Genomic DNA, 461,373 nt, shown 5'->3' with positions numbered 1-461,373 from the left:
GAGCGGACGTTCGCAGTCATTGGTAGTAAACACCACCTTTTAAGGTGCTTTATTAAAATTAACACAATTACCCAAGTGAATGGTGAATAATATGGAGAATGTTGAAGCCCGCGAACTGCAGATGCTGGAACAGTATCTTGAACAGTTCACACAGCAGGTTGAAGCATACTCCCGGCAGCTTGAAATGCTGGAGAACCGACGGATGGAGACTGCTACTGCAGTTGAAACCCTCAAATCTCTGGTTGATCAGGAAGGACCGACAGTACTTCTCCAGATAGGTGGCGGCGCAAGCCTGAGAGTACATGTGCCCGATACTGATACTGTGCTCTTAAACATCGGTTCTGATGTGGTTGTTGAACGGACAAACGCTGAAGCGGTGGATTATCTCAACGAGCGCGTGACAGAAATGGAAGCGCTCGCAAGAAAAATCGCAGAGTCCATCGAGCAGGTCCAGAAGCAGGCACACGATGTTGCCAAAAGAATGGAAACAGCATATTCACAGACCCAGACCCGGATGAATCCGGGGATTCAGGGCTGATATGGCATGTTTGATTCTCTGAAATCAAAACTGAGAGGGGTACGCGGGAGATTTTCCCGTGAAATTGAAGACTCATTTATTGAAGAGGTTGCAGGGGACAAAGAGAACATATCTCAGACCCCTGAAATAACCTCCAAAGCAATTTTCGAAACACCCTCTGAGGAGATATCAGCTAAAATACAACCTTCAGGTACTACTGAGTCTCCTGATAAAAAAGGACCAGAAGAACCTTCAGAACCAAAGAAGGGAAAAGTAGCCTTTTCTGCAAAAATTCGCTCCCTTGTTAAAGATCATGAAGTCCATATTTCTGAAAAAAAGATTGAAGGGCCGCTTCAGGACCTTGAAATCGTTCTCTTGGAAAATGATGTTGCACTTCAGACAGTTGATGCAATATCAGGACGGATGCGCAACGATCTAACAGGAAGCACCAAGAAAATTGGAACATCTATTGACACCATGGTAATGGATGCCCTCAGAGATGCCCTCCTTGATGTCCTTGGTGAAGGGTTCTCACTCATCACATACATTGACAGCCACGACCACCCGGTAAAAATTCTGTTTACCGGAGTCAACGGAGCAGGGAAAACTACAACCATTGCAAAGGTGGCAGCCTACCTGAAACAGGAAGGGTATTCAGTCGTAATTGGTTCCGGCGATACATTCAGAGCCGGAGCAAACCAACAGATGCAGACCCATGCAGACCGTGTCGGAGTTAAAGTAATCCGCCACCAGGAAGGCGCAGATCCGTCTGCAGTCCTCTATGACGCTGTTGAATATGCAAAAGCCCATGATATTGATGTAGTGCTTGCAGATACTGCGGGAAGATTCCATAACCGGGCAAACCTGATGAACCAGCTGGCTAAGATCAGGCGGGTCTTTAATCCGGACATTGTTGCATATGTGGACGAGGCCGTTGCCGGAAATGACGCTGTCATTCGGGCAGAAGAATTTAACAATGCAGTAGGGACAGATGTTGTTGTACTGACAAAAGCTGATATGGATACGAGGGGTGGTGCAGCTATCTCAATTGCGCACACAATCGGCCGTCCCATAATGTTCCTTGGAACAGGACAGGGATATACCGACATCGTTCCATTCGAACCTAAAGCCGTGGTCAGCGACCTTCTCGGAGATGAATAACAATGCTGGACAGATTTGGTACCGGTCTAAAGGATGCGGTGAAAAAACTTGCAGGGAAATCTGTCATCGACAAAGCAGCAGTCGATGAACTGGTTCGTGATCTACAACGGGTGCTCATCCAGTCTGACGTAAATGTGAAGCTCGTAATGGAGCTCACAACGACCATCAAAAAACGTTCCCTTGAAGAAGAACCACCAAAGGGAATGGGTGCACGGGAACATGTACTGAGAATTGTATATGAAGAGCTTGTCCACCTGATGGGAGATGAGGTCGAGGTCAAACTCGAATCTCAGATAATTCTGATGGCGGGTCTCCAGGGGAGTGGAAAAACAACAACAACCGGCAAACTTGCACGCTTTTTTCAGAGAAAGGGTCTCCGTGTCGGTGTCATCTGTGCAGATGTATTTCGGCCCGGTGCACTTGATCAGCTCAGCACACTCTGCCAGAAGGTCAATGTGCCCTGCTATGGAGAACATGGGGAGACAGATGCCATTGGTATTGTCACCCGTGGAATGAAAGAACTGGCCGGCACGGAAGTCCTTATAATCGATACTCAGGGCAGACATGCACTTGAGGATGAGCTCATTGAAGAAATCATTGCACTGAATGAGCTTTCCCACGCCACACACCGCTGGCTTGTTATCGATGCTGCACTCGGTCAGCAGGCACGGGAACAGGCGCGCAGATTCCATGAAGCAATAGATATTGACGGCGTTATCATCACCAAAATGGATGGTACCGCAAAGGGAGGTGGCGCCCTTTCTGCTGTGGCAGAGACCGAATCAGGCATTGTGTTTGTCGGAAGCGGTGAAACAATAAATGATCTCGAGCGCTTTGACCCCGATGGATTCATATCCCGCCTGCTTGGAATGGGTGATCTCAGAGCACTTATCGAGCGTGCTGAAGAGGCAATCTCTCCTGAAGATGTGGATGTCAATGCAATGCTCAAAGGGAAATTTACCCTTCGTGACATGTACAAACAACTGGAAGCCCTGAAAAAGATGGGCCCCTTAAAGCAGGTCATGAATATGCTCCCTCTGGGAAATGTTGACCTTCCGCAGGATGCCTTTGATGTAACATCGGTGAAGATGGACCGCTTTAAATATATCATGGACTCGATGACCAATGGGGAACTTGACAATCCGGGTATCATCAGCGGTTCACGAATTCAGCGGATATCAACCGGGTCGGGCACTTCCCCTGAGGAAGTGCGCGAGCTAATCAAATATTACAAAACAATGCAGCGTACCCTGAAAACGATGCGCGGCGGACAGGGTAAGTTCAACATGCAGCGCATGATGAAGAAATTCGGTGGGATGTAACTGTTATGAAACAGTTTATTGTCATCGGGCACCTTGCCCGGACAGACGGAGACTTTTCTCTCAATGATATGCCAGGTGGGGCAGGGAGAATGGATGTCCTGTGCAGGTGTATTAATTCATCATTTTTCCTTTCACATGACCTCAGGCGTGATGCTGAATGTTATCTGGTGTTGTTGGGTGAACCGGATCCCAAAAAGACCATTCTGTTCAGGGGAGATTCTCTCAGATATCTCAGCCCGGACGAACGGAGTGCAGGATCACTCATCAAAAAGGCTCTTGCATTACCATGTGACGAAGAGTTCCGTGAATCAACACCCGGAGTGTTTGTCCGCAGGGGAGGTCTCGAAGAACTCCTCACAGAATGCACCCCGGTTCTTCTTGATGAAGGGGGCACAGACATCCGGGATATGGAGGAGCTTCCGTCAGCATACCTCCTCTCAGACCACCATAATTTTTCTGAGAGTGAGACTGCAATCACAAACCATCTGCCACGTGTATCGGTCGGCCCAACAGTTCTTCACGCCGACCATACCATCACCGTGGTTCTCAATGAAATGGACAGGAGGGAGAAATCATCGGAGTAATCGAAGAAGCACGCGAAATACTCGCATACGGTATCATATGCAATCACTGCCTTGGAAGATTCGTTGGTAAACGTTCATTCGGACTTGCCAATGAAGAACGGGGCCGGGCATTACGTACGGCACTTGCACTTGAAGATAATTATCCGTACACAGAAGAGACAAAACCCTGCTGGATCTGCGGAAACATGTTTGATGAAACAGATGCATGGGCAGAAAGGATCGAAGAGAGTGTACAGGGCATTGAATTTTCAACGCTGTTAGTCGGCTGCCGGGTTCCACCCATTATGGCAGAGAGCGAAGAGATGGTCTGGAGTGACCTTGGCCTTACATCTCCGGAAACACTGAAAGCACAGTTTAACCGTGAAGTAGGTAAAGCATTCTCTGCCAGAAGCGGGTCAGAAGTTGACTTCAAACGGCCGGATCTGGTCGCAGTCTGCAACCCTGCCGACAACACGGTAGACCTCGAGATCAACCCAATCTATATCTATGGAAGATACCGGAAATACGAACGGGGTATTCCACAGACCAGATGGCACTGCCGCGAATGCCATGGAGAGGGATGTGAACGGTGCAACTTTACCGGAAAAATGTATGCTGATTCTGTTGAAGAACTCATTGGACGGCCTGTCATAAAATGCTGCGATGCTGAAGACCTGATTCTTCATGGTGCCGGCAGAGAGGATATCGACGCCCGTATGATCGGTACCGGAAGGCCGTTTATTATGGAAATTGTTCATCCGAATATACGCAGCATTCCTCTTTCAGTACTCGAAGAAACAATTAATTCCACCGCAGAAGGCCGGGTGAGTGTGACACTGGATCATATCAGTGACCGACGCGAGGTGGAAACAATTAAATCGGGAAAAGCGCATAAGAGATACAGCATTCTGGTAGAAGTAGACGGCGATTTCTCTGAGGATGACGTCAGGATATCCCTGTCTGCCCTTAAAGGGGCGTCAATAACGCAGCGCACCCCTCATAGGGTAGCTCACCGAAGGGCTGACAAGGAGAGAAAGCGCGACGTCATTGATATCAACCTGAGAGGCATAGAGGACGGCCAATACAGAATTGAAGTCCTCGGTGACGCGGGCCTTTATATTAAAGAGCTCATCTCAGGCGATGAAGGGAGAACAAATCCGAACCTCACTGAATGCATTGGGGCACCCGCAAAGGTAACAGCCCTCGACGTTATTATGGTCGAAGGTGTTGTTCCTGAAAAGGTAAACAAATTCCAGGAGGATTAATAAATGGCACATCACAACGGTCCACGTAAAAAAACTCGCGGTAAATTCAAAAAAGCACTGAGACGCCGCGGTATGGCACCAGTTACTACCGTAATTCAGTCATTTGATGAAGGTACAAAAGTTCATATCGTAATTGATTCCAGTATTCAGAAAGGTATGCCCCACAGGCGTTTCCATGGAAAAACAGGAACGGTTATCGGTAAGCGTGGACGTGCATGGATTCTTGAGATCAAAGACGGAAACAAAACAAAAACCGTCATCTCAAAACCACAACATCTAAAACCACAAAAACAATAATTTTCACGAGGACAGGATTGGCATGAATGTAAAAGGAATTGTCGATGAAGAGAGAATTACATTATCAGAAGTAAGGGAATCACTTCTCGCAGTAGAAGCATCCAGACTTGAATCCGGCAGAGAACTTCCGTACGAACTCCGCAGGAGTATCGAGCATGCCAACCAGTTATCAAAAACAAGTACAGAGAACGCACGTTCACTTGTCGAAAAACTGCTGACACTCGAAAAGATTAAGCCAGACATTGCATACCGCATTGCAAATCTCATGCCACGAACCAGAGATGAACTCAGGGCTATCTATGCAAAAGAACGGTTTACTCTTTCCGGTGAAGAACTTGATGAAATAATTGAGCTGGTTATTACCCATTATTGAGGAAAAATCCCATGCGATCTGACAAAAAAGAAATCAATGCAGTTGTTATTGAGTGTCTTCTCCGTGGCAGAGGAGATTCAGGCGGGAGGCAACAATATAAGCATGAACCAATTGTTCAGGCTGTTGGGAAAGACCAGTTCAAGCTTCTTGAACTTGTTCCAAAAGTAGATAACATTTCAATTAATGACGAAGTCTACATTGGCGATAAGGTACGCGACAAAATTGAACGGGTGAAGCGTCGGATCGGATATTCTGATCTTACAAAGACGGCAAAAGTAGAACTGCCGTTTGCAATCGCGGGCATAATCAAAGATGATGAGAAACGGTATGTTGCATTTTACAATGATGCAGTACCCATCTCAATCAAACTCCACATGCTCCATCTCCTGCCTGGCATTGGAAAAAAGCTGATGCAGGAAATTCTTGCAGAACGGCAAAAACGTCCGTTTACAAGTTTTGCTGACATCAGTGAACGCATCAAGGCTATCCCCCACCCCGAGCAGATGATCGTAAAGAGAGTGTTAGAAGAGATCGAAGATCCGGATATTAAATACCGCATCTTTACATCACGATGAAAGCACCTCGCGATCAACATTTTTTAACGGACAAAAAGGCAATTGAGCGGATTGCCTCTGCAGCCGATGTTTCAGGGAAACGTGTACTGGAAATTGGACCGGGAGAAGGACCACTTACCCGTGCACTTCTGGATCATGGTGCCATAGTTACTGCAATTGAACTTGATTCAGGGTTAATTGAATACCTGAACAACCGTTTTCACCGTGAAATACGGGCAGGTACCCTTACACTGATTCATGGAAATGCGGTAAAATGTGAGTATCCACCGTTTGACATCTCCGTTTCAAATCTTCCGTATTCTGCATCTTCAAAGATTACATTCAGACTTCTTGATGCAGGATTTGAAGAAGCCATACTGATGTATCAGAAAGAATTCGGACAGCGGATGATTGCACCACCAGGGACGCCAGGGGTTGGCAGGTTATCTATCATGGTGCAGACCTATGCAAAGGCAAAACCGATAATGCAGCTTTCAGCAAAGTCATTTTCTCCTCCGCCTGCTGTGCAGTCCTGGGTAATGCGCATCATCCCGAGGGAACCGCCACATCCCATTGATGACCATCAGTTTTACGCTCTTGTCGTACGCGAACTCTTTTCATACCGCAGAAAGACCATCCGCCGAGCTCTGCACATTTCATCAGGTGTTATTGGAAAAGAACGGGTGGCAGCAATTGAAGAAATAATTCCGGAAGAAATTCTCAAAAAAAGACCGGAAGAAATCCAGTTGGCTGACTTTGCAAAAATTGCAAATGCAGGATTTCAGAAAAAAGACTAATTATCACTTTTCAGTGTGCTATGAGCACCTTTTTTCCGAAAAATCCATCGATAAAGATGGTTTTCTCTCCTGTTGCTGATGCAACCTTCACTTCATACACCGGACAGGAAAAGAGCTGGCATGCAATAATTTCAGCGGTCGGCTGGGTTACTTTCAGGATGGTTCGGATGTCCTGTTCATGTACAATTCGTTCAAGAACGGTACCTCCATCCAGTAATTCAAGCGCCGCAGGAATCTTGACCATACCTGTACCCAGGCGTGGCATCCCATGACGGACAAGTGGCACCCATACTTCCCGATTCCCCACCATCTGACTATCTGTAATGCGTTTGCTTCTGCAAAGCTCTGAGATGGCATCTTCAATCACGTCAGGGGTAAGACGTGTCTGCGCCTCAATTTCTGCCGTTGTCTCGCCTGAAATTGAAAATGCATCAAGTACACGTATCGCATCTTCAGAAAGGCCGATATAGTCACTAAAACAGGCACGGAACCTCAGACCATCAGATATATCCGCACATCTCCCATGGGTTGCATCAACAAGAAACGATGTTTCCTGTGTCGTCTTCCTGAATTTCCCACTGATATAACGCACCTGAAACAGACAGAGTGGCCAGTAAATCAGTTCAGCTGAGACAAGACGCTCACTTGTTCCAAAGAGAAGGCCTTTCCTCTTCATCCCCCCTACCACACTATTAAGTGCCACATCCCTTTCAATTCTGACTGGAAGTGCACGCTCTTCAAGGAAAGAAGGTGTTTTCTTCCTGCGGACACAGGGGCGCGGTTTCGATTTTGGTTTGGTCTCTTTGGGTGTTGATGATTTATTGGGGGCGCGCTGTTCCGATTCGTTACAGGGAACCACAACCTCATTTTTTGGTGCAATCGGTGTTTTCGGGACAACAGGATCATTCGGTGCATCGGGGGCATTTTCGTCAGGGAATTCATCCGGATTGTTCTGCACGGGATCAGGAGTTCGGGGTGCAAGAACAGGGGTGAGCCCACGGTGTTTTGTCTCCCGCTTCCCAAATCTCATCCGTGTCTTCTCCCGGGTAAGCCCACCCATGACATAGAAATCACCGGGATTCAGAGATGATAACTCCTCAACCTCACGTTTGGATCCAAAGAAAAGGTCCACTGCCTTCAGGTCATTTTCAATAGAGAGTTTACCTATTATCTGGTTATTACACTGGGAGAGCACATTTTTTGTGACAATGGCGGGCCGCTGGGTTGCCACCATAAGACCGAGTCCACGTTTTCGTCCTCTGCGTGAGATTTCCTCTATTTTTTTTATGGAGTCACGGCTCTGAGGAATGAACTTATCCGCTTCCTCAACGATCAGAAGATATGGTTTGCGTTCTTCGGTTGCAAGGTCATAAAGAATTTCAGCCAGGCGGGAGACTTTCTCTGTCATCTCCACCTCTGACACATCATAAATCACCGGAATTCCTGAATGAATGGAATCACGAAGAATATCCTTGAGATTTTCAATGCGTTCAATATCATAATCACATTCATCATCTGCCCCTATCCATGTCAGATCAAACCGATCTTTCAGGGAAAAATATTCTCCTTCGGTATCGATGATACAGAATCCAATATGATAGCGACATAGCTGTTCACAAAGAACTGCAATTGTCCAGCTTTTCCCCGCTCCTGACTGTGCTATAATGCAGGTTCTTCCAGTGACCAGTTCCTGACCACTAATACCAAAATCCCGCCCATTTGCCTTCCCAACGATGATCTCCATACAGTAATGTAATGTAGCATCTCCTCGGGTTTAACTGTCATGGAATCTATTCAGGGAAAGAACCCTTATCAGGTAAGCTACAATGTAGATGGAGAGAGACAGCAAGAATGAACCAAAAGGCACCTGAATATCACGAACAGGTATATCAGCCGGAGGCTGACACCTATCTGCTTCTTTCATCGGTCAAAAACGAGATCAGGAACGGTGACATGGTCCTGGAAGTCGGGACAGGAAGCGGCATCATCGCACAGGCATGCAGTGAGCGTGCCCGGTGTGTTGCAACCGATGTAAACCCCCACGCATGCAGGATGGCCCATGGGATGGGTGTTGAAGTCGTACGTACTGACCTTTACGCCGGACTGAAAGGACCCTTTGACCTGATAATATTCAACCCGCCCTATCTTCCAACAGCAGAGAACGAACGGATAGACGACTGGCTGGAGTATGCACTTGACGGAGGGATGGATGGCAGGGCAGTCATACACCAGTTTGCATCCGGACTGCACCGGATACTTCACCCGTATGGACGCGTGCTTCTGTTGGTTTCATCCCTGACAGGCATTCAGGAGACACGTGAACTCTTTGCAGAAGAGGGATTTCTCTCATTTATTGTTAGTGAAAAGACAACAGAAGGTGAACGTCTGGTTGTCTTCCGTATAACCCATGACCTCTGCAGTCTCAGAGGTTAAAACAATAAAACGGAGAGAGAGAGAGAGAAAAAATAAATTATCTAAAGGGAGAAGGGTGGCCCCTTGGTCAGGTACGGTGAAACATGCGGTCGAGTTCCTTGTGCGAGTAGGAGAGAATGACCGGACGTCCATGTGGACAGGTGTATGGTTCACTGGTGTGGGATAACTGAAGAACCAGACGTTCCATCTGTTCCTGTGTCAGGGGGGAGCCTGCCTTAATTGCTCCTCTGCATGCAATAGTTGCTGTGATGCGCTCTGATTTTTCATCAGCGGTTTTTCGGCTTTCTACAATCAAATCAGAAAAAATATCATGGATCATTTCCGTTCCCAGCCGTTTGCCAAGAACCATGGGGACAGCCCTCACGGCAAACGCATCAGGCCCGAATTCATCAACAATAAAACCCAGTTCCAGCAGAATATCGATGTTTGCTGAAAGGGCAAGTTTTTCTGCCGCATTCAGTTCGACAACAAGGGGCACCAATAGTTCCTGTCTCTGGATACCGACATCCCTTCGCCTGCATAACTGGTCATAGAGTATACGCTCGTGGGCAGCATGCTGGTCGATGATTAAAAGTTCATCATTGTCACGCGATGCAGCCAGAATGTAGCCATCTGCAACCTGTCCAATTATCCGCATCGATGGTAGTAGATTAACGCCGGTATCCCCATCCATATTACTCGTGAGACGAAGCTGTTTGTCTGTGGTTGCATACCTGATATGGAGCATCTCCGGCTTATTGTCCCCAGATGATTTCGCGGTAATATCAGAAATCACCTCAGGAATAGTCTCAGAAACCCCCTGATTGTATTTTGGGGGATGATGATATGCAGGTGCCCGGCTGCCTGTTGAGGCTGCAGACCTATCACCATGAGCCAGGTCAGTTGTCTGAAGCGAATCTCTGATATCGTCGGATATATCACTGATGATATCTGTTTTCCTGCTCAGTTGGATTTCCCGGCTGTCTGTTGAGGCTACAGTCCTGTCACCGCGAGTCAGGTCAGTTGCCTTGTGTGTTTCTCTGATATCGCCGGATATATCGCTGATGATATCTTTTTTCCAGCTCAATTGAATTTCCCGATTGTCTGTTGAGGCAGTGGGTGTATTACCATGAATCAGATCAGTTGTCTGAAGTGTATCCCTGATGGCGTCAGATATACCACGGAATATTTCTTTCTCCCGGCTCAGACGAATTTCCCTTTTTGCAGGATGAACATTTACATCAACAAGCGATGTGTCTATTTTGATACTCAGATACGCCACAGGGAACCTGCCCTTTGGAATGAGTGTGCCATATCCTGCACGAATGGCTCTCACAATCTGTGGTGATGTTACAGGACGTCCATTCACACAGAGATGTATTTCCCCGGCATTCGGACGACATGCCTCCGGGAGTACAATAGCACCATCCACTCTCATCACCGGCGTTCCTGCACTGAGAGGAATAATATTCTGGGACATCTCAGTTCCAAAAACCTGCCCGATTGTCTGTGCAATCGTCGTCGTACGCTGGGTCCTGAGTTTTTCTTTCCCGTTTACCTTCAGACGGAATGCAGACTCCGGGTGTGCAAAAGCCTCTGCTTCAACCGCACGGTAAATATGGAGGAGTTCTGTCTGTCGCGACTTCATAAATTTCCGGCGGGCAGGAGTATTAAAGAAAATATTGTCCACCCGCACTGTTGTGCCCTGCGGTGCTGAAACATCTGAGACAGAGATTATCTCTCCTCCTTCAATGACAATTTCTGTCCCCGCATCATCGTCATCTGCCCGTGTTGTCAGGGTTACCCGCGATATTGCAGCAATACTTGCAAGTGCCTCACCTCTGAAACCCATGGTGTGAATTCGTGCCAGATCATCCGGGCCGCGAATCTTACTGGTTGCATGACGGATAAAGGACATCTTTGCATCAGATATATGCATACCACACCCGGTATCAGACACCTGAACCGAGCTGATATGCTGCAAGCCAACAGTAATGTCAACTTTTATCGTATCCGCACCAGCATCCACCGCATTTTCCACCAGTTCTTTCACCACAGATGCGGGCCGTTCAATCACTTCACCGGCAGCGATAGTGTTGACCGTCTCATCATCTAACAGGCGGATTACTCCCGTTTCTTTCTTATCAGACATCAGCACAAATCCTGTTACACCTTCTTTTTGAGTTCATAGAGCTTTACCAGTGCCTCACGGGGTGTCAATGAATCCGGATCCAGGTTCTTTAGTTCAATGAGAGCCGGGCTTTCGGTGGCATAACCACCACCGGGGCCATCCATAATTAACATCTGGGTATACCGTGGGGCACGTTTCCCTTCCGGTACCGGTGCACGGCACCGTTCTGTTTCAAGCACTTCCCCTGCCCTCTGTATCACCTTTCCGGGAATGCCCGCAAGGCGCGCCACATGAATACCATAACTTCTGTCTGTTGCGCCCGGTATCAGTTTCCTCAGAAATACCACATCACTCCCGGTCTCTTTCACAGCAAAATGGCAATTTTTCACTCGTTTGAGGTCTGCTTCGACCTCCACAATTTCATGAAAATGGGTTGCAAACAGAGTCCGTGGCCCCCGTTTTCCCGTCCCGTGCAGGAATTCAAGGACAGCACGTGCGATCGAGTACCCGTCAAGGGTTGACGTACCCCTGCCGATTTCGTCAAGAATAACAAGGCTTCGTTCTGTCACATTATTGAGAATATTTGCCAGTTCCACCATCTCAACCATGAATGTCGACTGACCGCTTGCAAGATCATCAAATGCACCGACACGCGTAAAGACACGGTCAATGATACCAACAACCGCACGGTCAGCAGGCACAAAACTCCCCATCTGTGCCATAATACTGATCAGTGCAACTTCCCGCATATAGGTCGATTTTCCGGCCATATTCGCACCCGTGATAATGACGATCTGATCACTCTCCGTATCAAGTTCAGCATCATTCGGAACAAATCCAACGGATGAAAGGGTTTCTTCCACAACGGGATGACGGCCGTTTGTTATCTGAAGGCGTCCGGAATCCTCAATAACAGGACGTGTGTATGTGTTTTCAGCAGCAGCATCCGCAAGGGAAGAAAATAGATCAAGGCGTGCAATTGCCTGTGCAGTTGCCTGTATGGAAGAAACAGCCTCTTTCAGACGGATGACAACACCTGCATAGAGTTCTTCTTCAAGAGCACTCTGACGCTCTTGTGCATGCGCAATCTTCTGCTCCATCTCCTGCAGTTCAGGGAGAGTGAACCGTTCGCCGTTCGTAAGAGTCTGTTTTCTGAGATACTCCGGTGGCACAAGCGAACTATTCGCTTTTGTCACTTCAATATAATATCCAAATACTTTGTTATACCCAATCTTCAGTGATTTTATACCTGTACGGTCCCGTTCCTGCTGTTGGAATGAGGCAATCCAGTTTTTACCGGTACGCCTTATATCCTGGATTTCGTCCAGTTCACTACTGAACCCTTCCCGTATTACCCCACCTGTCCGTGCCAGCACAGGCGGGTCATCAACAATTGCAGCAGAAATCAGGGAAACCTGATCGGTGTGATCCCTGATATCAGTCCGTATTTCAGAGAGAAGGGAAGGAATAATGCTGTCATCCAAAGACAAAACATCACGGATTCCCGGTAACCGTTCCAGTGAATCACAAAGGGTGAGAAGGTCACGGGGACCCACATTTCCATATGCAATTCTTCCGGCAATGCGTTCTATATCAGCAAACCGATGAAGACTGCCCCTGATTATTTCACGTTGGAGTGGTTCATTCAGACAGTATTCAACAGCATCCAGACGTTCCTTAATTTCTTCAATATCAGTAAGAGGACTGGTGATGAACGTGCGGAGAAGACGACCGCCCATTGCCGTCTTCGTCCGGTCAAGGACAGAAAGAAGAGTATGTTCCTTCCCACCATCACGAATGTTTTTGGTCAGTTCAAGATTACGCATCGTGATTGCGTCAAGTACCATTCCATGCTCAGGCAGTCGTGTATACAGTGTACTGATGTGCCCCAGATCACATTTCTGCGTCTCTGTTGCATACCGCAGACAGGCACCGGCAGCTGACACAGCTTCATCCATATCATTGCACCCAAATCCTTCCAGGGTTGATACACCAAACTGCCGGGCTAACCGGGAACATGCCTCATTATGATCAAAATATTCTGCCTCGCGGGGTGTGAGAGAGATACCCCGGCCTTCAAGAAGAGGTTGCACCTGGGGAGACAACGATTGTGGGAGGATGCACTCCCGCGGGCTGGTTCGGTCCACCGCAGAAAGAAGACCATTCCCTCCGTCATCTGCCGTGCATGTGGTAACAAAAAACTCACCGGTGGTGATGTCCAGAAACGCAAGGCCAAATATGCTGTATTTTGCATCGGGAACGACTGCCATAAGATATGCCTGCCCTTCAGAAGGAACCATGGAAGAATCAATAACCGTTCCCGGGGTGATGACCCGGACGACATCGCGCTTCACAACACCCTTTGCTTTTTTTGGGTCTTCGACCTGATCACAGACAGCCACACGATATCCCTTCTTCACCATGCGGGCAATATATGCCTCACCTGCATGAATTGGAACGCCGGCAAGAGGCATACGCTCTCCATTCTTGTCCTTCCCGCGCGATGTCAGGGTAATATCAAGTTCCCGTGAGATAAGTTCGGCATCCTCACCAAACGTCTCGTAGAAGTCCCCCATCTGAAAGAAGAGAACACATCCGGGATACCGGGATTTCATCTCGTAAAACTGCTCCATTGCAGGTGTAGGTCCTTTACTCATCTCGACTCATTATAGGAGTCTACCTCTGGTGATATGAGTCTTATTACGTGAACATGTAACGAGAAAAAAAAGGATTAGGTTATGGATATCGTGTGACTGATCCTTGGAATCTCAATATTGTCATTGAAATTTTCAACATACCCGTCAGGGAACGTTATTGTCGTCACTGCAGGAGACAAATCCACAGAGAGGAGAGGGGCAAACCAGTAGCCGGAAAGAATTTTTTCAGCATTGGCAAATGATAGCATTGGAGTTGTGTATGTCACACCATTTTCTCCGCTATCCATGTGTGCATAATCTGCTACGAGGAATGATGCAGAATTCGATGTCACTTCCTGTACAGTAACCTCTTTGCCAAAATTACTCTCCAGAGCATTCTTTAATTCTTTCGCAGGATCTGCAATATTCAAAAATACACCCATCTTTTCCAGCCAGCCAAGATGGTAGGAAAATGCGACTGTCGCATCTCCATTCTCCAGCACATCAACAGAAAGGGATTCAGCAGTGAAAGCCGATGCCGGAACTGCCACAAGACAAATGAGACAGAATACCGCAAGAATTCTCATTTTAAATTCCATATAATCACCTAATTTCCATATATGCATGCGGAGTATATATCGCTTTGTTGCACCCTGCCGATCTTAGTCGATATTCTTATCACCCACGGGATAAGAATTATATTAAATGGTTGTCACAACACGGGCGTATTCTCTTCTGGCCATCTTCCTCTGGATGCTTATCATCCTTGGATTTATGGCACTCGCCCAAGTGGTAAACCTTGAAATATTCTTTGTACTGTGGTTAATAGGTGTGCTCGTGATTATTGAACTGACCGACCCACCTTTTATTGAACCCAGAATGATCAGACATTCAAAATATCTTGCAGCAGGAGGCGTAATCCTCTTTGGCATTATTGTTCTCCAGAAAATAATGGAGATAATTAGTTCATGAAAAAATATACTGGTCCAATAATCTTCATCGCACTTTCAATCATCTTTGTAGTCCTCCTGATGCCATTCACAGCAGAACCTGAAATCTATTCGATAGAAGATGTCGAAGGCGCAGGTCAGTTTAAAAATCCAATCGCCCTGAAACAGATTTCCCAGGAGAAAACCGCTGACCTTATGCCTCTCATGCAGGAGTTCATAGGATCTTCCGGGTCCATTGTTCTGAATGTGCGGTTAAACAATGTTGAAGATGTAGAGGAAAATCTGGCCGAATACCGCAGGGCATCAAAACAATTTGACAATCTCGTCATCAACCTTGACATGAGTGAATCTGAAATTGATGAATTCAGGAAAAACAACGCAGAAAACCTCAGAAATCTTGAAGAACTGGTCAATGATTCAGCCGCATTTGAAGAATTAAACCACCTTGAAATCCAGTATCAGGATGAAAATAATCCTGAAAAAATGTACTCTATTGCATATGAAGGCGAAGCACTTCGCCAAAAATTAGAACAGGAATTTGCAGATTACCAGAATACTTCTGTTGCATTGGCAAAGTCTGGTGAGGCAGTTAATATATACTCTGAACAGTCCGATTTTTCGGTTGAAGAATTTGCTGAGTATATGGATGAAGTTGATCAGATTCAGGAAAAACGGCTTCTCAGCATATCAGATATAAACATAGAATTACAGGAAGAACTGACCCTTGAAATTGACCCACCTGGTGGAATATATGGCGATACAATAAACGCAACAGGTCTTTATTCACAGACAGGAAACATTCCTACGGGAGAGCCTGTCACCCTCTATATCGACAGCATAAAATACGCCGTTTCATCCTGCAATGTTACAGGAGAATATTCCATACCTATTTCCATCACAAAAATGTATGCAGGCACACATCTTGCCTATACACGGATAGAAGATGTTTTTTCTCCGGTTATTCCAGTCTCAGTCACGGGGACGGATGGCATACTGACACTCAATTATTCGGTGTCCGGCACCACAATATCATCTTCCGGAAGGCTGACAACTGAAGGCAGGTGTGTCTCAGGTGCACCAGTAACTCTCTATATCAAAGGCCCGGATACGGAAGACAATGCAACTGTATATACCGACAATTTTGGTGAATATTTGTATGAAACCGAAGTAGAACCAGGAGAATATACGATACAATCTGTATTCTCTGATCCTGTGTTCCCGGTGAGTGAGTGCAGGAGCAATAAATTAGTGGTTCCGATTACCAAGAGCAACCTGTATCTCTATATCATACTGTTCGTGGTTACGGCAGCAGGTGCAGGATACCTGATCCTTCGCCGCCGGAATAAATCAGAAAAACCAAAAAACACAGTAATATCTCCCAAGGAAACAAGCATATTTGACAAAACAGAAGAGTTCCTCCCATCAGAACCTCTGCCCGAGATATCAGAAACAAAAAATGAAATCACACCGGCAGAAGTCGTTGCAATTCGGGAATACCGCAGCAGGTATATATCACAGAGAGCAGTTCTTTCATCTGCAGAGGCGGCACATATACTGGGAGAAGGATTTACCGCAGCCATTCAAAAATATTCCGGACAAGAATGCAGTCCATCTGAAACGATGCGTGAGTATACTGCAAAGCTGGATGATATGTGCAGGAAAAAGGCAGTTGTATTTGTAACCCTGTATGAAGCAATAGTGTACGGTACAGACCAACAGGATGGAGATGAACTTCTTTCAGCGTGGGATGAGGTTATCACATGCATAGGTGGTGAATGAGACAGACCACAGGAAACATACTGGTAGTCGCAGCTCTGGTGCTTGCAGGCATTGTGATACTCAGTTATCTCTCCTCAACAGATGCTGAACTCTCCCGTTATAATAATGGATGGAACGGGACCACATCGTTCTATGATCAACTTGAAAGGTCCGGCAGTACAGCCATAACCTCCTATCCAGATCTCCGTAGGGCACCTCCTGATACGCTCATCCTGGTTGAACCACACGATTTGCATAGTGATGAGGACAAAGACAGTATCCGGCAATTTGTTAGAAACGGCGGAACGCTCATTGTAATTGCTAAAAATGAATTAGCCAATTCCATTCTGGAGACAGCGGGAAGTACTATCAGAATTCAGGATTCTGCCCTTTCAAGCATGGATATGGAATATGATGACCCCGGCATGGTAATCGCCTACAAGGCACAAGAGCACAATCTGCTTGAAGATGTTGAGAGCATTGCCCTCAATCAGCCATCAACCCTGACCGGCGGAGAAGCACTTCTTGAAACCTCATCCATCTCTTGGATTGACATCAATAACAACGGGATAGCAGATGGTGCTGAAAAATTAGGAAAAGAAACGGTAATGGCGCATGAGATTATTGATAAGGGTGAAATCATTGTTCTTGCAGACAGTGGGATACTGATCAACAGTATGGATTTCACGGTCTCAGAACGGGATAATACACAATTAAGGACAAATATTGTCACCTCTTCAACACCATCCTATGACACAGTGACGTCACAGCCATTCATGGCAGAAGGTATTCTTCAGGCAGTTACCGGAGCAAAAAGCACAACAGTTATTAAAATATTAGCCATACTGCTAATCACAGGCATAATCTGCGCCGCATATGCACGGAAAATACTCTAAAAAAATAGTATAACAGGGTGACGAATGACAGAATTCAAAAATACTCAGTCAATTACACAAATTTCAGAGAACTATTCCCGGATGCAGAAAGAAATTAAACGGATGGTTGTCGGGAATGATGAGCTCATGGAAATGATAATCATTGCTATTCTCTCAGAAGGTCATATCCTGATAGAAGGCGTGCCGGGCACGGCCAAGACAACACTTGCAAAGGCCTGCTCAATTCTTTCCGGGTGTGAATTTAACCGGTTCCAGTGCTCTGTTGACAGTCAGCCCGCTGATGTTATCGGTATCCAGTTCTGGAACGCTGAGGAAAAAAAATTTGAACTGAAAAAAGGCCCGGTTTTCACAAATATCTTTTTAATCGATGAAATAAACCGTATGTCTCCGAAAACGCAGAGTGCGTTCATCGAGGCACTCTCTGAAAAACAGGCAACAATCGATGGAATCGAATATGGACTCCCCAGTCCGTTTTGTGCCATTGCAACACAAAACCCCATGGAATTTGAAGGAACATTTCCTCTTATAGAAGCACAGAAAGACCGGTTTATGTTCTCAGTCAATGCAACACACCTCTCCGGGGAGGAAGAACTTGAGATTGTCCGGCGTGAACAGGATGGTGCACTCAACTGGAAAAAGTTTGCAGCAACTCTGTTACCTCTTTTTTCCCCGGAAGGCATACTGAATGATATTCAATATGTAAAAAATATCCATGTCGGAGAGGATATTCTGTCTTATATTCGTGATATTATCATGGCAACACGTGAACATGGTGATATTGCACTGGGTTCAAGCACCCGTGGAACAATTGCTCTTCTCCGGGGAAGCCGTGCAAAGGCAGTACTGGAGAGTCGAAATTATGTGATTCCTGATGATGTGAAGATGATAGCCATGAAAGCGCTCCAACACAGGATCATTCTCAAACGCGAGGCAGAGATCAGCGGAACAAACAGCAATGCTGTTATCCGGCAAATTCTTGATTCTGTCGAGGTGCCCTGAGACGTGCAGCCAACCCGTCTCTGCAGGGCAACAGTGCTCCTTGGTGGAGCATGCATTATATCTGCATGGATCTTCGATGACCCGTCATTTTTCTTTGCAGGAGGTGCCCTATGGCTTTTTCTCCTTCTTTCTCTGCATACCAGCATTTCTGCTGCCCGAAAGGCTGCACTCAGCCTGACTGGAGAGAGGCATACAAAAGAACGGTTTTCACGCTCCGGTACGCGTATCCATATGACAAACACTCTCACCAGCCAGGTTCAACCCGGTTATGTACTGGAAGTAGAGGATATTCTCCCGGATTCCGCAACAGACATCACCGGGAAAACAACAGATCTCATTTCAGACGCTAATGGGACATGCACCCTGCGATACTCCTTCCGGCTTCTCGCTCATGGCACAATCCATCCCGGCGGTATCACACTCCGCTGTTCAGACGCTTTATTTTCAATTACCATACCCGTCCGGATATCTTCCCTACAGAATCCTGCTCTCTTTGTATTTCCGGAAAAAGGACAGCCATATGAATGTTCAGGAGGATACGGCGACCGGGAGACAATGCGCAGGACACCCATAAAAAGCACTGGCATACGCTCATTTCGCGAATACCAGGATGGGGACAATATGAAAACCATTGACTGGAAAATGACAGCCAGATACGGCAAAACATATGTGCGGGAGTACACCGGAAGTGAGGGAGGAACAGCAACACTCATTGTTGATCTCCCTATTGATACAGATGCCGTTACAGAAGATATGTTTTCCAGCGTACGAAAAGCGATCATCCAAAGAGTAGCAGATATTTTGGACCGTCGGGATTCATCTCTGATGATTGTATTGTCAGGATCTGAAATTGTGGCAGTCATGGATATTGTTCCGGGTGCAGACATACTCAATCAACTGTCTGACATACTGAATCCAAAAAGACGTCTGATTCCACTTTATCGGGCATATTCTCCAATAATGCTTGCAGCAGGGATACGGAATGCAGGAGAGAATATGCCACTTTCACCCATAGCACAGAGGGCCACCGGGACATTTGCAACGTCAGCATACCATATCATATTCGAGGAAACAATGTATCGGATACTTTCAACATCCCAGGACACAGAAATCCATTGTTATACAACTGGAAAAGGCGATCTGAGCCAGATATGGTCTATGGCAACATCTGCGTACGCACTGCACCGCCCTGTAATACTATTTCTTCCCGAAGAATCATTCAGAGAAGAGATCAGAAAAGAAGCAGAATTCTTTAACGTACGTTCATTTGAGGTGATACAATGATATCCAGTCGATGGAGAACAGGGTGTATCTGTGTTGCAATCATTATTGCCATTGGTTCTCTTGCATTGGGAGGCTTATGGGAGGTTATCACCCCCGGCAGTGCGGTGTTGGCTTCAATAATGATTTGGTGGAAAAACAGGGATATTGACCTGTATATTCTTGCCGTAGGCCAGTTGTTGGTTTATGGAGCTTCCTATGGGTCATATTTCGCAGCTGTCATATGTGAGGTCAGTCTCTTTGCAGCAATTGTAGGGAGAACACACACAAAATTGCTCATTGTAGCATTCATTACTCTCACCATCCTTGGTATTGTTACTCAGTTTGTATATCATACCGGATGGTGGATTGCAGGGCTGGTAATTCTCTGCACCATACTTATTGTTTCAGGATATACCAGGAAAGAAGCACTATCACGGTCTATGAGGGATAATTCAGATGAATAACATTATTTCCAAAGAATATCAGGCACCAATACTCCTGATTGTAATTGCAGTATTTCTTATTGTTCCGGTATATATCACCGGAAGGACAGATCTGCCGGCAGCAACCCTTGTTGTTGCATCATGTGCCTGTTTTTTTGGTGCAGTATTTCTGATGGTAACCCGCCCCGAGGAAGGCATTCCTGCAGATGTGGCTTCATTCTTTTCAATAGGTCTTATGGAGAGCTACGCACGGGTTGCAGCAGAACTGGGAGCTTCAGGGCCCGCACATTTCATTCCGGATGGAAACAAGGTACGGCAGTTCAATCCTGCGCGAAATTTTCGGAGAATACCAAAACCCAATCTTACAGCAATAGTGCCGGAACCGGAAAGCGGAGGTATTTTTTCCGTACCTTCCGGGATGCCGGTAATGGCACATCTCCAACGTTCCGGAAAACTCAGGATACCTCATGATATGCCGGATATTTACACTGCCATTTCAGAAGCAGAACGTGATTTGATACATGTTGCAGACGAGGTAGAGGTGACAGAAGAAGGAGAGAGTGTTGTCGTCAGATTCAGAGAATTCAGGTTTATGCCTGCATGCGAAGAAATACGGTCTGAATCCATGAAAATTTGTCAAATTGCTCCATGCCCTCCCTGCAGTCTTGCCGGGTGCATTCTTGCTGCGGGAACAGGAGCTGTGTGGAACATTGAGGGAATCGCTCCCTCACCGGAAAAAAATGAGATGTTAATTACCTTTACCCGTATGAAGGACGAACATCCACCCAGAGATGAAGGTCCCGATACGAGGCATTGATCCGTTCCGTCCCTGAGACTGAATCATCAGGCACCGTATCCGTGAAGAGAAGGAACTGAATTCTATTTGTTCCACCATCGGTTACGGTAAAGCTGTAGGGAATCTCAGTTGTCTCATTGTGAGGCACCGAGACCGGAATCCGGTCTAAAAGTCCCATAGAATATATTTCAGAACGGTTTTCTTCGGCAATCCATTCCTGATTCATTTCCCAGACCTCAATGGTATAATCTACTGGTCTGAATTCATGATTCCCAACACCAATGATCACCGGTTGTGGAGTCCCCACGGTTAACCGGTCAGGATAATCCGCTGCCATCCCTCCTTCTCCGAGAATATAAAATTCGGTGAAATGTTCACCCTCCTTGGGCACAACAATTACGTATATGGTAGTGACAACTGCCGCCACAATTGCAATAATGAGGATGTAGGAAAGGGCACGGTCAAGGGTACTCTGGTCTTCGGAGAAGAGTTCTGTCTTTGCTTCCGTACACCAGGACTGTACAGGCATGGCAAACCGTTCTTCCGGTGCCAGCAGTGCACGCCGGCAGTGGGCCGCGAGCACCATAAGGACGGTGAAGATAACCAGTGAAATGACGATCGGGTCCAGCCGTATTCCCCAGGGAGTATAATTCAGTGCAAGCCCAATCAGCGGCACCACCGCTATTGATAATCCAAATGAGAGTGCAATTCGTTCAAGAGTATCAATTTCTTCATTTCCGGGAAACAGTGCCGCAATGAGCGCATATCCCGGAATAAAGAGCACAACCGGAAGTGCAAACACAATTCTTAGCGGACTTTCATTCAGATAGGGTACATATATTGTCAGAACAGCGATGCCTAACCAGACCAGTATTCCCACGAGATCGCGAAACCAGATTCCTGTTCCAAATGCTGTGTAGAGATCTTCTGTTGTTGGAGATTTTGTCATAAATACCTGGGGGGGAAAATATTCAGATGGACAGCATACATGCTGCTGTTATTTCTCTACCTGCCAATAGACACACAAAGGGAGCAGCAGAGTCTGTTTATACAGGTTTGAAAAGATTCGGTATGGCCATTCAACACGGGATTCTGTGATAAAGACATAAGCATGCCAGTAATCACTTCAGCCGGAGAAATTGTTCACATCTTTATTGATATAAGATATTACATACTTAACGGATATCTCTGTCTTTAGTGGCATTCGTGCGATATCATTGACGGAATATCATTATTTACATATGATCTAACATTTTTTAGAACTATTAAGACATCTGTTCATAAAAATATAAAAATATATAGTTTACATTTTCAAAACTGATTGAAATATTTCGTTAAGATGAAAGGCTCAGGACCATTTTCAGAACTCTGATTTTTCCGATTGTTATCGTATTAAACACAAGAGAGACAGAAACAGAACATATGTTTCCCCACCCCTCCTGCAATCTATCACAGATAATGGAGTAGGTTCAGGGAAAGAAGAAATTGTCATTCCCCCTCATCCTTTAGTAATAATCTCTGACGCTGTAACTGAATCAGGAGAAATATCACTATTTCTCATTCTAAAATTAGAACACAAATTCAGACGTGAATCTGTCCTAATACTATTTTCCTACTGTATTGATGAATCCATCACATACCGGATTTATCTGATCCGGTAAAAAATTCACAATATTTTCAAAATGTCGATAACTTGTCCGTCTGGTCGTCATAGATGGTCATACCGGTAAAAGAGGTGAAACAATCTGAACTTTTTTTTGCACGATATCAAGAAAAGAAAGAGAGAAATGAATTGTGATTTTTATTATCTATTTTTTCTGTGAACGAAGACATTGTCCGTGCTGGACCATTCCCACGATATAATATGAAAATTGAACGGAAAAAAAGAGAAATTTAAATTTATTATTTCTTCTGCTGCTGCATGTAGTAATATCCAGCGCCAATTATGGCAACCATCACAATTACTACAACAAACCATACCCATGGGAATCCGCCGGTTTGAGCACCATTACCAGTTTCGGTAGGCACCGGGGTTTCTGTTGGAGCTTGTGTTGCAACACTAGTTGGCATTTCTCCAATTTCTTTGAAGACAGCAAATGTACTGAAGTGGGTAATCACACCGACAACCGTATGGTTGATAGGATCAACGGTGGTTGGAATAGCTTCCCATTCACCTGTTCCTTCATTGAACCACTTAATTGCGAATGTTTCTCCTGCTCCAAGATTATTCCACTCTTCTTCTGTAAACTGGAATGTTAACTCAATCCCCGGACTAAAGGTTGCCCCTGATGGTCCTAATTCCACTGCGTGACCAGCAAATGAAAATGAACCTGTTGATGGAACATCGTCAGTTCCCTGAATAATCACACTATCCAGAGGCTGTCCGTCGGCATCAAGTGCCTTCACACCAGCTCCGATATAGATTGATGAGAGGCCATCAGCTGCAGAGACCAATACGGGGTTCTGGACTATACCATTCGAATCTGTCTGTAGATATCCGAGTGTGGTAAATTTCACAGATGGCGTTGTAACTTCCACTGGACTTGTGTAGCTACCGCCGCCGCCGCCACCGCCGCTACTGCCGGAGGACTTGGTTATGAAGGAAGAATCACTGGAAATAACTTTGTTTCCGGATGGGTCAACCGAGATTATACGATAATGATAGACCGTGTTGGACGTAAGACCGTTGATACCCAAGGTGTGTCTAGTGACAAACTGAGCATCAGATACAGAATATCCATATGCACTGGTTAGGCCGTATTCAACAGTACTGTTTGCTGCATTGTTGGTCGTCCAGGTGACTGATGCACCAGTTGTACCCGTCTGGGCGATGATATTACTGATATTCAGACTGGAACCGATCGCAATGTCGTGAACACCGAATGCCTGTGCTGTGCCACTGTTACTGAGACCAGCAAGAACCGCCTTGTAATTGCCTGCTTCAAGACCGCTAGCATCGAATGTCAGCGAATTGTCAGCATTAACATATGCATATTTTCCTGCACCAGGGGTGATATAAATGTTATGCCAGAGTTTCTCTGTGGCCGCCCCACCTGCTGAGAGGTCTAAGGTAACCATGTCATAATTAAGATTCGCGAAATCAATAGTTGCTGTTGCATCATACACTGTGTCACGGTAAAGAGCGACACCGAAATACTTACAGTCGGAACTGAAACTTGCATCAAAGGTTCCGTCTAAAGGTATGCTGGTAGCGGAGAGCACACCTTCTTCTGCTGACTCAAGGACAACTACCGGCATTACTGCAATGCCACCGATACGGTCGCCATCAAAGGCAATTGCTGCAATTGCATAGTCACCGATATCAGGAGTGGTTGTTGCATCAAATGGAACACAATCTTCACTCATGCGGAATCCGGAGGAAAGATCCACCTGATTTTCAGCGAGCTTCAACGTTGTTGTAATGTCACCGGATACTGTCAGCGCTTCACCATATGCCTGTTCCTGAATAAATGAACCATCTTTCTCAACAGAAATCTGTGTCCATCCCCCATCAATGAAGATGTAGGATGCTTGCTTAATCAGTTGTTCATAGTCGATGTTGCTTGTTGATTTACTGTCAATGAGTTCATTGAGGTATGATTCGTTTGCCTCAAACATCATAACACTTGCATGTGTGATTGCAGGAGCAGTTATCTCGAAATCAATGACGTCTGTAGGGTCATACACCCAGAGTTCCTGGTATGTGTCTGTGCCTGCATATGTTGCATCAGCACGGTTGTCAACGGTGACATAGGTGTCACTTGTTACCTGACCTACCTCTTTGACCTGCCGTGTGACAGTTCCAATGTCGGGTGCAAAAACACTGCGACCGTTGTATAGTTCTACCATACTGGTTGCTGTCAGGTCAAGGTCAACTGCTGCGGTAAACTCTGTATCAAGTCCACCAATTGTGCCAACCTTTGTTGAGTCTACCCATACAACATAGTTGTTATACAGATGGAAATCGTATTTTGCATAATTTCCTGCATTGTCATATGCACGGAATGAGAGGTCACGGTTTCCAACGGGTATAGTTAGTGTAGCGCTGCTATCCGCATTGCCGTTTGACAACAGAACACTGCCTGTGGATGGCTCAACAACTGAGACATTCTTAAATCCACTGAGACCTGGAGAACTTACTGTCCAGTCAAAGTTCAGGACTTCATTTGCTTCAATAAATCCGTCACCATCAGAATCAGTGATTGCCACGTCAAGTGTTGGAGCAGATGTGTCAACGGTATACGTCCAGTTGAGGAAGCGCTCTTCTGCTGCAACTGTGTCAGTACCGGTTACATTCACCCAGAATAGACCATCACCATGGAGACCAATGTCACCAATTGCGTATCCGGAGACAAATGAAACATCATCAATAACCATCGGGCCAACGGCACCGCCCAAAGTCATAACCACGGTAGTCGTGTCAATCTGTGACATGAATACCTTAACTGGTGAGGGTTCAGTATTGATGTAACTTCCATCTGCAGGTGAAGGGTCGGAGAAACCAATGTTTTTAACATTAATTGTTTTCGTAGCCAGAGGTTCTGCAACATTTCCTGCTGCATCCACTGCATTGACAGTCAGCGTAATACCATCCTCAAATTCAGGCCATGATACATCAGCGGTGTACAAGTATTCACCGTTGGCCGAATTAGTGAGAGCGAGCGGGTAGTTCGTTCCGTCAAGGATTGCACTTGCTGAACCCATACCACCAACATCGGTAATAGTACCTGTTATCTTGAAGTCTTTACCGACATTGGTTGGAGTTGTAATGGTCCCGACCGGAGCCACTTCATCCTTTGTGGTGAAGGTGCCGTTTACAATGGTAATATCACCCAGATAATCCGTCATACCGGTTGTATCATAGGCTTCACTTGCTACGATGCCAACATCCATACGGCTTCCATCATTTTTGGGTGAGGTGAAAGAAACAGTAAAAAGGTCTGCATCGTTGTTGTCAACACCAGCAGTAGTAGACAGAGTAAATGTCATCCCACTATTCAGTGTTCCCGGCGCAACACCTCCATTAACAATAGTTTCTGTACTAGCCGCCGTAGCGATTGTCTCATCATAATACACTCTGTACGTCAACGTACCTACTTTGGGGTCAAAGTCATTTGTTAACGTAAACGTCACTACGCCACTCTCACCCAATGCCACGTCGGCGACATCAGATGCGGATAGCGTACCTTCTCCAGCTGCAGTTGCTCCCGTTACGCATAATAACAGGACAATTAGAACAGCCAGAATCCTTTTGGTTTGATTCGTCATCTCTCATACCTTCTTTGTCAAGCCAATTCTACCAGAATTATCTAACATGAATCATTTTTCGTTTTTTAATATAAATACGCTTCCAATTGCAATTAGTACAATAACGATATTAAACGGTGACTGTGTTGGCGGAACTGTCTTCTCATTTGTATCCGGAACTACCGGAATATCATTATCTTCAGATGATACCTGTGTCGCAGATGCCGGAGTCTGAACAATAGTATCAACAGGAATTTCGGTTTCACTCACGGTCGCTTCCGGCGTTGTTGCTGTTGTTGTAACCTGTTGTTCTAAAGGATTTTCTTCGGAATCTGAAACATAAATGTCAGGAATAGCATCTTCATCACCGGCTGCCGGAGTAGGCACAACACCAATAAATTCTTCATTTGTGAAAGAAATCGGGTCTCCTTTCACATTTACGAGTTCCCTTACTGATACTTCAATAACTCCTGAACCTGTTGTGCTTACGGAGGCAACCGGAATATCACCAGTCAGACCCTCGCCGGATATCCCAGCAATAAAAGTCTCATATTTAGTATTTTGGATATTTGATGCAACCATAAACCCTGATTCACCCTCCACAGACTGTACGCTTAGATTCCCACTATAGGTCAGGACCACACTAAAAGCCCCAAGACCGATGCTGTCATCGACTCCTTTTACCAGCAGTGTATTGTTTTCAAGTGCTACGTCTGCAGCACCCACATTAGAGACTAAACAAAAAAAGGTGAAAATTAATAAAAGGGTTATAAATTTTTTATTCCACATTATTAGCTCCATTGATAATATTCATCGACATTACCCACAACTCTGTTCAGTATCAGAAGTGAATCACGTGATGTAATTGAATGAGCATCCCTGTCGACAACATCAGGGTAATCAAAGGTATCAAATCCACCAATATTGCCAACAACAAAGTTCAGGATAAATAATGAATCTCGACTCGTTACTAGTCCTTCACCCGTAGCATCACCAAGAACGTCGCCATCAAACTCCATACCAATATAATTGGTGCCTGAAGGTGTGTTATAGACAACAAGCGTTGCATTGGTAGTCGTGTATGCTCCGGCATCTCCGTATACAAACGTTCCCGGAGTTAATTCATAATCATCCTCACCAAGCACAACACCGTTCAGTGTTACAACCGGACTGTTGACAAGATACCGCTGTGGGAACTGAAGTGCAACACCAAGTTCACCGCCATCTCCCATCACGGAGATGTTGTAGATAGCATTCTCGCTATTCAAAGCATTCAGTTGTTCTGCCGGGATCTGCGCCACACCTGCAATGCTGCCGGAACCACCCTCTGAAAGAATCAGAACAGGTTCGGTCATTGTCGTGGGAAGGGTTACATTGTAGACAGCATTCTCACCATAATTGATCTCGACGGTACCACTTACATCCGGATATCCGGACTTGGTGACACTGAACTGATAGGTATCCTCGAAAAGGTCACTAAATTCATTGGTCGATTGATCGGTGACAGTGACACCGTCAACAGTAATACTGTCTGCAACAACCGGAGCATAATTCTCATCCTGAACATGGATGGTAACATTGCCCGTTCCCGTCACATCGAAGTCATGACTGGTGTATGCAACATTGCTGTCATCATACAACGGAATAATCCGCAATGACATATTGAGTGTTCCATAGTTTTCCGGAACAATTTCAAATGTATATGAGTATGCAGTGCCCTGCACCCAGCTTTCCGGCTCAATGAAGATTGAATCCTGGTTCTCATTTGCAGTACTGTTAAGGACTTCATAGGCTACCGAAGCTCCTTTGCTATCGGTGATATCAGATGTGTTGACAAAGGAGAAGTCTGCAATAGGAACTTCAATCATCGGTGAGAACAGGTCTGCATCCGAGATCACGCCTATACTAACATCCGTTGCTTCATCTACCACCATTGGGGAAGGAACTGAGTCCAGCGTAAGAGAAAATCCTCCGACATCTAATTCAACTTCCGAAAGGATGTCAATATTTGTGTTAATCTGAGGAATTTCGAAACTCTCATCGACACCCTCCATCTGGATTAGACGCGAGTTTCTGATTGTACTGTCAATTTCATTGAGTGGTGCCCACTGGCTGTTCTCAACAGAGAGAACAACAGGACCGTCTCCTGCGGTGAGTTCTGCGGTCACTTCGTGTGATCTCACCGTGCTGAAGCCATCACCGAAGATATCTCTTTCTTCAGTGCCATCTGCCATCATCGCTGTCATCTGGGCAGAGGTGAGTGTGTACTCTTCACGTGGATTGGTTGCATCCATGGTGAACGTGTTCACCAGGTCTCCGTCAACATATACACCAACGGTTCCGGTAGAGATCTCACTTCCCTGGCATACAATTAGTGCATCAATTGCTGCCTGACTTGCCCAGGTATATCCCCAGCTTCCACTGCTCTCATAGGTATCAACAAGCCAGCCAACACCCTTACTGATAGTTTCATTATCATTTGCAACTCCTGTTGCATTCAGGGCAAGAAGTGCATAAGCTGTGCTCTCGGTAACACGGCCTTTGGAATTCCATCCATAGTTAGAAGCTGCCGACCATGAACCATCTACTTCCTGACTTCCAACAAGATAAGCCGCAGCATTCTCTTTTGCATCAGTAATACCTGCTTCGGTTACTGTGCTGGATGGCAGACCAAAGGATTCCAGACCCCACAGACCAAGTGCAGTTGCCATATTCTTGTCACTGCCAGAGGAGAATGAACCTTCATCAGGTCCACTATTAACCTGGTTACCAATGACATACTTCGTCGCATTCTGCATGTTCTCTTCCATGTAGCCACGATACAGCTGCTGGACATCCCCTGACTGGTTGATCATGTCGTGGATGACCATGACAAACGCCGTGTTGGATTCCTTTGTCCATGAATGGCAGACAGGAGCACTCCAGGACCATGTACCTTCAGCAGTATCAGGATTCTCGTGGAACCACTCGATAAGTTTCTCAAAGTTCACAGTTCCCGTAGTAACCGTATCACCATTAGAGATCTTGTCTTCAAGCAGGCGGTTTAAGTCTTCATCTGTTTGGTTTATCTTTGCAAGAGTGTAGCTTGCATACGAACTGGACGATGATTCTGAAAGGCCATAGCCCCAGAGACTCCATCCGCCATCATCATGCTGACCGCGAAGTCCACCATTTACCAGTACATCGATTCCGGCACTGACAGACTCATTTGCCTGTTCACGGATTGTATCAAAGTCACTTGGCCGATCTCCACGCCCGAGATAGTAATCCTTCACATTCATCGATGCAAGCATCTTGCATGTGGTCTGCTCGACACAGCCATACGGATACCCAACAAGATATCCAAGCCCGGAAAGGGTTCGTCCCTGTGCACCTGACTGTGCCACAATCGTTGTGACATTACGGATGGTGTTGTTTGTATGGAGGGTGTTAAAATTGATAGTATCCGACGTGCCCAGGTCAGATACTCGAGCTGAACTGACTGATGTTACCTCGATTGAAGGAACGTAAACTGTTAGATCATTACCATTAACAGAAGCGCTTTTTCCATTTGCTGATAGATTGTAGGAAAAGTCAGCTCCACTGAAACTGCCTGGTTCATTTGATTTCATCCAGACATAGAGATAATTCCACTGGCTGTTATAGAGATATGTAGTCCGTTCTTTCCCTCCAGAGATTTCAAAGGAATCCGGTGCATCAATGGTTAAATTTACCGGACCTGCCTTATTCGCACTAACCCGGACATAATTGTAGAACCAGTTGTCAGTCTGCGCACGATCCGTACCATATACCTGTCCATCAGGGAAGCTTATTTGGTAGTCAATCGACGAAACTATTTTTTCATCAGTTGGGCTGCCCCTGAGAGCATCATCTGAGGTTACGGCGATACTAACCAGATATGTTCCCCCTGCTGTTGGTGTCCATGCAATTTCTTCGGAATAAGTATCTCCTGCGGAAATGGTAACATCAGGATAGGTCTCACTCTGGACAACAGCACCATCTTTTGCAATGGTTACATTGACATTCAGAGCAGAGGTATCATAACTGCGTTGGTTTGCAACACTGGCGCGGAAGAGAGTCTCTTGATTTACCGGAACCTGTCTGTTGGAAATACCGATACGTGCATCAACGACACTTGAAACTGTCGTGGTGATACTGCCGTTTGTTATATCCGTTACTTCAATGTCTTCACCGGACGTTGAATTTAAAAAACCATAATCATTCACCGATATCGAAACAGATGTCGTTTCACCACTGTCACTTAAACCGGTGAACGACAGATAGCATAAATCAGCGCTGTCGGATATTCCCTCAAGAGTTGAATTCAGGCCTGCAACACGTACACGGCCACTCTGAACATTCATCTCTAACGAGTCAATCGACGGCCCTGCTGTTACATCCGAATCTGATAAAGATACCAGAGAAGGGTTCCAGGTGACATCAATATCAAAACTTCCAAGTTGCTCAACATCATCTACCCGCAGCGTAAGTTCTGCAGACTCTCCTTTATTGATTATTGATTCAGAAGGATCAATAGAGAGAGTTGCCGCTGAAACAGCACTACATAATACTGCAAAGCAGAGGAGGGCAATAATACATAATTTCATATTTTTCATCTAAACCACTCCATAAAATTAGAGGATATTGAAGTATTCATCCCTCAATTCCACATTATACTGGGCGATAAACATTGCATCACCCACGTCCACATGGCTGTTCTTTGTGACATCTGTCTGTAAGAGACGTGTACCGATTGTTGGTTTATCTGTGTCAAGACCAACAACCCATTTAAGCACTTTCAGGGTATCTGCCTGACTTACAACGCCGTCATCATTCGCATCTCCATAGAGAAGGAGTGTTGCACTGCCGTCAGTGACAGTGACAGGCACAGCGAAACCATTTATGTCCCATAATTCTGCTGCATTCGAAATCGTAAGAAGCGTCTCATCATCGGTGCTTCCGATAACATCTATTACAAGGGTGGCAATGGTCACACTGCCGCTTACACCGCTCGTCTGGGCACCATTAAAGATCACATACCCATCCTGCAGATTTACCCCGGTCAGATCAACATCTCCTGAAACAACATTTGAAACGTCGATTACGGAAGCATTGTAGCTGAAGGTCATCTGATAGGCTGCAAGGTCTGCACCATCCTCCACAACAATGGGTATTTCCAGGCTTGTACCCGGAACAAACACACTATTCTGGGGCAGCACAATTGATGCCGGTGCTTCAGCATAGGAAATGAGATTTCGTGTATCCTCATTGTTTGTGTATGACGTCTCATAATCGGTCACATGACCAGGGTTGACCGCGGCAGAAATCTCATATGTACCTGTTGAAAGGGTGCCATTCCTCCAGATAGTGGTGGATTCACCGGCTTCAAGAGCAGCGATTGCAATTGGGGGTTCATCCGGAGTGCCGGTGATATAATAACTCAGGGTTGTTGCCACACTTGCGACATCCCCTGCGTTTGTAACCTTCACACCGATTGGTGTTACAACAAACTGAGTCGTTGCTGCAGGTGTGATTACCTCTGTTACCAAATCAGGGGCTGTGATCCTCAGATTGTGGTTATAGACATTGTTGTCATAGCGGAGTTCTTCTACTGCCCGAGGTTCAGGATTTACAGTTACTTTCACCGTTTTATCCTGTGGAAAACTGGTTGTTTCAGGATCAATTCCATACGTCTCAGCATCTTCATCCACGTTGAGGTAGAGCACTTCTGCAGTTTCCCCTATCAGAACGCTGTGACTGAACGATGTTTCTTTTTTATAACTGGCAACTTCCGCTACCACCTGAACATTTATGCCGCTATCAATATAATCAGCAGTCCCTACATTTTTCACAAGAAGACCAAGGTTATCCACACGGATACTGTCATCACGGTTAATCTTGACTACATCTGGTGCATCCACACTTGGCACGAAATCAGGCAATTCTCCTGCAACCGGCATGAAATACCCATATCCTGAGGAAATAAGCATATCATCATAGATGCAGACAACCTGATAATCCACTGAACTGGAACTGCCGAGTTCTTCCCGGTATGCCTGCTCTGCAGATGTCGGTGCAACAAACGTCAGAATCAACTGACCATTGGTGTCTGTGGACCCGGTATACACCTGACTGTATGGATCCGGATATTCTCCCAGATAAGTCCAGATATTTTCTTCTCTTGGATCTCCATATACCCCATATGAATACAAATCATATCCTGCTCCGGCACCCAGTTTAAAGAGTACCTTTGCACCCTGGACAGGATTTCCATTATGATCCATGAGCGTGAAGGTTACCGGAACAGATTGGCCCAGGAGCAGATCATCCATGATTGGATATGTCAGGGTATATGATGTGTCTGTGAATGTTGTGCCTGAATACTGTAGATTTCCCTCAACCGGGTTCAGCAGATTAAATTCAGCCGTGTAATATCCCTTTTCGGGCACTTCCACAGATTTACTGTATGTTCCATCAAACGCCACTGTTGAAGCATCGAATGTGCCGGAAGAGGAGAAATATGCTCCCAGCTTATCAAAGGTAAATATCCCTTTTTCCTGGATGGATTCATCATCAGGACCATTGCTGGCAATGGTTATCGTGCGTGTATCATTGTCTGCCACAACCGAGATAGTACGGCTTACCGTATCCGCGTATAGGTAGGAATGATACGACGGAACCACTGGTTCAAAGGCAATCAGATCTGCTAATATTCTTGAACCCGATTCAGGATATAACGGAGATGCCCTATCATATATATTACCATAAATATCCACACCGCCGGTCACTGCAAGGTATTCATAGCCCGCATCATCCGTCTCACCTGGAGTGAGGGTAAAGATGCACGTACCATCCGTTCCGGTGGTGGCGCTTAATGCACCATCTCTGGTGTAGAGATAGACAGTTCGGTCTGAAGCAGGTTCTCCGACATAAGAATTCGTAGCCTCATCAAGGGCATAGGTATACACAGTGAAGCCAAGTGATGCCTCATCTGCAGGAACAACTTCATATTCTTCCTGATCCCATGTTGCAGACCATTCTGATGAAGTTCTACTGAGGTAGGTCAATTCACTGTACGGAATCTCAAAATAACTCTCAGTGGTGCTGTGCTGTATCCACGGTGTTAGTTCACCATATACCAGAGCCGCACTCTCATAAGAATACGGTGTAAGCGGTGTTGTAACATACACCAATGCAAGATATGCATCCTCCGGCATGGTAAGATGATAGACACCAATACCACTGTTCATCGCGAAATTTTCAGAATATTCATTTTCATCCATACCCTGAATTTCAGCTTCCAATTCTGCAAGAGATGTGATTTCTTCTCCTAGGAGCAGATTGCGTTCTTCTGTCGTGAGGGAATTTACCAGAGTCTCAGTGAATGTCACCACCGTGGCAGTAGCTGTAGTACTGGCAGAGTTCCCGTAATGACCGGATGTAATGACTGCACTGATGTCAATTGAAGAACCCGGACTGCAAATTGATTTTTCCGGAGAAATCATTAATTCATAATAGTCATAGTCCTCGGAATTGACGTTTAACGAACCGACATTCACATCATCCAGATAAATGGAATTGTATCCATACTCATCTGCAGCACCAGGAATTGCGCTGAGATTCAGTTCTGTCGCCACTACTCCGGCAACCGGGGAAATCGTCTCGGTATACACATCTGACCCAGAGTTGTTAAGTGTCAATACCACGGCATCTGTGTATGGTGTCCCAATGGGATTGAGTAACGGATACTTAATGAGCACGGTGTCATTCGGTGCTGCCCTGTACCACCCATTACGATAGACAAAGTCACCGACTGAATGTTCCGAAGGAACTGTCTTGAAATGATACTCATTAATTACATGATCATTCCAGGCAATACGTAACATCAGGGACGTCTCATCCTCATACCCTGAAAGATCCATTGTTGTCAGGGCATTTCCTGATGAATCTGTATCTACCGTCTTGTTCACATAGTCATAGGGAAGACCATACGAGTTTCTCCGGACAGAAAATTCGATTTCTTCACCTGCCATCGGTACGCCACCGGTGACATTCCATGCGACTGCGGTAACAGGCAGCACATCACCATAGACATCATAACCTTCTGATACTGCACCGCCAAAGAGTTCATAAACAACACCATCACCAATCGGGGTGTTCCCAAGACCACCTGTTACATTGACAGCTTCATAGGCGCTCACTCGTCCGGCACCATACGCATTGTTCATCACCATTGTGTCATGAACAGCACCATTCTCATCGATGTGAACTGCAGAAGACATCAGGGCGTCTTTAATTTCATCAGGAGACAGACTGCTGTTTCCTGCAAGCATCAGGGCTGCTGCTCCTGCCACCGCAGGTGTCGACATCGATGTTCCGTCAAGGATTGCATATCCTCCATCCATATATGAAGAGATGATGCCTACGCCCGGAGCAACAACATCAGGTTTGACATAGGGATCATCTGAGTCCACCGGGCCCATACTGCTGAATGTCGCCAGATAGTCCATCATGTACTCGGTGGCACCAACGGTGATGACATCCTCTGCGGTACCCGGGGTTCCGATTGTACCGAGGCCATATTCACCATCGTTTCCGGCGGAGACAACAACAGTTATACCCTGCTCCACGAGGTTGTTCAGCGCTAATGAAAAGGCGTCTTGCCCATTAGACTGATAACATACTGCAATGCGGATTTTTTCAATATCAACGCTCTCATTGACATTGTTTGTCAGTGTCGCTTTCCAGTCGCCCCTCCATGCACCTGCATTGTCTGCATACGGTGCTTTGAAGTAGTAGATATTCGAAGGGGTGTCAAATCCAAGCCAGTCGATTGCACTGCCTGTGGCAGTGTCGCCGTTTGCGTCAGTTACTGCAAAGGTCAGATTACCACCACTGATAATCTCATCGATAGCCGAACTGTCAGCATACACAGCACCAACAATAAACTGTGGTTCCCAGGATACATTATATGATGAAGCTGTTTCGATGACTACATCTACAGACGAATTCCCACCAAGAGTCCCAACAATTTCTTCATCAGAAAAGTCATCTTCCCACGGCCCCACAAAACTTCCAAGACTCATGGAGATGATGTCTGCCCCATTGTCAACCGACCACTCTACACCTTTCAGAATATCTGAATTATATCCGCTGCCTGCTGAGTTGAGAACCTTCGCACCCATCAGGTTTGCACCGGGTGCAACTCCCAGCGTCACATCAATCAGATCTCCATTATAATAGGTAGTTTCCACCGCACCTCCGGCAGATATGCCAGCACAGTGGGAGCCATGACCATTGTCATCATATGGTGTTTCATTGTTACCATTGACAAAATCAGCCCAGGCAACAATCCGGTCGCCAAAGGCAGGATGGTCGCCGTCAATACCAGTGTCAACAATAGAGATACTGACTCCGGCACCAAGATTTCCGGTATCCCAAACAGATGGTGCATTAATATAATCTGCACTCCAGACCACACCAGTCTCTTCTGTTGAATCCTCAATGTAATCAGGAGAGACCTCATTCATCGTCTCAACTACCGGGTCAGTCACTGTCACGATGAAATCACGTTCGATATGATCTACGCCGGGCAGCGAGGCAAGCCTGTCCAGATCTGACGGATATGCCTCCACACGAATGGCATTTACAATCCAGAATGACTGTGCAGTCTCTGCAGCATAGGAATCAATTCCGGCAAGCGAATTCATTGCCATTTCCTGCTGTGACACAGCAGTAGTTTTCATCGTCTGTACAGACATAGTCCCGGTTGGCTGGTCACTCATGACCAGAAATACCGGGATACGTTCCCCACCACCCTCCTCGGGGGGGTCTACAATCACATATTCGCCAGTTCCATCACCGTCAAATTGCGCTGCTGACGCGGACGCAATAAGAACGAGTAATGCAAAAGACACAAAAATGCATTTTTTCACAAATGAATCCATAAATCTACCTCTCAGTAAATACTAATGAAAACGTTAGGTAAATATAATAAATTTGCCATCCCAAGCATATTTTTTTTGATTTGCATACCAGTAATGTTCACACATCTAATTGGAGTTTAAAACAATTCATTTCATTCATTTAACATTATTTTCGCCACTAAAATGGATTTTTTGATTGATTTAGCCCGATTTTTTAGAGAAAACTATACTATATATAGTTTTGTAATTCGGCAGATTACGTACTGAATTAGTCAGTGACGGAAAATCCGCACATATATCCTGTAAATTTCAATCAGACAATTTCACGATGAATAAAAATGACACCAAAATGTGTGGATCTAATTCCTGCATTGCAGTAGTGCATACATAATTCAACCCGACATAAGAAAATCCCAAACATACCATTTTAGGATAAATCAGTAGAAATACATCCATTTTAACACAATATATCAACAAATTGTGGAAAAATATGGGCGATAAAATCGTGTCGGTATCCAGGAAATCAGAGATTAAAGAAACGCACGACAGCAGTTACATATCATATTACTGAAAATATTTACCCGGTAATCGCATGACGCAAAAAATTTACAGAACATTTCTGTGTATTCTGGCTCTTGCATTTATTGCGGGTGGAGTACAGGCACTTTCAATAACCGCAGGACCAGACCAGATACAGGAAGGGGGACAAATAACCGTAACGATTCAGGGACTTGAAGACAGCAGCTCTTATTCCATGCATATTGGTGCGGAAATTGCCCCAGATGAGAATCTGGAATTTGCATTCTCATCCAATAATCTGAATATGCCCTTTGCTCTCTCTGACACAACAGTCACACTTCAGGCAGAATCAGTAGTATGGGCGAAATTCAGATACCAGCAGGACCCTGAAAACCCAATCAAAAGTCTCCAGTTCTGGAGTGATGAACACCCGGCACCCGGTGGGATAATTAGCGATCAGGAAAGTTTGGGACAGATCAACGAGGGATCTGAGATATCCATGCTTGAGATATCAGGAAAAGCCATTGAGGATACAAACCAGGTTTCCGTTTCATTTGAACTGGATGGAATAAAATCAGGAGATGACGACTCAACAATCTCGTACACTATTAACGATATGGAACAGGGAACAGTCAGCATTATTGTATCAGTTGACGGAACTGAAGCATTAAATCAAAAAATACAGGTCGGGGATGTAATCCCAACAACTGTTCCTACACAGTCACCATCAGGAAGCAGCGATGACAGTGACGATTATTCACCAAACCCCACAGCAACCCCGGACACCGACCTCTCTATATCTTCAAGTGATGGATATGCAACGCTCAATGCACTGAGAGAAACTGTTTCCGGTGCAGAGATTGAAGATGCCCTTATTATGAAAAACTCCCATCCTAAGGACATACCGGATGAATGGGAACTGGTTTACGGCGCATATATCATATCACCTGAATCACTCAGATTCAGTGAACCTGCTGAATTTGCAATTACCGGTGATGACAGCATGAAGACAAATGCACGGTTTATTGCTGAGTACAAAGACGAAACATGGACCATGCTCCCCACAGAACTGAGAGGGGATGCACTTGTTGCAGAAATATCAGAATCCGGCTCCTATGCACTTATGACCTTTGGGAATACGGAATCCGTTCCGGAAGCAACTGTTTCTCAACAAACACCGAGTTCTACTGATGCACCTGCAGCAACACCTGCATCTCCGGAACCTTCGTCACCAACACCCACAACATCAGGGCTTCCCATGTGTGTAGGAATATTCACAGCACTTGGAGCACTGTTCGTTGTACAGAGGCTGAATAAATAAATTTCACTCAACTCCATTTTTTAAAACGATGGTTTCCACTATCTGTACATGACTACAGCAGCGGGCATAATTTGTACATACCAAAATCAACTGAATTCAAACCGTTGCATTATTCTCTTTTATCAGGGTATTATTTTTCATTCCTGGTTAATTTGTTTCCATTCATTAAGGCACCTAAATACTGCATATTTAAAGTAAAATCTGATTCCATACACACATATCAGGCATAATTATGAGTTTTCAAAACAAAAACACATTTTCCTGGAGAAACATCTCCATTTCACACCATCAATAACCTTTAAGTATCAGATTATCTCATTTGCGTTGGGGCTAAGATGCAAAATTCCGTTAAAACCACTGAAGAAGATAGTCTTTCTAAAGAAGATTATGAAAAAAACAGAAGAAAAAATATTCAAAAACTCATCGAATTCCTCACAAGCGATAGTTTAACATACAGATGGAAAGCGGCTGAGATATTGGGAAATCTGCACGCCAGTGAAGCCTTTGAACCCCTCATCGAAGCCCTTTCGGACGAATATGTTGACGTAAGCTGGATCGCTGCCAAATCACTGGGAAAAATTGGTGACAAACGGGCAATCCCCCCATTAATACACTGTCTTGACAGTGAGGAACAATGGCTGAGAAAAGGGGCAGCAACAGGACTTGGTATGCTTAAGGATAAACGGGCAGTTGTTCCTCTCATCAGACTATTGGAAGATAAAAAACCAAAAGTCAGAATTGCGGCCATAGAAGCACTGGTGCTAATTGGCGACGAACGTGCAGCAGTGCCCCTTTCCCGATGCCTGAAGGATATAGATAAAAAAGTGAAAACAAAAGCCGTGGATGCACTTGTGACTTTTGGAGGAGAAGAAACCCTTAAAGCACTCAAAGAGTCTCGTGGCGACCCAGATATCAGGGAAAAAGTTGATATGGCAATGAAACGAATCGAGAGCAAAGATTAAATTAGGACCTTGGATAAATCCTCTGATAAAAATAGAGACAAGTCTCGTGTACCTTTACGTTCCTCCTAAAACAGTTCCATTACTATTTAGAACAGACATTTCAAAATTACGAAAATATCTTTCATAACAGAGATCCTGTAGCTCATCAGGATTCAATTTCCGGCATGTAGCTTATTGGTTGTCTCCATCCTCCATATCTCAACCATGGAATCCATGTTCTTCTTCTGGATGACGGGCACCAGATGTGCTGTTATATTCCTCCTATAGCTACGAATCGATCATTTTTCGTCATTTTGAGCGAAGCTCTGGAATCTGAAGTCAAATATCATTTAAATAGCACATCCTGCGGCCCTGCGCCCCGGAAAAATGCACCCACACAGAAGCCCGGAGTGGGCAGTTCTCAGTTGAGACAACCAATACGTCCTCCCAAAATTTCTGTTAATATTGACCCCTCGGTAGCTCGTAATTAATCGTCATTTAACGAAATAACCTGCAAAATTGCCGTATTTTTCCGGCAATAAATGTGAACGAAAAATACGCCCATTTCACAGCCCAATTCCCCAACACAGGGATTTAAAAAGGAGAGATTAGGGGATTTCTCAGCTGGATGCTCATTGAGGAGAGGATCTTCATAAAGCAGGTCCCACAATTTATTGCCTTTCCCGTCAGGTATGAATTGTGACATCTGGTTCCTTCGGGAATAGGTCGATGGGAACTACAAAGTCATTATAGCTTCGCGATAGTTCACTTTACAATCAAAACCGGACATTTTGCATGATACGTTACTTTCTGGCTAACGCTTCCCATAAATACCCCTTTAAGAGTACCAAGGCCACGACTGCCGATAACAATCAAATCGGCTGTTTCCTTTTCAGCAATTTCAATTATTTCAGCTGCAGGATCACCTATTGCAACCTTTAGTGTATATGCCAGACCGTCCTTTTCAAAAATATCTATAGTATGCTTTATTTCGGATTTTGCGTCCTCTTCAAGAAGGGAATGTACATCAAAATTTGCCTTCACCATTCTTGATTGTGACGGAGGATTATGTATGATATATACCAGAATCACATGGGATGATAATTCTCTGGCAAGACCTGCCGCCTCATTGGCCGCACGTCGTGCATTTTCAGAGCCGTCAGTTGCAAGTAGTATTTTTGTATACATGATATTTTTGCTCCGGTTAATTCCCTTCTAGGAATTCTGTAGGCAATATCCGGCACACTGTGCTTTATTGATATACCCGATATCCAGTCGAAGAGAGGATCATTTTGACATGTCTAAACCACAAAATGTCCAGGTTCATGCCACTCCACGAATTCGCGATAGAATATCATTTACCTCACATAAAGAAATAACGATCCACCGCATTCACTACGGAAATTAATACATTATTAGTTATCAAAACGTGCAGGACTGAGGCCTCACCAACGTTTATTATAAAGCATTTCAGTAGATCTGCATTATTTCCAGCACGATTCGATATTCAGAATCATCCCGGATTAATTATGAAATATGTGCCAGGTATTTGGGCATTATGATTTTTTTGGCTTCGAAATATTCTTTTTCCCCCTCGAAATTATTAACTATTTAGATGGCGATTATTATTGACATACGAGAAAAAACAGATCAGGGGATATTTTTAAAAATCCTTATGCCTGTTGTTAAAATTAAAACATGTTTTAAGAAAAATAGATTTTAAATTTAAATTTAAATGTCCCGCAAAATCCGATAAAATAGGCAAATATCCAATATTCAAATGAAACGGAGAAATAATTCTTGAACGCGCAAACAATAAAAGAAGAATGGCTTTCAAATATCAAGGGCGATGTCCTTGCCGGAATGACGGTAGCACTTGCGCTGATTCCTGAAGCAATTGCCTTTTCAATCATTGCCGGCGTTGACCCAATGGTCGGCCTGTATGCCTCATTCTGTATTGCAGTGGTAATATCGATTGCAGGTGGAAGACCAGGCATGATTTCGGCTGCGACAGGTTCGATGGCACTTGTCATGGTAGTTCTGGTGCGGGATTTCGGGCTTGAATATCTTCTTGCAGCAACCATTCTGACAGGAATAATACAATTTGCCCTTGGTCTTTTAAAAGTGGGACGATTTATTTCATTTATTCCATATTCAGTAGTGCTTGGCTTTGTAAATTCCCTTGCAATTCTGATATTCCTCGCCCAGATTCCATTTATTTTTGGCGCTTCACTCCCTGTTTATCTAATGACCGCAGCAACAATCGGAATTATCTGGTTTTTGCCCCGGTTTACAAGAGCAGTGCCAGCACCCCTTATTGCCATTATTGTTATGACGGCAATTGCCATTGGGACAGGGTTGACTGTCCTGACAGTAGGGGATTTAGGCACAATCACAAAAGCACTCCCCCTGTTTCATCTTCCAATGGTGCCGTTAAGCATTGAAACACTGCTCATTATCCTTCCATATTCTGCAACACTTGTTATCGTAGGCCTTCTTGAATCACTTCTTACCGCATCAATTATTGATGAAATGACGGGCACGAAAAGTAATAAAAACCGGGAAGTGAAAGGGCAGGGTATTGCAAATTTCATCACCGGCTTTTTCGGAGGAATGGCCGGATGTGCAATGATTGGTCAGTCTGTCATTAATGTGACATCCGGAGGCAGAGGAAGGCTCTCTTCCATGACAGCAGGACTTTTCCTGATATTTCTGATAATTGTTCTTGGCGATCTTGTGGCACAGATTCCCATGGCAGCACTTGTCGGGGTTATGGTAATGGTTGCAATCGGGACATTTGAATGGCAGTCAGTAAAAGATATTGCCAAAATACCAAAGAGCGATGCATTTGTTATGCTCACGACAATTGCCATTGTTGTTTACACCAATGACCTTGCAAAGGGTGTTTTAGCCGGTGTTGTCCTTGCTGCCCTTGCAATGGCGTGGAAAATGTCAGTCATTTCCGTTTCAGGCAAGGAAAAGGAAGACGGAGTTAAAATTTATACGGTAAAAGGACAGTTGTTCTTCGGAACAATGGCAGCATTCATTGACCTTTTTGATTATACCAATGATCCCGATAAAATTGAGATAGACTTTCAAAATTCCCATATCTGGGATCAGTCTGCCGTTGAGGCAATCGCGAGAGTAATCGACAAATATCAGCAGGAAAAAAAGTCGGTTTATGTCACCGGCCTTGATGTTGAAAGCCAGAATACACTCGACAAGGGATTCTCCTAAAAAAAGGATCAGGACAGAACATCTCCTTTATTCTCCGCCCCCATCCAAATTTATTTCAATCATATGCTATTTTGATTGTTCGCACAAATAAGTGAAAAATGAGTGCAAAGGGTTATTCACCCAGTGCAGCAGCAATACACTCTTCGGTGGAACCAAGAACTGCTTCTGCACCACACATATTCGGCACATATGCAAATGCCTTCCCGGAATTGACCATAATTGAACCAAAATGATCCATTCCGGGCGAGACAACGATACAGGTGTCCTCCCATACCTTTGCACCCGACATCTCAATTGTTCCCACAAGATTGGGATGAGCCTGTGCCACACCTCTTGCAGCAAAAATGTAGAGCGGTTTTGTCACCGTTTTTCCTTTCAGAAGTCCTGCAATCTCCTCCAGTTCCTCCTCTGAACAGTGTGGACATCCGATTGCCACGGCATCAACAGTCCGTTCCTCAAATATTGCCTCAATCTCATCCCCGGTGATGGTAATAGTTTCAAGGGCGGAGATATCTATCCCACGTTCCTGCAACACACGGGAATCGGGCGTGATATCTTCAACATGATAGAGTGCCACCGCACCACTGGCAGCCATTGCAGCCCCAAGTGCCTTCAGCTGGTCTCGGTTCGGCCGTAATCCATAAAAAAACGGCACACGATTTCCCGCCTCCTTTCCGGCAAGATACCCAATAGCCCCATAATGACTGGCATGAAGAGTCTCATCCGCTTCAACCCGGAATGCCACCTGCGGCATCCTGTTCTCCCAGAGATGCAGGCCATAATAGGGGGTTTTCCCAATAATTGCAGCAGCAAGGGCAGACGGGCCTCCTTCACGATTTGTCCGTGCACCAATGACAGAATTCGCATAACAGACGGCAGACGACTCTGACCATGCAATATGATCTCCATAAGAAGTCCGGTTGATGTAATACGGTGTGCAGGTACACTCCAGTTTTACCCCAAGCCGGCGGTACGCATCCAGAACAGCGTGCTGTTTTTCCGCAAAATCAGATGGAATACCCATCTCCTGCCAGCGTTCCCGCGGCATCCCGATTGGGTTTAATACGGAAGGCACAGCTACCCGTGCATCAAGACTTCGCAGCCATTCAAGCCCCCATTTTCCTATTGTCTTATATGATGCACCAGCCACCTGTGCACTGGTGATTGGCACAAACTTCTCTGCCCCAAATACCTTACCCAGAGCAACGAGAATCTCCATCATCTTCCTGCGGGTTTCGCCATATTCACCCGCAAGAACCTTTTCATCATCTGAATCAAGGTACATTATATATTAGTCCCATTCAGCTCTGATAAACTTCTCTTCTTCGCCCATGACCATTGTTGCGTCAATTCCCATCTTCACATTGGTCCCGTCACCAATACGGCAGGGGTCAAGAGAGGAACCACGGACTCCTTCTATAATCATCACATCGCGATCCGCACGCACGCGGGTTGCAATGGCATACTCCACATCTTCCATGCAGAACGGATTGATGTCCTCGTCAACCACGACAACATGTTTCAGGGATGTATGAGCAGCAAAAGCCGCCATGATTGCATTTTTGGCATCACCCTGCGTGCTCTTTTTAATCTGGACAATACCGTGCAGATACCCACATCCACCGGTTGTGAGAACCACATTTCTCACCCGGGTCACTCCGGCAACCGCCTGGAAAATTTTTGGTTCATAGGGCATACCCATCAGGATTTTGTGCTCATTCCCTGCAGGAAGAATCCCATGATAGATGGCATCATACTTCATATGCATCCCAGTCAGTTCAATGACCGGGCCCTGCCTGACAGGATCATAGGTGCCAGTGATATCCACAAAAGGACCTTCTTCGGTGGTTTCACTGCCAATATACCCTTCCAGAACAATCTCAGCATCCGGGACACGCACACCATGTGAACAGGTATTCAGTTCAATTTCGCCTCCCAGGAGTTCTGCAGCATATTGCATCTCCTTTCCCTGTGGCACTCTGGTGCATGATGCAAAGGTCACCGCCGGATGCGTACCGATGGTTATTGCAACCGGCAGGCGTTCACCATCTGCAAGCGCATCCTGAAGAAGAGAGTGCGTATGCCTCCCTTCCACCAACCGGGCCGCAAGCCGATTATTATCTACGACCTGCATGCGGTGAATAGATGCATTCTCCACACCACCATATTGCGAAAAAACAACCGCTGACGTCAGGTATCTCCCTGCGTCAAGGGGAAAATGTTTCATCACCGGAAGGACACTCAAATCAGGTGTGCCCATCTTCAGGCGGGATCCTTCCGTAACCTCTCCATTCTGTCCGGTTGCTGCCAGGTGTGGAACTATATCAGGTTCAGGAATTCCCAGTGCACAGGATAATGACGCACGTGATGCAGTCACATTCATCACACCCTTTTTGTCGCCGTCCAGTTTATGGAAGAAGAGCAGATCATCAGTCTCACAGGCCCGTTTAGGGGCTTCAAATACTGTTGAACAGGGATCTTCAATATCAATGACCCGGCCTTCTTCCCGCATTTTTTCAATAAAATTTCGCATTAGTATTCACCACTCCATCGTTTGCTTAGTGTATGGTCAATATTCAGATGATCAAGAACGCGGGCCACCACCATATCTATAAGATCCTCAATAGACTGCGGCCGTGTGTAAAATGCCGGGCTGATGACCATGATGGTTGCCCCTGCCTCATCAAGGGTGAGCATATTCTTCAGGTGAATCCGGGAGAGAGGCATCTCACGCGGCATCAGAATACATTTTCTCCCCTCTTTCAGGCAGACATCCGCGGTTCGGGTAATCAGATTATCCGAAAATCCGGATGCAATGGCAGCAAGTGTCTTCATGCTGCATGGGATGATTACCATCCCGTCATACCGGAAAGACCCACTTGCAAGATCGGCGAACATATTGTCATTGTCCGCATAGACAACATCAAACCCGGAAAAATCCACTCCTTCAAACTCTGCAATTTTGTGTGCAATATCCGAGATAATAAGATGCACTTCCGCTTTATCCTGGAGAACGTCCAGAAGGCGTCGTGCATACACCATCCCGCTTGCACCGGTAACTGCCACAACAAATTTTTTATTCATCTTTCAACGGCCTGCCTATAGTATTAGTCTGTCCTGCTTAGTTGGCTTTTTGATCGACAATATCCTGCCTGCTGCATCCGCAACAGCATTTTGCTGCCCGGGCAGGGTATAGATTCCCAGACGCCACTGCCCTCTCCGGGCTTTATTCAAAGCCGTCAGCAGGGGAGAGATTTCTTCAAGGGATTTTAGATCATAATGGTCCTCAACCCTGACACCCATCCGCATCTCGGATGGAAAGGCCGGAATGTCCACAAGAACAGTGGTCACATCAACCCCTGCCTCTGCAGCGATCTCTCCTGCAATTTCACGTGACCGAACAACTGAGATCCCCTGACGGTATCCCTCTGCATTGACCTGGTCCTGACCCACATAGATTGCACGTTTGTAGAGATGGCGGTCAAGAATTCGTTGTGTCAGGGTAACAGCTTCATCTGAAGGTGAGGAAAGAAGCGCAGCAATAAAGGAAAAATCATTCATCCGCACCATTTCATGGTATGCCCCCTCTCCCACTGCAGTGGCATGCTCCAGACCTGCTAACAGAATCATTGACTCTGCAATCCGTGACACATGATGATAATACACAGAGGGACGCATGAGTGTCCGTGCAAGAAGCAGAGACTCTGCGGAATGGATCCCGCTTTCCCGGAGATACAAGCCATATTCATCATTTATTGCAATACTGTGAATCAACCGATCAGGATCTACCGTCCCGTATGGCACGCCGGTGTAATGTGCATCGCGCATCAGGTAATCCATCCGGTCAACATCGAGATCTCCATGTATGATTCCCGCATATCGGTGGGTGCCGTTCACCATCGCCGCAATCTCATTCGGATCTAATCCTGCTCCGGAAAGTATGGGGGCCAGATCCTCAATCAGCAGGGGTGCTATGTCATCATGCCCTCTCCCACAGAATTCAGTAAGCAACGGTTCTGTTGCATGTGAAAATGGTCCATGCCCAATATCATGAAGAAGCGCAGCCGCTTCTGTGAGAAGACAGTCATCAGCATCTAAACCAAGTTCGCGGGCCATGCTGCCTGCCAGATACATCGTCCCGACAGAATGTTCAAACCGTGAATGATTTGCACCAGGATATACCAGATGGGAAAACCCAAGCTGCCGTACATACCGCAGGCGTTGAACATGGGGAGCATCCAGAAGGGGGAGGAGGTCATCAGATACACGGACATGACCGTGTACAGGGTCTTTTATTGTCTTCATCTCTGCTTCCGGTTAAGAATCAACATATATTTAGTGATAAAACTATTGTGTCATACATGATAACGTTCCTTTCCGGCGGAACCGGTACCCCGAAACTTATGCAGGGTTTCCGGACACTCATAGGAGACCATGATATGACAGTCGTTGTAAACACAGCAGAGGACATGTGGTTCTCCGGCAGTCACCTCTCACCAGACCTTGATACCGTAATGTATCTCTTTGCAAACCTCCTTGACACCAATCGGTGGTGGGGTATTGAAGATGATACCACAGTCACCAGTGATTTCCTGGAGAAGATAGGGTATCCTGAACCGGTTACCCTTGGGGATAAGGACCGCGCAGTCAACATTGCACGTGCAGAGATGCTCCGCGCGGGAATATCCCTCACAGAAGCAACCCGCCATCTATCTTCCCATCTTCAGTGTGATGCAACAATTCTCCCCATGTGTGACACTGAAGTGACAACGTGTATCCAGAGCGATGGCACGGAGATGCACTTCCAGGAATACTGGGTTGGCCAAAAGGGAGGTATCCCTGTTGACGCCGTTATCCGGAGATGCAGCGAAATACCCAAAGCAACAGAACAGGTATTAAAGGCAATCCGTGATGCTGATGCAGTTATCATCGGACCATCAAATCCTGTGACCAGTATCTCACCAATTCTTGAATGTGACGGAGTAAAAGACGCGCTCAAAGAACAGTTTGTAATAGTGATAAGCCCGTTTATTGGTGATGCGCCAGTGAGCGGGCCTGCTGCAGAACTGATGATGGCCTGGGGCATGGCACCTAACGGGCAGGCAACCTTTGATCTCTACCGGGAATTCACAAATATATTTGTTCAGGACATCCGTGACCCTGTCGCAATAGAAGGGGCTGTCCGTCTCGACACCCTCATGACAGACAAAGAAGTTACCCTGGCACTTGCAGAAAGCATTCAGCAAATCATTGACACGGAAAGATAGACTACAGGAATTCATGACACAGGAACACTTCGCATTTCGTGAGATTGATCGAGCTGTTGCCATGACAAAATCCATTCTCATTCCGTTTGACTTTGGAATCTGGCTTCGTCTGGCACTCATTGCCCTCTTTGTAGGAGGTGCAGCAGGTGGCGCACAGTTTTCATCAGGCACTCTTTCACCGGAAAATAGTGGAGACGGTCAATATCTCAGTTCTTTTATCCCACAGAACAATGATGCCCTTCTCTCATCCCTGCTTTTAATTGCAGGCATTCTTCTCTGCATTGGCCTCGTTTATCTCCTTTTGAACGGGATATTCCAGTTTATATTTGTTAAAGCACTGGGTGCAGGGAATATTCGGATACGAACATACTTCCGTGAAAGTACCGGGCCCGGCATCCAGTATTTTGCATTTCTTTTTTTTCTCTCAGCGCTCTTCTTTGGCATATGTCTGATACTTGCGTATCTCCTGTTTGCTCCCCTTCTGGGCACCATAAATTCGGATCCCGCACTGGCAGGAACAATTCTGATATTTGCCATACTGATGTTCATCCTCCTCGTTCCCTATCTCATCATCCTGATGCTGACAACGGATTTTGTTGTACCCATCATGAACATCGACCGGTGTGGTGTTATTGCAGGATGGCAACAGTGCCTGCATCTTTTTAGCACGGAAAAAACGGAGGCAGCAATCTATATTATTATGAAACTCATCCTCGCCATCTGCGTCAGTATCATCCTCTCCCTTGTGATGGTAGTCGTGGGGATTGGAGCAGGCATTCCCCTGATGGGAATCCTTATCGCCGCAGGCGGGCCACAAAACATATCTCTGGCTGCAATGGGACTTCTGTTCGCAGTATATCTTGCACTCGTTACCTTCTGCGGACTGATGGCAAGTGTCCCGTTTGTGACGTTTTTGCGCACCTATTCACTCTATGTCATCGGGGATTTCGATGAAAGATACACTCTTTTGCCGGATCTCCCCTCGCCTGACATGGAAAATATATCCGGAGTAGCATGATCACCTTCATATCAGCCGGGAGAAAATCTGCCCGCCTCATTGAAGGATTCCGTTCATTCATGGATGATTCAGCAATTTCTGTCATCACAACTGCTGCAGATGCAGAAGAATCACCATGCGGCTGTTTTGCCCGCGATCTTGACACGCTGACATTTCTCTTTGCAGGCATCCTCAACACCAAAACATGGCATGGCATCCAGGGAGATACCTGTACAACACATCGTGCCCTCATACGCCTCGGAACAGAAGAGCCACAACCAGTGGGAGACCAGGAACGTGCCCTGCACATCTCCCGGGCAGAGAGACTCAAAAAAGAATGCCTTACTGATGTGACCATTGCCATCAACCAGACATATGGAATTATGGCACACATTCTCCCGGCCTCCGAGACTATCGGCGGATGGTCCGTTACCACCCCGTCCGGACGAATGCCCCTCACCCGATACAGGACCACATATAGTGATGACACTCATGCATGTGCAATTCATGCCCCGCCAGACAGTATCCCTCATGCAAGCACAGAATCGATTGAAACAATCCGTAACAGTGATGTTGTGATCATCGGACCCGGCAGGCCGGTCACTGGCATCATGCCTGCATTAATGTGCAGAGGAATCGTGGAAGCCCTCAAAGAGGTCCCCGTCATTTCATTTGTCCCATTTACCGGAGAACGGAGCACGACACCTGAAATGAGAGCATATACCCCGGACGCCGTAGCCGAATGTCCTGCCTATGACCAGTTCACCGACCTTTATCTCATGGATGCCCGTGACCCTCTCGCCTTTGATGGTGCCCTCCATGTTGACACAAGGATGGGTTCACGCACCCGGCGAGAGTCAGTCGCATGGGACATAATGGCACTTGCAGAAGGTCTGAAAAAAGAGTGAAATAATTCGGTTCCTATTTTTTTTGTGCCATTAATTCCCAATTCCGGAGAATGCTTCAGATACATTCTGGATTATATCAGCAAAACTCCAGAATCCGTCAATAATGACCTGGAAAAATGTAATGGTTCCTCCGACATCAATCCCGCCAAAGCCATCTTCCCCCCCGGAATCCATGAAATCCGGCAGCGATAATGTCTGAGTGGCAGGAACTGAAGTTACATCCAAAGAAGAACGGGAGCTGGTTACACCAGGTGTGTAGCCCCTCAGTGTCAGTCCTGCCTCCGTATACATATCCGCAAGATATACCATTGCCTCATCGGCTTTTTTATAGGCATCTTCTGCATACTGCTGTGCACCGGCATCATCCCCGGAGGTCTTTTTCTCTTCTGCCAGGACAAGAAGCATCTCAGCGTTATCACGGTATGAGAGAACAATGAGAATTCCCTGTTCATCAACCCCGCCGGCATTTTCGTACTCTGCTATCGCAGGTTCAATCGCTGCTATCATCTCACGGGCATCCAGGAAATAGTCCTGTGTTACAGAGTCGGTAAGTGTTGTCCATTCAGCAGTGAGGAGAATCTGTGCTTTTGAAAGAGCAGTATAAGCACTCTGTATATCCATCTCACGGGAGGCTTCAATAAGATCACGGACATCAGCTGCTACCTCTTCTGCTGCCGATGTGTCAGTTCCTGCACGATATGCAGCATTGATCTCTTCTTCAAAACGGAAGAGATCATTCTCTGTTTCTGTCCGCATTGCATCCACTTCCGCCAGATCAATGATGGTAATATTTTTAGAGACAGAATCAAGAATGGTTGAACCATCCCCGGCAATGTGTCCAAGAGAGAGAACTTCTGCCACACCGGAACCAGCCAGGTAATCGGGCACAACCCCTTCAAGGTGAACCTGCAGTTTCGTTACTGACGAACCCGGATTATACAACTCAAAACCGGTTACCGTCAGATACCGACCACTCCGGGAACCAAGAGGCATCTCACGGCCATCTTCAATGATAACCGCATCCCACGATGCAGACCCAAGATCAGTATACGCTGTAATATACTCACTCATCGAAGAAACGTCATAGATAATTTCTATATCCGCAGAAACCGTGTCCCCCAGTACTGCCTGTTCATCCGGCTCAAGGGAAGGACCGGCAGTAACGGTAAAAGCGGCTCCGGGAAGTATACAAAACCAGCACACAATCAAAAGCAGACCTGCATACACAGATCCGGAACGTAATTTTTGTATGCATCTTTTTTTTGACCCCAAATTATTGTCCTCCTTCAATTTTCCGGATGATTTTCAGGAGACGACGTTTCCCTACACCATCCTTTGATGCAGCAAATTCACGAATGAAAGGCACTACATCCACATCCATCTCCAAAAGCGATTCTGCTGCTGCATCAGAGATTGCACCGGAATCACCAGACACAATCTGAGCCAGACCGATAACACCATCCTTCCCACGGATACCGGAGAGTACATCAACAATGGTATTCTGCACAGAAGGAGGCATCGTCTGCACCATTCCTGAAAGAATTTGGGCGGTACTGTCACCACCCTTTTTCAGTTCAGCAATATTACCGGTAGCAAGCAAAAAGAGTGTCTCTTCCCCACTACCATCAGGTGACCAGCCAATCTTTGAGAGAAGGGTCGCAGCATGCATCGCAAACTCCCGGTCACTTCCCTTCATTGCAGAGATAAGATCCGTTTTCAGACTGCTCTTATCGTCATACAGATCAACCAGAAGAGCAGAGGAGAGAGACTCTTCCCCTTCCTCAATACGAAGCACCAGTTCCTCACAGGTGCGGGAATCCAGATGTACATTCTGTGAGTCAAACGTACCTCCGGATATTTCATCATATCCCGGTGCATCGGATGCAGGCCCTGCATCTGCCGTTTTCACTTCTCCTTTGCCAGAGACACCCTTTTTCTTTCCAGAAAGGAATGAACGGACAGAAGAAACAGGGGTCGTACCACTACTATCAGTAACTGCTAACGCTTCTTCAAAAATCTGACTGCCTACACCTTTCTCTCCTGCAAGATCCGGATTAATCTCATATAGGGCCAGAAGAGCAGCATTCTTTGCATCACCATCAGCTTCCTCAATAAACTCCTGCAGTGGCTCTATGGCCCGATAATCATGCTGCACAATCGCTGCCCGTATTACATCCCTCACCCTTTGATCAGGTTCACCCAGGTGAGGCAAAAGAAATGGCAGTGAACGAATATCGCATATCTCGCCCAGAGCCGCTGCCGCAGCAATACGGATTTCGGAGTCCTCCACCTGAAGTGACCTGAGAAGAACAGGAAGACCAAACCGCCCATATGTTGCCGCTGCATGTGCTGCAGCATCACGGACCATTGCATCCTCATCGGAGAAGAGATTTACAATGTACGGGAACGCACGCTCGTTATTCATCATCTGAAGGGCCCTGACTGTGGCAAGACGCACATCAACGACAAGATCCTTCGAAAGAAGGGAGAGCACCTTCATCATTGATGCCTGTGCAGTGAATCCAATTGAATCTGCAACTGCGCTCCGTACAATCGAACTTGCGTCATAGGCAGCCTTCATGATATACGGATTGGCGCGTTCTCCTTTCATTGAAAGGACATCTATTGCTGCAGCGCGGATGGCTTCGTCCTTCGATGACAGGGCCGCAACCGCCATTTCAAAAGATATATTATGGACTTCCACGCCCTCACTGATTATCGCATATATCTGTTCGGTGGCGACTTTTTGCAGTCTCAGCCACTTAAATCCTTCCATAACCCGTTTCTGAGCATCCCATATCTCTTTATCTGAGGGGCCCTTGGATTCTTTCTCTTTTAATTTCTTATTTCTCTCATCTTCCTGCTTCTGCAACTCTAATTTTTGCTCTTTTTGAAGATTTTCACGTTTTATTCGGTTTTTTTCTACAACTGTCCTAAAGACACTGACAATCTCCTGCTGCTGCGAATCCGGAAGTGACGGCAGAATAATCTGCAGTTCCTGTGCCGCATCAGGACCCAGTCCTGCAAGGGCATATACTGCACCCATCCATTCATTATCACCAGAACGCACAATCCGTATGAGATCCGGAATAAGCCGATCTCCAAGCCTGATAACTGCATCCCAGTTCCCACAGGCAATTGTATACCGGATCTGTTCACCTTCTGTCCGGGGACTCCAGCCTTTTCGTTTCAGTGCATGTGCCGCATCAATACGAATCTGTGAATCAGTATGGTTCAGGGCACCCACAAGGCACCGTTCTATCTCAGGAGTATCATACCGGACGAGTGCAGTGACGGCTGCAATACGGACTTCCGGGTCACAGTCATCCACATAAGGCATAATGACAGATACAACCCGACCGTCGCCAATTTTCCCCATCGCCCGTATAGCATTCCTTCTGAGAGTTGGATCATCCTTCTTTACCAGAGAAAACAAAAGGGGGAGTGCCCGTTCTTTTAGCCGAACAAGCTCCTCCCAGTCGTCACACAAAAAGAAAAACATCGGTTTTTCCTCAGGTTTTTCCGGTGTCCATTCAAGACGCTGAAGGCACCTGGCTGCTGTGCGCTGATCTTCTCCATCTGCACGATATAAAATCCCTTTTAAAACCGGGATACCGGTTTTTCCAATAAACCCAAGCAGACAGATAGCCCCCAGTCGTGCATTCTGATCTTCACCACCAGTGTGGGCCACCAGAACATCAAAGGCATCTTCACCACAGCGCATGACAGCACGACCAAGTGAGCGTCCAAATCCATTACCAGCAGATCTGGCAAGCGCAAGAACAGCCGGATGACATGGTCCCCCGGACTGCACAATAGCCCGCGCCACATCCATCATATCACGTTCATTCAGACTATCAAATACATCAGCAAGAGACTGAGTTTCACTCGTACCAAAAAATAAAAGAGCATTTACCGCTGCGGCGCTATCACCCGTCCCTTTCAGGGAAATTTGAACAATACACTGGTATTCATGCTTCTCTATGCATTGTTCAAGTGATTGTCCGGACCGCCTGAAGAAACCCATCTCAGTTATTCCTTCTCTTCAACACGGATAACCATAGTATTTACCCGGGCATGTGTCACAACCGAGGAACTTACGCTGCCCAGCAAAAGCTCTTCAATACCTGTCTTCCCGGTTGATCCCACAAAAATGCAGTCTGCACCTATTTCTTCTGCACAGCGGAGAATCTCTTCTCTCGGATCTCCCCACACCGGGTGTGGTGTTACAGACAGACCAAGACTCTCTGCCTCTTTTTCTGCTTCTTCAAGTGCTTTCTTTGCCTCTTCAGCAAGAAATTCGGTTACCAGTTCATAATTCACATTTATAGCATCTGTCTGTGGACTCACGAACATGGATTGCACCGCACCCGGATTTGTAACACATATCGTATGCAGACTCGCATTATGTCGCAATGCTTCCTCTGCCGCAGCGCGTACGGCACCCATAGATTCAGAAGAGCCATCTGTTGCAACAAGAATTATAGAAAACATCTCTTTAATCAATGATTTTCTATCATAGAGGGCTGATTAACCTTTGTATTGTTGAAAGCCCTCAATTCACACCGGGAGAAAAATACCTTACTCTTTAACGACAGATAGTATACCAGATTTGACTATGAGAATACCAATAAAGGACGTAACACCAGAAACTGAACGAGCAGTTGTTATCGGATGGATCAATGAAGTCCGTGATCTCGGAGGCCTTGCATTTTACATTCTTCGTGACAGAACAGGATTTCTTCAGGTCACAATCGTAAAAAAGAAGGCACCAGAAGCCGTGGTTGCTGCTGCAAAAGAGGCATCACGTGAATCAGTTGTCCGCGTAACCGGCACCATAAAGGCAACAGAAAAAGCCCCAGGCGGTCGTGAACTGATACCAGATACCTTTGAAATAATTTCACGCGCGGAGAGTCCGCTGCCACTGGATGTCTCCGAAAAAGTCCCGGCAGAAATTGACACACGCCTTGATAACCGCTATCTTGATGCACGGCGTCCCCGTGTTGCTGCAATATTTCAGATCAGAAGCGCCGTCACCCATGCAATAAATAATCTCCTCTTTGAAGAAGGGTTCACAAACATTACCACATCAAAGATCGTTGCAGCGGCAACAGAAGGAGGGACAGAACTCTTCCCGCTTGCATACTTTGAAAAAGAGGCATTTTTAAACCAGAGTCCTCAGCTCTACAAACAGATGATGATGGCAGCAGGGTTTGAAAAAGTATTTGAAATCGCCCCGATATTCCGGGCCGAGGAGCACAACACAACCCGGCATCTTAACGAGGCTACATCCATTGATGTGGAAATCTCATTTGCAGACCACCACGATGTGATGGACCTTCTGGAACGGGTAATTGTCCGGGCATATACCGCAGTCACAGAAACATGTGGACCGGCATTAGAGGCTCTCGAAATTGAATTAGCTATCCCGGAAACTCCCTTCCCCCGCATAACCTATGCTGAGGCCATTGACATCGCAGCACTCTCCATTGATGAAGACATAAGCTACGGAGATGATCTCTCAACCGCTGCCGAACGGGCAATCGGAGAAGAGATGGGAGTACACTACTTCATCACCGACTGGCCCACAGAAATCAAACCATATTATGCTATGCCCTATGAGGATAATCCCACAGTCTGCAAGGCATTTGACCTGATGCACCCGAGAATGGAACTTTCCAGCGGAGCACAGAGAATACATGAACATGACCTCCTGCTCACCCAGATTGCAGCAAAAGGTCTATCACCTGAAGGTTTTTCATTCTATCTCCAGCCATTCAGGTATGGAATGCCTCCACATGCAGGCTGGGGTCTTGGTATGGACCGGCTCATCATGACAATGTTGGGTCTGCAAAACATCAGGGAAGCAGTTCTCTTCCCACGTGACCGTCACCGCGTAACTCCATGATGCCAGAACAAATACTCCCGACAACTGTTGTCGGGAGTTATCCTGCAGTCGGGTCAGGCGGCCTCCGGGCCCTGTTTGACCCACTCAAACCTGCCCGTGACACTGCAGTATCCGACCAGATATCTGCAGGGATTGATATCATATCAGACGGTCAGGTCGGCAGGGATATGATTGCCCTCGTTGCTGACTTTCTGCCGGGCGTGAAGGGACAGAATGTCACCGGACAGATTCATCCGGCAGGAAAACCGATTACCCTCCCCGGAGTGAAATATGCCTTATCACGGCATCCGGCAGTAAAAGGTATCCTCACCGGACCAACAACCCTTGCCCATGGTCTTGCACTGAAGACACCGGTATACCGGGACAGAAATGAACTGATCCCTGACTTGGCGCATGCACTGGCACAGGAAGCACGGTATCTTTCAGATGCGGGGGTCACCATCCTCCAGCTGGATGAACCCATTCTTTCCACCGGGACTGCAGATTTGACTGTTGCACGCGAAGCAGTGAGTGTCATCACCAAAAATCTGACCGTTCCATCCTGCATGCATGTCTGTGGAAATATCAGAGGATGTATCGATGACATTCTTCGGTTTCCGGTTGACATCCTTGACTTTGAATTTGCAAACAACCCGGATAACGTAGATGTCCTCTCCCGCTCAGACCTGAAAGGAAAGAAGATCGGATTTGGATGTGTGGACTCAGCAGATCAGGAAGTCGAGAGTACTGCAGTAATTGTGGATCGCATCACAAAAGGAATTGACATCTTCGGTCCGGAAATTATGCTTCTGGATCCTGACTGCGGTCTGCGGATGCATTCCCGCGAAGGTGCATATAAAAAACTGGAACATCTGGTTCTTGCCGCACACCAGTGCAGGGAAGAACTCTGAGATATTTTTCATTCAGACAACGCGTGCCGTTGTTGAAAGATCAATTCCTTCTTCTGTGATATTATACGGGAAAAGGCGGCTTGGCACATTCGCATTTTTAATTTTTCCAATCTCCATTTTTCGTTCAATCTCATTTCCGTGACGCTCGTCAATGAGATGAATATATACATCCGCATACCGGATAACCGCAATCTCATCTTCTGGTCGATGAACACCATCATATAGCAAAAACAGGATAGCCCCTCCGTCCTGTGTGATCATCCCCCCACTATTTATAATAAGCGAAATTGCGGCATCAACACCCTCCTTACGTATAACACTGGAGAGTGAATCAACCACATACCGTTTCCCGGGCATCTCTGAGAGAGCATCACCCATCTCCCCCGTGTCCACCGGCGTCATACCGACAGACGGACTGCTGTCTGAAATAAGATACCAGCTGTCATCGCCACCGGTCGTCTCAACATCTGCTTTCCAGAACTGTTCAGCAATCTTTTCAATTCCCGAAACAGCGGATCCCTGAATGATTATAATGGAACCTTCAGGAAATCCACCCCCCAATTGATAATCCAGACCAATGATACCTGTTGATATCTTTTTATGACCAATGATTTCAATCTCTTCAATATCCACAGGCATTTACAAAAAATAAGAGATTCAAAATTATTTAAGCTATGCTATAAGTCAACCCGGACTTTTTCATTTCATTCCGGAACGGTGAATTTCATCCGGGCCCATATATCTCACGAAGTTCCCGCCTCAGCAATTTCCATCCTCCAACCCGGGGAAGCTCATTAACAATAACCATCTCCCGTGGCACTTTATACCCTGCCAGGCGTTCACGGGCATATTCCTGCAGGCCTGACAGGGAGAGAGATGCACCGGGGAGAAGTAAAACTGCTGCATAAGGGATTTCACCCCGATGAATGTCCGGCACCCCAAAGACTGCCACATCATCGACCGACGGATGTTCAATCAGCACCTTCTCCACCTCAGTTGGATATATTTTCCAGCCTGACATTACAATCATATCTTTTTTCCGGTCTGTTATTGCAAGCATCCCGTCTTCTGAGATATACCCTATGTCTCCTGTTAAAAACCACCCATCAGGGAGGAACACTGCCCGGGTCTCTTCTTCCATCCCCCAGTATCCGGACGCAACCGCAGGACCTCTCAGTGCAATTTCACCAATCACACCTGTTTCACACTCAGCAGACGCATCTTCAGTGTTTACAATCTTCACTTCAGTAAACCCAATCGGCATACCAACACTTCTGAACTCATCTGCAGACGCATAGTCCTCAGGGCGGATGGCAGTACCTGTGCCCACAACAATTGTCTCTGAAAGACCGTATGCATTGACTATTGGTATTGCAAACCGTGAAAAAAATTCCTTCCAGATACTGGGATGAAGGGGCCCGCCACCGCTTATCATCTCCCGTGCTGACTGCATCCTCTCCTCTGTTCCCGGGGGGGTACGCAGAAGAGAGTGAATGACGGGTGGCATGCCTGCGATAACAGTGGCCTGATATGTCTCTGTGAGGCGGATATACTCATCAAGGGAGAAACGATCCATAATGACCCAGGTAGCACCGGCACGCAGTGCTGAAATACCCCAGGAAACACCGACATGGGCCATCGGATATATACCCAGATACACATCATCTTCACGATACCCAAGCACTTCGCGTTCATTGTCCATCGCTGCCATCCAGTTTCCATGGGTGAGCATCGCCCCCTTCTGCTTTCCTGTTGTGCCGGATGTATACTGGAGCTGACAGAGATCATCCGGTCTGCAATTATGGGCACGGGAAATAAGCGGAACAGAGTTACATTCCTCCTCGAATGAGGGAATGCCAATTGTTACCACATCAGCCGTGATTCTCCCCAAACGAACAACAGGTTCAATCTCTGCATTTCCGGACACATCGGTAATAATGCAGACAGCACCGGAATCTTCCATCAAATAAGCGACTTCCTCTGCCCGGAGCACATTATTGAGTGGGACTGCTACACCACCCATCCGCCATATTGCAAAGTACCAGAAGAGATATTCAGGGGAAGGGGGCAGGTAAATTCCCACACGGTCACCAGCAACAATTCCCCGGGCAATTAAGCACGATGATAATCTGCATACCCGTTTCAGGAGTTCACAAAAGCTATATTCAGTCCCTGATGACGGATGAATCAGGGCAGGTTTGTCTCCCAAACGGACATTAACGTCAAGAAATGTGGTACAGTTAGGCATTCACGAAACCTCAGATGATCTACAGTGTATTATTGTATACATCAAAGGATAACCATACTGGTTTGAAAAAGTGGAGTGAAACATATGTTTCAGACGCTGTTCTATGAAAAAGAACAACCATTTCTGAGACATATATTTCCGGGATATATATTTCCGAGATACATTATTGGTATTCAGGTAGATGGACCTGCATCTGCTGGGGAAGGCCACCCTTGAAATACTGCTGAATACGGTCATACTGTTCGCGCACACGCTCATTCATCATCGGGCGGACTTTCATAAGTGCCTTCTCAAAGTGCTGCATCCCCACTGCTCCGGCACCATCCCGCATCGCAAACATAGCAGCCTCACGGCAGAGCAGGTTCAGATCAGAACCCACATAATTTTCTGCTTTTCCGGCAATTTCCCGGAGAAGTGCATCCCGTTCCGGATCTTCCAGTTTTATTTTGTGCTCTTCTATCAGACGGGCCACTGCACGCCGCCTTCTTCCGAGTGAAAGGATGTCGTCACTGACATTGATATCCGATATTTCAGTTGCCAGTATTTCATCTGCAGTCACCTGCACCAGATCAAATCCCTCTTTTCGGTGTGCTTCGACAGCTGTCCCAAAGAGTGCCTCAATACCACCCTCATCATAGGATGCGGTTCCGTTCACCAAAATCTCCACTGCTGAATTTTCAATCGGGATACCCCGGGAGTGAATGGAAAGGATCTGAAAACGCCCTTTTGTATCCGGCTCATGCACTGCAACAAGACGGTCAAATCTTCCGGCACGCATCAGAGCCGGATCGATAATATCCGGCCGGTTGGTTGCCCCCATCACCACAACCCCTGTCATATCCTCCAGACCGTCAAATTCGGTCAGAATCTGATTAACAACACTTTCGATCACATGATTGTCCTGACCAGAACGTGCAGGTGCAATGGCATCCAGTTCATCAAAAAATATGATGGACGGGGCAACCTGGCGCGCCCTCCGGAAAACTTCGCGTACTGCACGTTCACTCTCGCCGACCCACTTTGACAGCAGTTGTGGCCCACGAACCGGAATGAAATTCGCTCCGCTTTCCGTTGCCACTGCCTTTGCAATCAGGGTCTTTCCTGTGCCAGGCGGACCATACAGAAGCACACCATTCGGAGGATCAATGCCCAGATTCAGGAACTGTTCAGGTTTTGTCAGTGGATACTCAACTGCTTCACGTACCTCCTCGATCTCACGTTCTGCACCCCCAATGTCGTCCCAGGCCACATGCGGCATCTCAATAAGCACCTCACGCATAGCACTGGGATTAACTTCCCGGAGTGCATCGGCAAAGTCACGTGACGTCACCTCCATCTTCTTCAGAAGTTCGGGAGAGATTTCATCCTTTTCCAGGTCAATTTCAGGTAGATACCTCCGGAGCGCACGCATTGCTGCCTCTCTTGCGAGCGACTGCAGATCAGCACCGACAAACCCGTTGGTGCGGGAAGAAAGATCCACCAGGAGGCGTGCCCGTTGACTTTCAATCTCTTCAACCGCAAATTCATACCGCTTATCTGCATCTTCACGTAATTCTTCTGGAATATCACCCAGGGCTTCTTCCATATAGATCCTGTGCACCTCTCCTTCAAGCGGCATACCGTGTGTATGGATTTTCAGGATCTCAAGACGTCCCGTTTCATCAGGAACGCCAATCTCAATCTCCCGGTCAAACCTCCCGGGTCTCCGGAGTGCAGGGTCGATGGCCTCCAGACGGTTCGTTGCTCCAATCACAAGCACCTGTCCCCGCTCCTCCAGACCATCCATCATGGTGAGGAGCTGAGCAACCATCCGGCGTTCAACTTCACCAGTCACATCCTCACGGCGCGGAGCAATCGAATCCAGTTCATCGATGAAGATAACGGATGGTGCATTGGACTCTGCCTCTTCAAAAATCTCACGAAGACGCTGTTCTGTTTCACCATAATATTTTGAAAGAACTTCAGGACCCGCAATTGAGATGAAATGTGCCCCGCTTTCATTCGCAACAGCCTTTGCAATCAGGGTTTTTCCAGTACCGGGAGGACCATACAGGAGTACACCTTTCGGCGGTTCGATGCCAAGTTTCCGAAACAGTTCCGGATGTCGCATGGGAAGTTCAATGGTCTCCCGAACATTTTTCAGCTCATTTTTCAGACCGCCGACATCCTCATAACTGATTTCACTGAATCCATCAAATCCTGACGCAGGTTTCTCTGAAAACTCAATGATGGTATCCTTTGTGATTATTACAGCATCTTCCGGTTCAACTGTCACAAGACGGAATGGGATGAGTTGCTGCTGCATAAACGGAAGACCGGCCAGTACTGGCACTGTATCTCCTTTTGCCACAGGATAGCCAAGCAGGCGCAGCATTGCCTGATTAAAATTAATGGGAGGCTGATTTGAGAGGTCTTCCGGTGGCGCAAGAATGACACGGGATGCATCAGTCTCAGTCTCCACTTTCGCCACCTCAATTTTGTCTCCACTGCTTACACCGGCATTTGAACGGGTGAAATTATCTATCTTTACTTTTCCCTGATCCCAGTCATCGGCAAGCATCCGCCAGACTTTTGCAACCGTCATGCGTGACCCGGTAAGCCACACAAGATCTCCCGGGACAAGTCTCAGGACGTTCATCGTCGCAGGATCCAGTCTGCATCTCCCAAGACCCCGATCCTCAGGATATGCACTCTCAACATTCAGTAACATGGCCAATGGTCACCTACCTTCATATACCCTCTTGGGGTATAAGTACTGTATCTATGAGAGTGCTCTGTTTTGACCCTTTTTCCGGCGCAGCCGGTGATATGGTGACAGGTGCGCTGCTTGAATGCGGCGCCGACAGGGATGCAGTTACCCATGCTATGGCATCGGTTGTCGCCTCCCCTTCATTTACATCAGTTGAAAGATGCAGTATCCGTGCACTCCGAATTGAAACACATGCGGGTCCCACATCGCGCACTTTTCACGAAGTTTGTGACATTGTTACCGGTGCTGATGCTCCTCATGAAGTAAAAGAGATGGCCGTGAGGGTATTTACCCGCATCAGAGATGCTGAAGAAGAGATACACGGTGCCCACACTCATTTCCACGAAGTGGGAGCTGACGATGCCATCGCAGATGTCATCGGTGCGTGCACAGCATTCCTCTCTCTTTCACCCGACGCAGTCAGGACTTCAGCAGTTGCTCTTGGAACAGGAACGATAAAAAGTGCCCATGGCATCTACCCGCTCCCAGCTCCGGCAACCCTTGCAATCCTCAGAAAAGGGCACCTCCCCATTCGCTATACGAATGAAGAACGTGAACTTTGCACCCCAACCGGGGCAGCCCTCCTTGCCGAATTCATGGCAACAGAGACAGATGAAATAAATACCGACACCGGGCATGTCACCGCTGTTGGGTATGGTGCCGGCACACGCAATCCATCACATATGCCAAATGTATTACGGGTATCAGTCTGCGAATCAGGGACAGAGAAAGAAGCAGATACCATCGACATCCTCGAAACAAACGTGGATGATACGACAGCAGAGGTCATCGCTTACACTATCGAACGCCTGATGGATGCCGGTGCCCGGGACGCATCTGCAATACCTTTGATTATGAAGAAAGGGCGTCCCGGCACTCTGATCCGGGTCATCTGCTCCCATGCAATGGCAGGAGATTTAACCCGCATTATGACAGAAGAAATGGGTACACTCGGCGTCCGGTGTATTCCTTCTGTTCACCGGAGTTTCATTACTCGGACTGTGGAACCGGTTGAAATCACTCTCGGATCCGGAACTGTTTCCATACCCGTTAAAACCGGCTGGATTGGAACTGAACCGGTTTCATGCAAGGCTGAGTATGAAGTGGCACGGCAGGCAGCAAAAGCCGCACAGGTGCCGTTGCGTGACGTTACACGCCGTGCCGAAGAAAAACGCTGGAGAGAACTCCGGGGTGAAGAAAGATAATGGTAACACTGAAACAGAAGAGCACAGGCATCCCCTGCCTGGACAGTCTGATAGGCGGCGGGCTTGAGACTCGCATTATCATCCAGTTTTATGGAGAACCTGCTTCAGGAAAGAGCACGGCTGCAATGGCAGCGTCAATTGCTACTCTGCGCAATGGAGAAGATGTCATCTACATTGATACCGAAGGGTTCTCCATTGACCGGTTCTGCCAGCTTGCAGGAGTTGATGAGGCTGAGTCACTTGCAGAGCGCCTCATGCTGTATGAACCCGCAGACTTCACCGGGCAGGATCATGCAATTGCAGAATGTGCCCGCCTCTTAGCAGACAGAAATAACATTGGCCTGATTGTCCTGGATTCTGCAACCGCACTGTACAGGACCGAAAACGGCCCATCCGGAGAACCACAGAAACGCCTGGCACGTGAACTCATTATGCTCCTGGGGTATGCACGTCGGTATGATATCCCGGTGATTATTACCAATCAGGTATTTACCGACATCCGAACTGACAATCTTCGTGGTCTTGGCGGTACCAGCATGCACCATATGTCAAAGATAATTGTACGGTTTGAAAGAAATGATTCAAAAAGGCGTGCAATTCTCGAAAAACACCGATCTCGCCCCGAAGGAGCCGAAATAACATTTACTATTGAAGAAAAAGGGTTCAGAGAGGAATAAATCCCCCAAATACAGTAACTGCCGGACCTTCCATCGTCACCGTTTTGTTCATTTTTATTGTCAACGGTCCACCCTGCGTCTGCACGTGGACTGTAGAAGGCATCTTTCCAAGATGATGCGCCACAGCTGCCGATGCTGTTGAACCGGTGCCGCACGAATAGGTTTCATCCTCCACACCGCGCTCAAATGTTCGTATGGTGATACTGTCTGTACCGTCACACTGGACGAAATTTACATTGGCACCTTCCGGAAATACCGGGTGTGAACGGATACCGGGTGCCACTTCAGTGATATTTACTGCTGCAACATCATCGACAAAGACAACCGCATGTGGAACACCCGTGTTTGCCGCATAAACAGTGAGTCCGTTATATTCCATACTGAAGTCACCCTCTCCTTTGGCGGGGATTTCAGATGAAGAAAATTTTGCAGGACCCATGTCAATTGTTGCCGTAAATCCACCCTCAGCATTGTAAGACATGGTAACTGCCATTACCCCTGCCTGTGTCTCAACAGTGCATTCTTCACCGGTAATATCTGAATCATAAACATATTTGGCAAGGCAGCGGATGCCATTACCGCACATCGCAGCCTCGCTCTCATCCGGCTGGAAGAGACGCATCCGTACATCACAGGAATCAGAGGGAGACAAAAAAAGAACACCATCCGCACCAACACCAAAGCGTCTGTCACAGTAAAATCGGGAAAATTCGCCCTTCATTTCATCAGGGATGACCAATCCTCCCATTTCATCGACAAGCACAAAATCGTTACCATTACCCTGTAATTTGACAAATGGAATTTCCATAACAACTCTCCTGATATTCCCATCCTCATCACAGTGCTGCAAAACCCACTATCGGGAGAGGGGGCAGAAACAGCACGGACAATAGAGAGAATTACCTATCTCCTTGTATGTCATCGGGGGATAAAATTCCCATCGATCAGGAACTCCAAAAAAAAGGATTAAGATGTGCCCCAGAGATCCAGGGCATGTTTAAGTTCGACATGATCTTTTGCATATTCCGAGGCTGAAACTCCTTCAAGGAAGGCGTCCACTGCCTGACACATTGCACGGGCGCCGGCGGCAGTACCATCAGGATGACCATGAATGCCACCGCCTGCCTGCAACACAATTTCCGTCCCAAGTGTTTCCAGTTCGGCATGGATTTTTCCGGGGTGCAGACCGCCGCTTGCCACCGGAAAAACCGGCTTGAATCCATACCAGGGATCAGTAAGTGCACGGTTATCCAGAATAAGCTCTTCAGCGTTACCCCCCATCTTTCCACTCACCGTTCCGGTGTGTAGTTGATCTCCTCCCATCATCCGTACGAGACGGGCAATCGGGCGCATCGCAATCCCATGTTCTGGATTTCGTGTCATCGCTGCGTGCATGGTTCTGTGCACATGAATGGGAACAGAGATTCCCGGCTCTTCTGCAAGGGCCTGGAGTGCCGAATACCCACAGGTTATAACATCAACCATGAGAGTGTTTGCCCCCAATTCGATTGCCTCCTCTGCCCGTTCGACGATTTTGTCTGCACGGTCAGATATATTGACTGCATAGAGTACCTGCCGCCCGGTCTCATCCTTTGCCTCATCAAGGCGTGCCATAACTGCCTCCACACGGTCTGCCATTGGACAGAATGCCTGGTTGGTCAGTGTTTCATCGTCCTTGATAAAATCAACACCCCCGGATGCTGCCTCATACGCAACAAGGGCAGTATCAGTGGGAGTAAGGCCCACCTTAGGCTTAATGATGGTCCCGACATGTGGCCGGTTTCGGGTTCCAAGTAGCCTTCTGACACCTTCTATTCCAAAATTTGGACCATTAAAACAGGCGAGTGATTCTGGAAAATCAACATCAGTCAGACGCACCGCCTCAAGCCTTCCAAGCCCGAAAAGATTTCCTGCCACAACAGAGAGATACTGGGCGACATTGCCGGGCTCAAATATCTCGTAAGGATATCGTATAGCAGTGAGATACCCCCGGCCGGATTCTTCCACACTCTCCACCGTGCCGTCAAGCCCCCTTACGTAATCCTGCCTGGTTGTAAGGGCAGTCCAGGTGCCGGTGGTCTCTTCCTCCGCAATTGCCTGTGCGGCCTCCTGCGGAGTCGTCCTTCCGTCAGGACGGAAATAATAATGCGCAATGACGTCTTCCATCTGTCTCATTCTCCATAATGGTGAGTAAATGCATAGTCCTTTTGGAATTCACTTGTGTCCCACCCAAGATGGTCACGGATGACAAACGGTGCATAGGATGGGGCAAATGCACCTATCTCTGTTACAATGAGATCCACATAGGCAGGAGGAGTTACATCAAATGCAGGGTTTTTGACAACGACACCAGCAGGGAGTTGCCTCTCACTTCCTATCACCTCTTCTATGGGACGGTATTCAATGGGTATACGTTCACCAAGAATTGTGCGGGGTGCAAATTTGTAGGTTTCAGCAGCAACGATAAACGGTTTTCGGGCTTCATGTGCACAGAGTGCAATCTGTGACGTCCCTATTTTATTTACGACAGCCCCGTTTGCGGTGACTGCATCGGTTCCTGTTATAACCAGATCAACCTTTGGCATAAACATCCGCGCGGCAGAATCAACAATAAAGTTCACCGGAATTCCCGCATCAGAAAGCATTTGAATAGTAATATAACCCTGATTACGTGGCCGCACCTCTGTTGCGTACACTTCACGCACTTTGCCCAGTTCATGTGCACGTATGATACAGGCAATGGCCGCTTCAGAATTACAGTGTGTCATAATGACTGCATCATCCGGAATCTGCCGCGCCGCGATTTCAGCAATTTTCCCCACCGCAGCCAAAGAATCGCGGATGAATTCTACAGCACGTTTATTTAATGCGCCCTGTGCCTCTTCAAGTGTGGTTGAGCCCTGTACACCCTGCATAACAAACCGGACAGCATTCGGAAGAGAAACAGCAGTCGGACGTGTACCACAGAGAATATCTGCTGCATTTTCCATTTCACGGACAAATGCCGCAAGCGTGTCACAGTCAAGGGATGTTCCATACTCCTGAAGGGCGCCGGCAGCCGTGCGGGCAATGCGCCCAGCTCCCCGTATCCGCATAGAGGAGATATCATCTGCAGTCTTTGTGAGAACCATCGTATTCATTTACTTCAATTACACCAATCAGTATTAATGCGACTGTTTGCGGGTGAACACAGATGACAACTGCAGTTGTCTTTGACAGTGCAGGAACGCTTCTGCGCACCTATCGTGTACTAAAAGATGTCAGGAATAACACTGTCCAGAAAAACGTGGAGACCATCACGCTTACTGCCTCCTGTAAAGAACGTGCACTCATTTTGCTCTATCTCCATTCCCGTGAAATTATCGACGAAGACCCCACACGCCTTCTCTCTGGTTACCTGAGTGAAAATAACATTGAATTTGGCATATCATGTACCTGCAAGGCAGTCACTGCCGATTATATCCGTAATCTCCTCTATAACGACTCCCATGCAACAATTGGTGACCTGCAGGGATGTATCAGAACTGTCTGGGGAGCATGCAAAAAAGAGTCCATTGTAGCACTGAACTCAGGCGTGATGCTCAATGGGAATCTGGGGGGTATTGAATTTGTTATAACAGCAGGAGGTCGCCCCTTTTCACGTGCGCGCGAGACTATTCAGGACCTGCAGGCGATGGGCATAAGTACATACATTGCTTCCGGCGATCGGACAAATAAACTGATGCGCATGGCAGACTATCTCGGCATACCACAGGACAATACACATGGTGTTGCCACCCCTGCGATAAAAGAACAGGTAGTTGAGGACTTGAAACGCCAGTATGACACCGTTATAATGGTAGGTGATGGCATTAATGATTTAAGGGCTATGAAAAAGGCTGATTTCGCCATCCTTTCTCTCCAGCAGAACAGAAAAAAGCCGGATCCTCTAATGAAAGCTGCGGATTATATCATTGATTCAGTGCATGAAGTTGTGGATATTGTTGACAGTCTCCACCATTAATTACACCTATGCGCAATATTATGATAGAATAATAACTTTTAAACCACCAAAAAATGATACTGTGAACGGGAATTATGGTGCCTCTACTAACAGTTGAAGATCTTTCCATGGAATTCGATGGAAATGTTGTCCTCAATAATATCAATTTTCAATTAGCAGAGGGTGAGATCCTCGGCATCATTGGACGAAGTGGTGCAGGGAAGACGGTGCTGATGCATCTCATCCGTGGTGTGGATACCCCGCCGACAAAGGGCAAAATTATCTACCATATCTCTACCTGCGATAAATGCGGATATGTTGATCTCAGAAGCAAAGAGGGAAGCAAATGCGCAAAGTGTGGCGGAGAGATGGTTGCCAATGATGTCGATTTATGGGCGGATGGAAATGAGCATAAGAAACGCGGCGTTATGGTTCGGACTGCGATTATGTTCCAGCGCACGTTTGCCCTGTATGGTGATGACCGCGTTATCGAAAATGTTCTTCACGCACTTTCTGATATTGGATATCCCGGCGAAAAGGCAGTCAACCGTGCTGCCGACCTTCTGGATGAGGTGCGCCTGTCTCACCGGATGATGCACATTGCACGTGATCTATCCGGCGGAGAAAAGCAGCGTGTTGTACTTGCCCGCCAGCTTGCCAAGGATCCATTTCTCCTCTGTGCTGATGAACCGACAGGAACACTCGACCCCCGTATTGCATCCATTGTCCATGACATGCTGCACAATTCTGCAGTAAATAACAATATGGCAATGATTGTTTCATCTCACTTCCCTGATGTTATTGTAGATACCTGCAACCGTGCACTGCTTCTGGAAGACGGTGGGATAAAGGCTATTGGCGAACCTGCCCACGTCATTGATACGTTCATGGAAAATGCCCCCGAGGACAGCGGATACAAATCAGCAGAACTTGGAGAGCAGGTTCTCCGGGCACGGGATGTATCCAAACGATATCTTTCTCTCGACAGAGGTATGATCAAGGCTGTTGACGGTGTTTCGTTTTCTGTCTCAGAACGGGAAATCTTTGGCATTATCGGAACATCCGGTGCAGGTAAGACAACCCTTTCAAAGATGATTGCGGGCATAATCGAACCAACAGCAGGTGAGATGAACATTCGTATTGGTGATGAATGCATTGACATGACAAAGCCCGGCATTGAACAGCGTGGCCGGGCCAAAAAATACATTGGCCTTCTCCATCAGGAGTACGATCTGTATCCCCACCGGAATATTCTTGACAATCTGACTGACTCCATTGGTCTTGAATTCCCAAAGGAACTTGCAATGCGCAAAGCAGTCATCACTCTCAAGATGGCCGGTTTTACAGAACAAAAGGCAAAGGAAATTCTCAACAGGCGCCCGGATCAACTTTCTGAAGGAGAAAAACACCGGGTTGCCCTTGCTCAGGTTCTCATTAAAGAACCGAGAATCGTTATCCTTGACGAACCAACCGGAACGATGGATCCTATCACCAAGATCGATGTGAAACATTCAATCGTGACGGCCCGTGAAGAAATAGATGAAACATTTATTGTAGTCTCCCACGACATGGATTTTGTACGCGATATCTGTGACCGGTGTATTCTCATGAGAGGCGGAAAGATCGTAAAGATTGGACCAACCGCAGAGGTACTCCAGGAACTCTCAGATAAAGAGCGGCAAATTATGACAACCGTCTAAGTGGAGATATATATAATGACAGAGATCCGCCTCAACGGCGAGAGGCTGGAAGTACCTGAAGGAGCTCAACTCGGGGATATCATTCCCGGGCACCCTCCCGAATGCAGTGTTGCAGTGATCCGCCCGGCGGACAAAATATCTGCAGTCACACGCAATATTCGTGTTGCGACAACCGCAGGAGAGATAATCATCGAACTTACCGGTGATATTCCATCTTTTTTACAGGACAAAATATCTGCGGGCGCCCCTGATAACGGTACACATCCAGAGTTGCTTATACTAAAATGGGCTGACCGACAGGCAGCATCATTTGGCCCGTTTCCAACCAATATCGTACCGGAACGATCCCCTCATCGATATGCCAGGGGCGATGTGATTCTTGGCTGTGGTGGATATGACAGGGAAAAATCATTTCTGCTCTTTTCAATAACGACCCATATCGCTGACCACGGGGCAGCAAAAGGAGGAGGTATTGTCGGGAGGGTTGTATCGGGAATGTCCGTTCCTGAGGAATGGAAACCAAAAGATGCAATTACTGCCATGGAACGAATCATCCAGAGTGCAGACGCATCAAATGCCTTTGCTACCACGAAACAGGATGTGTTACTTGAAGATGGCATGAGTATCATCACCCACGTCCAGGCACGTGCTACAGGGTATCGGGATGAAACGATTGACATCACACGCGCACAGAGTGTCGAACACCTCCTCCTTACCAACAGAACCGGAAGATACCATGTTTCACTGGACGCAAGTACTCACATCCGTGATGATCATATGCGTGAGAGTGAGGTGTTTTATGAAGGCGAACCACACTCCAGATTTGATGGTACAGTAACCGTCCGTGTCAGCGGGAAAAACAGGGGTTCAGCATATATTTATACAGATGATATTGCCGGAAGCCCGAACCATACCGTTGTTGCCAGTGTGGAGCATGGCATTGAACTTGCTCATATCGCAAACGCCGGCGATACATTTCTGTTTAACGTAGAACCGGCACAGTTTGATGTCCGTGGCATGGCACTCTCTGATGCGAAAATGTCTGCAGAAAACCGGGGTATCACTCTTGTTTCAGACGATGAAATCGGAGACAGGGTAATAATTTCACAAACACCGGAAACCACGCTGGAAGTCTTAGCAGAAAAGAAGGTCTCGGTCACAACCATTCCAATTTCTCATGTTATCTCTGTTGAACTCTTTGATTCCGATGCACCACTGAGCTGTTACACATTCCGTTCAATAACCGGCCTTAGGTGGCATGATATTGGTGAAATGCCTCTTCTCATCCATTTTGATGATGTTTCATTATTCCAGCCGCAAATAAAAAAAGGTACAAATATCAATATAGAAAATACCCCGAAAGGAAGTGTACCTGCAAATATGCTCGCAATCACCAATGACTCACGGAAGAGTGCTGGTCTCATCGGATGCAGAACCACAGAAAACGATGAATATGGTCCCACATCCGAACCTTTTGAAGGGACGAATATCATCGGGCGTGTCTGTGAACCTGAAAAACTTTCAGCCCTGAAAGAAGGCAGTATTGTCTACATACGAGAGGTGAAAAATTGAGCAGAACTGAGTATATACCTACATACGTAGGCACAGTAACCAAGTATGTATTCATTGATTCTCCTGACTTCACACCACAGACACTAGTTATACGTGCGTATGAAATTTCAGAAGGATTGCTTATAAAAGAGACGTGTTTCGGACTTCAGGTAACGGGTGAACCGGAAAAGGTAAAGAACCTCATCAAAGAGTTGCGCACGGTTGACCCGACCCATATTTTTGTCAAAGACCGGGGCTTCCCTCCCGGAGACACACGGAGGTGCCGGGCAAATCTTGGTGGCGCACGACCGGGCTACTATGGCCATGAATTCGAGAGTGGCCTGTTCCGGTATATCTCACACGGCCTGAAAGAACTGGAAAAGAACACAGCACCGACAGTCACACGGTTGGGGAAGAAGAAACTGGACGAAGGAAAGTTACCCCTGAACAAATTAGTTGAGATCATCAATAACGAGGAGGCATAACAGAATGGCAAAAGTGTTTATTTTCCCTGCAACAAGTCTCATTCTCTCAGATATGGTTGAGAGATGGGGCCACGAGGCACTCGGGGCAGCGACCGGAATCCGGGAACGAATCCAGACCCCAAGTCTTGACTCACCACCTCTCCAGATGACACCGGAGGATCCAAAGAAGGGCCTGAAATATGCTGCTGTTGAAGTACCGTGCGGAGTCAGGGGACGGATGGCTATATATGGGCCGTTGATTGAAGAAGCGGATGCCGCAATTATCATCAATGATGCAGATCTCTCCTTCGGATGTATGGGATGCGCCCGCACAAATGAACTGGTGATGTTCATGGTGCGCCAGCAGAAAGGGCTGCCTTTACTCGACATAAAATACCCGGAAACGGAAGATGAAGGTGTGGCATTTGTAACCCAGATAAAAGAGTTTCTTGCAGGGCTCGAAGGTGAAATAAATGAATGAACATCCTGTTCGTATTGCACAAATCTCCTGCGGCCCCGAGCACAGTGGTGTTCAAAAAGAAATTTATGATGCAGCTGAAGCAGTTAATGCCGAAATGTTCTTCCCGGATGTAACACTCACCGACATCCGCCGGTCGTATGATGCATTTGGTCTTGAAGCACGCTCAGGGGATCTGAAACTTGCCATCGCCCGTGCGATGGCACTTGTTGAACAAAAAGTAGAGGCTGATGCAGTCTTTATTGCCACCTGTTTCCGGTGTGCTGAAGCGGCAACAGTCCGGAATGAACTGCGTCGGTATATCCATGAACATTCTGACCTTCCGGTTGTGAGTTATTCATTTACCGAACGCACCACCTCAGGGACACTCCTCACCCGGATGGAGGCGCTCACCACCATCGCACGGAGAAGAGCACTTCTTGCACGGGAAAAACAGAACGGAACCACAATGGGTATAGATTCCGGGTCTGCAACAACAAAAGCCGTCGTCATGCAGGACAATGAGATCATCGGCACAGGCTGGTTGCCCAGCACTGAAGTTATGAACAGTGCCAATGGTGTCATTGAAGCCGCTCTGAAGGAGGCAGGCCTTGAAATGACTGATATTGAGGCAATCGGCACCACCGGATATGGCAGATACCTGGTAGGAGAAAAACTGGGGGTAGATCTCATTCAGGAAGAGCTGACCGTAAATTCCAAAGGTGCGGTATATCTGGCTGACCGACAGCACGGTGAAGCAACAGTTATTGATATTGGTGGAATGGACAATAAGGCAATTTCAGTCCAGGACGGCATCCCCGGCGTGTTCACTATGGGAGGTATCTGTGCCGGTGCGTCAGGACGGTTCCTTGAGCTGACTGCCCAAAGAATCGGCGTAGATATCACAGAACTTGGCCCGATTGCGATGAAAGGGAACTCAAATGTCGTCCCCATGAACAGCTACTGTATTGTCTTTGGTACCCAGAGCCTTGTCAATGCACTGGCAAAAGGGAGCTCAAAAGAAGACGTTGCAGCAGCAGCGTGCAGGAGTGTGGCAGAACAGGTCTTCGAACAGCAGCTCCAGGAGGTCGACATAAAAGAACCGGTGATCATGGTCGGAGGAACCTCACTCATTGAGGGACTGGTCCATGAAATGGGAGAACTGCTTCAGACAAAAATTCTTGTACCTCACCATTCACAGTATATTGGTTCTGTAGGGTCAGCCCTCCTTGCATCCGGATTTATTGAGGAGAAGTGACTGCTATGAAAGGGCTCGAATACTTTGAGGTAGAATGTATCGAACCGGTGGGTGCAGAAATATACAAAAAAATTGCGGATGACATTCTCCTGGATCTTAACCTGAGCCAATCCATCGGAAGGCTGCATATCTACATTGATCCGGAAACCCCCCTCTTTCTTGCAGTCGGTGTCATTAAGCAGATGCCCGGACTGGTGCATATCCGTGATTTTGCAAGTGCCCTTGGAACAGGTGAAGGAGTGGTGCTGGATATTGGAACCGAAACCTATCTTTCACCAATGCTTTCTATTCTCTGGGATACCTATGGCCGGGATCTCATCACCCAACCTGATCGGTTTACCGTAAAAATTATGGTACCTGGTCTAAACCCACGGGAAGTTGAGGAGATGGTTGTAGTCGACCCAAGTGAAGGAATGTTTCATGATATCATCTATGCAATGCAGTGGATTGCCCCCGAAGGGTTCAAAGTCAGGCGTGAAATAATAGGGAAAGGACACTTCAGCTATGTGGCAAGTGAGAACACCCTCGATGAAGAAGATATCGACAAACTTCTCAAAGAAAAATTAGCCTGTGTGGGAGTGAGTGTATGACCGTTTTTGTCCCCATTACCTATAAGGGAGGAGTATACCGCCACGATATCATCATTGACCTCATAGACGATCTTGGGGGATATATTGTTCAAAAACATATGATTGCTCAGGAAGTTGTCCTTCAGTCCCTGGTACCAAAGGATGATATTGAACTGATTCGAAAAATCAGTCGTCCCCTGGCAGGTGTGGTAATTGAGGCACCTCTTGTGGGAACAGAGATTGCTGTTGTGAGCCCCAGTCTTGAAATCCACCACCTGCCTCACACGTCTTGTGATGTGGCAGAGTATCTCAGAAGCGCCGGTGCAAAGACCAATATGATAGGCCTTGCACGCGGATTCGGCAAGCGCATTGCGAACCTCAGTATTGAAGAACGCGATATAATAAATGAACACGACTGTGCTGTGTTTATGCTTGGCAACTTTGAAACCTGCATTGAGTATAAAATGCCCGCTCTGCGCAGAGGAATTAATGTCCCGATTATTCTCACCGGACGACCTTCCACAGAAGCCCTTCAGCGAATTATTGACCCACCTGTTGATGGATATGTCGGGGGAATCGGAAGAATCGCCCACCGGATGAGACAACAGGAAGGCGAGATTGACCATCTTGACACACTGGTTGAGGAAGTTTCTGCGGTCCTTTCCCGGAAACGTGAAGAAGTGGCAAAAGATCCTCTTTCCATAAACCCTGCTCGTTTGATGGCAGTCCTTGATGATGCAATGGATATAACCAAACGTTCAACCCATCCAACACCGGTCGTCGTTCAGATACGAGCACTTCGTGTCAAATTGCCATATGATACGTATGCCGATCCAATTGCAGCAATTGAAATAGAAAACGGGGTTAAAATTGGCGACATTACACAAATACTCCCTTCCCGCATGCGGGATTATATCCTGATTCGCATCAGACCATTTTCAGAAACGAAAATAATGGTCTAAATACAAAATTATATCCCTTTTTTCTGACAACATTTTGGTGATACATTAATGGCGCATACCGTGGATTTTGAGGACACACTTCAGGAAATTTTGAAGCGTGGAACAGAAACAGCAGCAAAAGACTGGCTGGAAGGTATTCAGGAAGAATATGACAGTGTCCCCCTGATTTACCAGAAAATGTCCAAAAAACCCGAGGTACTTCTCTCGCACCTGATGTTTAAGGATGCAATTACTGAGACATCATCCATCGATCCAAAGATGATTGAACTTATAAGTATTGCTGTAGGTGCAGCACTGAACTGCAACCATTGTGTTGAATATCATATGAGTGCGGCCCTCAAAAAAGGTGCAACAAAGGATGAAATCCTGGAAGTTGTTCTCATTGCAGGATCACTTGCACAGGCAGCGGTTCTCGCAGATGCATACCGCATCATTGATACAGGGACAACGAATGGATGCGGCGCTTCCTGTGAAGTCAATGGCGTAAAGCTGAAAAAGAACGGGGAATAAACGGGACTGAATTATCATCTCTTTTCATCCCGGCATACACAAATCAGGAAGACTATAGCAATACCTGCAGCACAAAAACAGGAATATGAGAGAGACCCTGCGGTTGTGGGTGCAGGCATGGTATCCTCAGAGACAGTGGATGATTTATTGGTTTCGTCACTGGCATTGTTCAACGATTCCGCATCTCCAGCAGAGAATTCATTGGGATCCGGATTTGTTTCTTCGGATCTCTCTGTCGCAGTCTCTTCAGCCATTTTTTCTGTGCCACTAATACCGGCATTTCCAGTAGTTCCGGATATTTCTGCGGTCATTGCTGCATTTTTCAGGATTATATTTATTGTTGCATATGATGTTTTACCAAGATCATACCGTCCCAGGGGTTGGGGTACAGCCCATACCAGATAGGTGCCGGGATCCAGTGTCCCTCCTGTCCTGCCGGTGTTCCAGTCATATTCCCACACACCACTCCTGACGGGCACATGGATGAAAGAAGCATCATCGCCGGACACAACATGAGTTGTGATGCTATCAGGCCTGACACCACCGGGTGCAAGATTGGGACCGGTTAAAAAAAGATACATATCATCGTATCCGCCCCCATTTCCGGAGAGATGTACCGTCTCTCCTATCACTGCAGATGAGACAGCTGATACCGGGATCACAGACCAACTAAGAAGACAGATGCAGAGGAGAGCTAATACAGAGATACAGCCATTTTTTGTCAGTGAAGTTCCTCTCATTTTGATACTCCTTTCAGTCGTTTTCATTTAAGAGAATTTCTATAATCCTCATTTTTACCGGAAGTACTAATAGCTGAATGATTTCTCTGAGTAGAATGAAAATATCCACATATATATTATTAATAACAATTTTCCATCGTGAAATACGACTGGCCAATCCTCCTATACCCTGCTGAATGGTGCGTCCGCTTCTTCATCGTATCAGCAATTATCTTATTTTTCACGAGACTATCCACAACGTTTGCCTATATCTCATACTATGTAATGGTGGCTGCAGCCTTCGTTGCGTTCCTCTTCCAGGTAAGGATTATGTTCATGTTTGCAACTGGCAGGATATCGGAACGTGAATGAAAATAGCTGTCTGATTGGAAGATGATCGTGATTTTAAATAGGGGTGAGAATACCTCATCCCTGAATCAGCTATAGGACATTTCACACCTAAAACGCTTTGAATGTATCAATAAGCTGATTAAATTCCTTTTCACTCATTCCAGAATACATTTCCTTAATGCAATATTTTTCAAATCTAAGTAATTTGTTGTATGATAGCCCACACGCGAATAGAACATATTTTTTGTGGTTTAGGGCATTATTTTTCTTAATTTGGCCTTTAATTTTCATTTGTGAAAATATTTTGTCATATTTTCCATATATTGCAAATAGATATACAAAAGGTATATACAAAATCGATAATGCAATGGGTATTAAAAATCCAATCAATATTTCTAAACCATCTAACGATGAATAAATCTCAATAGCATTTATTGTTACCATTACAGAAAATATAAGGATTGTAATAATTAAATTTCGGGAAGCCTTTTTTTTATTTTTACTATATTTTTCGCTAGATTCTGAAAACGTATTAGATAAAACAACACCTGCAAATGCTGGTACCATTATAAATTCAGTTAAGAGACTGAATGTAAAAAGTCCGGTAATATATCCAACAAAAACTGTATACTTAAATCCGTCTATAAATATCCTTTTAATGTAATCTGTTTCAAGAGTACTCATGGCTGCTTTGAAACACATAGGTATGCCAATAAATAATGTCCATATGAGAATTATTTTTACATATACAATTTGCCAGAGTGGTGTGTTTAAAAATAATGCAATCAAAAATGCGCTGTATATTATGAGGATGAAAATTGGAATTAGTATCTCTTTTGAACATGCTATTTTAATTATCTGAAAAAAGGAATTCCTTGTGTTTTTTAATAATATGAAGTAAACAAAAAATAATATGATCCATATTCCACTTGCAATTTCGCGTGTTGTGAATATGTCAAATATTATGTCTAACACCTAATCTTGCTCTGTAAAAACCTCTATTTGTGCATTGTTCTTTTTTCCGATCAGCAATAACAATACCAATATTCTCCATAGTAGCATACTGGACAATGTTTGCTGCAGCTGCAGGAGCGTTCATACTCCAGGTAAGGATCCTGTTCATGGTTGCGACTGGTAGGATATCAGAAAGTGAATTTTAAAATGCTCATTTGAGTGAATAATACTCAATTAGAGTTCTTCACAATGGATGGTGATTTGCTGGAAAAAGAAATTATTTTCCCTTGAGGTAGTGCAAAAAGTCAAGAATTAGAAATGCTCTGATTGTGTGAGTTTTACGTCCATAATTGACATATTCACCATGAAGTATTCCATGTCGGAGAAATGTTGTAGGAATTGATATTTTTTTATTTTCCTGAAATAAAACATCAAGTAACAAGTAATCTCCTGCAGATGAATACTTATTAAGTGATTTGATCAATCTTCGTTTGGCATCGAGCATATTTTTAGATTCATTTCCAAAATCATCGAAAAAAATCAGGTCATGTTTGGGACCTTTTTTTTTGATGCTATGTTTCGCATATATTTCTTTTTGTATACCGTCAATTTGAGCAATTAAAACTGGTATTACTACATTTGATGGATTATCTCTTGTTTTTGCTCTTTTTATTGTCTGTACACAACTCCTGAAAATTTTCATTCTTGGTTGAAATATTGGGTTATTATTCCACGATTCAACCAATACGGTTAATTCTTCATAATTTTCATCTGAGAAGTAGTCTAAATATAGCTTATTGATTCTCGCCAACTTATTGTTCCCAGAGTTTTCAATTTCAAGAACATCAAAATAAAATGATATTGGAAGACTGAAAGATAAAAACCACTTATATTTTTTTAGAATTTCGTCCGCAGATTCATAATCAATATCAATGGTTCTTAACGATTTGGAAAATTCTTCGATTTGCTTTGATAAATTATCGAAATACGTGCCATTCAATTGAATCGATAATTGAAGTGCTTCAATTTGAGGAATATGCATTTGAGGAAATTTTATTTGCGGTAATATACTTTGATTAAATAAATTTTGTAAACCTGAAACCCCTGGGCCAATATCTTCTATGCCAAGGTTAAATGGAGTAATTAGCCCCTCAAGATTTATTGACATTTTTTTGATGATTTCATCACGATATCTTTGAATTCCATCTTTGAATTCAATAAAAAAATGTTCGTCTGTTGAAACACCAAAAATATTGTTTAATTCTTTATTATTTTCGCAAAATCTGCGAACAATGGATTTTAATTCTGAATCAGGAATCTTCTGAAAAACATCAAAAGAAAATTTTGGCTCTTCAATAAGGCCAAAGATCAATTTTATCGTAAATTCTCTCTCATTAAGGTGTTCTTCTAATAATTGTTCCGCTTTTATGAATTTATTTACTGTAAACGGTCGGACTTCTAGCTCTCCAAGTGATTTTGATGTAAATTTAAAATTGCATCGTTTCCTTATAGGCTTGACAGATGTTTGAATTTCTTTATCTATTTCGATTTCTTGCATATTTGTCACCAAATTAAAGGATTAAAAATATCCGAAGATTGGTATTTCTTTCTGTAGGTGCATCTTCTTGGTCTTGATCCTGATCCATAAATTTATGATGGTGAGATTATAGTTATAATTGTTTTGAAATTATATGGGCTCATTTTATTCAGTTTTCATAACAGGTCAGATCCCCTACAAATAATCTTTTAACTTTGACCATATTCTTGAACTCTGTTTTTAGGAAATAATCTCAGAATACCAATTGATCCAACTATTATCAGAGATATGAAGAAATGAGGTTAGTACATTATGGAATATGATGAGGTTTGTAACCGTCTTGAAAACGATCCTGAATTACTTACTTTCGTAAACCATTCCTTAACAGAAAATTATGAACTCAAAACGTATTGTGCCTCACCTGAGGCACGTATTGCTGAACCTGAACGTCACTGCAATCAAACTAATATGGTGGCTCTTTTTTTCTCCTCATAGTTATGTGTCACCGGGAATGTAGTGTAGATGTGTGGAAAAGATCACGAATTAGAGATCATTATTACATCGAATAAATAAAAATAGATCTGGGCGGTAGTGGTTGGGCGATCCTCAATACACCATATCTTTTTTTTCCATCACCACATCACAAAATCGCACATATTTAATAGAGTTACATTTATCGATTAGATTTCCAAAGGACACATAATGAAAAAAATTGAGCTTTTTATGGGAGTGTTGCTTCTCCTTATTATTGCAGTCGGAATTACCGGGTGTGTTACCCAAGAGAAGACAACAGTTGCACCTGTAACAGCAACAGAACAAACGCCATCACCAACCGCTATGGCAGGAACACCCCAGCCAGAAACGATTAAAGAGACAACCATCGATACCGGGGTGACAAAGACGATCTTTAGGAAAGGGGAAGATGGTTCGACATCTATGATAACTCTTAACAGGGTTACAAAGACCGCAACGGTCGAAATAAATCCATTTTATATAGAAAAGCCAAGTGAGGGACTTACAGATGAGAGTGTAGATGAATTTATGATTCCTATCGCAGTTGGAATGATGCGGCTTGCATTTTTTGATCCAGAAGGATTTGAAGAATGGCAAAAAGAAGGAACAGAGAGTGGCTTCCTCCTTGAAGACGGTACAGAAGTGGAGGAAGAAAACCCTCTGGATGGTTACACGGTTACAAAACTTACCCTAAAATTCGTTGAAGAAGGCACCAATACACCAATTTCTGACTATATTGTCACAGGGCTAACTGAGAATGACATGGTGGTTACAAAACACAGATGAAAGTATACCCTGAGCCATGAAGGCGGTAGCAGGGAACATCAACCATTCCATTCTCTTTTTTTAGAAAAAGATCTATACAGAAGCGCGTGAGAGCATTTTTAAGAGCTTGCCGAAGTTTTATTTTTTGAAATTTTTCAACAGAAGCTTGATATTAAATATTTTAGAGGGTTTGAGCTTATTCTACCATATAAATAGTGAGATTATACAAATAAATTACCTGATTAATCAAAAAAAGAAAAACAAGGATTAATCATAATAGATTGATTGACTCCATTTATCTTCCGGACCTTTGAGATCCATATGACCAAGAACATATGGGAAATCCTCTTCAGTGTTCTCTTTACTCCATAAATCCCATTCATCAGTACTTGTTAATCCCCATACGCCATCACGGATTTCTACTTTGAAACCATAGTATAGATCTTCATCAGACTCATATCTGCTAATTACCCATCCACATGAAATATACTCCGCAGACTCATATCCAGAAATTACATCTCCTGGTTGATAATTGATAGCTGGCTGTGTTTCACTCTTAGATGTTTCACCACTAGATGTACATCCTGATGCACATATGGCCAATATTAAAAGGCCAAATATAAAATAACTCCAGTAACTCCTACTGAAGTTTATGGGTCCACCTGACCTGTTACATATTATTTTACAATAAAAAATAGAGTGGAGCTGTAATTGATTTTTATGAATAATTATGAGAAAATAAGACCAAACTATTTTTGCAGTAATAATATCCGATACATATATCTCCAATAATTGCTAAATTGACCCATTGTATCTAAGTTAAAGAGAGTTCCTCACACACGTGGGGATGAACCGGGAGTAGATTTTATTCCTCTCTTCTTACTGTTGAGTTCCCCACACACGTGGGGATGAACCTAGTTTTAACCGATTCAAGGGCGTCATAGAATGGAGTTCCCCACAGGCGTGGGGATGAACCGGTTCCCATTACGATCGGTCCTTTCATGTTTTTACGTTCCCCACACATGTGGGGATGAACCTTGTTATGAGAAGAGCATGTGCTATCCTATGCGGAATAAGGAGAGAAAAAACAGAAAATTTTACCCCACATTTACAATCAGGAAAATTCGATTATTTTGTCTGTTATTTTGTCTGTTATTTTGTCTGTTATTTTGTCTGTTATTTTGTCTGTTATTTTACCGCTTATTTTCAAAATGAACAATCCCTGGGGGTAGAAAAAAGATAAACCATCCCTTAACCGCGCATTCCATATATCTCCCTTCTACAATGGTATTTTTTAATAGTGCTCATTTCAAGGATAAATACCCGATTTTCTGCTGTTCATACACTGTTTTAGAATGATCAATTTCACAATATCTGCCCGATACAAACATTATTCCCTGTTTCCCTTTCACGACGCAGTGTTTTTCTTTATGGCATTTGACGTCCCCTCTTTCATTGTGCATAACAGAAATCGTGCACAGGAAAGAATCCCCATGAACAGAATAAAAGAAATAAAAGAAATCAAAAAAATCGAAGAAACACAAAAAGGCACAAACACAGCAACCAAACCAGGCACAAAACCAGACACAAAAACAGTCCTGAAACCAACCCTGAAAAACACCCCCGGCCAGCCGCAGGCACGTGTCGAAACCAGCAGTATCACAGAAGAAATAAACGGGAATAAAACACGGCAGATCATGCCAGACGAGGAGATGGGAACATGCAACCCACAGACACAAAACAGGTAAAACCGATAAAACAGGTAAACGGCAGCCCCATAAAAAAACTATGTACCACCATTGTTCTGTCAGGAACCGCCGATGATCAATCAACTTCCAACATAATAAAATCCATGGTGACTGAAAAAACAGCCATCCCCACAGGCCCCGTCCCGCTCTTCCTCGTCCCAAAGAGAATTTCCGCAGAGTTTCAGACACACGGTGGATATATCTCTGATATCGCAATCCACCGGACCGGCAATCACATCTATTGCATTACCCTTACCAAAACGCCAAAACAGGAATGCAATCAGGGACAGGGACAGGGACAGGAACTGAACAAAAATCAGGGTGGTACAGATGCAGGCATGTCTATCTCCACAGGCCCTGTCCCGCTCTCCCTCGTCGCAAAGAGAATTTTCGCAGAGATTCAGGCACACGGTGGATACATCTCTGATATCGCAATCCACCGGACCGCCTATCACACATATTGCATTACCCTTACCAAAACGCCAAAACCGGGATGCGATCGGAGACAGGGACAGGAACTGAACAAAAATCAGGGTGGTGCAGATGCAGACTGAACCCGGCACTCTTGCACTGGGAAGAAGGGGCATTCTCTCCCTTTCCATCGTGGAGGAGACCTACTACCTCACACGGGATGACATCCATACACTTCTCTTCTACGGGCAGAGCGTCCCTCTCATCCGGACAGAAGAGACAGTCCACCCTGATGGGGCAATCCTCGTTACATCGGTCATCGATGGTCACATCGCGGTCAATGTCTCCGGTCGGGCCGTCCTTGTAGCAACGCGGGCGGGCCATTTTAGTATCCCGTTTGTGAGTTTCCAGCAGGTTGCCCGCGGTGAGGCGGTTTCCGCTCCCATCTTCCCGGCAATGCCTGACGTCACGGGAGGATTTGTATGAAAGCAGATACAAATGCAGATGCAGATGAGATCCGGAAGACTCTCTCCCTCCTTTTTTCAGAAGGTACTGTTGTCGAGTTACGGGCCCTGGGAAATGGTGGGGTACACAGTGGGTACTTCACCGACCATGATGCCCTCGCCACCCGTGCGGCAGCAATGGACACCAACACGTCAATACATGGCATCTATGTCACCCTGAACGAGGTGAACCCGGCACTGCTGTCTCGTCGGGCGAACCGAGTCAAACAACACCTCTCCCGGAATGATTCCACCACCGCTGACGCAGATATCATCCGCCGCCGGTGGCTCCCGATTGACTTTGATCCGGTTCGGCCAAGTGGTGTTTCTACGACGGATGAAGAACATGATGCTGCCCTCAGACGGGCAGAAGACGTTGCAGACTGGCTCTCAGAGAAGGGATTCCCGGCACCTGTTCTTTCAGACTCAGGCAACGGTGCCCATCTTTTATATCGCATCGATCTTCCGAACGATGGGGTATCCACCCGGCTTGTGAAAGAGTGTCTCACGGTCCTCGATGCGTTCTTTTCAGACGATACCGTACTCTGTGACACGGCAAACTTCAATGCAGGCCGCATATGGAAGCTCTACGGAACAACGGCCCGAAAAGGGGACAATACCGGGGTACGTCCGCACCGGAAGGCACGGATTGTCTCTGCCCCGGATGAACCGCAGGTCGTGACGACTGACCTGCTCCGGACCCTTGTCGGATGTATTCCCCGGTCCGCCCCCGCGGCAGAGCAGGGCAGACGGCGGGGATCATTTGACCTCCGCTACTGGCTCGAAACAAACAAAATCGCCGTCAAAAACGAACGACTCTGGCAGGGTGGCACGCTTTTCTCACTTGCCGAGTGTCCCTTCTCTTCTGCCCACACTGACGGGGCATTCGCCATCCAGTTTTCAAACGGGGCCATCTTTGCCGGATGTCATCACAATTCCTGTGGCGGCGGGACGCAGCGGTGGAAGGAGTTTCGGGGGATGTATGAACCGGAACGGGCTGTCGGGAATAAAAAGGGCAGGACAAAATCACCCAAAAAGGAGACACCAAACCGTTCAGAAGAACCATCGGATGATTCATTTTCCACTCCTTCACTGACAGACACCTCTGCAGAACAGCAGGAGTACCGGAAACGTGCCCTGGATATTCTCACCACCGGCGATCCGCTCGCCTTCCTCCTTGACGTCTTCCACCGCGACCATGTCGGCGACCAGACTGTTGCCGAGTGTCTCGCGATGTCGGTTGCCTCCCAGTCGGTGGAGAATACCTCCGGGCTGCATGTCGCCATATCAGGGAACTCAGGGAAGGGAAAGTCCCATGCATGCAACACAATGATACAGCTTCTGCCTGAGGAGTACCGGCTGACAGGTACCGTTTCTGACAAGGCCCTCTTCTACCATGATTCACTCCAGGCAGGAACCGTTCTCCTCTTCGATGATGTCAGTCTCTCGGATGATATGCAGGAGGTACTGAAGTCCGCTACTTCAAATTTCAGGGAATCCATCCAGCACAGGACACTCACCACCGACAGGCAGCTAAAACTATGCACCATCCCGGAACGATGTGTCTGGTGGCTTGCCAAGGTGGAGAGCATCGGAGATGATCAGGTGATGAACCGTATGCTGACGGTCTGGATTGACGACTCAAAGGATCAGGACAGGGCGGTGCTTGAACACATGAAACAACAAGAGGCACAGTGTCGGGAGGATGAACAGGCAGATACCGACATTTATGTGTGCCACGAGATGTGGAATCTGATAAAACAGAAGATACACCATGTGCGCACTCCCTTCTCACCGCAAATATGTTTTCGTACAGCCAATAATCGCCGCAACCCGGCGATGCTCTTTGACCTTATCAAATGTCACGCCCTGATCCATTTCTGCCAGCGGGATTATGATGAGAAAGGCAGTCTCATTGCAAATCGTGATGACTTTGCCTATGCCCGCCGCCTCTTCATTTCAATTTGCAATGATGCCGGTGGGCAGGAGACGAAGCAGACCCGTAACGAAGCAGCAGCACTTGAGACAATTATGAAGATGGGTCTTGATATATTCACTGTCAGGCAGTTGCAAAACGCACTTGGCCTCTCGTATCAGCAGACATACCGATTACTCCATGGCTATACCAACAACAGATCGACATACACCGGAATTCTGGACAAGTGCCCGGCAGTGAGTCTCATTGATGCAATAGTGGCAGAGGATGTATGTGGTATTTCGATGAAGAGACGGGAGCATCATTTCTCTTTCGATCATGAAATGTACCGGGAATGGGTGGATAAGGCAGATGTCTGGATCGATGATTCCGATGAGGGAGAGGGGGACAATTCCGATCCTGATGATCCTGATGATCCTGATGCCGATACTTTCACTCTTTCACCATCTTTTCACCAGCAAAGTGAAAACATAGAGGCTCAAAACAAATCCCATATTGATGTTTATTCTTCTAAAGAACTAAAGTATATAGAGAAATGTACAGATAGTAAGGGAAGTTTTCATGACTCAGCGGGAACACACAGCATACCCGATAATTGCAGTGGTACGGGTCTGTGTCTCTGTGAATCCGGGACTGGTGAAAATGAAATAGTGAGTCGTACATCCATGCCGCAATTGCCGAATAAAGGCAATTTTGTGCATAAATCCCAAATTCAACACGCAAGAAAAGTAAATAAAACAGGTGAAAGAGTGAAAACAAACCGTCGAAAGGATGAAGTGTTTCCCCTGCCTGGTATCCTGGATCACACATCCTTTTGCCGGTCGTCGGTGTCGCTCGGACACTGTTCAATCTGTGGTAACGGGGTGGCGGTGTATCACTCCAAAGAGCAGCGGGCGAGTATCTGCGAAAAATGTTATGCCAGGCTGGTCCGGGAGTGGAATAAGAGTGAGGGGGTGAGGTGAAAGTCCATTTAGGCGTTACTTAACCAGATGTTGGAATTCTCCCTAAGATCGAAAGTATTGCAATCCGCAGCTGAAGGAGGAAGCAAAAAGCACATCCGGCGGTCATCAGGTAGAAGAGAAGCACAAATTCCATTGTTGCAAAGTGAGAGACGAGAGCAACCAACATGGAGGCAATGAAGAAACGGAATCCCCATTCTGCAGGGTAGAGGAGTTCACGCCAATCATATGTCATATTCTTCTCTTTTATGAGAGAGATGGTAAAGGTTGGGGATGAAAGTATAGGAGGTATCCCCGATTTGATTCCTTCCTTTTTCATGGAAACGGCCGCTCACCCTTCGGGGCAACCTTATATGTTCTTAGTTTTGTTTGTATTTTGAACGATTCAAACATCACTAAGAACACTTTTATTTCTTCTTAACTGGCAAAGTCAGGCTATAACATAAAAGTCATTTTTGCTTCCCTTCCCGTCAAAAAGCAAAGAGACATAGTCCAAAGCACCGATTTTACAGTATAGGTAATCAGAGAGACGTCACCCATGAATAAACAGCAACTTGCCAATAAAATCTGGGAATCAGCAAATAAAATGCGTTCCAATATTGAAGCTAACGAGTATAAGGACTATATTCTTGGCTTCATATTCTATAAGTTCCTCTCAGATAAGGAAGTACAGTTTCTGAAAGAGAATAATGCAACTGACGAGTATATTGCGCAGATTTCTGAGACTGATCCGGAAACGGTTGCGTTTATTCAGGAGAAACTTGGATACTTCATTTCTTATGATAATCTGTTTTCTACCTGGCTTTCGCTGGGGAATGATTTTGATGTGTCTAATGTCCGTGATGCATTGTCGGCATTTAATCGGAAGATCAGTGACAAACACAAAAAGATATTCGAGGGTATTTTTACAACTCTGGAAACCGGTTTGAGTAAGCTTGGTAATAGTCCTGGGTCTCAAACGAAGGCGGTCAATGCGCTTATTCATCTGATTAAGGATATTCCGATGGATAACCGGCAGGACTATGATGTTCTTGGGTTTATTTACGAGTATCTTATCAGCATGTTTGCTGCGAATGCGGGGAAGAAGGCTGGCGAGTTCTATACTCCGCATGAGGTTTCCCTTTTAATGTCCGAAATTGTGGCAGAACATCTGAAAGGAAAGAAGACCATCGACATTTACGACCCAACAAGCGGTTCCGGTTCACTTTTGATAACGATTGGCCGCTCGGCTGCAAAGCATATCGAGGGTGAAAATAAGGTTCGATATTATGCGCAGGAACTGAAAAAGAATACCTACAATCTTACCCGTATGAATCTGGTTATGCGGGGAATTCTTCCTGATAATATTGTTACGCGGTGCGGGGATACTCTGGATAAGAAAGATTGGCCGTATTTTGAGGATAATGATCCGGTTGGAACGTATTCCCCGTTGTACGTGGATGCGGTTGTGTCTAATCCTCCGTATTCCCAGCACTGGGAAACGAAGGATATGGAGAATGATGTTCGGTATAAGCGGTTTGGGGTTGCTCCGAAGACGAAGGCGGATTATGCGTTTCTCTTACATGATTTGTATCACTTAAAACCGGAAGGAATTATGACGATCGTTCTTCCGCACGGTGTGTTGTTCCGCGGGGGAGAGGAAGGGAATATCCGCCGTAATCTGGTCGAGTTTAATCATATTGATGCGATTATCAGTCTTCCTTCGAATATTTTCTTTGGAACAGGTATTGCGACGATTGTTATGGTTCTGAAGCAGAAACGGGCAAATGATGATGTTTTGATTATTGATGCTTCGAAAGGGTTTGTAAAGGAGGGGAAGAACAATAAGCTTCGTGCATCGGATATTAAGCGGATTGTTGATACATATGTGAGCCGGGCGACGGTCCCGAAGTTTTCACGTGCGGTGAGCCGTGAGGAGATTCGGGAGAATGCGTATAATCTGAATATTCCGCGGTATGTTGATTCGTCCAATGAGGCTGAGCATTGGGATCTGTATGCGCTGATGTATGGGGGTATTCCGGCGTCAGAGGTTGCGGGTTTGTCTACGTTCTGGGATGCGTTTCCTTCGCTTCGCAGTGATTTGTTTTCCGCGGGGTCGAACGGGTATTTGTCGCTTGCAACGGATGATGTCAGAGGTCTGATTTCAAGTCATGCGGATGTTTGCCGGTTTACGGATGGTTTCACGGCGGCATTTTCTGACTTTGGCACGTGTTTGCGTGCTGAGTTGGTGGATGCCTGGGCGTCGGTGAATACGGCAAATGTAGAGGCGGTTTTGAGTGGGGATATTTTCTCGCGGCTTTCTTGTGTTCCGCTGATTGATACGTATGCGGCGTATCAGATTCTTGATGATTGCTGGCAGAGGGTTGCGGTTGATTTGGGGATTCTGCAAAGCGAAGGGTTTGCGGCGGCGAGGAAGGTTGTGCCGAATATGGTTTTGAAGAAGAAGGAAGGGAAGGATGTTGAGGTCCAGGACGGCTGGCTTGGGTATGTTCTTCCGTTTGAGCTGGTTCAGGAGACACTGCTCAAAGAGGATATGGCTTTACTTTCCCGGAAGGAAGAGCGGCTTTCTGTGATTTCATCGGAGGTTGCGGATGTTCTTTCTTCGCTGTCTGAGGAGGAACTGGAATCCGAGGCGGTGAATAAGGCGAAGGATGCGTTTGCTGCGGCGGCTGCGGCGAAAGAGGCGAAGCAGATCCGTGCGGAGATGAAACGCGGAGCGGTGTTTGATGCGGATTCGTTAGAGCAGAAGCTTTTGACAGTGAACGCTTTGCTTGATGAGGAGAAGGGGCTGAAGAAGCAGGTGAAGGCGGATGCCGCCCATCTACATGAGCTTACCATACAGACGATCGAACAACTTTCGGATGCTGAAGTTCTTGATTTGCTTGAACGGAAGTGGATTCTTCCGCTGACCTCCGCACTTTCGAAGATGCCTGAGGATGTTGTTTCAGATTTGACGAGCGGGGTGAAGTATTTGTCTGAAAAGTATGCGGTGACGTTTTCAGAAACGGAGGAGAGTATCCACGAGGCGGAGTGTTCTCTTTCAGTGCTGATTGGTGAGCTGGAAGGCGCTGAGTCTGATATGGCAGGACTTATGAAGCTGAAGTCTCTGCTTGCAGGTGAGTGATGATGGGGGAGAAGAAGCCTGCACTCCGGTTCAAGGGCTTTGAGGGGGGGTGGGATAAGTTTAGACTGGGAGATAATTCTGATATTATTACTGGTGGTACACCAAATACGAAAGTGTTTGAATATTGGCATCCAAAGGAAATACCATGGTTGTCTTCTGGTGAGGTTAATAAAAAGAGGATTAATTTCACAGAGAATATGATTTCCCAGTCTGGTTTATCTAATTCAAGTGCTAATTGGGTGAAAAAGAATTCGGTGATTATTGCATTGGCAGGTCAAGGTAAAACCCGAGGCACAGTAGCAATAACAAATATTCCACTAACAACAAATCAGTCTGTTGCCGCGGTTATGCCTAATGACGTTTTAAATCCTGAATTTATATTTCAAAATTTAGAGTCACGTTACGATGAATTAAGAATAAGTTCTTCGGGAGATCGAACTCGTGGTGGTTTGAATAAGCGTATAATCTTTGAGACATCTATCTCTGCTCCAAAAATAGAAGAGCAAACAAAAATTGGAGATTATTTCAAACATCTCGACACCCTTATCGCCCAACAACAGCGTAAATACGACACGCTTCTAAACGTCAAAAAATCCATACTGGAAAAGATATTTCCCAAAAATAATCGTAATATTTCAAAAATTAAATTTAAAGGATTTACTGATGATTGGGAACAACGAAAGTTTACTGATATTACTTTTCTTGCAGGAGAAAAGAATAAGGAAAATCTTCCATTAGAAAGTTACTCTATATCAAATGAAAGAGGATTTTTCCCTCAAAATGAACTGTTTGAAAATGGCGGGACAATGCGAGATGCTGATAAAAGTATGTATTATATTGTATCTCAAAATTCGTTTGCATATAATCCTGCAAGAATCAATGTTGGCTCAATTGGATACTATAATTTGCCTGAAAATGTAATCGTTAGTTCGCTTTACGAAGTTTTTAAGACAACAGAAGATGTTGATGATAGATTTTTGTGGCATTGGTTTAAGTCAGAAACTTTTCAAAGAATGGTAGAACAATATCAAGAGGGCGGAGTAAGATTATATTTTTATTATGATAAGTTGTGTATGTGCTCGATTGCACTTCCGAGTGTCAAAGAACAGAATCTGATTGGTGTTACTTTGGATAAATTGGACACCCTCATCACCCTTCATCACCAAAACCTCACCAACCTCAAACACATCAAAACCGCACTCCTCGAAAAAATGTTTGTCACGGAGGCAGCATGACACTCCAAACCGAAGCCGAATTTGAAGAAGCCTTAATCTCAGCCCTCAAACGGAAAGGCTGGGGAGAACTTTCGGTCCTCAAATACTCCACTGAAAAAGACCTCATCGAAAACTGGAAAAAGATCCTCTTCCAGAACAACAACGGAATAGACCGCTTAAACGGATATCCCTTAACCGACGGGGAAATGCAGCAGATTCTTGAACAGATCATTCTTCTTCGAACCCCCGTCAACCTCAATGGATTTATAAACGGAAAAACCATTTCCGTCAAACGCGACAACCCTGACGACGTAGCCCACCTCGGAAAAGAGATCAGCCTTAAAATCTACGACCGCCAGGAAATTGCTGCCGGACAAAGCACCTACCAGATAGCTCAGCAGCCAAAGTTCACAACCCCGTCCCCTATCCTTAATAACCGCCGCGGCGACCTCCTGCTCTTAATCAACGGCATGCCCGTCATCCACCTCGAACTCAAACGAAGCGGCATCCATGTAAGCCAGGCCTACACCCAGATAGAAAAATACTCTCACGAACATATCTTCACCCACCTCTTCTCCCTCATTCAGGTCTTCGTTGCCATGACGCCAGAAGAAACCGTTTATTTTGCCAACCCCGGAACTAATGGCATATTTAACAAAGACTTCTACTTCCACTGGGCAGACTTCAACAACGAACCAATCAACGACTGGAAAGAAATCGCCGACTCCCTGCTCTCCATTCCTATGGCTCACCAGCTCATTGGATTCTACACCGTCGCCGACGAATCAGACGGCACCCTCAAAGTCCTCAGAAGCTATCAGTACTACGCCGCAAACGCCATATCCGACCGGGTCGCACAACACCACTGGGAAGAAACAAACCCCCTCGGCGGCTACATCGGACACACTACCGGAAGCGGCAAAACCCTCACCAGTTTCAAATCCGCTCAGCTCATCGCAAACTCAAAAGACGCCGACAAAGTCATATTCCTCGTTGACAGAATCGAACTCGGCACCCAATCCCTCAGAGAATACAAAAAATTTGCCAGTGAAAATCAATCCGTACAGGGAACAGAAGACACCCAGGTCCTCATCGCAAAACTCAAAAGCAGCAACCCGGCAGACACCCTCATCGTAACCTCCATTCAGAAAATGAGCAACATCTCCGAAGAAGAAGGTGTCAGCAAATCTCTTCTCGATCAACTCAATACAAAACGCATTGTCATCATCGTTGACGAAGCCCACCGCTCAACATTCGGCGAGATGCACAGAAAAATCCGTGAAGCCTTCCCCGCCGCCCTCTTCTTCGGATTCACCGGCACCCCTATCTACGAAGAAAACCAGAAAAAACTCAACACCACAGCTACCCTCTTTGGCAACGAACTTCACCGCTATAGCATTGCAGATGGTATCCGTGATAAAAACGTCCTTGGATTCGACCTCTACAAAGTTTCAACCCACAAAGACAAAGACGTCAGATCCGCCGTCGCTCTTTACAAAGCAAAAGCACAAACCGTCGAAGAAGCCTTAAGTGACCCGGTAAAAAGCCAACAATACTACTACTACATGGGCGCCTCCAACGTCCAAATGGCAGGCTTTGAAGGGAGCGACGGAAGATACGTCAAAGGCATCGAAGACTACCTCCCAAAAACCCAGTACACAAGACCCGAACACCGGCAGAAAGTCGTTGAAGACATCATCGATAACTGGACCCGGCTAAGCCGCGGCGGAAAATTTCATGCCATCTTTGCAACAAGCAGCATCAACGATGCAATCGACTATTACCGTCTCATCAAACAGACAAAACCCGATCTCAAAATAACCGCATTATTTGATCCAAACATCGACAACACCGAGGGATTTGAAATCAAAGAAGACGGACTGGTCGAAATCCTAGAAGACTACAACGAACGTTACCAAACAAAATTCACTCTCGCAACCCATCACCTCTTCAAAAAAGACATCTCCGCAAGATTAGCTCACAAAGAACCCTACACAAGAATTCAAAACGACCCGGATGAACAGATCCACCTCTTAATCGTCGTTGACCAGATGCTCACCGGATTTGACTCCAAATGGATAAACACCATCTATCTGGACAAAATGCTGAAGTATGAAGAAATCATCCAGGCATTCTCCCGCACAAACCGCCTTTTTGGTCCCGAAAAACCCTTCGGCATCATCAGATACTACCGTAAACCCCACACCATGGAGAGAAACATCAAAAAGGCTGTCAAACTCTACTCAGGAGAGAACGTGTTTGGATTCTTCGTAGATAAACTCGAAGAAAACATAACCGAACTCAACAATCTCCACACCGACATAGAAACCCTCTTTAAAAATGCCGGAATTTCCAACTTCATCACAATTCCCGACGACATCCCATCCCGCAGGAGATTTGCTAAATTCTTCAAAGACCTCAACCTTCGCCTTGAAGCCGCAAAACTGCAGGGTTTCACCTGGAAGCAGCTTACCTATGAATTTGGACATGGAAGCGGCATACCAAAAACAACCGTAAAACTGCAGTTCGGTGAAACCATCTATCTCATCCTGGCACTCCGTTACAAAGAACTCTTCGCAGATACTGAAGGCGGCGGAGAACCGGCTGACATTCCCTTTGAAATTGAAGGATACCTCACCGAAATCGACACCGGCGTCATCGATTTGGACTACATGAACGCTAACTTTGAGAAGTACTGCAAATCCTTAGAGCAGACGAATCTCAACGAAGAAGAGCGGCAGGCTATCTTAGACGAACTGCACAAATCATTTGCAACCCTCACTCAGGAAGAACAGAAACATGCAAAACACATCCTCCATGATGTGGAGAGAGGTGACTTGAAGCTGGAAAGCGGCAAGACATTCAGGGAATACATTTCCCTGTATCAGGCATCTGAGAAAAATGACCAGATATCTCATATATCCTCAATATTCGGATTAGATAAATCTCTCCTCCTAGAGATAATGGAAATAAAGGTAAATAAAGAAAATATCGATGAATATGGACGCTTTACCGAATTAGAACGCTCTGTTGATAAAGAGAAAGCACGGAACTATTTCAGATCGCTGGAAGGCAAGAGCGTTCCTGATTTCAAAATCAACGTAAAAATACACAATCTCCTTCAGGATTTTCTTCTGCATGGCGGTTGTGATATCGAGATTCCAGAGAATCTGCAACTGTATTAGAGTTATCTCACTAAGGAATTGCAAAAACTCACATATTTTTAGTTGAATTGAAAAGAGGGCTGATATATGCATTTTCTACCTTAATAAATTTTAATTCATATATTTTTTCAATATTTTTAATTCACCCCACTTCTCCCATTCTCCTCCCTCACAATTCTCCCATAACACCTCTCACAGATACTTAACCTCAGCCCTGCAGATCTAAACAAAGCCTTCCCCTCATCACAAAGACCGCACCGGCCGAGATCAACCGACACCCTCTCAAAATCCACTGCACACATAACGCCTGGCAGCGGTGTGCTAAGAATTGATTGAAAATCGGCTACAAATACTTTTTTTTAGTTTATCAAAACTTAAGAAGTTCTACCCTGTGGATCTTATAAGGAAAGCGGTTGATCATCTTAATAATCCTCGCGATACTCAGCACACATTTCGGCATGAAAGTCATCCATCAATTGTTTGTTTGCATAAATTCCGGAACATAAACGATCAAGAGCCTGCGGTAGCCAATTTGTCACAATAACCAGATTTTCAATATTCAATACATCGATAGAATCTTTCATTAAAGGTTTCCCATCCCTGTCCACAGGATAACGAAATGTCTGTGCTTTTTTGTCCTGACAAAGTTCTTTGACAAAATGATCTATTGTAAGAAAAATCTCTCTTCCTTCTTTGTCAAGGTCAGAGTATTTTTTCCATTTATAGACTTCTTTTAATATTTTTTTGCACTCACCCCATAGCTGAACCAGATCATGGCCTTTTGAAAAACCTATATCTTCTCCTATCAATGGCCTACCGATTTGCATAATCTCCTTGAACCTAAGTTCAAGATAATGTGAAAAAAGGTAGAATATTGGATAACCAAAAGTGTCGCGGGTAAGTCTTCCTTCCAGTACAGATTTTATAAGTTCATCAACTGCATTGAGGTAACCCCTTGCATATGTGCCCCATATCTCGTCAGGATTCCCCATCCCTGCACGATATACATATCCAGCATTACAATAATTTTCAGCAGGTTCAAATAATGATAATTTTTTGTCAGGTATAGGAAAAAGAAAGTCCATTGATTTACTTTTCTAAACTGTGATTATTTAATTCCACTCCTCCCATTATCCTCCCTCACAAGTCTCCCGTAACACCTCTCACAGATACTAAGCCTCAAATCCCCAGATCTAAACAAAGCCTTCCCCTCATCGCACAAACCACACCGGCCAAGATCAACACTCACCCTCTCAAAATCCGCTGCACACATAACACCCGGCAGCGGCAGAGTGAAGCCGTCCACGTTTACACTGACTTGCACTGGAGAAGTGCAAACCAAAGGTGGGTTATCCATGGCCCCGACAGGATTTCCTGAAACCTCCGGCGTCAGCAAAATGGTTTGCTACATTCTGACCTGCATTTGTACAGGTTTCCTTTGCTTTGGTGATGACCGTTTACAACCTTCTTCTTTTGTAAAATTCAGAATAATGTATTGAATTCGAAAAAGGAATTTGAATCAGATATTTTTGAGAAATTCAGGATCAAACAAAAGTTCAATTTCATGTGCATTCCCTTTCCCTGCCCATCGGTGCAGATTGATGAGACGGAGATCAGAGAGTCTCAGAAGATAGTTGTAAAAGGACGCATGGGATATATCACCGGTCTTTTTGAATGACGTATAGAGGGCACTGGATGTGAGAGATGACATTTCATCCCCCTGTTTCATCTGAACGATACGGGAGAGCAGCCGTTTCTGAATTGGTTTTAGTCCTTCTATGAGGAGGGACAGATGGGTGCCTGTTACGATCTTAAACGCGGTGTTGACATTCTCTTCCACGACTACAGCCCGGCCATCCTGTTCTGCATTGATAACGGAATATTTCAGGAGGTCGATGCCGACCCGAATGTCACCCCCCTCCATCGTGAGGGCGACGATATGGTCGAGGCAGGTGTGATTACTCCCGGATAGTTCTCGTACATCCGGGTGAGGGAACGGACGATACTGTCGAACTGGCCGTTACGGGCGAATTAGTGGTGTGAAAAAAAGGGAATGGTATGTTTCAAAAGGAGAGAATCTCCCCTCCTATCTCCGTTCTGCACATCTCCATAATCTCCGCCGGGTCACACCGGAGCACTACCTCCCGTGTGTTTCCTTTCGTATTCCGTTGGGTAAGGTCGATGAGACGGAAGCTTGCGAGTTTGTTCAGGTGGTTATAGAAGGCCGTGTAGCAAATGGTCGTGTTCTTTTTATATGAATCATAGAGATTTCCTGAGATGATTGGCCCGGTCGCGTCTTCCTGACTCATCTTCGCAATATACGAGAGCAGCCGCCGGTTGTCTGTTGTCAGGCTATCGACAAGATGGGAGACATGTGCTTCCTGTGTGCTCCGGAATGCGTGTCGGACATCTTCCTCTTGTACTTTTGTTTGTCCAATCCGTTCTGCATGGATAACCGACCGTTTCAGGAGGTTGATGCCGATACGGAGATCCCCTGATTCCATGGTGAGAGTGGTGATGAGGTTTAGAATATCGGGGGTGACTACTCCCTTACAGAGGCCCGCCGTGATGCGGCCATGCAGGATCCTCTGGATCTCTTCCTCCACGTAGGGAGGGAAAATGATCTCTTCGGGTTGATAGATAGATTCCACCGCGGGGTCGAGGATCGCGGGCCGGTGAAAATCCAGCGTGCTGATGGTGGTGATGACACCAATACGTACTCCCGGATTAGATTCATGCATCCGGAGCAGGGGTCGAAGCACCTTATCGAGCTGATGGTTGTGGCCCAGGTAGTTGGCATCGTCCAGGCAGACGATGAGGACTGCTTTTCGTCTGATGAGTTCTTTTGCGATGGGGTCGGTGAGCCGCTGAATGGGGATGCCGGAGAACGGCGGCTGTTGCCTGAATAATTCCTCGAATATTTTGGCGAAGATACGGAACTCGGTCTGGACGTTCTGGCAGTTGATGAGGACGGTTACGACTTTCCGGGTGGTCTCCTCAATCTCGGTGAATATCCGCAGGACGCTTGTCGTTTTCCCGGCTCCCGGTGGCCCCCGGAGGATGGTGTTGATGGGACAGACTCCCCGTAGGGCGGGCAGGATTGTCCCGGCGAGCTGCCGGAGCTGCATGTCACGGTAATTGATGGTGTTGGGTATGTAGTCGGATTCAAAGATCTCAGGATCTTTGAAGAGTGTCTGGCTAGCCAAGAGTAATTTTTGTGGCATGAAAAAAAGAGGATGTGAATGGTATTATCGGTTCATTGCGTGATGTGAAAGTGAATTGTGAGTTTTTGGTGGACGTGGGGGGGTTGAAATAGATCAGGATGTCGTGAGGTAGGTGTGCCTGGTTAATTCCTGGCGGATGAATCAATGGAGAAGAACACCAATTTGTGTTTCACCTGTTTATGATCCCTTTTAATAGGGAACTTATCACCCCATCCCCAGCCACTGCACCACCAACGCTGCCAAGGCCCCCACAACCCCACTCAGACCCGCAACAATACCACCGGTCCGCTTATCTACCCCGGCCTTTTCAGCCTGCCACCCTTCCAGTTTCCGGATGCGGTCTTCGAAGTCAACATCTGTCTCTTTCATCTCTCCCAGTGTCCGGCAGATCCACTTAATATCGCGGTGCATCTCGATGATTTTCGCGTCCAGGTCATTCATCATTTCTTCTTCCCTTCTCTGAATTTTTTACCTTGTATATACTCTACCAGCAATGAAGATAAATATTACCTTTGGTAATTATTTTGGCGAGAGAGGATTCTTCCAGTCAGGGAAGAAATGAGACAACCATTTGCACTACCATCAGTTCATTTCAGGTATGATTCATGAATGTGTCACTGAACGAACGTTCTCATCAAATAAATGACAATTCCTTATTGCGGCACCTAATATCAAATATCCAACAAAATGAATTTATAGGTGCGCCTCAGGTATTTTCCTCATCAATTCATCCATATTTTCCGGCGAAAGCGCGGAATATTTTCATCACGAAGTCAAATGTAAGGACAGGCATATATTACCCAAAGTAATATGTTTATATGTCAGTCGAACCCCGGGAACCGGCTGGCAGGAAGTGCCAAAAATGGCTGACTTTATCCAGACAACCAACACCAAGAGTGCGGTGCGGGACCTTCTCGTCCCCATCGCAAATATCACCATCTTCGATGCCCTCGTGCAGGACATCATCGACACCAACCCCTTCGGCTGTACCTCGTACGTCGAGAGTGGGGTGACCATTGACCCGGTCGTACGTTCCAAAGAAGCGTATGATGCAAAGGTCATATACGAAAATCTCGAAGCCGACACCATAGGCGATGTCTCCATCCAGGTCGCAACGGTCACAGCATTCGGGACCGCTGCCACCCATGTGATGAACGACGACGAACTCGCCACCGCTATTGGCGGAACCCAGTCCCGTGACAACGAAAAGGACACCTTCTCCTGCAAACTGAAGTGCCACGACGCGAATGGCGAGACGTACTATGTGACGATCTCCCGCACCAAAGTCCGGATCTCCTCATATGCGGACGATGCTATCCGGGAAGCGGTTGAGCTATGGGCTGACGGGAAGCCGGAACTCGGCTGAACCTCGGGATGAACCTGGCCGAACTGAACTCAGCTGAGTTCTCCCAAAATTTTTTGATTTTCATTCCATTCATGGAACCTCCGGACATCTCCTGAGACACTAGGGCAAATACCAGAAACAGGGGTATTGCCTCCCCCCTGTTTGTGTATATAACCTCTTGTCCACCCCGTAACGATCCTTTAACCAACCCATAATCACCCTTTGATCCTGTTTTTCGGCCCCCTTACTCTTCCTTGTTTTGGGAAATCGGGGACAAAATGGACGTTTTTTTGTGCGCGATTTTGTTGCCGGAAAATACGGCTGTTTTGGCGGTATTTGAGTACAAATATAACATGATACATAAGAAGAAATGTACCCTGATTGCGATGTTTGTAGACTCCATTAGCACAAAGCATATGGGTAGTAAATCCAGAGTTAAATGTGTATGTTGAGAGCCTACAAATACCGAATGTACCCTAACAAAGAACAGGAGAAAATGTTCTTTCAACATTTCGGTGCATGTAGGTTCATCTACAACTGGGGTTTAGAAAATAAGCTCCGAACCTATGAATCTGATGGTAAATCAATATCGAGATTTACATTAAACAAAATGTTGCCTGATTTAAAATCAGAACATATTTGGTTAAAGGACATCAATTCGCAGTCTTTACAAGGTGCAACATTAAATCTTGATAATGCATTCACTCGTTTTTTCCGAGAAAAGAAAGGATTTCCTAAATTTAAATCCCGGAAAAATCCCATTCAGTCATTCTCTGTTCCGCAGGGATACAATGTGAATTTTGATACTCATAAAATCAGATTACCTAAAATCGGATGGGTTAAAACAAAATTACACCGAAGATATGAAGGGATTGAAAAAACCGCGACAGTATCTGTCACATCAACGGGAAAATTTTTCATCAGTATTTTGATAGACGATGAACAGGAACAACCTGCAACGCAACATTTTGATAAAGATACGACCATAGGTGTTGATGTCGGTATCAAAGATTTTGCAATACTATCCAACGGAGAAAAGATCGATAATCCAAGAAATTTGAAAAAATCTATTCTCCGCATGAAAGTGTTACAAAGACGGTTAAGCAGAAAACAAAAAGGTTCAAACAATAGAAACAAAGCCAAAAAGACAATGGCAAAACTCCATGAAAAAATCCACAATCAACGCAATGATTTCCAGCACAAACTCTCTTTTAGATTAGTATGCGAGAACCAAGCAATTGCACTGGAAACATTGAATGTTGAAGGGATGTTAAAAAATCATAAATTAGCACAGCATATCGCTGATGCGTCATGGAGTTCCTTTGTCACCCAATTAGAGTATAAAGCACAGCAGTATGGTAAAACTATCCTGCGTATCGGTCAGTTTGAACCATCTACAAAAATATGCAGTACGTGTGGTTACTATAATCGGGATTTAACACTGGCTGACAGAGATTGGATATGCCCAGATTGTGGCACACACCAGGACCGGGATGTTAATGCCGCGATAAATATCAAGAAATTCGCACTTGATAAACAAAATCTAATTGGAATTTAATAATAATATACACCTTCGGTACGAGGGGAAGGGCCTGTGGACTCATGGACATAAGTTCGGGGAATGAAGCAGGAAGCCTCTGGGTCTTTAGCCCAGAGGTAGTTCACCAATAATAATTAATGCACAAAAATCCATACATTGAAGAATATGACAGGGCCACGCGTACTCATTGCATATGCCACAAAATATGGAACAACAAAGGAAATAGCAGAAGAAATTCAGGACGTTCTGGCAGAAAACGGCATTGAAAGTGATCTTACCAATGTGATGGAGACAGGAATTATTGATTCCTACGATGCAGTGATTCTCGGAAGCCCGGTATACATGGGAAAAATGCTTGTTGAAGCACGGGAATTCTGTCAGCATTACCGTCCATATCTAAAAAATATATGGCTTGCCATATTTGTTGACGGCATTTCATGCTGCAATCCGGGAGAAACGAATACATCACCACTGATTGCTGCAATCAGGGATATGCATGAGTATGTAAGGCCGGTAATGGAAATGGGATTTTCCGGTGCATTCAGCCCCGTTAACCTCTCAGAGGCAGATGCACAGATTGCTGACATGGTGCACCCTCCTGTCGGAGATTTCAGAGATCATGAAGCCATCCGCATCTGGGCACGGGAAATTGTATCAGCAATTTCCAAACACAGGGAGATATACTAAATAAGAGGTTTCTTAAAGAGAAACGATATACAATTCATATCTTCAAACTTCTTTCAGTTAACCCACAAAAGAACAATTAACAGCCATCGGAAGAGAGAATACCATGAATAATCGGATACTTGTCATATACGCCACCAAATATGGTGCAACAGAAGGAATTGCCACAGCAATCGCCGAAGGTCTTCAAAAGCATGATCGTGATGTCGATGTACGAAATGTAAAGGAAATATTCGATATTTCCGGTTACAGTGCAGTGATCATCGGAAGCCCCATTTATTATGGCAAAGTGCTTCCGGAACTGGTAACATTTGCCAGCCTTCATAAGAATATGTTGCATGAAATACCCGTGATAGGCTTTCTTTCAGGATACTCACTCCTAGATATTTCACCAGACAAAAAGCAGGCTGCATCTGCTGCCTTTGACCCGGTAAGAGAGCATATTGAACTCAGGGATATTGGATATTTTGCAGGTAAAATAGCAGAAGAACAGCTTTCATTCAAAGACAAAACGGTAATGAAGATCACAGGTGTAAAGCCAGGTGATTACCGAAACATGGAAGCTGTCTACATCTGGGCACAGGGACTTATTGATCTCTGTCTGCTGCAGTTATAATCCCGTTTTTCTGGCAAAACAGGCACAAAACATCCGGCCCTCTTAATCAATATATAGTGTATTGAGCCAGGCATATGCACAATCCTCAATAATTATATGCTTTCTCCGGGATTGTAATGTATAACAGGAGGTGAAAACCGAATTAAAACAGAGAGAGCAGGCACAAAAACAAGCCTTACGTTCATGCCGGATTACCTTCAATGCAACGAGTCATGCACACCGCTACTGCCATAAACATACGGTACCTCGAACCAGCATCCGCCATGCCAATGGACACTACCTGACTTGTTGAACAGGTACTTCCTAAAATATACACAACAAAATATTTATTCAATTTTTCCAATACAACTCTCATATTATTTGCGGATTCTCAAATAACCAATTTTGATATGTATTCATACAAAAATGATATTCCTTCAAAGAAAACATTTCAACATACAGCACATCCTCACAGGTGCCATGGGGACGCCTTTGAATATAAAAGAGCAATACCATTTTGTATAGCGCCGGGGGGCGGTGACGATGAAATAATCCATATGAACCATCACATGATTATCAGGTATTTTGTAGGAAATGAAACCTTTTCACTCATTTGTGCGGGAATACATACAAATTATTTACATACCACTTCGTCTCCATTCGTTAACCGTTACGTCCATACTCTTTCTCCTGGGAAAGGGGCCGGACAAACACATACAAAAAAAATTACAAAAATAAAACAGGAAAGATGCCCCTTCATCCCCGGCATATACTGTCAACACATATGGGGATAATTTCAGTGATAGGTAAAAATCATACAATTTATCAGAGAAAATTCATAATCTGGATTTTCCAGGACACTGCCTTACAAAAAATCCAGCACCTGTTTTACATACCACCCTAAAACAACGATGGAACGAAAGAAAATGGTACAGGAAATATATCCCACAACCTCCATGCCTCTCGACCTGATGGAGATCCCACGGGATATTCCCGGCAAGGATCAGATGGGATCGGGCCCGGACAACTGATACGTACACGAGAATCGTGGATTCAGAAGAAGTCCGAAAGCGTCGTGTGTGACGGATCCATCTCCTGCCAGGACCAGCCCACTGCCTCAATGATACGTGATATCGGTTGTTCAACCGACCGGTTCAGCATCTTTTCAATATCTACTACAAATTCTGGCGGGATCTGATCCGCGTATTCAAAGCATACAACGTCGGTCTTCGGGTATTTTCCCGTTACCTTTCGGATATACACACGTTTGGGTTTACTCCCGGAGACAAAACCTGTCCCCAGGTATTTGTTGGAATATTCTGCCCCCCTGACATGTGCATCCTTGTTCTTGTAACTGTCCAGTGCTTTGTTTATGCCACCGGGAGTACCTATTTCATCAAGAGAATAGTTCCCTTTTCGGTATTTTTTGATCACATCACCAAGATATGATTTAACCGCAGCCTTGCCTGCACCCCGGAGAATGAGTTCCATGACATGCTGCTGGACCTCTTTTGTCACCTGAGACGAGTCAGAACGTTTTATTTCAAAGCCGACGATATCAATTTTATCGACCTCTTTCCCCTCTTTCCAGACAAGTTGTCCCGCATACCGCTTTTTCTTCCCTGCCTGGAAGAAACGCCGGTATATCTTCTCAAATTTAATGGAAAAATAATGTGTTTCGGCGCCAAGCTCGTTGCGTGCAAAGTCACCGTAACTCTCATTGAGGCGCGACTCAATCGCCCGTGCCATCGCTATTGTCTTCTCTGTATCTGCGACAGGGAGTTCAATCATACAGGAATCCGTGTCTCCATAAATAACGCAGTATCCCATCCCGGTGATCACGTCACGGGTATGAGCAATTATCGCCCGTCCCACTGAGGTGACTGCCGATCCGATGTCCCGGTCATACAGACGGAACCGGGCATACCCTGAGACACCATAGTAGGTGTTCATAATCACCTTGAGGACATTCTGCTGGATATCATACAACAGGTAATCGGGTGAGCCATATTCAAAGGTATTTCTTAGTGCTTTCTTCTCATCGCGCTCATTAAGAAGGTCTGCGATGATACTCCGCGTCAGCCCGTCCGGAGATTTTCTGAACCTGATACCATTGGGTGCATGGAGTTCCCCTTCCGGATCTTTTGTTTCCATTGATGCATTGATGGTCATCATGCACATTGGATACAGGGACTTTAAGTCAAGCACAACAACATTCTCCTTCACTCCCCGTGAAGGATCAAAGACCGTTGCACCCTCAAATTCATCACCTGCTGCAAACCCCTTTGAAGGGAGTACATATTTGCCAAATGCCTTCCGGAGGACAAAGATGTCGATTACATTCGATGAGTTGAGCGTCCGGTCCAGTGGACAGCCCACATACCGGGCAATTTCCCGGTAGAACCCAATGATTGTACTCTTCGCATCAATGCCCACGCAGAGTTCAACATCACGAAGATTGTATGCCACCAGATCCTGAGGATTATCCCGCCAGAGTGCACACAGGGTGCCCGTGTATCGGATTTTGCCTTCCCCCAGTTCTTCTTCTCCGATGGCATCCAGGCGGTATGACTCCTTTCGTGAACTCTGCATCTTCCGGTATCCCATCAGAAGGTCAAAGAGTGCCCTTCCACGAAGGGGATTTCTGGCACCGGCACCAGGAATCCGGGATAATGAATCAGGTTCAAGCCCAATCGCCTCCATGCGTTTTGTGATATAACTGATATCAAAATCAACAAAGTTCCAGCCGGAGAGGATATCAGGATCTTTTTCACTGATATATGCGGCAAGACCCCTCAGGAGTTCACGTTCTGAAGGATAGATGATTATCTGATGATTCTCACGGACAGGGACAGGCACAACACAACCCTCATGTCCCGGTGGGTGGCGGTAGAGTGTCACATAGGCGTCATCAAATGAATCGTGGCAGGTGATGCAGACGATGGCATCACGGGCTGGCTCCGGGAACCCACGTTCATCCTCACACTCTATATCCATCATACAGACGCGGGCAGGTGCATCTACTTCTGCAGGTATGATGTCACGGTAATCTGCAGGTGTGCCGGGGACGATGGCCCCACCAGTCAGACCTCTGTCTATCAGGTAGCGGGTGGCAAAAGGAATGTCTGCTTCATAATGCGGTTCATAATAATCGCGCACATCACGGACATCGCCAGGTGACCGGGTATAAATTCTCCGGAGTGTTTCTCCACGGATGGAGGTATAGACTGCCGTAGTGTCAACCTCTGTCTTCGGATGAGGCGGGAGGGAATCGGCCTTCCCCTGGGGCCCATAGAAATATGGCTGAAAACCGGTCACATCTATCTGATGGGCCGTTCCTGAGGGATCACGGCCAAAGATATAGACCACTGGTCCGTCGGGGGTGTTTGCATACTCAACCTGGTTTATCGCAAGGCTGAGCCCGTCATTTTTACTCATCTGCTCTCCTGCAGAGCGCACAGGATGCCGCCGCCGCCTCCATGAACCGGGCCTTTTCCCAGGCGTCAAGGTCCCATTCAATAATCTCTTCAATCCCGCTCTGCCCTATCCGTGCGGGAACACCAAGAGAACAACCGGAAACACCATACTCACCATCAAGGACACAGGACACCGGCAGTACGGCGTGGGTATTGTCAGCCACATTACGTATAAGGCTCGCGATATGCCAGGCCGGCCCAAATACTGTCCCGCCCTTGCCCCGGATAACTTCCATACTTGACCGGCGCATCTTTCCCAGGATTTCATTGCGTATATCTTCCGGGACATCCCCCGGCAGGGTTGAGAAGAGAGGCACCTGGTGTTCACCATGCTCACCCAGCACCCATGCATCACCCGGAATACCATACTCTCCCAGATATCCACTAAAACGGGCCGCATCAAGCTGACCTCCAAATCCGATACACCGTTCACGGGGAATGCTGCAGCGGCGATGCAGATAATAATTATTTGCATCCATTGGATTGGTTATCGTAATGAGAACACCTGAATACCCTTCCAGAAATGCAGCGCAGTCATCGGCTGCAGGAAGGTTTACCGAGAGGAGGTCTGCACGGGTTTTGATATCAGGCGTCCGTGCTATACCTGCAGAAAATACTGCAATATCAGCCCCGCTGATATCGTCAGGGTCTGTTGAGACGGAGAGATCGATACCCGTATGGAGAATATCAAGCGCCTGTGCATGGGCAAGAGCAGCATTGCTGTCATAAAGACAGATTTCATCTGCAATTCCCAGCACTGACGCAAGGTACGCTACCTCACCACCGATCTTTCCGACACCCATCACCGAGAGGCTGGTCATGGATCAGTTATGGGTATGCTAATAATAAATAACTACAATTTTTAACCAGATGGTTACGTTAATTCCGGGAGAGATAACAGTGGGCGGCGTCAGGCTGCATAATCACTGTATGCTTGCAGCAGGAGTGCTGGGGACAACCGGTGCATCTCTTGCACGGATGCTCAGAGCAGGAGCAGGAGGCGTTGTGACAAAGTCAATCGGGCCGGAACCAAAAGAAGGCCATAAAGGCCCCTGCGTAGCGGTCTATGACGGTGCAATGATGAACGCAATGGGTCTTCCAAACCCTTCCCATGATTTTATCGGGGAACTCGACGGACTCACAGAGTCGCCAGTCATCGCGTCCATCTTCGGCGGCACACCCGAAGAATTCGGGGAGGTGGCAGACTGGTTTGCAGGCAGAGTACAGGCGCTTGAACTCAATCTCTCCTGCCCGCATGCTGAGGGATATGGCGCGGCAGTGGGGGCGGACCCGGATATGGTTGAACAATGCACACGGGCGGCCAAACATTCCGGGCTTCCGGTTTGGGTAAAACTCACCCCGAATGTTACCGACATTACAGAAATAGGTCTTGCTGCAGAACGCGGCGGGGCTGACGCCATTGTGGCAGTGAATACCGTGAAAGCCATGCGAATATCAACGAATTTCAGGCGCCCGGTGCTGGGAAACGGCATGGGCGGACTCTCCGGTCCCGCCATCTTCCCGGTGGCCGTCCGGTGTGTATGGGAACTGTATGAAGCATGTGAAATACCCATCATCGGGTGTGGTGGCGTTTCAAGTGCGGACAATGTTGTGGAGATGATGATGGCCGGCGCATCCGCGGTTGAAATCGGCAGTGCAGTCATTGAAGATACAGAAATTTTCCGGCAGATAACAGAAAGCCTGTATCGCCGTGACGGTGGGGAATGCCCGGAAGATATTGTGGGGTGCGCCCATGCGTGAGATACCCTCTGTTCCGGTTGTAATCACCGAGATCATTGAAGAGTCACCGTCCATCAGAACATTTGTATTCTCCCGCCGGTTTCCGGCAGAGCCGGGCCATTTCTGCATGGTCTGGGTACCCGGTACAGATGAAATACCCATGGCATTTTCCGCACAGAATGCCATCACCGTGCAGAAGGTGGGAGAGGCTACTGAAGCACTCTTTGCTCTCAGCAGGGGAGACGAGATTGGAATAAAAGGGCCGCTTGGAAACGGATTTACCCCCTCCGGCAGAACGCTCGCCGTTGCAGGTGGTGTTGGGGCAGCACCACTGCGCCTCCTTGCCACATCCGGCGTTGCAGATGACTTCATTCTGGGTGCACGGACGGCAGATGAACTGCTGTTCCCGGAAGAACTTGCCAAATGCACCAACCTTCAGTGCGCTACCGATGACGGCACATACGGGCACCACGGGTTTGTGACAGACCTTTTGCGTGCTGCAGACCCGACATCCTATGACACCATCTGTGTATGTGGCCCTGAAGTGATGATGAAGGCGGTCCTCGCTATTCTTATTGAGGCAGGATGTCCGGAAAACGGACAGTTCAGCCTTCACCGCTACATGAAATGTGGTGTCGGAATCTGTGGGTCGTGCTGCATTGATCCAACCGGACTCAGGGTTTGCCGTGATGGGCCGGTATTTACCGGAGATATAATTGTTGAGAGTGAATTCGGGTCATACGCACGGGATGCGTCAGGACGCAGAAAATCCTTCTGACCCTTCTTTTGTGAACCCGTGAAGCAGACCCCAAAACATTTTTGCCCTCCGCCCGCTATTCTGGACAGCATGGAAGATGAAGCTTATCGCAGGGCACAGGCGCACGTACAGGAAATCAAAGGATTTTACACCCACTTTGCAATGTATATCTTCATCAATCTCCTTCTCTTCACGGTCAATGCAGTCACCTCATGGGGGAACTGGTGGTTTTACTGGGTAACATTCTTCTGGGGAATCGCTGTTGTGATGCATGCGGCATCAGTCTGGGGCGGCAAAAAATTCCTTGGAAAAGACTGGGAAGAACAGAAGATACAGAAAATTCTGGAGAAAGAGAATAAATAACCATTTTATCTTTTTTACCGGTGATACTGCCGGCCGGCATTGATCATCGCAGCACGATAAATCTGTTCTGCAAGAATCAACCGCGCCATCTGGTGCGGAAATGTCATGAATCCAAACGAGAGCAGCAAGTCTGCCCGCGAACGTACCTCAGGGGCAATCCCAAGACTTCCACCAATGACAACAGTGATTCTGCTGTTTCCTTCCAATATTGCACCTTTCAGATACTGGGCAAATGCTTCTGATGTCATCAGTTTTCCTCCGACATCAAGAACAATGCACAGGTCCTGTGGACGGACATGGGAAAGAACGCGGCTCCCTTCTTTTGAAAGAATGCGTGCCCGGTCAGCTGCACCGGCATTGTCAGGAAGGCGTTCGTCTGCCACTTCAGTTACGATAAACTCCGCCATCCCGGTAAGTCGCCGAGTATACTCCGCAACTCCGTTCCGGTAGAATGGTTCCTTCACTTTTCCCACTGCGATGACATGAAATCTGACCACCAAAATCATTCCTCCGGAAAAACCGCACGAAGACGGGCGAGATCCTCTGCATGATTGATATTCGTAAAGGTCATGAGATCAGAATCATACCGGCGAAGAAGATTGCAGTCCACATAGTTTACTGAGAGACCGGCCACGAGATCACGCATCGAATGCGCCTCAGCACCCATAAAGCGCTCAACCAGTGCCTGCCTCTGGTATACCGCATGGAGAGGTTCTGTCATCCCGTTCTCCCAGCGCGGGATGGCAGCACCAAACCCTTCTGCGACATGGAAGAGATACTCAACCACCGCACCACTGACACAGGGCATATCACAGGCAACGGCAAAAACGAGGTCTCCTTCTGCCTCACAGACACCAGCATGAATGCCGCCTACAGGACCACGACCCGGATACAGGTCGGGAACTACCCTGACACCGGCAATACTGGAAAACCGCCCACACTGTTCACTGTCACGGGCAACAATGATGACTTCGTCAACGACTTCATTCAGGGTGGAGACCAGACGCGAGATGAAGGTCTCACCACAGTGACTGAAGAAATATTTTTCCCGGCCTCCCGCCCGGCGGGCTTCTCCGCCGGCAAGAATTATACCTGAACGCATGAATTAATCACGAATCTCCCAGTGATTCCCGGAACCGAATGAGACGGGTGATAAAAATATTTGCCGGGGTGGGAATTCCGTGTACCTCTCCCTTTGTAACCAGTGCCCCGTTCATAAAGGCAATTTCCGTGCGTTTCCCGGCTGAAAGTGCCTGATACATGGATGAGTGGTGACTGAATGTTGCAGGGATCTGCACATCGTGCAGGTAGTCCAAATAACTATCTGCGGTAGAATGCTCCAGCGTGATTCCTTCTGCATCGGCTACAGCATAGGCCTCCTGTACAATGTCTGTTATCACTTCCCAGGCATACGGATTCAGAAGGGCACCATACGGCACTCCCATCACTGCACCAAGCGGATTTAATGCCGCATTATAGATGGTCTTCCCCCAGATAGCAGAACGTATTGAATCTGTTGCGGTAGCGACAATTCCTGCCTCTTCAAAAAGACTGACAAGGGATGTTACGCGTTCATCGCATCCATCCGGGAACAGGCCAAACTGTGCATCTCCTCCAATAACAGATATATAAATATCAGCATCACCCCGCCATTCAAACCCGGTGATGATCATAGCACCAATCACATTGTCGGTATATTCACTGATTATCTCCTCATTCCCAATCCCATTCTGAATTGAGACAACAGCAGCGTTCCCAAACCGGTTCCCAAACTCCTCACAAATTTCCCGTGTCTGTGTCGCCTTGGACGTGATAAAGACATAATCATATTCATCGTCCGGAAGGTCTGTCGTGCACGGAATAAAACAGGTTGCGTCGCCCCAGAGGCCCGTGAGCCTCAGCCCAAGGCGTGTGACAGCATCTGCATGTCGTGCTCGTGATACTGCATGAACCTCTGCCAGTGATGAGAGACGGGCTGCAATGGAAAGCCCGACTGCACCTGCCCCAAGTACTGCTATCTTCATAGTATTCCAGTAGATGATAGATATGCCCTCAGTACATTTAAATGGTCATTATTTCAGTTCAGGAGGAAGCCTGTTCCATACAGATGGCCAGAGTGTTTCATCTTCCGGGTCCCAAAGTCATAGATATTCCAACATTTATCGCCGATTTGCAGGAAAAAACCTAAAAAACGAGTAATATCACCAATAAATTGATGATTCCAGGCATATCCGGAGAGGACAAAATATTCAGAAGGGACAAACAAAGGAACAAAAGACAATCTACAGTTCCCAATGGATGAATACCCACGGCAAAAAATACAATTCACACAGCTATTCTTTCTGTTCCATTGCAAGAAGAGCACTTTTTATTGAGATGTCAGGAGTGAAACCACCAAGCCCGCCCTTTGCCACAACACGATGGCACGGGATGACAAGCGGGGTTGGATTCCGTCGCATTGCTATTCCCACCACCCGGGGCGATGTATCACACTCCTGTGCAATTTCTCCGTATGTGGCAGTCTTTCCATATGGAATCCTGCAGACCGCACGATACACTGCAGCATAAGGCGCATTTTCTTCCGTTGCAACAGATTTGAGGGGAGGAGTTGCACGAATGCTGCCAGTGCAGTATGCCCGAATGGCAGGCGGCACTGGCCCCTCTTCACCAGTCTTTGCAAAAGACACGCGATGGATACATTCTTCAGACCAGTCCACATGAACCCACCAGAGGTTAAAACGGCAGGCACCGGATTTCAGCGCCACCCTTTTGCCTCATCAGCAAATGAGGAGATCGTACATGGTATCATCTCTTCCTGCATCCAGGGAGGGAGACCACCATGGACTTCAGACTCAAAAAACCGACTCTCCCCAATCAAAAGAACACCCCGGTCTTCCGGTGTGCGCAGCACACGTCCCAATGCCTGCAGGACGCGATTAATAGCAGGCATAGTGTATGAGATGAATTCACCCTCCCGCCCAAACTTGTTTTTGAAATACTGGTTCGTCATCCGCCGTACTTCGGAGAACGGCGCAAGCGGCAAGCCAAATACCAGTGCACCCGAGAGAAGTTCCCCCCGATAATCCAGCCCTTCACTCCATTTACCACCACAGACACCAAAGAGAATGCCATATTCTCCCCGTGACGGGAGGGACATAAACTCCCGAAGGTCATTTGCCGCATCTGAGGACGAAGAAGATTCAATATAGACCTTCTTGTGATACAGACGTGACGGAAGCCCTGCCGTGAACCTATCCAATAACTCATATGATGGAAAGTAGACGGCCAGACTTCCGTGGAGGGCTGCAAAACTGCGGATATACTCTTCAATTCGCCCGGTGTTTCCGGCATCCCGCCGCATCCGATAGGTGGATGTGACATCCTGTGCACAAAAAAGCGCACGGTTCTCCTCCGGAAATGCATTCGGAAGAGTGAGTGTCTTTACCGGCAGGTCTTCAAAATAGAGGCGCCGGTATTGTTCCACGGGAGAGAGTGTACCGCTGATAAAGATGGCACAGGCATGATAGGAAGCGATGTCCTTCATGGTAGATGACGGGTCGATATTTCGTACCTGAAGAGAGATTTCGTCTCCTTTTTTCCGGTAGAGTGTGAGAAATGCGGGGTCATCAAGCGCCCGCATGATCCGGTAGAAAAAGGCAGTAAGTCGTTCTACAGCACTTTCTTTAAAGTCCCCTGCCTGTTTTTGTGCTTCATGATAGGTCTCTTCTGCCCGGAGAAGGTCGTCAACGATATCATCGATACGCTGATACAGACTACCGGTCAGAACAAAACGGACAAAATTGGAAGGGTCAAACCAGTCCTCTTCCTTGAATGAACGCTGCAGGGAGTCCATAAACTGCCCGACACGGGGCAGCATATTCAGGAGAGCATCGGCTCCTGCAACACGCCCACGCATTCTCCCCAGTTCAGTCATACCCAAATCCAGAGAGCCCCGAATAAGGGTAACTGACTGTATACTCTCAACAGTATCTCCACAATTGTGTGCCTCATCAACGAGCAAAAGTGCATTTTCCGCTTCAATTCCCAGTGACAGATAGAGTTGGTCACGGATCTCTGTGTTAAAGAGGTGATGGAAATTGAGGAGAATCACATCAGCATCCCGTGCCGCCTGCAGCATCACCTCATACGGACAGAGACCTTTACTAAATTCATGAAGACGGTCAGGATTTACCTTTGTTCGTGCCACCTGATCTCCACGCGTCTTAAGAGTGGCCGAGGGCACCATTCGCAGGCCGTCTGCCCCCTCTACAAATACCCGGCTCCGGATGAAATAGGGACACAGAAGGGGATGTTCCATGTCCTGGAGTCGAATCTGTTCACTAATTATTTTATCATTGGCAGGCACATGCGCACCTTTCCGCGCACGTTCCCGCATCAGTGAAGAGGAGAATGCCTTCAGACCCTCACATATACGATATGTATCCCCTTCACCCCCCATCGGACACATCTGCCGTTTTCCCACGAGATAGGCATAGCGCAGCTTCGGTTGTTTTTTCCGAACGAGTTCGAGTTCACGCATAAACGTATTGAGCTGGCTGACCGTCCGTACAGCAACAATGACCTTTCTGCCATTTGCCTCTTCAAGGAGGGCTGAAACTACACTTGATTTCCCGCTCCCTGTCGGGGCATCAATCATCCCGATGCCACCTTCCCGTGCACAGTCAGCTGCCATATCCAGCATATCTTCCTGGTGGGGACGGTATGATCCGTACGGAAAATAGTCTCCTCTGACGACGCCCATTATCTTCCATGTTTGTCTGTGGTGCATCATCTACCCTTGGGTATGGACTGGCGAAATTCATCTGAATACCATAAAAGGCACAAAGAAATTTTATCCGGAAGGCAACAGATACATACAGTATGCAATCATCACGCCATTTCGGCCGGTCTGCTGACAACCGAATGCTGGGAGGTGTCTGCGCAGGCATTGGCGGCTACCTGCACGTCAGTCCCACACTGATCAGGATTGTCTGGGTGGTGCTCACGATATTCACGTATTTTGTGCCCTTTATACTGCTCTACATCATCCTCTGGGCCCTGCTTCCGGAAGAGAGTGACCCGATGGTAATTGACGCAGATTACCACATCAGAGAATAACCACTGCTCTTTTTTACCCATTTTCTGCAAACCATTTTTGCGCATCCGACCGCATGTAATGAGTACTATGGCAATCCACCCCATCGACTTCCGATACGGCACTCCGGAGATGCGAGCTGTCTGGGACGAAGATAATCGATTTCGCTGTGTAGTTTCAGCTGAAGTCGGCCTTGCTGTCGCAGAGGCAAAGGCAGGAGTTATCCCCCAGGCTGCTGCGGATGAAATCGAGGCACACGCACCAGATGCATCCCTTGCACGCGCAAAGGAAATTGAAGAAGAAATTAACCACGACATGATGGCCATCGTAAAGGCCCTTTCAGAAGTCTGCGGCGGGTCTGCACGGTGGGTCCACTATGGGGCTACATCAAATGATATTCTCGACACGGCAACCGGCCTGCAGGTGAGAGATAGTCTTGGCATCATTGAGCAAAAACTCAGAACACTTCTGGGCGTGCTCTTAAAACGCAGTCTCGAGACAAAAAACCTGGTCTGCGCCGGGCGTACCCACGGACAAATTGGTGTACCCACCACCTACGGTCTGCGGTTTGCCATCTGGGCATCTGAAGTATCACGCCACATTGAGCGGCTGGAACAACTCCGCCCACGGGCAGCTGTCGGACAGATGACGGGCGCTGTCGGGACACAGGCATCACTAGGGAGTGCCGGTACTGCGGTCATGGCCAATATGATGGAATATCTTGGCCTGACCCCGGTGGACGTCTCCAGCCAGGTCATCCAGCGTGACCGGTTTGCAGAGTATATCATGTTCCTTGCAAATGTGGCCACCACTCTTGACAAAATTGCTCTTGAAATACGGATGATGCAGCGCTCTGAAATAGGTGAGCTGGAAGAGGCCTTTGGTAAAAATCAGGTAGGTTCTTCCACAATGCCGCACAAGCGCAACCCGATTAAGTCAGAACAGGTTTCAGGCCTGTCACGTATCGTCCGGGCCATGATCGAGCCGGCCCTTGCTAACAACGTCCTCTGGGATGAGCGGGATCTCACCAACTCTTCCTGCGAACGAATTACCTTCCCTGAGACGAGCATTCTCTGTGACCACATCCTCACCGTCATGACAAAGGTGCTCACCGGCCTGCGCATCCGTGAAGATAATATCCGGAAAAATCTGGACCTCCTCCATGGCGTTAACATGGCAGAATCCGTGATGATTCAACTGACGAAGCGCGGAATGGACCGGCAGGATGCCCATGAACGGGTGCGTGTCGCATGCATGATTGCACTTGAAGAGAAACGTCCGGTTGCGACAGTATTTTCAGAAGACAAAGATGTTGCTGCTCTTATCACCTATGATGAAATTGTAGAGCTTTTGAATCCGGACAACTACATCGGAACCGCTGTAGCCCAGGTTGAAGCCCTCGCTGAAAAACTGGGACCACTCACCATTTAACCGGGAAACTTTTCCCGGACAATCCATTTTTGATGAAATGATATCTCAGATGTGTATCAATTTATTCTACCCCGTATGGCCACGATACGACCGCTACCACCAGGGAGAGTAATAATATGACATTTCCTGTTGTCTGGATATACTGGGCGATAAGTCTCACCATCGTTACGTATGCGGCTGCATGGATGCTGAACAACAGACGGGAATACGGTTATGCTGCGCTTGTGGCTATATATGCGGTTTATCTCGCAGCTTCCCAGATTCTCGCCGCACGAGTGGTGGAATTTGATATCGGCATCTATGTCTTCATCGCACCGGCGGCAGTATTCATCTACCCGTTCATCTCTCAGGCAATTGATATGATCAATGAAGTATATGGAATGAAACGGGCCCAGATTGCCATTTTCATTGCATTCATAACTCAGGTGCTTCTGGTTATCTTCTTTGTCATGACAAATTCCCTCACACCAGCCCCTTTCTTTGCCTACGAAGAGGCATGGCAGGAGATCTTCACCTTCGGCATCCGCCTCACCGTTGCGTCATGGATATCATTTCTCATTACCCAGACCATTGACACACGCATTTTTGCCGGCCTGAAAAAGCGCTATGAAAAGAGAATCATCCTGCGATCTGTGTCCAGCGACGCCGTTGGCCTGACCCTTGATTCCATCATCTTTGTCACCATCGCCTTTGCAGGTGTGGCTCCTCTTCTGCCACTCATTATCGGCCAGATTGTTGCCAAAAATATCATTGGGTTCCTCGACACCCCATGGTTTGTCTGGTACAAGAAGATGCTTGAAGATAAACCGGCCCCTCCAAAAGACCAGACCCAGTAATAAAATCCAGATCTTTTTTTAGAGAGACCAACTTGTTTTACGAAATGATCAAGCGTGAATCAATTTTGTGTGAATTATGAGGGACAGATCCTGCACCAATACCCTTACCGGCCAAATTCACATTCTTTTTCTAGTCAGTGAAGATAGTGTACCTGAATAACCGGACATATCAGGATCGAAGCATACATGGCAGTAGAGATTAGCCTGAAAGGCTGGATAGAAACAGATGGCACCCTTCTTACCACAGAAGAGATTGGCGGCCGCCTCTCCGGAGGGACAGAATGGCTCACTTCATGTGGAGGAGAATTTTTTCTTACCTGGGAAGACGGTTGTGCACGCGATCATATGGGGATTGTCCCCGGCAGATGCGATGCAGGAGTGGTGATGGAAAAGGGAGCGGTTACCGGCCATGTGAGACCGGAACCTCCCCTGTTACCCCTTGCAGATGCCATTGAAACCGCCGTATTACTCAGAAATACTGAAGGAATTGTCGCATTCTCAGGCGGCGTTGACTCCGCTCTTATTGCAGCAATTGCAAAACTTCCCTGCGTGACCGTAGGGATTTCCGGCTCACATGACATCTCCCATGCAACAGAGGTGGCGAATGAAATCGGTCTGGATCATATCTGTGTCACCGTCACTCCTGATGAGGTTGAAGATGCCCTGAAGGCAGTGATGAAGGTAATTCCCCGTGTCACCCCGGTTGATGCATCAATTGCAGCAACACTGTATTTTGTCGCACGGTGGGCAGGTGAAAACGGGTATTCCCGTATTCTTGCAGGCCAGGGGGCAGATGAACTATTTGGGGGATATTCACGATATCTTGAAGCAGAGGATCTGGAGCGTCTCTTCCGGGATGACTTTGCCGGCCTTGCAGTGCAAAGTGCACGCGACCAGGCAGTGGCAGGTCTTTTTGGCTGCTTTATTTCCTGCCCGTTTCTGGATACACGTGTTGTGCGCGCTGCAGAAGCGATTCCTGCAGATAAAAAGGTATTCGGGGGAGTACGAAAACGTCCCCTCAGAAAGGTCGCATGCAGCTATATGCCACAGGAAACAGCCTGTTATGAGAAGAAGGCAATGCAGTATGGAAGCGGTATCTGGAAGGTCATCCAGCGGGCCGCACGCAAAAACGGTTATAAAAACTCAGTACAAGGGTACATGAATCAACTCTGAAGGGCGCGAGACAGATGGTTTTGGAAAACGATGTTGAAGGAATTGCAAAACTTGCAGATATCCATATAAAAAAAGAAGAACTGGGGGAATTTACCTCTCAGTTCAATCATATACTTGAATATTTTGATATCCTGGATACTGTCAGTGATGGGGAAGAAGGCAAAGCTGACTTGGTAAATGTCCTGCGTGAAGATGAGGTTACCCCTTCACTGACGCAGGAAGCAGCATGTGCCAACGCCCATGAGACAGAAGACGGGCATATCAGGGCACCACGGGTGATGTGAGAATGGTAAAAGAGTACTTCTTTGAAAAAACAGACCGGACGAATGCATTTATCACCCGTCTGGATCTGGCCATGTACGAAGAGACTGGTGGCCCGCTTGAAGGAAAAGGAATTGCTGTTAAAGATAATATATCGACAGCAGGTATCCCTACCACCTGTGGATCCCGTATTCTTGCAGGATACGTCCCACCCTTTGATGCACATGTAGTAACATGCCTCAGGGAAGCAGGCGCTGCTATCGTGGGCAAGACAAATATGGACGAATTCGGGATGGGAACCACCACTGAAAACAGTGCATACGGGCCCACCACAAACCCGCACGACACATCACGGGTTCCCGGAGGGTCATCCGGCGGAAGTGCTGCAGCAGTCGGTGACGGCATGGTTGACATGGCACTGGGGAGTGACACAGGCGGGTCAATCCGCTGCCCGGCAGCATTCTGTGGTATTGTTGGTCTCAAACCAACCTTTGGCCGTGTTTCACGCTACGGGCTCATTGCATACTCCAACTCTTTGGAACAGATCGGTCCTCTGGGACAGACAGTAACAGATGTCAATACGCTGATGTCTGCCATTGCAGGCCCGGACTCCCGTGACTCAACAGCCTATGACCGTCCCTATACCCACACACCATCCAGTGAAATTGCAGGCATGAAGATCGCAGTTCCTGAGGAATTCTTCGGGGAAGGTGTGGACCCCACCGTTGCAGAGAGTGTGCGCAATGCTATCGGGAAACTGGAAGATGCCGGTGCTGAGACGATGGCCTGTTCCATCCCCTCCATGGCATACGCCCTTGCCGCATACTACGTGACATGCACAAGTGAGGCATCATCAAACCTCTCCCGCTTTGACGGTGTACGCTTTGGCCCCTCCGTTGAGACAAAACGCTCATGGCATGATGAATACCGTGACCACAGGGGCACATTCTTTGGAAAAGAGGTGCAGCGCCGTATCCTCTTAGGGACATTCGCCCTTTCTGCCGGATACTATGGGAAATACTACGCAAAGGCACAGGTGGCACGGGAGAATGTGCGCAAAGACTTCCTCAGAATATTCAAAGACGCAGATATCATCGCAGGCCCTACCATGCCACAGATTGCATTTAAACTCGGCGAGAAGAGTGATCCCCTCTCAATGTATCTTGCAGATATCCTGACTGTCCCCGCAAACCTCGCAGGAGTACCTGCCATATCGGTCCCCTGTGGAACGGTTGATAAGATGCCTGTCGGCCTGCAGTTAATCGGCCGCCACTTCGAGGATGAACGGGTTGTGGATGCTGCGTTTGCATACGAGACGGAGGTGATCTGAAATGACAGACAAAACAGTCATCATCGGTCTTGAAATTCACTGCCAGCTCAATACAAAGACAAAGCTCTTCTGTGGCTGTTCCACTGATTTTCAGGGAGATGAACCAAACACTCACGTATGCCCAATCTGTCTGGGACTCCCCGGTGCGATGCCACGCCTGAACAAACAGGCAGTGCTCTATGCACTGAAAGTGGCAAAGGCCCTGAAACTGACCGTACCGGAAGTCTCTGAATTTTCCCGTAAGAATTACTTCTACCCTGATCTCCCAAAGGGCTACCAGATATCCCAGTATGACAAGCCAATCGCAGAGAAGGGCATCATGGAAGTTGATGACGACGAGGGGCACCCAAAAAATATCCGCATCACCCGGATTCATCTTGAAGAAGATCCCGGAAGGCTTATTCACAAGACCTCACGGGATCGTGCAGGCTACTCCCTTGTTGACTATAACCGGAGCTCCATACCCCTGATTGAGATTGTTACCGAACCTGATCTCCGGTCCCCGAAGGAGGCACGCCGCTTCCTGAACAAACTCCGCTCAACACTGGAATACCTGGAAGTTTTCGACGGTGAGCGTGAAGGATCCATCCGTGTGGACGCGAATATCTCCATAAAGGGCCATAACCGGGTGGAATGCAAAAATATCTCTTCATATAAGGGAGTGGAAAAGGCACTCAACTTTGAGATCACCCGCCAGCGCAACCTCATCCGGAAGGGACAGAGAATTGAACAGGAGACACGCCATTTCCTGGAAGGACGGGGCATCACCACCTCCTCACGCAGTAAAGAGAACGAAAACGACTACCGGTATTTCCCGGAACCCGATCTCCGCCCCCTGAGAGTCTCAGGGTGGATTGATGACATTGTCCTCCCCGAACTTCCGGATGCACGCCGGGAACGGTTTATAGCACAGTATGGCATCTCGGAGAATCATGCCCGCACCCTCACCGGTGACCTGAAGGTCGCTAATTTCTATGAATCGGTTGCAGATGCGGACCCGGCCATTGCAGCCATATGGGTGGCAGACATTCTCCTTGGGGAAATAAACTACCGCTCAATGCGCATTGATGACGTGCCCACGATGAACATAGGAGACCTCATTGCCCTCATCCGTGATGGCACCATCACCGACAAATCCGGTGTTGAAGTACTCAGAGTTATGCTTGACCATTGCATAGGAGAGGATGTGGAAACCTGTGAAATGCCGGCTGACATCGTAACCCGCCTGGGCCTTACCAAGGCTGCGGGAGATGATTTCACTGCGGAAATAGGTAAAGTCATTGCCGCGAACCCGAATGCCGTTGCAGACTACCATGCCGGGAAGAAAGGAGCGGTAAACTTCCTCGTGGGTCAGGTCATGAAAGCAACACGTGGACGGGCTGACCCCAAAGAACTCAATACTGCAATGGCTGACGCTCTGAAAGAAACGGAGGAGTGACACCAAATGCACCTCATCATTGCAGAAAAGAATATTGCAGCCCGACGTATCGCAGAGATTCTTGCTGGTGCCGATTCAGTATCCTCTGAAAAGAAAGGACCAAAAGTTCGCACGGGAAAGGATAATGGTGTCAATACCTACCGGTTTGATGACACCATCACCCTGGGGCTGCGTGGCCACGTGGTGGAGATTGATTTTGAACCGGGATACAGCAACTGGCGTTCAGAGATAAATACACCACGGACTCTCATCGATGCCAAAACCATCAAAAAACCAACCGCGAAAAATATCGTCTCCCTGATAAAAAAGATCTCCAAAACAGCAACTCTTGTCACCATTGCCACTGATTATGACCGGGAAGGAGAACTCATTGGCAAGGAGGCCTTTGAGATAGTACGGTCCACAAATAAAGACGTACCAGTCCACAGAGCCCGATTTTCTGCAATCACCCCACAGGAAATAACCACTGCCTTTGAAGACCCTGCAGGTATTGATTTTGATCTCGCAGCAGCAGGTGAGGCACGCCAGATAATTGACCTTTTGTGGGGGGCATCCCTTACCCGGTTCATCTCAATTGCCGCAAAACGGGGTGGAAAGAGCATTCTTTCCGTCGGCAGGGTACAGAGCCCGACACTTGCAATGATCGTCGACCGGGAAAAAGAGATTGAGGCATTTGTACCGGAACCCTACTGGATGCTCTCAGTGGATTCGGAAAAAGATGGAACACCCGTCACCGCACGCCACACCACTGACCGGTTCCAGGACAAACGCGAGGCAGTACAGGCAGAACATAACACCGCTGCACCGCTCGTTGTTACCAGTGTAAAGGAAGGAACCCGAACGGATCGGGCACCAGCACCTTTTGACACCACATCGTTCATTGTTGCAGCAGCCCGTCTGCATTTCTCTGCGGCAAACGCGATGCGTATCGCAGAAGATCTCTATATGAACGGATACGTCTCCTATCCTCGTACGGACAATACCGTATACCCAAAATCACTGGATCTTGATGAAATCCTGAAGGAGCTTAAGAAGACCAGTCTCTCAAAGGCAGTGCAATGGACACAGGCAAACCGCAGGAAGGAACCGACCCACGGCAAAAAATCAAGCACTGACCATCCACCAATTCATCCGGCAGGTGCCGCGAAAAAAGAGGCCCTCACCGATGACCAGTGGAAAATATATGAACTCATTGTCAGACGATTTCTTGCGACACTCTCGCCTGACGCACGCTGGGCGACACTAAAATACCTCTTTGACGCTGGAACGGAGACTTATACTGCCACCGGATCCCGCCTCACAGAGGCTGGTTACCGGGAAGTCTACACCTACAGTGAGGCAAAAGATACCATCCTTCCTGAAATGCAGGTAGGAAATCATCTCCCTATCCTTGCTATCAACAATGAGGAAAAGTTCACCACACCACCACCCCGGTATTCCCAGTCCAAACTGATTCAGCAGATGGAAGAGCTTGGTCTTGGGACAAAATCTACCCGGCACGAAGTGATTGGCAAACTGATCTCGCGCCGATATGTGGAGGGAACGCCTGTTCGCCCCACCCTCGTCGGAAGAGGTGTTGTTGAGGCGATGGAGAACCACAATGTGCCCATCACAAATCCGGAGATGACACGCACCATCGAACAGCACATGGAGGAGATAAAGGAGGCAAACCTTACCCGTGATGAGGTCATCTCTGAATCCCAGACAATGCTGCGCCACGTCTTTGATGCCCTCGAAGCAAACGAAGACCAGATCGGACGTGAGATCATGGACCGAAACGATGAGGAGAGGATCATCGGAAAATGTCCGGTCTGTGGGCACGACCTCATGATACGCCAGACCAAAGGGATGTCACAGTTCATCGGATGTACAGGATATCCCAACTGTACATTCAATATCGGCCTTCCCAGTGCTATGTGGGGCACAGCCATTCGTGAAGACAAGGTATGCGAGATACACAACCTCAATTACGTCCGCCTTATCCGGAAAGGAGCACGTCCATGGGAGATCGGGTGTCCCCTCTGCAACCACATCAGCTCAAATCACGAAGCACTCATGATGATGCCATCTTCAGACGAGGAGATGATTGCACGCCTGCATGCATCCCATATCTACAGTGTGTATGAAGTGGCGAACCTCGAACCGGAACGACTGACAAAAGCTCTCGGTACAGATAAGGCAACCGTGGCCTGCCTCCGGGAAGAAGCACAGGGGGTTCTCGAAATCCTCAGAAAACGTTCCGAATTGAAGAAGTTTGTCCGCAAACATGTAGTACCCCGGCGTGGCCGCTCACCCGCCAAAGTGGCTGCAGCACTTGTAGAGGCAGGGGTCGGTGACATGGGAGGACTGGCTGCAATGACACCGGAGGCACTCACACAGATGCACCTCTCCGCAACAGAGGCAGAAACTCTTCTTAATGAGACACGGGCAGTCCACAACCGTGCTGCACTCCGTGAATACGGGGTGCCTGCAGTGAGTCTGAAGAAATACTTTGAAGCAGGCATCACGACGCCGGCAGACTTCTGTGCCCTTCATCCGGCATACCTCAGCATTATTACCGGGATAAAACCAGAAACCGCGTGGAAGCATGCAACAGCTGTCTGCACCGGAATGGGTGTTACACCACCGAAAAAGGTTACCACAAAGATGGTAGAGACCGGGCGAAACGAACTTCTGGATATTTCCGGTTTGGGAGAATCAATGCTTGAACGGCTGTACCGTGCCGGTGTTATTGACACAACAGGACTGAAGGATGCAGATGCCAAAAAACTCGGAAAAGCAACAGGGATACCCACAGAAAAGATCCGTGCATTTCAGGATGCATGCAAATAAAACATATTGATAACGATGGATGACAGCTGGAAGGACTGGGTTCACATCACAAAACTGGACCCGGACAAAGTAATTGACAACGATACTGTCGCAGATATTGCGACAAGTGGAACAGACGCCCTGATGCTCTCAGGGACACTAAATGTAACCCAGGAGAATATGCGGGAACTGATCATGCAGGTGAAAGAGTATGATCTGCCCATCGTTGTTGAACCTGCAGGGCCTGAAGGAGTGGTTCTGGATGAAGTGGACGCCCTCTTTGTACCCAGTGTCCTCAACACCCCTGATATGCGCTGGATGGTCGGAACACACCAGAAATGGGTAAAACATAACCACATTGACTGGACAAGAGTTATTCCTGAGGCCTATATCGTCCTGAATCCGGCATCATCAGTAGGGAAAGTAACAGCGGCAATCTGTGACATCTCTGCAGCAGATGTCGCTGCTTATGCAGAGGTGGCAGACCAATATTTTTCATTCCCTGTGGTATATATCGAATATTCGGGAACATATGGCGACCCAAAAGTCGTAGCTGCAGCATCAAAGGCGGTATCTGATGCCCGCCTCTTCTATGGCGGTGGCATCAATAACGCAGAGAAAGCTGCTGAAATGGGGCAATTTGCTGACACCATTATTGTTGGCAATGCCGTCTATGACGACGGTGTCTCTGCACTCAGGGCGACCGTGAAGGCAGTCCAATAACGAAAATACAGGATATGCACATGCCAGAGGTCGAAATAGTCCTTGTTGAACCCCTTTACGAAGGTAATATCGGATTTGCAGCACGAGTGATGAAGAACTTCGGGTTTACCCGACTTGTCCTTATCAACCCACCCGAGATGGGAATGGAGGCATTCACCCGGGCATCCCATGCACAGGACGTGCTGGCGTCAGCGGTGATCGCAGAATCCCTGGATGATGTAATTGCAGAGTCCAACATGCTTGTTGCAACAACCGGAGAACTCTCAAAGACGATATCCCATGCAATGCGCATGCCCTATTATGCCCCCAACGAACTTCGGGATATTGTTGCTCCTGTTGATGGCAGAATATCCATTCTCTTTGGCAGGGAAAACTGGGGCCTGTCCAATGAAGAGGTGCGACAGTGCGATGTTGTCTGCACCATTCCCACATCACCAGAGTATCCGATTGTAAATATCTCCCATGCAGTAGGTATTGTCTGCTATGAGCTTGCACACCTCTCGCGGGGGAATTACATCACTGCTTCGCGGCGCGATATGGATGCCCTCTACACCCATATTGACGAATTTTTGGACCTCATCGATCACCAGGAATACAAGCGGGAAAATACCATGACCATGATGCGACGGATCTTTGGGCGCACCCTTCTTACCGGGCGGGAAGTGACCACGCTCCATGGGATTATCAGCCGTTCCGAGTGGCATATCAATGTGGGAAAAGCAAACGACAGTGATGATCCGGTCACTGGGAAAAAATGAAACAGACCTCAACAGATTGTGACACGGCCGGCAATTTATCAAGAGAAAATAAATAACTCCTCACAACCCATTTTCTATCAGATATTATGATTCTCGTTGACTGGCAGATACAGGATCGCATTGAGCGGGGGTTTATAAAAATCGACCCGTTCGATTCGAAGTTTATTCAGCCCAATTCTATTGACATCCGACTTGGTGACCATTTTGTGTGGTATGAAGAGTCTGATGACGTTATTGACCCGTATGAACAGGATTCAATTGTATCCCACGTAGACGAGAAACATGCGGAGTACATTGATGTTCCGCCCGGAATGTTCCTTTTGGCAGAGACACACGAGTGTATCACACTGCCGGATAACATCGTTGCAACCATCGAAGGGAAATCAAGTATTGCGCGTCTGGGCATTGCCCTGCACCAGACCGGGGGATGGATTGATGCTGGATTTTGTGGGACAATTACCCTTGAGATCTCAAATGCAAACCGCCGCCCGGTCCGCCTCTATGCAGGAATGGCAATAGGTCAGCTTGTTTTTTACACAACAGAACGTGCAGAGAAACCATACGGTTCAAAAGGGGATGCCAAATATCTTAACCAGCGGCAGGCAACCCTCTCACGTTACCATAAAAATGTCCGATGACCCGGTCAGTACCGGGAATCCATACCCTAATTATGGAACAGATCTAAACAGTACTTGCGATATATATACCATGGAGTATCCATTATGCGAATTTTGCTGATTCATTCCGACCAGATAACATATGAGACCCAGAAGAAAACACCGGTAGCAGAAGAGAACATTATACCGGCCGACGGACTTGAAGAGGCACTGACAGCATTCTGTGCTGTCGAAGCGCCGGACGAAGATAATATCCCGGGTGTTGCGGCAAAGACCGCGGCGGAGATTTTGGAGACGGCTGAGAAGCTCGGTACGACAAATATCATGATCTACCCGTATGCCCACCTCTCCAGTGACCTTTCAAACCCGAAGGCAGCGATTGAGGCACTGACCACAATCGAGGAGATCTGTTCCCAGAAAGAAGGGATGACCGTCAAACGTGCACCGTTTGGATGGTACAAGGCATTCACCATCTCCTGCAAGGGCCACCCCCTCTCAGAACTCTCCCGGACAATCACCCCGGAAGATGCTGAAGAGAAGGCAGAGAAGAAGAAAGTCACCCATACGTTCTTTGTCCTCACCCCCGAAGGCGCACGGGAAGATTCCACGAAATATGCAGATGACACTCCATTCGGGAAACTGGTCAAAAAAGAAACCGGAATTGCTGCAGAAGTATCCGGAGACTCTATACACTGCGAACTGATGCGGGCAAAGGAACTCGTTGATTATGAAGCCCTCTCTGATGTCGGAAATCTCCGGTGGTTACCCCGGGGGAAAATAATTCGCGATCTCTTAAGCGATTATGTCCTCGGACTGGTACTTGACTACGGTGGCATGCCGGTTGAAACGCCGGTCATGTATGACCTTGACAACGCCGCTATAAATGAACACGCAGGTAAGTTCGGCGAACGCCAGTACCGGTTCAAGTCAGGCAACCGTAACATGATGCTCCGGTTTGCAGCCTGTTTCGGGATGTTCTCCATAATGCACGACATGCACATCTCGCCAAACACGCTCCCGATGAAGATGTATGAGCTCTCTACCTACTCCTTCCGGCATGAGCAGAAGGGTGAGTGCATCGGTCTGAAGCGCCTCCGCGCCTTTACGATGCCCGACATGCATTCTCTCTGTCTCGACATGGACCAGACACTCTCCTGCTTTGAAGAGCAGCTGATGATTGGCTGGCAGACCGGCCGGGATCTCGAAACTCCTCTTGCCGGCATATTCCGATGCACAGAAGGATTCTACGAAGAGCATGAGGAATGGGTAAAAGGCATCGTAAAGACGTCCGGTGTGCCGATGCTCATTGAACTGCTCTCTGACCGTGTGCACTACTGGGTGGCAAAAGTGGATCTTGCGGCGATTGACGGGCAGGGCCGTCCTATCGAGAACCCAACCGTCCAGATCGATGTTGAATCGTCAGAACGCTTTGACATCAAATATTTCTCCGAAGAAGGGGAAGTCCACCCACCTATCATCCACTGTTCTCCTACCGGCTCAATTGAACGCGTTATCTGCGCCCTCTTAGAGAAGACTGCAACACAGGATGTCCCAATGCTTCCAGTGTGGCTCTCCCCGACACAGGCACGGATTGTGCCGGTGGCCGAGCGCCATATCTCCTACGCAACAGAGGTCTGTGAAGTCCTGACAAAGGCAGGCATCCGCTGTGATGTTGACGACCGTGAAGAATCGGTCGGTAAAAAGGTCAGGGAAGCAGGCATGGACTGGGTACCATATGTTGTAGTTGTTGGGGATTCTGAGGCTGAATCAGGCCTACTTACCGTGACCATCCGGAAGGACTCACAGCCAAAGAAACCATACAAGGAAGAGATGACACCGGTTGCACTTGTAGAGAAAATTTCTGCTGTGACAGCAGGCAAGCCATCACGGAAAATATACACCCAGAAGAATCTCTCTGTAAAACCGCGGTTCATCTGAATTTTCCTACCATATTTTCCATTCCTTTTTGACCCCACTACACACCACACAGGATACGCCGGAGTATCATCTGTACGGGAGTCCATTTTACATCACTCACATATCGCCGGCGGAATGAACATACTGTCCAGGCAGAACCTGCAGGAGGCAAAATAGAAAGGTGATGTCCGGGAAAAGGAAAGAGAGTCTTAGACACCCATCATCGTCACACTGCTACCCATCGCCACCATCCGTTCCGTGACGTCGCCGTTCATGACAGTAATCTGCAGGGTAACATCATCCCGCATATGCTGCGGATCCTTCAGGGAAGGCATGGTGTGACGGAAGGTATAGACATAAACCGGCGGGGTGCCATCGTCGTGATGATAACTGGTGCAGTCAGTCACCTCAAGGCTGGTACCGTTGTAGAATGCAGTCACCGCATATCCAAAAAGTTTCGGAGATTCCGCAATTTCCTCTTCAATTATTTTTTTGAGGGATTCTTCTGCGTCATTCTCAGCCACCTGAAAATATGGGAGAGAAACGGGGTCTCCGAGTGCGGGGGAGGCAGTCTCCTGCGGGTTGGGTGTGGTGAGACAACCTGCCCCACAGAGAGCAGCACATATGCAGGCAGCACAGAGAATAAAACAGGGGATTCTTCCAGATGCCATCCTACACATCCTCAATTCCGCCCGGTTCCGCCATGCTGGCGGGAAAACGATCATTCAGGACATATTTTGTCAGAATTACTGCATTCATTCCCTGATCTTGTTCTTTCGGATACTTATCTACAGTGATTTTTCACGTTTTTACGAGTACCTGACACTGCCCTGCAATCAGGCAAATCATCCTACCACATCAAGCGTCATCTGCCGGTCACAGGCAATCCGCCCATTCTTCCACTCACAGTCTTATTCAATAAAGAGATACCGACCGGCATACTGCCACATTACATCCAGATATGCATCTTTGGGGCGGGCAAGGATCACAATACGATTTGCAGACAAACATGCATACTCCCGCAACATCGCAGCGACACGGGCTGCACCCTCCTCATCATTTTCATAGATCTCCGGGTCATGCACAACCACAATCAATGATGCATTGCATATCCGGACACCATTTACAACCTGTGACTGACTGCCAACCCTAATAACTGAAGTATCGGGATACCCATCTGCCGCCGTCACAAAGGTTCCGTCACGGGCACGGCCACAGGTAATGACCAGTGCATCCCCTGATTTATGCAGGAGGAGGCCAGCAAGTGTTTTTTCCAGAACAGGCCGTGGCGCTGTAACCAACGTTAAAAAGCCGCGTTCACAATACCCCACTGGCTGTATGACATTCTGATGCATGTACGTATATCCGACCCGGTCTACACATGAACATACGCCGGAGACGGGGTAAAAGTGTTAGTCACTCATCAGAAGGAGAGATGCGGCAGGCACCAGGGGGAAAAAAGAGAGAAAAGGTCGCCCCCCTGCCCACCGTACCCGTTTCTTCAATGGAGATATTGGTTAGCTCCAATATTTCCCGAATTAGATATAGTCCATATCCGGTGTTTGACCCAAAACCTTTCTCAAATATCTGTTCTTTCTTCCCGTCAGGCACACCAACACCATCATCTGCAAATGCGAGCGTACCACCTCCTTCTGAAGACGGAACCCATGTGACTGCCACTGAAGAGGCATTAAACCCGTGCCTGAGTGCATTATCCATCAGATTAAAGACAACCTTCTCAAAGAGATCATCTGCATATATCTCAAGATCACCCGTAGAACACGATATATTGAGTGCAGATACCTCCGTATTCTGCGAGACATTTCTGACAATGGCCCGGACATACTGCCATCTGGGCGCCTTCATCCCAATATCCTGATAATCCTGTGAAAAGAGGATCTGCCGTTCAATTGTCTCTGCAATTTCAAACAAATCTGACACATACTCAGCAGCAACAGGATTACCTGCTTCAACAGTATCTGCGAGCAACTCTTTGAAGAGCAGCATGGCAGTCACCTGGTTCAGGATGTCATGTCGGGTGACAGAGGAAATGAGCGAAAGTTTCAGGTTCGTCCTCCGCAGGGCCTCTTTTGCCATCACCTGGTCACTAATGTTGATCACCGCCCCACGTATGCCATCTGATTTTCCATCACGAATTATCTGCCCACCAGAGACCAGTGCAGGGAATGTAGTCCCGTCCACACGCCGGACAGTTAACTGCATCCCCTGTATCCAACCACCACACACAGCCTCGGCTATTTTGTTTTCAGCATGGCTGACATCATCAGGGACAACATAGTCAGTGAGATTTAAGCTCATATCCAGCTGATCCGGATCTAACCACAGGGCAGAAAATGCGGTCCGATTTGCAAATGTCACGGTTCCTGCTTCATCACATTCAAAGAGAATAATGGGAATGAAATCGGCAAGTTCCCTGAACTTTTTTTCACTATTTCGCAGCTGTTCAAGCATCTCTCTCTTTTTTTCGGTTATATCAATACCAAAGATGGCAACAGCATCCACCTCCCCGACACTGCCAATGACCGGAGTCATGTGCATCTCAATAGCGCAGCTATTCATCTCCATTTCAGTTATAGCAGGCTCCCGATTTTCAAATACACGCGTAATTCCCCCCATCATGTCCTTCATGACAGGGGTAAAACGCTTTTGGATATCTGAATCATTCATCCCGGCATGTAAAAAGCCAGGTATCCGGTTAAAGACAGAATTGGCTACAATAACAGACCTGTCACTTCCAATTAGTGCTGCAATTTCAGGGATGCTGTCAATAAATGTCTGCATCGCATTTTTTGAATCTTTCAGACGTTGTTCTGCCACAGTACGTTCACGAATTTCATCAACCAGTGCCTGGTGGGAAAGGCATCCCTGGACAGATATCGCAAATTTCCGTACTACATTGCGCAATTGTGCCATTTCTTCCGCACTGAATGCTTCATCCCTGTTCTGAGCATAAATCTTCAGGACACCGAAATCCCCCAGAGGATAGAGTGCATACGCCCCTCCCTGAATTCTTTTTTCTGCAATAAATGAATCAAACTCAGGATCATGGAAGGAATAGGAGACAGCCCTTTCATTGGTAAGCGGATTGAAGAGAGGATGGGCAACAGGCAGCGTCACCTGGTCTGCCATCACCAGAGGATAGGCATAGACACATGTTGCATCTCCTGCTTCCCCCCCATTTTTCAGAACATCATTTCTGAGCCAGAGTGAAACAAATGAATAGTTCTTCCGGGCCAGCAGAAGGGTGCAGAATGCATCACAGTTTTCCTGCAGGTCAAGGGAATTACCTATGGAAAAGGCCAGCTCGTTGATGATTGAAAGATTTTTAGAGACAGCAGATACCTGATTATTACTCATAAAACCGTCCGGCCACACATGTATAATTCAGATATTCAATCATCCCTGTGCCCATTGAACTTATTTCCCCAAATGACAGAATACCTTCCAGCTGGACTGACTCCAGTTTACCTGAAAGTACCTGTTCCACCGCTTTGAGTTCACAGGGATATTTATCGCCGCAGTTCCATTTCCGGGAAATACAATCAATCAGGAAAAGAAATTCAGATTTCTCCTGAAGACCCGCAGTCGCAACCTCGGCAGCTGAGGCGGCGGCTTCCACCAGAGACGCATAGGAATATTTTGCAACACGAAAGACAGCATTCTCCGGAATATCACCAGCACAAACAAGTGACCCTTCCGGCGTTACCTGCAGCACCCCTCTACAGACAGATTCAGGGAATTCCGTCTGAAGTACCAGGGGATATTTTACGATGCATTCTTCCGGACGTATGCCGGAGTACTCCCTACGGCAATCTTCCTCTATTGCTGAAAAATATTCATTCCAGGGATTTTTCCAGTTTATTTCCAGCACATGATTCTGTTCAGTCAGGGTTGAAACCATGGAATCTGAAATAGGAATAAACCCATGACGGGCTGCAACCGTGCATTCTGAAGAGAGAATCACAAAGACAGCAGCACTATCTGAGAATATCTCATTTGAAAAGACACAGGGCCGAAGGATTTCATCCTCATATCCCATACCTGAACCAATATATGTCACTCCATTCCCAAACATCCCATATATCTGACGGAGAAAACGGGTAGCAGAACAATGGCCGGGAAGATACATCATCACTGTCGTGCTATGTCCCGCACAGGGGATTTCCATATCCTGAACAAAGCCAGATGAGATATGCCCAAAAACAGGATCCGGTACAACAAACGGGCCTGCAGCACAGGTATATCTATGGATTAACGCACCGCAGTCCCTGACAGTTGTTCCAACGATGAGGCCCGGCGCAATCCCCCCAATAAACCGGATCCCCCCCCGGGTGAGTTCTCTCTGCAGTTCTCCAATATCCGGAACATCTGTATCCGCAAAGAACAGAGTGTAAATATCATCGGATCCTTTCGAGAGACTCTTTGCAGAAGCGAGAACATCATCTGTTGCTGATGAATTGATATACATTTATTCAAATGCCCCAAACATTCAATATATAAGCATACATTCAAAGCATTATAAATATTCTTCAGAAAACGCTCATTTACCCGCCCTGATTCTGGTTCAGATTAAAAATAACATGCAAATGAATATATTTAGATTTTATCAAAAATATCCGGAAAAGAAGCGCAAAATAAAATCAAAAAATTGTAGAAATATATTACTGTGAACCGCAGTTCCGGTATATTTCATCCTGCACATCTTTCCCAAGCTTTCCAATAGCATCAGAGCGGCAACGTGCACAGTGCCTCATCTGGCGGACATACGGCTCACATGCGTCATGCATCTCCTTCTTGTCTGCAAGCGTGGGTGGAGTGATGTGGGCAAACTTATACTGCGGAATGACCGGGATAATATTGAATGTATAGACCCCCATCTCCCCCATCTTCTTTGCGATATCAACGACATGGTGGTCATTAACACCCGGAATGAGAACCGTGTTTATCTTCACCAGCATCTTGCGCTCCACCGCCATCTCAATGCCTTTCAGCTGCTGTGCAAGGAGGCGTTCTGCGGCCTCACGCCCATGCAGTTTCTCTCCTTCCCATTCAACATGGGAATATATTTTCTCCCCGATTGCAGGATCAATCGCATTGCAGGTCACCGTAATGTTCCCTACATCATACTCATCGAGGAGATCAATATACTCGGGAAGCATCAGCCCATTTGTGGACAGGCACTTGATGGGAACAGGGAATTCTTCCTTTAACATACGAAGTGTCTCGAAGGTCTCCTCGTTTGCAAGGGGGTCGCCGGGCCCTGCAATGCCTATAACCTTGATGTATGATAACTTCGCCATCACTTCCCGGACCAGCACGAGGGCTTCTTTGGGGGAGAGCACCTTACTGCAGACACCGGGCCGACTTTCATTGACACAGTCAAAGTCACGGACACAGTAATTACACTGGATATTACATTTTGGCGCCACCGCGAGGTGCATTCTACCAAACTTGTGACACGCATTTTCACTATAGCACGGGTGTTCCTGAACCTTCCTGAGGACGCTGGGGTCGTACGGGATCTCTTCCCCGTTAACTGTTGCGGTGGGATATTCGCCGGATGTCATATAGTAGCCAAATTTGTTGCAGACTAATAATAAACGTATGGAAACGACATAACGAATCCAGGAGAGACCAACATAGTAAGGATTACTATTATCCCATTTTTTGAAATAGCCAAAACAGATACAGAATTCAATTCTGCCCAATCCCTTTACTCAGGCTCCTTTTCTCTCTTTTTCAGATAGCGATCGCTCTAAACTCTCGGTTACAGAAATATCCGAAAAATAAGCGAAAAACAGAACTAAAAAAGAATTGGAAAATTACAGCGAACCACGGTTCCGGTATATCTCTTCCTGCACATCTTTTCCCAGTTTCCCTATAGCATCAGCACGGCAGCGTTCACAATGCCTCATCTGGCGGACAAAGGGGGCACATGCATCATGCATTGCCTTCTTGTCTGAAAGAGTGGGCGGGATGATATCTGCAAATTTATACAGCGGAATGACTGGGATAATGTTGAAAGTATAGACACCCATCTCCCCCATCTTCTTTGCAACATCAACCACATGGTGGTCGTTGATACCCGGGATGAGAACCGTGTTTATCTTCACAGCCATCTTGTGTTCCACCGCCATCTCAATGCCTTTCATCTGCTGTGCAAGGAGGCGTTCTGCGGCCTTACGCCCATGCAGTTTCTCCCCTTCCCACTCGACATAGGAGTATATCTTCTCACCAATGGCAGGATCTATGGCATTACAGGTGACGGTAATGTTACTTACACCATACTCATCGAGAAGATCAATATACTCGGGAAGCATCAGGCCGTTTGTGGAGAGACACTTGAGGGGAACCGGGAACTCTTCCTTTAACATACGAAGTGTCTCGAAGGTCACATCATTTGCAAGTGGGTCACCTGGCCCTGCAATGCCTATCACCTTGATGTAGGAATCCTTGCTCTTCACTATGGTGCCGGATGGGTGGGAGATTGGAAAAATATCAGAGCCTATCACCTTGACGTAGGAATCCTTGCTCATCACTTCCCGAACCAGCACAATGGCCTCTTCCGGAGAGAGCACGCTACTGCATACACCAGGGCGGTTTTCATTGACACAGTCAAAGTCACGAATACAGTAATTGCACTGGATGTTACAGTCTGGTGCCACCGCGAGGTGCATTCTTCCAAACTTGTGAGACGCATTTTCGCTATAGCACGGGTGTTCCCGGATCTTCCTTAGGGCGCTGGGGTCGTACGGGATCTCCTTCCCATTCACTGTTGCAGTAGGATATTCGCCAGATGTCATGTAGTAGTAAACCATGTTAAAGACCACAAATAAACGTATGGAAACAGCGCAATGAATTCGAGAGAGACCAACATAGTATATATTCGATGATGGATCTTCTACTATGAATCGGAAAGGATCAGGCACTCTTGCCATATTTGCACTTATCCTCGCAGCGCTGATATGTGGATGTGCCACGACAGAGGAACCGGCGGAACCCGTTACACCGGTAATTACACCCGTTCCTACCATGGAAGAGACGTGGGCCGTTACCGAACCTATTTTTGTCAAATCGCCCGGGGTTCCGGATTACAAAACAGAGATCCGGGCAGAACCAATTAACAATGTCCTGGGGGTCTATGTCAGTCTGGACATTGATGCCACCGGAGCAGGGGGCAATATGGCAAGTGAGGGGGACAATCTTTTCATGGTCGGATTTGCCTACAATTATGCAAATGTACCAAAAGACTTTGCCATAACATCCTATAACGACGTCATATCCTCAGGAATTCCCTATAAATCACAGACTGACCGCATATTCCCCATGAATGTAAAGACATATCACCTCGAGGTTGTCGGGTTGAAAAACGGGATGCAGATTAATCCCGCTGAGCCCTACAATTACGGTGTTATCATCATGCTCAGGGATGAAATGTAAAAAACACCCTCAGGGATTCTCTTTTTTCGGTGCTCGTGTTATCATCACATCAAGATTCGGGACAATCATCCACACCGGGAAATATCCGGCGAACACCTGATCATCTACTTTGAACATATGGAGCCGCGTATACGCTTTATTGATGGTCTCGAGTTCTGTTTCCGCATCCTCCCCGGGAGTTTCCGGAAGTGCCTGAAGAGAGGTAAGCATAGTATCCCGCATAAGTCCATTGTTATATACAGAGACGTCAAGAACCAGTTTCCTGCTGTATATCCCCTGAAAATACCTCACAACCAGAAGTTGTGATAAAAATACCAGAAGAAGGGGAAGGGCATTCGGCCCGAGGGCAACGAATCCTTCTATTCTCATCACACTGGATAGCGACTGTCCCGGAAGGAGTAAAACACCCAGTATCAGTACGCCTGATATGGCTGCAAGGAAGGCCATGACAAGAATGAATTTCATTCCGTTTGCAATCCCCTGATTCATGCTCCGTGATATGTCTGTGCGTATTCCCAGAATTCCGGAGAAGAAACCAGGAGAATACGGTTTTATTTTCATTATCCCTATATAAAAAGCAATAATCGCAAGGGACTGTACAATGAGTATTATCGCTGATCGGATTTCAAAAAATCCGGTGAAAAGACCAGTCAAAGCAAGGATGATACTTACAGAAAAGAGCAGAATAAAACCCGGGGCTATTGGCTGGCAGTTAATAAAGAAGAGATTCCAGAGAGACTCTGCATAGAGCTTGCGTTCATGTTTAACCGCCGTACCGGCACTTGTTGCCGCATCACGCAGGAGATCGGTGAAACCCCCGTTTCCTTTGTCTGACGGAAAGGCGATATCTGATTTCTGAGTCGGGAGCATCAGAATAATTGGATTAAACATCAGAAGAAGGAAGGATGACACCACCCAGAAGAGGCTGAAATTTGGCAGTTCTATGAAGAAAATAACATTCATGATAAATGCAAAAAAAATCAGAACCATTGCATATTTTCCTGCCCCGTGCACTTTGCTGTATTCCGATATCTTCTTGTCAGTATCGATAATTTCTCCCTGCATCTCATCAATGAGACGCTGGCGCTTCGCTGAATAATTGTCACTCATTCCAAACATCCTGATGCCGGCCGGACTCCCTGTCCAACTCTCTTCATATGCAGATATGTACTCTCCCTATATTGAAATTACTTCGGGAAACCGCATGTAGGAATATTTCGGAGAAAACATACGGATTATCTTCACGAAATCTGTTTTGATTCAGTTCATCCTGTGAATGCACCATTTTGTTCCGGATTATGTGTCCATATGGAGGAGTGGGGGCATATGAATACACAGGAATACTCCCCCCACAGGCATGCCTGGTAAAATGGCAAAGGGATTCCGAGGAACCATTTCTGCCAAACGTTCACGTCCTGGACAGCACCAACAGCGACATCTCAGCTTTTCGGTGCATTTACCTACGATCCTGCTTTCCTTTCAGGATTATCTGAAATACGTGCCTACCACATTATTCAAAATTACACAAAAAGGACCATAATTCTTTTTAATTGCTTACCGTCACAGTAATTATATTACCAGACGGGGCGAGGCAATGTATACCAAACGGGAGAATTACAGGATGATACAATATGTGTGCGTGTTCTGCATCTGCATAGCAGCACTGGCAGGAATTGCAGCCGGAGGGCTGTATGAACCGACAGTCATGGCGACAGGGAGCACGGTTACACCCACAGTCCTGATGCCCGGGGATACCGGCATGATCACCGTCGTTCTGAAGAACACAGCGCAGACATCGACGGCGACCGAATCTGACGTGCAGATCACCACACAGACAGATTTAAACCCCACGATTACAAGCGTCTTTTTAGACGGCAGAAATGACATAAGAGTCCTCGGCGGAAACTCACAGTTCACGGGCGACCTTGGTCCGGGACAGGAAGTCACTCTCTCGTTTCTGATCAAAGCCCCGGAAGAAGCAGGCATCTACTTCCCGGTTCTTCGTGTCCGGGTACGGGGTGCAGAAGGGCTTACCTACCCGGTGCCGGTGAATGTGAATATGCCGATAGCAACCCTCAGCACGGCAATGCTGGTTGTAACACAGGATGATACCGGATATGTGGTTCCAGGAGAGACTCTCAACCGCAATATAACCGTCACAAACAGCGGCAGGAGTCCTGCTTCAGACATCCGTATCCGGATTGCAGATGACAACCCCTATGTCGGCCCCGTACAGACCGGAACATTCTATCTTGATACGCTTGCACCCGGAGCGTCAGAGGAATTCACGGTCAGTCTTGTTACCAGCCGGTCACTGGAGAACAGTGTGCAGGAGATTCCCCTTGAAATTACCTACGCTGTCGTGGACGGATTACCGGTGGCACTGAAAGACTCCCTCACCCTTGATGTCCATGGGCATGCAGAACTCTCCATCGCATCGGTGCGCACCGAACCAGCCAAAATTTCCGGGGGAGAACCCTTTGAGATGACCATCCGGCTGGAGAATACGGGCACAGATGAGGCCATCTCAACCACAGCAGAGATAGACCTGCCCTTCGGTGGGACAAAAGAAGCATTTATCGGAAAAATTAAACCGAATAACGATGGTCCGGCAGTATTTTCTCTTGACGGTGGAAATGGCGGGGATTACCCTTATACCTTAACCGTCACCTGGGAGGATGACTGGGGTCTGCATACTGAATCATTTGACCTCACTCTTCCGGTGAAAACACAAAATACAACCGCGGGAGTTATCGGATTTATAATTGTCCTCATTCTTGCGGCGGGCGGTGCCTATTACTTCCTGATATATCGAAAGAAGACCGGGCAGGAATAGTCAATGTTTAATGATCTGCGAGTGTCTGCCTTTCTTGCGACCCGGTCAATCCAGCGGGGCGGCAGAGGCAGAAATGCCATGTATATCATAATCATTGCGCTGGTACTCACCAATATGATATTCCTCCCTTCGGTGATTATGGGAGCAATGGACGTCTATTATGAGCAGACCATCGATTACATCTCATCAGATGTCATCATCAAACCGCCCGAAGATGTCCGGTACATCGATGATGTGGAGACACTGCTTGCAACGGTCAACCGGGTGCCAGGTGTCGTGAGGGCCTCTGCCCGCTATCCCATGGCGGGGTCAATAGACTTCGAAGATAAGAACGTTGCAATGAAGATTGATGCCTTTGATCCACGGGATGAGACAGAGGTCACCTTATTTCACAAACACATAAAGGATGGAGATTTCCTTGGCAGCGGAGACAGGGACCAGATCATCATCGGCAGTCTCGTGGCAGGCGAAAAAGATGATACCGGCGAGTTTTATGCCTCCCTCGGTGGTGCCACAGTCGGAGATTCAGTTAGTGTCAGGTATGCAAACGGTGTCGTCAGGGAATACCGAATTAAGGGAATAATAAACACCAAGTCGTACCAGGCAGACTACATGGTCTTTGTGACAAAAGATGAGATGGATGCTGTCACCGGCCCGGGCGGGGCACAGGCAACAGAAGTGCTTGTGAAGACTATATCAAACGAAGATGCACCACTCGTTAAAAAACGAATTCTTGAATTTGGTGTTGGAGAGAATGTCAAGACATGGGAAGAAGCACTGCCTGATGTCGTGAGTGAGTCAATTGAGTCCTTTGCGATAATCAACATGATCAGCGTCTTTGGAGGACTGGTCATCGCGGTTGTCCTCATCTTTATCATGACCACGATTAAGACGTTCAACAACCGCAAACAGATCGGCATCCTCAAGGCAATCGGTCTGAAAAAAAGCATCATCATCAATTCGTATGTAATGCAGGTGATCTTTATCTGCCTGATAGGAGCCATTGTCGGATCCCTTCTCCTCGGGGCGATGGTCCTTACCTTTACCACATATCCTATTGAATTTCCGGACGGGAATGTGACACCCATCGTGACATGGGCAATGATCGTCGAGAATACTGCACTGCTTTTCATCTCATCTGCTATCGCTGGGTTCATCCCGGCCTGGAGAGTGACAAACGAAGGAATTTTGGAGGCAATCAGAGGTGGATGAATACATAAAGGTCGGAGACCTTAGGAAACGGTATACCATGGGGACATTAGAGGTTTCAGCAGTCGACGGAGTTACATTTTCTGTCAGAAAAGGTGAGTTCATGGGCATCATGGGCTCATCGGGGTCAGGAAAATCAACTCTCCTCCATATGCTTGGCCTGCTTGATCCACCGACGAAAGGAACAATTGCCATTGATGACAAGGATGTCATCTCTCTTTCCGAGTCAGAAAAGGGGATGTTCCGCCTTTCCCGGTTCGGGTTTATCTTTCAGGATTATGCACTGGTTCCTGAACTGACTGCAGAGGAGAATGTCTCCCTTGTCGCAATGGCACGGGGAGAAGGGCCAGAGTCATATTCCCGCCGCAGCAGGCAACTCCTCAGCCAGGTAGGTTTGGGGGATCGTATGGCACATCTCCCATCTGAACTCTCCGGAGGTGAACAACAGCGGGTGGCAATTGCACGGGCACTCATCAACACCCCGGAGATCCTCTTCGCAGACGAACCCTGTGCCAATCTGGACAGTACCAATTCACGGGCAGTGCTTGATTTATTCCAGACCATTAACCAAAAAATGAATTTGACCGTGATCATGGTATCTCATGAGAACTGGCATATGGAATACTTTGACCGGGTAATTCGCCTCCGTGACGGAAAAATACATGAGGATTTCCGGCCGGAAAAAACAGAAGCTGCGACCTCCCCATTACGTCTCTGAACTTTCACCCTGCACGGTCCTGATTTTAAAAGGATGCTTCCGATACCATATCATGACCAGATATGGCCCGGCCAAAACAGGCAATTGATTTTCAGCGTAGTCTCTTTTCATTTCACACCGGAGGCATTCCACCCTGCAGGGATCAAACGGGGTTGAACGCCTACCGGCGCCTCTGCTATTCCTGTCCATATTCAGTGCGCAGAGAAGGGATTCTCTTCTGCCACCGCCACGACATGGTAGTCACGGTGCGGGACAAATACGGGCTGAAGGAATGGAAACAGCTTAGGAAAGTCATTCTGGCTCGGGACGGCCACCGATGCAGGCATTGCGGTGCTGAGGAGTACCTCCACATCCATCACCGGGACGGCGACCGGACCAATGACACACCTGATAATCTCATCACCCTCTGTGAGCGATGCCATTCCAGCGTCCATGCAAAAGAACGGAAGAGCTGGCACGTCTACGATTCCGGACTTCAGGAGAGACGGACCGTGTAAGATGGTGATTCACTCACGATCTGCCCGCCACCTTCTGCCGTTATCCTGACATTAACGGAAAATGAGGCGATGCCCAATGTCTTTGCCTGTCGGGCAACACCTGTCACCCACTCAAATTCTTCCGGGGGGGAATTCGGGTCAAGTGGGAGGGACAAAGTAACCGGACGATACGGAGGGGAAGTGGTGCCCAGATCAAATGAACCCTCCCACAGGGTAATAAATGGCAGGCCGGGAGATGGCACAGCAATATCCAGCCGCAGGGAAACAGGGGCCGAAAACTCCTCACCCGGCACCACCCGCACCTGCATCTCAAGCAATTCTCCTTCTTCTGCCTGATATCCATCAGCCGGGGCGTAGGTAAGAGAAAACGAATCAGGGGAGACAGGATTCATCAGCTCACCGGACTCATCAGTCACACCACCACCTGTTCCACCCACACCATCGGCATCCTCTGGCATCACTCCCCGGGCAGAGGAAGTTTCCACAGATTCATTACTCACCAATGACGACCGGGCACCTTCAGATGATACAGGAGATGGAGAATCACCATCTTCCAAACCCGTCGAGATATTCCAGAATGCATCAAGACATCCACATGACAACACCACAAGCAGACAAAAGACAGGCATCAGGGCAGAGATAATTCCCCTAATCTGGTTTTTCCGGCATACTGAAGCACTCCTGCCTTCACCCATCTCTCCCTCCTTCATACCCCTCAGTATTCCTGAAACCATATATAATCCATCTGTCACGGGAACCTGGGCTGGCAATCATGTTCAGGACAGCCAAAATACTAATATCAGATAAACCCATTTTCCCTTACGGGCAGACACTTGATTCTGGGGACAGTGGCTGCCAAACACCAGATTTACGGGATTCGGGGGGATCTATCATATATAATCTGAAATTAGGCAAATGGGGACTCATATTAGTATTATTTATCATTCTGGCAGGCATTTCAGGTTGTCTGGCTGCAGAGATTGCCATTCCTGCAGATCGTGGCACCATACAGGACACAGCAGACTATGCACAGACAGGAAACGGCATCGTTGTCACACCAGGAATATTCGAAATGTATGGAGAGGCAGATGCGATCCTTCCACTCCAGGGAACTGAAATCGCGGAATTTTACGGAGACAAATATTCCAAATCAGATGGAATCACACCGGAACAGACATCGGGCATCATCACAGTCGATGATGACGATAATAACATTCCGGTACCTCCCGCGGACTATACAACAATTCTCGATGCACTCGCTTCATCGGTGGACGGGGACACCATCCTCGTCTACGCAGGCAATTACACAGGATACCATGAGGTCGCATCCCGGGTAACCCTGACCGGTATCGGGTGGCCGGTTGTCACCGGGAGAGCAAATGATCCCACCAATCAGATTGGTGATGTATTTGCATTCCGTGCTGACGGGTGCGTCCTTGAAGGGTTTGACATCCGCGAGGCGGAGTGGAAAAATGCTACCATCAGTTCCCTACAGGATTCTGCCTGTGTCAGAATAGGATATGCGGCAGGGACTGTTTCATCATGGAGTTTTGGTGATGCAGACAGTATTATCGTCCGCAACAACCGGCTTGAGGATGGATGGTATGGCATCATTGCCACCACAGGGTCGGATAACAATCTCATCTACAACAATACCATCAGTGACACCCGGTACGGGGCCTGGTTCGACTATGCGAAAAACAACCGTTTCACCAACAATATTGTGAGAGACACAGTCAACAGTCCCCTCAAAAACACCTATTTTAAATCTTCAGTGGACAGTTATCCGACAGGAAACCAGTTTGAAGACAATCTCTTTGATTCTGATGAGGCCAGTTATACGCATACGATTCTCATTGAGGATACCAGTGGGAATTTATTCAAAGGCAACACCCTTCTGAACCGGACCAATATCCGGATTGCGGGTGACGGGAACACAGTCTCTGAAAATACTATATCAGGCCCGTCTGAACACCACTTCGCAGCCATTCACATTGATGAGAATGGGAACACCGTTCTGAATAATACTATCAGGAATCATAAATACGGCGTCCTGCTGGAAGGAGGCGTGGACAATCTTCTGATGGCCGGAAATACCATAGAAGACTGCACCTATGGATTCGGATATGCAGGCGATCTGAATTATGCCTCCGGAAAACCGGCACGGAATGTCATTGACACGACAAATACCGTAGACGGAAAAACCATCTACTGGGTCGTGGGGGAGACAGGCAGGACATACAATTACTCCACCCTCATTCCCGCACCCGGTTATCTTGCGCTCATTGGGTGCAGCGATTGTACGGTTGCTGACTTTTACCTGGAGAATAATGCCCAGTCACTCCTCATCTACCGGTCAGACAACATCAGCCTGAACGGTATATCTGCCCACGGAAATGCCTACCATGGCATCCTTGTCGGAGAATCAGAGGATATTACCATAACAGATTCCCACGCGGATTCAAACGGGCAGGATGCGGTGGATAACAGCGGCTATGCAGGCATTTATGCAACAGATACCGAGAGAATGCAAATAATACGCTCAACAACAACGGCCAATAATCCGACAGGAATATTCCTCCAGTACAGCTGTCCGGATGTCCTCATTAAGGACTGCACAATTACAAACAACGGCCATTCCAGCGAGGAAGACGAATCATACGGGATACGGAACTCCGGATCAGACAATGCCCGTCTTGTGGTAACAGGCTGCTTTATCGGAAATGATTTTTCAACCCGCCAGGGCATAGGCATTGCAAACCATGGCCAGGGTGCATTTATTTTTAACAACCGGTTCTTCAACAATTCAATAATCCCTGCAGAGAACTGGGGCGCAGATACCCACTGGAATGGAACGCCTGTCTCAGTCATCAATATCCTTGGCGGGCCGTGGACAGCCGGAAACTTCTGGGATGACTATTCCGGGAAAGATACGACAGGTGACGGGCTGGGCGACACATCGGTGCCGTATACCACCGGCGGGGGCGTCCCGGGAGAAGACTACTATCCCCTGGTGGACACATTCATCCCGGATACAAAGCCGCCGGTGATCATCATCCATGCGCCGGTTGATGGTGAAACCTACCCGGCAGCCAGTGTCCCCCTTATGGTTTCAAGCCCGGACAGTGATGTAGCTACGTGGTGGTATGCCCTCGATAACGGGCAAAATCTGACATTTGTCCCGGATATCGTCCTGCCGCTGCTCGACAACGGTTCCCACACCCTGCTCGTTGGTGCACGGGACGAAGCCGGAAATAAAAACAGCTCCGTTGTGACCTTCATGGCAGAGGTGGATACCACCCCACCCCGGATAGAACTGATTTCACCGAAAGAAAACATGACTTATACCTCCCATGAGATTCCCCTTACCGTTCATTCACCGGATAGTGATGTATTCTCCTGGTGGTACACCCTTGACAGCGGGGGGAACATGGCATTCATCCCGAATACGACACTCACCTCCATTCCGAACGGTGGCCATCTGCTCCGTGTCTTTGCCGACGATATCATCGGCAATGTGAATTCCACGACCGTAAACTTTACTGTGCAGGTTCCAGAACCCACACCGACACCCACCATATCTCCCACACCAACTCCACCATTGACTCCCACCCCAGTGCCCACCCCCACACCCACTCCACCGGATGACGGTGATGATGACGCAACGCCCGCGGACGCCTATCCCTTCCCGATAGTTGAGGAGCCCGATTTTGCAATCCGGATTCTCACCCCAGCACCGGTCCGAATGACCGAACGATTCACCGAGATTACCTACACCGCACCCCGGCCCCTGTCCCGTACATATTACCAGTTTGACGATGGTGAGATGGTGCAGGTAACAGCCGGTGCAGCCATTCCCATCGGACGCCTGACCCTCGGCACCCATACCATCACCGTGACAGGCGTGGATTACTATGGCCGCTATGGGGAAGGAACGATTGTTTTTACGGTAATTCCCCTTGCACTGGGAGAGATGGAAACAGTGGGTACCGATGCATATCCTGACGAAGCAACGTTCAGCTTCACCGGCCAGAGAGGGAACTATACCCTCACCTTTGAAGCTGAGACGAGCGCAGAAGAGAGCGTCGGCGTCTTCATCAACCAGAAGCTGACCGGAGTTCCCGGAGAAGGGGCGACAGTCACAAAATCCGCTTCACGAAACGGGCAGGTGGCAACCATTGCTGACCCGCGAACCGGGTGGCAGACCTACTCAGTGACGGTGCCTGACGAAATGGTTGTGACAGATGATGAGAATATCATCTCCTTCATCCACGCAACAAACCCATCGCACACAGACAGCCTCGCCGAGTGGCACGTCCGTAATATAAACCTTGCACCATCCCTGCAGATATCCGCTCCGTCTATTGAGGTATTCACTCCCGACCAGGCATGCGGACCAGATGAGGATATGATGGCATGGGTAAAGATCAAAGGCGTTGCACCTGATGATCAGTATAATGCGACCGTCTATCTTATCGCACCTGACGGAACAGAAATATCGTTTCCCGAAGGGACAGGTGATGTGACACCTCTTGACGGACAATCTGTCACGAATAACCACAACGGCCGCCTTCCGGGTTCCGTTATTTTCAGTGGGGAAAATGTTCCCGGGACATATCAACTGGTCGCGACCCTCACACCAAAGGGAAGTAGTCAACTGGTATCACTCTCATCTGTTCCGGTATACTACAGTGCAACACCTTCTGTGAACCTCTACCAGAACCGTCCAGACCTCGCGGACGGAATGCCGCTTCGTGTCACTGCTGCTATCACCAGAGGGGAGGAGGACATGGATGCCTCACTGACGGTTCTCCTCGAACCCCCGGAAGGGCCGGATCTCTATCTGCCGGGAGGAACAGAAACCTTTGCTGCCACAAGGATGGAACCACTGATATCTCAGTACATACTCCTGCTGGACGAACCCATCAGCGAGGGGTGGCAGGATGGCACTTATACCGTCCGTGCCCGGTTAACCGGAAGGGAAGGGACGCCCCTTGCAGAAGATACGATCACATTCACTGTTTCACGGGACGATGGAACCCTGCAACTGGTATTCCCCCGTGATGTCAGAATAAAAACGGTGACTGAAAGCAGAATCAGACTGACAGACATTTCCACACGGGAAATCGTGCTGGAACGTATCACAGATTACCCCAATACGGAAATCACCCTGGATGTGCCTGCAGGCACGTATCTTGTAAACGGCGAGTGCACCACCGCGGATGGTGGTCTGTGGATAATTCCCACCGGATCTGCCAACCAGGCAGTAGTAAAGGCAGGAAAAACGACGGTGAAGGAACTCTCTTTTCTGACACCGATGGGGGACATATACACGGAGGTGAGCACATGAACATGAAAACATCTCTTCTGGCCCTGCTGTTCCTGAGTATCCTCTTTACACCAGCTCTTGCAGAGACAGACGGATGTCTGGCACCGACCGTTTATGTAACACATATTTCAGCGGGTGACAGCGTAACTGCTGAGACAGCGGCTCTCCTGAACCTCCGATTCACACAGACCCTGCAGGAAGCAAACCCAGGTGTTCGTATCAGTTCAGCAGCGGAGATTGGTGAACTCCTCCGGGAAGAACATGAGAGGATGTTAGCCGGCACAGATACCGTGACAAACGAAGCCTCCATCGGACAGAAGATCAATGCGGAGTATGTGGCAGCACTTTCCATCAGGCAGGTGGGGTCACGATATGTGGTCACCTCATCTCTCTCAGATGCCGACCTCTTCATCGTGGTGGGACGGGCATCTGCCGAAGCTGTCTCAGAGGAAGGACTGGGCGGTGCGGTTTCACAGGCGGCAGCAGACCTCGGCGATCTTTCAGCTCTTATCCGAACGCATGAAAAAACGCATCCGGTTCCACCACGCGGCCCGTCACTCTCTATGGCAATTAGTCCCACATCGGTAACGGCAGAAGACATCCGCGACACCACAACCATCACAGCGACGGTCACCACCTGTGCTGGTGACCCCGTGCCGGGCACAAAGGTCTACTTTGAAGCAAAAACAACAAGGGGATGGGTGCGTGGTGAGGGCGAATCAGAAGACCCCGGCTGGTATGGATGGCAGTATGCCGTCACCGGTGCTGACGGGACGGCACATGCCACCTACCGGCTGGACGCCGCACGGGGCACCGGCGCTGGAAAAGATACGGTGAACATCGGAACAGACGGACGTGGCGGAAAGGACGCAACATACCGCGTGGATATTCCTATCACCGGGGTGATCCTGGAGGCGCTCCCGGCAAAAACAGAGATCCCACCGGAAGGACAGACAGATGTCATCATTTCCCTCTTTGAACTGTCGCCGGACAATACCCGCCGCCCGCTTGCTGACCGGAGTATCTATCTCGAGAAATACCGGCTTTCGGACGGGGTCCGCGTCATTGTGGCCGGAAAAACGGATACAAAAGGGAACCCGGTCACCGATGCAAACGGTGAGGTGCTCCTGAAGTTTATCGCCGGAACAAAAGAGGGCACAGAACAGATGCGCATCCTCTTCCAGGATGTCGGAGTCGGGTATAGTGATGCGGTTGACACATGGGTGGAAATTCATGTAAAAAAGGACGAGTATGCAGGAACCATAAACTGGAAAGAGTCCGGAAAAATGGCGTATGAATTTTCGTTCCAGAGTATGCATGATTCCATTGCATATGATTATTCATTCGGCTTTACCGGACACACCACCAAAGAGAAGAATACAGGAAAAGAACTGACAGATGCCTCATACACCTTCTCGGATTCATATGATCTCTTCTCCTCCGGCTATACAGTGTATGAAACTTCACCCACCAGTGAACACTATGACATCGTGCCATTTGAAGAGGAATGGAATGTGAACTCATCCATTCACGGCCGTGTTGCCGGGTATCCGACCATCAACACAGTACTTAACGAAAAATTCTCATCATATGAAATACCTGTTACCCCCTATCCAATACCATTGCCCGCTACAGGCACCCATTCATATGATACCACAATGACCTTTTTTTCCCACGGCACTCCCCACAGGGGAACGACCAGCGGTACGATTCCGGCAGCAGGAACACTCTCTGTCGGAAGCGCAGGGCCAATGACTGCCATCCGCATGGAAAGTATGCCGGTGCTCGACTCTGACGATCCGGATAGATGGATCAGTGATACACTCATGCGTCAGGGGAACGGGATAAATGAAAAGATGTCCGCACTCAGCGATACAAAGATCACTGGCTTTTTGGAACAGACCGGAAAGAACGTCTTTGAACAGTCGTGGTCGACACGCGACACAGGATCATATCATGACACCCTCTTTTCATTCCTCAGTTCTGATGCAGAGATGGATCTGGAGCAGTCATTTACCCGGGATGTAACCCTCCGGACGGTGAAATTATGAGCAGAATATCTGTGCGGGCAGCCACCATTCTTCTGTTTCTCCTCGTAGTGATGACGGGAAGTGTTCAGGCCCAGACTCTATCGGTTGCACCTTCCGGAGAAGACTACTCTGGCCTGCAGCAGGCACTTGATGCAGCTTTACCTGGTGATGTGATTGAAATTGCAGCGGGCACCTATCCAGGCGGAGTAATTGTAAATATTCCCATCACCCTCGCTGGAAAAGACAGTGCCACCATAGGCACCGGTGCTGACACTGTCGCCCTCTATGTGAATGCAGATGATGTTGTCATCCAAAATCTGGTCTGTATTGCATCAGGTGCCGGGATAATTGCAAACCAGACGAAAGGATTCCGGGTAGATGGGTGCCGGATAATAAGCGATGACAGCGGAATTATCCTCACTGGTTGCAGAGAGAGTGCAGTTGCCAACACAGAAATCACTGCCCTCAGAACGGGTATCGAAACAGTGTTCTGCAATACCACAACAATATCCCGATCCAGAGTTTCCGGCGATAGTGTGGGCATATCAATTAAAGATTCATCTGATACGGCGGTTGAGACTACACGCCTTCTCGGTTCTGAAATCGGCATTATTATGGAAAATTCAAATCGATGTGGACTGAAGGACACCATGTTCGCAGGGGTTGGGGGTGCAGTCCTCGGGATTGGCATCAGTGAGTTCACGATCACCGGTTCCACATTTACGGATGTCACCCAGTATATCCAGTTCTATGCTGCATCCGAATGCAGGGTAGAAGCACCATCTTTGCAGGGTCCTACATTTTTTGCAGCAGATATATTCTCTGACACCGAGTACCGGTGTGATCCGTATTCCATTTTCGGGCGAGACTTTGGTCTTCTGTATGACCCTTATGAAGCACCCGAAGGCTACCTGCTCTTCGGGGATGCGATGAACATCACATTCATCGCCGCAGCAGAATCAACAGAACTGCCTGTTGTTATCATCACCGCAGACCTTCTGGAAAACACGACAGGAATTGCAGAAAATACCTATGGTATCTACCGTACCGATGCAGGGGAACCGGCGCTGATTGCAGTTCCAAAAGTCTCATCTGAAGGAGGGCAAATCCTGCAGACAACCGTGACGGAACCCGGCAATTTTGCCCTGATGGCCCGGGCAGAGGAAGAAGAATCACCATATTATTACATCTTCCTCTGGGTAATTGTCGCCCTCGGTGTGCTGTTGCTTCTGGTGCTGTGGCGAAAGCAGTAAAGACAGAAAGTAAGAAAAAATCTTCTTTTTTCAAATGCCGGATATGAGTGCGAATGAATTCGAAATTATCGCTTGGTTTATCAATCTGCCCGCCAATATTCCACTGAGCGCCTATGAAACAAATATACGGAATATTAATCGCAGTCGCCCTCGTCGGCATTCTCTGTGCAGCGGGGTGCACCACGACTGATACAGGAGGAGAGACAACAACACCGACACCCACCCCGGTGCCAGGGAACACTGTCTCAGTTGCGCAGGACAACAACGGCGATATCATCCCTGTTGACATGCAGACAGAGATCATAATACGACTCCCGGAAAACCCCACAACCGGATATTCCTGGAATGTGACCGATGCAGACAGCCTCGCTATCACCGGTGACACGTTCATCCCACCAGAAGAACAGATACCTGGTGCTGGCGGTGTGCATGTCTGGACTCTCAAGCCAAACACGACCGGCCTTGTGACATTCAGTGCCGTATACGTCCGTTCGTGGGAAGATATTCAGCCGGATGATGAGAGATACACCATCACCTTCTACGTAGCACCGGAGGGAACCTCGGTGGTTGATGTGACCAGTGCTGACAACGGAACCACCATCTCTGTGCCAAAAGACGGTGCTGTGCTTGTCGCACTGAATGAAAACCCAACGACCGGATATCAGTGGAATGCATCAGTTTCAGGCAGTGCAGAAATTACCGCTGACTCATTTGTTCCCCCATATTCTGAGACACCTCTTGCCGGTGCAGGCGGAATTCACAAGTGGCTGGTAACATTTGACGGGGAGCCCTCCGGAACCTTTGACGCGGGATACACCCGCCCATGGGAAGAGACAACGGCAGATACTGAATTGTTCACTGTCACCTTTGCCGGGGTTTAATTACCTCCCATTTTTACCAATATATTTACATCTCCTTTTCAGAAAGGAAGAATGACAGCAGTGGCAGGTATTGCAATATATCCCCGCCACAGGCATTCCTTTAATCATTTATCACTTTCATCCTGCCCGGCGAATCAATAAATAGAATATTAAGCAATTCTTCGATGAACACCTATGACTGACATTATCATCACTGATATTGCACCACAGACAGTCCTTGGCATACGCCGCCGGGGCTTTTACCAGGAGCAGATTCCTGCAATGATTATGGAACTCTTTACCTACGTGGAACAGGAAGAAATTGAGATCGCCGGCATGCCACTATTTGTCTGCCACGAGACATCCGTTGAAGAAACGATGCGGGCAGCAGAGGAAGGAAATGCCGACATTGAAGTCGCAATCCCAATACCATCCCCGGTTGAGATCACTGCAGAAGGCACCGATGGCATCACCTGCTATGAACTCCCCGGTGGGACGATGCTGAAAGCGATTCACAAAGGGCCGTATGCAACGTCAGAGGTAACCTACAACGAAGTATTCGAATGGATGGCTGCACACAAAAAGGAAGGAACCGGCCCAATTCGCGAGGTGTACCTGAATGACCCGGGTGAAGTGGCAGAAGAGGATATTCTGACAGAGATTTACGTGCCGATGGGATGAAATGTGGGAGGAAAATCCCCACAATTGAATATTTTAAAATACGTTCGAATTCGGGCAGATTGATTTTAATTGGTAATTCAGTCCCAAAACTGAATTCGTAAAATCATGATTAGGTTAAGAATACGATATTTCCGAAGTATCGATGGAAAAAATTGAATATCCGTTGAATACTTCCAATCAAAGATGAAAAACAATTCATATGCCGAAAAACGATGGGCCTGCCCGGATTCGAACCGGGGACCTTCGCCGTGTAAAGGCGATGTCATAACCAACTAGACCACAAGCCCTACTAACACCTTGTGCCTTAATTCCATTTTTTTCAAAGGAGTTAAGCCTTCCGAATTCATCGTGACAAATCGCTGAAAAGTGTTGAAAATCTCATTTACGTTCCTGTTTCCCCGTTCCAATTTCCCCGTCTCAATTTCCTTCTTCTCAAATACAGTCATTCACATTTTTTTCATAGTCTCTTTTCTTTTCCTGTTATCTCTCTCCCTCCCTTTTTTCTGCATAATACCTTCCTGAAGCCTATTTATGATACGCCACCATACATCTTTCAGAAGAAAAAATTGCAGTAAATTTGCCTGATTCAGCTGTATTCTGCTTTTTCCCTGCAAAAAAAGGAAACATCCCATGCAAAACATCATCATATTCGCGGCCTGCTACGTCGTGGTAAATATCATCGCATTTCTTGTCTATAGACAAGACAAGCGTAAGGCAGAAAACGGTGCGTGGCGTACACCAGAGAAAACTCTCATCATCGCAGCATTCCTTGGGCCGTTCGGGGCATACGCAGGCATGCGTCGATTCCGTCACAAAACGCAAAAACTGAAGTTTAAGCTTGTCCCGTTCTTTCTCATCCTCCATTGTGGTGCTATCATCTGGTTTGGATATATCGTTCTCATCATGTGAAAGAGAAAAAAAGAGAGGGAGAGAGAAGAAGCACACCAGACGGGTATCCATGCCGGAATCAACGAGGGAAGGGTGCTTCTTCTGCGTCATTCCTCCATTCTTATCTTTTTCGATTGTCAATTCAACACATACCTTCTCTTAAATCCTCCCGGATTTACGGATACCTCTCCATCAACAATATCTTCATAATTATCGCACCCTTCCAATCCACACCCGGAATCTGCGAAAGAGACAGTGAAGGAGAAAAACTGATTTCATCTGCTGAAAATACATTCATATCCCATTTTCATGAGATTTCAAAAAAGAAATGTTGATTAAAATCCCCAAAAGGACCATACAATTGAGGCCCCCACCATCATGATGATAAAGAGAACAGCCACAATTTTGAACCAGCAGGATTTGCAGACCCCAAAAGGACCCATACAGTCATCACAGCAGCCGGTTTTACAGGTTTTACATGAGGAAGTTGCCAAAATTTCCGGGTGCTTTTTGCAGTGCGTATTCGTCATTAGTCCTGAATTGGGGTAGTAAGCAAAAAAGATGACGAAATGATATTTAGCCCCAATATATCTAAAAACGGTTTTAAAAAAGTGGAACAAATGCACAGATAACCATATTTCACAGAAAGCGAAAGAAAAGAAAAAATCTACGAAATATCGCCGTTCCTGAGAGCATACAACCAAATATTCCGGGAAAATTAAAAAACCGGAAAAAAGAAAATATTCAGAGGTAGCCGAAGGACTGGAGGGTCACTTCAGGGTTTACTGCACCGCAGTGGTAGACCTTTCCTTCAGAAACTTCATTGATGGTAACTTCTGCCGGTGCAAAGAGTCCCTGATCAATCTTAAAGAAGTCGAAATTTGCCGCCTTGAATGTGTCATAGAACGGCTTGCCATAGGAAGAGGACGTGTTGGACGGAATCTTGTCGACATAATCTGCGATGTCGGCACCGTCGATGGTCAGGTTAATCTGGCCAAAGTAGATGGTAGCATCATTGGTGCAGCCCATTGCCTTGGTGGAGTCCGACTTCACCGGGGGTACCGGGGCTGAACCACATGCACAGATAACCTTCTTTGGATCGTAGTGGAGCTGTTCGAGGCGGTAGATAGCTGTCTCAACACAGCGGCCGGCGACCTGAACAGACCCAACCACAGATGCGGTTGGTGCAACAACGGCACAGACATTTGCGACATCAACATTGCATGCATCTGCAATCTTCTGCATCACTGCCTCATTGGGAAGTGAATCAGACTCGAGACAGATAACAGCAAAGTCACAGTCGTCTTCGTATTCTATGAGTTCGTAGCACTCCTTTGGGTTGCGGGAGAGGGCACGGGCCGGGCCACTGCCCATTGCGAAATACTTCTCGTGGGTAATTCTCCAACCCGCTTCCTGTGCACCAAGGCATGCCAGTGCAGGGAAATCGGTGTTGACATCGATGAAAGGCATCGGGACGTGGTTAATCTGGCCCATCCGGAATGAGACCTCTGCAAGGCCGCCCATGCAAATTTCAGTAAAGCGTTTTCCTGCGGCATATCCGCCTTTTGCCTGAACACCACAGTCAACGATGCGTGCACCGTTGTCGAGCTGGTGGAATACTGCATTGAAGTCTTCCGGGAATTCTGCAAGCTCTTCAAAGAGCTCAAGTGCAAGTTCATTAATGCTGATCATAAGAGATAACTCCTAACGCATACATTGTTTGAACAAAATAGATAAGGATTGTTAATTGGTAGAGTCAGCAACGATCAATCTCTTCAATAACACGGTCCGGATCGTACCGAAGGGTGATCAAACGGGTCCTGCCCCGCCCTTCCCGATAGTGCAGATTGATAAGCCGCATAGAATCAAATTTTGTGACCATCTCATAAAACCGGGTATAACCAAGTTTCATTGAAGATGCCTTCACCGCCTCATGCACCTTTCCTGCGGCCATCTCATTCTCTTCGTGTGAGCGTTCGGCAATCAGATACAGGAGGGCACGTTCTTCCGGACGGAGGGCATGAACAGTTGCCGTGAGGTGCAAATATTTTGAAACCTCATAGGCACGGCAGATATCATCGCGCTCCACACTCCGACGGGCATCCTTCTCTGCATTGAGGCCCGCCCGTTTTAAGAGATCAATACCCACCCGGAGGTCCCCGCCTTTCAGGGTATGCTCAGTGATGAGTGCCAGCATTTCGTCATTTATAACTCCCGGATAAAATCCCTCTTTCACACGCTGGAGAAGAATCTCCTTAATCTCATCCTCGTCATAGGGCGGGAAGTAGATGTCAGTCGGCTGAAACACAGACACCACGCGTGCATCAATCATCTGCATCAGGTCAACAGACATATCAGAGATTACGGTTATCACCCCTATTTTTATGCCAGGATAAGCCTCATGGGCCCGCAGGAGAGTGTAAAGTACATTGTTGATCTCACGTTCATACGTCAGATAATTCGCATCGTCAAGGCAGACAAGGAGAACCGTATCTTCCTTTGCCAGGAGTTGACAGACCCCATCAAAAACCTGTTTAAACGATGTACCGGAACCAGGGGGGAGATGCCCGGAGAGGCGCCGGAATATCTGGGAAAATATCGCAAATTTGGTATTATCTATCTGGCAGTTGATATGCACCGGAAATATTTTTTTGGTGTGCTCTTCGATCTCGGCAAAGAGTTTCCGGATACTGGTTGTCTTTCCGGTGCCCGGCAAACCGCGACAGATAGTATTCATGGGGCGCCCACCACGGAGAGCCGGTTGTATCTGAAAGGCAAGTTCCTGTTCCTGCGTACCACGAAAATCGAACTGCCCGGGGACGAAGTCAAACTCAAATACCTCCATGTCCTTAAAGATTGACTCATCCCACATCAGCAGGTTCTTTTTCATACCAGTGAATCTCACGGCGGGATATATAAGAATAGGTGTTTGTTGCGTTCACCCCCGCAACACTCAGTGCTGTGCTTTTTGCAGGGTTTCCAGACAGGCCTTACAGAGAGGACGATCCACAAAGAGATAACCCAGCTTATTCTCTTTTTTTGAGATCGGGGCACCACAGTCTGCACAGACAAAACTGGTTTCATCCTTTACCGGCGCTACGGGCAGAGGAGCATCAGATGGATTTATAACTCCTTTTTGTGCATCTGATTGCACCGGAATTCCGGCAGACAGATCTGATTTTGTACCTCGTTCTTCCTGCTGAGACAGAGTTCCATCATTCACAATATCCCCCTTCCCAGGAAGAACACGGAACCGATAATGTGCAATCTGTTTTTCGGTTTCCGGATCATTTTTCCCGAATCCGGCAAGTACATCGTCAAGATACCGGGCGAGATTCTCTGCGTCCTCAATGGTCTCGACATCTCCTTCCACGGCAACACGAAGATTTTCATACCGTTCAAGGTTCACAGTCACGCCAATTGTCAGTCGTTTTTCCGATGTCATACTGCTGTCAGATATATGGTATGTCTGCCCTCTGTAGTTATCTCTTCCCCGCAGAGGGCACGAGTATTTATCGCATGGTGAAAATAAGTTATAGTGCGAACGGCAGACAATGCCGTGCCGGGCAAATGATGACAGTTACCCCCACTGACAACCGGATGATGATGCTGGGGTCTGATGCCCACATTATGGCACCCGACGCATTCTGCCAGCCGTTTTTTATCAAAATATGATTTTGGTTTCTTGTTTTAGTGATATTGTTATCAGATTATTCTTTGTTCTTTGTCAGCATCAGAATGAAATCCAGAGCATCCATCAGTCCGAATGAACCCTTTTCTGCCGCAGTTTCTGAGTAAGAGTCCACATCATCAGTACCTTTTCCTATCACCGCAAACGGCACCGGATCACTCGTGTGCGTCTTCAGGGCAAGTGGTGTCGGATGGTCAGGCAGGAGTGCAATGACCCCGTCCACATGATCAAGAATGTAACCCACCGCCTCGTCCAGCCGTTCAATGGCCCGCACCTTCTCCTCTGCGCTTCCAAGATGGCCCGCTTCATCAGGTGCCTCAACATGCATATACACAAGGTCGGCTTTCTCAAGTGCTGCAACCGCGTACCGTGCCTTTGCCATATAATCCGTGTCCAGATACCCGGTTGCACCGGGCACGGTGATGACATCCATCCCTGCACACCGGGCGATGCCGTTCAACAGGTCAACAGCAGATATCATCGCACCACGGACACCATATCGCTCTTCAAAAGACGGAAGCTGTGGTTTTTTCCCACCGGACCATGGCCAGATCTGAGTCGCAGGCACTTTGCCGTCCGCAATGCGCTTTCGGTTCACCGGATGATCGGCAAAGACCTCCCTGCTCACTCGCACGCACTCTTCAAGAAGGGAGGCATCTCCACCTGTCGGCAGGTATCCAACAATTTTTTCATCCACAATATCATGGGGAGGTTTGGTCTCTGCTCCTGCCCCACCGGGCACCACCAGCAGATTGCGGTATGAAACACCGGGATAAACCGACACTCCGGATAGTGCCGCATCAAGGGATGCCAGTAAAGCGGCACCCTCTTCTGACGTGATATGACCCGCCGAGAAATCATGCATCACCCCATCGTTCACCGTCACCAGGTTGCAACGGTAGGCGATGTCATCGGGACCAAGGTCGACCCCCATCGAGACAGCTTCAAGAGCACCTCTCCCGGTATAGTAGAGCGCCGGATCGTATCCCAGAACAGAAAGATTTGCAATATCACTGCCCGGTTCAAACCCGTCTTTTACGGTCTTCAGCATGCCGGACCTCCCAATGCGAGCAATCCGGTCCATATTGGGGATATCTGCGTATGCAAGCGGGGTCATATTGTTCAGCGATTCACATGGCCAGTCAGCCATCCCATCGCCCAGAATAATTAGGTATTTCATCTCAGTATTCCTCGGGTATTTTTTCTATATTCCTCTTGTATCTCTCACGTATCCCATTCAAATTCCCGGGTATTTTACGCAATTTTATGAATATCTGTTTTTCAGGCAAAAAATAACAAAGGTTATGCCATCTCTTTTGAGAGGGCACGTACCGCAGTGCGGACTGACTCAGCGGATGTCACAGGAGGCACCCAACCAAGTGCCTTCACCTTCTCAACTGCGAGCTGCATCTTCGGGACATCGCCAACCCAGCCACGGTCGCCGCCGGTAAACCGGTAGGTGACATCTTCAAGGCCCATCTCCTCTACAATAATGTCTGCAATATCGGTTACACTGATCCAGTCCTCTGATCCGACGTTATAGTAATTGAATGTCTCATCAGAGTGGTCGATGGCATACAGGATTCCCTCGACACACGCGGTAACCTCAAGATAAGATTTGGTCTGTTTCCCATCTCCAAGGATCTCAAGTTCACGTGGATTGTCTCTCAGCTTGTGCATGAAGTCCCAGATAACTCCATGATTGCTCCGTTCACCAATGATGTTTGCGAACCGGAAGACCCAGGCCTTCATGCCGTATGTGGCAGAATAGGCAGAGATCATCGCCTCGTCAGCCAGTTTGGTGGCAGCATAAATGGAGATCGGGATCATCGGGGAATAATTTTCCGGTGTCGGAATGACTGTGGCCTCTCCATACACGGTCGAAGTGGAGGTGAAGACAATTTCCGGCACTTCATAGATTCGCATTGCTTCCAAAACCCGCATCGCAGCCTCGGTATTCTGCCGGTATACCTCATATGCCGCTCCTGCACTTGCCCGCACATCAGGATCTGCTGCAACATGATACACACGCTGTGCACCGGCAAACGCATCCTGCCAGCCATCCTCTAAGAGGTCGTCTGTCAAAAGCAGCAAAGAATCTAATTCGTTGTGGGCAGCAAGATGATCCACGGTACCTGTTGCAAGGTTGTCAATAACAATGACCTCGTCCCCCCGGGCGACCAGTGCATCTGCCAGATGGGATCCGATAAACCCGGCCCCGCCGGTAATAATCGATTTCATAGCTGACGGAGTTTCGTCTGCTATACCATTAAAAACTCTCTTTTCACATAGAATAGTGTGACACCAGACCAAATCAGCCGTGAATATATCCTTATTTTTCTCAAAGGAATGGTGATGGGTGCCTCAGACATCATTCCGGGTGTCTCCGGGGGGACCATGGCACTTATCACCGGCATCTACGAACGACTCATCAATGCCATCGGAAATATCCATATACATACCCTCCAACACCTTATCAGGGGAGATAAAAAAGCGTTTATGGACGGCGTGCGGGCAGTAGACCCCTTTTTTATGGGCTCACTCTTAGCCGGAATCGGTGTGGCAGCACTCATCATGTCTCAGATCATCCTCTTTCTTCTGAACGTATATGCAGTTGAGACCTATGCGCTCTTCTTTGGAATTATTCTCGCATCTTCGGTCCTTGTCTTTTCAGAGATTAAACGCAGGGGTACAGACATCATCGCATTTCTCATCGCGGGCATTGCAGCCGGATTTATCATTGCAGGATTAAACCCTACATCCATGGGCCACTCCCTTCCGGTTCTCTTTTTTACCGGTGCCATCGCCCTCTGCGCCATGATCCTTCCCGGCATCTCAGGTGCGTATATCACACTCCTCTTCAACCAGTATGAATATCTCCTGAATGCAATCCACACCCTCGCACTCCCGGAACTGATCACGTATGGGACAGGCGGGGTCATCGGTCTTTTGCTCTTCTCCCGGACACTACAATATCTCCTTCGCACACATCATGCGGTGCTTCTTGCGTTTCTCACCGGACTGATGCTCGGATCCACACGGATGCTTGTAGGAATCATCACAAAAGAAGGTGGATTTGGATTATCTGCCGTCCTCTTCACCATTGTAGGAATAGCCCTTATCGGGATTATGGAGTATGCAAAACGCCGGATGGCAATATCTGTTAATCCAGAGTGATGGACAACAACCGAAGTGTTCCCCCATCTCTCATCTCACCTATATAATTGATTGAAATGACAGTTCCCCACCAGAACAGGGAGACCTCAAAAGATGAACTATAATATTATTAGCATCTAATTTTTTACGACATCATAGCTCAATGATGATTAATTTTCAGGGATTGAAATAATGGATATTGGAATTGGTGAATTTGGAATCAAGGAGGTCTTTGGCGGCCTCCAGATTATTTTTGTGGCATTCGGCTCATTGGTGCTGGTGCCACTTTTAACCGGGCTTGATCCCGGTGTTGCGCTCTTCACCGCTGGTGTGGGCACACTCATCTTCCAGGTGATTACACGGTTTAAAGTGCCTATATTTTTGGCATCGTCCTTTGCCTTTATACCGGCTATAATATTTGGAATTGCAACATGGGGTATTCCCTCAACGCTCTGTGGTCTTGCCTTTGCAGGTCTTTTTTACGTGCTTCTCAGTTTCTGTGTGCGCTATTTCGGTGTGGAAATCATCACAAAAATATTCCCGCCGATTGTGGTCGGCCCTGTGATAGCTGTCATCGGTCTCTCCCTTGCACCGGTTGCGGTCTCCATGGCAGTTGGTCTCTCAGGTGACACACAGGTAGTCCCCGTAAACACTGCACTCATTATCTCAGGCATCTCGCTTCTGACCACGATGGTCATCTTCCTCTTTGCAAAAGGATGGCTCAAACTCATCCCGATTCTCTGTGGAATTGCCATCGGGTATGTGGTCTCGATTGTTCTCGGGGTGGTCAATTTTGCTCCTATATCCACTGCTGCCTGGGTAGCAACACCAACCTTTGTCTTCCCCGAGTGGAACCTTGCTGCAATCCTCTTCATCATTCCGGTCGCAATTGCACCGGCAATTGAACACTTTGGTGACATTCTCACCATCAGTTCTGTGACCGGCAAAGATTACATCAAAGACCCGGGCATTCACCGCACCCTTCTGGGCGATGGTGTGGCAACCTTCTTCGCATCCATGGTGGGCGGCCCTCCAAACACAACCTACTCTGAAGTAACAGGAGCAGTCAAAATGACCGGTCACTTCAACCCACTCCTGATGACCTTCGGTGCAATCTTTGCGATATGCTTTGCCTTCATAGGGAAAGTCGGTGCATTCCTCAGCACCATCCCCGGCCCTGTTATGGGCGGTGTGCTGATTCTCTTATTTGGGCTGATTGCAAGTCTGGGTATTGAACAGATGGTCAAAAATCAGGTAGACCTCACCGTTCCAAAGAACCTCGCCATCCTTGCAGTAGTACTTGTCTCCGGAATTGGCGGACTCTTTATTCCCATCGGTGACTTCCAGCTTGCAGGAATCGGTCTTGCAGCAATCATCGGTGTAGTGTTAAACCTCATCATCCCGGGACCAAAGAAGGGAGAGGAACCAATTGTCGAGGTGGACTTCTAATATGGCAGTCTATCCGGTTACCCACCCCTTAATTCGTCATAAAGTGACAATGCTCCGGGATCCTAAGACCAACTCAAAGGATTTCCGTGATATTGTAACTGAACTCTCCACATTCCTCGCATATGAGGCGACAAAGGACCTCCCCCTGACAAATATCACCATAAACGGCTGGCAGGGCACTCCAATTGATGTTCAGATAGTAGAAGAGAAGGATCCCTCTATTGTTCCTGTTTTCCGTGCGGGAATCGGGATGCAGGAGGGTTTTTTGAAGGTTATCCCAACAGCACGTATCAGCTACATAGGATATTATCGGGACGAAACCACCCTTCAGCCAAAGAATTACTATGCCAAACTGGCTGAAGATGTACAGGAAAGGCGAAATTATATTCTTGACCCAATGCTTGCAACCGGCGGCACCACGTCTGCTGTCTGCACGCTTCTCCGGGAAGCAGGGGTAAAAGACATAAAGGTACTCTGCATTCTCGCAGCCCCGGAAGGTATACGCCGGGTAGCAGAGGATCACCCGGACGTCGATATTATTCCTGCAGTAATTGACAGCCACCTGAACGAACGGGGCTATATCATCCCCGGCCTCGGTGATGCCGGTGACCGACTCTTTGGCACCAGATAATTATACCAATTTTTTTAATCTCCTTTTTCTGGTCAGGAATATGGGCAAACGTGTTTCTGCGAAATATCTGGAAATTTTCCTCAGTTAAAACCCCATATCCAGAGTGAGGAGAGAATTGACAGGGGTTCAAAACCCAATTTCAGTGGGATAAAAAATACAGGAATATTTTAGATTTTATAAATCCAGGTTATTTTGAGAGAAAATCCCGGAATATTGCTGCCAGATCAGGATATATTTATATAAGGGTGTTGCATTTTTTGCAGTAGGAGAATCTGATGCAAAACGACAATCAATATTCAGATAAAAAGGAAGGAAAATTTCCCATTGAAAATGCATCGATAACTGCAGGATTTTTTGAAACCCTCCTTATGAACGCAAATGTCTGGATAACATTTCTTGACACAAAAGGGTGCATTGGCATCTGGAATACGGCAGGAAAGGAGATTACCGGATATTCTGAGGATGAAGTCAGAGGGGGCAATGAAATCTGGAAAAAACTCTATCCTGACCCCGAATACCGTAAAATTGTGACAAAAAAGATAGAGCGTGCAATGAAAAACCGGCAGAAGCTGGAAAATTTTGAAACCATAATCCTGACAAAATACGAAAATCAAAAAGATATTTCATGGAATACCCGGGAAATTATTGATAAAAACGGTGAAATTCTCGGTTATATTGCAATGGGACGGGATATCACCGAGAAAGTAGTACTGGGGAAAAAATTCAGAACTCTTCTGATGGATGCAAACGTATGGGTTGCATTTCTTGATTCAAACACCCGTATTGAGGTATGGAACAGGGCTGCAGAAACGATCAGCGGTTACACCGCAGATGAAGTAAAGGGCAGCAATGAAGTCTGGAAAAAGCTTTACCCAGACCCGAAATACCGCAAAGATGTAACAGAGAAGATACTCGACATCATATCCGCTAAAAAAGATCTGGAGAATTTCGAGAGTAAAATCACTACAAAAGACGGAATGCAAAAGATCATATCATGGAATACACGGGAGCTTGAAAATGGCAATGGAAAGACTCTTGGGTTCATTATGATTGGAAGTGACATTACAAAAGAGAAGAAACTGCAAACCGACATCATTGATTACATCGGTGAATCTGCGATGAGACTAAAAAATCCTGTCGAAGTGATCAAAAATAATGTGGATGAACTTATCATACGCCTGGAGAACAACGAGTGCTCAACAGAGGATCTAATCCTGCAATTACGGATACAGACTAAAAATGCAGAGCAGATCATTGAAAATCTCTTTGAACTGAACAAAGCGGTAAGTATGGCCTTTGAAGATATGCCTCCCGAACTAAAGAGATATTTATCGGAGTAGGCGGATGGATATATCATATAATGAGAGTGAGGAGGGGACGATATATCTTGTTCTCTCAGAGCCACGGAGCATCAGAAAAAAAAATATTGAGATAATAAAGGAGATTACTGATAAAGGGTTTACGACGATTGTCATAACCACAAACGATCCGTATAATGTGCTTCGAAAAGATTACGTAAAGGGCGGCATAAACCTTGAAAAAGTCCATTTTATCGATGCCATAACAAAATATGCAATCGGGAAAGAATCGGAAGGTGCTGTCAACTGTACATTTGTTAACAATCCCTCAAACCTGACTGACATGGGTATAGCAGTCACTGAGCTTTTGAAAACAATTGATGGAGATAATGTCTGGGTTCTTCTGGATTCAGTTAATAGTATGCTCATATATATCTCATCTGCAAATCTGACAAAATTTTTCCATTTTATTACCAGCAAATTAAAGATACTCGAAATATCAGGAGTATTTCTCGCTGTAGAAAAGGGAATTGAACCATCCATTCTGGCACAGCTTGAGGGCTTTGTGGATGGTGTTGTTGAAAGTGAGGGATGAACATGATGGTATTTCCCCATCTATTATATTCCGGGGAACAAAGTCCGATGTGATAGCTTCCCTATTTTTTTCACATGTCACGACGGGATGTGGGACAGGTGCCATCCCCGGCATCCGGTATATACGCCGTCCCTGCACCAAGTAATAAACGGTATAATACCCCCCGCTGATACTAATACAGATAAAATATGTTTATTGGCATCGACCACGGCACAACAGCACTGCGGTTCGCATCAGATACCGCAGAATTCAGAATACCCCGTGAAAAAGCGACCGAATTCACAACCACTGACCTCGAACGTATCTGTCCCGTTGAAGAGATTGAAGGCATTGCTGTCTGCTACTCGATGGGAGATGCCATTACAGACATAACTGACATCAGGAAGGTCAAAAACCGGGGCATCATCACCCGTGAAGGGGCCGGAAAACACACGGGTGGCGGAACACGCGTTTATGACGAAATTGCAGCATCCGGCATTCCCGCTGTGGTGATACCCGGCATCCACAGAGGATCCCCGACTGACCCACGGTTCAAGGCATACTCGCATCAGACCAGCCCGGAAAAACTTGGCATCGCCTACGAAGTGATGCAGACACTGGGCGAAACCTTCATTGTATCAGACGCAGGTTCCAACACGGTGAGCCTGCTTATTACGGACGGGACCATCACCGGTGCCTTCGATGCCTGTGTCTTTGCGCCGGGCACCACCCACGGTGCCCTCGATGTGGATGCAATACGCCGGATTGACCGGAGAGAAGAGACAGCAAACGAGGCATTCCTCCACGCAGGCGTCCGCCATACCATCCCTGAGGATCTACAGGAAGCAACCCTCGCCCTCTGGACAGCAATGGAGATTGCATCCCTGCGTCTGCTTGCCCCGGATGCACCGGTAGCCATTGCCGGATCACAGGCACCCGGCATTGCAGCGGAAGTATCACGCCTCATCAAAACGCCGGTTGTAGTCTATGATGACTGGGTCGCGGCGAGAGGGTGTGCACGGATTGCACGGGATGTATTTGTTGGCGGAGTGACGTCGGTGTTGGGACTTGGGATTGACAGGTAAACATAGATAGAATCTCCCCGATGATATCTCATCCATGTCCACAGCACCAGAGGCAAACATCATCTTTACCCATGATATGATGAATGAACTTTCTGTGTCGACATATATCACCACACTTTTTCTTCACAGACTTAAAGACCAAGCATTCATAAACCACACTGATCCCCTGCAGATGGCCGGCATTCTGTCACCCCAATCCAAAAATACAGCACATTCATGGCCACTACTGAAAACAACAAGACAGCAACACAACATCAAAAACACACCCACGACCCCACACTTTTTCGCGTGTTTCCTCTCGTTATTCCACCTATTTCGACAAATAAAGAAGAATTACTATTCAATTCCCACTGATCGAAGGTATCAGGTGTACATCCTGCCAAAAATTCTTATCTATTAATCATGTAAGATTATATGGGGATATTTTTGAGAGAACTACGCATTCATGGAAGAGGAGGGCAGGGGTCTGTAACCGCAGCAGAGCTCATTGCAACCGCTGCCTTCAAGAGCGGCGTCTTTTCACAGGCGTTTCCCGCATTTGGTGTCGAACGGCGTGGAGCACCTGTGCAGGCATTCGTCCGCTTCAGTGACGAAAAAGTCCGTCTCCGCAGCCAGATATACGAACCAGACTATATCATCGTGCAGGATAGTTCGCTCATCACTGATGTCGATGTATTTAGTGGACTAAAAGAAGGCGGCATTGCGCTTGTCAATACCGAGAAAGACACGGTCGATGGTGTGCCTGAGGGTGTGAAACTCATCGCAATCGATGCCACATCCCTTGCGCTTGAGATCCTCGGACTGCCGATAACAAACACCACCCTCATGGGTGCATTTGCCGCGGCCACTGGTGAAATCGGGCTGGAAGCACTGGAAGAAGCACTTTCCGAACGCTTCTCCGGCTCCCTTGCTGAGAAAAATATCGCAGCAGCACGCCGCGCATATGAACTCGTGAAGGAGGGACAGTAACATGGCACTTCGTATCGGATGCGCTGCCGCACCAGGCAGGGCACGGGACAACAAAACCGGATCATGGCGTGTCTACATGCCAGTCGTGGACATGGAAAAATGCATTCTCTGCGGCAACTGCATCCTCATCTGCCCGGAGACAGCAGTCAGTCAGAAAGACGATGAAATCCTCTTTGACCTTGACTTCTGCAAGGGTTGTGGCGTCTGCGCCAGAGAATGTCCGGGAGAAGCGATTACCATGATTCAGGAGGAAAAATAGATGTTGCAGATAATGGAAGGATCTCACGCCGTTGCAGAAGCAGCAAAACTCTGCCGGCCCGAGGTTGTCTCCGCATACCCAATCACCCCACAGACTCATATCGTTGAACGTCTGGCAGATTTTGTCGCTGACGGCGAACTGGACGCAGAATATATCTGTGTGGAGTCAGAACTCTCCGCACTCTCCGTCTGCCTCGGATCATCCGCCGCAGGCTCCCGTGTCTACTCAGCCACTTCATCACAGGGCCTTATGCTGATGGCAGAAGTTGTCTTCAATGTGGCAGGCATGCGCCAGCCGATCATTATGTCAATTGCAAACCGTGCACTCGGCGCTCCGCTCTCCATCTGGAACGACCAGCAGGACTCCATCTCCCTCAGGGATGCAGGATGGTTCCAGCTCTATGGCGAAGATGTTCAGGAGATGACGGATCAGCACTTCATCGCATACAAGGCAGCAGAACAGCACGATGTCCTCTTACCAGGATTCGTATGCTTTGACGGGTTCATCCTCTCACACACATATGAACCGGTGGACATACCAACGCAGGAAGAAATAGATGCATTCCTTCCACCCTATGTCCCCTACAACAAACTCGATGCAAAAGCACCCATCTCGATGGGAATGTATGCCACACCTGACTACTACATGGAGTTCAGGTACGAGACAGACCAGGCCCTGCAGCGTGCTGGTGACGCCATCAGTGCGGCAGGCAAGGAGTTCGGCGAAATGTTCGGACGCGACTACTCCGGTCACACCGAGAGTTACCGCATGGATGATGCAGATGTCGCATTCGTTGCGCTCGGCTCCATATGCGGCACCGTAAAAGATGCCATCGACGAGATGCGTGCAGACGGTATCAAAGCAGGCCTCGTCAAAATACGGACCTTCCGTCCGTTCCCGTCAAAAGAGCTTGCAAAGGCACTCGCAGGGGTCTCAAAAGTCGCAGTACTCGAGAAAAACATCTCCCTCGGCTCTACCATGAAAGGCGCAGTTGGTCCTGAAGTCAAAGACGCAGTCACCGGCACGGCGATTGACGTATACAGCTATGTCATCGGTCTCGGTGGCAGGGATATCCGCAAAAAGGACATCCGTGGCATTGCAAATCTTGCTGAGAAGGGCGTTGGGAATATGTTCTATGGCCTGAGAACGGAGGTGCTTTAAATGGTTGACAAATCACTGGAACTCTTTGACTGTGGACACCGTGCCTGCGGTGGATGCGGCCCTGCAATGCTTGCACGGCTCATGCTGAAAGGGACAGGCGATGACGTCATTGTGGTCGCATCAACCGGATGCATGGAGGTTTTCTCCACACCATACCCCGAGACAGCATGGAAGGTCCCCTGGATTCATTCACTCTTCGAGAACGCAGCAGCAGTTGCATCCGGTGTTGAGGCTTCCCTAAAGCACAACAACCGGACAGAGAAGGTTGTCTGTATCTGTGGAGACGGCGCCACCTTTGATATCGGAATGCTCTGCATCTCCGGCGCCTTTGAGCGCGGCCACGACATCACCTACATCTGCTACGACAATGAGGCGTACATGAACACCGGTATCCAGCGGTCCGGTGCCACTCCGTATGATGCGAGCACCACGACATCGCCTCCGGGCAAAATGTCAATGGGCAATTCCCTCCCGAAAAAAGATCTCCCCCAGATTCTCAACGCCCACGGAGCATCCTATGTCGCAACAGCATCGGTTGCATACCCGATGGACGTCATGAAGAAGGTCGAAAAAGCTGTCAACACCCCGGGTGCATGCTATCTCCAGGTGCACACCCCGTGCAGCACAGGATGGGGCTTTGATGGTGCAAAGACAATTGAAATAGGCAAACAGGCTATTGAATGCGGTCTCTGGGTCAACTATGAGATGGAAAACGGTGAATTTGTCAAAGCAAAGAAAGTCCGCCGTGTACCGGTTGATGGCTATCTGAAAGCCCAGAAGCGGTTCCGCCATCTCTTCAGACCAAAACCAGTCACAGAAGAAATCGCTAAGATTCAGGCAATCGCCGATGCAAACGCTGCAAAATACGGCATTGATATAGAATTGAACGAATAATTCCACTACCAGTGGAGAATTATACTTTTTTTACATCCTTCAAAAAATAAAAACAGGAAAATAGTGTTATCTCTTCTTCAGAAGAGCACACGCTGCAAGCCCTGCCACAATCCCCAGGACCCCGACAGGCGATTGCATAGGAGTTGGAAACACCACCGGTTCCGCAGGTGGTGCAGTAGTCTCCGGCAGGAAGGAAGGCTCTGAGACAGGTACCATAGATTCCGTAGGATACGTCACCATAAAGAACCCGGTCTTTGTAATATCTGCCTTCAGATATCCATCATCATTACCCGTTTCTGCATCAACAACATGCCATTTGCCAACCCTCACATCCCACCAGTACAGATTATAGAATACCGAATTATCACCAATTAATATTCCCAGTTCTACAGACGGGGAGAACGATGATTGCTCTGGACTGATATTATATGTGAAAAGCGGAGTCTGCCCATCAGGGAAAGCCCCGATATTCTGAGGATCATTTACCATGATGAGAGAGAGGGATTTAAGTGCCTGCGCCTTCACATTTAAGGCCCGGATCCCTTTCTTAAGAGAAACATATGCCACCCCACCCTGGTCTTTCAAAAGAGTGTCCACCTGCAGAATGCCACCACTGGTTACGTAAAGAGTGACTGTCCCGGTGCCGTTCACCTGAGTGAGAAGTGCAGGTGGGGGCGTTGTCTCATCAGAAGTCCTTCTCTGATAGGAAGTTGTAGGGTATGTAGGGTCTGTAGAGCCTGCAGCAATCAGGGAAAAGGTATCGCCCAAAATCTTCCCCATTGTATTCTTTATCCCGTTCACATCGGCATAGGCATAGTAGGTATATTCACCCGGCTGATACTCTGAATTACCAGTATCCCAGACACAGGTGGCAGCAGATTTAACCGGCACATAGGTAATGGAGGTTCGCGGATGCAGGCCGGTTATCGCAACAGAATGCCGCAAGGGTGCATCATCATAGAGAGTAGAATAGGTAACCCCCCCAGGCCCTTCTACATAGATATCAATACCCGGGTGTTCGGTGCCGCCAATCCGGTCGAATATCGGATACATATTTGTTTCCAGCCGGAACCCAAGTTTCACACCCTTTACCGTCTCATAATTAGTAGCATCCTTGCCCGCCGGAGATGTATATACCCAGAGTTTTACCTTTGCTTCCGGCTTTTTCACTACAAATGCCAGACGAGGGGTTGCTTCTTTCACCCCGTTTGGATAGGAATACCAGGCACCGACATAACTGCCAAACAAAGCAGGTGTCACATCAAACGATAACGGATTCACCGTTACGGTCGTTCCCGGATCACTCATACCAGTAACTAATGCCCCCGATGGATACCATGCCACCTGGGTATCGTTGGCTGCAAGCACACCCTCCTGCAGGACGAGTCCCTCTTCACCAACAAAAACCGTTGACCCCGGTGTGATGCCAACATATGGACACGCGCTGACTGGCACCATACAGATACCAACAAGACTAATTAAAAACGCAAAAATAATCAATTTTGATCTCATTCATTTCACCCCATACACGTGTCCTCTATTACCTGCCTCATATAAGATAGTGTCGCCATCCAACTGGTGCTTCACTCTTTTTTCCTATTGGCGATCATGAACAGAATAAAGATCATCACAACGGGGCCTATCAGGCAATTTCCAGAGAGAATCAGTGATTGTTACAGGAAAAACTCTTTAATTCCGAATCTGCGCGCACAGGCATCTTCCCGGATAATTGTTGTACCATTGCCGGACTCATTGACACCACCTTCGGTGCTTAAACACTGACCATAACCATGGGCTATGACACCCCATCTGATGTGATCACGAAAAAATCCCGATATGGAGAGATAAATAATTCCACTGTCAGGAAGCATTCGCCACCTTTTCTAAATTCAGTAAAAAAAATAGGAAATACGAATTGTGTTATCTCTTTTTCAGAAGAGCACATGCCGCACAACCTGCCATGACTACCAGTATTCCAACCGGTGACTGTGTAGGTGTGGGAGAAGCCGTTGGAACTGTAGTTGCAGTAGGTTCCGGGAGGATGGTAGGCTCAGCAGTTGATTCAGTGACTGATCCTGCTGGATACGTCATCATATAATACCCGCTCTTTGTGAGATCCCCCTTCAGATAACCGTCGTCATTGTCTGTTTCTGCATCAACAGCAGACCATTTGCCCATCAGTTCATTCCACCAGTAGAGGTTGTGAGAGAGCGAATCGTCACTGATGAGAATCCCCAGTTCTGCAGAAGGTGAGAACGATGAATCCTCCGGGCTGATACGATATATGGAAAGCGGAGTCTGCCCATCCGGGAGCGGCACAAGAGTCATGGAGTCCCCCATCGCCACCATGATAATGGAGAGGGATTTGAGTGCCTGCGCCTTCTCGTTGAAGGCTTGTGTCCCCTTATCAAGGGAGACATATGCCATATTCTCCTCATCATGCAGAAGAGTGTCTGTCTGCACAATACCACCGGTGGTGGTGTCAAGGGTGACCGTCCCGGTGCCGACAATCAGATTGGGAACTTCCGGCGTGGGTGTTGCCCCGGCGGAATCCGTTGCCGTCGCAAGCAGGGTGAACCTATCACCCGAAATTTTTCCAACTGCATCTTTTAGGCCGTTCACATCAGCATAGGCATAAAAGATATAATTCCCTGCCCCGTATTCAGAATTGCCGGTGTCCCAGACACAGGTGGCACCAGATTCAACCGGTACGTAAGCATACGAAGTCTGTGGATGCTGACCGGCAATCGGGACAGAATGTGGCACGGCTGCATCATCATAGAGTGCTGAATAGGTGGACCCGCCGGGGGCCTCCACATAAATATCAATGCCGGGTTCGCCAGCGCTGACACCGGGCCGGTTGAAAATTGCAAACATATTTGTTTCCATCCGGAACCCAAGTTTCACACCCTTTATTGTTTTATAACCGGTACCATACTCGCCACCTTCAGATGTATATACCCATAGCTTTACCATCGCCTCCGGCTGATTCACCAGAAATGCAAGATGTGGAGTTGTTTCTGCCACCCCATTAGGATAGGAATACCAGGCACCGGTACGACCTTTAAACTGAACAGGCGTTACATCAAACGACGATGGACTCACTGTAATGGTGATCTCCGGAACACTTGTACCGGAAACTGTTGTCCCCGACGGATACCATGCCACCTGGGTATCATTTGCGGCAAGCACACCTGACTGCAGGACAAGTCCCTCTTCACCAACAAAAACCGTTGACCCCTGCACGACATCAGCAACAGATGCACAGGCCGGCATCGCACAGATCCCAACAAGGCCAATAAGACACGCTAAAATAATCAGTTGTATTCGCAATCAATTCACCTCTTATATACTGGCAGATATTATCTGCCAGATATAAGATGGTGCCGTCACGCTCCCCTGAGTTTTTACTCTTTTTTCCGGCGGACAATCATATATGGAACCAGAAATATCACCACAATGCCAATCCAGAATGTCCCGAAGATTATGAGCGCCTGTTCCTGAAAGGCATCATAATACCGAACCTGCGCGCTCCGGGCGTCCTCCCAGAGAATTGTTGTGCCATTACCGGACACATTGGCAACACCTCCGGAGCTCACATAGCCTAACAGAGGATTTGATACCGCATACTGTTCCGGCAGTGAGACAGAAATATTCGAGGTGTCAGCCAGAAGCACCGTAATTTCATTCGAATTCAGGGGTGCAGAATAGCATATTGTGTAATTGCCTTCCGTAAACCGTATGGTACTGGAGCCCTCTTCGGTGAAATTTACCGGACCTGCTTCATTGAAGACAGATACATCCGATACCGTAACCGGTACCGGTTCCCCCAAAAGCCCGGGCTCAGTGAAGGCATATTTCTCTGTCTGCAACACCTCAATCTCTGCGGAATATGCAGTGCCGTTCTCTGCAACCGTATACACGGCTGAGAGAGCAGACACACCACTCACACAGAAAATCAGCGCAAGACAGATAAGAGCGACTGAATATCTGCATCTATTTCTATCGGCGGGTCGCATTGGCGGATCACCGTCTCCGGGTCTTTTAAGAGGTGCCCGGTCACCACACACACAATCCGCTCGTCAGGGTCGATGCGCCCTTCTTCCATCAGTTTTTTGATACCTGCAACCGATGCCGCAGAAGCAGGTTCAACACCGATACCCTCCTTGCGGGCCAGGTCACGCTGCATCGCGAGGATCTCTTCATCGGTGACAGACGCGGCTGTACCACCTGTTTCACGGATGGCACGCAATGCCTTCTCTGCATTGACCGGTGCCCCGATACGAATGGCCGTTGCCACTGTCTCCGGTGTTTTGAACGGAATTACTTCCGGCAGATTGCCCATTATTGCCTCTACAAGTGGCTGTGAACCTGCTGCCTGGATGCCGGTCATCATCGGCATCCGGTCAATAAACCCAAGTTCGATAAATTCTCCGAGACCTTTATGGACAGCGGAGATATTGCCTGCATTACCGACCGGAAGGACAATCCGGTCCGGCACATCCCCAAGCTGATCCACTATTTCAAACCCAATGGTCTTCTGCCCTTCCAGCCGGTAGGGATTGACCGAGTTCAAAAGATAGAGGCCTTCGGAAATGCAGAGGTCATGGACCATCTCAAGGGCACGGTCAAAGTTGTCACGGATGGCAATGACCTTCGCGCCGTGCATCAGTGCCTGTGCCACCTTGCCAAGTGCCACATTTCCCGCAGGGAGAAGTACAATGGCAGGGATTCCCGCTTTCGCTGCATAGACAGCAAGAGAGGCCGATGTATTGCCGGTTGACGCACAGGCAACAGTCTTCATCCCAAGCTGCATCGCCATAGAGACACCGACAGTCATCCCGCGGTCCTTGAATGATCCGGAGGGATTCATTCCCTCATGCTTTGCATACAGGTGTTTCAGGCCGAGTTCCTCACCGAGTCTCTTCATATGGTAGAGAGGGGTGCCCCCTTCCTGCAGGGAGACTGGTTCTCCTGTTACGGGTAAGAGTTCCCGGTAGCGCCAGAGTTTCAGAGGGCGGCGATTCCACTCAGCACGTGAAATATTCAGTCCATCGAGGTCGTATTTTACCGCAAGCAGATGACCACATTCACGGCAGTGATAGATGATTTCATCTGGTGAATATTCAGTACCACAGCCTACGCAGACAAGACGATACATGCTGTATAGGTTGGTGCCCGGAACAGGTATAGATACTCCTCTTCCCATACGCTTCAAAGAGAAGAATACAGGTCGTCCCGGCGATCTGAACGCACCGGAAATGCAGCACGCGCTTCCCGGACAGTGGCAATCACAATATCTGCAAAGACAAGAACAGTCCCTGAAGTCTCTGCCTGCACAACAGTCTCTCCCCACGGGTCAACAACGGCAGTACCACCACAGTATGCCCCATCCGAAACTCCTTTTGCAGGGTTAATTCCCACCACATACATCTGGTTTTCAAGGGCACGGGCATGTAAAAACAGATTCCAGTGTTTCAGCCGGGCGCAGGGCCAGGCGGCAGGCACTATCACCGCATCGCAACCCCTCCGTGCATAGGCACCAAAGAGGTCAGCAAACCGCAGGTCATAGCAGATGGCAATACCAAATCTGATTCCACCGAGCGTGAATATACTGAGCCTTTCCCCCGACAAAAATGATTTGTCTTCCCCGCCTGGCGAAAAAAGATGAATCTTGGCATACTCTGCAATGAGTGCACCATCCGGTGCAAAGACGGCAGCAACATTCTGTGGCATGGATTCTGTTTCTTTGCGATAGGAACCCATCACATGAATCCCCGCCTCTTCTGCAACGGCAGACCACCCACGGCAGATGGCACCCGCCCCGTCATCAGTATATCCGGTTCCCTGTGGATCCCACCCGGTTGGATACTGTTCGGGAAATGAAATAAGAGAGGCCCCCTGCTTCTTTGCCTCCAAAGCAAAATCTACTGCGCGTGCAAGATTAATTTCAGGAACATCAGGGGCACTTTCTACCTGCACACAGCAGATACGAACGGTTCCCTCATTCATCCAGATTCCCGGATGTTGCCCCAACAGCACTCTTATTCACAATATATACCCCGACAATAATGAGTGCAGCACAGATGAGCAGGATTACCCCCCCAAATGGCACAGAATACCCCATTATCTCCGCTGCGATCAGCGTGCCTGCAAGAACAATGGATCCGCCGACAAGAATCATTCCCCCCTGTTGTAATAATTCAGACATGACCGTAACACACCCTCAGATTATCTGCACTAAATTTATTTCATGCCTTCATTTAGTTTTTTGTTTCATGCCTCACGAATGGAGAACAAGCCTACGGCTATCAGAGGGGAGAAATGAAATATCATATACTGTCTCTGTGGCCGACAGCACTCCAAAAACACCAGAAATTCTGTCCCTCTGGTGTAATTAAAAAAAACGATAATTGCCTGCACGCTTATTCGTACAGGAATGTTTCGTCAATTCGTTTGTATGAAATAAGTTCTTCCGGAGCAAAATGAATTGCAATCTCGCGTGCTGCTGTCTCATCAGAGTCAGAGCCGTGAATGACATTCATTCCAATCTCCATTGCACAGTCACCACGGATAGTGCCGGGTGCTGCTTCTGCAGGGTTCGTTGCCCCGATCATCTGCCGGGTGATGGCAACGATATTTTTGCCTTCCCATACCATGAGGAAACAAGGTCCACTCGTGATATATGCTTTCAGACCTGCGAAGAACGGTTTTTCTGTGTGCTCGGCATAGTGCTCCATCACACGGTCTTCCGGAAGAGTCTCAAACTTTCCGGCGACCATCTTCAGGCCTTTCTTCTCAAACCGGGCAATAATCTCACCGACAAGGCCACGCTGGACACCATCGGGCTTGATCATTAAAAAAGTGCGATCCATAAGGATTAATCCTTACCGAGCGCTTTGCGGCCTGCTTTTGTCCAGACAACACGCCGGGGGACACGCCCGAGACGATAGTTGTTCTGGCATTTTTGACCACAGAAGTAATAGATGGATCCGTCTTTACGGACATACATCTTTCCGGTACCAGGTTCCAGCGGCTCACCGCAGAACATACAGATATGATGCTCAACCATTCACTTCACCTTCTTGATAATTTCTTTGCCTCACGCTCAGTCTCAATGAGCATGAGAACATCGCCCTCACGGATAGGACCAACCGTGTTCCGGGTGACGATACGTCCTTTATTGTTTCCTTCCAGGACACGGCACTTTACCTGCATGGCTTCCCCATGCATACCGGTACTACCGATGACCTCAAGGACTTCTGCCGGCGTTGCGTCTGCCATAGGTCAATTCACCCTCTCAGTTCTGAGATCTGTCCTAAGACCTCAACAAGAAGATCCTTTGATTTTCCTGCTTTGACAATTGCTGCTGCTGCGGAACCGACATCCAGTCCGCTTGCTGCGCCAACATCATTCTGCTTATTGATGATAATATATGGAATCTGCTTTTCGTCGCAGAGGGCAGGAAGGTGCATCACAATCTCTTCCGGCTCAACGTCGCCGCCAATAAGCACGAGTTCTGCGTTTCCGCGCTCGACTGCCTTTGTTGCTTCGTTTGATCCTTTCTTAATTTTACCTGTGTCCCGGGAAACCTCAAGAACTTCAAGAGCTTTGTTCTGGATTTCGTCAGGAACTTCAAATGTTGCGTATATTTTTGACATAACTCACCTCATTCAGGAGCACAAAATACGCCCTGCATTTCGCCAGGGCATATGTAGTAACGTATTGCTCCCTCATCACTCATCAGTTCGTGATTGATGCAGCTATATTATATCGACAGTCCGGGAGATAAAAGTTATTGATGCAGGTACCGGACTGCTCAGAATTCTGTCATGCAAAATCCATAATTCAGGCAGAAAGCGCCATAAAACGGTATATTGTGGTTCCATTTTCTGAAAATACCTCTTCTAAGATATCTTCCGGAAGCCGGACCGTATAACGCTCATTTTCTGCATCCCCCAACACCAGATAGTCCACCCCATAGAAAGCAAGTAATGACGGCGAACGGGACGGGTCTTCATAAATAATCCGTACATCGGCCGCGCGTTGCGATGCCCCTGCATCACTTCCCCGCCACATCGTCTCATGAAACGGCATGCCGATGATGGTGGGGATGCCTGTGAATGATGATATGCGGGAGAAATATTTGTAATCTCCACCCTCTGCCTCAACAATGGTGATGTTTCCCTGCAGGGCCGACAGATATGCCACCGCAGCAGCATCACCAGGATGAGATGTTTCCACCCAGGCAAGACCATCCAGAGTCTTCCCCCCATAACCATACGTCAAATCCGGAATTGCCACCGGTGCACAGATAAGAAAGAGAATAACAGCACCGGCACCGGCACGGACGGCCCACACCGGTGCGGACCGGTCTTTGAAGTGCTGCGTCAGCCATTCCCCCAGCCAGACAAAAGCACCGGCACTCATCATCATCCAGGCAGCAAGACCAAATTTGAATACCGTATTCATCCGGTAATAGGTGTCACCCATTCCGTCAATGAGATAGAACAGTTCACTGAAAATAAGGACACCCAACCCAAAGATGGAGATAACCTCTGCAGGAAGAAACCTCCGCCGCAAAACAAGGGCAGCGAGAGGCACTGCAGCAAGACCTGCGGCCACATACCCGGTGAGAACAAACGGCACGAGAACAATGAGCAGCCGGGTGTTTTCCAATATGTCACGGAACGTGGCACACCAGAAGACAACGATAAAAAATCCGTAGACCAGCATGAACTCCGACACCGCAGACGGAGTCGGCACGATGCCAATTCCTGCGATGCCCTGCGTTGTGAGCATCAGATAGTACGGGGCAAAGAGAAGAACAGAGAGGAACGGGCAGACGAGAAAGAGACGCCATGGATAGGGGTCCGGCACCGCCGCACGTCCTGCCCGGTACCATATCAGGGCCCCCACCACAAGCAGCAGAGGAGCATAGACGAGAACGTCCCAGGAATTAACCCCCGGCATCACACCCAGCGTGAGAGCTGTTGCACCCAGACATACCCACCGGCTCCGCTCAGTCAGATTACCCCATTCATGCAGGATATAGAGCATAAGAAAGAGGAAGAGCGCCTGACAGAAGAGCCCGATGACATGGGCATGGGGGTCTCCCCAGAGAAATGAGAAGAGCGGATATTCATTGATAGTATCAGTGATGGTGCGGGTGGAATTCCAGAGCACACCGTGGGCATCGGCACCCATGAACACCTGAAGAATAAATGAAGGATTGACCAGGAAGAGGGCCATCACCGGAAGTGCCCGGAAGCGAGTAAGAAGCAGATGGCCGATTGCATAGAGGGAGACTGCCGCATTGGCAAAAACCGTCGGTAAAATAAGATTAAACGCAACCGGTGACGGAGTGCCGGAGAGAATACCTGTTACGCCCATCGTCCAGTGCCCCAGATAATAATAGACACCAAGGGACCCCCCTGCAAACCACGGATCAGCAGGAGGCACCACCGGTGCACGCATCACGGACGCAAGAAAGGCATGGTCCATGAACTTCTCTGCATACGAGATCATCGGATTAAAGAACCGGACCTCTGTCATGAAAGCGAAACAGAGCAGAAAGGCCATGTCCCACTTCCACACGCCGGCACATTTCTCCCAGGTATACCACCCGGTGACCGCATAATATCCAATGATGAAAAGGAACGGAAGCGCTGCTGCCTGTACCGGGAGGTGTACAAGCCCCAGATACCAGCTGATTCCCCCGAAAAGAAGAAATGAAAGAGGATAAGATACCGGGTAGGCAAACCGCCCGAAAGCACCGGAAAGAGCAGGCCAGAGAGCGACCTGAAGTACTTTCAGGACGAGCAGCCAAAGAATCAGCCCTGCTGCCTGCTCAACGGGCCCAATCATTTAACCTCCGACACATCCAGTGAGTGGGAAAAAGCCCGGCGCAGGAGGGAGACAGCCCAGTCACCAAAGACATAAAGCGAGACCACACCACCCGCAACGGTGACACCATTTTTAACGAGATGATCTATCACAGCGATGAGGGTTGCAACCGCAGGATCCACACCAGCAAGCGAGAGTGTCAATGCAACGGCGACCTCATAGGTGCCGATACCACCGGGCGTAACGGGCACCGCTTTAATGAGATTCCCAATGACAATAGCAAGAGTTACCACCACAAACGGAATTGACGCACCGAACATCAGGGCAACAACATAACAGATCACCACATCCGTTAACCATATCACGATGGAAAGGGCAGAAAGGCCCACAATACCCTGTGGAGAGAGGGATGCCTCTTTCACCTGATTGAGCAGATCAATGCCCATTTTAAGATATTTGTTCTCAGACTGAAACCTCCCCACCGAGAAGAGCACCACCACAAAGATGCCGCAGAGGGCAAGCGCCACGTAAATGACCGTGATAAACCAGTCAGGGACATTCAGGACGAAAGGCAGGGTCACCGCGCCAAGAAGAGCAATTGTCACAATATCAAAGAACCGCTCCACCACCACAGAAGAGAGGCCGCTCGTGTATGTCGCATCTGCCTCGTGCTTCAGGATAAAGAGGCGGATTAAGTCCCCCAGACGTGCCGGAACAATGAGATTTGCTGTCTGCGAGAGATAGATGCAGGCAGTGGAGAGCCAGATGGTAACAGATACCGCGAGACTGGTAAGAATGGCACGGTACCGGATGCCACGAAGAAACCATGCACCGACACATATCACAATCGCAAGAACAAGATACGACCAGACAGCATTCTGGACAGCGATTAAAAGATCATCCCATACCCGATAGAGCATGTATGCGATAATGCCAACGGCAAGAATGGTGGGCAGCACAATGGCCGCGGCCTTTTTAATCATTCAGGTGCCGCCTCAGATGAAATATCGCCGTACCCATCCCATATACATCACTGAATTTTACCGTTGTCTTGTCACTGGTCCGCCAGCGAACCGGGATTTCTGTGATACGGAATCCCTTCCTCTGGGCCCGTACAAGAAGTTCCGTGTCCCAGAACCAGTGTGGTGCCTCAATGGTATCAAGAAGCGGGAGAATGCGATCCCTTCGAAATGCCTTGAATCCACATTGGTGGTCATAGAGACGACTCTTCAAAACCGTCCGCACCAGTAAATTATATCCCTGACTCGCCACTTCACGCCCCTGTGTACGCACAATGTCACTTTCAGGCATCAGACGCGAGCCGGTCGCCACATCACTACCATCCCGGACAGCCTGAATCAGTGCCGGCAGGTGTGCCATATCGGTTGCAAGGTCCACATCATAATAACAGACAATCTCTGCATCCACCGCACGGATGACACGGGTAAGAGCAGTCCCGCGCCCAAGGCGCTCATCCGCATGAAAGAGACGTACACGAGAGTCTTTTGTTTCCCATTCACGCACAAACTCCGCGCTGCCATCTGTGCTGCCATCCTCTGCCACTGCAAGCAGGAATGAGTCTGTCACCCCCTCTAATACCTCAATCGAACGGGGAATTGCCGTTTCAAGTGCATCACGATCATTGTAAACCGGGAGGATGGCACATACCTCATATTCAGTCACGGTCTGCCTCCCGGGACAGGATCATCTCTGCAACAGCCTGTGCTGCAACCACTGAACCCTCCATACTCCGTTCCGGGTAATTCGGTAAGGAGAACATACCGGCACAGTAGATGCCATCCACCTCATACGGGGAAATTAGGTCCCGGTATCCGGTGATGTATACCGGTCCTGCTGCCGTATCAGTCGTCATATAATGCCAGCGTATTTCGTCTCGGGAGACACCAAAACGTTCACAGAAGTCTGTAATCATCCGCTCCTCATGGCCCTCGGGAAGACTGTCACGGAAATATGATGCCAGATAGACAATGTGTTCTCCATACCATTCAAAGGGAGCAAAATTCGTGTGTCCGATGACAGCCCCGTATGGTGCTTCATCCTTTACATTGACCCAATAGATACCCTGAAGCACATCACGAGAGAGGCCCATTGATACACATGCCGCACCCTGATACGGAATCTCCGGAAGGGAGGGGCCGCCCAGGGATGTGAGAATCGATGGCCGCACCGTTGAGATAACAACATCATAAGGAGCACCATTGACCCTCCATTTTCCTCCATCTGTTTTTTCCAGAGCACGGGCAGGAATGCCGGTGTGAATGGCCCCACCATTTTTGCGTATCGCATCGGATAGCGCGGTGATGAGACTTTGGTATCCATGCCGCAGATACCCCAGCCGTTCCCCCTGCGGGCCACGATCTGATCGAATAGCAATGCGTGATATCAGCCAGGCGGCCGAGACCTCATGGCGCATCTCCCCAAATTTGCTGCGCAGCAGAGGTGCAAAGAATGATTCATATGCATGCTTCCCACAGGTGTCCTGAATAAATGCGTCTGCTGTAATATCATCATATGAGGCTGCCTGATATTTCCCCGCCCGGAGTGTCAGCAGACCAAGCCTGAATTTATCAACCAACGTAAGAAGCGGATAGCGGAGAATCTCGAAAGGTGTGGTCAGGGGATAGATGCGCCCTTCGCTGAAGTAACCGGTGCTCCCACTAAGCCATGAAATATCACCTGATAGATCGAGTTCGTCCATAAGCGCTAAGAGATTCGCATCACCCGAAAAGCAGTGATGATAATACCGCTCAATAAAGGTGTCATGGAAATGAGAGGAAGAAAGGAGCCCACCCACCTCTGCTGAGGCCTCCAGCACATCAACAGAATGCGTGCGGGAGAGATAATATGCAGCAGAAAGACCGGTTAATCCTCCACCTATGATGCAGATTCTCATTATAACACTATTATTAACAAGAATTGACATAAGAAAGTTTTTGAAGTTATGAAAGAAACATGTTTTATAATCTGAAGAAGCGTTTATCTTCATTCAATCAGATGGTGTGCACATATGAGAGTTTTTTTCATAGGATTCGGCCAGGCAGGCGGAAAAATTGTCGACATGTTCATTGAACAGGACAAGAAAGCACCGACAAGGAGTTTCCGGGGAATTGTAGTGAACACTGCACGGACGGATCTTATGGGTCTCGACAACATCGAACTCAAAGATCGGATCCTCATTGGGCAGACCGTGGTCAAAGGCCACGGGGTCGGCACTGACAACGTAACCGGGGCCAAAATAACCGCAGATGAGATTGACAGCATCATCAACACCATCGACAACCGCGGCACTCACGACATTGATGCATTTGTTATCTGCGCCGGCCTTGGAGGAGGTACAGGATCTGGTGGATCACCGGTGTTAGCACGTCACCTGAAGCGGATTTACCGTGAACCTGTATATGCTCTGGGAATTCTCCCTGCACCCGAGGAAGGAAGACTGTACTCCTACAATGCAGCCCGCAGTTTGTCAACCCTGGTGAATGAGGCTGACAACACGTTCATATTTGACAACAGCGCATGGAAGAACGAAGGCGAGAGTGTCCGTGGGGCCTACCAGCGCCTTAATGACGAAATTGTCCGAAGGTTCGGCGTTCTCTTCCGTGCAGGAGAAGTCAGTAAGTCCGGTGTCGGAGAGATGGTTGTTGATTCAAGTGAAATCATCAACACCCTCCGGGGTGGCGGTGTGAGCACTATTGGCTATGCAGTCTCTGAAACGGTCAGCAAGAGCACAAAACAGAAACAGGGATTTGCAGGTGGCCTTCTGAGGGGGCTGAAGAAACGGGAGGCAGCAGAGGAAGTCCTTACCGGTGAAGACAAATCAGCAAAAATAATCGGCCTTGTGCGCCGTGCAATGCTGGGCCGTCTGACTATGCCGTGTGATTACACCACTGCTGAACGTGCACTTGTGCTGATAGCAGGCCCCCCGAATGAGATGGATCGCAAAGGGGTCGAGAAGTCCAAGTCATGGGTGGAAGAGAACATCGCGGGCGTTGAGGTTCGTGGTGGTGACTATCCGACAGAAAGTTCAAAGATAGCTGCCGTGGTTATGCTTGCAACGATTGGTGACGCACCACGCATTCGTGAACTAATGGAAATCGCAAAGGAAACAAAAGAGGACGTAGTCAAATCAAAGGAACGTCGTTCATCCATGTTCGACGGTGACGAGATTGACCCACTCTTTGAATGAGAATCAGGTGAGATACACCATGAAACGGGGAGTAACACTACTAATATCGTTAATGCTCGCACTCTGCCTTGTGCAGGGTGCAGCAGCAGCAGATTTTGTTGAAAGCGTTGCTGACGTGGATCCGGCATCCGGGGATCTTGCACCAGGTGAACAGGTCATTGTTCATGTCATCGTCAAACTGACAGGCAGCGGAGATAACACATTTGATACAGATGATGAACTTGAGGCATACACTGAACTTGAAGATCAGCAATGGGATTATAAAATCCTTGTGAATAGTCAGGGTATACCGAAACAGTCATCCAGTCGGATTTTGACCCTCCTTGGATGGGACCTTGCATACCCGGACAGCAATGAGGTAACGGTTGACTACACCCTGAGTGGAAAGGTACCTACAGTCACAGAAACCACTGATGTAACCATCTTCCGTCTGCGCCAACTGGATGTAAACGGAAATGTACCATCCGGCGGAGAACTGCTCATTGAACGTAACGTCATAAATCCTGGAGATGTCGATAAAACCAGAGATCTCCGTGAAGAGCAGCTTGATGAACTCCGTGCATCAATTGATGAGTATACTGCACTCGGTGTGAATGTCGTAGAGGCAGAGCAGCTCTACGAACAGGCAGATGACAAGATCGATCAGTCAAAGACGGCCAGTTACTCTCAGGCAAATGTGATGCTCACTGATGCAGGAAATCTCATTGATCAGGCAGAAGCAAGCCTGGAAGATGCATATTCTGGTCAGCTTATTAGCGATGCACAGACGACCATCGATTCAGTAAATAGTGACATCAGCTACTTTGTCAACAACCGGAGCATGTCAGGAGACACCCGGGTTACCGCTATCCAGAACAAAGTGTCTCTTGCAGAGACACAGATGTCACAGGCAAAAGACTTCCGTGACAATAAGGACTACTACCAGTCCCGTCTAAATGCAAACGAGGCTCAGCTGACAGCAAATGAAGCGCTTGCATTATCTACCGAATTAAGAGAGGAGATCGGCGAAGGGGGACTCCTTCCTGACTTCAGCGGACTGGGATATTACGTCCTCATAATTGTGGTTGTTGTCGTCATCGCAGGCATCGGGTTTGTGGTATACCGACGGTTCAACAAATGGGATGAGCTGGGATAAAACAGTCCCATCAATATTTTTTTATCCGGTTAATTTTACTGTTTTTTGAAACGTTTTTTCATTCACTGATATCCTTTCTGCATCATCATAATGAGCAAAAGCTGCAGGCACCTGCATTCTCCCTAAAAAAATTATCACCATCAGATGTCCCCGTGGAATCCGGTTTTTTGGGAAGTACCCAATAAATACCCCTATGAAAATGCTGCACACAAATATCCTTCCAACCACATTATTTCCCCCTGCTTTTCTGCATTGAATCCCACGCCAAAATATTCGCAGGATTAACAGGACAGGACCCTGAATACACGTATGCACTATTTTTTTCAGACAGGAAATAACACCTTCACCACCCAGCCAGCTTCGTTGCTGTTGTACCCTTCACATCCACTACTCCCGTACGGATAATACAACAACGACAGATGAAAGAGAACAATAACAAGCGCTCCAGAATTCCAGTCGGACAAAGAGAAAAACCTAAACACAGGAAGACAAGCCACATACAGGACAGCTGTACCACGTCCACCAACATACCATAAAAGGGAAGGAAGAGGAGAAGGGGACGAACGTTAAACAGGTATCTTCAAACCGATAAACATGATAAAAAAAACAGAAAACGAAAAGAGAAAAAGAAAGGGATGGGCATGCCTTGTCAGGCATTACCATTCACCGAAATATCGGTTCCAGAACCTGTTTCCAGAGGAACAAAGATATTCCAGTTGACACTCCCCAGCTTTCCGTCACGGAAGAGATAATACGCAGCCAGCCGGTCATTGTTTTCATAGATAGAAAACCAGTAACTCTGCCGGATAACATCTGTTCTCAGATATCCCGGCACCTCAGAAAATCCATCCGGATTATGAGATACAATGACATCATACTTTCCGTCTGCAAAATACTCCGGATTATCAGCCATAGATGAGAGATACGTCAGCTTTTCCGAACGATCACCCCGGTAATACCAGGGCAGCGGCCAGACACTCTCTGAGGTCACTGCAGTTGCATTCCCTGCATCGATAAGACGGAACAGTTCCCGCAGTTCCTCTGAATTTTGAACCTGGACAATGGGTTCACTGATGTCAGCAGGGGTAAAGGCCACATGCAAAACCATCACCACAAGGAAGACCGACAGTACAAGAGCCAGTATCGCCTTATTTCGGGACATTAAGAAAGACGCCACGAAGATCATCGGAAGGAGCTGATGCAGGATCAGCCACGGCACCTTCTCGCCGATGACTGCATAGACACCAAGTGATGCACACATCCACCAGATGCAGAAGAGTGTGAAGCCGAGGTGGCGATCAAATACCGGGCGGTCCACATCACCACAAAAAGAGCCGGCGCGGGCAAGAAGGGCAGATGCCCTGCTCTGTGGCCGGGACGAATGATCCACCGCCTCTATAGATGGAACCTCACCTGCTACATCTTCCTGACTGCCCGGTGATTCGGTGGGCTCAACTCCGGATTCTGATTCAAACCCACATTCTGAATTCAATCCGGAATATGATTCAGATTCAGATTCAGGTTTAGACATTACAGCACATTCAGCTGTGGCTATATCCATCACTTCAGACAGGACTGGAGTTTTGCAACTCACAACCCCCTCTTCACCTAACACCACAGAATCTGCCTCACTGCATGCAGCACCATCCTCTCCTGTTGCTGCCACGGGAGCAAGCACTTCTGTCTCCGGCCGTTTTCGCTTCCAGAGGAACAAAGCACAGACAACCGCCTGCAGAGTTCCCACCAGAGCCAGGAGAAGGATCGGCACCTCATAGAGCATGAGGAGGAGGATATAGAAATACGGCGGCCCGCCCAGACGCTGCTGGGACGACATCGCCGTCCAGTGTTCTATGGCCTGGAATGCCCCCGTCCACAACACCTCGGGATGGGCGCCGAAGGACGAATAAAAAAGCGACCCCACCGCACCTATCACTGCGATACCAAGGATGAAGTCTACCCACCATCCCTTTTTCAGGTGCACCCACTTCAGCACCACTGCTGCGAGAAGGAAGACTCCGAAGATCAAAAGGATGATCGGCATATTCTCCTTTGAACAACACCCAAGTCCTGCCGCAAGGGCTGCCACCAGCACATAACGACGCTGCCCATATTCAAGATAATACAGGAGCGCAACTAAAAGGAGCAGAGTAAAAAATGCGATGAATATATCATTGCGCAGGAAACGGGAGAAGTAGACCATATCCGGAGATATGGCAAGGAATAACGCAGCAATAAGAGCACCACGCCAGCCAAGGTATCCCAGCCGGTATATCGGCCAGACCAAAAGCACCATCATAGATCCCAGCAGGGCGGGAACAATCCGGGCGATGAGATCAGAATCACCGAAGAGGGCGAACATGCTCGCGGTTGTATAATACAGAAGAGGCCCGTGATAGACCGGATCATATACATAGGTCCCTTCCATCAGCAGTTTAAACGAAAACCAGGAATGTACCGCCTCGTCATGATGAAAGAGCTTCAGGTCAAGGAAAAAGAAGCGCAGAATGAGCGCAACAATAAAAATTACAATAAATAAATGTTCAAAACGTACTCTACCGAGAAATGTTGGAGAGGAATCTACGGCTTCCACGCCGCACCCTTAGTTCTCCAGAACTATCTCAATTGCAATATCTTTTGGAACCTGTATGCGCATTAACTGACGCAGTGCACGCTCATCGGCATCAAGGTCAATGAGGCGTTTGTGTACACGCATCTGCCAGCGATCCCAGGTTGCAGTTCCTTCTCCGTCCGGACTCTTGCGAATCGGGACGACCATGCGCTTTGTTGGCAGGGGAATTGGACCTCCGAGGTTTACCCCGGTACGTTCTGCTATTTCTCTAATGCGATCACAGACCATCTCAACTTGTTGGAAGTCTGTCCCTGAAAGACGAATTCGTGCTTTTTGCATATTAATCACCAAAAATGTATGAGAAGATATTATCTCATATCTTTAGGAATGACCTGAATGCACATACCTGCTGCAATAGTTGATCCCATATCACGGATTGCAAAGCGACCCAGCTGTGGAATCTCTTTGATATTTTCAATGACCATAGGCTGAACAGGGCGGAACTTTACGATTGCTGCATCGCCAGTCTTGAGGAAGGTTGGGTTCTCCTCTTTGACCTGACCGGTGCGTGGATCGAGCTTCTTCTGAAGTTCCATGAATGTGCATGCAGTCTGGGTTGTGTGGCAGTGGAAGACCGGAGTGTATCCGACGGTGATTGCACTTGGGTGGTGAAGAACCACAATCTGTGCAATGAATTCCTCTGCAACTGACGGTGGCTTCTCTGCAGGACCACAAACGTCACCACGGCGGATATCGTTCTTGCCGACACCACGGACGTTGAAACCAACGTTGTCGCCAGGCAGTGCCTGGTCGTGCTCTTCGTGGTGCATCTCAATGGACTTGACTTCTCCTACAACATTTGCAGGCATGAAAGAGACTTTCATTCCCTTCTTCATGATACCGGTCTCAACACGTCCGACTGGAACAGTTCCAATACCCGAGATGGAGTATACATCCTGAACAGGAAGACGGAACGGAAGAGTGGTTGGAAGCTCGGGTGCTACAAGTGTGTCAAGGGTCTCAAGAAGTGTGCGTCCCTTGTACCATGGAGTATTTGCAGAGTGGGTAGAGATGTTGTCACCAACAAACGAGGACATCGGGATAAACTCAATGTCGTCCGGCTTGTAACCGACCATCTTAATGAGGGAGGAGAGCTCTTTCTTCACTTCATTGTAGCGCTCTTCACTGTACTTGGATGAATCCATCTTATTGATGCCAATGATGAGCTGGTTGATACCAAGAGTACGGGCCAGGAAAACGTGTTCCTTAGTCTGCTCCATTGGACCATCAGGTGCTGCAACGACAAGAAGTGCTGCGTCAGCCTGTGATGCACCGGTGATCATGTTCTTGACAAAGTCACGGTGACCTGGGCAGTCTACAATAGTGAAGTAGAACTTGTCAGTGTCGAACCTCTTGTGAGCGATATCGATAGTAATACCACGTTCACGCTCTTCCTTGAGGTTATCCATAACCCATGCAAATTCGAATGATCCCTTACCTTTGGACTCTGCTTCCTTCCGGTAGTTCTCAATAATGTGCGCAGGGACTGCTCCTGTCTCGAAGAGAAGTCTCCCAACAGTTGTTGACTTCCCATGGTCGATGTGGCCGACCACGGCAAGATTCATGTGTGGCTTATCAGCTGCCATATTTCTATAACCTCCAAATCGTAAGGATGGGCTCGTCAGACGTCTGCCCGGTCGCTTTGATACGAGTATTATTAATAGGAAGGGTAGGTATTTAAAAGATTTCTTCAGTGGTTGCTTCACCAGGTTTACAGAACAGATTCCACACCAACCGACACCCTGATATTACATCGAATTCCATCTAAATCTTTGATGAAGACGTTGCCATTGAACCGAACAGGCCCAAACGATATGGTGAAGGTCATGTGCGCCGACGAAAAAGAGCTCTCCGTGTACAGCAAATGTGCATTCTGTTCCCACTGTGAAGGTGTCATCGTCGGACGCCGTGAGATGCCAAACCCAATGAAAAAGGTAATTCAGGACAGCAAACTGAGTGCGGGTGGAGATGAAGACCTTCAGAACGCCCAGATGATGTATAACACTCTCATCAGGGACGGAAGCGCTCTTCTCTGCAGTGATGAGAAGAACGAAGGTTTCAAGTCACTATATTCCTATTAACTGAACTCTCTCCAAACCTTTTTTTCAATACAGTATGCCCATAGTATGCTCCGGGATCGTTATGGGAGCATATGTCCAAAGCAATTTCCCGCAGCAATTCAGGGCCGGTTATATCAGCATGCGTACGGCAATCAATTCTAAAAAAATATCAGGGGGAGCCAGAAAGAGCATCGAAACCGCCGCCCCTGTTTCCTCCACAGCACCGCAGATAGTCACAGACGGACATCCAAAATACAGGGTTAAAAACCCGTGATCGCAAGGGCGAGAAGCACCATGCAGCGCGTAAGTTCATGGGACGCGCCGACGATATCTCCGTTCACTCCACCAAAGAGTCGTCGGGTTACCACCAGAAGGATACCTGCGGTCAGAAGTGCCGCTGCTACAGCAGCTCCCGCAGAGAGCGGACTTATTACCTTCAGGAGAAGGAGCGGTAAGACGAAGAGACAGGAGAGAGGAATGAACCACCAGCGCGCAAATGTGTGGATGTAGGAAAACATCCCGTCACGGAAAGGATTGCCGATGACTATAAGGAGTACCTGAACGAACTTCCCCATCACTTCTGCAATGATTATTGCACCTGCAATCCAGGTAACGGTGGTGATGCCAGCGTATGCAAGCAGCATGACGACAACAGCAGTCCCAACAGCACCCGCCCCGAGCGTGCGGTCGGTAAGTGCGGTCACCCGTTTTTCCCTACTTCCGTGGGCCATCATTCCGTCGCCCAGATCACAGAGACCATCAAAGTGATTGAACCCGGTCAGCACCAGAGCGACAGAGAGCGCAACGGCACCGGCAACGAGCGGCTCTCCAAAGAGCATGGAGACTAGCGCTGCAATACCCCCGACAAGATATCCTGAGAGGGGCAGGAGATAGGCATGCCGGGCAAACGCGTCATAGTCAGCATGTCTCCCCATCGGAAGAATCGTCGTAAACTGGAACATGGCACGGAGCGCTTCGGTAATTATCATCGTATATTCCAACATTTACTATCAGGCTATAACTGCCTTATTATCTTCATATCTACAACAAAGCTGGATTGTTTTGAAATCAAATTAAATTGAGTTAACTGTGCAGATTTGTAACTATTAATTACTCATTCACCCAATGGTCAGGGAATGAGCATCATTACAGAGAAACCCGATATCACATTCTCCCGCCCGATGATGGGCGTGGTAATCGGAAATACCAGAATATCAACCGTGCCGGGCATTTCTGCCGCAGGCCCGACACCGGAGCTCACCCTTGCCACATCGATGCTTGACGGGGAAATAATTGTCAACGGAAAAATCACAAGCGCTCCGGTTGTTCCCGTCAGTCCCACGGGATGCGCCACCCCTGCCACCCTGACCCGCGCCATGGCCGAACTCTGCGACCTTCAGCCCTTTGTGGTGAACGCCGGTCTCGCTTTTCCACCATCCTATCCTGCATTTGATGTCTATGGCACATGTGGCGGAGACCCGCGGGAAGGCGATGCAGTACCTGACGCTGAAGCACTTTATATCCGGGGAAAGACCCTCGGCACCTTCCTGGGAGCGCAGTCAGACTTCCTCTTATTAGGAGAAAGTGTCCCCGGCGGCACCACCACCGCACTCTGTGTTCTGCGGGCCCTCGGCTACACCGCAAATGTCAGTTCCAGCCATGTTGAGCATCCGGCATCGGTGAAAGAGGAAATTTGTGCCGCTGTCATGAAACGGATAGAAGAAGAGAACATCACCGACCCGCTTGCAATTGTCCGGGCGGCAGGAGACCCGATGATGCCAGTCTGTGCCGGTATTGCTGCAACCTATCCTGGTACCCTCGTCTATGCCGGAGGCACCCAGATGCTTGCCGTTGCAGCAGTGGTCAAAGCACTTGGCGGAACACCACCCCGGCTTGCAACCACGGTATATGTCCGGGATGATGCAAACGCAACGTTTGAACAGACCGCAGCAGAGATAGGCACTACGGCCTGGTTCGTTGACCCTGACTTCGATAATATCGGCCATCCCGGCCTTGCCCGCTACTGTGCCGGTGAAGTGAAAGAGGGGGCAGGTGCCGGCGGTGCACTCTGGCTTGCAAACGTAATGGGCCATTCCAGAGAGGACATCTGGGAAAAGATACGCGAATTTATGAAGGATTACTCCTGAACAAAGGGTATGCCATCCCCGCACGGCTTCGTAGTGCTCCTCGGTTCGTCCCGCCTGAGCCTCATCCCCGGACTTTCCGGTGCGGGCAGAACACCGGAAGACACCTGGAACACACCGGGCCGGGATGCCGCCTTTGTGACAGGCGGTGGGCCACTCCCTCCCTGCCTGACGGTGGCTGCGGTGACACGGGCAATGTGCACCCTCACCGACACCACTCCTCTTTTTCTCAATGCCGGGTATGCAGGTGACTTCTCCATCCCTGCGGAGGTGCTCTCCCGGATTCCCGCCGGTGATCCCCGTAAAGAACCTTCTGTCCCGGATGCCGTGACGATTGTCAGGAAGGCAACAGAGACGGGGGCTGCCTTAGGAAAAAAATTCCATACACTCTGGGTGGGAGAATGCATCCCCGGCGGGACAACCCATGCACTCTGTATCCTCCGGGCACACGGGGTTGAAGGCCGGGTCAGTTCTTCTGCTTTGAGAGAGACGACCGCCCAAAAAGAGGCAGTCTGGGAAGGCGTCAGAAAACGCTGCCCGGATATCTGTTCACTCCATGGGCCTGCCCTTATCCGGGAAACCGGAGACACCGTCATGGCCGCGGCGCTGGGACTTATACAGGGTTTTCCGGGAGAAGTAGTCCTCTGCGGTGCTACCCAGATATGTGCTGTTGCCGCCCTCGCAGACGATACCAGCGGCCGGGTAACCTGTGCAATGACGGACTGTGTCTGGCAGGACCCGGCAGCAGATGTTCCCCACATTGCGAATAGTGTTGGTATTCCCGTGACAGTGTCTCCCGTCCCCGCACAGTTTGTGAGGAACCAGTCACCGTCACGATCGCGTGCCTGCATCCGGTTGGTAAAGGAAGGATTTGGAGCAGGCGGCGCACTTGCTCTTGCCCGTCTCTCTGGGTTTACCGAAGAAGAAATTGAGGCGGCACTGGCAGCCACCGTCCGGGAGCCCTGAACGGTCTTCCACACCGCACCTCTGAAAAAGATATACCCTCACACAACAAATTACTATAAAATGCATCCCATTTACGTGGTCAACAACTTTGGCCAGTTCAACCACCTCATCCTCAGGATGCTCAGGGATAACGATATCGACGCAAAGATGATCAAAAATGATGTACCTGTAGCAGAGGTCGCAGATTCCTGCCGCGGCATCATTCTTGGCGGCGGCCCGGACATCAGTCGGGCAGGCAATGCACCGGAATATGTCGACGCCGGCCTACCGGTTCTGGGCATCTGTCTGGGTCTGCATATTATTTCCACTGCCCGCGGCGGTTCCATTCGTCCCGGTGCATCCGGCGGATTTGGCGGCATTGAAGTCACCATCAACGACCATGACACCATCCTCGCCGGTTACCCGGACACCATCTCTGTCTGGGCATCCCACGGGGACGAAGTTGCAGAGGTGCCGGAAGGGTTCCGGGTGCTTGCCACATCACCAATCTGCGGTGTGGAAGCAATGGCTCATGAAACAGAACCAATCTTCGGCATTCAGTGGCACCCGGAAGTCAGCCACTCAGTTGACGGTAACCGTGTGTATGAAAATTTCAATACACTGACCCTTGAACGGGACTGAATCACCATGAAGAACGCCCGGCATCTCGCTGATGAAATACGTCCCACCGGGTTTACCTGCCTCATGTGCGGCGGATGCTGCAGCAGGGGGGAGGATGACGGGAATCTCGTCCTTGTGAGTGCACCGGAAATCCGGGCGATCATGGATTTCACAGGGCTTGCATGGGACGATATTGCTGAACCATATCCTGATATGATGCCGGCAGAAGGAGGCGGAGAGTTTACCCTTGCCTGGTGCCTGCGCCGGACAGAAACAGCCTGCATCTTTCTGAACGAAAACAACAGATGCACAATATACCCGGCACGCCCCCTCATCTGCCGCACCTACCCCTTTGCATGGGAAGAGGGAAAACTCTCAGTATATGCATGTCCGGGAATAGGGCAGAACACATTATGCAATGAAGCAGATACCATTGCAGAGGAATGTATCAGGCGCGAAGGTGCCGAGGCAGAAGATGCAGAACGCACGGGAGAGATATTTATGACAATGGACCTGAAACCGGGCGAGTATGCCGTTGTAGACAGTGAAGGAGTGAAACGGATTGGGTGAAATAAAAATTGTCGGGACGGCCCATGTCTCGCAAAAAAGCGTCGATGAAGTGACTGATGCGATGGAAACATTTGAACCGCAGATTGTCGCAGTCGAACTGGACAGGGGCCGCCTGATGGTGCTGAAAGGGGAAGCAGCACCACCATCTGTTGATGCCGTTCTCAAGGGGGGAAACTTTTCTGCCATTATTGCACAGTGGCTGCTTGCCTATGTCCAGCGCCGCATTGGAAAGGAGACGGGTGTATCCCCTGGCGCAGAGATGATGGCCGCTGTTGAACTGGCAGAAGAACGGGGCATCCCGATTGCCCTCGCCGACCGTGACATCCAGATCACCTTCAGTCGGTTCTGGCACCTGATGCCCATCACCGAGAAACTGAAGATGATGTATGCACTTGTGGGGTCGGTTACCGGTGCTGGGAAGGCAGGGGAAGAGATAGACATCGACTCAATGACCGATCAGGACATGATTTCGGCTGCAATGGATGAATTTCGCCGATTCGCCCCAAAGGGGGCATCAGCACTCATCGATGAACGGGACGCCTACCTCGCACATGCCATCCATGACCTTGGCAAAGGATATGACCGGGTGCTTGCTGTGGTCGGCGCCGGACACCGGGAGGGAATTGCCAGATATCTGGAACACCCGGAAACCCTGCCCACCAAAGCAAGCCTCACTGAAACGCCAAAGACCTTCCCGTGGGCGAAATTTATCGGATTCTTTGTCCTTGCAATCTTCGTATTCTTCCTCGTCCTCATCGCATTCTCCGGCGCCGGCCTTGATGTGCTCCTCTCCGCGATGATCTGGTGGGTGCTCATAAACGGCATTTTGGCAGCAATCGGTGTTTTTGCCGCAGGAGGACATCCGTTCTCCGCACTGACCGCATTTGCAGTGGCCTGGATGACGTCTCTGAACCCCTTCATGGCAGCAGGATGGTTTGCCGCTATCACTGAGGCAAAGATCCGCCACCCAACGGCCGCTGACTTCAGCCGGATAGCAGAGGCAGATGACCTCAAAGATATGCGGAAGAATCCCTTATTCAAGGTGGTTCTTGTTGCCGCACTCGCCAATATCGGGAGTATCGTCGGGACATTTGTCTATATTATCTTCATCATGCCCATCCTCGGTATTGATCCGCGGGATATTCTCAGTGCAGGGCTCACCAACCTGCTGGCATTTCTGGGAGGCATCCTCCCCTTCTGACGGGAACATTTTCACGAAGCATATATTGATGATAACTGAAAATAGGATATGAATCTTGGAACAACCATCCTTAAGGGCCGCCGCAGTATCCGGAACTACAAGGATGAACCAGTCCCCGAAGAGGTAATAGAACAGGCAATGGAGTGCGCACGCTATGCACCAACCGCCCGAAACGGGCAGCCGTGGCTCTTTGGAATTACCACCAAAAAAGAGACTCTGGCAAAGCTTGGTGAACTGGCAAGCCACGGAAAGTTCATCGCCGATGCGCCTGCCTGTTTTGCAGTATTCGGCCTGCGTGATGAGAAATTCTATGTTGAAGACTGTTGTGCTGCCACCTCAAACCTGATTCTTGGCCTCTGGGCATACGGTGTTGCATCCTGCTGGGTTGCAGGAGACAAGATGGATTACAACGAGGCAGTGCGTGAACTCATGAAGGTTCCACCGGAGTACACCCTCGTATCACTCATCCCTGCCGGATACCCCGCCATGGGAGAGAAGATGGTTTCACCAAAGAAGAAATTGTTTGATGACATCACCTTCAGAGAGACCTTACGGTAAGTAGTCCCTGCATTTCTCCTTACTAAAGAATACCAATCTTTAATTTTTTTGGATACCCAGACATCTTGTATGAATTCTCCCCATCTGCAGGTCGCCCTGGACATCCAGGAAGCCGGCCGTGCAGTGCCAATCGCACAGGAAGCGGTTGCAGGCGGTGCCGACTGGATTGAAGCAGGCACCCCGCTCATTAAAAGTGCTGGAATGGACGTCGTCCGCCGCCTCAGAGAGGCGTTTCCCAACCACGAAATCATTGCAGATATGAAAATTGCTGATACCGGCACCATGGAAGTCGAGATGGCAGCCAAAGCCGGTGCAAGTATCGTCTGTATTCTCGGGGATGCAGACGATGCCGTTATCCGTGATGCGGTGCGGGCGGCACATCTCTACGGAGTGCGCCTGATGGCAGACCTCATTAACACCCACAACCCGGCAGAACGGTCACGTGAACTTGAGGCACTGGGGATAGATATCATCAACGCCCACGTTGGTATCGACCAGCAGATGATCGGCAAAAGCTCCCTTGACACACTCGCCGCCATCACGGGTGTTGTGACGGTTCCTGTTGCCGTGGCAGGTGGCCTTGATGCAACAACAGCCGCACAGGCGGTGGCGGCAGGGGCTTCCATCGTCATTGTCGGCGGGAATATTGTGCGGTCCAATGATGTGACAGGATCTGCTGCCGCCATCCGGGCAGCAATCAATGACCCATCAATTGTACCGCCAAAAAACCAGTCAAAAGAGGAGGAAATACGGGAGATCTTTTCACAGGTCTCCGCTCCCAATGTGACGGATGCGATGCACCGCATGGGTGCGATGCAGCACATTGTCTCCATCTGCGGAAGGGTGCACATGGCAGGCCCTGCTGTCACGGTGCAGACCTTCGGCGGCGACTGGGCAAAACCGGTTGAGGCAATTGACGTCGCACAGGAAGGGGAGGTCATTGTGATAAACAACTCCGGCGACACCTCAGTTTCGCCATGGGGCGAACTTGCCACCCTCTCTGCGATGAACCAGAAGGTGGCAGGGATTGTCATCGATGGCCCCGTCCGTGATGTGGACGACATCCGGGCATACGGTTTTCCCGTCTTTGCAACGGGTGTGGTGCCCAACGCTGGTGAACCAAAGGGGTTCGGCGAGATCGGTGCAGGCATCACCTGCTGTGGTCAGGCAGTCCGGCCCGGCGACTGGATTGTGGGTGACGAGTCGGGAGTTGTCGTTGTCCCACGTGAACGTGCGTATGAGGTGGCACGCCGGGCGCTTGAGGTAAAAAAGACCGAGCAGCGCATCAGAGAAGAGATCAGACGTGGCTCGACCCTCGCGTCTGTGACAGAGCTCCTGAAATGGGAGAAGAAATAAGGATATTCCGGCCGGAAACCCGGTCATCTTTTTTTCCGTAATTTTGAAGATAGCGGGAGACATCGGGAAGGCCTGCGAAACAGATCCAAATCATATTCAAAACATATTCAAAACAGATCCAAAACGTGCATGTTTACGCCGGCGGTGAAGGCCTCAACCAGCAGGAATAAACAATAGGCAAGGGACTAAACAAACAATCCAATATATCGGGATGCCCCAGTATTTAGCAGACAAATGGGTCACATAGAATATCCAACAGGAGGACAACTGCAGTGCAGGCATTTGAACTCTTAATTATCGCCATCGGTCTTGCGATGGATGCATTCGCCGTCTCGGTATCGGCAGGCATCACCACCAGACGGTCGCTTGCAAAGACCGGCATCATGGCAGCAGCAGTCTTCGGAGGTTTTCAGGGTGGCATGGCCATTCTCGGATGGTATGCAGGTAGTGCAGTATCTTCATTTCTTGCAGACTTTGGCCCCCTCATCGCATTCCTGATTCTCGCTGGCATCGGCATCAAAATGATATATGAAAGTCAGGAAGAAGGAACCGGGGAAAGCCCGATTGAAACTCTCCCTGCCCTTATAATAATGGGCATTGCAACTTCGATTGACGCTCTCTTTGCCGGGATGGGCATTGCTCTTCTGGGTGAAGCCGTGCTCATCCCTGCGATTGCCATCGGCGCTGTGACAGCCATCCTCTCGTTTGCAGGAGTCTTTGCAGGAAGGCGGATCGGCCACCTCATCGGAGAATATGCTGAGATTGCAGGTGGGGTTATTCTTGTGGGAATTGGGCTGAAGATTTTGTTATTGTGAAGGGTTCCCGGAACAATGCCTCAGCCCCCATATTATCTCTCATGAATCTGAGGGGTATGGCCAGTACCGGCCACAGGTATGGCAACGGAGGCGCTGGCGGCGGAAGTTCCCCCCGATGCCGGGTGTGACGTTGGCGGAATGGCGGCTGCACCCTGCTGTACATGCTGCCAACGAGGGTGCACCCGGTGTCTGCGACGCAGAGCTGCTCTCTTCCCTGTTTTTGGGAAAACGGGGGCAAAATCAGGCCCTTTATTATCACCCGCCGGGGTGTTCAAAAATACCGATATTGTGTGCGTTATTTGATGTTTTGAGGGATTATTGTGGACTATTAAGGGGTCGCGATTGTCTGTTTTTTTGAGAGGATGTATGGCATGGATCAGGGTGAGACTGGCCCGCTCCGGGCCGCTGTGTTGATACATAATCTGGAGGTTTTGGCCAGTTTAGGGGGCCTATTTATGCGTCGTTTATGACAATACCACAGCAAAATTGACCAGGGAAATTCATTCTCAACGCAGTAGCTCATGGCTGCATCATCCCACACGGGCACTATTATATGAACCGCACCAAGGTGGGTGTAATATGAAGCTGAAAGTGATCATCCATGACGCAGAAGAGGGTGGTTTCTGGGCAGAAGTTCCTTCAATCCCCGGCTGTGTGACCCAGGGAGATACCTTTGATGAATTACTGGCCAATATATATGATGCTGTTGAAGGATGCCTTTCAATATATGTTCAGGATATTGATCTCTTTTGGAAATGGTATGGCCATAAAGATTGAAATTTGAAACCAGTCAGCGGCAGGTAATTTTTCAGCATTCCTGAACCAAACGCATGGGAGCTGAAATGAATAGCCGGCAGCCATCATATCTATGCCATACCCGGAGATACAGCCTGGATAACTGTCCCTGTTCACGGGAATACCATGTTAAAGATTGGCTTGCAGAAACATCTGATGAAAATAACTGATATTGATGAGTCGGAACTTTACGCCTGGTATAAGGCTGCATCCCTTCAGACAGAACAATTCCGTCAGGATAAGACACTCTGTTTTATGAATGAAAATTGAGACAAAAAAATAGGAATTTGTTTTTATACCAGCGCAAACCACCGGTCCCGCAGACCCACATTATATTGCGCTATGTACATCGCATCACCAATATCGATGAAACCATTCCAGTGTACATCCGTCTGTTCGAACACATCCGTTCCGCTCTCAGGAGACGGAATCATCCCAACGACCTCCTTAAGCACATGCAGGGTATCCGCCTGATTAACCGTACCATCACCATTTGCATCGCCGAGAAGAAGCGAAGTGACCCGGATGTAGTTCTGCTCCACTGCGGTGGACTCTCCACCATTTACCAAGAGGGTGACCGGATAGATGCCATCGTGTGTGTAGGTATGCACCGGGTGCTGATCCGTTGCATTCGTGCCATCACCAAATGTCCAGATCCAGGATTCTGGATTTTCAGTCGAAGTATCCGTGAATGTAACATTCAGTGGCGGTGCCCCCACTCGCGGCGTTGCAGTGAATGCCGCACCCGGACATCTTCGTGACTGTCCTTCGACCACAGACAACAGATTATCCTGTCGGACGACGGTCCAGTCACAGGACCGGTTGCTCTCAACCCAAAACTCAGTCGCATCGGAGGGAAGCAGGTCATACGGAACCTGTGCCCTGTATGTCCTGCCAATATCTGCTGCCTCATGATTCATGCCTTCCCAGACATAGACCAGTGGTTTGTGAATCACCGGGGACCCGTTCAGCTGGATGCGGGTATCAAACGTGAATGAATACTCCGTACCGGTGACAAGGCCAGACGTATCGAGCTGCAGGTGGTAATTCCCACCGACAGGAAGCGGTTCCATGAGCGGTGCATTGGTCGTGACCGTATCAGCAATTATCTCTGCTGTCACATTTGCATTGTCTGCACCGGCAAACCCGACAAAGACAGATTCAAAGTCGAGGTCATCGAAGACAACTGTGACAGTGGTATGCTGGATACCATTTGTCCGGAAGAGGCTCGTGTTGGTGGCACGGGTGATAGTGTGGTTGTAATTGTAATCCTCCATGGATGATGTCCCAGCCCGTGTGTCGAAGCCACTAACAGATGTTATCACATATTCCGATGGAAAATCCCAATATGCAGATGATGAATCCCATGTCGCATATTGTGGGTAATCTACCCAGGCAATATTTTGGATCCCTGCCAGATACTTCAAATTTCCAAGCGTTGCGTTCTGAGTGGTGGTTGCTGCATGGAGACGATAAGTGAGATTTGCCGTATGACTACCCGGAGTGAAGGTGTTGTTCTCTGTTGTTGCCGCAAAGTTCCGGTTCAGGTCAAATTCTGCTTCCGGAACGGAGACAGTAATCAGATTTGACTTTGTGATCGTGTCATTACCAACTATGTTCGTGACAGTCAGGCTCACATTGTACCTTCCGGCGGAGGTATAGGTATGAGTCGGATATTGGCCAACCGATGTTCCGCCGTCACCAAAGGTCCAATACCAGTCAGTTAGAAAACCGGTTGAAGTATCATTAAACAGAACAGTAAGCGGCACCAGGCCGGATACCGGATCGGCGGTGAAATTCGCAACCGGCATCGGAATTGGAATCTTTATTGATTTCCCTTCAATCACGGAAAGCAAATTGTTCTGCCGGACAACGCTCCAGTTACACCACGTATCTGTCTCAACCGAAAAGTTTGATGCATCAGCAGGGAGCAGAGTTGCAGGCACTTCAGCCGTGCAGGATTCTCCAACATCTGCGGTATCATGGCTTATTCCCTCCCAGACATAAACAAGCGGCTTGTATATCACTGCAGATCTGTTCAGGATAAACCTCGTGTCGAAGGTAAGGTAATATTCCGTATTTGAAACAAGCCTTCCTTTGTCGAGTTTCAGGTGATAATCCCCGCCTGCAGGGAGTGGTTCTGAAAGCGGAATATTCGTGAAAATTGACTCAGGTATGATATCGGCAGACACATTTGTGTCATTTAAGGAAGTAAATCCAAGGAAAACAGATTCAAAGTCGAGATCATTTAATTTCAGGGTGACATTGGTCCTTTGTATACCATCTGTCCATAATTCACTCGTATTGCAGACTCTGGTGAGGATGTGATTATAGAAGGTATCCTCCGTGGTTGCCGTGCAGGCGCGCACATCTAATCCACTCCCTGGTTCAATTACCCAGGATTGTGGGAAGGTCCATTCCGCATAGGAGTTGTTCCATGTCGCATACTGTTCATAATCAATCCGGTTAATATTCTCTGCCGCAGCAACGAATGTCAGATTCCCAAGTGTCACCGTAGAATCATTGTTCGCCGCGTGGAGCCGATATGTGATGTCTGCCGTGTATGTTCCCGGGGTGAATGTATTGTTCTGTGCAAAAGCGACAGAATTTCGGTTGAGGTCAAACTCTGCCTTTGGTGCAGGAACAAAAACGGTGATCAGTTCTGTCTGCATTATTTTGTCTAATGAGGCGATTTTTGTTACGGTAAGATTCACATTGTACATACCAACATCAGAATAGGTATGGCTGGGATGTTGATCTGTCGATGTTGCACCATCGCCGAATGCCCATAGCCACGCAGTTGGTGTATTCTCAGACGTGTCAGTGAACTGAACCGTAAGGGGGGGTTCACCACGTGTTGTGTTAACAGTGAAGTTTGCAACAAGAGGAACGACCGGCGAAAAAGTTTCAATTCGGTGGTTATTGGTATCGACGATGTATACATTACCCACACTATCTATAGCAATCCCGGATGGCGAGTCAAATGCACCGGCACCATCCCCGGAAACACCCCATGATGTCAGATACGTGCCATTTGCAGTAAATTTCTGTATGCGGTTGTTCCAGGTATCGGCGACATATACATTATCTGAGGAATCGACTGCAATTCCCCGTGGATACATAAACTCACCAAACCCATTGCCTTCAGATCCCCAGGACGTCAGATAGGTACCGTCCGGTTCAAACACCTGAATGCGGTGGTTGTTGCTATCTGCGACATACACCCGGTCAGATGCATTTACCACAACACCAAACGGATACTCAAACTCACCTTCACCGTTTCCTTCAGACCCCCATGAGGTCACATAGTTCCCATCCACATCGAATGTCTGGATGCGATGATTTCCAAAATCGGCAACATATGCTATATCGGTGGAATCCACTGCAATGCCAGAGGGTTGTTTGAATTTACCCTCTCCAATACCCTCCGTTCCCCACGTGGAACGGAATGTGCCTTCTGATGAAAATGACTGGATGCGGTTATTCCAACTGTCGGTGACATAGGAATTTCCTGCGGAATCGAGGGCAATCCCTTTTGGATACATGAATTCACCCGTGCTGTTCCCTTCCTCTCCCCATGTGGAACAAAACGTCCCATTTGCATCAAACGTCTGAATGCAGTTGTTGTTCGTGTCTGCTACATACACCGTATCTGCTGCATCAATCGTGATTCCGGAGGGAGAGTTGAACTCTCCAATACCACTTGTCCATGACCCCCAAGATAACAGAAACGTGCCATCGGATGTAAATTTTTGGATGCGGTTGTTTCTTGTATCAGCAACATATACATCGCCTGAAGGACTTGCAGCGACCCCATATGGAGCATTGAACTTACCGTAACTGTCACCTTCCGACCCCCATAGACCTATGAGTGTACCGTCTGTAGTAAACTTCTGGATGCGGTCGTTACCCATATCAGCAACATATACATTGTCCATGGAATCTATTCCAATCCCATATTGACTATTAAACTCACTTTCCCCAAAACCTTCAGATCCCCACAGGTTAATGAGAGTCCCGTCTGATGTAAACTTCTGAATACAGTCGTTACCCATATCAGCAACATACACATTATCCTTAGAGTCCAACACAATATCTACAGGGATATAAAACTCACCGGGATCGTGGCCTTCGGAACCCCATGAACCAAGGTATTTACCATCTGAAGTGAACTTCTGGATTCTATGATTCAGAGAATCAGCAACATATACGTCTCCTGCAGTGTCAAAATCTATTCCATATGGGAAAAGGAACTCACCCTCTTCACTACCATCAGTCCCCCACGATAAAAGGAATGAACCATCTGAACTAAACTTTTGGACACGATTATTACAATCACAGACATAAACATTGCCAATGTCATCTACTGCTATCCCTCTTGGATGGAAAAACTCCCCATCTCCTTGTCCTTCAGACCCCCAAGATAACAGGTGTATGCCATTGGAGTCAAATTCATGGACGCAGTGATTTCCACTGTCAGCAACATACACATTACCGAAAGAATCAACTGCAATACGTTCCGGGCCGTCAAACTCACCAGCACTCGCCCCATACGACCCCCACTCATGTGAAAATACATACCCAGGATACTCTTCAACCGCAGCAGAAACAGAACCGGCATAGGCATCAGATTCAGCAGACATCTCAGCCCCAAATAAATCACCCATCGAAGAATCAGATTGGGATGTTGTCATACTGTCATCAAAAGAAGGAAACTTCTCCGCCGTCACCGGGCATATCATCAGGCAAATAACAAGTGCCGCACAAAATAAACAAAAATAACTGTATTTCATATGTTTCAATCACTACACCATAGCTGTGTGTAAGACAATCACAGGAAGTCGGGATCACATGCAATTTGCTGGACGGAATAATTCTGAACCAAACGTTTTGAACCAGCACCGAAAAGTATGAAATTGCTTTTACTATTAAAAATGGATACTGACATAAATGCAACTGTCTACGTTACAAAAATTCTTTTTCCACCACATAAAGATATCTAATTTATTAAAAGGGACGAGATAAAGCTAATATAGAAAATTCACCTACCACATAAAACTCCCGCAGGACAAAAAACCAGAATTTTTGATAGACAAATCAAATGGAATGAACGAATGATATATACAAATGGGAAACGCGGCCCCGCATACAGGGTAATGCAGGAGAGATGCCACCGCTGGTTACGAAGGGGTAGGAATGAGAACAACGGAGGAATACATCCGACATGCACTCAAAAGACTGAAGAACCTTAAAGAATTTGATAATGTACAGTTTATCATCCTCCATGGTTTATTTGCCAAAGGACGGGAAACGGAAACCTTTGATATTTTTTTCTGCATGCACTACATCGGCACTCGTGAAGAGAGAAAAAAAAGTTCCAATTTATGGGCCCCTCCCTTTTCTGTGATAAACGGTATAACAGACATATATTCAGAAACCTTCCTCTATATGTCCTAAAGGAAATACTGCGGGGCCAGGTGCTGTACTGCCCCGATGAGCGGTTCTTATATGACACAGCGCTTGAGACTATCCGGGACTATGTGATGCGTTCAGGCACCACCTCCCACAACATGCAACACCACCAATATTATCCATATATGCAATCCATCACATCCGTGCAATCCCATAAATATCTCTGTCACCGACAGGAGAATATGACCGCCACCAAACGCATTCCCGTCTCCGAACCGGTCTGGACCTCCCTTTCGGAGCTGAAGAAACCGGGCCAGACCTTTGACGGACTCCTGGCCGAAATAATCGGGAACGAGAAGGAAGAGGAGAACAACAGCGATGATAAAAGTGACACAGATAATGACGGTGCCGGTTGCAATATTCCATCACCGTTGCAGCAAAAAATGATTTAATTCAATTCAGAAAATTCATCTCTTGTAAGATTAGCCTGTTTAAGAATTGATATCAGCGTTCCCCGCGGCACAGGATCCCGGTGAGGGATAATCACCAATAGCTTTTTTCCGTCATCATCCACTTTGTAGAGTGCAATGTGACTTCCCTTGCCCTGACGAGGGGCAATCTCAAACCCGGCTTTCTTTAATTTACGAATAACAGTATCAGATGAAACCAGGGGAAGTCTGGTCATCCCTCAACCTCAAGAACGGATGTAAATTTATGACGGGATGTCAGGGAAGGTTCAAGATCCTTAATAATACCAAGGACACGGGCATTTTCGAGATATAACTCAATTGCCTCCTGGATATTATCGAGTGCATCCTGTGGTGAATCCCCACAACTGGCAACTTCCAGTTCCTGGCATCTGGATACATATACTCCCTCCTCTTCCCATATTGAAACGGTAAACCGCATTTTTGCCATAATATCTACCAATTACTACGTAAATTATTCATCCATATAATATAAAATCTGCCCAAAATGTATGGTTTAAAATATACAGCTCCGTTTATTCACCTCCATCACAGTATGTCCCGATAATTCCAACAGTGTGACGGGGTAATTTTCAGGCGGGGCAATTCCGGTAGTTTCATCTGACCCATTCACCCGTGCAGACCATCCCTGAGCATGGCGTGTCTTCAGCCATTTCTGCAACACACCATGGGTTTAGCGCTAAAAAAATAGATTTTCGGGAAAATACTTTAAGAAAACTCATCCGCACTCAGGAGCGTCCCGCCACGTGCGAGAATCTTCTCCACCGCCGCATCAACGCGGTCAACCCGGAGAATAAGGACTGCTGCCTCGCGGCCTGAGTAGGCATACGAATATTCGATATTGATTTCTGCTTCCGAGAGGATGCGTGCCATCTCAAAGAGACCGCCCGGCACATCACGCATCTTCACCGCGATGACATCGGTGAAAGATACCATGAATCCCATCGCATTGAGTTTTTTATAGGCAGCATCCGGACGGTCAACCAGTGCCCGCACAACACCAAACCCATTTGCCTCGGCAATGGAAAATGCAAGGATGTTTATTCCCTCATCCTCCAGGGCACCTGCGATTGCGGCAAGTCTCCCTGGTTTGTTCTCGGAAAAAACCGAAATTTGTTTGATTGTATATTTTGTTACGTCCATTACAGAACCCTCCTGTCAATAACCCGTTTTGCTTTTCCCTCAAACCGCGGCAGTGACCCCGGTTCACTGATCTCTACATCAACACTTACGTTGAGCATATTCTTAAGCGTGTGTCCGACCTTGCGGCGGATATCGAGAATATCGTTAATTTTATCCGAGAATGCCTCCGGATTAAGCTCCACTTTGACGAGCATATTGTCAAGAGCACCTATCCGGTCCACTTCAATCATGAAATAGCCTGATACTTCAGGGATACTGAGAAGGGTATGCTCCACCTGCGATGGGAATACATTGATACCCCGGATGATGAGCATATCATCCACCCGCCCGGAGAGGCGTGCAATACGCGGATGCGTACGGCCGCACGGACAGGGAGAAACATTCATCGATGTGATATCACCGGTGCGATACCGGATGATGGGAAGGGCCTCTTTCTGGAGGATGGTCACCACCATCTCACCGTCCTCTCCATCCGGCACCGGCTGACTGGTCTCAGGGTCGATTATTTCAACAAAGGCAAGATCACTCCACATATGAATCCCATCCTGTTCTTTGCATTCGGTAAACATCGGGCCGGACAGTTCAGAGGTGCCGTAGATGTTGTAGGCCTTTATGCCCATCTCCTCTTCAATACGCTGGCGCATCTGATCTGACCAGGGCTCTGCACCGAGAATGGCCGTCCTCAGACGGGTGTCATTTTTAATTGAGATACCCAGCTTTTTTGCCGTCTCACCAATGTGTGCCAGATACGACGGGGTGCAGCAGATAGCAGTAACCCGCAAATCCTGCATCAGTTCCAGTTGCCGTTCGGTATTGCCCACCGACGCCGGGACCACCGTAGCACCAATGCGTTCTGCCCCATAGTGCAGACCAAGACCGCCGGTAAAAAGGCCATAGCCATACGCTACCTGCACCACGTCACCACGGCCGACACCGCATGAAGTGAGGGCACGGGCCAGTGACTCAGTCCAGTTATCGAGATCGTTTTTGGTGTATCCCACCACCGTCGGCTTTCCGGTTGTTCCTGATGAAACATGGTAACGCACCAACTCTTCCGGGGTTGCCGTGAATATTTTGTCAGGGTAATTGTCACGCAGATCGGATTTGACCATAAAGGGAAGTTTGACAACATCCTCCAGACGGGTGATATCATCCGGGTGGACACCATGTGCATCCATCCTCTCGTGATAGAAGTTTGAGAACGAGTACAACCGGTAGACCAGCATCTTCAGGAGTTTAAACTGCATCTTCTTCAGTTCAGCCTCCGGCATCATCTCCATATTCGGGTCCCATGTGATCATATGTCATCACCTCTCCGGTCAATAACCCGTTTTGCCTTCCCCTCATAGCGGGGCAGGGATTCAGGTTCTACCAGTTGAACACGGGTACGAAGGTTGAGAGCCTCTTTTAATGCTGCCACCACCCGGTTCTGTGTCCGGGTCAGGTCTTCGAGTTCACCGCGGAATGCACTGCGGTTCATCTCGACTTCAATTGTCATCTCATCCAGGTGGTTCACACGGTCCACATAGACAAGGAACTCATCGCCGACCTCAGGCACTGAGCGAAGGACATGCTCAATCTGGGACGGGAAAACATTGATACCCCGTATCACAAGCATATCATCACTTCTCCCGTGCAGGCGGGCAATCTTCATCCCGCGACCACAGGGGCATTCTTCTTCCAGAAACATCGTGATGTCACCCGTCCGGTAGCGCAGAAGGGGCATCGCTTCTTTCACGAGCGGCGTTACCACCAGTTCACCACGTTCCCCAGGTTCAAGGACCTCTCCGGTCTTCGGATCAATTATTTCTGAAAGATACATATCATGCCAGATGTGGAGACCATTTCGCTCCGGGCATTCAAACGCCGCACCCGGCCCGTACATCTCAGACATGCCGTATGAATCATACGCAGTTACCCCGAGTTTTCCCTCGAGGACACGTCGCATATTATCAGACCAGGGTTCTGCACCAAATATGCCGGTTGCGAGCGTGGGAAGTGTGGTTCCTTCCTTCTCGGCCACTTCTGCGATGTGCATCGCATAACTCGGGGTGCAGTGGATGGCTGTCACCCCAAAGTCATCAATCATCTCAATCTGGCGGCGGGTATTTCCGGTGGCACTCGGTATGACCGTCATCCCGACCTTCTCTGCACCGTAGTGGAACCCGAGTCCTCCGGTAAAGAGGCCATAATTCACCGCATTCTGAAAGACATCCTCATCAGTGAGGCCAATCATTGTCAGGTTCCGTGCGATAAGTTCAGACCAGTTATCAAGGTCCTGACGGGTGTATCCCACTACCGTCGGTTTCCCTGTTGTCCCGGACGTTGTGTGAATCCGCACGACCTCCTTCATCGGAACCGCAAAGAACCCGAACGGATAACCGCCCTGCAGGTCTGTCTTCCGGGTAAAAGGCAGTTTCTGCACATCATCAACCGTTCTGATATCTTCAGGACGAACCCCTGCCTCCTGCAGCATCTTCCGATAGAACGGAACTTTACCTGCCTGCTCAACGGTCCATCTCAGCCGTTTTGCCTGAAGGGAATGCAGAGCATCTCCCTTCAGAACCTCCATCTCTCTGTTCCAGTATTTCATTATGACAACCAACGAATTTTGCCGGGCCGGGCACTGGATATGTCCATATCACACCACCCGAATATTGTATATCCCAAAAAGCGCAGCAGCACCCGGAATAATAATACTATAACTTATGCAGCGATGATCTGAAAAAAGATTGCTATGCCGTAGCATAGCACACCAGATATTTGGAATTGTATGGGTATGTCCCGTTACATCCCGGATTCGTTCAGAGCCTTCTTCATCTGAGACTGCATGATGAATCCAAGAATTATTGTTGCAATACCGATGAGAAGGGCAAACAGACCCATCACCCAGATAAACGCCGCTGTCAGGGCAAGCGGATAGATGATGACATACATGCCGAACGCAATGAAGAGAATTCCTATGATAAAGAAGAGAATCCTGAACCAGTGGAATTCAGTTGCGGTAAATGCCGTATAGAGAGAACTAAATCCTGAAATAAACGCCCAAAAGCCGAGCATAAAGGCAATAGTCAGACCAAGGACCATCGTATTCATCAGTGCAAGGACACCGATGATGACACCAACAATTCCCAGAATGATCATCAGAATTTTTCGCCCGCCGGAGTCTTTGCTCACAATCGACTGGACAATTATGGACAGACTGTAGAGCACGATGATAATTCCCAGCATTATTGCAAGTAAGTCAACGATGAACACAGGGAAGAGCATCGCAAGTCCACCAAGAATGATTCCGAAAAGACCCTGGATGATAAAAACCCACCAGGCAGCGGAGATCAGTTCATCTCCGGAAACCATCATTTCTGTTTGTTCAAATTCCATAGTTCATGTAGTGCATACGAATAATATATATATTCTCCTTTAAATTAAGAGAAAATCAACTCAAAACAGCTAATCTTCGGCATTTATGGGACGTTTTTTTGAAAATGTTGTTTCACCACGCAATGTGGCAGCCCATCCTGCCCAAGAATGCAAACGATGAATTAATGTACTGATAGAAGGAGTACCTGATTACTAATCTATTGTGTGCATATATGACAAGCGAACACTCCTGGCATGTTGTGGCGGGTTTCGGCGCCCACATCAAGTCAACCGGAACAACACTCAGTATTCTCTACAAGGGCGAACAGAAGGAGTTCCCGCTTCCATCAGTACGGCACCTGCTTCTTGTGGGAGGGCACAATATCCATACCTCTGCGGTGACACGCCTGCTGCGACAGGGTTCATCCATATCATTCTTTGATGCGGACGGGACACCTGTCGGCATGCTCAACCCTTTTGGCAGTGACGCGGGGTCTGAAATACGGGAAGCGCAGCGGACACACATGCCCCATACCTTTGCCCGGGTAATTGTCCAGACTACCCTGAAATCACGACTTCTTGCAATTGAGCGTACAGAGAACCAGTTAGGGGAAACTCTGTTCTATAAGGGAGAACAGGAAATCCTGCATAATATCCTCTCAGAATTAGAAAACCTCATCACCATGGACGAACTCCGCCGTGTGCATAAACTCGCCGGCGACATGTATTTTGAGATCATGGCACGCAGCCTCCCTCCGGAACTCGGGTTCCGCCGCCGGACGAACCAGCCTCACCAGGACCCTGTTAACGCTATGCTCTCTCTGGGGTACGCCATGCTCTTCGGCAATGTTATCGTCTCTGTCATTGGCGCATATCTTGATCCGGATCATGGATTATTGCGGGAAGGAGAACGGTCACTGGTAACCGATCTCATCGATCCTCTGAAGACGACGATGGTGGATGCAGCGGTCTTCTCCATTGCACGTGCGGGCCTGATTAACGGCAGGTATGAGGTCAGCACAAAACGCTGCCATCTCAATGAAGAGGTCATAGACGCTCTCATTGCTGCCCTCCGTGCTTCGATAAATCAGGAAATTATTGATGACAATGTGCTTTCCCTTTCCCAGGCAGTGATGGAAGAAGGACCATTTTTCCTTGCATACCAGATTTCAGGAATCCAAAATGATTCAGTATTACAATCCCGATAATGGGGTTATCATCTTCTGAAGAAATATATCCGGACATTCTTTTTTTTCCCTTCTCCACCTGTCTCCCCGGGTGCATAATCCTGACAAAACCATTGCTCCCACAGAATAGAGATGGGAAGAGTGCGAAGAAAAATAACCGACACCCTCATCCAATTCCCTGGATTGGGATAAAATCATCTGATTTAAAAAAACGACGGGCATCTCCATCTAATAATGAAACAGCACCCGGGGTGTGTATAAATGTATGCCAGATTATTCCGGAAATACGATAGAAAACCCGTCAAACTCACGGAGACGTTCTTCTGTGATCTGAAGATCACGGACAACAGCACGAGGACAGGAATAGAGAAGTGATATAAATTTTTCGAGAATAACGGGTTCAGCTGTGGCATAGACAGCAACCGTCCCATCAGGTATGTTCATCACAACCCCTGTGACCGTCAGATTCTGTGCCGTTTTTTTTACACAGGAGCGAAATCCGACATGCTGAACCCGCCCGGTAACGATGAGCCTGACCGTCCGCTGCAGGGCTTCTGTAGCTTCACTCTCCATGGTACACCTCTGTGGGTGAGTTTGGGGGACTTCACAGATAATATATTTGATTTCCTGCTCCACACCGAATAACTGATACCTGTTCCTGTGAAACAGTATGATAATATGGGAGATATGGATGAAATTGAGGGATGCATCGAGACAATCAGGACAGGAGATGTAAAAGCACGTCGTGAAGCAGTCAAAACTGTTGCAGCCTGTGGCAGTGAGGCGGTAGACCCACTCGTTGGTGCACTCATCACCGCAGATGACAATGACGTCCGGTGGTACCTGGCACGGGCCCTTGGAATGATAGGGGAACCTGCCATTGATTCACTTATCTATCTTCTGACTGTTTCAGAAGACACGGACACCGCCAAGTATGCAGCAGCAGCACTCGGAGAGATGGGGGAATTAGCCCTTGAACCACTCATCGAACTCTTAGGTGACGAAGAGGCACAGGTCAGGGGATTTTCTGCTCTCGCTCTCGGGCGGATGGGTGAACCGGCAATAAAGCGGTTGGTGACACTCATAGAAGATTCAGATGGCCTGCGCAGGAGTTGTGCAAAGATGGCCCTGTACCGGATGGGCGGAGAGGGAACAGAAGCCCTCGCACACTCAATGATGAATGATGATGCCTAAATTTTGATATAGGCACTATTATCCAGTTTTTTTATCGTATCTGCAAGTCCCAGACCGTTCACGTATTTCATCAGCTCTTCGTGGTCACGTACATAATAGATATGCGCCGAGACTGAGGTGTGGGAATACCAGCCAACATGAAGACCAAGAGCATCTGCGATGTGCTTTTGCAGATGAGCCAGTGCGTACATGTTTGCACCGAGTGCAGAGAGCATGTCATTTGACCGGAACTCAACATGCATATTGAGGACACCATCCCGCACCAGACACTGAATACGCTGGAGGCAGGGAGGATTTTTGGAACCATCATCATACTCCGGATACCAGGTAATACCCTCTGCCCGCCGGGATGAAGGGTCTGACCTGAGTTTTTCAATGATATATGCCACCTGATCGATGCCATCCCCGTGACCATCACCGCGCGGGTTTCCGGCATCATCACGCCGGGGATAGTCAAAGAGACGGTCATGGTACGTATAGACAAAATCACTATCTGTGCCCTCAATGAGATCATGCACATACTGCTGCATCGCCCGTTCGCCGAACATGTTATGGGGGCTTACCATGTAATCTGCGAATGGGGTGCCCACGTGAATATTGAAGGGTTCCGGCAGTTCCAGTGTCTTTTCACCGTCTTCAGTGACGAGAAAATTCCCTTTTCGCACGATGGTTTTTATCACTTCTTCATGCGCCTTTCCAAGGCAGAATGCACGGACATTAAACATAACAGATATCTCTCCGGAGGCAGCGGGATGATACCAGCGCCTGCCTGTATATACCATTTCTATGGCACCCATACAGATGAAGATAACGAAGTCCCCCGGCATGAACACAAATGATAATGAGTCTCCGGGAGAGACCACATCACATGCATGCATCACCGGAGATGGAAGCTTACTTTGCCGGGCTTGATGCCAAGCTCAAAGAGGCAATTGGGGTCGCCAATGAGGCGCGGGCAAAGGGGATTGACCCGCGGACTACAGTGGAAATTCCGGTGGCAAACGATCTCGCCGACAGGGTTGAAGCCCTCCTTGGCTATAAAGGGGTAGCTGCCCGGCTGCGTGAACTCGCCGTTACCATGCCGCGTGAAGAGGTGGCACTGAAGATTGGTGACGACTTCATCGCACATATGTTCGGGGAAACCACACGCGAGGAGACGCTGGACCATGCTATCCGGACCTCGATGGCCCTTCTCACAGAAGGAGTCGTAGCAGCACCCACCGAAGGAATTGCCAAGGTGGGTATCGGTAAAAACGATGACGGTACCGATTACCTGAAGATATATTATGCAGGTCCTATCCGGAGTGCCGGAGGAACCGCTCAGGCACTTTCTGTTCTTGTCGGGGACTATGTGAGGCGTGGTCTCGGAATGGCTGCGTATATTCCCCGCAAAGAAGAGGTCGAACGTTACGTTGAAGAGGTGAAGAAATATAACAGTCAGGCATCTCTCCAATACCTCCCGTCTGACGATGAACTCAGGGTAATTATACGAAACTGCCCGGTCTGTGTGGACGGGGAACCGACCGAACGGGTGGAAGTCTCCGGATACCGTAACCTTGAACGAATAGAGACCAACACCGTCCGGGGCGGTATGGCACTCGTTGTGGCAGAGGGGCTTGCCCTCAAGGCACCGAAAATAAAAAAGACCGTCGATAAGGTGCACATGGAAGGCTGGGACTTCCTGGACACCATCATCTCAGGGGCATCAAAAAGCAAGGATGATGACGAAGACGGTGAGGATAAGAAACCCGGTGTCAAACCAAAGGATAAATACATCCGTGACCTGATTGCGGGCCGGCCGGTCTTCTCATACCCCATGAGGCCAGGAGGATTCCGCCTCCGCTACGGTCGGTCACGCAACACCGGGTTTGCGGCAGCAGGGTTCAGTCCGGCCACCCTGCACCTCCTCGGAAACTTCCTTGCCGTCGGTACCCAGATGAAGGTGGAACGACCGGGCAAGGCAGCGGGAGTTGTGCCGGTTGACAGCATCGAAGGGCCGACCGTAAAACTCACCGACGGGAGTGTCCTGCGCATTGACGACGTAGAAACTGCTCTCCGCCTGATGAGCCAGGTAGAGGAGATCCTTGATGTCGGGGAGATGCTGGTATCATACGGAGAATTTCTGGAGAATAATCACCCACTCATACCACCAACCTACTGCGAAGAGTGGTGGAGACTGGACGGTGGCACGCACACCCCGGCAGACGAAACGGAGGCAATCGAAATGGCATGTGCAGGAGGCTACCTCCACCCTGCATATACCTATGTCTGGGACGATATCACCGCGACAGACATTCGTGCCCTCGCAGACTGGGTGGCAGCCTCAGGAAGCATTACCCCCAAAGGCCTTACCCTGCCTGCGGATGCGCCGGAGAAGCGGCACCTGGAAATTCTCCTGGTCCCTCATACCGTAAAAGACGGAACCATTCTCATACCTGCCCCAAAGGCACTCTGTGCATGCCTCGGCCTCACTGCAGATCTGAAAAAACGCAAAGAATGGGAGACAGCACCGGAAACCGATGGCCTCTCCCTTGCCATGTACCTTTCAGGAATACAGATGCGGTCCCGTGCGGGCATCCGTATCGGTGGCAGGATGGGGAGACCCGGGAAATCAAAAGCACGCGAGATGCGTCCTCCACCCCATGTCATCTTTCCTGTCGGGGATGAAGGAGGGTCACGCCGTTCTTTCCAGGGAGTCATAAAAGGGAAAAACAACCAGAGCGATACCATCCAGGCTGATGTCGGTCGGAGACGCTGTCCCTCCTGTGGGCAGGAGACCTATAAGTGCATCTGTAGTGAATGTGGCACACACACAGATGCTGTCTTTAGCTGCCCACGCTGCAAGCGTGACCTCAATGGAGAGGTTACCTGCCCGGTATGCGGCGCAGATGGCGTCTGTCAGCAAAAAGTAGAGATCAATATCAAGACAGAGTATACAAACGCCCTTACTGCACTTGGGATGCGCCCGGGCGATGTCGAACTCCTGAAAGGTGTCCGCGGGCTTATTTCAAAGGAGCGGCCCGTCGAACCCATTGAAAAAGGGATTCTCCGGCAAAAAAACAACTTGTATGTCTTTAAGGACGGCACCCTGCGCTATGATATGATTGACCTGCCTCTCACTCATATCCGGCCGGATGAAGTAGGGGTCAGCGTCGAACGACTTGTTGAACTCGGATACCCAAAGGATATTGACGGGGTGCCCCTCACCCGCCCGGACCAGATTCTGGAGATACGGGCACAGGATATCCTTGTCTCTGAGGACTGTGTCGGATGGCTGTTGCGGGTCTCAAAATTCATTGATGAGATGCTGGAGAAACTCTACGGCCTCCCCCCGTATTACAATGCAAAAACACAGGATGATATCATCGGACAGCTGGTGATGGGCCTTGCACCACATACCAGTGCGGGAGTGCTTGCCCGTGTTATCGGCGTTTCAAAGGCCCCCGTGGGGTATGCCCACCCATATTTCCATGCAGCAAAGCGCCGTAATTGTTTTGCAGCAGATACAATGATTGAGGTATTTGACGGTGCAGAATGGCGCAGCCTTCCCATCGGGCACTTTGTGGTTGAAAACTTTGATCTGGAACGGCCCGAACTGGACCAGGTGGGCACGTATTACTCTGACCCGAAGGCATCATTCTGGGTGCATGCACTTGACACAAACGGGATGATACACCTCCGTCAGGTTACCTCAGTCTCTGTTCACCAGGCACCGGAACACCTGATCCGGTTCACCACCTGCCGGGGAAAGCAGGTGACCGTCACCCCGGACCACGCAATGCTTGTGTCTGACCTCGCCTACCAACGGAAGATCCGTGCAATGGAACTAAAGGAAGGCGACACGGTCCCGGTATTTGATGGGCAGATGATGATCACAGATACCATTCAGACAAAAGAATACATCCCGAATTTGGATGAATATGTCTACTGCCTGACGGTGGCAGTTGATCACACCCTCGCTGCAAACGGTATCTTTACCGGCCAGTGTGATGGTGATGAAGACTGTGTGATGCTCCTCATGGACGGTCTCTTAAACTTCTCACGGGCGTTTCTGCCGGAAACACGTGGCGGGTCAATGGATGCACCGCTTGTCCTGACCTCCAAACTGGACCCTGCCGAAGTTGACGGTGAATCACACAACGTTGATGCCTGCCGATCATATCCGATTGAACTCTATGAAGCAGCACTGGAATACCGCCATCCAAAAGAGCTCGCAAAGATTATTGACCATCTGGGAAACCGGTTGGGCACACCCGGGCAGTATGAAGGGGTGGGCTTCACGCACGATACGAGCAATATTTCAGCAGGGCCGCTTCTGTCCACCTATACCACACTCACCACTATGTCTGACAAACTGGAAGCAGAATTTGATCTTGGTAAAATTATCCGGGCGGTGGATGTGGATGATGTCGCAGAACGGGTACTCAAAACCCATTTCATCCCGGATTTGCAGGGCAATCTCAACGCATTTTCACGCCAGAAACTCCGGTGCCCGAAATGTAATGCCAAATACCGCAGGATGCCAATGGCAGGGAAATGCCGGTGCGGCGGAAAGATTATCCAGACCGTTCATGAAGGGTCTGTAAAAAAATACGTCGATATGTCACGAAAGATTTGCAATGAATACGACATCTCAGAGTATACCCGTCAGCGCATCGAGATGCTGGATATGTATCTTCTCTCAACATTTGGTGAGGAAAAAGAGATCCAGATGGGCCTCGCTGATTTTATGTAACATCTATTGTGATAAAAACACAGAACGTATCCCCTTTTTTCCAGCACTTCTGATTAATGCATACAGGGACAACCATACTCAGCATACCGGACAAAAAAAGAAGATTTATGTTTTCAGGATATTGCCTCTTCTCCTGCCCCGCCAACAAGCGGCACCTTCCGTGACACACGCCCATTGACCTGTTTCCATTCTGCCATCTCCCCTGTGACCGGACAGAAAACCGGAGATTTTTCATCCAGCGTTGTTATGGTGCATGGTTTTGGACACATCTCGCATCTAAAAATATTCATCTCTTCAACCCCCATGGTTTCAAAAAAACCGTAGAGTAGGATGCTCCTCCAAACATATAGTAATATGCCAGCATGCAATCAGTGAAACATGCAAAAAACCTTTTAATAAAGAATTCCGCCACCATACGGGATTTTCAAAAAGTGCACAATATTTAATTCAAGCCTTATTTTCAATATATAATGCATGACATTATGACATCCTGAAATTCTCTCTATGCATATTATTTTTGGGAAATTCATTACAAAACAGACACGTTCACCAGTTCCCACAGAAAATCAGGCATATATACACAGATACACAGAGACAACCAGTCCAAAACACCATTCAAAAAAGAGATCTTCTGGAACCCTGTTTCTCAATTTCTGAGTGAGATGAGGCACCGGCGAACATATTACCCCTGCCGTCAATCCACATTCTGAGCACATATGGCACCTGACAAAAACCCATCCCTTCGGCGTACCCTGACATTTCCGGAAGTTGTCATCTCCGGCGTCGGGGTGATCTTAGGTGCAGGTATCTACGCACTGATAGGTGTTGCAGCAGCAGAAGCAGGCAATGCCCTCTGGATATCCTTTATTCTCGCTGCACTTATTGCATCTTTCACCGGGCTTTCCTACATGGAACTCTCATCCATGTTCCCCGGAGCAAGCGCAGAATATGAATATTCCCGCCATCCCTTCGGAAATGAGATTGCGTTTGTCATCGGCATCATGGTGATACTCTCGGGGATTGTGGGTGCTGCAACGGTATCCCTCGGTTTTGCCGGCTATTTTTCCGCATGGACGGGTGCTCCTGTCCTTCCTGCGGCAATCGCTCTCCTGATTGTGCTTACCATCATTCTTCTGGCTGGCATCCGGCATTCAGCGATATTTGCCATCGTCTTCACCCTGATTGAGGCAGGGGGTCTCATCGGCATCATCATTATTGGTCTGCCGTATATCGGGTCGGTTGATTATTTTGCTGCACCGGAAGGGATTCCCGGCATCTTTGCCGCAGCAGCCCTCATCTTCTTTGCATATCAGGGATTTGAGGAGATAGTCAAACTTTCAGATGAGACTGTCCAACCGGAAAAAACCATTCCCATGGCCCTTCTTGTGGCAATCGGAATCACAATTCTCCTCTATATCGCCGTCTCGATATCGGTTGTAAGTATCGGGGGTGCTGAAGCCATTGCCGGATCACCAAATCCCTTCGCTGAGATTGCTGGTCAGGCATTCACCGGTGGTTATCTGATTTTTACGATCATTGCTCTCTTTGCAACGGCAAATACCGCCCTTCTGATGCTTCTCGCCTCATCCCGGATTTTCTACGGCATGGCAAAGAAGAATACGTTACCTGCCGCTATCGCATATGTACACCCGGGAAGGCGGACACCGGTTGTGGCCATTGTTGGTGCGGCCTTCGTTTCGATACTCTTCCTTTTGCCGGGAAATATCCGGGATGTGGCACTCATCGCAAATTTCACGCTTTTCATCACATTTATTGTCATCAATGCCGCCGTTATCAGGCTCCGGCAGACAATGCCGGACGCACCCCGACCGTACCGGGTTCCCGTGGCTGTCAGGAATGTGCCCATCCCTGCAGTCCTTGGAGTTGTGACATGCCTCTTCTTCCTCTTTCAGCTTGACTGGCAAATACTCCTCGTCGGGGTTGTGCTCCTTGTGGGGGCGGCCGTTTTGGGGTGGATTTTGCCTTATATACGACAAAGAAGCGATGAAAAACAATAATGCAATTATATACACAATTTTTTCGCTTTTTTTAACCATGCTGTCATTCATACCAGCAGAACAGTCTCTGGCAGGTGATACGAAATCATGACACAGGGTGAATGTGCCGGAACAGTTCCTCAAACCACATATCAAAAAGAGCAGGGAAACGGATGAAAATAGGGATTGAGGATAAAAATGTCAGGTTATCTCTTTTTGCCAAACGACAGGACACCCACTGCAAGGGCGCCTGCTGCACAGAGAATGCCAAATCCGGGAGTGGATGTCGTTTCAGGAACTGCTGTTTCTGGTGGTTCATCTTCTGCAGGACCCTGCCATGTTGCGAGAACGAGATGAGAATCCTTCAGCATTTTTGACTGCACCCATACTGCCCGATTGCCGTCAATGGACGGAAATGCGACATCACCGTCAATTTTGAGATGGGAGACAGCCCCCGTCTCTGCATTCACGGTAATGAAATCAGACTCTGATATCCCCGTCTCAAGCGCCCAGCCAAGGGTATTCCCGTCTGTAAAGAGGGCATTCATACGAAAGGTTGCTGCCTTGTCATCTTCAGTGAGGTTTTCCACCGGCAGTCCGGTGACAGGACTGAGTGTTACGTTTGTCTGTTCTTTAATGGAATACCAGGTCAGAGTATTGAAACTCCGTTTTGGGGAATCCTCGACTGTCAGGGTATTATAGAGGAGCACGTCCCCCGCCATGGCATAGCCATGGATATGCCTAAATGTTGTATTGGTACGGATGGGGACAGATACCACTGTTCTCTTCCGGGAGGGAATGTCATACAGGACGAGGGCTGATGTGTTTACATCCACGAAAGCAATGGTATCACTGTCAAGGACAACAGATGACGCGTCCCACGGATCCATGGGTAGAATATCTGTCGTCTGTGCCGCAATATCATAGATCAAAAGAGTAGAGGTTTCGGTCTCGTCATCGATCTCTGACCAGACGACCCGACTGCCGTCTGTCTTTGGCCATCGTGCCTCTGGAGACGATCGGATGGACATGTTTGTGCCGGTAGAAAGAGAGTAGAGAAAGACTGAATTGTTTATGTCCAATGCAGATGCATCCTCAAACAAGACAAATGCATCCCCTGCATCCTCAAACCAGACAACTGCATCCCCTGCAGTCTGAACACCCCCGAGGAACGTCCTGTCCGTGCCGGACACATATGCAAGAGAGGTTGTCGTGCCGGCATCTGCATCATACAGCAGAACCCCCCATGGCCATGGCGTAGAATAGTTAATTGCTTCGTTGTATAACACGTCATAAACTACATTGGAACCGGAGATATCGGCTGCACCGGGTCCGGTATCTGACGATGAGATGGTTTCCGTTACCCAGGTACCGGCAGCGAATACCGGGATGGGAAGACAGAGAAGAAGAAGTATGGCTGCCGCCGCGGACCAGCGGAGTTTGGCGTTAATATTCATGATATGAGGACTTGAGTTTGTGCCGGGATAAATATTATGAAATTTCTGCATCACTCTTCCGGACGGGGAGTGAGGCCTGCCCGGCAGCGTGCAAGCATCTCCTCAGTCTCATCCGGGTGACGGATATCGGGGATAATAAGAGCGTCATGCGGCAGCATATGTATCCCCCGGAATAGACTCTCCCAGGGAATCCCATCATCCTCTCCTCCGACAACTGGCCGCAGAAAAAAGCCTTTCAGGGAATCTGCGGGGAGCGGTGCGAGGTGTGTGGAAAGAGGGGTTTTTGCATGATGGGCGGCGGTTGCAAGGGCGGATGTGTCCAGAAGAACACCACAGGTATCGCAGCACTCCGGCACCTGCGCCTGCATTGTAATCCAGAATTCACGGATATCCGCTCCCGACTGTATCAGCGAGGGATACCCGTTTTGAAGCAACACCGCAGGAACAGTGGTGCAGGCATCTGCATACGCATCCCGGATATACCGCATCGCCCGTGCCATCCCGGAGAAGGTTACTTCCTTTGCCTTTCCGGGATGGATGACAATCACGTCAGCCGGCTGTCCCAGATGATCAGAGATGAATACCAGCATCTCGACAAATTCCGTCAGCCAGACACGGTCGTCCCACCGGAGAGGGGCCGCCGGGTGGCGTTTGCCAAACCGGTCGGTGTGCGGAAATGAATATTCTGTATTTAACAGGTACCGAATACCTTCCGGAAGACGAAGCCCTTCACCGTAGAGAGAAGGAATGGCAGCAGGTGTCAGCATCGCATGCATCGGAAGGCCCGTTGCCTCTTCTTCTGCTACACTACCGACAAACCCTGCGGTTATCTCACAATAGGAACACCCATTCCGGGTGGCCTCTTCCCATCGGGTGGCAAGTTCCCCACGAAAGGGATCCGTCTTCTGCCTGAGGGAGGGACAAACATACGATACCTGAGCCATATCTGAAATGAATGTCTTGTCATCAATGGGGAAAAATGCTGTGAATCTGTTTTTTCCGGGTGACAGGTGAGAGGAAGGACAACAACACCGGATGAGCTAAAAAACGGCCAAACAGGCCCGGATTACCATTCTAAATGGGAGCAAACGGATGTGTCCATACCCGGCATGCGGCTCAATTTGCTCTAAGACAGATACCAGAGAGAAAATCTGCCACAAAGAAAACCGTTATGCAAGTCCGACCACTGCCTTGTGCATGATATAGAGCGTCATTCTCAGAGCTTTCCCTCCATCCCGGAGATGGTGATAGATTTCCCGTTTTTTCATGGCATTCATCGCATCGTCCGTTCGGAAGAGGTCTGCCATACAGGCGATGTAACAATCCTCTATGGTATGGACATATGTTCGCCCTTTTCTGATGCATTCTTCAACTTTTTCCTTATCTGTGCCCAGAGATCGTGTCCCCTCCACCACCTGTCGGGTGCCATACAGCAGATTTTCTGACATCTCACGAATAGGGTCATCGGGACTGACATCAAAGGCATGCATCTCGCGGGCGGTGTCAACAGCATAATTCAGGATATAATCGATATTCCGGGAGAGAGTATAGATATCCTGCCGATTAAACGGCGTGGAAAAAGCCTCCATAAGTTTGTCTTCCAGTCTGTAGCGAACAAGATCCACTTCCTTTCCGGTGCTGATAAGTACGGAAGGCGAAACCAGAGAATCTTCATGAATCCACTCGATAAAAATCTCCATGCCGCTGAGAGTGATCTCTGCCTGCTCGACAAGCATTGCTTCAAAGTTATATTCCTGTGGAAAAACAGAGCCAAACAGATTCCGTTTTTTCCCGTTTTTTTCCGGGTTGTTCTTTTTTGTGTCCATATGGTTCCACCATTCAGATATTCTGTATAATCATCAGGATGATACTGGAGATGACCATCGTTCCGGGCATGGTGACGATGACAGAGATGAACAGTTCCTTCCCGACATGCCACCGTACATTCCGGGGGTTATCCGCAGCACCTACACCAATGACAGACATGGTGATGATGTGCGTGGATGAGACAGGCGCACCGGCAAGGGTGGAGAGCCCCAGCGTCACCCCGGATGATATCTGTGAGTCGAGGGAGTGGACGGGTTCAAGCGCAAATATTTTGCTTCCGATAGTCTTCATGATACGCCAGCCGCCACCGAGGGTTCCTACGGTGAGGAGGGATGCACAGGCAAACCGTGCCCAGAACGGCACAGTGAGTGCAGCATATTCCCCGGATGCAAGAAGGACAAGCGCGATGATGCCCAGTTGCTTCTGTGCATCGTTTGACCCGTTAAAGAAGGCCATCCCTGCCGTGGCCACCCAGTTGACACGGATAATACTCCGGTTTATGGTGCGTTTTGCATTCCTAAACAAAAGCCAGGTGCACCTGCGCATCAGGTATCCCCCCACCAGTCCCAGAACGATGGAGAGAATGAGGAAGAGCATGACTTTGACCATGCCGGTGATCTCGTGCGGAGGCACCAGAAATTCGGCAACCCCCCAGTAGACACTCTCAATGCCTGCCGCGGTGATGCCCGCACCTATCAACCCCCCGATAAGGGCGTGGGTGGAAGAGGAGGGAAACCCGAAGTACCATGCCCCGATATTCCATGTTGCTGCCGCAATGAGAGCGGCGAGGAGCACCTGCAGGAGAAGCACACCTGATGTGATAGTGAGAAGACCGGAGAGGGTGAATGCAACTGCACTTCCACCAAGAATGGCCCCCAGAAAGTTCATGCCCGCCACCATCAGGATACCCTGCCGGGGGTGGCAGACCCTGAGGCAATGAATGTTGCGGCAACGGTGGCAGCATCCTGAAACCCATTGGTAAACGTGAAGGCAAAGGCGAGGATTATGGTGATAGCGGCGATGAGGAGCATACGACGGACCTCTTTTCTGGTGCGGATGGTTTTTGGTGCGGGAGGATTTGGTGGTGCGGACGGCGCCAGAGTGGGGGACTTTGCAGTTGGCGGAGAGGTGGTGCCCCACCATCCTGGTCTGGGGGCGGGCCAGACACTCAATTTTTTACGTATTCCCCCACACGGGCTTTTCCAGGCCAGGTTTACTGGTGACTTACAGATGGTTCACAAGGCAGGGGTATGCATGGATTTTTCCGTCAACTGCTGTATTAAGTCTTCGCCTGAGCAGGGAATGGAATGTCTCATCACCCATTATCCGCCACCCTAACCCCCACTATCACTCTTTGCACGGATCTTCAACATTGTTGCTGCATGCTGCAGGTAATTTTGCCACAGGAACCATACCTTCAGCCGGGTTGTGCATATTATGGCCCGGCCTGATCGCATATTGTCCTCTATTGTCCTCCGTTGCCCAATATTGTCCCGCCCGGCAACCGAACCTCCTGCACACAAAAAGTCCCGGATTGGCCCCCCACCCAGCTGGAATAAGCTATTACCGCCCAAAATAACAGATGCAATTGCTTATAACACTTAGGAAATAATATATGTCCACCCTGTCCTCACTGGTTCACACTAACACAAACCCTTTGTAGGTCAGGGTCCCCAATCTTATTTCTTAATATTCGCCACAAAATGGGTGAGTTTGGTTCTTTTTGATTCTTTTTCCCTCTATTACGTTGATATTCAGATTGAATATTGAATGCACACCGGGTGTATTGCAAAAAAAGGGTAAAACAGTATATACTACCAGTATGACAAATTGCGATGTCTTCAACAGGTATATGGTACCTGCAGGGACTGCATAGGCATCCGCTACAGGCGCTCACATCCGTAACATCAATATCAAAGAACACCAATTATGTTACGCACGTTTTGCGCGAGGGTAGCCAAGTGGCCAACGGCGATGGACTCAAGATCCATTCTTGTAGGAGTTCGCGGGTTCGAATCCCTCCCCTCGCATTTTCTCATTTTATTTATGGGTAATACCATTTCTCATGCGTCCAATCAAAAGAGACTGCTGACCCATGAACGCTGACCCCCCGGAAGTCCTGATGATCCAGAATGGGAGGGAGAGCAAAAATGTTCATTTTGCCTTCTTTGTTTTCACATTTTCACTCGTTTTCACTCGTTTTCACTTTGGTTTATACCATGAAATAGGGCCTTGTAACGGTTGTATTTGAATTTAAGCATAATATGCTGTTTTTCCCGGTTCATTTTCACTTGCCCCAATATCACATACAACCACTCCCCACCACAGAAAAAACAAAATCGTCGAATGATACTGGATTTGAGTGAAAACATCCAGTACTCTCTGTACATATATCTATACTACTATCTCTTTTAGAAGAATGAACATCATTTTGTTCTTATTTTACGTTTTCACTTTTTGCCGTTTTTGAGTGAAAACGAGGTGAAAAAGTGAAAACGTGATCTTCCCCATCGTCGTAATTGTTATCATCAAAATTTCCATACGTATCTCCGGGCTCCAGTCAGACATCCGACTGTGCCTTCCACTCTCGATATCTGCCGGTATCAAAGGAGAAGAAGAGTGCTCCCGCTGTATGTATGGATCACTGGGGAGAGTGCCCGGGGATTATGATTCCCTATACTATTGGCGAAATTCAGGAATATAAGGCAAATAAACGATTTAATTGCACATCCTGCTGAATTTTGGCTCAAAAAAAGAGTCCATACAGTAGCCCGGAGCGGGCCGATCTCAGTCAGGACAGCCAATACATCCTCACAAAATACCTGCCAATAGCGACCCTTCAATGGTTCACAATCAGGCGTATTTTAAGCAAATAAAAGGCACTACACCCATATTTTCCCGGCTGTTAAATTGAGTAGAAACTACGTCCGTTTTACCCTTATATTCCCGAAAACATGAGGTCAAAAAGATGGGATCAAAGAGAGAGTTTCCGTTCCGGGAACAAAATGTTTCTGAAATGGGAACAAAAAGATTCTAAAGTGGATCACGGTGGATTTAGCTTGAAAAACGAGTATTTCGTATTGGGAAACCTCCATCGCCTCGCTGCGCCATTAGATCGCTACCGTTAGTAAAATATCATTCAATTATGTTTAATTCTAATATAGAGATCATTTTAGACAGGGATATTTAATACAGAGACATTTCAGGCACCAATTAAATTACATGAGCTTTTATCAGTTCCATGAATAACGGGATGACGAGGTGAATGGGGGCATCGCCAATATCACCGATTACTTTTGTTGCCTTCTTCCACAGTCTTTCATCAGCGAAGGCATCCAGGAATGCATAACCTTCCCGTGTTATTGAGTAAATGACATACTCTTGGGGAATTTTTGAACCCTCATCACACACAATTTTTGCCTTGATGATGCCCGCCTCATTCAGGAGCATGACATGGTAGGCAATCTCCTGATGAGAATACCTATCAATCTGCATTCCCGATATTGCATCGTTATGTTCACACGCATCAATGTTGAGCAATATTTTGCGTATCAAATCCATATCGCGTTTCATGCTTCCACTTCTCCCCTCACACCAATATTTCCTGCCACTACTGCAGAGATGAGCGCCACACGGTATTCGCGGAGCGTCGCAATGGATGTCTTTACCCTCTCAAAGAGGGCATCGAAACAGGTTGACCCGCATTCGGGATATGAGGCGATGAATTTTCGCTCAGGGATGGAAGGGACTGAAAGCATACCATCCCTGTACTGATTCGGGCGATATGGCCCCCGAAGGAGATCTGCCACCGACCAGATGAAACTGACTTTTTTGCCAAAATTGTTCATACTGAAGTATTCCTCGCTGCATCAACCATCCCGCTATACGGATTGGGTGTACACCTATTGATTTCAATTGGACATAAACGGTCATCATTTCTCATGAGATGCCGGGGGATTGGTTTCGGTTGTGCAGAATCAATTCGAATGGACAATAAACGCCTGGCACTCTTTTTCCCCATCAGTCCAAAAAAAGGAAGCGAAAAAACAGTGCAGCAAAAAAGTGCATAATCATCTTTTCAGGGCAAAAAAAACCGATTACGTGCGGACTATCCATCCTTCGTATATGCATACCCAATCAACCCGATGAGACCAAGTCCCACCACCACCGGAATAACAAGGAACTCCCGCAGCAGATACCCGCTCCAGAATGAGAGAATCAGCAGCATACTCCCTGCGACAGACAACGGTATGGCCTCACCCTGTTCAAACCGGCCCCGGACAGCCAGAAAAAACAGACCAGCGTAGACCGTTCCGGTGATTGCCCACCCCAGAAAATTGACCGCGGGGATGCCATAGTACACACCGGGGCCATCCCATATCCAGAAACCGGCATGCACCGCCGCCGGATCAATGACGAGATCAATTGCCACCACCAGAAAAGCCGTTGCCGGAATAAACCGCCGCCAGTCGGTACCCACCAAACGGCTCGCAAGGGTTACCGCCCCTAACAGCATCGGAAGATAGGCAAACGAAACCGTCCAGGGGACCAGCCCGAAGAGAGGTTCGCCCAGGGTGCCCGCATAAGAAAATGACCCATAGGGAAATCCGGTTGCAACCGCGAGTCCTTCTACAAGCAGAGGCAGGATGCTAAAAACCAGCAGGATAAAAAACGCCTTTGCAGCACCAAGCCACCGCCACAGGGCCACATAGGAAGGAAGGGCCAAAATGACCACAAACGCTGTTGAGACTGCAGGCACTTCCATCCCGGTATCAAACCGCACAAAGACCAGCCCCACCACAAAAAAGGCCACAGCGGCAATTGTCATGATACGTCGTGGGTGCATCACAAAACCACCACCGGCCAGGTAAATGCGAGGAGAAAAAGAACGACAAAGGTGAGCCCCCCAAGAGCAGTGTTCAGAAGAGGGAGATACCGGTAGACTCTCTCAATACGAAGTGCAGGGGAGACAAGAAGAGCCAGCGGTACCAAAGGAAAGAGAAAAACCAGATAACTGAGAGGGAAATATCCGGCTAGGTCAATCACCAGAAATGCAAACGCCGTCCAGAAAAGAAGACAGAGTCCAAGAGACGCATTTCGGCCGAGATAAACCGCAGTGGTGGCAATTCCCGCCTCCTGGTCGCATGCAATGTCAGGAATGGCAGAAAACAGGTGCATTGCCGCAATGTGAAGGAAGCCTGCCGCAACCAGCACCAGCGGGGGAACGTCCCTGACGCAAGATAGAACCCGAATATGCCAGGCATAATGTAGAGCATATTGGAAGAGAAGTCAAGGAACGGGATCTGCTTGAACCGGAGCGGCGGCGCACTGTAAAAGTATGCAAGACCGAGAAAGGACAGAAATATCAGCCGTGCACCGGTGTCCTGAAAGATGAGGAGAACGACACTCAGAGCAACCACTCCCAAAAGCACGGTGCGAAGCCCCTGCCGTTCTTTCTCAGCCAGCCGGTGCTCCTGCCCATCCTTCCGGGTATTGTTCCGATCGGTCTCCCCGTCCCAGTAGTCGTTCACCCCATAGATGAACACATTCGCCGGGAAGAAAAAGTAGATGAGATAAAGGGTGTAGGCAGGCTGAAAAAACGCAAGCCAGTTCTCCATCCCGAGGGCATAGCCCACCACATAGGTGCCCCCGGTATAGATCCAGAAGCGAAACCGGGAGACTGCAACAGCAAGAGAGAACAGGGAGGTCACTCGGTCTCACCCGCACAGTCAGCGGGCGAAAGATGTACCCCCAGCGTAGTGGCACATGCCCGGGCCACAATCCTGCCGGCCGAGGGTTTGACCTTGTGGTCATAGACCACAAAGGGATCACGGCGTATCTTTTCAGCAGTCCATTGATACATGTCAGAGGCCGTCCGGACGGGAATGCGCAACCGGGGAGGGATGAAAGAGAAGCCATCATCCGCCTGCTTTTGCCAGGAGAGGTACCGCTCAACCTGATATTCAATGAACTGTGAGAACGCGTCCGGCCGGTTCCGGGTCACCGACGATTCCAGACCGGAGAGCCCGAATACTGCCAAATCCTCCTGCGGGAAGTAGGTTCTCCCCATCGCGAGGTCTTCATCAATGTCACGGATAAAGTTGATGAACTGCATGGACTTGCCCAGCGCCCGGGCGGCGGGCAGGGACTCCTCCGGGAGACTCATAACCCGGGCCATCATCATCCCTACCACCTCTGAGGAACCGTATAAGTAGGATTCAAGATCGGCAATGGTTTCGTAGGTATTCTGATGCAGGTCGCGGCCCATAGAATCCAGAAAGCCGTCCACCCATTCCGGCTTGATTTTGATACGCTGCATGAGTTCAACAAAATGATCGATGACCACATCCCCCGAAGGCTCCCCTGCGAGTGCCCGCCGGTAGGTGTCACAGAACGCCCAAAACTCCTCACCCTGCTGGGGGACGGCGTCGACGTAGTCATCTGCAGTGCGGACGAAGCTGTAGAGCACAAATACATCTTCCCGTATCGCCTGCGGAAAGAACAGCGTGCTCGTGAAGTACGTCGTACTCCCCCGCCGAAATATTTGGAAGTGGGTACGGGAAACCATACATCCCCCCGTTCATGTACTCTCGTTGAAACGGTCTGCAAGCTCCTTTGCCACCATGGTTGAGGAGATGAGCGTCATCGGGACCCCAATTCCGGGATGGGTGTAGTGGCCGCTGTAATAGAGATTCTCCACCTTTTTGCTCTTGTGCGTCGGACGCCAGAGTGCCGTTTGAAAGAGCGTATGGGAGAGTCCCAGCGCCGTGCCTTTATAGGCATTATAGCGCTCGGTAAAGTCTTCCAGAGCAAATATCTTTTTTACCTCCACGGCGTCACGAATGGGCTCACCGATTTTTTTCTCCAGATCGTCCATGATCCGCGTGTAGAACTCCTCCCGCCGTTCCGGGGTATCCTCCAGTCCGGGGGCAAGTGCCACCAGAATGAAAAGGGTGTCACACCCCTCCGGTGCTGCGGTGGGATCGGTTCGGGAGGGGACATTGACATAGTATGAAGGACGGGAAGGCCATGCTGCCTTCTTTGGGTCAAAGATGAGATCAAACCCTGCCTCCCAGTCTTCATCCAAAAAGAGGGTGTGATGCTCGAGTCCCTCAAAACGGCGGTTGACCCCGAGATAGATAACAAAGGCCGATGGAGCCATAACACGGGAGTCCCAGTACTTTTCGTTGTATGTCTGTTCCCGCTTATTGATGAGGTGAAGTTCACTGAATGGATAGTCCGCGTTGACAAGAACGAGATCGGCATCATATCTGCCCTCTGCCGTCTCCACCCCGACTGCTTTTTTTTCCTCAGTCAGGATACGGGTGACCGGTTCATTGAACCGAAATACTGCCCCCTGATCTCCTGCAAGCCGGTACAGGCCATCCACTACTGCCCGCATCCCTCCCACCGGGTAGTACACACCAAGAGTCAGGTCAATGTGAGACATAATGTGATAGAAGGATGGAGTGTTTTTGGGTGACCCTCCCAAAAAGCCGATGGAGTACTCCACAATCTTTCTCGCCTCATCGCTATCGAAATGATGGTTCACAAAGGTATCGAGATTTTCGAAGACGTGGAGTTTTCTCCCCTCCATCATCAGCCGGCCGTTAAAGAAATCAAAGATGGAACGATAGTCGCGATACAGAAGCTCATTTATCGAAAGATCATACTTCTCCGCAGCAGAGGCAAGGTAATTTTGCAGCTTTTTTGCCCCGTCCGGCTCAAATGAATCAAAGAGGGCATAATTTTTATCAAGATCGGCTGATACATCCACCATCTTTTCACTGCCGAAGTACATCCGGTAGGCAGGATCCAGTTGCTTCAGCTCAAAGTAATCGCCGGGTGTTTTGCCAAACTCTGACAAAAACTTCTCATAGACATCCGGCATGAGATACCACGAAGGACCCATATCAAAAGAATACCCCCCCTCCTGGTAGACACTTGCCCGCCCCCCAGGCCGCTCATTTTTTTCAAAAACCTGCACGTCAAAGCCGTCTCTCGCTAAAAGCGCTGCAGCAGAGAGACCTCCAAATCCCGAACCAACAATGGCAACCTTCATAAAAATATATTCCCCCCACGAGAATTTCGATGATATCCCCTAATTCATTGATACTGCATAAATAGGTATCTCCGGCACACTAACCCGGGGACTACTCAGTGGCGGCGCACCACATAGATGATCGCAACAATGCCAATAGCAATCGCAAAAACATATCCGCCAAGAGTGAACTTTCCGATGGTGCTGCAGATTCCTAAAGCCATTGGCTGGTCCATGGAAAGGACAACAAGTGATGACCCGATGAGAAACGCCGATGAAACCATTCCAATGAGGAGAACAGAGGCAGAAAAGCGGATGGATGCGCCAAGGTCCTGCACATCGTCTGTTGCAAAATCAATCCGTAACGGCCCCGATGAGAGTTTTTTGATAGCCGCGTTGAGGGTCTGCGGAAGTTCCATTGCAGACTCTCCAATATCGATTGCTGACTTCGAGGCACGTTTAACTGCCTCTGCAGACAGATAGCGGTGATGGACGATTTCAGTGAGATAGGGGCGCACCCTGTCTGTGAAATTAAAGGAGGGATCAAGGTGGACGTTGATGTCGATCATCATCATTATCACTTTCATGATCTGCATCATGGAAAGAGGTACAACGATGTGATACCGGCGCATCACCTCAGGTATTTGTGCCATCACATTGGCCACCTCAAACTGCTCCAGCCCGAAATGCTGGTATCCCTGCAGGATGGCATAGGTCTCGTCCTTGAACGCCTCTTCGTCTTCTTCATGAATTATGATGCCCAGACCACGATAGGCATCGATGACTGCTTCCACGTCGACATCCACAATCCCGAGAAGGAGCCGGACGAAAACCTCCTGACGCTCAGGCCGCATGATTCCAACCATTCCACAGTCAATGAAGGCAAGCTGCCCCCGTGGAGTGACAAGAAGATTCCCCGTATGGGGATCGGCATGAAAAAATCCATCACGAAATATCTGTTTGAGATAAGCCCCGAGTGTGAGTTCGGTGAGATCTCCGGGAAAGATGCCACATGCCCTGATACCCTCAAGGTCATCGATGCGTACTCCTTTGATGAGATCCATAGTTAAGAGCCGACTTCCCGAGTATCTCCAGTAGACACGGGGGAGCACAATGTCGGGAAACTCCCTCATGTTCCAGTAGAGTTCTTCAGCGTTCTTCCCTTCCTGATTGAAGTCAAGTTCACGCCGGATCTGGATAGCAAACTCACGGACCAGTCCGGCAGGATTGTATATTTGGTATTCGGGATACCGACGCTCAACACGATGGGCAAGCGATTCCAGGATGGCGATATCATCTTCGATTAGCTTTGGGATACCGGGACGCTGCACCTTCAGTGCCACCTCTTTTCCATTCTTTAACACAGCCCGATGTACCTGGGCAAGAGAAGCAGCGGCAAACGGAGTTTCATCAAAAGAGCTAAAAGCATCAGGTATCGGGCCGCAATATTCCTCGATTACCGGGCGGACCGTTTCAAAAGGGAGAGGAGCCACACTGTCTGTCAGAAGGGTGAGTTCTTCTATGAAGGCAGGCGGGAGGAGATCACGGCGCAGGCTCATGATCTGTCCGAACTTGATGAATGTGGGACCCAGTTCTTCAAGAGCAAGGCGCACCCGCCGTGCTGTGCTGTGAGAATCGGCCTTTATCGGGCGCCGGAGTCCAAGCCGGGCTATGGGTGGAAACACTTCATGGATGACTATACCAAACCCGTATTTTACCAGTATACCCCCGATCTGGCGATACCGCTTCAGCAGATGAGACATGATACCCCAATTACACTCCCCCTCAGGGTATGCGTTTAATTTATCTAATTTTCCAGAAAGTAATTAAATGGATAGGGTGGATACATTTTGGAGGTTCGTACACCCTTGCCTTCCGAAGAGAATATGACCCTGCATCCGATGTACTCATATCTTCAACGGTCTCTCTTTTGATCACCCGATTTTCGAATAACTCTTTTTTTTGCATGGAGAATGTACATTAGTAGTTAATGATCACTGTCCTCTGCGCCTCGTGCGGAGCAAAGCTTTTCCGCTATCAGAAAATAGGCAAGGGCCGTCTTCTCCACTGCTGGAAGAACCGTATCTCCTCCAACCATACTGTCCGGGAGGGGGATGATGTCTATTGCCCGAAATGCGGACAGCACATCGGAGTGGTGGAGACGCAGTGGATCAATATTCACGGCGGGTCGTTTACCGTGAAAGGATCGGCGCTGAAGAAGTGAGGACAGGGCATCTGTACTGGTTATTTCCCGCATTCGTCCATTATTTTCTCGCTCCCTCTGGTTGATTCACGCTCCTCTCCTTGCCTCATTATAAATCGACACCACCGAGAGACTAATAAGGTTCATCGTGGTTGCAGCATACCAGAGGTAGGCCTCGACTGTTGTAAGCTCTGTTATCCACCCGGACCATAGCATGAAGCATATAATAGCAAATGAGAGGAAGGTGTCGATTGCAAGAAAGACCAGCGGCCGCCCCACAATACTTCCTGCCTGTGCAATTGTGCAGTACTGAAAATTTGACGGGTGTCCCAGAAGGTCGAGAACACTTCTTCCGGTGTTCATCAAAAGGTCTGCTGCCGCCCAGATGATGACAGCCCAGCCAAACCAGACGAGGGGAGACGATGTGCCTATCCCGATACGGACAGCAGTGATGCCAAAGAGGAGTTTGAAGATGCAGAACGGGATGCCAATGGTGAGACTCAAAAAGACGGGCCGGATAAAGAACCGCTGGATTTGGTCGGTTTCCTCTTCACGACAGGTCATCTCAGGGGCATCAACGGGAGTCTTCATTCCTACAGGACTTTTGACGCGATAGCACATAACATGGCATTCCCGGACGTGACCCGAATTCATGCTATGCCTTGCAGATTTCTGGTGCGTACGTATTTCTCATGCTCATATCAGATGGTTTTCTTTTCCGCAACAATCACAGAGAATTCATTCTCCGTCTCTGCTGAACGAATGGAAAAACCGGCGTCCCGGAGAAGCGCCTGCACCTCAACTGAAATGAAGAACCTTCCCTGCGAGAGAAAACGGTGAGCCTCATCACCGTGCAGGTATGCCTGAATCACCCGCCCCCCACGTTCCAGAAACCCGACAACAAGAACACCACCGGGAACAAGCACCCGGTATGCCTCCGCAAAGGCCCGTGCCGGGTCATCAAAAAAGCAGATAACGGTCACCATCAGGACTGACGAACATGACCCGTCTTTAAAGGGAAGAGACTCACCTACCCCACCGATAACTTCAATACCACGCAGGCGGGCCATCCGTCCAAGGGAAAGAGACGGTTCAATCCCAAGCGGAATCCCCAGTGGTGCAGCAAACCGCCCGGACCCAACGCCCACCTCAATTGACCGGGCGTCCGGGGCAGGAAGTACCTCCCGGATACGCTCGCATTCAGCACGATACACCTCCCGGTGCACAACAAACCAGTCATCATACGCATCGGCATGGCGTTCAAAGACTTCCTGCGGCAATTTAATCACACGGTCCTGAATGTGCATTGCGCACGCCGTGAGCATTATGGTTACCCTCCGGGCCTCTCCTCTTTTGATGCAGATGCGCACTCACAAAAAGTCAGGGAGGTGATTAAAAAAGGGAAATTGTTGATATTGATGCTCTCTTTCTGGATGCTTATGTACGGTGAATCAAAGACAGTCCTGCTTCACTTCAAGAGAACGCATCGACGTCTGATCTCCTCTGCAAAGAATAACCCCTGTACCCGCAAGGTGTCGTACCCTGCTGAAAATGTAATTATCACCAATTTGATGATATTCATCACTAAGCTGTCCAAGCGTATCACCAACAACCCGTGCAGCAGGAATCCATTCATCCGGAACAAGACCACAGATGAAATCGTCATAAAAATCATCTTCAACCGAATACAGCTGGCCTCTCCACAATGATCTGAGATTCGCATTTTCTTCCTGAAGCCTTGCCCATACAGCAGAATAGTATGCACCTTCATCATCACTAAGCGGTCGTGCTGTGCCAAGTGCAGCAACAATCATCTCCGGCCTCATCGCACCGACAGCGTCAGTCACAATTTTGTACGGCTCTCCACCATATATTCCCCCATCGTCACCGGTGATTCCATCCGTCAGGTCGACAACTTCAATCCGGGAGAGATCATCCTGCTGTGATAAAAATTCCATAAATCCGGCATATTCCATCACGGAACGCCGTGAAAACCAGACGACTTTCTTCTCATATAGTTCTGATGCCGATTTCCAAAACGTTTCAGATAACGTCCTCATCTCATCTGCATACCCGGAAAATTTGCCCTTCGGACACATTTCGGTGTAGAAATCAATCCGTGTTTCGATATTATACGACTGTATTGGTCCGATTCCCAGGTCATCCGGAAGCGAAATTACTGAGCAGTCGGTATCCTTCAGTGCATGTCTGACGGTGCCTCTGCCAGAATCTGAAAAGGTAATATGTTGTGTTCCTGTGTGCATTGTAGTGTCACCAAAATGGTTTCAAAAATAAAAGAAATATAAATATAATTTACCTCTAACTGTGAGTCAAATCAGATGATATAGGTTCGTGACAGGGCACGTTCATTTCTGGCAACAAACCGGATAGTATCACAATATAATTATTTGGCCCTCCAGGATTTCTGCCTGACTGAGCGAAGAATTCGCATTGTGTGCCACCTCCCATATCACATTCACTGCAGTCCTGCACTATGGATCTACGTTTTCGATGATTATTCAAACCAAGGGAAAGTGGGCACCAATAAACCAACCCGTTTTTGTCGGTAACGTCTATTTGATGCCCAAAGAGATGCAATATCCCGGTAAGGCAGAATACTATGAAACGATTTAGCGCAACACTCACCGGATATATCGACGTGGACACCGACTTACAGTGTGATGCAGAGGTTCTCCTCGAAAACATCCTCAGGGATGTCAGGTCAACACTTGCAGAACGCGGAAGCATTAAAGAGTCCTCAATTTCTGTTGAAACGATCGTAGAAAAGACCGACAAATAATTGCTATTTTCTTTTTACCATTATCCACCCGCCGGGAAACGGGAAGAATTCCCCTGAAGTGTGTGTATCACATACTCTGTGTAACAAAAACACCCCTTACAGCGTATGCAGACGGAATGATTCATGTATCATGTTACAATAAAACGGATACCTGAAGGGGCAGATCAAGCAATTCCCGCCCCTAAGAGAGGGAAAATATTTGATTTACCCCCCCATTTACCACAAAATCTGCTGCACTACTACAATACCCCTTCACATAAGACTGCATACAATGGATTTCGTGCACGCGGAACAGGTCACTTCATCCCGATAACATCACGGATCTTCTGCTGTGTTTCAGATCCCCTGGTGCAGTAAAACGAAAACGCAAGCCCCATCTCACGCGACAGGGGACAGGTGGAACAGAGGCATTCACCCTCAGTTTCGATACAGGCACTTGCTCCCAGTGTACAGAAAGCAAAGGCTTCGTCCTCTCCCTTCTCCCCTTTACATGCCTGATACGTTGGGCAGATATCACAGATACACTGCTCCTTTCGCTTCTTAACTACCATCTCCCGTTCTTCTGACGTCAGGTTCAGGGAACGCAGCATCATTTCAAAATAATCGCTCGGCATACCTCATCAACAGGAATCACAATGGCATTTTTATTATAAAAATGTAAGCCCGACCATGCCCGTCCACCGGGAATGGGAATTATTTAAACAGAGAAAAAACAGAAATTAAGACCAAAAACGGGTATTGAAGATCATCTGAACCAAATTGTTTTAAAGAGAGCCACTATTTTTTTAGACAAAATTTCATTCGCTCCTTCAGGTGAGAATCCTGAAAAGATCATTCAATTCATATGAACCATCAATTTTGAATGTATTCCTCAACTCCTCATGTATCAATTCAATCCGAATCTAGGTTCATAATTGAGAGATACTATCTCTGCATATCTCTCTAAAACTGAATTCAACAGACATAATGAGCCAAAAATTGCTTAGAGTGAGATGAGGAGAAAAAAAGAGAAATATTACAGTATTTTCAATCAATTATCCAGCGTCAGATTATACACCGTAACACCGGATTTCTGCAGCGGTCCAACGGTCACTGTACCTTCCTTAAAGGTGGTCCGGTTCAACGCAACCGCGACATCATAACTTCCAATCGGCATATATGAAAACTCATGCGGGGTGGTAACACCAGTATACCTTCCCTCCAGATAGATCATGCTGCCGGAAGGTGTGCTGTCAATAAGGAGACTCCCGTATGGATATTCCCTCATGAAAAAGCTGAAATCTGAATTGTCAGGTTCACCGGTGTTTACAAAGTGGAACTCTTTTTGTTCCGGATAATATCCACCTTTCGAAACACTGAGCACGTGTGGGCCTTCCGTCACATTGTCCACCGTGCAGGGTGTTTTGAGACCGGTCCGGTATCCGTCAACAGATACGTCTGCACCCTCAGGGGTAGTGGTGATACTGATTGTTCCGGGGGTTCCTCCCGAATCAGGAGAGGGGATATTCAGAACCGAATTCTCTTCCTGGTGTCCGGTATTAAATGTATAAAATGTCCCGTCTTTCACCGTTGTGATGAATGTCCCGCTCTTCTCGAGAGAGACCGTTGATGGGAATGTATATTCCGGAAATTCACCTCCAATCATAAATGAACTGTCTTTGAATTTCTTCGACTGAACGGTAACAGGTATTTTCTGTGAAAAGACACTTGGCTCCAGTTTTACAAAGGAATCATCACCGGCAAAGACATAGGCGGTTTCCTGTGCCGTTTTCACAGAATCTGAACTGTAGGTTACCAGTGCCGTATGCGAACCCTCTTTCAGACCGTAAAAATATTCAGGAGTTGATTCACCCGTCTTTACGCCGTCAAGAGTTATCGGGAGATTGTCCGGATAGGATGTCACATAGAGTCCTCCGGTTCCCTTTTCTCCTTCGGTAATGGCAGATTCTTCGGATTGTTCTCCGGGGGCATCACCATATACAGGAACACCCGGATTTAAGGGAGGATTTTCCGGTGAAATTCCCTGTGCCGATGGGTTGGATGGATTGGATGGATTGGATGACACAACCGGGAGAGATTCTGATTCTTCAGGTGCACCGGGGAAGATACCTGCAAAGAGACTAAAGATATACCCGATAATTCCGTCATTTCTGTTTTGGACGGTTTGAGCAGGCAAGGATGTTTCCCCACCCATATCTACTCTTTCTTCCCCATCAGCAGCATCGTTTTCAGACGGTGATGGGTCAGCCGGGTTTTCATCATGCACATCCTGATTTGAGGAATTTAGTGTGGATACACGTGCCCCGCTCCCCCCAAATATAAATGATATTTCAGATTGTTCACCCATGATTATTGCAACATCTGCTGATTCCGGGGAATAGCCTTCATGGTACACCGTGACGGTATGAGTTCCTGATTCAATCCCCGTCACAAGGGAGTCAGTGTGCCAGAGTGTGTCATTGCCGTCGACAAAAATATCGGCCCCTGCAGGAACAGATGATACAAAACAGGAACCTACGCCTTTCTCTAAGATGAATTTCTCTTCGGTGACATACCCCCTTTTTACTCTGATAGTCTTCGGTTCTGTTGTTTCATACTCGTCATGTTCAAGATACACGCGGTAATCCCCTGCAGGCACATCAACAAATGAGGCGTTTGTTTCCTCTCCAGAGTATACACCATCGATGTAAATTTTTGCTCCAGTTGGTGCAGATGAGATGTTGAGGTTTCCAACCTGCGGCTTCCAGCTTCCCGGAAATGCCGATGTATCATCAGAGTCGTATGATATTTTTCCTGATGAGCCTCCTTCTCCTCCACCGGAACCGACAATATCCACAACATAGCCGCTGGCGCCTTCACCGACAATTTTGTTCGTCCAGGAAATCCCTGTGCCCTGATTTGACTGTTCTTCATCACACCAGCCATAGGTGTTGAATGCTATACGTCCGGAATCAAGGTTTTCGATGGTATATTCAACCTTCACCATCCCGTTGTCAATAAGGCCCGGCAGCATTGAGTTTTCACCCACTTCTCCGACCTTTAAGTCAACAAAATAGATGTAAAACTCCTCATCGTCCATCATATCCTGATCGCCGTAGATGGGATAGTTCATCGGGTCGTTATTGCCTGCAGGTTTCCATTTCTGTGGGCCATAACTCAGAGATGATAGAGTAAATGTCTGATCAACTGCTCCTGACAGATACTCAAGGTCTTTTGCTGCCGGAGGCTTATTTACAACACCTGATGGAACCCAGGTATACCCGCTGGAACGGATTTTCAGCGTGAAATCATCAGAAATCGGATCTTCATCTTCAGCAGGCTTTCGGACGGCAATCATCAGCAGCACATCATTGAAAAAACCTCTTCCTCCGGTATCTGACAGGTAAAAGGTCCCGCTTTTCATTGATGTTGTGGTAAGCTGGCCATACCGGTCCGATGTGCTTGTTGTCATATGGAGGGCATTTAATCCACCTCCATCGAATTTTATGTAATAACCCCCCGCATTTGCCGTGTTGATGTTTACATGCATTGCCCCGGCAATCGGGTTTGAGGGCAGGTCCAAAGCAGAAACGCACTGGAACGCTGCTACGATAATAAGCAGGGCGACAAGGATTCTGCCGTATCCTTTTTTGTTTTTGTCATTGATTTTCATGTTCGACACCTCAGATGATTACAAAATGAATCAGAATTATTATCAAAACGGTAAAGAATGCAATCACAATGATTGCCATAATATCATCTGCCCCGAGAACAGGGGCATTGTACAGGCTTGGTTTTTCAGCATTCCCGTAACCTCTGCACTGCATGGCATCCGAAACCTGATTGGACCGGTTCAGCATTATGACGGTCATCGGGATGAATAAGGAGAGCAGTTTATCTATTTTTTTAACAGGTGAACCCCGGTCAAATTCCAGTCCCCGTGATTTCTGTGCATCAATGACATTGTTCGCGTCCCGTGAGAGCGTTGTCGTTGATGAAAGAGCATACCCGAGGGAAAATGAGATAATATGCGGGACTTTCATACTCTGAAGGCTCTTTACAAAATCGCTGTATTTCGTCGTCATAATGAACAGAAATGAAAAACCGGCGATAATGAGCAGACGCATGATCATGGAAGCCGAGAAATACAGGCTTCCTTCCGTTGCATACGCATGGATAAACCAAATCTGTGCTGAGAAAAATTCAGCACCCGCACTTTCGTGGGAAAAAAACAGGTCCATTACAAAGACGAAGATTATGAGCGGAAGAAGTAACCTGAGTGAATATACCCATTTATCAAATAGCCCGGACGTATAGGCAAGAGCCACGATACAAACGAGCAATAGAACCATGACGAACAGATTTGTTGTCAGAAATGACATGATGCTGAATACAACGAGCATGAGGAGCTTTGTTCGTGGGTCAAGGGAATGGACAGGGGAATCACCGGGAATATACAGGATTCCCTTCTTTTTCTTCTGTCCTTTCATACCAGAAATCCCTCCTGAAAACGGATAAACCGATCTGCGCACAGCCGGGCAAACTCCTGATCATGGGTAACGACAATAACAGTCTTTCCTCTTTTCTTCAGGTCAATAATCAGGGAAGCGAGGTGCAGTTTTAGATTTATATCAAGGCCGAGGGTAGGCTCGTCCAGCACAATGACCGGAGTCTTCATAACGAGGTGACTTGCAATCGCCACCCTCTGCTTCTCTCCCATCGAAAGTTTGAGAGGCCGCCCTTTTCGTCCCAGATGCGTCATGTCCATCAGTTCCATAATTTCATCGATGGAACAGTCGATTGCACCTTCCTCCATCCCGAGATTACGTGGGCCAAACGCAAGTTCGCGCTCGATAGTCTCCTCAAAGAGCTGATAATCCGCATGCTGACCGACAAGAGAGACAGTAGCCGCATTTTCTGCCACCGTCTTCCCTCCGATATCAACACCCGATACGAGCACACATCCGGTATCCGGCCGCAGGATACCATTGAGATGTTTAATGAATGTGCTCTTCCCCGAACCGTTCGGCCCACAGATGAAGACCACCTCACCCGGATTAAAGGCGGCAGACACTCCATTTAGCACCGGCTTTTCACTATTCGGATAGGTGTAGCTGACATCAGTCACCTCTATGATTGGGGATACGCCTTCAGGATGGGAATGCAATTCAGAAGTATGTGTTTGAGGGGCATCAGTTCTTGATAAATATGATTCAGAAAAACAAACTTCGGGTAAAAATGGTTCAGAAGAGCATGCCACACCTGCATGCAATACCCTGCCGGTCTCCCCCGGATGCGGAATCATGGCTTCTGCAGAATAATCCACCACAGGCCCGTCATACACAATCCTGCCATCATCCATCACCACCACCCTGTCCATGAAATCTTTCAGGAGGTCCAGCCGGTGCTCAACAATCACAACCGCAATATTCCACGTTTTGACAATTGTTCCCAGATGGTCAAGGAGACGTGCAGCAGAATCCATATCCAGACCGGAGAGAGGCTCGTCAAGTACAACCATCTTCGGCCGCATGACGAGCACTGACGCAATCGCAACCTTCTGGCGTTCCCCCCAGGACAGATCAGAAATCTCCCTGCCTCTCAGATGCTCCATCTTTAGCATTCCCGCAACACGGGAGATTCGCTCCTCAATTATCTCCGGGTCCAGACCCGACTGTTCAGGCCCGAATGCAAGTTCGGAATCAACTTCGCTTGTCACCATCTGATGATCGGGATCCTGAAATACAAAACCGACGGTTTTTGAGAGAAGCGGCACCGTTGTAACTGACGTATCCACTCCGTCAACAGTCACCCTCCCCTGCATCTTACCGCTGCGTGAATGGGGGATCAACCCGATAAATGTCTGAATAAGAGTGGACTTTCCCGAACCGCTCGGACCGACAATCACAACCCGTTCACCTGTTTGTATCTCAAGGTTGACACAGGAAAGAGCCTGCCGTTTTTCTTCCGTTCCAAAATAGGGATATGAATAGGAAAGTGAGTCCACAGTAACCAACGGGTCACCCACTCTTCTCACCAATAACACCAGCCCGGGTCAGTCTTCGGACGATATAAACAGAAATCAGTCCTCCCAGACCTCCAAAAATAAGGTAGGTAACTGAGCTGATACCGATCCCTAAGATAATAAAATACTGGGGAACACCCAGTAAAATCTCGACAGAATAATGAATAACCATCTTCACGACATTTGAAACAGCACCGGTGATGACACCCACCGAAAGAGAATCAAAACGGTATCCAAAGACTACACCACATATATCTGCTACAATGCCAATCGTCAGATAACTGAAAATATCAAAGACATGAAAGGCCCCCAGACCGAAAAACGAGCCCAGCAACCCGGAGATAAGCCCGATATATGTCCCGGAGCCAGGTTTTCGAACAATTGCAATCCCGACAATCATCGGTATGACCCAGAATATGCCGGTATGCCCGGGAATATGCACAGGAACCTTGAATGCAATTTTCATCACAAAAATCATTGCACCACAGATGGACATCAGGGCAATTTCATTTAGGGAAAAATACTTTTCAGGATGCATCTCTTCTAATCCCTCCTCACAAACGACGTTTCAATATCGAGTCTGAAATCTTCCGGCTGCACTTCATTCACACAGACAACAAGCAGCACATCTTCAAGCAGACTACCACCCGTATGCGTGATGTAAAACTGTCCTGACTGCTCATCCGTTTCAATAAATCCACCTTTCAGCATCTCAGGGTGGTCAGTAAAGTGAAGGGAGCCAACCCCACCCGACAGGGGATCGAAATGGATGAAGTAATAAAACGATTCAGGCCCCTCATCGGTGTTATACTCACCCGGCGGCAGAACTGCCACATTGTTCCATGACGTCATCGGGGTGGAGAACGTGTACCCGCTACCTGCAACAGACGTCCCGGTAACAAAATACGATGAGGCGCCATAACTGTCCTGTCCGTTTGTCCTGCATTTCGCCGTTGCATCAAACCCTATAACATGAAATGCCGCAGTCCCGGCAAGACTCGTAAATGAATAATTTACCCGCACATTCCCTCTCCTGTGCAGAGCAGGATTTCCACCATACGGAGTAGCATTCGCTTTGACAAACATCAGATACCATTCATTATCGCCATACGGCGTGTTCGAGATATTCAGCGGTTCTTTAAACGGCCGCCACTGCTGCGGGCCGTAGTTAAAGTCATCCCAAGAGAAGGTTTCCTTCATTCCGGCATCAAAAAGAGGGGTGATGGTATCAGGACTAATTCCCTTAATCCATTCCTCACCTGCTATCTGAAGTGCAAACATGCCACCGGCGAAAATTACCAGAACGGCAAATGCAATCCCAATCCTTTTTTTGAATGTGTCCGGAGCCTTCATCCTCGTTTCACAGAATGATACTGGCCGTCAACATTTTCGACAAACAGTATTTTTTTGCCGTCAACCGGGCAGGGTTTTGCAGATTTTCCTTCCGGTATCATGATCATCCCGTCTCTGACCTCGTGCCCATCAATGGTATAGACAGCATCCACTCCGGCTGCGCACAGTGTCGCGACATCCGCAGGGCCGGTCATCTCCCGAATCTGGCCGCACATCAGGAATCTTCCATCATTACCCGCTTTTGCAAGACCAAGGCCGGCCATGGTGCCAATCACGCCGTCTTCAGTGCCGCCGAGACCTTCAAGCCGGATACCCAGTGTTTTTGCAAGCGTTCGTGCCTTTTTCTGATTCAGAATAATTCTCTGTGCATCTCTCCCATACGCAATCAGGGGGGGCAGAATTTCATCTGCACAGGCTACAGCAATGCCGGGATCACTTCCCTCCACAAAATCGCCGAGCATACACTCCTTCGCGGTTTCATAGATCCACTCCTTGTCATCCCGCTTTTCTGCCTCAATGTGAATCACCGCACAGCTGTTGTGTGATGTAAAAGGGATATCCTCATGCACAAAGAGCTGGTGACGGGAGATTCCGTCAACGTGAAATTCCTTTGAAATTTCTGCTCCTGTTGCCCTCGCAAGTTTCCCTGTGCCGCGTGAATCCAGGCTGTCCGTGTCGTCCATTGCAAGATATATTTTCATGAATTATTCACCTTTGTAAAAAATAGAAATTGTCCCATAATTCGGGATATTCACTCGTTCTTTCTCCTGTATGCTGCAAATGACATCAGGGAAACAATTCCGATAGCACCGATTACCGAGAACATGCCTGAGAAGAGAGAACCTGACTCTGTTGGGGGGATATTCCAGGTACTCTCATCGGAAACACCACTACTCTCTGATGAAACTGGCGCATCAGTGTTTGTTACAGCGGGTTCTTCAGGCTCGTCAATTATTTCTAATGCTCCCTCAGAACTGACATAATTGTGCAGCACAATTGCAAAATTGCCAAGTTTTGCACTGTCGGCAAAGAATTCAAATGAACCGTTTTCTTCGCCATTATTTACCGTCGAAAGCTCTGTCCAGACCCCATCTTCCTCATTATAGTACAGAAGTTTTGTCATGGAAGGATCATATCCGTCGGCAAATGCCGCCGAATCCACGGTAAACCTGATAGTTGCCTTCTCAATCTGTGCCGGATCTGCCTTGTACATCGTTATGCCAACATACTGGTATACATCACCGGAAGGTGCCTCTGCAGAATCAGGCATTGCACCCTTCTTTGCGGTCAGCATAATCTCTTTTACATCTTCCTTTGCAACGAGGGTTATTCGATAAATGGCAGATTCATCAAAGCTGAATACAACATTTTCACCGGCATTCACATCTGATTGTGCTGCTACAGCGATTTGACTGTTTCCTCCACTGCTACCGCCACCTGATGTGGCAAGAGTAGTAACAGAAGAGAGACCAAAGAGGGAAAGACCGTTCGGGCTGGAAGCAATGAAGGTATACATACCATCTACCGGCCCGGTATAGGATGTTTCAAGGACCTGTCCTGCACCACTGTCTGAAATACGGATAATTTCAACATGGGACGGGCCACCATGTGAATCGACCCATCGGGAATTCACTTCCATTAAGACAGCAGCACCCTCGACATAGTCGTCAAACCCTGCAGATTTTACCACACGAAGGGTATAGGCAATATCTCTTGAATTCAGGCCACTTACGGCAGCTATTTCTTTAAATTTCGTGAGGTCGTCTGCAGAAACGGATTTGTTTACTATCGAATCAAGTTCTGAACCGGCAGGAAGACCGGTTAAATCAACTCCAATAAATGCCTGCACTGCACCCAGACCATCAAACTGTGTGGCTACAGGTGTTATGAAAATATTAACAGAATCCACAACACCGGTAATGACCGTTGTGTTCCCACCCGGAGGACTGACGGTATTGATGACGATAGTAAAGCCATTTTCAGCAAGAAGAATACTGTTTCCAAAGATGGATGCATGGCCGGTAGAGTTGTCAACCACGACCGACTGTTCACCCGGTACACCAGTAAAGGTGCATTCGGGAACAGTAAGAGGAACGTTTTCTACAATATCACCGGTATAGTCACCATTCTGATAATATTCACTCAGATTGGATGAAACAAGGGGATAATTATCAGTTACACCGTCAGAATAGGGACTGTCGGCAATACCGTTTATATCCGAATCAGTTTTGTCCGCATCTACCCAGTAATTGCCAAAGAAAGAAGTGCACTGGTGGCCCTCATAGACATAATTTTCAACTACATCGGGGGTATTAAAGACATTTCCGATGCCTTCGTCCTTTGGTGTCTTCCCTTTGGCAAAGACATTTTCATAAATCCGGTTGTTCTCACACTCAGCACTTTTAATGGAAAACAATCTTTTTTTGTTTGAATTCAGACTGACCGTGTTCTCTGAGATCTGATTGTTGTCCGAATTCCCGTTCAGTACAATACCAACACCATCACCGCCGGCGGTATTGTTCGTGATCACACACCCTGACGCATCAGAGAGATAAATTGCTCCGGAATTGGAATCATCAGTCGTATTTGTGACGGTCATTCCATTGAGAACAACGCCGTCTGCGGAGATGAGAACACCACGATTTCCGACAGACTGAATTATTGCTGCATCAGCCCCGTTCTCTGAAGTGACCGTGAGTGCCTTGTCAATCGTAACCGACTCTGCATACGTCCCGTCTTTCACAATGATGGTGTATCCTGCATTTGCTGCATCCACTGCGGACTGAATCGTTGAGAAATCCTCTCCGGCACCGACATAAAAAGTATCTCCGGCAGGGATTGCAGATCCGAAGGTATAGTTTCCGATGGGAGCGACCAATGGATAATTGTCAGTTCCCACACCAGGGATTTCATATGCTACTGCACCGATTCCGGGTGTTTCACCGGACACACCGGTATATGCAGACCAGTAGTTTCCGGTTTGTGAACTTCCCTGATAGGTTGTCTGACCGTCAAAGAAGGAATACTGATAGATATCAAGCGTATTCCAGAGGTTTCCGGATGAACCGGATGCAGTCTTCAGACCTCCTGACACAAAGGAATTCTGGTATATTGTGTTGCTGCCCGAATTCTTCTTAATCCGGAGTGCAAAATGGTCATCAGATTCCGGACAGTCAATGACATTTTTACCAACGGTATTGTTCTCTCCTGAATTGAAGAAGACACCGTCCGTATTGCCAACAATCCAACAGTTAAAGAGAATACTGTCTGAGGCTTCATTGAAATTTACCGCAAATCCTTCAGAATCACCGTCACCGGATGCACCGGTGATGGTAAACCCGGAAATATTCACGCAATCCGCATTCAGAACAAATCCACCGGTATTGACGGGGAGTGTGGAAAGATTCAGTGTGGTCAAATCAGGACCGTTTTCTGAGTGAATGGAAAGAGAACGCGGAATATCCACACACTCTGTGTATGTCCCGTTCCGAACAATTATTTCAGTTCCTTCATGGGCATATGTAACAGCTTCAGAGATTGTCTCGTAATCTCCACTTCCGTCACCGGCAACATAGATTGGGGATACAACAGGTGTTACAACAACCTGGCTTGTTCCGGTTACGTTTTCACAGGAAGCGGTAATGTTACTGATTCCCAGATGTGTCGTGGTATAAAGGCCATCCGAATCAATCCAGCCCGCCATGGGATTGTCATTTTTCCATTCAAAGGTCAGACCGGGAATTTCATTTCCACCCTGATCCAGTCCCACTGCACTCAGCTGAAGGGTTGAATTGGGGGCGATTACTGCAGTTTCAGGCGAGACGGCAATTGACGTCACCTGAGGAGCAAACAATGACCAGACAGAATAGCCACTGACCGTCCTGCCTGATTCATCATTCATTCTGTTCGTCCACTGTGTGGTATTGTCAAGCTCAGGATGACCTACTTCAGGATGTTTGCTGTAGGCATAGACATTGAAAGCAGCATAGCAGTCGTCAAGATTCTGAAACTCGTAACTGACCTTTACCGAACCACCATTTTTAAGGGTTGAATAGCCGAGTGAATCTGCATTCAGGACACCGGCATTGAGATCAATGAACATCAGTTTGAATGCATTGTCAGTATCAGAGACATCCTGTCCGTAATAGAGGGGATAATCAGAGGTATTGTAAATTTTCCAGTTTTGTTTGACATTTTTTCCGTCATACACCAGGAAATCATCCTTCGTGAAATCCGCATTCAGGCAGCCTTTTACATACGTAGCTTCACTTTCAAGGGGTGGCGTATGAGGTGACGCATTGGGAGTCCACTGATATCCATTGCAGGCCAGATTCATAGAAAAGTTATCATTCACAGAACCATTTACCGCAAGAAGAAGAATGATATCATCCTTGTATTTCATTCCACCCGTATCAGTCACATAAAAGGATCCTGACATCTCCGCAGTAGTAGTAATCTGCCCGTAGGAGTCTGCATAATCATCTGTTATATGCAGGGTATTCAGGCCCGCATCATCCGGAAACCAGAACCAGTATGTTCCATCCCCCTGATCATCAAACCGGGGAGTATTGACTGTCTCAAGGTAGAGATTGTTATTATCCGGCAGAGCTGCACTTCCCGCACTGGCAAACGGAATTGCCAGAGATACCAGAAGAATAACAGCCATAATTCTCACGATCCATTGAACAGGATTACATCTTTTACATCTCATACAAACCAACCCATGTTAAACACAAACAATTACCGTCATTTTTTTGAAATAACTAATATAATCTTTTCCAGATACGATATAAAATATCACATTTGATGACGAATTTGCGTAAATATGATTAATTTGATTTGATTTACTTTACCGCATTTTATGAAAAATCGTGCCCCACACTCCCATGATAATTTCATAAGTGTTTACCTTCAATACATCATGAGTGAATGAAATGCCGGAAAAGAAAGCAGACAGGTTTGAAACAACAAATATTTCTTCAGATAATGCTTCCGCCTATAATTCCGGCACTCACAGGGACACGGATATAACACAGTATTCCGACAAACTGGCCCTTCTTGAATCAGAAATTAAAAACGTAATCATCGGGCATGAAAATGCAATTCAACAATTAATTATCGCATTTGCAGCAGGGGGGCACGTGCTGTTGGAAGGTGTCCCCGGTATTGCAAAGACATTGCTTGTGAAAACGCTCTCTGACTGCACCGGATGTTCATATAAACGGCTTCAGTTCACCCCGGACCTTCTCCCGGCAGACATCACCGGGACGAAAATCTATCGGTTTGAGAAATCCTCATTTGAAACAATAAAAGGGCCGGTTTTCTCAAACATTATTCTCGCGGATGAAATAAACCGTGCACCGCCAAAGGTGCAGTCCGCACTGCTTGAAGCGATGCAGGAGAAACAGGTCACCATTCAGGGGGACAGCCACCCTCTGGCTCCGCCGTTTTGTGTCCTTGCAACGCAAAACCCCATCGAATCGGAAGGCACATATCCCCTGCCCGAAGCACAGACTGACCGGTTCATGCTGAAAATTCTGATGGATTATCCCTCTAAAGAAGAGGAGATACGGATAATCAGGCTGTTTACCGGCAACGATTCTCCATCCGCCCAAAAAATACTTGATACAGCCGATATTCTGAACATTCAGGCATCCATCCGATCAATACACTGCAACGCCCTTATAGAAACATATGCCGCGGAAATTGTTGATTCCACAAGGCATCCGGAAGAATACGGCCTTACCCTAAAAGACTACATCGCATTCGGCGCCTCACCACGTGCATCCATCAGCCTTATTGTATGTGCAAAAGCACGGGCACTCATGGAGAAGAGGGCATATGTCATCCCCGATGATCTCAGGGAGATGGCACACCCGGTCCTCAGGCACAGGATACTCCTGAATTATGAAGCAGAAGCGGACGGCATCACCACAGAAGACATCATCGATGAAATCCTCTCCAGGGTGAACATACCTTGAATACTATAACAGAAGAGAGAATATCGTCAATATCAGGATATTCAGCAGAAGAATGCATGAATATCGTCAGGAGAATCAGAATCACTGCCCGTTATTATTCACAGAGAGAGCAGACGGGCATGCATAAATCTCTCTTCAGGGGCAGGGGAATTGACTTCACCGACATACGGGAATACGAATACGGGGACGATATCAGGTCAATGGACTGGAACGTCACCGCACGATACCGTAAACCGCATGTCAGAATCTACAATGAAGAGAGAGAACGGACACTCTATCTGGTGATAGACCGGTCGGCCTCATCATCGTTCGGGGCTGAGGTTTCAAAGGATATAAAAATCCTTGAGATTGCCGCAACAATCCTCTATTCAGCAGTAAAAGAAGGGGATGCAGCAGGCACCCTCCTTTTTACCGATACTATTGAGAAATATATCCCTGCACGGAAGGGCAAAAACCACGCAGCATCGGTCATCAATACCATCATCTCACACAATCCTGTCTCAAAACAGACCGATATCAAAAATGCCGCGGAATTTCTTCTGGGAAGACTGAAACGAAAAAGCCAGATTGTCATTATCTCAGACTTTGATTCACCATCCTTCGAGGATGCAGTTGCACTCCTCGGGAGACGGCATGACGTGCAGGCAATTCAGGTTTCAGACGAGCATGAAACGGAAATCCCCAATGTGGGACGTGTCGAAATCATGGACCCGGAAACAGGCGAACAGATCTGTATCGACACCTCCGATCAGGATTTCAGGGAACAATACAGAGAAATTGCAAAATTTCATCAGGAAAAACTGACTGATTATTTCTGCAAAAACCGAATTCCGGCACTGCATATCCAGACCACAGATCCTTACCGGGATGTATTTTTAAAGCTCAACACGTTTTACCGGAGGATTGCATAACCAATGACAGGATTTTATCACCCGGAATTTCTCTTTGCCCTGATTGCAATTCCCGTTCTGGTGTATTACTATTGGTATCATGAAAAACACAGCCGCCGCCGTGCTCTGGAATTTTCAAAACTCTCCTTTGTAAAGGCAGCTGGGAAAGCACAGACATCAGACGGAAAACATTCCAAAGTATCATATTTCACACCGAAAAAGACCGTTTTTATCCTCTTTCTTCTGGCATTTATATTCCTCATCATTGGCTTGGCAGGACCCCATATACCCCTTGAGACCGAAAAAGAGGGCGTCAATGTTGTCCTGGCGATGGATGTGTCCGGAAGTATGCAGGCAACCGACTACAAACCAAACCGGCTTGAAGTGGCAAAAAAATCTGCTCTTCTGCTGGTAAACAGTCTGGGAGAAAAAGATTATGCAGGAATTGTGGTCTTTGATTCCGGTGCATCATCCGCCGCATACCTGAGCCCGGACAAGGAAAAAACCGGACGAAAACTGATGGCAATCACCAAAAGAGACGGAAACACGGCGATCGGAGACGGGCTTGCACTCGCAACCGACATGGCAGACTCCATCCCCGGCAAACGGAAAGTCGTCATATTACTCTCAGATGGTGAGAATAATGCAGGAAGCATTACCCCCGCAGAGGCCGTAACCTTTGCGAAAGAACGGGATATACAGGTATTTACCATAGGTCTTGGCTCCGATGAACCGGTGCTGTATGATTATGACCCGTTCGGAAATCCGCTCTACGCAAATCTGGATGAAGGGAACCTGAAATTCATTGCGGAAGAGACAGGAGGGGAATATTTCAGGTCCGTTGACGAAGAAACACTTCAGGAAATTTACGCAGGACTCAATCAGGAAATTGTCCGGGAGGCTGAAGAAACAGATGTCAGCCGGATATTCTACTACCTCGGCGTGATTGCCCTTTTGGCCGGAATGCTGTTGGCCTTTGGACGGAGGCAGGTAATTCCGTGAAAACACCAACCATCTTTTGCATTGTGGTCATGGTGATTCTTATCATGGCTGCCACGGTTCCTGTTCAGGCAGAGGACGATGCACTTTTTCTTTCCACCGGTTCTGCACACTACCAGTATTCCCTGAATGAAGAAGCACGGATTCCGGTGAAAATTACAAACAATCTGGGCAACGATCTGCCCGGCACCCTTGTCGTTCAGATACGTGACCCAAAAACCGGGGAATATGTATATTCACAGAGTAAGCAGATAACCGCATTTTCCGGGGAGGACATGTATTATGTCTCCGCCGGAAATGCCGGAGACGGCCAGGACATACTTGTCGATATATCATTTGAATATGGAAACGGGCCCAAATATAGCTCAGAATTAAAGGGAATTGCCCTCAGTTTCAGCAATGAAGAACCACTGGATGAGGAAGCAGAAGAGGGCGTGGAAACGGATACCGGTTCTGCACCGGTTAAAAGCACCTCTGAAATAAAAACCGAGAATCCGGAAACCGCATCCTATGCATCCGGCTCGGCAGACGGGGAAATAGACGCTGTTGAGAAACAAACGGATGCTAATGCACTGAAGAGGACACTCCTTGAAGAACAAATAGAACGGGAAATCAGGAAAAACGCCCTCTCTGCAGCAATAAAGGATGACTCCCTGTTTATAGCCGTAAACAAAACGCTATACGACCAGAATTTTACCCGTCTCTCCCTTGTCGTCATCCCACAGGGGAATAATTCAGGTATTTTTTCCTCACTCTACCGGGACAATGGTGACGAAGAAGTGTCTCTCTCAGGAACCATCACAGAAGAGATAATTGCAAATATTTTTGAGAATACCACGGCACGAATTGCTTTTCCGGTGATTTTTCAGGAGAATGAGACGTTCAGAAGCCTCATCAACGAGACGGAATCAGAGGGATTTGTCCGGTCACAAACAGAGATAAACATGTCGCCCCGGTATTCCGATCTGAAAATTCTCTACGATAAAGGAATTTATTCCGCAGAAATCCGGGCAGAATCTGTTAACGGAAATGTGACAGCAGTTAGTCTGGTAAAAGACGACATCCTGCCGTTCTATATCCTGCCACTCCTCATTCTGATATTTACCTGCCTCAATGCCATGGTGATTTATGTCTATTATATGTACAGACCTGACACATCCGGGAAGGGGAATACAGATGAGAAACGTGATGACATTCAGAAGTATGACAGCACGGACATACTCGATACCGCAGAATCGCTCTTCCTCCGGGGATACAAAAAAGAAGCCGTCAGTATGGCAGTACGGGTCCTCAGATTAAAAATATCTTCAGAACACTTCGCAGGAAAAGAGATTTCAGACAGGGAATGCAGGGAATACCTTCTGGAAAATACCTATGAGAGAAACACAGAAGAGACCATCAGAATACTGACATCAACAGAAGAGCAGCGGTTTTCTAAAGAGGATATCACCGAATCTGAATTCAGATCCCTGACAGAAGAAATTCGATCACTGATACAGGAGTGATTTTTTTCATAAAAATGACGAAAAAGGGAGAGAATCCCTTTATCATCACTGAACTTTTTTGAATTCACCCATCACTTCTCCCTCAAACCCTGAAACACTGCCATCATCCTCCACGGTGAAGGTAAAAATATCAGGGGCGTCATCCGGGTCTTTCCAGACTGCCTGATAGGTATTTCCATCCCAATGCCTCAAAATCCCCGGATAGGCGACACGTCCAAGCGACAGGGAAAATTCGCCATCTGTGATTCCATCCACTGCACCGGATGTGATCACAAGCGGCCCATAGAGATTACTCTCATACATCCCTGCAATCTCCTCAGGCTGTACAGACGCGGGTGCAGAAGAGGCGGGTGGTTCCGCCATAACACCCATGGCATACCATGCTGCCTGATGTTCCAGTATCCGTGCCTGCAGGTCAACACCACTCTCTCCACAGACCCGCTCCAGAAACTCTGCTCTCACTGCCTCCGGGAAGACGGTCAGGTGTTTGTTTGCAAGAACGACAATGCCAATGTCTTTTTCCGGGACAAGGGTAACGATGGTGCGGACACCGTCAAGGGCCCCGTTCTTCTCAACGACACGGTCGCGACCGAAATAGTAGGTCTCAGACCCCATCTGTGTCAGGCCGTTCGGGTCATGCAGGGGCCCGCCACCACCGTTTCCCATTGTAGGAGAAGAAGCAAGAATTTCTGACATCACATCGGAAGAAATCACCTCATTTCCTTCGAATGTTCCCTCATTCAGAACCAGCGTCATCCACCGGGTCATGTCAGCACCGGTGGAAACCACATCACCCGCACCGTTTAGCCCGGCAGATTCTAATGTCATCGGGATAACAGCTTTTCCGTCCTGCATACTCCCATCAACATGATTTTCATCCAAAAAGAGGGTGGCATAATCTCCGCCGGAACGGGTCATTCTGAGAGGAGTAAATATCCGTTTATCAAGGGAATCTTCCCAGGAAGTACCATCAGCCACTGCTGCCACCTCTCCTGCGATAAAGAACCCGACATTTGAATATTGATACCGGTCACGGAAGGATGAGCCGGGCTGCATATATTTTACCCGTTCCAGAATCTCTGCATCTGTGAGATTCAGCCGACCGAGAAGGCCGCAGTCATAAGGACGAAGACCGGAACGGTGCTCAAGCATATCACGGAGGGTCGCATGCTCTCCGGCATATTCGTCCATCATCGCAAATCCGGGAATATATTCCCGTAATGGCGTATCCCAGTCAGCGCCGCCGGCACTTACCAGTGTGCCCAGCTGGGTTGCAGTGATAAACTTCGATGTGGACGCCAGCTGAAACCGGGTATTTTCATCAACGGGTGCTGTGCTCCCCACACCGAGAACACCATATCCTTCTGAAATAATGACCCCGTCACCGGTAACAATGCCTACATATGCACCCGGAACCTGGTAGGTATCAAGTGTCTCCCCGACAAAGACATCAAAATCAGCAAATTCACTTACGTAATCAGATGACATTTCCGCCGTATCCTGCACATCGTCAACGGAAGAAGTGGTACATCCGGCAAAAAATACCAGTATGGCACATAAACATACCACACAGATTCCTGCAACGTTTCGGCCCGTTCTCATATAATGAAGTGATTCACAACAGCAGATTATAAAAAGACTCATTTAAAATCATACATTCCCGAATCACAAGGAACACAATAAAACCCCGTTAGACGGGCGAAATATCCAACAAAAGCAAAAAACCAGTTCCCGATAATTACCACGGGGACTGACGAGGATACGAAATATCTGCTGTTTTCAACAGACATTACACCTCCCGCCAGACACCGGGAGAGAAAGGGTTACGAAAATAAAGGAAAAAAAGGGATTTTGTTCAGATAAGCCCGCGGGCAAACCGTCTGCCCACATCCCGTGCCTTCTCCTGCACAGCAGAATCACCTGCCACCGCACTTTTCTTAAAGTAACCTTCAGCAGGGAGGGTATCAGTCACCACAAATCCCAGCGCTTCAAGTGGCCGCTGCATCGCCTCAATGGCAAATCCCCGCTCTTCAGGTTTTTTCTGCTCGGCAATCGAGAATACCAGCACCTTTCTTCCCAGCCCCTGAAAAAAACTTGAATACGGACCGGGCCGCTCAGCGGAAAAACGGTAGTAGGGATACAAACGGTCGATGAAGGCCTTCATCTCCGTAGTGATGTTGTAGTTATAGGTCGGCGATCCTATGATGAGCCCGTCTGCCGCCTCTATCTTTGGATAAAGGAGATGCATACCGTCCATAAAACGGGTACAGGTGAGGTCCTTTCGACAGCGTTCACAGCCGATGCAGGAATGGATGGCATAATCACGGAGATGCACCATCTCCGTCTCAGCCCCTTCCATGGCCGCACCCGCAAGCAGTTCTCTGAGCAGGGTATCGGTGTTCCCACCTGCCCGAGGACTTCCGGATATTCCAATAATCTTCATTTTTCTGCTCCGCCGGGAATCAGGGATTGTTCAAGGACCTCCCGGATGGTCTCAAAGTCTGCCGCCAGCACCTCCCGGAATGCGGGCCGATAGATGGTGGCCGCCGGATGATACACCGGGATTATGACCTGCTCACATCCGGTGTTGTGGATACGGAAAACGGTGCCATGCACCTCAGAGATGGGGCCCGGAGTGATTCCATAGGATTCAAGCACCCACCGCATCGCAAACCGCCCGAGGGGAACGATTACCTCAGGACAAAGGAGAACAAGCTGACGCTCGAGGTAAGGACGACAGGCTTCGATCTCTTCATTCGTCGGATCACGGTTTTTGGGCGGCCGGCACTTGACGATATTGGTGATGAATACCTCGTCACGGGCAACGCCTATTCCTTCGAGGAGACCATCAAGGATACTCCCCGCCCGGCCCACAAAGGGAATTCCTTTCGTATCTTCATTCCTCCCCGGCGCCTCCCCGATGAAGAGGATGCGGGTTGGAACGGGCCCATCGCCCGGGACGGCATTCGTGCGTGTCTCTGCAAGAGGGCAGCGGGTGCAGGTGCGGACGGCTTCGTCCAGTTTAGTGCGTTCGTTCTCAGTTGTCATCCCGATGGTATGCTCCTGTAAAAAATAGTTGAATTTCAAAAGAGAGAAAGGATGCGGTGTGTGGCAGCACTATCACGATGCCGCGACCGTTCCAATCTCATCGAAATATTTCTGGTACAACCCAAGATCACCATCATTGAGAGCCTGGCTTGCAAGATCATAGAGTTCAGCGATACGGGCAAGCTTCTCCAAGTCGTCTCTGCTCACCGGAGGCAGGTCACCCGGACCGGCCTCTCCGGTATCGCTGATGTCGCCTGTCTCACCACTGAAGATGACGGCGAGTGCCTCCCCCAGAGTATCCTGCATCGTAAGCCTGTCTCCATAGGCAACAATAACCCGTTTGAGCTGCGGAAGTGTTCCTTTCTCCGTTGCCTCAAGATACAGAGGTTCGACATAGATGATAGAGTCCTCGATAGGTATCACAAGCGTATTGCCCCGAAGCACCGACGATCCTGACTGCGACCAGAGGGTGATGTCCTGTGATATCTCAGTATCCTGATCGATCCGGGCCTCTATCTGCATCGGACCGTAGGTGAGCTCCTGTTTGGAGAACTGGTAGACAACAAGGGATCCATAAGAAGCCCCGTCCGAACGTGCGGCCATCCACCCGATCATATTTTCCTTGTTTCGCGGGGTGAACGGGATCATCTGGATGAACTCCTCAGACTCCTCCCCGGGCAGGTCCATAATGACATAGTACGGTTCCATCTGCTGACGGGAACCACGGTATATTTCGTCAGGAATGACCCATGCGTCCTCTCTGTTGTAGAATACACGCGGATCCTTCATGTGGTAGGTTGAATAGATATCCGCCTGCACCTGGAAGAGTCCCTGAGGGTAGCGGACATGGCTCTTGAGTGCATCCGGCATCTCTGCAAACTCTTTGAAAAAGCCGGGGAAGATGTTGTCATATGTCCTGACGAGCGGATCTTCAGGGTCAACGACATAGTACGTGATATCCCCATTGTAGGCATCAATGACGACTTTCACACTGTTTCTGATGTAGTTGAGCCGCTGACCACCGACTGCTGAGACATAAAATGGTTCAGAGTACGGGAAACGGTCTGCAGTGGTGTAGGCATCGATGATCCAGTAGAGTCGGTCATCGGCCACCACGACATAGGGGTCAGCGTCATAGGAGAGGAACGGAGCAATGGTCTGTGCACGGTCTTCAATATTGCGGTGGAACATAATTTTACTATCATCCGTGAGCGATCCTGATACCAGAAGTTCAACGGATCCAAATTTAAACGCATAGATGAGCCGTTTTACGAGATTATCCATTCCGACACCGCCCTGCCCATCATAGATATGATAGGCGTTCTGGTCGCCTGCCGGATAGTCAAACTCTTCGGTGGTGGTAGCAGTCACGACATAGTTGCCCGTCTTCTCGCCGTAATAAATCCGTGGCTCATCAAGGGTGAGATATGGGGATGTGGCGGGAATATCCTTCAGATAGAATACCGGAAGACCGTCGTCTGTCACTTCATCAACCGGATTCATCACTGCCCCATACCCGTGGGTATAGATCAGATGGGTGTTTACCCACGTCTGCGCCTGTGGCTGGAGACCCTCAATATTCATCTCCCGTGCTGAGACAAGGACCTCCTTGTAGGTGCCATCAAAGTAGTAGCGGTCCACATCAACATCATTAAAGTCGTAATATGTCCGGAAGAGCTGAAGCTGTTCATATGTGGTCTTAAGCGGCCGCCAGTCCCAGAGCCGGATGTTACTGATGGTGGCATTGTTCTCCCGTATGTCTGCTGCCGTGAGATTATACGAAACCGGGAAGATTGCCTCATCGGCCGTATCAAGGTCATAGCTCGCAAGCGTGAACTGGATGTTATAGTTTAGATATTCTTCTTCAAGATTCAGCTCATTGGGCTCAACGATAAGCCCCTGCATAACCATACCGGCCACAATACCGATAAACGCGATTGCGACAAAGGCGGCAATGCCATAGGTGATGACTTCAAACCGCTCGAATTTTTCATTGATAAGAAATCCGATGCCGATTAAAAAGGCCACCACAGCAAGAATGGTGAAAAGCGGAAGGGTGACATGAACTGCGGTATATCCTGCCCCAATCACTGCACCGGTTTCAGAGAAGAGCAGATCAAACCTGGCAAGCCAGATACGGATGGCAAGAGTAGCAAAGGTGAGAAAGAGCAGGGCATTTAACTGTGGCAAGAATGCCTTTATTGTCTGGGCAAAGGTGACATTACCCCCATATTCCGGTTCTCCCTCTTCAGGAAAACCGCCCTCAGGCCGGTAAAAAACCTTGCTCCGGAGAATATTCCCGGGAAGGCCCGCAAGATACGGGAGAGAACTGAGAATAATGGTCAGGATAAAGAGGGCAATACAGAGATTGAGAATGAGATTGTAGAAGGGAAGCGAGAATACATAAAACCCGACATCAAGCCCGAATATCGGATCTGTTAATCCAAACGGAGCCTGATTGAGATATTTAAATACCGTCTCCCATGCACCGGATATGCTGAGCCCGGTAAAGAACGCGATAAGTCCCGCAAAGAAGACTGCAATGGTAAATCCATCGGAGGGGGAGCCCTGTATGCGGGCAGCGTTTTTTGCCGCATACCGGATATTCAGATAAGCAAATACAAAGAAGACAGCGGTCGCAATGACAAAAAGCACGACCCTGATAGAGAGAATGGAAAGGAATACATCCTCATACCCAATGGCAACAAACCAGAACCAGTCGCCGAGGAGGCCGAACAGAACCAGTATGGAGACAAAGATAGCGATGCCGGCAATAATTAACCTTTGTTGGTTCATGGAATCACTCTGGGGAATAGTAGCGGTTATAGTAGTAAAATGATTGGGAAAAATAATGTCGTCAAAAAATTCCGATGACGGGCATCAAAAACCGGCCGGAAGAATATCATTCCCAAAAATGAGGGGGAAAAACCTTGGCATTGCACTACCTATCTGCCCATGCTGTTCTCCATATGTACGGAGACAGATACGGGAGAATAAACCAGGGTGATAATGGATGGAGAAAACAGGCTCGGAATTTATGACACAGACACTGTACAGAAATCTTGAAAAATCAGACCAGATGATTGGGCGTACTCAGCCACCTCTGGAACTCCCCTATACCGGAGGCGGAGAAATAATTCATCTTCCGGCACCAACATCAGTCACCATCCCCCCCATAGATCTCCGTGACGCTATTCAACACCGTGAGAGCAGACGGTCGTACCGGAAGGAACCTATTACCATCGCTGAACTTTCCTTTCTCCTCTGGTGCACGCAGGGCGTAAAAAAAGTGACCACGGGAGAGTACACATTCAGAACCGTTCCGTCGGCGGGTGCCCGCCATGCTTTTGAAACCTATGTGCTCGTAAATAATGTGGAGGGTATAACACCGGGACTCTACCGTTATCTCGCCATTGAAAATCAGCTTGCAGAAGTCAACCGCGAGCGGGGGATTGCAGACAGCATGTTTCAGGCATGCCTGTATCAGCAGTTTGTCAAAGAAAACGCGGTCACCGTCATCTGGGTGGCAGTTCCCTACCGGATGACATGGCGCTACAGTGAACGGGGCTACCGGTATCTCTTCCTCGACGCGGGCCACGCCTGCCAGAACCTCTATCTTGGTGCGGAGGCTGTCGGTTGTGGCGTCTGTGCCATTGGAGCCTTCGATGATGAGGCCATGAACCAGCTCCTCGGAATTGACGGGGAAACCCAGTTTTGTATTTATGCTGCGACGGTGGGTAAAATGACCCACAGAAAATAAAACATACTCTTTTGAGGGCGGGAAAGGAAGAGGAAATTCATACCTCCCTGCCTTCCTTTTCAGGAATAAAGACCCAGATCCCTGAAAACAGTCTCGTCTCCCAGCCGGTCCATCATCTGACCGAACCGTTCACCATCACAAGCATTTTCCGCGAAATATGTGATGATACGTTCAGTGATTGCCGGTACATCCATTTCTGCCACACGGCTTTTCACCTCTGTTCCAAAACGAATTTTCCGCCCGGCCCTTCCGCCAAGAAAGAGAGACAGCCCTTCATCTGCGATACTGACTGCATCCTTCGGACAGACGGCGATGCAGTCACCGCACCCGATGCAGCGTTTGGGAGAGAAGACAATCCCGTCATCTCCCATCGTGATGGCATCTTCTTTGCAGACCGTTTCACAGGCACCGCACTGTGTACACTCCTCTTCGGTAAAGCGAGGGTAGCGGTGTCCCATGAATCCGATGTCATTGAACTGCACCCGTGAGCAGTTGTTCGGACAGCCAGCAATGGCAATCTTCAGTTTCCGGGGGAGAGGACGGCCGCCCTCCGTTTCCTCAAGTTGCCGGGCAATACCAAAGGTATCACAGCAGCCATGCCGACAGATAGTGCCTTTGCAGGAAACGACCGAACGCACCGACGGACCGGTGCTTCCCAAAACAAGATCCGCAGCAGAAAGAGCGGCTGCAGCGTCAGTCACATCCGTTTTGCTGATGCCCGGAATCTCAAGATTCAGCCGGGCGGTCGTGCAGACTTCACCCTGCCCGTAGTCCCTCGCTGTCCTCGCCAGTGCTTCAAGCTGTTCTGCGGAGAGAAAGCCTGCCACAGCCTTTACTCTCAGGGACACCACCCCTTTCTCACGGAGATGGAGAACACCCTGCTGTCTGTTATTCTTCCCGCCATTCATACAAAATCACTGCAGAAAAGGTCTGCAGGCATACAGCATCAATGCTTACCTGATAGCTGATTTTGTGGTCTGCATAAATTGGATGCACCCAGTGAAACAATGGAATAAAAGCAGGAGTATCTCTTCTGTACCTGACGGAAACAATACAGATGACGAATGGATTGGCGGATCATCTGTTTCATCTGTACCACAACAGAAAACAGCACAAATGCTTAAGAGAATTCATAGGAGATATCCCCGGTACACATGACTGACATTCCATTTGAGAAAGAACAGCAGCAGCGAAGCACCCCCCCGAAAAAATGCATCTGCCCCCAGTGTGGATATGAAACCGAGAGGACTCCTGCTGTACCCTGCTGGAGCAGGAAATGCCCCCGATGCGGTATGCTCCTGACGGGGGACTGACAGAAAAAGAGCACAAATCAGCACAAACACATAAGATGATTCAGGGAATATAGCCCCCTGATATCAATGACTGACATTCCCTTTGGTGGGGGCCGCCAGCGACGTGGCAACCCCCCGACAAAATGCGTATGCCCCCAATGTGGCTATACAGCCGAAAAAACGCCCGGTGTTCCCTGCCGGGACCTGAAATGCCCCAAATGTAACATCCCTCTGATGGGAGAATGACATCGCACATACCTCAGGTTCCACCTGCTGTTTCTGCATAGCAGCATTTATCCCGTTTCCTTTTTTTGGTGAATCCATTTTACCGCAGGCAGATCCTCATCATTTCTTGCAGACGGAATCAACCCTCTTCCATTAATTTCCGGGGGAATCTTTTTCGAACGAACTGTTGTATCCTCTTAATAATGAGGGGGATAAAGAGATGGCGGGTATGGTGCTATATTGCCTGCCTTACGCTGGTGCTTGCCGCCGGGTGCCTGGATAACGAAGCGGATACACCTGCAGTAAACGAAACAGAAAAAGCCATAGAAATTGCTCTTGCTAACCCGGAAGTGCAGGAGAGCATCCCGGTTGATACCGGCGCATATGAAATTCTGGATGCAGGACCTGCTCACTATGAAGCAACCGGGCCGGAAGGGAGCATCTCATGGACAGGCACAGAGATGAAATTCCGTGTCATCAACCAGTCGTCTGTTTACTATGTATTTGTTGACGTGCCAAACGGGACTGTTGTCAGGAATTACTGGCAGTACATCAAAGACCCGCTGCCATGCATGCAGACCGGGCCACCGGAAGAATATGCCTCACTGGAGGAGGCAGCGGAAGCATCCGGCCCCGACTGCAGGCTTGCAGCACCCTACTACGTGCCGGAGGGATATGGATTTTCAAAAGTCCAGGTCTTTGGCGACCCCTGCCCCCGGCGCCAGATCTATTATACCAGTCAGGACGACACGCTGCGTCTGGTGCAGACCTGTGCCGGTGACCCGCCCTGGGCCTTTGCCATCTCCGCACTGAAATACTCTACGGTGATGGTGAACGGTGCAGAAGCGAAGGTCGTGGATGGGATCAGCGAGACACAGATCTCATGGACAACGACGGGTAACACGTCATACTGGTTGTGGGGGAATTTCGATACAGATGAACTGCACAAAGTCGCCCAGTCGGTAGCGCCCTTCACCGGCCCTGCAACACCAACACCAACAAAAACCCACGTGCCGGGCGAACTCATCACACCCGGCAAGTCCCATTTTGGCGCCCCGGTGATACTCTGGCCGGACAGCATCACCGTGAAAGCGGGAACCACAAACACCGGAGAAATTGTAGCAGAATCACGGGAAAAAGGCTACGGCATGGTGCACCTGAGTATCGTCTCCCATGTTTCCGGGGAGTACAACTCAACTGAAATACTGCCGCCTGATGGAATGGAACTCTCCATTACACCCGCTGATTTCATGACCTACCCAAAAGAGACCTACTACCCGGAAATAACCGTCTCCACCACGGCTGCCACCCCACCGGGAGAGTATGTCTTTTTGGTTCATGAAACATGGCAAGGATACGGCGGAGGTCATTTTGATGTGGTTGTTACTGAGTAGGGAATAAATATTTTCAAACCAGGGTGAAATCCGGAAACATAACAAAAAAACCTGAGAAATCAGGCAGGAATCACATGAATGATACGTCCATACGAACCAAAGCCCGTCTATCATTCTGGTGAATAATCACCTCTTTCAGCGCATTTCGTCCGATTGTGGACGTGCCTGTCCGGATTACATTTCCCAGGTCTCTTTCTTCTTCTCCTTTTGTTCAGATTTTTTCATTCAATAGATTCTGTAGATATAAACCATTCCACGCGGAAGTGGAAACTGTTTCATGCAGGATGTTCAGGATCATCACAAGATGGATAAACCCCCTGAATGTGCATGAAAAACACCCCTGCGAGGGTAATCTTAAATATCCTTAGAGAGTGAAAGCACCTCATTAATGACAGCAGATCATGGGAAGCCGGAAAAAACCCAACTTGCTGAAGAAACTCTACAGTTGGAAAAGGAACTTGCAGAGATGACTACTCTTGCAGAAGAGCGATTAAACCAGCTGAAATACCTCCAGGCAGAGTTTGATAATTTCCGGAAATGGTCTGAAAAAGAGAAAGGGTCAGTCATTACCCTCGCAAATGAGAACCTGATTAAAGACCTCCTTGTCATCCTCGACGATTTTGAACAGGCGCTGCCATCACTTGAGGATGAAAAGGACCGGGAGGGAGTTGGTATGGTATACCAAAAGATGGTCAAAATTCTGGCCCGGTACGGGTTAGAACCCATCACATGCATGGGGGGAAAATTTGACCCGCAGTTCCATGAGGTTCTCTGCAGAAAACAGTGTTCAGAAGAGTCTGACACCATTGTCGAAGAAATTGGAAAAGGATACCGCCTGAAATCAAAGGTGATCCGCCCATCGAAGGTCATGATTGCAGAGCATGCGTCCAAAAAAGAAGGTGAGGAAAATGGGTAAAGAGAAAATTATCGGAATAGACCTTGGAACATCCAACAGTGAGGCTGCAGTGATGCTTGGCGGCAAACCCACCATCATTCCCTCAGCAGAAGGAGCAACCGTCGCGGGGAAGATGTTCCCTTCATATGTCGCATTCACGGCGGACGGTCAATTGCTTGTCGGGGAACCAGCACGCAGACAGATGGTGAGTAACCCTGAGGCTACGATCACCGCAGCCAAGCGAAAGATTGGCACAGACCATGTCTACCATATTCACAACAAGGACTACACCCCCCAGCAGATATCCGGGTTTTTGCTGAAGAAGATAAAACGGGACGCAGAAGCATTTCTGGGAGAAACGGTGACAAAAGCGGTGATAACAGTTCCTGCCTATTTTAACGACAATCAGAGAACCGCAACAAAGGATGCCGGAAAAATTGCCGGTCTCGATGTCGTCAGGCTCGTAAACGAGCCCACCGCAGCTTCGATGGCATACGGGCTTGACCGGGCAGGGGAGTATAAAATTCTCGTCTTTGATCTGGGAGGCGGCACGCTTGATGTGACAATCATGGAGTTTGGAGGCGGAACATTCACCGTGCTTGCAACCTCCGGTGACACGCATCTCGGCGGCACTGACATGGACACACTCGTCTATGAATGGATTGCCACTGAGTTCAAAAAACTGGAGTCTGTCGATATCAGAAATGACAAAATGGCCGTCAACCGGGTAAAGGAAGCAGCTGAAAAGGCAAAAATTGAGCTTTCAACGGTCCTTGAAACAGAAATTAACCTCCCCTATGTCTCCGCGACCCAGGAAGGCCCAAAACACCTCTCACTGAAACTCACCCGGTCAAAACTCGAACAACTGGTCGAACCGACCATCAAGCGCTGCATCGAACCATTTGAACAGGCACTGAAAGATGCCAAACTGACAAAGGACGATATCCAGAAGGTAATCCTTGTTGGTGGCCCGACGAGGATGCCTGTTGTGCAGAAATTTATCGAGGACCATATCGGAAGAAAAGCGGAACGGGGGATTGATCCGATGGAATGTGTTTCCATTGGAGCAGCAATTCAGGGAGCAATTCTCGGAGGCGATATCACCGATATGGTTCTTTTGGATGTGACGCCCCTGACACTCGGCATCGAAACCCTGGGAGGCGTACGGACCTCACTGATTGAGAAAAATACCACCATTCCCACCAAAAAAAGCCAGATATTTACCACCGCAGCAGACGTCCAGACCTCAGTCACAGTGCATGTACTCCAGGGAGAACGGCCTATGGCAGCCGACAATGTGAGTCTCGGGCAGTTCAATCTCGTCGGCATCCCTCCCGCACCACGGGGCATCCCACAAATAGAAGTCAGCTTTGATATCGACACGTCAGGCATCCTCAATGTCTCCGCTAAGGACCTCGGCACCGGCAAGGAGCAGAAGATGACAATAACCGCCTCAACAAAACTGTCGGAAACAGATGTCAACAAGATGGTGAATGAGGCAGAGCAGTTTGAAGAAGAGGACCGTAAACGAAAAGAAGAGGTTGAGGTCACCAACACAGCTGATTCCCTGATTTACACCGCGGAAAAGACACTATCTGAACTGGCAGACAAACTGAACCCCGAACTGACCGGTAAGGTGAACGCCGCGATAACAGCCGTGAAGGCAGCACTGGAAGAGAAGAATATCGATAAAATCAAATCAGAAACTGAACATCTCCAGACCGTTCTGAGTGAGGCGGGTTCTGCCATATACCAGCAGTCCGCACAGCAGCAGTCCGCACAGCAGCAGGAACAGGCAGCAGGCCCGCAGGCGGGATCTGCAGGAAGTGAAAAAGAGGCCGGAGGAGAACAGAGAAAGGCCGATGAAGATGTCGTGGATGCCGATTTTGAGGTCCATGACGAGAAATAATAGTTTTTAACGTGACGAATGGACACAAAAGATTACTATGAAACGCTGGGCGTCAGCAGGGACACATCACCGGATGAGATAAAAAAATCGTACCGCCAGCTTGCACGAAAATATCATCCAGACCTCAACAAAGGCAGCAAAGAGGCAGAAGCAAAATTTAAGGAAATTAATGAGGCCTACCAGGTTTTAAGTGACCCACAGAAAAAAGCCGAGTATGATCAGGTGGGCCACGCTACATTCACTCCTGAAGACGCTGCGGGCTATAAAACTCCAGGGTATGACGATCTCTTCCGGGACTTCGGTCTGGGCGATATCTTTGACGTCTTTTCCGGGAAAACGACCGGACCGGGAAGAACCGGAAGGACACGAAGCAGAGCGGGTGCCGACCTCAGGTATGATATCGATATTTCTCTTACCGATGCATTCTACGGTATCAAAAACACGGTTGAAGTGCCGCATGATTATGAGTGCACAACATGCAACGGCACCGGTGCACAGCCTGGATTTGTGCGGGACTGTCCCACATGCCGGGGAACCGGTGAAATTCGCCAGGTGCAGCAGAGGAATGGCCAGCAGGTGATGATGATTGCCCCGTGCCCGGACTGCGGCGGACGGGGAAAAATAATCGGAAAAGTCTGTGAGACCTGTCAGGGGAAAGGAACAATACGGAAAACGAGACTCATTGAAGTATCTATTCCCCGTGGTGTACGCGACAACCAGTTTCTAAGAATAGCAGGCGAAGGCGAACCCGGCGTGCAACATGGCCCGCCGGGGGACCTGTATGCGGTTGTCCATGTAAAGCCTCATCCATCATTTGAGCGGCATGGGGCAGATCTTCACAGCCGGACAAACATCGGACTTCAAATCGCCCTTCTTGGCGGAGATGTTTCAGTACAGACCCTCACCGGAAAAGCGGTGCTGACCATTCCCCCCGGTACGCAGAGCCACACCCTCTTCCGGCTCAGGGGACAGGGAATGCCATTTCTGGGTTCGGTGAGCCGGGGGGACCTCATGGTAAAAGTTGTGGTAAAAATTCCCAAAAACCTGACCAAAACACAAAAAGAGATGGTAGTTGCAGCCTTTACAGGTCTTACCTGAATGCTAATATTTGGAACAGATATATACAAACAAATCGATCCTTCCTTCATCCAGATGAAGCACTCAAAGAAAAAAGTAAGACTCTGTCAAATATTTTTTTAAAATATAATTATTTAAATTCTAAATGTTGTGTTTTATAGAGAATATTATCTAAAAGCTTGAACCCCAATAATTCTGTTTTTGATCATATTTTTCCTGAACTGTTTTTTCTTTTCTTTCCTGTATCTCTTCTTTAGTTAATCTCCTCCTTTCTGGTTTGCTTTTTCTTTTCTTTACTGTATTTTGATTTGAATTTCGATTATTTGGGAGATTATTAATTTTAACATTATTATTTAATTTTGTAATATTTGTGGTTTTAACTTCTTTTTTAGGATTAAACAATTGATTTATAGTTTTATTTTGTCCATATTCCTTTCTTAGAGTTAAAACTCTATCACAAAGGTTGCGGACTTCTTTTTTGTCCATAGAATAAATTGCCTTCGGTCCAATTTCTTTCCGAATTCCATTAAGGTCTCGTTTTTTTAATTCAAATCCCAATTTTTTTTCAAATCTTAATTTTATATAAGATAGTTCCTTTTCAAGTTTGATTTTTTCTTTTTCAAGTTCTTCCGCCCGTTTTAGATTTCTTTCTTTTAGTCTTTTAGCTCCAAGAATTCTTTCCGTTTCAAATATTATTTCCCGCTTAGTTCTCACTCTCTCATTTTTAGTAATTTTTTTCCCATTTGTTTTTCTATTATTTTGAAGATTCTTTTTTAATTTATATTTCGATGTATCTTTTATCTCAAAAAGAATATTTTTTATGACCACTGTTTTAGTTCTGGCAGAATCATTGGAATTGACTCTTTTCATAATTTCTTCTTTATTTGAAAATATCTGAATTTTTTCTAAGAATGAAAAATTATTTATTTCCGAATTTTTTGAAGAGCCATAAATTTTACAAAATAGCCTTTCGGTTTCAATTATTATTGCTTTTATTTCAGCATGTCTCTTATTCTTACTAATTATTATCTCAGACTCTATTTTGTCCTCAGACTTAACCATTATTTGAACATTATTTTGTGAAATTAAATTTCTTTCCATATATAGACGAATATTTATTTAGGTTAATTTGCTCAATGAATTATCATATTATGAACGAAAAACGGGTGAATTGCAGTTGATATTATTAATTTCAATATACTGCATGGATAGAGAAAAGGAAGGTGGGGGTCTCACACTGTCGGATCTGCCACCTGCCCCATAAAGAGCAACATCCCTGTTTCGTCATCGGTGATCATGAAGATGAACGGATGGTCTGCCCGGAAGACAGGAACCGGTTCCTGTACCGAAACCGCCCGTCCCACAATAACTCCGGTCGCAGCGGCGGCCTCGGTTCCTTCTTCATTGACCTCCACAAAGGCCTTGTGGATGACATCGGTGATGTAGAGGAAACGGGTGTTGTCCATGCCGGATAAATCTGCGTCAGACCCAAATGCGGTCGGCATCCCCATCGCTCCAAGAGTATCCGGCAGGAAATATGTGGTCTCAAGGGTGAACTTCGGGAAGAAGACCTCCACCTGCTTTGGTTTCATCGATGAAACCGCATCTGCAAGTTCTGTGGTGCCAAGGGCATTTTCTGCTGCTGTGATGTCCTTATTTTTCGGGAGAAGGACCGTCATGGAGAGCGCCTTCCCGCTCTCATGTTCGTACGGCATCCTGAGAATTTGCAGGTCATCAGTCTCGGCGTAGGGATAAATGGCATTATCATCTGTTCTCTGCATCATATCAACCAAGACAGAATCCCCGCTTTCCGTGAAGAAAGCCGCCTGATGTGTCTTGTTTTCATCAAACTGCAGCACCCATGTTCCCTTGAAGTAGATGGCATTTGTAATCACAAGACGCGTTAATGGAGTGATTGCCCCCGCAGGAATGAGGTCCTGTATCCGGTCTTCCGTCTGGTCTTCCACCCACTCGTTAATCGTAAGCCGGGACTCATCAGGAGCAGTGATAAAGTCCATATTCCGGACTTCCGCTGCATAATAGCGCTGTGCGGTTTCGATATATTCCGGGAGGAACGGATAGGTCTCTTCCGCCCAGAGTGCGTTTGCCGTGCTGAGGCTGTACGCGGCATCCGGACGGTTCAGGCCTGCGATGAGGGAGGCGTAACCTTCCTGCCGGACGGTGTCATCTGCCGGGAAATGAAAGACCGAACGAATTTCCTCTGCCGTCGTCCCCTTTGCCCCTTCGTACGTCAGTGCAAGAGCAGTTGAGATACTGTAGGGTGAGAAAAAGAGGTTTTGTTCCGCATATTCATCATCACTTTTGAGCGAGTGGTATAAATCATACGCAAAGAGGGCGTTTGCACTGACTACATCATCAGAACGCTCTGTTGCAACCGGGGTTCCCACCGGGGTTTCACCCGGTAAGACAGTGGGAGTTTCAGTCGGGATTTCAGCGGGAGTTTCCGTTGGTGTTTCTGTCGGGGCTTCAACCGGACCTTCATCCGGTGCAGTGCACCCTGCAAAAAATGTGCAGGCGAGGACGAGACATACTGCAGCCCCCAGAAGGAATGCCTGATTCTTCATGCAAACCAATGGCTCTCAAATTTATATAATTCTGGTGATAATTACGAATCCATCCGCACCTATCATACACAAAAAAGTGGGATGGGAATTAGAGAGGGAGGCCAAGGAAGGTGAAGACTCCCATCATCTTCAGGCCCATATAGATCATCACCGCAATAAAGACATATTTCAGCTGTTTTGCAGGAAGTTTGTGTGCCACCCGAACGCCCACCTGTGCCATCGCGATGCTGGGGATGGCAAGGAGTGCCCACTGGAGCAGATTGACATACCCAAGAGAATATGCCGGGAGCCCAAGGGCACCCCACCCATTGATGATATAGGCAATCGTCCCACCGAGGGCGGTGAAGATCATAAGAGCCGTTGATGTCCCGACAGCGGTGTGCATCTTAAAGTGCAGTGCTAAGACCATCACCGGAATCAGAACCACACCACCACCGATACCAATGATACCAGAGAGAAGACCTATAGGAATACCCCACAGGAGGAATGTGATGACATCATCGACCGGTTCGGCATCCACTGACGGCGGTTTGGCCGTAAGCATCCGGACAGCGCTGAGAAGGATCACCAGTCCAAAGAGGGCCGTCAGATATTCTCCCGGAATCAGAGTCGCAATATATCCGCCCACAAGAGCACCGGCAAACCCGGCAATACCCATGGTCAATGCGGCATTCCAGGCAACCGCACCCTTTTTGTTGTGCCCATATGCACCGGACATGGCGGTCGGCAGGACGACCGCAAGATTCGTTCCGAATGCAATCAGGATAGCTATCCCGGGGTCCAGCCCCATTGAGGTCAAAACCCAGTACTGCACCGGGATCATGATGAAACAGCCGCCGACACCAAGCATTCCGCCGGCAAAACCGACCACAATACCGGTCAAAATCAGTGCTACGATATAAATAAGTTCTATTGCCATGTGAAAACCACAATTTGATTCAAATAATTTTGAACAATTCGTGTTGCCTGTGATCCACGATAAATACTGGTTTTATCACAATTACTATCCGCTGGATAAATATACTTCGACCCTTCGGACAGGACTGCCTCCCGGACACGCCCGGATTGCACAAATGGCAGACTGTTTCCTTTTTATTCAAAAATGGTCAGCCATTACTCTTCGTAATTCTCTAATATTCCGGGACTGAAGACACGCATCATCTTCGGGCCCGGGAAACCTGAAATACCAGCACCACCCCTATCACCCTTCATGCGTACCACCCATGCCCTCCTCCTCCGCATCTGGCATGATCCGGAGTTTAACTTCAAAAAGGCCACGGTGGAATATATCGACCGTGGGGCACCAAATGACCGTTCAACTGCCGAAGGGGAGTATATCACCAATCTTGATCGGGATTATTTTGAGGTGATCTCCACGGGAGGGACCACACCAATACCGTATCACCGCATCAAAAAGATCACTTATGCAGGTATTCCCATCTGGGAACCAAAGGAGGAATAGCAGAGGAACAGGGAAAGAAGAAAAAAAGCGTAAGCGGCCACCCTTCCCGTGACAATCTATCAGTACCCGGTCGCGTAATACCAGCCATCATCTTCTCTAATATGCACCGGAACCCCGAAATGCCTCCCAACCCACTCACCCGTCAGCATCTCCTTCTTCGGCCCGTCACCACAGAACCGCCCGTCCTTCATGAGAATAATCCGGGACGTCTCCGGGATGATATCCGGGAGCATGTGTGTTACCATGATGATGCCGGTGCCTGCCTGCGCAATCTTCCGGAGTGTTGCACGGAAGATGTGCAGAGCATGGAGGTCAAGACTCGTTGTCGGTTCATCAAGGATGAGCGTCTTTGGGTCGTGAACCAGTGCCCGGCCAATCAGAAACCGGCGAGCCTCGCCGGAGGATAGTGTGGTGAACAAACGGTCGCTGAGGTGATCTATTTCAAGGAACCGGAGAATTTCATCTGTTTTTTGCTCCATTGCAGGTGTTGCCTCATGCCAGTACAGCCCGATACTGGAGAAGAATCCCGAGAGAACGACATCGCGTCCGGTGATCTCACGGGTGAAGGTGTACTGGAGTTCATTTGAAACAATGCCAAAGTGGGATCTGAGATCAGAGACGTGCCACACATCATTGCCACATACCCGGAATACCACCCCGTCTCCTCTGAGGGGATAATATTCCCGCATAATGGCTTTGATAAATGATGATTTTCCTGCACCATTCGGGCCCAGAATGGCGATATGCTCTCCTTCCGGAATGGTAACCGTGAGGGAATCAAGCAGTTTCTTTGAACCCTTCATCACCGTCACATTACGAAACTCAAGGAGCGGGGGAAGAACAGCCTCCCCAGAGACAATATTCTCGGAATTCATGAATATATCAGCCTGATCACGTTCGGGAACCGTGCATATCAACATTTCCCATAGACAGATCTGATGCAACCGGAGGCACAATTCCGGGACATAATACCGGTTCATAAAACCAGAAGATGCGATTTGGTTTCCGGCATAATTCATGGGAACAGATAAGACAAAATAAGACCAAACAGGCAATAAATCAGATTTTAAACACAGAAATCACAGGAAAAAATGCACGCCGGCACCAAAACATTCATTGGGAATTACGCAGATCACACCTGCTGGTCAGGAGAGTATACATGGAAAGCCACAAACTCTACGTTGGAAACATCAATCATTCAATGACGGAAGAAGAGCTCAGAGAGATATTTTCCGGGTTCGGCAACCTCACGGATATAAAATACATCCGTGACAGGGGATTCGGGTTTGTCACTTTTGATACACTTGAAGGGGCAGAACAGGCACGCGAAGCTCTGGCAGGAAAGGAATTCGAAGGACGAACCCTCCGGGTGGAAGACGCACGTCCCATCTATCAGAACGAGAGAAGACCCTAAGAGACAAGGGCGGAATGCATCTCATTGGTCATGCAAGACATGAGAGCACTGCTTCTTGCTGTATCCTGCTTACTATTCGCAAGGGCAAAATTGCAGACCTGCAGATGGTATAGCGGAGTCTCAATTAATCCTGGAAAGGAAGCAACACCGTACCAAAACATTCATTGGTGGTTACGCAGACTAAACCTGCTATTCAGGGAGAAATACAGATGGCAAGTCACAAACTCTTCGTTTCAAACATAAAACATTCAATGACAACACAGGACCTCAGAGATCTCTTTACCGGGTTTGGAGAAATCAAAGGAGTTCAAATCGTCCATGGCAGGGGATTCGGGTTTGTCATCTTCGCGACAACGGAACAAGCCGAACTGGCAAAAAAATCCCTTTCAGGAAGGGAATTTGAAGGAAAAACCCTTCATATCGAAGACGCTAAACCATTCAGAGGTAACTAAAAATAACCAGAATACGGGTGGTGTACGCGTTATCCGTTACTCATGTGAGGAATCAGGAGATTTATATCTCCTTTCTGTAACACTCCACAGGGATGACCTGCGAACGGTGTGGGCAGCACATCTATTTTTTGGCTCTTCGCTATTTAACGTGGACTCTTAAAATAAATGATTTCATTTTTCACATAAACGAAATTCCCGTCAATATTTTCAGACGTTATTGTCTTTCGTTTCTGACGACGAGCAAGAATGGGTCGTCCATTTCCCAGCATGCAAATACCCACATGCAAAAGCAACACATACACCAGAAACGATCGCTCCCAAAATCAGTGCCCAGAGATATTTAAGCCATGAAAGGCATGATATCAAATGAGCATGAACAAACGTCGTTATGTTGACCTCGCTGCAATCGCATGGGATGCAATGGAGAGATTCGGATTTTACCCCGAATTTCCCAACTCAGTCCTGCACGAAGTCAATGCCATAAAACCGATATTTTGGGAGGAAAAGGAGGATGTACGTGACCTCCGGTCTCTTCTCTGGTCGTCCATCGACAACTGGGACTCCATGGATCTCGACCAGATAGAATATTGTGAAGAGGGGAAAAACGGGGAAATACATGTGAAAGTCGCAATATCTGATGTCGATTCGTATGTTCCCTACGATTCAGATACCGACCGGTATGCCGCCCATAACGGCACCTCGGTCTATACCGGAATCGTTACCTTCCCCATGCTTCCCGACCATCTCTCCAAAGGTATCTCTTCCCTTCTGCCGGAACAGGACTGCATGACTGTCGTCATCGAGTATACCGTTCTCCCCGATGGAAGCACCCGCCATGGAAGTTTGTACCCGGCCATCATCGAAAACAAGGCCAAACTCATCTACGAAGAAGTCGGAGAGTGGCTGGAAGGAACCCGTGAAATCCCGCCGTCTGTTAGTGATGTGCCGGAACTTGTTGCACAAATCCGTCTGCAGCATGAAGCATCGCAACGCCTGAGGCACTATCGGATGAAACACGGCGCCCTTGACCTCCGTACCATCGAAGCAGAACCAGTGGTTGAAGAAGGTATGGTACGGGATCTGGTGGTGCAGCGTCAGGACCTTGCCCGCCAGATAATTGAAGAGTTCATGGTTGCCGCCAACGGAACAACCGTTGCATATCTGGAAGACGCCGGGCTCCCCATGATCGAGCGGGTTGTCGTCACACCAAAATACTGGAGTGAAATCGTTGATACCGCAGCGGAAATGGACTGGAAACTGCCAAAAAAGCCGGATGCAAAATCCCTCTCCCTGTTCCTTGACCATGAACGGGAAGAGAACCCGGAGACGTTCCCTGATCTGTCTCTTACCATTGTGAAACTGATGGGGCCCGGTGAATACATCGCACGTGACCCAAAACGGGAACCGGTTGGCCACTTTGCTCTTGCCGTCACTGATTATACACATTCCACCGCTCCAAACCGGCGCTACACAGACCTCATCATCCAGCGGCTGGTTAAATCGGTCATTGAACAAAAACAGTGTCCATATACCTACGAAGATCTGGAAGGAGAGGCAGCCTGGCTCTCTGACCGGGAAAAAGGGTCCAAGAAAGTTGAGCGGTTCATGCGCAAAGCGGCATCCGCAGTGCTTCTTCAGGACAGAATCGGGGAAATATTCGAGGCTTTTGTCACCGGTGCTTCAGAGAGAGGCACGTATGTAAGACTAATCACCCCACCTGTAGAAGGCAGGGTCATGCGGGGTACACAGTGCCTGAAAGTGGGCCATAAAGTCAGAGTCCGCCTCATTAACACTGACCCGGAGAAAGGATTTGTTGATTTTGAATGCATCGGGCAGAGACCAAGTATCAGAAGATTTGGGTAAAAACCCCTCTTTTCCCACCGGTACATTTTGCGACATTTAGCGACACTCGGCAACATTCAGTGATATTCATACCGTGCTTTTCCCAAAAAAAGGCTTCCGGCACTCTTCGATATAAAGCACAAAAAAGGGATTATGTATTCGTTCCGTGACGGAAAGTGCACATAATAACGAAAAAAGGAAGAGCGGATGACCTCCGGACGGGCCCCTGTCTCATTTTTTTATTTTGCTCTTATTCACATCGCACTCTTATAGATGGCAATAATTTCTGCCAAGTCTGCCTCTCTCGGATTGGTCATGCCGCAGATATCCTTCATGGCATTCTCTGCAAGCATTTTAAGATCCTCTTCCTTTGCCCCGATTTCACCAAGACCGGACGGAATGCCAACCTCTGCTGCAAGAGCTTTAATTTCATCAATGGCCGCAGCAGCTGCTTCGTCCGTGCTCATCTTTGAAACATCCACTCCCATGGCCTTTGCAATAAGGACAAACCGTCCCGGTACTGCCTCTTTGTTGAATGTCTGCACATAGGGCAGGAGAATGGCATTGCACACACCATGCGGCAGGTTGTAGAAACCGCCCAGCTGGTGGGCCATCGCATGCACATACCCGAGGCTTGCATTATTAAAGGCGATGCCTGCGAGATACTCAGCATACGCCATCATCTCACGGGCTTCCATGTTTTTCCCATCACTCACCGCCTTTGGCAGGTAGCCTTTAATCAGTTCAATGGACTTCAGTGCCGCCGCATCGGTAACCGGTGTGGCAATCGTCGAGACAAATGCTTCGACAGAGTGCGTCAGTGCATCCATGCCGGTTGCCGCGGTAAGGCCCGGAGGCATACTGACCATCAGCTCAGGATCATTGATCGCCACATCGGGAGTAAGCCTCCAGTCAACCAGCGCCATTTTTATGTGCCGGCTGGTGTCAGTGATTACCGCAAAACTGGTCATCTCACTTGCTGTTCCTGCAGTAGTGTTAACGGTGATCAGCAGCGGAAGGGGTTTCAGATCATGCCCTCCACCTTCATAGTCACGTATATTACCACCATTGGCTGCGACAATCCCAATGCCTTTCGCACAGTCCATCGGGCTGCCACCGCCAACGGCCACCACCATGTCACACGATTCACTCGCATACATCTTTGCACCGGCATGCACGCTGGTATCGGTGGGATTGGGCTCTGCCCCCGCAAAAATAGCAGACGCAACACCGGAACCATTCAGAAGTGCCGCAACATCCTTTCCCAGGGCTTCACCATGTTTCGAAACGCCGCATACAACAAGAGCTTTCGTTCCCCCCATCGCTTTTGCCTGGTTTCCGATCTCTTTCACACACCCTGCTCCCATCAGGGCGATTCTAGGATTATAATAGGTATACACCATCTTTCCCCCATAGGCACATCTGCCGTGCCTGCACCACCCATGCATCAATTTACTATTTATAAATTCCGCCGATCAAAACGCCCGGTTTTAGAAACAGAACCACATACGGGCAAAATGAGGAGGTCTATTACAAACAACCGGACAGAGGACTGCATATTGCATGGGGAAAAGATTCCCCCATGGTAAACCGTTGAAAATGCATCACACCCGGACAAAACCAGAGTAACCGGAATATCCTCCCTGGTAATGCAGTATAGAACAAATTTCGTTGAATTTAACGCATATGTATCAAATAGAAGGGCAAAATCCAATGAGTGAGTAGTTACTCATTTAAACACGGAGAGAAAATAATTACTGAATCCGCAGTAATGCACGGAAAAGACGGGGAGGAATTGTATGAGCAGACAATTATCAGAAGAAAAACGGAGAGCCCTGATGGAGGCAGCAGTAGAGCTCTTTTCAACACAAGGGTTTCAGGCAACACCGACACAGCAGATATCAGACCGTGCCGGCGTCTCAGCAGGAACTCTTTTCCGATACTTCCGGACAAAGGAAGAGCTGATTGATTCACTGTATGCCTCCATTCACCGGGCACTTACCGATGCGGTTGATGAGGCAATCCATCCGGAAACACCGGTGGAAGAACAGATTCAAAATGTCAAACGACAGGTGCTTCACTGGATGTTTGAAAACCCGAAAAAGACCCTCTTCTTTGAACAGTTCTCTTCCTCACCGAATATTACCGAGAAGGCAAAAAAAGAACCAGGCACCCGTTTTGCCGCCCTTGACGAGCTGTATCAGAAAGCAGTATCCCGTGGTATTCTGAAAGGAATCAATAAAGAGGTGTTTCTGGCAAATTTCTGGTCCCCGAACTTTATGCTCATCCACATGCATGCCTTCGGCAGACTACAGAGTGATGTTGAAGAGACCATCGAGCAGTCTGTCGCATCAATGTGGTGCGGAATGAGTCCGAGACAATGTGCTACCGGAAAACCCGATACTGAGACTTTTCACACCATGCTCCCATCGGGAGAGTCCCTCAGGAAGTTTACCCAGACCAACCTGATTTCCGGAAATAAACAGCGGGAAAATCATTCAAATTCCAGATTATAATCGTTTGGACAAACAAAAAATACAGGAACAATACAACAATGCATAAAATACAGGGATACCAAAAAATGCTCCGCACAGGAGACTGGATAAAATTTTATCCGCTCTTTCCCCTCGCAGGAGCATGTCTCGCCGCAGGGATCTCACCTGACCTCTTCATTGTCTTTGCCCTTTTCTTCTTCATCACCGGATACGGATTTGTGATTAATAATCTGTATGATGCAGAGATTGACAAAAATCATTCGGGAAAGGCAAAAACAGGTAAAAATCCATTTGCTGACAATGTGGTATCAAAAGGGGAGACCATTGCGATGTGTGTTATCCTTGCAGGCATACCACTCCTCATATCCGTTACCATCTCAGGCGCAGGATTTATCTTTACGCTCCTCTGCCTGATTGCCCTGACTCTCTATTCAGCAACACCGGCAAGACTCAAGGACAGATTTGCAGCAGACATCATATGCCACGGTGCAATGTTCGGAGGGCTCCCGTTCCTTGCAGGATATACTCTTGCCGGCGGGTCAATTCCCCAGCTGTTTTCCCTTCCTGCCACAGCAGCACTCGTATGCACGTTCATCTGCTGTGAAGCGTTGATTGTACACGAAATACTGGACTATCACGAAGATCTGGGCGCTACATATACCACGGTTGTCGGCATCGGTCTGAGAAACGGAGTGATACTCCTGGGCATTACTGCTGTGCTTTCCCTTGTTGCACTTGAACTGATGGCATGGTGGTTTGCGATTGCTATCACTCTAAACGCAGTGATATTTATCTTCCTCATCCTCTATCCGCTCTACAGTTGCCGGGAAATCCTTATGCCAGCTGCCGGAAAGGGGTGCCGCCTGCTCCTGAATAACCAGATATCCCGTATCCGGTGATTTCATGATATCAATAATCATTCCCACACTCAATGAAGAGGAGACAATCCTCAACTGTCTGAGATCTCTGGTAAACCAGAGCATCCCACGGGAAATGTATGAAATAATCATTGTCGACGGCGGTTCCTCTGACAAAACCTGTGAAATGGCTGCAACCTTTGCAGACCAGGTGATATCCCAGAAACGGGCCGGTATCGGGGGTGCCCGTGGAGAGGGAGCCGCAGCAGCAACCGGGAATATCCTCGTATTCACGGATGCAGATACCCGCCAACCCACCACCTGGCTGGAAACTATCCAGGAAGAACTTACAACCGGCGGATATGATGTCTGCACGGGCCCCGTCAGATTCTATAACCGTACCATCCGTTCATGTATCATTCAGGGATGGCGGCAATATTACCTTGCACTCCATTGTTTTGGATTTTACTGGCTGATAGGGTCAAATTTTGCTGTGAAAAAAGATATGTATCTCAAAGCGGGCGGCCACCGGGACATATCAATCCTGGAGGATTATGACCTCTCACTACGTCTCGCTGATGCCGGCGCCAGGTGCGTCTATGATCGCCGCACCGCAGTGCAGACGTCTGCCCGCCGACTGAAAGGAATTCTGCCGTATACGGGCATTTACCTCACCGGATTTTATCACTACCACATCACCGGAAGTGAAGAGGGGCTTTTAAAATACCCGCAACCGAGAACAATTTCCTTTGAACGGTTCCCCAGACCGGCGGATCTGAAAGACGCACGCAAGAAGATTGTTTCCGCATGGTGCAAATTAATTCTGAACGGCCCACGATTTGACTGAAAACGGAATAAACAGGGCATTCCGGATTGTTCCTGATTTTTCAGGCACTTCCTGAAAACGCACATTTCCTGACCTTTTTTCATTTTTTTCTCTGTACACGTCTATACCTATCCATAGCTTTAAAGATACAGCCACACATAGTACGATATCGAACCGTTCAATACAATACAGTATTGTGATGAACCATTCCAGGACAGACGTGATTCCACCATGAAAGGCATTCTGAAATTTACCACCCATAACGGCCATACACGGTCTCTGATAACCCTGTATGTCCTGCACTCCCTTCACCGTAAACCCAAAACCGGGTATGACCTCCTCAGGGAGATAGACTATTTAACCAAAGGGGAATGGGTGCCCAGCAAAGGGACACTCTACCCAATGCTCCGTCATCTCGCAGATGAAGGACTAATCGCTCCACAGGAGACGGGTGCACGTTCAAAGACCATCTATGCCCTGACAGAAAAAGGGGAAAAAACCCTTGCAGAGATTAAGGCACACAGACACCAGTCACGTGAACACTTCCAGCTTCTGAGAAACATCCATTCAGATATATTCGGGGAAGAATTCGCAACCCTTGCAGAGAGCATGTGGGAGATCCGGGAATGTGTGCGTGACCTGCCGGAAGAAAAAACGGAGGCGGCAGCAGAAATTCTTGACACCTGCATCTGTTCCCTTCGGAGACTTCAGGACAAGAACAAAGGAGATGAAGGGGAGGGAAAGATATGACCGCAATTCATGTGGAAAACCTTACCAAACGGTTTGGGAACTTTACTGCTGTCGATGCAATATCCTTTGATATTAAAAAAGGAGAAATATTTGGTCTTCTGGGCCCGAATGGTGCCGGCAAGACCACGACAATTTCCATGCTCTCAACACTCCTTGAACCGACATCAGGCAAAGCACGTGTCAATGGAATAGACATTCAGAAAGATCAGGACGGCGTGCGAAAATCCATCGGTATTGTCTTCCAGGACCAGAGTCTGGACGAAGAACTTACCGCATGGGAGAACATGGATTTTCACGGCAGGCTCTATCGCATCCCAAAAGAGATTAGAGAAGAGCGAATTACAGACCTCCTACACCTTGTTGAACTGGAAGACAGGAAAGAGAGTCTGGTGAAAACATTCTCCGGCGGGATGCGGCGGCGCCTTGAGATCGCCCGGGGACTCCTGCATGAACCGTCCGTTCTTTTCTTAGACGAACCGACCCTCGGCCTTGACCCCCAGACACGCAACCATCTCTGGGAGTACATCCTGACCCTGAACCAGACGAAGGGTATCACCATCATTCTCACGACCCACTACATGGACGAAGCTGACCGCCTCTGTGGCCGCATCGCCATCATTGACCAGGGGAAAATTATTGCAATGGACACCCCTGATGAACTGAAAGACCGTGTTGGCGGTGATGTCGTAACCGTATCTTCTCCGGATTCTGAGAGAATTGCAGCAGAAATATCTGCTCCGTGGATATTCGGTGCAGAACAGCATGACGGGCAGGTAACCATCCGTCTCCAGTCCGCAGAAGAGCATATCACCGAACTCATCCGGTTGTTCGGGGAGCGTGGATATGCGATTGCCTCAGTTTCCATCCATAAACCAACGCTTGAGGATGTCTTTTTGCACTACACCGGAAAGACCATCCGGGAAGATGAAGCGGGCGCAACAGACCGTATAAGGATGCGGATGATGGGAAGGAGGCATTAGATGGATATTGTATATACCCTCTGGCTGCGCAGCGTGAAGCGCTATGTCCGGTCAAAGAGCAGAATTGTTGGCAGTCTCGGCATGCCCGTCTTCTTCCTTCTGGCTTTGGGATTTGGGCTGAATTCTGTCGTGCAGATTCCGGGTGGCGGAGGAGAGGACTATCTTCAGTTTCTGGTCCCCGGTATCATCGCGATGAGTGTACTCTTCACTTCGGTCTTTTCAGGCATACAGATTATCTGGGACAAACAGTTCGGATTTCTGAAGGAGACACTCGTGGCACCGGTTTCACGCCTTGAGATCATGCTCGGACAGACACTCGGAGGCGCAACGACAGCAGTCATTCAGGGAGCCTTCATTCTCATTCTGTCACTCTTTATCGGTCTTAAACTGACCACTATCACAGGATTTGTGATTGCTTTTCTCTTCATGACTCTTATAGGGATCTGCTTTGCAGCATTCGGCATTGCCATAGCCTCAAAGATGGAGGATATGCACGGTTTCCAGCTCATCATGAACTTTGTGGTATTCCCGATATTCGGGCTTTCCGGAGCTCTGTTCCCCATCGAGAGTCTGCCGGAATGGGTGATACCCCTGACACTCATCGACCCGCTCACCTATGGTGTGGAAGGTATCCGTTACGGCCTTCTGGGCACATCAGCCATTCACCCCCTGGTATGCCTTGCAGCTCTCGGTGCCAGTACAGTAGTGATGATTGTCGTGGGTGCTCTGCTCTTTAGAAAGGCATCCATCTGAAGATAATAAGGAAATACATGGATGAACGGTATAATTTCGTAAACATAGGACAAAAATAACAAATGGATTCGGCCGGCTTATGCCGGCATTTTCCCCCTCGCCTTCAGCTGCCGGGCCAGGCAGAATCCACACCATTTTCTGCAAATAATCCGGCAAAACCGGTGGATTCCCCCCGTATCATACAGCAGGCATGGGCTGCAGCATCTCAAATGATTTGTCCAGAATTTCCATACCTGTGTCAATATGCTGTTTTTCAATGACAAGTGGGGGGCAGAACCGTATCACCGATTCACCCGCAGGAAGCATGGTGAGCCCACGTCTGAACGCCTCATTTAATATCCGGCTGCGTTCCTGTTTCGCAAGTTCCTTAGTGGTGCGGTTTCTGACCAGTTCTGCACCAATCATCAGACCCATTCCCCGCACATCGCCTATGAGATCATGCCGTTTTTGGAGGGAAAGCAATTTTGCGGTCATATATTCACCCATCTCTGTCACATGATCCCCAAAACCGGGTTTATCCATAACCGTAAGAGCCGCAAGACCTGCTGCACAGGCTACATTATTCCCGCCAAAAGTGCTTGCATGCGAACCGGGCGGCCAGGACATTACCTCATCGGAGGCTACCGTCACCCCCAACGGGAACCCTCCCCCGAGGGCTTTTGAGAGGCAAACAATGTCAGGGACAACACCGAACTGTTCAGATGCAAGGAAGGTTCCCGTACGGAAACACCCGGACTGTACTTCATCAACGATGAGGAGAATGCCGTGTTCGTCACAGATCTCACGCAGGCGTTTTAAAAACGGCCGTGGCGGAACAATGTATCCCCCTTCACCCTGGATAGGTTCAACGACAATCGCCGCCACTTCGTCGGGTGATACCTCCATCGGAAAGATTTCTTCTTCAATGTACCGTATGACATCCACGTCACAGGTCTCTGTTTTAAACCCGAACGGGCGGTATGGGTTTGGATAGGAGACATGAACGACCGGCAGAAACGGCCCGAAATACTGGCGCTGGATAACCCGCGATGCAGTCAGACTCATTGCACCATAGGTTCTCCCATGAAATCCGCCATAAAACGCAATGAAATACTTCCGTTTGGTGTGGTGGCGGGCCAGTTTCAGGGCAGCCTCCACTGTTTCCGCCCGGAATTTGAGAAATAGACACGGTTCAGGTCACCCGGCAGCATGGAGACAAGTTTTTCTGCGAACTGAACAGGCACCTCAGAACAAAAGTCCAGAAACGCACCATGGGAGAGTTTCTGCACCTGACTGGTGACTGCCTGCACAATATCCGGGTGGTTCCATCCGAGATTCATCACGGCAATGCCTGCGGTAAAGTCGAGGTAGCGGTTTCCGTCCACATCCCAGAGGTTCATGCCTTGTGCCCGGTCAACGACCAGCGGATAATCCCGCACCATCGACTGCGAGACAACACCTGCATCCCGGCGGAGAATGGCCTGTGCCTTCGGGCCCGGCAACCCGGTATTTATGAGTGGTTTCATGGTCTAAGATACCATTTTCGTATATAATACCTATCGCCCGGCAACAAGGAACAAAAGCCACATATAAGGCCATTTGAGAAAGGGATGGTAGATAAAGCCTCAAACAAGTAACATACTTTTGAATAAATCCAGAATTGGAACAAAAAACAGAATTGGGCTCCCCCTTTGCGGATATCGGATAAAATATCTTCAGGGACAAATTCACCTGCCTGAAAAAACAGGTACTGCCACACCATAAAAAAAAGCTCTATACATTTAACTGATTATTTTAACTCTTCACCCCAAACATCTTTGAAATACGTGCAGAATTATTGTTATCCGGATCACCGTCCCATCCGGCGTCAGGTGAAGAGGTCACCGGTAGATTTCAGATTGACAATCAGGCAACGTACTATTTAGGTGAGATAAAAATGCAGAGATCATCCGTAATATGGTATATTCAGGCAATAATCCTTTCATGTGTGGTGATTGCGATACTCCTCTTAGCCATTCTTTCTACAGGTATTGGAAGTGGCATTTTGGGAGGAATGCACACAGGTAACAGCACGGATTTAGGAGAACAAAACGATTCACCCTATTCAGGGACGATCAGAATTTTAACGACACCTGATATTCACAGTCACCTGTTTGGCATGAGTGACACCGATACCGGAACACGCATAGGAAGAATCGGTGCACTCGCAGAAACGCTTGGTGAGGAAAAGGATACCACCCTGTATCTGTTTGCAGGCGATCTCGGTGAAGGGAGTTTCTATCACACGTATGCCGGAATCCCGGAGGTTACCGCATATTCGATGGCAGGATTTGACGTAGCCGTGCCCGGAAACCATGCATTTGATTTTTCAACGGGACTGTTTGAGGAGTGGGCGACAAACGCATCCTATCCCGTTATCTGCGCAAACCTTGATTTCGCAGACACCGGATTGAATGACACGGTAAAAGACTACATAATCCTTGACGCCGGTGGGGCAAAGGTAGGAATATTCGGGATTATCACTCCCCAGCTTGAAAAGATTGTGCCCCTTGGTGAAGATGTCATATTATACGACAACACGGCTGAAATCGGTAATTCGGCAGTAACATCCCTGAAAGAAGAGGGTGCGGATATTATCATCGCACTCACCCATCAGGACAGAGATGAGGATATTTCCCTTGCACAGTCTGTTCCGGGCATTGACCTTATCATAGGTGGCCACGACCATCTCGTCTGGAATGAAACGGTAACCGCCGGTGACGGTACGGATACGCTCATTGTTCATGCAGGAAAATACGGCGAAGAGACTGATACTGTTGATATCACCATGTTTAACGGCGTTGTTATCGGGACGGCCATTGAACGATATGAAATCACTGAGGATATGCCGGATGATGAAGAGATAACATCATTTGTCACCCCCTATTACGAGAAATATACCGAAAGCCTGTCAGAAGGAATCGGCTCTACGACCGTCCCTCTTGACGTCCAAAAGAAGACACTGCGAACAGGGGAGACAAATGCGGGAGATTTCACCATGGATACGGTCCGTGAGAACGTGCCCGGTGTTGATATTGCTCTTATCAATTCAGGGACAATACGTGGTGACTGCATCATTCCTGCAGGAGAGATATCATATCTGACGTTAAACGAGATGTTCCCCTACGAGAATCTGATTGTAACGGTTCAGATGACCGGCAGTGAAATCAAAGAGACGCTTGAACGGTCTGCGTCAGCACTGGTTGTAACGGGCGATGGATGCCCAGGGGAAAATCGGGCGCCTTCGGGAGGATTTTTGCAGGTTTCGGGTGTGCGGTTTACTATCAATACAAAGGCGGAAACGTTCTGCATCGACTATGATACCAACACGGTAAACTCTGCGGGAGAACGGATCGAGGACCTTTCGGTTGTAACAGAGTCCGGCGACGTGGTGCCAATAGGGATGGATACGACCTACACTGTTGCAGTAAATGACTACATTGCAGGCGGTGGCGACGGGTATACGAATCTTGAAGCTATTTCAGATGAGAGAAAATTTGCCACCGAGATTAATCTGATAGACCTTGTTGCGGGTGATATTGAAGAGAATTCTCCTATTTCCCCGGAGACGGATGGAAGGATTTTGGTTTTGTGGTGAAGTTCGGGAGGAGATAATCTCTTTTTTCCCCGGATTTCTCAAACATCTGTTCATTTTATTTTTGCAGGTTTGGTCTGCATTGTGTCTTTCATGATTCCCATTCTGAAGAATCATTCTGATTTTATCGTCATTTTGTGGGAATATTGTTAAGGCTTTCAAAATAAAATGAGATTTAAGAGCGAATGCAATTGTGACACCAGAGGGAAAAGCAAGAATTACCATTGACGGGATGCTCCTTGCTGCGGGGTGGGTAATCCAGGACAGGGATGAGTTGAACCTCGGTGCAGGAGCAGGCGTTGCAGTCCGGGAATACCCACTCACCGAAGGGTATGCGGATTACCTTCTCTTTGTTGACAGAAAGGCTGTCGGTGTTATCGAGGCAAAAAAAGAGGGAACGACCCTGAGCGGCGTCTGTGAACAGTCAGACGGATATCTCACTGGGAAGCTCACAAACATTCCGAATGAACTTGGATATCTTCCGTTTGGATACGAAAGCACGGGAAAAGAGACATATTTCAGGGATTTGCGTGACCCGGAGCCCCGTTCCCGAAGAGTATTTTCATTTCTCAGACCGGAGACATTTTCTGAACGGATGAAGCAGGAGAAGACACTTCGTGCACGGATGCAGGAGTATCCCCCTCTTGTCACAACAGGTCTTCGCGAATGCCAGATAGAAGCTGTTACCAACCTTGAACATTCGTTTGCAGAGGATCATCCCCGCTCTCTGATACAGATGGCGACCGGCTCGGGAAAGACATTCACTGCGGTCTCATTTATTTACCGTCTGATTAAGCACTGCAACGCAAAACGTGTCCTGTTTCTGGTGGACAGAACCAGTCTCGGTGTGCAGACATACAAGGAATTTCAGATGTATGTCACACCTGATGACGGGCGAAAATTTACCGAACTCTATAATGTGCAGCACCTTTCGGGTCAGAAAATAGATCCGGTGGGAAAGGTTTGCATCAGCACGATTCAGAGGCTGTATTCCATATTAAAAGGCGATGAGGATTATGATCCAGAATCAGATGAATTCTCATCGTTTGAGGATGGGGTGCCAAATGCAAAGCCAAAGGATGTCGTCTATAATCCCGATATTCCGATTGAAACCTTTGATTTTATTGTGACCGATGAGTGCCACCGTTCAATTTACAATCTCTGGAGTCAGGTGCTGGAGTATTTCGATGCACATCTGATCGGCCTTACTGCAACGCCCTCCAAGCAGACGCTTGGGTTTTTTAACAAGAATCTGGTGATGGAGTATGGTTCTGACAGAGCGGTTGCAGACGGTGTCAATGTCGGATTTGACGTATTCCGGATTGTAACAGAGATAACCAAAGGTGGAAGCACGGTGGATGCTGACTTCTGGGTTGAGAAAAGAGAGAAGCTTTCACGGGACCGGAGATGGGAACTTTTAGATGAAGAGTTCACATACACCCAGAGACAACTTGACCGCAATGTCGTCTCATATGATCAGATCAGAACAGTCATCCGGACGTTTAAGGAGCATCTCTTTACATCGCTCTTTCCCGGAAGAAGCGAGGTTCCAAAGACACTTATTTTTGCAAAGAGCGATTCGCACGCTGAAGATATTGTCGAGATTATCAGGGAGGAGTTTGGGCGTGGGAATGACTTCTGCAAGAAGATTACCTACCGGACCGGCAGAAAACCGGAGGATATGATCCGGGAGTTCCGGTCCTCCTATAATCCAAGAATTGCGGTGACCGTTGATATGGTGTCAACCGGCGTTGATATCAAACCGCTCGAATGCCTGATTTTTATGCGGGATGTGAAATCGCAGGTCTATTTCGAGCAGATGCTTGGCCGGGGTACACGAACGGTTGATATCACTGACCTGCACCAGGTGACAACAGATGCACCGGCGAAAGACCGGTTTATTGTGGTCGATGCGGTGGGCGTCTGTGAATCATCGAAAAATCCGCAGGTGGTCATCGACAAGAAGCCCTCCGTTTCGTTTAAAAAACTCCTTGAATCGGTTGCGGTTGGAAATCATGACAATGCTACGATAACAACACTTGCAACACGACTTGCGAGGCTTGACCGGCGGATTGGCGACCGGGAACGTGAGGAAATTTCTGATACGGCGGGGACACCGTTTGTTGAGATTATTAAAACTCTCTACACATCCGTTGACCCCGATGAGGCACGGGAACATGCAACGGAGCTGTTTGCAACAGAAACACCGGATGCATCCCAGATAAAAGAGGCAAAAGAGTCTCTTGTTTCAACCGCATGTGAACCGTTTGACAGCCCGAAGTTCAGAACCCTGCTGCTTGATTTAAAGACACAGTCAGAGCAGGTGTTGGACAAGGTGAGCGAGGACAGGGTGATTGAGGCTGGTTTTTCAACGGATGCAAAGGAGCGGGCCGTTCTTACGGTTGCAAACTTCAGGCAGTTTATCGAGGAGAACAAGGACTCGATAACGGCTCTTCAAATTATATACAGCCGCCCAAAACGGGAGCGGCACCTGACGTATGAACAGATACGAGAGCTCTCGGATATTCTCGCAAAGCCCCCGTACGGGTTTACCCCGGACAAGGTCTGGCAGGCATATGAGCAGGTGGAACGAAACCACGTCCGGGGTGCATCTCCGCACCGGATGTTAACGGACATCATCTCCCTCGTCCGGTTTTCGCTCGGATGCGACGATTACCTGGAACCATACAGAGAGACGGTCGACCACCGGTTTGAGCGGTGGATAGCCGAACGCGAGGAGGACGGCATCACCTTCAGCCGGGAACAGATGGAATGGCTCACCATCATGAAGGACCACATCGGTGCAAGCGTCTCCATCGGCCCGGACGACTTTGAGTATAATCAGCGGCTGATGCAGAAGGGCGGTCTGTTTTCCGCACACCGGGCGTTTGGGGATGGTCTGAATGGTATTATGGCAGAGTTGAATGAAGTTTTGGGGGTATAAATGGTCGATTATGATTTGGAATGCTTATCCCCACAGGAATTTGAATTATTGATCTGTGATATATTCCAAAAAAAGTTGGATGCGACTCTTGAGACATTTAAGTCAGGTCGTGATAAGGGAATAGATATCAGGGGATGTTTCAAAAGCGGAACAACAATAATCCAATGCAAGCATTATTTTAAAAGTTCGGCCAGTACTCTAAAAAGTCATCTGAAAAAAGAAGTGAAAAAAGTTGAGATAATTAGTCCAAATAGATATATTATCGCAGCATCAACTGAATTGAATCCAAATGACAAATCAGAAATAAAGGGTATATTTGGGTCATATTGTCAAAATGAACAAGATATTTTTGGAAGAGAAGACATTCTCAATTTCCTCAGAGAAAATGAAGATATCGTAAAAAAACACCCAAAATTGTGGTTTACCAGTAGTACCGTCCTTGAAATTATTTTGAATAAAGCCATCTACAATCAAACAGATATTGACATCGAAAATTTCATTGACTTTTTGCCTAAAATGGTTATAACAGATGAATTCCATGAAGTAGATGAAATTCTGAAGGAAGAACATGTCTGCATTATTTCCGGCCAACCCGGCATAGGTAAATCTACCCTTATGAAGGGTTTGGTAATCAAGTACTCTGCAAATGGATATCAGCCAATAAAAATATCAGGAGATTTTAAAGATGCATATAGTCTCCTTAAACGAGATAAAAAACAGATATTTTACTATGATGACTTTTTAGGTTCTACCTATTACACTGAAGGGCCTGGTGATAATAAAGAAAAATCAATTGAATCATTTATAATGGCAGTAAAACGCTCTAAAGGCAATACAATATTCATTCTTACAACAAGAGATTATGTCTTGAATCAGGCGCAACAAAAATCAGATGTTGCTGAAAGATTTGGACATTTTGAACATATTATATCATTCAATGATGCCGAAAAGAAGATTAAAGCTCAAATATTATACAATCATCTCTGGCATTCTGAAATTGAAGACGAAAATATAAACAAAATAATCGAAGATAAAAATTATCTGAAAATAATTAGTCACAGGAATTTTAATCCAAGAATAATTGAATCAATGACAAACTTAACAGAAATAAATCGTGCTGATTTTGTAGACACTTTTTTATCTGTCCTTGATAACCCAGAAGAAATATGGAATAAGGTATACACGAGTTCTCTGTCAGATTACTCTCGGACTATTTTAGTCATTTTAACGATTTTGGATAACAATACCAGTAAAAATTCAGTATTTGAATACTATCATGAATATTACCATAATGAAACAGATGTAGTCAAGCTAAAGAGAGAATTTGATCTTTCTTTAAAAGAGTTAGACGGCTCATTAATCACTTTAACAAAATCTGTACTGACAGGAGATATTAAAATAGGATACAAAAATCCTTCTGTCGAAGATTTTATGAACAAAAAAATTGTTGAAAGTGATCTTCTCTTGTGCCATTTATGTAATTTAATTAATGGTATCAGAGAATTGGAAAAAATATGGAATGTTTTTAAAAATCAAAATAAAGTTGATCAAATAGAGAGGTATCCAAATTTTATTGAACAATATTTTGAGGCGAACAAAAGAATTGGAAATAAATACATCGACGAAAAGGATACGGCAAAATTGGACAAATTGACAATCCACCTAGTATCTGTGAGTGGACAAATAAATGAAGAAAAATATATTGAATATACTAACTGCCTGCTTGAAATATTATTGAAAGAAGTTGAAGTGGATAAATTCTATTTCAGGAGAATTAATCCATTACTTTCAATTTTAACAGAGAATAAGAATATTTTCTTTTCAAGCTGGAATGATTTTGTTTCTGCAATTAAAAAACGTCTCCTTTCTAAAGAATTTACATATTTATCTGAATATATCCAAATCGTTGAATTTTCAAATGCAACAGGCGTTGAAATTCAAGGGAATGATTGGGATAAATTAATTTCAGACTTGGATATATTTATTGAAGGAGGAATAGAGATTGAAATTAATCAAGAGGACCGTGAACCAAGATATTATGAGTACAACTTAAAATATGACTGCTATGACCATAATGGTTCAGACATAAATGACTTAGAAAATATTAAAGAAGAGATAGAAACAATTGCTGAATTCTTTAAAATCGATATTGATTCAATATTGGGTGAAATAAGTTCAGTTATCGATGGGTATTATGATAATTGTGAAAGTGAACCTGATGAAGATGAATACAAATATCAAAATCTTCAGGATCAATATCTTGAAGAAGAAATTGGAATCCAAGATCTATTTGAAGGGCTTCGTGAAAAAAATCAATGAAGTGGCTCACCATCATAAAGGACCACATCGGTGCAAGCGTCTCCATCGGCCCGGATGACTTTGAATACAACCAGCTGCTGATGCAGAAAGGCGGGCTCTTTTCTGCGTATCAGGCGTTTGGTGACGGGCTGAATGGGATTATGACGGAGTTGAATGAGGTTTTGTCGGCATAACTTTCAGTCCGCCCGGCCAATTATATTAAGGTACATCATACAAACAGTTGGTAAATTATGGCGGATTCAGATCTTTCCTTCGAACAGGAGGAAGCAATACGGAATAAATTCATTGCAATTCTTCTGAGCGGAGCAGACAGACCCATAAAAAATAAAATTAATTTCCAGAAAGAATTGTTCCTCTTCTCAAAATCATTTCCCAAATTTTTTGAATTTTTTGAATTCATCCCCCATTATTACGGGCCATATTCCAGTAGTGCAGCGGACAGTATTGACAATCATGATGATTATTTTGTGAGTGACACGAAGGGCATCTATCTGACCGCAGAGGGAAAAAATCTCGCAGAAGAATCAATACAAGAATTCACTCAGGAAAATCGGGAAAAGATAATCATCAGCTTGAATATTGTTCGTTCACTCTATGATTCTCTCACGAGCGACGAACTGATGTTTCTGGTGTACAAGACCTACGGTTACACGGAAAAATCTGATAAAATTGACAGTCTCCTTAAAAATAAGGAATATCTCGCAGGACGACTCCTGAAAAAGGGAGTCATCACGGAGAAACGTTACCGGGAGCTGATTGAGGATTAGAACCAAACTGATCCCTGATTCGTCTTTTTTCATCTGCTTTTTTGATGACCTTGAAGACTTGATGGACGAGCCGGAGCGTTTTGGTGTTTTCTCTCTTGTTGTCAGGGAATTTTGCGTTGAAATCCCTGAGCATGTCCAGTATGAAGCGGGTTTAAAGAACAGAAGTTACAATTTTTCAGATTCGATTTCCGTTGTTTCCATTGATGATTTTGCATCGGGAGGACTTCCTTTTGAACCACTCAGACTGGTAATTGACCAGGGTGAATTTGAGGTCATCGCCCTCTCTTATGTGCACAAGACAACAAAGACAGGTGATTTTATGTTCATTCTGGATGATGAGACCGCCAGGAAAAAAGTGAAACTGTTCCTGCCGGTTTTGTTAGATCATTTAACAGGAACAATTGGATTTATGGCTCATCTGGAGGCAAATAATTATCTTACATCTGAATTTACTATTAACATACTCAACTGTATAGGGAAAAGCAAGTTCAGAATCAGCCAAAAAATTCTGGATTCTGCTGTTCGGGACATTGAGGGGAGGAGATATGAGCAGTATTGAGATTCGCAATTTTGAAGCGGATGACACGACACAGTTTACCATCAAAGACGTCAGGTTCAATCACAATACTCTGAAAACTCCCTTCAAAACACTTGATTTCAATGATTTGGGTTCATTACGGGACATTAGATCGCTCGAAAGAAGATGGCTTGATAAAAATCCAGTTATTGAGAAAAGCCAGAATGTTAAAAAAAATACGTTCGAGAAGGAAATTGACCGGCCGGATGCTCCATTTCTTTCAGACAATTATGATTCTTACAAGAGAATTCCCGTTCTTTCCGACAAATTGATTCTCAACACCCTGACATTTTCATTTAACCCATGCCTCATTCCTGATTATGAGGATAGCCTGAGCAATTTTCTTGACATATACCACGGAAGAAGTGACATTTTGTTTGTTCCCAATCTGAAAGTCAAAGAATATAATCAGGATACCAGTAAATCTGAAGTCGCAATAAAGACCGGGGATTATCTAAATTATGTTGGCTGTGCGTATGATTCCCTTAAATTCCGCAATTCAAAACCAATATTTATCCCTGTTTCAACACGATATGGTGTAAAATCTTCTGAAGAACTGGTAACAGAGATGCTTGCTTCAGGGTTCCGGAATTTCTGGTTTGATCTTGAAGGCAGATCATCAGTTTCCGTCACTGCACAACTGCGAGGATTTCACCGTGTGGTTGCCCGTCAGGGCCTTGATGATAAGGTCATTTTATACGGTTCAAATATCAGGCGTGAGGTAAAACCCCACAAGAGCGATTCAGCATCTGCGGCGTCAGATGTGCTTGCAACCCCCCTTGGTTTTGATATTGTCGGAGTAAACAGAGATACGCAACGGAAATGGATGGGAGGTAATACTGACTATACTCCACCTCCAAAAGAAGTCACCATTCAGCACAAAGGCAGATTCTTTGATTATACCACCTATGAGTATGTCAAATACCCTGACTATGCGGATACAACAACCCTGTTAGACAGGTACGGAATCACCGTCCCCGATTTAAACAGACGGCCAAAGTTCTATTCCACCTTTGCGAATTCATTTGAACTGAATATGGAATTTGAACGGCAGAAATATGCCATGCAGTATGACAATTCCCTGATGAATTATCTCGGTGGAAAGAAATCCATAACCGATAAGGTCCTCAAGAATTTTGAGAGAGTCTCAACACGAAAAGAGACACCAAAAGTTACCCTTAATGATTTTATGTGAACCAATAGTAGAGGACGGACATATCACAACTATGAATACCTTTTTAGAGAATACAGAAGAATCACAGTCCGAATTGTATGAGCTTCCTGATGGGTGGATTGTCACAAGTATTGGGGAAATATTGGAGCTAAACTATGGAAAAGGACTCCCAAAAAGATCAAGAGTAGATACTGGAGATATTCCAGTTTATGGCTCAAATGGTATTGTAGGACACCATAACCTCCCAATAGTAAACTCACCGGGATTAATTATAGGTAGAAAGGGGACAGCTGGCTCTGTTCATATATCAAAAGAACCGTTTTACCCAATAGATACTACATATTTCATAGAGGAATCTAAAAATTTGTCATTACTTTTCTCTTACTATTTGCTTCATTCATTAAATCTAAATTCTCTTGATAAGTCTACTGCAATTCCAGGATTAAATCGAAATGATGCATATTCCGTTAAAATTCCCCTTCCCCCTCTCCCCGAACAACACCGCATCGTGGAAAAGATCGAAGAGGAATTCACCCGGCTTGACGCAGGCGTATCGGCCCTGAAAAAGGCAAAGGCACTGATACCCAAATACCGGCAGTCAGTCTTAAAGGCGGCGATGTGCGGCGACCTGACAGAGGAGTGGCGGGCGGAGCATCCGGATATTGAGAGTGCTGAGGTTTTGGTGGAGAAAATTAAAACACAGGATCGGAAAACAAGTGAACCCACATATAATTCACCAGATTACTCTCTTCCAGAGGGTTGGACATGGATAAATTTGGCAAATTTAGCTTGGGATTCAGGTTATGGTACTTCTGTAAAGTGTGATAGCAGTTGGGAAGGGCATCCAATTTTAAGAATACCAAATATATACAAAAATAAAATTTCCCTTGATAAATTAAAATATGCTCCTGCATCTGAAAATTTAGATAGTTCTAAAGCATTAGAGAAAGGCGATTTACTGATCATACGTACAAATGGAAGTAAGGATCTGATTGGTAGATCTGCTATTGTGATGTCTAATTTTGATTCACCTCATTATTTTGCATCATATTTGATCAGATATCGATTAATCGATAACGAAATAATCTGGCATTGGTTGGGATTAATCTGGAATAGTAATTACATTAGGAATAAAATTGAAAAGATGGCCGCAACTACCGCCGGGCAATATAACATCAATCTCAAAAAATTGAATGGTTTATCCTTTCCACTTCCCCCCCTCCCCGAACAGCACGAAATCGTCTGTGAAATTGAGCGAAGGTTCTCGGTCATCGACGAGATGGAAAAGGCGGTGAATGATTCGCTTGCAAAGGCAGAGCGACTCCGGCAGAGTGTACTGAAAAAGGCATTTGAGGGGAGGCTTGTGCCACAGAATCCTGATGATGAACCGGCATCCGTTCTTCTGGAGAGGATTAAGGCTGAAAAGGAGCAGCGGGCAGCGGAGGAGAAGGCCAGAAAAAAAGAGTTGAAGGAGCAGAAGAAGAGGCACTCATAAATCTGATCGCGGCAACGGAACGTTACCTTCAGGAATTCCATATCAGGCCCACCCTTCACCCCAAAAAAACGCATCCACACAAAAGCCCGGAGAGATGCGTTCTCAGTCGAGAGGACCTACACATCCTCTGAAAATACCCCTCAATATGGGGCGCCCCATAGTTCGCAATAAATCGTCTTTTTTGCAAATAAATGGCATTCCACCCATTATTTTTCCATCATCCTAAATGAACACAAAATACGCCCATTTTGCCCCCCTATTATCCAATAAAAGAGGTAAAAAAGTGTGGAAAAACGCATCCACACAGAAGCACGGAGAGATGTGTTCTCAGTCGAGAGGAACTGCACATCCTCCAAAAATATCCATCAATATGGGCTGCACTATAATTCGCAATAAACCGTCTTTTCTGCAAAAAAATGGCATTATACCCGTCTTTTTCCAGGACAAAGAAAGAACAGAAAATACGTCCATTTTGCCTCCCAATTCCCCAAAAAATAGGGTCAAAAAAGGAGGTTCAAAGAGTGCGGGCAGAGAGGGAACATGGGTGACCGGGAGGTAAACATACGGAGAATATGGGTAAAATATGGGGAGATAATTGGGAGAATATCTGAGGAACGTACGGTAATCATGAGGAGAGCAGAAAATGGACAAACCAGATGGGAGGCAGCACCCCTGTTCCCGGTATTCTGCCGGTTGGTTTTCATACGTTTTCATACATTTTCATACGATTTCATACGTATTTTCCGGCATGAAAATGTGAATTAACCAATATTAGCCATTTATTTTACGATTCCAGCGCGTATGTGCAAAATCACATTTACGTTTTCATCCATCCCAATATCACAGAGAGACAAACACATACCCACCCGCACATATCAGACACGCTGAATGATACCTAAATCTGATGAAAACATCTCTTACTCTCTGTACACTTCTATATATATTGTACTTAATAAGAGAATAAGCCTCAATATGGCCGTCTTTCAGAGCAGTTTCATTTTCATCTGCTGATGAAAAATTGATGAAAAACGTATGAAAAGATGAAAACGTGAAAACAGAGGGACTCTCCTGATGACCATTATTCATTCCTATGTTGTATATATTTCGCCAGTATTTCTACAGAGCCAAAATGAAGTATTGCTCACTGTTCGGAATGACGAACATATGTTCGGATATACGAACAATCACTCGTGTATTTTATCGATTATGAATCTTCCCGGAGATAATTCATACCAAAGGACAGTGTGAGAAAAATATTCCTGATCTAAATATTCAGGCATCCGGATGAGAAACCACCATGTGATTTCCATAGCAACGGTTATCCCTGTTCGTAAAACAAATACCTCATTAGTATACACCGATGAAACCAGAACGTCCTCTATTCAAGAATCTCGCGGAAAGAGAAAAACTCGAAAAAATATGTGAAAAATATCATGTCTTACAGATGGTTGTCTTTGGATCTGCCATTCGCTCCGATTTCAACCCCGATACAAGTGATATTGACATTATGGTTTCATTCAAAACGATGACGTACACTGACCATGCCGACTCCTATTTTGGTCTTCTTGAAGAACTTGAACAATTGTTCGGCCGCAGTGTTGATCTTCTCGAAGAAAAAGCGGTGAAAAATCCGTATCTTAAAAAGAGCATTGATGATTCCGGAGTACTGGTATATGCCTCAGCATGATCCTGAAAAAACCCTGCCGTCCCATTCCAACACCCTAAAGCACTCACAAAATACAGAAATAGTCAGGCAAATATGGCATCCGAATCCTCAGCACTCGTACAAAAACTATGGAATTACTGCAACGTACTCAGAGACGACGGCGTAAGTTACGGGGATTACGTCGAGCAGCTTACCTACCTTCTCTTCCTGAAAATGGCAGACGAGCATACAAAACCGCCGTTTAACGAACCATCAACCATACCGGATGAATACAGCTGGGAAGAACTCGCATCAAAAGAGGGGGATGCACTTGAAATCCATTATCGCCACACCCTCGAAGCCCTCGGAAAAGAACACGGACTCCTCGGTGTCATATTCAGAAAATCGCAGAACAAGATACAGGACCCGGCAAAGCTCAGACGACTTGTCGAACTAATAGGAAAAGAGACCTGGGTCGGCCTTGACATGGATGTCAAAGGCGAGATATACGAAGGTCTTCTCCAGAAGAATGCTGAGGATACCAAAAGCGGTGCGGGCCAGTATTTCACACCACGAGCGCTGATTCAGGCGATGGTTGAAGTAACTGTCCCAAAACCCTGCCAGACCATTGCAGACCCTGCATGCGGAACAGGCGGATTCTTCCTTGCAGAACGGGATTACCTCGTCAAAAACTACCAACTCGACCGGGAACAGTCCGTATATCTAAAAGAGAAGACATTCCACGGAACCGAGATTGTCGACAGTGCCGCCCGCCTCTGTGCAATGAACCTCTACCTGCACGGCATCGGAACGGATAAAAGCCCGGTTAATGTCGCAGACTCACTGTTGTCAGAACCAAAAGAGCACTACGACCTTGTTCTCACCAATCCACCTTTTGGCAAGAAAAGCAGCTATACCGTCATAAACGGTGACGGAAAGGCAGAGAAGGATAAACAGACCTACGAGCGGGATGATTTCTGGGCGACAACATCAAACAAGCAGCTCAATTTCCTCCAGCATGTACGGAGCATGTTAAAGATAAACGGAAAAGCAGCCGTCGTTGTGCCGGACAATGTCTTGTTTGAAGGCGGTGCGGGCGAAGCAATCAGAAGAAAGCTTCTCACCGAATGCGACGTTCACACCCTTCTGAGACTTCCCACCGGAATCTTTTACGCACAGGGAGTAAAGGCAAACGTTGTCTTCTTTGAACGAAAAGCAGGACGCGAGGAGCCCTGGACAGACACCCTCTGGATATACGACCTCAGAACAAACAAACACTTCACACTGAAGGAAAGTCCCCTGTCACTCGATGACCTCACCAATTTCATCGAATGCTATAACCCCGAAAACCGCCACGAGAGGAAGGAAACTGAGCAGTTTAAACCATATCAATACGCCGACCTCATAAAACGCGACAAGGTCAGTCTTGACATATTCTGGATAAAAGACGAGAGCCTCGAAGACACGGAAAACCTGCCGGAACCCGATATTATCGCAGGCGAAATTGCAGAAAACCTTCAGACCGCAATCGAACAGTTCGGAGAGATATACGAGAGCCTGAAAGAGGAATAAAAAAATACGATATTTTACTCCAGCCTGCACTCAGCAACCTCTTTCTTGAAGAGCCAGTTTCTGAAGACAATCGGGGTTATAACCGTTGTCAGAATGCTCATCACAACTATCGAAGTATAGATATCCTGACCGATAAGAGATAGATTAAGGCCGAGAAGAGCGACGATCATTGCCACCTCACCCCTCGGCGACATACCGAATCCTATTGCAAGAGAGTCTCTTTTGGAATAGCCAAGGATTCGTGCCGGAATGCCGCAGCCGATCACCTTTGTGATTATCGCAAGAACTGTGATTACGGCGATAAAGAGAAGCACCGGACCTGTCAGGGCTGTTAAATCGACAAGTATCCCCAGTGATACGAAGAATATTGATGCAAATATGATATAGAGATACTCCGCACCCTCTGCGATGTCCCTGCTATGTATCAGGTTGATGCCGTTAAAGGAAACCCCGGCAATAAATGCACCAATAATCGCCGAAATCCCGATAAATTCAGACAGTGCTGCAAATAGGAATGCAATCATCACCGCAAATATGAATACAAACTCGGGGTATTTTTTTGCAATCGGGCTCCTGTCCATCCTGACAATCATCTTTGAAATGACGAAGAGGCCAATCACGGCGATAATAATCAGGAATCCGACCTGTTTTATGATAATGAAAGCAAGACTCTCTATTGAAAAGCTCCCGGATGCAATATCAGCCGTTATCGAGAGTGCAAGAAGACTGAGGATATCATCAATAACCGCTGTGCCAATTATCGCCTTTGCAAATTCGGTGTCCAGAAGACACATTTCCTTTAAAACGTTGGCTGTTATTGCAATGGATGTCGCAGTAAGTGCCGTCCCGATAAATAGGGCACTTTCATGGTTGAACCCAAAGGCAAGAGAGACAAAATAACCCCCGATCCAGGGAACAATTATCCCGATAATACCTAATATTCCGTAATTTACATTCGTCAGGTCCTTTATCTTAAACTCAAACCCTATCACGAACATAAGGATTACAGCACCAAGTCCGGCAATAGCCTGGACAAATTCCGTGTAGGTAATCAATCCGAGAACAGAAGGGCCAACGATAAGACCAAGTAATATCTCACCCACAACGGCAGACTGGTTAATTCTTGAAGCAAGAAGATAGCCTGCAAGGGCAAAGAACAAGAGGAGAGTCATCTGAAGTTCTACAGTTGGCAATATCCCGGCACTCATCAGTCAGTCCATGAGTCAGTCTGATATATCAGGTTATGGCTAAAAAGCCATGAACAGGAAGGTCATCGGTTAAATTGACATTCAGGTATCAATGTAAGAAAGAAGAGCCTCCGGAGAGTAATATCGATTGATAAACCCCTTATTCAAATGGGAGAGGACGCAATTATCCATCAGGAATAGAGAAAATAATCAGGGAATTGAAAAACAGGTCAATAAAATGTTGAAGAACGATGGAGATGAACAGGCACCCTGAAAAAGGAACGGATCTTTTTCAGAGAGAATGGACGAATGGAACAGAGTGGACCTACCTCAGGAACCAGAATATCCGCGATACTGATTTTGAAATGAGATACAGGAACCGCACCAGACAGTCCGATCCATACTAAAATCCCGATACAACAGAACCCATATACACAAAAAAACAGGGAAATATACACGGGACTATCTCATACCATCCACCAAAAAATATTCTCAAAATCTGCAATTAGTCATTTATTATGCAATCAAATCAGATAATAAGGATATTTAGGCCCATTAGCCCCATAAATTATATAAATGCTACTAAACATTACCAAAAGTTTATCATATTACCAATAAAATAGACATATATAGACACCCATGCCGGAAACTGCACATGACTCGAACCTTCACCGTATTCTGTATGTGGATGACGAAGAATTACTGTTAAACGTCACACAACACTATTTTCAACGGGAAGGGAGCTGTATCGTTGACACAGCAGGTTCCGCAGAGGAAGGTTTTCTCAAAATTCAGGAATTCCGGTATGACGCCATCATCTCTGACTATGAAATGCCTAAAATGAATGGCATTGAATTTCTCTCCCTCCTCCGTTCAACAGGAGACGACACACCTTTTATTATCTTCACCGGAAAAGGCAGAGAAGATATCGTCATTGACGCACTCAATGCCGGAGCAGACTATTATCTTCAGAAGGGTGGCCATCCAAAAGCACAATTTGCTGAACTACTCAATACCATCCGGAAGGCAGCTGAAAATAAAAGTGTGAAAGATGAAATCAAACAAAAAAAACTGGAAATAGAAGCAGCAAACCAGAAACTCTCAAAAAACAGGGATGAACTGATCAAAAGCAGAAACGAGCTGGAAGAAAGTGTTCAGCGTGCACGCTCACTCCTTGATTCATCTGTCTCAACAATTGTACTCCTTGACAGGGATGCCATCGTGCTGGATGCAAATGATGGGTATCCGGCACGCTTCGGGAAGACACGGGAAGAGATAATTGGAACAGATGTTTGGAATCTCTTCCCCGAACACATTGGAAAAAAACGAAATGTCTGGCTCCAACAGGTTTTTTCCACTGGCAAACCCTTCAAAAAAGAGGAATCATGGGAAGGAATATGGGATTACTCTATTGACCCGGTATTTGATGCCGACGGTAATGTGAAGAGTGTAACGGTGCACGCAACCGATATCACCCTCCGCAAACAGATGGAGGATACCATCCGGACCAGTGAAACCCTCTACCGGACAGTCGTAGAAGACCAGACAGAATTTGTCTGCCGGTTTCTGCCGGATGGAACACATATATTCGCCAATGATGCCTACTGCCGCTATTTTGGAAAAACACGGCAGGAACTCTTGAAAGCTAAATTTAAGCCAAATATTCCGAAAGAAGATAACAAACGCATAAAAGAGACATTATTATCTCTTACACCGGAACATCCGGTTGCAACCATCGAAAACCGGATTATAATACCTGATGGCAGCACCAGGTGGCAGCAATGGAGTGACCGTGGAATTTTCGATGATCGTGGCAAACTAACAGAATACCAGTCAGTGGGCAGAGACATCACAGAATTAAAACGTACCGAAAATGCCATTTTAGAGGCAAACAACAAACTCAATCTGCTCTCTTCCATCACCCGTCATGATATCCTCAACCAGTTAACGGTTCTTATGATGCTGGAGGGATTCCTGAAAGAAGACATCACAGAAGAGCAACCATCAACCTATGTTGATAGAATAATTGATGTCACCAATAAGATCGAGGAACAGATTCAGTTTACCCGCGATTACCAGGATATGGGACAGAGCAAGCCCGGATGGCAGAATCTTGGAAAGGTTGCTGATGGGGCATTTATGCAATCATCGGCGCAGAATATCATTACCGACATCGATGTCGAAGGCATCTTTGTTTATGCAGACCTTATGCTTGAAAGGGTCTTCTATAACCTCTGTGACAATGCCATCCATCATGGGAAGTCAGTAACCCAAATCCATGTTTCATTCCGGAATGAAGAATCCATTGGGATTATTACGGTAAAAGATAACGGCATCGGTGTTCCCACAGATATGAAAGAGAAAATATTTAGCAAAGATGTCGGATCAAATACCGGACTGGGACTATTTCTTGTCTCAGAAATCCTTAAAATAACCGGCATTACCATTCGGGAAACCGGGATTCCCGGGAAAGGGTGCTGTTTTGAAATATTTATACTGGAAGGCAACTGGAGACGTGAGACACAAAAAAATGCTCCTGACATCCCATTGCTAAAACTCCCGACATGACACTCCTTTTTTGTATGTTCAGAAGAATTTCTCCACAAAAAAACGAACCATTCTGCATTCAGATAAATACAAAACACTATAATTTTTCCAAAAATTAATGGATTAATTTTAACATCAAAGATAACCATTAAATGGAATCCTGCCAATTTAATTCAGCATGAGTAACATCACTGTCAACCCGGAAACCTGCACAAAATGCGGTGTGTGCGTCAGGGTCTGCCCGGTGTCAATCATCTCAATGAAAGAGAGTAAACTGCCGATGATTGCAAAAGACCTCGAAGACAAGTGTATAAAATGCGGACACTGCGAGATATTTTGCCTGTTTAATGCCCTGGAAACAAATTTTGAAGGTGAATACCCGCTATCCATGAACGAACGTGCTTCTGATATTAAACCAGACCAGCTCGCAAGATTTGTTCAGACCCGCAGATCAATCCGCCACTACCGGAAAAAACCTCTAAAAAGAGAACTGATTGAACAGATGCTGGATGTTATCCGCTACAGCCCGACTGCAGCAAACAGCCAGAAGGTAAAATGGATTGTTGTCCATGACCCGGAGAAGGTGCAGATGATTGCAGCTCACACCGTAGAGTGGATGAAGACAGAGGTTGAGAAAAGACCAAACCACCCCTATTCCCTCCAGTACAACGGTATCATCCGACGATGGGGACTGGGCGAGGATGCAGTCTGTCATAGTGCACCCCACCTCCTTATCGCCACAATACCGGAAGGGAGCACCTGGGCAAAGGCAGACCCAATCATTGCACTTTCCTACTTTGAACTGGTTGCGAAGGGATATGGAATCGCATCCTGCTGGAATGGATTTTTAAAGATCGCAATGGAAGAGTTCGCACCTTTACGGGAAGAAATGGGAATTCCGGAGGGATACATGCCCTCATATGCCCTCACCTTCGGATACCCAAAACAGCGGAGCACCATGACGGCACCCAAAAGAAATCCACTGAGTATCAAGTGGCTCTGAAAATATCTCTTTTTTTCCCGGGGAAGGAAATCCAGATTCAGGTGAAACATTAAGAACCCTCTCCCCAATGAAGTGGTGTCTGCATGTACGAACTGGTCTCACCGGTAAAACCGCTTGTCGTTCTGAAATATCTCTCGGTATTAGTGATGGGAGCGGGTGCCATGCTTTTGGTGCCACTCATTGTTGCCCTGTATTTCGGAGAGTATTCAATTGCAGGTACGTATACAGTAATCGGGACCTCTATCATTTTCCTGGGATATCTCTTCCACCGCCTGCTCCCGGACGGTGAACTGGAATGGAAGGAAGCCCTCATCATTGCAGCGATAATCTTTCCCTTTGCAGCATTTCTGAGCGCCATTCCTTTCACCCTCTCAACAGGTATGCCCTTTCTGGATGCCTTTTTTGAAGCAGTCTCCGGGGTGACGACAACCGGCCTCTCTGTTGCCCCTGCAACCGTGGGTCCCGCATTTCTCTTTGCCCGTTCATGGCTCCAGTGGGTGGGCGGCATTGGAATTATCATCATCATCCTGATGGTTTTCATCCCGCCGGGGACAAGTGCACACCGCCTGTATGCAATCAACAGCCCTGAGACACCCCTGCGTCCCGGCGTTACCGCAACTGCAAAAGTGCTGGTGCAGATATACTGCCTCTTAACTGCCATTTCGTTTATCATCCTCTTTGCAGGGGGCATGCCACTTTTTGATGCAGTCTGCCACGCACTCTCCGCAGTGTCCACCGGCGGATTTTCAACACAACCGGAATCTGCCGCCGGGTTTTCCGGACTCACGATACCATTTCTTATAACCCTCAGTTGCCTGATGGGAGCCTTTAATTTCAGCCTTTATCCCCGGCTGATTGAGAATAAATTAGCCATCTTTTCAGACATTCAGTTCAGGTATTTCCTTGTATTCGCCGTCATCGGAATTCTTCTGTTATTCTTCACACTGGCTGGGAAAACGACTCCCACAGAAGGATTATCTATCTCTGTCTTTCAGGCATTCTCCGCACTGAGTACAGCAGGATTTTCCACGGTTGACATCGGCACCCTTCCTGACGGGTCAAAGGCAGTACTCACCGCCCTCATGTGGGTGGGCGGTTCTGTGGGGTCAACGGCAGGAGGCATCAAGATTCTCAGACTCATAATTCTCCTGAAAGTAGTGCATCTTGTTTTCATCCGCTATTTTTTGCCACGTGAAGCACTTACCCCCCTCAAAGTTAAAGACGAAGTGATTGAGACAGAGATGGTCTACAATATACTCACTTTTGTCTTTCTGTATTCACTCGTCCTTATTGTCTCCAGTTTTATCTTTATGCTCCATGGGTTCAGCCTTGACAATTCCATCTTCGAAGTATCAAGTGCCCTTGGAACAGTCGGCCTCTCCTGTGGCATCACCAGTGCTGCAATGCCAGCCCTCCTGAAAGGGGTGTTAATCATCGACATGCTCCTCGGACGGATTGAAATAATTCCATTATTTATTCTGTTGTTCCCGAGAACATGGGTGAAGAGATAATGGAAATACATAAGGATGAGTCTGTCAGACGAACCGGGAAAACCAGAAGGATTTTGAAATAATCCGGAAAAGATCATCATCAGCCTCAGTTACCATCCCAAACCTGATATTAGCCATCTCACGATGAAACTCGTGCTGGCCAGAGAAATCTGCATTCTCCGTCTTCCACTATTTTGTAATCATTTCATCCAGCTCACACTATTCTGAGGAGAACTAAATCACCTATACCCTTCATAAATTCCCAAATGTGAGGATTAATATCAAAAAGGAGAGGAAATAATCACTATCGTTCAAAAAAACGACAAATTGGACCAAAATGAAAAACAAACAAAGGAAGTCTATACATGGATAAACGTGGATTTTAACGCAAAATCCTGAATACAACCAGAATATCAATCAGATTCACGAATGATTCCCCTGTGTGTGCCATAACTCTACGTACCCCCCCATCGGCCTTTCCCTGATAACAATTAAGTAAATTAACATCAATTAACCGACATCCATCTGATGATGGAGGGTGTATTGAATGAAATCACTGAAAATGCTGGGCTTTATTCTTGTGGTGGCAGCAGTACTTGTCGCGGGGTGTACTACTTCAGAAACCCCCGAGGCAACGCCTACCCCAACACAGACACCAGCAATGAAAAACATAGTGGAAACTGCACAGGATGCAGGGTCATTTACGACCCTTCTTGCAGGGATCCAAGCCGCAGGACTGACGGAGACGCTCTCGGGGGAGGGCCCATTCACCGTATTTGCGCCAACGGATGATGCCATGGCGGCACTTCCCGAAGGAACAATCGCAGCCCTCCTTGAGGACCCGGAAGGAGATCTGAAAGATATTCTCCTGTATCATGTTGTTTCAGGAAACCTTATGGCAGCAGATGTGACATCACAACCGGATGCAATGACACTCAATGGCAAACGGATACAGTTTGACACAACAGGCGGCGTCATGGTTGAGGAAGCAAACATTATTACCACAGACATTGTCTGCAGCAACGGTGTCATTCACGTCATCGATGCAGTGATGCTGCCAAAAGACAACATTGTCGAGACGGCGGTTGCTGACGGACGGTTCACCACCCTTGTTGCAGCTCTCCAGGCAGCCGGACTTGATACAACTTTGAGCGATGAAACGATGGACTTTACTGTATTTGCTCCCACAGACGACGCTTTTGCAGCATTGCCTGAGGGGACGGTTGAAGCACTTCTTGAGGACCCCTCAGGGCAGCTGACAGACATCCTGCTCTATCATGTCGCGGACGGGAGATACATGGCTGCGGATATCACGACTATGAGCGAAATAGACACTCTGCAGGGCAGCCCTCTCGCCATTGATACTTCTGACGGAGTGATGGTGGATGGTGCCAATGTCATCATCACGGATGTAAAATGCAGCAACGGCGTCATTCATGTCATCGATGCGGTAATGATCCCGCCGGAAGCCTGACAAACAAATCTCTCTTTTTTTCAGAGTCAGAACTTTTATTTGTCCGCTATGCAACATTCGAGGCTAAAAAAATAGATCCGCTGTGGAAAAGAGACACACCATCACGAACAGGCCAATTCCTTCATCGATACCAGTGCAAAATCAATCACTGCAAAATCCATCTCCATTGGCACACTCCCGGAAAAATCACCCACTCTCTTTATTACACCATACACCTATCTGGAGATATTGACATGGTATGGTGGTAACCGGTGTGACTCCTGAGATAATCCTTGTCCTCCTTGTCCTTGCAGCGACCGTCATCCTGTTTGTGACAGATAAACTCAGGGTCGATATCATCGCCATCATCATCATGCTCACGCTGGGATGGCTGGGTCTCGTCTCTCCTGCCCAGACCTTCTCCGGGTTTGCAAGTAACGCTGTTATCTCGGTTATGGCGGTGATGATCCTCGGGTATGGGGTGGACCGCACTGGCATGATGATCCAGCTTTCACGAAAAATCGTCATGATTGCAGGTGCAAACGAGACAAAACTGATGACCATCGTCTATTCAGTAGTCGGAATTTTGTCAGGATTCATGCAGAATATCGGGTCAGCAACACTCTTTCTTCCTGCTATCCTGCGCATTTCCAAAAAAACCAATATCCCCCGTTCCCGCCTTATAATGCCGATGGGATTCATGGCAATCATCGGCGGGACCATTACGATGGTGGGGTCATCTCCTCTTATTCTCCTCAATGATCTCATGATACAGGGGAACCTTGAGCCGTTCGGCATCTTTGCCGTCACCCCGATAGGGCTTGTTCTCCTTGTGGCCAGTATTATGTATTTTCTCCTGTTAGGCAGGTATGTCCTCCCGTCCGACGATGGGAAAACAAAAACCATTCCGGTCCAGCAGGAAATAATCGAGACCTGGCAACTGCCCGGGAACATGCACCATTATATTATTCCCAAAAACAGCCCCCTCGTCGGCACAACCAGGGAAGATAACTCCCTCAAATCCCGATACTCGCTGCATCTTCTGGCGGTAAAGACCGGAAGGGATATTCTTTATGCACCGTGGCGATATTCGGTCTTTGCTGAGGGGCAGGTACTCTCCATCCTCGGAACGAAGGAGGATGCGGAACAGTTTGCGGCAGACTATAGCCTTGTCCCGGTGGGAAATCCTGAGCGCCACACCGAAGAAATCGGAGAAGAACATGCAGGATTTGCCGAAATAATTGTCCGGCCCCACTCGCCCTACACAGGAAAAACAGTCCGTGAAGTAGCATTCAGAAAACAGCACGGACTCGAGGTCATCCTTTCCCTGACAAAGGAAGGAGAACACCGGCGTGACATATCCGACATTCCCATGAATCCGGGAGACACATTTGTAGTCTTCGGTCCGTGGGAGAAGATCACCCGTATCGGGCAGGGACCGGAGTTTGTTCTGAGCACGGTTCCCGAAGAGAAAGGAGTGACAGCATCAAAGGGTCCTTTTGCCCTCCTCTGCCTTGTGGGCGGCATTGCCCTCACCTTCACTGGTGTCCCAATAGCACTCGGACTTCTCAGCGGCGCAATAGTAATGATCCTTGGCAGGGTACTGACCATCAATGAAGCATACCAGGCCATCGACTGGCGGACGATCTTTCTCCTTGCAGGACTTATTCCGCTGGGCATTGCCATGGAACAGACCGGAACAGCAGCTTATCTCGCTGATGGCATGATGGGTATGCTTTCAATGGCACATCCACTCCTCATCCTCCTCGGCATTGCGGTGCTTGCTACCTTCTTTAGTCTCTTCATGTCAAATGTGGGCGCAACCATTGTTCTGGTGCCACTCGTGATAATCATCGGCACTTCAACAGGCCTTGACCCTCGCGGGCTTGCCCTCCTTGTCGCACTCTGCGCCTCAAATTCGTTCATCCTTCCCACGCATCAGGTCAATGCATTCCTGATGACCCCCGGAGGATACCACAATGGCGATTACCTGCGGGCAGGAGGGGGAATGACCATCCTCTTTCTGTTCATTGCGACAGGATTGATTTATATATTTTTCATCGTATAGGGAGCATCACTGAAATTGGGAATCGATAATATGTTGTTGAAACAATTCTTTATTGAAAAAATCGCCCACAGCTCGTATCTTATTGGTGGAAAAACAACGTGTGCCATCGTTGATCCGAGCCGTGATGTTGACCGTTATCTCGAGGCCGCAGAGGCTGAGGGACTGAAAATAACCCACATTCTTGAGACGCATCTGCATGCGGATTTTGTCTCGGGCCACATGGACCTTGCCGAAGAGACTGGTGCAACGATTTATGCTCCGGCCGCAGGCCACTGCACCTTTGCACATATACCACTTTCTGATGGTGACACCTTCAGCATCGAAGATATGGAATTCCATGTCCTCGAGACACCTGGACACACACCCGACTGCCTTGTCTATGTGGTCACCGACACTTCCCGGGGGGATACACCCGTTGCGGCATTTACCGGTGATACACTCTTTGTTGGTGATGTTGGCCGCCCCGACCTCTTTCCGGGAAAAGCACATGAGCTGGCAGGAGAGCTGTATGAGAACCTCCATACAAAGGTCATGGTCCTCCCTCCCGAGTGCCTGGTGTTCCCTGCACATGGAGCGGGGTCACTCTGTGGGAAGGCAATGGGTGCAATGCGGATTTCAACCATCAGGTATGAAAATACCTACAATCCGGCCCTCCTGATAGCGGATAAAGAGGAGTTCATCCGTTCACTGACAGTCAGCATGCCACCGGCACCCGACCACTTCGCCCGGTGCAGTGACATCAACCGCAGGGGTCCGGCCTCTGTCAGAACCCTTCCCCCCCTGAAAGCAATGAAACCGGCTGAATTTTATGAACAGATGAATGATGCAGACACCATCGTGGTGGGTATACGCAACTATGCCACTTTCGGAGGCCAGCATATCCCCGGGAGCTATCATATCGACATGGGCGCCAACTTTTCCACCTTCGCAGGATGGGTGCTGCCGCCGGACAAAGACATCCTCCTTGTGACCGACAACCCCGAACAGGCACATGAGGCAGTTGTCCAGCTCCGGCGTGTCGGCCTCGACCGAACGACAGGATACCTGAAGGGGGGCACCCATGCCTGGGTGACCGCCGGCTACACCACCGATCACATCCACCAGCTCTCTCCCTCAGAAGTGCATGACAAAATTCAGGACACAAACACCGTTCTTCTTGATGTCAGGTCCCCGGATGAATATGAAGAACAGCACATTACAGGTGCAGTCAACATCCTTGCCATGGACCTCAGAACACGAGCAGACGAACTCGACCCGGACAGGCCCACGATTGCAATGTGCCGCACCGGACATCGTTCCAGCCTTGCCTGCAGTATCCTGAAACAGCACGGATTCTCCGATGTATACAATGCTGCAGGCGGGCTCACCGGTTATATCGCTGCAGGATTTCTGCCAAAGAAAGAGTAAGGAGAGACCGTAACAAGGAGGGGAAATGAATGGATGTGACACCATATATTGCAGGAGCGGGCATCGGCATACTCAGCTGGATTGCATTTCTGCTCTCAAACAAACCACTCGGGTGTTCGACTGCATACACACGGACGAGCGGAATGATTGAACATATCTTCAGGGGAAAGAAGACTGACGAAAAACCCTACTACCAAAAGTTTGCTCCCATTGTTGACTGGGAATGGATGCTCGTAGCAGGTGTGTTTCTGGGAGCGTTTGCCGTATCAGTGATTCTTGGGGGATTTTCGCTCGAATGGGTGCCGACACTCTTCGGTGACACCTTCGGGTATGACACCGGGCTGCGCCTCGTGGTTGCTCTTGGAGGCGGCATTCTTATGGGACTCGGCTCACGCTGGGCAGGGGGCTGCACAAGCGGCCACGGAATCAGCGGCACACTTCAGCTGGCGATTTCGAGCTGGATTGCCGTGATCGTCTTTTTTGTGTCGGGCATTGTGACAGCATTCCTTCTCTACGGGGTGTTGTGGTGAGGAGGAGAACATGATGTTTGAACACCTGCATGAAAACAACCGGCTCCAGCTCCTGATCGGATTTTTCATCGGCATCTGCTTTGGAGGGCTCCTCTATATCAGTGGAGTGACCGAGTACAACGTAATCCTCGGTCAGCTTCTCTTAACAGACTTTACGGTCATCAAGGTGATGCTCGCCGCAGTTGTGGTGGGGATGATCGGCATCTATGCAATGAAAAGCAAAGGGATGGTCGAACTGCACCCAAAGCCCGGCTCGATTGGATCAACCGTCATCGGCGGCATCATCTTTGGGATGGGATTTGCCATCCTCGGTTACTGTCCCGGCACCGTCGCAGGAGCAGTGGGACACGGTTCCCTTGATGCCCTCTTCGGTGGGGTGACCGGAATTCTCATCGGTGCAGGCATCTTTGCGGCAGCCTATCCCGTCCTCAACGAAAAGGTTCTCTCGAAAGGGACGTTCCCTTCCATGACAATTCCCGATTATCTGAAAATAAATCCCTGGTACATTGTCATCCCGCTCTGCATCATGATTGTAGTTTTACTGGCTGGACTGGAGTATTTCGGGTTATAGAAATGAAAAATACCGTCCCGGACAATGGATGAAAGTCACTCCGCTCTCCGGGAGATGAATTATTTATACCCTCCATACCATTCATTTCCCTATGAGTCTCCTCTCCATCGATGGATATGCCCTTTTTTTTGAGCTCCTGCATATACTCACATTTTTCTTTGAGGTGACCGGAGCCTTCATTATCATCTACGGCGGTCTCGACGCAATCGTGAAGATGATAATCATTGAATTCAGGAGAGTAAAAATTCCTTATAACAAGCTCAGGATGAGACTGACGGGAAAAATCGTCTTTGGGCTGGAATTTCTCATTGCAGCAGACATCCTTGCCACTATCTTTGCCCCAACACAGGAGGAACTTATCATGCTCGCTGTTGTCGTTGTCATCAGGACAGTACTGGGTTACTTCCTCGAAAAGGAAGCTCTCGAATTCGAGATTACATAATCCGTCACTGTCGCGGGATAAACGTACGGAATAAAAAGCACAACAGGTATCTCCGGCATCACCGGTGCAGTGATGCCAGTTCCTCAGAAAAGGAATTCAGAACACCGATATGCTCCCCGAAAAGAGAGAGAAATGCACCGTTATGTATATCGGGTTTCGTGAGAACATGAGGTGAAGAGGCAATATACATGCGTGTCATCATTGTGGAAGGAAGTGCTCTGGGTGTCAATCTGGCACAGACACTGATCCAGACAGGATCAGAAGTAGTTCTCATTGAACGAAATCCGAACCGGGCAAAAGAGCTTTCAGAAACTCTCGACTGTACAGTTATTAATGCAGAAGGTACACGGCCCGACATCCTGGAAAAAGCAGAGATTGAGAAGGCAGATGCCATCGTCGCCTGCACCATTCATGACCAGGATAACATCATCATCGGGCTGATTGCAAAACAGTTCAGTGTACCTGAAATAATTATCACCACAGATGATGTCCAGTTTATGACCGTTGCAAAACGGCTCGGTTTTCATCACGTTGTCAATTCCCCACAGACAACATCCACCAGCATCTTCCATACCCTCCGCGGTATCGATACCATCGAACTTTCAACCATGATGCGGGGGGATGTCAGGTTCATCAGTGTCATTGCGGGAAAGAAGTTCGAGGGAACAGAGCTCTCGGAGATTAACCTTCCAAAAAACAGTGTATTCATCGGCCTCTACAGAAACAGCGATTTTCTCCTTTACAATCAAAATCCCATAATAAAAGAGAGCGACGAAATTATGATCGCCACCCGTGTTGAATTCATTGAAAAAATATATGAGGGATTCAAAGATGAGGAGGAAGAAACGAACAAATCATAGAAGGCAGACACACAATCTCCTGACGGGTTCTCTTCATTCATTTATTTCTGAATCCCATCACCTGAGAGAGAGACAGGAACAGTATATATCCATCCTGAATAACTGCATACGGCCATCGGGCATTCCATCAGCCGGGCGATTCTAAGGACAACATCCCGCCGCTGTATATCTAAGGCCAAACCAACTATCGTCGTGGGTCATACCACCCATATACAACACCAGATTGTCCGCCTGCAGACCTGACGCGGGGCAGATAGATTTGTCTCAGTGTCCCGTGCAGACACCTATTATTTTCCTGCCATTCCTCCATACAAATAACTCTGATACAACAGGGTATAGCGAAAGACCAAGGGTGATTATTCCATTCAGGGGGGAGACAAAATGGTGAAAAACCTTATTCCGGCTATGATGTGGACATACATCACGGATTATTCACGTTCATCCGGTCTATCGCTCCCTGACATCGTGAACGGTGTCCGGCCCGAAGGAGAGGTGACCATGCAACGGTTCTCATGCAATTCAGCAGATTTCCGGGATATTAACAGGAGAATGGTGTTTTTTTTTCAATCATGCACAAAAGAGGACAACAACATTTAATGCATGAAAAACTGCTAAGAGGTTGATCTTCGGGGACAGTCGGCTCCAGGCGAAATCGTGGGCTCATTGAAAACCGGATTACTATGATAATGTGATCCTCCGGAAGCCTTACACTCAACAGAGGGATTCAGCCTGTTATCCGGACCCCCAGGGAGGGAGAGGAAGAAATGGTACAAAAACTAAAACAGATCTCGGCTGAACAACGCTGGGATATTGCAACCCGGTGTTCTGACATGATGCCCTTCGCCTATGAACAGGCATTCAGCAAGATTGCGCCGGAGCAGCAAAGTGAACTGAACATGGCAGAAAAAGAGATCTGGCAAAAACTCGGAGAGAAACAGGCAGACATTGCAAAAAGCATTGGATATCCAGTTAATTCCGCTGTGGAGGTTGCTGAAGCATTCAATGAGATCTCAAGGATCGTCCTGGGCCCTCAACTGCAGGGCCGGATCATACAGGAAAAGGGAAATTCAGCGACCATTATCACTGAGCAGTGCCCGATGGCAGCAAACACAGAACGGTTCGGGGGGGAAGCCCGTCACACCTGTGAACTCTGCAGCGCCTATACTACAGCGGCCGTAGAGAGCCTGAACCCCGATTATCACATCAGTACAGACACACACATGTGTATGGGCGACTCCTCCTGCCGGATGAACATAGAAAAAATCCAGAGATAACCTTACTTAATCAAAAAACCATTTTTTTGACTACGGGTCACACGCGAGCATCTTTTCTTTTTTGCCTATTTTTCCTTCAGACAAATGAACCATTCAGGTGCTCCCTGACCAACTCTCGCGAGAACATAATCATCAGATGATTTGGACGGAAAAACATAATTTTGCCGCCCCTTTTCCAAAAAATTATCAGAAAATGGCCTAAGCATAAGGCAGGTTTGAATTACAAAAAATTGAAATTAAAGGTATAGTGCACCCGTTTTTACCATCTGTAGTATATTTTCTCCTGCAACAGATGTATATGATAATTCATCCATTTCTGCACGAATCCTCCCTGCAACAGGGTTATCCGCATCCTCAAAGATGTTACGCGGGATTCCATGGTCTGCTATCCGTATGGTGACATCACCTTTGTTGAATGTACACCCAAGTGCAAGGTATCCGCGGTGATCCGGGTATCCGTTCATGATAATATCAAACATCACCTCCCCCAGAATGCGTTTCACACAATCATTCGCAGTGTCACAAACACCACATGAATTCATTTGTCGCCCTGCGGCTTCCACCAGTTGAGATACGCCACCCGTTGACGCCAGTTTAAGATTTACATCAAAACATTTTCCATTAGATTTACTCAATTTATACCCCCTCCGGGAACCCAAAGAAACACCCCCCATACGGTGTTCCGCCATACAATCATCCGTACACTCATTTACTTCTTTGCCCTGCAAACGGTACGGGACGACATGACAATACCATCAGAAAAATGATGAATATTTTGTTTTACAAAAAATCCTTTGTTTTCAGAAGATATCCCAGTAAAAAGCAGACTGCAGCGGAGAGGAGAATAATAAAGAGGTATGCAGACGGGTCATCCTGCATGGGAAGCCCTACATTCATACCATAAAAACTGGATATTATCGTTGGAACAGAGAAAATAATCGTAATTGATGCAAGAATCTTCATCACACGATTCATATTGTTATTAATAACAGACGCGAATGCACCCATCATCCCGTAGAGAATATTGGAATAGATGCCCGCCATCTCAATCGCCTGCCGGTTTTCAATTATTACATCGTCAAGTAATTCGCGGTCCTCCTCATAGAATCGTATAGGGCCAAACTTCATTATTTTTTCAAGGACACCTTCATTTGCCTTCAGGGAGGTTGAGAAGAAGACCAGACTTTTTTGTAGGTTCATCAGGCCAATCAGTGCTTCATTTTTCATGGATTTATGAAGTGTCAGCTCATATTCTTCACTTTTTTTGTCAATCGTCCGAAGATCTTTCAGATAGAGTCGTGCTGTCCTGAATAATATGAGAAACAGAAACCGGGTGCGTTTATAAGTGACAAATGACTTGATTTCACCGTTGATAAAATCATCAATAATCCGGTTCTTCCGCAATGAAACGGTTATGATTGCATCTTTCGTGATGATAATGCCCAAGGGGAAGCTGTCATAGAGATACGGTTTTTTTCCTGACGTAACTTCCGGGATATCGATGACAACCAGTGAAACGTCATCTTCAGAATCAATCCGTGGCTGTTCATCATCATCGAGTGCTGCCCTGAGAAAATCATCCGGCACAAAGAGAGCATCTGCAACCCGTTTTATCTCTGCATCATCCGGCGCGATAAGATTTATCCAGCAGTTCTTCTCAAATTCTGTGACCTTTATGGGTTGACCCAGGCGAGCGTCATCACCATTACGGGATAAATATATTTCCAGCATTTAGGCATCCCACACTTCACACGTTTCTCGCAATGTCATATACTTCTTCTTCCAGTATTTCGTCTCTTTATTCGCAATCAGAGAAGAAATATACCCCTGGACCCACCCGTTATTCAGGCATATCTTACCGGACAGGAAATATGTTTGAACATCCACTCCAAAAAAAAAGCAAATACGCAGAGAAGAAATGAACAAATCCGGAAATGTAACACCCGTCTTTTACTATCCATGAATACAATTACCAGAAAATATCGTACATGAACATCTCTTCCTGTCAGAGATGAATAAAATTCACCACTGCCAGAAAAATGACGTCATCCCGAACACCCTTTGAAAAAATACGTTACTATTTCGCCTGCCAACGTTCATTGCTTACATTCTTGGTGCATTTCAGGTTTGCAAAAATCAGTTCTGCGAATAACAGGCCCATTCATGTCAACAGCATAATATTCAGGGTGTTCGACAAGATCTGAGACATTTATTTTCATGTCAATCAGGTTTTCATAACTGAAGAGTTCAGATACCGTGTCATTCCCAGAGAGGAATGATATCTGGATTCCGTTGAAACTCTTTGCGGCATGGATGATGGTTTTCATAAATTTTATTATGGCGCATGATAGTAATAAACATATACCCCATCTTCCCCAATTGAGAACCTGACACTCAGATCCCAAATTATACAAAGAAAAGAGGAAAGGCTCCCATATCCACGATTCAGCGGAATTATTTGTATAATAACCAGACAATCACGACTGCTTTTCAAAAAACAGCTCTGAAAAATCAAATAATTTATATATTTGGTCACCCTCACATGGAGGTTCTGGCCGGGCAATATTTTATATATCTCACCCACACTATTACCACCATCCTCACTGGGGGGGAACATATATGAAAAAAGAAGAATTTCGTAGTATTCTTTCAGGTGCTATCGCAAACGAGGTGGAATCTTACACATTCTATCGGGGAATCGAGAGATGCGCAACTGATGAGACAATGAAAAAAATATTCAGTGAACTTGCTGAAGAAGAACAGGGCCACCGGGAAACACTGGAAGATTTTCTCACGAAACCGATTAAATCATTTCACTTTGATGAAGAACGGGACTACAAGATTTCAGAAACACTGGATGTTCCACAACTGACAGTGGATATGAAACCCGTCGAAGGCATTGCCCTTGCTATCAAGAAGGAAGAGGATGCACGAAATATGTACCGGGAACTCGCAGAACTGAGTACAGACGCGGAACAAAAGAAATTATTCACAAACCTTTCCAACATGGAAGCTGGCCACAAGGCACGCCTTGAAGATATCTATACCAACATGGCATTTCCCGAAGTCTGGTAGATCTGTTTTTTAATTCATCAGAAGGATGCGGCATCTTCCTGCCCATCTTTCGTTGAAATTTATCCACATTCCACTACTCAAATCTTTTCCCGGCAACGGCCCACACTCAAAGAACAGGGTTAATCACCAAACCGGGATCCCAATGACAGGTGGGATCCCAACCATTAACCCACTCTTCCCATAATGAATGAATATGGATATACGGGCCAGTGCTGAGAAGACATATACGTCCATGGTGCAGGTGATCCCACAGATCCTTGGAATCCTGCTTCTGGTAAGCCTTCTTCTGACAATAATTCCACCCGAATGGTATGGAATGGTCTTTACCGGCCATCCGCTCGTTGATCCGGTCGCCGGTGCTGCAATTGGAAGTATTGCTGCCGGAAACCCGGTTACAAGCTATGTAATTGGAGGGGAACTCCTGAACACCGGCATCAGCATCACTGCGGTTACCGCATTCATCGTTGCGTGGGTCACTGTTGGTGTTATTCAGCTTCCCATGGAGATGAACATCCTCGGGAAACGATTTGCAATTGCACGCAATCTCTGTGGATTTATCTTTGCAATTCTTATTGCCATACTAACTGAAGTCACCCTCTCCCTTCTTGGAGGCATACTATGAAGCAGAAAGGGGAGATGAAAAAAGAGAATGGAAACGGGAACCAGAATAAAAAGTACAATTCCCGGTTCCCTCTCATCTTCCTCGGGATTGTCGCAGGTATCTATTGCATTGTTGCCATTCTGGACATAACAGTTGCAATCCAGGCACTGAATGCCTTTTTTGATGTTCTCCGGCAAATAATCCCTGTACTGGTGTTGGTTTTTGTCCTGATGTTTCTCGTCAATCTCTTCATCAAACCAAAAGCAATTGCAAAGCACCTCGGGTCAAAATCGGGACGAACCGGATGGATAATCGCAATCATCGCTGGTATCATTGCAACAGGCCCTGTCTATGTCTGGTATTCAATGCTCGCTGATTTCCGGGAAAAAGGGATGAGAACTGCTCTTGCAGGTGTATTCCTCTATACGCGGTCGGTAAAACTCCCGTTCATTCCGGTCATGATCTACTATTTCGGCGGCCTCTATACCGCAGTCCTGACCACATACCTGATTGTGTTCTCAGTACTGACTGGGATTGTCTGCGAGGTAGCAGAAGGGAAGGAAGAGACTCCCGTTCCGAAAGATAAACACCCGGAATAGATACCTGAAAATCCTAACCCCGGTCACATAAAAAACATCAATGCCCGTTCACCCCTTTTTTGCCCGTTAAAAATTAAGGCATTACCGGATACGAATAAACTCCCGCAGATCAGCCTGCAGGAATGCTTCTGCTTCCCGCATATCCCCGTCTTCCATCTTCACAAAGAAGAATCCGAATACCGGATATAAGTCAAAGTCCACCGGACGCATCTCTAAGGGATGGGCAAACGAGGCTGTAAACCCATCATAATCAAACCCGACAATTGTTTTGGGGGGCATATCTTCAGGGGGTTTTACCACAAAGAGGGCGTAGACATCTCCATTGTCATCTGCCAACAGTGTCTCCCAGTCAGGTGCATTCTCTTCAAAGTATGCCCGGTAAACGTTGATACCATAGGCGTACGCTGCGATATCAGTCGTACACCACCCTGCAAACCGCATTGGATTTACTTCAATAGGTACTACATGCCCGTCTTCATCCACCCGCACCTCAATATGGAGGGGGAAATTCCTGATGCCGGTGAGTGCCTGAATCTGACGAAGAAGGTTCATCACCGGAGACAGGTATTCTCTGATAATCGCTTTGGACGTCAGGTAGACTTTGTCGTCCACATCCGCATCGGATGAGAACATATGAGAGAGAATATTGAGAACAACCGGTTCTCCATCGGCTGTGAAACAGGCGTCCACTGCAAGTTCGGTTCCCTGAATATACTCTTCAATTATCCATGTCGCAGAGTTGTATACCTGTGGGGGAAAAAGCGAAGAATGAACGTTTATCTCTTCTCTCAAGGATAAAAGCACCTTTTCCCATTCAGCGTCAGATGTGACCATATGCACACCCGCGCTGAAAAACCCTACTGCCGGTTTGATGATAAAGGGCTTTGGAATACAGCGGATGTCCAGGTTTTCCAAGTCTTCTGCTGCCACTTCACGAAAGAAAAAATCAGGGAAGAGTGGCAGGAGAAGACGGCGGAATGCCACCTTATCCTTGAACTGTCTGATTGTTTCCGGAAGTCCGGTAAACACCAGATTATCTGCAATCCACTGAAGAGCATGTTCAGAATTACTGTACAGTTTCTGATCCGGGTCATCCTTCATCAGGGCAATACTTGCCGCATCGTCCATGAGCATAGTCTCATCCGGAAAGTCCTGCGTTTCCGACATCTCATTTATGAGCACAGGCAAACCGGCAGAGATGATGGTCTCTCTCAGGTAACGGGATACATAGGGTTCATCAAGTATGATCATACAGGTAACAGCTCCGGTATCGGGCAATACAGAATATTTGAGTCATGCCGACAAAATGGTACCGGAAGCGGGCATCAGGGGCAAATATTTAACCCAGATTCAGGCAGGGAAAATACTCTTTAGATAAATCGGGGAAAGAGAGAAACCATGCCCTGGTCAGGAAAATAGATTCCTATTTAATAGATAAAATATCACACTTAATTAGAATAATTGTATTTTTCGTATGACCCGTGCCTGCCCGGTCACTGAATACGCTCATACAGCACATTTCAGAAAGAAACCACCGGTATGCCCACATGGAGAATTATGCAGAAATCCCTGACACCTGAGGAGAGAATATGACACAGACACCCATCGACTGGAACACATGCTGGAAAGAACAGTGGCAGAAGAACCATGAAATAAACAACCGGAAGGACAGTGCAAGTATGTGGGACGAACAGGACGCCGCCCGCAAATTCTACCGGATGTCATATGAAAAGAACGGCGAAAGGGTCAACCGGACCATCGCCGGACTCGCCCTGACACCTGAATCACGGGTTTGTGACGTGGGAGCAGGGCCGGGTGCCATCACCATTCCCATCGCCCGCCAGGTCAGCCATATTACTGCTGTTGAACCTTCTGTTGGTATGTTTTCCGTTTTAAAGGAGAACCTGAAAGAGGAGAACATCGGGAATGCAGACTGCGTACAGAAACGCTGGGAAGATGTGGATGTGGCAGCAGATCTCTCGGGGCCCTATGATGTAGTTTTTGCCTCATTTTCGCTGGATGTCCCCGACATGAAAGCAGCGATTGAAAAGATGATTGAAGCATCCTCAAAATATGTCTATATCTTTTGGTTTGCGGGAGTTGCCTCATGGGAGAGGATGTCTGCAGATCTCTGGCCGAAACTCCACGGAACAGAGTATGTGGCATCACCAAATTCAGATATTATCTTCAATATCCTCTATGGGATGGGTATTTTCCCCCATATCGAGCATTTTGTCTATGAACATATCTACCGGTTTGCAACCGAAGATGAGGCAGTTGAATATTTCAAACCACGACACTTTGTCACAACAGAAAAGCAGGAAAAGTTGCTCAGGGAGTATATCATGCAGTCCCTGCAGCATGACGGCGATACTGTCGTTGTGCCCGGCCATTCCCACCGGATGAAGATTTGGTGGGATGTGAACGATTTTTCTACCCCACAATAAGGATAATTACACATCTCCCTGTTTCATTCCCTTTTTTGTAATCTCTGGTGATCATACAGGAAAACCATAATTATGACTCCCATTTTCGGGTTTCATTCAAAAAAATATTGTGCCAAAATTATGCATCAGACGTCAACAAAGATCTGCATCCTGCCAAAAATATACGTTTGAGAGATCTACTCCCGCAAAAACCGGATCACCTGTTCAACCACCTCCGGGTTTCCCGGCAGGCGGAGATGGCAATAATCCGATGCAGCCACATTCAGCGCCGCTGGATCATCCGGCAGTACGGCAATCTCAGCACCCGACATATGGGAATCCATATGAGAGACAATGCCATCCCCCCGGGCAGTCATCTGCCACCCTTCTCGCGAATATGCCCATGTCTGTCCTTTGAAGAGGGGGAAGAAATCCGGTGTGCCGGTCGTATTTCCGGCAACAATCACCCGGTACCTGACATCATTGCGCAGACCGACATCCCGTAGTGCCTGCACAAACGGCCCGGTTGACCGGAATTCCTGAACCAACCTGTCAGCCGCCGGATCATAAGTCTTCGGCACAAAGGTGCCCTTCAGCTGCTGCAGAATGGCGGGCCCGTGAACGGGATCATTGAAGAGTTCTGCCATCGATGAACCGTTATTCGGCGGGCCGATACCAATGAGCATCCTCACCGGAATGGTACGGGAGTCACCATCCATCACTTCCAGCATATATCTGGCTACCGCAGCACCCATGGAATGACAGACAATATCAACCTCGCCCCGGTATTCATGCTTCTCCTGCATCGTATGGATAAAATCCATCAGGGCACGGCCAATCTCTTCTGCGCCTGCATCCCGCAGTTTGGCATGGCTAAAGTTCCAGCATACAAAAGACTCCTCCTCCAACCGCCGGACAAGAGGATTCCACACTTCTGGATGACTCTTCCACCCATGTACAAGTACGACAGGACACCTCATCTCCATGACAAATATGGTAGGTTCTCACTCTCGATATATATTGGTGAAAAAAATGAATATTCAGTGATCTTTAGCATCGTTCACTGGTGAAACATCGTCCAGTTCATAATTGCCGGGCTCAACCGTGGGATCTTTCATAATATACATTGGAATCGCAAATAGTGCAATTCCGATACAGATGATACCCACTACGATGAGTGCCAGAAAAAGGAACGTGAAGAGTCCCGCTGCGATGATGCCCAAATTGGCCAGTACAAACAGGAGAAGTGCAATGACGGCACATGCAAGGAGGAGAATTCCCCCTGCACGTCTGCCCCGGCTGTTTGCTTCGGACTGTATTTCTGTCATAAGAACATCAGAATTTCAACTGGAACCCACCACTGTCGCCCCCGGATGACTGGGTCGGAAGGAAGGGCTGCACGGCATTTGCCAACTGTGGCAGGGTCATCGACTGGATAATCACTTTGCCAGGTCCGGTGAGCGTGGTCATGAAGAGACCTTCACCACCAAACATCGCTGTTTTTATTCCACCTACTGCCTGTATGTCATAGGTAACCGATGGTTCCCATCCGACCACATGGGCTGTAGATACCTTGTATACCTGATCCGGTTTCAGGTCAACCTCCACGAGGTCTCCTGCTGCATGCAGAAATACCATACCCTCCCCGGAGAGATGCTGGAGAATAAATCCTTCACCGCCAAAGAATGTGGAACCAAGACGCTTCTGGAATGCAATCTCCCATTTTACACTCTCTTCGGCACAGAGGAAGGCATCTCTCTGTGCAATGAACTCTTTTCCAGTGATGTCCATTGCTACAATCTTTCCCGGACAGTTTCCTCCGAATGCGGCAAGCCCCGGACCACCGACACTGGTAAAATGTGTCACCATGAAAGATTCACCGGCAAGGGTGCGTTTCAGGCCTTTCAGAAGTCCGCCCTGAAGTTTTGCATCCATATTAATGTTGCCGGACATGTATACCAGCGCACCGGCTTCCGCATAGACCTTATCCCCCGGCTCAATTTCCAGGGTAACGAACTGCAGATTGTCTCCGGTCAGATTGTATTTCATAATTGTTTATGGGCAAAAAAATGGTAAAAAGGTTCTCCTTTTGCCCTTTCATCCGATGCAACCGGGAAAAAATAGCGGATCTATTGGTGACTTTGTAGGAAGTGAAGTGATAGTGATGATAACAGAAGGAAAGAAAAGCAGGAGAGGAGGAAGACTGGCATCACCCCATCGTCATTTGCCACCGTTGGGAACAACCACCGGATGGCCGGCAACCGTCTCCACATAGACGGGGAGACCATACACCTCTTCTATTACATCCGGCCGGATAATCTCATGGCCACCCACTTCATAAATCGTCCCGTCTTTCAGGAGGATAAACCGGTCTGAGAAACGGATAGCAAGATTGAGGTCATGCATCGTCATGACCGCAGATACCTGGTGGCTCTTCACCACTGCCCGTATGGTGGAGAGAATGTCAATTTGATTTTTCAGATCCAGACTGCTCGTCGGCTCATCGAGGAGGAGAAGCCTTGGTTCCTGCACAAGGGCACGGGCAATACTTACCTTCTGAAGTTCTCCGCCGCTCATCTCATCCGTGTAGCGCAGAGAGAGATTTTCAAGTTGAAGCATACGGATAGCAGACTCAACAATCTTTAGATCATCATCCGAAACACTCCAGCCCATATGCGGCCGTCGTCCCAGAAGAATGGCATCAAAGACCGTCAGGCGTGCCTTTTCGCACTGCTGTGACACATATCCGATGCGGCGTGCCACCTCCATGCGTGAGAGGGAAAGGATATTATCATCACCAACAAGGATATTTCCCGTCTTTGGCGCAAGAATCGCATTAATACACCGTAGAAGTGTGGTCTTCCCCACCCCGTTTGGTCCGAGGATAGAGACCACCTCTCCCGGTTTTACGTCAAAGGAAACATCATGCAGCACGTCTGAACTGCGATAGGTGAAAGAAACACCATTGATATCGAGAATCACCGTGACCGCCCCCATATAATGAGATAAAGGAATATTGGAGCACCCATGAACGCGGTGAGAATAGCTACCGGCAGAATATGAGGTGCAATAATGAGACGGGCGGCGGTGTCAGAGGCCAGAAGCAGGAGGGCCCCGCAGACACAGGTACCGGGGACAAGGTAACGGTGGTCATCGCCAATTAACCGGCGAACCATATGCGGACATACAAGACCGACAAACCCGATAATACCCAAAAAGGCCACGATGATGGCTGTTACAAATGAGGCGACAAGCATTCCCACAATACGTTCGCGGTCAACATTGACCCCCAGTCCTTTTGCCGTTTCATCACCGGCATCAATCGCGTTGTAGTCCCAGCGTTTCATTACGAAATAGATGATAGCCAGTACGACAACGACAGTCATCACAATGAGTTCATTCCACCCGGCCCTGCCCACATCTCCGAATGTCCAGAAGACAACAGCCGCAAGCTGTACATCGTCAGCAAAGTACTGCAGAAACATCGTCCCGGCAGTAAAGAGCGAACCAATGGCAACACCTGCAAGCACCATCACCTCGGGCGATGACGCCCGGATACGTGATATCGCGATTATAATGAACGTTGCGACGAGGCAGAATATGAAGGCGAAGATGGTCGTAATATACGGGTTATTGAGTGCAACTGCGTCAGCACCGCTGCTGCGCATCGTGCCGGTTCCAAGGACAATGACTGAGAACGCAGCACCGAAGGCTGCTGCATGGGAAATACCCAGAGTATATGGTGAACCAAGCGGGTTTCTCAGGACTGACTGCATCCCAACACCGGCAATCGCAAGACCAACTCCTGCCACAATCGCGGCAAGTGCCTGCGGCAGGCGGATATTCCATATGATCCGGTCATAGAGTGGATCCGGTGCCATTCCGGTGAGCGTCCCCACAACAGAACGAATGGGAATATCAACAGCACCGACCGCAATGGAAACAACGAGGAGCAGGAGAAGTACCAGAATGCCTGCTCCAATAATCGCCACCTTCCGCCGGGTGTAGGTAATATATCCTTCCGGAATTTTTCCATCAGTAAAATGCATCAGGGTACCTCCGGATACCAGGCGGGAAGAACTGCACAAAAAAGCCGATCAGTTCTGCAGCCGGTTTTTAGAAAAGAAGGTATATTGGTCATTACAGATTGGTCCGTTTGAATGCCATCCCGTCAAATAAGGCGTCCATCTCATCAAAGACCGGTTCTCCCACAAGGAATGTGTAAATTTCATCTGCTTTATTTGCCGGGTCAACATCTGAAAATTCCTCAGGATAGAGCACGGTGCCAATGAAGTAGGCATCTGCCATCACTGAACCGTGGTTAATAGAATAGCAGTTATACGGTAGCACACCGTACACCTCGCCTGCCTGCACGGCAGTCATCGCGGTATATGACGGGTCATCTCTCAGTTCATCGACGGCCGAGGGGGTGGTCTGGAGAGTGAAAAGGTCAACAAAGATTACCTCCGGATCAAAGGCAATTATTTTTTCCTGAGCAATATCAGCATGTGCAGTGTCAGGACCTTCAGAGAGTGTACGAGCATTGACAAACGCAAACGGTGGATATGCAGGTTCAGTTGACTGGAAACCGTGCGGGCCACGGTAGGCAACACCACCGACAAAGACTGTTGGGCGGTCTTCTTCTGCAATCCCCTGTGTTCGTGTATTAAGGTCAGCAGTGAGGTCATCAAAGTATGTGATCACCACTTCTGCCCGATCTTCATTTCCTAAGACGGTGCCCATGGTGCGGAGTGACTGATCCATATCAGCACGACCGGCACCGGGGTCACCATAGTTCAGGGCAACCACCGGAATACCAGTCTTCTCCTGCAATTCGTCAGCCTCCGATGCCTCGGTGCAGAAGGTCTTGAATATCACCTGCGGATTGGAGGCAACAATCTTCTCAGGGTCGTCATTCCCACGGAATTCACCGATCATCGGCAGGGAGGAAAATTGGGGATTTGCAAGAGCATAGGGACGTGCATCAAAGATACTCTCTTTTATCTCCATATCATCAACCCCGACGGCCCGATTCTCTGCCTGCAGATAGGTCAGGTAGCGCAGACAACCTGAGCCGGAACAGACAACACGTTCAGGAGCAACAGGAACGGTTACACTTCTGCCCATCCCGTCTGTGATAGTTATCAGACTAACAGATGCATCTTCTCCTCCAACCGGTGCGGCTGCAGTTGTTGATGTGTCGGTGCACCCTGCACAGAGTGCCACAGCAAGAATAAGACCGCATAACGCGGCTACAAATAACCCTGAATATTTCATGAGATCACTTCACACTTTTTTTACCTTTAGTAGCATCATTGATAAATATTTTCTATTTTGATCACACCAAATTTAACGTAAATAATAATTGTATGATTTATTCGACATAAGTGGATGGAATATATGATTTTCAAACCAGCAGAATCGTATTTTTTGTGTACGAATGATCCTGGATAAAATAACACAACAACTCTTATACGTACAATGGATATCGCAGATCACAAAGGGGAAATACGAAAGAAAAACACCCAATCCAGATTGAAATTATCTTTCACCAGGATTGATGTTCCCCATAAAACTGCCCCGGTGCCATAGTTTTAGTATACCCGCACACGATGCAGACTAAACCCAACCGCTACCCTCAAATCAATTTTTGTTTTGTGAATCCCTTATCCTGAGAAACAACAGACATGCAAAAAAATAGGTGAGAATGGAAACAATTATAAATAGTATCACGTAAGGTAATCCTCTTGTGAATCATCATGGTGGCACTTGAAGCCGGCACGCCGGCACCCGGATTCTGTCTTCCGGATAAAAATAATACTGAAATCTGCCTGAATACCTTTGCAGGGAAATGGGTTGTTCTCTATTTTTACCCAAAGGATAACACGCCCGGCTGCACAACAGAGGCAAAAGGTTTCAATGAGGAACTGGATGCATTTTCCCACCTGAATGCAGTAGTCCTCGGAATCAGTGCAGACTCCTGCCAGAGTCACGCAAAGTTCGCCGGCACCCATGGCCTAAAGATTATCCTCCTCTCGGATGAATCACACGCAGTCATCAAGGAATACTTAGCATGGCGGCCGAAAAAGATTCTGGGGCGTGAGATGTTGGGAATTGTGCGGACAACCTACATTATAGACCCCGATGGTATCATCTGTGAATCGTGGTCCCGTGTCAAGGTGACCGGTCATGTTGATGCGGTCAAAAACCGGCTGGAAGAACTGCAGGCATCATCTGAATAAAGATACTTTTTACTCTTTTTTAAATTCCATCTCCCACGTTTTGACAACCGGATAAAACGTTCCGGTGACAGGCAGAGATTCACCACTATCCCGGACACCCTGTATATTTCAGAAAATCCGGACATTCAGAATATGTCCTCACATATTTACCACAAAGCCCACCGTCCCTCCCTTTTCACCCAAAAGATATGACAAACAGGGACGACAATTACCCCTCCATGTGACAACATATCACAGTGTCCGGCAGATTCATCATCAGTGAAACCTATTCAACCCCCATGGTGACAGGATTCCGGTTCCCGGAAATAACTGCTGAAACACTTTCCGGGAAGAAAAAAACACTCCCAGATGCAGCAAAGGGGGCCCCGGCACTCATTGTCGTTGCATTTGTCCGCGAGGCTCAGGATATGATAGATTCCTGGGTAATCCCCATCAAAGAGGAGTTTAAGGGGAGAGAAAAAATCGTAATCTATGAGATCCCGGTCATACGTTCAGCCATCTGGCGGCCAATGCGAATAATGATTGATGGGGGAATGCGTTCAGGAATTCCGGAAGCAGACCATGACTATGTAATGACCGTTTATGGCAGTGCATCTGAACTCACCGAACCCCTGGAGATAGCAGACCCGACATCGGCATATCTCTATCTCATCGACAGAAACGGTATCATCCGCTGGGAAGGAAGAGATTTTGCAGAGACACAGACCCTCTTTCGTCTGAGGGAGATGATACACAAATGTCTCAGGCAGGGGATAAACACAAAAGAAGAGGGAGAGAGGAACAAAACTGTTCCTCTCCCATAATTATCCAATAAATTCATCAATACGGGGTACCAGGTTAACCGTTCCCCGGCTTACCGGTTCCACATACTTCTGGCTGCAAATCGGATGGATTACATCTCCTTCGCTTTCGTGTACCCATCATACATGCTGTAGATCCAGACAATGACATACAGAGGAATAGTAATAAGCGTGAACGAGAAGAATCCAAAGATCACTGCTGCAACGAAGAGCAGAACAGCTTTCAGAAACTGTCCGGTATACAACTGTCCAAGTCCCGGAATAAAGAATGAAAATACCACTGCGAGAAGGGGGGATGCCATAATAAATGAAATATTCATTTCAATGCAGATGAATCTGGTGATCGGTGTAGAATATCTATGCTATTGAAACGAACAGCAAAAAGAATATACCACTCTTTTTCTAACATCTCAGGGTGAAAGCAGACACCGGGCCAATTACCACAATTATCTCAATCTTTATTGCAGCAGCTCTCATCTCTTCTGTGATTTTTACAGCAGGATGTCTCCATACAGAGGAGTCGCCTGCACCCACTTGTGATGATACCGCAGCACACGCCGAAATGCAACAGATTCTCAGCACCCTCCAGGGTGACATCAATACCCGGCTCCTGATACTGGATACAACAGCGGCAGAAACAGCAGGAGAACTTTCAGAAATGGGTCTTGATGCTTCATGTGCGTGCAATTATGTGCCACTCTCTACACTCCTCTATGCTGCCCCCTCCTGTAAAACCGTGATCACCGTCGGCAGAGACGGAACCGTCCTCACGGGACTGCCGGCATCAAAGACAGATATGCTCATCGGGAAGAACCTTGGAAACCAGACCGTTATTCAGGAATTATTTTCCACCAGACAGGCACTTATGAGTGACCTTTTCCCCCTTGCACAGGGAGGATATGCTTCTGTCATTGAATACCCGGTATTTAACGAAGAAGAAAAGCTGGCAGGCCTTGTGAGTCTTTCGTTTGCACCGGATGTAATCATCGGGGAATATGCAGTCCCTGCTGTTGAAGACACGCCATATACCATCATGGCAGCCCAGACAGACGGACGTGTCCTCTATGACGCAGACCCGGAAGAAATCGGCAAAGAGACCTTTAACGAATCCCTCTATGAAGATTTCCCGGAAATACTTGACTTTGCACACCACTATGCGGGGAACTGGTCAGGGTATGACACGTATGCATTCTATGACACCGGTTTTGGTGAAGTTGTACAGAAAGAAGCCTACTGGACCACTATCGGGATACATGGCACAGAGTGGCGGCTCATTATCATCCGGGAAACCTGAAAAATACAGCCAGAATATAAAATACCCAACCATTCCATACATTTTTTGATTCTGTTGATGAAGCCATATCTCTGCCGTTCAAAATATCATTTCCGGGAGGAATCCATCCGACAGGGGTGTTGATTAACGAAAATTTCAATAGTACCGCCTCATATTTTGCTCCCGCAAATCCGTTTGCCATGCAACCTTGAGGTGCAAACCACTATATTTCCAATTTTCTAATATATTTTCGATCAGAGGAGTGTGCACCCCGTATAACCCGCTAAGAATCCATACCAAGAATGGTGTACAATTATCTGGTTGAAAGAAGAGTATCATCCTATATTCTACCAATTAAAACCGTCCTTTTTTTCAAAACATACGTGAATCTGGGAATGTTTCGCATAAATTGCCTGATGAAAAGATTTGAATAAAGCAATTCAATTACTCATCACCAATAGAGAGAACACCGGAACGACAATGACCCTGATGACATCGACGGAACGTATAGTCCCGGATATGTTTGCAGCTTTGGAGTAGCTTTGCACACAAAAACAGCCAATATTGCAAAACTAAACAACGGACAAATTGCCCTTTATATTCCTAAATATGAGACTATAATAGATAGATATACAGAGAATACAGGTACTTTGCATACTTTGCACGGATCATACAGCAATCCTGATTTAGCATCCGATGGGAGTGGTTGTGCCTGTGATCCCTGCACAATTGCAAAGAGATCCAGAAATCCTTCAATGAGAAGTCCAATTGCTGATTCTGGCCATATTTCCCAGAATTATCTTTACAAACCGGATTACAAAGCTGTGCAAAGCTATACAAACATGCAAAGAACAACGGGAAACAGGATCACCCCCCGCACGGACGGCATATTCTTTGGGACTGCCACAAATCAACGTCAATTCGATGGAACCATCTCGGGGCTGAAAACATACGGCAGGACTCTGACGGACGATGAAATATCTGCTCATGCTGCAACCGGACATCCCTGAACGGGGATGAAAATAAGAACCAAAAAAGTAAGATATAGGGTAATGGACACACGTATTGGAATCATCGGGACAGGGAGCATGGGGCGGATGCTCATCCGGTCATTTCTCAGAGGGGGGGCAGCAGTTCCACAACAACTCTGTGCCTCAAACCGGACACCGGAGGCACAAAACGCAATTGCCGCAGAGACAGGAATACAGACAGCAGACAACAACCGCACACTTGTGAAGGACGCGGGTGTCATCATCCTCTGTGTCAGACAGCCGGACGTGGTGCCGGCCATGGAGGAAATAAAAGACCTCCTGACAGACGATAAACTGCTTATTTCGATTGCATCGGATGTACCCCTGAGCGAGCTCGAAGCCCTGACTTCGGCACGGGTAGTGCGGGTGATACCCTCTGTCACCTCAGAACAGCTGAAGGGAGTATCACTCATCGTTTTTTCTGAACGCACAACAAAGGCAGACAGGGAACGGGTAATCTCCCTCTTTGGGGCCATCGGCACTCCGGCCATCATATCTGAACAGGACATTGAATCGTATACCACCCTCACCAGCTGTGCCCCTGCATTTTTTGCGGAGATGATTCACGAATTTGCCGTATCTGCATCCCGGATGACAGGGATTCCTGCAGACGAAGCAGAAGCACTTTCCCGCGAGACATTCATCGGAACGGCCGCTCTGCTGGAAATTCCCGGGACAGCGTGTACAGATATCGTCAGTCGTGTCGCCACCCCCGGAGGAATAACCGAAGAAGGAGTGAACGTTCTGACCTGTCGCTTCCCTGCAGTCTGCGATGAGATATTTGCTGCAACCGGGAGAAAACATGCAACTTTCCGAAATGCATCTTCAGAAAATACCAATACCGAAGGAAATTAGTCACCTTCCACACAAAGGGGGCAACGCCCTGTAAAAGATAATACGGCATAAATACCAACGAATACTGACCCAACAGATATGACATACGAAGATAGTTCCACCACCAGAAACATTGCCGAAACTGACACCATATATACCGCCATCGTCATCGGAGGCGGGCCTGCCGGACTCTTCTGTGCCTGCCATGCCGGGGGGGGCAACAAACGGATTCTGGTCCTTGAGAAGATGTCATCCTGTGGCAAAAAACTCTGCATCACCGGCGCAGGCAAATGTAATCTCACCCATACCGGAACAATGAACGAATTCATTTCCCATTACGGGGAAGGAGGGAAATTTCTCCGGTCTGCCCTGATGAACTTCAAAAACACTGACTTGCTGGAATTTTTCAACGAACGCGGGTTTTCTTTTACCGCCGATGAGAACGGCAAATACTTTCCAAAAGACAATGGCACTGCAAAGGACGTTCTCTCTCTCCTCCTCACAGAATGCACCAGAAAATGTGTTGAGATCCGGTGCGGGGAATCTGTCCTTGAAATCGAACATTCAGACGATCTGTTCTCCGTTAAAACAGGAAATGCTACCTATACCACAGAAAATGTTGTGCTTGCAACCGGCGGTGCCTCATACCCGGCAACCGGATCGGCGGGTGACGGATATACCCTTGCAGGAATGCTGGGACTGCCCGTCACAGAGACGGGGCCTGCCCTCGCTGCCCTCCTCATCCGGAATTATCCCTTCCGTGACCTGACCGGCATCTCATTTGACAACGTCCCGCTCTCCCTGTACCACGATGGTAAAAAAAATCAGCAGGTAACAGGAGATATCATCTTCACCATCAACGGCATTTCCGGCCCCGGTGCCCTGCACATCTCCCGGTATGTGCGGCCCGGTGATATCCTGCACGTGGGATTTGTGGCAGGTAAAGATGAGGTGGGAGCAAGAAAAGAACTGACTACCACCATAGCAGATGGAAAAAATCATCAGGTGAATACAGTCCTTTCCGGAACAGAAGCTCCCGCCCGGTTTATCCTTCGCCTGCTTGAACTTTCAGGGATCCCGCGTGATGCCACCTGTGCCCACCTCACCAAAACTGACAGAAATACCCTCATCAGATACCTGACAGACTTTCCATTCACTGTGGCAGGAACAGAAGGATATGCAACGGCAATGGCGACACGGGGCGGCGTGGCACGGGACGCCATACGGCAGAAAACCATGGAGGCAAAAGCAGTGACCGGCCTCTTCTGCATCGGAGAAGTCCTTGACATCGATGGTGACACCGGCGGATATAACCTGCAGGCAGCTTTTTCAACCGGTGCGCTTGCTGCAAAAGCCATTGTATCAGGAAAATCAGGCAGGAAGACATAACCAAATACATAAGGGATGCCCAACTGGCAGGAGAAAAAAATCCAGTGCCGGTAATATATCGTGTCAGACCATCGGAACGACACGATAAATATGAATTTTTTTCTATTAAATTATGAAAAATCAGGGAGTGTTTTCTGCCTGTTCCTTCTCATCGGGGATGCCTGCTGCAGACCATCTACCTGTTGAACGCCGATACACAAGGGCACCTTCCACCGGGCATACCTCAATACACCGGCCGCACATATAACACTCCGATTTCAGGTCACCAACCTTTGCCTCATTGGTGGGACAGGCCTTTTCACATAATCCACATTCAATACATTTGTCTGTGCGCCGGAATTTAAAGGAGCTCACCGCTGCAGTGAGAGAGAGGAGCAGCCCATACGGACAGATAAACCGACAGAACGGCCGGTATACCACCATTGAAAGAAGCAACACTCCAAGAAATACATAAAATAAAACGGACGTCACATCAAGTGAAAAGAACTCCTGCAAGCCAAAATAATCGATAATGCCGACAGACCACCCGAACGCTGCTGCAAGAACAATTACAAAAACGACCGCCCGGATAACACGAGAAATGGTATTCAGGTTCTGCCCGAATTTGGGCAGTGGAACAAGAGAAGCAAGTTCCTGGATTGCACCGGCGGGGCAGATATGCCCACAAAATATCCTTCCAAAGACAAGTGAGAGAAGCAGAAGCAGAATCAATCCAAAAGCCGCCGCCTGGAGGGACGCACCAAGGGAGGTGACATCGCGAAGAATCAGCTGCTGGAAGTTGTGGGGTGCAACGGGTGCAAAAATAAGGAAACCCAGTGCTGTTGAGATGAGTAAAAATACCAATGCCTTTTTGCGATTTATTTTCCCGGTGTACCAGAGTATCCCCAGTGCAATTATTACCACAATTGCGTACGCAAACCCTGCCACCCGGGGAATGAGATTCACAGCACCTGCTCCACTTCCACTACCGAGACCTTTCCCTAAACCTCCACCTTCTCCACTCATGTACCATTACCTCTCCACAACACCGTTATGTGATATAGTCCGATTTCCGGCAGAGGAGAAATACTTTATCTAAAGATTCGGGTGATATTTTCCGGCAAAAGAAAAGGGCAGGTTCCAATACCTTCAGTAAAAAAATCGAGATTTGTCTCTGAAAACTCAGAAATCACCACAAATCGGTAATCTGATTCCCTACACATTCACATGAAACCTTTATTGCCACTCAGGAGGAGGATACAAAGAGAGATGCTGGCAGAAACAGAAAACAGGGATACATGGCAGACTGAGGCAGATACCTCCGCCCAACAAACCAATTCTATATACCCGCCCGGCCCCCTTGCAACCTCTGTTCAGGTGGGACTTATCGTAACAGAACACCACTTCACCGCTGGCCCTGTACTGAAGACAATAAAAAATTGTTCCTTCGCATCGAAAATAGCCTCGCCGGCACACCGCATTCTTACCGGTTCATTCTCCCTCACCAGGCAGGGCCGGAGCACACCATTCTTGAGGCACTGCTTGCAGACAGTATATGGGAAGGCATTTCACCCCCTGAAATAGTCCTCATTTATTGTGGGGAAAATGAACCGGATCATACAACTGATCCGTTTGAGGGGGACATAGCCCACACCATTGAAAGAGTCCGTGCCGAAAATGCAACCCCGGGGTTCAACCCGGTCCATGACACAATCATCGACTGGTGCACGCTTGCCCTTCTTATCGGGGAGTGGGAACCCGGTGCAAATCTTTACAAACCAGGGAGCGTCTTTGATCTTGCACGAAATCATGGACGGACTATTTTTGCAGTTGATCCGATGAATGGCAGGCATTATGAACTGCCCCATGACGATATGATCTTCGATTCCTATGCACAGCTCAATCAGTACAACACAGAAAATGTAAATCTCTCCGATTATTCTGCCACATACCAGCGATACATCACATCTCTGCATGAGGAAACGGTGGTGGCATCACTGGATGACACGGTTCTGGAACCCATTTATGGATCTTTACTCCCTTACTTTACCCAGACCCGTCTTTTAGCAAAGAAATATCAGCGTCTGCACACATGGACCGGCACGCTTGTCACCCTCCTTGCCGCCCTTGCTGTTGCCACGATTACATTCCAGACACTTTTTCTCCCGGAGTTGCCCTGGCTGGTTTGGGTTGAGGTGTTGGAGATCTCCTTTATCATACTCCTGATGTATGCATCACGCCATGGGGATTTCCACCGCAGATGGATTGATTACAACTTCCTCGCCGAACGCCTGCGTGCAGCATTCTTTCTCTGCATCATCTGTATCCAGTGTGAAAAACCGGATACACCCCCCCACATGAGTATGGCCCACCGCCCAAACGACTGGATGGTGATGGCATTTGAGGAGATAATGGCCACACGGCCCATCTCTTTCTGCCGCCTTGATATTCCGTATGTGCCCATCAAAAAATTCTTCCGCTCAGCATGGGTAACAAACCGCCTCACGTTTTATGAAAAAGCACGGAAATCTGCACAACGTACATACACACTGCTGACCTATGCAGGTGTAGCAATCTTTTTTGTCACACTCATACTTGCGGTTCTTCATGCAACCGGTATCGGTCACTGGGAAACAGATTACCCGTTTCGCGTTCCCATGATTCTGGCCTTCTTTACTATCACCCTCCCCGCCGTTGGTTCAGCCATAGCTGCACTCCGTCTCCAGCGGGAATATCAGCGCAATGCTGAACGATATGCACACACCGTCCGCCACATCACTGCCATCAGAAACCAGATTCAGCATGCGAAGAACATGAAGGACCTCTGCCAATTCCTTGAGGAGATGAATGAGGTCACGCTTCGGGAACAACAAGACTGGCGTATCATCTTCCGTTTCCGCCGGGTAGAGGCGATGTAGAAACACGGTCTGCAACACAGAGAGTAAAACGTCAAAAGGAAAGGACTTTTCTCACATTCTGCATTATGTGCATCAGGTTCACATCCGAATTCTTTTGCACAGATTTTTCACGAGGTTCTTTTCAAATGTCTTATTCTGCCGTTTGTGCATCGGGTCGGAATGGTACATGACCCATTTTTGTTTGATACCGCCATATTCGCTGGAAAATTCGTGATATGAATAGCGCTCATCAAAAGCAGGGGAGAACGTACAATCTGATTTTACCAGTTCTTTTGAAATTTTTGGCTGGACAGAATTTATATTGAATTCCTTTTCTTTGCTTTTCTCAAACGGAAAAGAGTATACCAGAGTGCAATTGCCAGAATAAGGAGCAGTTCACCTATGATTAACATCAGAGGATCATGAATCGTACTGGTATCCTGAACAGTATAGCCGCATACATATGAGTGAATAAAAAACAAACCGGCAGTAAGGGTAAAAATTGATGTGCCGAGCAACAATAATATTCTGTGTCCTTTTTCCGGATGGAGAATGCGTTGTGCTTTTGAGGTAAGAGAATAGGTACGCCATTTTCTGCTACCATCCACTTTTATGAGCCCGGAATCTATTAAAATGCCAAGATGCTGGTGGACAGTAGACCTGGCAAGATCGAGTTCTCCTGCAAGGTCGTTTATACTATTCCCTGACCGGTCATCAAGTGCCTTTAATATGGCTATCCTAACGTCTGAGGATAAAGCAGTGATGTCTTCCCGATTGAGTGCAATATCATTCATATCTGAATTATCTCCGAGAGACCCCCAGGGATATAATAGTATAATATTTTCCGAACAAAGAGTTTTGTGGATTGCATCTTCACTACAATCCCCCATAAATCGGCGGTTCACAGATTGTAGTAAAAGTATGGAAAATATTACCTCAGGAATTCATAGTGAACTACCTCTGGGCTAAAGACCAGGGGGTTTTACGCTTTACTAATAAATCCTAAAATAAAATGGTGTGACAATATCTCAAAAATAGTTGGATGTGGTTGTTTTTTTCACCTTCCACGAATTGTTGGTGCCGATCCCAGTTCCGGTGCATCCTTTCCTTTTAGTATAAATTTTACATCTCCGGATGGCAGCCCTCCATGATTGGAATAATAAGTGCATGAAGTGCTGTTTTTCCCGGTGAAAGTATATGGGGCACGCATTTTGATCGTAAGACGACGAATTTCTTCCTTTTCGGGTTTTAAAAGTTCAGCCACAATCCGTACTTCATCTGATTTTCCGGCTGAAATATTGTCTATACGCACCTCTTTTGTGATGAAAGACACGGTCCCCCCCTCTGGATAACCGGTGGTTTCATTCAGGTTTTGTGTCCATACTGTCATATTGAGGATAGCACTCTCACAATCTTTCCCTGCAGTATTCCAGACTAAAAAATCAATGCTGAGATTATTACCCTCAACTGTTATATCGGGTGTATACCACATATCTTCCGGGTGTGACATATTGGGGCTGTAGCGGTCTCCGATATTTATTGCCCGGCTCCATTTGTCCTCATCCTGGATATGCCAGCTTCCTCCCTTATCTTCATCATAAATTATGACCGAAGATTTATAATCCAGACCAAATGGCATTATCCACCGGTCAATTTTGAGAGGTTCCTGCACATGGTTTGATTTTAGATTAAATTCACTGACTATGAAATAATTTGCGGAAATAATGAGAATTATGGTAGCAATAAGGGCTACCCAGATCCAGACCTTTGAATGCATTGTACCATCCTGTGATATACGGTCAGAGGTATGGGCTGGTCATCAGCACCTCTCCTGTCAATGCATCAATTACTACCAGCCCCCCCTGAAGGACATGATCCTCAGGCTTACCTTTCATTGTAATTACCCATGTCAGAGACTGAACGTCCGGTTTTGTATATTCTATGGATAATTCGGCTGTTGTTTCAGTAACCCTTATGTCAGGGAATTGTTTTTCCGCAATTTTTAAGGCATCCTCTTCTGAGAGCTCAGGTTCAAGTACGCAATTAATCTCTCGCTGAATTCCTATATATGACACTATCCTGCCGGATGCAGGATGAATATTTACAACAACTGTATTTGGTGTCAAGACTCCTTCAATATTTTCTCTCCAAATAAATGAATTCTCACTGCCTGCATCACCATGATTCTCTGAATCAGATTTTATAAGCTGCATATTCATGTCAGCAAAGCCACAGTATTTCTCTTCTGCATACTCCCTTGCAACCATTTCTGCCCCGGCATAATCAAGCCGAATTTCACCAGACGATTTCCGGGCATCAATAAAAGATGAACGCTCAATCACGCCCGTGTACATATTGACATATACCTGACCATTGCCTGTGCTGAATGTATAATAATCACCTAGATTCAGGCATTCGGTATTCTGATACTGTATATTGACTGATGGATCATTAACAAATTCCTGTACTTTTTCTTTTGCAATGTCCACCCCGATTGGAGCTGTGGCTATAACTGCATACACCGCTAAAATAGTAACAAATATACACATAATTGCGATAATAAATTCTTTTTTCATTTTCAAATCACCTCTCAATAGACTCCATAACGTGCAGGAGTAAGGTAACTATTGTAACTGCCTGAGATTTCATAGGTATCAACCCCATGGTAGCCGGTAGGCCATTGCGAAAAGCAGCCATCTTTTGCATTTCTTGCAGCATCTGAAACTGTCTCACCATTCCGGACACGATCCCAGAAACCTTCGGACCAGCATTTCCCGTTTTCAACTTCTATCTCACCATCAAACCCGATACAGATGTCTGCACCTTTATCCATAGTCTGCTGGGCAAGATGTCCATTGTATGGGTTGTAGTGGGATGAGAAACATGCAAGGTAGACAACAAGCAGGACATCCTTGATATCAGTTCCATAATCGCTGATGTAATACTGGTAGTCCCCGGGATAGTGACCATCAGTATTAGCCAGAATCCAGGATTCAGTGGAGAAATTAATTCCATTTCATTGCTATTTCTCCACTTGTAGTAACACCGTATTATTACCCTGAAGCAATATTTTATTCAGAAGATGAACCTATAAACCCCTACGCGGTCGTTCGGAAAAAACCGAACGAATCTTAAATATTTCCATTTACGTGCATGGTTGAAAAGGTATGAAAATCTCCAGCACTAATATAGGTGATAACACTTCATGAAACCTGACTTTCAGATCATATAAACTCTGCAATGAAAAGTTGGCAAAGGTAATGCTCAGCAATTCAAACCCAAAGAACAATGATCCGTATGACGACTTCTTTGACGGTCTCTGCAGGAATTTCAATATCGAAAGAATCGCTGCAAAACAATCCATAAAACCCATAAATTCAAAAGGTGAGTCATTGTAAACGTTCACCGAAAATTGATTCAGTGTGACGGGAAAAGCTATATCGATGGATTGAGATTATCCTATCCAAAATATGTGACAATACTAAATTTGGAGGGCATATCTAGCATAATTTTGGGACACTGTCGGAAAATCCAGTTATTCCAGTTATAATTGGTCATCCTTAAGCAGCAATTACTTTTTCAGCTGATTTGAACTGAGACAATCTATTTCGTAATCTCCTATCACTGAAAAATCCGACAGTGCCCATACCATATGTGGGCAGAGAAGTTCCTCAAAATAAGGACATTCTGCCCGAGCAGAAAATATCATCTGCCGTACACGATACAGGAAATTTGCCTGACCTGTAATTCTGGTTCACCGGGCACAAAAAAAATATTTAGTATCTTCTTTTCCGGGAATTTTCATTCTTTGGACAGTCATATCCAAGAGCTTTCCCATTGACAAGTTTGGTGCCACCGATGGACTTACCGATCATTCCCTCGACAACCTGCTTTGCCTTCTCCTGTGGTACTTCCAGCAGGGAGTATGTATCAAAGATGTTAATTGCACCAATTTCCTTTCCGGTGATGCCTGTCTCTCCGGTGATAGCGCCGACAATATCCTTTGGCCGGATACGATCTTCCCTGCCCAGGTTCATGCAGAGCTGAACAACGCCTGACTGACCGAAACTATCTGCCTGAATGGAGGAGTTGTCATCCGTATCATTACCGGTATCCAGTTTCATCTTCAGCAGTGCTGCAGCAATATCAAGGGAGGTGTAGCCTTCAACCATGATCTGCTCGACTATCTCAACGTACTTATCATTTTCACTGTCATCTGAGGTCTCCTTAATCTTCTCAACCAGGTTGCGCATGCGGGTACGTTCAACGTCCCGGGCAGTTGGAAGCGGAATTGCAGTGATTTTGATATGTGCATACTTCTGGATAGACCGGAGTTTGTAGATCTCCTTCGGTCCGACAAAGGTAATAGAGCGTCCTTCACGTCCTGCACGTGCTGTCCGTCCAATGCGGTGCACATAATACTCCACATCCTGCGGAACATCGAAGTTGATGACAAGGTCCACATCATCCACATCAATTCCACGTGCTGCAACATCAGTTGCAATAAGGACATCAATTGCACCCTTGCGGAACTTTGCCATCACACGGTCACGCTGTGACTGCTTCATATCACCGTGGAGCGCCTCTGAGAAGTATCCACGTGTCTGAAGCTGGGTCGTCAGCTCGTCTACAGCACGCTTGGTATTACAGAAGACAAGGGCAAGTTCTGGATCGTACATCTCAAGAATACGGCAGAGAACTTCGTTTTTCTCACGGTTGCGCACTTCAAGATAAAGCTGCTCAATCTGTGGAACCGTCAGTTCACGGTGCTGAACACGCACAAACTCCGGATTATTCTGGAACCGGCGGGAAATCTCCTTGATTGGGGCAGGAATCGTTGCAGAGAAGAGAACAGTCTGTCGCTCTTTGGGAGTTTCTGCGAGAATCTTCTCAATATCATCCCTGAATCCCATATCAAGCATCTGGTCAGCCTCATCGAGGACTACCATCTTTACATCTTTAAGGGAGAGTGTCCCACGATCGAGGTGATCGAGTACACGTCCGGGAGTACCAACCACAATCTGCACACCTACTCTCAGTGCCCGGAACTGACGATCGATGGGCTGCCCACCATAGACAGGAAGGATGTGCATACCCTTTATGTATTTTGCAAGCCGGTTAAATTCTTCAGCTGTCTGAATTGCAAGTTCACGGGTCGGTGAAAGGACAATTACCTGTGTCTTTCTGGAGGCCAGATCAACAATATGCAGTGCCGGAATACCGAATGCTGCAGTCTTTCCGGTACCAGTCTGTGCCTGTCCGGTCACGTCCTTTCCTTCAAGAATGGGGGGGATTGCCTGCGCCTGTATTGGCGTTGGCTCCTCGAATCCCATATCTTCTATTGCCTTGATTATTTCCGGTGATATGGGAAATGTCGAGAAGCGAAAAAAGTTTTCCATTCTATAATAATGTAGGCTAATACTTCTTTATACGTTGCATTGATGAGGGGTCTTTACTCCTGGACAGCACCGCCAGAAGAGGAAGAACACCAGTTCATTGAATATTATCAAAATTGTCGCCTGAAATCTGCATTAAAATCAAAATTGTTAACCCATTTAAGGTAGATTATTAGATAATTTGCACCAGACATGGCTGATGTTAGCCATACATGCATTGAACGAAAAAATGCGAATGTATGCCATTCAGTTCATGCTGTCCCACGTGATTTTTCTGATTCTCAAAATTATGTATAAGGAGTATATACCCTCTGCTGGAAGACTATATCGCCAAACCTTTCCAGAGGAAATATTAGATTCCATTCACCCTTCCAGCTCAGGAGAATAGAGTGATTCGGATATTCAACAGGACATTCAACCGTTTTAAAGCCAAATTCATCCATTCCCCATCCAAACCAATCATTCCCATGCAGGATGCTACCAACACACATGAATATCCGATAGATCATGAACATCGATCATTTTAATACTATAACAAGGGACTAAGGGTATCCATTCGCTGAATGGAAAGGGGGATTAATATGAAAGTACCAGACACACCAGAAAATCTGGAAATCTGTAAACGATTTTGCGGGCCCTGCCCAACATTCCAGGAGAACAAGCTGATGGACGTTGAACCACATGCACTCTTCTGTGCACGTGGTCCGACAAAAAAGACAGACTGCGTAAACAAGGGTTGTAACTGTCCGGAATGTGAAGTATTTAAAAAATATGGCCTTACAGGCGGATGGTTCTGCCTGCATCCACCAAAAGAAGAGTGAATAACCGGCAGTATTTACCGCACCAGATGGATGGCATAGTCCGGGGAATCGACGGAATGCCGGAGTATCATATTCCTGCATCGCCCGGGAAGTCCGGAATAAAAACATGGATGCCATGCGAACCAGATGCCTGCGGAAGATACACACCGGTTCAGGATGGATTGAAATGCAGATGGAAGAGGACATATTGTATACTGCTCTGCGCAAACATATGGTTGAACGGCAGATTGCATCCAGGGGAATTTCCGACACTGCAGTTCTTGACGCCATGCGCCGCGTTCCCCGTCATCTTTTTGTCCCAAAAAATTTCCAAAATGACGCCTATGACGACTGCCCGCTTCCCATAGGATATGGAGCAACCATCTCACAGCCCTATATCGTAGGACTGATGACGGCTCTGATTGAACCAAAACACGGGTACCGGGTTCTCGAAGTTGGAACCGGGTCAGGATATCAGGCAGCAATCCTCGCTCAGATCGGATGCAGGGTCACATCTGTTGAACGAATTCCTGAACTGGCAAAACTCGCACATGAGAACCTAAAAAGGGCAGGTGTGGAAGGAATTACCATCATCACCGGGGACGGCACTTCATTTTCTGAAAACGAAGGGCCGTTTGATGGAATAATCACCACCGCCGCAGCACCGGATGTCCCTCCCTCATTGACGGCCCTTCTGGCTGACGGAGGGACAATGGTGCTCCCAATTGGAGACAGGGATATGCAGGTACTAACCTGTGTCCACAAAACAGGTACCAAATTAACGATTTCACATCATGGGGGAGTCCGGTTTGTACCCCTTATCGGTGCAGAAGGATGGTCAGAACAGTAATCATAAGGAAGGGATGACATCCAAATTATGAGGAATCAAAAGGGAATACCCCTCAGGTTTTTCACCACCATTTCCGCGCGGGGATTACTATTACTAAATTCTCATTTGAAGCCCTGCAAAGAGAATGAACCGCACCGGAAAAGAGGAAAACTCAATAATCTGATAAAGATACAGGAGAGGGAAGTGGTTTCTGCTGCAAAATGTCCGGCAAAAATCAGATATTTGGCCACAAATTGCAGAAAAACCCGGCAAAACTCACAAATTGTTCTGGAATTACCATCATGGATGACCTTTTTATCCGAAGAGGACACATATATATAAAAGGAGTGAGTCTTCTGGCAAACCAAAACAGGAAAAAAAATACACAAACCGCACCGCCGGCAATTGTACGGGTGAAACTACCCAATAAAAGGAACCGGGAGATTTTTGCAGAAGCAGATCTCATGCTCGGTGCAAACCATATCAGGGTACGCTGCTTTGATGGAATAACACGAACGGGGCGGATTAAAGGGAAGATTAAAAAGCGGGTCTGGATTCGTGAGGGGGACGTATTAATCGTAGTGCCATGGTCATTCCAGGACGAGAAGGCTGATATCATATACCGTTATACCCGCCCGCAACGTGAGTGGTTGCAGCGTAATAAATATCTCTGATAATCTTAATTCAGGATAAATTTCCTGAATTTAACCACATATTTTTTCCCAAAAAACGTATCACACCCAACCGTAGCAGCGGAGCCGGCGGCATTGCAATACGTATCTTTCAAAAAATTCTATAAAAAGGGTTTCGGGATTAGATTCCCAGGATTTCAACATTGTACTCTTTTATTACTAAGCGAGTCACATTCAGCCGGTATATGTCTGGATCACCCGGATTTCCAGTAGGTGCATCCATCAGGAATCCACTATCCACAATATAGGGACCGGTCAGGTAGTTTTCCCATGCACGGGAATAGTCATCAGCCAAGTCAGGGAAATACTCTATTTTTACTTCACGCGTGCCGGTGGTATAACTGAAGTCATGGATTTCCGGTGCACCAAGCATCGCCATCTGGATAGTCCCGATGCCACCCAGCGTCATCTCTTGTGATGAGGATAAATTAGTCATAAATAAGACAAGTGTATCTTCATCCTCATCATAAAACCAGCGGGGATCAGAGACCATGGAAGACCCATCCAGATCCTGCTGGCGTTTGATAACCGCACCATTGGCTACCGAAATAACCGCAGTACCTTGGTCAGAGACAAATTCCAACGATCCCGGATAATATGGAGTAGTGATCCAATTTGTACCATCATAATAGTTGAGATTGAAATGCTCGCCACCCCCGTTCTCCGACGCAGTTGAGTTGGTCACAAATACGCTGCCACCCGAAACACCGATTGTTGTGTCGCGGTATGGCACATTGTTCCGGGTCAGAATCTTGATATCATTCTGGAGGACAATCATATTCTGCTCCATTATCTTCTCATCTGAATTGATTTTTGCATCTGCAAGCACGGGGTATCCATAGAGTGTAACAATTGAGATTCCCAGAATCACAATCGTAAATATCAGGATAAAACCAATGGCTTCAGATACCCCAGATTCATCTTTCCGTATACATGTTTTCATCAAAATTCACACCCCTGAGGAGTTATAGGATATCAGATTATTTCCACTGCCGGTAGTGTTGCCAGTGACCCCCTGCTGGCACCAATACCCGATATGGCCACTTCTGCAAAGATCGACCCGTCGGTTACCCGAATATACTGGCTCTCTTCATACCCTTCCAGAATAACCTCATAATCTTCCCCTGCCACCTCATCCGGGAGATCAAAACGGGACTCAATAGTCCCATCTCCTGGTGCAATGGCATACAGGTCAACCATGCGAACACTCACACCATTTCCGATATCCACATATGAGTGATATTTCAATGTATTAGCCGGACCTTCAATCAGGCCTGCGTTCACAACAAACATCAAGATGACAAACATAACGACCAGAAGAGAAGTTATTGAAAGATATTCTGTCGTCATTGAGACGCCATCATCATCCAGTTTTCTGTAGATTCTCTTCATGTATCCTCATTCCTCTGCGAAAGCAGCAGATCCTCAGTGTATTCAGTGATGCCATTATTGTAATGGATATGAATCTGGTGATAGGTATAGAAAATGTCCTCATATGTTCCATTTTTTTTCCAGTTTGACCCATCAATAGAATAGGTCGCAATCGCATTATTGCGTGACATCGAGAGCAGAGCTATATCTCCACTGAAACGACCCTGGAGAGTGACACTGGCAGAGTCATCAGACAATGTACTCCCCATCGAGACCAGTTTCCCCCGAAGGTCCTGCACCTCATTTTTGGGGAACTCCATCACAGACTCAGCGGTCGTCTGCCCGACAAGCGGCGCCTGACTGACGATGATGGCGAGCATGAACATGCCAATTGCCACGAGAAAACCCATCATCACAATCCACTGTCCTTCATCATTCAGCGTCTCCATATGAGCACCTCCAGAAGGACAAGTTGTGCATCGTTGTCATACTCGTCAGCCCCAAGGTGAGTATTCAGGTAGTTTGCATCCGAAAGCCAGACATAGCGGGTCACACTGATGGCAGGTTCACGGGTCAACAAACTCACTTCACTCATCGTAGAATTGCTGAAGTGATATGAATGGATAGTTTCAGCACCACCATTTGTTACCCTGTTAAAGATGGTTGCATTGAATTCCAAACTGTCCAAAACTTTAGTGGTACCAGTATGCAATCTCAGATACTCATTAAATTGTGTTTTGAATCCCCCACCATCATTGCTTTGGATCATCTCTGCAAGTGAACTTTGACTAAGAGAAACCGATTCATCCGGCGTATCCATCATCAGCAGGGCATCATATCCCAGCTGCTGAATCTGCATATCCGAGATATGGGCATCCCCCGGCGTATAGACAATGCCGGAATTAAATATCGTGAACGCCGTCACGAGCATGATCACTCCTGCAGTGATGCCCTCAATCGTGTAGAGCTGCCCCTCGTCATTCATCACCATATTGTCACCTCCATCACGCCGTCAACAAGTTTTGGCTGTGTCACATTTGTGGTATAGTCATACTGGTGGGTCCCGCTCAGATACTTATGTACTGCGGGATTGTCTGCATACGCATAGGAGAATGAAAATTTCACGTTCAGGGAGCTGGTGATCTCATTTGAGAACGGCAACGGCGGGTATAGCTCCATCCTAATCACCGAACTGTTGTCGACTAACTTCGGGGAGTCTGCGGGAACCGATGTCCCGTCAACCTTCAATGAATAGGTATCATTGTCATATGGGTACAGACCAGGGATGAGAATCGTGCTGCCATCATCCAGTTGCTTATAGAGTCCAATACCATCAAAATTCATTGTAACATTGTCTGTTGTTGTATTCAGGTGAGAATACATATTTGAGAGAACAATCGTGAGATGCTCGGACTGTGGATCAATGCGATATGCAGGGTTCACAGATCGGTTTATGAGATCTTCATACGGGATCTTCACCGAAAAATTCCTGGACAGAACACTCACATTCTCAACGCTCCCGGTATACGCATAGCTGGCGAAATTTATATCCGCAACAGAGGGTTCCTTCACCTTGACAAGGCGCCGCATATACCCATACTGGAAGGTCGGCACGGAGTCCCCACCTTCTGCGTAATATGACTCACTTTCTGTATCCAGTCTCAGGGAGATATTGTAGAGATAGGTGAGGTCACCAAAGATGACTTTCTCACGGAAATCCTCAGCAGAGAATGTAAAGTCAGGAGTGCGATTAAAGAATTTGTCAACCTTTGCCCGTGAAAGAATATTGGGAGTATCCTTGGAGACCGCAAGACCCAGTCGCTGGATCTCATCCTTGTGCTGCATATCATATTCCCCCATCAGATTCCACGACGGATTGGAAGGTGCCCCCGGGTCCTCAACCAGAATCACCGACGTCCGGTATGCTACGGCATCATAGTCAATATTATTACTCTGGATACCTGCAAGAACCCCCGGCACAAGTGATATGACCATGATAAGTGACAGTATAAATATCGTAAATCCGGCGAGAAAATCGACAGAAAGGATAGCATCCTCATTTTTTAATCGCTTTATCGCATCCACTCCCCTGTAATTGCTTCAAACCGGAATGTCTCAAATAAATCCGGCCCGTATATCGTAGTCACATAGGTACCATTACCAAGAAAGAGGTCCGCCTCAGTCTCATTCGAACTGAAATACCCTGATAACTTCTCTTCGTGAAGACGGAATAGTTCATCAGGAGAGAGGATGACTGCGGGGTCAAAAGGCACATAATCAATACCCTGTTCCCAGTCATACTCACTCCAGCCCCGTTCAGTATAGATAAGAACTACTGTTCTCGTCTCATTTTCCGGTCGTGCAAAGAGAGCCCAGGATGAGGCACGCCCGCCCCCATCCATCTGTATGCCCCGCACTGCAAGAAACGACTGGTTATGAAACGAGATCATCTCTTCATTCTGACTGACACCGAGGTCAGCCAGAGCTTCATCAAGGGTCACCCCTGTGCTCCGCTCATCGGGAATTTCCAAACCAAATGATTGAGAATGCCCCCCCGAAAATATCGAGTCATCCCCTACACACCCAGAGCAGAATGCCAAAGCCACGAGCAGCAGGAGAATCCCCCCCCCATATTCACTCATACAGAAAGCCTTCCGTAGTGAATATTACGCAATACCGGCTAATAAACATTCATATGACTTCCAGCCATTCAAAACCTTTTCGAATTGGCTCTGAATTTAAATTAAAAGGCTAATTCAGGACAATTGGTTAAAAATAAGATTATTTGAGTGAATGAAGAACAAGACCACTGAGCACTTTTGGCTCAAACCATGTTGATTTCGGTGGCATCACACCACCCTCGTCTGCTATTCCCAACACGTCATCCACATGAACAGGTTGCATGGAGAATGCAACAGCAAATTCACCCGAATCTACGCGGTTCTGCAGATCACAGAGTGGCCGGGCACCGCCCAGATACTGCAGGCGCGGGTCACCACGGGGATCGGTGATACCTAACATGCCTTCAAGAACAGTCTTCTGAAGAACAGATACATCAAGTGAAGCAATCCGGTCTGCTGCAGCGTCCACAGGGCATGAGAGTTCGTACCATACACCATCCATATACATGTGCGCCACATGAACAGGCACCGCAGACTCAGCGAGCGGTGGGATGCAGAATACGGTGTCCTCAATATCACCATATGGCTTCACGGAAAAGGTCTCAGAGAGCCCTGCCAGGAACGTTTCAGGAGTGTAGTCCCCGATATCCCGCAAGAGCCTGCTGTAACCATGGATCTTCACACGGTTTTCGGCCAGAATAATTGCCATGAACCGTTCGGATTCAGGTGTGAGGCGTCCTTCTGCTGTGCGCTTATCTGCTACGTTGACCGATGATTTGGCACGGTGATGCCCATCTGCGATGTAGAGAGCATCAACGCCTGCAAACATTTCCTGCAGAGTCCCAATTGCTTCTGGATCAGCAATGCGAAATACTTCGTGGACATCACCGGCACCGCTCTTTACAACGCCGTCGGGTACACCCTCTGCAATAAGAGAGGAAACGTAGGGGAATATTTCCCCGGGGTCACGGTACAGGAGCACCACAAGGCCCGTGTGCATATCTGTTGTGTCGATGTGACGGGTCCGGTCCTCTTCTTTCTCGTACCGGGTATGCTCATGGCGTTTAATATTATTATCCCGGTAATCATCCACACTGACATTTGCAACAAACCCGGTGTAGAGATTCCCACCCTGCTTGACACGATAAAGATAGATACCCGGCTCTGCATCCTGCATGAGAAGGCCGTCTTCGATTAATTTTTGAAGATTTGCTGCTGCGGTTTCATAAACCACCGGTGCTGCGGGGTCTGTATCTGTGGGAAGCGTTGCTTCTGACCGGATGACCTGAAGAAAGCTCTGCGGATTCTCTGCAAGGAGTGCGCGCGATTCCTCGGTTGATACCACATCATACGGGACAGAGGCTATCTGCTGTGCCTCTGCTGTCGGTGGGCGAAACGCCCTGAAACTAAATATCTGGACCATAATGAAAATACCTGCCTGTACGGTTCGGGTGCGTTATTTATTGATCTTCAGATTAAATATGAGTATCCGCAATGGAGTACATAGTGAATGCAGAATACTAACATCCAGATTCGCCGGGCCCGACAGGCTGACCTGCCAGGCATCTGCGCAATCGAACACGAACTTTTCCCGGACCCATGGGATGAATCTGCATTCCGGGACGCACTTCACCTGTTTCCCGGCCTTTTCTTTGTCGCAGAAAACGGCAATGAAATTATCGGCTTTGTCTCAGCAGGGATGGAGGACACAGGAGATGCTATCTACGGTCACATCATGAATATCGCGGTTCATACAGCCTCCCAGGGACAGGGAGCTGGTGGTAACCTGCTGCACCGCATTGAATTTGAATGCATGATTCTCGGGGCGGGGGCAGTCCAGCTTGAAGTGCGTGTCTCAAACCTTAACGCACAACGTTTTTACCAAAAAAACAGATATGCACAGGTCTTCATGGTAGACAACTACTACAGCAATGGTGAAGATGCTCTCCTGATGATGCGTTGGTTTACCTAAAATTAAAAAAATCGAAAATATTTGATTATCCACGCCCAAGCTTCTTGTGCGCCCGTGCAAGATGACCTGCCGCAAGGGCCCCAAGAAGGGAGAGTTCGCCCGCAAGCACACCCGCTGCAATAATCTCTGCAAAAGCCCGGGCATTTGCACCGGCCGGTTCTCCGCCTCCCGCAACACCAAGCATCTTCAGACACGCCTGCTGTGTCTCAATTGCAGTGCCACCGCCCACTGTTCCTACCTGAAGAGAGGGGAGCGTTACCGAGACATAAACCCCGCCTTCCACCGGATCAACAGTTGTAATGGCATTGCTGCCCTCAACAACATGTGCCGGATCCTGCCCGCATGCGAGAAAAACTGCTGCGATGACATTTGCCGCATGGGCATTGAACCCGAGAGAGCCCGCCCGGGCAGACCCAACCAGATTTTTCCGGGTATTGACCTCAGTGAGGGATGCAGTATCGGCCTTAAGTATCTCTTTTACCATCGCATCTGAGAGGAAAACACCTGCTGCCACAGTCTTCCCCCTGCCCATCACCACATTTGCTGCGGAGGGTTTCTTGTCCGTGCAGAGGTTTCCGGAGAGGGCAACCAGGCGAACACCAGTCTCTGCCACAATGACTTCTGCTGCCTTCTCACTCCCGATTGTGACCATATTCATCCCCATCGCATCGCCGGTGAAAAATTCAAATCTCACATACAGACTGGTGCCGGCGATGTGAGTGGTAATTCGTTCCAGACGGCCGTGTGATGTGGTAGTGGCAGCCGCCTCTGCAAGAGCGTCGAAATGTCCCTCAACCCAGCGAGCCGCTTCAACCGCATGCGGCACACTGCCGCAGGCGAATACCGGTGCCCGTGTCATCCCGTCACGATGGATGCGCACCTCAGCACCGCCTGCCTTTGTAATGGCACGACACCCGCGGTTCACTGAGGCAATGAGAGCACCTTCGGTTGTCGCAAGGGGCAGGTAATATGCCGCATCGGCATACTCACCTTTAACTCTCAGGGGACCTGCCACACCGACTGGCACCTGAACAGCCCCAATCATATTCTCACAGTTGCGCTTTGTGACGCGCTCTGTCGTGATTGCATACTTGCCAAGTATTGTGAGAGACACCCCGGTCTCTTCTTCAATAAAGGAACGGCGAACGGATATCGCATCATCCGACGTCATCTCCCCCTCCAGTGCGTGGAGTTTCAGCGAACCATCCCGTATTCGCTGTATATAATCATCCATGTACATAAAACATAGAAGAGAAAGACAATAAATGGAGGTGGTCAGGTGAAACAGGAACAATGGTGCGTCCGCGTGCCGGTGAGGGAGGGCGAACCCATGCGACGGCAGCTGCTCAGTGACGGCGTCCTTGACACGTCACTCAAACCCATCCGTGACGGGGCATTTTTGCTCTTTCCGGTGACAGAACCCGCCCGTGGAACCGAACGGTGGGAATGCGAAACAAATGTAAAACCCACCCCCCTTCCACGGCATGATTTGGTGGGAGGTATTGCTATCATGCAGGACGATGACGCAGAGGCAGCAGAGATCCTCCTCACATCACGCCCTTCCATTCACACAGTATTACATGCCGAAACGCCTGTGTCAGGCGAATACCGCACACGGGCATTCCGGGTGCTTGCGGGAGTTCCGGTGACCGCCACAGAGTGCACGGAGTATGGCATGCGGTTTAAAATAGACCTTGAAGCCGCATACTTCTCCGCACGCCTCGCAAATGAACGGCAACGGGTTGTATCTTTGATGAAAGAGGGAGAACGGGTCTGTGATATGTTCTCAGGAGTTGGCCCGTTTGCAATCGCACTCGCAGAAAAGGCAGGTATTGTCTTTGCAGGTGACATCAATCCCGGCGCAGTCCTCTTAATGGAAGAGAATATCAGACTGAACCGATGTCATAACGTCATTCCTATGCTTGCGGATGCCCTCCATCTGGGAGACGTTCTCACAGAGGATTCGTTTGACCGTATCATTATGAATCTTCCCATGAGCCCCGTTCCCTTCTTTGAAACAGCAGTCCGTCTCGTGCGTCCAGGGGGCACAATACATCTCTATGCGATGCAGGAAGATGAGGGAGAATATCGTGAGATGATTGAAGGGTATCCCTGCACTATCACAGGAGAACGCCAAGTTCGCTCATACTCCGCCGCACAACATCACGCAGTCTACGATATTATCCGCACCATAGAGTGAAAGATGGGGAGAAAACCCCTTTGTTCTCATATTTCGGGCAGGTAATTTATTTCCCTTTTTCACCGGGCGGTACGCCATCGCCCCTTTGGCACCGTAATCTCAAAGCGGGCACCTGACCCAAATATCCCTGTCTCTGTGATCGTAAGCCCGGTCAGCGCAAGGATATCAGATGCAAGGAAGAGCCCATACCCGGTGTTTGCACCATATCCCCGTTTAAAAATGTGTTCTTTCTTCCCATCGGGGATACCAGCGCCGTTATCCTCCACCACAATGACCTGTGCATCGCCGCGGAGACTGGCTGTTACCTGCACACGGGTTGCATGCTCTCCATGACGGACGGAATTCTCAAAGAGATTGGCAAAGACCTTCTCCAGCATGGGATCGGCAAATATCTCAATTCCCGGAAGGACCACATCAACAGAGACTCCATGTTGACGTGATCCCGCCTCTTTTGCAATTACCCCGGGATTCTGCCATACCGGGTCAGAAACACCGGCCTTCTCATAATCACGGGCAAAGGCAATCTGTTCCTCAATATTCTTCAGAGCTTTTCTGATATAATTGATAAAGGGCTGAACACCAGTGTCTGTGATATCCTCACTTAGTATTTCAAGGAACCCTGACGCTGCCATCACCTGATTATTGACATCATGCCGGGTTATCGAAAAGAGCGTCTTTAATTTTTGGTTTGATGTGTCCAGATCCCGTTTTGCCTTTGCAATATGCCGGTTAGAACGAACCAGCACCAGCACTACCACAGTAAGGGCACCAGCCCCCACAATGATTATAAGAAGGATCCAGCCAGGAAGAACAACCCCTTCATACGGCTGATTTATGACCTGACTTCCCTCCGGCAGGAGAGAAAACGGGAGGCCATATTCCTGCATTTCCACATAATCGACAACGACATGTGCCTCTGGGGACCCAGAAACCGGCATATCAGTTGGGAGCGTCCCATTCAGGATATCTGCACCCATCCCTGCCGCAGATTCTGCCTGGTCAGTAGTGCCGGTGACAACGCCCCCTATTATGCCATGGCCAATGAAAGTGTCAGAGATCCCATACACAGGTACTGGTGACCAGTCAGAGATGATTCCGGCAATTTCACTGTCGCGGTAAATCCGGCCGTCACTGTCACGGTTAAAATCCATCAGAAGAACGGCAGAGCCAGAAGTGAGATTCTTCAGGTCATGACAGAGTGCTGCCATCCGGGTCTCACCGGGTGCACTGAAAGTGAGGGTCCCATTATATGCTGCTGCCTTCTCTGCCAACTCTGCAGCAAACAGTCTGCCGGTGGTCGTGCCAGGATCATTTACCACATAGATGTTCTGTACTCCGGGCTGCAGTGTTGTTATCAGATCAACCGTTGGATTGACATGCATCTCTTCGACTACCCCCGTCAGTCTGGGCATCTTTTCACGGTGTGCAGGAGCATAGCCACTTACCCCAAAGAATACGACAGGAACATCAGGAAAAAGTTCATCCCCATATGTAAGGAGAAAAGAATACGCATCATCATCGGAGACAAAGATCAGGTCAACAGATATGGATGCATATTTGTGCCGGTATACTGCAGCGAGATTTTCGTAATGCAGAGAGTCAGACACTATTTTTCCGTCCATATACTCAGTATAGATAACCGTACCCGGATCATCTTCCGGAAAGACCCGCACAAGACCCTCTTTTACCGCCCCAACCCAGTCCATATCAGGCCCATATGAATGAATGATGAGAATCTGCCTGGCCTCCTGTACATCACAGGCTGGGGGTGCAGCTGCACCAACAGGTATGCACAGCAAGAAGAGGAGCAGGAGGACATACACACCATTTCGTATCACGGGGGAGAAAGGAGAGGACAGGACCATTGTATACTATAGATGACAAAGAGGACGAATATAATCTTTGCCACAGAACGGTGAAACCGGAAAAAAAGAGGAAACCTATTTTTGTGTGATTTATGCAGGCACAAACTTTGTGCCGTACACAATAACGCCACTGTCCCCTTCAGAGACTACCTTCCTGAACACACGCTTCACCGGCATGCCAATATACAGTTCATCAGGTTCACATATCACCTGCGCTGTCATGCAGGTCCCTTCTTCGAGTTCTATAATTGCTATACCATATGGCGTCTGCATATCATAGTCGTCGCTTGCCGTTCGGATTACTGAGAATGTACGCACTGTACCATTCCCGGAAAATTCATAGTCAACAATCTTTCCTTCTCTCCGACATTCCGGGCAGATAGCACGCGGTGGATAAAAATACCGTCCGCATGTCTCGCATCGGTTGCCCTTCAGGTTATACCGGTTCTGCTGCTTTCTCCAGTAACGTGGGACTGACATTATTTTCAGACCCCCAGAATGTTACAGACAACTGTTGCACCCGTTCCGCCAACGTTGTGGGTCATGCCAATCTCTGCGTCGACCTGTCTGCCAACTGCTTCTCCACGAAGCTGACTGACAATCTCACAGACCTGCTTGATACCCGTTGCACCAACCGGGTGTCCACATGACTTCAGACCGCCTGATGTGTTGACCGGAATGGAACCACCAATTGCGGTCTGGCCGTCTTCGGTCAGTTTTCCGGCCTCTCCCTTTACACAGAAACCAAGGTCTTCGATGGCACAGAGTTCTGCTATAGTGAAACAGTCATGCACTTCGACCATGCCGATGTCTTTCGGTGTGAGAGACGCCTGCTTGAACGCACGCCTGCCTGCAGCAACCGATGCGTCCAGAGTCGAGAAGTCCCGGCGGTCGTGCAGGGATATCGTGTCAGAGGCTTGCGACGATGCGAGCACCTTCACCGGTGTATCGGTGAATTTGCGTGCCATTTCCATCGGGCAGAGAATTACTGCGGCAGCACCGTCTGTTACCGGAGAGCAGTCCAGAAGCCGCAGCGGATCTGCGACAAGCGTTGACCTCATCACATCTTCAACCGTGATCTCCTTTCGGTACTGTGCGATAGGGTTGTGAACACCATTGCGGTGGTTCTTGACAGAAACCATTGCAAGCTGTTCCCTTGTAAGACCATATCGGTTCATATAGTCGGTTGCAATCATAGCATAGAGACCAGGGAAAGTAGCGCCGGCAAGGCCCTCCCATTCACGGTCTGCTGCGCCTGCGAGTGCATCGGTTGTCTCACTGCCGCCGACATCGGTCATCTTCTCGACACCACCTGCAATGACGATGTCCTGGATGCCTGATGCGACTGTAGTGTATGCCTGCCGGAAGGCGAGGCCACCGGATGCACATGCTGCCTCCACACGGGTGGCAGGGATGTGGTTTTTCGTAAGTCCGGCATGGTCTGCAATGAGGGCACCGATGTGTTCCTGCAGGACAAACCGTCCACCACTCATGTTTCCGACAAACATTTCGTCAATCTGGTCGCCACTCATTCCTGCGTCTTCAACGGCCTTTGCGCCTGCTTCAACGAAAAGATTCCGGAACGATGTGTCCCATCTTTCGCCAAATTTGGTGAGGCCGACTCCAACAACTGCTACTTCTCTCATTACTGCATCACTATTTTCCCTTTGTGTTTGGCATACAGTGCATAGTCCAGATACTTCCCGTTTGCAAGAAGTTCTTCCACGGTTGGTGCGGCAGACCGGTTGAACAGATCAGACTCAATGACATCCGTTACGGTGATGTCAAATGCGTCACTACCGGCACCTGATCCATACGAGGTGACAAAGATACGGTCACCGGGTTTTGCCACATCAAGGGTGGCTGAGATTCCCACAGGCACTGCACCTGAGTAGGTGTTTCCGAGGCGAGGGACCGGAAGACCGGGACCAATCTGCTCCGCGGTGAACCCAAGCATCTTGGAGACCCTCCGCGGGAACTTCGCATTTGGCTGGTGGAAGATGGCATAGTCATAATCCGATGGAACTGTTCCCATCTGATCCAGCATCAGGTGTGCAGCACCCTGGACATGCTTGAAGTATGCCGGGTCACCAGAGAAACGACCACCGTGGCTTGGATATATCTGACCTTCACGTCTCCAGAAGTCAGGGGTATCGGTGGTAAACGAACAGGTATGGTTAATCTCTGCGATCGGGTCATCTTCACCGATGAAGATTGCTGCACCGCCTGCAGAGGCTGTGTACTCAAGTGCATCACCAGGTGCGCCCTGTGCTGTGTCTGCACCAATGGCACATCCGTATTTGATCATGCCTGACATCACCATGCCCATACAGGTCTGAATACCTGCTGTGCCTGCCTTACACGCAAACTCGAAGTCTGCTGCAGTCATCACCGGTGTGGCACCAATCGCCTCACCGACGGTTGCTGAACTGGGTTTCACCGCATACGGGTGAGACTCTGAACCAACGTAGATGGCCCCTATCGCATCACGCGAAATGTCCCTGCGGGCAAGGGCATAGCGTGCTGCTTCAACAGACATGGTAATCGTGTCTTCGTCAAGGTCCGGGACCGACTTCTCTTTCACACCGAGGCCTGCGGCAATCTCAGCACCGTTTGCGCCCCATACCCGTGCAATCTCCTCGGTCTTGATGCGGTAGCGCGGGATGTATGCGCCGTATGTAATTATTCCTACCATTATTCTTCCCTCAGAATATCGACAATCTCGTTGACATCCATTTCAGTGCACAGCAGGGTAATCCGGTCACTCTCTGCGAGGCGGGGAACAAGCGGATGCACTTCTTTCGGGGATATCCCCTGGAGAATCACACAGCGTGGTTTGAATGGTGTCACCCTGATTGCGATCATCGGCGATTTGCCGGTTGATACATTGGTAAATATTAACGCCCGTTCTGTACTCCAGCCGTAAATCCGATTAAATTCATTGGCTGAAAGCTTAAGAATAGCGTTTTCCGAGTTGACAACAGTATACCCGTAGATCTGCTGATCCATGGAGCCCACCAGATGCGTGCAGGCAATCGCACTGCAGAACTGTGTAAGCTGAACCGGCATGTTGTAATCATGCATGTCATAGATGACATCAGGGTCAAAGTCATTGTAGAGTATCTTGCCAAATTTGCTGATGTGTCTGCCACCATTTGCTTCATCAATACTCAGGATGCTGTCAACAATCTTTCCAACAACCGCAGTACCCGGACTCTTACGTCTGCCACCCTCATAATCAGAGATAACAGACGGAGAGACGCCCATCTTATCCGCAAGTACTCCGGGGGCGATGCGAAATGCAAGGCGCCACTTCTTCAGGGCCTCACCCGGGGATGCAGAGAGCGTGATTTCTCCTGCCATTTTTTCAGCAAGACGGGTCCGCAGTGCGGATTTCATGTATATACTATTTGCACGCCTTTATTATATAATTAGCGAAGGCCACTTCGTCATTCAACGACACACATGCAGCATTCACCCTTACCAAATGCATAAGAGACCCTTGAGATACTCAACCAGATAATGCTGCGATTTATAGTGGTATAAGGGCATTTTCAGAGAAAAAACACGTCAGAATACCAATCCTGATTCCAGAAACCAGAGATATTTTGCCATACCAGCGAGAGGGAATGGCACCGGATTAAAAAACATAGATGCGGTGGTCGCAAGATGATTCATTTTCATTGCCGATTTCACTCCCGCTTCTGTTGTCATTCCCACCCTTTCATTCTCCCTGCACAACAGGAAGGCCGGATTGCTGTTTTTTTACCGCTGAAATTATGGAAAATCATGGATTTGCAGCAACAGGAAGAGACACCATGTATTAACTCAGCAGATATGGCGAAAGGGCAACCCATATATGATATGTATGCCAAAAATGATATCAGATGATCGCACCCGATGACCTGGTATGCCTGAAAGCGATCGCCCTTTTGGGAGGGCTTTCCAGTGCTGTGTCTGTCTCTTCCCAGAGCCTTGCACAGGAACTTTCTATAAGCCCTCAGACCGCCTCACGAAGATTGATCTCCCTTGAAAATACCCATATGATCTCACGGACCATGCGGGGGGATGGACAGTATGTTACTGTCACACAAACAGGTGAGGAGAATCTAAGGGTTGAATATGCAGCATATCGCCGTATATTTGAAACGCATGACAGGCATTACATACTGGAAGGGGAACTCATCAGCGGCCTTGGTGAAGGCCGGTATTATGTAAGCGTTGAGGGATATGCCAGCCAGTTTTCAGATAAACTGGGCATCACCCCGTATCCCGGGACATTTAATGTAAAACTCAGTCCGTCAGCGATCGAGACACGCCGCAAACTCGATGCAATGGAATGGATAGAGATTGAAGGATTTACGGACCATGACCGCACATTTGGCGGAGCCCGGGCCCTGAAGTGTTCCATAAACGGATATACATGTGCAATTCTTATTCCCGGGAGAACCCACTATCCCGAAGATATTGTTGAACTTATTTCAGCAGAACATCTACGCGATGTGCTGGGAACAGAGGATGGGTCAGCGGTAATAATTGAGGTGACACGATAATGATAGAGAAAGGACTGGAAGCATTCAAAAGAGGGGAATTTGTTCTCCTCTTCGACTTTGATGATAGGGAAGGAGAAACAGATTTCGCCATCCGGTCTGATGCAGTCAAACCGGAACATATTGTCCGAATGAGAAAAGACGGAGGTGGCCTCATCTGCACTGCCCTGCACCCACAGGCAGCAAAGAACTTCGGCCTTCCGTTTGCAAGCGAAATTCTCCAGCCGACGCATCTTGCAGAACAGGAAGGAGATATTCCCTATGACCGCAGAAACCATTCATCCTTCTCTCTCTGGGTCAACCACCGCGACACGTTTACCGGCATAACAGATATCGACCGGGCACTCACGGTGACCAGCCTGGCAGACCAGGTGAAAAGGACGCTGAACGGCGGCGGAGATACCTTTGCAGCAGAGTTCAGGACTCCGGGTCACATGGCCCTCCTCAGGGCAGCAGACACCCTGCTTGACCAGCGCGAAGGGCAGACTGAACTTTCCATTGCCCTTGCTGAGATGGCAGGTGTCACACCGGCAGTCACCATCTGCGAGATGCTTGACGAAACGACTGGCCGGGCTCTCACAAAAGAGAATGCACGAAAGTACGCTGACGAGCACGGCTTTGTCTTCCTTGAAGGAAAGGAAGTCAAAGAAGCCTGGTATGCCCGAAAGTCTGCGTGAAGATTTCCAAAATATCTTTTTTTCATTCGTTCGTTTGTTCATTCATCCATCCCACTATCCCACCACCCACAGTAGAATAAACATTAAAATACGCACAATTCTCGGTGAATTAATAATTCTTGGCAAATTGATATTAAATCCCAAATCTGCCAGTTTGTCATTCAATCATCCAAATAAACCATCAATTCGTGTTTCAATTATCCCGGTTTTGTAAGGAAATATCGGGTATTTGCATTAAGCTGAACCGTTGTCGGTTGATTCGGATCAATACACACAATCCGCAGACTTTTCCTCTATCATCACGGCCTGGTCTGGAAACGCGAAAATGTCTACACCTTTGACCGGGAGACTTACCGGCTATGGAACGGGCCGTCTGGTCGTCTGGTCGTCTGGCTCGAACCGGCACCACACAGCGGGGATGGCAGCGAAGGTGATGGGGGGGACATCCCCCCACCAATGGCAGGGGCGACGTTGGCGGAATGGCGGCAGCTTTGCAGCAGCATGGCGGCACTTTCCGCCAGGACTAAACCTGGGCATTCCAACCGAATGATACAAATCTAAGAGAGAAGAGAGAGACGCTTATTTAAGAGAAGAGTATATGGCGGCAATTTGGGACCCCACAGCACCGGGACATCTCCCGTGCAGATGCGGGTTCGGGTGGGTGCGCTCCGGCAGATTCCGCCAACCAAATTGCTTCCGGCACAATTCAGGCAGGAAAATACGAGCAAAGCCCACTGAACGCCATGTATGATGGCGGCAACTTCCGCCATCTGCTGCACTCTGCTGTACATGCCGCCAACGCGGGTGCATCCCGTGTCTGCGGGGAAACAATTTCTCCCGGACCGGACATCCTGTTCAATCCCCGTCCGTAAACCATTACCTTTGATTACACAGCAGGAGAATTATTTACTGCGTGAATGATGGTACAGACGAGTATCCGGTTGTGATTACCCGGAAACCTGTTCGCAATGCCCGAATGCGGGTGAAAAGTGACGGGACGGTTCATATTACAGCACCCAAAGGATTTGATACCACAGCCTTTCTTGCAGAGAAGAAGGACTGGATTACGGCACATCAGGCAGAGATGAACCGTCTGGCAGAAAGGCATCAGACGGCAGCGGACCAGATGCTCCTCCTCGGCACTGAATACACCGTTCGTGAAGGGAGCCACTGCCGAACTGACCATTCTGAAAAAGTGATCACAGCCCCGAATCCGGTTGCCCTCAGGTGGCATCTGACGGATGAATTTCGGGCATTGATCAGAGAATCCGTTTATGCCCATGCAGAAGAGTTGGGAGTCTCCCCAGGTCGCTGTACCATCCGGATGCAAAAGACCCGCTGGGGCAGCTGTTCATCAGCCGGAAACCTCAATTTCAACCTCAAATTATATGCCCTGCCAACACATTTAAGGGATTACGTGGTGGTGCATGAGCTTACCCACCTCAATATACTGAATCATTCCCCTGCATTCTGGTCAGCAGTCGGAGCATACTATCCCGCCTACAAACAGGCAGAAGAAGAGCTGCGCACATACTGGATCGGGATTGAACGCAGCCACTGGTGGAACGCTCTGAATAAATAAAACGGATGGAACAAAATGAAACGGGTATTGCAGTGGTGTAGTGAGATGCGCCGGAATCCAACCGTCCACAACTGGCACATTTTCTATGTCGTTTTTCCGTTTGCGATTCTGATACTCTATCCCTGCATACTCTATTTCGCCCTCCCTTCCAGCCTCTTCTGGACATTCTTTGCCCTGTCTCTCGCCTACTTCATTCCTCCTGCAGGAAAAGAGACGGTTATCCCCCTGATGGTGGTGGCAGGGATACCCTGGTGGCTCGCGGCATTTTCCATCATGCTCTTTGACCTGATGGGTGCCCTCTTCATCATCTGGAACTTCCCCCTGGCCCTCAGAATACCGTGGTTCGGACACTGGGCAGAACGGTTCATGTTAACCGGACGCGAACAGTTTGACCGGTATCCCATCATCGAACACATCTCATCTGTCGGTCTTGCATTCTTTGTGATGATTCCTTTTGAAGGATCGGGAGGGGTCGCCGCCTCCATCATCGGGCGGGTGCTGGGGATGGATTACCTGAAGATCCTCATCAGTGTCGGCGTTGGTTCCCTTCTTTCAGCATCAGCAATCGCCCTCTCCGCTGGATACATCATCTCATTGGTGGAGTCAGGAATAATCTCAGGTATCGCCGGGGCGGGAATCCTTATTGTCGCCGTCATCGCGGCCTATATCTGGGCAAAACGGAGACAGAGAAACGGCAGAGCAAAAGTGGATGAAAATAATGCTGAATAGAAGGGGACAGGGTTTTTTGTATCACATTGTATGCTCCCAAATAGAACACACAAATACATTATGTACAAACTTTTCTCTACCAATTAGCAGTATTGAATTTAAAAAAATGAGAAAATACCTTAAAAATTAATCATATTTTCCGCGGGGATTTTCCCATCCGGTATACCCGCAATAGATACAACAGTCGCCTCCACATTTTGGACAGAGTTTTGCCGGCTTTTTTACTTCAACAGAGCCAGTCTTGTTGCAATATACGCAGCCTGCCCCATCACAGGCATGGCAGGTCACTGTATCATATTCAGTCTGTTCAGTGTTTTCCGAAGTCTTACTCATTTCTGTATCAGCCATATATTCATCTCCTCCTCAGTCCGTATTATCAGTTTCTCCATCCTCACCAGGACAACGGGTCTCAAGAATCCGCTTCATGATAAGTCGTGAGCCGGCATACCCCGAACCGTTATAGGCACCGATTCGGACAACCTCTGCATCAATACCACGGTCACGGAGAGCTTTTCTGAGAGAATCCTCTGAAAAATGCTGGTTAAATCCTAGCGTAATAATGGAAGGATCAATCTCCTCAATGGGACGGAACATGTCCTCAGTATCCCCAAGACAGGCACTATCCACCACTGCAAGGGACTGGATCATGCAGAGCCGCTGTTCTTCCGGCACAACCGGAGCCGGTTTGTGGCGCACATTCACATCACGGGCCACAATAACATGCAGTTCGTCCCCCAGTTCACGGGACTTTTCCATATAGTAGATATGACCCGGATGAAGAATGTCGAACGTACCGGTTGCAACAACCCGCTTCACTCGATCACCTCAAGTGAAACAGGTGTCCCATCGCGACGGAATGCCCGCCAGTCGCCTTCACCATATGGGGGGCCGAAGATGAGATGATACTTCCCCATTCTCCCAAAAAAACGCAAATCTGCATCAGACGGCCGCAGAGCACCGCTCGGATGGGAATGAGCACTTCCCACCGCATGGACATCAAGCGGCATCATCTCAGGAGAAAAACCGGCACTCTGCTCAGTGACAACAGTTCCGGGTGCCAGGTCAAACTCCTCAATAATTCCGTCTCTCTCCCGTAGGACTGCCACAAATTCCCTCGGATACTGGCTTTTCCCAACAGCCCGTAGGGTATCCAGACATTCTTTTCTGATGCCACGAATCTCCATTTATGTCATATATGTTGGCATACCCCTCAAATAATGGTATCATAATACCCACCAATCAGGTAGATATCTTGATTATTGCACAGAATATATAGTGGATATCAGACAGGAGAAGAGAGAATGGTATTTAAAACACTACTCGTCGCATATGACGGTTCAGAATTTGGTCGTGAGGCACTGAAAACGGCAATCGCCAATGCACCCCTTTGGGACGCAAAAATTCATGTCATCTATGTGGTAAACCCCCGGTATTACGCATCCACCATCGTTGACCCTCAAATTGGTGTCGTTGAACCCCGTTCAGAGCACTGGATCGGCATGCTTGAGCGTGAAGCAGAAGAAATGCTTGCAGAGGCAGAAGAAATAGCCAAGGATTCAGAAATCGAGATTACCCCTCATATGGTCATCGGAGACCCTCGTGACGAGATAATCGAGACAGCCAAAGAGATAGACGCGGACCTTATAATCCTCGGATCAGCAGGGAAGGGCAGGGCAAAGCGGTTCCTCCTCGGTAGCGTGAGCACCTCGGTTGTCACACAAAGCCCCATAGCAACACTCGTTGTCCACGCACTCCCCGAAGAATAAAGCACAATATGGGATTTAAAAATCCCCATCCTGTTCAAAACTCCGTCCGAATCTGAGCGCAAGTTCTGCTTTATAGAGTTCTTTTCCCAGATAGCCCGCATGATCCATGAGAGAGACCCTCCCATCAGAAAGGATGGCAGAAAATACCTCATCCCACTTTTTTCCCCGGAAGGCAGTCCCGTTGTGTTCGGCAATGATCCACCCCCCCTCAATACCAATTCTCAGGTTCCCACAGGGATCAAATACCAGTTCTTTGGGAACATATGAAACATCACGCGTCACCTCCCGTGGAATCGCCGGTTCATGCCGTCGCCGTTTCTCCTTGATGCAGAAAAGAGAGAGCCCAAGGTCCTTCGGATACGGCCGGTCACCCATGAGTGCCATCATCTCTGCTGCACGCCGCATCTCCCGCACACTGCCCTGTGTCTTCTCGGAGTGTTCACTGGTAAAAAGGACAGCCGCGTGACACTCATGCGCCATCGCCGCTAAGAGGGCATTCACTCCCACAGAGTCGGCATCAATGAGTTCAGTGACATTTCCCGCCCCAAAAAAGAGCGGATAACCCACATCCTCAAATGATAAAAGAGAGGAGACCAGGCCACTTCCCACGGGCTGCAACAGAGGATCTGCAATGATACGGGAGATGCCTGCCGCTTCTGCCGCACGAATATTCTCTGCAAGAGAAACACCACCAGGCACCACAACTGCTGCCACACCTGCAGCCGCCACAGCAGCCCCCACAAGAGGAATATTTTCCTCCTGCAGGGAAAGGATGATATCTGCATCAGGAAGGGCGGCATGAATGAGAGACGGGTCCTGCGTATCGGCGGCAAGCGGCACAGGGAGACTCCGCAATGCGGCAAAGACTCTTTTGACATCTTCAACAGTCGCATCAAACCCAAAGCCAAGATCAATGATATCAGCACCTGCCGCCAGATATCGTTCTGTTGTAGCACGGATATCAGGCACACGGTGGGCATCCATTATTTCAGCAAGCACCTTCATCCGCGATGTCCCGCCAATACAGCATCCCCGAACCGTAATGGCACAGGATGCCCCCTCCTCCATCTCTTTCAGGTGGTTTCGTGCCTCTTCTTCTCGCATACGGGTGAGAAATTCATCGGCAGGCACCGTGCGGGAAAATTCCATTCTTCCCAGCATGCGTAGCATCATCCCGAGGTCTGCTGCATGCCGGGGCCCACGATAGACCGGAATCCCAAGCTCCTCTTCTACCAGGGCAAAAGACGCAGTGCACATTCCTGATGTGATAACAACATCATAGTCACCCCCCCGCGCTATCGCAAGAAGTTTCTCCGGGGTCAGGAAAGAAGCAATAACACCCGTAACAATGACATTGGCATCAAACCCAGCCGCTGCCTTGCGCACGATTTTTTCCGCAATTGTCCCTGTTGGAAGCAGTACCCGCATACGTATCACGATTCACTTTAATTAGCCATGAATGAAAAAAGGTACTGATCTGATGCTGCAATGTGACCTGCATGTACATACAAACTACTCTCGTGATGGGGAGAGTAGTGTAGAAGCGTGCCTGAAACGGGCGGAAGAACGGGGCCTTGATGCCATAGCCATCACCGACCATGACACCACTGACGGGGCAGTGTATGCCATGAAATGCGATTCACCGGTGCTGGTTATCCCGGGAATCGAAATATCTACTGCTGACGGCCACCTCATCGCCCTTGGCATCACAGAGAGAATCCCCGCGGATCTGGGATTTGTTGAGAGTGTTGAACGGGCACATGCAGCAGGAGCGCTCTGCATTATCCCACATCCATACCACAAATGGCGTCATGGCGCCGCCCTGAAAATGAAAAGCGCCATTGCAATGGTTGACGCTGTTGAATCATTCAACAGCCGCTACATCACGGGTTCCGCAAACAGGAAAGCGGCCCGAAAGGCTGCACAGTCCGGAAAACCCTGTGTTGCAGGAAGTGATGCCCATAATGCACGATATGTGGGATACGGTATCACACTCATTGACGCAGCACCTGAAGTCCCTGCAATTCTTGAAGCCATCCGTGAAGGACGGTGCAGCATTCATGGACGGATGACACCGCTGCGTACCTATACCCGTCAGTCTATGCGTGGTGCTAAACGCAGAATTTCCCGGCGGATTCACCGATGAGACTGGCATTTCAGGTTGCCTACATCGGGGATGATTTCTATGGGTCACAGATGCAGTCCGGCAGCCGAACTGTGGAAGGGGAAGTCATCAACGCCTGCCGGGGATTACGCCTCTTTGATGACTGGCGCGAAGCCGGATTTGCATTTTCAGGCAGAACTGATCGTGGTGTCCATGCACGCCGGCAGATCTGTGCCTTCACCACCTCACGCCCGGATCGTGCAATAGAACGTCTGAACCGTATTTTACCGGGAGACTGCTGGTGTAATGGCTGGGCTAAGACAGGTGACTCATTTCATCCAAGGTACCATGCAAAGACACGTACCTACCGATATTACCTGTATAATGACGGTTCAACAGACCTTGCCCGCATGCAGGAGGCAGCAGCCCTTTTTTTGGGGAAACATAATTTCACCCATTTCTCCCGCCTTAAAGGAAAAAATCCGGAAAAAACCATTTTTTCATCGCATATCAGTGCTGAAGATGGATTTTTTGTCTATGAAATCACGGCCACCGGGTACCTCTGGAATATGGTGCGCTGCGTCGTTGCATCCCTGACATCTGTGGGGAGAAATGAACTGGAAACAGATGATATAACAGCGTTACTCACCGCAGCGCCCGGTATGCGACACCTTCTCCCCGCACCACCGGAAGGACTCATCCTCTGGGATATCGACTGTGGCATCACATTCACCCCACTTCAGAGTGGCTGCAAAATGTTGGAAGCATCCGGAGAACGAGTAAGGTTCTTTGAAACAATGAAAAAAGTGAATATACTTCTGGATTAAACCGGTCGCACTGTTGCCTTGGAAGGAACAATAAGCCCGGTCATCCAGGATGACATGGGAGGTTCTGAAGTGCGGGCAGAGATGAGGAAATCCAGTTGATTCTGCACCAGACCACGATACGTAACTGTCAGGTGATAATCATTCTCCCGCCAGATGAGACCATACATCTTCACTGTCATGTGAGCAGGCTGAAACTCCACCGGTGTTCCGATGGAAAGTATCTGGCGTTCGTTTCCTATTTTCAGTGTCACATCATTGCCTGAACTGACCGCAAGGACCTGCACATTCCCGAAGAATACTTCAGAACTGTCTGGCAAAAGAACGTCATACGTTGCTACATACGGGTAACTGTTCCCCCAGGGACTCTGATTCCCGTAGGCATCGAAGGTGAGGTATCCCACAGCCACTGCTGCAACGATGAGTACGATCAGAAGAAGCAGACCTTTAAAAAATCCAAATTTCTTTTTCCGGTCATTTTTATGGTCCATTTTATAGGTTTTAACTGCCTCTTCCTGGAGTTTCTGCTCTTCTTTTACCCGCCTGCGTTCTTCCCCGATGATCTTCTGCCGCTCTTCTTCAGATATTACCGCAGCATCGGGAGAAGGGGCAACAGGTGTTTCCTTCTGCACCTCTTCTTCCCGTGGTGCTGCCTCACCGGGGGTTTCGGACGGTGGGGACACATTATTCTCTTTATCTTCAGCCATTTTCTAATCCATCCTCATATTATCCTGTATATGAAACAGCGTATTCACTCTATTTATTAATACCTGAAAAGGAGCAGTATTGGATATTTCATGACTCAAAAATCATCTCCACTAATGGGATTGACATCGACTCCGTCGGGCATGATGACACCAATGGCCCATTCCGGCACAGGACGGGTTGTCAGCAGTGCAACGGTAAAATCATTCTGGCTAGTTGCAGGAACATACCCCCGGAACTTTGCGACAATCTGATAATCACTGTCAAAGAGCGTGACACCAAATATCTGTATTACCATCCGTTTGGGCGATGAGAGAGTTATTTTGTCACCGACACCAATTTCTGTCCCCAGGCCACCGCTGATGCTGACAATTACCTTGTCCCCCGAACCGGATACCGTCACCGGAATTCCGGCAAATTCAACGGGTTCACCCTGTGGTATCCTCACATTATAGGAACTGACATATGGAAAAGAGTCCTGTGTCGCCGGAAGATTTGGCTGTACTGAGAAGGTGAGTGCTGCTGCAGCAATAATCAGGATGAGAATGACACCACTGACAATCCCAATCCGTTTCCATCTCCCAACTGACTGTTTCCGCGTATCTGCTTCAATCTCCCGTTCGATTTCTGTTCTCTGGCGGGCACGCTCCTGTTCAATAGCCTTCTGCTTTTCCTCCCATACCTGTGCATTTGCAAGTTGATCACGAATTTTCTGATCCGCGTCATCATTCTCAAGTTTTCGACGGATTTCATCAGTATCCGGGGGAATCTCATCACGGGGCGCCGTATCAGCAGGTGGCATGATTTCTTCGGAATTAATATGTTCACCGGGATATCCGGAATCACCCTTTTCACGTGCTGTATTTCCCCGCAATTGGTTAAGCACAACTGAAGCGTCTGCCTTTCTGCGGGCACCGTCTTCAGAACGATCCGGTATGCCAGTATCATCAGAGTCCAGGCTCATTGCTGTAAAACACCTTATCTTATTCGAGGAATGTAAGGTATATAAAATGCTGAGTCATTGCCGATTTTAGGAATTCACCCGTATATTTATGTATTTCTATAATAAACTCTTCTAACAGATTATCGGGGGTTAGATAGGATGGGTACTATTCTTGTATGTGACGATTCACTGTTTCAGAGGCGAATTCTGACTTCAATCGTCGAGAAAAACGGCCATACCCCTTTAGAAGCGGCAAATGGACGCGAATGCCTCAAAATTGCTACCGAAGAAAAACCAGACCTTATTTTTCTGGATCTCCTGATGCCGGATTACGACGGCTTTGCAGTCCTGAAGGATGCCAGAGAACAGGGCCTTGACATTCCAATTCTCGTCATCACAGCGGACATACAGGACATCACACGCAATGATTGCCTGAAACTAGGGGCGCGGGCATTTCTGAACAAACCGGTTGACCACGATGAAGTGAAGGCAGCTATTAGAGAACATCTTGGCACCCAGAGCTGATTCGTGATGGATGACAACCCTGAATCCGGCATGGATACCCTCAGAGAACTCATCAATATTGGTATCGGCAGAGCAGCAGGGATACTGAATGAATTGGCCCAGTCCAGGGTGATTCTTGAAGTGCCGGTGGTTGAACTGATACGCATGGAAGAACTCAGTAGCCATGCAGCATCACTTAACGGATCTGTTACGTCAGCAGTGAGAATTACTTTCAACGGATATATAACCGGATCTACAGCACTGGTCTTCAATACAGAAGGAGCTGCCGCCCTCGTTTATGCTATCACAGGAGAAGAGTTCGAAAAACCGGAACTGGATGTGATGATGGAAGAGACACTGAAAGAAGTAGGCAATATCTGCATCAACGGTGTGATGGGATCCATCGGAAATATCCTCCACGAACGAATCACCTATACACCACCCCGATATGAGAAAGGGACTGTCCAGTCTCTTTTCAAAAACATTGCAATTGACGGGCAGATGCTTGTCATTATCGTAAATACACGGTTTCGGGTCAGCCAGATAGATGTTGACGGCTACATTATGATGCTTCTTGAATTTTCATCTCTCGAAAAAATTCTCACCAAAATAGGACAATCAGAGGGAGTTGCATCATGACAGTGATTTCCGGTGAGACTATCTGGAACATCCTTGAATACCTCCCGGTTGGAGTCTGTATCATCGACAGGGACTACACAGTCCATTTCTGGAACTCCTGTATGGAACAGTGGACTGGAAAAAATAAGGGTGAACTAACCGGAATGGATCTCAGAGAGTATTTTCCCCGGATAAAAAGAGCCTCCTTCCAGGACAGACTCGGGAACATATTCACCGGCAGTCCCCCTGTCACATTTTCATCACAAATCCACTCATATATCTTTGACGCCCGCCTCCCGGACGGAACCATGCAAAAACAGCAGACAACAGTACTGCCACTAGAGCATCCTTCAGGATATTACGCGATGTTTGTCTGTGAAGACGTGACAAGTCTGACGGAGGAAATAAAGGCATACCGTGAGATGAGAGATACCGCACTCATTGAAATGGAGAAAAGAGAGAAAGCGGAATATGACCTTAATGTAGCAAACGAAGACCTTCTCGCCTATGTATCTGAAGCAACGGTACGGCTGAAAACACCAATCTCCCTGATTGAAGAAAGTCTCAGGGAAATTCTGCGTGAAGCTGAATGGGGAGACTGCGACACAGAAGAGATGAAAACCATCGTGAAACTTCAGATACAGGTGGCATCTACTGTTGTTGAAAACCTCCGGGAGCTTAATGAAGCGATCATAGCCGGAAAGACAGAGATCCCTAAAGCATACAGGAATATGATTCAAAAATGAACCGGATTACTGCGGAAAAACTGGACGAAGGGGATTCATTTCTGGTACTTTCATCAGCATCCACACTGAAGGAGAATAATATTCGCCTTGTAAAAGAAGTTCAGCTCCTGAAATACCGTATAATCATGATTACCTTCAATCAGCCGTCACCCATCCTGAAACGGACGTATCTAAAGAACAACATTAACCTCGAGACTATAATCTTCATTGATGCAGTCTCAAAATACGCGCTTGGGACACTGCCAGAGGACATTGACCGTGCGGTATTCATCAACAACCCACGGAATCTCACAAATCTCAGTGTAGCAATCAGCGAGATGCTGAAAGAATTTGCAGGCATAAAGGTCTGCGTCATCTTAGACAGCATCAGTACTATGCTTATTTACCTTTCATCCGAAGATATCTCCAAGTTTTCCCATTTTATGACAAGCAAACTGGCAATTCTTGGCATGCCAGGATTCTTCGTTGCTGTTGAAAATGGCCTCAACCCGGTACTGATGACACATCTTTCCACTTTCACTGACGAAGTTATTGATTTTACGCTTCCTGCTGAGGACTGATGCATGGGGTGGCATCTGCCTTACATGCAGAACCAAACCAATACTTCATTATTATTCATGTGAAATACCTTAAGAAGAGACTGGATACCATGGCCATACCTGATGAAGAGTTTTTACTCAAAACCACATCTGCGTGTGCAGGGTGCCCGTCATCCCTCATTCTGCGCTATGTGACAAAAGCTGCAGGAGCGGATACGGTGCTTGTAATCCCGGCATGCTGCACCAGCGTGATACAGGGAGTCTACCCCACAACCGCGATGAATTTGCCCGTTTACAATGTCGCATTTGCTTCTGCTGCCGCTGTTGCATCAGGAATGAGCGAGGCATTCCGTGCAGAGGGAAAAAAGACAAACGTAATCTGCTACGCCGGTGATGGCGGCACGATTGATATCGGCATACAGGCACTTTCCGGTGCACTCGAGCGAGGGACTGATTTCCTCTATATATGCTACGATAATGAAGCATACTCAAACACCGGTATGCAGCGCTCCGGCGCAACCCCACTGGGTGCAGTGACCACCACCACACCGGGGGGCAAAAAAGACCACAAAAAAGATCTGGACGCGATTGTGGCAGCACACAATCCGGTGTATCAGGCAACCGCCTGTGCCGCCTACCCACAGGATCTTTACAATAAGGTGGAAAAGGCACTCTCCATTCCGGGTCCAAAATTCATGCACATTCTCGCACCATGCCCGCCAGGCTGGCGCTTCCCCTCAGAAAAAACCGTTGAGATGGGAAAACTTGCCGTGAAGGCAGGTCTCTGGGTGTTGTATGAACGCGAGAACGGTAAACTCACCATCACCGGAGCCTCAAAGGCAGCGATGAAGAAGCGCATCCCGGTAGAGGACTATCTATCCGTACAGGGACGTTTCAGGAAGATAACTGCTGAAGAAACAGCAGAGGTCCAGAAAACGGTCGAGGATACAATTGCCCGTCTCCAGCGGGAGGTTGATGGAATATGCTAACATTCGGAACAGGCAACAAAGCGGTGGCAATGGCAGTCAGGGACGCAAAACCTGTTGTTGTTGCAGCATACCCCATTACTCCGCAGACAGAGATCGTTGAAGAGATTGCAAACTTTGTAACAGAAGGCTCCCTTGCCGCACGCTACATCCCGGTTGAATCAGAACATTCATCCATGGCAGCCTGCATTGGTGCTGCAGCAACCGGCGTGCGGACATTTACCGCAACCAGTTCACACGGACTGGTCTACATGTGCGAGATGATGCATATGTCAGCAGGGGCCAGACTCCCGATAGTGATGGCGAATGCTAACCGTGCACTCGGCCCCGGGTGGAATATCGGTGCAGAACATTCAGACTCGATATCAATGCGTGATACCGGATGGCTGCAGGTCTATGTATCTACCGTACAGGAAGCATATGACGCCACCCTGATGGCATTCCGGATTGCAGAGCATACAGATGTACTCCTTCCGGTAATGATCAACCTTGACGGATTCCTGTTGACACATATCACCCAGACATTTGAGACTGTTGAGCCGGGTGACTTCATACCGCCAATTGCAACCCCCCACGCTATTGACATCAATAATCCCGGCGGATACGGCACACTGACACCCGGAAATACACACTTTAAGTTCCGTCATGATATCGAACGTGGAATGCAGGCATCCATCCCGGTAATTGTTGAGACAGAAGCTGAATTTTCACGCCGCTTCGGACGTGAATACCACCTGTATGAGGAATACCGCTGCGAAGATGCAGATGTGGTCATCATTGCGATGGGCACACTCGGAAAAGAGATGGAAGTCGCAGTTGATATTCTCCGTGAAGAAGGAACCCGCGCCGGCGCGATTCGTATGCGCTGGTTCCGACCGTTCATTACCCCTGAACTCAATGGTAAAGACGTGGTTGTCATTGACCGTGACTACTCATTCGGGTATGGCGGTGTACTTGCAGGTGAACTGCAGGCAAAATCCGGTTGCCAGCCATTCAGTGTGATTGCAGGGCTTGGCGGACAGGAAGTGACCTATGATGATATTGCAGAATTTGTCAGGATACGACGTCCGGGCACAGAACACTGGTTTGGGGTGGATGACTGATGTTTGAAATACGCCTTCACTCACGTGGTGGACAGGGCGGAGTAACCGCAGCAAAACTGATAGCATATGCAGCGTTCCTGGACGGAAAATATGCCACAGCAACACCTCTTTACGGTGCTGAACGCCGTGGTGCACCAGTGGTATCGTTCATCCGTATTGATGACGAACCCATCCGGATCTACTCACAGATTAGAAACCCTGACCTTGTCATCGTCCTTGATGAATCCATAATGCAGCTGGTGGATGTTCTGAATGGAATAAAACCGGAGGGAAAAGTTTTCATCAACAGCCAGGGAGGGACAGAGGTGGAAGGGCACCAGACCTACCCGGTTGACCTGACCAGCATCTCCCTTTCCCTTGATCTGGTGCTTGCCGGAAACCCGATTCTCAACACGCCACTCATAGGCGCCATTGCAAAAATGGGAATTATATCACAGGATTCGGCAAAACAGGTTATTGCGGAAACATTCAGGGACGAACGAAATGTTGAAGCGGCACTGCGTGCCTACGAGGAGCTGAAGATATGAGCGCAAAACTGGCAATCTCCCGTCCAGGAGAAGGAGCAGCAGGAAAAACAGGAACATGGCGGACCTTCAGACCGGAAATTGACCTGGAAAAGTGTAATAAATGTGGCCTTTGCCGCCTGTATTGTCCTGACGCAGCCATCAGTGTCGATCTCGTTATTGACCTTGATTACTGCAAAGGGTGTGGGATATGCGCTGAAGAATGCCCGAAAAAGGCCCTCACCATGATACGGGAAGAAGACTAAACACCATTTTTATCTTTTTTTCCACAGTTCATCCATATCACCTGCTCACCTTCAGGTACCCTGGATGACAAAACCTTTTTTTGCTATCCCTTATCGGTATCCTTCAATATAGCAGTTACGCCTGTATATCACTTCATCCAGTGGGATTCATGCAATAGAACAGATACCGATAGAAGGTATAATAGCAATGACATCCTGAACCATACCATTATGGGATAAAAATAAATAGAGAGCACAATACTACGTGCATTGATCAGAATGCCATCTCACTACACCTACCTGCTCTTAATCACCCTCCTGTTATGTCTCTGCTGCACAACCCAGGTAATGGGGGAAACAGCAGACGTGCTATCTTTCTATGATATCTATCTGGATGTTAACGGAGCGGCCATATTTTTTGATGATGAATACATGGGTCAAATTTCAAACGGAATGCTGACAGTTCGTGTCGTATCTCCTGATAAAAGACCATACTATCAAGTCAGTGCCATAAATAATGGATATCGAACCATTACAGAAGATCTTCCGGAAATTGCCGGTGATATGCAGCACAGATCCGTTTTTCTGTCCCTGTCCCCATTGATATCAAAAAACGGAAAGCTCTCTGTATCATCATCCCCCTCACAGGCAAAACTCTTTATTGATGAAAAAGAGCACGGAATAACCCCACAGACAATAACAGGACTGGAACCTGGGACATACAGGATAAAACTTATCTTCCAGGGGTATGAGACATGGTCAACAAATGCAGTTGTTTCCGGAAATGCTACCTGTAATATATACGCATGCCTTGAAAAAAAATATAAATCCGGAATTCTTTCGGTTAATTCCAACCCTGATGGTGCTGATATTTACCTGGACAAATGGAAATATGGTATAACACCCATGAGGACTGGCGGCATTTCGACAGGTTCACACCTCATTGAGATTAAAAAGGAAGGGTACATAGATCTTGCGAAATCAGTCAATGTCACAGAAGGCATAGTAACACCCGTAACATTCTCCCTCATATCAATCGAAGAGCATAATTTACAAGAAGAAGAGAAACTCAGAAAAGAACAAATGAATAGAACAGGTACCCTTTCTTTCATATCATCACCCTCAGGGGCAATAATATTCATTGATTCGATAAGTCAGGGGGCCACACCAAATACCGTAACTGACCTGACCCCGGGTGCACACCAGGTGGAACTAATGTATGAAGGATACCAGGAGTATCAGGGGTCAGTGGTGCTCTCACGAGGAGAAAAAAGATCATTTAATATTACAATGCAGCGCCTCCCAGACCCTAAATTTGCACCCGCATCTGTTTTCCCTGCGATTTTCTCACTGCTTGTAGCTGCTCTGTTTGTCACCCACAAGTGGTACAGGAAAATGTAAGATTATTGGGTATCTGCCGGACCGTCACGGTCCGGAATATACTCCAGATCAAACCGGAAAAAATGGGTATAGTCACAATTTTCACAGTGGGTTGAAAAATTTCTGCATCCAATTATCAGGCGATGCGGCCCGGTGACATGACATTTTTTGCACGTCGCATCAGACAGGAGATCCCATACATCATAGCACTCGACAGGAGCAAATTCGCCGGGTGAGGCCGGTTCTTCAAACCGCGGGACAAATATTCGTGTTGCCCCGCAATTTGAACAGACAACCTCTGACCGTGAAGAAGAGGCAGTGATCTCCTGATCAACCAATTTGCCACAGTTGTAACAGGTGGTCGGATATCGCATCCGGATGAAATCCTCTGTCATACGAGGAAATATACATGCACGCTATAAATAGCTTCCCGGCAGGGGAGTGAGAACGGGATCCAAAAAATTCAGAGACGAACGAAAAGTGTTTGATTTACAATTAAGACATAAATATCAGAAAAAATCCTAGGATTACTCTTCATTATTCCCTCACATGCATTCTGCTACGATGATAAATATGAACAGCATAATGAACACAAAAAGTCACATGCCACCCTCAACAATCAGATCCATGCACCATCGGTTGGGGTAATTATCATCCCAAAATTTTCTGAAATACCAGCATAATTCAGTTTTTAAAAGAGAGAAAACCTCATAAATAAAGAATATTCATCCTTCTGCCAAATTTTAGGGGACACATCCTCAGATTCACAAAGGCCATGAAAAACCGATACAGTGTGCTATACTGTGCGTTTCCCAAATAAAAAATAAAAAATAAAAATATTATGGGTAGTGATTACATCATGCCAGGTGGCATTCCACCCATGCCGCCCATTCCACCCATGCCGCCCATTGCAGCCATCTCTTCAGGTGAAGGACCACTGCCGGCGCCGGAGGAGGCGATGACATCATCAATACGCAGAATCATCACAGCAGCCTCAGCTGCGGATGAAATAGCCTGGGTCTTTACACGCATTGGCTCAATGACACCTGCAACAAGCATGTCAGTAGCCTTTGCTGCAAAGACATCAAGACCAGCGGTCTTGCGGCCTGCTTCGTGCTCAGAGCGGAGCTCTACAAGCATGTCAATGGGGTCAAGACCTGCATTCTCTGCAAGAGTGCGGGGAATGATCTCAAGTGCTGCTGCAAATGCTTCAATTGCAAGCTGTGCACGACCACCGACAGTTGCTGCGTACTCACGGAGGCGCAGGGAAAGCTCAATTTCCGGTGCACCGCCGCCAGCGACAAACTTCTTGTCTTCCACTGCAACAGAGACAACACGGAGTGCGTCTTCCAGTGCACGGTCGAGTTCATCGACAACGTGTTCTGTGCCACCGCGGACAATGAGGGTCACTGCCTTCGGGTTGATACAGTCAGTCACAAAGATCATCTCCTCTCCGGAGACCTTCTTCTCTTCAACACGACCTGCTGCACCGAGTTCAGACGCTTCAATTGCATCAATGGAAGAGACAACAGATGCGCCGGTTGCACGGGAGAGCTTGGTCATGTCAGATTTCTTGACACGGCGGATTGCGAGCACACCTGACTTTGCAAGGTAGTGCTGTGCAATATCATCAATACCCTTCTGGCATACGAGGACATTTGCACCGGAGCTGATGACCTTGTCAACGATTCCACGGATCATCCTCTCTTCTTCGTCAAGGAACATCTGGAGCTGGTCCGGGCTGGTGATGGAGATCTCTGCGTCAACTTCAGTCTTCTTGTACTCGACCGGAGCATTGAGAAGCAGAATCTTTGCGTTCTCGACAAGCTTTGGCATGCCGGGGTGGACACGTTCCTTATCGATTACAACACCCTCAATGATTTCAGAGTCATTGATTGTGCCGCCGACCTTCTTCTCGACCTTGATGAAGTCCATGTCAACGGTATTGTCTTCGTCAGCGACCATAGTGACAGCGCGGACGACAAGTTCACAGAGCTTTTCCTTTGCAGCCTCTGCCCCTTTGCCGGTCATTGCGGTGTCAGCGATCTTTCTGAGCATCTCAATATCGTCAGCTCTCACATCAATTGCAATCTCTTTGATCAGTTCCTGTGCCTTGTCTGCTGCGAGGCGGTATCCGTGTGCAATGACGGTGGGGTGAACATCCTGCTCGAGGAGATCCTCTGCACGCTTCAGGAGTTCTCCTGCGACAACAACTGCGGTTGTTGTTCCGTCGCCGACCTCATCGTCCTGGGTCTTTGCGACTTCGACCATCATCTTTGCTGCCGGGTGCTCAATGTCCATCTCTTTGAGGATGGTCACACCATCGTTTGTGATGACGACATCACCGATAGTATCAACGAGCATTTTGTCCATGCCTTTAGGACCGAGTGTGGTGCGGACTGCGCCTGCAACGGCCTTTGCGGCTGCGATGTTAGAGCTCTGTGCATCGCGGCCACGGGTTCTCTGGCTGCCTTCTTTCAGAATGAAAATCGGCTGGCCTCCAAGATTTGCTGCCATAATTATCTCCAAATGCGATATAAAAAATGGTTTGTAGTTCTATATATAAGTTCTCAATCATCGATCAGATGTATGAGGTCTGATCCGGATTCAAGGGACTCAAATTTAGACTCTCCGATAATTAGAGCAATACCCACCCTCTTTTGCTTATTGTAACCTTTTATGACACAGATCGCACGCGAATTTGTGATGTCCGAGAGATTGGCTATAAGGGCTGCCCGCCGCATCACTTTCTGCGCAGCCCCGCAAACAGTGAGAATGGTATCATCGCCATAGAACGCAAGACCCTCAAAGGGCGCATTCCGGGTACTGAAGTATTCCACCCCAATTCGGCTGAAACCGGAAGGTAATTCCTCAGGATGTTCAGTAACACCTTCTTCAAACGGATTTGAGTGAGAAAGGAGATCAATCGCTTCTACGAGTGCTGTATCAAATATTTCTTCCATCCGACAGGCAATATCAAGGGTCGTACCCATCCCGCTTTCGTACTTTGAGATGGTCCGCCGGGAGACACCAAGAGATGAGGCAAGATCACCCAGTGACATCCGGGATTCTTCCCGCAGATTCCTGAGAAGGTCCCCGTTGATATTCACATAGAGACCGCCCGGCTGCGCGTAGACGAGCGGCGGAACCTCTTCTACAAGGGAATCATAAAGTGTCATCGCACTTGTGGAGACAATACCGTACCGGAGGTATACTGCACCCCGCTCGAGTTCGGTGTCTCGGGCCTTTTCACCGACAACAAGTGGTTTCCCCTTGAGAAAGTGTGCAATTGCCGCCAGTTCATGAGCGATCTCCTCACCCATACTATCGATGTGCACCACTCCCTTGATGACAAGAATTTCATCACCCCGCCGGGCAATCAGATCAAAACTCCGGGGGCGCATCCCACACCGTTCAGACACAGCATATCCCGCCATAATGAGAATACTTGTGACTGTCTGGAGTAAACGTTCATATGACATCTGGCTATAAACTGTTATAGCCGCGAACTGCATATAAAGAGTGGCATTTATGCTTATCGGGATTGATGATACAGATTCACCGGCAGGGATGTGTACGACCTATCTTGGAGCTGTGCTGATATACCGGCTCAAAGAGGCAGGAATCAGTGTAACCGGTCAGCATCTCATCCGCCTGAATCCCAATGTAATATATAAGACACGAGGGAATGCAGCCATCTGCATTGAGGCAGAGGGAAACACAGACGAGGCATTCCGGATTGCTGCAGCGTGCATCGAAGAACTGGCTGAATTCGATGAGAAAAAGACAAATCCCGGCCTTGTAGTATCTGTTACAAAGTTTCCGGTGTCGTTCTATCTTCAGGCAGTCACTGGATTCTGCACCATCGAAGAGGCAGAAACGGTCTGCAGGGCGGCAGGAGCACGGGTGAAAAAATGGAAGAACGGAAGAGGCATCATCGGGGCTACTGCCGCAATTGCAGCAAAGCAGGCGGATATGACCTGGGAGCTTCTCACATACCGCGATCCTGCAGACAAAGGAGAACGGAGTGTTGAAACAGATAGTCTCTTTCGCGCAGAAGAGGAGACGTTCCCCCATACCTGGGATACAGTGGATACACAAAATAACTGCATCGTCTGTTTCCCCCATACTCCCGATCCTGTCATCTTCGGCATCAGGGGAGAATCTCCGGAATGGGTGAAAAAAGCTCGTGGATATGTATGCTCCCAGAAACCAATTCTGGAAGTCATCTACCATACCAACCAGGGAACAGATGCCCATCTCCTGGAGGGAACCATCGCATCTCTTGTTGATGGATGCTCATACCGCCTCTCAGGAGTAGTTGCAAATACGCCGGAGACAGGGCGGGGAGGACATGTCTCATTTCTCCTCAGTGATGCCTCTGGAGGGGTTCGATGTATGGCATACGAACCAACCAAAGGATTCCGTGACATCATCCGCAGTCTTGCGCCGGGTGATGAGATCACAATCTGCGGCAGTTACAAAAATGAGAGCATCAACCTGGAAAAGATCCGGGTTATCACCTGCCCGGAGATTGTCAGACAACGTCCACCCCTCTGCCCCACCTGCGGGAAGAGAATGAAAAGTGACGGCGTAGATAAAGGGTGGAAATGCCGCCGGTGTAAAACACGGGCGGATGAACCGGAAATAATCCATGAACCCCGGACAATATCACCCGGCTGGTATGAAGTCCCGTCGTCTGCACGACGCCATCTGGCAAAACCTCTCTGCCGTGGCATACCTCCAAAATAATATTCCGGACTAATTTTTTCAGAATTATAGGTTTCCGGCATTCACTATTTGCAACCGGAATAAAAAAAATATTTTTCAGAGAGCGTAAGCACTGAGGCCCAGCTCTTCTAATTTTTCCATTGTTGGTATGCCGTCTTCATCCCAACCACGTTCTTCATAATACACTGGCATCATCTCAGTCAGATGACTCACTGTGCCTTTGGAAGGTCCCGCATGGATTGGATCATTCAGCAGCCGTGGTGGAAGCGTATCATCTACCTTTGTATAGCCTGCTTTCATGATGAAGAGACGTTCCAGGTTGTAAATCCGCTCACCAATTTTCATGAAATCATCTGCGGTATAGGTGACACCGGTTGCTGCCGTGAGCTCGGCTGCAATATCGTCACCGCCGATCGCAAATGAGGTAAAGAGACAGGTACCTGAGGCAGAGAGAGCCGCTGTTAAATCCTGGAATACCTTCAGGATCTGGGGTTTCCCCTCGGTCGTGGCCGGATCCATCTTCATCGGAAGGCCAAGCACTTCAGGAGAGATGGTATATCCCCTGACATGACAGCCGCCACGGTTTGAGGTGGCATACTCAAGGCCAATACCCTGAATAGCACGCGGGTCATAGGCAGGCATCTCCTGTTTCTTCACGGTCATCGAGAGTTCCGCATGACCATAGGAATCTGCAAGCCGGTATGACCCTTCGGCGAGGTTATTTCCGAACCCTTTCCGATATGCTGTTGCTTCTACCATCTCAACCATGGCATCCGCATTTCCAAACCGCAGATCAGTGCCTGTTATTGTACTGTCAATAAATCCTCTCTGATTGAGTTCCATCGCACAGGCAATGGTGCTTCCCATCGTAATGGTGTCAAGACCTAATTCATTGCAGAGGAAATTTGCCTTCAGCACTGCATTTACATCAGATACGCCACAGTCAGAGCCAAAGGCCCATGTCGTCTCATACTCCGGGCCCTCACCGGAAGATGCAAATTTGCCATGTGCCTTTTCGACACGCCCACAGCCAATCACACAACCGGCACATCCTTTTCCATGGGAGAGATTCTCTTTTGCCTGGGTCTCACCGCTTATCTTCTCTGCATCCGGATCATATGACTCCTGCCAGTTGTGGGTGGGGAGCCCTCCCACTTCATTGATGATATTGACGAGCACATTTGTCCCGAACGCCGGAAGACCACCAGATGTAACCGGGTTTGCAAATATTTTAGCACGGCCATCCTGAATAGCTTTAAGGAATCCGGCCTTATCTGCTATCTTTACACCACCAGTTCCGCGGACCACCAGTGCCTTGAGGTTCTTAGAACCCATCACCGCACCTATACCGGTCCGGCCGGCAGCACGATGTTTATCATTAATAATTGCGGCAAACAGAACCAGATTTTCACCTGCAGGCCCTATACAGCTGACCTTTGCGTCAGCGTCTGTCTCTGTGAGCAGAATATCCGTTGTATCAGGAACATTTTTGCCCCAGAGATGGGAAGCATCACGGATCTCAACACTGCCGTTATTGATGAATACATAGACCGGCTTTTCGGACTTTCCTTCAAAAATAATCATGTCATACCCGGCATACTTTATTTCCGGGCCAAAATATCCACCGGAATTAGATGCTGCAAGGGTATCATTCAATGGTCCTTTTGCAATGATGTCATGGCGGCCGGTAGAGACACCCATCGTGCCGGTCAGAGGTCCCGTTGCATAAATAAGCTTGTTCCCAGGTCCCAGAGCATCGATTTTTGGGTCCACTTCGTCCATGAAGTACTTTGATCCGAGGCCCCTTCCTCCGATATACTCATTTGCATCATCTGTTCTCAGGGGTTCTTTTTGTACTGTGCCCTCCGTGAGGTTGATACGGAGCACAGTGCCTGTCCAGCCATTCATTATTTATTCCCCTCCCCTATTGCTGCAGCCATTTTTGCTGAGAATTCATACTTTTTTTTGCTCACTGCCGCATCTGCAGGCACGTACTCGATGGCATGTGTCGGGCAGTATTTCGCACATTCAGGATCTCCGCCACATAGATCACACTTCATCGGTGTCTTTGTGACCGCATTGTACGCAATATTGCCAAACGGACAGGCCATCTCACACATCCTGCATCCGATACATTTCTCACTGTTAATGGTGACGACACCACTCTCAGTATTCTTCACCAGTGCACTGGTCCTGCATGCTGCGACACAGGCAGGGCTGTCACACTGGAAGCAGGTCATCGGGATGGTAACTCCCATTTCAAACCGGTATACGGTTATTCGTGATTTCGAGGGTCTGAATTCCCCTTCGTGGGCAAGGGAACAGGCCAGTTCGCATGTTCCGCAGCTGATGCACTTTTCAGGTGCAATCATCAGCAGTTTTCTGGCATTATCCATCGGATTTCAACTCCTGTAACGGATCTTAAATCAGATCATTACAAGTCACCAATGACCTGAGAACGTAATTAAGGTATTCATGAGCGCAATAAAAAATACGACCAATATTCAAATGAATTCAAAAATAAGGGCAAATTTGATCAATAATTAAATATTTACATACTCAGTTAGTTAATGGAAAATAGTATTTGAATTGTGAATAATTCACTCATCATCATGAAATTTTCATGCGCTTTGCCTCATCACGTTTCCGGCAGTGTGGACATATTTCAGATACCTCTACTCCACAGGAATCTACCTTCTCAAGCTGTTCTTTGGTTGCGAAATATTCACCACATGAAGTGCACCGGACAAGCCTGAATTCACGACCCCAGATCTCACGAATATTCCCTTCTTCACGGACCTTAATTGCACCTGTCGGGCAGACCTCTGCACAGGCAGCACATCCAAGACACCCCACAGGTGGTTCGTCAAAGGGGGGAATGATGGTGCGGTCCCACCCCCGCCCGGCGAACCCCAGGCAGTTATTGCCGAGTGCAGCACAGGCACGAACACACCGCCCGCATCGTATACAAAGATCATCATGCTCTGCAACAAACCGTTCATCCAGTGGTTCAACCCCATACTCACGGGCAAGATCCTGCAGGATGGTTGCCTGCGGGCACCGGTTCAGGTGGAGACGGATCACTGACCGGCGTGCATCCATTACCCGTTCCGTGTTGGTAAATACCTCCATCGGCCCACGGACCGGATACATGCAGGAGACCGCAAGCTTTCGCTTCCCACGTTCGACAACTTCCACCTGACAGAGGCGGCAGTTCCCGTCCGGCGGGAGGGCTTCATGATGGCAGAGCGTAGGAATTTCAATGCCCAGTTCTTTTGCCGCTGAAAGGATCTTTGTACCCTTTTCCACGGCCACTTTCCTCCCGTCAATGGTTATCTCAATCAACTCAGTCATTGGAATTCCCCCGTTCAATCAGAATGGCATTAAACCTGCAGGCATCCACACAGGATCCACAGGTGATACATAACGCATGGTCCACCACATGCACCTGTTTTTTCTCACCGGATATGGCATTCGCCGGGCAGACCCGTGCACACATCCCGCATCCGGTGCAGGTCTCCGGATCGATTGAAACCGCATACAGGCCGGAACATACGCCCGCACGGCAGAATCCTTCCTTCTCATGTTCCTCATACTCCTCAGGGAAGAATTTCATCGTCGAGAGAACAGGGTTCGCTGATGTCTGGCCCAGACCACAGAGTGATGTGTCACGCACAGATTCTGCGATTTCACGCAGTAGAGCAACATCACCCGGACGTGCTGTTCCTGATGTCAGGCCATGGAGAAGCACCTGCATGGCATGCAGGCCTTCCCGACAGGGAGTACATTTGCCACAGCACTCACCTACAAGGAAATCAATGAAATACTGGGCTACATTGACCATGCAGGTGTGGTCATCCATGATGATGAGACCACCAGATCCCATCATGGCTCCTGCCTCTTTCAGATGATCAAAATCTACCGGTGTGTCCAGCTTTGACGCTGGCAGACATCCCCCTGAAGGACCACCTGACTGCACTGCCTTAAATTCACGATTGTTCATCACCCCGCCGCCAATATCAAAGATAATTTTCCGTAGGGGGGTTCCCAGTGGCACTTCAACAAGGCCACTGTTTTTTATCTTCCCGACAAGTGAGAAAACCTTTGTCCCGCTATTATTTTCAGTCCCGATTCCTGCATACCATGCTGCACCATTGAGGATGATACGGGGAATGTCAGACCAGGTTTCGACATTATTGAGCACTGCAGGCGCATCCCAGAGCCCTTTCTCTGTAGAACGGATGTATTTCACCCGAGGCACACCGGCCATCCCTTCTATGGATGCCATCAGGGCGGTTGATTCTCCACAGACGAAGGCACCGCCACCACGGGTGATCTCAATATCAAAATCAAACCCACTTCCGAGGATATCTGTTCCAAGCAGGCCAAGACGCTGTGCCTCAACAATTGCCCTCCTAAGATTAGATACCGCCAGAGGATACTCATCGCGGACATAGATATAGCCGTTCCCCGCCCCGACAGCCCAGGCACCGATGATCATTCCTTCAATGATACTGTGCGGGTCACCTTCCATGAGACTACGGTTCATGAAGGCGCCGGGGTCGCCCTCATCTCCATTTGCAACCACATACTTCTTCTCAGATTCAACAATCCGGGCAGACTCCCATTTCGTTCCGGTTGGAAAACCACCGCCACCACGCCCCCGCAGACCGGATTTGATGACTTCATCAACAACCTCTTTTGGCGAGAAAGAGAGAGCTTTCACAAGGCCGGAGTAGCCATCCTCACGAATATAGTCATTGATATCGGTCGGATCAATATGCCCGGTCCGCTGGAGAACAATTCTTTGCTGGTGGGTATAAAATGGGATTTCCCCTTCGCTTTTGCATCGTTTTTTTGTGGCCGCATCCCGATAGAGAAGACGTTCCACAGATTCCCCCTCACGTATTGTCTTCTCAAAAATCTCAGGGACGTCATCCGGTGTAACATGCTGATAGAAGATATTCGCCGGGTCTATCTGCACAATCGGCCCATTTTCACAGAATCCGTGGCATCCGGTGGTGTCGGCTGCAAAGTCCACACCAATTGTCATGCCATGGTTTTCTGCTTCTCTGACAAACGCATCATAAACCGCCTGGCTTCCACTCGCAATGCATCCGGTTCCTGCACAGACGCGGACACGAACAGGGGCGCCACCCCCTTTTGGTGGGAGTGATACACGATATTCTTCCAGTGCACGTGGATTATTCAGTTTCATCTTCTCTGACCTCCTGTATAATGCAGGGGACATCTTTCACCCTGACTTTCCCAAAGACACGACCATTTACAGTAACCACCGGTGCAAGCGCACAGGCGCCCAGGCAGTTCACTGTCTGCAGGGTGAACATACCGTCTTCAGTGGTCTCTCCGTTTTTAATTCCCAGTTCCTTCTCAAATGCCTTCATAACTTCAGGGGAACCCCTGATGTGGCAGGCTGTCCCATTACACATTTTGATGACATTCTTTCCGAGAGGAACAAGGCTGAGTGCCTTATAGAACGTGGCAACACTGTATACCCGACTCTCAGGTACATCCAGATAGCAGGCAACTGACCGCATCACATCCACAGAGATATAATGCTCTTTTTCCTGGATGTCCTGCAAAATTGCAAGCAAATAGCGGGGATCTTCAGGATAGGAGGAGATTATTGATTCAGTAAGAGATTCCGTATATCATCACCTTATACAATCTACTTTGTTGCATGATGGCCACACATTAATCCTCCCTTCATGTCACACACAGTATATTAAAATTCACTCGCTTTAATCTCACACATGCTGCTGTATATCAGGGATACATAAAAAAAGATCGGGGTAACAATTATCACCCTTCCTTTCCACTACCCAATCAGCCATCTGATGGCTGTGATTTGGATGAACCGAACGGAAATAATTCAATGGGGGGCTGTATTAGCTACGCTATGTGCGCTGTGTGCAGCCGGATGTACAGACTATGGGGGCAACGGGGGAGCCCCGGAAGTGGAGACAGTTTCCGGGTACACAGATATGACCGCAGAGGAAGCGTCATCCTTTGCGATGAAGGCATCCACACTTGTAGTTGATGTATCCCCGGTATGGACTGAGGGACATATCCCCGGTGCGGTGAGCATGCCTCTCGCGACTCTTGAAGAAGAACTGGCATACCTCGGCAGGGACCGTGAGTATCTCATTTACTGCCACAGTGACAGTGCAAGCATACAGGGTGCAGAAACATTTGCTTCAAACGGATTCTCACCGGTATACCGGATGAAAGGCAATTATGCAGCATGGACAGATGCCGGATACCCAGTTGAAATGCCGGGGTACATGAATGTAACCGCAGAGCAGGCAAAAAATGTCATTGATGCCACAGGATCACGGATTATCATCGTAGATGTATCCCCGGCTTATCTTGATGGGCATATTGCAGGGGCTGTGAGTGCGCCACTTGCGACACTGGAAACAGAGATGATGACCATGGATAAATCCCGGCCGTATCTCATCTACTGCCACACAGACGAAGCAAGTATATCAGGAGCTCAGGCATTCGTGGATGCTGGGTTCAACCCGGTACACCGTCTTGAAGGGAATTATGCAGCATGGGTTGATGCAGGATATCCTATTGCTGTAGGTAAAGAAATTTAATTGATTAAAATACGGGATTTATTCTTTTTACCAGACTCCTGTACCAGAACTATCCATCCCCCCCGGAACCCACTCATTTTTCCTGTTCCCGTTCGTTTAATGCAGTGTCCGAACAATATTGTTGTCAGTTATATGGACAGTGAGAACGGGAAAACCGTCTGCAACAGCCCGGTCGTACAGGCACGGGTCAGAGCAGGCATGACAGTGGCTGAACTGGTGGAAGAACTGGGAAAGGCCGGAGCGTATAATGCAGGATATCTCGCACGGGCGACGGATATCTGCACTGAGATGTTCACCGATGGGGAGACAACACGATTTTTAGGCCTTGCAGGAGCAATGGTTCCCGGCGGAATGGGCGGGATAGTCGAAGACCTCATCCGTGACGGCTACGTCGATGTATTGGTTTCAACTGGTGCCAACCTCACCCATGACACTATTGAGGCCATCGGGTGCCATCATTACCATGGCACCGAAATATGTGATGACGATGAACTCTATGAAGAAGAGATTAATCGAATATATGACGTTTTCCTGCCATCTGATGCTTTTGTGACATTTGAGGAATTTATGCAGAAAACTCTTGGAGAACTCGAAGATGGCACTACCCTCTCGATATCCGGTCTTCTGCGTCACATTGGTGAACACCTTGACTCCGGTATTCTTGCAGCAGCAGCAAAAGCTGATATTCCGGTGTACTGCCCTGCCATCCAGGACTCAATGATCGGCCTGCAATATTGGCTCTTTAACCAGATGCACAAAGTGACCATAGATGCGTTCGCCGATATGAACGGCCTGATGGACACCTGTTTCAATGCAAAACGGGCAGGAGCATTTTTAATCGGTGGCGGCGTGCCGAAAAACTATATTTTCCAGAGCATGCTTATGACACCAAACGGCTTTGATTACGCCGTCCAGCTCACCGGGGACCGACCTGATCTCGGCGGACTCTCCGGGGCGACACTGAACGAAGCGAAGTCATGGGGAAAAGTGACAGGCGAAGCACGTGCCCAGACAGTCTATGGCGATGCAACCATTACACTGCCCCTCATCATTGCCGCCATGCGGGAGAGAATTGAGCATGCCTGACCTGATATTAGCCCTGGACGTCCTTAGCCGCTCAGAGGCACTTCGTGTCGCAGATGCCGCAGCCCCCCACCTGGATGCCATAAAGATTGGATATCCACTGGTGCTTGCAGCAGGGCTGGATATTGCAGGCCCCCTGAGCGGATTTGGCATACCCCTCATTGCCGATTTCAAGGTGGCTGATATTCCGAACACCAACCGGCTCATCGCAGAACAGGTCTTTGCAGCCGGATTCTCTGCTATCATCTGTCAGGGATTCTGCGGGAGTGACTCTGTTGCCGCCTGTGTTGAGGCCGCTGATGATGCCGGTGGGGAATGTTATGTTGTCACAGAGATGAGCCATCCCGGTGCTCTTGAATTTTTAAGCGGGAAAAATGCCGAACTGCTGGCACAGATGGCTGTTGATGTCGGTGCACATGGCATCATTGCACCTGCCACACGACCCGAACGTGTGCAGACCCTGCGCGCCATCATTGGAGAGAAGAAGATTCTCTCACCCGGCGTGGGTGCGCAGGGTGGGGATCCGGCAGTCATTGCCCCACTGATTGATGGGATGATCGTGGGGAGAGCTATCTACACCGCAGAGAACCCTGCAAAGGCAGCACGTGCCTATGCAGAATTTCGCCGATGAAGATTGACCGATTCTGATGCAGGCCATCGTGGCCCGCAGGTGATGAACCCTATGAGTCATCTGAGGCAAACCCCTATTTTATTCAGCAAATTTCTGTTAACCATTCTTCTTTTCAGGAAATCGAATGGACCATTTTTTCTCATACTGCCCTTCTAAGCAGAAGCTAAAATAAATCTCGCTAATCATGGAAATTTATATACGGATATTGTTGAAAAAATCGTAAAATTACAAATTGGCCACACCAATAATCTTATCTTTCCGGTCGATGAGAATATTTCATGAACTGGACCCCGGAACAACTCAGCCTCAAGAAAAAATACCCCACTCTTCAGGATATTCCAAATGAAGAACGCAGGTACAAGTGCCATACCTGTCACCACGTTGTTGATGAAACACCATGCCCCTGCTGCGGTGAAACACAACTTGAGATCATGTGCCCACTTGACCACTGTCACTGCACCCACAATATCACTGAGACAATCGAATACTGCCCTCTCTGTGGCCAGCCAGTCTGTCCGGAATGCGGCAGTCATGATGTATCACAGGTCTCCCGTGTAACAGGATATCTTGCGGATGTATCCGGATGGAACCAAGGCAAACAGCAGGAACTCAAAGACCGGGCTCACTACAACGTTGCCTGATATTCCCGACAATTTTCTTTTTCAATTCACAGTGTTTTTCATATCAGATACAACATATACTCAGATATGCGGTACTTTCTCAGGGACGGGGCACTATTTATCCGCGGTGCATTCACCGCAGTCATGTCAGGCACACAGGAGACTGACAGAGATAGCAGAATCACCCGGATATCGACAATCATCGCCACACATCTGCCACATAATAATACAACAGAGGATGCCGACACCCTCATTGGAAATCTCCTCAGGAAAAGTGGATACGATACCGATGCAATCATTCTGCCGGTCCCAAACCACATAGACCAGCTTCGCGTCTTTGCCTATGATGGAATCATGGTATTTATTCTCGCACAGCCGGGTAAACAGGGAGAGCGTCCGGACCCTGTTACCGTCATTGTCTGTTGCCGTGAACCACTCCCAGAAGCAAGTCTCAGATTACTTCAAAATACCGCAGAAGATGCGATACATCAGGCATTCATCATGGCCGGGTTTCCGGCGGGATCCGGAACGGATACTTTTCTCACATGTTGTGGAGAAACAGAAGAATACTCCGATTTTCATGCACGTCTGGCACGGGCAGAGGCTCTTGTGACTGAGACAATAGCATATGGCATCCCTGAAACATGGGCAACGAGTGAGATACCATTCCACAGAAAACCACCATTTTATATCCACAGTTCCATCGGTGGCGAGCGCTGGACGCGGTGGATTCCTGACGGATGTCCATATTATCCCTGTCATCCATCATGCGAAGGCCAGCGGTGTGATTTTTGCTACTGCCCTTTATACCCTTGCGGTGATGAATCACAGGGAAAATGGCTGGAACGCGAAAATTCCGGGAAAATCTGGTCCTGTGAAGGATGTACTCTCGTCCATGAACCAACCGTTGCAGACTATCTGATCCATAACCCTGAAGCATCCCTCAAAGAACTAAAAAATATACGAAAAAAAGGAAAAAATAAGGAATAATATTTCTTATTCTTCCATGCCCAGAGCTTCAAGAAGCTCATCCAGGGGTATTCCGTGACCAAGTGCTGCCTGTCTCATCGTCTCTCCGTTAGCAAGAGCACAGCCAATGCATCCCATTCCAAATCTGAAAAGGACATCTGCTGCTTCTGGCTTCTCTTTTAACACATCTGCTATTGTACTGTCTGCGGTAACAGTCATGACTCTTCTGTTAGGTATCCGAAGTATTTATTTTATATCTAAATCCCCTGCATCAGTTTTACTTTCACCCTGCACGGACAAGTATTAATCATCAATCCCGGATACTCAATATCAAACCAAGCAGGTTTATGTATCGCATGATGAACACTACATAATCAGAAAAAAAACCACGGAGATGTATTATGGATTCAATTACTAAAACAGCAGAAAGAATCTCCAAAACAATTGAAGAACGAGGGGGAAAGCCGGAAACAGAAAAGATCGAGGCCAAACTTCGTCTCCTCATCAACGAGTTTCTTATCCCGGAAGAAGACGCCGAACGCCAGGTAACTAATGAGGTGATGCGCGAACAGCAGATCACTGTACAGCGTGAAGCGGAAGAAAAAAAACAGATTGCAGAACTCCAGCCAAATGACTGGGCCACCATTGAAGGAAAGGTTGTGATGGTTTCTGCCGGAGGCAACTCTTCAATTGCACAGCGGGGAATCATTGCAGATGAAAGCGGTGCAGTAGAGTTTGTTATCTGGGATAAAGCACAACTCACGCCTCTCGAAGAAAATGCATGGTACAGGATTGAATCCTGTGTTGCGGATACATTCAGGGATAACCTCAATGTCAAACTCCACTCAGGCACAAAAATAGTTCCGGTGCCGGGAATGAGCAGAATTGTCAGCCAGGATTGGCACCCGATTGCAGAGAAGATGGCTGCATCATCCGGAGACTCATCAGAATTGAGAACCATTGCATCGTTAAATCCCGATGAATGGGTCACCATCGAAGGAAAGGTGACAAAAACATCAGAAGGGGGAAATCCAAAAATATCACAGCGGGGGATTATTGCAGATGCAACTGATGCTATTGAATTTGTCATCTGGAGTAAATCGGAACTTCCACCCCTGGAAGAAGGGAACTGGTACAGAATTGAGTCTGCTGTTGCAGATAGTTATAAGGAAAAAATGAGTTTGAAACTCCATTCAGGTACGAAAATAACTCCTATTTCTGATACAGACAAGAGCATTTCCCCAGCAGCAGATGAGATGGCCGTGACACTGAAAACCGGATCAGACAGTACGGATGAAGTCAGTGAAATCGCTTCCGCTAAGCCAGATGACTGGGTAACGATAGAAGGGAAAATTGTGGCTCTCCAGCCATCACCCAGCCCCTCTATTGCACAGAAGGGAATCATTGCAGACGGAAGCGGAGCGATAGAATTTGTAGTCTGGGAAAAAGCCGGAGCAGAACCTCTTGAAGAGCACAAGTGGTACAAAATTGAAAGAGCAACCATCAGTGAATTCCGCAGTGCCCCAAGCATGAACGTTCACTCCGGGACAACAATAACACCAATTACCGAAGACCGCTCTTTAATGCCGGTTATTGCCCCTCTTGCAGACCTCACCCCAGGTGTTGCATGTGTACGGGTGAAGATGCTCACCAACTGGGAGGTGCGCTCAGACCGAATGCTCCAGTCAGGTCTTGTTGGTGATGAAACCGACAGGATGAAATTTGTCATCTGGAAGAACCGTGACGAAAGTGCAGATGAGACTACCCTTGAAGAAGATAAGGTCTATAGCATCTATTATGCAGGCGTTGAGGAGTACAACGAACGATATTCCCTCAATCTTTCCGGGGCAACTATCCTTGAAGAAGAGGGAGAAGATATTGAAATTGGAAGTGACGGACGCGATGAAACAATCACTGGTGCTGTTGTGCATATGAGCGCAGGATCCGGCCTTATTAAACGCTGCAGGGTGGAAGGGTGCAACCGGGCACTTTCCCGCCAAAACTTCTGCTCAGTTCACGAGATGCAGCAGGAATTCAGATATGACCTCCGGATAACCGGTGTCGTCGATGATGGCATCACTGCAAAGAACATCATTATGCAACGGGACGCTGTTGAGAAAGTAACCGGCCTCACCCTTGAGAAAGCAGTTGAAATTGCAGAGAACTCACCGCTCGGACCGGATGACGTCTTTATGCAGTTCCAGGACCGCCTGATGGGGAGATACATCACCTGCAGTGGCCCGGATATTGATGGCACTCTCCTTGTCCGTGATGCTGAATCGGTGAACCTTGTTACCTATGACCAGGGAGAGCACGTGCTGTTGATAAACCGAGCTGAAGGACAAAAAGGAGGTGAATTCTGATGAGTACACCAGCAGCCCCGGCAGGCAATCAGCGACGTTACATGCGTGAACCCGCCCGGAGAGCATTTGCAGCAGAAGTACGGGAAGTCCGCCTCACCTTCAAAGATGGTGAAGACGAGAAGAGTCCGGTCTATGTCATGCTCCCCAGTGGGATACGCTGTAACCGAATATTCTTTTGTGGCCAAATGATACGAAAAGAGCTAAAAGGAGAGGAGAATCCATTTTACTCTGTGCGAATCCAGGATCCAACCGGGATATTCTTTGTCAATGCAGGTGGTTACCAACCTGAGGCAAAACAGCAGATATCACGTATAGATGAGAGTGCATGGGTAGCAGTCGTTGGAAAAGCAGTAGCACGTGACACCCCTGATGGTACAACCTTTGTCTCAGTCCGGGCAGAATCTGTCGCAGAGATTGATGAGGATACCTACCGGAAATGGGTAGACGAAACAGCAGGCCAGACGCTTGACCGTGCTGATGCCTTCGGTCAGACAGAAGATAGCAGAAAGGCGCATGAATTCTATACAAACGATCCGGAAACATACCGTCAGATGGCACTCCATGCACTCCAGCGGATAACATTCTAAAACCTTTTTTCCCTGTGCATCATATTGAATGAAAGGATACCTGTTTCGGGCAGGTATGTAGCCAATCCAGGCACCAGGTGATGATGCACTGACTACCATAGTAACAGATTTAAGGAGAGAAACACTGGCAGATTTTCTGGGAGTCTCAGCTGACCGCATCACCCAATCGGCTGGCAGAATCTATGGATACCATGCATATTACTGTGACAGGAATCAGGCATATCTGATACTCAGAGATGATGAGGCAGAACAGGCAGCACGAAAAGCAATATCAGAGCGAGTATGGGTCGTTGCGCTTGAATCAGTATTTGAATATTTTGGCATTGATGCATATCCCGCAGACGCAATTGAAGCTATTGGAAAAGAGCCGCTCTTTCATGTCAATGACGAACTCCGCGCAATTATCCAGAGTACATGCGGAATGGACACCCTCGCTTCACGTATGCTCGAACTGGGAAATCGTCCAAACATTCTCGCAGATTTTGACCAGCGTGAACACCAGCATCAGGATTACTGCATCTATCGTCTGTTTTGAAGAATTCAGGTTCGTTTTCCCGGTGCAACAGGGCCCTTCCACTCGCCTTTCAGTTCTGGATGATCACGAAGGATTTTGCTCACCGTACTACGGGAGACACTAAAGATACGGCACACTTCACCAATGGATTTTCCTGACCGCCGTGCTGCCAGGAGATCGGATATCCCTTTTTGATCCAGAGCATGGGGCCGTCCGGGCCGACGGCTGGAAACACCCGCACTCTTTTTTCCACGTTTCCCCTTTGAATGCTGGACTGAAAACTTGTCCAGATAACGATAAAATGAGAAGACAGCATCGCGTCGTTCATCGGAATCATACCCACCTGATATAAAATCTCCCTGGGCCCAGTAGGGGATATACCCACTTTTCAGAACCATCGAAAGTTCTGTGATGAAGACATCCGGGATTTTTAGTGTCACATTCAGATCATGGAATATAATATTGGAAATTCCATTATATTCACAATAGTTCAGCATTTCAATAAATTCAGGACGATTTGAGGCTGGAATCAGAGGAGACTGATTATCATGAAAAATCCGGTCAATATCAAACCGGTATTTACAAAAATGCTCAATTTCAACTTTTTGTGTCTCAAAATCAGCAGTTCTACGGCTGTTAAGATATACCACTGACTGTTGTTTCATGGCATCACATCAAAGGTTGGACAGGATATATTCTTTGATAACCTTATAAATAAATTTGGTTCCTTTTGGATCTGTTTTATTGACTTTATTTCCCTGTGGCGATGTGACCACACCACCGCCGGATATGTGTGCTGTATTTACCGGTAAATGAACCAACACACGATGTTACAACGACCATTACAGCAACAATCGGAACAACGGCAGATGACCCGTATAACAGTGCCAGGAGAATTGAAAATTCTCCACGTGATGCCGTGTCCGCCCATATATCAATTCCGGAGTAAATCCTTCCATGAATAGCTTTCCCTATTACCAAACCAGAAAATAATTTAGAAATCAGTGCAAGAACAATCACAGAAGTGAGAATGACAAGAGAGGGTACACCGGATAAACTGACCGATATTCCAAAAAATACAAAAAATATGACCAGAAAAACCTCCCTGAACGGACGGACAACCACTTCGGCACGATCAGCTGCTGCAAGAGAGACGGCCGAACCAAGAATAATGACAAACAGACTGTCAGGGACACCGGTTAGCTCGGATACCGCAACTGCCAGTACAACAGCCAGAAATACAGCTAGTATTGGAAGTTCATCTTCCCGTGCAAAGAACTGCCAGAGGCGGCTCTGGAATTTCCACACACAGGCAAAGGCTGCCGCTGCAACACAAATAATAATTCCAATAATGCGGAACGGCGATACGTCCTGTGCCGTAAACAGGATCAACAATGCTACCAGCATGATATCTTCAAATACCATCATCCAGATCACAGTATCAGATTCACGAAACCCAAGTTTCCGGTTGTCAATCAGTGAGGAAAGGGCAATAGCTGAACTTGATATATAAAATGCTCCGGCGAGCACCACTGCATCATAGAAGGGCAAACCGATAATGAGCGCCACCGCAAACCCGGCAGCAAAGTTGATAACAAGATCAATAGTTCCGGCAATCAGAAAGGAACCACGCCGCTTTGCCACTTCACCCGGGTGAAGATGAAGACCCATTGTAAAGAGGAGAAACAAAAGGCCCATATGGGCAATCCATTCTGATATTTCAGACGTCCCTACAATGCCAAGGCCTGCAGTCCCCAGGAGCAGGCCGGTGATGATATAAAATGGAATGGGGGGAATAGCATACCGTCGGCAGATGAGTGCCACTACTACACATGCTGCCAGCGCAATGGCAATTCCTTCCATCCCTTCCATCCTTTTTACTCCATGAACTCCTGCTCAAATGTCCGGATCTGATCAGATTCACCAATAACTACAACGGCATCTCCTGACATAAACCTGAAATCAGGACGTGGGTTCACGGTATTTTTTCCATCACGTGAAACTGCAAGAATCGTCACTCCGGTACGGGACCGGATATCAAGATCCGTGATTGATTTTCCTGATAGTTGATCACGGATGATATAGGTGTGCACCACAATCCTGAGGTCTGCAAGAGCAGAGAAAGCAATCTCCACCCCTTCCTCTTCTGCCTCCATAATGGCACCGGTGAGAACATTCCCCAGCCTTCGTGACTCCATCGGATTCAGATCTGCTGCATAGCAGTCCGGACATCGTGCCGGCTGTGTATATAGCTGAACTCTGCCATTTGGCATAAAGATGACAGAGATGAGATCCCCACTCTCCGTCTCCAGTTCATATTTCGTCCCGATGCCGGGAAGCACCTGGTGAAAGAACCCCATACCTCAGAATATGGGACGAGAGCATTAATGTATACCGGTAAAGAAGTACTCAAAGGAAAAACGGCGCATTTCGTCCACAATACGCCGGAGGAAAATACCAATGAAACCACCAGCCGGAAAAAGACTGAAGACAGCAGATATTGCTGAGACGACGGGGCTCCCTGAAGAAGACATACGTGACATTGCACAAAGACATGGTGACCGGATTCCTTCACGGAAGATGGGCCGAATTCAGATATATGATGAAAAGGCCGCCGAAATATTCACTGCAATTGCACACGAGGAGAGAATAGAGAAGGAACCGTCTCTACATGGAAATGAAGATAAATCTGAAACAGCAGTGAATGAAAAGAAAAAATACACTACCTCATCCCGACTCGGTAATATCTCAAAAAAACGCGAAGAGGAAGAGAAAGCTATGAAGGCCACACCCAGGGGGAAAGATACTCTGCCTTCAGGTCGTGTCCCGACTCAGCTAATCAATACTGTTGCAATGCAGGGCCAGCAGTTCTCCCGGTTTTCAGACCGGCTCACTGCGATTGAAGATGCAGCTACTGCTGACAGGAAGGCATTCAAAGAGCAAATTGAACGTCTCGAACGTCAGGTTGCTGCACTTCAGGAACAGATGGAATCAGTGGACTCCTGGATACAGTATGTTGACCAGAGAATGGATACAGCAGATGCACAGACAAAAAAGCTTGCCGAAGAGACATATATCTGGACAGAATATGTCAGAGATGAGCTTGCATACCTTAGACTGTCCTGGTGGAAACGAAGACAGCAAAAATAATATTTTTTGAGAATCATAGAGAATCCGTTTCAGTGAATATCACATACTCATTGGCCTAATAGTCCACTGTCAAATGAGTCTGCCATAATCAAAATGAGTATTTTTCCGCCAATTCTTTCAGGATGCACAATATTTCTGTGAGATGTTCCTGATATCAATCTTTTTATAGGTGGCACTTCAGTATTAACCACCTGACGAATTTTTGGGGGAGTGCATCATTCAGAGAAATTTCCTGCGGATAGTAATACTCTGCGCAATAGTTGCAGTAATTATCCTGTATCTATTTGACATATCGGACTATCTCAACACAGATCTTACACAATCAGAGGAGTTAGAAGGAGTTGAAGTCAGGGATTACGAGGGGGAGGACCTGTCCAAAATATCAGCATTTCGGGAAAACTCAATAAAGGGCCCACAGCACATTTCAGAGGAAGATTACCAGCTTACCATCTCGGGTTTGGTAAACAATACAAAGATCTATTCATATAGTCAGATTTTATCGGAATTTAGCAATTACAAAAAAGTAGTAACCATCCATTGTGTCGAAGGGTGGGACGTTACCATTCTCTGGGAAGGGGCCCTGGTAAAAGACATAATTGAACCTTCTGAAATACTTCCTTCCGCAAATACGGTGATTTTTACTGCAAATGATGGATATACGACATCATTCCCTCTTAGTTACATAATTGACAACGATATCATCATGGCCTACTCCATGAACAACGTAACCCTCCCTGCGGAGAGAGGGTTTCCCTTTATGCTCGTTGCGGAGGACAAATGGGGATATAAGTGGATAAAATGGATTACAAAGATAGACCTTTCAGACGATGAAAACTATCGCGGATACTGGGAGAAGAGAGGTTATTCAGACACAGGTGATCTTGACAGGAGTTTCTTTGATTAAGATGTATTTTCGGGGATTGCAATGACAACAAAGGTTTACCGGATATGGACAAACAGGATTTTGTTGGTACTTACATTTCTCATTCTGTTTACGGGATTTGGTATCACATACCCAGGTATCGTCGAACCGTTAACTCTTGGATTACTTGGTAAATCACTTTCTTTCAGGCTTCATACATTTTTGTGGGGACCGTTTGTGGTAGCAGTATTGGTTCACATCTATTTTGCAACCGGCCCAAAAACGGGTGTCAGAACAAAAAAGCAGGACACAGAGAAATAAGTGTATCAAAAGATACCCGACCGGGGTAATTTTATCACAGGATGCAGGTATGGCAGCTTTCCCGGTATGCGGACAGACCCACGATAACGGAAGATGCAATGACTTATGATGGGACACATTCGGAGAACGAATTGGACGATTTAATGTGACAGGCCACTATACTCCCGAAACATATGATGTGGAAAAATCTCCGGATTTAAATTTTCCACATTCCGGAGTTTTAAAAAAAATAAAAATATGATTATCTCTTCTTCATTGCCGCATATCCGGCAATTCCAAAGACAGCACAGATGAGTGCCAGTGTTGTGAAGATACTACCTGAGGAAGTAGGAGTCGCTTCAGCAGGCGTACTGGTCTCTGTTGCAGATGTAGGTGCAGGGGTCATCTCCGCACCCGTCTCTGCTGCACTGAATGCAACCAGACCGTAGCCATCATAGAGCACAGGCGATTCTGCAATGAATACACCCTCACTTGAGCCTGTCGTCGGAAGCAGGACTGCTGTCCCGTCAGGCTGGTAGCCGGCAACCATTACATTCCCGGCACCGCCACTGCTCTCTACCCAGAGTGCAGGGGCCGTAAGAGTCACGATTACACTGTCTGCTGCCACAGGAGCTGAGAAGGAGAGCGGCATGATAAACGCCACGTCACCCACAATCTTTCCGGTAGACTGTGCTGCCTGTTTCAGACCGTTTTCGACCGATGCAGGCACGTCTCCCTTAAGAGAGAGGCGCATCTCGTTATCTGCGGTGGGCATAACCAGGAAGTCAAGCGTGATGCCACCTGTCACACCGCCAATACCATTGAGCGTGGCAGTCATGGGATTTGCCACAAAGAATACACGGGTGACTTCACCGGAGATGAGATTGCTATCCTCGGAAATACCGGTGGCCTCAATGTGAAGTGTTCCGTTTGACATGCGGATCTGCACTTCCTTGCCGACAATGACGACTGACGCATCATTTGCCTCAGCAACACGGCGGTCAATGGAGAACGTCTTTGTGTTGTCGAGAGTGCTGAAAGTCACTGCAGAGGAGACAATCGTGTATGACCCGGCAGATGCGACAGGTTGTGTCGCAACAGGAGTTGGTGTAGGTGCAGGTGTCCACCCGGAATCGTCACTGTCATAATAAGAAGATGAGGTAGACACTGCTGCCATACCAAAGAGTGACAACCCGTTTGGTGAGAATGCCTCAAAAATCATCAGGCCTTCTGCATCTTCGCCAACATACGTCGTTTCGAGAATTTCTGTGACGCCCTCTTCTCCGTGGCGGATGATCTGAATTGCATTCATACCACCATGTGCAGTGACCCATTCAGGTGTCACTGCCATTCTGATGGTTGCATTGGTGATGTCGTCACCGTTCGTGATTCCGGATTTCTGGATGTTCAGTGTGTATGCCACATCTGTGATCCCAACTCCCTCTCCTGCTGCAGCAATCTGGAAGTAAGAAAGCATCTCAGATGAGGGATCCTTTGAAATCATTGATTTAATGGTTGCATCATCACTTGGCATGCCAGTCAGATTAACAAGGAATTCTGCAGTAACATTTCCAACTTCAGGAACAGTGCCTGATACCGGGTCGCCTGTTGCAATCACGCCGGTAACACTACCGGTTGCCGCGGTTGCATTCTCTGTAACACCATTTGTCCTGATGAGCATGCTCTCCCAGCCATTGCCGGCAGGGAAGAGTGCGATGTTAGAACCATCCACGTCTACATTGCCACCGGTAAGGTCGACACAGACAGTATCGCCGTCGGTCACCACACAGGGCGGAACACCGTCACAGTCCTTTTCGGCCACAGGCAGGCTGCCGATCGGGAATGTCAGGTCGAGCGAAACAGTCTCTGCACCCACAAATGTCGGGTGTTCAAGCGCCTCAACACCGTTCACGATGAAGGTGATAGGTTCACCAATGACATACTGGTTACCGGTGAGGGCAAAGGGAGCGTCAGCGGTTGCATACACATTCGTATCAGCCATCTCACCGGTTCCGGCTGCAATGCCGCCGATGAATGCCTGAATCGATGTGCCTGTTAAGATATCTCCCCATTCTGCCGTAACTGCTCCGGAATACTCATCCGGCGCATACGGGAGGTCAAGAATGACCTTTACGACATTCCGCACACTCTTCACGCCATCGTAATGGGCGGTGACATTCGGACCGACAAGGCGCAGTGGCCAGCCATTTCCGTCATCCGGCCGCATAAGCTGACCGTTGAGTGTGTTTGCAAGGACATAATTGTTGTTTCTGATTGTATCACGGCTGTCAATTACCGTCTCATAGCCATCTTCAGCAATGATATGGATATTATAGCCCTGTTCGGCAAGAGTCTGGTTATATGATTTTCCAACGTGTGAGTTGGCATCATCTACAAATCCACAGATCAGCCAGAGTGGCATGCCATCCCAGGTGTTGCCGGAGCCATCTGTGTAGGTGGCCTTATGGTTGCCGGACATGGTACATCCCATCGCACCCTCGAAGTATCCTTTCGATAATTCAGCAGGGATTGCACCTATTGCTGCCAGATTCCATGTTGGATCTGCATATGTGGTGAGTTCAATACGGGTCACCATCCGGGCAGAAAGACCCGCACAGGATGGAAGACCGGAGTTATAGTGCCAGTACTGGAACGGAATTCCTTCATACATATCCTTCTGGCCGAAGATGGCATCATCAGTTACAAAGAAGATGCGGAATCCATCAGCGTAATCCGGCATCGTACCGCCCCAGCCTGCACTGTACCATGCAAGAACCGGTTCTCCGACACAGTCTGCCGGTTCACAGATTACTTCGTATGGGAGTTTGCTTGTCCACCCATCTGTTGCAACGAATTTGACTTCAGTTCCAGCGTCTACTCCACCTGCGAGATCACAAAGTTCACGGATGGAAGTCCCTTTCATCTGTTCTGATACCTTGAATCCGGCCGGATAGGTTTCAGCCATATCCCATGGATCATTTGGTGGGAAACAGAGTCCCTCAAATTTGTATTCTGTAACACCGTCACCATAGACCGGCAGATTGTCTGCCATCCAGTCCCAGGTTACGGTTACATTGGAAAGTTCAGTAACACCGTCATCGGCGTACTTCACGATGGTCAGCGGTGTTGTGCCTTCCGGTTCACAGAAATCTGTCAGTTCAATCTTTGCGAGGTTCCCAACACCATAGCTTGCTTCCGGCAGGTCAGGACCGACCAGACGCAGGGGGAAACTGTCCTCAAGGGCTGAACCATTCAGGGTGTTTGCGACAATGAGGCCATTGTTGCGGGCAACAAGATTACTCGAAAGGCTCTTGGAATACCCATCGTCTGCAGTCACAATAACTGTGTAGCCGGCAAGTGCAACGGCATCGTTGAACCCGTCTGAGCCGTGCGGAGTGCGGTCATCGACCCACCCTGCAAGTATCCAGAGCGGAATGCCACCCCACTGTTCACCAGTCTCTTCATTTGTCCAGGTCTGCTGGTGGTGGCACACAAGTGCCTCTTCAAAGAATGCCTCTGTAATGTTACAGGAGATAATTCCCTTGGTGTAGAGGTTATAGGAACCCTCAGTAGGTTCAGACGGAATCAGTTCAACCAGATCAATGGTTGCGATGTTTGAAATTGCTGAGCCTGTGAATTTACCTTCGGTTTCATCCCAGACTGCCGGTCCTACCAACCGCAGGGGGTATGGCGCCTTGTCACCTTCATCTGAAAGCGGTTCACCGTTGCAGATGCTTGCAAGGATGTAGTCCTCCGAGCGTGCCATATCAGCGCTTGCAAAGTCTCGGGAAAATCCGTCACCAGCGATGATACGGACCGTATATCCTTCTGCTGCTGCGGTGTCATCAAACGTCCAGTGGGTTGTTGTCTCATAGTTGTCAGAGACTGCAGCCATGACCCAGAGCGGGACACCTTCCCAGACATCGCCGTTTCCGTCAGTCCATGTGACCGCGTGCATGCAGAAGTCATTGAATTCTGCTTCTGTTACAACATCAGAGATAACACCGTTTACTGCAAGTTCCCAGCCTTCAGATGGTTCCGGGACACCAATGAGTTCAATGGTGGCGATACCACCAACGAGTTTACCTGCGCCAACCTCTTCACCGGACATTCGGAGCGGCCAGCAGGGCTTTTCCTTGTCACCGATAGTTGCCGGAAGTGCAGCACCGTCGAGGGTGTTTGCTACAAAGATATTTTCATTTACTGCAATATCTGCAGATTCAAAGTTGATTGAATACCCATCTCCGGAAGTCACTTCAACAGAATACCCCTCCGCTGCAAGTTCACGATTGAATGCACCCGAGCCATGGGTAATATCATCATCAACAAGACCTGCAAGGAAATAAAGTGGCATACCGGCCCATGTGCCATCTACATCTGTATATGATGCAGAATGACCACAGCCAACGCCTGCTTCGAAGTATGCCTTGTCAACCGTAAATTCACGGGCACCGTTCTTTACCACAATGCTCCAGTCCTCACCGGGTGTCGGGCCACTGCCGTCACCAACCTGCATGCGTATGACTGCAGTCGCATTATCAGTAGTTTCGTCAGACTTCGGGCCGTAGTAGAAGACAACAGAGTCCCCGTCTTCAATCACGTTGTTGGAGATGCCGGTGACATCAGAATAATAATTTTGATAGACACCGTTGAGCTGATAATTCCAGCTAAGAGCATTATCCTTGCTATAATTGTACCAGGTATCACCGGTACCAATATCATCAAGAAGTGCTGTGGCTTTTGAGTCTTTCCAGCCACCAAGATACGTAAACGGTACAAGGCCAGATGCAGTATCAAGAGCCCCATGTGGCGTCAGATATGAGACCTCGTGACCATCCCAGTCAAAGGTGCCATCACTGAGAGCTACAGGACCTTCATAGATGACATCAACCGGGCCAATGGGTTCTGCCGGGTTGACCCAGATACGGATTACTGCCAAAGCATTTTCCGTTGTCTCATCAGACTTCGGACCATAGTAAAATTCTACGTAGTCACCGTCTTCAAGCACATTATTGGAGATTCCTGTCGTGTCTGACCAATAATTCTGATAAGCACCATTCAACTGGTAATTCCAGGCAAGGCTGTCTTCCTTACTGTAGTTGTACCAGGTGCCGTCAGCACCAATATTGTCGATAAATGCAGTTGCCTTGGAATCACTCCAGCCACCGATGTATTCAAGGGGTGCAACTCCTGATGCTGAATCAAGCGCACCGTGTGGAGTCATATCTTCGACATCATGACCATCCCAGGTGAATGTGCCGTCCGTAAGAGCTACTGAACCTTCAAAAAGAACATCCACCGCACCTGTGGGCACATCACCCGCGAAATTCACATCAATTGTGATGAGTGCTGTCGCATTTGCGGTTGTGGTGTCATCTTTCGGACCATAGTAAAACGTGATCTCATCACCGTCTGCAAGGCCGGCGAAATTTGAGATACCGGTTTCTGTAGAGTAGTAATTCTGATAAACACCGTTCAGCTGATAATTCCAGCCAACCCCATCATCCTTACTATAATTGAACCAGGTATCATCTGCAAAGATATCGTTCAGTAACGCAGTGCTCTGGCTGTCTTTCCAGGCACCAACATACGTGAATCCACCATACGTTGCAGCGGCTTCAAGCCCACCGTGCGGAGTCTGACAATTGATGTCATACGAGTCACCATTGGAGTCAGTCCACGAGAATGTTTCAGCAGCAAGGGTGACACTGCCATCATAGATCTCTGTCGGACCGGTGCCCGCGAAATTTACATCAATCGTGATGAGTGCTGTCGCATTCGCGGTTGTGGTGTCATCTTTCGGACCATAGTAATACGTGATCTCATCACCGTCTGCAAGGCCGGCGAAATTTGAGATACCGGTTTCTGTAGAGTAGTAATTCTGATAAACACCGTTCAGCTGATAATTCCAGCCAACTCCATCATCTTTACTATAATTGAACCAGGTATCATCTGCAAAGATATCGTTCAGTAACGCAGTGCTCTGGCTGTCTTTCCAGGCACCAACATACGTGAATCCACCATCCGTTGCAGCGGCTTCAAGCGCACCATGTGGGGTCTGACTATTGATGTCATACGAGTCACCATTGGAGTCAGTCCACGAGAATGTTTCAACAGCAAGGGTGACGCTGCCATCATAAATGGTCACAGGCCCCTCAGGTACCGGCTCATCTGTCAGAATCTTAATAATATTGATGTTCTGCACACCAAGACCTGTTGTTGCAGGATACGTGGCAGAGAAATAGTGCCAGTATATTTGTGGCATTGTCTCATGCATATCCCAGTTTCCATAGACATGGGCTCCTTCAGGATTGGTAGAAGTGTCTGCAAAGAATACATTGCGCATACCATCCGAGTAAGAATCATCAGTCACTGAATTGCCGTTTTTCTCCCAGGCAAGCACAACCTGACCCTGACGGGACTGCGGGTTATAGACATTGTCATAGGGCAATGATTTGCTATATCCATCAGAGGCACGGAGAACAATCACATCTCCACTTTCAGCACCACCAGCTAATTCGCAGAGGTCTTTAATGTCAGTACCTCTTACCGCACCCATGTCCTTATCTTCCCAGTTTATTGTCTCTGATGGATCCCAGAGATTTGAGAGATTAAAGCTCGGACCCTGTGCGTAGTAGTGCGTTGTTCCATCTCCCATCACGGGGAGATTTGCTTCCATCCATGCAACACTGACAGTCTTTTCATTGAGAACTGTCGTGCCGTCATCTGCGATTTTTTGCACTGTCACTTCTGTTGTGAAAGCAGCACATGCCGGAACGGCACATACCACTAACACCAAAAGCAGGGCAAAAAAGAGGGGCAGACCCCTTTTGTTAACCAAATCAACTATACTCATAAATATCATAACCCCTGAAGCATACCACTTATATCAGGTGCAATAGTCTCACATCCAGACAAATAAATAGATTACCATAATATGTACTGTTAATTACATAACATTAACATTTTAATCTGCAGGGTTCTTCGCGCCAATCCTGCAAGATATTGCCGCAGATATTTCGGAATTTTTATTATTCATCCAGATAGGATTGTTCACCCGGTACGGATGATAAATTCCGCACACCCCTCCGGCACGTTCATATCCACCATTTGTAATAATGCAGAACGTGTGCCAAATATTCTGAATCAGGCTGATTTATTGTGCATCTCCCGCCCCGATGCCATTCCACAGCACCCGGAGTCCCTCGTCTATTATCTCGTCTGTTGTCATCCCCGGGCATCCCGCCCCGGGGACGATCCCGATGATACCCGCTGCGGCCTGCAGGATGAGGGAAGAAGAGAGGAAGGGAATGGATATTAGAGTCTATAGAGCGACCCTGGACTGGTTTCTCGACATAATGGGAGAGCCCCAGATAAATACTGGCGCTGAATACGCCTAGAACATACCATTGTCGTGCGCCATCATATCGGGGATGACCTGCAACACATCCCAGTGTTCTACGATTTTGCCGAACTCATCCAACCGGAAAATATCGATACCCGCCCAGTCCTGATCCCCCGGCCATTGCTGATAGCAGTGAAGCACGACATATTTGCCTTCGGCAATCACGTGCCTGAACTCAACATGCTTTTCCGGATACTCTTCTGCCATCTGCTCGAAGTGCGCGATAAAGGCTTCTTTCCCATCAGCAACCGCCGGGTTGTGCTGGATATAAACATTGCCGACGTACCGTTCGATGGCCTCAGCCGGCTTACCCTGATTGAACATCAGGTTATAAAATGCAGTAACGGTTTTTTTATTGCGCTCGAGTTGTTCGCTCATTATTGTCGGCTCCTGTAATTGGTCAGCATACTCTCGAACCCTTTGTCAATGCGATCGGCGAAAATGATTTTGGACAAAATATGGCAGTGAAGTCCTTCCCAACCAAAGAAGGGAAAAATATGGCATGTCAGCAGGCACCATCGCCACCTCCCGCCGGTTCGACAACCAGCTCCCGGTCGCCGTCCCCATGATGGTCTTCTCCGTCATGCTCGGAGATGTCGTCCTCACGGATGTTCCCGCAATAGACTTCATCGGCGCCATGCAGGCAATATTCTTGATATTTTTGGCCTCGCAGTGGTGGGTATTGTTTGTTCGGTCGCGCAGGAAAAGGAACAATTGCGAGGGTAATATCAACAAATTCGCAGGCAGGCCAAAATACCTGAGACCTGTTTTTTTGAGGAAAAAAAGGAAGCAGGAGATGTGCAAAAAAACGGGAGATTATTGCCCCTACTCCTCTCCCTCGAGACTGACGGTGAAGTGGAATCCCGACAGCATATCAAGATCCACTGCCGCCTCATCCCAGACGATGGCCGGTTGCTGCCGGACCAGCCGGAAGACTACTGCACCCTCAGGGATGGTGGGGTTCATCGGTGCATCGACATCTTTCTGGATCACGAGCCGGGTCGGGTCGAGGTTGTTCGCGTAGTATGTTTTGAAGGCGTCCCGATCCTCCTCCGGAACGTCCACCCAGTCGGCGCTCTCTGCCACCGCCGGATCACAGGGGATCCAGCCATACCCTTCAATATAATACTCAGCCCAGAAGTGCGGCCCCGGATGACCGGTGACGAGCATCTGGTACCCACCCGTCGCCCGTGCGGGAATACCAAGCGAGCGGCACAACGCCGCAAAGAACTGGCTCTGGGTTCCACAGTCGCCGTGGCCGGTGGCAAGCATGTAGTATGACTCTGCGACCTTCGGTTCAATGGTGTCTATCGACACATGCGGGGCATAACTGTACGGGTAAGTGTCAATGATGTAGTGGTAAATCACCTGCGCCTGGAGATACGGGTTCATTTCATTGCCGACGATTGCCACAGCGAGGGCACGGCTTTCGTCTGTCACCTCGATATTCCGACCGGAAGACGTATACCGGATATACTCCGGGTCCATCGTATCATATGCTTTGACACGGGCGGGGTCGACCACGAAGTGCTGTTCGTATGAGGTAAAGGCAATATCCGCCGTGATGATGAGGTCGCCATCGATGGCGTCTGCCGGGACTTCATAGTAGACGTAGGCAATCTGCCCCTCCGTCACCGGCCCCGTAACGATGTACTCCTCATGGGAGAGATTCGTCACAACGACATCCCGCTGCGATTCGGTCTCCAGCGGAAGGGGATACCAGATGGAAAGCATCCCTGTCGCCGGCAGGACGTCCTCCGGCAGCACCAGTGCTTCGGTACCGGTGTACCGGACGGGGTTGACATATGGGAGAACGCTTTCGTCACCGGCGGCGGATGCCTTCTCCGGGATTGCGTAGCGGGAGACATACCCGAAGTCAATCATCGTATCTGCCATCGGCCGGAGGTCGTCTACGTGTGCATAGAGATAATCCTGTGCGACATTTTCGAAGTAGAGGGTCTCCCCGTCTGACACAATCGTCTGGGCACGTTCGTCCAGCCATGCGGTCATGTTGGCCTCAGTGAGGAGAGGGATCTTTTCCTGCATCTCCACCTCGGCAGCCGTCCGGTTGAGTGGATACTCTATGGTCGCCCGTGTCGCACGGAACATGCCGTTTCGGGCGAGGAGGGCACCCGCAACGTCATCCGATTCCGTGTAGAGCTGATAAGCCTCTTCATAGTAGGACGCGGCGGTGCGGTAGCTGGAATCTGCCATCACCATCTCTGCCTGGGCGAAGAGGTCATCTGCCATGGTCGTTGCCGGAAGGCCACTCCCCGCGACCTCTTCATCGGATGCATTCGTGCATCCGGCACCCGCAATAAAGAGGATGACAATCAGGGCAAGGGCCGGGAACATTCCGGGTACCTTCGGGATCATGAATGATACTATATATTGCCTGATTAATAGCATTTCGATACGAAATTGTCGCTTATCATCCCATTTCAGAAACAATCCGTAATTCACTCATTCCTGCCGTTTCAACCGATTCAACCAATTTAAATAGTCACAAAAAGAGGATTTATTTAGAGATGAAACCTGCCCACCCCACTTCCCCTGACTACCGAAGACGTCCCTGCCTTCGGTTCTGCACAGCCCTCCTTTTCACCCTCATCGTCTGTTGCACCCTCACATGCCCGCCGGTTCTCGCCGCAACAGGAGCAGGTGCCGCACCTGAGGTATCCGACCCGGCAGATGTAGAGACCTTCTTCGATACTGCCATTCCGGCGGGAATGGCGGAGTACAACATCCCCGGTGCGGTGGTTGCCGTGGTCTCTGATGGAGAGCTCGTTTATGCCAAAGGATATGGGTATGCCGATATCAAAACAGAGACGCCGGTTGACCCGGAGAAAACACTCTTTCACGTGGGCTCAATTACGAAGCTCTTCACCTGGACCGCCGTGATGCAGCAGGTGGAGGCAGGGACCATCGATCTCGATGCCAATGTCAATACCTATCTGAAAGACTTCTCCATCCCGGAAGCATATCCGGGAAAACCGGTAACAATGCGCCACCTGATGACCCATTCGGCCGGGTTCGAAGAGACAGAGGTACACTTCGCGGTTGCGGAACCGGCAGACCTCTACTCGTACCGGATCTACTGCAAAGAGAATATTCCGGCAATCGTTTATCCACCGGGGACTGTCTCCTCCTACTCGAACTTCGGCACCACGCTTGCAGCGGTAATCCTAAAGGATGTGACTGGCATCCAGTATGATGAATATGTACAGGAGAACGTCCTCACTCCCCTCGGGATGGCAGACACCATCGTCTCCTATCCCGAGTCGCCGGAGAAAGATGCAGAAACCGCATCCGGTTATCAGTATGCCGGCGGGGCGAATGTCGCCGTCCCGGACACGGTATTTGTCATTGGCCCGGCGGGAACGATCAGCTCGACTGCCACGGACATGGCGAAGTTCGTCGGGATGCACATGGAGAACGGCACGTTGAACGGCGTTCAGATCCTTGCACCGGAGACTGCCCACCTGATGCACGCACCGGCGTTTGCAAACGACCCTCGCGTGAGCAGCATGTGTCTCGGATTTTACGAGAACCATATCAACCGCGAGCGGATCATCACCCACGCCGGTGACACCGACACCTTCCATTCCCTCTTAGTCATCATCCCGGAGAGAAAGGCAGGATATTTCGTATCCTACAACAGTGCCGGAGGCAGCAGTGCAAGAATAGATCTCCTGATGGCGTTTGTTGATCACTTCTACCCTACGGACGGCGGGGCGGTGTCGTCAGAAACCGGAGAGGAAACAGACACCACGGGAACGGCTGCATCCGTTGAGAAGTATGCCGGCACCTACCAGTCAACCCGGCACAACTACCGGACATTCGAGTTCTATCTAACGCCCCCGCAGCAGATGCCGATCGAAGCAGGTGAAGACGGAACACTCCTGATGATGCGAAGTGGCAGGGCCCCCACCACATACGCCGAGATTGAACCAGGCGTCTTTTCCCAGGCAGACGGGACAGAAACTTTTGCCGGGAACGTAGTCTTCCGGGAAAACACAGACGGCGAGGTGACCTTCCTCTGCCTTGAAAATACCCCGATCATGGCCTTCGAGCGGGTGCCGTGGTATGCAACGAATGCGTGCACTACTGATGTGAAGAATGCGGCCACCCTCCTGCTCCTGACAGTCCTCCTCTGGCCCCTGATGGCAATTGCCCGGCGGGTGTATTGCGGCAGGGATGAACTACAAAACGAGGGGAGAAACAAACAATCATCGAGACTGCCCATCTATGCCCGGATAACAGCAGGGGCCGCGGCCCTCCTCTTCCTCATCTTTATCTACGTCATCCTCCCGGTGGTCGCAGGCGATGCGGCACTGATACAATCATACATGTTTGACCGGACGACACCCTTCGCCCTCACGGCGGCCCTCGCCGTCCCGGTCATTGCCTCAGGGCTATCAGTAGTAGCCGCCCTCTTTGTGATTCCGGTCTGGAAAGAACGTTACTGGACCATTGGACACAGGGTGCACTACACCATTGTTACCACCGGACTCTTCATGCTGGTATGGTGGGTAAATTACTGGAATCTGTTCTTCTTCAGGTTGTAGAAGGGGAACATTCACTACTCCTTTTTTCAAACTCCTGCTTCGAATTGAATTGGTGAGAAATCATTCTCATTCGTCATGAGATTCAGATAAACACAAAAAGAAGAGTGGGCCCGCGGAGATTCGAACTCCGGACCTCCGCCGTGTGAAGGCGACGTCATAACCAACTAGACCACGAGCCCTCTAGCCAGTATAGTTAGGAGGTTCAGATGGATAAGGGTTTTGAAAAGATGAACAAATTGTGGCCAAAATCAGATGATATATGCTGAGAAAACCATTGAAAAAAGGAGTGAAAAAATCAATGACGCCCGATGCATCACCGGACAAAAAGGGTGGAGCCCTCCCCTGTGATCTCACTCAGGTACACACCTGACCCCAGCCACCATTCATCATTCACCGGAAGCACATAGCCAATCTTGATCTCCTCCAGATTGTCATTGTCAGGATTTGGCCAGACAAAGACCACAAATCCACCACCATCTTCTGCAGTTTCAGAGAGAGCACGGATGTTCTCCATCCCGAATGGCCCTGTCCTGTCAATCAGATTGTTGCCAACCCGGTCACCCAGATAGGGATGAGCAACGAGGGTGCCGTTGTAGTCATAGGCATACAGATAGTGGCCGTTTTCATCCATAAACTGCCCTGAGACATTGCCAATCTCAGCAAGCGCCACATCCGTTCCGTTTGCCCCGGCATACGCAGCCCCGGCCTCAACAAGGGAGATCATCTTTGTTATCGCAACCGGATACCCCTCTTTGCCATCTTCCGTGATATCATTGAAATACATCCCTGAACCCACCCAGAGATCACTCTCTGCAGGATATGAATATCCAATCTTTGGCACATATGTCTCGCCCGCAGATTCATTGATATCACCGCCGGTTGGCGACGGGTAGAGATAGGCAATATATCCACCACCGTTTGCAGCTGTCTCCTGTGCGATACGGATCACAGAAAGACCGCGGGCATCTGTCCAGTTCCCACGGTCTGTTCCTACCACATCCCTTTCATACGGATGTGCACGCAGGATGCCGCTATAATCATAGGCATAGACATACCAGTCACCCTGTTTAAAACGCCCACCCTTAGCGTTAAACTCCTCCAGCGCCGCTTCGGCACCGGCCGTCTCCACATACCCCGCCGCATCCTGCACATATTCAGCAAGATCAGCCATTGACGATGTATTATAGACCTTCTTTTCCTGCTGCGATGTGCAACCGGCGAACGTGACCGCCAATAGGACACACAGGCAGACCAAAAAAATATACACACGCTTCTGCATAGAATCTGCATTTCACCTGAAATCAGAAAAATACATCGAAACCCGCTGAAAAAAGCCAATAAAACGAATCAGAATGAACAGAATGCAAAACCATCAGAATAATGAAAACAATGGAGAAAACCAGGAACAAAAAACCAGAATGCACCGACCGGGAATTGAACCCGGGCTATTGGCTTGGAAGGCCAAAGTCATACCACTAGACCATCGGTGCGCACAAGTATCCCCTGTGCCTAACAACATTGTATCTGATTCGTATTAAAGATATATTATCTGAAAAGGAAGAGATCAGGAAAAACCCTTCATCTCCTGCTCAATCTTCTCAAGTGCCGCGAGGCGCTTTTCAAACGGTGGATGGGTAGAAAAGAGTTCCTTGAAACCCTTTCCGGAGAGGACCGGAAGAATATAGAACATATTTGCACCGGACATCTCCTCCTTCTTCTTCACAGGCACCTGATCCATTCTGCCACTTATTTTGGTGAGCGCAGACCGGAGTGCCGCCGGGTTCCCGGTGATATAGGCACTGCCACGGTCTGCTGCATATTCACGGTAGCGCGAGAGACTCATCATGAGTATGGTCGCAACCAGCCAGACAGCAACGGAGACAATCCCTGCAATAATCCATGCACCACCGCCCTCCCGGTTGTTAAACAGAGAGTAGAATATCGCATTATGCATGATCATGGATGCAAGCATCGCAATGAAGGATGCCACCGTCATGGTGAGGATGTCACGATTCTTCACATGCGAGAGTTCGTGAGCAAGCACTGCCTCAAGTTCTTCTCTGTTCAGTGTCCGCATAATGGAGTCAGTCACCGCCACAACGGCATTTTTGGGATTACGGCCGGTCGCAAACGCATTTGGTACAGGCGACGGCATCACTGCAATCTTTGGCATCGGAAGATCTGCCTCCTGGCAGAGTTTCCCTATCATCTGATGGAGTTCAGGATATTCATCTTCTCCCACCACCCGTGCATGGGTGGTCATTAAGACCAGCTTTGCGGAGAAAAAATACTGAATCAATCCAAATACAACGACAAATGCTAACAACATCCCAAACGAATTGGGAAGAACCATGTTGAGGAACCCAAGGAAGAACAGGTACACTAAGAGGAGCAATGCCCAGGTCATAAAAACACGACGGGTCAGTCCCCAGTCTCTCTTCCATTTCATAATCTTTATAGTTTCATTGCCAATCTGATATAACTATTCAGTGTGGCAATGTATGATCATTCCCCCCATTTCTCCCCATCCATATAGTTATACATCGAATAACGGACACACGCAGGGGCAAAAAGAAATCGGAGAATATTTAGTCATCTGTGTAATTATCTCTGAGCAGAATGCGGTAATGATGGACTGTCCTGACCTCAATTGCACAGTCGTCGGTGCAGGCTCCTCAGGGCCCACCGCAGCCGTATATCCTGCAGAAGCAGGGACGAATAACAGTGTTTCCCTCTCTCTCTCACACACACACACACACAGAAAAAAATCTCTGCCGGGTGTGTGCGGTATGTGGGGCGACGGAATACTGTTGCAGGAGGGTCCGCATGGGCCCCATCTTTGGTGCCATGTTCCTCTCCGGAAGACATGCGGCAAAGCTTGCAATAGAACACCTTTCCCACCTTTTTTGGTTTCACAATAAAATCGAGTGGTATAAATGATACCCGGTTAAAAACGAATACTATGGACACCGAAGGGGAGGCACTTGCAGACGTTGCCTACGGACTCTTTGAGGTTTTCCTGAACAAAGAGCTACGCAAACAGGGAAACACCCTATTTGGACTGGTTGAAAACAACATTGAATTTTCTGCAGCATTCGCCGATATTTTTGCATCATTTTCCACGGACTATCCCTTCCTGGCCGATGCACTGACAGATGAATATGGATCAGTCGATGCCATCTACCACCTCATCACTGAAGGAGAGGGCATCATTCCCACAAAGACAACAAAGATTTTCTGGATCCTGATTGATGCACCTGGCTATGACACCGGATGTGCTGATTCTGAAAAAGCGGGAAAATGGCTCATATTCCTGGAACCAAACCAAACAGACATAATCTGGAAGAAAATTCGTGATGCAACCGCAGCGGGAGAACTCGGCATCTCAGCCAAAGTATCAACGACAAAAGAGAACACAGAGTCCAGAGACGAGCGGATGGTTATCTATGTACATACCCCTGACTGGGAAGATGAAGAGGATGTCATGCATATCCGCGAGGTACTCAGAAATCTTGGAGTCACCGACAGAATTGGCTACAAACGAAACATCGAAACATTTCAGGGAGAATACAGCGAAAAAGGAAAAAAGGTCACATATTATACGGCGTGACCAGGCCATAAACGGGGTTTTGCAGGCAAAATTCCCCAAAAAGGACTATCCTTTCCGTTCTTTGTTTTTCGGACGGAGATTCTTATATCCACACTTGCGGCACATCGTTGCCCGCGGTGCATTGCGTGCATTGCAGCGCATGCAAATTTTTTTATCAAGGAGGCGTGCCTCTGCTTCTGGAAAACGTGCCATAATTGCTCTAACCCTCGTAATGTTCAGTTCTTTATACGTTGCATTTTGAAGTATTAAGGGTTTGGTTCAGATAGTTCCACAAATGTCCCATCCGACACCAAAAACCGGCGCAGCGCCACAAGGGCATGTCCCCGGTGTGACATCGTTGCCTTTTCCCCGAGCGTCCGCTCAGCAAATGTCCTGCCATCCACTGAAAAGATAGGATCATACCCAAATCCTTCCTCTCCACGAGGGGAGACAATCGTACCATCCACAACCCCACGGAAGACACGTATGACACCACCCTCGTCTGCATAGGCAATTGCCGTCTCAAAGTATGCAGACCGATCTTTTGTCCCCTCAACGAGGCGGAGAATGCCCTCCATCCCAATTGTGTCCAGCACATATGCAGCATAAGGACCGGGGAACCCATTCAGTGAGGAGATAAAGAACCCGGTATCATCGACAATGAGAGGGCAACGAAGTGCATTCCATGCATATCGCGCCTTCTCCTCAGCAATAACCCCCACATCATTATCCCGAAACTCAGGAATCTCAAGAAAAGTATGTGCGACATCAGCCACTCCCTCAAAAAAGGAGGCGACTTCCCGCGCTTTGTTTTCATTGCTGGTAACAACAGTGATTTTCATAAATATCTCCCACGCTGGCGAATTTCATCCACCCGTTCGATTACATCTGTAGCCCCGGAGAAGGCCAGACAGTAGCCATGCACAAACTCCTCTTTCAGATATTCTGCATTGCATGATGTGCTCTCAAGTGTCTGAAAGAGAACATGAATATCCACACCCTTTGATTCTGTCTCATCAGACCGATAAGAAAGCCCAAAGTCAATGAAGACCGGCACCCCGTCTGAGATGATGACATTACTGGTAGTAAGATCTCCATGAATGATCCCCGCCCCGTGCAGACGTCCCACACACATACCTGCATCATAGAGATGCTCCGGTGTGAGCACATGTTTCAGGAGCGCCCCCTCAATTCGTTCCATCCGGATAGTGTCGGCCGTCACATCACGAATCATTGGCGTCCGCACTCCTGCTGCACGGGCAGTGGAAATCATCCGCGCCTCCGCACGGGTCCGCTCTGAGATCAACCGATGGTCAAGCGAAGGAGTCCGATAACCCTTCGGGAGACGCCGTTTCAGGACATCATCCCCCACTGGTGTAACAACGGCCTCGGCACCACGTGCACCGCCGCCACCCATCACATCAGCAAGGGCATAGGCGGTGTCAGCACCGGCATCCCGCCAGCCTACTACCACTTCGTCAGACCGGTATCCCGGATTGACCGCTGATTCAGCAACAGGAAGGGTCTGACCTGCCGCAAGCATCAGTGATCCGGTGTAGGCGATCATCGCACCATTGTCACCAATGAACCTCCGCTCAGGCACATGAAACGTAGCGCCGCGTTCTTCACACATCGTCCTGAGCATCTCCTGCAAGCGACCGTTTGCACCGACACCTCCCACAAGAAGCACCTCATCCTTACCCGAGTGTGCAAGGGCACGCTCAGTCACCTCCACGCACATGGAAAAGGCAGTTTCCTGCAAACCGGCACATACATCCTCCAGAGGCGCCTGTGCGTCCTGAGCGGCACTCACAATCCCTGAGAAGGCAAGATCCATCCCTTTGACTGTATAGGGCAGATGGATTGGATCTCCCTCACGTGCAAGTGCTTCTATCTGTGGCCCACCGGGGTGTGTCATCCCCTTTGCCCGTGCAAACTTATCAAGGCCATTACCCAGACCGATGTCCAGCGTTTCACCAAAGATCCGGTAGCGAGTGCCCAGGTATCCAAGAACCTGCGTATTGGCACCACTTGCATAGAGTACAATCGGGTCATCACAGCCACAGGCCCAGCGACCGATCTCCACATGCGCAACACAATGGTTTACCCCGATAAGTGGCACCCCCAGAGAGACCGCAATCGCACGCGCGGCTGTTGCCACCGTACGGAGGCAGGGTCCAAGACCCGGTCCCTGTGAGAATGCAACGGCTTTTATTGCCGACGGGTTCGTAAGCACCTCTGAAATAACAGCCTTCATCTCACCTGCATGGTGCTGTGCCGCCTCGCGCGGGTGAATTCCACCAGAGGGTGGCCTGTATGGGGATGAATGAAGTGCGATTATTCGGTCATCGCTAAAAACAGCAGCACTGAGGTTCCATGCAGTCCCCTCAATACCAAGAATATGCCCAGTTTCAGGCATCGTCTATTGTTTAAATTCTGTATATCCGCACTTGCCGCATGAAACACGGTCCTTGTGCTCTGCCATAAAGACAGCAGGCCCACAGCGCGGACATGTTTTACGCTGGGGAACTGCAATATTTCCTTCAATGGAATAGTATTTACTGCGTTTTACAGCCATCCTTATGCCTCCTCTGATTCGCCACTCTCAGGAGCACTGCTGCGCTCGATAAGATAGCTTGGCTCGGTTGCCTTCAGAGTTTCCGCATCTTCATAAATACGTGCGTATCCGTTCAGATCCTGCTTCCCAAAGCTTGTCTTGAGTGAATCAAGCACCACACGGTCCTCAGGTACATTCTGCAGAGCGCAGAGCTTCCCAAGAATCTGGCGGCGTGAGGGAGTTGCCCCCTCAAATGCGAGGAGGAATTCAAGTTCTCTCCTCTTTAACAGCCCGTTATATTCATCACGTGCAAATTCAAAATCCATCGATATCCCTACAATATTGTTAATTGAGTTACTTAATAGTCGCGATCAAAAATCATTAATCTATTCATTCTGCCACAAAGAGACGAAAGAGCATTTCGGCCTTATCCCGGGCACCCTTGTCCACAATTATCACAACAACCCCTTCCCCTGGTTGCCCATAGAGCACACAGGCACCATCCGGTGCAGCACGTACAGCAGGAATCACCGCCAGATCTTCTTCCCCATCAACACGAATCAGACAAGGATCTTCATTCATTGCACCTTCTATCGCGCGGATAAGGGCACCGGTGATCATTCCCGCAGGATTTGATACAGCAACCTCCGGCACCGGGAGAGCCACTACCCGATCACATGGTTCGCGCATCGTACTGCCATCAATCACGGAGATATCCGGCAAAATACCCGCGTCCATAAGATTATGAGTAACAACATCGCCGACTGCAATGATCATATGGCCTGCAAATACACCCTCTGCTGCCGCAATATCTGGAAAAAGAGGGCCGAATGGATCCCGAAAATACTTTCGGCATCCATCAGGAAGGGAGTAATCCATTATCGAACCTTCAGTGCTACCCGTCCGGGGACATCCACATTCATCTTTTTTGCAATATCAGAATTCTTTGGATCAATAATGACAAGATAGCCCGCCCAGTCCTGCGTCAGATTGGAAGAACCGCACATCACACAAGCCTCGCCATCCACCACACGATGACAGTTGCGACAGACATTCGGTTGCTTTTTAGGCGCCATTTTCTGCATGCTCCGCTTCAAATTCTTCATCAAGCCAGGTTGTTGTACCAAGGCCGGACTGGCGCATAGTTAGGCCAATCTTTGATTCGCGGGGTTCACGCTCAGAAAGGGACAGTGCCACAACCCTTCCGCGCAGTCCATCACCGGTCTTTATCTGGCGCTGAGTGTCCTGGCAGGTAAGCATGCCATTCTTCTCATCATAATTGATGTAATCATCAGATATCTGACTCACATGCAGCATTGCATCAATGGGGCCCAGAGAAACAAATGCACCGAAACTGGTAGCCTCAACCACAACACCTTCAATGACTTCCTGATGAGCCAAACGCAATACAATCGCCTCAAATATTACCGAGTAATACACCCCGCCATCACCAGGAATAATATCTCCTTCACCGATTTCGCAGATCTTTGTCACGGCGATATAGATACCAATCGCCTTGTCAATACTCCCCTCCAGTTGTTCCTGCAGAACATCCAGAACAACGACTTTGATATGTTCAAGATAATCGAGATTATCCTGTTCATTTTTTATTTCTTTATCCCAAAGACGGCTGGGGGGTACCCGAACCTTATCTTCAAGCGTCATTTTATAAAACATGTAATCACCCGTTCATCCCCGAATAATTTCGAGCCTCTTTTTCTCACGCAGATATATCACATCAATATGCCGGCAGAGCAGTTCTTCCCGGAGGTGCCTGTCATTTGTCACCACAACACAACGGTGTTCTTCAGCATACCGGACAATCCGGTCATCCACCGCCACATCCTGGTAAGGGCTTTTCACCAAACTGCACCGTGCAGCGAGGGTGGCCCCTACCCGTGCCGCAGCCGCATCACGGCCACGACCCCGGGAAAGGCCGGCAAGTTCATCTTTTACATCCTCCAGTGTGACCGGTTCAAACGCTCCGACAAGTTCCTCCACCCCGGTGAATACATCCACACCGAACTGAACCGGAATCATCAGTGCATTTGTATCGAAGAGAACGAGCACTAAACCAGTGTCCCCATCCCAATCAAACGCCAGCGGCCACCGACCTGCCGGGATATTGCAATTTGTGAACCAACTGCAGCACATACCTGTCGTTTCAGGACTACTTCGACCACATCTTTCTTGGTATTTACAACTACTCCGACGGTCACTGCAGTACCAACCGAAAGCATCAGAGGTTCCTTATGACGGAGCGGATCAATGGTGAATTCGTCATCTGAACCAACAACCCGTTCCATCAGCTTTACCGTGAATGCAAGTTTGTCCCACACCGGGGGAAGATGACCAATATGGCCCGCTACCTGCCCGGAGAGAGCGTCACTCTTTGTCAGTGCCGGATCCAGTTTTGTACCCACACCAAGCAGGCCACCAGGACTTGCCTCCTGCACCCGTTTGGAACCTGAATTGATGGTGGTCACTTTTGTCTGTATGGGTTCCCATACGATCTGGTTTTCAACCTGCACCTTCAGACCAGGACGAATCTCAATATCATCACCATCACTGAAGACACCCTGCGTCAGGGAGCCGCCGATCACTCCTCCCTTTACATCACGCCAGCTGCACCCCGGCTTATTGACATCAAAGGAACGGGCAATCAGAAGAAGTGGTTCTTCATCCGGGTTGCGTTCCGGTTCAGGTATATACTCATTGAGTGCCTGGACAAGTGCCCCAAAATTTATTTTTTTCTGTGCAGATACCGGGATCACCGGTGCTTTTTCAGCAATAGTTCCCTTTACAAACTTGCGAATTTGCCGGTAATTTTCCATTGCGTCAGCCTGCGAGACGACATCAATTTTATTCTGGACAATCACAATGTTTTTGATACCCACAAGCTCAAGTGCCATCAGGTGTTCTTTCGTCTGTGGCTGTGGACATCGCTCATTTGCTGCAATAACGAGCATTGCACCGTCCATCAGGGCAGACCCCGAAAGCATTGTTGCCATCAGCGTCTCGTGGCCGGGTGCATCCACAAATGATATAGTACGGACAGGCTCCCCTTTTGCACCACAAACGCATTTCTGCGATGTGGAATATGCTTCAGAACCTTTACATGACGGACACTGATAAAAAGTGGCATCCGCATATCCAAGCCTGATGGAGATCCCTCGTTTGATCTCCTCGCTGTGCCGGTCCGTCCACAAGCCGGTAAGCGCAGACACAAGCGTAGTCTTTCCATGGTCAACATGTCCGACTACACCGATGTTGACACTGGGAATCAATGGATCACTCAATGAACTTCAAACCTCACTATTAGTATACAACCGCCCTACTTATACCTACTCGGTGTGTAATTTCCATATTACTCCAGTACTGAAACAGAGCCATGAACCGAACATATAACCAAACTCCCGGACAAAGGCAGACCCAAATAACACAGAGTAAGAAAAATATTAACCTTTGTAACTAATAAGTACAACAGAGGACGCCCAAATTTTGTTGAGGAACAGACATGTCACACGAATCAGACCTTTCACGAATCGGAATATCTCTTCCTAAAAATCTTCTTGACAGATTTGATGAAATCCTCGAATATCGGGGATATTCATCACGTTCAGAGGGCATACGCGATGCTATCCGAACATATATTACGTATTATAAATGGATGTCCGATGTAACAGGTGAACGGCAGGGAGTAATTACTATGGTCTATGATCATGAACAACGTGGTCTGCTGCAGGTTCTCACCGAGATTCAGCATGAATATCTTGATGTAATCCAGTCATCCCTTCATTCCCATGTCAGTCATGACAAATGTGTGGAGATTATTCTCCTCCGCGGAGACGGTGTAAAACTCAAGAATATCGCCGAACGTCTTATGTCACAAAAAGGAGTGGAGTCGGTAAAACTGACCACCATCCCAATTGAAGAGTGACAAGGCATACAAATTTTCAGTTATCCAGCACCGACGCCTGAAACCTGGTCATATGCATCCTGCATATCTTCAGTAGATTCAATCTCCCGAAGGTGCTCATAATCAGAAATTCCAGACGATTTCCTCTCTTTTTTCAGAATTTCCTTCTCCCCTTCGATAGGAACCAACTGATCGATCCTGTAGAGAAGGCCAGTCGTATCGATCTCAGCAAACTCGTTGCCATCGATCTCCTCAATCCGTACAACAGTGCCTGCTGTACCAGTACGTGGGTACCGAACCCGCATACCCGGAGATATCGCCACGTCTTCCATATACAAAAGAAAGGACGAGCCAAGATATAAAAAAATGGATCGCATATGGTAGGTATAATGAAAGGGTTCAAAGTCAGTCGCCATGAATACATCACCACATCCGGTATCCCGCGCACCTGTACAGCCAAAGATACATATGATACTGCAGTGACACTCACCGAAGAAGCAAAGATTGCAGATCTCATAGATATCACCGAAAAAGACCGTCTTGGGATACCTGTCTGGTGCACTATCCGCCCAAAAGAACGGCTGGGAAAAGTGACCGCCGGTGCAGGGAGAACAACGGACGATGCAAAATGTGCTGCAATGATGGGAACAGTAGAGCGCTATAGTTCAACATATTCCGGGGGTCAGATGGACATTGCATCATATGAAGAAGTGGGACTGACACGTGCTGTTGACCCTGAGGAACTGATTCTCCCCCGAAAACCAGAGATCGGGGAAAAACTTCACTGGCTTGCCGGGCAGGATATTCTGCATGATGAACGGGTATACATACCAGCAAATGCCGTGTATCATCCATACGATCCAATCGGAATGGCCAACCAGCTCTTCCGCAGTGATCCAAACGGCCTCGGAGCAGGCTGCGTTGCGGAAGAAGCGATCATCCACGGTATCTACGAAGTCATTGAGCGGGATGCCCTGAGTCGTGCGGAAACAAACTATTCCCTTGGAAAACGCCTGATCCCGGAGTCAGGAACACCAGCGGGAACACTTATGGAAATTTTTGCCGCAGAAGGCATTGAAGTCACCATGTGGCTCCTAAATGATACCTATGGCATACCAACTGTTGCAGCTGTAGCTGATGACACTATTACGCAGGACCCGTTCATGATCATGATGGCTGCATCCACCCATCCGGATCCAAATGTGGCAGCTGAATATACACTGCTGAAACTGGCACGAAACCGTGTATCACAAATATTCTCAGAAGAGGTCGGCATCTTTTCCGGACGCTCAGCAATGGTGGAAAAGGCAGGATATGAACGCTATAAAAGAATTAACCGCATTTGGTTTGGAAATACCCAGGTAATCTCCACAGATAAGATAGAAGGAACGCAGTATACTGCAACAGATGAAGAACTCCATGCAGCAATCGCAGCTGTCGCCCCCCATACTGATCGCATCTGTGTCGTTGACCTTACCCGAACTCCCCTGCCAGTCTGGCGGGTTGTCATCCCCGGGTTTGAAGTATCATATACTGACCCATCTCGGAAAAAAAAGACCAAACTGTCCTAAAAGGACAGTAATATATTATTTTTAAATCTGTTTTCCTGACTGAATGTCAGATTCTGTGACAGTAAACGTCTGCCCGGTTCCGGCAATGGTATATGACCCAAGGGTAGTGATGCCGGACACCGAACCATCTGTGGGATACGGTACGACAAATGTACCATTTACACTCTCCTGCCGGTAGGTAAACTCACGACCGGTGTTGGTCTTCAGAGGGATCTCAATGATGCCGTCTCCTTTTATAACCGCACCGGGGACATACTCAAAGATCTTGACATACTTCAGGTTGCCAACCGCCTTATTTCCAAAGACATTGGTGTCAGATTCATGAACCAGCCGGTAGTGCTGCAGGGCTGCCACAGGCTCCACCGGGGAGAGAACCAGATAGCTGTATGTCTTGCCATTATTTTCAATAATATAATTTTCATCCGGCACTGCCATTGACCCGTCAAAATTATGCAGACGTGAGACCATGGTCCGATAGTATTCATCTGTATATATCCAGCCTTGGTTTCCACTTTGGTCGCTGTATCCGGTTATGTATGGGGCCCCCCCCACATCAGCGTCATACCAGGTGGCCATGGCCCAGAATTTTCCGGTGTCCATCTCAATATCAGTGATGATATATTTTGTACCGACATTATCAAGTATCGTGTCTGCACCTGCTTCATTGTCCTGCAGGAAGAACGCAGCAGCACCGTTCGATCCTGCTACTCCGTGCTGGAACGGATTCGCATTGGGTATCCGTTTTGAAACGAAAGTGATGTAATGCCCATAATCCCACCACGACATCACACCATATGATTCAGACGGGTACGTGAAGGTCTCTTTGTCATAGATTTCATAGTAGTCTACTCCTGGATCGGGGGAATTTTCCCCGAACCATTCAAGGGATGAGTACCAGTCGGGCTGCATGCCACCGTATGCCATGCCATTTCCAATTTGAAGATCTGTTGCAACAGAGGATGAGATAAAGAGCAGGGAGAAAAGCACACCTACTGCAAACGGAATGATGACAACTGATGACGGTGCCCCCTGTTTTGTTGATTTTGCCTCTTTCATCTCTTTTTTTGCATCATTTCGTTTTCCTTTTTTTCCCTTTTCAACAGGGGATGAAGATTCTTCTGTCACTCCTTCGCCCCTGCTGATACCTGTCATCTCCAGAAGCCGTCCCTGCGCTGCTCCAAGCGTCCAGTACATGAAATAGGCTGCGAGGAGAGCAATATTTACGGCAATATAGTATTCATACCGCACATGTTGCATGGTTGATAAGAGAATTATTACTGACCAGACCACCACAAAGAGATGTTCTGCACGCCCTTTCCGGATAAAATCCCAGATAATTACTGCAAACCCACCAAACATGAGGATCAGGCCAAAGCCAAATGCATCCCATGCCAGTGCCGCCTCCCAAGGACGGGCTTCCTGAATTGTTGATACCGTTGCTGACTGGCCAAAGAAGGAGAATAAGTTTCCAATCAGCATCTCATAAAATGCAGGTGCGATGAGATACAGGAGAATGGACACAATAGCACCTGCTCCAGCAAGTATACCCGGATAATAATACCATGGTTTGCCCCGTAGAACACGGGAAATATACCAGAGGACACCTGTTGCGACGATAAGAGTGAGATAGGCAATAACCTGAGCCGGGGAATACCGATTCATTGACAGGCTCATCGTATTGAACCCAATTATGAAGATCCCAATCACCGCAGAGAGAAAGACTATGGTATTTACAAAAAGTAAACCATCATCGGATTGCTGTTTCCAGAAGTCATAGACATACTGAAAGAGGGTGTACACAGCAACAATCATCGCAAAGAGGATCATTGTCGGCATCACAGCAAGTCCTAAAATGTAGGCAATACCTGTTCCCAAAGCAAATACTGCCGGCCTTTTTAGCGTTTCTATATCAGAAAAATGAACCGGATTATTTCTGATTTCAATTAGGGTGAGGATATAACAGAGGCAGAAAATGAGCCCGAAAAGAGTCTCTGCGATATGGTGATCCACAAACCCAAAGAGAGAACGATAAAAAAACTGCCCTGACACAACTGCCCCAAACAAGGCGGCAAAAATACCACATTTCCAGTCACCGATCTTCTCTCCAACGAGATAAAGAACCGGGACTACAAGCATTCCCATCAGGGGTGGTACCCAGGAGGCAACATACATCATCTCCGGCCGGGTCGCTGCACCTACAAGGATACTCAGTCCGGCAATGATCTGGATGAAAAGCGGCCCCCAGTGGATACCATTTCCTGACGGATACTCCGTCATCGCATCAAACCAAAGATACGAAGGGAAATTTTCTACCATTGACTCTACCTGACGGAGATTATACCAGGGGTCATTTCCAAGGAGATTTACTCCCTCCTCAGTCACAAGCCCTGCCGCCGGTAACAACCGGAGCCAAAGCGCAATAATCGCAAAGAAAATAAGAATGCCAATTATAATATATGGTTTATATTTTGCAAGATTCTCTATGTTCATTGAACCACTCAATATTATTTTATCACCAAAGATTAATTTCTTTGGTGTTGGAACATGCACGACTAAAAATATATTAATGCATTTTGATCAGACTGAACAGGACATTCTCCATCTCTTCTGCCTTCTGATTCCAGTCATTCTCATTAATCTGTTCAGGCACATCTGAATGATACGTACCTTCCTGATATTCATCAATGCATCGTTTTATTGAATCTGTTAATTCATCCTTCGAACGGTAATATTCAACATTTTGATACCCGTAATCCATAATACCAGGGATCTCAGTTGAAAGAATGTGTTTTCCACATGCACTATATTCAAAAAATTTATTGGGCAGCGCGATGTCTATCCACTGTTTTGGCTCCAGCGGGATCATACAGAGATCCATTGCATTAATGTACAAAGGAAGTTCAGAATACTCTTTTTTTCCTGCAAAGAAAACCCTGTCTTCAATTCCATATTCCTTTACCTTCTCCACCAGTTCATGATAATACGCTGTAAAAAGACCCGGCCCAACAATCAAAAAAATTGTTTCCGGATAATATTTGATAATCTCCGGCATCGTGTCAATAATTCCAATGAGATCATACCACCGTTCCACACTTCCGGAAAAGCCGATCACAAAAGATTCGGGTTTGATTCGAGCGTCTACTCCTTTCCTGTCTATTTTCATAGGAGCAAAACAGGATAAATCCACACCATTTGTTATAAGATCTGCTTCAAATCCAAAATTTGCAAGTTTTTTAACCAGAACAGGCGAAACGGTGGAAATCCGATCACTATTTTTGAGATTCCATCGGGTTATTCTGAAAACAGCATTCCGTACAACAGACTGCACCCCCGAATTTGAATAATATGCAGCTGCAGAATCAGGGAACCAGTCTTTCAGATCAAACAATACCGGGATTTTATGACGTTTTGCAGCCAAAATTACTGCGGTTCCTGCAAGAACATGGGCTGCAACCACCACATCAATGTCATTTTCTCTGAAAAATTTGTTGAAGAATACAAAATGATACGGAGCATTCAGGGTATAATGAAGAAAAGGACTCTTCAGGGGAAACAGTGTTGCTTCATGTACATGCAGACTGGTCGTTCGTTCAGGACCCCGTGATACATGAAAATGGGGAACATGCACAGTATGGCGCTCTGCCAGGCGTTCGAAAATATAATGGTGGCGGGATGGGATGGGATGATGGATGTAGTCCTGTGTGGACACAAGAAGAATATTCATTCTTTTAATTACTCCATGGTAATATGAGAATAAGGGATACTTATTGCACGTACCTTTCCCTTATTAGCACGTGACTTTACCGGATTAACATTCATTCAACCGTCACACTCTTCGCAAGGTTCCGTGGTTTATCAATATCACGCCCAAGAGCGAGCGCCGTATAATATGCAATTCGCTGCATGATGACCGTCACTGCAGCCACCTGTGCATATTCATCCCCTTTGGGAATCGGGATGCAAACATCAGTCACATCCTGCAGATCAATATCATCCCCATAGCCAATGCCAATGAGGGGTGTACCCCGTGCTTTCATCTCCCGGAGATTCCCTAACATCGAATGATACCCGTCCCCAGGGAGGCAAACAGCAACAGCAGGTGTCATTTCTGAAAGGAGAGCAAATGGCCCGTGTTTTATTTCACCCGCCGCATATCCCTCTGCATGGATATAAGAGATTTCCTTCATCTTGAGTGCCCCTTCCAGGGCAACAGGATAAAAAATACCCCTGCCTACGTAGAAGATTGTTGATGCCGGGACACAGAGACTGACCGCTTCACTCACATCCGTGAGAAGGGACTCCTCAATGGCCTGTCCGACTGAACATTCCACAAAAGACGTTTCAGAACAGGTCATTCCTGCAAGCAGTCCGACAAATGCCGCAACCTGTGCCATGTACGATTTCGTGGCAGCCACACTGATCTCAGGCCCGGCCCCGGTATAGATAGTCCGATCTGCTGCACGGGTGATAGAACTCCCCTGCACATTAGTAATTGCAATAGTCGGACAGCCGGAAGCCGCTGCCTTCTTTAGGGCCGACAGCGTATCAGCAGTCTCTCCTGACTGGGAAACGGCAATTACAACCTCATCTTCCGGAGTGGAGAGATACCGGTACTCTGAGGCCAGGTCAACCCTGACAGGTGTACCACACTCTTTCTCAACAAAATACCGAAAGAGGAGAGAAGCATTGTAGGAAGTCCCACAGGCGATCACTGAAATACCATGTGCATGCCTGAGAAGAGCACTGGTCTCCAGATGGCTGAACGCCAACCGGAACGACTGCTGGAATACGTCGGACTGCTCAAAAATCTCCTTGAGCATAAAGTGCGCAAATCCACCTTTCCGGGCCGCTTCTACATCATAGTCAACGTATGAAGCCTCACGAGCGACTACCTCGCCCCCATTCTCCACTGCAACAGAACCTTCCCGTATCACCGCCATATCGCCGTCTTCAAGAACCAGAATATCCCGTGTATACATAACAATAGGGGTTGCATCAGAGCAGGCGAAGAATTCACTATCCCCAAGACCTATTACAAGTGGGCTCCTCTCCCGTGCAGCAATAACCTCATCAGAACCCGCACAGAGAGCAAGAATCGCATATGAGCCCCTCAGAAGCGGGAGGACACTACGAACTGCTGCAGCAAAATCACCCTCCCATGCTTCCTCGATAAGATGCACAATCACTTCACTGTCAGTATCAGAAGTGAACCGATGGTCACGACTTTCCAGTCCCCTCCTGAGTTCAGCATAGTTTTCAATAATCCCATTGTGAACGATGGCAAACTGCCCGGTACAGTCAGTGTGCGGATGGGCATTGCGATCATCGGGCAGACCATGGGTTGCCCACCGGGTGTGGCCAATCCCACGGGTACCATGGCAGCCTACCACACACTCCGCTTGCTCCGATATACGCCCTTTCCGCTTGGCAACCATGATACTGTCAGTCCCGGTGGCAACCCCAAATGAGTCATACCCCCGGTATTCAAGACTTTTCAGGCCCTCGACAATCACTGGTGCGGCTTCACGCCAGCCGATGTACCCGACAATCCCACACACCTACATCACCACCGTCTGATCCGGAATGACCCCTGAAATTGTCCGTCCACCCGTCTCAAAAGCAACATTATTACCGACAACTGCATTCCTCAGAACAGTAAACGGTGCTGTCCCTACCCTGTCCCCCATGATAGTCCCAAACATTCCGGAGGTACACCTTCCCCGGACATGTGTTTGAAATTCACCACAGACAACCGCAGTATGATCCGCGAGAGTGCAACCTTCCCCTATTACACTCTCTCTGATACTGGAGTGTGACCCGACACTTACATCATCCATTAGGATACTGCGGGAAATATGAGATAATGGCCCTATCGTCACACATGATCCAATTGCTGTACCAGGTGAGATACAGGCATTTGGACCAATGGTGCAGTTTGATCCGATGACTGCAGGCCCGGTGATCACTGTGCCCGGGAGTATTTCTGTCCCATGGCCGATTGAGACACGCCCCTCTACCGTTGCATGCCGTGATATACTGCCTGCACTTAGAGACACTGTATTCTTTAAAAGTGACCTGTTCAGGGTGAGAAGATCCCACGCAAAGACCGCATCCGACCATCCCCCTGTAATACGGTGCGCACGTATTTTCGCACCATCAGAAACCATTTTGTTGATCATCCCGGGAAGTTCCAGTCCGGTTTCGTAATAGCCAAACACCGAAGGGTCCAGTGAAAATACACCGGTTGAAACCGTGGATAATTCAGTCACATCAGGTTTTTCCGTTATTTTTCTGACAAAGCCATCCTGAACATCCACCACCCCATAATCCGTCGCCCGGGAATCTGTGGTTGTAAGAAGCCCAAGTCCGTCTCCGCAAAACGGGCGAAGTGCTGCTGCTGTGATGATATTGTCACCGGGAAGAAGAAGGAACTTGCCAGAAACATGCTCTTCTGCCGTTTTGAGGGCATTTGCCACCCCCAGTTGTCTCTCCTGTACGGCAACATTCACCGGCACCGGTAGATCTGCAAGGCAATGGATAACCTGCTCTTTGCGATAACCGACAACGACGGTAATGTCTCTGACCCCTGCCTCTGTCAGGGCTTCAATAACATATTCTATAATGGGCCTGTTTGCCACCGGAAGAAGTGCTTTCGGGCGGTTGCGGGTCAACGGGCGCAGGCGTGACCCCTCCCCCCCTGCAAGAACAACGGCCTGCATAGTATCAGTTCCTCCCGAGAACAGATTCATTAGCAATCATACCGCTGACCACAGTGTTGGGACCAACACGGACATCCCGTCCTATTGAAGCCCCCACATTAATCGAGCAGTTAATGCCAAAGAGGACGTTATCACCAATAACGGCCCCGAACTTCTTGCGCCCGGTGGAGACACCCCCTACTTTCACATGCTCTTTGTCATGGCGGAGATTAGCCACCTTTGTGCCGGCGCCGAAATTACAGCCAGACCCGACGACACTGTCACCAATATAGGTGAAGTGTGGAATCTTTGTGCGGGGAAATATTACTGAATTTTTCAATTCACTGGCATGACCAATGTGACAGTCATTTCCAATTACCGTCTTCCCTCTGATATAGACATGCGGACCAATGGTGCACCCTGCCCCAATCATACAGGGACCTTCAATATAGGTGCCCGATCGGATGACACTACCCTCTGCAAGCACCACTGCTCCTTTCAGGGTGACACCATCTTCCACCTCGCCCCGGATATCAGTGACCATATCAGAGAGAGCATCTTCATTTGCTTCCAAAAGATTCCACGGGGCGCCAATATCGCACCAGGATGTCAGTGGCACCGCGTGGAGTTCATTGCGGGTTATCGCGGGCTCAAGTGCATCAGTCAGTTCATATTCCCCACGGGGCGAAGGGACAAGACGGTCAACTTCTGCAAAGATATCATCATCAAAGAGGTATATTCCTGCATTAATTAAATTTCCCGGAGGATTGGTGGATTTTTCATAGATGCCTGTCACCTTCCCCCCTGTCTCGGTGATCACACCAAACTGTTCCGGATTTTCACTCTTAACAACACCAACTGCCGGTGCAGGAGATGCACAGACATTCCTGATATCATCAGCCGTCACGATCATATCACCGTTCATGAGCAGGAAACGTCCCTTTACCAATCCCTTTGCTGAACGGAGTGCATCACCGGTTCCGCTCTGAGTTCTCTGAACCATATACCGGATCGAGACACCCCATCTTTCACCATTCCCAAAATAGTCCCGAATTTCCTTCTCCCGGTATCCGACAACAATTATAAACGTATCTATGCCCGCATCACGCACTGCACAGATCAGGTGTTCAATCATCGGCCGGTTTGCCACAGGAAGCATGACTTTTGGGCGGGTTGCGGTGAGGGGAGCCATCCGTTTCCCTTCACCCGCTGCAAGCAGAACACAGAGCATAGTCAATCAAATGATATTTGCTCTGCATTAATGTATAGGTTACGCCGAATGGAGAAGGTCTTCCCCTTTTCGTACCATTTTTTCTGCAGACTCTGTGTCACGCCCTTCTGCAGTGATGCGGACCTTGGGTTCCGTGCCGCTCGCCCGGATCAGGCACCAGCCATCATCCTCTTCAATGCGAATACCATCAGTCGGTTTATCTGCACCCAGTGCCAGAAGAATGGAACGCCCGTCTTCACAACGGTATGAACGGCGAATGAGAGGATAATGAGGATATTCTGCAACCTTCTCTGCAATATCCCACTCCGCTGCCATTGCACAGTAGAGAGCTGCTGCATATGGTCCGTCCGGGCAAAGAGAATGAGCAGGGAAGATCCAGCTTCCGGAGGGTTCGCCGCCGAAGTCCCCTCCGGATACCAACGCTTCAGATACAAAAGAATCACCAACGGGTGTCCTTCGGACTGTTGTCAGCTCTTCAATGGCCATTGATGCGTCCACCGTTGTTACCACACTCGCCGCACCAGTCCATTCGGCAAAGAGCATGAGGAGATGATCTCCACTGATATAGTTCCCCTGATTGTCAAATGCCATGAACCGGTCAGCATCACCGTCATGAATCAGTGCCCCCGCAGCACCTGCCTGCTTTACCATGGCAGGAATATGAAGGAGATTCTCCTGAAGAGGTTCGGATGGGCGCGCAAAAAAACCCTGCACCGTGCAGTTAATGCCGGTATATCGTATTCCTGCACGCCGGAGAAGAGCAGGTGTTACACGCGACGCCGCACCGTTTCCACAGTCAAGGACCATGTGCAGATCTTCCGGAAGAGACACAGCATCCACTATCGCATCCAGATACGAGCGGATGATATCTGCCTCACCGGTCTCCCCCTGCCCTTTCCAGTCAGTAATATGTGGCAGAGTATAGGTGTCTTCAATCTCCTGCTGGCGCGCCAAAGAGAAGGCTGAACCGTCAGGGTTCACCAGTTTCAGCCCGTTATATTCCTCCGGATTGTGTGAGGCAGTTATCATACAGCCGGCATCGTACTGCCGTGCGGCATACGCCACTGTTGGAGTCGGAGCAACACCGCCGGATACAACCCGGCATCCGGCCGCAGCGGCACCCGCGGCAAACGCTGCTTCCAGCAGAGGACCTGTCGTGCGTGCATCACGGCCGGTAACAATGGAAGAACAGGAAGCGCCAACACAACCGCCAACCTCCAGCGCAGTTTTTATCAGTTCAGGGCCGAAAGGACGGCGTATTCCAGAAGAACCAAAGAGCATACAGGTACCATGAAAAAGAGGAGTATTCAATCTATCTGTTTGCGGCCATTCACCGTGCAAAAGGGCACCAATGCTCTTCATCCAGAAAGGTTGCTACACCTGCAGTGGAAGGACCGACAAAGACCATCTGTTTTTTGCCTCTGTACTGGTCTGTTACTGCAAGACAGTCAGCCGAGAAAAGGCCATCCCCACCCACTACAATAACATCCGCCCCTTCCGGGGAGGAGACTGCACTCTTTCCAAGGAAACGGACAAGGTCCGGAAGATTCCCGTTCACATAGATCTTCTTACCGTCAAAAACAGAACAGAAATTTATGAAACACTGTTCATGGTCTTTGGGATCACATGCCTTTGCTTTCCGGCAAAGACAAAGGAACCGGGCCACGACACCCATTATTCCACAGGCAGCGGTTCTTTGTTCAGGGGACTCCAGCGGTGCATCAAACATAAAGGGAATTCGGGTGACCGTCTCTATCGGATATTGGGTGACCACATCTGATTCCGCACCGCCAAACCCGAACCTTAGGTTTACTCCACGCACATACTGACATGTAGGTGCATCCGGCTGGCGTTCAATCTTCACATTACAGTCGTGGCAACCGGTACCCTGGGTTACCTCTTCCATCTTCTTTACAGCATCAGTAACAATACTCATACATCCTCTTCCTTTCGTACGATGACACGGGCTGGTGCCCCATCACCGCCAGTAATCTTCAGTGGCAGAGCGATCATATAATAGTCTCCCTCGCTGACCCCACTGAGGTCCAGATATTCAATAACCGGAATCCCGGCCCCCAAAATCAGGCGGTGCACATCACCTGTGCCCCGATATGACTCTATAGATGGGGTATCTATTCCTATGACCCGGATACCGGATGTGGCGACCAGACGCGCTGCATCTTCATCAAGATAGGCATATTCACGATCAAACGACGTTTTTTCAGAATATCCGGTTTTAAGGATCAGCCGCTCGACATTCATCCAGGGACGGATATCCTCCGGAAGGATGGCTGAATGCCGTGAACCCAGGTCAACAATCGTCACCGGGCCAATAAAAGTCTCGGGCGGAATTAGGTCAATGGTCCGCCCGTCTTCGATATAATGGGCAGGTGAGTCTATGTGAGTCCCACTGTGACTGCTTGCAACCAGCACTGATACCCGATATCCATCCCTTAAGGACTGGTGGCATTCCGGGACACAATCCCCGGGATACGTACAGGCTGGTTCAGGAAAGGAACGGGTAAGGTCAAAATAGACCATATCTCTCAGAATCCTTTTTCTGCAGCGTCAATCGCGGCATCAATCTGCCGCTGGAGTGATTCAGGCAGGCCCTGTATCTTCACATCAAGGAATCCGCGGATGATGGTCGCCGTTGCCTCTTCTTCATTCAGACCACGGGCCATCAGATATTCAATCTCATCACGGGCTATTTTACCCACTGCTGCCTCATGAGAGAGTGAGGTATTCGTGAGCCGTCCTTCAATCTCCGGGATTGCATGGATTATTCCGTCTTCAAGAATGAGACCTTTGCACTCAATATGGCCACGCGTCTCCTCTGCCCCACCAATAATGTGGGCTCGTGTTATCACAGTACCACCACGGGTAATAACACGGGAAAGAAGTTCAGCACTTGTACCTTTCGCTTCCAGAATAGCACGCTGGCCAAGGTCAAGTTCAGAGCCTTTTGGTGCAAGCACGATGGAACTGAACCTGGCCACAGAATTCTCACCGGTTAACCGGGCTTCAGGGTACATCTGGACACGCTTCACCGGTTTCATGCTGATATAGTTGGAGAGGAATGTGCCGTTCTCCTCCACCCGTGACGCACTCCGCGGGACGACTGTCACATCCTCGCCCCAGGTATGGATCATCGTTGTGCTGATGAGGGCATCTTTCCCCACATAAAACTCAGTGATACCATAGTGCGAACCATGGCCGACGGAGTGACTGGAGACACATCCTGTTATGAGGTGAAGTTCAGCTCCCTCCTCCGCAATGATTATGTTGTGGACAGTCTGGATATCATCTGTTGCCATAAAAAGACAGGTTTGGAGAGGGAATATGTTTTTACTGCCTTTTTTTGCGATGATAGTATACCCTCGTGGTTCATGGTCTGCAACATACCGGGTGTATTCATCCTTGTCCTTATCAACAAGATTCCAGTAATAGTCCTTAAGCCAGTCATATTTTTTGAGTGCTTCTGCTGTCGGAAGCATCTCAATTCCTTCATATGTGCAGGAAGTATGCCTAACATCCTGATCTGACTGGAAGAAGCTTCCACACCTGTTCTCTGAAGAAAGCACCATCCCTGATTGTTCAAGACGCTCTTTATCTTCAGGAGAGAGATCATCAAATCCTTCTACAGCTTTACGCATTCCATACACTCCTGATATCCCTTTTCCTGAATTACCTTCAGTATCTCCCGCGGATTGCCACGGCACCGAATCTCACCATTGCAAAGCATATGGCCAGCATCTGCTTCCAGATAGTCCATGATAAATCCGGTGTGCGTAATAATCAGCCCGGATTTCTTCCGGTTTACGATATGACGATCTTTATCGACAAGCCGTGCAATCGCTTTTCCAATAAGCGCGATATTTTCAAGATCCACGCCACTTTCCGGTTCATCAAGCATAACAAAATCAGGCTGCTGAACCAACAACTGAAGCACTTCACTGCGTTTAATCTCGCCTCCGGAAAAGTTAGCATTCAGATCGCGTTCCAAAAAAGCACTCATATTCATCGTTTCAGCATATTCAAATGCCTTTGCAGGTGATTTCCCTGACATCACTTCCAGCAGTTTGCCAAGTTTAAGGCCGGAAATGGTCGGAGGGCGCTGAAACATCATACCCATGCCATAACGCGCCCGTTCATACAGCGGAAGTTCAGTGACATCATGACCACGGAAGATGACCCGTCCCTCGGTTATGGTGTAATTACTGAATCCCATAATTGAGCGCAGAAGGGTTGTCTTTCCGGATCCGTTCGGTCCCATCAGGATATGGGTTTCTCCTTCCGGAATCTGTAGATTAACTCCGTGGATTACCTCTTTCCCCCCTACTTCAACGTGGAGATTTTCAACATTCAGCATAGCATCAACTCTATCTCTTATATCTGACCGGATTGGATATAGGGATGTCGTCATTCATTTTGATAAATTCGTTCATTTTTTTGGAACATTAAATACGAAGTCCATACTTTCCAAAACCAAGACACAAAATTCACTTTCACCCCCCACACAGATCAGCACCATATATCAGACAATGCGAGTCTGGAGTATGTCACAGACATTTCAGTTCATTGCAACACGGGCAAAAGACCATCCACAGATCATTCGGAAGAGTCAGATGTCAAAACAGGCATTCTTCTCCAGCAGAACAACAGGTGAAAATAGAACGGAATACTCCTCCACATTAACTCCCCGGAAATCACATACAATCATCTATGTCTAAGATAGAACCATTCACAAAAAAAACAGAATGTGTATGGGTTCATGCCATTCCGCGTTCCCAGACAGTAACCGCCTTTGAGAGGCCCAGACGGTCATAAAGATGGGTTGCTGCATAGTTGACAAATTCAACATCCGCAAGATAGGCAGTATATTGGGTGCGATATTCTTCCAGCGACTGGTTGTAATCTGCAGCATGACGGTTGTAGTCTGAAACAGCAGCATTATACCCCTCTATGTTGCCAGACCTCTTCAGTGAGGCGAGGGCAGCATTCTCTTCATCCAGTGCATGCTTCATCACATCGAGGTTTTCTTCCATAACAACAAGGGACACCTCTTCATCCTCTGCACGGACCCGTGCTTCAGCTGCTGCCTGATCAATCCGCCGTGTCTCCTCAGCTTTTCCATACCCCATTGTGCCATTCCCAAAAGGGATAACAAACAGGTCTGATGTGAGCATGGCACCGTTTTCAAATTTTTCGGTGGGAATGCCTATCAGGCTCACATTGGTTGTTTCAACAAAGAGATATCCACTGTCACGAAACCCGGGTTTATCTGTTCCAATTCCCACCGCCATGTGTGAATCGTCGGGGAAAAAGAAAAGTGAGACATTATAACCTTCCTGTTCGAGGAGACCTGCCAGAAGAATGCTCTTATCATCGCAGTCTCCCCCTTTTTCAATAATTGTCTCAACCGGGAATTTTGGCCCTGCCTCATCAGGACGAGTGTCATATGCCAGCGACTGCACATAGACTGTCATAAACTCAATATATTCGTCACTGCCTTCTACTGTTCCGGACGCACCTTTTCTCAGTGCATCTGTAGTGGCTGAATACACCTGCTTCATCTGAGGATCAGTAAGAAATGAGAGATAATATCCGGTTGTCCAGTCGTCATCTTCTTCCCATTCACCCAGAAGAACCGCTCGTTTGTCAGCATCTGCTGCCGCTTCATACAGACCCTGTGGCGCAGACACCGAAACCGATACAGACCTATCCTGGAAGGGGAATTCCAGGGATGAGGTGGCAATTCTGCCATCATCCTGATATTCCCCAACCTCAGGATATTCTGCAGCCGGACCGGAACTGAAGAGCGATGTAGTGCATCCACATGCAGCAACAGAAATACTAATGACCAACACAATGAGCAGATAATACCGGTGAATCGGTTTCATTAGTATCGATTCTGTCAGAGAGAGAGAAAAGGTTCACCATACTACTCTGCTGAAATTCACTTTCACCCTCCCCGGCATGCATTAAATTACTCACAACCTGAGATCCCATACAGAATATGTATGACAGGAAACTGATCACCGGAATAGCAGACAGATGGGCTGGTGAAACAGCTGTCACATATGGAACAAACGCATGTATACCTAAACAACAGGGATGGTTCCCCGGGATCCCATCCCCCATGACCGCTCACACCATGCAGCATGCCCTCTTAGCAGAGTATGAGGGATGTACCGTTGAAGAAGCATTTGACGGTCATGAAATTGAGACTCAACAGGGAACCTGCTATGCTATCGAAACTTCGGAAGAACTGGAATTAGCACGCCCTGATATACCCGCTCTTTCAGATGCCATTATGCAGGAACTTCGCCTGATACCTGGCATTGGAAAAATCACTGCGGAAAAATTTCACCAGAGAGGCATACAGGATATTTCAGACCTCATAACCCATCCCCGATTTGGTGCAGATGCACGTATCATAGCAGATGCAGCAGATGAGAATGACTGGACATTTCTGGAGGCCCACTGCCGTAGACGATGCACAGCTTCAGACAATCTCTTTCTGCTCTTCTCCCTCGTGACTCACCCCTCTGATTTGCTTTTCTTTGACATCGAGACACTGGGCATATTTTCCCGGCCTGTAATACTCTTCGGGGCAGGCAGAATAGAGGGCAGGAGTCTAAAAGTGACGCAGTACCTGTTGCGTAACATCGGAGAAGAACCAGCTGCCATTTCAGCTGTCATGGAAGAGATCACTGAAAATACCCGTCTGGTCACGTATAACGGCAGGGCATTTGATTATCCGTATCTCAGGGATCGTGCAGGGTACTATGGCATTCCCTCCGTCAATGACCCGGCACATACCGATCTCCTTCACCACGTACGCCGGCAGTGGAAAAGAGAAATGCCAGATTGCCGCCTGGGAACCGTCGAAGGGAAAATTCTTGGCCAGTACCGAAAAGAGGATCTGCCTGGCAGTATGGTGCCATGGTATTATCAGACATACCGTCGCACAGGAAATCCCGGACCACTGGTCCCGATAATCGAGCACAACCGCCTTGACATCACCAATCTCCCGTTGATATACGAACGTCTTCTGGAGGGGTGCCTCTGCCCGTCACACTGACAGACAGAATATGCAGAGACCCAAATTACAGAGGACATGTAACGCACCGGGAGGAATCATTCGGTGCATTGGCTCAGTTTGAAGAGCCCGACCCCCCACTGGAAAAACATGTGGGGGAGTATTGCAGGAGAAATCATCTGCGTCTCTATACGCACCAGACTGCAACACGAACTGCTGTCCATGAAGGCAGAGATGTAATGCTTGTCACCCCGACAGCGTCCGGAAAAACGCTTGCGTATCTGATCCCTATCATGGAAGGGCTGAGGACGGATCCTACCGCCCGTGCTCTCATGCTCTTTCCGACAAAAGCACTGACCCGTGACCAGCTAAAAACTGCCACCTCCCTTTCTGATGCAATCGTTCCCGATGCAAAACCAGCGGTGTACGACGGCGACACTCCAAAAAACAGGAGAAAAAATATTCGTGAATCATCAAGAATAATTCTTTCAAATCCACATGAACTGCACCATATTCTCTCCTGGCACTCTCTCTGGCAGGGATTTTGGAAAAACCTCAGGTATCTGGTTATCGATGAAGCACATCGTTACCGGGGTGTTGCAGGGTCACACGCCGCCCTCCTCTTCCGCCGGATGCTTAGGGTCGCCGCTTTTTACGGCAGTCATCCACGAATCATCCTTGCAAGTGCCACTATCGGAAACCCCTCCCCCTTTGCCTATACACTCACCGGCAGGGATGTCTCTGTCATACACTCATCAGGGGCACCGGAAGGTCCCCGGAGTTTTCTCCTTTATAACCCATATTTTCCACCAGAACAGAGAGATACCACCTACCGGGCGGCAGCCTCTCTGATGCAGTACTGTGTGGCACAGGATCTACAGACACTCACCTTTACCAATTCCCGGAAAGGAGCAGAGACCCTCGCCAGCATGACAGGACGACATCATTCCGAAAAAATTCCCGCATATCGTGCAGGGTATCTTCCCGGCGATAGACGTAAACTGGAACAGGGACTGAAATCAGGGAGTTTTCGGGGAATTGTTTCAACTGATGCCCTTGAGGTCGGTATCGACATAGGAAGCCTTGATTCCGTCATAATGGCAGGATTTCCCGGGTCACGCAATGCAACATGGCAACGTTCGGGCAGGGCTGGGCGAACGACGCGACACGCACTCTCTGTCCTTGTTGCATCAGAAAATCCACTGGACCAGTATTATATGCACCACCCGGAGGCTTTCTTTGGAAGACCGGCGGAAAATGTAGCAATCAGCCCGGAAAATCCCTATATTCTGGCAGGCCACCTGCTTTGTGCCGCAGCAGAACTGCCACTGACAGGAGAAGACTGTAGCATCTGGTTTGGTCCGTCGGCATCCGGAATAGCAGAAGAACTTATTCAGGGAGGTGCGCTCACCCACACCAGACGTGGCGCTGTCTACAGCGGGTCTGCCCGCCCGGCTGAGATCGTCCGAATCTCCGGGACGGGTGGAAAACAACTGAAAATTATCTCTGACGGAAAACTCATTGAGACAATAGAGATTGGACAGGCCTACCGCGAAGCACACCCAGGTGCTGTCTTCCTTCATGCAGGAGACACCTATCTAATAAGAACACTTGATCTGGAGACAGGTATCATCCGGGCAGACCGCACAAAGGTTGATTTCCAGACAACTGTCCACTCTTCAGGACAACCTGAGTCAGTAGTGGAGAGTAAAAACACCCGGACATATGGTTGCAGACTCTCCTTTGGGAATGTGGTTGTCAGTGAACACTATCCCTTTTATCAGGTGAAACGATATGGCAAACCGGTGTCAACCGAACCACTCTCTTTACCCTCCCTGAAGTTTGCAACAGAGGCATTCTGGTTCTCTTTCACTCCGGAAGAGATGAAAGCCCTTGAACAGGCAGGATTTGACCCTGCAGGAACACTACATGCCATCGAGCATGCCCTGATTGCAATGATGCCGGCTGAAGTCCTCTGTGACCGACAGGACCTGGGCGGGTTTTCCACACTCTGCGCAGCAGACACCGGTATGCCCACCATCATGGTCTATGATGGCTATGAAGGTGGGGCAGGCCTTGCCGCGACAGGATTTAACCGGTTTGAAGAGATCCTCCGCATGACACATGAGCTGATTACCGAATGCCCCTGTGAAAGCGGGTGCCCCTCGTGCATATTCTCACCAAAATGCGGTTCAATGAATCAACCTCTGGACAAGGCAGGTGCGGCAACGCTTCTTGGGATGATGTGTAGGGCCGGGAAAATTTCCGCTGATGATGAACCCTCTTTCACGTGTGACAATGCAGAATAATTCACATCCCTGTCATGCATGCACCGTCCTGCATCCGGTACTCCATAAAGATGCGCCGGTTGATGATGCGCCACACAAGAATCAGTTCCATTGCCTCAGTTGCGGTCACATACTCCCGTCCTGCATAGAGGGATACGGACCCCACCCCGGTCTCCTCCTCTACAGCCTCTTCAAGCCGGCGAATCACCTCATAGCGGAAATCACCATCAAACCGGACAGCACCCATCGTTCTTCCATACATCTCTTCTGAATGGAACCCAATAAGAAAATCCCGCTCTGCAAGAGAAGTCATAGCAAAGAGGTCCAGAGGAAATACAATGTTTTTGACCGTATTTTCAAACCGTTCCTGCAGAAGACTGACCGCATACATGCCCTCCTTTCCAGATGCATCAAAGACCGATGGTGTGATTGTGAGGATGGCATCGGCATACTGTCTCTGGGGGGCCACGTATGCATCATAATCCGGTTTACGTGCGTGAATTTCTGATGTCACCTGATCACGGGAATATCCTCTGTCCCCGACATCGCGGGCCATCTTCCATGCATACTTCACCTCTTCAGCAGGGTCCACATAACAGGTAAAATCAAAATATCGGCGCATTTTTTCTGTTGAAAACGGATGAAGGCCTTCCACGATTACAATCTTCTTTGGCGAAAAGGGAGCTGGTGCGTCAAAACTACCTGTTGTATGGTTATAGGATGGTTTTGATATTGTCTTCCCCTGCTTCAGGAGGCAGAGATGGTCCTCAAAGAGGGAGATATTGTTTGCATCCGGATGCAGAGGAGTGATGCCCTTCTCTGCACGAGCATCCCTGTCGAGTAAATGGTAATCATCCATAGAGAATGAACAGACCAGGTCAGGACCGAATATTTCACGAAAGGCACGGGTGAAGGTTGTCTTCCCTGATCCTGAATCTCCGGCGACACCAATGGTATAAATGCAATCAGACGCCCGAATTGTATCTCTGAAATTCCCGGTTTCCATCAAAGATATCTCCTCACCGAAAAGTAAAAAGTGCACCGGTACGGAGTGGCGGCACAGGCAGATGCCATCAAGGGCCATTTACGGAATAATCCCCGGGTGGTATGTCCGACATAATGAATTATTTTATTCCGACTGTGAAACACCATGTTTTAAGTATCAAAGATTAACAGAAAGATATTCAGGTGAACTATGGCTGAAATCAGAAGTATCAATGTTATTTCTCTCGCGAAAATGTTTGCTGCAGTATCCCTTGTGATTGGATTTATCGCAGCTGTACTGGCAGTGCTGATAGCCATCTTTGGGGTTGCTGTAGCCCCGTTCTATCCATTACCTGTCGGAGAGATGACACTTATCTGGGCTATCGTTGCCATACTTGTGCTGACAGTCGTCTATGCAATCATCGGATTTATTGCAGGTGCTATAATAGCAGTGATCTACAACCTAGCTGCGGGTATATTCGGTGGGGTGGAGATTGTTCTTGCAGAACCCGCGGTGATGCCGGAGAAACATGACGGCGAACAGGACCGTAGTTACGAATAATTCTTAATATCTCATTTTTCCAAATTTTTATCCATTTTCTCCGCCTGTATTCATACAGAATATTCCAAAATGTACCTACAGGACATCTCCCTGCAGAAATGAACTGCGGCATACGTTCTGAGAACAGTAACCCTGAAACCACGAAGCAGCCTTGGCAAAAGCACGGAATTCTTAGATGACGCCCAAATTACTTCAAAGTCGTGAAAACCATCAAAACCATACACCCGTAGGGCTAACACCGCCCCGCGAATATTTCAAAATAGTGTGTATGGTGTTGTGTCCCTGACATCCACCATTACACCTGCTCCTGCTATTTTAACTCAGCAAAAAGTATACCACTCCGGTTGAAAGGAACGCAAAGAGCATAATTATCAGGGCCACCGGCCAGACTATCCCGACACTCCCGGTGACAATACCTGCAAGCTGGGTGATACGCTGTGACCCAAATACCACCACATCTGCACAGTGTACAGTCCCCCCCGCACTCTCTGCGGGGGCCATATCTTCACGTGCAGAGTCCACCGCTTCACGGACAAATGGCATAAAAAGGGGAAGGGGCACCTTCCACCCGACCGGATTTTTGCCGGACGCCATATTGACCACATGGGTATCACTGGTCGCAATTTCACACTCCGCACACTCTAAGAGGAAGAGATCCCTGAGTTCCTCGCGGATACCGACATGGAGATTGTTCCCGTCAAAGACGAGCCATATCGTTTCTTTGTCTTCCACGGTAATTACCATCGCCATCACACCAAGATCGCCAAACCCCTCTTCATGGGAGAAGGGCACATCCAGCTGGGAAAAACCAATGGAATACGGATACTGCAGCTCATCTATAAGTGATTCGCAGGCAAGGGCCGCTGCCTCCCGGTAGTCCTCTCCGATACGGCTACCGAGGAGGACAGGCGGAGGAAGGTCAATGAAGCTGTTGTGGGTATCTGCCAGGACGACATGCCGAAACCATTGTTTACCCTCCTCAATGATGGCAAGGCCAACCGCATATTCCACATCATCAGTGATATCCGGCGACCGCGTTGCAGCAATGAAGATGGTGTCACCAAATGCCTGGGCAAGGACCGAAACAGACCCTGCCTGATATCGCCGTGCATGGGTCGCAGTTGCAGACCAATCCAGATGCTTCTGCTGCACATCACGGATGGAATCTGCAATTGTCTCCACTTCAGATGCAGAGACCGGATTAAAGTCATGGGTGGCCATCCCATGGAATACCAGTGCCTGGCCTTTCAGACTCTCTGTAAGCAGACGGGGAAGGGCCGAACCCCCAATCTCACCGAGTGGCCCCGGATGTAGGTTTGGGGCAGTCACGGTCATTACATCCTGCCCTTTACGCCGAAAGAGCAGTGTTCCGAAGATGACTGTCACGGGATCACCCATCTGCCGGAAAAAATCTTCCAAAGCGGTTGAACCATAGATCATATGAGCCATAAACGCATTGGCAAATCCAAGAGGGGAAAGGCCAAGTGCCTGCTTCATTGGCCGTTCCAGAATCCAGATGAAGGCCCAGGCAGCCAGGCCAAAGAAGAGATGCAGGGGAATGACAAACAGGGCGAATGTGTCCCCCAAAAGGAGGTAACCAAAGAAGGAGGCAACTGCCGTCTGTGTCAGGGCGGGAATCAGGATATGCCGGAGATGATGATCAACAATCGCCCCTAAGAGAAGCATCCTGAGGAAAAAGACAATCCCCAGCGATGCAGCAAAAAATAGGGAAACAAAGCTCGTTGCAAGGAGCAGTACGGGGGAGAAGGTGATGAGAATTGTCACAACACAGCTGCCCAGTGCGATGAGGGCAGACCAGTCCAGGGTGATGTTATTCCCACTTCTTCGGACAAGGGGGCCGGTCACAAAAGCGGCAAAAAGAGCAGGAACCGTGAATACAAGAATTCCTGAGTAGGCAACCAGGTCAGAATACCTGATACCTGCAAGAAGAAGCATTGCCTCAATGGCACCGCCAAGAAGGAGAAGAAGAAGAACAGAACGACGCCATGAGGGGGCCTGCATAATCAATGCAGAAAGCCCCTCAAGCTGGGATGAAGAATCAGAAACCATAGAAGTACGCGAACGTAGCGATTATACAGACAAATAGGTTTCGAATCAGAATAGATACCAAAAAGATCCAGAAAACATATGGATACCATTAAGAGTTGTCAACCGTAAAATCTGCACGATATACATGGAGGGGCAATGGATGTATCTGGGAATAGCGATTGTATGCATTGCAATCGGCTGGGCAGGGGGGTATTATGGATTTTCATATTACTTTCAGAAACGGTTTCTTACCGTGGCAGATGAATGCAGGGACGCTGATTCAATCGAACCGCTCATTGATGAGCTGGAACGGCAGAGCTGAAAAGAGGTATAAAAGAGATGGTTGATTTATTTAGTGCAGGGCTTCTCGGGATAGTATCACTCTGTTTCGGCCTCCTTGCAGGCATCCAGATTGCACATATCCATTACTCACGGCGGCTGACAAAACTCGCAAAACGCAGCATCTATTCAAAGACGATTGCACCGATACTCGTTGCAGCAAAAGAGAGCCGTGATGAAGAAGAATAAAGGCAGCGGGTAGAGAAAACCACTGAATATGTGCCATATGCCAGTGGAGAACAGATTCCACAGAAATTTAATCCCTTCCTTTTTTTCCCTTTAATCTATATCCCGGTTCTATGCCTGTACGCCGACGGGGCAACCAGCAGGAAGAAGACACATGCACCTACCGCAATGAACCCTCCCACCAGGAAGAAAACTGCCTCCAGCCCGAAGGCATCAGCAATAAGGCCACCTGCGAGAGGGGCGATTATCCCACTTATACCGCGGACGGAATTATAAATGCCCATCGTTGTTCCCATGCCATATGTCCTTCCGGCCTCAACCATTGTGGCACTTACCGCAGGATAGAAGAATAGGGCCCCCATGGCATTGAAAATTGACACCAGCAGAAAACCGGTAAGCGTTGTGCATGCAGGGAAGAGAGAAAGTGACAGCGCAAAAATAAGTGCTCCGGGAATGATGAGCTGCCACCGGTTGTGTCTGTCACCGATGCGACCGAATACCATCTGGAGAGTGCCGGCAACAAATACATTCAATGAGATGATAAGACCAGCTCCCGCAGGGGATATGCCAAGGAGTGGAACAAATAAGGGGATAAACACGAGTATGCCAATCATACCGAATTCACTCACAAACGAGATCAGCATGATGCCACAATAGAGAGGGTTTGCGAGAAGGCTGCGAAGTACCCCGCCTTTCTCCAAGGCCCCATTGCCACCCTTTTCAGGGCCCGGAGTCACAGGATATTCGCCAACTGCTGCATTACACGGCAAAATCATTCGTTCTTCGGGAAGAAAGAGCACAACAATCAGACATGCAAGAGCGGAAAATGCCATGAGGGCATAGAATGATGCAGAAAAACCATAGAGATCATAGATGACGCCACCCATCAGCGGCCCTGCACCAAACCCGAAGAGCATTGATGCCTGAAACCGTGACATGATACGGGCTTCCTCACCTTTCCCTGCGATTCCACCCAGATACGCCATTGCAACCGGTGCGATCATCGCGGACGCAATACCATGCACAAACCGGACAATAGTGAGGAGAAAAACCGTTGGTGCAATGATATACCCGAGTGAGATTATTGCATAGAAAAAGAGACCTACCGCCATCATGTGCTTTTTTTCATACCGGTCTGACATCCTCCCGAATAGAGGCATACAGATTGTCCGTGAGAATGCAAATGCCGCAAATATCACACCAATCCAGAAGGATGACGCCCCAAGGGTATCGGCATATACCGAGAGAATCGGCACAACCATGCCAATACCTATGAGTGAGATAAAAACAGAAAGCGAGATCACAACGATGATGCGGGTTTTTGTGTGCCGGGTTATCGGGCACGGTGCTGCTGGTGTGGAATTTTTCACGGGAACCTCTCTCTCATACTATACGTATGACCACATATCGACCTCCCCTAAGATAGGCGTAATCTCTCTGGCATAATCCCATCCCGTCATTTTTCAGCACTTAATTAACCAGATTATATTAATAATCCATAAATTAGGACATGCAGAAGACAATCAGGGTTATCTCTTTGGAATCAGATATCTCCATCATATGCCCGTACCGCAGGAACGTACTCCCTCATCTTCTGGCACAGAGATACGGTTTATCCACACCGCAGACCTTCACCTTGGGACACCCTTTACCGGAATATCTAAATTCAGCCCTGAATTCGGAAAAATACTTGCAGATGCAACGTACCAGGCATTTGAAGAGATTGTGTCCCTTGCCATCAGAGAAAATGTCAGTTTCCTCATCATATCGGGGGACATCTACGATAGTGAAGAACATAGAATATATGGCCAGCTTTTCGTCAGAAAACAACTTCAGCGTCTTTCGGACGTAGGAATCAGAGCATACATTGTCTTTGGAAACCATGACCCGCTGAACGGATGGTCAAACCATATCAGATGGCCGGAAGGGGTGCATATCATGTCGGGAAAAACACCGGAAGTGGTATATTTCCCATCAGATGTCGACAGGCGAGCAGCAATTGTCGGGATGAGTTTCGCCCGGAAGGTAATTTCAGAAAACCTTGCGGAACTGTTTCCCCAAAAGAAACAGGACTGGCCACTAACAATAGGGATGTTGCACTGTACTGCGGGTGCAGGAAACGGACATGAACCATATGCCCCCTGTTCCATGCAGGATCTTACCGGAACCGGGTATGATTACTGGGCCCTTGGTCACATTCATACCCCTGTTGTTCTCCGGGAGAATAATCCTGCAATAATTTATTCCGGAAATCCTCAGGGACGCGATTTCGGAGAGTGTGGCCCACGTGGATGTTATCTGGTCACCCTTTCCGGAAGCGGAAAAGGGGATCATGAATTTGTTGAAACCTGCCAAATCCGGTGGGAAGATCATGAGATATCAATTGTTGGAATGGAAGACACCGACACCCTGATAACAGCGATAGAGGATGCCATTGCTGACATACGAGAAAATTCAGCGGGAAAAGGGACTATCTGCCGATTCACACTGACCGGGAGAGGGGCGGTTCATACCGTCCTCGCAAGGGACAATGCAACAGAAGATATTCTCGAGGCGGTGAGAGAGGGAGAGTGCCCGTCACCCGGTTTTGTCCTTATTGATAGACTCATCGACAGGACAGAACATCCGGTTGACAGGGAAAGTGTTGCATGCCGGACAGACATTGTGGGGGACATCATCCAGATATCTGACCTCCTGATGCAGGAAGGAGATTCCAACATCATACGAGGGGAACTCTCAGAACTCTACAACAACGCCCGTTTTAAGCGTTATCTGAACGAACTCACGGATGATGACATAGAAGCGCTCGTCCGTGAAGCAGAGACATACCTTCTGGATCAGTTTGTAGGAGATGATGGGGAATGAAAATCAGGGACATTCACATTGACGGATTCGGTATCTTCCACAACCGTTCACTCTCAGATATATCCCCACACCTCACCATCATTCTCGGGGACAATGAGTCGGGAAAATCCACCCTTCTTGCATTCATCCGCCGTGTGCTCTTCGGGTTCCCATCAAAACGAAAAGGGGGCAACCACTATGAACCACTCAATGGTGGCGAACAGGGGGGGAGAATTGGAGTAACAACCGATTCCAATAGGGATTATGAGATAATCAGGTATGAGAAAAAAAGCAAAGGCCTCTTAATTCAGGATAAAGAAGGTGTATCTGCCGGAAATGCACTAACTGTTGTTGCAGGAGGGGCTGATCAGGCATTCTTTGAGAATGTCTTTGCATTTGGGTTGGGTGAACTGGAATCCTTTGACACGCTCTCTGATGATGCAGTCCAAAACCGTCTCATGAGCGCCGGCGCCGGTGTAACAAAGATACCGGTTCCTGAAGTGCAGAAACTGCTTGATAAGCACATTGAAGGATATTACAAAAAGGGAACCAGGAAACCCCGGGTTCCTGATATTCTCAAACAAATCTCGGATAATGAAGGAACACTCAGTACGATTTCTGAGACACAGGATGAATATGATTCTCTCAGCACAGAACTGGAAGAGATTGAGGCGAATACAGGGCGCCTTATCACAGAAAAACAGGGAATGGAACGGACTCTTCACCGGAATGAAAATATCATTCATATCTGGGACGAATGGGTCACCTTTGAAGAGACTGAGGAAATACTCACATCATTAGATGTGCCTGAATCATTTCCGGACGATGGCATTCAACAGCTGCATATGATTGATGCCGAAATCGGACATGCAGAGGATAGGCAGAGAGAACTTGTCCGACGCCTTGAAGAAGAAGTTTCTGAAGCAGAGAACATCACCATCGATGACCGATTATTCTACGAACAGGACCGGATCAGAGCACTTGAAAAAAAACTCACCCTATGGGAAGCAGACCACGCCTCACTCCCGGAGATTAATGCTGACCTTACCGTGTCAGAGAAGGCATGTACTGAACTATTGAAGTCCATAGACCCCCGGTGGACAACAGAAACATTGCTCTCGTTTGATGCATCCCTTCCAGCACAACACAAGGTACTCCAATACCAGAAACAACTGGAAGATATCTCAAAACAGAAAGCAGTGCTCAGCACAGAGCTAAACCAGTATGAATCATTAGTCAGTTCTGAAAAAGATGCCATAGAACGACGTTCAGGTGAACTGCCAGACGGAATGTCCGCTCTCTCTGAAGATAAACTGCAGGCACAGGAACACGCCCTTGTTGAACTTACCGAAGCACTCCCGGCCCTTGAGCAGAAGAAGAAAGATCTCTCATCCCTTCAGGAAGAAGCAGCGAAACGGACAGAGGCATTCAGGGAACAGGCAGCACTCTCAAAAGTAACCCTTCCCACATGGCCGGGATACCTGATGGCAGGTGCGGCAATTGTCGGCCTTGGTATCGGATATGTCACAGATGCCCTTCTTCTGGGTGCCATCTTCTGCGCAGTACTCGGCATATCCACATTGGTGTACCTGAAGGCTGCCAGTGTCGCATCACAGAAGTCACCTGATTTCCCTGAAGAAGAGACAAATGGTGCAGGCATATCCCACCTGATAGAAGAAAGAAGAGAAGAGATCACAAGCCTGGAAACCACCGCCCACAGGCTGGCAGAAATGTGTGAATTTCAAGGCATTCCCAGCGTCCAGGCAGCATCCAGAAAGAGCATAGAACTCCTTGAACTCCGCAAGGCATTTGAGAGAAAAATGGCAATCACCGGTGAGATTGCGCACCGTCAGCAGATCATATCCGGACTGGAAAATAAAATCAGCGAACTACACGGTAAAATAGGCACAGAAAAGGCAGAAGAAGAGTCTGTTTATGCAGAGTGGCAGGAATGGCTGAATGGAGCAGGACTTGACCTTTCACTATCTCCGTCTTCTGTTGAAAAAATCTTCACCCTGTCCGAACGTGCCAGTGAGAAATATCGCGAAATGCATGCACTTACGACAAAAAAAGAAGGGAAAATTCGTGCAACTGATGAGTTCAATGATGAAGTGACCGCAGCCATCCATGCCTGCGGTATTTCTTCCCGTGGGTCCCCTGAAGCTGATGTGAGTGCCCTCACTGATGCACTGGAGGAACAACTGGCAAAGCGTAGAGCACAGGAAAGCCACAGAAAGGAAATTGGACGACTCCACCGTGAATCCGGGCAGGAAGATGAGTTAATTGCAGCGAAAAGAGAGGGCAGAAGAGACCTCCTGAGAAGTAGCCATGCGGATACACGGGAAGAATTCCTGAAACATGCAGAAACAACAAAGATTCACAAAGAATGTATGAGACGACGTACTGAGGCAGAACACCGTCTGAAGGTCGCAGCAGATAATCCTGCAGTGTATGATGCGTTTCTTGAGGAGCTCAGGCAGACCGGTCTTCATGAACTGGAAGATATGAATGCCACTATTTCACCCAGAATTATCGAAATTGAAAATGAAATTAACATCTTGCAGCAAAGACATGGGAGTGTTGCCCAACGCCTCAATGGCATGGAAAATGAAGATGAAGCAGTCCTCCTTCGCATGAACATAGCAGCACTGACAGGTGACCTGAATGATGCATCACGTGAGTGGGCAAAACTGGTGATTGCCCGGATTATGCTTAGAAAAGGTATTGAAAAATATGAAAAAGAACGCCAGCCGGCAGTGTTCAAAGAAGCCGAACGGTATTTCCAGTCGGTCACCGGGGGGAGGTATATCCGCGTCATCCAACCGATTGGTTCAGACAAAATTCTTGTTGAAGACCAGAAAGGCATGCGCATTCCCGCTGCTCTTCTCTCCCGCGGGACAGCAGAACAACTATATCTCTCACTGCGATTTGGATATATCACAGAATACGGGAACCATGATGAACATCTGCCAGCAGTCTTTGACGATATTCTTGTGAACTTTGATCCGGAAAGACGGCAGAGGAGCTGTGAGGCCATTGCAGAACTATCCAATAAAAATCAGGTGATCTTTTTTACCTGCCACCCGGATACAGCACAGATGCTGCAGTCTGCACGGCCGGATGCACGGTTGATAGAGCTTTAAGAAAGAGATTCATCACTATACCATCACAATTTTTTTCTCCACCACTTCACCACCCCAATTCATAACAGGAAGATTAATTCAATAAAAATCAGGACCATATCTCCCACAAATTTAATTAAAATTGGCAAATCATAGATTTTTGGTATAAACACAATCTTCAAGCCACCTCAGTTCACATTGGGAAATGTGATATTATGGGGTTTGATCAGTCCAAATGTATATTTTCTGAGTGCAAAGGGGAATGCCTGACCCGCTGCCCCTACATCTCCTATGATGAAGGAAAAGCAAAAGAAGCTATCCAGACACTCATTGCAGGGGAAACTGCACCGATTCTTTCAGAATGCATCACCTGCGCAGCGTGCAATGACTTCTGCCCACTGGGTGCGAATCCATGGGATCTTATTTCCTGGAGACAGGAACAGACCGGCATTCTGGGAATTCCGGAAGATGCAAAACCATCGAGCGACTGGCTGACAAAGCCGGATCTGGTCATACCCGGGAAAGAGGGCGGCCCTCTCATCTCGATGGGCGGCATCTTTGAAGTGGTTCCACAAACTGAATTTTTAACGGGAAAGATGTTTGCAGACGCAACGCTCATCGGCGGTGGCAAAATTGCCTGCGGATTCACTGAAACACACCTGGGGCGGGCATCCCGCCCTCTGACGTTTCTCCCGGAGTTCATTGCCAACCTGACAAAAGAAGCGGAGAAGTACGGAGTAACCGAGATCATCTTCACCCATGATGCCTGCTATAACGTGGCAACCACCATCGCCATGCGTGAACATATCGATGTGCCTTTCCGGCCAATACATATCCTTGAATACATCCGTAACTGGCTACGCGACAATCCAGAACAGATCACACCGCTCAATCTCAAAGTCGCTGTCCAGGGCGGGTGCACCACCCGGTATGCACCTACAGGAGGCGACCATGAAATCTGGTCGGACTGGCTCGCGGATATCTTCGACCTTATTGGTGTAGAATCCGTGGAGGAGAAGCGAACCTACACCGGCGATGACCGTCTCTGCTGCGGGTCAGCAATCTTTCACAAACAGCATGAACGGGCGATGGACATCCAGCATAAAAATATACAGGATGCCATTCTTGCCGGTGCTGAGCAGTATGTCTTCATCTGCCCCGCCTGTATCTCGATAATGCGGGCCACATGCCGGAAGATGAAACTTGACCCAGTATACATCACGCAACTCGTACGGCAGGCACTGGGAGAAGATCTGGGAAAGGCAGGATCAGCAGGATTTGGCTACCCGGTGAAGTGAGAGTTAAAAGGCAGAAACAGAAGAGAAGAATCACAGAAGAAAACCAGAGACAACGGTGAAAAAAATGGTGAAATTCACAGAAGAAATGATAGAAGGACTCAGGGTCCCTGGAAAAGGGGGAAGTCTGGTATATCTCTGCACATCCAGCCTTGACGGGAAGCCAAACATTGCCGCCATGCGGTTTGTTGCAACCCACATGGATGACAAAATCCTGATCGCTGATATGTTCCTCCTGAAGACAAAGATGAACATCAAGGAGAACCCTGAAGTTGCCCTTGCCATCTGCCACCCACTGGAGGAAGGACGATGGTGGGTTTTCCGCGGAAAAGCGGTTGACATCGAGTACGGATTCCCACGGGACTTTGACTGGTACGGGGCAAATGCAACAGATATTCTCAATGAATGGGGCGACTGGAACAAGTCAGAACCTCCTGATGAAGTCCCCCCTGACATTGTCTTTCCAAAGGCAGCACAACGGGGCGTCGTGGTCATCCACGTCGAAGAGGCGTATTCCATCGAACCGGGCCACGCAGGAGAGAAGATCCTTTAGGAGGCAGGATACAAAATGACCATTAAACTGACAGAACGAATGCAGGCATGGATTGAAGCAATGGGATGCCATCTCTGTGTGGCCACACCACGGGGTGTCCCCTACGTGACACTGGGGAGATATGCCTCCGTCACCGCTGATGATGAAGTAGCCTTTGCCCTTGCACAAGACGAATTTGCCATCATCAGTCCGGCACTGACTGCAAACCCATGGGTTGCCTTCGGTGTCTCAAAACAGGGGGGCATCCGGGCATCCTTCCAGTTCAAAGGAATCGGACGATTCGTCAACGAGGGGCCACTCTTCACCGAAATCGCAGCAGAGGCAAAAGAAGTGCAGGGAATAGACACCTATGCAGTACTCTATGTGAAAGTCAGTGAAATCTACTGCACAAAACCCGGTGCCGAGGCAGGCCAGCGCCTCGATATGATGGACCCGGATGCAGTATGCAACTGGGAAAAAGAGCGTTGGAAGGACATTCCTCACAAAAAAACCAAATGAAGAGTACAAGTATGAACAGTGAAGCAGAAAACACGGACACAATAACAGCACCCGAAGCAGAACACAAAATTCCAAAAAAATTCCCCTGGGTCATCCCTTTTTCTTGTGAAGGATGTGGGGACTGTGTTGAGGCATGTCCCACAGGATCAATTACTCTCGTTGATCTGGGGAAAAAAGTGGACAAGGCCTGGATCACCAGCCCGGAAACCTGCATCGGCTGCGGAAAATGCGCCGCTGCCTGCGTCGTCTGTGCCGTCCAGATGACTGAGTATGTGGAAAAAGCACTCACCCGTTACCGGGAACACCCCACCCCGGAATAACTTTTTTCCCGGAATTTCCCCCCAGACACTGTTCATACTCTATTGAACACCAAATGAGGTCAGAAGCACCTCACTGTTCCGTACACCAAAGTGGCGGACATCGCCTGTTGTGCAGTCATTGATGGTTACCTCTGCAGGAGAGAACGCAAGACGTGAGTCAATACCGAGGAAATCATTCCCAGCGTCCCGAAATAGGGTAAAAAATGGTTTCCCATAATCAGGGGACGTCTGCGACGGCAGGGTTTCAAAGATGGTGTCATACTGTTCTGTGGTGATGCAGACTGACCCGTAATAGATATTGCAGTCATTGGTTGTACCCATTGCTTCCATCATATCTTTTTTCACCGGGGCTATTGGAGAAGAGCCGGCAGCATGACGAATCAGTGAGAGGTCATACCCTGCTTCCTCGAGAGAATGCATGACCATCGTGACAATCCGCCCGGATATCTGCACAGATCCGACGAGGCTTCGTATCGGTGCGACAAGAATCGTCAGGCCGGACGGGTCTATTCCGCATTTTTCTGCGATGTATCTGGCAGTATCAACATCCGGGAGTGTGTCTGCCTCAAGGGCAATGACCCCCTCTTCTGACTCATCCTCATACCCAATCGTGCGATAGGTGCTCTTCGGCTGGAGGGAGAGTGCCCGGCCCGGCCCGGACGCCATCGCACGATATGACGGGGTCTTTATGATCCACCCGGCCTTCTGTGACCCGAGACATGCAATGACCGGGTGCTGAATCGTGAGGTGAAGAAACGGAAACGGAATGCCACCGATGGATTCAACCAATATCTCTGTTGTGGCAAGACCGGCGAGGCAGGCCTGCACGTAGAGTGCACCCGCACGGTAACTGCCCCGCACATCCACTCCACAGTCAATTACCGTGGCACCATTCCCAAGGGTATGTGCCCGGATCTCAAGTGCTTCCTGTGTGGCAAGCATCTCATCAATGACCGGCTGTACTGTTCTGTTAACGCTCACCTTCATTTTTCCATCCACGTAAACCATCATTTGTCTGTTCCTGACGTAAATCCATGGATTGCAACAGCAGATATGAATGATGACAAAACCTTTGCCTGACGTCTCTTTCCTAAGGTTGCAATTGTCCTGATTCGCACATAAAAAAACAGATATTATATCATATTTATACAGAATTATCTTTTATTTCCGGTTTTTTAATGATGAAACCGACGATCAGTATCAGGAGATAGAATATTGTCGCCCATTCTGATGCCATGAAATATGCTGCACCGATGACGATGAGAGAAACCGCAGACGTCAGCAGGCCGCGGCGAATCCCATTGGTGATGGCTGAGTCCGGCACATCAGCAGACAGAAGCCGCCGGCCGTGTGTCGCATAAGCCCAGCTGAGTGTGTACGAAAGGCTGATGAGCATGATATTTCCCGCATAGATGGCAACCGCCAGAGGATATTCGGAAAAGTCATCGTTCAGGTTTGTCGTGAACGGGACAAGCGTAATGAAAAAGAGGCTCACCAGGTTCAGCCAGATATAGATGCTGTCGACATGAGAAATTCTGTTCATCTGCCGGTGGTGTACAATCCAGAATATGGAGAGCAGAAAAAACGAGAGTGCATAATTGAATAACTGGGGGACTGTTTCACTAAGGGAAGGATAAAATGCGCTGCTCTCCACCGACCCTGAATAGAGTCCGGTTCCGATCATCAGTACGGAAAGTGTGAGAACAATCGCATATATGCCGTCAGTAAGGGCTTCAACCCGGTTTTTTTCGAGAAGGTTGGTGAATTTGCTGATATCTGGTCTCTTCATATCTGAGTCCCTTTCATTCCTTGTGTGCCTTTTTATATTGTGTATCCTGCATGATAAGAAACGTGATGATTCACCATCGGCCGTATGACTCTGAGTCCCGGATGCAGCTGCAGCCGGACAGCACAGGTGCGGCCTCTTCCACCAGCAGGAGGCCTTCCCCACTCACCGCATTGAATACCATTTAGTATCAGGATAACTGAAATCAGACCGTGGACTCATTCACTCATGCCTTTGCAATAGCCATCCCTCTCCTTCTTGCAGGAAACGCCATCCTTGTCCCCTTTGCAGTCATAGGTGCAGTAATTCCTGATATTGACGGAATATTCTTTTTTTTCCCGGATAATGAACCGTCTCACTACATATTCACCCACGGTGGCATCACTCACAGTATTGCCGGTGCAGCCTTCCTCTCCTTTGCGGCGTTCATCGCCCTGAAATTCCTTTCCGGCATCTCACGGTTCGGACAATTCTTCCCGGAAGGAGTCACTCTGATAGCAGGTTTCGCCATTCTTGCGGGTGCGATGCTGCACATTTTCCTTGACTACCTTGCCTACCCCGGCATACCACTTATCTGGCCTTTTTCAACAGAGAAATTCACACTTGGCATCTTTCCGGGCCCGTCCCTTCCCATCCTGATTGCAAGCCTTGCCCTTCTTTCCCTCGTTCTTACCGGGCGGGTGGGAATTGGACATTATCAGGCATATATGATCGTATTTCTTGCAATAATCCTTATTTACGCAGGAATTGCTGCATATGCAAACACAGAGACAGAAGGGAGGGCCATTCCCACCATGAATCCCGTTCACTGGATCACCATTGTTGAAACAGACAATTCCTTTGCTGTTCAGCCGTATGACATCCGGCACGGCACAGGCGGGGAAACCCTGTACCGGAAATATACAAATATCACACCAGATGAACTGGCGAGCATCGCCATGCTGCCGGAGGTAAAGCGGCTCTATTACCACTCATATATTGTCACAGCAGAACGCCGTGGAGGCAGTATTTTGCTCCGCGACCCCCTCAGAGAAGAGAAGGTATTCCGTTATCCTCTGGACCATTCGTCACTTGAAATACCGTACCTGAGTCCACTGCCCTGAGAGGGCTGACTTTCTGGACAGCATAAAAAACTCCTGAAAGCTCAGAATGAACCCTTTAAGCTACCCAAAGGGTTTCAAAAAATGATTTTTTCAGTCAAGAATGGCCTAATATATTTCATATTGTCTCATACAATACATCACGACGCCAAAAGGACCTCACAAATCCTGAAAAAAAGAAAATAAGAACGTGAATGTAATCCGGATTATACGTCCAGTACACTTCTTACCGTAACAAAGACCGGACCCCGGACATCAATCTTCTTGTTATTGTCATTGATTGTCCGCATCACATGATTCTCAATTTTTAGATTCACATCAGACGGAATTTTTGCCATCTTTACCTGCACCCGGATGCTTTCCCCGGAACAGGCCGCTTCCTCGATACGTGCTGCAGCAAGGTTTGCCACTGCTTCAAGGTACGAAATGCCGGCAGAAGCACCATTCTCTCTCACCTTGGCAAACTTTTTCGTATCCGGCACACCGAGGATTTTGCCATCTTCGACATAGATGTCATTGAAGACCGCCGGGCCACAGAGACGTGAGTTCTCTTCATCTTCTTCGACAAAGACACGAATCTTTGTCCCACAGCATTCCCCGTCCCATGCCTCAAATGAACAGGGACTCTCTTCCTTTGCATGGACAGTTGCGGCCTTTAAAATTGCCTCTGCCATAAGAATGCCCGGTGTCGTCTTCGGGGTTTCCCGCAGGCCGATGCCTGCTGCAAGGTCTGAATCGGAAAATACCGGAGGGAAAAATTGCGGATGGGTGAGCTGGCGGACATCATCTGCCTGATACTCAATCATTGCAAGACGTTCCACCCCGAACCCGAGGTTCATCACCGGAACACCGACCCCGTATTCAGCAAGAGCAGAGGGGGAGTACATGCCAAATGTGGCAACTTCCACCCAGCCATGCACGGGATGACGGGCATACACTTCGGTCTGGGTGTCAGGAATATAATATTTAGAGCGCTTCTCATCGGGCCGGAATTCGAAGTTCTCAAACCCAAATGCTCCCAGAAGGGCTGCAACAACGGCTTTGCCATCTTCAACGGTCACATGCTCACCTGCAACAATACATGAAGCAGAGTGATAGGTCATCAGGCGGGTCGGCCCCTCCTCCTGTTCCCGCCTAAAACAGCGATCGATGGAAAACTGGCGAATGGGAAGGGGCAGACGGTCCCACATAGCCCCTAAAGAAAGGAACCAGCCGGAAGTCATGTGCGAACGCAGAGTGGTCCGGGAAGACTCCGGCACCAATGCACGGAACTCAGGGAAGACCTCATCCATCATACGCACAACAAGGGCATCGTCACAGTCAAGTACCTTTGCAAGTTCATAGGTGAGTTCATCGCCGTCCACCTCCGCTTTTTTGTATGCATGCAGAGTCTCACGGAGATGCTCTTCTCCCTCTTCACCCAGACTTTTGCCGAGGATTGCCTCAATCTGGGAAATACGTTCCTTCCCTATGCCCACATTCGGACGCGGCAGACCACCAAGATAGAAGACACGGTCAAGAACCGCAGATGCTTCTGGTCCAAACTGGCGGTATACATCTTTTTCATCGATAAAAAGGGGAACCCGTGCTTCATCAAACCCAATCGAGAGATAGGCTTCCCGCAGGCGTGAGATTGTTTCTGCAATTGGGTGGCGGCGGGCAGATTTGTATCTGTACCGCGGGTATTTGTTGTCTGCCCCAACCGGATCCAAAATTTCAGGTCCTTTATTCCATGCATGTTCAAAGTCAGTACGTGCTAATTCCCGGTATTCATCTGGATCAAATTTCATTTTAATCACCGCGTGTAAGACAAACCACCCGGGATACCGGGCTTTCATCATGGACTTCGTAATCACAGTATTTCGTGATTTCGTTTGCAAACGCCGCCACATACTCGTGGGATGGCATATGCGCACGGGTAAGACGGTTACGTGAGTAGCCAAGATACATGTATCCCTTCACCTCAACATAAAGGGGCCCGGCATCCTGAATCAGGCGGGCATACCCCTCCGGGCTGATATCATTGAGCCCTTTTACGACAGTTATGCGTATCGCAGACCGCCTGCTCCCCAAAAGGGAGAGAGTTTCCAATACCTGTTCCCAGGAGTCCTCCATGGGCCGGCAGACACGCTGGTATGTCTCCTCATCAGGACCATCCAGTGAGACATAGGTCTGATACGGACTGCATTTTTTGACCATCTCAGGGCGGGTGCCGTTTGTGACCAGAAACGTGGTGAAACCGGCATCATTCAAAAGGTCAAAGAGACGCGGCAACTGTGAATAAAGCGTGGGTTCACCGGATAGTGAAACTGCTGCCATGTCAGGCGCGAGGGCCTCTTCCCAGAGTTTCGGTTCAATCGCACTGTTTGCAACCGGATTATATCCGGCAAGAGCCTTCTTCTGGAGAGGGTGCAGACGATCCATGATGACCTCCGGAGGGCACTCTTCCTCTTCAACCACTTCATACTCCATAGACCGCCAGCAGAAGAGGCAGCGCTGGTTGCATTTAAGAGTCGGAGTCATCTGGACACAGCGGTGGCTACTAATGCCATAGAACTGTGCCTTGTAACACATATCCCCGCCACGCAGAGTCCGTTTATTCCACATACACGGCTTGAGAGCCGCAGAAGAACGGGGTGAAAAAAACTGATAGCCCTGTTTTATGAGGGCCCTACATGCTTCTGATTGCATCGATACCAAGGGTTTGGAGCACTTCGCTCAGGGTATTCTGTGCCGCCCGGACAAGAGTCAGCCGGGCATCCCGTACTCCCGCCTCTGCCTTGAGGACCGGGTCAGCATGGTAAAACACATTAAAGAGATCCGCAAGGTCACGGGCATATATTGCAAGGTGATGCGGGCGGAGTTCAGCCATCACAGTCTGCAAAACATCAGGGAAGAGGCCGATGTGTTTGGCAAGGGCGATCTCAGATTCTGTGGATAATGTATATGAAGGAGTGAACTCTCCCGCTTTTTCCAGGATGGAACAGGCCCGTGCATGAGAATACTGAATATAAGGGGCACTCTGACGTTCAAAGTCAAGCGCCTGCTTCCAGTCGAATACCGTGCTTTTCTCTTGTGAGACACGGACAATATCATAACGGACCGCCCCGACAGCGACCGATGCAGCAATGGCCCGGCGTTCCTCTTCAGGGAGTTCAGACCGGCGGCTCGTCACCTCATCAAACGCCTTTTTGGTCACCTCATCGAGGAGTTCATCAGCAGAGATGAACTTACCGGCACGGGTACTCATAGAGCCTTCCGGGAGGCTTACAAACTCAAAGAATACTATCTCGGGTGCTTTTTCACCAAGGAGTTTCATTGTCGCCTGCAACTGGGCACCGATTAGTTTGTGGTCAGCTCCCAGCACATCTATGAATCGTTCAAAGTTTTCGCCTTTCCATGCATGATAGGCAAGATCACGGGCAGCATACACACTTGTTCCGTCTGAACGCCGCAGCACATACTCTTTTTCAAACCCAAATTCCGTGAGGTCAACGGTGAGAATATCATTATGGGATGACTCGGGAAGGGCCTCCACCCGGTCAAGAATTTTTACCATCGAACCGTCCTGAACAAATCCTGACTCCCAGACAAACTGGTCGTGGGGACTATTGAGGCGGTTGAGTGTGACCTTTATCCCCTCTGCACAGAGAGATACCGCCCGGCGGAACTTCTCCACTGTTTCGGGATCTCCCTGTTCAATAAGGCCCATGCGCCGGTCGATTTCTTCTTTTATTGAGGGATCTGCCTCAAGGGCACGGTTTGCCGCAACATAAACACGGGCAACATAATGGTCGTCCTTCTCGCCTTGATTCTGTGGAATATCAAGAAAATCAAATCCCCAGGAGACGATTGCAATCTGACGACCCATATCGTTCAGATAATACTGGACATCGATGTCATACCCTGCTTTCCGGAAAACCCGTGAAAGAGTATCTCCAATGACCGAATTTCTGATATGACCCACATGCAGTGGCCCGTTGGGGTTTGCCGAGGTATGTTCTATACAGACCCTGCCCGAAACGTCAGGCAGGCGCCCGTAGTCCGGATGAGACGCCGCTTCAACCACACCTGCAACATACGCATTCCCAAAAACAAAGTTGATATACGGTCCTGTTGTGGAAACAGTGATGCCTGCAGAAGCCAGCTTATCTGATATTGATTTTGTTATATCCCCTGCAATCATCACAGGGCTCTTCTTCTCTGTCTTTGCGAGTGCAAAGGCAACGGTTGACGCAAGGTCAGCATGGTCGCCGCCATCACCAAGGAGCACGTCTGCTACTCCTGTTGCGTCTTTCAGGGCTGTTTCAACAGCCTGGTATGCTTCCTGGTACATTATTAGTATCCTGTCTTGTATCGCAGTATTGCTGCAATCCCGCCAAACGCATTGAAGAGGATTGATCCTTCTTCAAAATCATCGGATATTATCATTACTTTCGTCGAAGTTGAATCAGCAAGTTCAGTCAGTTCATCAATGATGTCGGTCTCTTCCTCAAGGTAGAGGGGTGCAGTGCAGGTAGGGCAATTTCCAAGGGGAATGTCCTTTACAGATTTCCCCGGATCAATCTGCACCGTCTCTTCCTTTTCATAATCACAGCTCTGACACCGGATACGGAGGCGTACATTGCGGAGAGTCTCAGAGAGAAGAAGTGTATCAACCGCACCAATTTCAAGGTTCTTTCTCACAGATTCCTCACCATAAGCGGAAGCACTCTCGTCTTTGATCAGTTCCTTTAAAAACCGGTCCATAACAGACTTCTCCTTCATCACCTCGACACCGCGGAGTGCCTCATGCGCGTTATCTACCAGTTCACTAAGGCCTGACTCATTTGTGTATGACACATCAAAGAGACCGATGACCCGTTTCTGGAGTTCGTGATGGAGGTATCCGCCGCTGGCAAACTCATCTTTTGTGGGCGTGGGACCACCAATAAGGACTCCCTTGAACCGGTTATAGAAGTCCGGTTCTGCCATGAAGACATCAGTCGCCCGGTCAGCGATCTTCTTGTAGAATTCATTGATAGCAATCAGGCGGAGACGCTGGAAACGCATAGCTGACTGACCACCTTTTCGCTGTTTCCCGGGTACTGTGGATGTCACACCGGAAATGGGCTCGATACGGTTTCCGCGCAAAAATCCGAGATACGATTCACGACGGTCGAGAACCAGAAGCCCATAAACTTCCTTCTCCACAAGCATCTGTTCCATCGGCTCAAGTTCAAAGCGCGATGAGCACCGGTACATATAGAGCGGTACGATATCAGGGGGTTCAATGATGGTGCATTCAAGATCTGTACGATCACCGCCGATCTTGATAGCCCCGCAGAAGATGGCAAGGCCCCTCTCCGGTGGCCTATTATAATATTTCAGGCGCGAGAGAATCGAGGAGATGGCACTCTGAACATTTGATCGTGTCTGCTTACTCTTAATATTGGAACACTGCCCAAATTCGTCCCTCAATTGAGATGTGACATCATAAATCTGTTTATCCGGGGGAATGTATATTGTTATCAGTTCGGTTCCGCTGCCCTCTTTCTGCCTCAGCCGTTCGAGGGTCTTTTTAAACTCATAGCGCTTTCGGGCGCTGTCCATCTCCACTTCTTCTGCCATGCTTGGGTATGCCTCCGGGTGGCAAATTGTTACTATAATTCTCTTTCAGAAACATTAAAAGGTGAGTATAGCACCGGTGATCATGGTATCAACCTCAGGAGTGATCCCATGGGTGCCATTGAATGATTCAAAATTCTTCGGATCTTCTGCTGCATTAAAGAGAGACAGACCCTTTTGATATGGGATAACTGAATCTGACGGGGAGTGAAACAACCACACCGGGTCCGGGGAAATCCCTGCTACATATGCACCGGGGTCAACTGATCTGACAAAGGACAAAACATCCTGAGAAGCATCATCTCCAGCAGATATGCCAGATGTTGAAACACCAAAATATCCGGAATCACCGGAGTCAATGGATGCTGCAACCGCACCCGTCATTCCACCATTTGATGATCCTATGATATACACGGGGACACCGAACCGTTCGGTGAGCATCATCCTTGCTGCCATAATATCACCGATGGTCAGATACCACTGGGGGGTGGTACCAGAGGTGAACCGACGGAGATCCCCACTCAGACCATCAGTATGCCCGGTCGTCTCACCACCATTGCCTCGCAGATCAAGGACCACCATCGCAATACCTCTCTCTGCATAGGTGACAGCACGCTCCTGGTGTGCTGTAGCTGCGACTCCCGCGCCCGGCACCATCACAACCGCTGCCACCGGGTGGGCCGGAGCAGCAAGGATCGCATGGACATTGCCATAATTATCTGAGAAGATCAAACGGGAGAGCACCACACTTCCATTTTTTGGAGAAATCTCTGATGGAGACTCTTCATAAACAGATGTGATACCCACGATGGAAAGGGCTCCTGTATCATCAAGGGAATAAAGAGGCACTGTCTCTTTTGCGCCAGGGGAGGTACATCCCGCCCCCAGAACCACAGCAGTCACACAGAAAAGAAGGAGCACCGTCCATTTCATGACTTTGTCTGCCCGCGGAAATAATGATAGGCAAGGCAGATGGTCTTTGCATCGATAATGCGGCCGTCCAGAATCATCTCCTCCATCTCACGGAGGGAGACTTTGACCACTTCAATCTGTTCGTCCTCATCCATCCCATACGCGTCAGACGCAGAGAGATCACGGGCCTCAAAGAGGTAGATTACCTCATCTGTGTATCCTGGTGCCGGGTATATTTTCCCACGGGAAATGAGCGTATCTGCCGCCATTCCGGTCTCTTCAATCAGTTCGCGGAAGGCGGTTTCCTCAGGTGTTTCACCGGGGTCAATTGTACCCGCGGGAACTTCATAAATCCACTCACCAACAGCAAAGCGATACTGCCGTTCCAGATAACAGAAATCTCCTTCAATGGGCAACATTGCAACCGCATGCCCGGGATGGACAACCCGCCGTTCCTTCACCACACCAGACGGCAGGGTGACAGAGATGGTCTCCAGCGTGATCTTCTTTTTCCCGGGGATTGGTGTCCCGCTCATTCCCGCACCTCATACGGAATCGGGTCTTCCCTCCCTACCTCCCGGAATGCCGCCAGACGATAATGACAGGAATCACAGGTACCACAGGCAGGTGCACCGGACCGATAGCACGACCATGTATCTTCATACGGCACACCAAGGGCAAATCCCTGTTTCAGAATTTCCGTTTTGGACATATTCACAAACGGTGTCATGAGACGGATGTGCGTGGAGTCAGCAGTCCCCGTATCAATCACCTGCTGAAATGCCTCGACAAACTCCGGGCGGCAGTCCGGGTATCCGGCATAATCTGATGCCTGCACCCCGATGAAGATTGCCTCAGCCCCACGGGCTTCCGCAAGTGAAGTCGCAATCGCTATGAGATTTGCATTCCGGAATGGCACATAGGTATTCGGGATGCCACCCTCACTTCCGTCATGATCCCCTATAGTCAGTGAATCATCAGTCAGGCTGGACCCCCCGATACGACGGAGATAGTCCAGATTCACCGTAAAGAATTCTTCCGCATCCAGTGATGCGGCAATTTTTTGGGCACAATCGTACTCTGTGTCTTCGGTCGGCTGACCGTACCGGAGGTGCAGGGCGATGATACTATACCCCATGTCCCGTGCCACATAGGCAAGCGTGGATGAGTCCATCCCGCCCGAGAGAAGGCAGACTGCTTTCATATTATTTTACCCCGATTGATTTGTGCAGTTGCAGTTGGAATCGCGCTTCAATTCCCTCTTCCAGAATAAAATCTGCAATTTCCCGATAATTGCCCCCCCATACCGGGGAGATGAATACCGTGCCTGCAATATCATGAGATTCAATTACCTCCTGTGCATACAGGCAGTCGGTGCGGTCCATAACAACAAATTTCACAGAATCTTCGGGCCGGATATCAGCAAGCAGAGTAGCATCCGACTCCTCACCGGAAGACGGGCACTTGATATCCATACTCACCGTCGCGTATTCCTGCACGCCCCTGAAGTCGATAGTGCCATTTGTCTCGATTTCAATGCGGTATCCCGCATCACGGAGAACGGTGAGAAGTCCTTTTAAATCATTTTCCTGCAGGAGTGGCTCCCCGCCTGTGATAATTACATAACGAGGCATGCCTGCAGAAACAGCAGAGACTACCTCATTTATGCTCATCTCCGTTCCCTCATTATGAGACTCAGGCGTATCACACCAGGCGCAGTGGAGATTGCAGCCGGCACAGCGGACGAATGTAGCCGGAAGGCCCTGCCTGAGACCTTCACCAGATATCGAAGAGAATATCTCAATTACTTTCATATCACATCAAAAGTGAGCTGGGCATAGCAGGACGTCGACTCCCAGACACGGATCTTTGTCACGGAGGCGGGGATACCATCTGCAGTGCAGGATTCATCTATCATCCCTGCAATGATTCGCGCAAGGTTCTCAGAGGTCGGATCACCCTCTGTTGTAATGACCTCCTGAAAAGCGGAAAGACACGGAACCATCGGGTCTTTGCAGTTAAGGATAACCTCATGATCAAACCGGTTAACCACCTGTTTGATACAGTTATAGTCAACGAGAATTTGCGACTCTGCATCAACCTCTCCTGTAATCCAGACCTCAACACGCCACTGATGCCCGTGCAGGCGGTAGCACTTGCCGATATAATTGAGAAGGCGATGACTTGCCTCAAAATATGCTTCCTTGTATATTGTCATGCTCATAGCTATGAAACAGCATGGGTGAGGATAGTATATGATGGCTGTCGTAGAGGTCCATCATACATGGCAGACCATATGTCACCATACTGCGCCAGACCTATGTGACGCGCGCTCACATGCAAAAATAATTCACACCCACACGACAGTATTTATTAGTTGCCCTGTGTAAGTATATAGGCAGAAATCTGGTATGTCAGGTGACAGCGGCGGAGATGGATGGGAGATCAGCCGGATATCCCCTATAATGGAAAAAAACGGGAATCCGGGCAGGGATTGATTCTACCCATCTCAGTCACAATAGGATATCAATTTCGAAACCAGGCATGAAATTTCAGGCGTACCTGCGTTCATGCTGAAAACTGAGGTAACCAAATGGGAAATGGAAAATTTGCAGCGCGAAAATGCAAGCGCGTTGCCAAGGATAACAGGTGGCGCGACACCAACTATGCACGCCGCCAACTCGGTCTCGACATTAAGTCAGACCCTCTCGAAGGTGCACCACAGGGCCGGGGAATCGTTCTTGAGAAGGTCGGAGTGGAAGCAAAACAGCCGAACTCAGCTATCCGGAAATGTGTCCGTGTACAGCTGATCAAGAACGGCCGCCAGGTCACTGCATTTGCAGTCGGCGATGGCGCTATCAACTTCATTGATGAACACGACGAAGTCACCATCGAGGGCATCGGCGGCCGTCTCGGCCGTTCAAAGGGAGATATCCCTGGTGTCCGATACCAGGTCATTGAAGTGAACAATGTATGTCTCCGTGAAATGGTCATTGGAAAGAAGGAGAAGCCACGCAGGTGATCATCATGACAGAGGAAGAAATTAAGGCAGATGTTGCTGTCGAAGAACCAGTCCTGGATACACCAGTTGAAGAGAAACCGGTTATCCCCGGATACCTGCTCTTCAACAAGTGGGACATCTCAGAAGTCGAAATCAAAGATCCGGGTATGGTTCGCTACGTCAGTACCCAGTCCATGATTGTACCACACTCCTGTGGAAAGCTTGCAGGCACCCAGTTTGCAAAGAGCAATATGCTCATTGTCGAACGCCTGATTAACAAGCTCATGCAGACAGAGAAAAACACCGGCAAGAAGGAACTCACCACCCGCATCGTCAAGGATGCATTCGACATTGTCTTCAAGAAGACAAAGAAGAACCCGGTGCAGATTCTCCTTGACGCCCTTGCAAATGCAGGTCCCCGTGAGGAGACCGTCCGTCTGAAGTACGGTGGTATCAATGTCCCAAAGTCAGTTGATACCGCTCCCCAGCGTCGTGTTGACACAGCTCTGATGTTCATTGCACGTGGCGTAAGCCAGTCTTCCCACAAGAAGAAGAAACCGGCAGCAAACGTCCTTGCAGACGAACTCATTGCAGCAGCAAGCGGTGATGTCCGTTGTTACTCTGTTGGAAAGAAAGAAGAACGCGAACGTGTGGCAAAGTCTGCACGATAAACCCCAATATTCTTTTAGAGATTCACTATGACGCGTAGGCGAAAAATGGTCGAGCGGGTCACAACACTGATGAGCCAGCCGGAACAGATCCGGAACATCGGTATTGTCGCACACATTGACCACGGGAAAACCACTCTCTCTGACAATCTCCTTGCCGGAGCAGGGATGATCAGCGAAGAAATTGCCGGAAAGGCATGCTGGATGGACTCCGATGAGGAGGAACAGGCACGCGGTATCACCATCGATTCCTCAAACGTTTCGATGGTTCACGAATATGGGGGAAAAGAATACCTCATCAACATGATTGATACCCCGGGCCACGTTGACTTCGGCGGTGACGTTACCCGTGCAATGCGTGCGGTTGACGGTGCTGTAGTGCTTGTGGACGCAGTTGAGGGCACGATGCCCCAGACAGAGACTGTCCTGCGCCAGGCCCTGAAGGAAGGAGTCAGACCCGTTCTCTTTATCAACAAAGTAGATCGCCTGATTAACGAACTGCTTGTTGACGAAGTCGAGATGCAGATCCGCCTCGGAAAGGTCATTGACAAAGTGAACAGGCTCATCAAGGGCATGAACGAAGAGGCCTACAAGAGTGGCTGGAAACTCGATGCAGCAGAAGGAACTGTCGCATTCGGTTCAGCTCTCTACAACTGGGCAATCTCTATCCCGTACATGAAGACGAGCGGTGTCTCCTTCAAGGACGTATATGACTGCTGTAAGGCAGGGGACATGAAGACACTCGCCAAGTCAAGCCCTCTGTGTGAAGTTGTCCTTGATATGGTAGTAAACCATCTTCCAGACCCACTTGTTGCTCAGAAACGCCGTGTGCCAATCATCTGGCAGCACGGAGACCCGAGCACCACGGAAGGACAGGCAATGCTCCACTGTGACCCTAAGGGTCCTGCATGCCTGATGGTAACAGACATCTCCTTTGACCCGCACGCAGGCGAAGTCGCCACCGGGCGTCTCTTCTCCGGCACCCTGAAACGTGGAAACGAGTTGTATGTCATGGGTACTGCAAAGAACGTCAACCGCCTTACCCAGGTTGCTATCTTCATGGGTGCAGAGCGTATTGAGGTCGAATCACTGAATGCAGGGAATATTGTCGCTGTCACCGGCCTCAAAGATGGCATGGTCGGTTCCACCGTCTCAACTATGATGGAGATGCAGACCTTTGAGTCTCTCAAGCACTACTCAGAACCTGTCATGACCGTTGCTGTTGAAGCAAAGAACATGAAGGATCTCCCGAAGCTTGTGACCGTACTTCGTCAGGTCGGAAAGGAAGACCCGACCGTTCTCGTAAAGATCGACGAGGAGACCGGAGAACACCTGATCTCCGGTATGGGAGAACTACACCTTGAGATCATCACCCACCGTATCCACCGGGATAAGGGTGTTGAGATTGTGACCACCCCACCGATTGTGGTATACCGTGAGACGATCACCGGTAGCATAGGCCCGATCGAAGGAAAGTCACCAAACCGCCACAACCGGTTCTATCTCGAGTTCGAGCCTCTCTCAGAAGAAATCGTCAAGAAACTCAAAGACGGAGATATCATCATGGACGTCCCTGCGATGGAACGCCGTGACGCACTCCTCGAAGCAGGCTTTGACAAGGACGAGGCAAAGAACCTGACTGCAATCCAGGGCACCAACATGTTCTTCGACATGACCAAGGGTATTCAGAATCTGAATGAAACCATGGAACTTGTCCTTGAAGCATGGCGTGAAGCACTCGCAGGTGGTCCTCTTGCAAATGAGCAGGTTCAGAATACAAAGATCCGTCTTGTGGATGTAAAGCTCCACGAGGATGCCATTCACCGTGGCCCGGCACAGGTCATTCCTGCTGTCCGTGGCGCAGTGAAAGGCGGAATTCTGATGGCCGGCGTTTCACTTCTCGAACCTATGCAGATTCTCCAGATCACCGTCCCACAGGACCACATGGGTGCAGCAACAGCCCAGATCCAGGGACGTCGTGGTCAGGTATTTGACATGAAGTCCGAAGGTGACACAATCACTGTCATCGGAAAGGCACCGGTTGCAGAACTCTTTGGGTTCGCAGGCGATGTCAGATCCGCAACAGAAGGACGTGCTATGTGGTCTACAGAATTCGCTGGATTCGAGACTGTGCCAGCTGGCATGCTCAAAGACGTAGTAAAGGAAATCAGGAAGCGCAAAGGCCTCAAAGAGCAGATTCCTGAACCTGCAGACTACCTCTCATAATCTTTTTTTTCCTGAATTCACCCACAGAACAACAGGATCGTTCAGTTTTTCTACCCATATCGGATTGATTTTAGTATCTCCCCCGCAGACAGTATATGAGAGACACACTTCCATGAACTATCAGTTTGCACGCAGGCTTGACGCAGCCCCGGAATCATTCCTGGACCAACTCTTTGCGATATCACGCGATCCGAAAATCATCTCTTTTGCAGGCGGACTCCCGATGACCTCCCTCATTGACGTGGCGGGCATCCGCGATGCCGCAGCAGCCGTCTTTGCAGAAGAGGGAGAAACAGCCCTCCAGTATACGACCACCGATGGGTATCTCCCCCTGCGGGAATTTATCGCAGAACGGTATCGGTCCCGTCTGGGGCTTCCTGCCACTGCAGATGAGATACGCATCACAAACGGATCCCAGCAGTGCCTTGACCTGATAGCAAAATTATTCGTGGACCCCTGTACGGTGGTCGGGATGGAACGACCGGGGTATCTTGGAGCGATTGAGGCATTCAGTTACTACCAACCTCGTTTCAAAACGGTTCCGGTGACAGAAGAAGGCCCGGACATTGACGCCTTTCACACCCTTTGCCAAGAAGATAATCTTGCATTTTTCTACGGCATTCCAAACTTCCAGAATCCGTCCGGGATGTCATACACTGAAACCCGCCGGAAGGAATGTGCAGAATGCTGCCGGGAGACAAATACCATCTTCTACGAAGACGATGCCTTTGGCGAACTCGCTTTCGATGGTCGGCCACGCATCCCGGTTAAGGCTTTCGCACCTGAATGCGGGGTGATGAGCGGGTCGTTTTCAAAGACTGTCTCACCCGGTATGCGCATCGGCTGGATATATGCTCCGGCTCAGGTCATTGAAAAATTCGATGCTGTCCGTCAGGCAGCAGACCTTCACCCGAATGCACTCTCACAGGCAGTGATGTACCGATACCTTACCACCCATGACTATGAGGGACATCTCGAACGGGTGCGTCGGGTCTATCAGAAGAACTGCAACCAGATGTGTGACCTTTTGGATGACCTGCTCCCCGATGTCATCCACACCACTCCGGAAGGGGGAATGTTCATGCTTGCCACCATGCCGGAAGGGAAGGACTCAATGGCCCTCTTTCATGCGTGCCTGAAAGAGTGTGTAGCAGTGCTTCCCGGCGTTCCCTTTTATGCGGAAGGTGGCGGCTATGATACATTCCGCCTGAATTTTTCCACTGCAAACGAAACAGAGATAGAAGAGGGGATGGCGCGGCTGAAACGGGCATACTGCCTCTGTGGCAAAAAATAACTTTTTTCGTTTATTTGCGACAAAAAACGGATACTATAACGATCATTTTCTTATATCACTGCCAATATCTCTAAAGAAACCATGGCTACATGCTACAGTATTCAGGAATTGATGCGGATGATCTCTTCTGCTGCAGGTTCAATAGCAGATACCGTATCTGACAGGGAAGGACACCAATTTATGGATGCACTCCTTGGTGCATCCCGAGTCTATGTGACAGGCGCAGGACGGTCAGGACTCATTGCAAAAGCGTTTGGAATGCGGCTGATGCATCTTGGGATGGAGAGCTATGTCGTTGGTGAAACAATTACACCAGCGATGCAGAAAGGGGATCTGCTCGTTGCCTTCTCCGGGTCTGGTGAAACACATTCCATCACCGACATATGTAAGACAGCGAAAATGGTTGGCGGCACACTCGCCCTTGTCACATCACGCAGCGAATCTTCCATAGCAACGATAGCCGACCTCGCAGTTGTCCTCGACAGCCGTCAGTATGACGACGAAGGGCTCTCTTCTGACTTTGCCATCCGGCAGATAACAGGTTCACACCGGTCAGGTGCAGACTACAACCCAAAGGCACCTATAGGCTCTCTTTTCGAAACCGCAGCCATGATCTTCTCAGACGCGGTCATCCTCGAACTCATGGACCTGCGCCACACCGCAAAAGACGAAGTTGAAGACAATTACTCCAATATCCAATAAATTTTATTTGCCCCTTTTCCCGCAGCCGGGGTGCAAATCCGACAATTCTGGATGAAACTTAGGCACAGGAGGCATAATCGGGGCAAAACCCCATATTCTGCAACCCTGTGGCCCGGAAAAAGTATCCGCACATAAGCCCGGAGTGAACCATTCTTAGTCAGGACGACCAATACGTCCTCCAAAATTATCCACCAATAGCAGCCACTTAATAGTCCAGGATAATCGGTATTTATAGCAAATAAGAAACATTACAGCCATAATTTTCCGGCAGGAAATATGAACAAAAAATACGTCCATTCTGCCCCTAAATCCCCCAACGGAGGAAATCAAAAAGGGTGGATAAATGGTAAAAAAACAGGGATGAGTGAGAAAGGGGAGCACCATTTCAAATATTCAGCCAGTGATATTTCATTCAGCCGGTTGTTTTTCATATTTTCACACAGATTCTTTGCCCTGTTTTTGTGTGAATGTAGGGGAATACCTCATTTATGACCTATAACAGGTCATTTCCACGTGCATATTTTATTCATCTCTTCGTTTTCACTCTCCCCGGAATCAGAGAGACACAGACATGTCCCTGCAAAATAATCAGACATGCTGAATGTTCTCCCGGATGCATGTAAACGTCTCTTACTATCTGTACATATATCTATATAATATACTTATTTAGAAGAATAAAGACCAATACGGGCATTTCATGAAGTCTCTTTGTTTTCATTTTGTGGATGAAAACCGGGTGAAAGTGTGAAACGTTCTCCGGGCTTGAGAGAAAATAATTGTGCAGAGACTGCCCCGCCACGGGTGCCCCAGTGAAACCCGGAACAGGCAATACTCAGTCGGGACATGCAATACATCCTCTGAAAATATCCGCCAATAGCAACCGCTTCATTGTCCGTGATAATCGGTGTTTTTAGCAAATAGCGAGCATTAACACCATAATTTTTCGGCAGAAAATATGAACACAAAATACGTTCATTCTGCCCCCAAATCCCCAAATGCAGGGGACCAAAAAGGGTAGCAAAAGGGTGACAAAAAACAGGGACGAGTGAGAGGGGGGAGCCCCGTTTCCAATATTCAGACATTTGTTTTTGACAACAATGCCTGATATACCTGAGGAGAGAAGATACGTGAAACACCGCTGCCAAACGTCTCTTCCTCCCAGTCACAAATCTGCCTGCAGAGGTCAGTATCTGCAAAGTATACCGGTTTATAATGACGCCGCAGGAGACGTTCGAGATCACGACCCCTGATCTCTTCACCATCACGCAGGGAATACCGCAGATTGAGATCACGAAGCAGGATACATATCAGATCATGCCCCCGACAAATATGCCATGGGTATTCAAAATAATATCCACCCGATTCCCGTATTATTTGATCAAACACATCGATGAACTCCTGCCCCCGTTCTGCATTCTTCCCAAGAATCACCTTTTTCAGGGCTTCGATATCACATTCAAGTGTTTCAGCATTGACAAACCGGGAAAAAGTGTCACGTTTCTTGCAGTTGATGTGCTTAAACGAAATATTGAGACCAGCCTGGTTGTTCACAAAGACTGCAAGACCCAGGTACCGGGCCGCCCGTGTCAGTGCCACCCGCAGGTTTCCCTGACGTAGTGATCCATAGGCCTTCTGGGAAAATGTCTGTGGAAACGCATTATTCTCAATGATTTCTATGACCGTTTCAAGGGCACCGGACACAATGAGCATCGTCTCCAGATCATGAGTATCAGTCCGGAAGATATTTTTATATCCCTCTTTCAATGACCTATCAAAAAGGGAATAATCACTGTCAATTATACCAATGATACGACGTTCTGTCAGGGAACTACCATGCTCATGCCCCGCTGTATTGGGTAGTGTATTCCTGGAACAGATCCCTTCCACAATATCACAGACATTCTCCTTTGAGTTCGCAATCCGCAGAAAACATGCATCACTGTTAAAACATCGATCATACACATCAAGATCATAAGGACCTTCGGTGATCACAAAAACCTTTTCACCCATCCCGGGATAGGTCATCTCCATCATCTCAATCATGCCCTTGATTTCATCGGGATCAGCCCAGATATCTTCCAGACGATACCCGGCAAACCGACGATTTTTACCCTTCATCGGGATAGTTCCCTGATAAGTCAATAGTTTTGTCCCAGTGTGTATGAATTAGCTGCGGGGAATGGGTGGCGAGGATGAAATCCGAACCTGTTATTCCGATGATACCTAAAATGGTGTCTAAAAATTTTCGCTGCCAAACCACATGCAGAGAAATTTCAGGTTCATCAATGAGTACCAGTGTGCCGGGATCAGTCTTAAAAATAAGATCATAATACATGACCAGTTGATTCTGTTCGCCGGAGGAGAGGGATTCAGGTCGAACAGGATCACTCCCCATAAATTTCAGGAGGAAACCGCTCTCGATGTCAACCGTGAGATCAATATTCAAAAATAATTCGTTGATTATTTCCTCCAAAAGGTCAATCTTCTGTTTCAGCCCCCCAAATATCTGGTATTTTTCCCGGGAATCAGCAATATACAGATAGATTGCTGTCCTGACACCTCGGTCATCCGGAATTCTGCCGGGGGATATCATCACATCCCCTTCATCAAGCCGGGTATATGGAAGAAAACCGAGAGTTTCAAATGATTCCCGCTCTTTCTGCAGATGAATGAGATCTGTCTCTATCTCTGTTGCTGAAGGAGTAGAAACACCATCCAGGAGTGCCTGCAGGAAACGGGCGGGGTATGTGGCATCCAGTTCCTGAGCAATTGAAGCATAATCTGCGAGAAGTGCCTGAATCCGCCGGATTATGTCATCTGCATATGCAAGGATCGTGAGTTCATATGCCCTCTCATGGTTACGGTTATACGAGGCCAGAAGATCACCGGTTATGCCCATCTTATGATTCCGGTCATGCCAGAGGCGCTGGGCAGAGATATACTTCACCGGCACCGGCGGAATAATTCCCGCAAGTTCTGCGGATACCACATCACTGTCATATTCTCCATCTTCGAGCACAAAAGACCGTGTATCCTCATCTCCACCACGCTTATACGTAAACGATATATCAATTCTCAGAGGAAACTGTGAACGTTGATGTTTTTCAATCAGAAGAATATCACGAACATCCAGTTCAGTGGAGTCATCCCGAATAAATTCCAGTTCTGTGGATTCAAAGGGAAGTGTCCGGAGTTCATCTACATTGCCCACAAAGACAGCCCGGAGTATCCGGAGGATGGTCGTCTTCCCATATCCATTCGGTGCGGTGATTATTGAGAGGGAATCTTCCGGAAACAGAGATATGTCATGAGTCAGTTGCCCAAAGAGACCCCCAACCCGTATCCGGGAAAGATGAATGATATTGCTGCGCAGCGGACTCCCTCGTGTAAGGGAGTCAACAAGATGACCAAGCATCTCGCCCCCTGATGCAGCATGTTCAAGCGGCACCTCCACCCAACTTCCGGTAAAGGTCTGCCTGACCACATCAATGTACCCTCCATAATCCTCACGATTTCCAAGAAAAATGACTGAATCATACCCCAGAAGACCATCATAATCTGCATTTTCACGGATAGTATCAAACTCGAGGCTGTATTCCCCAAATTCATCATTACGATAATTACGTACCTCATCATCCGGGAGAAGATACCCAAAGTTTGGCGAGAGAATCGCCCAGTCCTTCGGGTAGTGTATCCGGGCATATTGAGCACACCGGCGCGCAAAACGACCAGTAAAGGCATCTCGCGCCCGTACCGCATCCGGTGGATTCCTGCCGGGAACATCCCAGACTTTCTCCTTACCTGCCGGAGTAACGAGGAGTGTCTTGAGTGACATAGGTACCCGGTATTCTACCCGAGATGATATTAGGTTGTGCCCAACAAAAAAACAGGCGAGGAAAATGAGGATAGTATGTACCATCTACCGTTTCATCTGAAAACGGCAAGGACGCTGGAATTACACCATACGCCAAATTACAACAGACCAATGATACCTCTGCCTGGAAAACCGTATCAATCTCCCGGAAATCCAGTCTTTTTTAGTTTCACATCACACGGTAAACCTTCTAATATCCCACGTCCTGAAATAATACAGAGAAACCTGCCAGAAGAGAGGACACAGAATATGCACAGAGCACAGACAGAACGAATCATCCTTCATGTGGACATGGATAGTTTCTTTGCATCTGTTGAAGTCCGGGAAAATACAGCCCTTACGGGTCAGCCGGTGGTCGTTGGTGCTGACCCGAAAAACGGGAGGGGACGTGGCGTTGTCTGTACGTGTTCATATGAGGCACGTGGGTATGGTATCCGGAGTGCGATGCCTATCAGTGAGGCATATGTGCGCTGTCCGGAAGCAGTCTACCTGCCGGTTAACCACGCGTTGTACTGTCAGGTATCAGCAGAAATTATGGACGCCATCAGGCCATTTGCCGATATATTTGCTCAGGTGAGTGTGGATGAGGCGTATTGTGATATTTCTTCATGTGGGTCATATACCGCAGCAGAGGCTTTGGGAACAGAAATAAAAAATATTGTCAAATCCCACCACGGAATTACGTGTTCCGTCGGTATCGGGCCAAATAAGACAATCGCAAAAATTGCATCTGATTTCCAAAAACCGGATGGTATGACCATTATCAGACCAA

At 48.1% G+C, this 461,373-nt stretch carries 429 protein-coding genes, 4 tRNA genes and 3 pseudogenes (2 of these 436 only partly in view); 219 read left to right on the top strand and 217 right to left on the bottom strand.

Features of this window, described 5'->3' with window-relative positions:
- The 10 genes in view from rpl18a to rsmA are tightly spaced (at most 22 nt apart) and all read left to right on the top strand, a layout consistent with a single transcriptional unit that may run on beyond the window.
- Positions 1-90, top strand: the 3' end of a protein-coding gene (rpl18a, locus tag L0665_RS10545; RefSeq protein WP_338036437.1) for a 50S ribosomal protein L18Ae. 108 nt of this gene lie to the left of the window's left edge; the window shows 90 of its 198 coding nt (coding positions 109-198); the start codon falls outside the window, past its left edge; it ends in the stop codon at positions 88-90.
- Between the two features lies 1 nt (position 91).
- A complete protein-coding gene (pfdA, locus tag L0665_RS10540) occupies positions 92-538 on the top strand; it encodes a prefoldin subunit alpha (protein ID WP_274925643.1) in 447 nt (148 codons plus the stop codon).
- A gap of 6 nt (positions 539-544) precedes the next feature.
- A complete protein-coding gene (gene ftsY, locus L0665_RS10535; RefSeq protein WP_274925642.1) occupies positions 545-1,678 on the top strand; it encodes a signal recognition particle-docking protein FtsY in 1,134 nt (377 codons plus the stop codon).
- A 2-nt stretch (positions 1,679-1,680) separates the two neighbouring features.
- On the top strand, positions 1,681-3,000 hold the full coding sequence (locus tag L0665_RS10530; protein WP_274925641.1) for a signal recognition particle protein Srp54: 1,320 nt from the start codon (positions 1,681-1,683) through the stop codon (positions 2,998-3,000).
- A 5-nt stretch (positions 3,001-3,005) separates the two neighbouring features.
- Positions 3,006-3,584 (top strand): tRNA (pseudouridine(54)-N(1))-methyltransferase TrmY, encoded by a 579-nt coding sequence (trmY, locus tag L0665_RS10525; RefSeq protein ID WP_274925640.1) that lies wholly within the window; start codon positions 3,006-3,008, stop codon positions 3,582-3,584.
- Positions 3,575-4,828 carry a tRNA pseudouridine(54/55) synthase Pus10 gene (locus L0665_RS10520; protein ID WP_274925757.1) on the top strand — a complete coding sequence of 418 codons (1,254 nt, stop codon included), beginning with the start codon at positions 3,575-3,577 and terminating at the stop codon, positions 4,826-4,828. The genes trmY and L0665_RS10520 overlap by 10 nt, the downstream gene beginning before the upstream one ends.
- A gap of 3 nt (positions 4,829-4,831) precedes the next feature.
- Positions 4,832-5,125: a 50S ribosomal protein L21e gene (locus tag L0665_RS10515; RefSeq protein WP_274925639.1), complete on the top strand. Its 294-nt coding sequence runs from the start codon at positions 4,832-4,834 to the stop codon at positions 5,123-5,125.
- Positions 5,126-5,147: 22 nt separating this feature from the next.
- Entirely contained in the window at positions 5,148-5,498 is a 351-nt protein-coding gene (locus tag L0665_RS10510) for an RNA polymerase Rpb4 family protein (protein WP_274925638.1), read from the top strand.
- Between the two features lie 11 nt (positions 5,499-5,509).
- A complete protein-coding gene (locus tag L0665_RS10505) occupies positions 5,510-6,073 on the top strand; it encodes a DUF655 domain-containing protein (protein WP_274925637.1) in 564 nt (187 codons plus the stop codon).
- Positions 6,070-6,849, top strand: a complete 780-nt coding sequence (rsmA, locus tag L0665_RS10500) for a 16S rRNA (adenine(1518)-N(6)/adenine(1519)-N(6))-dimethyltransferase RsmA (protein WP_274925636.1) — start codon at positions 6,070-6,072, stop codon at positions 6,847-6,849. Before L0665_RS10505 ends, rsmA begins: the two co-directional genes overlap by 4 nt.
- A 10-nt stretch (positions 6,850-6,859) precedes the next feature.
- On the opposite strand, the gene L0665_RS10495 is transcribed toward rsmA, so the two are convergent.
- Positions 6,860-8,593: a helicase HerA domain-containing protein gene (locus L0665_RS10495; RefSeq protein WP_274925635.1), complete on the bottom strand. Its 1,734-nt coding sequence runs from the start codon at positions 8,591-8,593 to the stop codon at positions 6,860-6,862.
- 107 nt (positions 8,594-8,700) lie between these two features.
- On the opposite strand from L0665_RS10495, the gene L0665_RS10490 reads away from it, so the two are divergent.
- Positions 8,701-9,282 (top strand): HemK2/MTQ2 family protein methyltransferase, encoded by a 582-nt coding sequence (locus L0665_RS10490; RefSeq protein ID WP_274925634.1) that lies wholly within the window; start codon positions 8,701-8,703, stop codon positions 9,280-9,282.
- 67 nt (positions 9,283-9,349) lie between these two features.
- Here L0665_RS10490 and mutL read toward each other — a convergent pair whose 3' ends face one another.
- The 3 genes from mutL to L0665_RS10475 form a co-directional block, all read right to left on the bottom strand.
- Positions 9,350-11,413 carry a DNA mismatch repair endonuclease MutL gene (gene mutL, locus L0665_RS10485; RefSeq protein ID WP_274925633.1) on the bottom strand — a complete coding sequence of 688 codons (2,064 nt, stop codon included), beginning with the start codon at positions 11,411-11,413 and terminating at the stop codon, positions 9,350-9,352.
- Between the two features lie 14 nt (positions 11,414-11,427).
- A complete protein-coding gene (mutS, locus tag L0665_RS10480) occupies positions 11,428-14,049 on the bottom strand; it encodes a DNA mismatch repair protein MutS (RefSeq protein ID WP_274925632.1) in 2,622 nt (873 codons plus the stop codon).
- Between the two features lie 74 nt (positions 14,050-14,123).
- Complete coding sequence (locus tag L0665_RS10475; protein ID WP_274925631.1) at positions 14,124-14,627, bottom strand: hypothetical protein; 504 nt, start codon at positions 14,625-14,627, stop codon at positions 14,124-14,126.
- A gap of 106 nt (positions 14,628-14,733) precedes the next feature.
- Between L0665_RS10475 and L0665_RS10470 the strand changes: the two genes are divergently transcribed.
- From L0665_RS10470 to L0665_RS10440, 7 genes are read left to right on the top strand one after another with little or no spacing between them, the layout of a single operon-like run.
- Positions 14,734-15,000: a DUF8044 family membrane protein gene (locus L0665_RS10470; protein ID WP_274925630.1), complete on the top strand. Its 267-nt coding sequence runs from the start codon at positions 14,734-14,736 to the stop codon at positions 14,998-15,000.
- Complete coding sequence (locus tag L0665_RS10465; RefSeq protein ID WP_274925629.1) at positions 14,997-16,757, top strand: carboxypeptidase-like regulatory domain-containing protein; 1,761 nt, start codon at positions 14,997-14,999, stop codon at positions 16,755-16,757. The genes L0665_RS10470 and L0665_RS10465 overlap by 4 nt, the downstream gene beginning before the upstream one ends.
- Positions 16,754-17,632, top strand: coding sequence for a DUF4350 domain-containing protein (locus tag L0665_RS10460; RefSeq protein WP_274925628.1), 879 nt, complete (start codon positions 16,754-16,756; stop codon positions 17,630-17,632). The genes L0665_RS10465 and L0665_RS10460 overlap by 4 nt, the downstream gene beginning before the upstream one ends.
- Positions 17,633-17,656: 24 nt before the next feature.
- Complete coding sequence (locus L0665_RS10455) at positions 17,657-18,631, top strand: AAA family ATPase (protein ID WP_274925627.1); 975 nt, start codon at positions 17,657-17,659, stop codon at positions 18,629-18,631.
- A gap of 3 nt (positions 18,632-18,634) precedes the next feature.
- A complete protein-coding gene (locus L0665_RS10450) occupies positions 18,635-19,915 on the top strand; it encodes a DUF58 domain-containing protein (RefSeq protein WP_274925626.1) in 1,281 nt (426 codons plus the stop codon).
- Positions 19,912-20,358 (top strand): hypothetical protein, encoded by a 447-nt coding sequence (locus L0665_RS10445; protein WP_274925625.1) that lies wholly within the window; start codon positions 19,912-19,914, stop codon positions 20,356-20,358. Before L0665_RS10450 ends, L0665_RS10445 begins: the two co-directional genes overlap by 4 nt.
- Entirely contained in the window at positions 20,351-21,154 is an 804-nt protein-coding gene (locus L0665_RS10440) for a DUF7982 domain-containing protein (RefSeq protein ID WP_274925624.1), read from the top strand. The genes L0665_RS10445 and L0665_RS10440 overlap by 8 nt, the downstream gene beginning before the upstream one ends.
- Here L0665_RS10440 and L0665_RS10435 read toward each other — a convergent pair.
- The 5 genes from L0665_RS10435 to L0665_RS10415 form a co-directional block, all read right to left on the bottom strand.
- A complete protein-coding gene (locus tag L0665_RS10435) occupies positions 21,096-22,082 on the bottom strand; it encodes a DUF1616 domain-containing protein (protein ID WP_274925623.1) in 987 nt (328 codons plus the stop codon). The two genes, L0665_RS10440 and L0665_RS10435, sit on opposite strands and share 59 nt — an antisense overlap.
- 953 nt (positions 22,083-23,035) lie before the next feature.
- Positions 23,036-26,401 (bottom strand): fibronectin type III domain-containing protein, encoded by a 3,366-nt coding sequence (locus tag L0665_RS10430; RefSeq protein WP_274925622.1) that lies wholly within the window; start codon positions 26,399-26,401, stop codon positions 23,036-23,038.
- A gap of 51 nt (positions 26,402-26,452) precedes the next feature.
- A complete protein-coding gene (locus tag L0665_RS10425) occupies positions 26,453-27,181 on the bottom strand; it encodes a hypothetical protein (protein WP_274925621.1) in 729 nt (242 codons plus the stop codon).
- Complete coding sequence (locus L0665_RS10420) at positions 27,172-30,996, bottom strand: hypothetical protein (RefSeq protein WP_274925620.1); 3,825 nt, start codon at positions 30,994-30,996, stop codon at positions 27,172-27,174. Before L0665_RS10420 ends, L0665_RS10425 begins: the two co-directional genes overlap by 10 nt.
- Positions 30,997-31,014: 18 nt before the next feature.
- Positions 31,015-36,297 (bottom strand): S8 family serine peptidase, encoded by a 5,283-nt coding sequence (locus tag L0665_RS10415; protein ID WP_274925619.1) that lies wholly within the window; start codon positions 36,295-36,297, stop codon positions 31,015-31,017.
- Between the two features lie 601 nt (positions 36,298-36,898).
- Between L0665_RS10415 and L0665_RS10410 the strand changes: the two genes are divergently transcribed.
- A complete protein-coding gene (locus L0665_RS10410; protein ID WP_274925618.1) occupies positions 36,899-38,146 on the top strand; it encodes a hypothetical protein in 1,248 nt (415 codons plus the stop codon).
- A 335-nt stretch (positions 38,147-38,481) separates the two neighbouring features.
- The gene (locus L0665_RS10405; protein WP_274925617.1) at positions 38,482-39,108 is read left to right on the top strand and encodes a HEAT repeat domain-containing protein; all 627 of its coding nucleotides are present in this window, start codon (positions 38,482-38,484) and stop codon (positions 39,106-39,108) included.
- A 744-nt stretch (positions 39,109-39,852) separates the two neighbouring features.
- On the opposite strand, the gene L0665_RS10400 is transcribed toward L0665_RS10405, so the two are convergent.
- Positions 39,853-40,275, bottom strand: coding sequence for a universal stress protein (locus tag L0665_RS10400; RefSeq protein WP_274925616.1), 423 nt, complete (start codon positions 40,273-40,275; stop codon positions 39,853-39,855).
- Positions 40,276-40,887: 612 nt separating this feature from the next.
- Between L0665_RS10400 and L0665_RS10395 the strand changes: the two genes are divergently transcribed.
- A complete protein-coding gene (locus L0665_RS10395) occupies positions 40,888-42,324 on the top strand; it encodes a SulP family inorganic anion transporter (RefSeq protein ID WP_274925615.1) in 1,437 nt (478 codons plus the stop codon).
- Between the two features lie 112 nt (positions 42,325-42,436).
- On the opposite strand, the gene L0665_RS10390 is transcribed toward L0665_RS10395, so the two are convergent.
- From L0665_RS10390 to L0665_RS10375, 4 genes are read right to left on the bottom strand one after another with little or no spacing between them, the layout of a single operon-like run.
- Complete coding sequence (locus L0665_RS10390; RefSeq protein ID WP_274925614.1) at positions 42,437-43,609, bottom strand: aconitase X catalytic domain-containing protein; 1,173 nt, start codon at positions 43,607-43,609, stop codon at positions 42,437-42,439.
- A gap of 6 nt (positions 43,610-43,615) precedes the next feature.
- A complete protein-coding gene (locus L0665_RS10385; protein ID WP_274925613.1) occupies positions 43,616-44,857 on the bottom strand; it encodes a UbiD family decarboxylase in 1,242 nt (413 codons plus the stop codon).
- Positions 44,857-45,408, bottom strand: a complete 552-nt coding sequence (locus L0665_RS10380; RefSeq protein WP_274925612.1) for a UbiX family flavin prenyltransferase — start codon at positions 45,406-45,408, stop codon at positions 44,857-44,859. Before L0665_RS10380 ends, L0665_RS10385 begins: the two co-directional genes overlap by 1 nt.
- Positions 45,409-45,423: 15 nt before the next feature.
- On the bottom strand, positions 45,424-46,629 hold the full coding sequence (locus tag L0665_RS10375; protein WP_274925611.1) for an HD domain-containing protein: 1,206 nt from the start codon (positions 46,627-46,629) through the stop codon (positions 45,424-45,426).
- A 56-nt stretch (positions 46,630-46,685) separates the two neighbouring features.
- Between L0665_RS10375 and cofD the strand changes: the two genes are divergently transcribed.
- Genes cofD through L0665_RS10360 form a run of 3 tightly spaced genes read left to right on the top strand, consistent with a single transcriptional unit; the run spans position 46,686 to position 49,496 of the window.
- The gene (gene cofD / locus L0665_RS10370) at positions 46,686-47,591 is read left to right on the top strand and encodes a 2-phospho-L-lactate transferase (RefSeq protein WP_274925610.1); all 906 of its coding nucleotides are present in this window, start codon (positions 46,686-46,688) and stop codon (positions 47,589-47,591) included.
- Positions 47,592-47,604: 13 nt separating this feature from the next.
- Entirely contained in the window at positions 47,605-48,609 is a 1,005-nt protein-coding gene (locus tag L0665_RS10365; protein WP_274925609.1) for a DUF7544 domain-containing protein, read from the top strand.
- Complete coding sequence (locus tag L0665_RS10360) at positions 48,606-49,496, top strand: 2-phospho-L-lactate transferase CofD family protein (protein ID WP_274925608.1); 891 nt, start codon at positions 48,606-48,608, stop codon at positions 49,494-49,496. The genes L0665_RS10365 and L0665_RS10360 overlap by 4 nt, the downstream gene beginning before the upstream one ends.
- Positions 49,497-49,526: 30 nt before the next feature.
- On the opposite strand, the gene L0665_RS10355 is transcribed toward L0665_RS10360, so the two are convergent.
- From L0665_RS10355 to L0665_RS10345, 3 genes are all read right to left on the bottom strand, one after another.
- The gene (locus L0665_RS10355; RefSeq protein ID WP_274925607.1) at positions 49,527-50,699 is read right to left on the bottom strand and encodes a hypothetical protein; all 1,173 of its coding nucleotides are present in this window, start codon (positions 50,697-50,699) and stop codon (positions 49,527-49,529) included.
- 70 nt (positions 50,700-50,769) lie between these two features.
- Positions 50,770-53,523 (bottom strand): HEAT repeat domain-containing protein, encoded by a 2,754-nt coding sequence (locus L0665_RS10350; RefSeq protein WP_274925606.1) that lies wholly within the window; start codon positions 53,521-53,523, stop codon positions 50,770-50,772.
- Between the two features lie 5 nt (positions 53,524-53,528).
- The gene (locus tag L0665_RS10345; protein WP_274925605.1) at positions 53,529-53,990 is read right to left on the bottom strand and encodes a universal stress protein; all 462 of its coding nucleotides are present in this window, start codon (positions 53,988-53,990) and stop codon (positions 53,529-53,531) included.
- A 124-nt stretch (positions 53,991-54,114) separates the two neighbouring features.
- On the opposite strand from L0665_RS10345, the gene aspS reads away from it, so the two are divergent.
- Entirely contained in the window at positions 54,115-55,404 is a 1,290-nt protein-coding gene (aspS, locus tag L0665_RS10340) for an aspartate--tRNA(Asn) ligase (protein ID WP_274925604.1), read from the top strand.
- The gene (locus L0665_RS10335; protein ID WP_338036436.1) at positions 55,401-56,294 is read left to right on the top strand and encodes a methionine synthase; all 894 of its coding nucleotides are present in this window, start codon (positions 55,401-55,403) and stop codon (positions 56,292-56,294) included. The genes aspS and L0665_RS10335 overlap by 4 nt, the downstream gene beginning before the upstream one ends.
- A 12-nt stretch (positions 56,295-56,306) precedes the next feature.
- Here the strand turns inward: L0665_RS10335 and L0665_RS10330 are convergent, their stop codons facing one another.
- The 3 genes from L0665_RS10330 to L0665_RS10320 all read right to left on the bottom strand — a co-directional run bounded on the left by L0665_RS10330 (position 56,307) and on the right by L0665_RS10320 (position 61,252).
- On the bottom strand, positions 56,307-56,933 hold the full coding sequence (locus tag L0665_RS10330) for an RAD55 family ATPase (RefSeq protein ID WP_274925603.1): 627 nt from the start codon (positions 56,931-56,933) through the stop codon (positions 56,307-56,309).
- An 85-nt stretch (positions 56,934-57,018) separates the two neighbouring features.
- Positions 57,019-58,542, bottom strand: coding sequence for a class I adenylate-forming enzyme family protein (locus L0665_RS10325; RefSeq protein WP_274925602.1), 1,524 nt, complete (start codon positions 58,540-58,542; stop codon positions 57,019-57,021).
- Between the two features lie 163 nt (positions 58,543-58,705).
- On the bottom strand, positions 58,706-61,252 hold the full coding sequence (locus tag L0665_RS10320) for a CDC48 family AAA ATPase (RefSeq protein WP_274925601.1): 2,547 nt from the start codon (positions 61,250-61,252) through the stop codon (positions 58,706-58,708).
- Between the two features lie 53 nt (positions 61,253-61,305).
- Between L0665_RS10320 and larC the strand changes: the two genes are divergently transcribed.
- Entirely contained in the window at positions 61,306-62,496 is a 1,191-nt protein-coding gene (larC, locus tag L0665_RS10315; protein WP_274925600.1) for a nickel pincer cofactor biosynthesis protein LarC, read from the top strand.
- Entirely contained in the window at positions 62,496-63,173 is a 678-nt protein-coding gene (gene radB / locus L0665_RS10310) for a DNA repair and recombination protein RadB (protein WP_274925599.1), read from the top strand. Before larC ends, radB begins: the two co-directional genes overlap by 1 nt.
- Here the strand turns inward: radB and dapF are convergent.
- From dapF to L0665_RS10295, 3 genes are all read right to left on the bottom strand, one after another.
- The gene (gene dapF / locus L0665_RS10305) at positions 63,160-63,981 is read right to left on the bottom strand and encodes a diaminopimelate epimerase (RefSeq protein ID WP_274925598.1); all 822 of its coding nucleotides are present in this window, start codon (positions 63,979-63,981) and stop codon (positions 63,160-63,162) included. The two genes, radB and dapF, sit on opposite strands and share 14 nt — an antisense overlap.
- 158 nt (positions 63,982-64,139) lie before the next feature.
- Complete coding sequence (locus L0665_RS10300; protein WP_274925597.1) at positions 64,140-65,339, bottom strand: RuBisCO large subunit C-terminal-like domain-containing protein; 1,200 nt, start codon at positions 65,337-65,339, stop codon at positions 64,140-64,142.
- Between the two features lie 5 nt (positions 65,340-65,344).
- Positions 65,345-66,313: a ribose 1,5-bisphosphate isomerase gene (locus L0665_RS10295; protein WP_420847035.1), complete on the bottom strand. Its 969-nt coding sequence runs from the start codon at positions 66,311-66,313 to the stop codon at positions 65,345-65,347.
- Between the two features lie 53 nt (positions 66,314-66,366).
- Here L0665_RS10295 and L0665_RS10290 point away from each other — a divergent pair, with 53 nt between their 5' ends.
- The 9 genes from L0665_RS10290 (at position 66,367) to L0665_RS10250 (ending at position 74,626) form a co-directional block, all read left to right on the top strand.
- Complete coding sequence (locus L0665_RS10290) at positions 66,367-67,176, top strand: HAD family hydrolase (protein ID WP_274925596.1); 810 nt, start codon at positions 66,367-66,369, stop codon at positions 67,174-67,176.
- Positions 67,177-67,250: 74 nt separating this feature from the next.
- Positions 67,251-68,855 (top strand): methyl coenzyme M reductase system, component A2, encoded by a 1,605-nt coding sequence (gene atwA / locus L0665_RS10285; RefSeq protein ID WP_274925595.1) that lies wholly within the window; start codon positions 67,251-67,253, stop codon positions 68,853-68,855.
- A gap of 15 nt (positions 68,856-68,870) precedes the next feature.
- A complete protein-coding gene (gene mmp3 / locus L0665_RS10280; RefSeq protein ID WP_274925594.1) occupies positions 68,871-70,427 on the top strand; it encodes a methyl-coenzyme M reductase-associated protein Mmp3 in 1,557 nt (518 codons plus the stop codon).
- A complete protein-coding gene (locus tag L0665_RS10275; protein ID WP_274925593.1) occupies positions 70,424-70,891 on the top strand; it encodes a methanogenesis marker 6 protein in 468 nt (155 codons plus the stop codon). Before mmp3 ends, L0665_RS10275 begins: the two co-directional genes overlap by 4 nt.
- A gap of 4 nt (positions 70,892-70,895) precedes the next feature.
- Positions 70,896-71,351, top strand: coding sequence for a methanogenesis marker 5 protein (locus L0665_RS10270; RefSeq protein ID WP_274925592.1), 456 nt, complete (start codon positions 70,896-70,898; stop codon positions 71,349-71,351).
- Positions 71,344-72,585 (top strand): methanogenesis marker 15 protein, encoded by a 1,242-nt coding sequence (locus L0665_RS10265; RefSeq protein ID WP_274925591.1) that lies wholly within the window; start codon positions 71,344-71,346, stop codon positions 72,583-72,585. Before L0665_RS10270 ends, L0665_RS10265 begins: the two co-directional genes overlap by 8 nt.
- Before the next feature lie 5 nt (positions 72,586-72,590).
- Positions 72,591-73,175, top strand: coding sequence for a methanogenesis marker 17 protein (locus tag L0665_RS10260; protein ID WP_274925590.1), 585 nt, complete (start codon positions 72,591-72,593; stop codon positions 73,173-73,175).
- Entirely contained in the window at positions 73,172-74,116 is a 945-nt protein-coding gene (locus L0665_RS10255; protein WP_274925589.1) for a methanogenesis marker 7 protein, read from the top strand. Before L0665_RS10260 ends, L0665_RS10255 begins: the two co-directional genes overlap by 4 nt.
- Before the next feature lie 48 nt (positions 74,117-74,164).
- Positions 74,165-74,626 carry a carboxymuconolactone decarboxylase family protein gene (locus tag L0665_RS10250; protein WP_274925588.1) on the top strand — a complete coding sequence of 154 codons (462 nt, stop codon included), beginning with the start codon at positions 74,165-74,167 and terminating at the stop codon, positions 74,624-74,626.
- A gap of 14 nt (positions 74,627-74,640) precedes the next feature.
- On the opposite strand, the gene L0665_RS10245 is transcribed toward L0665_RS10250, so the two are convergent.
- From L0665_RS10245 to L0665_RS10235, 3 genes are all read right to left on the bottom strand, one after another.
- Positions 74,641-75,366, bottom strand: a complete 726-nt coding sequence (locus L0665_RS10245) for a hypothetical protein (protein ID WP_274925587.1) — start codon at positions 75,364-75,366, stop codon at positions 74,641-74,643.
- A gap of 438 nt (positions 75,367-75,804) precedes the next feature.
- Positions 75,805-76,671 (bottom strand): hypothetical protein, encoded by an 867-nt coding sequence (locus L0665_RS10240; protein ID WP_274925586.1) that lies wholly within the window; start codon positions 76,669-76,671, stop codon positions 75,805-75,807.
- A 256-nt stretch (positions 76,672-76,927) separates the two neighbouring features.
- A complete protein-coding gene (locus L0665_RS10235; RefSeq protein ID WP_274925585.1) occupies positions 76,928-78,208 on the bottom strand; it encodes a hypothetical protein in 1,281 nt (426 codons plus the stop codon).
- A gap of 291 nt (positions 78,209-78,499) precedes the next feature.
- Here L0665_RS10235 and L0665_RS10230 point away from each other — a divergent pair, with 291 nt between their 5' ends.
- Together L0665_RS10230 and L0665_RS10225 are read left to right on the top strand one after the other, a co-directional pair.
- Positions 78,500-78,682, top strand: coding sequence for a hypothetical protein (locus L0665_RS10230; protein WP_274925584.1), 183 nt, complete (start codon positions 78,500-78,502; stop codon positions 78,680-78,682).
- A gap of 207 nt (positions 78,683-78,889) precedes the next feature.
- On the top strand, positions 78,890-79,486 hold the full coding sequence (locus L0665_RS10225) for a hypothetical protein (protein ID WP_274925583.1): 597 nt from the start codon (positions 78,890-78,892) through the stop codon (positions 79,484-79,486).
- A 246-nt stretch (positions 79,487-79,732) separates the two neighbouring features.
- Here the strand turns inward: L0665_RS10225 and L0665_RS10220 are convergent, their stop codons facing one another.
- A complete protein-coding gene (locus L0665_RS10220; protein WP_274925582.1) occupies positions 79,733-80,254 on the bottom strand; it encodes a hypothetical protein in 522 nt (173 codons plus the stop codon).
- A 704-nt stretch (positions 80,255-80,958) separates the two neighbouring features.
- Here L0665_RS10220 and L0665_RS10215 point away from each other — a divergent pair.
- Genes L0665_RS10215 through L0665_RS10200 form a run of 4 tightly spaced genes read left to right on the top strand, consistent with a single transcriptional unit; the run spans position 80,959 to position 85,025 of the window.
- Positions 80,959-81,213, top strand: a complete 255-nt coding sequence (locus L0665_RS10215) for a hypothetical protein (protein WP_274925581.1) — start codon at positions 80,959-80,961, stop codon at positions 81,211-81,213.
- On the top strand, positions 81,186-81,767 hold the full coding sequence (locus L0665_RS10210) for a hypothetical protein (RefSeq protein WP_274925580.1): 582 nt from the start codon (positions 81,186-81,188) through the stop codon (positions 81,765-81,767). Before L0665_RS10215 ends, L0665_RS10210 begins: the two co-directional genes overlap by 28 nt.
- On the top strand, positions 81,757-82,110 hold the full coding sequence (locus tag L0665_RS10205; protein WP_274925579.1) for a hypothetical protein: 354 nt from the start codon (positions 81,757-81,759) through the stop codon (positions 82,108-82,110). The genes L0665_RS10210 and L0665_RS10205 overlap by 11 nt, the downstream gene beginning before the upstream one ends.
- Positions 82,107-85,025, top strand: a complete 2,919-nt coding sequence (locus L0665_RS10200; protein WP_274925578.1) for a hypothetical protein — start codon at positions 82,107-82,109, stop codon at positions 85,023-85,025. Before L0665_RS10205 ends, L0665_RS10200 begins: the two co-directional genes overlap by 4 nt.
- A gap of 19 nt (positions 85,026-85,044) precedes the next feature.
- On the opposite strand, the gene L0665_RS10195 is transcribed toward L0665_RS10200, so the two are convergent.
- The gene (locus L0665_RS10195) at positions 85,045-85,341 is read right to left on the bottom strand and encodes a hypothetical protein (RefSeq protein ID WP_274925577.1); all 297 of its coding nucleotides are present in this window, start codon (positions 85,339-85,341) and stop codon (positions 85,045-85,047) included.
- A gap of 219 nt (positions 85,342-85,560) precedes the next feature.
- Between L0665_RS10195 and L0665_RS10190 the strand changes: the two genes are divergently transcribed.
- The 3 genes from L0665_RS10190 to L0665_RS10180 are packed head-to-tail and all read left to right on the top strand — an operon-like array spanning position 85,561 to position 92,545.
- Positions 85,561-88,146, top strand: a complete 2,586-nt coding sequence (locus tag L0665_RS10190; protein WP_274925576.1) for a type I restriction-modification system subunit M — start codon at positions 85,561-85,563, stop codon at positions 88,144-88,146.
- Positions 88,146-89,381: a restriction endonuclease subunit S gene (locus L0665_RS10185; protein ID WP_274925575.1), complete on the top strand. Its 1,236-nt coding sequence runs from the start codon at positions 88,146-88,148 to the stop codon at positions 89,379-89,381. Before L0665_RS10190 ends, L0665_RS10185 begins: the two co-directional genes overlap by 1 nt.
- Positions 89,378-92,545: a type I restriction endonuclease subunit R gene (locus L0665_RS10180; protein WP_274925574.1), complete on the top strand. Its 3,168-nt coding sequence runs from the start codon at positions 89,378-89,380 to the stop codon at positions 92,543-92,545. The genes L0665_RS10185 and L0665_RS10180 overlap by 4 nt, the downstream gene beginning before the upstream one ends.
- Positions 92,546-92,946: 401 nt before the next feature.
- On the opposite strand, the gene L0665_RS10175 is transcribed toward L0665_RS10180, so the two are convergent.
- The 4 genes and pseudogenes from L0665_RS10175 to L0665_RS10160 all read right to left on the bottom strand — a co-directional run bounded on the left by L0665_RS10175 (position 92,947) and on the right by L0665_RS10160 (position 96,192).
- Positions 92,947-93,609, bottom strand: a complete 663-nt coding sequence (locus L0665_RS10175) for a hypothetical protein (RefSeq protein ID WP_274925573.1) — start codon at positions 93,607-93,609, stop codon at positions 92,947-92,949.
- A 434-nt stretch (positions 93,610-94,043) separates the two neighbouring features.
- A pseudogene (locus L0665_RS10170) lies at positions 94,044-94,469 on the bottom strand (Cdc6/Cdc18 family protein); the annotation flags it as partial.
- 118 nt (positions 94,470-94,587) lie between these two features.
- Complete coding sequence (locus L0665_RS10165) at positions 94,588-95,748, bottom strand: ORC1-type DNA replication protein (protein ID WP_274925571.1); 1,161 nt, start codon at positions 95,746-95,748, stop codon at positions 94,588-94,590.
- 204 nt (positions 95,749-95,952) lie between these two features.
- A complete protein-coding gene (locus L0665_RS10160; RefSeq protein ID WP_274925570.1) occupies positions 95,953-96,192 on the bottom strand; it encodes a hypothetical protein in 240 nt (79 codons plus the stop codon).
- A gap of 418 nt (positions 96,193-96,610) precedes the next feature.
- On the opposite strand from L0665_RS10160, the gene L0665_RS10155 reads away from it, so the two are divergent.
- The 4 genes from L0665_RS10155 (at position 96,611) to L0665_RS10140 (ending at position 99,933) form a co-directional block, all read left to right on the top strand.
- A complete protein-coding gene (locus tag L0665_RS10155) occupies positions 96,611-97,114 on the top strand; it encodes a hypothetical protein (RefSeq protein ID WP_274925569.1) in 504 nt (167 codons plus the stop codon).
- Between the two features lie 424 nt (positions 97,115-97,538).
- Positions 97,539-98,651 carry an IS200/IS605 family element RNA-guided endonuclease TnpB gene (gene tnpB, locus L0665_RS10150; protein WP_274925568.1) on the top strand — a complete coding sequence of 371 codons (1,113 nt, stop codon included), beginning with the start codon at positions 97,539-97,541 and terminating at the stop codon, positions 98,649-98,651.
- 147 nt (positions 98,652-98,798) lie between these two features.
- Entirely contained in the window at positions 98,799-99,320 is a 522-nt protein-coding gene (locus L0665_RS10145) for a flavodoxin domain-containing protein (RefSeq protein WP_274925567.1), read from the top strand.
- Between the two features lie 103 nt (positions 99,321-99,423).
- Positions 99,424-99,933 carry a flavodoxin domain-containing protein gene (locus tag L0665_RS10140; protein WP_274925566.1) on the top strand — a complete coding sequence of 170 codons (510 nt, stop codon included), beginning with the start codon at positions 99,424-99,426 and terminating at the stop codon, positions 99,931-99,933.
- Positions 99,934-100,965: 1,032 nt separating this feature from the next.
- Here L0665_RS10140 and L0665_RS10135 read toward each other — a convergent pair.
- Entirely contained in the window at positions 100,966-103,350 is a 2,385-nt protein-coding gene (locus L0665_RS10135; RefSeq protein ID WP_274925565.1) for a DNA-directed DNA polymerase, read from the bottom strand.
- Complete coding sequence (locus tag L0665_RS10130; RefSeq protein WP_274925564.1) at positions 103,343-104,209, bottom strand: malate dehydrogenase; 867 nt, start codon at positions 104,207-104,209, stop codon at positions 103,343-103,345. The genes L0665_RS10135 and L0665_RS10130 overlap by 8 nt, the downstream gene beginning before the upstream one ends.
- A 49-nt stretch (positions 104,210-104,258) precedes the next feature.
- Here L0665_RS10130 and L0665_RS10125 point away from each other — a divergent pair, with 49 nt between their 5' ends.
- The 3 genes from L0665_RS10125 (at position 104,259) to L0665_RS10115 (ending at position 106,248) form a co-directional block, all read left to right on the top strand.
- Positions 104,259-105,149 carry a dihydroorotate dehydrogenase gene (locus L0665_RS10125; protein ID WP_274925563.1) on the top strand — a complete coding sequence of 297 codons (891 nt, stop codon included), beginning with the start codon at positions 104,259-104,261 and terminating at the stop codon, positions 105,147-105,149.
- Positions 105,142-105,906, top strand: a complete 765-nt coding sequence (locus tag L0665_RS10120) for a dihydroorotate dehydrogenase electron transfer subunit (RefSeq protein WP_274925562.1) — start codon at positions 105,142-105,144, stop codon at positions 105,904-105,906. Before L0665_RS10125 ends, L0665_RS10120 begins: the two co-directional genes overlap by 8 nt.
- A gap of 69 nt (positions 105,907-105,975) precedes the next feature.
- On the top strand, positions 105,976-106,248 hold the full coding sequence (locus L0665_RS10115; protein WP_274925561.1) for a 2TM domain-containing protein: 273 nt from the start codon (positions 105,976-105,978) through the stop codon (positions 106,246-106,248).
- Between the two features lie 14 nt (positions 106,249-106,262).
- On the opposite strand, the gene rlmH is transcribed toward L0665_RS10115, so the two are convergent.
- The 5 genes from rlmH to L0665_RS10090 form a co-directional block, all read right to left on the bottom strand.
- Positions 106,263-106,745, bottom strand: a complete 483-nt coding sequence (gene rlmH, locus L0665_RS10110; protein ID WP_274925754.1) for a 23S rRNA (pseudouridine(1915)-N(3))-methyltransferase RlmH — start codon at positions 106,743-106,745, stop codon at positions 106,263-106,265.
- Positions 106,746-106,750: 5 nt separating this feature from the next.
- Positions 106,751-107,350, bottom strand: a complete 600-nt coding sequence (mobA, locus tag L0665_RS10105; RefSeq protein ID WP_274925560.1) for a molybdenum cofactor guanylyltransferase — start codon at positions 107,348-107,350, stop codon at positions 106,751-106,753.
- 7 nt (positions 107,351-107,357) lie between these two features.
- Positions 107,358-108,272 (bottom strand): ketopantoate reductase family protein, encoded by a 915-nt coding sequence (locus L0665_RS10100; protein ID WP_274925559.1) that lies wholly within the window; start codon positions 108,270-108,272, stop codon positions 107,358-107,360.
- 309 nt (positions 108,273-108,581) lie between these two features.
- Positions 108,582-109,013 (bottom strand): methylated-DNA--[protein]-cysteine S-methyltransferase, encoded by a 432-nt coding sequence (locus tag L0665_RS10095; RefSeq protein WP_274925558.1) that lies wholly within the window; start codon positions 109,011-109,013, stop codon positions 108,582-108,584.
- Positions 109,004-111,010, bottom strand: coding sequence for an ATP-dependent DNA helicase (locus L0665_RS10090; protein WP_274925557.1), 2,007 nt, complete (start codon positions 111,008-111,010; stop codon positions 109,004-109,006). Before L0665_RS10090 ends, L0665_RS10095 begins: the two co-directional genes overlap by 10 nt.
- A 119-nt stretch (positions 111,011-111,129) precedes the next feature.
- Here L0665_RS10090 and L0665_RS10085 point away from each other — a divergent pair, with 119 nt between their 5' ends.
- The 12 genes from L0665_RS10085 (at position 111,130) to L0665_RS10030 (ending at position 124,659) form a co-directional block, all read left to right on the top strand.
- The gene (locus tag L0665_RS10085) at positions 111,130-111,366 is read left to right on the top strand and encodes a PspC domain-containing protein (protein ID WP_274925556.1); all 237 of its coding nucleotides are present in this window, start codon (positions 111,130-111,132) and stop codon (positions 111,364-111,366) included.
- Between the two features lie 67 nt (positions 111,367-111,433).
- Complete coding sequence (gene purB / locus L0665_RS10080) at positions 111,434-112,774, top strand: adenylosuccinate lyase (protein ID WP_274925753.1); 1,341 nt, start codon at positions 111,434-111,436, stop codon at positions 112,772-112,774.
- 116 nt (positions 112,775-112,890) lie between these two features.
- Positions 112,891-113,610, top strand: a complete 720-nt coding sequence (locus tag L0665_RS10075) for a queuosine precursor transporter (protein WP_274925555.1) — start codon at positions 112,891-112,893, stop codon at positions 113,608-113,610.
- Positions 113,611-113,796: 186 nt separating this feature from the next.
- Positions 113,797-114,783 carry an asparagine synthase C-terminal domain-containing protein gene (locus L0665_RS10070; RefSeq protein ID WP_274925554.1) on the top strand — a complete coding sequence of 329 codons (987 nt, stop codon included), beginning with the start codon at positions 113,797-113,799 and terminating at the stop codon, positions 114,781-114,783.
- 14 nt (positions 114,784-114,797) lie between these two features.
- On the top strand, positions 114,798-115,067 hold the full coding sequence (gene gatC / locus L0665_RS10065; protein ID WP_274925553.1) for an Asp-tRNA(Asn)/Glu-tRNA(Gln) amidotransferase subunit GatC: 270 nt from the start codon (positions 114,798-114,800) through the stop codon (positions 115,065-115,067).
- Between the two features lie 2 nt (positions 115,068-115,069).
- Complete coding sequence (gatA, locus tag L0665_RS10060; RefSeq protein ID WP_274925552.1) at positions 115,070-116,374, top strand: Asp-tRNA(Asn)/Glu-tRNA(Gln) amidotransferase subunit GatA; 1,305 nt, start codon at positions 115,070-115,072, stop codon at positions 116,372-116,374.
- A gap of 1 nt (position 116,375) precedes the next feature.
- On the top strand, positions 116,376-117,812 hold the full coding sequence (gene gatB, locus L0665_RS10055; protein WP_274925551.1) for an Asp-tRNA(Asn)/Glu-tRNA(Gln) amidotransferase subunit GatB: 1,437 nt from the start codon (positions 116,376-116,378) through the stop codon (positions 117,810-117,812).
- A 6-nt stretch (positions 117,813-117,818) separates the two neighbouring features.
- Positions 117,819-120,644 (top strand): DNA topoisomerase I, encoded by a 2,826-nt coding sequence (locus L0665_RS10050; protein ID WP_274925550.1) that lies wholly within the window; start codon positions 117,819-117,821, stop codon positions 120,642-120,644.
- Positions 120,645-120,659: 15 nt separating this feature from the next.
- Positions 120,660-121,346: a phosphoglycerol geranylgeranyltransferase gene (locus tag L0665_RS10045; RefSeq protein ID WP_274925549.1), complete on the top strand. Its 687-nt coding sequence runs from the start codon at positions 120,660-120,662 to the stop codon at positions 121,344-121,346.
- Positions 121,347-121,366: 20 nt separating this feature from the next.
- On the top strand, positions 121,367-122,104 hold the full coding sequence (locus tag L0665_RS10040) for an RNA methyltransferase (protein WP_274925548.1): 738 nt from the start codon (positions 121,367-121,369) through the stop codon (positions 122,102-122,104).
- A gap of 86 nt (positions 122,105-122,190) precedes the next feature.
- Entirely contained in the window at positions 122,191-122,742 is a 552-nt protein-coding gene (gene dcd, locus L0665_RS10035) for a dCTP deaminase (protein WP_274925547.1), read from the top strand.
- Positions 122,743-122,826: 84 nt separating this feature from the next.
- On the top strand, positions 122,827-124,659 hold the full coding sequence (locus tag L0665_RS10030) for a threonine--tRNA ligase (RefSeq protein WP_274925546.1): 1,833 nt from the start codon (positions 122,827-122,829) through the stop codon (positions 124,657-124,659).
- A 188-nt stretch (positions 124,660-124,847) separates the two neighbouring features.
- Here the strand turns inward: L0665_RS10030 and L0665_RS10025 are convergent, their stop codons facing one another.
- The 6 genes from L0665_RS10025 to L0665_RS10000 form a co-directional block, all read right to left on the bottom strand.
- The gene (locus tag L0665_RS10025; protein ID WP_274925545.1) at positions 124,848-125,309 is read right to left on the bottom strand and encodes a hypothetical protein; all 462 of its coding nucleotides are present in this window, start codon (positions 125,307-125,309) and stop codon (positions 124,848-124,850) included.
- Positions 125,310-125,549: 240 nt separating this feature from the next.
- The gene (locus L0665_RS10020) at positions 125,550-125,993 is read right to left on the bottom strand and encodes a hypothetical protein (RefSeq protein ID WP_274925544.1); all 444 of its coding nucleotides are present in this window, start codon (positions 125,991-125,993) and stop codon (positions 125,550-125,552) included.
- A 61-nt stretch (positions 125,994-126,054) separates the two neighbouring features.
- Positions 126,055-128,016 (bottom strand): PAS domain-containing sensor histidine kinase, encoded by a 1,962-nt coding sequence (locus tag L0665_RS10015; RefSeq protein WP_274925543.1) that lies wholly within the window; start codon positions 128,014-128,016, stop codon positions 126,055-126,057.
- Positions 128,009-129,127, bottom strand: coding sequence for an FIST C-terminal domain-containing protein (locus tag L0665_RS10010; RefSeq protein ID WP_274925542.1), 1,119 nt, complete (start codon positions 129,125-129,127; stop codon positions 128,009-128,011). The genes L0665_RS10015 and L0665_RS10010 overlap by 8 nt, the downstream gene beginning before the upstream one ends.
- Before the next feature lie 193 nt (positions 129,128-129,320).
- Positions 129,321-130,226 carry a nitrogenase cofactor biosynthesis protein NifB gene (gene nifB / locus L0665_RS10005; RefSeq protein WP_274925541.1) on the bottom strand — a complete coding sequence of 302 codons (906 nt, stop codon included), beginning with the start codon at positions 130,224-130,226 and terminating at the stop codon, positions 129,321-129,323.
- 255 nt (positions 130,227-130,481) lie between these two features.
- Positions 130,482-131,462 (bottom strand): radical SAM protein, encoded by a 981-nt coding sequence (locus L0665_RS10000; protein WP_274925540.1) that lies wholly within the window; start codon positions 131,460-131,462, stop codon positions 130,482-130,484.
- A gap of 103 nt (positions 131,463-131,565) precedes the next feature.
- Here L0665_RS10000 and L0665_RS09995 point away from each other — a divergent pair, with 103 nt between their 5' ends.
- The gene (locus L0665_RS09995) at positions 131,566-132,099 is read left to right on the top strand and encodes a hypothetical protein (RefSeq protein ID WP_274925539.1); all 534 of its coding nucleotides are present in this window, start codon (positions 131,566-131,568) and stop codon (positions 132,097-132,099) included.
- A 9-nt stretch (positions 132,100-132,108) separates the two neighbouring features.
- Here L0665_RS09995 and L0665_RS09990 read toward each other — a convergent pair whose 3' ends face one another.
- Positions 132,109-133,209: a hypothetical protein gene (locus tag L0665_RS09990; RefSeq protein ID WP_274925538.1), complete on the bottom strand. Its 1,101-nt coding sequence runs from the start codon at positions 133,207-133,209 to the stop codon at positions 132,109-132,111.
- A 511-nt stretch (positions 133,210-133,720) separates the two neighbouring features.
- Between L0665_RS09990 and L0665_RS09985 the strand changes: the two genes are divergently transcribed.
- The 4 genes from L0665_RS09985 to L0665_RS09970 all read left to right on the top strand — a co-directional run bounded on the left by L0665_RS09985 (position 133,721) and on the right by L0665_RS09970 (position 137,359).
- On the top strand, positions 133,721-134,935 hold the full coding sequence (locus L0665_RS09985; protein ID WP_274925537.1) for a COG1361 S-layer family protein: 1,215 nt from the start codon (positions 133,721-133,723) through the stop codon (positions 134,933-134,935).
- A 3-nt stretch (positions 134,936-134,938) separates the two neighbouring features.
- Positions 134,939-136,147: an ABC transporter permease gene (locus L0665_RS09980; RefSeq protein ID WP_274925536.1), complete on the top strand. Its 1,209-nt coding sequence runs from the start codon at positions 134,939-134,941 to the stop codon at positions 136,145-136,147.
- Between the two features lie 37 nt (positions 136,148-136,184).
- Positions 136,185-136,862 carry an ABC transporter ATP-binding protein gene (locus L0665_RS09975; RefSeq protein ID WP_274925752.1) on the top strand — a complete coding sequence of 226 codons (678 nt, stop codon included), beginning with the start codon at positions 136,185-136,187 and terminating at the stop codon, positions 136,860-136,862.
- A gap of 62 nt (positions 136,863-136,924) precedes the next feature.
- The gene (locus L0665_RS09970; RefSeq protein WP_274925535.1) at positions 136,925-137,359 is read left to right on the top strand and encodes an HNH endonuclease; all 435 of its coding nucleotides are present in this window, start codon (positions 136,925-136,927) and stop codon (positions 137,357-137,359) included.
- Here L0665_RS09970 and L0665_RS09965 read toward each other — a convergent pair.
- The gene (locus L0665_RS09965) at positions 137,338-138,069 is read right to left on the bottom strand and encodes a hypothetical protein (RefSeq protein WP_274925534.1); all 732 of its coding nucleotides are present in this window, start codon (positions 138,067-138,069) and stop codon (positions 137,338-137,340) included. The two genes, L0665_RS09970 and L0665_RS09965, sit on opposite strands and share 22 nt — an antisense overlap.
- Before the next feature lie 62 nt (positions 138,070-138,131).
- Here L0665_RS09965 and L0665_RS09960 point away from each other — a divergent pair, with 62 nt between their 5' ends.
- The 5 genes from L0665_RS09960 (at position 138,132) to L0665_RS09940 (ending at position 147,512) form a co-directional block, all read left to right on the top strand.
- Entirely contained in the window at positions 138,132-142,709 is a 4,578-nt protein-coding gene (locus tag L0665_RS09960) for a NosD domain-containing protein (protein WP_274925533.1), read from the top strand.
- Positions 142,706-144,739 carry a hypothetical protein gene (locus L0665_RS09955; protein WP_274925532.1) on the top strand — a complete coding sequence of 678 codons (2,034 nt, stop codon included), beginning with the start codon at positions 142,706-142,708 and terminating at the stop codon, positions 144,737-144,739. Before L0665_RS09960 ends, L0665_RS09955 begins: the two co-directional genes overlap by 4 nt.
- Positions 144,736-145,971, top strand: coding sequence for a right-handed parallel beta-helix repeat-containing protein (locus L0665_RS09950; RefSeq protein ID WP_274925531.1), 1,236 nt, complete (start codon positions 144,736-144,738; stop codon positions 145,969-145,971). Before L0665_RS09955 ends, L0665_RS09950 begins: the two co-directional genes overlap by 4 nt.
- A 113-nt stretch (positions 145,972-146,084) precedes the next feature.
- The gene (locus L0665_RS09945; RefSeq protein ID WP_274925530.1) at positions 146,085-146,852 is read left to right on the top strand and encodes a protease inhibitor I42 family protein; all 768 of its coding nucleotides are present in this window, start codon (positions 146,085-146,087) and stop codon (positions 146,850-146,852) included.
- 174 nt (positions 146,853-147,026) lie between these two features.
- Positions 147,027-147,512: a GyrI-like domain-containing protein gene (locus L0665_RS09940; RefSeq protein ID WP_274925529.1), complete on the top strand. Its 486-nt coding sequence runs from the start codon at positions 147,027-147,029 to the stop codon at positions 147,510-147,512.
- A 213-nt stretch (positions 147,513-147,725) separates the two neighbouring features.
- On the opposite strand, the gene L0665_RS09935 is transcribed toward L0665_RS09940, so the two are convergent.
- Positions 147,726-147,799 (bottom strand) — tRNA-Val (locus tag L0665_RS09935).
- Positions 147,800-148,142: 343 nt separating this feature from the next.
- On the opposite strand from L0665_RS09935, the gene L0665_RS09930 reads away from it, so the two are divergent.
- Positions 148,143-148,421, top strand: a complete 279-nt coding sequence (locus L0665_RS09930) for a DUF1294 domain-containing protein (protein ID WP_274925528.1) — start codon at positions 148,143-148,145, stop codon at positions 148,419-148,421.
- Positions 148,422-149,144: 723 nt separating this feature from the next.
- On the opposite strand, the gene mch (L0665_RS09925) is transcribed toward L0665_RS09930, so the two are convergent.
- From mch (L0665_RS09925) to L0665_RS09915, 3 genes are all read right to left on the bottom strand, one after another.
- Positions 149,145-150,092, bottom strand: coding sequence for a methenyltetrahydromethanopterin cyclohydrolase (gene mch, locus L0665_RS09925; RefSeq protein WP_274925527.1), 948 nt, complete (start codon positions 150,090-150,092; stop codon positions 149,145-149,147).
- 64 nt (positions 150,093-150,156) lie between these two features.
- Positions 150,157-151,290 (bottom strand): ORC1-type DNA replication protein, encoded by a 1,134-nt coding sequence (locus tag L0665_RS09920; RefSeq protein WP_274925526.1) that lies wholly within the window; start codon positions 151,288-151,290, stop codon positions 150,157-150,159.
- A 63-nt stretch (positions 151,291-151,353) separates the two neighbouring features.
- On the bottom strand, positions 151,354-151,845 hold the full coding sequence (locus tag L0665_RS09915) for a hypothetical protein (protein WP_274925525.1): 492 nt from the start codon (positions 151,843-151,845) through the stop codon (positions 151,354-151,356).
- A gap of 20 nt (positions 151,846-151,865) precedes the next feature.
- On the opposite strand from L0665_RS09915, the gene L0665_RS09910 reads away from it, so the two are divergent.
- The gene (locus tag L0665_RS09910; protein WP_274925524.1) at positions 151,866-152,075 is read left to right on the top strand and encodes a hypothetical protein; all 210 of its coding nucleotides are present in this window, start codon (positions 151,866-151,868) and stop codon (positions 152,073-152,075) included.
- A 35-nt stretch (positions 152,076-152,110) separates the two neighbouring features.
- Here the strand turns inward: L0665_RS09910 and L0665_RS09905 are convergent, their stop codons facing one another.
- Complete coding sequence (locus L0665_RS09905) at positions 152,111-153,271, bottom strand: cofactor-independent phosphoglycerate mutase (protein WP_274925523.1); 1,161 nt, start codon at positions 153,269-153,271, stop codon at positions 152,111-152,113.
- A 122-nt stretch (positions 153,272-153,393) separates the two neighbouring features.
- Positions 153,394-154,332, bottom strand: a complete 939-nt coding sequence (locus L0665_RS09900) for an NAD-dependent epimerase/dehydratase family protein (RefSeq protein ID WP_274925522.1) — start codon at positions 154,330-154,332, stop codon at positions 153,394-153,396.
- A gap of 57 nt (positions 154,333-154,389) precedes the next feature.
- Here L0665_RS09900 and L0665_RS09895 point away from each other — a divergent pair, with 57 nt between their 5' ends.
- From L0665_RS09895 to L0665_RS09850, 10 genes are all read left to right on the top strand, one after another.
- On the top strand, positions 154,390-155,268 hold the full coding sequence (locus L0665_RS09895; RefSeq protein WP_274925521.1) for a DUF368 domain-containing protein: 879 nt from the start codon (positions 154,390-154,392) through the stop codon (positions 155,266-155,268).
- Positions 155,269-155,439: 171 nt separating this feature from the next.
- Positions 155,440-156,696 (top strand): uracil-xanthine permease family protein, encoded by a 1,257-nt coding sequence (locus L0665_RS09890; protein ID WP_274925520.1) that lies wholly within the window; start codon positions 155,440-155,442, stop codon positions 156,694-156,696.
- Between the two features lies 1 nt (position 156,697).
- Positions 156,698-157,327, top strand: a complete 630-nt coding sequence (upp, locus tag L0665_RS09885) for a uracil phosphoribosyltransferase (RefSeq protein WP_274925519.1) — start codon at positions 156,698-156,700, stop codon at positions 157,325-157,327.
- A gap of 275 nt (positions 157,328-157,602) precedes the next feature.
- On the top strand, positions 157,603-158,667 hold the full coding sequence (locus tag L0665_RS09880) for a PAS domain-containing protein (protein ID WP_274925518.1): 1,065 nt from the start codon (positions 157,603-157,605) through the stop codon (positions 158,665-158,667).
- A gap of 4 nt (positions 158,668-158,671) precedes the next feature.
- On the top strand, positions 158,672-159,220 hold the full coding sequence (locus L0665_RS09875; RefSeq protein ID WP_274925517.1) for a DUF7504 family protein: 549 nt from the start codon (positions 158,672-158,674) through the stop codon (positions 159,218-159,220).
- A gap of 188 nt (positions 159,221-159,408) precedes the next feature.
- On the top strand, positions 159,409-160,284 hold the full coding sequence (locus L0665_RS09870; RefSeq protein WP_274925516.1) for a methanogenesis marker 12 protein: 876 nt from the start codon (positions 159,409-159,411) through the stop codon (positions 160,282-160,284).
- A gap of 426 nt (positions 160,285-160,710) precedes the next feature.
- The gene (locus L0665_RS09865; RefSeq protein WP_274925515.1) at positions 160,711-161,253 is read left to right on the top strand and encodes a pyruvate ferredoxin oxidoreductase subunit gamma; all 543 of its coding nucleotides are present in this window, start codon (positions 160,711-160,713) and stop codon (positions 161,251-161,253) included.
- A gap of 1 nt (position 161,254) precedes the next feature.
- Positions 161,255-161,512, top strand: coding sequence for a 4Fe-4S binding protein (locus tag L0665_RS09860; RefSeq protein WP_274925514.1), 258 nt, complete (start codon positions 161,255-161,257; stop codon positions 161,510-161,512).
- A complete protein-coding gene (locus L0665_RS09855) occupies positions 161,513-162,673 on the top strand; it encodes a transketolase C-terminal domain-containing protein (protein ID WP_274925513.1) in 1,161 nt (386 codons plus the stop codon). It begins immediately after the preceding gene.
- Entirely contained in the window at positions 162,674-163,567 is an 894-nt protein-coding gene (locus L0665_RS09850; protein ID WP_274925512.1) for a thiamine pyrophosphate-dependent enzyme, read from the top strand.
- Between the two features lie 66 nt (positions 163,568-163,633).
- On the opposite strand, the gene L0665_RS09845 is transcribed toward L0665_RS09850, so the two are convergent.
- The 15 genes from L0665_RS09845 to L0665_RS09775 all read right to left on the bottom strand — a co-directional run bounded on the left by L0665_RS09845 (position 163,634) and on the right by L0665_RS09775 (position 176,327).
- Positions 163,634-165,079: a DUF3821 domain-containing protein gene (locus L0665_RS09845; protein WP_274925511.1), complete on the bottom strand. Its 1,446-nt coding sequence runs from the start codon at positions 165,077-165,079 to the stop codon at positions 163,634-163,636.
- Positions 165,080-165,240: 161 nt separating this feature from the next.
- The gene (locus L0665_RS09840; RefSeq protein ID WP_274925510.1) at positions 165,241-165,438 is read right to left on the bottom strand and encodes a hypothetical protein; all 198 of its coding nucleotides are present in this window, start codon (positions 165,436-165,438) and stop codon (positions 165,241-165,243) included.
- A 49-nt stretch (positions 165,439-165,487) separates the two neighbouring features.
- On the bottom strand, positions 165,488-166,900 hold the full coding sequence (locus L0665_RS09835; protein ID WP_274925509.1) for a DUF3821 domain-containing protein: 1,413 nt from the start codon (positions 166,898-166,900) through the stop codon (positions 165,488-165,490).
- 74 nt (positions 166,901-166,974) lie between these two features.
- Positions 166,975-167,586, bottom strand: a complete 612-nt coding sequence (locus L0665_RS09830; protein ID WP_274925508.1) for a DUF5803 family protein — start codon at positions 167,584-167,586, stop codon at positions 166,975-166,977.
- Complete coding sequence (thrC, locus tag L0665_RS09825) at positions 167,526-168,728, bottom strand: threonine synthase (protein WP_274925507.1); 1,203 nt, start codon at positions 168,726-168,728, stop codon at positions 167,526-167,528. The genes L0665_RS09830 and thrC overlap by 61 nt, the downstream gene beginning before the upstream one ends.
- 53 nt (positions 168,729-168,781) lie before the next feature.
- Positions 168,782-169,579 (bottom strand): nitrilase-related carbon-nitrogen hydrolase, encoded by a 798-nt coding sequence (locus L0665_RS09820; protein WP_274925506.1) that lies wholly within the window; start codon positions 169,577-169,579, stop codon positions 168,782-168,784.
- Positions 169,572-169,778, bottom strand: a complete 207-nt coding sequence (locus L0665_RS09815; RefSeq protein ID WP_274925505.1) for a hypothetical protein — start codon at positions 169,776-169,778, stop codon at positions 169,572-169,574. The genes L0665_RS09820 and L0665_RS09815 overlap by 8 nt, the downstream gene beginning before the upstream one ends.
- 214 nt (positions 169,779-169,992) lie before the next feature.
- Entirely contained in the window at positions 169,993-170,442 is a 450-nt protein-coding gene (ndk, locus tag L0665_RS09810; RefSeq protein WP_274925504.1) for a nucleoside-diphosphate kinase, read from the bottom strand.
- 5 nt (positions 170,443-170,447) lie between these two features.
- Positions 170,448-170,639 carry a 50S ribosomal protein L24e gene (locus L0665_RS09805; RefSeq protein WP_274925503.1) on the bottom strand — a complete coding sequence of 64 codons (192 nt, stop codon included), beginning with the start codon at positions 170,637-170,639 and terminating at the stop codon, positions 170,448-170,450.
- A 5-nt stretch (positions 170,640-170,644) separates the two neighbouring features.
- On the bottom strand, positions 170,645-170,851 hold the full coding sequence (locus tag L0665_RS09800) for a 30S ribosomal protein S28e (protein ID WP_274925502.1): 207 nt from the start codon (positions 170,849-170,851) through the stop codon (positions 170,645-170,647).
- An 8-nt stretch (positions 170,852-170,859) separates the two neighbouring features.
- On the bottom strand, positions 170,860-171,228 hold the full coding sequence (gene rpl7ae, locus L0665_RS09795; RefSeq protein ID WP_274925501.1) for a 50S ribosomal protein L7Ae: 369 nt from the start codon (positions 171,226-171,228) through the stop codon (positions 170,860-170,862).
- Positions 171,229-171,415: 187 nt separating this feature from the next.
- The gene (locus tag L0665_RS09790) at positions 171,416-173,434 is read right to left on the bottom strand and encodes a DUF2298 domain-containing protein (RefSeq protein ID WP_274925500.1); all 2,019 of its coding nucleotides are present in this window, start codon (positions 173,432-173,434) and stop codon (positions 171,416-171,418) included.
- Complete coding sequence (locus L0665_RS09785) at positions 173,431-174,396, bottom strand: lysylphosphatidylglycerol synthase transmembrane domain-containing protein (protein WP_274925499.1); 966 nt, start codon at positions 174,394-174,396, stop codon at positions 173,431-173,433. The genes L0665_RS09790 and L0665_RS09785 overlap by 4 nt, the downstream gene beginning before the upstream one ends.
- Positions 174,389-175,096, bottom strand: coding sequence for a glycosyltransferase (locus tag L0665_RS09780; RefSeq protein WP_274925498.1), 708 nt, complete (start codon positions 175,094-175,096; stop codon positions 174,389-174,391). Before L0665_RS09780 ends, L0665_RS09785 begins: the two co-directional genes overlap by 8 nt.
- On the bottom strand, positions 175,089-176,327 hold the full coding sequence (locus L0665_RS09775; RefSeq protein WP_274925497.1) for an NAD(P)/FAD-dependent oxidoreductase: 1,239 nt from the start codon (positions 176,325-176,327) through the stop codon (positions 175,089-175,091). Before L0665_RS09775 ends, L0665_RS09780 begins: the two co-directional genes overlap by 8 nt.
- Positions 176,328-176,441: 114 nt before the next feature.
- Here L0665_RS09775 and L0665_RS09770 point away from each other — a divergent pair, with 114 nt between their 5' ends.
- The gene (locus L0665_RS09770; protein WP_274925496.1) at positions 176,442-177,620 is read left to right on the top strand and encodes a tubulin/FtsZ family protein; all 1,179 of its coding nucleotides are present in this window, start codon (positions 176,442-176,444) and stop codon (positions 177,618-177,620) included.
- 19 nt (positions 177,621-177,639) lie between these two features.
- Positions 177,640-178,755 (top strand): hypothetical protein, encoded by a 1,116-nt coding sequence (locus L0665_RS09765; RefSeq protein WP_274925495.1) that lies wholly within the window; start codon positions 177,640-177,642, stop codon positions 178,753-178,755.
- 649 nt (positions 178,756-179,404) lie between these two features.
- On the opposite strand, the gene L0665_RS09760 is transcribed toward L0665_RS09765, so the two are convergent.
- From L0665_RS09760 to tuf, 3 genes are read right to left on the bottom strand one after another with little or no spacing between them, the layout of a single operon-like run.
- Positions 179,405-181,345 (bottom strand): flippase activity-associated protein Agl23, encoded by a 1,941-nt coding sequence (locus tag L0665_RS09760; protein ID WP_274925494.1) that lies wholly within the window; start codon positions 181,343-181,345, stop codon positions 179,405-179,407.
- A 9-nt stretch (positions 181,346-181,354) separates the two neighbouring features.
- Positions 181,355-181,663 carry a 30S ribosomal protein S10 gene (gene rpsJ, locus L0665_RS09755; protein ID WP_274925493.1) on the bottom strand — a complete coding sequence of 103 codons (309 nt, stop codon included), beginning with the start codon at positions 181,661-181,663 and terminating at the stop codon, positions 181,355-181,357.
- Positions 181,664-181,692: 29 nt separating this feature from the next.
- The gene (gene tuf / locus L0665_RS09750; protein WP_274925492.1) at positions 181,693-182,970 is read right to left on the bottom strand and encodes a translation elongation factor EF-1 subunit alpha; all 1,278 of its coding nucleotides are present in this window, start codon (positions 182,968-182,970) and stop codon (positions 181,693-181,695) included.
- Positions 182,971-183,159: 189 nt separating this feature from the next.
- On the opposite strand from tuf, the gene L0665_RS09745 reads away from it, so the two are divergent.
- A complete protein-coding gene (locus L0665_RS09745) occupies positions 183,160-183,465 on the top strand; it encodes a hypothetical protein (RefSeq protein WP_274925491.1) in 306 nt (101 codons plus the stop codon).
- Positions 183,466-183,704: 239 nt separating this feature from the next.
- On the opposite strand, the gene cobS is transcribed toward L0665_RS09745, so the two are convergent.
- On the bottom strand, positions 183,705-184,448 hold the full coding sequence (gene cobS, locus L0665_RS09740; protein WP_274925490.1) for an adenosylcobinamide-GDP ribazoletransferase: 744 nt from the start codon (positions 184,446-184,448) through the stop codon (positions 183,705-183,707).
- 132 nt (positions 184,449-184,580) lie between these two features.
- On the opposite strand from cobS, the gene cobT reads away from it, so the two are divergent.
- From cobT to L0665_RS09700, 8 genes are all read left to right on the top strand, one after another.
- A complete protein-coding gene (gene cobT, locus L0665_RS09735; RefSeq protein ID WP_274925489.1) occupies positions 184,581-185,591 on the top strand; it encodes a nicotinate mononucleotide-dependent phosphoribosyltransferase CobT in 1,011 nt (336 codons plus the stop codon).
- A gap of 9 nt (positions 185,592-185,600) precedes the next feature.
- On the top strand, positions 185,601-186,554 hold the full coding sequence (locus L0665_RS09730; protein WP_274925488.1) for a nicotinate-nucleotide--dimethylbenzimidazole phosphoribosyltransferase family protein: 954 nt from the start codon (positions 185,601-185,603) through the stop codon (positions 186,552-186,554).
- A 60-nt stretch (positions 186,555-186,614) separates the two neighbouring features.
- Positions 186,615-187,175: a GMP synthase subunit A gene (locus L0665_RS09725; RefSeq protein WP_274925487.1), complete on the top strand. Its 561-nt coding sequence runs from the start codon at positions 186,615-186,617 to the stop codon at positions 187,173-187,175.
- A 6-nt stretch (positions 187,176-187,181) separates the two neighbouring features.
- Positions 187,182-187,724: a YkgJ family cysteine cluster protein gene (locus tag L0665_RS09720; protein WP_274925486.1), complete on the top strand. Its 543-nt coding sequence runs from the start codon at positions 187,182-187,184 to the stop codon at positions 187,722-187,724.
- Positions 187,717-188,925, top strand: coding sequence for a TraB/GumN family protein (locus tag L0665_RS09715; RefSeq protein WP_274925485.1), 1,209 nt, complete (start codon positions 187,717-187,719; stop codon positions 188,923-188,925). Before L0665_RS09720 ends, L0665_RS09715 begins: the two co-directional genes overlap by 8 nt.
- Positions 188,926-188,973: 48 nt before the next feature.
- Positions 188,974-189,483, top strand: coding sequence for a nitroreductase family protein (locus L0665_RS09710; protein WP_274925484.1), 510 nt, complete (start codon positions 188,974-188,976; stop codon positions 189,481-189,483).
- A gap of 69 nt (positions 189,484-189,552) precedes the next feature.
- Complete coding sequence (locus L0665_RS09705) at positions 189,553-190,839, top strand: orotidine 5'-phosphate decarboxylase / HUMPS family protein (RefSeq protein WP_274925483.1); 1,287 nt, start codon at positions 189,553-189,555, stop codon at positions 190,837-190,839.
- Between the two features lie 272 nt (positions 190,840-191,111).
- Positions 191,112-191,654 (top strand): manganese efflux pump MntP, encoded by a 543-nt coding sequence (locus L0665_RS09700; protein WP_274925482.1) that lies wholly within the window; start codon positions 191,112-191,114, stop codon positions 191,652-191,654.
- Between the two features lie 39 nt (positions 191,655-191,693).
- Here L0665_RS09700 and L0665_RS09695 read toward each other — a convergent pair whose 3' ends face one another.
- Positions 191,694-191,825 (bottom strand): hypothetical protein, encoded by a 132-nt coding sequence (locus L0665_RS09695; RefSeq protein WP_274925481.1) that lies wholly within the window; start codon positions 191,823-191,825, stop codon positions 191,694-191,696.
- 408 nt (positions 191,826-192,233) lie between these two features.
- Here L0665_RS09695 and L0665_RS09690 point away from each other — a divergent pair, with 408 nt between their 5' ends.
- Entirely contained in the window at positions 192,234-192,431 is a 198-nt protein-coding gene (locus tag L0665_RS09690) for a type II toxin-antitoxin system HicB family antitoxin (RefSeq protein ID WP_274925480.1), read from the top strand.
- A gap of 69 nt (positions 192,432-192,500) precedes the next feature.
- Positions 192,501-192,719: a type II toxin-antitoxin system HicA family toxin gene (locus L0665_RS10865; protein ID WP_420847050.1), complete on the top strand. Its 219-nt coding sequence runs from the start codon at positions 192,501-192,503 to the stop codon at positions 192,717-192,719.
- Positions 192,720-192,742: 23 nt separating this feature from the next.
- On the opposite strand, the gene L0665_RS09685 is transcribed toward L0665_RS10865, so the two are convergent.
- Positions 192,743-197,143 carry a PKD domain-containing protein gene (locus L0665_RS09685; RefSeq protein ID WP_274925479.1) on the bottom strand — a complete coding sequence of 1,467 codons (4,401 nt, stop codon included), beginning with the start codon at positions 197,141-197,143 and terminating at the stop codon, positions 192,743-192,745.
- 783 nt (positions 197,144-197,926) lie between these two features.
- On the opposite strand from L0665_RS09685, the gene L0665_RS09680 reads away from it, so the two are divergent.
- Positions 197,927-198,313 carry a hypothetical protein gene (locus L0665_RS09680; RefSeq protein WP_274925478.1) on the top strand — a complete coding sequence of 129 codons (387 nt, stop codon included), beginning with the start codon at positions 197,927-197,929 and terminating at the stop codon, positions 198,311-198,313.
- Here the strand turns inward: L0665_RS09680 and L0665_RS09675 are convergent.
- The 6 genes from L0665_RS09675 to L0665_RS09650 all read right to left on the bottom strand — a co-directional run bounded on the left by L0665_RS09675 (position 198,310) and on the right by L0665_RS09650 (position 202,873).
- The gene (locus L0665_RS09675) at positions 198,310-198,546 is read right to left on the bottom strand and encodes a type II toxin-antitoxin system HicA family toxin (protein ID WP_274925477.1); all 237 of its coding nucleotides are present in this window, start codon (positions 198,544-198,546) and stop codon (positions 198,310-198,312) included. The genes L0665_RS09680 and L0665_RS09675 overlap by 4 nt on opposite strands.
- Complete coding sequence (locus L0665_RS09670; RefSeq protein WP_274925476.1) at positions 198,543-198,791, bottom strand: type II toxin-antitoxin system HicB family antitoxin; 249 nt, start codon at positions 198,789-198,791, stop codon at positions 198,543-198,545. Before L0665_RS09670 ends, L0665_RS09675 begins: the two co-directional genes overlap by 4 nt.
- Before the next feature lie 266 nt (positions 198,792-199,057).
- On the bottom strand, positions 199,058-199,492 hold the full coding sequence (locus L0665_RS09665) for an ACT domain-containing protein (RefSeq protein WP_274925475.1): 435 nt from the start codon (positions 199,490-199,492) through the stop codon (positions 199,058-199,060).
- Positions 199,492-200,793, bottom strand: coding sequence for a phenylacetate--CoA ligase family protein (locus L0665_RS09660; protein WP_274925474.1), 1,302 nt, complete (start codon positions 200,791-200,793; stop codon positions 199,492-199,494). The genes L0665_RS09665 and L0665_RS09660 overlap by 1 nt, the downstream gene beginning before the upstream one ends.
- A complete protein-coding gene (locus tag L0665_RS09655) occupies positions 200,790-202,064 on the bottom strand; it encodes a phenylacetate--CoA ligase family protein (protein ID WP_274925473.1) in 1,275 nt (424 codons plus the stop codon). The genes L0665_RS09660 and L0665_RS09655 overlap by 4 nt, the downstream gene beginning before the upstream one ends.
- 215 nt (positions 202,065-202,279) lie before the next feature.
- The gene (locus tag L0665_RS09650) at positions 202,280-202,873 is read right to left on the bottom strand and encodes an HdeD family acid-resistance protein (RefSeq protein WP_274925472.1); all 594 of its coding nucleotides are present in this window, start codon (positions 202,871-202,873) and stop codon (positions 202,280-202,282) included.
- Between the two features lie 212 nt (positions 202,874-203,085).
- Here L0665_RS09650 and cas1 point away from each other — a divergent pair, with 212 nt between their 5' ends.
- The gene (gene cas1, locus L0665_RS09645; protein WP_274925471.1) at positions 203,086-204,060 is read left to right on the top strand and encodes a CRISPR-associated endonuclease Cas1; all 975 of its coding nucleotides are present in this window, start codon (positions 203,086-203,088) and stop codon (positions 204,058-204,060) included.
- Here cas1 and L0665_RS09640 read toward each other — a convergent pair.
- Both L0665_RS09640 and L0665_RS09635 read right to left on the bottom strand, forming a co-directional pair.
- Positions 204,046-204,267 (bottom strand): hypothetical protein, encoded by a 222-nt coding sequence (locus L0665_RS09640; RefSeq protein WP_274925470.1) that lies wholly within the window; start codon positions 204,265-204,267, stop codon positions 204,046-204,048. The two genes, cas1 and L0665_RS09640, sit on opposite strands and share 15 nt — an antisense overlap.
- 45 nt (positions 204,268-204,312) lie before the next feature.
- Complete coding sequence (locus L0665_RS09635; RefSeq protein ID WP_274925469.1) at positions 204,313-204,612, bottom strand: acylphosphatase; 300 nt, start codon at positions 204,610-204,612, stop codon at positions 204,313-204,315.
- A gap of 114 nt (positions 204,613-204,726) precedes the next feature.
- Between L0665_RS09635 and L0665_RS09630 the strand changes: the two genes are divergently transcribed.
- Entirely contained in the window at positions 204,727-205,233 is a 507-nt protein-coding gene (locus tag L0665_RS09630; protein ID WP_274925468.1) for a HEAT repeat domain-containing protein, read from the top strand.
- Here L0665_RS09630 and L0665_RS09625 read toward each other — a convergent pair.
- A complete protein-coding gene (locus tag L0665_RS09625; protein ID WP_274925467.1) occupies positions 205,230-206,111 on the bottom strand; it encodes a thymidylate synthase in 882 nt (293 codons plus the stop codon). The genes L0665_RS09630 and L0665_RS09625 overlap by 4 nt on opposite strands.
- Between L0665_RS09625 and L0665_RS09620 the strand changes: the two genes are divergently transcribed.
- Entirely contained in the window at positions 206,102-209,968 is a 3,867-nt protein-coding gene (locus L0665_RS09620; RefSeq protein WP_274925466.1) for a DNA-directed DNA polymerase II large subunit, read from the top strand. The two genes, L0665_RS09625 and L0665_RS09620, sit on opposite strands and share 10 nt — an antisense overlap.
- 113 nt (positions 209,969-210,081) lie before the next feature.
- On the opposite strand, the gene L0665_RS09615 is transcribed toward L0665_RS09620, so the two are convergent.
- Positions 210,082-210,258 (bottom strand): hypothetical protein, encoded by a 177-nt coding sequence (locus tag L0665_RS09615; protein ID WP_274925465.1) that lies wholly within the window; start codon positions 210,256-210,258, stop codon positions 210,082-210,084.
- Positions 210,259-210,684: 426 nt separating this feature from the next.
- Here L0665_RS09615 and L0665_RS09610 point away from each other — a divergent pair, with 426 nt between their 5' ends.
- Positions 210,685-211,986 (top strand): APC family permease, encoded by a 1,302-nt coding sequence (locus L0665_RS09610; protein ID WP_274925464.1) that lies wholly within the window; start codon positions 210,685-210,687, stop codon positions 211,984-211,986.
- Positions 211,987-212,171: 185 nt separating this feature from the next.
- Here the strand turns inward: L0665_RS09610 and L0665_RS09605 are convergent, their stop codons facing one another.
- From L0665_RS09605 to L0665_RS09585, 5 genes are all read right to left on the bottom strand, one after another.
- Positions 212,172-213,422, bottom strand: coding sequence for a hypothetical protein (locus tag L0665_RS09605; protein ID WP_274925463.1), 1,251 nt, complete (start codon positions 213,420-213,422; stop codon positions 212,172-212,174).
- A 50-nt stretch (positions 213,423-213,472) separates the two neighbouring features.
- Entirely contained in the window at positions 213,473-214,366 is an 894-nt protein-coding gene (locus tag L0665_RS09600; protein ID WP_274925462.1) for a hypothetical protein, read from the bottom strand.
- Between the two features lie 225 nt (positions 214,367-214,591).
- On the bottom strand, positions 214,592-215,248 hold the full coding sequence (locus tag L0665_RS09595; protein WP_274925461.1) for a DUF47 domain-containing protein: 657 nt from the start codon (positions 215,246-215,248) through the stop codon (positions 214,592-214,594).
- 13 nt (positions 215,249-215,261) lie between these two features.
- Positions 215,262-216,137 (bottom strand): inorganic phosphate transporter, encoded by an 876-nt coding sequence (locus tag L0665_RS09590; protein ID WP_274925460.1) that lies wholly within the window; start codon positions 216,135-216,137, stop codon positions 215,262-215,264.
- Positions 216,138-216,148: 11 nt separating this feature from the next.
- Positions 216,149-216,280, bottom strand: coding sequence for a hypothetical protein (locus L0665_RS09585; RefSeq protein ID WP_274925459.1), 132 nt, complete (start codon positions 216,278-216,280; stop codon positions 216,149-216,151).
- Here L0665_RS09585 and L0665_RS09580 point away from each other — a divergent pair.
- Positions 216,270-216,587: a hypothetical protein gene (locus tag L0665_RS09580; protein WP_274925458.1), complete on the top strand. Its 318-nt coding sequence runs from the start codon at positions 216,270-216,272 to the stop codon at positions 216,585-216,587. The two genes, L0665_RS09585 and L0665_RS09580, sit on opposite strands and share 11 nt — an antisense overlap.
- A gap of 609 nt (positions 216,588-217,196) precedes the next feature.
- Positions 217,197-217,279 (top strand) — tRNA-Leu (locus tag L0665_RS09575).
- A 1,183-nt stretch (positions 217,280-218,462) separates the two neighbouring features.
- Here the strand turns inward: L0665_RS09575 and L0665_RS09570 are convergent.
- From L0665_RS09570 to L0665_RS09535, 8 genes and pseudogenes are all read right to left on the bottom strand, one after another.
- Positions 218,463-218,822: a DUF2513 domain-containing protein gene (locus L0665_RS09570; RefSeq protein WP_274925457.1), complete on the bottom strand. Its 360-nt coding sequence runs from the start codon at positions 218,820-218,822 to the stop codon at positions 218,463-218,465.
- The gene (locus L0665_RS09565) at positions 218,819-219,097 is read right to left on the bottom strand and encodes a restriction endonuclease subunit S domain-containing protein (protein ID WP_274925456.1); all 279 of its coding nucleotides are present in this window, start codon (positions 219,095-219,097) and stop codon (positions 218,819-218,821) included. Before L0665_RS09565 ends, L0665_RS09570 begins: the two co-directional genes overlap by 4 nt.
- A 260-nt stretch (positions 219,098-219,357) precedes the next feature.
- Positions 219,358-220,095, bottom strand: a complete 738-nt coding sequence (locus L0665_RS09560) for a carotenoid biosynthesis protein (RefSeq protein WP_274925455.1) — start codon at positions 220,093-220,095, stop codon at positions 219,358-219,360.
- Positions 220,095-220,241: a hypothetical protein gene (locus L0665_RS09555; protein ID WP_274925759.1), complete on the bottom strand. Its 147-nt coding sequence runs from the start codon at positions 220,239-220,241 to the stop codon at positions 220,095-220,097. Before L0665_RS09555 ends, L0665_RS09560 begins: the two co-directional genes overlap by 1 nt.
- Positions 220,242-220,277: 36 nt before the next feature.
- Positions 220,278-220,960, bottom strand: a pseudogene (locus L0665_RS09550) (prenyltransferase); the annotation flags it as partial.
- The gene (locus L0665_RS09545) at positions 220,957-221,817 is read right to left on the bottom strand and encodes a phytoene/squalene synthase family protein (protein ID WP_274925454.1); all 861 of its coding nucleotides are present in this window, start codon (positions 221,815-221,817) and stop codon (positions 220,957-220,959) included. The pseudogene L0665_RS09550 and the gene L0665_RS09545, both read right to left, overlap by 4 nt.
- Before the next feature lie 12 nt (positions 221,818-221,829).
- Positions 221,830-223,311, bottom strand: coding sequence for a phytoene desaturase family protein (locus L0665_RS09540; protein ID WP_274925453.1), 1,482 nt, complete (start codon positions 223,309-223,311; stop codon positions 221,830-221,832).
- 95 nt (positions 223,312-223,406) lie between these two features.
- On the bottom strand, positions 223,407-225,053 hold the full coding sequence (locus tag L0665_RS09535; RefSeq protein ID WP_274925452.1) for an ABC1 kinase family protein: 1,647 nt from the start codon (positions 225,051-225,053) through the stop codon (positions 223,407-223,409).
- A 227-nt stretch (positions 225,054-225,280) separates the two neighbouring features.
- Here L0665_RS09535 and L0665_RS09530 point away from each other — a divergent pair, with 227 nt between their 5' ends.
- Positions 225,281-225,514, top strand: coding sequence for a hypothetical protein (locus L0665_RS09530; protein WP_274925451.1), 234 nt, complete (start codon positions 225,281-225,283; stop codon positions 225,512-225,514).
- 66 nt (positions 225,515-225,580) lie between these two features.
- On the opposite strand, the gene L0665_RS09525 is transcribed toward L0665_RS09530, so the two are convergent.
- From L0665_RS09525 to L0665_RS09515, 3 genes are all read right to left on the bottom strand, one after another.
- A complete protein-coding gene (locus L0665_RS09525; RefSeq protein ID WP_274925450.1) occupies positions 225,581-226,114 on the bottom strand; it encodes a hypothetical protein in 534 nt (177 codons plus the stop codon).
- An 80-nt stretch (positions 226,115-226,194) separates the two neighbouring features.
- Positions 226,195-226,818 carry a class I SAM-dependent methyltransferase gene (locus L0665_RS09520; protein WP_274925449.1) on the bottom strand — a complete coding sequence of 208 codons (624 nt, stop codon included), beginning with the start codon at positions 226,816-226,818 and terminating at the stop codon, positions 226,195-226,197.
- A 126-nt stretch (positions 226,819-226,944) separates the two neighbouring features.
- Positions 226,945-227,757 (bottom strand): DUF3658 domain-containing protein, encoded by an 813-nt coding sequence (locus L0665_RS09515; RefSeq protein ID WP_274925448.1) that lies wholly within the window; start codon positions 227,755-227,757, stop codon positions 226,945-226,947.
- Between the two features lie 356 nt (positions 227,758-228,113).
- Between L0665_RS09515 and L0665_RS09510 the strand changes: the two genes are divergently transcribed.
- Complete coding sequence (locus tag L0665_RS09510) at positions 228,114-228,293, top strand: hypothetical protein (protein ID WP_274925447.1); 180 nt, start codon at positions 228,114-228,116, stop codon at positions 228,291-228,293.
- 296 nt (positions 228,294-228,589) lie between these two features.
- On the opposite strand, the gene L0665_RS09505 is transcribed toward L0665_RS09510, so the two are convergent.
- The 8 genes from L0665_RS09505 to L0665_RS09470 all read right to left on the bottom strand — a co-directional run bounded on the left by L0665_RS09505 (position 228,590) and on the right by L0665_RS09470 (position 240,316).
- The gene (locus L0665_RS09505; RefSeq protein WP_274925446.1) at positions 228,590-228,907 is read right to left on the bottom strand and encodes a DUF2769 domain-containing protein; all 318 of its coding nucleotides are present in this window, start codon (positions 228,905-228,907) and stop codon (positions 228,590-228,592) included.
- Between the two features lie 416 nt (positions 228,908-229,323).
- Complete coding sequence (locus tag L0665_RS09500) at positions 229,324-231,945, bottom strand: PEGA domain-containing protein (protein ID WP_274925445.1); 2,622 nt, start codon at positions 231,943-231,945, stop codon at positions 229,324-229,326.
- 10 nt (positions 231,946-231,955) lie between these two features.
- The gene (locus tag L0665_RS09495; protein ID WP_274925444.1) at positions 231,956-232,762 is read right to left on the bottom strand and encodes an energy-coupling factor transporter transmembrane component T family protein; all 807 of its coding nucleotides are present in this window, start codon (positions 232,760-232,762) and stop codon (positions 231,956-231,958) included.
- Positions 232,759-234,309 (bottom strand): ABC transporter ATP-binding protein, encoded by a 1,551-nt coding sequence (locus L0665_RS09490; RefSeq protein ID WP_274925443.1) that lies wholly within the window; start codon positions 234,307-234,309, stop codon positions 232,759-232,761. Before L0665_RS09490 ends, L0665_RS09495 begins: the two co-directional genes overlap by 4 nt.
- Entirely contained in the window at positions 234,293-234,835 is a 543-nt protein-coding gene (locus L0665_RS09485; protein ID WP_274925442.1) for an ECF transporter S component, read from the bottom strand. The genes L0665_RS09490 and L0665_RS09485 overlap by 17 nt, the downstream gene beginning before the upstream one ends.
- 5 nt (positions 234,836-234,840) lie before the next feature.
- Positions 234,841-235,650, bottom strand: coding sequence for a hypothetical protein (locus tag L0665_RS09480; protein ID WP_274925441.1), 810 nt, complete (start codon positions 235,648-235,650; stop codon positions 234,841-234,843).
- Entirely contained in the window at positions 235,647-236,351 is a 705-nt protein-coding gene (locus L0665_RS09475) for an ABC transporter substrate-binding protein (RefSeq protein ID WP_274925440.1), read from the bottom strand. The genes L0665_RS09480 and L0665_RS09475 overlap by 4 nt, the downstream gene beginning before the upstream one ends.
- Positions 236,352-236,401: 50 nt before the next feature.
- Positions 236,402-240,316: a NosD domain-containing protein gene (locus L0665_RS09470; protein WP_274925439.1), complete on the bottom strand. Its 3,915-nt coding sequence runs from the start codon at positions 240,314-240,316 to the stop codon at positions 236,402-236,404.
- Between the two features lie 268 nt (positions 240,317-240,584).
- Between L0665_RS09470 and L0665_RS09465 the strand changes: the two genes are divergently transcribed.
- The 4 genes from L0665_RS09465 to L0665_RS09450 are packed head-to-tail and all read left to right on the top strand — an operon-like array spanning position 240,585 to position 245,025.
- Positions 240,585-241,631, top strand: a complete 1,047-nt coding sequence (locus tag L0665_RS09465) for an AAA family ATPase (protein WP_274925438.1) — start codon at positions 240,585-240,587, stop codon at positions 241,629-241,631.
- Positions 241,628-242,542, top strand: coding sequence for a DUF58 domain-containing protein (locus L0665_RS09460; RefSeq protein ID WP_274925437.1), 915 nt, complete (start codon positions 241,628-241,630; stop codon positions 242,540-242,542). Before L0665_RS09465 ends, L0665_RS09460 begins: the two co-directional genes overlap by 4 nt.
- 3 nt (positions 242,543-242,545) lie before the next feature.
- On the top strand, positions 242,546-243,523 hold the full coding sequence (locus L0665_RS09455) for a vWA domain-containing protein (protein ID WP_274925436.1): 978 nt from the start codon (positions 242,546-242,548) through the stop codon (positions 243,521-243,523).
- Entirely contained in the window at positions 243,520-245,025 is a 1,506-nt protein-coding gene (locus L0665_RS09450) for a hypothetical protein (RefSeq protein WP_274925435.1), read from the top strand. The genes L0665_RS09455 and L0665_RS09450 overlap by 4 nt, the downstream gene beginning before the upstream one ends.
- A gap of 45 nt (positions 245,026-245,070) precedes the next feature.
- On the opposite strand, the gene L0665_RS09445 is transcribed toward L0665_RS09450, so the two are convergent.
- From L0665_RS09445 to L0665_RS09430, 4 genes are all read right to left on the bottom strand, one after another.
- Positions 245,071-246,594 (bottom strand): serine hydrolase, encoded by a 1,524-nt coding sequence (locus L0665_RS09445; protein WP_274925434.1) that lies wholly within the window; start codon positions 246,592-246,594, stop codon positions 245,071-245,073.
- A 286-nt stretch (positions 246,595-246,880) separates the two neighbouring features.
- Complete coding sequence (locus tag L0665_RS09440) at positions 246,881-247,468, bottom strand: flavodoxin family protein (protein WP_274925433.1); 588 nt, start codon at positions 247,466-247,468, stop codon at positions 246,881-246,883.
- The gene (locus L0665_RS09435) at positions 247,465-248,073 is read right to left on the bottom strand and encodes a uracil-DNA glycosylase (protein ID WP_274925432.1); all 609 of its coding nucleotides are present in this window, start codon (positions 248,071-248,073) and stop codon (positions 247,465-247,467) included. The genes L0665_RS09440 and L0665_RS09435 overlap by 4 nt, the downstream gene beginning before the upstream one ends.
- 72 nt (positions 248,074-248,145) lie before the next feature.
- Entirely contained in the window at positions 248,146-250,869 is a 2,724-nt protein-coding gene (locus L0665_RS09430; RefSeq protein WP_274925431.1) for a UPF0182 family membrane protein, read from the bottom strand.
- Positions 250,870-251,110: 241 nt separating this feature from the next.
- On the opposite strand from L0665_RS09430, the gene L0665_RS09425 reads away from it, so the two are divergent.
- On the top strand, positions 251,111-251,833 hold the full coding sequence (locus L0665_RS09425; RefSeq protein ID WP_274925430.1) for a SagB/ThcOx family dehydrogenase: 723 nt from the start codon (positions 251,111-251,113) through the stop codon (positions 251,831-251,833).
- Between the two features lie 59 nt (positions 251,834-251,892).
- Here L0665_RS09425 and L0665_RS09420 read toward each other — a convergent pair whose 3' ends face one another.
- The gene (locus L0665_RS09420; protein WP_274925429.1) at positions 251,893-252,741 is read right to left on the bottom strand and encodes a 4Fe-4S dicluster domain-containing protein; all 849 of its coding nucleotides are present in this window, start codon (positions 252,739-252,741) and stop codon (positions 251,893-251,895) included.
- 468 nt (positions 252,742-253,209) lie between these two features.
- The gene (locus L0665_RS09415; RefSeq protein WP_274925428.1) at positions 253,210-253,449 is read right to left on the bottom strand and encodes a hypothetical protein; all 240 of its coding nucleotides are present in this window, start codon (positions 253,447-253,449) and stop codon (positions 253,210-253,212) included.
- A 104-nt stretch (positions 253,450-253,553) separates the two neighbouring features.
- Between L0665_RS09415 and L0665_RS09410 the strand changes: the two genes are divergently transcribed.
- From L0665_RS09410 to dnaJ, 4 genes are all read left to right on the top strand, one after another.
- Positions 253,554-254,744 (top strand): DUF4367 domain-containing protein, encoded by a 1,191-nt coding sequence (locus L0665_RS09410; RefSeq protein ID WP_274925427.1) that lies wholly within the window; start codon positions 253,554-253,556, stop codon positions 254,742-254,744.
- Positions 254,745-255,132: 388 nt separating this feature from the next.
- Positions 255,133-255,660: a nucleotide exchange factor GrpE gene (locus L0665_RS09405; protein WP_274925426.1), complete on the top strand. Its 528-nt coding sequence runs from the start codon at positions 255,133-255,135 to the stop codon at positions 255,658-255,660.
- The gene (dnaK, locus tag L0665_RS09400) at positions 255,653-257,548 is read left to right on the top strand and encodes a molecular chaperone DnaK (protein WP_274925425.1); all 1,896 of its coding nucleotides are present in this window, start codon (positions 255,653-255,655) and stop codon (positions 257,546-257,548) included. Before L0665_RS09405 ends, dnaK begins: the two co-directional genes overlap by 8 nt.
- Positions 257,549-257,566: 18 nt before the next feature.
- A complete protein-coding gene (gene dnaJ / locus L0665_RS09395) occupies positions 257,567-258,646 on the top strand; it encodes a molecular chaperone DnaJ (RefSeq protein ID WP_274925424.1) in 1,080 nt (359 codons plus the stop codon).
- 150 nt (positions 258,647-258,796) lie between these two features.
- Here dnaJ and L0665_RS09390 read toward each other — a convergent pair whose 3' ends face one another.
- From L0665_RS09390 to L0665_RS09380, 3 genes are all read right to left on the bottom strand, one after another.
- On the bottom strand, positions 258,797-259,687 hold the full coding sequence (locus L0665_RS09390) for a hypothetical protein (protein WP_274925423.1): 891 nt from the start codon (positions 259,685-259,687) through the stop codon (positions 258,797-258,799).
- Between the two features lie 170 nt (positions 259,688-259,857).
- Positions 259,858-261,210, bottom strand: a complete 1,353-nt coding sequence (locus tag L0665_RS09385; protein WP_274925422.1) for a serpin family protein — start codon at positions 261,208-261,210, stop codon at positions 259,858-259,860.
- Positions 261,211-261,298: 88 nt separating this feature from the next.
- Positions 261,299-262,129 (bottom strand): sulfite exporter TauE/SafE family protein, encoded by an 831-nt coding sequence (locus L0665_RS09380; protein WP_274925421.1) that lies wholly within the window; start codon positions 262,127-262,129, stop codon positions 261,299-261,301.
- A 291-nt stretch (positions 262,130-262,420) separates the two neighbouring features.
- On the opposite strand from L0665_RS09380, the gene L0665_RS09375 reads away from it, so the two are divergent.
- Positions 262,421-262,672, top strand: a complete 252-nt coding sequence (locus tag L0665_RS09375) for a DUF504 domain-containing protein (RefSeq protein ID WP_274925420.1) — start codon at positions 262,421-262,423, stop codon at positions 262,670-262,672.
- A gap of 59 nt (positions 262,673-262,731) precedes the next feature.
- On the opposite strand, the gene L0665_RS09370 is transcribed toward L0665_RS09375, so the two are convergent.
- On the bottom strand, positions 262,732-263,547 hold the full coding sequence (locus L0665_RS09370; protein ID WP_274925419.1) for an ABC transporter ATP-binding protein: 816 nt from the start codon (positions 263,545-263,547) through the stop codon (positions 262,732-262,734).
- A 284-nt stretch (positions 263,548-263,831) separates the two neighbouring features.
- Between L0665_RS09370 and L0665_RS09365 the strand changes: the two genes are divergently transcribed.
- From L0665_RS09365 to L0665_RS09355, 3 genes are all read left to right on the top strand, one after another.
- Positions 263,832-264,086, top strand: a complete 255-nt coding sequence (locus L0665_RS09365; protein WP_274925418.1) for an RNA recognition motif domain-containing protein — start codon at positions 263,832-263,834, stop codon at positions 264,084-264,086.
- A 209-nt stretch (positions 264,087-264,295) separates the two neighbouring features.
- Positions 264,296-264,538 (top strand): RNA recognition motif domain-containing protein, encoded by a 243-nt coding sequence (locus tag L0665_RS09360; protein ID WP_274925417.1) that lies wholly within the window; start codon positions 264,296-264,298, stop codon positions 264,536-264,538.
- A gap of 366 nt (positions 264,539-264,904) precedes the next feature.
- Complete coding sequence (locus L0665_RS09355) at positions 264,905-266,401, top strand: RNB domain-containing ribonuclease (protein WP_338036435.1); 1,497 nt, start codon at positions 264,905-264,907, stop codon at positions 266,399-266,401.
- A gap of 233 nt (positions 266,402-266,634) precedes the next feature.
- Here L0665_RS09355 and L0665_RS09350 read toward each other — a convergent pair whose 3' ends face one another.
- Positions 266,635-267,783, bottom strand: coding sequence for an iron-containing alcohol dehydrogenase (locus L0665_RS09350; protein ID WP_274925416.1), 1,149 nt, complete (start codon positions 267,781-267,783; stop codon positions 266,635-266,637).
- A 396-nt stretch (positions 267,784-268,179) separates the two neighbouring features.
- Between L0665_RS09350 and L0665_RS09345 the strand changes: the two genes are divergently transcribed.
- The 6 genes from L0665_RS09345 (at position 268,180) to L0665_RS09320 (ending at position 273,041) form a co-directional block, all read left to right on the top strand.
- On the top strand, positions 268,180-268,896 hold the full coding sequence (locus tag L0665_RS09345; RefSeq protein WP_274925415.1) for a TetR/AcrR family transcriptional regulator: 717 nt from the start codon (positions 268,180-268,182) through the stop codon (positions 268,894-268,896).
- A gap of 38 nt (positions 268,897-268,934) precedes the next feature.
- Positions 268,935-269,774: a UbiA prenyltransferase family protein gene (locus tag L0665_RS09340; RefSeq protein WP_274925414.1), complete on the top strand. Its 840-nt coding sequence runs from the start codon at positions 268,935-268,937 to the stop codon at positions 269,772-269,774.
- A 4-nt stretch (positions 269,775-269,778) separates the two neighbouring features.
- Entirely contained in the window at positions 269,779-270,579 is an 801-nt protein-coding gene (locus L0665_RS09335; protein WP_274925413.1) for a glycosyltransferase family 2 protein, read from the top strand.
- Positions 270,580-270,789: 210 nt separating this feature from the next.
- Entirely contained in the window at positions 270,790-271,308 is a 519-nt protein-coding gene (locus L0665_RS09330; RefSeq protein ID WP_274925412.1) for a PadR family transcriptional regulator, read from the top strand.
- A complete protein-coding gene (locus L0665_RS09325; protein WP_274925411.1) occupies positions 271,305-272,288 on the top strand; it encodes an ATP-binding cassette domain-containing protein in 984 nt (327 codons plus the stop codon). The genes L0665_RS09330 and L0665_RS09325 overlap by 4 nt, the downstream gene beginning before the upstream one ends.
- Complete coding sequence (locus L0665_RS09320) at positions 272,289-273,041, top strand: ABC transporter permease (RefSeq protein WP_274925410.1); 753 nt, start codon at positions 272,289-272,291, stop codon at positions 273,039-273,041.
- 177 nt (positions 273,042-273,218) lie between these two features.
- Here the strand turns inward: L0665_RS09320 and L0665_RS09315 are convergent.
- Positions 273,219-274,420: pseudogene (locus L0665_RS09315) on the bottom strand (aspartate aminotransferase family protein).
- A gap of 536 nt (positions 274,421-274,956) precedes the next feature.
- On the opposite strand from L0665_RS09315, the gene L0665_RS09310 reads away from it, so the two are divergent.
- The 11 genes from L0665_RS09310 (at position 274,957) to L0665_RS09260 (ending at position 289,147) form a co-directional block, all read left to right on the top strand.
- Positions 274,957-276,657 (top strand): bifunctional metallophosphatase/5'-nucleotidase, encoded by a 1,701-nt coding sequence (locus L0665_RS09310; protein WP_274925409.1) that lies wholly within the window; start codon positions 274,957-274,959, stop codon positions 276,655-276,657.
- Positions 276,658-276,847: 190 nt separating this feature from the next.
- Positions 276,848-279,598, top strand: coding sequence for a type I restriction endonuclease subunit R (locus L0665_RS09305; RefSeq protein ID WP_274925408.1), 2,751 nt, complete (start codon positions 276,848-276,850; stop codon positions 279,596-279,598).
- Entirely contained in the window at positions 279,599-281,917 is a 2,319-nt protein-coding gene (locus tag L0665_RS09300) for an nSTAND3 domain-containing NTPase (RefSeq protein ID WP_274925407.1), read from the top strand. It begins immediately after the preceding gene.
- A complete protein-coding gene (locus L0665_RS09295) occupies positions 281,914-282,090 on the top strand; it encodes a type I restriction-modification enzyme R subunit C-terminal domain-containing protein (RefSeq protein WP_274925406.1) in 177 nt (58 codons plus the stop codon). The genes L0665_RS09300 and L0665_RS09295 overlap by 4 nt, the downstream gene beginning before the upstream one ends.
- A gap of 57 nt (positions 282,091-282,147) precedes the next feature.
- Positions 282,148-282,684 carry a hypothetical protein gene (locus L0665_RS09290; protein WP_274925405.1) on the top strand — a complete coding sequence of 179 codons (537 nt, stop codon included), beginning with the start codon at positions 282,148-282,150 and terminating at the stop codon, positions 282,682-282,684.
- A complete protein-coding gene (locus L0665_RS09285; protein ID WP_274925404.1) occupies positions 282,674-283,243 on the top strand; it encodes a PIN domain-containing protein in 570 nt (189 codons plus the stop codon). Before L0665_RS09290 ends, L0665_RS09285 begins: the two co-directional genes overlap by 11 nt.
- Positions 283,230-284,456 (top strand): hypothetical protein, encoded by a 1,227-nt coding sequence (locus L0665_RS09280; RefSeq protein ID WP_274925403.1) that lies wholly within the window; start codon positions 283,230-283,232, stop codon positions 284,454-284,456. The genes L0665_RS09285 and L0665_RS09280 overlap by 14 nt, the downstream gene beginning before the upstream one ends.
- A gap of 31 nt (positions 284,457-284,487) precedes the next feature.
- The gene (locus L0665_RS09275; RefSeq protein ID WP_274925402.1) at positions 284,488-285,930 is read left to right on the top strand and encodes a restriction endonuclease subunit S; all 1,443 of its coding nucleotides are present in this window, start codon (positions 284,488-284,490) and stop codon (positions 285,928-285,930) included.
- A 226-nt stretch (positions 285,931-286,156) separates the two neighbouring features.
- A complete protein-coding gene (locus L0665_RS09270) occupies positions 286,157-286,489 on the top strand; it encodes a hypothetical protein (RefSeq protein WP_274925401.1) in 333 nt (110 codons plus the stop codon).
- 801 nt (positions 286,490-287,290) lie between these two features.
- A complete protein-coding gene (locus L0665_RS09265) occupies positions 287,291-287,617 on the top strand; it encodes a nucleotidyltransferase family protein (RefSeq protein WP_274925400.1) in 327 nt (108 codons plus the stop codon).
- Between the two features lie 72 nt (positions 287,618-287,689).
- Positions 287,690-289,147, top strand: coding sequence for a type I restriction-modification system subunit M (locus L0665_RS09260; protein ID WP_274925399.1), 1,458 nt, complete (start codon positions 287,690-287,692; stop codon positions 289,145-289,147).
- A gap of 14 nt (positions 289,148-289,161) precedes the next feature.
- Here the strand turns inward: L0665_RS09260 and L0665_RS09255 are convergent, their stop codons facing one another.
- Complete coding sequence (locus L0665_RS09255) at positions 289,162-290,355, bottom strand: cation:proton antiporter (RefSeq protein ID WP_274925398.1); 1,194 nt, start codon at positions 290,353-290,355, stop codon at positions 289,162-289,164.
- Between the two features lie 618 nt (positions 290,356-290,973).
- On the opposite strand from L0665_RS09255, the gene L0665_RS09250 reads away from it, so the two are divergent.
- The 12 genes from L0665_RS09250 to L0665_RS09195 all read left to right on the top strand — a co-directional run bounded on the left by L0665_RS09250 (position 290,974) and on the right by L0665_RS09195 (position 303,979).
- Positions 290,974-292,902, top strand: coding sequence for a PAS domain S-box protein (locus L0665_RS09250; RefSeq protein ID WP_274925397.1), 1,929 nt, complete (start codon positions 290,974-290,976; stop codon positions 292,900-292,902).
- Positions 292,903-293,059: 157 nt separating this feature from the next.
- Entirely contained in the window at positions 293,060-293,884 is an 825-nt protein-coding gene (locus L0665_RS09245; RefSeq protein ID WP_274925396.1) for a nitroreductase family protein, read from the top strand.
- Between the two features lie 83 nt (positions 293,885-293,967).
- The gene (locus L0665_RS09240; protein ID WP_274925395.1) at positions 293,968-295,395 is read left to right on the top strand and encodes a TrkH family potassium uptake protein; all 1,428 of its coding nucleotides are present in this window, start codon (positions 293,968-293,970) and stop codon (positions 295,393-295,395) included.
- A 526-nt stretch (positions 295,396-295,921) separates the two neighbouring features.
- Positions 295,922-296,848, top strand: coding sequence for a fasciclin domain-containing protein (locus L0665_RS09235; protein ID WP_274925394.1), 927 nt, complete (start codon positions 295,922-295,924; stop codon positions 296,846-296,848).
- A gap of 238 nt (positions 296,849-297,086) precedes the next feature.
- Complete coding sequence (locus L0665_RS09230; RefSeq protein ID WP_274925393.1) at positions 297,087-298,895, top strand: SLC13 family permease; 1,809 nt, start codon at positions 297,087-297,089, stop codon at positions 298,893-298,895.
- A gap of 30 nt (positions 298,896-298,925) precedes the next feature.
- Entirely contained in the window at positions 298,926-300,302 is a 1,377-nt protein-coding gene (locus L0665_RS09225; RefSeq protein WP_274925392.1) for an MBL fold metallo-hydrolase, read from the top strand.
- Between the two features lie 29 nt (positions 300,303-300,331).
- On the top strand, positions 300,332-300,832 hold the full coding sequence (locus L0665_RS09220; protein ID WP_274925391.1) for a YeeE/YedE thiosulfate transporter family protein: 501 nt from the start codon (positions 300,332-300,334) through the stop codon (positions 300,830-300,832).
- 10 nt (positions 300,833-300,842) lie between these two features.
- A complete protein-coding gene (locus tag L0665_RS09215; protein ID WP_338036434.1) occupies positions 300,843-301,403 on the top strand; it encodes a YeeE/YedE thiosulfate transporter family protein in 561 nt (186 codons plus the stop codon).
- A gap of 91 nt (positions 301,404-301,494) precedes the next feature.
- Complete coding sequence (locus L0665_RS09210; RefSeq protein ID WP_274925390.1) at positions 301,495-301,845, top strand: DUF1622 domain-containing protein; 351 nt, start codon at positions 301,495-301,497, stop codon at positions 301,843-301,845.
- 188 nt (positions 301,846-302,033) lie between these two features.
- Entirely contained in the window at positions 302,034-302,705 is a 672-nt protein-coding gene (locus tag L0665_RS09205) for a potassium channel family protein (protein WP_274925389.1), read from the top strand.
- A 381-nt stretch (positions 302,706-303,086) separates the two neighbouring features.
- Entirely contained in the window at positions 303,087-303,302 is a 216-nt protein-coding gene (locus tag L0665_RS09200) for a hypothetical protein (RefSeq protein ID WP_274925388.1), read from the top strand.
- 167 nt (positions 303,303-303,469) lie between these two features.
- A complete protein-coding gene (locus tag L0665_RS09195) occupies positions 303,470-303,979 on the top strand; it encodes a hypothetical protein (RefSeq protein ID WP_274925387.1) in 510 nt (169 codons plus the stop codon).
- Positions 303,980-304,215: 236 nt separating this feature from the next.
- Here the strand turns inward: L0665_RS09195 and L0665_RS09190 are convergent, their stop codons facing one another.
- The 3 genes from L0665_RS09190 to L0665_RS09180 all read right to left on the bottom strand — a co-directional run bounded on the left by L0665_RS09190 (position 304,216) and on the right by L0665_RS09180 (position 306,306).
- Entirely contained in the window at positions 304,216-304,614 is a 399-nt protein-coding gene (locus tag L0665_RS09190; protein WP_274925386.1) for an ATP-binding protein, read from the bottom strand.
- A gap of 145 nt (positions 304,615-304,759) precedes the next feature.
- A complete protein-coding gene (locus L0665_RS09185; protein ID WP_274925385.1) occupies positions 304,760-305,710 on the bottom strand; it encodes a magnesium transporter CorA family protein in 951 nt (316 codons plus the stop codon).
- A gap of 365 nt (positions 305,711-306,075) precedes the next feature.
- Positions 306,076-306,306, bottom strand: coding sequence for a hypothetical protein (locus L0665_RS09180; RefSeq protein WP_274925384.1), 231 nt, complete (start codon positions 306,304-306,306; stop codon positions 306,076-306,078).
- A 292-nt stretch (positions 306,307-306,598) separates the two neighbouring features.
- Here L0665_RS09180 and L0665_RS09175 point away from each other — a divergent pair, with 292 nt between their 5' ends.
- The 3 genes from L0665_RS09175 (at position 306,599) to L0665_RS09165 (ending at position 308,254) form a co-directional block, all read left to right on the top strand.
- Entirely contained in the window at positions 306,599-307,054 is a 456-nt protein-coding gene (locus L0665_RS09175; protein WP_274925383.1) for a ferritin-like domain-containing protein, read from the top strand.
- Between the two features lie 193 nt (positions 307,055-307,247).
- Complete coding sequence (locus L0665_RS09170; RefSeq protein ID WP_274925382.1) at positions 307,248-307,676, top strand: hypothetical protein; 429 nt, start codon at positions 307,248-307,250, stop codon at positions 307,674-307,676.
- On the top strand, positions 307,673-308,254 hold the full coding sequence (locus tag L0665_RS09165) for a hypothetical protein (protein ID WP_274925381.1): 582 nt from the start codon (positions 307,673-307,675) through the stop codon (positions 308,252-308,254). Before L0665_RS09170 ends, L0665_RS09165 begins: the two co-directional genes overlap by 4 nt.
- An 81-nt stretch (positions 308,255-308,335) precedes the next feature.
- Here L0665_RS09165 and L0665_RS09160 read toward each other — a convergent pair whose 3' ends face one another.
- Positions 308,336-309,505, bottom strand: a complete 1,170-nt coding sequence (locus tag L0665_RS09160; RefSeq protein WP_274925380.1) for an ATP-grasp domain-containing protein — start codon at positions 309,503-309,505, stop codon at positions 308,336-308,338.
- 338 nt (positions 309,506-309,843) lie between these two features.
- Between L0665_RS09160 and L0665_RS09155 the strand changes: the two genes are divergently transcribed.
- The gene (locus L0665_RS09155) at positions 309,844-310,701 is read left to right on the top strand and encodes a class I SAM-dependent methyltransferase (protein WP_274925379.1); all 858 of its coding nucleotides are present in this window, start codon (positions 309,844-309,846) and stop codon (positions 310,699-310,701) included.
- A gap of 176 nt (positions 310,702-310,877) precedes the next feature.
- On the opposite strand, the gene L0665_RS09150 is transcribed toward L0665_RS09155, so the two are convergent.
- The 6 genes from L0665_RS09150 to L0665_RS09125 form a co-directional block, all read right to left on the bottom strand.
- Positions 310,878-311,666, bottom strand: a complete 789-nt coding sequence (locus L0665_RS09150) for an esterase/lipase family protein (RefSeq protein WP_274925378.1) — start codon at positions 311,664-311,666, stop codon at positions 310,878-310,880.
- A gap of 54 nt (positions 311,667-311,720) precedes the next feature.
- Positions 311,721-312,008: a hypothetical protein gene (locus L0665_RS09145; RefSeq protein WP_274925377.1), complete on the bottom strand. Its 288-nt coding sequence runs from the start codon at positions 312,006-312,008 to the stop codon at positions 311,721-311,723.
- Positions 312,009-312,015: 7 nt separating this feature from the next.
- Positions 312,016-312,729 carry a TIGR00266 family protein gene (locus L0665_RS09140; protein ID WP_274925376.1) on the bottom strand — a complete coding sequence of 238 codons (714 nt, stop codon included), beginning with the start codon at positions 312,727-312,729 and terminating at the stop codon, positions 312,016-312,018.
- Positions 312,730-312,900: 171 nt separating this feature from the next.
- Positions 312,901-313,662 carry an ABC transporter ATP-binding protein gene (locus L0665_RS09135; RefSeq protein WP_274925375.1) on the bottom strand — a complete coding sequence of 254 codons (762 nt, stop codon included), beginning with the start codon at positions 313,660-313,662 and terminating at the stop codon, positions 312,901-312,903.
- Positions 313,659-314,729: a FecCD family ABC transporter permease gene (locus L0665_RS09130; protein WP_274925374.1), complete on the bottom strand. Its 1,071-nt coding sequence runs from the start codon at positions 314,727-314,729 to the stop codon at positions 313,659-313,661. Before L0665_RS09130 ends, L0665_RS09135 begins: the two co-directional genes overlap by 4 nt.
- A 91-nt stretch (positions 314,730-314,820) precedes the next feature.
- A complete protein-coding gene (locus L0665_RS09125) occupies positions 314,821-315,957 on the bottom strand; it encodes an iron ABC transporter substrate-binding protein (protein WP_274925373.1) in 1,137 nt (378 codons plus the stop codon).
- Positions 315,958-316,439: 482 nt separating this feature from the next.
- Here L0665_RS09125 and L0665_RS09120 point away from each other — a divergent pair, with 482 nt between their 5' ends.
- Positions 316,440-316,922, top strand: coding sequence for a peroxiredoxin (locus L0665_RS09120; protein ID WP_274925372.1), 483 nt, complete (start codon positions 316,440-316,442; stop codon positions 316,920-316,922).
- Between the two features lie 278 nt (positions 316,923-317,200).
- Positions 317,201-317,725, top strand: a complete 525-nt coding sequence (locus tag L0665_RS09115) for a hypothetical protein (protein WP_274925371.1) — start codon at positions 317,201-317,203, stop codon at positions 317,723-317,725.
- Between the two features lie 89 nt (positions 317,726-317,814).
- Here the strand turns inward: L0665_RS09115 and L0665_RS09110 are convergent, their stop codons facing one another.
- Positions 317,815-318,024 (bottom strand): hypothetical protein, encoded by a 210-nt coding sequence (locus L0665_RS09110; protein ID WP_274925370.1) that lies wholly within the window; start codon positions 318,022-318,024, stop codon positions 317,815-317,817.
- 113 nt (positions 318,025-318,137) lie between these two features.
- Here L0665_RS09110 and L0665_RS09105 point away from each other — a divergent pair, with 113 nt between their 5' ends.
- Positions 318,138-319,016, top strand: a complete 879-nt coding sequence (locus L0665_RS09105; RefSeq protein WP_274925369.1) for a hypothetical protein — start codon at positions 318,138-318,140, stop codon at positions 319,014-319,016.
- Here L0665_RS09105 and L0665_RS09100 read toward each other — a convergent pair.
- Positions 319,000-319,197 carry a hypothetical protein gene (locus L0665_RS09100; RefSeq protein WP_274925368.1) on the bottom strand — a complete coding sequence of 66 codons (198 nt, stop codon included), beginning with the start codon at positions 319,195-319,197 and terminating at the stop codon, positions 319,000-319,002. The genes L0665_RS09105 and L0665_RS09100 overlap by 17 nt on opposite strands.
- Before the next feature lie 340 nt (positions 319,198-319,537).
- Here L0665_RS09100 and L0665_RS09095 point away from each other — a divergent pair, with 340 nt between their 5' ends.
- From L0665_RS09095 to L0665_RS09085, 3 genes are all read left to right on the top strand, one after another.
- Positions 319,538-320,005, top strand: coding sequence for a hypothetical protein (locus L0665_RS09095; RefSeq protein WP_274925367.1), 468 nt, complete (start codon positions 319,538-319,540; stop codon positions 320,003-320,005).
- A 42-nt stretch (positions 320,006-320,047) separates the two neighbouring features.
- A complete protein-coding gene (locus tag L0665_RS09090) occupies positions 320,048-320,881 on the top strand; it encodes a pyrroline-5-carboxylate reductase family protein (protein WP_274925366.1) in 834 nt (277 codons plus the stop codon).
- Between the two features lie 78 nt (positions 320,882-320,959).
- Positions 320,960-322,249 (top strand): BaiN/RdsA family NAD(P)/FAD-dependent oxidoreductase, encoded by a 1,290-nt coding sequence (locus tag L0665_RS09085; protein ID WP_274925365.1) that lies wholly within the window; start codon positions 320,960-320,962, stop codon positions 322,247-322,249.
- A gap of 120 nt (positions 322,250-322,369) precedes the next feature.
- On the opposite strand, the gene L0665_RS09080 is transcribed toward L0665_RS09085, so the two are convergent.
- Positions 322,370-323,254 (bottom strand): 4Fe-4S binding protein, encoded by an 885-nt coding sequence (locus L0665_RS09080; RefSeq protein WP_274925364.1) that lies wholly within the window; start codon positions 323,252-323,254, stop codon positions 322,370-322,372.
- Positions 323,255-323,667: 413 nt separating this feature from the next.
- Here L0665_RS09080 and L0665_RS09075 point away from each other — a divergent pair, with 413 nt between their 5' ends.
- The gene (locus L0665_RS09075; RefSeq protein WP_274925363.1) at positions 323,668-325,146 is read left to right on the top strand and encodes a hypothetical protein; all 1,479 of its coding nucleotides are present in this window, start codon (positions 323,668-323,670) and stop codon (positions 325,144-325,146) included.
- Between the two features lie 296 nt (positions 325,147-325,442).
- Here L0665_RS09075 and L0665_RS09070 read toward each other — a convergent pair whose 3' ends face one another.
- The 4 genes from L0665_RS09070 to L0665_RS09055 all read right to left on the bottom strand — a co-directional run bounded on the left by L0665_RS09070 (position 325,443) and on the right by L0665_RS09055 (position 327,958).
- Entirely contained in the window at positions 325,443-325,919 is a 477-nt protein-coding gene (locus L0665_RS09070; RefSeq protein ID WP_274925362.1) for a winged helix-turn-helix domain-containing protein, read from the bottom strand.
- 263 nt (positions 325,920-326,182) lie between these two features.
- Entirely contained in the window at positions 326,183-326,902 is a 720-nt protein-coding gene (locus tag L0665_RS09065) for a hypothetical protein (RefSeq protein ID WP_274925361.1), read from the bottom strand.
- Positions 326,903-326,924: 22 nt separating this feature from the next.
- Positions 326,925-327,701 carry a PepSY domain-containing protein gene (locus tag L0665_RS09060; RefSeq protein ID WP_274925360.1) on the bottom strand — a complete coding sequence of 259 codons (777 nt, stop codon included), beginning with the start codon at positions 327,699-327,701 and terminating at the stop codon, positions 326,925-326,927.
- Positions 327,702-327,715: 14 nt separating this feature from the next.
- Positions 327,716-327,958, bottom strand: a complete 243-nt coding sequence (locus tag L0665_RS09055; protein WP_274925359.1) for a hypothetical protein — start codon at positions 327,956-327,958, stop codon at positions 327,716-327,718.
- Between the two features lie 427 nt (positions 327,959-328,385).
- Here L0665_RS09055 and L0665_RS09050 point away from each other — a divergent pair, with 427 nt between their 5' ends.
- A complete protein-coding gene (locus L0665_RS09050; RefSeq protein WP_274925358.1) occupies positions 328,386-328,523 on the top strand; it encodes a hypothetical protein in 138 nt (45 codons plus the stop codon).
- A 378-nt stretch (positions 328,524-328,901) separates the two neighbouring features.
- Here the strand turns inward: L0665_RS09050 and L0665_RS09045 are convergent, their stop codons facing one another.
- Both L0665_RS09045 and L0665_RS09040 read right to left on the bottom strand, forming a co-directional pair.
- Positions 328,902-330,524 (bottom strand): DEAD/DEAH box helicase, encoded by a 1,623-nt coding sequence (locus L0665_RS09045; RefSeq protein ID WP_274925357.1) that lies wholly within the window; start codon positions 330,522-330,524, stop codon positions 328,902-328,904.
- A gap of 284 nt (positions 330,525-330,808) precedes the next feature.
- Positions 330,809-331,030, bottom strand: a complete 222-nt coding sequence (locus L0665_RS09040) for a hypothetical protein (protein WP_274925356.1) — start codon at positions 331,028-331,030, stop codon at positions 330,809-330,811.
- Positions 331,031-331,084: 54 nt separating this feature from the next.
- On the opposite strand from L0665_RS09040, the gene L0665_RS09035 reads away from it, so the two are divergent.
- The 3 genes from L0665_RS09035 (at position 331,085) to eif1A (ending at position 332,824) form a co-directional block, all read left to right on the top strand.
- A complete protein-coding gene (locus L0665_RS09035; RefSeq protein WP_338036433.1) occupies positions 331,085-331,342 on the top strand; it encodes a DUF2769 domain-containing protein in 258 nt (85 codons plus the stop codon).
- A gap of 106 nt (positions 331,343-331,448) precedes the next feature.
- Positions 331,449-332,171: a protein-L-isoaspartate(D-aspartate) O-methyltransferase gene (locus L0665_RS09030; protein ID WP_338036432.1), complete on the top strand. Its 723-nt coding sequence runs from the start codon at positions 331,449-331,451 to the stop codon at positions 332,169-332,171.
- Positions 332,172-332,497: 326 nt separating this feature from the next.
- Positions 332,498-332,824, top strand: coding sequence for a translation initiation factor eIF-1A (gene eif1A / locus L0665_RS09025; protein ID WP_274925354.1), 327 nt, complete (start codon positions 332,498-332,500; stop codon positions 332,822-332,824).
- A 139-nt stretch (positions 332,825-332,963) separates the two neighbouring features.
- On the opposite strand, the gene L0665_RS09020 is transcribed toward eif1A, so the two are convergent.
- The 7 genes from L0665_RS09020 to L0665_RS08990 all read right to left on the bottom strand — a co-directional run bounded on the left by L0665_RS09020 (position 332,964) and on the right by L0665_RS08990 (position 338,257).
- A complete protein-coding gene (locus tag L0665_RS09020) occupies positions 332,964-333,785 on the bottom strand; it encodes a DUF7289 family protein (protein WP_274925353.1) in 822 nt (273 codons plus the stop codon).
- A 32-nt stretch (positions 333,786-333,817) separates the two neighbouring features.
- On the bottom strand, positions 333,818-334,234 hold the full coding sequence (locus L0665_RS09015; protein WP_274925352.1) for a hypothetical protein: 417 nt from the start codon (positions 334,232-334,234) through the stop codon (positions 333,818-333,820).
- Positions 334,231-334,662 carry a hypothetical protein gene (locus L0665_RS09010; RefSeq protein WP_274925351.1) on the bottom strand — a complete coding sequence of 144 codons (432 nt, stop codon included), beginning with the start codon at positions 334,660-334,662 and terminating at the stop codon, positions 334,231-334,233. Before L0665_RS09010 ends, L0665_RS09015 begins: the two co-directional genes overlap by 4 nt.
- Positions 334,650-335,198 (bottom strand): DUF7288 family protein, encoded by a 549-nt coding sequence (locus L0665_RS09005; RefSeq protein ID WP_274925350.1) that lies wholly within the window; start codon positions 335,196-335,198, stop codon positions 334,650-334,652. The genes L0665_RS09010 and L0665_RS09005 overlap by 13 nt, the downstream gene beginning before the upstream one ends.
- Positions 335,198-336,298 carry a hypothetical protein gene (locus L0665_RS09000; RefSeq protein ID WP_274925349.1) on the bottom strand — a complete coding sequence of 367 codons (1,101 nt, stop codon included), beginning with the start codon at positions 336,296-336,298 and terminating at the stop codon, positions 335,198-335,200. Before L0665_RS09000 ends, L0665_RS09005 begins: the two co-directional genes overlap by 1 nt.
- Positions 336,286-336,855 (bottom strand): hypothetical protein, encoded by a 570-nt coding sequence (locus tag L0665_RS08995; RefSeq protein WP_274925348.1) that lies wholly within the window; start codon positions 336,853-336,855, stop codon positions 336,286-336,288. The genes L0665_RS09000 and L0665_RS08995 overlap by 13 nt, the downstream gene beginning before the upstream one ends.
- A 139-nt stretch (positions 336,856-336,994) precedes the next feature.
- Positions 336,995-338,257, bottom strand: a complete 1,263-nt coding sequence (locus L0665_RS08990; protein WP_274925347.1) for a DUF1015 domain-containing protein — start codon at positions 338,255-338,257, stop codon at positions 336,995-336,997.
- 87 nt (positions 338,258-338,344) lie between these two features.
- Here L0665_RS08990 and rimI point away from each other — a divergent pair, with 87 nt between their 5' ends.
- Positions 338,345-338,806: a ribosomal protein S18-alanine N-acetyltransferase gene (gene rimI, locus L0665_RS08985; protein WP_274925346.1), complete on the top strand. Its 462-nt coding sequence runs from the start codon at positions 338,345-338,347 to the stop codon at positions 338,804-338,806.
- Between the two features lie 25 nt (positions 338,807-338,831).
- On the opposite strand, the gene hmgA is transcribed toward rimI, so the two are convergent.
- The gene (gene hmgA / locus L0665_RS08980; protein ID WP_274925345.1) at positions 338,832-340,040 is read right to left on the bottom strand and encodes a hydroxymethylglutaryl-CoA reductase (NADPH); all 1,209 of its coding nucleotides are present in this window, start codon (positions 340,038-340,040) and stop codon (positions 338,832-338,834) included.
- A gap of 45 nt (positions 340,041-340,085) precedes the next feature.
- On the opposite strand from hmgA, the gene L0665_RS08975 reads away from it, so the two are divergent.
- Complete coding sequence (locus L0665_RS08975) at positions 340,086-341,006, top strand: class I SAM-dependent methyltransferase (RefSeq protein WP_274925344.1); 921 nt, start codon at positions 340,086-340,088, stop codon at positions 341,004-341,006.
- Positions 341,007-341,065: 59 nt separating this feature from the next.
- On the opposite strand, the gene L0665_RS08970 is transcribed toward L0665_RS08975, so the two are convergent.
- The 5 genes from L0665_RS08970 to L0665_RS08950 form a co-directional block, all read right to left on the bottom strand.
- Entirely contained in the window at positions 341,066-342,712 is a 1,647-nt protein-coding gene (locus L0665_RS08970; protein WP_274925343.1) for a sensor histidine kinase, read from the bottom strand.
- 249 nt (positions 342,713-342,961) lie between these two features.
- Positions 342,962-343,351 carry a Zn-ribbon domain-containing OB-fold protein gene (locus L0665_RS08965; protein WP_274925342.1) on the bottom strand — a complete coding sequence of 130 codons (390 nt, stop codon included), beginning with the start codon at positions 343,349-343,351 and terminating at the stop codon, positions 342,962-342,964.
- 5 nt (positions 343,352-343,356) lie between these two features.
- Positions 343,357-344,517 carry an acetyl-CoA acetyltransferase gene (locus L0665_RS08960; RefSeq protein ID WP_274925341.1) on the bottom strand — a complete coding sequence of 387 codons (1,161 nt, stop codon included), beginning with the start codon at positions 344,515-344,517 and terminating at the stop codon, positions 343,357-343,359.
- Complete coding sequence (locus L0665_RS08955; protein WP_274925340.1) at positions 344,517-345,566, bottom strand: hydroxymethylglutaryl-CoA synthase; 1,050 nt, start codon at positions 345,564-345,566, stop codon at positions 344,517-344,519. The genes L0665_RS08960 and L0665_RS08955 overlap by 1 nt, the downstream gene beginning before the upstream one ends.
- Entirely contained in the window at positions 345,566-346,270 is a 705-nt protein-coding gene (locus L0665_RS08950) for a transcriptional regulator (protein WP_274925339.1), read from the bottom strand. The genes L0665_RS08955 and L0665_RS08950 overlap by 1 nt, the downstream gene beginning before the upstream one ends.
- A gap of 488 nt (positions 346,271-346,758) precedes the next feature.
- On the opposite strand from L0665_RS08950, the gene L0665_RS08945 reads away from it, so the two are divergent.
- The 3 genes from L0665_RS08945 (at position 346,759) to L0665_RS08935 (ending at position 348,648) form a co-directional block, all read left to right on the top strand.
- Positions 346,759-347,424, top strand: a complete 666-nt coding sequence (locus L0665_RS08945; protein ID WP_274925338.1) for a DUF120 domain-containing protein — start codon at positions 346,759-346,761, stop codon at positions 347,422-347,424.
- Entirely contained in the window at positions 347,424-348,098 is a 675-nt protein-coding gene (ribB, locus tag L0665_RS08940) for a 3,4-dihydroxy-2-butanone-4-phosphate synthase (protein ID WP_274925337.1), read from the top strand. The genes L0665_RS08945 and ribB overlap by 1 nt, the downstream gene beginning before the upstream one ends.
- Before the next feature lie 325 nt (positions 348,099-348,423).
- Entirely contained in the window at positions 348,424-348,648 is a 225-nt protein-coding gene (locus tag L0665_RS08935) for a hypothetical protein (protein ID WP_274925336.1), read from the top strand.
- 7 nt (positions 348,649-348,655) lie between these two features.
- Here L0665_RS08935 and L0665_RS08930 read toward each other — a convergent pair whose 3' ends face one another.
- Positions 348,656-348,868, bottom strand: coding sequence for a M24 family metallopeptidase (locus tag L0665_RS08930; RefSeq protein WP_274925335.1), 213 nt, complete (start codon positions 348,866-348,868; stop codon positions 348,656-348,658).
- 143 nt (positions 348,869-349,011) lie between these two features.
- Here L0665_RS08930 and L0665_RS08925 point away from each other — a divergent pair, with 143 nt between their 5' ends.
- Positions 349,012-349,680, top strand: a complete 669-nt coding sequence (locus L0665_RS08925) for a M48 family metallopeptidase (RefSeq protein WP_274925334.1) — start codon at positions 349,012-349,014, stop codon at positions 349,678-349,680.
- A gap of 45 nt (positions 349,681-349,725) precedes the next feature.
- Positions 349,726-350,409, top strand: coding sequence for a small multi-drug export protein (locus L0665_RS08920; protein WP_274925333.1), 684 nt, complete (start codon positions 349,726-349,728; stop codon positions 350,407-350,409).
- Positions 350,410-350,535: 126 nt separating this feature from the next.
- On the opposite strand, the gene L0665_RS08915 is transcribed toward L0665_RS08920, so the two are convergent.
- Genes L0665_RS08915 through L0665_RS08905 form a run of 3 tightly spaced genes read right to left on the bottom strand, consistent with a single transcriptional unit; the run spans position 350,536 to position 351,593 of the window.
- A complete protein-coding gene (locus tag L0665_RS08915) occupies positions 350,536-350,757 on the bottom strand; it encodes a hypothetical protein (RefSeq protein WP_274925332.1) in 222 nt (73 codons plus the stop codon).
- Between the two features lie 15 nt (positions 350,758-350,772).
- Positions 350,773-351,225 carry an FAD synthase family protein gene (locus tag L0665_RS08910; protein WP_274925331.1) on the bottom strand — a complete coding sequence of 151 codons (453 nt, stop codon included), beginning with the start codon at positions 351,223-351,225 and terminating at the stop codon, positions 350,773-350,775.
- Positions 351,222-351,593 (bottom strand): Mov34/MPN/PAD-1 family protein, encoded by a 372-nt coding sequence (locus L0665_RS08905; protein WP_274925330.1) that lies wholly within the window; start codon positions 351,591-351,593, stop codon positions 351,222-351,224. The genes L0665_RS08910 and L0665_RS08905 overlap by 4 nt, the downstream gene beginning before the upstream one ends.
- Before the next feature lie 117 nt (positions 351,594-351,710).
- Here L0665_RS08905 and L0665_RS08900 point away from each other — a divergent pair, with 117 nt between their 5' ends.
- Positions 351,711-352,175: a universal stress protein gene (locus L0665_RS08900; RefSeq protein WP_274925329.1), complete on the top strand. Its 465-nt coding sequence runs from the start codon at positions 351,711-351,713 to the stop codon at positions 352,173-352,175.
- Positions 352,176-352,190: 15 nt separating this feature from the next.
- Here L0665_RS08900 and L0665_RS08895 read toward each other — a convergent pair whose 3' ends face one another.
- Positions 352,191-353,603 carry a dihydropteroate synthase-like protein gene (locus tag L0665_RS08895; RefSeq protein ID WP_274925748.1) on the bottom strand — a complete coding sequence of 471 codons (1,413 nt, stop codon included), beginning with the start codon at positions 353,601-353,603 and terminating at the stop codon, positions 352,191-352,193.
- 31 nt (positions 353,604-353,634) lie between these two features.
- Here L0665_RS08895 and L0665_RS08890 point away from each other — a divergent pair, with 31 nt between their 5' ends.
- Both L0665_RS08890 and truA read left to right on the top strand, forming a co-directional pair.
- Positions 353,635-354,321, top strand: a complete 687-nt coding sequence (locus tag L0665_RS08890; protein WP_338036431.1) for a CehA/McbA family metallohydrolase — start codon at positions 353,635-353,637, stop codon at positions 354,319-354,321.
- Complete coding sequence (gene truA, locus L0665_RS08885) at positions 354,318-355,106, top strand: tRNA pseudouridine(38-40) synthase TruA (protein ID WP_274925328.1); 789 nt, start codon at positions 354,318-354,320, stop codon at positions 355,104-355,106. Before L0665_RS08890 ends, truA begins: the two co-directional genes overlap by 4 nt.
- Here truA and L0665_RS08880 read toward each other — a convergent pair.
- Positions 355,103-355,810: a hypothetical protein gene (locus L0665_RS08880; protein ID WP_274925327.1), complete on the bottom strand. Its 708-nt coding sequence runs from the start codon at positions 355,808-355,810 to the stop codon at positions 355,103-355,105. The genes truA and L0665_RS08880 overlap by 4 nt on opposite strands.
- A 95-nt stretch (positions 355,811-355,905) precedes the next feature.
- Entirely contained in the window at positions 355,906-356,772 is an 867-nt protein-coding gene (locus L0665_RS08875; RefSeq protein ID WP_274925326.1) for a hypothetical protein, read from the bottom strand.
- 138 nt (positions 356,773-356,910) lie between these two features.
- Here L0665_RS08875 and L0665_RS08870 point away from each other — a divergent pair, with 138 nt between their 5' ends.
- The 9 genes from L0665_RS08870 to L0665_RS08830 all read left to right on the top strand — a co-directional run bounded on the left by L0665_RS08870 (position 356,911) and on the right by L0665_RS08830 (position 363,396).
- Positions 356,911-357,276 (top strand): response regulator, encoded by a 366-nt coding sequence (locus L0665_RS08870; RefSeq protein WP_274925325.1) that lies wholly within the window; start codon positions 356,911-356,913, stop codon positions 357,274-357,276.
- A 30-nt stretch (positions 357,277-357,306) separates the two neighbouring features.
- Positions 357,307-357,894 (top strand): chemotaxis protein CheC, encoded by a 588-nt coding sequence (locus L0665_RS08865; RefSeq protein ID WP_274925324.1) that lies wholly within the window; start codon positions 357,307-357,309, stop codon positions 357,892-357,894.
- Positions 357,891-358,619, top strand: coding sequence for a PAS domain-containing protein (locus L0665_RS08860; RefSeq protein ID WP_274925323.1), 729 nt, complete (start codon positions 357,891-357,893; stop codon positions 358,617-358,619). Before L0665_RS08865 ends, L0665_RS08860 begins: the two co-directional genes overlap by 4 nt.
- Positions 358,616-359,179, top strand: coding sequence for a hypothetical protein (locus tag L0665_RS08855; RefSeq protein WP_274925322.1), 564 nt, complete (start codon positions 358,616-358,618; stop codon positions 359,177-359,179). Before L0665_RS08860 ends, L0665_RS08855 begins: the two co-directional genes overlap by 4 nt.
- Before the next feature lie 89 nt (positions 359,180-359,268).
- Complete coding sequence (locus L0665_RS08850; RefSeq protein ID WP_274925746.1) at positions 359,269-360,147, top strand: thiamine pyrophosphate-dependent enzyme; 879 nt, start codon at positions 359,269-359,271, stop codon at positions 360,145-360,147.
- Positions 360,141-361,247, top strand: a complete 1,107-nt coding sequence (gene porA, locus L0665_RS08845) for a pyruvate ferredoxin oxidoreductase (protein ID WP_274925321.1) — start codon at positions 360,141-360,143, stop codon at positions 361,245-361,247. The genes L0665_RS08850 and porA overlap by 7 nt, the downstream gene beginning before the upstream one ends.
- Positions 361,247-361,774 carry a 2-oxoacid:acceptor oxidoreductase family protein gene (locus L0665_RS08840; RefSeq protein WP_274925320.1) on the top strand — a complete coding sequence of 176 codons (528 nt, stop codon included), beginning with the start codon at positions 361,247-361,249 and terminating at the stop codon, positions 361,772-361,774. The genes porA and L0665_RS08840 overlap by 1 nt, the downstream gene beginning before the upstream one ends.
- A complete protein-coding gene (locus L0665_RS08835; RefSeq protein WP_274925319.1) occupies positions 361,771-362,016 on the top strand; it encodes a 4Fe-4S binding protein in 246 nt (81 codons plus the stop codon). Before L0665_RS08840 ends, L0665_RS08835 begins: the two co-directional genes overlap by 4 nt.
- Before the next feature lie 258 nt (positions 362,017-362,274).
- The gene (locus L0665_RS08830) at positions 362,275-363,396 is read left to right on the top strand and encodes a PEGA domain-containing protein (RefSeq protein ID WP_274925318.1); all 1,122 of its coding nucleotides are present in this window, start codon (positions 362,275-362,277) and stop codon (positions 363,394-363,396) included.
- A 2-nt stretch (positions 363,397-363,398) separates the two neighbouring features.
- Here the strand turns inward: L0665_RS08830 and L0665_RS08825 are convergent, their stop codons facing one another.
- From L0665_RS08825 to L0665_RS08815, 3 genes are all read right to left on the bottom strand, one after another.
- Complete coding sequence (locus L0665_RS08825) at positions 363,399-363,770, bottom strand: hypothetical protein (RefSeq protein WP_274925317.1); 372 nt, start codon at positions 363,768-363,770, stop codon at positions 363,399-363,401.
- Positions 363,771-364,227: 457 nt separating this feature from the next.
- A complete protein-coding gene (gene thsA / locus L0665_RS08820) occupies positions 364,228-365,892 on the bottom strand; it encodes a thermosome subunit alpha (RefSeq protein ID WP_274925316.1) in 1,665 nt (554 codons plus the stop codon).
- Between the two features lie 53 nt (positions 365,893-365,945).
- Positions 365,946-366,857, bottom strand: a complete 912-nt coding sequence (locus L0665_RS08815; protein ID WP_274925315.1) for a transcriptional regulator — start codon at positions 366,855-366,857, stop codon at positions 365,946-365,948.
- A 49-nt stretch (positions 366,858-366,906) separates the two neighbouring features.
- On the opposite strand from L0665_RS08815, the gene L0665_RS08810 reads away from it, so the two are divergent.
- The gene (locus tag L0665_RS08810; RefSeq protein WP_274925745.1) at positions 366,907-368,127 is read left to right on the top strand and encodes a tRNA(Ile)(2)-agmatinylcytidine synthase; all 1,221 of its coding nucleotides are present in this window, start codon (positions 366,907-366,909) and stop codon (positions 368,125-368,127) included.
- Positions 368,128-368,202: 75 nt separating this feature from the next.
- Here the strand turns inward: L0665_RS08810 and L0665_RS08805 are convergent, their stop codons facing one another.
- From L0665_RS08805 to L0665_RS08785, 5 genes are all read right to left on the bottom strand, one after another.
- Positions 368,203-370,014, bottom strand: a complete 1,812-nt coding sequence (locus tag L0665_RS08805) for an aldehyde ferredoxin oxidoreductase family protein (RefSeq protein ID WP_274925314.1) — start codon at positions 370,012-370,014, stop codon at positions 368,203-368,205.
- Positions 370,014-370,502 (bottom strand): 4Fe-4S dicluster domain-containing protein, encoded by a 489-nt coding sequence (locus tag L0665_RS08800; protein WP_274925313.1) that lies wholly within the window; start codon positions 370,500-370,502, stop codon positions 370,014-370,016. Before L0665_RS08800 ends, L0665_RS08805 begins: the two co-directional genes overlap by 1 nt.
- Before the next feature lie 214 nt (positions 370,503-370,716).
- Complete coding sequence (locus tag L0665_RS08795; protein WP_274925312.1) at positions 370,717-371,460, bottom strand: 2Fe-2S iron-sulfur cluster-binding protein; 744 nt, start codon at positions 371,458-371,460, stop codon at positions 370,717-370,719.
- Complete coding sequence (locus L0665_RS08790) at positions 371,453-373,324, bottom strand: NADH-ubiquinone oxidoreductase-F iron-sulfur binding region domain-containing protein (RefSeq protein WP_274925311.1); 1,872 nt, start codon at positions 373,322-373,324, stop codon at positions 371,453-371,455. Before L0665_RS08790 ends, L0665_RS08795 begins: the two co-directional genes overlap by 8 nt.
- The gene (locus tag L0665_RS08785) at positions 373,311-373,751 is read right to left on the bottom strand and encodes a complex I 24 kDa subunit family protein (RefSeq protein WP_274925744.1); all 441 of its coding nucleotides are present in this window, start codon (positions 373,749-373,751) and stop codon (positions 373,311-373,313) included. Before L0665_RS08785 ends, L0665_RS08790 begins: the two co-directional genes overlap by 14 nt.
- Before the next feature lie 333 nt (positions 373,752-374,084).
- On the opposite strand from L0665_RS08785, the gene L0665_RS08780 reads away from it, so the two are divergent.
- The 5 genes from L0665_RS08780 to L0665_RS08760 all read left to right on the top strand — a co-directional run bounded on the left by L0665_RS08780 (position 374,085) and on the right by L0665_RS08760 (position 378,053).
- Positions 374,085-374,729: a rhodanese-like domain-containing protein gene (locus L0665_RS08780; protein WP_274925310.1), complete on the top strand. Its 645-nt coding sequence runs from the start codon at positions 374,085-374,087 to the stop codon at positions 374,727-374,729.
- A 132-nt stretch (positions 374,730-374,861) separates the two neighbouring features.
- The gene (locus L0665_RS08775; protein WP_274925309.1) at positions 374,862-375,815 is read left to right on the top strand and encodes a deoxyhypusine synthase; all 954 of its coding nucleotides are present in this window, start codon (positions 374,862-374,864) and stop codon (positions 375,813-375,815) included.
- Positions 375,808-376,443 carry an orotidine-5'-phosphate decarboxylase gene (gene pyrF, locus L0665_RS08770; protein ID WP_274925308.1) on the top strand — a complete coding sequence of 212 codons (636 nt, stop codon included), beginning with the start codon at positions 375,808-375,810 and terminating at the stop codon, positions 376,441-376,443. Before L0665_RS08775 ends, pyrF begins: the two co-directional genes overlap by 8 nt.
- A 278-nt stretch (positions 376,444-376,721) precedes the next feature.
- Positions 376,722-377,084, top strand: coding sequence for an anaerobic ribonucleoside-triphosphate reductase (nrdD, locus tag L0665_RS08765; RefSeq protein ID WP_274925307.1), 363 nt, complete (start codon positions 376,722-376,724; stop codon positions 377,082-377,084).
- Between the two features lie 66 nt (positions 377,085-377,150).
- Positions 377,151-378,053 (top strand): cysteine-rich small domain-containing protein, encoded by a 903-nt coding sequence (locus L0665_RS08760; protein WP_274925306.1) that lies wholly within the window; start codon positions 377,151-377,153, stop codon positions 378,051-378,053.
- Positions 378,054-378,059: 6 nt separating this feature from the next.
- Here L0665_RS08760 and L0665_RS08755 read toward each other — a convergent pair whose 3' ends face one another.
- A complete protein-coding gene (locus L0665_RS08755; protein ID WP_274925305.1) occupies positions 378,060-378,251 on the bottom strand; it encodes a DUF1858 domain-containing protein in 192 nt (63 codons plus the stop codon).
- A 182-nt stretch (positions 378,252-378,433) separates the two neighbouring features.
- On the opposite strand from L0665_RS08755, the gene L0665_RS08750 reads away from it, so the two are divergent.
- Both L0665_RS08750 and L0665_RS08745 read left to right on the top strand, forming a co-directional pair.
- Positions 378,434-380,395 carry a hypothetical protein gene (locus tag L0665_RS08750; protein ID WP_274925304.1) on the top strand — a complete coding sequence of 654 codons (1,962 nt, stop codon included), beginning with the start codon at positions 378,434-378,436 and terminating at the stop codon, positions 380,393-380,395.
- Positions 380,395-380,982: a nucleic acid-binding protein gene (locus L0665_RS08745; RefSeq protein ID WP_274925303.1), complete on the top strand. Its 588-nt coding sequence runs from the start codon at positions 380,395-380,397 to the stop codon at positions 380,980-380,982. The genes L0665_RS08750 and L0665_RS08745 overlap by 1 nt, the downstream gene beginning before the upstream one ends.
- A 540-nt stretch (positions 380,983-381,522) precedes the next feature.
- Here L0665_RS08745 and L0665_RS08740 read toward each other — a convergent pair.
- The 3 genes from L0665_RS08740 to L0665_RS08730 all read right to left on the bottom strand — a co-directional run bounded on the left by L0665_RS08740 (position 381,523) and on the right by L0665_RS08730 (position 383,856).
- Complete coding sequence (locus tag L0665_RS08740) at positions 381,523-382,161, bottom strand: helix-turn-helix domain-containing protein (protein WP_274925302.1); 639 nt, start codon at positions 382,159-382,161, stop codon at positions 381,523-381,525.
- Positions 382,162-382,246: 85 nt separating this feature from the next.
- A complete protein-coding gene (locus L0665_RS08735) occupies positions 382,247-383,368 on the bottom strand; it encodes a cation:proton antiporter (protein WP_274925301.1) in 1,122 nt (373 codons plus the stop codon).
- A 5-nt stretch (positions 383,369-383,373) separates the two neighbouring features.
- A complete protein-coding gene (locus L0665_RS08730; protein ID WP_274925300.1) occupies positions 383,374-383,856 on the bottom strand; it encodes a cation:proton antiporter regulatory subunit in 483 nt (160 codons plus the stop codon).
- Between the two features lie 100 nt (positions 383,857-383,956).
- On the opposite strand from L0665_RS08730, the gene L0665_RS08725 reads away from it, so the two are divergent.
- Together L0665_RS08725 and L0665_RS08720 are read left to right on the top strand one after the other, a co-directional pair.
- Complete coding sequence (locus tag L0665_RS08725; RefSeq protein WP_274925299.1) at positions 383,957-384,646, top strand: hypothetical protein; 690 nt, start codon at positions 383,957-383,959, stop codon at positions 384,644-384,646.
- A gap of 202 nt (positions 384,647-384,848) precedes the next feature.
- A complete protein-coding gene (locus tag L0665_RS08720) occupies positions 384,849-385,550 on the top strand; it encodes a molybdopterin-dependent oxidoreductase (protein ID WP_274925298.1) in 702 nt (233 codons plus the stop codon).
- A gap of 520 nt (positions 385,551-386,070) precedes the next feature.
- On the opposite strand, the gene L0665_RS08715 is transcribed toward L0665_RS08720, so the two are convergent.
- Entirely contained in the window at positions 386,071-392,664 is a 6,594-nt protein-coding gene (locus tag L0665_RS08715; RefSeq protein ID WP_274925297.1) for a hypothetical protein, read from the bottom strand.
- A gap of 210 nt (positions 392,665-392,874) precedes the next feature.
- Here L0665_RS08715 and L0665_RS08710 point away from each other — a divergent pair, with 210 nt between their 5' ends.
- Positions 392,875-393,129: a hypothetical protein gene (locus tag L0665_RS08710; protein ID WP_274925296.1), complete on the top strand. Its 255-nt coding sequence runs from the start codon at positions 392,875-392,877 to the stop codon at positions 393,127-393,129.
- 75 nt (positions 393,130-393,204) lie between these two features.
- Here the strand turns inward: L0665_RS08710 and L0665_RS08705 are convergent, their stop codons facing one another.
- Positions 393,205-393,591: a nuclear transport factor 2 family protein gene (locus L0665_RS08705; protein WP_274925295.1), complete on the bottom strand. Its 387-nt coding sequence runs from the start codon at positions 393,589-393,591 to the stop codon at positions 393,205-393,207.
- A gap of 447 nt (positions 393,592-394,038) precedes the next feature.
- On the bottom strand, positions 394,039-395,589 hold the full coding sequence (locus tag L0665_RS08700; protein ID WP_274925294.1) for a transglutaminase-like domain-containing protein: 1,551 nt from the start codon (positions 395,587-395,589) through the stop codon (positions 394,039-394,041).
- 152 nt (positions 395,590-395,741) lie between these two features.
- Between L0665_RS08700 and L0665_RS08695 the strand changes: the two genes are divergently transcribed.
- Entirely contained in the window at positions 395,742-397,781 is a 2,040-nt protein-coding gene (locus L0665_RS08695; protein ID WP_274925293.1) for a serine hydrolase domain-containing protein, read from the top strand.
- Positions 397,782-397,886: 105 nt separating this feature from the next.
- On the opposite strand, the gene L0665_RS08690 is transcribed toward L0665_RS08695, so the two are convergent.
- The 4 genes from L0665_RS08690 to htpX all read right to left on the bottom strand — a co-directional run bounded on the left by L0665_RS08690 (position 397,887) and on the right by htpX (position 400,230).
- Positions 397,887-397,960: transfer RNA gene (locus tag L0665_RS08690), tRNA-Val, on the bottom strand.
- Positions 397,961-398,094: 134 nt separating this feature from the next.
- The gene (locus L0665_RS08685) at positions 398,095-399,015 is read right to left on the bottom strand and encodes a cache domain-containing protein (protein ID WP_274925292.1); all 921 of its coding nucleotides are present in this window, start codon (positions 399,013-399,015) and stop codon (positions 398,095-398,097) included.
- Between the two features lie 185 nt (positions 399,016-399,200).
- Positions 399,201-399,271, bottom strand: a tRNA-Gly gene (locus L0665_RS08680).
- Between the two features lie 74 nt (positions 399,272-399,345).
- Positions 399,346-400,230: a zinc metalloprotease HtpX gene (gene htpX / locus L0665_RS08675; protein WP_274925291.1), complete on the bottom strand. Its 885-nt coding sequence runs from the start codon at positions 400,228-400,230 to the stop codon at positions 399,346-399,348.
- A 513-nt stretch (positions 400,231-400,743) separates the two neighbouring features.
- Between htpX and L0665_RS08670 the strand changes: the two genes are divergently transcribed.
- Complete coding sequence (locus L0665_RS08670; protein WP_274925290.1) at positions 400,744-401,391, top strand: putative phosphothreonine lyase domain-containing protein; 648 nt, start codon at positions 400,744-400,746, stop codon at positions 401,389-401,391.
- A 45-nt stretch (positions 401,392-401,436) separates the two neighbouring features.
- On the opposite strand, the gene L0665_RS08665 is transcribed toward L0665_RS08670, so the two are convergent.
- From L0665_RS08665 to L0665_RS08620, 10 genes are all read right to left on the bottom strand, one after another.
- Positions 401,437-401,583 carry a 50S ribosomal protein L40e gene (locus tag L0665_RS08665; RefSeq protein ID WP_165074371.1) on the bottom strand — a complete coding sequence of 49 codons (147 nt, stop codon included), beginning with the start codon at positions 401,581-401,583 and terminating at the stop codon, positions 401,437-401,439.
- 53 nt (positions 401,584-401,636) lie between these two features.
- Complete coding sequence (gene rdgB, locus L0665_RS08660; protein WP_274925289.1) at positions 401,637-402,212, bottom strand: RdgB/HAM1 family non-canonical purine NTP pyrophosphatase; 576 nt, start codon at positions 402,210-402,212, stop codon at positions 401,637-401,639.
- Positions 402,209-403,789, bottom strand: coding sequence for a bifunctional N(6)-L-threonylcarbamoyladenine synthase/serine/threonine protein kinase (locus L0665_RS08655; RefSeq protein WP_274925288.1), 1,581 nt, complete (start codon positions 403,787-403,789; stop codon positions 402,209-402,211). Before L0665_RS08655 ends, rdgB begins: the two co-directional genes overlap by 4 nt.
- A 3-nt stretch (positions 403,790-403,792) precedes the next feature.
- The gene (locus L0665_RS08650) at positions 403,793-403,948 is read right to left on the bottom strand and encodes a 30S ribosomal protein S27ae (RefSeq protein ID WP_274925287.1); all 156 of its coding nucleotides are present in this window, start codon (positions 403,946-403,948) and stop codon (positions 403,793-403,795) included.
- 2 nt (positions 403,949-403,950) lie between these two features.
- Positions 403,951-404,253 (bottom strand): 30S ribosomal protein S24e, encoded by a 303-nt coding sequence (locus L0665_RS08645; RefSeq protein WP_274925286.1) that lies wholly within the window; start codon positions 404,251-404,253, stop codon positions 403,951-403,953.
- A 64-nt stretch (positions 404,254-404,317) separates the two neighbouring features.
- Positions 404,318-404,806 (bottom strand): GTP-dependent dephospho-CoA kinase family protein, encoded by a 489-nt coding sequence (locus L0665_RS08640; protein ID WP_274925285.1) that lies wholly within the window; start codon positions 404,804-404,806, stop codon positions 404,318-404,320.
- The gene (spt4, locus tag L0665_RS08635) at positions 404,806-405,003 is read right to left on the bottom strand and encodes a transcription elongation factor subunit Spt4 (RefSeq protein ID WP_274925284.1); all 198 of its coding nucleotides are present in this window, start codon (positions 405,001-405,003) and stop codon (positions 404,806-404,808) included. The genes L0665_RS08640 and spt4 overlap by 1 nt, the downstream gene beginning before the upstream one ends.
- The gene (locus L0665_RS08630; protein WP_274925283.1) at positions 404,993-405,604 is read right to left on the bottom strand and encodes a DNA-directed RNA polymerase; all 612 of its coding nucleotides are present in this window, start codon (positions 405,602-405,604) and stop codon (positions 404,993-404,995) included. The genes spt4 and L0665_RS08630 overlap by 11 nt, the downstream gene beginning before the upstream one ends.
- Before the next feature lie 12 nt (positions 405,605-405,616).
- Positions 405,617-405,997: a type II toxin-antitoxin system VapC family toxin gene (locus L0665_RS08625; protein WP_274925282.1), complete on the bottom strand. Its 381-nt coding sequence runs from the start codon at positions 405,995-405,997 to the stop codon at positions 405,617-405,619.
- Positions 405,997-407,226 carry a translation initiation factor IF-2 subunit gamma gene (locus L0665_RS08620; RefSeq protein WP_274925281.1) on the bottom strand — a complete coding sequence of 410 codons (1,230 nt, stop codon included), beginning with the start codon at positions 407,224-407,226 and terminating at the stop codon, positions 405,997-405,999. The genes L0665_RS08625 and L0665_RS08620 overlap by 1 nt, the downstream gene beginning before the upstream one ends.
- Positions 407,227-407,444: 218 nt before the next feature.
- Here L0665_RS08620 and nikR point away from each other — a divergent pair, with 218 nt between their 5' ends.
- Positions 407,445-407,867, top strand: coding sequence for a nickel-responsive transcriptional regulator NikR (gene nikR, locus L0665_RS08615; RefSeq protein WP_274925280.1), 423 nt, complete (start codon positions 407,445-407,447; stop codon positions 407,865-407,867).
- Between the two features lie 20 nt (positions 407,868-407,887).
- Here nikR and L0665_RS08610 read toward each other — a convergent pair whose 3' ends face one another.
- Complete coding sequence (locus L0665_RS08610; protein WP_274925279.1) at positions 407,888-408,178, bottom strand: DUF2098 domain-containing protein; 291 nt, start codon at positions 408,176-408,178, stop codon at positions 407,888-407,890.
- A 57-nt stretch (positions 408,179-408,235) separates the two neighbouring features.
- Between L0665_RS08610 and L0665_RS08605 the strand changes: the two genes are divergently transcribed.
- A complete protein-coding gene (locus L0665_RS08605; RefSeq protein ID WP_274925278.1) occupies positions 408,236-409,417 on the top strand; it encodes a YcaO-like family protein in 1,182 nt (393 codons plus the stop codon).
- Between the two features lie 21 nt (positions 409,418-409,438).
- Here the strand turns inward: L0665_RS08605 and L0665_RS08600 are convergent, their stop codons facing one another.
- The 10 genes from L0665_RS08600 to L0665_RS08555 all read right to left on the bottom strand — a co-directional run bounded on the left by L0665_RS08600 (position 409,439) and on the right by L0665_RS08555 (position 421,718).
- Positions 409,439-411,907, bottom strand: a complete 2,469-nt coding sequence (locus L0665_RS08600) for an oligosaccharyl transferase, archaeosortase A system-associated (RefSeq protein ID WP_274925277.1) — start codon at positions 411,905-411,907, stop codon at positions 409,439-409,441.
- 73 nt (positions 411,908-411,980) lie between these two features.
- Positions 411,981-413,141, bottom strand: coding sequence for a glycosyltransferase (locus tag L0665_RS08595; RefSeq protein WP_274925276.1), 1,161 nt, complete (start codon positions 413,139-413,141; stop codon positions 411,981-411,983).
- Positions 413,142-413,232: 91 nt separating this feature from the next.
- Complete coding sequence (glmS, locus tag L0665_RS08590) at positions 413,233-414,975, bottom strand: glutamine--fructose-6-phosphate transaminase (isomerizing) (protein ID WP_274925275.1); 1,743 nt, start codon at positions 414,973-414,975, stop codon at positions 413,233-413,235.
- Complete coding sequence (locus L0665_RS08585) at positions 414,976-416,136, bottom strand: sugar phosphate nucleotidyltransferase (protein WP_274925274.1); 1,161 nt, start codon at positions 416,134-416,136, stop codon at positions 414,976-414,978.
- A 4-nt stretch (positions 416,137-416,140) separates the two neighbouring features.
- Complete coding sequence (glmU, locus tag L0665_RS08580) at positions 416,141-417,346, bottom strand: bifunctional sugar-1-phosphate nucleotidylyltransferase/acetyltransferase (RefSeq protein WP_274925273.1); 1,206 nt, start codon at positions 417,344-417,346, stop codon at positions 416,141-416,143.
- 39 nt (positions 417,347-417,385) lie between these two features.
- Entirely contained in the window at positions 417,386-418,627 is a 1,242-nt protein-coding gene (locus L0665_RS08575; RefSeq protein WP_274925272.1) for a phosphohexomutase domain-containing protein, read from the bottom strand.
- Between the two features lie 49 nt (positions 418,628-418,676).
- Positions 418,677-419,282, bottom strand: coding sequence for a hypothetical protein (locus tag L0665_RS08570; RefSeq protein WP_274925271.1), 606 nt, complete (start codon positions 419,280-419,282; stop codon positions 418,677-418,679).
- Entirely contained in the window at positions 419,279-419,887 is a 609-nt protein-coding gene (locus L0665_RS08565) for a cyclase family protein (protein ID WP_274925270.1), read from the bottom strand. Before L0665_RS08565 ends, L0665_RS08570 begins: the two co-directional genes overlap by 4 nt.
- Positions 419,888-419,892: 5 nt before the next feature.
- Positions 419,893-421,002: a SufB/SufD family protein gene (locus L0665_RS08560; RefSeq protein WP_274925269.1), complete on the bottom strand. Its 1,110-nt coding sequence runs from the start codon at positions 421,000-421,002 to the stop codon at positions 419,893-419,895.
- The gene (locus L0665_RS08555) at positions 420,987-421,718 is read right to left on the bottom strand and encodes an ABC transporter ATP-binding protein (RefSeq protein ID WP_274925743.1); all 732 of its coding nucleotides are present in this window, start codon (positions 421,716-421,718) and stop codon (positions 420,987-420,989) included. The genes L0665_RS08560 and L0665_RS08555 overlap by 16 nt, the downstream gene beginning before the upstream one ends.
- Positions 421,719-421,905: 187 nt before the next feature.
- Between L0665_RS08555 and L0665_RS08550 the strand changes: the two genes are divergently transcribed.
- Positions 421,906-422,079: a hypothetical protein gene (locus L0665_RS08550; protein ID WP_274925268.1), complete on the top strand. Its 174-nt coding sequence runs from the start codon at positions 421,906-421,908 to the stop codon at positions 422,077-422,079.
- A 39-nt stretch (positions 422,080-422,118) separates the two neighbouring features.
- Here the strand turns inward: L0665_RS08550 and L0665_RS08545 are convergent, their stop codons facing one another.
- The gene (locus L0665_RS08545) at positions 422,119-423,249 is read right to left on the bottom strand and encodes a hypothetical protein (RefSeq protein ID WP_274925267.1); all 1,131 of its coding nucleotides are present in this window, start codon (positions 423,247-423,249) and stop codon (positions 422,119-422,121) included.
- A 116-nt stretch (positions 423,250-423,365) separates the two neighbouring features.
- Here L0665_RS08545 and L0665_RS08540 point away from each other — a divergent pair, with 116 nt between their 5' ends.
- Complete coding sequence (locus L0665_RS08540) at positions 423,366-424,433, top strand: ribonuclease H-like domain-containing protein (protein ID WP_274925266.1); 1,068 nt, start codon at positions 423,366-423,368, stop codon at positions 424,431-424,433.
- A 68-nt stretch (positions 424,434-424,501) separates the two neighbouring features.
- On the top strand, positions 424,502-426,700 hold the full coding sequence (locus L0665_RS08535) for a DEAD/DEAH box helicase (RefSeq protein ID WP_274925265.1): 2,199 nt from the start codon (positions 424,502-424,504) through the stop codon (positions 426,698-426,700).
- 1 nt (position 426,701) lies between these two features.
- Here L0665_RS08535 and L0665_RS08530 read toward each other — a convergent pair whose 3' ends face one another.
- A complete protein-coding gene (locus L0665_RS08530) occupies positions 426,702-427,685 on the bottom strand; it encodes a phosphoribulokinase (RefSeq protein WP_274925264.1) in 984 nt (327 codons plus the stop codon).
- Positions 427,686-427,874: 189 nt separating this feature from the next.
- Here L0665_RS08530 and L0665_RS08525 point away from each other — a divergent pair, with 189 nt between their 5' ends.
- A complete protein-coding gene (locus tag L0665_RS08525; protein ID WP_274925263.1) occupies positions 427,875-428,225 on the top strand; it encodes a hypothetical protein in 351 nt (116 codons plus the stop codon).
- A 315-nt stretch (positions 428,226-428,540) separates the two neighbouring features.
- Here L0665_RS08525 and L0665_RS08520 read toward each other — a convergent pair whose 3' ends face one another.
- Positions 428,541-430,295 carry a DUF2070 family protein gene (locus tag L0665_RS08520; RefSeq protein ID WP_274925262.1) on the bottom strand — a complete coding sequence of 585 codons (1,755 nt, stop codon included), beginning with the start codon at positions 430,293-430,295 and terminating at the stop codon, positions 428,541-428,543.
- Positions 430,296-430,434: 139 nt separating this feature from the next.
- On the opposite strand from L0665_RS08520, the gene L0665_RS08515 reads away from it, so the two are divergent.
- Positions 430,435-430,596 (top strand): hypothetical protein, encoded by a 162-nt coding sequence (locus L0665_RS08515; protein ID WP_274925261.1) that lies wholly within the window; start codon positions 430,435-430,437, stop codon positions 430,594-430,596.
- A 17-nt stretch (positions 430,597-430,613) separates the two neighbouring features.
- Positions 430,614-430,802 (top strand): hypothetical protein, encoded by a 189-nt coding sequence (locus L0665_RS08510; RefSeq protein ID WP_274925260.1) that lies wholly within the window; start codon positions 430,614-430,616, stop codon positions 430,800-430,802.
- Positions 430,803-430,897: 95 nt separating this feature from the next.
- On the opposite strand, the gene L0665_RS08505 is transcribed toward L0665_RS08510, so the two are convergent.
- Positions 430,898-432,169, bottom strand: coding sequence for an MFS transporter (locus L0665_RS08505; RefSeq protein ID WP_274925259.1), 1,272 nt, complete (start codon positions 432,167-432,169; stop codon positions 430,898-430,900).
- Between the two features lie 190 nt (positions 432,170-432,359).
- Here L0665_RS08505 and L0665_RS08500 point away from each other — a divergent pair, with 190 nt between their 5' ends.
- From L0665_RS08500 to L0665_RS08475, 6 genes are all read left to right on the top strand, one after another.
- Positions 432,360-433,664 (top strand): metallophosphoesterase family protein, encoded by a 1,305-nt coding sequence (locus tag L0665_RS08500; protein WP_274925258.1) that lies wholly within the window; start codon positions 432,360-432,362, stop codon positions 433,662-433,664.
- Positions 433,661-436,786 carry an AAA family ATPase gene (locus L0665_RS08495; RefSeq protein ID WP_274925257.1) on the top strand — a complete coding sequence of 1,042 codons (3,126 nt, stop codon included), beginning with the start codon at positions 433,661-433,663 and terminating at the stop codon, positions 436,784-436,786. The genes L0665_RS08500 and L0665_RS08495 overlap by 4 nt, the downstream gene beginning before the upstream one ends.
- A 194-nt stretch (positions 436,787-436,980) precedes the next feature.
- Positions 436,981-438,063 carry a heterodisulfide reductase-related iron-sulfur binding cluster gene (locus tag L0665_RS08490; RefSeq protein ID WP_274925256.1) on the top strand — a complete coding sequence of 361 codons (1,083 nt, stop codon included), beginning with the start codon at positions 436,981-436,983 and terminating at the stop codon, positions 438,061-438,063.
- A 64-nt stretch (positions 438,064-438,127) separates the two neighbouring features.
- Positions 438,128-438,613 (top strand): pyridoxamine 5'-phosphate oxidase family protein, encoded by a 486-nt coding sequence (locus tag L0665_RS08485; protein WP_274925255.1) that lies wholly within the window; start codon positions 438,128-438,130, stop codon positions 438,611-438,613.
- A 15-nt stretch (positions 438,614-438,628) separates the two neighbouring features.
- A complete protein-coding gene (locus tag L0665_RS08480; RefSeq protein ID WP_274925254.1) occupies positions 438,629-439,111 on the top strand; it encodes a hypothetical protein in 483 nt (160 codons plus the stop codon).
- 11 nt (positions 439,112-439,122) lie between these two features.
- Positions 439,123-439,431: a 4Fe-4S dicluster domain-containing protein gene (locus L0665_RS08475; protein WP_274925253.1), complete on the top strand. Its 309-nt coding sequence runs from the start codon at positions 439,123-439,125 to the stop codon at positions 439,429-439,431.
- Between the two features lie 39 nt (positions 439,432-439,470).
- Here the strand turns inward: L0665_RS08475 and mch (L0665_RS08470) are convergent, their stop codons facing one another.
- Positions 439,471-440,418, bottom strand: a complete 948-nt coding sequence (gene mch, locus L0665_RS08470) for a methenyltetrahydromethanopterin cyclohydrolase (protein ID WP_274925252.1) — start codon at positions 440,416-440,418, stop codon at positions 439,471-439,473.
- 157 nt (positions 440,419-440,575) lie between these two features.
- The gene (locus L0665_RS08465) at positions 440,576-441,220 is read right to left on the bottom strand and encodes a TMEM175 family protein (protein WP_274925251.1); all 645 of its coding nucleotides are present in this window, start codon (positions 441,218-441,220) and stop codon (positions 440,576-440,578) included.
- Positions 441,221-441,429: 209 nt separating this feature from the next.
- On the opposite strand from L0665_RS08465, the gene L0665_RS08460 reads away from it, so the two are divergent.
- Entirely contained in the window at positions 441,430-442,320 is an 891-nt protein-coding gene (locus L0665_RS08460) for a metal-dependent hydrolase (protein WP_274925250.1), read from the top strand.
- Positions 442,321-442,523: 203 nt separating this feature from the next.
- On the opposite strand, the gene sepS is transcribed toward L0665_RS08460, so the two are convergent.
- From sepS to L0665_RS08415, 9 genes are read right to left on the bottom strand one after another with little or no spacing between them, the layout of a single operon-like run.
- Entirely contained in the window at positions 442,524-444,107 is a 1,584-nt protein-coding gene (sepS, locus tag L0665_RS08455) for an O-phosphoserine--tRNA ligase (protein ID WP_274925249.1), read from the bottom strand.
- A gap of 1 nt (position 444,108) precedes the next feature.
- A complete protein-coding gene (twy1, locus tag L0665_RS08450) occupies positions 444,109-445,008 on the bottom strand; it encodes a 4-demethylwyosine synthase TYW1 (RefSeq protein WP_274925248.1) in 900 nt (299 codons plus the stop codon).
- Positions 444,989-446,653 carry an arginine--tRNA ligase gene (gene argS / locus L0665_RS08445; protein ID WP_274925247.1) on the bottom strand — a complete coding sequence of 555 codons (1,665 nt, stop codon included), beginning with the start codon at positions 446,651-446,653 and terminating at the stop codon, positions 444,989-444,991. The genes twy1 and argS overlap by 20 nt, the downstream gene beginning before the upstream one ends.
- 2 nt (positions 446,654-446,655) lie before the next feature.
- Complete coding sequence (gene prf1 / locus L0665_RS08440; protein ID WP_274925246.1) at positions 446,656-447,927, bottom strand: peptide chain release factor aRF-1; 1,272 nt, start codon at positions 447,925-447,927, stop codon at positions 446,656-446,658.
- Between the two features lie 54 nt (positions 447,928-447,981).
- Positions 447,982-448,857 (bottom strand): alpha/beta hydrolase, encoded by an 876-nt coding sequence (locus tag L0665_RS08435; protein WP_274925245.1) that lies wholly within the window; start codon positions 448,855-448,857, stop codon positions 447,982-447,984.
- On the bottom strand, positions 448,854-449,372 hold the full coding sequence (locus L0665_RS08430) for an NUDIX hydrolase (RefSeq protein ID WP_274925244.1): 519 nt from the start codon (positions 449,370-449,372) through the stop codon (positions 448,854-448,856). The genes L0665_RS08435 and L0665_RS08430 overlap by 4 nt, the downstream gene beginning before the upstream one ends.
- Entirely contained in the window at positions 449,369-450,040 is a 672-nt protein-coding gene (queC, locus tag L0665_RS08425; protein ID WP_274925243.1) for a 7-cyano-7-deazaguanine synthase QueC, read from the bottom strand. The genes L0665_RS08430 and queC overlap by 4 nt, the downstream gene beginning before the upstream one ends.
- 1 nt (position 450,041) lies before the next feature.
- Positions 450,042-450,650 carry a 7-carboxy-7-deazaguanine synthase QueE gene (locus tag L0665_RS08420; RefSeq protein ID WP_274925242.1) on the bottom strand — a complete coding sequence of 203 codons (609 nt, stop codon included), beginning with the start codon at positions 450,648-450,650 and terminating at the stop codon, positions 450,042-450,044.
- Positions 450,647-451,060: a 6-pyruvoyl trahydropterin synthase family protein gene (locus L0665_RS08415; protein ID WP_274925241.1), complete on the bottom strand. Its 414-nt coding sequence runs from the start codon at positions 451,058-451,060 to the stop codon at positions 450,647-450,649. The genes L0665_RS08420 and L0665_RS08415 overlap by 4 nt, the downstream gene beginning before the upstream one ends.
- Positions 451,061-451,429: 369 nt before the next feature.
- On the opposite strand from L0665_RS08415, the gene L0665_RS08410 reads away from it, so the two are divergent.
- The 5 genes from L0665_RS08410 to hxlB all read left to right on the top strand — a co-directional run bounded on the left by L0665_RS08410 (position 451,430) and on the right by hxlB (position 456,727).
- A complete protein-coding gene (locus tag L0665_RS08410; RefSeq protein WP_274925240.1) occupies positions 451,430-451,858 on the top strand; it encodes a 30S ribosomal protein S12 in 429 nt (142 codons plus the stop codon).
- A 5-nt stretch (positions 451,859-451,863) separates the two neighbouring features.
- Positions 451,864-452,508 carry a 30S ribosomal protein S7 gene (locus L0665_RS08405; protein ID WP_274925239.1) on the top strand — a complete coding sequence of 215 codons (645 nt, stop codon included), beginning with the start codon at positions 451,864-451,866 and terminating at the stop codon, positions 452,506-452,508.
- A gap of 27 nt (positions 452,509-452,535) precedes the next feature.
- A complete protein-coding gene (locus tag L0665_RS08400) occupies positions 452,536-454,731 on the top strand; it encodes an elongation factor EF-2 (RefSeq protein WP_274925238.1) in 2,196 nt (731 codons plus the stop codon).
- Positions 454,732-454,843: 112 nt separating this feature from the next.
- The gene (locus L0665_RS08395; protein ID WP_274925237.1) at positions 454,844-456,025 is read left to right on the top strand and encodes an aminotransferase-like domain-containing protein; all 1,182 of its coding nucleotides are present in this window, start codon (positions 454,844-454,846) and stop codon (positions 456,023-456,025) included.
- Positions 456,026-456,106: 81 nt separating this feature from the next.
- Positions 456,107-456,727, top strand: a complete 621-nt coding sequence (gene hxlB, locus L0665_RS08390) for a 6-phospho-3-hexuloisomerase (RefSeq protein WP_274925236.1) — start codon at positions 456,107-456,109, stop codon at positions 456,725-456,727.
- 1,074 nt (positions 456,728-457,801) lie between these two features.
- On the opposite strand, the gene L0665_RS08385 is transcribed toward hxlB, so the two are convergent.
- Positions 457,802-458,845, bottom strand: a complete 1,044-nt coding sequence (locus tag L0665_RS08385; RefSeq protein WP_274925235.1) for a DUF4435 domain-containing protein — start codon at positions 458,843-458,845, stop codon at positions 457,802-457,804.
- A complete protein-coding gene (locus L0665_RS08380; protein WP_274925234.1) occupies positions 458,835-460,562 on the bottom strand; it encodes an AAA family ATPase in 1,728 nt (575 codons plus the stop codon). The genes L0665_RS08385 and L0665_RS08380 overlap by 11 nt, the downstream gene beginning before the upstream one ends.
- 288 nt (positions 460,563-460,850) lie before the next feature.
- Between L0665_RS08380 and dinB the strand changes: the two genes are divergently transcribed.
- On the top strand, positions 460,851-461,373 hold the 5' end (the start) of the coding sequence (gene dinB, locus L0665_RS08375; RefSeq protein ID WP_274925233.1) for a DNA polymerase IV. Its footprint extends 575 nt past the window's final position; only the first 523 of its 1,098 coding nucleotides appear in the window; the start codon lies at positions 460,851-460,853; its stop codon lies off the right edge, out of view.

The sequence above is a fragment of the Methanogenium marinum genome, from assembly GCF_028912405.1.
GTDB lineage: Archaea > Halobacteriota > Methanomicrobia > Methanomicrobiales > Methanomicrobiaceae > Methanogenium > Methanogenium marinum.
Note: the sequence above shows the minus strand (reverse complement) of the source record. Positions and strands in the feature narration are given on the sequence as shown.

Excerpts from the sequence above, each read along its gene's own strand:
- tnpB (WP_274925568.1), top strand. The coding sequence starts at position 97,539 with ATGTTGAGAGCCTACAAATACCGAATGTACCCTAACAAAGAACAGGAG.
- L0665_RS09085 (WP_274925365.1), top strand. The coding sequence starts at position 320,960 with ATGACATACGAAGATAGTTCCACCACCAGAAACATTGCCGAAACTGAC.
- L0665_RS08545 (WP_274925267.1), bottom strand. The coding sequence starts at position 423,249 with ATGAAACCGATTCACCGGTATTATCTGCTCATTGTGTTGGTCATTAGT.
- L0665_RS09475 (WP_274925440.1), bottom strand. The coding sequence starts at position 236,351 with ATGAAAATATATCTTGCAATGGACGACACGGACAGCCTGGATTCACGC.
- L0665_RS08605 (WP_274925278.1), top strand. The coding sequence starts at position 408,236 with ATGAAAGGGTTCAAAGTCAGTCGCCATGAATACATCACCACATCCGGT.
- L0665_RS08945 (WP_274925338.1), top strand. The coding sequence starts at position 346,759 with ATGATCGCACCCGATGACCTGGTATGCCTGAAAGCGATCGCCCTTTTG.
- L0665_RS09830 (WP_274925508.1), bottom strand. The coding sequence starts at position 167,586 with ATGCGACCCGCCGATAGAAATAGATGCAGATATTCAGTCGCTCTTATC.
- L0665_RS08800 (WP_274925313.1), bottom strand. The coding sequence starts at position 370,502 with ATGGATAATGCCAGAAAACTGCTGATGATTGCACCTGAAAAGTGCATC.
- L0665_RS08935 (WP_274925336.1), top strand. The coding sequence starts at position 348,424 with ATGTCTACACCTTTGACCGGGAGACTTACCGGCTATGGAACGGGCCGT.
- L0665_RS08790 (WP_274925311.1), bottom strand. The coding sequence starts at position 373,324 with ATGAAACTGAATAATCCACGTGCACTGGAAGAATATCGTGTATCACTC.
- L0665_RS10335 (WP_338036436.1), top strand. The coding sequence starts at position 55,401 with ATGATGCCAGAACAAATACTCCCGACAACTGTTGTCGGGAGTTATCCT.
- L0665_RS10455 (WP_274925627.1), top strand. The coding sequence starts at position 17,657 with ATGACAGAATTCAAAAATACTCAGTCAATTACACAAATTTCAGAGAAC.
- L0665_RS08525 (WP_274925263.1), top strand. The coding sequence starts at position 427,875 with ATGGCTGAAATCAGAAGTATCAATGTTATTTCTCTCGCGAAAATGTTT.
- L0665_RS09805 (WP_274925503.1), bottom strand. The coding sequence starts at position 170,639 with ATGGTTGAGCATCATATCTGTATGTTCTGCGGTGAGCCGCTGGAACCT.
- L0665_RS09405 (WP_274925426.1), top strand. The coding sequence starts at position 255,133 with ATGACAGCAGATCATGGGAAGCCGGAAAAAACCCAACTTGCTGAAGAA.
- L0665_RS10295 (WP_420847035.1), bottom strand. The coding sequence starts at position 66,313 with ATGAATACGATGGTTCTCACAAAGACTGCAGATGATATCTCCTCTATG.
- L0665_RS09630 (WP_274925468.1), top strand. The coding sequence starts at position 204,727 with ATGGATGAAATTGAGGGATGCATCGAGACAATCAGGACAGGAGATGTA.
- L0665_RS09100 (WP_274925368.1), bottom strand. The coding sequence starts at position 319,197 with ATGGCAAACGGATTTGCGGGAGCAAAATATGAGGCGGTACTATTGAAA.
- L0665_RS08595 (WP_274925276.1), bottom strand. The coding sequence starts at position 413,141 with ATGAATATTCTTCTTGTGTCCACACAGGACTACATCCATCATCCCATC.
- L0665_RS09290 (WP_274925405.1), top strand. The coding sequence starts at position 282,148 with ATGGCGGATTCAGATCTTTCCTTCGAACAGGAGGAAGCAATACGGAAT.
- L0665_RS08715 (WP_274925297.1), bottom strand. The coding sequence starts at position 392,664 with ATGAGTATAGTTGATTTGGTTAACAAAAGGGGTCTGCCCCTCTTTTTT.
- L0665_RS09040 (WP_274925356.1), bottom strand. The coding sequence starts at position 331,030 with ATGATCTATCGGATATTCATGTGTGTTGGTAGCATCCTGCATGGGAAT.
- L0665_RS08500 (WP_274925258.1), top strand. The coding sequence starts at position 432,360 with ATGCCCGTACCGCAGGAACGTACTCCCTCATCTTCTGGCACAGAGATA.
- L0665_RS10085 (WP_274925556.1), top strand. The coding sequence starts at position 111,130 with ATGCAATCATCACGCCATTTCGGCCGGTCTGCTGACAACCGAATGCTG.
- dnaJ (WP_274925424.1), top strand. The coding sequence starts at position 257,567 with ATGGACACAAAAGATTACTATGAAACGCTGGGCGTCAGCAGGGACACA.
- L0665_RS09775 (WP_274925497.1), bottom strand. The coding sequence starts at position 176,327 with ATGAGAATCTGCATCATAGGTGGAGGATTAACCGGTCTTTCTGCTGCA.
- L0665_RS09380 (WP_274925421.1), bottom strand. The coding sequence starts at position 262,129 with ATGGCAATAGAACTTATTTATATCGTAGCACTGATTTTGACCGGTATT.
- L0665_RS09665 (WP_274925475.1), bottom strand. The coding sequence starts at position 199,492 with ATGGACGTAACAAAATATACAATCAAACAAATTTCGGTTTTTTCCGAG.
- L0665_RS09880 (WP_274925518.1), top strand. The coding sequence starts at position 157,603 with ATGCAAAACGACAATCAATATTCAGATAAAAAGGAAGGAAAATTTCCC.
- L0665_RS09480 (WP_274925441.1), bottom strand. The coding sequence starts at position 235,650 with ATGAAGGCTCCGGACACATTCAAAAAAAGGATTGGGATTGCATTTGCC.
- L0665_RS08485 (WP_274925255.1), top strand. The coding sequence starts at position 438,128 with ATGGTGAAATTCACAGAAGAAATGATAGAAGGACTCAGGGTCCCTGGA.
- ndk (WP_274925504.1), bottom strand. The coding sequence starts at position 170,442 with ATGGATCGCACTTTTTTAATGATCAAGCCCGATGGTGTCCAGCGTGGC.
- L0665_RS09870 (WP_274925516.1), top strand. The coding sequence starts at position 159,409 with ATGTTTATTGGCATCGACCACGGCACAACAGCACTGCGGTTCGCATCA.
- L0665_RS10445 (WP_274925625.1), top strand. The coding sequence starts at position 19,912 with ATGATATCCAGTCGATGGAGAACAGGGTGTATCTGTGTTGCAATCATT.
- cobS (WP_274925490.1), bottom strand. The coding sequence starts at position 184,448 with ATGTTGGAATATACGATGATAATTACCGAAGCGCTCCGTGCCATGTTC.
- gatC (WP_274925553.1), top strand. The coding sequence starts at position 114,798 with ATGGTTTTGGAAAACGATGTTGAAGGAATTGCAAAACTTGCAGATATC.
- L0665_RS08490 (WP_274925256.1), top strand. The coding sequence starts at position 436,981 with ATGGGGTTTGATCAGTCCAAATGTATATTTTCTGAGTGCAAAGGGGAA.
- cobT (WP_274925489.1), top strand. The coding sequence starts at position 184,581 with ATGAGCATCATTACAGAGAAACCCGATATCACATTCTCCCGCCCGATG.
- L0665_RS08610 (WP_274925279.1), bottom strand. The coding sequence starts at position 408,178 with ATGGAAGACGTGGCGATATCTCCGGGTATGCGGGTTCGGTACCCACGT.
- L0665_RS09160 (WP_274925380.1), bottom strand. The coding sequence starts at position 309,505 with ATGATCATACTTGATGAACCCTATGTATCCCGTTACCTGAGAGAGACC.
- L0665_RS08930 (WP_274925335.1), bottom strand. The coding sequence starts at position 348,868 with ATGGCGGAAGTTGCCGCCATCATACATGGCGTTCAGTGGGCTTTGCTC.
- L0665_RS10120 (WP_274925562.1), top strand. The coding sequence starts at position 105,142 with ATGCGTGAGATACCCTCTGTTCCGGTTGTAATCACCGAGATCATTGAA.
- L0665_RS10075 (WP_274925555.1), top strand. The coding sequence starts at position 112,891 with ATGACATTTCCTGTTGTCTGGATATACTGGGCGATAAGTCTCACCATC.
- L0665_RS09440 (WP_274925433.1), bottom strand. The coding sequence starts at position 247,468 with ATGAAGATTATTGGAATATCCGGAAGTCCTCGGGCAGGTGGGAACACC.
- L0665_RS08840 (WP_274925320.1), top strand. The coding sequence starts at position 361,247 with ATGTTTGAAATACGCCTTCACTCACGTGGTGGACAGGGCGGAGTAACC.
- L0665_RS09505 (WP_274925446.1), bottom strand. The coding sequence starts at position 228,907 with ATGCCGAGCGATTATTTTGAAATGATGCTGCGTTCCCTGAACCTGACG.
- tuf (WP_274925492.1), bottom strand. The coding sequence starts at position 182,970 with ATGGCAGCTGATAAGCCACACATGAATCTTGCCGTGGTCGGCCACATC.
- L0665_RS09570 (WP_274925457.1), bottom strand. The coding sequence starts at position 218,822 with ATGAAACGCGATATGGATTTGATACGCAAAATATTGCTCAACATTGAT.
- L0665_RS09710 (WP_274925484.1), top strand. The coding sequence starts at position 188,974 with ATGAATCTTGGAACAACCATCCTTAAGGGCCGCCGCAGTATCCGGAAC.
- L0665_RS10270 (WP_274925592.1), top strand. The coding sequence starts at position 70,896 with ATGGCAAAAGTGTTTATTTTCCCTGCAACAAGTCTCATTCTCTCAGAT.
- L0665_RS09625 (WP_274925467.1), bottom strand. The coding sequence starts at position 206,111 with ATGCATGCATGTGATGTGGTCTCTCCCGGAGACTCATTATCATTTGTG.
- L0665_RS08565 (WP_274925270.1), bottom strand. The coding sequence starts at position 419,887 with ATGGTCTATTTTGACCTTACCCGTTCCTTTCCTGAACCAGCCTGTACG.
- L0665_RS10260 (WP_274925590.1), top strand. The coding sequence starts at position 72,591 with ATGAAAGGGCTCGAATACTTTGAGGTAGAATGTATCGAACCGGTGGGT.
- L0665_RS10130 (WP_274925564.1), bottom strand. The coding sequence starts at position 104,209 with ATGACCAGCCTCTCGGTGATGGGTGTCGGAAAGATCGGTGGTGAGGTA.
- L0665_RS09150 (WP_274925378.1), bottom strand. The coding sequence starts at position 311,666 with ATGGAGATGAGGTGTCCTGTCGTACTTGTACATGGGTGGAAGAGTCAT.
- L0665_RS10385 (WP_274925613.1), bottom strand. The coding sequence starts at position 44,857 with ATGCGAAATTTTATTGAAAAAATGCGGGAAGAAGGCCGGGTCATTGAT.
- L0665_RS09485 (WP_274925442.1), bottom strand. The coding sequence starts at position 234,835 with ATGCATCCTGAAAAGTATTTTTCCCTAAATGAAATTGCCCTGATGTCC.
- L0665_RS10380 (WP_274925612.1), bottom strand. The coding sequence starts at position 45,408 with ATGAATAAAAAATTTGTTGTGGCAGTTACCGGTGCAAGCGGGATGGTG.
- L0665_RS08875 (WP_274925326.1), bottom strand. The coding sequence starts at position 356,772 with ATGAGCCTGGACTCTGATGATACTGGCATACCGGATCGTTCTGAAGAC.
- rimI (WP_274925346.1), top strand. The coding sequence starts at position 338,345 with ATGCAGAATACTAACATCCAGATTCGCCGGGCCCGACAGGCTGACCTG.
- mobA (WP_274925560.1), bottom strand. The coding sequence starts at position 107,350 with ATGCGTTCAGGTATAATTCTTGCCGGCGGAGAAGCCCGCCGGGCGGGA.
- L0665_RS10265 (WP_274925591.1), top strand. The coding sequence starts at position 71,344 with ATGAATGAACATCCTGTTCGTATTGCACAAATCTCCTGCGGCCCCGAG.
- L0665_RS09565 (WP_274925456.1), bottom strand. The coding sequence starts at position 219,097 with ATGAACAATTTTGGCAAAAAAGTCAGTTTCATCTGGTCGGTGGCAGAT.
- L0665_RS08395 (WP_274925237.1), top strand. The coding sequence starts at position 454,844 with ATGAACTATCAGTTTGCACGCAGGCTTGACGCAGCCCCGGAATCATTC.
- L0665_RS08745 (WP_274925303.1), top strand. The coding sequence starts at position 380,395 with ATGAGTACACCAGCAGCCCCGGCAGGCAATCAGCGACGTTACATGCGT.
- L0665_RS10325 (WP_274925602.1), bottom strand. The coding sequence starts at position 58,542 with ATGCCTAACTGTACCACATTTCTTGACGTTAATGTCCGTTTGGGAGAC.
- L0665_RS09545 (WP_274925454.1), bottom strand. The coding sequence starts at position 221,817 with ATGGTTTCCCGTACCCACTTCCAAATATTTCGGCGGGGGAGTACGACG.
- thrC (WP_274925507.1), bottom strand. The coding sequence starts at position 168,728 with ATGTATCGTCTTGTCTGCGTAGGCTGTGGTACTGAATATTCACCAGAT.
- L0665_RS10495 (WP_274925635.1), bottom strand. The coding sequence starts at position 8,593 with ATGGAGATCATCGTTGGGAAGGCAAATGGGCGGGATTTTGGTATTAGT.
- L0665_RS09990 (WP_274925538.1), bottom strand. The coding sequence starts at position 133,209 with ATGAGTGACAATTATTCAGCGAAGCGCCAGCGTCTCATTGATGAGATG.
- rdgB (WP_274925289.1), bottom strand. The coding sequence starts at position 402,212 with ATGAAAATCACTGTTGTTACCAGCAATGAAAACAAAGCGCGGGAAGTC.
- L0665_RS08855 (WP_274925322.1), top strand. The coding sequence starts at position 358,616 with ATGAACCGGATTACTGCGGAAAAACTGGACGAAGGGGATTCATTTCTG.
- L0665_RS09850 (WP_274925512.1), top strand. The coding sequence starts at position 162,674 with ATGGTTGACAAATCACTGGAACTCTTTGACTGTGGACACCGTGCCTGC.
- L0665_RS09245 (WP_274925396.1), top strand. The coding sequence starts at position 293,060 with ATGAGTAACATCACTGTCAACCCGGAAACCTGCACAAAATGCGGTGTG.
- L0665_RS09065 (WP_274925361.1), bottom strand. The coding sequence starts at position 326,902 with ATGCATTCAAAGGTCTGGATCTGGGTAGCCCTTATTGCTACCATAATT.
- L0665_RS10255 (WP_274925589.1), top strand. The coding sequence starts at position 73,172 with ATGACCGTTTTTGTCCCCATTACCTATAAGGGAGGAGTATACCGCCAC.
- htpX (WP_274925291.1), bottom strand. The coding sequence starts at position 400,230 with ATGAAATGGAAGAGAGACTGGGGACTGACCCGTCGTGTTTTTATGACC.
- L0665_RS09195 (WP_274925387.1), top strand. The coding sequence starts at position 303,470 with ATGGTACAAAAACTAAAACAGATCTCGGCTGAACAACGCTGGGATATT.
- L0665_RS09260 (WP_274925399.1), top strand. The coding sequence starts at position 287,690 with ATGGCATCCGAATCCTCAGCACTCGTACAAAAACTATGGAATTACTGC.
- L0665_RS09600 (WP_274925462.1), bottom strand. The coding sequence starts at position 214,366 with ATGGCTCAGGTATCGTATGTTTGTCCCTCCCTCAGGCAGAAGACGGAT.
- L0665_RS08515 (WP_274925261.1), top strand. The coding sequence starts at position 430,435 with ATGTATCTGGGAATAGCGATTGTATGCATTGCAATCGGCTGGGCAGGG.
- L0665_RS10155 (WP_274925569.1), top strand. The coding sequence starts at position 96,611 with ATGGCTGACTTTATCCAGACAACCAACACCAAGAGTGCGGTGCGGGAC.
- hmgA (WP_274925345.1), bottom strand. The coding sequence starts at position 340,040 with ATGGATGATTATATACAGCGAATACGGGATGGTTCGCTGAAACTCCAC.
- L0665_RS09530 (WP_274925451.1), top strand. The coding sequence starts at position 225,281 with ATGATCACTGTCCTCTGCGCCTCGTGCGGAGCAAAGCTTTTCCGCTAT.
- L0665_RS09045 (WP_274925357.1), bottom strand. The coding sequence starts at position 330,524 with ATGGAAAACTTTTTTCGCTTCTCGACATTTCCCATATCACCGGAAATA.
- L0665_RS10430 (WP_274925622.1), bottom strand. The coding sequence starts at position 26,401 with ATGACGAATCAAACCAAAAGGATTCTGGCTGTTCTAATTGTCCTGTTA.
- L0665_RS10030 (WP_274925546.1), top strand. The coding sequence starts at position 122,827 with ATGCGAATTTTGCTGATTCATTCCGACCAGATAACATATGAGACCCAG.
- L0665_RS08650 (WP_274925287.1), bottom strand. The coding sequence starts at position 403,948 with ATGGCTGTAAAACGCAGTAAATACTATTCCATTGAAGGAAATATTGCA.
- L0665_RS09425 (WP_274925430.1), top strand. The coding sequence starts at position 251,111 with ATGACACAGACACTGTACAGAAATCTTGAAAAATCAGACCAGATGATT.
- L0665_RS08655 (WP_274925288.1), bottom strand. The coding sequence starts at position 403,789 with ATGCCTGAAACTGGGCATATTCTTGGTATTGAGGGGACTGCATGGAAC.
- L0665_RS09295 (WP_274925406.1), top strand. The coding sequence starts at position 281,914 with ATGAAGTGGCTCACCATCATAAAGGACCACATCGGTGCAAGCGTCTCC.
- L0665_RS08895 (WP_274925748.1), bottom strand. The coding sequence starts at position 353,603 with ATGCGGGTACTGCTTCCAACAGGGACAATTGCGGAAAAAATCGTGCGC.
- L0665_RS09685 (WP_274925479.1), bottom strand. The coding sequence starts at position 197,143 with ATGACAACATCCCAATCTGATTCTTCGATGGGTGATTTATTTGGGGCT.
- L0665_RS10015 (WP_274925543.1), bottom strand. The coding sequence starts at position 128,016 with ATGAGTAATAATCAGGTATCTGCTGTCTCTAAAAATCTTTCAATCATC.
- L0665_RS09360 (WP_274925417.1), top strand. The coding sequence starts at position 264,296 with ATGGCAAGTCACAAACTCTTCGTTTCAAACATAAAACATTCAATGACA.
- L0665_RS08510 (WP_274925260.1), top strand. The coding sequence starts at position 430,614 with ATGGTTGATTTATTTAGTGCAGGGCTTCTCGGGATAGTATCACTCTGT.
- L0665_RS09595 (WP_274925461.1), bottom strand. The coding sequence starts at position 215,248 with ATGGACACAAAAAAGAACAACCCGGAAAAAAACGGGAAAAAACGGAAT.
- L0665_RS09350 (WP_274925416.1), bottom strand. The coding sequence starts at position 267,783 with ATGGTGTATACCTATTATAATCCTAGAATCGCCCTGATGGGAGCAGGG.
- L0665_RS08400 (WP_274925238.1), top strand. The coding sequence starts at position 452,536 with ATGACGCGTAGGCGAAAAATGGTCGAGCGGGTCACAACACTGATGAGC.
- mch (WP_274925527.1), bottom strand. The coding sequence starts at position 150,092 with ATGATCAGCATTAATGAACTTGCACTTGAGCTCTTTGAAGAGCTTGCA.
- L0665_RS08835 (WP_274925319.1), top strand. The coding sequence starts at position 361,771 with ATGAGCGCAAAACTGGCAATCTCCCGTCCAGGAGAAGGAGCAGCAGGA.
- L0665_RS08970 (WP_274925343.1), bottom strand. The coding sequence starts at position 342,712 with ATGGACTGGGTTGGGGCGGTAAAAGAGGGTCTTGTGCGGGTCTTTCCG.
- L0665_RS09210 (WP_274925390.1), top strand. The coding sequence starts at position 301,495 with ATGAGTCTCCTCTCCATCGATGGATATGCCCTTTTTTTTGAGCTCCTG.
- L0665_RS09520 (WP_274925449.1), bottom strand. The coding sequence starts at position 226,818 with ATGCTCACGGCGTGCGCAATGCACATTCAGGACCGTGTGATTAAATTG.
- L0665_RS09765 (WP_274925495.1), top strand. The coding sequence starts at position 177,640 with ATGAAACGGGGAGTAACACTACTAATATCGTTAATGCTCGCACTCTGC.
- L0665_RS09945 (WP_274925530.1), top strand. The coding sequence starts at position 146,085 with ATGAAACAAATATACGGAATATTAATCGCAGTCGCCCTCGTCGGCATT.
- L0665_RS10020 (WP_274925544.1), bottom strand. The coding sequence starts at position 125,993 with ATGCATCAGAATGTCATACAGCCAGTGGGGTATTGTGAACGCGGCTTT.
- argS (WP_274925247.1), bottom strand. The coding sequence starts at position 446,653 with ATGTACCAGGAAGCATACCAGGCTGTTGAAACAGCCCTGAAAGACGCA.
- L0665_RS09165 (WP_274925381.1), top strand. The coding sequence starts at position 307,673 with ATGAAGCAGAAAGGGGAGATGAAAAAAGAGAATGGAAACGGGAACCAG.
- L0665_RS08865 (WP_274925324.1), top strand. The coding sequence starts at position 357,307 with ATGGATACCCTCAGAGAACTCATCAATATTGGTATCGGCAGAGCAGCA.
- L0665_RS08950 (WP_274925339.1), bottom strand. The coding sequence starts at position 346,270 with ATGAAATCCGCACTGCGGACCCGTCTTGCTGAAAAAATGGCAGGAGAA.
- L0665_RS08550 (WP_274925268.1), top strand. The coding sequence starts at position 421,906 with ATGTCACAGACATTTCAGTTCATTGCAACACGGGCAAAAGACCATCCA.
- L0665_RS10320 (WP_274925601.1), bottom strand. The coding sequence starts at position 61,252 with ATGTTACTGAATGTTGAGAGTGCATATCCTGAGGATCGGGGTCTTGGG.
- truA (WP_274925328.1), top strand. The coding sequence starts at position 354,318 with ATGAGACTGGCATTTCAGGTTGCCTACATCGGGGATGATTTCTATGGG.
- L0665_RS10515 (WP_274925639.1), top strand. The coding sequence starts at position 4,832 with ATGGCACATCACAACGGTCCACGTAAAAAAACTCGCGGTAAATTCAAA.
- nifB (WP_274925541.1), bottom strand. The coding sequence starts at position 130,226 with ATGACATCCGGCGAATATCCCACCGCAACAGTTAACGGGGAAGAGATC.
- L0665_RS09580 (WP_274925458.1), top strand. The coding sequence starts at position 216,270 with ATGAGGAGCATACGACGGACCTCTTTTCTGGTGCGGATGGTTTTTGGT.
- L0665_RS09090 (WP_274925366.1), top strand. The coding sequence starts at position 320,048 with ATGGACACACGTATTGGAATCATCGGGACAGGGAGCATGGGGCGGATG.
- L0665_RS10070 (WP_274925554.1), top strand. The coding sequence starts at position 113,797 with ATGGCAGTAGAGATTAGCCTGAAAGGCTGGATAGAAACAGATGGCACC.
- L0665_RS10200 (WP_274925578.1), top strand. The coding sequence starts at position 82,107 with ATGAAAGCAGATACAAATGCAGATGCAGATGAGATCCGGAAGACTCTC.
- L0665_RS09905 (WP_274925523.1), bottom strand. The coding sequence starts at position 153,271 with ATGAAATACCTAATTATTCTGGGCGATGGGATGGCTGACTGGCCATGT.
- trmY (WP_274925640.1), top strand. The coding sequence starts at position 3,006 with ATGAAACAGTTTATTGTCATCGGGCACCTTGCCCGGACAGACGGAGAC.
- L0665_RS08420 (WP_274925242.1), bottom strand. The coding sequence starts at position 450,650 with ATGAAAGTAATTGAGATATTCTCTTCGATATCTGGTGAAGGTCTCAGG.
- L0665_RS10230 (WP_274925584.1), top strand. The coding sequence starts at position 78,500 with ATGGAATATGATGAGGTTTGTAACCGTCTTGAAAACGATCCTGAATTA.
- L0665_RS10090 (WP_274925557.1), bottom strand. The coding sequence starts at position 111,010 with ATGGGCGTCGTCAGAGGAGACTATTTTCCGTACGGATCATACCGTCCC.
- L0665_RS08915 (WP_274925332.1), bottom strand. The coding sequence starts at position 350,757 with ATGGCTGATACAGAAATGAGTAAGACTTCGGAAAACACTGAACAGACT.
- L0665_RS09255 (WP_274925398.1), bottom strand. The coding sequence starts at position 290,355 with ATGAGTGCCGGGATATTGCCAACTGTAGAACTTCAGATGACTCTCCTC.
- glmU (WP_274925273.1), bottom strand. The coding sequence starts at position 417,346 with ATGCTCTGTGTTCTGCTTGCAGCGGGTGAAGGGAAACGGATGGCTCCC.
- L0665_RS09940 (WP_274925529.1), top strand. The coding sequence starts at position 147,027 with ATGACTGACATTATCATCACTGATATTGCACCACAGACAGTCCTTGGC.
- L0665_RS08415 (WP_274925241.1), bottom strand. The coding sequence starts at position 451,060 with ATGAGCATGACAATATACAAGGAAGCATATTTTGAGGCAAGTCATCGC.
- L0665_RS10235 (WP_274925585.1), bottom strand. The coding sequence starts at position 78,208 with ATGCAAGAAATCGAAATAGATAAAGAAATTCAAACATCTGTCAAGCCT.
- L0665_RS09585 (WP_274925459.1), bottom strand. The coding sequence starts at position 216,280 with ATGCTCCTCATCGCCGCTATCACCATAATCCTCGCCTTTGCCTTCACG.
- L0665_RS09465 (WP_274925438.1), top strand. The coding sequence starts at position 240,585 with ATGCCGGAAAAGAAAGCAGACAGGTTTGAAACAACAAATATTTCTTCA.
- L0665_RS09055 (WP_274925359.1), bottom strand. The coding sequence starts at position 327,958 with ATGGATAAAGGTGCAGACATCTGTATCGGGTTTGATGGTGAGATAGAA.
- rpsJ (WP_274925493.1), bottom strand. The coding sequence starts at position 181,663 with ATGCAAAAAGCACGAATTCGTCTTTCAGGGACAGACTTCCAACAAGTT.
- L0665_RS09080 (WP_274925364.1), bottom strand. The coding sequence starts at position 323,254 with ATGAGTGGAGAAGGTGGAGGTTTAGGGAAAGGTCTCGGTAGTGGAAGT.
- L0665_RS10205 (WP_274925579.1), top strand. The coding sequence starts at position 81,757 with ATGCAGACTGAACCCGGCACTCTTGCACTGGGAAGAAGGGGCATTCTC.
- L0665_RS09020 (WP_274925353.1), bottom strand. The coding sequence starts at position 333,785 with ATGAAAACATGTATACGGAAAGATGAATCTGGGGTATCTGAAGCCATT.
- L0665_RS09820 (WP_274925506.1), bottom strand. The coding sequence starts at position 169,579 with ATGAATGAGGGAACCGTTCGTATCTGCTGTGTGCAGGTAGAAAGTGCC.
- L0665_RS10400 (WP_274925616.1), bottom strand. The coding sequence starts at position 40,275 with ATGTATACAAAAATACTACTTGCAACTGACGGCTCTGAAAATGCACGA.
- L0665_RS09035 (WP_338036433.1), top strand. The coding sequence starts at position 331,085 with ATGGAAAGGGGGATTAATATGAAAGTACCAGACACACCAGAAAATCTG.
- L0665_RS09495 (WP_274925444.1), bottom strand. The coding sequence starts at position 232,762 with ATGAAAGGACAGAAGAAAAAGAAGGGAATCCTGTATATTCCCGGTGAT.
- L0665_RS08385 (WP_274925235.1), bottom strand. The coding sequence starts at position 458,845 with ATGAAGGGTAAAAATCGTCGGTTTGCCGGGTATCGTCTGGAAGATATC.
- L0665_RS10510 (WP_274925638.1), top strand. The coding sequence starts at position 5,148 with ATGAATGTAAAAGGAATTGTCGATGAAGAGAGAATTACATTATCAGAA.
- L0665_RS10360 (WP_274925608.1), top strand. The coding sequence starts at position 48,606 with ATGATCACCTTCATATCAGCCGGGAGAAAATCTGCCCGCCTCATTGAA.
- queC (WP_274925243.1), bottom strand. The coding sequence starts at position 450,040 with ATGAAAGCAGTCTGCCTTCTCTCGGGCGGGATGGACTCATCCACGCTT.
- L0665_RS08850 (WP_274925746.1), top strand. The coding sequence starts at position 359,269 with ATGGCCATACCTGATGAAGAGTTTTTACTCAAAACCACATCTGCGTGT.
- L0665_RS09375 (WP_274925420.1), top strand. The coding sequence starts at position 262,421 with ATGCGTACCACCCATGCCCTCCTCCTCCGCATCTGGCATGATCCGGAG.
- L0665_RS09605 (WP_274925463.1), bottom strand. The coding sequence starts at position 213,422 with ATGAATATTAACGCCAAACTCCGCTGGTCCGCGGCGGCAGCCATACTT.
- L0665_RS08775 (WP_274925309.1), top strand. The coding sequence starts at position 374,862 with ATGGACAGTGAGAACGGGAAAACCGTCTGCAACAGCCCGGTCGTACAG.
- L0665_RS09500 (WP_274925445.1), bottom strand. The coding sequence starts at position 231,945 with ATGAAAATCAATGACAAAAACAAAAAAGGATACGGCAGAATCCTTGTC.
- L0665_RS10345 (WP_274925605.1), bottom strand. The coding sequence starts at position 53,990 with ATGTTTTCTATAATTCTTGTTGCAACAGATGGCTCTTCTGAATCTATG.
- L0665_RS08570 (WP_274925271.1), bottom strand. The coding sequence starts at position 419,282 with ATGAGTATTGTTACTGATGCTGTAAAGAAGATGGAAGAGGTAACCCAG.
- L0665_RS09345 (WP_274925415.1), top strand. The coding sequence starts at position 268,180 with ATGAGCAGACAATTATCAGAAGAAAAACGGAGAGCCCTGATGGAGGCA.
- L0665_RS10045 (WP_274925549.1), top strand. The coding sequence starts at position 120,660 with ATGGATGACAGCTGGAAGGACTGGGTTCACATCACAAAACTGGACCCG.
- L0665_RS09325 (WP_274925411.1), top strand. The coding sequence starts at position 271,305 with ATGACCGCAATTCATGTGGAAAACCTTACCAAACGGTTTGGGAACTTT.
- L0665_RS10145 (WP_274925567.1), top strand. The coding sequence starts at position 98,799 with ATGACAGGGCCACGCGTACTCATTGCATATGCCACAAAATATGGAACA.
- L0665_RS10010 (WP_274925542.1), bottom strand. The coding sequence starts at position 129,127 with ATGTATATCAATTCATCAGCAACAGATGATGTTCTCGCTTCTGCAAAG.
- L0665_RS09815 (WP_274925505.1), bottom strand. The coding sequence starts at position 169,778 with ATGTCTGAATTATTACAACAGGGGGGAATGATTCTTGTCGGCGGATCC.
- nikR (WP_274925280.1), top strand. The coding sequence starts at position 407,445 with ATGTCACACGAATCAGACCTTTCACGAATCGGAATATCTCTTCCTAAA.
- L0665_RS09660 (WP_274925474.1), bottom strand. The coding sequence starts at position 200,793 with ATGATCACATGGGACCCGAATATGGAGATGATGCCGGAGGCTGAACTG.
- L0665_RS09355 (WP_338036435.1), top strand. The coding sequence starts at position 264,905 with ATGAGCATGAACAAACGTCGTTATGTTGACCTCGCTGCAATCGCATGG.
- L0665_RS10175 (WP_274925573.1), bottom strand. The coding sequence starts at position 93,609 with ATGGACTTTCTTTTTCCTATACCTGACAAAAAATTATCATTATTTGAA.
- L0665_RS09855 (WP_274925513.1), top strand. The coding sequence starts at position 161,513 with ATGTTGCAGATAATGGAAGGATCTCACGCCGTTGCAGAAGCAGCAAAA.
- L0665_RS09385 (WP_274925422.1), bottom strand. The coding sequence starts at position 261,210 with ATGAAGAATCAGGCATTCCTTCTGGGGGCTGCAGTATGTCTCGTCCTC.
- L0665_RS09155 (WP_274925379.1), top strand. The coding sequence starts at position 309,844 with ATGACACAGACACCCATCGACTGGAACACATGCTGGAAAGAACAGTGG.
- L0665_RS10025 (WP_274925545.1), bottom strand. The coding sequence starts at position 125,309 with ATGGCATCTGGAAGAATCCCCTGTTTTATTCTCTGTGCTGCCTGCATA.
- L0665_RS09335 (WP_274925413.1), top strand. The coding sequence starts at position 269,779 with ATGATATCAATAATCATTCCCACACTCAATGAAGAGGAGACAATCCTC.
- L0665_RS09950 (WP_274925531.1), top strand. The coding sequence starts at position 144,736 with ATGAGCAGAATATCTGTGCGGGCAGCCACCATTCTTCTGTTTCTCCTC.
- L0665_RS08640 (WP_274925285.1), bottom strand. The coding sequence starts at position 404,806 with ATGGATTACTCCCTTCCTGATGGATGCCGAAAGTATTTTCGGGATCCA.
- L0665_RS09005 (WP_274925350.1), bottom strand. The coding sequence starts at position 335,198 with ATGAATGACGAGGGGCAGCTCTACACGATTGAGGGCATCACTGCAGGA.
- L0665_RS09130 (WP_274925374.1), bottom strand. The coding sequence starts at position 314,729 with ATGCATTTTACTGATGGAAAAATTCCGGAAGGATATATTACCTACACC.
- L0665_RS08475 (WP_274925253.1), top strand. The coding sequence starts at position 439,123 with ATGAACAGTGAAGCAGAAAACACGGACACAATAACAGCACCCGAAGCA.
- L0665_RS09415 (WP_274925428.1), bottom strand. The coding sequence starts at position 253,449 with ATGGATTCACCAAAAAAAGGAAACGGGATAAATGCTGCTATGCAGAAA.
- L0665_RS10115 (WP_274925561.1), top strand. The coding sequence starts at position 105,976 with ATGGAAGATGAAGCTTATCGCAGGGCACAGGCGCACGTACAGGAAATC.
- L0665_RS10225 (WP_274925583.1), top strand. The coding sequence starts at position 78,890 with ATGAAAAAAATTGAGCTTTTTATGGGAGTGTTGCTTCTCCTTATTATT.
- L0665_RS09270 (WP_274925401.1), top strand. The coding sequence starts at position 286,157 with ATGAACACAAAATACGCCCATTTTGCCCCCCTATTATCCAATAAAAGA.
- atwA (WP_274925595.1), top strand. The coding sequence starts at position 67,251 with ATGGTGCCTCTACTAACAGTTGAAGATCTTTCCATGGAATTCGATGGA.
- L0665_RS10460 (WP_274925628.1), top strand. The coding sequence starts at position 16,754 with ATGAGACAGACCACAGGAAACATACTGGTAGTCGCAGCTCTGGTGCTT.
- L0665_RS09975 (WP_274925752.1), top strand. The coding sequence starts at position 136,185 with ATGGGGACATTAGAGGTTTCAGCAGTCGACGGAGTTACATTTTCTGTC.
- L0665_RS09655 (WP_274925473.1), bottom strand. The coding sequence starts at position 202,064 with ATGGAGGTTCTGAAGGGAGATGCTCTGCATTCCCTTCAGGCAAAACGG.
- L0665_RS09410 (WP_274925427.1), top strand. The coding sequence starts at position 253,554 with ATGAGGGGGATAAAGAGATGGCGGGTATGGTGCTATATTGCCTGCCTT.
- L0665_RS08700 (WP_274925294.1), bottom strand. The coding sequence starts at position 395,589 with ATGATCCCGAAGGTACCCGGAATGTTCCCGGCCCTTGCCCTGATTGTC.
- L0665_RS10530 (WP_274925641.1), top strand. The coding sequence starts at position 1,681 with ATGCTGGACAGATTTGGTACCGGTCTAAAGGATGCGGTGAAAAAACTT.
- L0665_RS08710 (WP_274925296.1), top strand. The coding sequence starts at position 392,875 with ATGATAAATTCCGCACACCCCTCCGGCACGTTCATATCCACCATTTGT.
- L0665_RS08575 (WP_274925272.1), bottom strand. The coding sequence starts at position 418,627 with ATGCTCTTTGGTTCTTCTGGAATACGCCGTCCTTTCGGCCCTGAACTG.
- L0665_RS10290 (WP_274925596.1), top strand. The coding sequence starts at position 66,367 with ATGACAACTGCAGTTGTCTTTGACAGTGCAGGAACGCTTCTGCGCACC.
- L0665_RS09145 (WP_274925377.1), bottom strand. The coding sequence starts at position 312,008 with ATGACAGAAATACAGTCCGAAGCAAACAGCCGGGGCAGACGTGCAGGG.
- L0665_RS09300 (WP_274925407.1), top strand. The coding sequence starts at position 279,599 with ATGGTCGATTATGATTTGGAATGCTTATCCCCACAGGAATTTGAATTA.
- L0665_RS09250 (WP_274925397.1), top strand. The coding sequence starts at position 290,974 with ATGCCGGAAACTGCACATGACTCGAACCTTCACCGTATTCTGTATGTG.
- L0665_RS10300 (WP_274925597.1), bottom strand. The coding sequence starts at position 65,339 with ATGGAAGACGTCATTGCGCATTATTATTTCCGTCCTGACGGAAGGACG.
- L0665_RS09610 (WP_274925464.1), top strand. The coding sequence starts at position 210,685 with ATGGCACCTGACAAAAACCCATCCCTTCGGCGTACCCTGACATTTCCG.
- L0665_RS08830 (WP_274925318.1), top strand. The coding sequence starts at position 362,275 with ATGCCATCTCACTACACCTACCTGCTCTTAATCACCCTCCTGTTATGT.
- ribB (WP_274925337.1), top strand. The coding sequence starts at position 347,424 with ATGATAGAGAAAGGACTGGAAGCATTCAAAAGAGGGGAATTTGTTCTC.
- L0665_RS08435 (WP_274925245.1), bottom strand. The coding sequence starts at position 448,857 with ATGAAATGGACGGTGCTCCTTCTTTTCTGTGTGACTGCTGTGGTTCTG.
- pfdA (WP_274925643.1), top strand. The coding sequence starts at position 92 with ATGGAGAATGTTGAAGCCCGCGAACTGCAGATGCTGGAACAGTATCTT.
- L0665_RS10475 (WP_274925631.1), bottom strand. The coding sequence starts at position 14,627 with ATGGAATTTAAAATGAGAATTCTTGCGGTATTCTGTCTCATTTGTCTT.
- L0665_RS09390 (WP_274925423.1), bottom strand. The coding sequence starts at position 259,687 with ATGGTTAAGTCTGAGGACAAAATAGAGTCTGAGATAATAATTAGTAAG.
- L0665_RS08860 (WP_274925323.1), top strand. The coding sequence starts at position 357,891 with ATGACAGTGATTTCCGGTGAGACTATCTGGAACATCCTTGAATACCTC.
- L0665_RS09540 (WP_274925453.1), bottom strand. The coding sequence starts at position 223,311 with ATGAAGGTTGCCATTGTTGGTTCGGGATTTGGAGGTCTCTCTGCTGCA.
- L0665_RS09730 (WP_274925488.1), top strand. The coding sequence starts at position 185,601 with ATGCCATCCCCGCACGGCTTCGTAGTGCTCCTCGGTTCGTCCCGCCTG.
- L0665_RS08520 (WP_274925262.1), bottom strand. The coding sequence starts at position 430,295 with ATGGTTTCTGATTCTTCATCCCAGCTTGAGGGGCTTTCTGCATTGATT.
- upp (WP_274925519.1), top strand. The coding sequence starts at position 156,698 with ATGGCAGTCTATCCGGTTACCCACCCCTTAATTCGTCATAAAGTGACA.
- L0665_RS09010 (WP_274925351.1), bottom strand. The coding sequence starts at position 334,662 with ATGGAGACGCTGAATGATGAAGGACAGTGGATTGTGATGATGGGTTTT.
- L0665_RS08760 (WP_274925306.1), top strand. The coding sequence starts at position 377,151 with ATGCGGTACTTTCTCAGGGACGGGGCACTATTTATCCGCGGTGCATTC.
- L0665_RS09175 (WP_274925383.1), top strand. The coding sequence starts at position 306,599 with ATGAAAAAAGAAGAATTTCGTAGTATTCTTTCAGGTGCTATCGCAAAC.
- sepS (WP_274925249.1), bottom strand. The coding sequence starts at position 444,107 with ATGAAATTTGATCCAGATGAATACCGGGAATTAGCACGTACTGACTTT.
- nrdD (WP_274925307.1), top strand. The coding sequence starts at position 376,722 with ATGAACTGGACCCCGGAACAACTCAGCCTCAAGAAAAAATACCCCACT.
- larC (WP_274925600.1), top strand. The coding sequence starts at position 61,306 with ATGAGAGTGCTCTGTTTTGACCCTTTTTCCGGCGCAGCCGGTGATATG.
- L0665_RS08530 (WP_274925264.1), bottom strand. The coding sequence starts at position 427,685 with ATGGAAACCGGGAATTTCAGAGATACAATTCGGGCGTCTGATTGCATT.
- L0665_RS10125 (WP_274925563.1), top strand. The coding sequence starts at position 104,259 with ATGGTTACGTTAATTCCGGGAGAGATAACAGTGGGCGGCGTCAGGCTG.
- L0665_RS08990 (WP_274925347.1), bottom strand. The coding sequence starts at position 338,257 with ATGGTCCAGATATTTAGTTTCAGGGCGTTTCGCCCACCGACAGCAGAG.
- L0665_RS08965 (WP_274925342.1), bottom strand. The coding sequence starts at position 343,351 with ATGTCAGTCCCACGTTACTGGAGAAAGCAGCAGAACCGGTATAACCTG.
- L0665_RS09235 (WP_274925394.1), top strand. The coding sequence starts at position 295,922 with ATGAAATCACTGAAAATGCTGGGCTTTATTCTTGTGGTGGCAGCAGTA.
- aspS (WP_274925604.1), top strand. The coding sequence starts at position 54,115 with ATGAGAATACCAATAAAGGACGTAACACCAGAAACTGAACGAGCAGTT.
- L0665_RS09995 (WP_274925539.1), top strand. The coding sequence starts at position 131,566 with ATGAATCGGAAAGGATCAGGCACTCTTGCCATATTTGCACTTATCCTC.
- L0665_RS09970 (WP_274925535.1), top strand. The coding sequence starts at position 136,925 with ATGGCCCGGCCAAAACAGGCAATTGATTTTCAGCGTAGTCTCTTTTCA.
- porA (WP_274925321.1), top strand. The coding sequence starts at position 360,141 with ATGCTAACATTCGGAACAGGCAACAAAGCGGTGGCAATGGCAGTCAGG.
- pyrF (WP_274925308.1), top strand. The coding sequence starts at position 375,808 with ATGCCTGACCTGATATTAGCCCTGGACGTCCTTAGCCGCTCAGAGGCA.
- L0665_RS10330 (WP_274925603.1), bottom strand. The coding sequence starts at position 56,933 with ATGCCTGTGGATATTGAAGAGATTGAAATCATTGGTCATAAAAAGATA.
- L0665_RS10365 (WP_274925609.1), top strand. The coding sequence starts at position 47,605 with ATGACACAGGAACACTTCGCATTTCGTGAGATTGATCGAGCTGTTGCC.
- L0665_RS09470 (WP_274925439.1), bottom strand. The coding sequence starts at position 240,316 with ATGGCTGTTATTCTTCTGGTATCTCTGGCAATTCCGTTTGCCAGTGCG.
- L0665_RS09875 (WP_274925517.1), top strand. The coding sequence starts at position 158,672 with ATGGATATATCATATAATGAGAGTGAGGAGGGGACGATATATCTTGTT.
- L0665_RS08540 (WP_274925266.1), top strand. The coding sequence starts at position 423,366 with ATGTATGACAGGAAACTGATCACCGGAATAGCAGACAGATGGGCTGGT.
- L0665_RS08955 (WP_274925340.1), bottom strand. The coding sequence starts at position 345,566 with ATGGTAGGAATAATTACATACGGCGCATACATCCCGCGCTACCGCATC.
- L0665_RS09705 (WP_274925483.1), top strand. The coding sequence starts at position 189,553 with ATGAATTCTCCCCATCTGCAGGTCGCCCTGGACATCCAGGAAGCCGGC.
- gatB (WP_274925551.1), top strand. The coding sequence starts at position 116,376 with ATGACAGACAAAACAGTCATCATCGGTCTTGAAATTCACTGCCAGCTC.
- L0665_RS10420 (WP_274925620.1), bottom strand. The coding sequence starts at position 30,996 with ATGAAAAATATGAAATTATGTATTATTGCCCTCCTCTGCTTTGCAGTA.
- L0665_RS09265 (WP_274925400.1), top strand. The coding sequence starts at position 287,291 with ATGAAACCAGAACGTCCTCTATTCAAGAATCTCGCGGAAAGAGAAAAA.
- L0665_RS08695 (WP_274925293.1), top strand. The coding sequence starts at position 395,742 with ATGAAACCTGCCCACCCCACTTCCCCTGACTACCGAAGACGTCCCTGC.
- L0665_RS09770 (WP_274925496.1), top strand. The coding sequence starts at position 176,442 with ATGAGAGTTTTTTTCATAGGATTCGGCCAGGCAGGCGGAAAAATTGTC.
- L0665_RS09535 (WP_274925452.1), bottom strand. The coding sequence starts at position 225,053 with ATGTCTCATCTGCTGAAGCGGTATCGCCAGATCGGGGGTATACTGGTA.
- L0665_RS09340 (WP_274925414.1), top strand. The coding sequence starts at position 268,935 with ATGCATAAAATACAGGGATACCAAAAAATGCTCCGCACAGGAGACTGG.
- L0665_RS08380 (WP_274925234.1), bottom strand. The coding sequence starts at position 460,562 with ATGTCACTCAAGACACTCCTCGTTACTCCGGCAGGTAAGGAGAAAGTC.
- L0665_RS08730 (WP_274925300.1), bottom strand. The coding sequence starts at position 383,856 with ATGGGGTTCTTTCACCAGGTGCTTCCCGGCATCGGGACGAAATATGAA.
- L0665_RS09640 (WP_274925470.1), bottom strand. The coding sequence starts at position 204,267 with ATGGAGATGCCCGTCGTTTTTTTAAATCAGATGATTTTATCCCAATCC.
- L0665_RS10490 (WP_274925634.1), top strand. The coding sequence starts at position 8,701 with ATGAACCAAAAGGCACCTGAATATCACGAACAGGTATATCAGCCGGAG.
- L0665_RS10245 (WP_274925587.1), bottom strand. The coding sequence starts at position 75,366 with ATGAGAGGAACTTCACTGACAAAAAATGGCTGTATCTCTGTATTAGCT.
- L0665_RS10375 (WP_274925611.1), bottom strand. The coding sequence starts at position 46,629 with ATGAAGACAATAAAAGACCCTGTACACGGTCATGTCCGTGTATCTGAT.
- L0665_RS09430 (WP_274925431.1), bottom strand. The coding sequence starts at position 250,869 with ATGAACCAACAAAGGTTAATTATTGCCGGCATCGCTATCTTTGTCTCC.
- mutS (WP_274925632.1), bottom strand. The coding sequence starts at position 14,049 with ATGAGTAAAGGACCTACACCTGCAATGGAGCAGTTTTACGAGATGAAA.
- L0665_RS08645 (WP_274925286.1), bottom strand. The coding sequence starts at position 404,253 with ATGGATTTTGAATTTGCACGTGATGAATATAACGGGCTGTTAAAGAGG.
- L0665_RS08465 (WP_274925251.1), bottom strand. The coding sequence starts at position 441,220 with ATGAAGAGACCAGATATCAGCAAATTCACCAACCTTCTCGAAAAAAAC.
- L0665_RS10000 (WP_274925540.1), bottom strand. The coding sequence starts at position 131,462 with ATGACATCTGGCGAATATCCTACTGCAACAGTGAATGGGAAGGAGATC.
- rpl7ae (WP_274925501.1), bottom strand. The coding sequence starts at position 171,228 with ATGTCAAAAATATACGCAACATTTGAAGTTCCTGACGAAATCCAGAAC.
- L0665_RS10165 (WP_274925571.1), bottom strand. The coding sequence starts at position 95,748 with ATGCCACAAAAATTACTCTTGGCTAGCCAGACACTCTTCAAAGATCCT.
- L0665_RS09985 (WP_274925537.1), top strand. The coding sequence starts at position 133,721 with ATGATACAATATGTGTGCGTGTTCTGCATCTGCATAGCAGCACTGGCA.
- L0665_RS09745 (WP_274925491.1), top strand. The coding sequence starts at position 183,160 with ATGAAGACGTTGCCATTGAACCGAACAGGCCCAAACGATATGGTGAAG.
- L0665_RS09435 (WP_274925432.1), bottom strand. The coding sequence starts at position 248,073 with ATGACAACTGAGAACGAACGCACTAAACTGGACGAAGCCGTCCGCACC.
- L0665_RS10410 (WP_274925618.1), top strand. The coding sequence starts at position 36,899 with ATGACGCAAAAAATTTACAGAACATTTCTGTGTATTCTGGCTCTTGCA.
- L0665_RS09980 (WP_274925536.1), top strand. The coding sequence starts at position 134,939 with ATGTTTAATGATCTGCGAGTGTCTGCCTTTCTTGCGACCCGGTCAATC.
- L0665_RS10100 (WP_274925559.1), bottom strand. The coding sequence starts at position 108,272 with ATGAAGATAGCAGTACTTGGGGCAGGTGCAGTCGGGCTTTCCATTGCA.
- L0665_RS10210 (WP_274925580.1), top strand. The coding sequence starts at position 81,186 with ATGCAACCCACAGACACAAAACAGGTAAAACCGATAAAACAGGTAAAC.
- L0665_RS09240 (WP_274925395.1), top strand. The coding sequence starts at position 293,968 with ATGTACGAACTGGTCTCACCGGTAAAACCGCTTGTCGTTCTGAAATAT.
- L0665_RS09170 (WP_274925382.1), top strand. The coding sequence starts at position 307,248 with ATGGATATACGGGCCAGTGCTGAGAAGACATATACGTCCATGGTGCAG.
- cofD (WP_274925610.1), top strand. The coding sequence starts at position 46,686 with ATGATAACGTTCCTTTCCGGCGGAACCGGTACCCCGAAACTTATGCAG.
- cas1 (WP_274925471.1), top strand. The coding sequence starts at position 203,086 with ATGACAAGCGAACACTCCTGGCATGTTGTGGCGGGTTTCGGCGCCCAC.
- gatA (WP_274925552.1), top strand. The coding sequence starts at position 115,070 with ATGGTAAAAGAGTACTTCTTTGAAAAAACAGACCGGACGAATGCATTT.
- L0665_RS08725 (WP_274925299.1), top strand. The coding sequence starts at position 383,957 with ATGAAACCACCAGCCGGAAAAAGACTGAAGACAGCAGATATTGCTGAG.
- L0665_RS08670 (WP_274925290.1), top strand. The coding sequence starts at position 400,744 with ATGGACACCGAAGGGGAGGCACTTGCAGACGTTGCCTACGGACTCTTT.
- twy1 (WP_274925248.1), bottom strand. The coding sequence starts at position 445,008 with ATGCAATCAGAAGCATGTAGGGCCCTCATAAAACAGGGCTATCAGTTT.
- L0665_RS08410 (WP_274925240.1), top strand. The coding sequence starts at position 451,430 with ATGGGAAATGGAAAATTTGCAGCGCGAAAATGCAAGCGCGTTGCCAAG.
- L0665_RS09330 (WP_274925412.1), top strand. The coding sequence starts at position 270,790 with ATGAAAGGCATTCTGAAATTTACCACCCATAACGGCCATACACGGTCT.
- L0665_RS09510 (WP_274925447.1), top strand. The coding sequence starts at position 228,114 with ATGAAACGATTTAGCGCAACACTCACCGGATATATCGACGTGGACACC.
- L0665_RS08795 (WP_274925312.1), bottom strand. The coding sequence starts at position 371,460 with ATGACTGAGTTGATTGAGATAACCATTGACGGGAGGAAAGTGGCCGTG.
- L0665_RS09860 (WP_274925514.1), top strand. The coding sequence starts at position 161,255 with ATGGCACTTCGTATCGGATGCGCTGCCGCACCAGGCAGGGCACGGGAC.
- L0665_RS09115 (WP_274925371.1), top strand. The coding sequence starts at position 317,201 with ATGGTGACAGGATTCCGGTTCCCGGAAATAACTGCTGAAACACTTTCC.
- L0665_RS10160 (WP_274925570.1), bottom strand. The coding sequence starts at position 96,192 with ATGATGAATGACCTGGACGCGAAAATCATCGAGATGCACCGCGATATT.
- L0665_RS09915 (WP_274925525.1), bottom strand. The coding sequence starts at position 151,845 with ATGACATCGGAAAAACGACTGACAATTGGCGTGACTGTGAACCTTGAA.
- L0665_RS09200 (WP_274925388.1), top strand. The coding sequence starts at position 303,087 with ATGGTGAAAAACCTTATTCCGGCTATGATGTGGACATACATCACGGAT.
- L0665_RS09845 (WP_274925511.1), bottom strand. The coding sequence starts at position 165,079 with ATGAGATCAAAATTGATTATTTTTGCGTTTTTAATTAGTCTTGTTGGT.
- L0665_RS09955 (WP_274925532.1), top strand. The coding sequence starts at position 142,706 with ATGAACATGAAAACATCTCTTCTGGCCCTGCTGTTCCTGAGTATCCTC.
- L0665_RS09900 (WP_274925522.1), bottom strand. The coding sequence starts at position 154,332 with ATGAAATCGATTATTACCGGCGGGGCCGGGTTTATCGGATCCCATCTG.
- L0665_RS09560 (WP_274925455.1), bottom strand. The coding sequence starts at position 220,095 with ATGCACCCACGACGTATCATGACAATTGCCGCTGTGGCCTTTTTTGTG.
- L0665_RS10440 (WP_274925624.1), top strand. The coding sequence starts at position 20,351 with ATGAATAACATTATTTCCAAAGAATATCAGGCACCAATACTCCTGATT.
- L0665_RS09635 (WP_274925469.1), bottom strand. The coding sequence starts at position 204,612 with ATGGAGAGTGAAGCTACAGAAGCCCTGCAGCGGACGGTCAGGCTCATC.
- L0665_RS09725 (WP_274925487.1), top strand. The coding sequence starts at position 186,615 with ATGCATCCCATTTACGTGGTCAACAACTTTGGCCAGTTCAACCACCTC.
- L0665_RS08905 (WP_274925330.1), bottom strand. The coding sequence starts at position 351,593 with ATGGAGATTCGTGGCATCAGAAAAGAATGTCTGGATACCCTACGGGCT.
- L0665_RS08960 (WP_274925341.1), bottom strand. The coding sequence starts at position 344,517 with ATGAGAGAAGTAGCAGTTGTTGGAGTCGGCCTCACCAAATTTGGCGAA.
- L0665_RS08560 (WP_274925269.1), bottom strand. The coding sequence starts at position 421,002 with ATGCGTAAAGCTGTAGAAGGATTTGATGATCTCTCTCCTGAAGATAAA.
- L0665_RS10350 (WP_274925606.1), bottom strand. The coding sequence starts at position 53,523 with ATGGGTTTCTTCAGGCGGTCCGGACAATCACTTGAACAATGCATAGAG.
- L0665_RS10465 (WP_274925629.1), top strand. The coding sequence starts at position 14,997 with ATGAAAAAATATACTGGTCCAATAATCTTCATCGCACTTTCAATCATC.
- L0665_RS10185 (WP_274925575.1), top strand. The coding sequence starts at position 88,146 with ATGATGGGGGAGAAGAAGCCTGCACTCCGGTTCAAGGGCTTTGAGGGG.
- L0665_RS08740 (WP_274925302.1), bottom strand. The coding sequence starts at position 382,161 with ATGAAACAACAGTCAGTGGTATATCTTAACAGCCGTAGAACTGCTGAT.
- L0665_RS08705 (WP_274925295.1), bottom strand. The coding sequence starts at position 393,591 with ATGAGCGAACAACTCGAGCGCAATAAAAAAACCGTTACTGCATTTTAT.
- L0665_RS10505 (WP_274925637.1), top strand. The coding sequence starts at position 5,510 with ATGCGATCTGACAAAAAAGAAATCAATGCAGTTGTTATTGAGTGTCTT.
- L0665_RS09215 (WP_338036434.1), top strand. The coding sequence starts at position 300,843 with ATGATGTTTGAACACCTGCATGAAAACAACCGGCTCCAGCTCCTGATC.
- L0665_RS09455 (WP_274925436.1), top strand. The coding sequence starts at position 242,546 with ATGACAGGATTTTATCACCCGGAATTTCTCTTTGCCCTGATTGCAATT.
- L0665_RS09420 (WP_274925429.1), bottom strand. The coding sequence starts at position 252,741 with ATGAATGGCGGGAAGAATAACAGACAGCAGGGTGTTCTCCATCTCCGT.
- hxlB (WP_274925236.1), top strand. The coding sequence starts at position 456,107 with ATGGCTACATGCTACAGTATTCAGGAATTGATGCGGATGATCTCTTCT.
- L0665_RS09030 (WP_338036432.1), top strand. The coding sequence starts at position 331,449 with ATGGATGCCATGCGAACCAGATGCCTGCGGAAGATACACACCGGTTCA.
- L0665_RS09015 (WP_274925352.1), bottom strand. The coding sequence starts at position 334,234 with ATGAAGAGAATCTACAGAAAACTGGATGATGATGGCGTCTCAATGACG.
- L0665_RS08995 (WP_274925348.1), bottom strand. The coding sequence starts at position 336,855 with ATGAGTGAATATGGGGGGGGGATTCTCCTGCTGCTCGTGGCTTTGGCA.
- L0665_RS09220 (WP_274925391.1), top strand. The coding sequence starts at position 300,332 with ATGGATGTGACACCATATATTGCAGGAGCGGGCATCGGCATACTCAGC.
- L0665_RS10425 (WP_274925621.1), bottom strand. The coding sequence starts at position 27,181 with ATGGAGCTAATAATGTGGAATAAAAAATTTATAACCCTTTTATTAATT.
- mutL (WP_274925633.1), bottom strand. The coding sequence starts at position 11,413 with ATGTCTGATAAGAAAGAAACGGGAGTAATCCGCCTGTTAGATGATGAG.
- L0665_RS09720 (WP_274925486.1), top strand. The coding sequence starts at position 187,182 with ATGAAGAACGCCCGGCATCTCGCTGATGAAATACGTCCCACCGGGTTT.
- L0665_RS10140 (WP_274925566.1), top strand. The coding sequence starts at position 99,424 with ATGAATAATCGGATACTTGTCATATACGCCACCAAATATGGTGCAACA.
- L0665_RS08810 (WP_274925745.1), top strand. The coding sequence starts at position 366,907 with ATGCTTATCGGGATTGATGATACAGATTCACCGGCAGGGATGTGTACG.
- L0665_RS08480 (WP_274925254.1), top strand. The coding sequence starts at position 438,629 with ATGACCATTAAACTGACAGAACGAATGCAGGCATGGATTGAAGCAATG.
- L0665_RS08815 (WP_274925315.1), bottom strand. The coding sequence starts at position 366,857 with ATGTCATATGAACGTTTACTCCAGACAGTCACAAGTATTCTCATTATG.
- L0665_RS08870 (WP_274925325.1), top strand. The coding sequence starts at position 356,911 with ATGGGTACTATTCTTGTATGTGACGATTCACTGTTTCAGAGGCGAATT.
- L0665_RS10250 (WP_274925588.1), top strand. The coding sequence starts at position 74,165 with ATGGCGCATACCGTGGATTTTGAGGACACACTTCAGGAAATTTTGAAG.
- L0665_RS09140 (WP_274925376.1), bottom strand. The coding sequence starts at position 312,729 with ATGAAATACAATCTGACCGGAGACAATCTGCAGTTCGTTACCCTGGAA.
- L0665_RS08585 (WP_274925274.1), bottom strand. The coding sequence starts at position 416,136 with ATGCAGGCCGTTGTTCTTGCAGGGGGGGAGGGGTCACGCCTGCGCCCG.
- L0665_RS10470 (WP_274925630.1), top strand. The coding sequence starts at position 14,734 with ATGGTTGTCACAACACGGGCGTATTCTCTTCTGGCCATCTTCCTCTGG.
- L0665_RS08750 (WP_274925304.1), top strand. The coding sequence starts at position 378,434 with ATGGATTCAATTACTAAAACAGCAGAAAGAATCTCCAAAACAATTGAA.
- L0665_RS09800 (WP_274925502.1), bottom strand. The coding sequence starts at position 170,851 with ATGGCAGACGCAACGCCGGCAGAAGTCCTTGAGGTCATCGGTAGTACC.
- rsmA (WP_274925636.1), top strand. The coding sequence starts at position 6,070 with ATGAAAGCACCTCGCGATCAACATTTTTTAACGGACAAAAAGGCAATT.
- L0665_RS09690 (WP_274925480.1), top strand. The coding sequence starts at position 192,234 with ATGAAGCTGAAAGTGATCATCCATGACGCAGAAGAGGGTGGTTTCTGG.
- L0665_RS10195 (WP_274925577.1), bottom strand. The coding sequence starts at position 85,341 with ATGAAAAAGGAAGGAATCAAATCGGGGATACCTCCTATACTTTCATCC.
- L0665_RS08555 (WP_274925743.1), bottom strand. The coding sequence starts at position 421,718 with ATGCTGAATGTTGAAAATCTCCACGTTGAAGTAGGGGGGAAAGAGGTA.
- dcd (WP_274925547.1), top strand. The coding sequence starts at position 122,191 with ATGATTCTCGTTGACTGGCAGATACAGGATCGCATTGAGCGGGGGTTT.
- L0665_RS10405 (WP_274925617.1), top strand. The coding sequence starts at position 38,482 with ATGCAAAATTCCGTTAAAACCACTGAAGAAGATAGTCTTTCTAAAGAA.
- L0665_RS08805 (WP_274925314.1), bottom strand. The coding sequence starts at position 370,014 with ATGAATGGCTGGACAGGCACTGTGCTCCGTATCAACCTCACGGAGGGC.
- L0665_RS10040 (WP_274925548.1), top strand. The coding sequence starts at position 121,367 with ATGCCAGAGGTCGAAATAGTCCTTGTTGAACCCCTTTACGAAGGTAAT.
- L0665_RS09060 (WP_274925360.1), bottom strand. The coding sequence starts at position 327,701 with ATGAAAAAAGAATTTATTATCGCAATTATGTGTATATTTGTTACTATT.
- L0665_RS09965 (WP_274925534.1), bottom strand. The coding sequence starts at position 138,069 with ATGAAGGAGGGAGAGATGGGTGAAGGCAGGAGTGCTTCAGTATGCCGG.
- dnaK (WP_274925425.1), top strand. The coding sequence starts at position 255,653 with ATGGGTAAAGAGAAAATTATCGGAATAGACCTTGGAACATCCAACAGT.
- spt4 (WP_274925284.1), bottom strand. The coding sequence starts at position 405,003 with ATGGCGCCTAAAAAGCAACCGAATGTCTGTCGCAACTGTCATCGTGTG.
- L0665_RS09590 (WP_274925460.1), bottom strand. The coding sequence starts at position 216,137 with ATGAACTTTCTGGGGGCCATTCTTGGTGGAAGTGCAGTTGCATTCACC.
- L0665_RS08825 (WP_274925317.1), bottom strand. The coding sequence starts at position 363,770 with ATGACAGAGGATTTCATCCGGATGCGATATCCGACCACCTGTTACAAC.
- L0665_RS09275 (WP_274925402.1), top strand. The coding sequence starts at position 284,488 with ATGAATACCTTTTTAGAGAATACAGAAGAATCACAGTCCGAATTGTAT.
- L0665_RS09310 (WP_274925409.1), top strand. The coding sequence starts at position 274,957 with ATGCAGAGATCATCCGTAATATGGTATATTCAGGCAATAATCCTTTCA.
- L0665_RS09125 (WP_274925373.1), bottom strand. The coding sequence starts at position 315,957 with ATGAAATATTCAGGGTTATTTGTAGCCGCGTTATGCGGTCTTATTCTT.
- thsA (WP_274925316.1), bottom strand. The coding sequence starts at position 365,892 with ATGGCAGCAAATCTTGGAGGCCAGCCGATTTTCATTCTGAAAGAAGGC.
- mmp3 (WP_274925594.1), top strand. The coding sequence starts at position 68,871 with ATGACAGAGATCCGCCTCAACGGCGAGAGGCTGGAAGTACCTGAAGGA.
- L0665_RS09050 (WP_274925358.1), top strand. The coding sequence starts at position 328,386 with ATGCTCAGCAATTCAAACCCAAAGAACAATGATCCGTATGACGACTTC.
- L0665_RS10215 (WP_274925581.1), top strand. The coding sequence starts at position 80,959 with ATGAACAGAATAAAAGAAATAAAAGAAATCAAAAAAATCGAAGAAACA.
- radB (WP_274925599.1), top strand. The coding sequence starts at position 62,496 with ATGGTAACACTGAAACAGAAGAGCACAGGCATCCCCTGCCTGGACAGT.
- L0665_RS09890 (WP_274925520.1), top strand. The coding sequence starts at position 155,440 with ATGGATATTGGAATTGGTGAATTTGGAATCAAGGAGGTCTTTGGCGGC.
- L0665_RS09960 (WP_274925533.1), top strand. The coding sequence starts at position 138,132 with ATGTTCAGGACAGCCAAAATACTAATATCAGATAAACCCATTTTCCCT.
- L0665_RS09185 (WP_274925385.1), bottom strand. The coding sequence starts at position 305,710 with ATGCTGGAAATATATTTATCCCGTAATGGTGATGACGCTCGCCTGGGT.
- L0665_RS09370 (WP_274925419.1), bottom strand. The coding sequence starts at position 263,547 with ATGAATTCCGAGAATATTGTCTCTGGGGAGGCTGTTCTTCCCCCGCTC.
- L0665_RS09225 (WP_274925392.1), top strand. The coding sequence starts at position 298,926 with ATGTTGTTGAAACAATTCTTTATTGAAAAAATCGCCCACAGCTCGTAT.
- L0665_RS08880 (WP_274925327.1), bottom strand. The coding sequence starts at position 355,810 with ATGGCTGAAGATAAAGAGAATAATGTGTCCCCACCGTCCGAAACCCCC.
- L0665_RS08405 (WP_274925239.1), top strand. The coding sequence starts at position 451,864 with ATGACAGAGGAAGAAATTAAGGCAGATGTTGCTGTCGAAGAACCAGTC.
- mch (WP_274925252.1), bottom strand. The coding sequence starts at position 440,418 with ATGAAGGTGAGCGTTAACAGAACAGTACAGCCGGTCATTGATGAGATG.
- L0665_RS09620 (WP_274925466.1), top strand. The coding sequence starts at position 206,102 with ATGCATGCATCACCGGAGATGGAAGCTTACTTTGCCGGGCTTGATGCC.
- L0665_RS09930 (WP_274925528.1), top strand. The coding sequence starts at position 148,143 with ATGCAAAACATCATCATATTCGCGGCCTGCTACGTCGTGGTAAATATC.
- L0665_RS10050 (WP_274925550.1), top strand. The coding sequence starts at position 117,819 with ATGCACCTCATCATTGCAGAAAAGAATATTGCAGCCCGACGTATCGCA.
- prf1 (WP_274925246.1), bottom strand. The coding sequence starts at position 447,927 with ATGGCAGAAGAAGTGGAGATGGACAGCGCCCGAAAGCGCTATGAGTTT.
- L0665_RS10390 (WP_274925614.1), bottom strand. The coding sequence starts at position 43,609 with ATGTACCTTGATTCAGATGATGAAAAGGTTCTTGCGGGTGAATATGGC.
- L0665_RS09365 (WP_274925418.1), top strand. The coding sequence starts at position 263,832 with ATGGAAAGCCACAAACTCTACGTTGGAAACATCAATCATTCAATGACG.
- L0665_RS09675 (WP_274925477.1), bottom strand. The coding sequence starts at position 198,546 with ATGACCAGACTTCCCCTGGTTTCATCTGATACTGTTATTCGTAAATTA.
- L0665_RS08430 (WP_274925244.1), bottom strand. The coding sequence starts at position 449,372 with ATGAGCGGGACACCAATCCCCGGGAAAAAGAAGATCACGCTGGAGACC.
- L0665_RS08600 (WP_274925277.1), bottom strand. The coding sequence starts at position 411,907 with ATGAACATAGAGAATCTTGCAAAATATAAACCATATATTATAATTGGC.
- L0665_RS08495 (WP_274925257.1), top strand. The coding sequence starts at position 433,661 with ATGAAAATCAGGGACATTCACATTGACGGATTCGGTATCTTCCACAAC.
- L0665_RS09785 (WP_274925499.1), bottom strand. The coding sequence starts at position 174,396 with ATGATTAAAAAGGCCGCGGCCATTGTGCTGCCCACCATTCTTGCCGTT.
- L0665_RS10180 (WP_274925574.1), top strand. The coding sequence starts at position 89,378 with ATGACACTCCAAACCGAAGCCGAATTTGAAGAAGCCTTAATCTCAGCC.
- L0665_RS08900 (WP_274925329.1), top strand. The coding sequence starts at position 351,711 with ATGGTATTTAAAACACTACTCGTCGCATATGACGGTTCAGAATTTGGT.
- L0665_RS10135 (WP_274925565.1), bottom strand. The coding sequence starts at position 103,350 with ATGAGTAAAAATGACGGGCTCAGCCTTGCGATAAACCAGGTTGAGTAT.
- L0665_RS10190 (WP_274925576.1), top strand. The coding sequence starts at position 85,561 with ATGAATAAACAGCAACTTGCCAATAAAATCTGGGAATCAGCAAATAAA.
- L0665_RS08665 (WP_165074371.1), bottom strand. The coding sequence starts at position 401,583 with ATGGCACGTTTTCCAGAAGCAGAGGCACGCCTCCTTGATAAAAAAATT.
- L0665_RS09280 (WP_274925403.1), top strand. The coding sequence starts at position 283,230 with ATGAGCAGTATTGAGATTCGCAATTTTGAAGCGGATGACACGACACAG.
- purB (WP_274925753.1), top strand. The coding sequence starts at position 111,434 with ATGGCAATCCACCCCATCGACTTCCGATACGGCACTCCGGAGATGCGA.
- L0665_RS08735 (WP_274925301.1), bottom strand. The coding sequence starts at position 383,368 with ATGGAAGGGATGGAAGGAATTGCCATTGCGCTGGCAGCATGTGTAGTA.
- L0665_RS09790 (WP_274925500.1), bottom strand. The coding sequence starts at position 173,434 with ATGATTGGGCCCGTTGAGCAGGCAGCAGGGCTGATTCTTTGGCTGCTC.
- L0665_RS09615 (WP_274925465.1), bottom strand. The coding sequence starts at position 210,258 with ATGAATATTTTTAGATGCGAGATGTGTCCAAAACCATGCACCATAACA.
- L0665_RS09525 (WP_274925450.1), bottom strand. The coding sequence starts at position 226,114 with ATGTGCTATCGCGTCAAAAGTCCTGTAGGAATGAAGACTCCCGTTGAT.
- L0665_RS08755 (WP_274925305.1), bottom strand. The coding sequence starts at position 378,251 with ATGACTGTTACCGCAGACAGTACAATAGCAGATGTGTTAAAAGAGAAG.
- ftsY (WP_274925642.1), top strand. The coding sequence starts at position 545 with ATGTTTGATTCTCTGAAATCAAAACTGAGAGGGGTACGCGGGAGATTT.
- L0665_RS09205 (WP_274925389.1), top strand. The coding sequence starts at position 302,034 with ATGCGTGTCATCATTGTGGAAGGAAGTGCTCTGGGTGTCAATCTGGCA.
- L0665_RS10435 (WP_274925623.1), bottom strand. The coding sequence starts at position 22,082 with ATGACAAAATCTCCAACAACAGAAGATCTCTACACAGCATTTGGAACA.
- L0665_RS09110 (WP_274925370.1), bottom strand. The coding sequence starts at position 318,024 with ATGGCATCCCCCCTTCTCGCAGTGGTATTTTCATTCTTTATTCCGGGA.
- dapF (WP_274925598.1), bottom strand. The coding sequence starts at position 63,981 with ATGGAAATTCCATTTGTCAAATTACAGGGTAATGGTAACGATTTTGTG.
- L0665_RS09120 (WP_274925372.1), top strand. The coding sequence starts at position 316,440 with ATGGTGGCACTTGAAGCCGGCACGCCGGCACCCGGATTCTGTCTTCCG.
- L0665_RS09910 (WP_274925524.1), top strand. The coding sequence starts at position 151,866 with ATGTCTGCCCTCTGTAGTTATCTCTTCCCCGCAGAGGGCACGAGTATT.
- L0665_RS09650 (WP_274925472.1), bottom strand. The coding sequence starts at position 202,873 with ATGGAATTTGAACAAACAGAAATGATGGTTTCCGGAGATGAACTGATC.
- L0665_RS09180 (WP_274925384.1), bottom strand. The coding sequence starts at position 306,306 with ATGAAAACCATCATCCATGCCGCAAAGAGTTTCAACGGAATCCAGATA.
- L0665_RS09230 (WP_274925393.1), top strand. The coding sequence starts at position 297,087 with ATGGTGGTAACCGGTGTGACTCCTGAGATAATCCTTGTCCTCCTTGTC.
- L0665_RS09920 (WP_274925526.1), bottom strand. The coding sequence starts at position 151,290 with ATGAAAAAGAACCTGCTGATGTGGGATGAGTCAATCTTTAAGGACATG.
- L0665_RS08630 (WP_274925283.1), bottom strand. The coding sequence starts at position 405,604 with ATGTTTTATAAAATGACGCTTGAAGATAAGGTTCGGGTACCCCCCAGC.
- L0665_RS08920 (WP_274925333.1), top strand. The coding sequence starts at position 349,726 with ATGCGCCGGAATCCAACCGTCCACAACTGGCACATTTTCTATGTCGTT.
- L0665_RS09320 (WP_274925410.1), top strand. The coding sequence starts at position 272,289 with ATGGATATTGTATATACCCTCTGGCTGCGCAGCGTGAAGCGCTATGTC.
- L0665_RS09840 (WP_274925510.1), bottom strand. The coding sequence starts at position 165,438 with ATGCTTCCTGACAGTGGAATTATTTATCTCTCCATATCGGGATTTTTT.
- L0665_RS09515 (WP_274925448.1), bottom strand. The coding sequence starts at position 227,757 with ATGCACACAGGAACACAACATATTACCTTTTCAGATTCTGGCAGAGGC.
- L0665_RS09070 (WP_274925362.1), bottom strand. The coding sequence starts at position 325,919 with ATGAATGATATTGCACTCAATCGGGAAGACATCACTGCTTTATCCTCA.
- L0665_RS08890 (WP_338036431.1), top strand. The coding sequence starts at position 353,635 with ATGAAAAAAGGTACTGATCTGATGCTGCAATGTGACCTGCATGTACAT.